The organism is Kordiimonas lipolytica, assembly GCF_001550065.1.
The window spans coordinates 1-427,082 of the sequence record NZ_LRUB01000035.1 but is presented as its reverse complement, the minus strand read 5'-3'; the positions used below and the strand labels follow the sequence as shown (position 1 = coordinate 427,082).

Here is a 427,082-nt window from a genome sequence, read left to right as displayed (position 1 = left end):
TTACGCGATGATTTTAGCTACAACGCCGGCGCCAACGGTACGGCCACCTTCGCGGATTGCGAAGCGGAGGCCTTCATCCATGGCGATCGGAGCGATCAGCTCAACAGTCAGGTTCACGTTGTCACCAGGCATTACCATTTCGGTGCCTTCTGGCAGTTCAACATTACCGGTCACGTCAGTTGTACGGAAGTAGAACTGTGGACGGTAGTTCGCGAAGAACGGCGTGTGACGACCACCTTCCTCTTTAGTGAGGATGTAAGTCTCGGCAGTGAACTTGGTGTGTGGCGTGATCGAGCCAACGTGTGCCAGAACCTGGCCACGCTCAACGTCATCACGAGCTACACCACGCAGCAGCGCACCGATGTTGTCGCCCGCACGACCTTCATCAAGAAGCTTGCGGAACATTTCAACGCCAGTAACAGTTGTCTTCTGAGTGTCGCGGATACCAACGATCTCGATCTCTTCGCCAACTTTCACGATGCCGCGCTCAACACGACCAGTACATACAGTACCGCGACCGGAGATGGAGAATACGTCCTCAACAGGCATCAGGAATGCACCGTCAACAGCACGCTCTGGCTGTGGGATGTAATCATCAACGGCTTTCATCAGCTCGATGATCTTGTCTTTACCGATGTTGTCGTCACGACCTTCGAGAGCTGCAAGAGCAGAACCAGCTACGATCGGAATATCGTCGCCTGGGAAATCATACTCAGACAGAAGCTCACGGATTTCCATCTCAACAAGCTCGAGGAGCTCTTCGTCGTCAACCTGGTCAACTTTGTTCATGAACACAACAAGCGCTGGTACACCAACCTGACGAGCAAGCAGGATGTGCTCGCGTGTCTGTGGCATTGGACCATCTGCTGCGTTAACAACCAGGATAGCGCCGTCCATTTGAGCCGCGCCCGTGATCATGTTCTTCACATAGTCAGCGTGACCTGGGCAGTCAACGTGCGCATAGTGACGTGCTTCAGTCTCATACTCAACGTGTGCAGTAGAGATCGTGATACCACGCTCACGCTCCTCTGGAGCCTTGTCAATGTTCGCGAAGTCTACAGCTGCACCGCCGTATGCTTCAGCCAGAACTTTCGTGATCGCAGCTGTCAACGTCGTCTTACCATGGTCAACGTGACCAATAGTACCGATGTTGCAGTGCGGCTTATTACGTTCAAACTTTTCTTTAGCCATTGCCCGTCTACCTTTGCAAGCAATCACGCCTTTGTTCACACTCAGGCGAGCTTTCCATTTAACCCCGTGACACCCACCCGGGAAGTCACATGATGATGTCGCCCGAGAGGGACTTAATTGGAGCGGGTGAAGGGAATCGAACCCTCGTCGTAAGCTTGGAAGGCTTCTGCTCTACCATTGAGCTACACCCGCACAAGCCAGCGGCTCCTCTCGAACACGACAAGCCTTCCCGCGCGCAGCACCCGGAGGCGCTTTGTACAAGGAAGGATAAGTGGTGGAGGGGACAGGATTCGAACCTGTGAAGCCGAAGCGTCAGATTTACAGTCTGATGGGTTTGACCGCTCCCCAACCCCTCCACGTATATTCTAGTCCGCCAGCGATACTCGGGACAAAATCCCACTCCGAACTGGCGTCGCGGTGAGGGGCAATATGCGCATATAAATTCGCATGTCAACAGCAACTTCGGAACAATTCGTATTTTTTTGTTAGGTCTTTATAATTCCCTCACTTTAGCATAAGTGACACGCAACAATCTCCACGTTTCCGGCGGGTAATTCACCTGCCGCCCATGTCAGGAAGCACACAGGCGATGGCCAAGAAAGACTTTAAAAAGAATCCGGACCGCCGGACACCCAAAGGCAAGACACGACACACGAGCGGGCAGCGGACAGAGCATCAGGGCCCGCGCCCCCACGGCGAAGGCCGGCCAAGGCAATCAGGCCCCGCGCTGACACCAAAACACAAGAACGGTTTTTTCCTTTTCGGTCGCCATGCGGTCGAAGAAGCGCTCAGGAACCAGAAGCGCGAATGTATTCGCCTTGTTGGCACGCCAAAGGCTGTTCAGGCATCGGGCTTGGCAGCGATACGTCCGAACCTGCATGTGGACATAATAGAAGACGATAGCGTGCTCAGGAGTGCGGTCCCGGCCGATTCCCCGCATCAGGGGATTCTGTTGGAAGTGCGCCCCCTGCCCGGCCTGGACCTTCTGGACCTGGAGCCCACCGCTGGCGAGAAGAACATCATCCTGATGCTTGATCAGGTCACTGACCCGCATAATGTGGGGGCCTGCCTGCGTTCTGCCGCCGCGCTTGGTGCGCGTGCCCTGATAACCCAGGACCGAAACAGCCCCGGTGAATCCGGTGTGCTCGCGCGCGCTGCCGCCGGCGGGCTGGAGACCTTGCCCTGGGTCCGCGCCGCCAATCTGGCGCAGGCGCTAGAGGCCCTGAAGGACATGGGCTACTGGCATGTGGGACTGGACGGGCATACAGACACGGAGATCGGCAATATATCCATGGGCGACAATGTCGTCATTGTCATGGGATCAGAGGGCAAAGGCCTGAGACCGCTGGTACGCAAACATTGCGACGCCATTGCCAAAATCCCTATGACAGGTAAGGTGGAAAGCCTGAATGTATCCAATGCAGCCGCCATCGCGCTCTATGAAATGGGGAAAGCATGACCACTGCCGCAGAAATTATTGAGAAGCTGAACCTCTCGCCTCACCCTGAAGGCGGTTACTATCGCCGCACCTATTGCCACGACCGAAGGGTGGATGGGCGCGCCTATGCGTCTTCCATCTATTATCTGATCGAACAAAAGAGCTTCGCCTTGTGGCACAGGGTGGACGCAGACGAGCTATGGTTCTGGCACGGCGGCGCCCCGGCGATTATAGAGATGGGCGCAAATACGGTTGCAGACGAAAGCCACACAATGGGCATGGACGTCGTTGCAGGGCACAAGCCGCAACTGGTTATCCCCGGCAATACCTGGCAGCGCATTCGCAGCACCGGCGACTGGACGCTGTTTTCGAGCGTCGTCAGCCCCGAGTTTACCTTCGAGACACTCGACCTGCATATCGAAAGCCGCCCGGCAGACAAGTAAAGCCGCAAGACAGGAAACAGTGTGACAAGCGCACAGGACATTATCAACGAGCTTGGGCTGAAGCCCCACCCCGAAGGCGGCTATTTCCGCCGCACCTACAGGAATGCTGCAAACGGCGACAAGCGGGGCCACTGCTCCGCCATCTATTATCTGCTGGACCAACAGGACTTTGCCCTTTGGCACCGAATAGACGCAGATGAACTTTGGTGCTGGCACGCCGGGGCCCCTTTGACGCTCGAGATCGGCCGCGACAAAAACACCGCGCAACCCCAGACCCTTGGCACCGACATACTGGCTGGCGAACGGCCGCAAATCCTGGTGCCAGCGGACCACTGGCAACGGGCGCGCAGCAATGGCGGCTGGTCGCTCGTGAGCTGCATCGTTGCGCCAGAGTTCATGTTCGAGACCCTGGAACTGCCGGACGGCACCATCAGCTCCACCGAATAAGCCCCCACATTCAAGAACACCGTCGCAGTTATTCAGGGTTTAACTGTGGGTCGATTTCGCCTAGGGTGTGATCCGATCAGGATTGGGGATTTTCCTGAAAATAAGAATAACCAGACGTGAGCCTTACGGGCCTGACGCTTGAAGGGGAGTTGTATGTTGAACCAAGAAACACAAGAGAAAAACAGCCGCGACCTGTCGCAGCAATTCGAAACGTCGGTGCTGGCGGCCATTGACCGGCTGGGCGGCACCGCAGACGAGCTGGAGAGCGCTGCGGCCACCATGAATGGCGCCACGCAGGAAACCGTGGACGGCATGCAGCATGCGGAACAAAAAGCACGCCATGCCGGCTCAAGTGTCAACGCGGTCGCGGGTGCGACCGAAGAAATCTCGGCTTCTGTCGGCAATGTCAGCGAACAGATGGGCCGCGCCGCAGAAGTGACAGCAAAGGCGCTTGAGGAGGCCAATGACGCTTCCCGCCTGATTGCCACGCTGAACGAATCCGGCAAGAAGATCAGCGAAGTGATCAAACTGATCAACGACATCGCAAGCCAGACAAACCTGCTGGCGCTTAACGCCACCATTGAGGCCGCGCGTGCGGGCGAAGCAGGCAAGGGCTTCGCCGTTGTGGCGTCCGAGGTGAAGGCGCTGGCAACCCAGACAGCCCGGGCAACGGATGAGATCAGCCAACAGATCAACGAGCTTCAGGGCGCAACCACGGATGCCGTTTCCGCATTCGAGAAAATCAGCGGCCGCATCAAGGAAGTGGACGAGATCGCGGGCGAAGTTTCCGGCACCGTCAGCCAGCAGGCTGCCGCAGCGCAGGAAATCAGCCACAGCGCCGCGCAGGCCGCTGAGGCAACAAGCGGTGTGATTAGCGATTTTGACCATATGGGGGACGCCACATCACGGACGCAGGGTGCCGCCAGTGCGGTAACCGAGAAGGTCTCAAGCCTGCAACAGCAAGGTGCCGACCTGCGCGCCAGCGTACAGGACTTCATGAAGCACTTGCATCAGGGCTAATTGGTTGAAGGACGCTGCAGACTGAAAGGCCGTCCAGATTGGGCGGCCTTTTGTTTGCGTGATCTCTAAAAATTTACACAAGTTATTGTAAAAAGGTCTTTTTTCGTAAACAAGCCCTTAAACGTATATAAGACACAATGAGTCGCATGAGGTGGCGGAGCCAACCGGAATGTACTCATTGGCAGATGAGACTTTTCCAATACCGCCGAATTGAAGCCAGGTGTGTTGGCAGCGCACCTTTGCGACAACAGGTGACCTATGTCTGACGAAGCGGTTCTGGACACAACCCTTCCTATACTCGATAGCATTTCCATCAAGGACCCCATCGTTGACCGGGGCGAAGGCGACAACAGTGTAACGGTGTTGCTGGCCGCCTCTGATGCCGACAGCGAAGTGGCGTCCATCCGCGTGACGGTGACAGACCCGGAGGGCGGCACAATGGTAAAAATGCTGGGCGCCGCATCCGGCGAACTGACGTTTACGATCGCCGACGACAAGCCCGAGGGCGAATATAAGGTCACGGAAGTGGTGGTAACCGACACCGCAGGCAACGCCCGCACCTATGATGGCGCTGACCTATCAAGCCTGTTTGAAGTGGCCGTAACGGTGGTGAATGCCGAAGAGGATATAACCCCGCCTGAACTCGAAGACCTGACGATCCTTGATCCCGTCGTGAACATTTCAGACGGTGACCAGTCAGCCACTGTCAGACTGACGTTGTCGGACGACTTATCCGGCGTATCCGCTGCAACCCTATACATTTACAATGATGATGGCTTAAAATTGAATGTTCAGGGCCATTTGCGCACCGAATCTGGAACAATAACTTTGAATTTTCCGGACACTTTCCCAAGCGGCACATACTATTTTCGCTTGGATTTGTTCGACAAGACAGGCAATTCGAAGAATCTCTTTTCCGAAGATTTACAGGCACTGGGATTTACAAGCTCTGTAGAAGTAATCAACACCGCAAGTGATGGTACCCCTCCAGACCTAGTTGCTTTCGAAATTCAAGACCCCTTGGTCGATTGGTCGACCGGGGACACGCAAGTTACCATCAACTATGCTGTCGAAGACGCTTTATCAGACATTGAGATGATCTGGATATACATCCGAACAGAAGAAGGGCAGATTGTTACCGGTCGCAATTCTAACGCCAGTGAGGGCTCCCTAACACTCGATCTTCCTGGAAACGTGGAAAACGGTGACTATCGCGTCACCCTCTCGGTTACAGACACGGCAGGAAACACAAGAGCCTATTCCGCTGAAAGCCTAGAAAACCTTGGATTCAATTCAACCGTAACCATCATCGGCTCTGACCCTGATACAGAGAGCCCGTACCTGGTCCATCTTGCCATTGAAGATCCTGTTATTGATTTCTCAACCGGGGACAGAGATGTAACCTTGGGCGTGGAACTGGGAGATGACAAGTCAGGCATCAAATATTTTACTGTGATGCTAATCTCCCCATCGGAACAGATCGTTTCAATGAGTTTCAACGACACGAACAGCGCCACCCACACCTTCACTATTCCGGACTATTATGCCTCAGGTGAATATACGATCCGCATCTATGGCGCAGACAATGCCGGAAATGCATTTAATTTTACAACTAAAGGCCTGTCTTCTTTGGGATTTGCCGCATCCTTTCAAGTCTCTGACGCGGGTGGCGGCAACGACGACGACACCCTGCCCGGAGGCAATGAGGATGATGCAGACGACGGCGATGATGGCGATCATGACAAGGGCCACGGGAATGATGAGGATGGCTTAGACGAAGACAATCCGGGCAATTCAGGCGGCAGCAATGGCGACGACACCGACCATGACGATAACGATAACGATAACGATGACGATGGCGATGGCGATGCCGACAGAGACCATGACGATGACGATGACGATGACGATGACGATGACGACAATGGCCACGGCAACGACGAAGACGGGGTGGATGAAAGCAACCCTGGCAACTCTTCGGGTACCAATCGCCGCCATAAAGGCTCGGACGATGACGACACCATTGAGGGATCAGAAGGCGACGACACCATCACTGGCGGCGACGGCGACGATAACCTCGAAGCAGGCGACGGCGACGACCACATCTGGGCTGGCGCGACCGACACCGGCAATGACCGGCTCGCAGGCGGCCGCGGCAACGATGTGATCGGCGGCGGCAAGGGTAATGATCTCATCGTTGGCGGCAACCGCCGCAAGGGCGAAGATGACGGCGACGACGAAGGCAGTGATATCCTCTATGGCGGTGACGGCGACGACACACTGATCGGCGGGGCTTGGGACGACAGCTCCGGCGACGGCACCTTCAGCCTTGGCGAAGAGGCATCCGATGAGCTTGCGGCCAACAGCCTTTGGGGTGGAGACGGTGACGACCTGATCATCGGCGCGGACGGCGCGGACACCGTGGGCGGCGGCGACGGCAGCGACCGGGTGAACGCCGGCGGCGGTAACGACAAGGTCTATGGTGGCCGTGGCAGCGAGGGCGGCAGCGATGACGTGATCGATGGCGGCGATGGAGACGACATGATTTTCGCGTCCGACGGCAACGACTTTGTTCTGGGCGGCGACGGCGATGATGATCTCTATAGCGGCACGGGCAACGACACAGTGGATGGCGGCGATGGCAACGACACCCTTTGGGGCGGTGGCGGTGACGACCTGTTCACGGGTGGGAGCGGCGCCGACGTATTTGCCTTCGGGGCGTCCTCGGGCAACGATACGGTCACCGATTTCAGCGTGACTGAGGATGAACTAAGGCTGACGGCCACAGTGACAGACTTCACCGATGCCGAAAGTGTTGCGGCAGCAGCGACTGAGACAGCCATTGGCGGCAAGGTCGGGCTTTTGATTGACACCGGCGACGGCAACAGTGTGTTCCTCATCGGCCTGACGCTTGAGGACATCGGCTCAATGACGATGCTTCTGGACTGACCCGGTAGCGCAAGTAAGAAAAAGGGCCGCTCCGGGGAGCGGCCCTTTCCTTATCTCAGGTTCTTGGGAGAGTTGAGATGGGTTTCTTTAGATTGCGCGTTTGCGCATCTCGATCGCGCCATAGACGAAGCCGCCTGCAATCACCAGGCCCAGCCAGAATTGGCCGTTTGCGAGCGTGTAAGACAAGGCTTCCCAGGTTTCGCCGAACACAAGGTTCAGAAAGTCACTCGGGCCATCGATATCCACATGCGGGTTGCCATAGCGAACCTGCCAACCACCCATATGGGTGCCGAACCACTCAAGGAAGTTTGTGGTTTCAAACAGGATGGCTTCAACAGCGGCAACAACAGCCGGTGGCAGCACCGCCCACATAAAGGGTAGACGCGAGGCGTAGGAGGACACAAACAGCACCCAGGCCAGCAGCGGCAACGCCCAAAGCGTTGACATGATATAGTGCACAATAAACAGCGACCATGTGCCAAACATCAGGCCCAGCGGCCACATTTCCAGCACCGGTCCGCCCTGAAACAGCACAACAAGGCTGAGGAACAAGGCAATCACTATCTGCGCGGCCACCGCAACACCCAGGAACACCAGCGGCGCAACCACAACGGGCGTTATCAGCTTTGCCAACACTTCCTGCCAATCGGCCACAGGCATGGATTTCCAGAACAGGATCGACCGGTCCCGGCGCTCTTCATAAAGCGCAGACAGAAGCGAGAAGAACACCACGAACGGCAGAGCCACCCAACTGATGCCACCCATCACCCAGTAGCTCAGGGTAATAGCAGCTGGCAGTTCATGCTCGCCCTTGTCACTGTTGGCTGCCATATCGATGGCTTCGCCGAAGTTCCTGATTTCAGGATGACTGTCGAACACACCGTCGAATTCGATGGTGGCCCCAAAACCGATGGTCGATACGATCACCAGGAAGACCGACAAGGCCCCAAGGATCGCCGGCACCCGGATGTAGCCGTTCTTGCCGTCCAGAAGTTCGCGTTTAATGAGGGCTGTGAACGTATTCATTATGCCTCTCCTGTCATGGTCGCCACGAAAATATCCGCAAGGCCCAGGCGGCGCGTTTCGCCCAGTTTGGCCAGCGTTTCGCGGTCAATATTTTTATATACGCACGTGGATTTGCCGAAGGTTGAGCCCTTTGCAATCGGACCAAGCTTCATTGCTTCTTCCTCTTTACCTGGGCTTACCATCACCTCGATGAACTGCTGTGTCAGCTCGTCCATATCGGATTCAAGCACGATATCGCCGTCCTTGATGAACATCACATCAGAGAGGATATGCTCCACCTCTTCCACCTGGTGGGTGGTGATGATAACCGTCCGCTCCTCATCGAAATATTCTTCGAGCAGGCTTTGATAGAACTGCTTGCGGAAGATGATATCAAGCCCCAGCGTCGGCTCGTCCAGAACCAACAGCTTGGCGTCAATGCTCATCACCACCGCCAGATGCACCTGAACGGTCATGCCTTTTGACAGGGCCCGCACCTTGCGCTCAAGCGGCACTTTCGTGCGGCTCAGGAAGTCCATGGCTTTGGCCCGGTTGAACTTGGGGTGAACGGCCTCGACATAGTCAAGGACCTCCACAACCTTCATCCATTTCGGCAAAGTCGCCACATCGGCGATGAAGCAGACATCCTGCATCAGCGCGTCGCGGTCCTTCGATGGATCGAGGCCGAGCACGCTCAGCTCACCATCATAGGACGAAAGGCCGAGTACAGCATTCAGCATAGTAGTTTTGCCCGCGCCGTTCGCGCCGATAACACCCAGAATACGACCGAGCGGCACCTTGAAGTCCACGCTCCGAAGCGCCTGGAAATCGCCAAAGCTTTTGGAAAGGCCTCTTGCTTCAATTACATAGTCTGTCATTTGGCCCTCCTCTAGTGACTGCGGCTGCTTTTGAGCAGCTCTTCTGTATCAAGACCCAGGCGGCGGATGGTGTCCATCACGCGGGGCCATTCTTCATTAATGAAGCGCTCGCGCTCGGCTTCCATCAGCTTGTCGCGTGCACCTTCAACCACGAACATTCCCAGTCCGCGCTTTTTCTCAACCAGTCCGTCCATGACAAGCTCCTGATAGGCTTTTGAGGCAGTGATAGGATTAATTTGCATTTCCACGGCTACATTCCTTACGGAAGGAAGGGCTTCGCCCTCAACGAGGGAGCCCTCCATGATGGCCGTGACCACTTTGTCCTTCAGCTGCCGGTAGATCGGCTGATCGTCCGTCCAATCCGGCGTCATACGTGCTCCCCTTTCTTACGCTGCAGCTGCAAAGAGCTGGATGTGCACGGATTGTGCGGTGCGCTTGAGAACACTCGCCTCGCGCGCCAGTCGGCGGCTGCGGCGATGTTCGCGTTTCAGGTGATGTTGGGATCTCATCGACATTTTTGTTTCTCCTCGCATATCCGGTTTTCCCGGAGTTTGTTGTTATCGTCTTGTTATCGTTATGCTGTCGTCAGTTTTGAGCATTTACCCCTTGGCCTTTTCGGCTCTTGGTGGGGCGGGGGCCGGGTCTTTATATTTTTGTCCGGCCCCCTGCTCGTTTTCCTCGCTGTCGAGATTATCTCTCGCTTCTGTTCTTTGCTGTCGTCACTCGGGCCGGGTGTTTTCACCTCTTGTCCCGTACCGGCGTTCCTCGCTGAGCCTTTTGGCTCTTGTTTTTTGCCCTTGCCTCTTGTGCCGTGCTTGGAGTGGCTTGAGTGTCTGTTTGGGCGTTTTATCGTGCCGGTGTATTAGTTATGTATAACACCATGTCAGACTTGGCAAGAGGCGAGATCACTTTTCTTGCCACAAAACAAACAACCTATTGATTTTATTGGGTTTAATTTTCAGTAGAATTTAGTCAGAGGTGCACTTGAGGTGTATGAGGCGTGTGTTACAGCTGTTATACTTCCCGTAAAAAACCCCTGATTCTGGCACTGTATAAACACCTGCCAACACACCTTTTATCCCGGTCATTTTTTATTGAGCACTCGTTCAAAAATAAACGGCACTGCAAAACTCCTGTCATGTGGATGTGGAAGATTGCCCTGTATTCTAGGCCACATCCGGCCCGACCAGTAACGAGGCAGTTCCATGAAAAATCTACTTACCATTGTCACAATCCTGCTTTTAGGCTGGCTTCCCGCCAGTGCTGAAACGAAAACAGAAACCGTAATCCTGATCACCATCGACGGCCTTCGCTGGCAGGAGGTTTTCACCGGCGTGGATGAAGCCTTCTTCGACCAGGAAGCCTATATTGCCCACAAGAAGCACCATGAGGCATTCAAGGCACAATTCGGCGCGGAAACACCTGAGGCCCGGCGGCAGGCCCTGATGCCTTTCTTTTGGTCGACACTTGTGCGTGAAGGCCAGCTTTATGGCAACCGCAACAAGGGCAGCGTGGGGCGGTTGACCAACCGTTTCCATTTCTCCTACCCCGGCTATTCGGAAATCCTGACGGGCATTGCGGATGACGCGCGTATCACCAGTAACGATAAAATCCTGAACCCGAACCGCACGCTGCCGGAATGGCTGGCCGCCAAGCCGGAGAACGACGGCAAGGTAGAAGCGTTCGGTTCATGGGACGTATTCCCCTACATCCTGAATGAGGAACGCGCAGGCATTCCCGTAAACGCCGGCTTTGAGGATTATCCCGCTAGCGGTGACGAAAAGGTTGCGTTCCTCAACAAACTGCAGGGCGAGGTTCCTAGTCCCTGGGATACCGTGCGTCTGGACGCCTTCACCATGGGCTATGCCCGCGCGGCGCTGAAGCGCGAAAAGATGCGCTTCGTCTATATCGCGCTGGGGGAAACGGACGACTTCGCCCACGACGGCCACTATGATCAATATGCGATGGCCGCCCACCGCACGGACACCGCAATCGCAGAGCTGTGGACCTGGCTGCAATCGGATGACCGATACCGCGGCAAAACCACACTGCTGATCACCACAGACCATGGCCGCGGCAGCGACAGCCTCGACGCATGGCGCCATCACGGTCGCTTCCCCTACACCAAAGAAGATGGCGCAGAAGCCATCAGCGATTTCAAGGGCGACGACGCCATCTGGATGGCCGCTATCGGGCCCGACACACCCGCACTGGGCGAAGTTGAAGGCCGACATGAGGTAACAACCAACCAGATTGCCGCTACTGCCGCCCGTTTCCTGGGATACACCTTCGAGAGCGACCACCCTTCCGTGAAAGCCGGTGCGCCGATCACCAGCATGATGGACACGCCCCTTGAGGCCGCGAGATAAGCTGCAGGACGAAAAAATGGCGGGGCAATTGCCCCGCCAAGCCTGCCACTTGGAAGGTTCAGCCACGCTACCTGAGGGAGGGATGGCTCAAAGGCTCTAGAGCCCCGGAGCCGTCAGGACGGGGAAAGGTGACTGAGCAGCAGAGATTTTTCAAATACAGGTTTGCCATCCGCGTCCCGCGCCTGCAGGACAATCAGCGGATCAGGCACATTCCAGTCAATCTCGATCACGCCGAAATTCACTTTCGTGTACATGCAGCCCGGCAGCCGGTAGGCATTTGGGCTCATGTTATGCCAGGTCTGTGTGAGGCCTGAGGAGGTGAAATCATATAGGGGGTAAGGCGCGTGATCGTCCTGGCGCGAAATTTCAGCCCAGTGAGTATCACCGCTGATGAACAGCACGCCGTTCGCCCGCGTTTTGCCAATCAGGTCAATCATGCGCTGGCGCTCATTCGGGAACAGGCTCCAGGCCTCCCACCCCGGGAAAGTGGAGATGAACTGCAGGCTTGAGCCAATGATACGCAGCTTCGCGGGTTTCCTGAGCTCGCCCTCAAGCCAAGACCACTGCTTTTCCCCAAGCATGGTCGCCCCCGCATCCGTCACCGGCACATAGGGCCCGAGCGCCATCTGGTCGCGCCGTTTGGCTTCAGCCTCACTGACGTGCCTGATCGGCGTACGGTTCCAGCGGAGGTCCAACAGGATCACCTGCACACGCTCATGCGCGGGACCATATTCATAGGAATGGTAGATGCCATCGTCATCCCGGCGACGGGCGCCGCCTTCATCCCCCCAGAATTTCAGGAACAGGTCTTTCGACTGCTCTTTCATGGGGTATTCGCGGCCCGCGTCGTTTTCGCCATAATCATGGTCGTCCCATGTGGCAATCACCGGCGTCTTCCGGCGCAGCTTCGCGAAGCCCTCTTTGGCCGCCAGACGTCGGTATTTATCCGCTAGCAGCGCCATATCGCGTGTATCGCCGTAAATATTATCGCCCAGCATCACGAACAGATCAGGGTCCAGGTCCTGGATTGGCTCCCAGATCGGTTGGGCCTTGTCCTGATGGGCGCATGAGCCAAAAAGAATGCGGGACAGGCGCTTGCCTGCTGCCCCCGTTTTGGCGAAAGCGCCAGCGTCCGGCAGGCCAACCATCAGCGCCGCGCCCGCGGCCCCCATCAGCTTCAGTGTATCGCGTCTAGTGGTCAATTCACTGCTCCGTCGTCATATTCTCAGAAAAAGCGGCAGGCGGCCGGAGCCACCTGCCAGTTGGTTCACCGTAGTGCGCCGTTGGGAATGCTAGAACTTCAAGGTCAGGTTTGCAGTAACCTGACGGTCAGCACCGATGAAGTAAGAACCCGGCGTACCGCCGCCCAGATAGTTCTTATCCAGAAGGTTGGTCACATTCAGGCTCACATCCACCGCCTGAACGCCTGGGATCACACCCTCGTCCAGCGAATAGCCGACCCATGCGTCAACCAGCGTGAAGCTATCCAGCTCTTGCGTGTTGGCGAAATCGCCGAAGCGGCTGCCCACATGTTTGGCAGAGATACCTGCGCGCAGGCCTTCGTTTGCGTAAGAAAGCGTGCCAACCAGCTGGAACTCAGGTGCCAGCGCAACCTTGTTGCCTTCGACAACATCGGCGGTCGTGTCGCTATACTCACTGTTGTTGAGGGTCAGTGAGCTGTAGAAGTTCCAATAGTCAGCGAAATCAGCGGAGATGCTGGCTTCAATACCCTTGGACTTGATGCCGCCTACGTTGAGGTAAGTACCTTCGCCTTCTTCCAGATAATCGATACCGCTGGTGCCGTCGCCCGCAGATACGAAAGTGATGCGGTTGTTGAACTTGATATAGTAACCGGTCAGCGTTGCCCGCAGCCACTCGTTGGAATAACGGATACCGATATCGAAGTTGTCGGCTGTTTCGCCTTGAAGGTCCGGAATATTCGGGTTGGAGGCGCTGGCACGACCTTCAATCACATTGTCCTTGATGGCGGCGAAGTTCTGGCTGAAGCCACCGAAGACTTCCAGGTTGTCTGTGGCGTTATAAACCACACCGGCGGTGATCAGGATGTCAGAATCGCTATCCAGTTCCTGCTGGGCTTCGTTGCCGAAATTATCCTCGCGGGAGAGGTCCACAAAGAATTTCTTGATGCCACCGCGCAGTGTCAGGTCGCCGATCTCGAACGTGTCTTCAGCATAAAGCATGATCGTGTCGGTCTGGAATGTACGGTCATACTGGCGCCAGTATTCAGTTTCATCAAACTCGACACCAGCCAGAATATTGGTGCGTTCGTGCCAGGTGCGGTATTCGTCGCGGGTGTTATCTTCCCACCACAGACCAGCGCGCAGCGTGTTGTTTTCGCCCATGCGGTAAGCCATGTCAGCCGTTACGCCAAAGCGTTGCTTGCCATAGTTAGTGTGGCGGTAGGACCCAACAGGGATCGCTGTCGCATCATAACAAGCCGGGTTGTTGGCTGGCGAGCCGCCGCCATATGGGAAGGTCAGCGTGGCTGTACAGTCAGCATTTGGCGCGAGCGGGTTGCCGCCATTGTCGGTGAAGGTATAGGCACCTGCGATGCTGCCGCCATAGATGGCGCCATTGGACTGCACGTCGCCGCCGGATACGGCCACCAGGTAAGGAGGCGTCCAGTCACCACGGCCCCAATTGTCGTGGAAATATGGTGCTACGGTGAAGTCCAGATTTTCGCCCTTGTATTCAGCTTTGACATAAGCGAACCAGTTTTCCCGCAGCGTGCCCCAGCCCGGACGGTAAACCTGGTCAACATACGGAACACCTGTGACTGTATCGGTCAGGCGGTCCCAATCTGGGTCTTCTTCGAACTGTGCGATGGAAATACGCTGATAGTTGTTTTCCCAGGTATCATCCCAGGAAAGACGGCCCGTGAAGGTCCATTCGTCCTGCTCGGACACGATCTTGGCTGCGAAATGATCGCGCTCGGTGCCGCCTGCGTTACCGATCCATGCGTCGTTCGACTGGGTCGAATAGCTGAAGTAGGCGCTGGTACCCTCAGCGAACTCGCCAGTGTCATAGCGGAAGAAATAACGCTCGGCATTGTTTTCGCCGAAGCTCAGACCCGCCCAGAAACGGCGCTCTTCAAGCGGGTTGCTGGTCTGGAAATCGATGGTGCCGCCAAGGGCTTCGTGGGACGGCGAGGCGATATCAGCCGTACCCTGGGAAACGATGGCACGCGCCAGGTTTTCGCTGTCGATATAACGGTTGGCTTTCGCACCGCCGCCATAGTTGGAATTGCCGTTCGGCAGGCCGTCAATGGTCATGCCGATCTGCTGCTCTGAGAGACTCACGGTAAAGCCACGAACAGAAAGGCTTGTGGACCAATCATCAGACCCGAAGGTGCCGCCTTCAGAAACGAAAATACCTGGCAGGTTGTCGATCACGGACAGAACGCTGGCGGCGTCTGGTTCCTGATCAAGCATAACCGGGTCTGTCGCGTTGTTCGCAAAAGTGGTTTTGCGGGCTGAGACGATGATTTCCTCGAAATCCGATGATGCGTCATAAGCAGCTTCGGTTGCTGCTTCTTCCGCAGTAGCTGCCGCGGATACAGCAAGGATGCTGCATGCGCCGAGCAGTGCGAATTTATTTAATTTGAGTGTCATATTCCTGAGCCTTTGAGTGTTTAAAATTGTTCTCTATTTTTATTGAATGGATGTTCAATAAAAATGTCGCAGGCGTGTTAATGCGCTGAAAGAATTACGCTTTAGTGACACTTTCATGAGAGTTCAGAAAAACTTGGAAAGCCCCATCAAACCCTTGAAATGGCTTGTTGAAGGCGGCATCTACACTCGGATCAATGCGTATTAGAGGTAAGATTTTAGGCAGGTGACCGGTTAAGACCACGCGTGGATATATCGATCAAAACTTGATTCGACTTGTAGGCGAATCTCATCCAGAAGTGGCGCCTTGCTGCTGGTCGCAGACCGGAGCCAAAACCCATCGATCAGGGAGGCAAAAATCTCGGCTCCTGGGGCGACGGCCTCGGGCATGACAAGCGCCTTCAATTCACACCGAAGATTTGAAAGAAGACGCCTGTTATAGATGCGCTGAAGCCGCTTCAATTCCGGTGAAAAAGGAACCTGCGCCCAAAAGGCCAGCCAAGCCCGAACAATCTGAGGTTCATATTGTTCGTCATCGAAATTGGTTGCGACGATGGCGGACAACCGTTCACGCGGCGTTACAGCATTCTGAAGACGATTGAGGAATGCGTCATGCAGTTCAAACAGCACCCGAGCCATCGTAGCTTCAAGAAGAGCCTGCTTGCCACCGAAATAGTGCGAGATGATGCCCACGGACAGACCCGCTTCCTTTGCAATCCGTCCCACGGTGGTATCCGCATAGCCAACACTGGCAATAGTACGAATGGTCGCGTCAATCAGTTGCTGACGCCGAATGGGCTGCATTCCAACCTTAGGCACGTTTGTCCCTTTGCATTATCATGAAGTGTCTTGCTGCCACAGCGCCTATGGCTGGGTCAAATCATTACTGCGCTGAAGGTAATCGCTCGCCTGCAAACCTGTGTGTCAGGCATGTCAGGAACAAAAGCAGGTGCCCTGCGCCCAGCATGATGAAGACGGCATACTGCCCCCACAGTCCCGCCAATACCCCGATAAGAAGCGGCCCCAGAAACGACCCTTTGCCGTTAAGAAGCAACAGTCCGCCACTTGCGGCCAGGCGGTCCTTGTCTTCAAGCCGGTCATGCACAAGCGACACAGACAACGCGTAAAGTGGCAATGAGCATCCACCAAACAGGGTAGCAAAAGCCAGCATGACGGGGAATGAAAGTGGCAGCAGCAGGCAAAATGCACTGACACCTGCCGACAAGGCGCAGGCCATAAAGACCCGCTCTCTTCCGATCACGTCAGAAAGATGCCCCAGGGGATATTGGAAGGCGCCGCCACCAACAATGAAAGCCGCGACAAAAAGGCTGACGTGCCACTCGCTCCAACCAAGGGATTGCGCGAATGCGGCTGTCAGCCCAAACACGGCACCGAAGCTTACGCCAACAACTAAGGTTCCCATAAAGCCGACCCGGCTCGCCGCAAGCACCGCGCCCAAGGGCATTCGCTGGCTATGGTCAAGTTCGGTTGGCGCCTGTTTACCAAAGTGAAGCATGCTGCCGGCGCCCACCACTGCCGCTGCCATCAAGAAGAAGATCGTATCCCCATGCAGCCAGCTTATGCTCATCAGGAGCGGCGCCAGGCCAGCGCCTATAAACCAACACACCATATAAAGGCTGAAAACCCGGGCCCTGCTTTGCGGGCTGGATTCCAGATTGAACCAGCTTTCGACAACCACATAGTGGCAGGCAACAGCTGCACCCGTGACCAACTGCAGTAAACACCAGGCCCAGAACGTATGGAAATAGGCGTACCCACAAAGTGCGACGGAGGCAACCAGCGCCGCCCGCACAAAAAGTGTCACATGGCCCGAATATCTGATCAGCCTGGGAGCCAAAACCGCGCCGCCCAAAAGCCCCGCAAAATAAGCAGCTACAAGATATGCCGCGTGCGTAGCTGCTGCCTCACTAAGCCCTGCGCGGTAAGCCACCACTGTGCCTTGAAGGCTCGCCACCGCCACGAACACAAGAACGGCAGAGAAGACATGTTTCATGTTTCGGATTGACGCCTTGCCCCGCGAATTGACATTGTCTTGCTCTCGGGAAATTCTGCTCATCGACAAGCGCCCTGGTTCCTATGCTGATTGGATTGACTTGGGAACCGCCAACCTCATGGAGCCTCTAGGCCATGAATGTGTATCTTTTTTTTAAATTGAACGAATATTCAATAAAAATCCCCTGTTGGGCTAAAGCGAGCATTTGGTTCACTGCTGCGGCCTAAATGAAAGAGGCGACTGAAACACAGCCGCCCCTCACTTTCCTTAAGCCTTGTTACTCAATGCTTCAGCGTCGCCGTGCTTTCGCCTGACGCTGCCGAACAGACTGTAGAGCACTGGCAATACCACAAGCGTCAGCAGCGTCGAGGAGATGATACCGCCGATCACCACTGTGGCAAGCGGACGCTGAACCTCGCTGCCAATCCCGACATTGAGCGCCATTGGCACGAAACCAAGGCTGGCAACAAGGGCTGTCATCATCACCGGTCGAAGGCGCGCAAGCGCCCCTTCCCTGATGGCCTCGGCAAATGCCTTGCCCTCATCCAACAGGCTACGGATGAAAGACACCATCACCACGCCGTTTAGAACCGCCACCCCCGAAAGCGCGATGAAACCAACGGCCGCAGAAATGGAAAAGGGCATGTCCCTGAGGAACAGGGCCGCCACCCCACCCGTAAGTGCGAGCGGGATACCGCTTGAGACGATAAACACATCCCGCCAACGGCCAAAGAGCGTATAGAGAAGCCCCAGGATCAGGAGAAGCGCCGCCGGGACGACGATACGAAGCCGCTCAGCCGCTGAAATCAGCTGCTCAAACGTGCCGCCGTATGTGACCCAATAGCCAGCTGGCACATCAACGTCACGAGCGATTGTTGCCCGCACTGCTTCCACAAAGCTGCCCAGATCACGGCCCCGCACGTTGGCGGTCACCACCACACGGCGCTTACCGTTTTCGCGGCTGATCTGGTTTGGCCCGATCGCCACTTCGATCACGGCAAGCTCTGAAAGCGGGACGAAAGAGAGGTCACCCTCATCCCCTTGCCGCAGATGATCTGGCAATGGCACAGGCAGGCGACCGATTGCGGCCACATTGTCGCGCAGACCTTCAGGCAGGCGTACCACGATATCGAAACGGCGATCGCCTTCGAATATCTGGCCTGATACCCTGCCGCCCACAGACGTGGAGATCACATCCTGCACGTCAGCAACCGAAAGGCCGTAGCGTGCCAGCGCCTCGCGGTTCGGGATAACGGACAGGATCGGCAGACCGGTTGCCTGCTCCACCTGAATGTCTGCCGCACCGGAAATGGTGCCCATCACGCTTTCGATCTCCTTAGCGGTCGATAGCAGCGTGTCCAGATCATCGCCGAAAACCTTGACGGCCAGGTCCGCCCGAACACCAGAAATCAACTCATTGAAGCGCATCTCGATCGGCTGGGTAAACTCATACTTGTTGCCAGGGAAAGTGACCATCACGGCCTTGATCTCTTCAATCAATTGGGCCTTCGGCTTCTTCTGGTTTGGCCACTCCTTCCTGTCCTTGATCAGGATGAAAGTGTCAGCCACGTTTGGCGGCATCGGGTCTGTCGCTACATCGGCGGTGCCGATTTTGGAAACAACCTTGTCCACCTCCGGGAAGTCGCGCAACCGCTCTTCAAGCGCTAGCTGCATATCGATAGCCTGGCTGAGGCTGGTTCCCGGAATGCGGAGCGCATGCATGGCAATGTCACCCTCATCAAGGCTTGGAATAAACTCCGAGCCCATTTTGGAGGCCACATAACCTGTTGCGCCCAACAGGGCTACAGCCGCCACAACCACGAGAAGGCGCGCCTTCAGCACGAAGTCCAGAAGCGGCCCATAAAGCGATTTGGACGCCCGCACAACCGCGCTTTCCTTTTCCTGCACCTTGCCGGTCACGAAGGTCGCCACCGCCGCTGGAACAAAAGTGATGGAAAGCACAAGCGCGCTCAGGATCGCCATCACCACGGTGAAGGCCATCGGATGGAACATCTTTCCTTCCACGCCGGTAAGCGCAAAGATCGGGATGTAAACCACCGCAATGATGACCACGCCGAAGATGCTGGGTTTGATCACTTCACGCGTTGCATCCGCCGCCAAAGCGTGTCGCTCATCACTTGAAAGCAACCGCCCGAGCTTGTGCTGTTCCTCTGCAAACCGCCTGAGACAGTTTTCAACGATAATCACAGCCCCATCGACAATCAGGCCGAAATCAAGCGCCCCCAGGCTCATCAGGTTTCCGGACACCTTGTTTTCCACCATGCCCGTGATTGTCATAAGCATGGAAAGCGGAATCACCAGTGCGGTAATCAGCGCAGCACGCACGTTACCAAGCATGAAGAGCAGGATCACAATGACCAAAAGCGCCCCTTCGATAAGGTTCTTGGCCACTGTATTGATGGTTTTGTCCACCAGCACCGTGCGGTTATAAGCTGGTTTGATCACGACACCTTCGGGCAGCGTTTCATTGATTTCCGCCACCTTTTCATCAACGGCTTTGGAGACAATGCGGCTGTTCTCGCCGATCAGCATGAAAACAGTGCCCAGCACCACTTCATGCCCGCTTTGTGTGGCGGCGCCGGTCCGGAGCTCCTCTCCCAGGGCCACGTTGGCCACATCCGTCAGCCGGATGGAGACACCATGCCGCTGGGTAATGATGATCTTTTTCAGGTCATCAACCCCGTCAGCCTGCCCTGGCACGCGCACCAGATACTGCTCGCCCGCACGTTCGACATATCCCGCGCCTACGTTGGCGTTATTGCGCTCAAGTGCATCGATGATATCGCTCAGCCCCAACCCGTATGCTGACAATTTGTCAGGCCACGGCGTAACGTGAAACTGCTTCTGGAAGCCGCCGATGGTGTTAACCTCGGTCACCCCCTTCACTGTCACCAATTGTGGCCGCACGACCCAATCATGAATGGTTCTCAGATCCGTGGGTGTATAGGCTTCACCATCCGCGTTCACTGCACCCGGTAAGGCATCGACTGTATACATGTAAATCTCACCCAGGCCCGTGGCGATCGGCCCCGGCTCGGGTTCGACCCCCGGCGGCAACTCGCCCTTCACGATTTGTAATTTTTCGCTGACCAACTGGCGGGCGAGATAGACATCGGTGCCGTCTTCGAACACTACAGTGACCTGCGACAGGCCATAGCGGGAAATCGAGCGGGTATAGTCAAGCTTCGGCAAGCCGGCAAATGCCTGCTCAATCGGGAAGGTGATGCGCTGTTCGGCTTCAATCGGCGAATAGCCGGGCGCTTCTGTATTGATCTGCACCTGCACATTGGTGATGTCAGGCACGGCATCAATCAGGAGCCGCTGGAAGTTGAAGGCGCCGAGCGCCGCGACCGCGAGCACGAGAACGAGGACCGTCCATCGCTTGGCGATCGCAAAAGATATTATTCTGTCTAACATGATATATCCTCTGGACGCCTAGTGGTCGTGGGCAGCGCCGTCTTTTTCGACGTCTGCCTTGATCAGGAAGCTGTTGCCGGTGACATAGTCCTGGCCAGGCTTGATACCGCCAAGCACTTCAACCCACTCAGGTGTCCGTTCGCCAAGCTCAAGCATGCGCACTTCATAGGCCTCGCCTACCTTGGCAAACACCACCGTGAAATCGCGAAAACGCTGAAGCGCCTCTGGCTTTACGGCAAGCGGCACCTCGCGGCGCTCAACAATAGCCTTACCTTTCACTGTCATGCCCGGCATCCAGATCTTATTCGGGTTTGGAAGATGCGCATGCATGATCAGCGTCTGGGTGGCGCTTTCCGCTGTCGGCAGATAGAACTCCAGCTCTGTCTCCCCGCGGCGCTTTCCGTCCACGGAAGAAATCATCACCTTCTGGCCAGGTTTCACCGTGGCAACATCACCCGGATAGACGTGGAAATCGATACGCAGTCGCGTAAGGTCGCCGATCACAAAGAGCGGACGGTCATAAACAACATCGCCTTTCTGTGCCGTGCGGCTTACGATCACACCGTCCATCGGTGCCGTAATATCATAGGGCTGCAGGCTTTCGTTGCTCTCAACGCGGGCGAGCACTTCACCCGCCTTAACCAACTGGCCTTCGGTTTTCCGAACCTCCAGAATCTCACCGGGGAAGCGAGCCCGCAGGGTGGTCTGGGCGTCCGGCGCAAACTCCACACGACCCAGAAGATCAAGTGTGCTTTCAATGATTTGCGGACCCGCGGAGTCCACCGTGATCCCCATCTGGTTCGCCATCGATGCACTGATGGTGGTGCGGCCTTCGTAATTGTCATATGTCCAGCGGTGCGTCCTGCCCTTATATTTGGCCTCAACGGACACATCGAAGGAATGGGGCTCCGTTACCACACCATCGCTGGTGAGATAATCGCCCTCAGCCTCAAAGGGGAAGAAGTTTTCTTCACCGTCCAGACGCCCCAACGTGATGCTTGCTTCAACATTCTGTGGTGAAACCGGCTTGCCGCCCTCATAGGCGAACAGCCGGAACTGCGGCGGCGTGCCCCGTTCATATATGGTTACTTCAATGCCAAAATCGCCATCTGTGAGCAAGCGACCGCCATTTGGGCCCTTGGGCGCTTGGGCTTCGGCGACTTCACCGTGCCCGCCAGTTTCCTGACCCTGATCGGTGGAGGGTTGGCCACACGCAGCCAGCATCAGTGCAGCTGCGGCAAGGGTCGATAGTTTCTTCAAAATATTCAGTGTCATATCAGTATCCTTCGCGGTCTGTTTGGTCGCCCTCATCGCGCGCGAGTGCGGCGGCAGGCGTGACCACGTCTGTGGAATAGGTTGCTGTCAGGCGATTGATATCTGCCTGCGCCAAATGAAAGCGGGTAACCGCGTCAAGCTGCTGTGCCTGGATATCAGCCAGAAGCGATTGGGCTGCGAAGACATCCAGGTAAGATGCCGCTCCCTTAGCCATTCGGTCCATCACAAGCATTTCGGCAGCCTCTGCGGCCTTCAAATTGGCTTCCAATTGCCGGGCCGTCTGGAAAGCCGTCATCTGTTGGGTGTGCGCCATCATCAACTGTCGGGAAAGTTGCCGCTCCACTTCCAACCGTTCGAACCGGCTGCGAGTGACAGCGGCTCGGGCACGGCTGATATTCCCCTTGTTGGTGTCATGGAGCGCAAGCGGAATTGAGACACTCGCCACTGCGGCAACATCGGAGGTCATCTGATGATACCTAAGACCCACGCGAACCGTGGGGTCCTGCACCGCATTGGCTTTCTCTAACCTGAGGGCTGCAGACCGCGCCTCTTCTTTCTTGTACCATACTGCCATATCCGGGCCGTCCAGTACCGCCTCTGCCGTGACCGGGGTCACTGCATCCGGCAAGCTGAGCATGCCTTCCGTTTCCAGTAAAAAATCAATGGCGCTGCCCCCCCAAAGGCCAGCCAGCGCAAGCTTGGCGGCCTCCAATTCGCGCTTGGCCTCCTGCAGCCTGTTCACTGCATTCAGCGTGCGGATACTTGCGTTCTGGGCCGCTAGGTCAGAATCCTTACCCACCTCCACGCGCTTCCGTATCGCGGCTTCGATGTCCCGCAGGATAACAAGCTGTGCTTCAAGGGTGTTCACGCGGGCTTTGGCCGCAACCGCTTCCACATATGCTTTCTCAACCATATGAACCAGATCAAGGCGGCGAACATGCCATTCGGCTTCGCTGATGCCTGCTTCCTCGCGGGCCAGTGAGGTCCTGAGGCTACGCTTGTTGCCACGCTCGATCTGCTGGGCGTAGGTGACGGTCATTTCAGTCCGGTCAAGGCCGGTGAACGGCCCGCTACCTGTGAAATTCTCCACTTCCGCCCCAATCGTGGGGTTTAGTTTTGCACCCATCTGGGTGATTGCCGCGTCCATTTCGGCCATGCGGGCGCGGGCGGCCTCCAGGCTTGGGGATGCGTCAAGAACACGTGCAATCGCAGCGTCCTTGCTTATGGGCGTTTCGGCCAAGGCCGGCGCAAAAACAGATGCGAACCCAGCCAACAAGCCGACAGCAGCACATGCTGCCCTTTTATGTAATGTCATGATGCCTAACTCTCATCAAATACAACAATGGGCGCCAGGAAAGCCCAGCGCAGGTGTCAGAATTTGAAAAGATCAGGCCAAAGGAGGTGGAATGGGCGGACGATATGCTTGAGCACGCGCCTGTTCCTTGGCAGAAAAGCCAAAGCGCGGTGTAAACTGCTGAAGCGCAAGCACCTCAGGCGCATCCGCATCAACAAAGACGTTCAGAAGCGTATGAATGCCGACATGAGCGTAAGACCCGTGCATGGTGTCATGCTCCGCCACTTCAGCGGGCGTGTGGCTGTGGGCGATCCCACTGGCGTGCGCCTTCGCATGCGGTGAAAGTGGTTCGCCCTGTCCAGCATCGAAAACAGCCAAGTCAACAAAACGCAGAAACATCAGCGCAAAAAGCGCTGTTATCGCCACATGTTTTTTGACCAGAGTTGCTGTCATCTGCCTGCCGTTTCCTTATCAAGCGGGCGAATACTATGCCGAAACGCGCCACCATTCAAGCATGATGGCGCGTTTGTGATCGTTGTAGTCCATTGATCTCGGTCACCGCAGCCTCATACAGGACGGCTTTTCCTTAGCCCACGATGGTGGCTTCTGTTTTGGCGCGAACCTCGTCCATGGTGACGTCGGGCGCCAGTTCGACAACCTTCAGGCCGCCTTCCGTTACGTCGAACACGCCAAGGCCGGTGACGATGCGGTCCACAACCTGTGTGCCCGTCAGCGGCAGCGTGCAGGATTTCAGGAGCTTCGGTTCCCCCGCCTTGTTGGTGTGATCCATGATCACCACCACGCGCTGAACGCCAGCCACAAGGTCCATGGCGCCGCCCATGCCCTTGACCATCTTGCCCGGGATCATCCAGTTGGCCAGATCGCCGTTCTCCGCCACTTCCATGGCGCCAAGAATGGAAAGGTTGATATGCCCACCCCGGATCATGCCAAAGCTGTCAGCGCTTGAGAAATAGCTGCTGGTCGGCAGTTCGGTGATCGTTTGCTTGCCAGCGTTAATGAGGTCAGCGTCCACCTCGTCCTCATAAGGGAATGGGCCCATCCCCAGCATGCCGTTCTCGCTCTGCAGCGTGACATGCATGCCTTCGGGGATATAGTTGGCCACCAGCGTCGGAATGCCGATCCCCAGGTTCACATAGAAGCCGTCCTGAAGCTCAAGGGCAGCACGCGCCGCCATCTGGTTCCTGTCCCAAGCCATTAGCCAGCCTCCCTTTCACGAACGGTACGTTGTTCAATCCGCTTTTCAAACGTGCCCTTGACGATCCGCTGAACAAAAATACCCGGCGTGTGGATGTGATCCGGGTCAATCTCGCCCGGCTCCACCAGTTCCTCAACCTCAACAACCGTCACCTTGCCAGCCGTTGCCATCATCGGGTTGAAGTTGCGGGCTGTCTTGCGGAACACCAGGTTACCTTCGGTGTCTGCCTTCCAGGCCTTCACGATGGACACATCAGCCACAAGGCCGGTTTCCATGATGTATGTCTGGCCATCAAAATCCTTGTGTTCCTTGCCTTCGGCGATCAGCGTGCCAACGCCTGTCTTGGTATAGAAACCCGGAATGCCAGCGCCGCCTGCGCGGATGCGTTCCGCCAGCGTGCCCTGCGGGTTGAACTCAAGCTCAAGCTCGCCGTCCAGATACTGGCGTTCGAACTCCTTGTTCTCGCCAACATAGGAGCTGATCATCTTCTTGATCTGCTTGGCGTCGAGCAAGATGCCAAGGCCAAAGCCGTCCACACCGCAGTTGTTGGAAATAACCGTCAGATCTTTCACGCCTGCCTTGTGTGTGGCAGCGATCAGATTCTCAGGAATACCGCAAAGCCCGAAACCGCCGGCCATCATGGTCATGCCGTCAAACAGCAAGCCATCAAGCGCAGCTTCCGGCGAAGAATAGACCTTATTCATACCTTACTCCAAAATTGCTATTGCGCGGACCAGCCGCCGTCGACCGGCAAGATGGCCCCCGTCACCGAAGCGGCGGCATCCTTGCACAGGAAACCGACCACTTCGCTTACTTCTTCAATCGAAACAAATTTCTTGGTGGGTTGCGCCGCCAGCATGACGTCCTCGATCACCTGTTTCTCGGAAATACCGCGCGCTTTTGCCGTGTCCGTAATTTGGCCACGGACCAGATCGGTCATGACATAGCCCGGGCAAACGGCATTACAGGTGATATTTTCCTGCGCCACTTCAAGCGCCACCGTTTTGGTCAGCCCGGCGATGCCGTGCTTGGCCGCCACATAAGCCGACTTGTAGGGTGAGGCAACGAGCGCATGGGCGGAGGCGAGATTAATGATCCGTCCCCACCTCTTGCGGCGCATCTGCGGCACAGCCGCCCGGATCGTATGAAACGAAGCGCTCAGATTGATCGCGATGATCGCGTCCCATTTTTCCACCGGCATCTCCTCCACCGGGGCCACATGCTGGATGCCCGCGTTATTCACCAGAATGTCGGCGCCGCCGAATGTGCTTTCCATTTCAGCCATCAAGTCGGCCACCGCGGCCGGATCGCTCAGGTCCGCGCCAGAATAGGCTACGGTAACGCCATATTGCTTGCTGAGATCATCCTGGATTGCGGCAATGGCATTCGGGTCGCCGAAACCGCTCAGCATGATATTGGCGCCCTTGCCCGCCAGATGGTTGGCGATACCAAAGCCGATACCACTTGTGGACCCTGTTACCAGTGCGGCCTTTCCTTCAAGCACGATAGTGTTCTCCAAATTTGGGGTATGCGCGTATGCTGCGCCCACCTTCCCTTGATTTCAACCTGCTGCATGGCCGCAAAGCGCGCGCCAACCTGCCATTATCCATTTGTTGTCTGCCCTGCTGCCTCAGCAGGCTGATACCAGTCGCGCGCCAGCGTTCGGCTGGACAAGAAGAATAGAACCGCAGCTACCACATAAAAGCCCGTGCCCGCCAAAATGGAATAGCGCAGCGATTCCTCGCCAAAGTTGCTCTGCAATATGTCTGACAGATAGCCAAGAAGCGCCGTCCCGAGGCCAATACCCAGCAGGTTATTGATGAACAGGAACATGGCCGAGGCCGTCGCGCGCATATTGGCCGGCACCAGATGCTGGATCGCTGTCAGGATCGGGCCAAGCCACGCAAGGCCCAGCGCTGTCGGCACCACAAGAACCAGCATTGCAAACAAAAGGTTCGTGGATAAGATCCCCATCAAGTAGAATGGGATGGTTGCGACAAAAGCGATGGCCGGAATGCGGGCATAAAGCGCCTTGTTGGCCTGCCCATACCGGTCAGCGAGGAAGCCCCCTGCATAGATGCCAATGGAGCCGCCAACAAACAAAAGCGCCCCATAGGAAAGCCCAGCGTCCAGAACCGAGATTTCAAAGGATCGCACTAGGAAGGACGGCAGCCAGAAAAACAGGCCATATCCCATCATGGAAGAACATGCCGCACCCACGGAAAGCCCCCAGAATGTCGGCTTGCCGGCGATTTCACGAAACACATCGACGACACTTGGGGCCTTTTCACCATGCTTGGTGGCAGCGTCAAATTGACCGCGCGGCGGTTCCTTGACCACCAGCTTGAACAGCGGCGCAAGAATGAGCCCCGCGATGCCTACAGCAAAGAAGGCCACGCGCCAGTTGATTTCGGTCGCGATATAGGCGCCTGCGACAATCCCAAGCGCACTGCCGACCGGAATACCGATCGAATAGATGCTGAGCGCCCGGGCGCGCTCATGCTGCGGGTAATAATCTGAAATCAGCGAATAGGCCGGTGCCACACCACCCGCTTCGCCAACGCCGACCCCAAGCCGTGCGGCAAAAAGCTGCCAGAAGTTCTGCGCCAGGCCACAAACGGCCGTCATCAGGCTCCAGACAAAAAGCGCCCCTGTCATGATCCAGGACCTGTTGAACCGGTCTGCCAGCATTGCGACGGGAATCCCAAGCGATGTGTAGAAAAGTGCGAAGGCAAGACCACCCATAAGGCCCAGTTCGGCGTCGCTCAGTCCGAGGTCTGCCTTGATTGGGATCGCTAGGATTCCAACGATTTGCCGGTCAATGAAATTGAAGGTGTAGGCCAGAAGCAACATCGCCATTACCGCAACACGGTTGGTTTTCGGCCCCGTGCTGACACTGCTCTGAACGCCTGGCTGGCGGTTACTCATGACACACTCTCCCGGAATTCTTGAGGAAGGGGATGGCGGCGGGAAGTTGAATAAAGCCGCCATCCCTGGAGGGAAGTTTTCAGGTCCCTTAGAAGCCTACCGAGATGGTGGCTGTCAGCGTGAACGGGTTGCCATAGAAGGCGGTCAGCGTGCCTTCGGTACCAAGTGTTGGCGCACCGGCTGCTGTCACGAAGTTATAGCCAGCCACGATATAGCGCTTGTTGGTGATGTTCTTCGCGTGGAGACCAACGGAAAGATCGTCATCATCCGCGTTCCAGACAATGCTTGCATCCCAAAGAGCGAAGCCTGGCTGATCCAAAAACGCGTTAGGAGTTTCAAACTGGCTGGCTGCACTGCGGTAAGCAAGTGACGTAATCAGCGACAGCGCACCGTCACGCGAACCGAAGGACATTGGCCGCGTATAGTTCAACGAGCCGCTGGCGGTCCATTCCGGCGTATTCTGGAACACACGCTCATCAGCCACATCCACACCGAAGGCGTCAATGAACTCATTGAACTGGGCATCCAGATAGCCGATGGCCCAAGTCATATTGAGGCTGTCGCCGCTACCGCTCATGTCGGTTGCGAGCAGAGCACGGCCTTCAAACTCGATACCGTTCACATCCGCATCGCCTGCGTTTGATGTCACGCCGATGAAGGTACCTTCAGGCGTACCAACAGAACCTGGGATCTGGATATTGGTATAGTTTGAGAGGAAGCCCGCAATGCTGAAGTCCATGCGACCATCGAAGGCAGAGCCTTTCCAGCCCAGCTCGAAGGTTTTGACCGTTTCGGAATCGAACGACATGAACGCGAAGACATCCTCGCTGTCGATATCACCGTCACCATCAAGGTCCGGCGCTGCTGTCGTCTGGCTGCGCGGGTCAAACCCACCGCCCTTGAAGCCTTCGCTGTAGCTCAGGTAGATATTGTTATCGTCATTCGGTTTCCAGCTGATGGAGCCACGCGGCGTGAACTTTTTGAAAGTATCGCTGCCGTTGAAGTCAGACGTTGTCGCAATCAGTGTGGCATCGCCGCCAAAGCGCTCGGATGCGCCGCCGATAAACGTCCGGCGAAGCACCTGCGACGTGCGCTTGTCGCTGGTGTAACGGCCGCCAAATGACAGGCTGATCTTGTCGGACACGTCATAGGTCATGTCCGCGAACAGGGACCAAGTGCTGGTATCTACATCGCCCAGCGTATTAGCGTTCAGACCAGGAAGGCCAATCAGCTGGCCAAGCTCGTCCAGGATCACGTCAAACTCGTTGAATGCGTTCGCATCCAGATAATAGAAGCCGAAGATACCGCTGAGCTTATCGTCCTGATACAGAACCTGGAATTCTTCAGAGAATTGCTTATTCTCATAATCAACCGGCACGTCAAGGTCAGCCACAGCGAGGCTATCGAAGTCGATCGGGCTTCTGGATTTATCTTCACGATACGCCAGAATGTTTTTGACTGTCAGCGTGTCCGAGGCCGTCCATTCCATCAGCGCCGAACCGCCATAGGCCTTAACGCTTTGCTCAGGGTTCTCAAGACCCGCGCGGGTATCATAGACATCGTCCAGGACCGGTGCGCCCGATGCCACACCCGGGATCAGGCGGTGCCCTTGGCGTGGGTCGGAATCGTCATCCACGAAATCAGCCGCGACGCGGAAGAAGAAACTGTCTGACGGCAGGAATTCGATTGAGCCGCGACCCGCAAGAACCTTCTTGTTATAGTTGTCCAGACCTTCGATCGTGAGGTTTTCACCGAACCCGTCGCGGTTCAGGGTGGCGAGCGCGCCGCCCACACGAACTGTGTCAGAAATTGGCGCGCTGGCGGAAACTACCAGATCCAGCTGCTCGTAGGTACCAATCGACCCCTTGATGTTGAATTCCGGCTCATCGGAAATGCGTTTGGTCACATATTTGACAGCACCACCAATTGTGTTCCGGCCATAAAGCGTGCCCTGCGGACCGCGCAGCACCTCAATGCGCTCCACGTCGTAGATATCTACAACGGCAGCCTGCGGACGGTTCAGATATACGTCATCAACATAAAGGCCAACACCAGCCTCAAAGCCCGCAACCGGGTCCTGCTGGCCGATACCGCGAATGAAGGCGGTAAGCGTGGTGTTGGTGCCGCGAGATACTTCAAGCGTCAAGTTGGGCGCGAACTTGGCCACCTCCACAATATCCTGCAAGCCCTGGTCTTCCAGCATCGCACCGCCAAGGGCGGTAACTGCAACCGGCACATCCTGCAGAGACTCCGTGCGCCGACGCGCGGTAACCTGAATTTCCTCAAGCTGAACACCTGTACCGGTATCCTGCGCCGCCACCGGAACACTGAGCGCAGACGCAGCAACGCCTGTCGCCAACATTGCTGCTAAAGCCCGGTTTTTCCTGTATTTCCCATTAGTCCGTTTAAACTGGTCCATCCTTGGATCCTCCCATTTTCAAATCAGCCCTTGGCCAACCCAACCTTCAATCAACTTGCATGCCCGAAAGAGGCATCACATGGTGCCTTCGCCAACCCTTCCCGATTGGCAAACGCAACAATTTCACTATTGAACCGCTCAGCCTCATCAAGGTGCGGGGCATGCCCCGAACGCTTGAAAGCAATCTTGCTGGACTGAGGTAAATGAGCATCCAGCCAGGCGCTTGTCTCAGGCCCATAAAGCTGGCTTTGCTCGCCATAGATCAGTAATGCGGGAATACCGAGAGAGGAGACCTCCTCCCGATAATCTTCAGAAACCAGACTGTTCCAGAGACGGAACATCGATGCTGGGTCGCAGCGCCTGGCTTCCTTGAGCTCCCACTCAGCGACAACTGGATCGCTGCCTTTTGGAGCAAGTTTCGACAGGAAGCTTTCGCACGTCCTGTCCCAATTGGAGCGACCCTCTTCCCCACCCCGAATGTCGGAATATCGACGCGCAGGATACAAAAGCCCTAGGCCCCACCCCTTATCGTTGCTGATCTTGGGGGTCATATCGACCACGACATATTGCGAGATGCGGTCACAGCCAACGGTGGCCAGAAAATCCCACAGCACCATTGACCCCATCGACCACCCGCAGACAATGACGTCCTGAAGATCAAGATGATCAAGGAAAGCGCCCAGATCCCTAGCCAGGGTATGAATATCGCCATCCTCCGGCAACGGACTGGAAGCCCCATGACCACGAAAATCAGGCGCGATTACCCTAAAATCCGACTCGAGATACTGCAGCTGTTTATGAAAGAAGGCAGAACCAGTTCCCCAGCCATGCAGAAAAAGCAGCGGTCGACCGCAACCCCTGTCCACATAAGCCATTTTTCCACCGTCCTGTAGGGTCATCATCGCCATAAATGGGCTATCCGTTCCTCGTTAAAAGCAGCGCAAAAAAGTTGATTTTTCGACCTGTTTTGCCTTGCGACACGGTCGAGCTTATGCCATATTATGAAACATGAATCAACTTTCATTTTTAGACCACCTGAAGACTCCGAGAACCGCCCGCGGTCGCAAGACGCAGGCGAAGATCATTCAGGCCGCAGAAATAGAATTTGGCGAACGGGGCTATCACGAAGCGTCGATCACCAGCATCACGCAAAGGGCGAAAGTCGCCCTTGGGACCTTCTATGTTTACTTTGAAAGCAAGGAGGAATTGTTCCGCGCGTTGGTGATTTACATGGGCAAACTGGCACGGGCGACAATTGCCGAAAAAATCGGCAAGGCACCCGACAGGATCACGGCCGAACGGCGCGGGATTGAAGCCTTTATCGAGTTCACACGTGCCAACAAGAACAACTACCGCATCATTGGCGAGGCTCAGTTTGTCGCGGAAGATGCTTACCGCGAATATTACAGGGTTTTCGCCGAGGCATACCGGGACAATCTCAAGATGTCTGCGGAAAAAGGCGAAATTGAAGCCGGCCATGAAGAAGAGCGCGCCTGGGCCCTGATCGGCATGAACGTATTCCTTGGCATGAACTATGGTCTTTGGGACGAAACGAAATCTGCCAGCGAAATCGCGGCGGCCGTGGGCGACCTGATCACCTACGGCCTGAAGGGAAGCAAGGGCTCTTAGACCATGGCGCAGGTTGACGTTTCAATTGATGGAGACCTTTGCACTGTCACGCTCAACAAGGCGGAACGGCACAACAGCCTGACCTTACCCTTCATGCGCGCCATCGAAGGCGCCCTCGCCCAGGCATGCGGGTCAGGCGCCCATTTGATCCTGCTGAAAGCAGAAGGTCGGAGCTTTTCAACCGGTGGTGACATAACAGGTTTTCTTGAGCAGGCGGAAAATTCCGCCGCGCTGCAAGACTATGCCGCTGAACTGGTAGGCTCGCTGAACCGCTCATTAGTCGCTATGATCACCGCGCCGCAACCAATCTTCGTTGCGGCACAAGGCCTTGTCACTGGCGGGGCCGCGGGATTTTTATTTGCTTCAGACACTTGCCTGATGGCAGAAAAAGCCTTTCTTCAGCCATATTATGGAGAAGTCGGATTTGCCCCGGATGGCGGCTGGACCGCCCTACTACCAACCATCATTGCCCCGCGCCGGACGATGGACATCATTTCACAGAACCGGCGCGTGAGTGCCCGTGAGGCTTTCGAGATGGGAATTGTTGACGCAGTCGCGGACGCCGACGCCTTCCCAACACAAACCGTTGCCATCTGCGACCGCATTCTTTCGCAGGATACCGAGACACTCGCCCAGGCGAAAAAACTGATCTGGACCAAAGACCGGTGCGAACAGGCAAGCCGCGCTCTCGAGGCAGAAAGACAAGCATTCCTGCAGGCGATCACCAAACCGTCGTGCATTGAAAAAATGAAGGCATTTGTAGCCCCCCGAAAAAAGGCAAGCACCGCATAGGACACCCATCATGTTTTCCCTTTTTGACATAACAGCCAAACGTGCGTCACTTGACGGTGACAAGGTCGCGATGGATGAACCCGGCTCAGGCCGGTCGGTCACCTATTCTGCATTGGACCAGAACGCCGCGAAAACCGCTAGTTTCCTGGCTGCGCAGGGCATCAATCCGGGGGACCGGGTGGCGGTTTTGTGCCAGAACAGTATCGCTTTTTTCGAAACGCTGTTTGCCTGCGGCAAGCTTGGCGCCGTCCTTGTGCCGCTCAACTGGCGCATGCCTGCAAATGAACTTAGGACACTGACCGCCGACTGCACGCCTGGGCTCCTGCTTTTTGATGAGGCCTTTCGGGAAACCGCCACAGCGCTGGGCGTCGCCAAATCGGCGCCGCTGGTAAGTGACGCGGCTGATGACCTTGTCGCCCTGCGCGAGAGCTTTGAGCCGCACAAGGGAAGGCTGTCCTGGCCTGCAGATGACGTCTGGTATCTGCTTTACACATCCGGTACCACCGGGGTGCCCAAGGCGGTGGTCCAGACCTACGGCATGGCGCTTGTGAACTATATCAACCTCGGGCAGGCCATCAACCTGACGAGTGAAGACCGTACGCTCAATTTCCTGCCGCTGTTCCACACGGCCGGGATAAATCTTTATACCCTGCCAACTCTGATCGCCGGCGGCACCGTGACCGTGCTGCCCGCCTTTGATGAAGAAGTGGTGATCGACCTGCTTGCAGCCGGCGACCTGGACACATTCTTCGGCGTGCCTGCGGTTTATCAGCTTTTAAGCCTACATCCTCGTTTCGGGGAGGTCGACCTGACCAAGGTACGCAACTGGGGGTGCGGCGGCGCGCCCCTGTCCGACGCGCTGGTGACCCTCTATCAGGACCGCGGCATCGTGGTATGCAACGGCTACGGCATGACAGAAACCGGCCCCACCGTTTTCCTGATGGACCCTGCCCATGTGAAAGAAAAGATCGGCTCTGTGGGCAAGGCACAGATCATGACTGCAGTCCGCATTGTGGACGAAAGCGGCACGGATGTGCCTGAAGGCGATGTCGGCGAAATGTGGCTAAAGGGGCCGGGCCTGACACCGGGCTACTGGAACAAACCAGAGGCGACAGCGACAGCCTTCACCGAAGATGGCTGGCTTAGGACAGGCGACCTGGCGCAAGCAGATGAAGACGGCTTCTTCTATATCGTCGGGCGCGCCAAGGAGATGTTCATTTCAGGCGGGGAAAATGTTTACCCCGCGGAAGTTGAAAACATTCTGTGCGACCACCCTGCCGTCCTCGAGGTTGCCGTTGTCGGCAAACAGGACGAAAAATGGGGCGAAGTGGGAGTCGCCTTCACGATGTTGCGCGAGGGTGCGGGGCAAATGAGCCAAGACACGCTACGCGCCTACTGCCGTGAAAACATGGCCGCCTACAAGATACCGAAAGAGTTCGTTTTCGTAGGCGATTTCCCCCGCACGGCGGCCGGCAAAATTCAAAAGCATCTTCTGAAACCGTAACGGAGTATCTCATGTCCCAAGTGGCAGAAATAACTCGCACCCTGACGCAGGACGAGTTCAATCGCTTTGCCGACCTGTCGGGCGATGACAATCCCATTCATGTGGACCCAGCCTTCGCCGCAACAACGCGTTTTGGCGCCACCGTGGCCCACGGCTTGTTCCTATGCACTATCTTGCGCGGCCTCGCGGACACGCTGGTGCCGGGCGGCAGGCAGCTCTCTCATTCGGTTGTCTTCCCCTCCCCCACCTATGCTGACCGGCCGATCGCATTCCGGGCTGAGGTTGTGGCAGAAGACGGCGCGCAGGTTACACTTAGGATGCAGGCTGCAGACACCACAACAGGCAAGGATACCTGCCTGATTGAAAGCATATTCGAGCGCAGTGGAGGCCCATCATGATCCGCATCGGTGCAACACACAGCATTTCACGCACTTTCACACCCGAAGACATCAAGACCTATCTTGAGATGGGCGGCGCCTGCGCAGGCAGCAACACCGTGCCGGAACCGCTGATTGGCGGCATGTTCTCCTATCTTTTGGGGGTGGAGCTGCCTGGCCCCGGCACCATGTATCTCAAGCAGGAAACCAGCTTCAAAGGCGATGCCGCCATCGGCCGCCCGCTTGAAGCCACGGTGGAAATCACCAACCTGAGGCCAGAGAAAAAGCTGATTGACCTCTCCACAACCTGCAAAGACCAAAACGGCAACATGGTCGCTGAAGGCCGCGCCCTCGTCTATCTGGACAGGGAAGACTGGCCGCCCAGCATGTAATCACCGGAGCAACAGATGACAGAAGACAAGCGCACGGCAGGCGAACGCATCCGCCGGGACGTCATGGGGGATACGTTCGTCGACGAGGCCTTTGAAAAGGCAGACAGCTTTACCGCGGACCTGCAGGAACTGGTATGTGAACATGGTTGGGGCGCCACCTGGACCCGCGATGGGAGCCTTTCCCGCCGTGACCGCAGTCTGGTCACCATCGCCTTTCTGACCGCCCTTCGGGCAACAGGTGAACTCAAGGGGCACGTTCGCGGGGCGCTCAACAACGGCTGCTCGGAGGATGAGATCAAGGAAGTGCTTCTGCACGCGTCTGTTTATTGCGGCTTCCCCGCTGCCGTCAGCGCCTTCAAAGCCGCTAAGGACGTTATCTCCGACCACACAAGCCGCTAGAAAACTGCCCCAGGATATTAGCCGTAATTCCCAAGAAGCTTACAACTTTTCCAAGGTAATCTGACTGGCAAGGTGCCAAACATCTTCTGCGCGACACAGGGCCGTGCCTGGCGTAAGGACGGCAGCCGTCCCTGCCGCAATCCCCAGGGAAAAAACTTTCTCAAGCGGCCACTCTTTTGCCAGCCCCCAGGCCATACCCGCCATGAAGCTGTCCCCCGCACCGACCGCACTTTCTACGGTCACGTCGGGCACCCTGGCGCGCCAGATACCTTCTCCTGTGACCAGCAGCCCTCCATCGCGCCCCAGGGTCAGGGCAACAGCCCCTGCTCTCTCCTCAGCCAACAGCGTCTCACAAGCACTGATCTGAGACGCTTCGCCGGCAAGCTCCATACCAACCAAGTCGCTGAGTTCCCTAAGATTGGGCTTGATAATATCGATCCCAGGCCCCAGCGCACCAGCAAGCGCGGGTCCTGAGGTGTCCAACATAAAGGGGATATCCTGCTTCGCTGCCATGCCCGCCATCCGGGCGTAAAAATCAGCCGGCGCACCATTCGGCAGACTGCCGCTAGCAACCAGCAGGCCTACCGATGAAAAATTTTGCGCCAAAAGTTCAAGACAGCTCTCGCACTCTGCGGCGCTCAATTCAGGGCCGGAGAGAACAAATCGATACTGGTCGCCTGTGTTGGTTTCCCTGGCTGTAAAATTTTCCCGCGTTTCACCCGAAATCGGGACGACCAAACGCTCCAGTCCTTCGCCCGCCAGCAAATGGTCAAGTAACCCGCCGATGTATCCACCTGCTGGAAAAAGGGCTGCAACTGGCGCGTCTAGCCGCTTCAGGACACGCGCTACATTCACCCCGCCTCCCCCGGCCTCGCGCCGCGCCGGGCCGCAGCGCAGTTTGCGTACAGGCTCAACACGGTCTGTATCCGCAGACACATCAAGCGCCGGGTTCATGGTTATGGTCAGGATTTTCTTCATCAGGCAACCAATCGCTTTCAGAGGGGCCTCTGGCATTGATAATAGTCAATGCGCGTGACCTCTTCACCTTTATCCTGTAAAAAACAACTGAACAATGATCGCACTTCTGTCGGGAAAAGGACTGCACCCTTATGACAACCTCAACACTACCCTTTGCATTGCCGCAAACTCTGGACGCCGAACTTGACCGGGTCAAGGATCACTGGCATGGGCTTTTGCGCGGCAGCGCCGAGATACCCTTTGCCGACGACCTGTCGCTTGAAGACCTTCCGGGCCTCAAGCCCCAGCTGGCATTGATTGAGGTTTTCGAACGCCCTGAACGGTTCCGCTTTTGCTATATCGGCGAAGAGATGACAGCGGTTCAGCCCAAGGCGTTGAACGGAAAGTTTCTGGACGAAGTCGAGCTGCCATTTCCTTTCGAATATATTCGGGCACAATCAAGTGCCACTGTGGAAAGCGGCAAGGCCTCTTTTTATGAAGCGCCCGCAGACAGGGAGCACGACCACCCAGCTTACCAGCGGCTGATGTTGCCACTGTGGGGTGATGGCCATGTCAGCTTGCTACTTGTCGCCTTTGAAGGCCTCTGAGCTGAAGACCAACATTCCGTAGCTAAAAGGACGACGGCGATACCGAATCAGGAACAGAGGGATCAATCACCGCCAGGGCAAGTTAATCTGGCCAATGGTCTTTCCAGCGCGGAAATCCCCGCCTTGCAGGCCACCTTTGGGCCAAACAGGCTTGAGGAAAGCAAGACAAAGCCGCTCTGGCTGATCCTTGCCGATCAGTTCAAAAGCCTGCTGACGCTTTTGCTGGTGGCTGCATCTGCGCTGTCTTTCGCGTTTGGTGATTTTGCGGAAGGCCTGGCTATTGTCGTTGTTATCATTATCAACAGCACCATCGGCTTCTGGGCGGAACATAAGGCTGACAGGTCGATGGCGGCGCTCAGGCAGCTCGGGCGCACCACCGCGCGCGTCCGGCGCGACGGCCAAGTACACATCATTCCCGCAGAAACCCTGGTGCCAGGCGACGTGGTCCTTCTGGAAGCCGGCGATATCGTGCCGGCAGATATCAGCCTTGCCGAAAGCACCCGACTGCAAAGCGATGAATCGCTGCTGACTGGCGAATCCGTCCCGGTCGACAAATCAGTCAGCGGAAGTGAAACTGGGGAACCAGCCAAGGCTGGCAAGCTATTTAAAGGCACCTCTATCACACGCGGCACTGCCACTGGCTGGGTCGCAGCTATCGGGCGACAGACTGAACTGGGGCAAATCGCCGATCTCGCAGAACAGGCCCAGGGTTCTGTCTCACCACTTGAAAGGCGGCTAGGCAAACTAACCGAGCAACTGCTCTGGATCGTTCTGATTCTTATGGTGCTTCTCATCGTTTTCGGCATCTTGGCCGGGCGCGATAGCCTGATGATGATCAAAACCGGTGTCGCACTGGCCGTCGCTGCCATTCCAGAAGGCTTGCCCATCGTTGCCACACTTGCCCTGGCGCGCGGCATGTGGCGGCTGGCGGAGCGTAACGCGCTGATCGAGCGCCTGTCTGCGGTTGAGACCCTTGGGTCTGTAACCACAATCATCAGCGACAAGACAGGCACGCTAACCGAAAACCGCATGACGGTAGTCGCCATCGAAACACCGGATGGGCCACAAGGGGATACCAAAGCTGCCGCCACTCCGGGCCGCGAAAGAGCCCTTCGCGTCTGCGCTCTGTGCTTCAGCGGCGACGATGCCAGCCACCTTGCCGACCCAATGGAGCGTGCCCTGATCGATGCCGCAACCGGGGCTGGCTTTGGCGTGGAGGCGTTGGAGGCAGACTATCCGCGGATTGAAGAAGAGGCCTTCGACCCGGACCTCAGGATGATGGCTACACGGCATAAGCATGGCGAACGGGAACTGCTTCTGGTCAAGGGCGCACCCGAAGCGGTGTTGGCTGCCTGCACCCAAAAGGCGGCAGGTACAAGCAACAGCCCGCTGGATCAAGGCGAGCGCGAGATCTGGCTTAGTCGGGCCGAAGACATGGCCAGCAAAGGCCACCGGATGTTGGCGCTGGCGGAAAAAACAGGGGACGCATTGCACCAGCCCTGCTATGAGGAACTGACCTTTCTCGGCCTTGTTTGCCTTGAAGACCCGCCGCGCGCCGATGCGGCTGCCGCTGTACGGGACGCGCAAAGCGCAGGCATTCGGGTTGTGATGGCAACCGGAGACAACGCCCGGACAGCAACCAACATTGCCGAAGCTGTCGGCATCCATCAGGGCAGCGCATTCCCTGCCCTTGAAGGCGACACCATAGCCCCACGAGAAGACGCGACAACGGAAGAACGGGACCGCTTGCTGAACACCGCCATCTTCGCCCGCATGACCCCACGCCATAAGCTGGAACTGATAGACTTCCTGCAGAAAAATGGCGCCGTCGTCGCCATGACAGGCGATGGTGTCAATGATGCCCCCGCGCTCAAGAAAGCCGATGTGGGCATCGCGATGGGACAGCGCGGCACCGAAGTTGCAAAAGAAGCAGCGGCGATGATCCTGCGCGATGACGCTTTCGCCTCCATCGTCATGGCCGTACAGCAGGGCCGGGTGATCTTCTCCAATATCCGTAAGTTCGTGATCTATCTCCTGTCCTGTAACTTGAGTGAAGTACTGGTGGTGACATTATCCATCCTGATGGGGCTTCCGCTGGCGCTACTGCCACTTCAAATCCTGTTCCTGAACCTGGTGACGGACGTTTTCCCAGCGCTTGCCCTAGGCTTCGGCAAGGGCGACAGCGAAATTCTGCACAGGCCGCCACGCCCCAAAAATGAAGGCTTGCTGCAGCCGCGCCACTGGCAGGCAATTGTAGGCTATGCCCTGTTGATGACTGCGAGCGTCTATACGGCTTATCTTTGGGCACTGGCGCAGCCAGACAAGGCACCTCAGTATGCTGGAACGGTTGCGTTCATGACGCTTGCCACCGGCCAACTCTGGCACGTTTTCAACATGCGCAGCCGCAAGGCCGCGCTTTTCAGGAATCAGGTCATGGCCAACATCTATGTATGGTTGGCGATCGTCTTGTGCCTTGGCCTTCTGGCCTCAGCAAGCCTGGTACCCACTCTGCGGAGCGTTCTTTCCCTCTCCCCACTGGACCTGAGCGGATTGCAGGTCGTGTTGGGCCTTGGGCTGGCCCCATTAATTGTCGGGCAGATAGCAAAACAACTGGCCAGACAGCGTTAAGTGATGCTACCGAACAGCCTGATGTGATTGGCATACCAGCCAGGAGGATTGTGGGTTGGAGTATTTGTATATAGCTGGGGGTTTCCTCCTTCTGTTCGCAGGCGGTGAGAGCCTGTTGCGCGGCAGTGTAGCGCTCGCTGAACGCTTCAAATTATCAAAGCTCCTGATCGGCATGGTGATTGTGGGGTTTGGCACATCGCTGCCGGAACTCATCGTGTCGGTAACGGCCGCGACCGGCGGTGTCCCAGACCTAGCGCTCGGCAATGTGGTTGGGTCCAACATTGCGAATGTTCTTCTGATTTTGGGTGTCAGCGCGGCCATCAGCCCGGTTGCCTGCGGGCAGCGTGAAGTGTCCCGTGATATGTTGGCCGTTCTGATCGCCAGCTTTATCGTCGCGGCATGCAGCTTCCTTGGCGCTGTGCCCTGGTATGTCGGCGTAGGCATGCTGCTCGCGCTTGGCGTCTATCTTTTCTATGCCTACCGCACGGAACGCACGAACCTGTTGAAAGAAATGCGCTTTCGCGAACATGTCGAAGAAGATGTGGGAACACCAAGCCTCTCGCTGACCGCTGCGATCATCGCCTGCGCCTTTGGCCTTTTCTGCTTGCCTGTAGGGGCTGATTTCCTGGTGGAAGGGTCCACCAGCATCGCCACACGCCTGGGCATTCCAGACGCCGTAATCGGCCTGACGATCGTGGCTGTCGGGACATCGCTACCTGAACTGGCCACCGCCTTCGTGGCCGCCTATCGCGGACACAGCGACGTGGTCATCGGCAATATTGTGGGCAGCAACCTATTCAATATACTTGGCGTTCTTGGGGCAACCAGCGTGGTCGCCCCTATTCCCATGGAAGGCCGGATTGCCAGTACAGATATCTGGCTGATGCTGGGTGTTGCAGGCCTGATGTATGTCGCAGCAAGAACAGGACGTGTGATCAGTCGCATTGAGGGCGTCCTGTTCCTCGTGCTTTTTGCCGCCTATGTCACTTGGGCTTACGCCGCTGTACCCTAAAGAGCCGACGCTTTACCCATGGCGGCTTGGCACTTTAAGCGGCCCCAGGGCCTTCAGGCTATCACTGCTTTCAGGGCCCTTGAAGCTGTGCCCGGCATCACGGAAGCTCTTGAGCGGCTGACCAAGGCCCAGCACGCCACGCTCCCGGCTGCGGGTCACGCGGTCCAGGTCCAGTTCCACGACGATGATCTCTTCTTCCGTGCTGGCCGCATGGATCACTTCGCCGTCCGGCCCCGCGATCACCGAGCGGCCATAGGCCTGCTCGCCCGCACCATTGATATCAATCATGTAACACTGCTGTTGGGCGGCGGTTGCCCGCACCATGGTGCATTCCACGTCGCGGTCGGCTGTGTTGGTCAGTGTCGGGTGGATGATGACTTCCGCGCCTTCAAGCACCAGCGCGCGACTGGTTTCCGGGAACCACATATCATAGCAGATTGACAGGCCAAACCGGCCCACACCAGGAATGTCAAACACACAGATGTCACTGCCGGCAGTTACGCCCGCCTCATAAGGAAGGAAGGGGTACATTTTGCGGTACCGGGTAACCACGTCACCGGACGGATTGATGACAGATGCCGTGTTATAGACCTTGTCCCCGACCTTTTCATAAAGCGATCCGGTCACCAGCCAGATACCGAGGTCTGCAGCCAGCGCCGCCAGCTTATCTTCCGTGGCGGACGGCATTGGCTCGGCCGACCCTGTGCCCGCACCGCAAATGGCAAGCTCGCTCAGGACCACCATCTGGACCCACGGGTAGCGGACAAGTGTGGTGCGAATTTTCTTCACAACAAGATCGAAATTGCCTGACGGCTTCAGGTCAAGCTGCAGCCCCGCAATAGCAAATGGTTTCATGGTTGGTTCCCTTCCCTACTCTAATACACCCTGGTCCGGCGCCTTTTGGGCTGTTTCCTTTTCGTCCAGCAACCGGGCAGGCAAAAACGCTGCCAGCGTACAAAGGACAATGCCGGAAACGGCCAGATTGATAATCAAGTCATAGTTGCCTTCCCCCACCACCTGCGCGGCGATGAATGGGCCGGACGCCAACCCCATCTTGGAGAAAAAGCCCGAAAGCGCTGCCATTCGGCCATGCCCATCGAATGCCGAGCACATGCCCAGCAGATAAGGAATGAGGAAGGCCCAGGTAATGCCCGTAATAACATTGGCTAAGAAGAACATGCTTTCGCTTGCCGACAGCTTGAACATCAACATGCCCAAAACCGTCACAACCATGCCGCCCATCAGCGGCAGCAGGCGACCAAACTTGATCCCCACAACATAGACAAGCGCTGCACCACCAACTGCGATCCAGTTTGCGATACCCAATGTTGTGGAAATGTCAGATGTCGCCAGCGAATAGCTTTTGCCCAGTTCGATGACATAGGCCGCAAGGCCCATGTTTGCCGCCTGAAAAAAGAAGACCGCAAAAAGCCCCATCAGCAGCGGCTTGAGATAGACCTTGTCCTCGCTGCCGCTGTCGTTCGAAAGCGCAGTTTTCGGCTTTGGCGCATAGGTGCCCATGAAGGGCACCATCAAAAGCGTGACCAGGCTGAAGGCAATCAGCGCATAAAACAGAACCTGTGTCCCGTACAGAGGCACCAGCTTCGGCAGGAACATCAATCCCACGCCACCCAACCCGTATTGAACGATAAGCAGCATGCCGAAGCTGCGATCAGGCACACGCGTCCGGGCGATCACGGAAAAGCCGATACCGACCAGAAAGCCGCCCGTGCTGCCATGAATGAAACGAGCCCCAATCAGGATGGTGGAGTCTGTCATTGTACTGGACAGGATATCCAGCCCGATCAACATCAAAAGCGCGGTGATCGCGGTTGGACGCCAGTGAAAATGCTTGATGGCGAAAACAGACCCAAACGCACCGAGCGCTGCACCGTAAACATTTGCAGATGCCACATGCCCTGCCGCCTGTTTCGAAAAACCAAGCCCTTCAACAAGACCGCTCACCAGCGCCGGCATGATATTCACATAAAAGAGGCCGGCAGTGGTCAGGAAGGCCAGCAGCACGCTCGCAATATGGCCGTCAGGTGCCGCTACAGGAAAACGCGTCTTGTTGCCGGTATCAATCATTCGGTTACTCCACATACTTGGCTGACCTTGGCCAACTCTTTGACAGGTTCAGAGAAAGTAAAGTTGTAACCGTCACTGAAATAATAATAGACGCTGCCTCCGGGCAGCATCACCACCGTAATGCCGCCATAGCCTGAAAAGAAGGGCAGCCACGCATCGTCTGCGCAGCCAAGCGTGTCCTTGGCGTTCCAGCCCCAGAAGGCGTTATTGTAGCGAAGCGTGCTACTGCCTGCCTCAAGGCCTCGGTCCATCGGGTTGCGCTGCATGGCGCCATCAAGAAGGTCAGCATCGAGGGCATCTTCAAGGCGCTGGTCACGCCCGGCGAGGGCTGTGGCAAGGCGCGCGATATCATCCCTGTAAAATAGCATGCCATAACCGCTGAAGGGCTCAGGGTTAGCGCGTACTGTACGCCTGATTTCTTTTGTAAGCGGCCCCAGGTCAAGGGCCTGCCATAGCGGCGCCACCAGATCATCATAATAATCCGCGCCCTGCCCGCGACGTTTTCCCAGAAATCCGTTCATGGCCACGCCCAAAAGATAGGTATCCGACGTGTGATAAACCCAGGCCTCGCCGGGCCGACGTTTGCGCGGGAAGTAGCTGCAGGAAAACTCGGTCTTTTCGGCCGACGTGGTCACAAGGAAGAAAGGCAGATAGCCGTTTGATCCCTCGTCCACATGCGCGTCCGGGCTGACGTAATTACCTGTTGTCATATCGGCGAGATGCTCAAGCCTCACGCCGTGCCAACGGCGGCTATCGCACTGCGGAACATGGTGGCGCATCAGGGCATGCCTAGCACCGGGATACAGCTTCTCAAGCCGCATCAGGCCAATCCCGCCCGCAAGCGATTTGGCCAAGGAATAGGACGGCAATACCATGCTGTCGCAATAAGGATAGGTTCCAAAGCGCGTGTCGCAGCCGCCTACATAATGCGTGTCTTCATGCACAACGCCGTAGGCGGTCATATCCGTAGGATCGATGGTGCCTGCTTGGGCAAACACGGTCGCATCCGTACCTTCAAGCCTGGATAGAGGAGCCACAGGCATCCTGTTCGCGACTTCTTCTTCATACGCTTCACGTACCGTATCAGCGCCAGCGGGAGGCACACCTTGCCAAGCAGCATCATAGCTGCCCCACATGTTGAATTTTAAATAGCCGCAAGTTTCACTTGCCACCTGCAGCAGCACTTTCGACAGCTGCCCCGTGCCACTGATACGCGCTGTAAGCACACCGTTATGGATGCAGTTGGCATTCTTTTCCATAAACGCCATGGGCAGTGAGATTCGACTGTAGTCGCTATCATCCTGCCACACCGCACCGGGTGAAAAGACCAAGTCAAAATATGGGTGCGGCGACTTGATGATGCCGCGAACCACAGGCACGATGGCATCACCAGATTGCACCAGCCAGATGTCCATTGCTGGCAATCTTCTGACACGGTTTTTAGCGTTGCCCGTTATCCCGTCTGGGTCGTGCAGCACTTCAAAACCGCTGGCCACCTGCCCTCCTTTAAAGGTCAGGTGCCCGTCAATCAGTTGGTTCGTGGGTCGCGCGCCTTCCGGCGGCGCGAATGCTGAATAATCCAGCGGTTTGGTAAAAGCAGCACCGCCAAAAAGGCTATTAATGTCGCTTTGGGCAGCACATGATGTCAGCCCCACGAAGCCCAGAAAGGCTGCAACAGAAAGCGATATGACTTTGCCTATCCTCACAAAGCAACTCCGTGAGCCTCAAGACGTGCTTTGAGGGGAGCAAGCCCCTCGGCATGGTCTTTCCAGCGCCCGATAGACGACGCATAAATCGGTTGTCGCACCTGAGCGGCACTCGCGGTTGCAGAAGCGCTTGTGTTTTTGTGAAACGACAGGCAGGCCTCTTCGAACGGCAAGCCGCAATGGTCCAGCATTGCCCGAACATGTCCTTCGGTATCCGCGATGAGCCCTTCATAGGAAATATCCAGAATGCGCCCCGGCATCATCGTGTGCCAATGCACCATCAGCTTATGGTAGGCCACATAATAGTCCGCCAGGTCTTCAAGGCGGTAACTATAGGGATAGCCAAGGCGGAACAGCGTTTTATAAATGGCGAAACAGCTGTCCATCGGGTTCCGCGTCAGGTGAATGATCCGCGCGTTTGGCAGCGCCCGTGCGATCAAGCCGAGATAAAGGAAATTCGCCGGTGTCTTGTCCACCAGGAAGGCTTCGGGCTGACCGCGGGCTGCGGTACTCGCAAGATAAGCGTCACCCAAGGCTTTGAAATCCAGCTCTGCTGATTTTTCTATCAGATCTGTTTTGTTCTTGGCCGCGCCCGCATGCCGCATCAGAGACTGTGCGAAGTCGTGGATTTCACCAAGGCTGGCAACGCTTGAGTGCGAACTTAAAATCCGGTCCACCAGCGTTGTGCCCGTGCGCGGCAGCCCAACAATAAAGATGGGGCCAGGTTCATCGGACCGCGCCACACCAGCTTCGAAGAAGTCTGCGCCGAAAACGCGTTCGATATCCGCCATCGCATCTGTGTCAGTACTGACATGATAGGCCATCATGGATGCGCGCAGGTCCGCACCGCGCCTAAGGTGCGCGAAACTGGGGCCGGGTTCGCCAAGATCCTCATATTCCTTCGACAGCGCATAGAAAAGCTGCACAGCGCCTTTCATATCGGGCACACCGGATTTCAGAAGGCCTTCCATTTCGGCAATATGATTTTCCTGCCGCGTCCATTTTCTGAGCGTGGCGCGGTTATAGTAGGCGTCATAATCGTCTGGCTTCAGGCTGATCACCTGATCGAAAAGCGCCAGCGCTTCCTCAAGCCTGCCCACTGCCGTAGCCGCCGTGGCTAGGTTATAGAGGGCTTGGGCATCCGTGGGCGCAAGCTCGACCGAGCGCGCGAAACATTCATAGGCCAGATCATAAATCGCGAGATGTGTGTAAAGCTGGCCAACATGCAGCAGAAGATAGCTATCGTCCCACGCCAGGACACGAAGCCGGTTCAGCTCTGCGGTCGCGGCTTCAAGATCGCCCTTCTGGATCAGTGCCTGGGCGACCTTGAGGTGTGCGTGGAGATCATCGCCTGCCAGCTCAGTTACCTTCTGGAAACTGACCAACATACCGTCAAAATCCCCCGAAGCTTCCTGAACCCGCCCCAACCGACGCCACCCGTCGGGGTTGGCTGGATGCGTCTCTGCCAGAAGGCTTGCCAGGTCTCCGGCCTCAGCCAGACGGCGCTCCTTCATCAGGGCATCTATTTGTTGAAGTGCGGTCATGATTTCCACGGGCTCTCTCCGCTGCCTGGACACATATTGCGCCCAAGCATGCGGCAATTGAGGGTGGGAAGGGAAGCCCCTTCCCACTTGAGGCTTTAGAAGTTGTATCTGACCGCAAGGCCGAAGGTGCGTGGCAGCGTGATCTCGCTCTTGGCGCCACTCCCCAGATAGTTCTGGCTTGCGTCTGTACCCATGTAGGCTTCGCCATACACCGCGGTAACGCCGCGGTTGTTGAAGATGTTCTTGGCGAACAGCGTCACATCAACATCACCCTTGGTGAAGGTCAGGCCCGCGCCCCAGATGGAGAAGCCATCAAGCGTTGCGCCCAGGGTTTCACTATCATTGTTGATATAGTTCTGGCTGTTGCTTTGAACATAGCCATTCACCCGTGCCACCATCACAATATCACTGGTGATATCTGTGGTGTAATCAAACGCGATGTTCAGCATATGCTTGGGCACGCCGGTGAGACGGTTGCCATCTTCGGCAATCAGGCTGCCGGTCGGCGACAGGAAGTCGCTCGTCAGCTTGGCATCAGAGAAGGCGTATCCAAGGTTATAGTGCAGCGCGTTGCCGATATAGCCTTCAACTTCGGCTTCAATCCCGATCGAGCGGGCGCTGTCGCCGTTTGCAACAGTGAAGAAGCCCCAGTTACTGGTCGCAGTGTTGATCTGCGGGTTGGACCAATCCACATAGAAGCCGCTGACTGTATAGCGGATATCATTGGTCGCACCCTTGATACCAATCTCATAGTTACGGGTCGTGTCAGACCCGTAGGAGAGCCATCTTGGATCTTCGGCGAAGTTGCCCGTGAGCGGAACAGCTGTCGCACCACCGCGGCGGTAGCCTTCCGACACCGTTGCATAGATCATGGTGTCGTCGTTCACGTCATAGGACATGTTGAATTTAAACAGCGCATCCTTTTTGCCGGATGTCTCGCCCTCGATCACGGCAGCCGGGAACAGCGAGTTCCAGAAAGGCAGGTCAACGGTGGCATCAGCCGTGACCTTGCTATCGAAATAGCGGATGCCGGCAGTCAGGCTCAGCCTGTCTGAAACATCATAGGTGGCTTCACCAAAGAGAGCGGTTTCCTTGATCTTGGTTACACTGTCGAAATCGAAATCATTATCGATGTCGGAGTAGCCATAGCCATCAGACATCCAGCCGAAAACTGTGGACGCCCAGGCCTTGTAGCCCGCCAGCGTTGAGATCTGGTCAGCGGTCTGTTCCTGATCGTGATAATAGATGCCCGCAACCCAGTTGAACGGTCCGTCGCTTTGGGACACTAGGCGCGCTTCCTGGATAAAGGCTTCGTCGGAATAACCGCGGTCAGCCCGCGCCAGAGGACGCGGCGAGTTATAATAGAAGCCCGACAGCCAGTTTTTCTGGGCATAGAAGCCCGTGTTCTCGCTGACGGAACGGCCATCGCGCTCATAGTAGGAGGTTGACGAAGTGAGGGTCGCGAAGCCGAGATCTATGTTCATTTCAAGGCTTGCAAGTTCGAGATCCGAGTGGGAAGGCTCTAGTTGCACAGACCCGGCTTCATAGCGACCATACTCATCACCAAAACCGTCCAGGAAACCCTCTGCGGAGCCACGGCGAGCCCCCACTTCGTCACTTTGACGCGTGTATGTAAGCACTGCATCAAAGGCATCGCTTGGCGCAAACAGCGCGCTGACACGCAAGAAGTCGATATCCACCGTGTCGGCATCCTTGACCGACGTGAAGACCGCATCGGTGTCAGTAACATCACCAGGCACCACAGGCGCACCGTTCGCATCCAGTTCATAGACATTCACATAGTCGATAATACCGGCAGCATCGATCTTGCTGCCCACCACGCGAAGCGCCAGCGTGTCACCAAGCGGGATGTTGGCGATGGCTTCGCCGCTCCAGCTTAGGCTACTGGAGCCTGCTGTGGTCGTCAGCGTACCGCCAACAGACCCTTCGAATTCGCCCAAAACCGGCTTGTTCGTGATATAGCGAACCGCGCCCCCAAGCGAGCCGGAACCATAGAGCGTACCCTGCGGGCCGCGCAGCACCTCAACGCGCTCAAGGTCGCTCATCATCATGTTGCCGAACACCGGCGTGTCGTTGATGTAGGTGGCAACCGTTGGCGCGCTGGTTACAGGTACGTCAGAGCGGTTGGCGCTATCCACGCTCAGGCCACGGATACGGATGCCGTTCACCTGGCCCGCGTTCCGCGCGCCCTTGTCGCTGACGGCCACGCCAGGAATGTTGCGCAGCAGTTCAGAGGCATCAATTACCTTGGCAGCGTCAATAGCAGCGCCAGAAACCGCAGAGATATTGTAGGGGATATCCTGAACCGACTGGCTACGACGGGTCGCCGTAACCATGATTTCCTCAAAATTAAGCTCTTCAGCCGCCGTATCCTGTGCAGTTGCCACCGGAGCAACAATTGCGGACAGGGCTGTGGTTGAAAGCAAAGCGAATGTTGAAACTGTACCCATAGCCTTCATGGCTATTCCTCCCATTTCGATGTCATTTGACAAATTTATGGCAGGCTAATTTTTTATAGTCAACTATCTTTTTATCTATGACTATTTTTTTAGTTGACTAAAAGTTATTCAAATCTCGTAAGCACCCACAATCATTGCCACATCCACCGCAATGGCCTTGTGCAGCTCTTCCACCGTCATTTCCTTCAAATAAACGAAGTTAAGGAAATGAATGCGTTCCATCCGCGTCAGCAGAAAAGCAAGCTGATGCATATCAACGCCAGCACGCAGTCTCCCCTGTTCCTGATATTTGGTCAGTACGCTTTCGATGGCTGTCCCCAACCCGCTTGCAATGGTTTCAAGATACCGCGGCGCTACCTCTGGGTCCGGCGCGGTTGCCACGAACGCAACCACATGGCCCCACAATTCGCGCGACAAGGCCGACAAAGTATCGTTGACGTTGGAATGGATAACCTTGGCCACCAACTCAGACGGCGTATGATCTCCCGTCTGCTTGGAGAAGTCATCCTGCGCTTCTTCGATTCCTTCTTCGCCGCGCGCCACCAGCGCCAGCAACAGGTCGCCCTTTGTGCCATAGTAATTATAGACAGTTGGAGCCGACACCATCGCCCTTTCGGCGATTTCTTCTATTGTGGTATCGGCAAACCCTTTCTCAACGAACAGGTCCGCTGCTGCCTTTTCAATAAGTGCACGGCGCTGCGCTTTCTGTCTTTCCCTGAGCCCCACCATGGTTTTCTCCAGTCCCTCTTTTAAATTCTTAACTCACATATTTTTTTATAGCTGCATAAAATATTTTTGCAACCCACGGACATAGGGTTACCATCAATTAGGACAGCCTTGCCAACAGGACCATGGGGCGCCAGTGCCCTGCGCACCTCTCAGGAAGCAAGGTTGGCATGCACCAATTTTATGATCTGATTGTCGCGCCAGCGCTTCTGGTAAACCATCCCGAACGAATAACTGATACTAGGGCTGAATGGCTTGATAACCGTACCTTCCCCCACACAATCCGCTGCCGTGATAGGGTTCATCACACTCAGCCCCACGCCGTTTTCCACCAGGCTGCAAATGCTGGCGATATTCGCCTCTGTCTTAGCGGCCAGGCTGATCTGCCTTTCCTCAATCAGCTTCAGCACCTTGTCCGCAGCAATATTGGGCTGGTTGGCAAAAATCATGTGCTGGCCCGCCAGATCATCCACAGAAACCGTTTTCTTTGACGCAAGGGCATGTCCTTGTGGCATGACGCAAACAGCCTCTGTCTGTGCGATCCGGTCGGTCTGCAGTTGTTCGCTCGATATCGGCATGGTGACAAAGCCGACATCGAATTGCCCGGCCTCCACGCCGCGCACCACCTCAGGCGTCGACATAATATCGAAATAGACGTTCAGCTTGGCGTTGTCCTTGAGCATGCTGGCAACCAACCGTGGGACAAAACCAAAACCCAGCCCAGGAATTGACGCAATGCGAATGCGCGACACGCCAAATTCCCTCAGCGCAAAAATGCTATGCTTCAGCTCATCCAGATTGAACATCAGACCCAGAATCGCCTTGTAAAGCTCCTCTGCTTCAGGCTTGGCGACCAGCCTGTTCTTGTCACGAATGAAAAGCGAAAGCTCCAGATTTTCCTCCAGCACCGCGAGCGACCGGCTGACGCCAGACTGCGTAATTCCAAGCGCTTTCGCGGCCTTGGTGGCAGACCCGGTTTCATACAGGGTTTTGAAGATCGTCAGAGACTTGAGAGACGTAAGATTGAGCTCAGGCATAATAGATACTCATGATATGATGTAAAATTATCATATGTTGTTATACCCTACCCTTCAAGTGTATATTCATGCCCAATATCCGGCAGAGTCGCCGCGGGGGGGGGTGACGACCACTGCAGATACATAATTCAGGAGGCCCGATGGAAACCGAAGACAATCACCGCAGAGGCGTAGGCATTATTGGTGCTGTAAGCGTTGTGCTGTTCCTCCTGGTTGCCATTGGCGTACAGGTTTTTGTTCTGGGAAACACCGGCTCCACGCAGGTTACCCTTATCATCGTCACGGCCTTCGCGACCATTGTCGCCATGGCAAGCGGATACAGCTGGCACGAAATCCAGAACGCCATCCTTTATGGCTGCAACATGGCAATGCTGCCGATGATGATCCTGATGATGGTTGGGCTTCTGATCGCAAGCTGGACAGCCGCCGGCACCATCCCTGCGCTGATCTATTTCGGCATAAAGCTTCTGAACCCCGATTATTTCCTGTTTTCCGCCGCCCTGATCTGCTCCATCGGCTCACTGTCTACCGGCAGCAGCTGGACAACAGCAGCAACCTTCGGCGTTGGCTTCATGGGCATTGGGCTGGGGCTTGGCATCCCCCCTGAATATACAGCGGGCGCTGTTATTTCCGGCTCTATCTTCGGGGACAAGATGTCGCCGCTTTCCGACTCCACCAATCTCGCATCAGCCGTAGCGCAGGCGGAGCTGTTCGACCATATCAAGAGCATGATCTACACCACTGTGCCCGCCATTTTGATTGCACTTGTCATCTATCTGGTAATGGGGCTCATGTTCGACAGTAGCGCTATCGTGAATGACACCAAGGTACAATCCATCCTGGACGGCATCTCCGGCACTTTTTCGCTTAATCCCATAACGCTGTTGCCGCCTGTGCTGGTCGTGGTGCTGATCATGCGGAAGATGAGCGGGCTCGCAGTCATGATCATCGCCTCCCTTGTGGGCATGGCACTGGCTACCGGCCTGCAGGGATACACACTGGATCAGATGCTTGTGTTCATGAACTTTGGCTTTGAATCTTCGGTCGGCATCCCGGAAGTGGATAAGATCCTGTCGGGTGGCGGACTGCAGAACATGATGTGGACCGTGTCGCTTGGTTTCATTGCGCTTTCGATGGGCGGCGTGATGGAAAAAACCGGCATGCTGGAAGTGATCCTGACCAAAATCCGCCACCTGGTGCATTCCACCGGCGGGCTGGTGGTCACCCACGTCTTTTCATCCTTTGCCGTAAACCTTCTGTCTGCCAGCCAGTTCATGGCGCTTATCATTCCGGCCCGGATGCTGGTGCCGGTATATCGGGCGCAAAAACTGCTGCCCCAGGTTTGTTCCCGCGTCAGCGAGGATTCCGCCACCGCCACGTCGCCGCTGGTGCCTTGGGGGCTCGGCGGAGTTTACTACACGTCGGTACTTGGCGTCGCGACGCTGGACTACCTGCCCTACACCTTCTTTGGCTTGATTGTGCCTGCGGTTACAATTGTGTTTGCCCTTACAAACACATGCATGTTCCGCGAAGGCGATATCGAGAGCAAAAGAACCTATTCCTCTGTCCCCGCGGAATAAGTACCGCCTGGAGTTTTTACGCGAATGAGCAAGAAAGCAACTATCGAAGAGGCGATTTCACAGGTACCGAATGGTGCGACCGTCATGGTGGGCGGGTTCGGCCCTCCCGGTACCCCTTTCAGCCTGCTGGATGAACTGTTAAGGCAGGGTCAGACAGGGCTTACACTGGTCAAGAATGACGCCAACGAACAAGGTCTTGGCATCAGCCGCCTGATCGAAGCCGGTCAGGTTGACAAGCTGATCACCACCCACATCGGGCTGAACAAGAAAATTGTCGAAATGATGAACGATGGCAGCCTGCAGGTATCCTTCTTCCCGCAGGGCATCCTGGCGGAAAAAATCCGCACCGCAGGGTCTGGCAGCTTCGGGTTCCTGACCGATATCGGCCTTCATAGCGAAATCACCAATCCCAAGGACGTGATCGAATGGCAGGGCCGCAAGGTGAAGGTAGAATCTGCGCTTTACGCCGATGTCGCCCTTATCCACGCACACCAGGCTGACCTTTTCGGCAACCTCCAGTACCGGGCAACGGCCATGAACTTCTGTCCACTGATGGCTATGGCGGCTGACGTAGTAATCGCAGAAACCCCCAACCTGGTGACACCCGGCACCATCGTGCCCGAGACGGTGCACACGCCTTCCGCCTTTGTCACGTCGGTTGTGAAGGTTGACACAAGCGGTAACGAATATGGCCTGATGGAGGGACGCTATGAGCCTTGATCGCATTTTGACACGCGCGGCGCAGGAAATCTGCGATGGCCAGACCGTCAATCTGGGCATTGGTCTGCCAACCATGCTGGTGAACCATCTGCCACCCGAACGGGACGTAATGATCCATTCTGAAAACGGCATTCTGGGCTCGGGCGCCAAAGCCACGCACGAAACCGCTAACCCGTCGCTGATTGATGCGGGCGGCACCTATATCACTTCACGTCCCGGCGCCGCCTTTTTCGATAGCGCTGTGTCGTTTGCCATGATCCGCCGGTCCAAACTGGACCTGTCTGTGATGGGCGCGTTCGAGGTGGACCAGGAAGGCAACCTGGCCAACTGGAAAATCCCTGGAAAATTTTCGCCCGGCATCGGTGGCGCCATGGAACTGGCGCAAAAAACCAGGAACATCCTGATTTTGTGCACACACCAGGACAAGCACGGCAACTCGAAGATTTTGAAGAAATGCACCCTGCCACTGACCGCGGAAAAGTGCGTGACCCGCATCATTACAGATATGGCAGTGATGGATGTCACGCGGGAAGGCCTGCTGCTCAAGGAAATCGCAGACGGACTGACAATCGAACAAGTGGTTCAGGCCACAGATGCTGACCTTATCCTGGGCGAAGAGATTGGGAGATTTTAAATGATCACAGCAACCGAACAGAAAATCCTCGAGAGCTGCGACACCATCTTCCCGCGCGTCATCGATTTCACCAAGGATATGGTCAAGCAGTATGGCGTATTGAACCAGGAAGAAGGCGTTCTGGATGTTGTCGAACGCCAGATGAAAGACCTGAACCTGCCCGTTCAGCGCGTACCGATCGACGTCAAGCGCCTTGGCAAGCATCCCCTGTTCGCCCCTGTTGAATGGGGTTATGACAAGAAATATAATCTGGTCTCTCCCCTCAACCCTGGCGCGGACGGCAAAACGCTGGTGCTGAACGGCCATCTGGATGTGGTGGACGCAACGCCGTTCAGCATGTGGTCCCGACCCCCGAATGAGCCCTGGGAGAAGGACGGCTGGCTTTATGGTCGCGGCTCCGGCGATATGCAGTCGGGTGTGGCGGCAATGATTTATGCCGTGCATGCCATCAGCCACGCAGGCTTTGATATCCAGTCTCCTCTGACCATCCAGGCAGTGGTTGAGGAAGAATGCACCGGCAACGGCGCGCTGGCCTGCCTTGAGCGCGGCTATGATGGTGACTTTGTTCTGATCCCGGAACCATTCGGCCCGCAGATATTCGCGGGACAAGTGGGTGTGTTGTGGTTCAAGGTTGGAATTGAAGGCACGCCTGTGCACGTGCTGGACACGTCAGCTGGCGAAAATGCGATCCAGAAACTTCAGCTTCTGATCCCCTTCCTGCAATATCTTGAAGCCGAGCTTAATGAGAAATACCGCACGCCGCCCTATGACGAGTTTGACCATCCCTTCAATCTGAACATCGGCAAGTTCAACGGTGGCAACTGGGCATCAAGTGTGCCTTCCTACGCCGAAATGGAAGCCCGCATTGGCTTCCCTCCGGGCATGGCGGCATCAGAAATCATGCAGATGGTCAATGACTGCATTGAAGGCGCGACGAACAAGCTTGCGGCCTTCGCGGGCAAGAAACCCAAACTGCGCTTCCACGGCTTCCGTTCGGAAGGGCACTTGGTTGACCTCAAGGACCCGGGCATCAAGCTTCTGTCCAGCTGCCATCATGCGCTGACAAACGCCGAGCCCGAGCGCTTCTATGCCACCTGCACTACCGACCTTCGCGCCTTCCATTTCTATAACAAGACGGCAGGCACCTGTTATGGCCCCGTGGCACAACGCATCCACGGTGTGGATGAATGCGTGGACATCGAGTCCATCCGCCAAACGCTGAAGACCTATGCGCTCTTTATCAGCCGCTGGTGTGAAATCGGAAAATCATGAATACTGTGTTTTCAGCAAATGCGCCCAAAAGAAAATCGGGACGCGTGTTTTTGAAAGGTTAGCTGCATGAGTTTTGTGGCACATCGTTCTCTCAAGGAGACTTACCGCAAGGCAGTTCGCGGTGAAGGCATTTATGTTTTTGACGCTGACGGCAACAAATATCTGGATGGGTCTTCAGGCGCGGGCGTCTCTTGCCTTGGGCACAGCAATGAGCGCGTCATCAGCGCCATCAAGGAACAGGCCGAAAAGCTGTGCTTCGCAAGTTCGGTTTTCTATACCAATGACCCGACCGAAGAACTGGCCGCAGTACTGGCGAAAGGCGCACCCGGTGACCTGAAATACGCCACCTTCGGATGCGGCGGATCGGAGCAGGTTGAAGGCGCTCTCAAGATCGCGCGGCAATATCATGTGGACCGGGGCGAGCCCTCGCGCACCATCATGATCGCCCGCAGGCAAAGCTATCACGGCATGACCCTGGGTACGCTCAATGTTGGCGGGCACATAGGGCGGCGGCAGCTTTATACGCCCATGTTTGCGCCCACACACCTGATTGCGCCCCACTATGCCTACCGCGAGCGGCGCGAAGGCGAAACAGCCGCAGCATACAGCCTGCGTGTCGCCAACGAGCTTGAAACAAAGATCCTCGAACTTGGGCAGGAAAACGTCGCGGCCTTCATCGCAGAGCCCGTCGTGGGGGCCACCAACGGCTGCGTGGCCGCAGATGACGTTTACTTCAAGCGCATCCGGGAAATTTGCGACCAGTATGGCGTCCTGCTGATTCTTGACGAGGTCTTCTGCGGCATGGGCCGAACCGGCACGCGCCATGCCTGCGAGCAGGACAGCGTGCTGCCTGACCTTCTGGTTATGGCAAAGGGCCTGGGCGGTGGATACCAGCCGATCAGCGCGCTGCTGATCTCGGAAAAGATCATCAATGCCGTAAAGGACGGGCGCGGCTATATCGCGAATGGCCATACCTATATGAACCACCCGCTCAATTGCGCGGCAGGCCTCGCGGTGCAGCAGGAGATTGCCGACCGGGATTTGATCGCCAATGTCGCCAAGCAAGGCGCCTACCTGCGTGCCCGGCTTGAAGAAAGCTTCGGGCAGCATGCCCATGTAGGTGATATTCGTGGTCGTGGCCTGATGCAGGCGCTCGAATTCGTCGTGGACCGGGAAACAAAGGAACCCTTCCCACCTGAAAAGCAGCTTTGGGCCAAACTACAAAAGACGGCCATGACACACGGCCTGATGTGTTACCCCAACGGCGGCACCATCGACGGCATCAAGGGCGACCATGTGATTCTGGCCCCGCCCTACATCATTTCTGAAGCCCAAGTGGATGAAATGGTCGAAAAGCTTGAAAAGTCAGTCGCACAAACGATAAATCAGCTCTAGGTTAGCGCATGGGGTTCGCCCCATGCCACATCACCAGAGGAACTGTGCACGACTTATGGACCGGAAAGCCCTGACATTTTGGCATGAGTGCCTTGGCGACATTCTGCGCGAAAGCGATGATGATAAGGCGCTGTCTGGACTTGTCGCCCACCTCAAGGGACTGTTCCGGTCAAATAGCGTCATCCTGATGATCTACCGGGCGGACAGCAGCCCCGTGTTCCTGCATAACGACACCGGCCACAACTGGCGCAAAAATAATTTCGACGACTATATCGCCGCCTTCTATATCCTGGACCCCTTCTATCAGGCCGCGCTCAGCCTCAAGGAAGACGGCCTGTTGGGGCTTGAAGAAATCACGCCGCCAGACTTCCACAAAAGTGAGTATTTCGAAGCCTGGTACCAGCAATCAGGCCTCAATGACGAAGTCAATTTCATGGCTCGCCTGAAAGACGGCAATGTAGTTGCCCTTTCGCTCGCCCGCACAATTGATGCCCCGCGTTTTTCCCAAAAGGACTTGGAAGACATGCGCATGATCGCGCCCGTTGTATGCGGCCTACTGGCCACGCGTTGCAGTGGCGGCCACAAGGAAACCGAAAAGGGGAAGCGACTGCATGCTGAACTGCAGTCTGCCCTTGGAGCTTTTGGCCGCGACATCCTCACCCCGCGCGAATTTGAAATCATGCAGATGCTGATGCACGGCCACCCTGCACGGTCTGTCGCCGACCGCCTGAATATCTCCATGGAAACCGTGAAGGTCCACCGCAAGCGCATTTATGCCAAGCTGGATATCGGCACCCATGCCGAGCTGTTCTCGTTGTTCCTTGCGGCCCTTGAGGGTACAGACACCGCGTCCGGCGAGGACCCGCTCAAGGCTTACCTGGGTCCTTAGTCTACCCATCCCCCCAAGGGGGTATTTCCCAAAATCGCGACTTGCGCGACACTCACCAGAATTCCATGGGAGTATCTGGTGACTATGCTGAATATAGAAAACAAATCCCTGCTGCGTGAAAGCGGGGCCACAAGTTTTGAAGTGACAAACCCAGCCACGGGCGATGTGATCGCCAGCGTGACGGACATGAATGAGGCAGACGTGCTGGCCGCGATTGACCGCGCCGAAGTCGCCCTGCCCGCATGGCGCGATGCCCTGGCCAAGGAACGGGCCGCAGCGCTGATGCGCTGGTACGACCTGATCATGACGAACCAGGAAGACCTGGCACAGATCATCACTGCTGAATGCGGCAAGCCGCTGGCGGAAGCACGCGGCGAAGTGGCCTATGGGGCCAGCTTCATCCAGTGGTTTGCGGAAGAGGCAAAGCGCGTATACGGCGACATGGTGCCCGCAACGCTGCCCAACAAGCGGATCATGGTGATCAAGCAGGCGATCGGTGTCGTGAGCGCCATCACGCCCTGGAACTTCCCGGTGGCGATGATCACCCGCAAGGTGGCGCCTGCAATGGCCGCAGGCTGCACGGCGATTGTGCGCCCTGCTGAAAGCACGCCGCTGTCTGCCATCGCGCTTGAAGTGCTCGCACTTGAAGCCGGCATTCCAGCGAATGTGCTGCAGGTCGTGACGTCAGAAAAACCGCAAAAGGTTGGCGAAATCCTGACCACACACCCAACCATCCGCAAGTTTTCCTTCACTGGCTCAACCGCCGTTGGCAAACAGCTTCTGGTGCAGTGCGCCAGCACGGTCAAGAAAGCCTCGATGGAACTGGGCGGCAACGCACCTTTCATCGTATTTGATGACGCCGATATCGACGCCGCTGTCGCCGGTGCCATGGTCAGCAAATACCGCAATGCAGGGCAAACCTGCGTGTGCGCGAACCGCTTCTATGTGCAGGACGGCGTTTATGACGCCTTTGTCGAGAAGTTCGCCGCAGCTGTGGAAAAGCTGAAGGTGGGTAACGGTGCCCATGACGGCGTTACCTGTGGGCCGCTGATCAATACGGCTGCTGTCACGAAAGTGACCGGCCTTGTTGAGGGCGCGGTTGAAGCCGGAGCCAAAGCAGTCACCGGCGGCATGCGCCACGATGCCGGCGACAACTTCTATGCCCCAACCGTGCTTCGGGACGTTCGCCACGACATGGCGATCACCCAGGCCGAGATTTTCGGCCCGGTGGCACCTGTTTATCGCTTCACGGACGAAGCTGAAGTGGTTGCACAGGCCAACGACACGCCTTACGGCCTTGCCGCTTATTTCTATGCCCGCGACCTCGGGCGCGTGTTCCGGGTAATGGAAGCGCTGGAGTACGGCATGGTGGGCATCAATGAAGGCATCATCTCAACCGAAGTGGCGCCCTTTGGCGGCGTCAAGGAAAGCGGGCTGGGGCGCGAAGGGTCGCGCTACGGCATCGATGACTATCTTGAAATCAAATACTGTCTGTTAGGAGGCCTTTAATATGAGTAACGCAGACCTTTGGGCGCGCCGCGAGGCCGCCGTTGCCCGCGGCGTTGGCACCATGCACGCCCGCTTCACCTCGCACGCCAAGAACGCGGTTCTGTGGGACGTTGAAGGCAATCGCTATATCGATTTCGCCACAGGCATCGCCGTGAACAACACCGGCCACAGCGATCCGCGTATTGTTGAGGCGGTCAAGGACCAGCTCGATAAATTTTCACACAGCTGCTACCAGGTAAACCCGTATGAAAGCTACATCGCGCTTGCGGAAAAGCTGAATGCGGCAGCGCCTGGCGACACGCCGAAGAAATCCATTTTCCTGACAACTGGCGCGGAAGCCGTTGAAAACGCGGTGAAAATCGCGCGCGCAGCGACTGGCCGCCCCGGCATCATCGCCTTCAAAGGCGGCTTCCATGGCCGCACCATGATGGGCATGGCGCTTACGGGCAAGGTGGCACCATACAAGATCGGCTTCGGGCCGTTCCCGTCAGACGTGTTCCACGCGCCCTACCCGATCGAGTATCACGGCATCACCGAAGCAGACAGCCTGAACGCGCTCGACGCCCTCTTCAAGGCGGATATCGAGCCATCCCGCGTGGCGGCCATCATCCTTGAGCCTGTGCAAGGCGAAGGCGGCTTCTATGCGGCCAGCCCATCCTTCATGCAAAGCCTGCGCAGCATTTGTGACGAACACGGCATCATGCTGATCTGTGACGAAATCCAGACCGGTTTTGCCCGCACAGGCAAACTGTTCGCGACTGAGTACAGCGGCGTGGAGCCTGACCTGATGACTGTGGCCAAAGCCATGGCTGGCGGCTTCCCGATCAGCGGCGTTGTGGGCAAGGCCCATGTCATGGATGCGGCTGCACCCGGTGGCCTTGGCGGCACTTATGGCGGTTCCCCGCTTGGCTGTGTGGCAGGCCTCAAGGTGATGGAAATCATCGAACAAGACGGCCTGTGCGACCGCGCGAATGAGATTGGTGATCTGTTCAACAAACGGCTGACCTCACTGCAGGCAGAACTGCCGAATGTGATCGGCAATGTGCGCAATCTTGGCGCCATGATCGCCATGGAACTGGTTGAGGATGGCGACGCCAACAAGCCAGATGCGGCCCTGACCGGCGCGCTTGTGAAGGCAGCCGCCGAAAACGGCCTGATCCTTCTGAGCTGCGGTGTCCGCGGCAATGTGATCCGCTTCCTGCCAGCCCTGACTGCACCAACCGCGGTGCTGGAGGAAGGCTTGGACATCCTCGCAACTACCCTCAAGAACCTGGCTGCCAAATAGGCAAGCTTAGCGTTCCCTCACTTGGCCCCGGACTGCCCCTCAAGGTAGTTCGGGGTTTTTGTTGTTTGGAAGAAAGGGAGCATGTGCCGGCACTTCCCTTTGCGACAAATGGGATGGCAGCTTAGGCAAGCCGCCGACACATGCGGTATCTGGAGATATATGCCCGCCATCGAAAGGGGGTGGGGAAGATTGTGGCGACACCGGATCAAAACGAAGACAAGGCGCCACCAAGGCATATCTCCAAATAGGCAGCCCCCACACCGCAACTCTGGTGAGGGCCGGAACGGGATGAGACGGGAATGGCCTTCAAACCCGCCTCAGAGATTACCCTTGTTTAAAAGGCATACCGAACTCGGACATAATATGTCCCGCCATTGATGCCCATAGGGGAGAATTCCGGATACTTGGCGCCCCAGGCACTTTTGGTGTCAAACAGCGCGTCTGTACCAAGAAGTGTTGTCATTGGCAGGCCTTCGTCTGGAACCTCGTCCGGGAAGTTGTTGAAGATATTGCTTGCGCCAACAACAAGTTCCACATTTTCGGTGACATTATAGCCAACCTCCAGGTCAAACGTCATTTCTGCGCCAGGCACCATGTCCGTGAAGGAAATGTGGCCGTTGTAGTAGGAGCCGAAATGGTTGGCCCGCACAAGCGCGCGCCATTTGTCGTTCACGTGGTTGATGGTGAAGTTGCCGCGGATGGCTGGTGTGCCGTCCTCAATGGTGCGGATACGCAGTGGGTCTAGGCTTGCGGATTCCTTCACCTTGGTGCTGGTCCAGTTACCGGCGAGCGAGAAGGACGTCGTGCCATTACCCATTTCCACGGAATAGGTCGCAACAACATCAATACCTTTTGTGTTGGTTTTGAAGTCATTGAAATAGTACCGCAGATTAGCGAAATCCGGACTATCCACATCAAAGAAAGGCGACAGGGAAATACGGTCATCGATCGTAATGTCGAAATAGTCAACCGTAAGGTCGATGTCACCCAGGGACATGACAGTACCAACCGTGAAGCTGGTTGATGTTTCCGGCTGAAGCTCGGTGCCGCCAACGCTGACCGCCAGTGGATCAGTTGGCGGAACGATACCGCTCAGGGTGATATTACCTGCATCCAGAAGCGAGCTGATGTTCCGCACATTCGCCTGGCCCGGCGTTGGCGCGCGGAAACCTGTTGAGAAGGACCCACGCAGCCCTACGGTATCCGTAACATCCCAACGGGCAGCCAGTTTTGTATTGGTTGTGGAGCCAAAGCCGTCGAAATCTTCCCAGCGTACGGCTCCTGTCAGCAGCAGGCTGTCGGTAACCTGTGCTTCAAGATCAAGATAGGCCGCGATGTTGGAACGCGACGCACTACCGGCTGCCGCAGCGTTCACACCGGCATAGCCTTGCGATGACCCACCAAAACCAAGTTCGCCATAAGGGCCCACAGAATAGGAATGCAGGTGGCCCGCGATCGACTCAAACTCTTCACGGCGATATTCCAGCCCAAAGGCAACCATCAAGTCGTCCGCAAGGCTGTCCATCGCCACAGGATAGGTGAAATCAGCGTTCAGGTTTGTCTCGTTTTGCACGAAAGCGCCGGCACTCATTTCCGTGGCTGAATCAGGTCCATAGGATGCATTGTAGGAATCTACAATAAAGCCCGTCTTGTTGCGGCCATAGCTTGCACTGATGTCATATGTCAGGCCGTTATCCAACTCGCCTTCAACGCCAGCCACCATGGAATAGTCGGTCACGGTGCCCGTCAGAGACGGTGTGAAACCACCAGGATAGACCTTGAAGAGAGACCAGCAGTTGGCCGACAAGCCTTGCAAACCAGCGAGATCGTTTGCTGCTACAGTCGGACATGTTTCGCCGCCGTCACCGTCAAGGTCGATAATCGCAGCATTTTCTCCAAACGTGTATACGCCATCACGGCTAAGCACAGGACGGTGGTATAGGCCGTTCGTGGCTTTTTTCTTGGCATAGTTACCAAAGGCATAGAAGCGCGTGGTATCACTGATGTTCACGCCCATATTGACGACAGACTTAAAGTCATAGTGAACGCGCGGCGTGCCCCAAACCTGTGCCGGGTTTGGCACATCTGAGAAGCCGAGTGATGCGGCTTCAGCCGCCGCTGCGGTTTGAACGGACCGGTCTGTCGGGTCGCTCTCGCCATAGGATGCGCTGATATTGATGAAGCCGTCAGAGCCAAGCTCAAAACCCTTGTTGGCGGAAATCAGAAGATTGTCGCCATCGCCTTCATAAGTGCTGCCAACCTTGGCTTCAATGGACCCCGCCTCTGTATCGTCCTTGAGGCGGAAGTTGATAACACCCGCGATCGCGTCAGAACCATACTGCGCCGCGGCACCATCCCTCAGCACCTCAACCTGCTTCAGGGCGATCGTCGGGAATACAGAAATATCCGGCCCCTGGGCACCGTTGGATTCACCCGCCGTATAGAAGTTGATCACAGCAGAGCGATGACGACGCTTGTTATTGAGCAGCACAAGCGTGTGGTCCGCAGCCAAGCCACGCAGGCTGGCAGGTCGCACGAAGGTAGACGCATCACTGATAGGCTGTGCGCTTACGTTATAGGACGGCACGACCGTACGTAGCAGGTTGCTGATGTCATTGTCGGCCTGGCTTTCGAAATCCCTGCCGGAAATCACATCGATCGGCGCTGGCGAACTGAGAGCCGAGCGGCCTTGGGAACGCGTACCGACCGTTACGATCTCTTCAAACTGAAAGGCGGACTGATCCGCTTTTTCTTCTGTTTCCTGATTATCCTGCGCGTACGCAGCACCCGCGGCCACCCCAGCCATCAGCGCCACTGCAGACGCAGTATTCATTACACGCGAAACCACCTTTTGGTTGCGCTTCCACTTCACATTCCAAGTCACTTGCTTTCCTCCTTACCTGAGCGCATCCGCTGTTTTCTGCGGACTTTCAGGAAGAGAAATATAACGGCGGGGCTTAAATCATGACAAGATATGATCGATTTTCATAATTCAATGATATTTTATCATGATATGTTTTGATGCTATAAGGCCTCAATACAAATGCCCCTCCCCGGAAGAAATCGAAGGCTTACTGCCGCGCAGAACCAAGCGAACAAAACTGTATCGGCTTTCTCAACTTGCTTTGTGAATATCAAGACCTGAGGAAGAAGAACCACGGCAAGGGAGGACGAGACTTTGCCCTCCCAGCGTATGGCTCATGTCAAACGAAATCGATATGCTTGTAGAACGGCATTTCACGAAGCCGTTTGCCGGTCGCTGCAAAGATAGCATTCGCAAGAGCAGGCGCCGCGGGCGGCACTGGCGGCTCGCCAATGCCCCGGATCTTGGGAGAATTCTCAAGCCCGCGGACAATGATTTCCGGGCACTGGTGAAGCCGCATGGCTTCATGGTCATAGAAATTCTGTTGCTCTGCCATACCGTCGGAATAAGTGATCTCGCAGTTCATGGCGTGTCCAAGCCCGAACACGACACCGCCCTTGACCAGATTGTCAAAGTTCACGGGATCGATCACCCGGCCGACATCAGCTGCCACATAGACCTTGTCAATCCTGATGCCATATTCCGTGTTGGTGACTTCCACCACTTCCGCAACCGGCACACCGAAGCTTTCAACGAAAGCCACACCCCTGCCCCGGTTTGGGCCCAGGTCACTGCCCCAGCTTGACATCTCCCCCACCGCTTCAAGCACACCGCGCGCGAGCGGCTCAGCGCACAGACGAATGCGCTCCTCCAGCGGATCAGCGCCCGCAGCATGGATCAGCTCATCAAGGAAACAATCAGCAAAAAATCCGTTTGTAGATGCCCCTACTGACCGCCAACTGCTGACAGGCGCCAGGCCATCTGTGCGGTAGCCTGTCATGCGGAAATGCGGCAGGTCGTATGGGATATTCCAGGCGCCAGCGGCGATCTGCCGATCCGCACCCGGAGGGGCCACCTGGTTCTGGCGCGGCAGTTGGGACGCCTGAACAGACGGGCTGGCGATACCCAGGTCATAGGCCTCTATTCTGCCGTCCTTGACCACACCCCGCATCCGTCCCATGGAAATTTGGCGCGGGAAATCGTGGGCGAAGTCTTCTTCGCGGCTGTATGTCAGCTTCACCGGCGTGCCGCGCATGGCCATGGCAACCTCAGCCGCGCGCTTGACATGCTCGTCCTCCAGCCGGTGGCCAAAGCTGCCGCCCGCATATTGGTTGTGAAGCCGCACCTGGCTTGGCTCCACGCCCACAATCTGGGCCACATTGGCCTGCACGAAGCGCGGCAACTGAGCCGCCGTCCAGACATCCACACCACCATCTGTCACCAGCACTGTCGCCGAAATCGGCTCAAGCGGTGCGTGGGCGACATAGGGTGCACGGTATTCGGCCTCAATCACATCTGCGTCCGCAAGCGCTGCTTCTACGTCCCCCTCCTCGCGCCAGACATTATCCACATGCTCTTCCGTGAAGCTGTTCGATAGCAGGTCCCAGTGGCCTTCCATCTCAGCCGGGTAGCTCACCGGGCCCCAGTTACAGTCGATAGCGTTCGCCGCCTGAATGGCGCGCCACGTGTTGTCCGCCACTACGGCGACACCGCCCGAAACGCGCATGATTTTCTTCACGCCCCGCATACCCTCAGCAGCAGCGGCATCATAGCTGACAAGCTCACCACCCTGGCGCGGGTTCAATTTGACTGTCGCGTGCACCATGCCGTTAAATTCGAGGTCGATGCCGTAGGTCAGCGTACCGGTGGATTTCGCGACGATATCAAGGCGTTGCTGCGGCTTTCCAATGTAACGCCATTCGCCGGGCTCACGCAGGCTGACATCCGTAACGGGTTCTATTTGGCTCGCGGCTGCCGCCAACTCTTCATAGGGCACACGTGTGCCATCCGGCAGCACAACAGTGCCCGCATCGGTCTTGAGCGCGCTTATTGGCACGCCCGCCTGTTTTGAAGCGGCTTTCTTCAGCGTTTCGCGCGCCACTGCCCCTGCAAGACGCAGCTTGTCAAATGAGTCCGGCACAGCACTTGAGCCACCCGTTACCTGCGCCCCCATCAGCTTGATCACACCGCCCATCACATCGCGCATGGTCTCTGCTGCGAAGCTTTCGTCCGTGGACATAAAGGGTACTGCCTCTGTCGCGAGCGCGGTGTTATAATAGGCTGGCGCTGGATCCCCGGGGCTTACCCTCACCTTCAGCGGATCAACGTCCAGTTCTTCAGCAATCAGCATGGCCTGCATGGAGCGAACACCCTGCCCGATATCTGCGTGGGGCGCGATCAGCGTCACACCATCTGCGTCGATTTTCACCCAAGGCGTTAGCGCCGCCTCACCGTCCTTGAGGTTCTTAAGAAGCGGGTTCGCATGCGGTTTCTTGACCATATAAAAACCGAAAGCCACCCCGCCGATTACGGCGGCTGATCCCACGAGGAAAGCACGGCGGGTATAGGTTTTGATCTTGCCCATGCTCAAGCCTCCTGCAGCTTGGCAGCCGCGGCCTTGACGGCCTCGCGGATGCGCGGATAGGTGCCGCAGCGGCACAGGTTGCCCGACATGGCATCATCAATATCCTGATCGGATGGGTTCGGGTTTTCCGCAAGCAAGGAAGCCGCCTGCATCACTTGACCCGATTGGCAATAGCCGCACTGGGCCACCTGCTTTTCAATCCAAGCTTCCTGCACGATATGTAAGGCATCTGGCGTACCAAGGCCTTCAATGGTTGTGACCTCCACGCCCACAGCATCCGCCGCAGGCACTTGGCAAGACCGCATGGCAACACCGTCAATATGCACAGTGCAGGCACCACACTGGGCCACACCGCAGCCATACTTCACGCCTTTGATGTTCAGTTCGTCGCGAAGCACCCACAAAAGGGGCATATCGTCTTCCACATCCACATCATAGGACGTGCCGTTGACTGTAAGCTGCATGAAGGGCCTCCCGCTTTCCTGCCAATTTGGCGGCAAGCTTACCAAGAAAGCGGCATTCTCCAAAAGTTATATGCGAGTGCAACGCAGAAAGGGTGGCTGAGGCCACCCCCTGCCCCCTAGCCTTCGTGCCGGAAAACGACAGTGCCAAGAGGCGGCAAGGTCAGCATCAGCGAATAGGGCTTGATATGCCACGGCACGTCTTCTGCCGCGTGACCACCATAATTGCCAACATCGGATCCGCCATAATGGGCGGAATCCGTATTCATCACCTCCGCCCAGTGGCCGCCATAAGGCACACCAACGCGGTAGCCATGGCGCGGCACGGGCGAGAAGTTGCACACCACAAGGCATGGCGGGTCGCCGGGGTCGCCCCAGCGCAGGAAGCTGACTACATTGTCTTCCGCCGCCCCGCCGTCTATCCACTCAAAGCCATCGGCCGTGCAGTCACGGCGGTGAAGGGCTGGTGTGCTGGCGTAAAGGCGGTTCAGGTCACTCACCAGTGTCTGGATGTTTTTATGGTCGGCGTTTTCCAAGAGATGCCAGTCTAGGCTGGCATCCGCATTCCATTCCCGTTCCTGGGCAAATTCGCCCCCCATGAACAGCAATTTCTTGCCTGGATGCGTCCACATGAAGCCGTAGTAGGCCCGCAGGTTCGCGAACTTCTGCCAGCGGTCCCCCGGCATGCGCCCAATCAGCGAACCTTTACCGTGCACCACTTCATCGTGGCTGAGCGGCAAGATATAATTTTCCGAAAAAGCATAATTAATACCGAAGGTTAGCTGGTGGTGATGATGCTTCCTGTGAACTGGCTCCTTGCTCATGTAATCGAGCGTATCGTTCATCCAGCCCATGTTCCACTTGAAGCCGAAGCCAAGCCCACCAGCGCTTGTGGGGGTGGAAACACCAGGCCAGGCCGTCGATTCTTCCGCCACTGTCATGATGCCGTCTGACAGGCTGTAGACCCGCTCGTTCATATGCTTGAGGAACTGGATCGCCTCCAGGTTCTCGTTGCCACCATGCTCGTTCGGGATCCACTCGCCGTCCTCGCGGCTATAGTCCAGGTAAAGCATCGAAGCCACGGCATCCACGCGCAGGCCGTCCAGATGATATTCCTCCAGCCAGAACTGGGCGTTGGAAACCAGATAGTTCTCCACCTCCCGGCGGCCAAAATTGAAGATCAGCGTATTCCAGTCCGGGTGAAAGCCCTTCTTCGGGTCGGCGTGCTCATAAAGGTGCGTGCCGTCAAAATGCGCCAGTCCGTGCTCATCTGACGGGAAGTGCCCCGGCACCCAATCAAGGATCACACCAATGCCCGCTTCATGGCAGGCGTTCACAAAGGCTTTGAAGTCCGCAGGTGTGCCGAACCGGCGCGTGGGCGAATAAAGCCCCACGGGCTGGTACCCCCACGAACCGTCAAATGGATGCTCCGTCACCGGCAAAAGCTCTATATGGGTGAAGCCAAGCCCCTTGACATAAGGGATCAGCTTTTCAGCCAGCTCGTGATAGTCCAGGAACGGGTTTTCCGCGTCCCATGTGCGCTGCCATGACCCCAAATGGACCTCGTAAACCGAAATCGGCTTGGTACGGTCCTGCAGGGCGCCGCGGCCCTTCATCCAGCCTTCGTCTGTCCAGTCATAGCCCTTAAGGTCCCGCACGACAGAAGCCGTGTTCGGGCGGTATTCGGTGCCGAAGGCGAAGGGGTCAGACTTCAGCGGCAATTGCCTGCCGCCTGCCCCGAAGATACAGAATTTATAGTGCGCACCGTCCTCGATGCCCGGCACAAAAAGTTCCCAGATACCGCTGGCACCACGCGACCGCATGGGGTGCTGGGCCGCGTTCCAATGGTTGAAATCCCCCACCACACTCACGTTAGAGGCCGATGGCGCCCAAACGGCGAAATGCGTGCCATCTGCGCCCTCATACGTCATCACATGCGCGCCAAGGCATTCATAGGCCCGCTCATGACTGCCTTCTGACAGGAGATGCAGGTTGAAATCATCCAGCACAGGGCCAAAGCGGTATGGGTCGTCATAGGTCCAGCTTTGCTCGCCCTGCCAGGCTTTCAAAAGGTAACCGCTTTTCGCTTTTGAGGCCGCGAGCGTACCTTCGAACAGGCCGTGGTCGCCAATCTTCTTGAGCGTTGTGACTGGCGCCCTGCCCTTTGGCGTGAATACTTCCACGCGCTCTGCCCCAGGTGCCATCGTGCGAATGACGGTAGTTTTGCCCGAAGGATGGCGACCAAGGCATGCAAACGGATCGCCATGACGGCCCGCTTCCAGCGCACTGACGTCTTCAGCCGCCAAGGTCCCGTTACTGTGTGAACTCATACCGTCCCCTCGCACACTAGAGCGCTTTCCAGATATCGTTCGCATAGCCCCGGATTGTCCGGTCAGCCGAGAACCAACCCATGTTGGCTGTGTTCAGCACCGCCATCCGCTGCCAGGTATCCTGGTCCTTGAACTCGCCATCAATCTTACGCTGGATGTCCCAGTAGGCCTGGAAGTCCGGCGTTACCTGAAAATAATCATGCGCAAGGACATTGTCGACAATGCCCTTGAAGCGCTCGGTATCGCCATTTGAGTAGAAACCGCTTGAGATTTGCGTTACCACCTCCTGAAGGCGCGGCGTTTCCGCCACTGTCACCCAAGGCTGGCAGCCGCCGTGCTGGCGGGCAGCCACTTCGTCTGCCTCCAGACCAAAGATAAAGATATTGTCGTCACCGACATGCTCTTTGATCTCAACATTCGCGCCATCAAGTGTGCCAACGGTCAGTGCACCATTGAGGGCAAATTTCATATTGCCGGTGCCTGAGGCCTCAAAGCCCGCCGTTGAAATCTGTTCCGACAGGTCAGCGCCCGGGATCAGGATTTCCGCGGCCGACACGTTGTAGTTCGGCAGGAACACGAGCTTCAGAAGGCCGTCCACGTCTGGGTCATTATTGATCACCTTGGCCGCGTCGTTGATCAGCTTGATGATCAGCTTCGCCAGCGTATAGCTTGGCGCGGCCTTGCCAGCAAAAATTTTCACGCGTGGCTGCCATCCGGCCTTAGGGTCCGCCTTCATGGCGTTATAAAGCGCCATCGTCTCCAGCGCGTTCATCAGCTGGCGCTTGTATTCATGGATGCGCTTGATCTGGATATCGAAAAGCGCTGTCGGGTCCACCTTGATGCCAACTTCGCTTTGAATATAGGCCGCCAGCCGCTTCTTGTTTTCAAGCTTTACGGCTTTGAACTTATCACGGAACGCCTTGTCTTCGGCATAAGGCACAAGCTCAGAAATATGGCTCAGGTCCCCAACCCAATCCTCACCGATTGTCTCGGTAATCAGCTCCGCAAGGCCGGGGTTGCACTCCTTCAGCCAGCGGCGCGGCGTGATGCCGTTTGTCTGGTTCAGGATGCGGTCGGGATACACTTCGTGAAGGTCCTTGAACACCGTCTGTTTCATCAGCTCGGTATGCAGCGCCGATACGCCATTCACCCGTTTCGCCCCGATGAAGGCCAGGTTCCCCATGCGAACCCAGCCACCATGGTGCGGGTCAATCGCCTGCATCGGTGCGGGGTCCTTGCCTTCAAACTTGGCGCGAATTTCGGCTGCGAACAGATTATCGATCTCGCGGATGATCTGCAGGTGGCGTGGCAGGCAGCGCTCGATCAGCTCAAGCGGCCATTTTTCAAGCGCTTCAGGCAGAAGCGTGTGGTTGGTATAGTTCAGGCAACCGCGCGCGATCTCGAACGACTGCACGAACTCCATGTCGTGCTCGTCCACCAGCAAGCGCACCAGCTCGGGCACAGCAATCGCCGGGTGGGTATCATTAAGCTGGATCGCGACATGCTTCGGCAGCGCCGTCAGGTCCTTGTTATCGAGAAGGAACCGGTGCAGCAGATCCTGCAAGCTGGCGGACGTGAAGAAGACTTCCTGCTTCAAGCGAAGTTCCCGCCCTTCCGCCGTATGATCGCCCGGATAAAGCACTTTAGTGATCGATTCCGCCAGCACCTGCTGGCGCGATGCGGCCATGAACTCACCCTGGTTGAACTGATGCAGGTTCAGCGTTTCAGCCGAGCGGGCAGACCACAGCCGAAGCGTGTTCACATGCTTGCCCTGCCAGCCTGCGATCGGCGTATCGAAAGCACCGGCCAGGATGCGCTCGCTTGGCGTCCACACCATTTTGCCCTGCGCGTCCTGCTGCACAGAGCCACCGAAACTGATGGGGTAGGATACTTCAGGCCGGTGGAATTCCCAGTTATTGCCGAAGATCAGCCAGTCTTCGGGCTCCTCTAGCTGCCAGCCGTCCTGGAAACTTTGGCGGAAAATGCCGTGCTCGTACCGGATACCGTAGCCCATGCCGGCCACGCCCACTGTGGCCATCGAATCCAGGAAACAGGCCGCCAGACGCCCTAGCCCGCCGTTCCCAAGCGCAGGGTCGGGCTCTGCCTCCAGGATTTCCTGCAGGTCAAGACCATGCTCTGAGAAAAAGCCCTTCGCCTCAGCGGTCAGCCCCATATTTGAGATGGCGTCTTCAAGAAGCCGCCCGATCATGAACTCCATCGACAGATAATAAACCCGCTTGGCTTTTTCCTTGTATATGCGGCGAGTGGTATCCATCCAGCCGTCCACCATGCGGTCCCGCACCGCAAGCGATAGGGCCGCACACCAATCACGCCGAACCGCGTGCGATGCATCCTTGCCCACGGAATAAACAAGGTGCCGAAGAACGGCCTCACCGAGGGGAACATTTTTCGGGTCGAGAGATTCGGGCAACTTCTCAAGCTTGGTATCTGTCATAATATCTTAGCCTTGCTGGGGTAATCGGTCATGGCGGTCGGGGGCTTCGTTGCCATCGACGGATGTATAGAAAAGAAAACCGAATATGTTGCAGTTTGGTTATTTGCCGATGATGTTTTCATTGTGTGGCACACTCAGCACAAATCGGTTTTTCTTTGCGTGTTTCAGTTGCACGCTTTGAACTATTTATGCAATGATAGCGCTGTCATTGCAATATTATTTGCCAGATTATAGATTTATGCCCGCATTTCAACAGGGAGGCAACCTTGACCCCACCACTCGCATCCAAACCGTATTCTCGTCATGCCATGGCATATGTTCTGGCCGGTGGTCGCGGTAGTCGCCTGAAGGAGCTGACAGACAAGCGCGCCAAGCCAGCTGTATATTTTGGCGGCAAAAGCCGGATCATCGATTTTGCCTTATCGAACGCCATGAATTCGGGTATCCGGCGGATCGGGGTTGCAACCCAATATAAGGCGCACAGCCTGATCAGGCACCTGCAAAGGGGCTGGAACTTCTACCGCGCCGAACGGAACGAAAGCTTCGACATTCTACCGGCAAGCCAGCGCGTCACCGAGAACCAATGGTATGAAGGCACGGCAGACGCGGTATACCAGAATATCGACATTATCGAATCATACGCGCCTAAATTCATGGTGATCCTGGCGGGCGACCATGTCTATAAGATGGACTATGAAATCATGCTGGAGGAGCACGTGAACTCTGGCGCGGATGTCACCATCGGCTGCCTGGAAGTAACGCCCGAGGAAGCCAAAGGTTTCGGCGTGATGCATGTGGACGATGGCGACTTCATCACCGACTTCCTGGAGAAGCCGGCGGACCCGCCCACGATTCCGGGCAAGCCGCATGCCTGCCTGGCATCCATGGGCATCTATGTGTTCGAGACCAAGTTCCTTTTTGACCTGCTGCGCCGCGACGCCGCAAACCCGAAAAGCAGCCGAGATTTCGGCAAGGACATCATCCCCTACATCGTGGAAAACGGGAAGGCCTTCGCCCACCGCTTCACCAAATCCTGCGTGCGTGCCGTACCCGGCGGAGAAGCCTACTGGCGAGATGTGGGCACAGTGGACAGTTACTGGGAAGCCAACCTCGACCTCGCGACCATTGAGCCTGGCCTGAACCTCTATGACCGCGAATGGCCCATCTGGACCTACGCGGAAATCACGCCGCCCGCAAAGTTCATTCACGACCAGGACGGCCGCCGCGGCGCGGGCGTAAACTCGCTTGTAGCCGGTGGCTGCATCGTGTCAGGTAGCCGGGTTGACCGGTCTCTCCTGTTCACCGGCGTGCATGCGCATTCTTATAGCCGCCTCAAGCGAACGGTTGTGCTTCCCTACGTAACCATCAACCGGGATGCCCGCATCAAGGACGCGGTGATTGACCGGGGCGTGACCATTCCCAAAGGGCTTGTCGTGGGTGAAGACCCTGTCGAGGATGCGCGCCGCTTCCGCCGCACAGATAAAGGCGTCTGCCTGATCACCCAGACCATGATCGACAAGCTGGAGGACAATTAATGCCCAAGTCCAGCGCGCGGCGAGTTCTCTTCGTTGCGTCAGAATGCTTTCCACTCCTGAAGACCGGGGGGCTGGCGGATGTTGCTGGTGCCCTGCCCCTTGAGCTTGCCAAATCGGGTCTCGATGTGCGCATGCTGCTGCCTGCCTTCCCGGCTGTGAAAGCTGGGGCGAAGCGCCCAAAGAAACTGGCGGAAATCAAGGACCTGTTCGGCGGGCCAGCAGCGCTCTATAGCGCAACGGCGGCAACAGGACTGAAGCTGTTCATGCTGGATGCACCGCATCTCTATGACATTGAAGGCAACCCATATCTGGACAGCAAAGGCAAGGACCGGGCGGACAATCATATCCGCTATGCTGCGCTTTCATTTGCTGCGGCGGAACTGGCCATGGGTCGGCACACTGACTGGGAGGCCGATACTGTCCATGCCCATGACTGGCAGGCGGGACTGACAGCGGCTTACATCGCCCTTGAAGACGGCCCGCGCCCCAAAACCGTTTTCACCATCCATAACCTAGCGTTCCAGGGCCTGTTCGACAAAAAGCACTTGGCCTCCCTTAAACTGCCCCGCAGCCTATTCCACCAGAACGGGATCGAATATTGGGACCAGATCGGCTTCCTCAAGGCAGGCATAGTCTATAGCGACCATGTCACGACAGTAAGCCCGTCATACGCGGCGGAGATCGCCACAGAAGACAAAGGTATGGGGCTTGGCGGGCTCTTGGCGAGCCTGGGCCCAAAACTTTCGGGCATTGTGAACGGCATCGACACGGATGTCTGGAACCCGGAAACAGATCCTACCCTCCCCGCTTCTTACAGCCGTCAGAAGGCTGCAGGCAAAGCAAAATGCAAGCAGGCGCTGCAGGCAGAAATGGGCCTGAAGCAAGACGCCAAAACACCGCTTTTCTGCGTGATCAGCCGGATGACAGACCAGAAGGGCCTTGATCTACTTCTGGAGGCCGTGCCGCATATTGTCGGTAATGGTGCACAGCTCGCGGTGCTCGGATCCGGCGACAAGGATCTGGAGGCCGGCTTCATGAAAGCCGCCAAAGACCACCCTGGTATGGTGAGCACCACAATCGGCTATGATGAAGCCATGTCCCACCGCATCCAGGCGGGGGCGGATGTGATCTTTGTCCCGTCCCGGTTCGAGCCCTGCGGCCTGACACAACTTTGCGCCATGCGCTATGGCACGCTGCCGCTGGTGGCACGGGTGGGTGGCCTTGCTGACACCGTGATTGACGCCAACCTGGCTGCGTTGCAGGCGGGCACCGGCACCGGCTTTATGTTCAGCCCGGTCACACAGGATGCCCTGCGCGCTGCATTTGACCGGGCGCTTAAGGCCTATGGCAACAAAGCCGCCTGGCGCAAATTGGTGCGTGGCGCCATGGGATATGACGTCAGTTGGCAAGCACCGGCTGCAGCCTACGCCGCCGTCTATGACGCGCTGACCAAAGACTGAGGGGTGTTTGATGGCAAAAGGGGCTGTGATCCAGCCGGGACGACCGAATCCCCTTGGCGCCACACCACTTGAAGGCGGCACCAATTTTGCGCTGTTTTCCGAGAACGCAACAGGGGTGGACCTGTGCCTCTTTGCGCCAGATGGCAAGCGTGAAGTCGCGCGCCATGCGCTGCCGGAACGTACAGGCAACATATGGCACGGCTTCCTGCCGGGCGTGACAGACGGCCAGCTTTATGGCTACCGTGTTCACGGCCCCTATGCGCCCAAGGAAGGCCACCGTTTCAATGCCAACAAACTGCTAATCGACCCATATGCCAAAAGGCTGTCGGGCACCTTCGGCGACCGGCGGGTCCTTCTGGGGTATGATCCCGGCCACACAGAGAAAGACCTGTCCTTCTGCACGCTAGACAGCGCATCCCACATGCCCAAATGTGTGGTCGGCGCGCCTGCCTTTCGTTGGGGCGAGGACACGCCACCAGGCACCCCCATGGCAAACACCATTATCTATGAAGCCCATGTGAAAGGCCTGACGCGCCTGCATATGGGCGTTCCCGCCAAGGCGCGCGGCACATTTGAAGGGCTAACAGCACCCAAGATGCTGGATCACTTGGTCAAGCTGAGCGTCTCGGCCATTGAACTGCTGCCGGTCCAAAGCTTCTTCCCGGAGCCCCGCCTGACGGACATGGGGCTCACTAACTATTGGGGCTATAACCCCATCAATTATTTTGTTCCCGAACCCGCCTATATGGGCCCTTCGGGCGAACAATCATTCCAGAAGATGGTGCGTGCGCTGCATACAGCCGGGATCGAAGTCATTTTGGATGTGGTCTATAACCACACAGCCGAAAGCTGGGAACTTGGCCCAACCCTTTCCTACCGCGGCATTGACAACGCCAGTTATTACCGGCTGCAACCGGATGCCCCGCGCTTTTACGTTAACGACACCGGCTGCGGCAACAGCCTGCGTACCGACCACCCCATGGTGATGTGCATGGTAATGGACAGCCTGCGCTACTGGGTTACAGACATGCATGTGGATGGCTTCCGCTTTGACCTGGCCCCCACCATGGCCCGCACCCAAGAAGGCTTCTGTGCCGATGCCCCTCTCATAGCCGCCATGCAGCAGGACCCGGTGCTCAAAGGTGTCAAACTCATCATGGAACCGTGGGACGTGGGACCGCACGGTTACCAGCTTGGAAGTTTCCCGGCAGGCATGGCCGAATGGAACGACCGCTACCGCGACCAGGTGCGCAGCTACTGGCGCGGCCACAAGGGCGCGAAGGCCGACCTGGCAGGCGGCCTATTGGGGTCTGCCGACATATTCGATGCGCGCCACCGCAAACCGCAGGATAGCGTGAACTTCATCACCAGCCATGACGGCTTCAACCTCACGGACCTGGTAAGCTATAGCCACAAACGCAATGAAGCCAACGGCGAACAGAACCGCGACGGGCACGGCCACAATATCAGTGACAATTGCGGCCATGAAGGCGCGACGGATGATGCGGCCATTCTGGCACGCCGCGCAAGGCGCAAGCGCAACCTTCTGGCCACGCTGATGCTGTCGCAGGGCACGCCGATGCTGCTGGCGGGAGATGAGATCGGCCACAGCCAGCAAGGCAACAATAACGCCTATTGCCAGGATAATGAAATCACCTGGCTTGATTGGGCAGGCACTGACGCCGACCTGACGGATTTTGTGGCGGGGCTAATCCGATTACGGAAAACCAACGCTTTGCTAAGACAAGAGAAATACCTGCATGACGCCAACGAGGTTGAATGGTTGGACGCCGGTGGCGGACCGCTTGAAGGCAGCGCTTGGCACTCCGACACCAGCCATTTCGGATGCCTCTTGAAGGGCCAATCGGAAGCGCTGTTAATGCTGATGAACGCGGACGCAACAGATGTGGACTTCCGCCTGCCTGGCGGAGATTGGGCATGCGTGCTAGACACCGGCAGCGAGACGCCATTTAAAGAAACCCGCACCGATAGCCAGGCTATCAGCCTCAAGGGCGAAAGTGTCATGCTATTGAAAGGCAGCCCACATGCTTGATGGCGAACTCTTGCACCGGCTTTGCCACGCGTATGGCATTCAGGAAGGCTTCCATGACCTGAGCGGCCATTTTCACCAGGCGTCAGCCGAAACCAGGAACATGCTGCTTGAAAACTTCGGCGTGCCGATCGGCGATGAAAAGCGCGCTTGGCAGCACCTGCTGGGCCGCGAGGAAGACCAGCGGCGCCCGCTGCCGCACACGGTTGTCATCCGCTACGCCCACGAGGGCATGACCCTTTGGCCTGCCCGCGCGGACGATCATACAATCCCGTGGCGGCTGATCATGGAAGACGGCAATTTTCTTGAAGGCGAGGCGCGCAGCGATAATGGCATTGAAATCCCCAGCAACACGCCACTTGGATACCACCGGCTTGAGCTGTGGCCCGATAGCGGCGCGATGCAAGAAAGCTTCCTGATCATCGCCCCCCAATCGGCCCGGCATGTGGACAGCAGCCGCAAGCGCTGGGGCATCACCACACCGCTTTATGGGCTGAAGTCCAGCCGCAACTGGGGCATTGGCGACTTTGAAGACCTGGCCAACCTGGCAACAGCGGCGGGCGAACAAGGCGCGGCCTTCATCGGCATCAACCCTGTGCATGCGCTGTTTCCGAAGGCGCCCGGCATGTATAGCCCCTATTCGCCTTCAAGCCGCGAATTCCTCAATGTGATGCACATCGCCGTCGACCGCATCGCGGAATTTTGGGAAGACGAGAGCGGCCAGAAATTTATGAAATCCCGTTCCACCATGGCCGCGCTCAAAAAGGCCCGCGACACTGACCATGTGGACTATCCGGCGGTTTATGCGCTCAAACTGAAGGCATTTGAAAAGGCTTTCAGCATTTTTGAAAGCCACCCCGACCGCCACCCGCGGAAAGTCGCCTATCGCCGGTATCTCAAGAAGAAGGGCAAGGCGCTTTGGCATCATTGCCTGTATGAAGTGCTGGCGGAACATCTGGGCGGCGAGGACACCCCGCTCTATGACTGGCAGGCATGGGACAAGGCGTATCACAGGCCTTCAGGGCGCGCCTGCAAATCCTTTGAGGCAGAGAACCGAAGCCGCATCCACTTCTATGCCTACCTGCAATGGATCGCCGCCGAACAGATAGACCACGCCCAGCAGGCTGCACTCAGCGCCGGGATGGATATTGGCCTCTATCTGGACCTTGCTGTTGGCATGGTGCCAGGCGGCGCGGAGGTCTGGACCAACCAGAAAGCCACCGCAACCCGCGCCAGTCTGGGTGCGCCGGGCGATGACGCCAACCCGGACGGCCAGAAATGGCACCTTTCCCCGCTTGACCCAAATGCCCTGAAGGAAACCGGATATGCCCTGTTCCGCAAGACGCTTCGGAATATGATGGCCTCAGCCGGGATGATCCGCATCGACCACATCCTGGGCGCCAACCGCAGTTTCTGGAGCCCGCTTGGATCTGACACGCCAGGCGGCTATGTGACCTATCCACTGGATGACCTGCTGGGCATCATCGCGCTTGAATCCAACAGGTCAAACTGCCTTGTTGTTGGCGAAGACCTGGGCATGGTGCCAGAAGGCTTCCGCGACACGCTGGGGCGCAACGGCTTGATGGGCTGTTCGCTTTTCCTGTTCGAGCGCTATGAGGACGGCTCGTTCAAACAACCATACGACTATCCGCCGAACAGGCTGGCCTCCCTGTCGAACCATGATTTCCCGACCATCGCAGGCTTTCTGGACGGCGCAGACATCCGCTGGCGGGAAGAACTGGGCATTGGGGCGACGGATGAGCAACTCGCAGACGCCCGCGCCCGCCGTGATACTGACAGGTTCCGCATCAAGGCCATGCTGCGTGACGCCGGCATGCTGGCGCAAGACACAGATGACGAGAAAGATGTTATCATAGGCCTGCACAGGTTCCTGGCCAGCACGGGCGCGAGCTTGATTGCCGTTCAGATTGAAGACCTTCTGGGTCAGGTGGAGCAGATGAACGTGCCCGGCACCACGTCAGAACAACCGAACTGGCGCCGCAAGTTGTCTCATCCAATTGAAACAATCTTTAGCGACAAAGCGGTATCGGATATTTTGACAGCCGTCACAGGCATACGCCCTAGCCAGGCAGACGATTGCGGGAGCGAGAACAATGACCATCAAAACCGTTAAGACCAGCCCGTTCGAAGGACAGAAGCCCGGCACATCGGGCCTCAGGAAGAAGGTTAAGGTTTTCCAGACACCCGGCTATCTGGAAAATTTCGTCCAGAGCATTTTTGATGCTCTTGGCGGCGTCGAAGGCGCTTCGCTGGTGCTAGGAGGTGACGGTCGGTTCTATAACGACGTTGCCATCCAGACCATCCTGAAAATGGCGGCCGCGAGTGGCGTTGCCCGCGTTGTAGTGGGGCAGAATGGTTTCCTGTCCACCCCAGCTGCGTCCTGTGTGATCCGCAAGGGGAAGCACACGGGCGGCATTATCCTGTCCGCCAGCCACAATCCGGGCGGCCCGGACGATGATTTCGGCATCAAATATAATGCTTCGAACGGCGGGCCGGCGGCGGAAAAGATCACCGACGCCATCTATGCCAGAACGCAAACCATCAGCGAATACCGTATGCTTGAAGCGCCAGACCTTGATCTGGGGGCTCTTGGGGAAGTCACCCTTGGCGACATGCAGGTCGAGATCGTTGACCCGGTCGCTGACTATATCGAGCTGATGGAAGACCTGTTTGACTTTGACGCCATCAGAAGCCTGTTCAAGGGGGGCTTTCGCCTCTGTTTTGACGCCATGCACGCCATCACTGGCCCCTACGCCAAAGCGATTTTCGAAGGAGCGCTCGGGGCACCGGAAGGAACCGTTATCAATGGCGATCCAAGTCCGAATTTCGGTGGCGGCCACCCGGACCCGAATCCCGTTTACGCCAAGGACCTGTTCAACATTATGTTTGGCCCGGACGCCCCCAACATGGGCGCAGCGTCTGATGGCGACGGCGACCGCAACATTGTTCTGGGCCGCAGCACCTATGTGGCCCCGTCAGATAGCCTTGCGGTGCTGGCAGCCAATGCCCAGGTCGTGCCTGCCTATAACCAGGGGCTTCGCGGCGTAGCCCGGTCCATGCCCACTAGCTGCGCAGTGGACCGAGTGGCTGCCGCCATGAAAATACCCTGCTTTGAAACACCGACTGGGTGGAAATATTTCGGCAACCTGCTGGACGCCGGGCGTGCAACTTTGTGCGGGGAGGAAAGTGCCGGCACCGGGTCAGACCATGTGCGTGAAAAAGACGGCATCTGGGCTGTGCTGATGTGGCTCAATATCCTGGCGGAAACCGGCAGCAGTGTTGCTGACCTTTTGACGAGCCACTGGCGCACCTATGGCCGCAACTATTATTCCCGCCACGACTATGAAGCGGTCGACGCTCGCGCCGCGCAGGAGCTGATGGCTGCCCTTCGGGCCAAACTTTCCAACCTGCCAGGCGAACAGTTCGGCGACGAGACTGTCGAGCTCGCGGACGATTTTTCATACTCTGACCCTGTCGACGGTTCTGTCGCATCCGCCCAGGGCATCCGCGTGATCTTCAAAAGCGGCTCCCGCGTGGTGTATCGCTTGTCTGGCACCGGAACTGAAGGTGCGACGCTCCGTGTCTATATCGAACGATATGTGGCAGGGCCTGAAGGCCTGAATGAAGACACCCAGGAAGCTCTAGCGCCGCTCATTGAGACCGCCGGTGAGTTGGCGGAAATCGCAAAACATACCGGCCGAACCGAGCCTTCTGTCATCTCCTGATTATGAAACAACTCGTCTTGTCCCGCCCTTTTCCCGGCGGGGCTTTAGCTAGGCGATTCACAAAAAAAGGGCCCGCGAGGTGCGGACCCTAGTGCCCCAATAGGCTGAGAGGTTAAGTTGCAAAGGGTCAGTTGGCGACTGGGCTGGCGCCAGGATCGCACCAGCCGGAGTTTTCCCCCGATTTCACCAAACCAATGTTGGCGAAAGTCATGCTTGCCTTCCCTGTCACGCTGAACCGGAACGGTTCCAAGAGCGCTTCAAAGTCGGCTTCGTCATTCGAGAGGCAAGCAAGGGGCACGGATACTGTAGTCCACCCTTTGCCGTTGGAAGCCTTCAGGAATACGTCGATATCAAGCGAGCGACTGCAGGCCTCGCCACAGCGAACAGAAAGGCTGGCGCCTTCGCCGTCAAAGCTGTCCACGCGAAGGTCGAACCGGAGCGCCGCACCTGCCACTGCCTGATCGCTCACGTCCATCGCCGGCGCATCGCCCATGAAGAAATAGCCATCCCCATCGCTAAGCCAATTCACCTTTACGGCATCCGCCTGGATATCCTTGTCCACAAGTTCTGCTGTCATGCCGCCCCCCGGAATTTGGGCATAGTAGCCACTGATCACCTGCGAGGACTGATCATTGGCGACAAACAAGCGCCACGGAGACAGCGGACGACCTGCGAACAGGTCCAGGTCGCCTCCTCCACTGGCTGCGACACCCGGCACATCTTCCGGAAGCACACCCAGGTCGGAACTGGCGCCAGCATAGGTCAGTCCATGGCCAAATGGGAAAAGCGGAGCATAGCCTTCATCCTGTGGGTTCAGCCTGCCCTGCAGCGGGTTAGCCGGCCAGGAAAAGGAAAGCCGCCCCTTGAAGTCATGGCGCGGGTTGCCGTCCGCATCCGCGATCAGCACGTCTGCCACACCCTGCCCTTCAGAACCCGGTAGCCATGCAGCGACAAAAGCGTCAGAAGCATTAAGTTCCGGGTTCACCCAGAGCGGTCTACCAGAGAGGAACACAGACACCACAGGGATGCCCTCGCTCTTCAGCTTCTCCAGAAGCGCGAGGCTTTTCTTGCTGCCCGGCTCGAATTCAACCGTATCGATGTCGCCTTGGCCTTCTGCGTATGGGTCTTCGCCAAACACCACGACGGCCACGTCAGGTTTTTCGCTGTAGCTGCCATCTTTTGAAAGCACGGCCCTGCCACCCGCTTGTTCAAGCGCATCGCGGATACCGGCGAAGATGGAGGTCGCGCCAGGAAAATCGCTGTTCTCATTGCCGGTTCCCTGCCAGGTGATGGTCCAGCCACCAGACTGTTTGCCGATGTTGTCGGCGCCGTCACCGGCAACCAGAACAGTCGCAGATGGATTGAGCGGCAGAAGGCCGCCATTGTTCTTCAGCAGCACGAGGCTTTCGCGCACTGCCTGGCGCGCGACCGCACGGTGCGCCGGCTGGCCGATGATGCCGTCCTGCCCCGCAGCACCACGGTCAGACGGGCGGCCCTTTTCAAACAAGCCAGCCCGGATTTTTACCCGCAGGATACGTGACACGGCATCATCAAGCCGGGCCATAGAAATTTCGCCGCTGTTCACCTGGGCCAGCGTATTCTTGTAAAGGTCTCGCCATTCCTCAATTGCCATGAACATATCAAGGCCGGCATTGATGGCTATCGGGCAGGATGCGTTAGTGCAGCCAGGCACCTGGCCATGACCATTCCAATCGCCCACGATAAAACCTTCAAAGCCCATCCGCCCCTTGAGCACATCAGTCAGCAGATATTTGCTGCCATGAAGTTTCTGGCCGTTCCAGCTGGAGAAGCTTGCCATCGCGGACTGAACGCCAGCTGCAAGCGCGCCCTTGTAGCCAGCGGCATGAATGTCCAGCAGCTCTTGCTCAGAAATCTTCGCATCGCCCTGATCATCACCGCCTTCGGTGCCACCATCGGCGACAAAGTGTTTGGCCGTTGAAACGACATGGTCAACATCAAGAAACTCTGACGTGCCCGGAATGCCCTGCACGCCCTCCACCATGGCGCGCCCATATGCCTCTACAATTTCCGGGCTTTCGGAGTAGCTTTCATAAGTTCGCCCCCAACGGTCATCCTGGGCAACCGCAAGTGTTGGCGCGAATGTCCAGTCAATGCCGGTGACGCGCATCTCAAGCGCTGTTACCGCACCGATCTGGCGCAGAAGCTCCGGGTTGTTGGCAGCACCAAGGCCAATGTTGTGGGGAAACAGTGTGGCACCAATAACATTATTGTGGCCATGCACCGCATCGCTGCCCCAGATGATCGGAATCGCCTGACCGCCGTCGGATATGTCCATTGAGGCGTCATAAAAGGCATCGGCCATCGCCAACCATTCCTGTGGCGTCGCATGCTTGTTCCGGTTCGGCAGCGAACCACCACCGTTCAGGACAGAACCGATATGATAGACCTTCACTTCTTCCGGCGAGATGTGCTGGATTTCCACCTGCATGATCTGGCCAACCTTTTCCTCAACTGACATCTGCGCCAAAAGGTCCGCCACCTTCTGTTCGGTGGCTAAGTCTGTCCTGACCGGGCTCTCAATCGCTGGCCAATCAACCGGCCCGGCCTTGCTTTCCGTTGCCGTTGGCGCGTCATCGCAGCCAGCAAGGGTCAGCGCGACTGCTGCCATAAAAATTCTGTAATCAAGATACTTCATAACGTCCGCTTCCCTGACTCGCGTCCCTACCGACAACGCTACTCCCTTCCAATATGATAGCGCTGTCATATCCTTCTTCAGCCTAGCATGAAAATTTCACATGTCCATGAAAATCTGACAGCGCTGTCAGATTTAAGCCAATTTAATTATCCGCAGGTTTCTGCCAAACACGCACCCAATCGACTTCAAACCGGGCTGGAAAAGCCGCCTTATCAACACCCTTGGCACCGCCCCAATCGCCACCAACAGCAAGGTTCAGGATGATGTAAAAAGGGTGATCCAGGGGCCATTCGGCATGGCCATCACCACTCTGCTTTTCGATGCGGAAGTACTCCCGGCCGTCAATATACCAACGGATTTCGCCCATGTCCCACTCGACAGCATAGTCGTGAAAAGCGGTTGAAGCATCTGCCACCTGCATGAAATCGCCCTTTTGGGTGCCAATACGGTGATTGAAGGCTTCCGTGTGGATGGTGCCATGAACCTGCCCCTGATTATAGCCCACATGCTCCATGATATCGATCTCACCAGACTTGGGCCAAGGGCCATAGCGCGCGTCCTTCGGCATCATCCAGAAAGCAGGCCATGTGCCGACACCAGACGGCAACTTGGCACGCATTGCGAAACGCCCGTAGGTCCAGCCGGGCACGTTTTCGGTCGTAATCTTGGCCGAAGTCACCTTGTTGCCCATCCGGGCTTCAATAATGAGCTTGCCGTCTTCCAGACGCAGGTTCTTATCCTTGCCCCGATAAGACTGAAGCTCATTGTTTCCGAAACCGCAGTTGGACGGACAGCCATTGCCTTCGACCACATGCCAGACACTTTCATCAAGCTCCGTGCCGTCAAATTCATCCGACCAGACAAGCTCATAGCGATCCTCTGCTATGGCAGCCGTACTCATGGCAGCCAGGGCACCGGCTGCAGTTAGCAATTTCCTGAAAGTCATGCGGCCCCCTTCGCCATCATCTCAGCGGCCTTGCAGTATTGCTGCACATAATCATGGTGAGAGGGGAGCTGCGTCGCCGTTTTCTCCACATTCGTGCGGATATGGGCGAGGAAATTATGCAGCTCTTCTTCGGTCATGCGGTCCGCGATCGGATGATACTGACCGGGCATGATCCCCTGCCCCAACATCACCTGTACCCAGCTGTTTTCTGCGAACAACTGGTCGTTCGGGCGAAACACACGACCGGCATCGCGGAACAGGGCAATCCGGTGCTTCAGGCCGTCCGGGATATCCATGTTTGCGCATTGGCGCCAGAACGGCGTATCGCGCCGTTCGGTGACATGATAATGGAGGATAATAAAGTCGCGAATATGTTCCATCTCGTAAGACGTCTGGGCGTTGAATTCATCAATATCTGCCTGAACGATGCCGGTGTGCGGGAACATCTGCATCAGTCGGAAGATACTACGCTGGATCAGGTGAATGCTTGTACTCTCGAGCGGCTCGATAAAGCCGCTTGAAAGCCCCACAGCGACAACATTCTTGTTCCAGTGCTTGCGTCGCGTGCCCGTGCGGAACTTGATCACCCGCGGGTCTACCAGCGGCTTGCCCTCAATATTCGCCATCAGTGTATCGATTGCGGACTGGTTGTCCTGATAATTGCTGCAGAAGACCAGGCCGTTGCCCACGCGGTGCTGCAGCGGGATGCGCCACTGCCACCCACTGTCGTGGGCGATGGACTTGGTATAAGGGATCGGCTCAGAGACTGCTTCCGTCTGAACCGCGATGGCGCTGTCGCACGGCAGCCAGTGCGTCCAGTCATGATAGCCGGTGTGCAGCGCCCCTTCGATCAGCAGCGCGCGGAAGCCAGAGCAATCGACGAACAGGTCGCCTTCAATCACCTTTCCGCCCTCAAGCGTCACGCTTTCAACATAGCCACTTTCTCCGTTTTGGCTAACGCTGGTGATTTTGCCCTCAACACGCTTGGCGCCGTGTTCTTCCGCCATTTTCCTGAGGAAACCCGCATAGGCCGTGGCGTCCAAATGATAGGCGTAATTGAGGCCAAGCTTCGGCAGGTGTGCAAATTTGCTCTGCTCGGCGGCGATCAGTTCCAGGCAGTAGTCACCGAACTTATAGTCGATGCCTTCCTTCAGTCCCCGCAGCCAGAAATGCCAGAAGCCTGCTGTCCAGTGGTCCTTGCCGGTGATACCGAAGGAGTGGATATAGCTTTCACCCTTCTGCTTCCAATTAACAAACTCAATCCCCAGCTTGAAGGTAGCCTTGGTGGCGGCCATGAAGGCTTGCTCATCAATGCCGATCAGCCGGTTATAATTCACGAGCGTCGGGATCGTCGCCTCGCCCACTCCCACAGTGCCGATCTGGTCGGATTCGATGAGCGTGATATCAAGCACGCCGCCCATGATTTTCGAGAGCGCTGTGGCCGCCATCCAGCCAGCCGTGCCTCCGCCCACAATCACCACACGTTTAATCGTTTGTGCTGTCATCTGTTCAACCCGTTCAAAAGGAAGGCGCGGATACGCCGTGCGTTTTCGTCAGTCATTGGCCCCAGAACGCCCCTGCCCCGTTCCGGGATATGCGCCGATGTTTCATCTGTGTTTTCAAAGACATAGTGATTGAATATCTGCTGCCAGACCTTTTTCTGTTCAGGTGGCAGGTCACGGAGCGCCAGAAGCGCAAGCTGCAGCGCATTATTGGGCGGCCCCATGAAAGCCGGTGACTGGCGCCACCAATAATTCACCAACACATTGAAAGCTGCGAGGCCGTCCACCGCGTGCCACCACATGCTGGGGATAAAGATGGCATCGCCAGCCTCGAGCTCGGCTGTTTGCGCAGCCGCCAGCGCCTCCCGGTAGCGCGGGAACTTTTCAAAATCCGGTGCATGCAGATCCACCATGCTGACAGGCTGGCCCGCCGGCGTGAAATCAAGCGGCCCAACATAAAGGTTCGGCAACTGGTCTGGCGGAAACAGCGTGAAGCGCCGCCTACCGGCCGCCACACAGGCCACATTGTCAGCCAGGTCATAGTGGGCCGAAATATGCGTCCGGTTGCCGATCCAGATGCTTTCAATATAGCGCCTGTCGCCCAGCGGTACGCTATTCTCGTCGCTGAACGCCGGTAAGCAATCTCCGATGGCGGTGGAACCCACATAAAGGAACGGCGCATCCGCCTCCTCCTCGTGTCTCTCCAGAAGATCAAGAAACTTGTCGAGCTTGATACGCTTATAGTCGAAATTCAGCCCGCTCATGTCTTCCTTGTAGAAGGGCTTGCCACCCGCTTCAGGCCCGGCGTGGGAGACAATGACCTCGGAGCCATTATAGAGCCCCTTCAGGTAAGCACGGGCGTCGGCGGACGATTTCCTGCCTGCAGCCACAAACGGCCAATCCGCGGCGAGCCCACGCAGCACAACAGGCTCCTGGCCTGCCAAAAGCTCGTCCGTCAGGTCTGCGCCCGTAGCACCAGTAATTTCACGGATGGTCTTCAGGTCATGCATGGTTAGGCCAATGTCCGGTTTTTCCGCTCAATCAGGTCACGCAAATTCGAAAGCGACGCAACAGCCATATAAAGCGGCTGTAAGTAGCCCTTCTCATTAAGTGCACTCAGCGCCTCGCCGTCGAGGCCATAGAGCTTTTCTTCATTGATTGTGTGAAAGCCCACCAGCCGGTTGGTTGAACCATCCTTCAGTTCAATCTCAACGGCCATAGGCTCCAGAAGGCCATAGCTGTCCACCACTTGGAAGAAATCAGCACTGGCGGTTGCCCCCATGTGCAAGCGGTCAAGGATGGCTGCGATATGCTCCAGATAATCCGTGTTGCCGCCCTGGGGCAGGAAAACCGGCTGTCCTTCGCTTTGGCTAACGCGCGGGCTGTCCATGTCCACATGGATCACCGTTTGCGCTTCTTCGCCTGGGCGCTGCTGAATACCGATCACAAAAGGCTGCATCTCCACCACCATGGGTACATAGTGGGCGTCCCAGCCACTGTCGGTCAGGAACAGGTTTTCACCTTGGGCAAGGCCAAGGAGCGTCACGGCCTGAAAAGCACCTGAATTGGGGTCTTTCTGAAACAGGATCGGATAGTGGGCCTGAAGATCCCGGAATTCGATGGGGAAGGTGAGGCAGCTCATGATGGCGTCGCCAAGCGCAGCCGACCGATCCGTGATAATTCGCAGATCCCTGTGATCCACATTGTTCAGCAAGACATGTTGCGTCATCACCCTTCTCTTCCACTCTACTGGTATTCTTATTGTTTATCAGCTTATCCGGCATCTCCCCAGAACCGGCATGCTGTTTATGCTACGCCCTTTCGGGCGGCCCAGACAAGGCACATGGCTCACTGAACCGACGCTTTACCCCTGTTGGGCAGAAAGCCGCCACGAATGGCGGCCTTCCTTGGGCTTGGGAAAGTTGAGGTTGCCCTAGAACTTGTAGCGAACACCAACCTGGTAACGCGCACCAGCCTGTGTTGCCCAAAGGACGGTGTTTTCACTCCGCCCGTGGCTCCGCTGCGTGGCGCCCGTCACGTTGATGCCCTCTGCAAACACCGTGATCTGGTCGTTCACATCATAGCTGACGTTCACATCAAACTGGCCGTATGCCTCGACATAGTTCGGGTGACGCTGTGCATATTCGCCCTGGATAATCCCGGACAGGAACTTGTCACGCCAGTTGTAGGCGACACGAACCTGAAGGCCATCTTTGTCGTAGAAACCGACAATGTTGGCTGTGTCCGAAAGACCGTAAAGCGCGAATTGTTCCTGGTTCCAGTTCGTCAGGTCATTAAACCCAACATCACCGTTTACGATGGTGTAGTTCAGGATCGCACCAAAGCCGCTATCACCAAAGGTGTGCTGCAGGGCAAATTCCCAACCATTCAGCTTGGCAGACCGCTGGTTTGACGGAATGCTTACCACAAACTCAAGCGTTGGATCTTCGCCCGCTACACCCAGGATGTTGCCTGTGGTGTCGCCGTTGGAGTCAACGCCCGTGACTTCCACGGTGCTTGGGTCCGCGTTCGCGAAAATCCAATTCCGGATTTCCACCAGGTCGTCGCTGCCTACAGCTGCCACGGCGTCGTTATAACGTGGGCCTCCGAATGGGTTCGGCAGGTCAAATGGTGTAGCCGTAATGGTTTCCGTGCCGATGAAGTTTTTCACCTTCTTGTTGAAGTACCCAACAGCGAAGTAGCTTGCATCGTCATAGTACCATTCAGCACTGAAGTCCCAGTTGGTGGATTCGAATGGAAGTAGGTCCGGGTTACCCTGGCTACCCGTACCGCCACCAATCCGGAAGAGATTATTAATGGTCTGGCCACCTTGGATGTCTGCATAGTTCGGACGTGCGATCGTCTTGGAGTAGGACGCCCGCAACACCACATCCTGAAGTGGCGAGAAGTCGATATCAATGGATGGAAGCCAGTTATCGTAGCCACCAGTCAGTTCTGTGAAATCCTGATCCGGTGAGAAGATTACCACAGCTTCGTTGGCTGCAACCCACTGTGTGCCGGTCGCGATTGGCACAAGTGCACGAGACGTCACATCCGTGTCCTCATAGCGCAGGCCAGCCACAATATTCAGCGGATTACCGGAGACTTCCCAGCTTGCATTCACCTGGAAGTAGGCAGCAAAGGTTTCTTCAGTGGTGCGACGATCAACCTGCCAGTCGGTAGAAGCACATTGTCCGTTACCGCCACATGCGCCGTAAAGATCATCGATCAGACCAACCATGGTCTCGAAGTCATAGACGACCCACTCGTTAAAGAGCGCCGCATTATCGGAGCCATCGAGATTGTCAAACTTGTCAGCTACACTGATAACCTCAAAGATGTCATCGGGCAGGTCCGAAGCCGGCCCTGCACCGCCCCAGGTGTCACGCTGTACGTTGGCGTAAGCCGACCGTACTTTATTCTCCGTATAGGACGCGCCAAAGTCGATGCTTTCGACGATACCCTCATCAAAGTGCCAGGAGCCGTTGAACTGCGCCTGCTCGATATCCGTCCGCATGTAGCTGTTGCGGAAGCTCGAGCCTGTGGACACGATGCGTGATGGGTCAATTCCCGTCAGGCCATCGACCTGCGAGATGGACAGAACCGGAAATTCTTCCGAAAAATCAATCGATTGCGACTGAAGCGTGAAGCTTGCAGTGCCGAGCGCGACGTTGCTGCCATAAGGGCTATCTGCACCGGACTCCGCGCTAGAGTTATGGTAATCCAGCTCAAGCTCGAAATTGTCGGTCGGTGTCCACTCTACATTGAAACCAAGGGACTTGTTTTCATTCTTGGTGGCGAACTCAACGCCGCCAAACGAAAGGTCGCTTGGGCTGCCGCCGAAATCTTCGGCATACAAGAGCGGGCCTGCAACCGGACCGTCCGTCCATGCGCTTGTTGTTGCGCCATGGTTGAACCAAACGGACATGTCATGACGCTCGGTACCGATTTTGTTCTGTGAATAGGTGTAGTCCGCTGTTGCAGTGATGGTATCGACCGGGCGGAACTGCATGGTCAGCTGGCCGTTGATGCGTTCACGGTCGATCCCAGTCATGGAATAAGCCATGTTCTGCGTTGTGGAATAATAGTCACCAGCGCCAGGACGGTTGGTGACATTGATGTCAGCTTCCGTGCCACCATCCGGGATCTGCGGCAAAGTCCCCCAGTCGTTCTGGGTACCTTCAAACGCGCCGCGCCAACCGGCAGATGCCTGCGTGTATCCACCCTTGCGCTTCTGGTAGGAACCTGTCAGGGCAACACCAAATTTGTCGTCAGCAAAGGTGTTGCTGTAGAGGCCGGAAATCTCAGGCGTTACGGATGTACCGTCGTCGTCTGACGTATCAGCAACAGCCTTCGCACCAATGGTCGCCTTCATGCCGGGCGCATCAAGCGGACGGGTCGTGGAGATATTGATCGTGGAACCGATACCGCCGGTTGGTACGGAGGCGCGACCAGTCTTATATACCTGCACGCCAGAAATGCCTTCTGCTGCGATATTCGCAAAGTCGAACGAACGCGAGGCTGACGCAGACGTATCTTCAAGGCCGGATGTCGGCATCTGACGGCCATTCAGGGTCACAAGGTTGAAGTCTGGACCGAAGCCACGAACCGTTACCTTGCTGCCTTCGCCGTTGACGCGGTCAATGGACACACCGGTAATGCGCTGAAGTGATTCCGCCAGGTTCGTGTCGGGGAACTTACCGAAGTCCTCAGCACTGATGGCGTCAACAATACCGCGAGCGTCGCGCTTGACATCCATCGCCTGCTTCAGGCTGCCACGAATACCCGTAACAACGATTTCTTCCAGTCCCAGGTCATCAGCCGAGGCGTCATCAGCCTCCTGCGCGACTGCGGTAGAGGCCGTAACAGCCGCCATAATAAGCGACATGGTACTCGCTACCGAATTTCGATAAATGCTTCCAGGTCTCATGAATTTCCCTTCCGTTCCCCTAAGCTAAGTACATTTCCCTAATAGGCGCTTAAATGAGCCATATCTCCCAAAACATGACAGCGCTGTCTTATCTAACTATAAAAACAGCGGCAATTTGTCCAGACATTTCAGACAGCGCTGTCATATTATAGCCAACAAAAATCCGCAAAATATCTTTTCCCGCAATAACTTCAGTTACTTAGAAAGCAGCATCAAGACAGTCCTACCGGACAATTATTTGGGGAAAATACGCCAAATGTATACTGAAAAGGTTTAAACCTGCCCCATGTAGCGACTCACGATTCCGGCGAAACCGTTAATTCTGATTTGATGTTTCTTACGCAGAAACCTTCTGAACAGATTTACGGACAACAAGCTCATAATCAAAGGTAATGGTCTTATCTTCGAGCGCGGCACTTTTGCCTTTCGCTTCCAGAATAAGGTCGACCGCACGCGCGGCCATGTCCTCGATCGGTTGCCGGACAGTGGTAATTGCGGGTGATATGATGGTTGCCAGGAAGTCGTCATCGAACCCCATGACAGAAAGGTCACCCGGCACACGCAATCCATGCGCCTGGGCACAGGCGACAACGCCTGCAGCCATTTCATCGTTACTAGCAAAGACTGCGGTTGGCCGGCCGTTGACCGCCAGCAGCTTTTCGGCCGCTTGATAGCCACTGTCGTACGAGAACATGCCGGGCACAACCAGATCGTTACTGACAGGCAGCCCGTGGGCCCGCATGGCCTTGGAATAGCCCTGCTCCCGGTCAAGGGAACACCCGTGGTTCGGGTCACCTTTGACGAAAGCGATACGCTTGTGCCCAGCCTTGATCAGATATTCGGTCGCTTCAAAAGAGGCCTTGAAATCATCTATCTCGATCTGACCCATGTCCTTGGCATCCACGCCTGGACCGATCCGCACGGTGGGCACCTGGCGCTCCCGAAGGGCGTCCAGAACCGTCACATCATCACACACAGGCGACGACAGGACCACGCCATCGAACCGAATGCTGTTCAGGATTTGACGAAGTTTGGCATCGTTGCCGCGTTCTCTGAGTACATCGACAACCAAATGACAGCCAGCTTCTTCACACCGACGCAGAATGCCGCGCTGAACCTTGGAAATATAATCACCGCTAGGGTCATCAACAAACAGGCCAATCATGAAAGACCGGTTGCCTGCAAGCCCACGGGCCTGCAACGACGGGCGGTAGTTGAGCTCAGCCGCAACGGCCAGCACCTTTTCCTTCTTGTCCTTCGAGACATATTTTTCGTTGTTAAGCACGCGGGAGACGGTCTTCATCGACACGCCAGCAAGCCGGGCGACATCACTGATGGTCGCGTTTTTTCCCTTTAAATCATCCACTTCTACACTCCTGCGTCGCTCGACAAAGCCTGAATAACACTATAGCGTTGCTATTGCGACAGTCACGTAAATATGATAGCGCTGTCAGCCACTTAACCTCATTATGACCGCCTGCCGAAGGCCATCCAGGGGACCGGATTGAACCAGAAGGCTGCCAGACAAGAATGGAAATCCTTCCTGGGATATGGCTCGGGCGATTACGCCCTGAACCTGTTCTGGCAAAGCGTGGGCTTTTACCTTTTCTTCTTTTACACAGATGTTGTTGGCGTGCCGCCCGAGGTCGTCGGCACCATCTTCCTGATTGGCATGGTCTGGGATGCCGCAACCGACCCGGTCATGGGCTATCTGGCAGAACGCACAAAGGGGCGCTGGGGGCCTTACCGGCCATACCTCTTGCTCGGCGCCGTACCTCTAGGCATATCGTTTGCGCTGTTGTTCACGCCTGTCCAATTTGCTGACAGCTTCTGGCAGGCAGCCTACATCCTGGCCACACTCCTGCTATTCAGAACCTGCTATACGCTTGTTTCCATTCCCTATTCCGCCTTAAGCGCAAGGGTCACCCGGGCATCAAACGGGCGAACCCGCCTGGCGGCCATCCGCATGTATTGCGGTTTCCTCGGCGGCGTTTCCATCACGGCGTTTGCCAAATGGTTGCAACAGAGCATGGCAGACGATATCGCCTTCTCGGTCATGGGCTACAGCGCCGCGATTGTTGGCATTGTGGTTCTGTGGATATGTTTCTTTTCAACGCGCCACACACTGCGGGAAGACCTGCCCGACAGGCACCCAAGCGCCATCGGGGAAAGCCTTTCGGCCATTTTGCACAACGGACCATTTCTGCTTCTGGTGGGTGGCATCATGCTGGTGACAGTGGCCAACACCATTATCGGCCAAAGCGTCCTGTATTTCTTTGAAAGCCAGATCGGCGACCGCGCGCCCGGAAACACCGCCATTTTCATCATGTCTGGCGCGGGGCTCTTCTGCATCCCCTTCTGGGCCTATATTGCGCTCAAGATCGGCAAGCGGAACGCATGGCTGGCCGGTAGCGTGATTGCAAGCATTGGGCTGGCGCTCCTGTTTGGTGGGGTTGGAAATGACGCGGCTCTAGCCCTTGGCGCCATGGTTGTGGTGACATTGGGGCTCAGTTCTTATTCTGTCATATTCTGGAGCATGCTGCCGGACACGATTGAGTATGGCGAGTTCAAAAGCATGGTGCAAAACGAAAGCCTGCTGATCGGCGTCGCCTCATCCTTCCAGAAGATTTCCATCGGGCTGTCGGCCTTCGCGCTTGGTCACCTGTTGAATATTGTAGGTTATCAGGCGGACACACCGCTCATGGCAAACACGGCGGACGGCATACGTCATATATTCACCCTGATCCCTATGGCCGCGCTGGTGCTTTCCGGCCTGCTGATCTTCTTCTATCCCATCACCGCAAAACTGCATGGTGAAATTGTCAGCGCGATTAAAGCGCGCAACACTTCTTGACCCACGCCAATTCCGGTGCATGATCAGCACCATGCTGGATCTTGATGATGCAAAACTGGAAAAACATTCGGTAACCATTGCTGGCCACCGAACCTCAATTTCGCTGGAAAAATGCTTCTGGCGTCATTTGCGCCACTTGGCCAAAGAGCAGGACCTGTCGATGAACGAGCTTGTGCGGCTAATCGATGAAGCCAGGAGCGGTTCTCTTTCCGGCGCGCTCAGGGCCTTTGTTCTTCAGTCTCTTGAGAAGAATCAGTAGCTTCATCCTCAGCTTTTTTCTTCTGCGCATCCTGCTTCGCCTTCAAACGGGACAACAAGTCAAAAGCCCGCGTGAAGACTTCAGCGCCGGGGTTTGTCACCGGCTGATCGCCTTGAATTTTCTCCAGGTCTTTAGCCAGGCTGCCGCGAAGCCGCCGCTCTATCCCGGCGATAACAAATCGCTCCAGCGCCCGGCTAGTCCATGACGCACTAGGATTATCCAGCGGCCCCGTATATTCCACTGGAATGGCAGGCGTGTCAGGCGGCGTTGTCAGGGCCAGCAGGCCCTTGAGGTTCAGGAATGAATCCCTGAAGTTGATCTGGCCATCAAGGCCGAATTGCCCCCAGCCCCCAGCCGCAGTCAGTTCTTCAAGAAGCATCGTGCCAGCGTCCAATGTAAAGCGCGCATTAAGGGTGCTATAGCTTGTGCTGCCCTGTCGCAGCCAATTACCAACGGACCCAAGGAAGGCGGACGCCGTCGGCGCACTGCTCATTTCCCGCACCAGCGTAGGTACACCCAGGAAATTAAGGCTGCCTGCCTGCCCTTTCATTTCTCCCCGCCCCTTAAGCCCGCGCAGAATGGCGTCCAGACTGTCGCCCTGCCCGTCAAAGGATAGCGACAGCGAAGCCGCGCCCTGCAGAGCCGCGGCAAGCCCTTCTGCACGCAACATCGCGCCGATATCAATATTGGCAACATCGACCTGCCCGCTGAGAGACATAGCCTCACCGGCAATCAAATTCAGTGTTACTGATGAGCCACCGCCATTCACCGTCGCCTGGTCGCCCAGCGCAAAGCGCAGGCTGCGGTCACCGGCCAGCAGGCTTGCGTTTGGTGCTGAAACCTTCTGCCCCAAAATCACCACTTGATCGAGTGCAAGATCCACCCGACCAGCCAGGTCAAAGAATGCTGGTACCTGCCCAGTTTCTGGCGTTGTTGGCACATTACCCTGCCGTTGCCCCAAAAGCGGATTGTATGTGAGGCCCGAAGCCATCAATTTGCCCGCGACCTTGTCGTCCGCCCCCATGGAAAGCGCGCCAGCAAGCCGCGCTGGACCGTTACGGATTTCAATATCTTCTGCGTTCCAGCCGCCGCCTGCGGCTGTTACACGCGCCCGCGCCCTTACCGGCTCAGCAGGATGTGGTAACTGTCCTTCGCGGCCCAAAAGGGCAAGCACATCCGCCGCGCGCTTGTGATCATAGCTGAGGCGCCAGTCCTCGCGATCACCCTTCTGACTGCCTTCGGCCAACATCTGGCCACCTGCAATAACGCCACTCAATGTAATGGATCTTGTGCCTTCAGCGTTGTCGCTAACTGCAAAAGTAATATCTACCGGCACCCTGCCCTGCAAAGCATACGATTCGAACATGGCCAGACGCGACATGTCTTCGTGAGCAAGGGTTCCCTGCAGGCCGTCGATCTTCAGCGCGCCGCCGGCAAATCCCACCCCGCCACTAAGCGTCAGGTTACGCTGTTCTCCTTCAGCAAGTCTGACAGTTAAGCGCATGGCCTCCAGTGGCCCAGCCGCAGACAGCGTGCCACTGACGCCCTTAAGACCCAGGGCCTGCAGATAACCTGCCGCCTCTTCGCTTCCTTCGCGCAGAGCCGGGAATGCCCAACGAGAGAGAGAGGCTTCCGCTTCTACATCCAGGGTATCGCCCATGGGGCGCAAACTGCCTGTCAAGTTCAGGCTCCCGCCCGCATGCCTGACCGAAAGCCCCGTCAGCCTGGCCTGTTCCGAGCCCACATCCCCTGTTAGCTGAAGCCCTGAATATTTGGCACCACCCCAAAGAACCTCGTCCGCCGTCATCTTGACCGACACCGGCACTGCCGGCATGGCCGCAAAGATATCCCTGGGCGCCGCACCGCTAGCCTTGTCTGAGAGGTAAGCATCAAGATTGAGGGCATCAGCCGCCAGTTCAACAGCCGTCGGCCAAATGCTGCCCGCACTGCCAATCACCTGTCCCTTGAAATTCGATGTATCGATTCGTGCCTCAAGCCCGGACAGCCGCCATTCATCCTGCCTGATCGTGACGTCTGCGGACAATTCACCGGTTGCCAGCCGCCCCGCCGGAATACGTTCCGACACGTCAATTTGCATCCACCGCAGCAAAACCGGCAGATTGCCCGACATCAGCTGCAGTTTCCCCTGCCCCTCAGTCGGCGTCACAGAGCCCGTGAAAAACAGCCCCGAGCCACCCGGCAAAAGCGCCTGCAGGTTTGTGAGCGCCAAGCCACTCTCGGTAAAGCGCACCACGGCATCCACTTGCTGGATGACGCCGCCGCCGACCTCAATACCTTCCACTGCCACGTCCAGCGCACCGGTCAGGCGACCAGTGCCCGCCGGCTCAGTGGCAGCGGTTTCCTGGCCGTCAGTCTTCTCCAAGGCCTCAAGCCAAGGCGCCAGATCGATAATGCCAAGCGACGCGGAACCGGCAGCGTGGAAGCCGATGCCTCTGCGGGCAATTGTCAGGTCAAGGCGTCCGCGCGTCCCGCCAACATCCATCGTACGAGAAATCGCCCTATAGACGCCGGCCTCGCGGTCAACCTGCACGTCCAACTGAAAATTCGATTCCGGTAGCGAAGACGCAGTGGCCGTATCGCCCATCAGTGACTGAAAAGCCGTGGCAAATGACGCCAGATTATCGCCTTCTGTTTGAATACGACCGGCAAAACCGTCACCGAACAGCCGGCCGGATATATGCAGCGCCCCACCGGCCATGCCAATGTCAGTCTTCACCGAGAGGGTACTTTCGCCCCTGCTGGGTCGCAGGCGACCAGAGGATGTGACTGTCTGCCCAGCTGCAACAAAACTCCCGTCCCACTCCAATGGACCGTCCGGCAGTTGCCCCTTCAAATTAAACGACAACCCTTCAATGGTGCGGCTGACGCCCGCGTTATCCACAAGCTCAACCGTGCCGCCCACGATTTTCAGACGCTCCATTTGAATGGCAACGGCTGATGTTTCCGTCTTAGTTTCGGCCTTTGGCCATCCCTTTACGTTCCATGCCCCCTCGGCGTCTTCCTGCACCACCACATTGAGGCCGTCAAACCCCAGGTGCTGAATAGCAACATCCCCTTTGAGAAGGGCACCAAACCCAAGCCGCATATCAATGCGGTCTGCGGTTGCGACAAAATCAGCCGCCGGGTCGGCTGCTGGATACAGGCGCACGGTTTCTGCCGACACCTCTGGACGCGGGAACAGGCCGACTGTAACCCGCCCGGCCAGATCGACCCGCATGCCGAGCCGCGAAGATGCCAGTTCCGACAGCGTGCCGCGATACTGATTCCAATCCAGAAAACCGATTGCTACAGATGCCAGCAGCAAAAGCGCCACCAGCGACCCGAACAGCCAATATGTCAGTTTCAACAACTTACCGGTTTTCACAGCTGGCTCCGTTCAAATTCACTTGCCCTCAATGAGAACAGTGCGAAATCAATCCCCCTTTGACAAGGGGAGTTTGCAAGCCTGCCTTTAGAATAGGGCATTGATGCGGCGAATTCGCTTAACCTTTTTGATTTCAAACACTAAGGTACCTTGGTTCTCTGGCCGAATATCGCGCAAACGGGTGATTACGCCTTGTAAGCACACCTTGCGGCCAGACCATGCGTTGAAGTTTTTGGGAGAGAATCCCCATATGCCGATGTCTGGCAAAAAATCAGGTTTTTTTGGCCGCATCAGGCGCCGTGTCCGTACCACGCTGTTTTCCGCCGGCGGGTATGAATTCGGCGCGATCACCGTGCTCGCGGTCATTGTGGGCGTCATCAGCGGTTATGCTGCCATCGGCTTCTATCTTGCCATCGGCGCCCTCCTCGAACTGGTTTACGGCCTGAGCGAAGCCGAACTGGCCTCCGGTGCCAAGCACCTGCCCGTATGGCACATCATGGCCGCACTTGTGGGCGGCGGCCTGGTTGTCGGACAGATTTTACGCTTCATCAACAAGCACCAGGCCCGCGGCGTGCCCAACGTGATTGAAGCAGCAGCCCTTCATAACGGTCGCCTTGGCATCAAAAGTGGCATTGCAAGCGCTGTGGCCACCATCGTTTCACTGGGTTCGGGTGCATCTATGGGCCGCGAAGGACCGGTGGTGCATCTTGGGGCCACAATGGCCTCAGCCCTTACCCGGGCGCTGCACCTGAACCCATCGGCTGCCAGAACCCTGTTGGGGTGCGGTGTCGCTTCCGCGGTCGCGGCCTCCTTTAATGCGCCAATCGCCGGGGTCTTCTTCGCGCTTGAGGTTATTCTAGGGCACTATGCCCTGCACGCCTTTGCCCCCATCGTGATCGCTGCTATCGCAGGTACGTTGGTGAGCCGTGCACATTTGGGCAACTTCCCGGCATTTGAGACAACGGAATATATGATTGCCAGTTTCTGGGAATTTCCGGCTTTCTTCATCCTGGGCATCGGTGCCGCCTTTGTGGCGGTCACCTTCATGGCTGGCATGGACTGGGGCGACAAGGTCCGCATCAAGCTTGGCAAAATTCCATACTGGCTGCAGCCTGCGACAGCCGGGCTGTTTGTTGGCGCCATCGCGATCTTCTACCCGGAAATCCTCAGCGTTGGGTATGAAGCCACAAGCCGGGCCCTCAACGGCGAATATGGGTTCGAGCTTCTCCTGTCGCTGATGGTGGCCAAGATGGCCGCAACCGTCATTTCCTATGCGGGCCGTTTCGGCGGCGGCGTTTTCAGCCCCAGCCTGTTCCTGGGGGCCATGCTTGGCGGCGCCTTTGGCATTGTCGCAGCCGCCATCTTCCCGGACCTGGCGTCCACCCCCGGCCTGTATGCTGTTGTGGGTATGGGGGCTGTGGCTTCTGCAGTGCTTGGCGCACCCATTTCCACAATGCTGATCGTCTTCGAGATCACGGGGGATTATAACGTCACCATCGCAGTAATGATTGCCTCAGCGGTCGCAAGCATGGTCACCAGCGCCTTCTTCGAGCGCTCCTTCTTCCTGATGCAGCTTGCAAACCGCGGTGTGCGGCTTGAAGGCGGCAAGGCGACATACCTGTTGAAATCCGCCCGTGTGGCAGACCATATGACCCGCGACTTCTTCACAGTGCGCGATACTGAACCGGCCGTAAAAGCCAGGGAACTATTGGTCGCTCAGGGCGGCGGTCTGCTGATCGCGACAGATGAAGCCGGCCACATGACCGGCAGCCTGACCTTCAGCCAATTGCCGCCGGATATTTTCGACAACCCGGAAAAGGCCCAGACACCGGTTGCCAAATTCATGCGCGATGCGCCGCAGAAAGTGAAAGCCACCGATGCCCTGCAGCTTGCACTTCACCGCCTGGAGATGAGCGGCGAGGAGGTGCTGCCCGTTATTTCCCCAAGCCAGAACAACGTGGTTGTGGGCTTGATTCGCCACCGCGATGTGATGAAGGAATATAACCGGGCCCTTCTGGAAAGCCAGGGGCAGGACCATAAAATGGGCCGACGCGCCTGAGCCTGGGACATCTTCCAAAATCTTATCAACTGCTGCTTCCCGCACGCGCGCGAGGGTGCTATAGACGCCTCATGATGAGTGATCCGTTCGATTTAGATGACCTGAGCCCAGCGCCACAAGCGCCGCAGCCGCAAAATGACATGCCGCCGCCCTATCTGGACGGCCTGAATGAGCCGCAGCGCGACGCTGTCCTGGCCACCGAAGGACCTGTGCTTGTGCTCGCGGGCGCCGGCACCGGCAAAACCCGTGTGCTGACGACCCGCCTTGGCCACCTGATGGCGACGGGCCGCGCCGCACCCTGGAACATCCTGGCAGTAACCTTCACCAACAAGGCCGCCAAGGAAATGCAGGAACGGGTCGCCCGCGTGATCGGCCGCCCGGTCGAAGGCATGTGGATCGGCACCTTCCACTCGATCTGCGTGCGTATCCTGAGGAAACACGCGGAGCTGGTTGGCATTCAGTCCAACTTCACCATTCTGGATACCGACGACCAGATCAGGCTGTTGAAGCAGCTGATTCAGGCCGAAAATATCGACGACAAGCGCTGGCCTGCCCGGGCACTCGCAGGCCTCATCGACCGCTGGAAAAACAAGGCCCTGACGCCTGAGCGCGTACCGGAAGGCGAAAGCTACGCTTACGCTAACGGCCTGGGCGGCAAACTGTATGCCGCCTATCAGGAGCGCCTCAAGATTTTGAACGCCGCCGACTTCGGCGACCTGTTGATGCACTGCATCACGCTGTTCCAATCCCACCCGGACGTCCTGAAGGAATATCACAACCAGTTCCGCTACATTCTGGTGGACGAGTATCAGGATACCAACGTGGCCCAGTATCTGTGGCTGCGCCTTCTGTCACAGGCCAGTAAGAACATCTGCTGCGTGGGCGACGATGACCAATCCATCTACGGTTGGCGTGGTGCCGAAGTGGGAAACATCCTGAAGTTCTCCACTGACTTCCCGGGCGCCACGGTTGTGCGGCTTGAGCAGAATTACCGCTCTACCGGCCATATCCTCGCGGCGGCCTCTTCGCTGATTACGTCAAACGAAGGGCGGCTTGGCAAAACCCTGTGGACCGACGCTGGCGAAGGCGAGAAGGTCACAGTCAAAGGCGTATGGGATGGGCCAGAGGAAGCAAGGTCCATCTGTGAAGAGATTGAAAACCTGCATTCAAAGCAGCATGCACTGAGCGAAATTGCCATTCTGGTGCGTACCGGCTTCCAGATGCGCGAATTCGAGGAACGCCTGATTACCCTTGGCATTCCCTACCGCGTTGTGGGCGGCCCGCGCTTTTATGAGCGTGCCGAAATCCGCGATGTGATGGCTTATCTGCGCGTGATTGCCCAGCCAGACGACGCGCTGGCGTTTGAGCGCATCGTCAATGTGCCCAAACGGGGCTTGGGGACTGCCAGCATCCAGAAGGTGCATGCGCTTGCGCAGTCGCACGGTGTGTCGCTCCCGTATGCCGCGCGCATGATCGGCGGCATGGATATCCTGCGGCCCGCCGCACGCAACAAGCTCTCAAGCTTGATGGATGATTTTGACCGCTGGCGCGCGATGCTGCACACCCACAGCCATGTGGAAGTCACGGAAATGATGCTCGAGGAATCGGGCTATATGGAAATGTGGCAGAATGACAAATCACCGGACGCTCCGGGCAAGCTTGAAAACGTCAAGGAGATGGTCTCTGCCATGGGCGAGTTCGAGAACCTTGGGGGATACCTTGAGCATATCGCGCTCGTTATGGAAAACGACAATAACGACACCCGCGAGAAAGTGTCGCTAATGACGCTCCACGGTGCCAAGGGCCTTGAGTTCGATACCGTTTTCCTGCCAGGCTGGGAGGAAGGTCTGTTCCCGAACCAACGCGCGCTGGATGAAACCGGCGTCAAGGGGCTGGAGGAAGAGCGCCGCCTGGCGTATGTGGGCATCACGCGGGCCAAACAGAAAGCCAACATCTATTTTGCAGGCAATCGGCAGGTATTCGGCCAGTGGCAATCCAGCCTGCCAAGCCGTTTCATTGACGAGCTGCCGGCAGACCATATCGAAATGGAATCAAACCAGGGCCTGTACGGCAACCAGCGACAGAGCCGCGGCGGCTGGGGCGATGACTTCTCTGACGAAGGCTATTACACCTCTGGCGGCGACAAATACGGCCCCGGCTGGCAGCGGGCACAAACCTGGCGGCAGGAGCAGCAGTCGTTTGACCAGCGGCCGCGCCGCAGCGCACCGCCAACCATCACGGTGAAGCCTTCAAAACCGAAGAAAAAGACCCCTGCCCCCATAAGCGATTTCGCGATCGGTGAGCGGGTATTTCATGACAAATTCGGCTACGGCATGGTTGAGGACGTCGAAGGCAATAAGCTGCTCGTCGAATTCGATAAGGCCGGCGCCAAGCGCGTGGTTGACACCTTCGTCACCCGCGCCTGAGGAGACAAGAATGAGCGATATCTGGTGCCTGAATGGCGAACTGCCGGAAGCCCGTGCGCGCGAGCTTGAAGCAACCCTTGAGCTTGCAGCGGACGAGCGCGGTGAATTTCCGCCCACGCTGTCCTATTTCGAACAACCGGGCGAAGCGCTTTGGCGCGTTGAAATCTTCTTCCCGAGCCGCCCAGATAGTGAATTCCTGAATGCCGTACTCTCCCGCATGGGCCTTGAAAACTGGCAACACGAGCTGGCGCCCGTTGAAAACAAGGACTGGGTCAGCGAAAGCCAGAAACTGCTGGCGCCCGTGGAAGCGGGCCGGTTCTTCGTTTTCGGTAGCCACGACGCCGACAAGGCAAAGCCAGAGACCATCAACTTGCAGATTGACGCAGGCCAGGCCTTCGGCACCGGCAAGCATGAAACCACTGCTGCCTGCCTTGAAGTGCTGGACCAGCTGGCGGATGAGATCAAACCGAGGACCATGCTCGATCTGGGTACTGGCTCCGGCGTTTTGGCACTGGCGGGGCAAAAGGTATGGCCCAAGATGCGCATTGTCGCGTCTGACATCGACCCCATCGCAATTGAGGTGACCGAAGAGAATATCACCGTCAATAGTGGTATCCCACGTGCGATTGGTTCCGGTCTGCCGGGCATGGCTGTGGTCGTGGCCCCTGGGTTGGATGACCCGGCCTTTAATGGCGAGAAGCCGTTTGACCTGATCACCGCCAATATCCTGGCTGGCCCCCTTGTGGATCTCGCTCCAGATATTGTCGACGCGCTCTCCAAAGGTGGCACGCTTGTACTTTCCGGGCTTCTCGTGACCCAGGAAAAAGAAGTCCTCGAACCATATCTGGCTCGAGGACTAGTATCTCTGGGCAGAGTAGAGAAAGGGGAGTGGCTCGCGCTTGTTTTACGCAAGCCGTGAAGCATTTTTGGGAGGAAAATGCCTCGGGGATAAGTGGGCCAGCCTTGTTTCAGGAGAAGACTGCCCCACTGGGAAATTCTAGGGATTGGCCTGTGGGCTCAAGCCCCGGCCAACCGCAGGGATTAGTGAGCGAACGCACCGCCGCCGAAAGCGCCACCGCTCATGCCACCGAAACCACCACCAAGGCCACTTGGGCGGGTGATTTTGATCTGGAACGCTGTCTTCTGCTTTGGCTCAACCGGGCGCATCATGCCTGCTTCGGTCATCAGGGTGAAAAAGTCACCGGTTGCCGTCAGGTCGGATGCCACTTCGCTAATCAGTTCTTCGCCAGCCGCGAAGAGAGAGTGCGTTTCAGTGGAACCGCTTACAACACCGGGAATTTTGCCTTCAGCGGCCATCAGGCCCATGAAGCTGAATGCTGAAATTTGTTCGTTCATTTTTGCTGTCGCAGCCATTGGTCTTCTCCTTAACCAATTTTGTGCCCTTATGTGGGCTTCGCCAGCCCCTGCTGACAGGGCTTAGATAGGCCTCCGTCGCATGATTAAGAAGACGTTAAAAACGCAGACAAGCTATGCATAAAACGCATAGCTTGAAAGTTTTAGCATCCCGCTGAACGAATAAAGAAAGGAGGATATTGGTCAGTTTTTTCAGGAAGGTGTCGCGTCGATGACGAAAAAAAGAAGTACCAGCAGCAGGCCCCACACCGCCATACCCGACAAAATATAGGGTGTAGCCATCCGCCGCTCAAACCACAGCCTGGGCCGGATACCCTTGGCAAAGAACACCAGAAGGCCGGAAAGGTTCACGCAAACGACGTTAACAATCAGGAGAAGAAGCGCGCCATTTGCCAACTGCCACTGTTTGATTCCGAGCATAAACCCAAAGGTTGCGGCAGGCGGTAAAAGTGCAACCGCAACCATCACCCCGACCAGTGTCATTGAAAGCCCGGATGTCAGCGACAAGACACCCGCGATACCGCTTGCAGCCGCCAAGGCCATGCCGCCAAGGCCCACTTCCGTGCGGCTGAGGAGCTCGCGGCTTTCTGGCAGCTCGCCCCAAATCACACCCACGATAGCCGCCATAGCCACAGCAAGGGACATACCGACAAAGGCGGTTGTGAAGGCTTCGCTCATTAGTTTCTTGTCGCCAAGGGAGGTGCCGAAAGCGAATGCAAGGTTCGGCCCCAGAAGCGGGGCGATCACCATGGCGCCGATTACGACAGCCACATTGTCCTGCACAAGGCCGATCAGCGCCACGATGGTCGACAACAGCGTCAGCACCGTATAGCCGCTGTCAAGATGGGCGCCCTGGCGCATCTTTATCATTAGCTCTTCGCGGGTGTCGCCTGCTTCACGCGCTTCCACGTCAGGCAAAGTGGCTTCAACCGGCATGATATTGATCCGCGCCCGGCTTGAGGTCCCCAGTAGCTTCTGGATATCGTCAATGACCTTCTGGCGTTCGCCTGCCCGTGTTAGCAAGTGATATTGGACATGATCATCTTCAAGCTCAGCAGCCCGTTCACAGCTTATAACGCTGTTGGCGCTGGCGATCTTCCTGATCTGCGCTTCGGCCGCAACCGGCACCGTGACATGCAACATCTTGAGCGGCATAGCTTTTCTCCCCTAAGGGTAAAAGCCTAGCGAAGGGATGCTATGCAGGCAAGAAGCTTATTGCTCGGCTTCCTTCGCCTGCCGCTCGGCGATCCGGCGCTCAAGATCATCAAGAGCCACTAGCGCCGCGTCGACTTGTTCCAGCCCTCTCACCTTTGCTGCCAGCAACCAAAACCGGGATTGTTTGAGGTCCCGATCCAGCTTGGTTCCAGCCGCATAAAGCAGTCCAAGATGATATTGCGCAACAGGCGTTCCGTAATCTAGCAAAGGGAGGCACAGTTTCTGACCTGAAATACCCGTAAAGACTTCATCCACTTCTTCGCAGAGCGGCCCATCCAAAGCGCCTGCCGCTCGCTCATACCATTCTACGGCGAACGAAATATCTTCGGGCGAAGATACTTTGAATTCATGATGCCTGCCAATAAGGTACATCGCCACGACGTCATTATCGGCAGCGCGGCACTGCAAGGCTTCAACGTGATCTTCTCCAAGGCGCTCGGCTAGAAGCTGGCACTCACCCTTCGGCGGGGGTGGCAATCCCTTTCCGTATCGCTTGATATAAGACGCCTTTGGAATGCCAAGGGGGTGAGCTACTTGCTGGGCTGCGCCAACCATGCCGCTAAAAGCAAAACAAGATACAATGTAAACCGCGATTATCCGCATCAGGCCCCCTACGCGCCGATATGTGTGAGCCATTCGTCTTCGGTCATGACACGCACGCCCAGTTCTTCGGCTTTCTTTAGCTTTGAGCCCGCGCCCGGGCCAGCCACAACGATATCGGTTTTCTTGGAAACGGACCCCGCCACCTTGGCACCGAGAGACTCGGCCTTTGCCTTGGCCTCATTGCGGGTCATCTTTTCAAGACTACCGGTAAAGACCACTGTCAGGCCCGATACCGGGCTGTCGGTCGCCTGCGCCTCCACTTCACGCACATTAAGCGCATCCAAAAGCCGGTGCAGCACTGCGCGATTGCGCTCTTCCAGATAAAAGTCAGCAAGGCTCAGCACCACATCGCCGCCGATGCCGTCGATATCCGTCAGTTCGCTGTTGTGTGCCCGCAAGGCCCGCAGCCCTTCATTTGAAAGGTTGACACCTTCAAGCCCCGCCACTGTGCGCAGCCGGCTGACGCGGATATTTTCCGCCTTCAATGTCCCTGCATCAATGCGGGCAAGCCGCGCGGCCACAAGGCCAATAAAGCCTTCGCCAGCCACGAACAGGTCTGTCGGCTGCAGCGCGGCCTCAAAATCCTTCAGGTGTCCGAAGGCCAGCAAACAATAGTTGATGGCGCTGACCTCATGGGCGGAAAGCCCCTTGGCGGTCAAGCCGTTCATCAGCTCTAGCCCGCGCGCCAGATAAGCCACCATCGCATCCGGCGTGCCGAAATTGCGGGCCAGCAGCTTGGCGGTCTCTGCGCCGATACCCGGAATGCCAAGGCCGAAGATCACGCGGTAGAAATCAATGTCCCGGCGCTCCTCGATCGCGGCCATCAGGTTGGAAACGGAAAGGTCTCCCCATCCTTCCCATTTCTGCATAGCGCCGCCCTCGGCTTCGTTCTTTTCCGCGAGTTTGAAAATATCGGCGGGCTCGGCGATCCACTTGCGCTCGAACAGCTGTTCCACCTGTTTGGCGCCAAGACCTTCAATGTCGAAGGCGCCACGCGAGACGAAATGGCGCAGGCGCTCCACCTGCTGGGCAGAACATACCAGCCCACCCGTGCAGCGGATAACCACATCATCGTCCGACGCTTCGGCGTGAGAGCCGCACACCGGGCAGTTTTCCGGGAACTCAAACGGCACAGCATCCACTGGGCGCTGTTCCAGCACAACAGACACAACTTGCGGGATCACGTCCCCTGCCCGCTGGATAACGACCGTATCGCCAATACGGGCGTCAAGGCGGGCGATCTCGTCCCTGTTGTGCAGGGTGGCGTTGGAGACCACCACACCGCCTACTGTGACAGGCTCCAGCTTGGCCACGGGCGTCAGGGCGCCAGTGCGGCCAACCTGGATATCGATATCCCGCAGGATGGTCATAGCCTTTTCAGCCGGGAACTTGTGCGCAATGGCCCAGCGCGGGGCACGTGCCACCATGCCAAGGCGGTCCTGCAGCGCCAGGTCATCAACCTTATAGACAACGCCGTCGATATCGTAATCGAGGGTTGGTCGCTCAACTTCAATCTTGTGATAATGCTCAACCGCGCTGTCCGCACCATCACACAGCACCATCAGCGGGTTCACGTCGAAACCCCAGGATTTGAAGAGCTCAATCATACCCATCTGGCTGCCGGACGGCATCTCGGATACCTCACCCCAGGCATAGGCGAAGAATTTTAGTGGGCGCGAGGCGGTAATGCTGCTGTCAAGCTGGCGCAAAGAACCCGCGGCGGCATTCCGCGGGTTCGCGAACACTTTGGCGCCTTTTCCTTCCTGCGCCTTGTTGAGCGCGAGGAAATCTTCCTTGCCCATATAAACTTCGCCGCGCACCTCAAGGACATCGGGCCAGCCCTCTCCCTGAAGTTCTTCGGGGATGCTGTCCAGCGTGCGGGCGTTGGTGGTGACATTTTCGCCCACCGTGCCGTCGCCGCGCGTGGCTGCTTGCACTAACTTTCCCTGTTCGTACCGGAGTGCCAATGAGAGGCCATCAATCTTGGGTTCGGCTGTCAGCGCCACAGGAACATTGTCCCCCACGCCTAGGAAACGCCGCACCCTGCCCACAAATTCGCGCACATCGTCATCGTTGAAGGCGTTATCGAGCGAAAGCATGGGCTTTGCATGCTTGATCTTCTCGAACTTGCTGGCCCGGACAGTTGCGCCCACGCGCTTTGATGGGCTGTCCTTCCGCACCAGATGCGGGAACTGGGCCTCAATCTCGTCATTGCGGCGCCTGAGGGCATCATAGTCCGCGTCGGAAATCTTTGGGGCGTCCTCGCCGTGATACAGGCGGTCGTGGGTGGCGATCTCCATCGCCAGCTGCGCCAGCTCGCGGCGCGCTTGATCCTCCGTCAAATCCTTGGCGGGTACTGTAAACAAATCAGCCATCAATTATCCATCGATATGCAAAAGTTGGTCTGCGGCCGCGCGGGCTGCATCGGTAATCACATTGCCGGCCAGCATACGGGCGATTTCCTCCCGCCGGGCCTCGTCTTCAAGGGCAACCACATCGGTACGGGTTTCCGCTCCATGGTCGCCTTTGGAAATCTGGAATTGGCGGTTGCCACGTGCGGCCACCTGCGGGCTGTGGGTCACAACCAGCACCTGCGCGCTATCGGACAGGCGGCGAAGGCGCTCGCCCACGGCACTGGCAGTCGCACCACCAATGCCCTTGTCAACTTCATCGAACACCATCACCGGTGTGCTGGAGCCACGCGCTAAAACAACCTTAAGCGCCAGGATGAAGCGCGCCAGCTCACCGCCCGATGCGATCTTGACCAGTGCGCCAAAGGGCGTGCCTGCGTTGGTTTTCACTTCAAAGCTTACCCGGTCTGCGCCCTGCGCCGTCCAATCACTTTCCGGCAGGGTCTCCACCGCCGTGCGGAACTGGGCGTTCTCAAGCTTCAGGGGCGGCAATTCCGCCATCACCAGGGCATCAAGTTCCAAAGCTGCGGCCTTGCGCTTGGCGCTCAGGGTCTCCACCGCCGCGGTCATGGCCTTGCGGGCAGCAGCCACGCGGGCGCGGGCCTCAGCCACCATCTCATCCCCCGCACTTACGGCTGCATATCGGGTTTTCAGGTTTTCAAGCAGCGCAGGAAGCTCGTCAGGCTGGCAATTGTGCTTGCGCGCGAGGCGGCGGATCTCAAACAGGCGCTCTTCCGTCCGCTCCAACTCATGCGGGTCGAAATCAAGGTCTTGCGCCAGCCGATCCAGCGCTGCCATGCCTTCGCCAAGCTCAATCGCCGCGCGGTCCAGCGCTTCGATTACGGGGGCCAGCAGCTCACCGGCTGCGCCTTCCGTGCGCTCCATGCGCCGAAGCACGCCGCGCACGGTTGCATCCACGCCGCCGTCCGAAGCCAGATCGTCCTGATAGGTCTTCAGGTCATCGGCCAGCTTTTCGCCCTGCATCATAAGTGTGCGGCGCTCCGCCAGTGCCTCTTCTTCGCCTTCTTCAAGGCCCAACGTATCCAACTCGGCCACTGCATGCTCAAGGAACTCCTCGTCCGCCTTGGCGTTCGCCAGCATTTCTTCCGCATCCATCAGCGCCTTTGACGCGTCGCGAAGTTCGCTGTGCGCGCCAGCAACAGCCTTCATCTCCGCGCCATAGTCGCCAAAATTATCAAGAAGAGCACGGTGCCCTGCACTGTCCAGCAAGCCGCGGTCATCGTGCTGGCCATGCACTTCCACCAAGAGCGCGCCAACATCCGAAAGGAGCCCCTGCCCGATCGGCTGGTCGTTCGCCCAGGCTTTGCTGCGACCATCTGCGGTGATCTGGCGCCGGAGGATGATTTCCCCGTCGCCGCCATCGAGCCCTTGATCCTCAAGAAGCAAACAGGCCGGATGGCTTGCTGCCACGGAAAAGGCCGCCGAAACCATGCCTTTTTCCTGGCCTTGGCGCACAAGGGCCCGGTCTGCCCGCGCGCCGGTCGCAAGGCCAAGGCTGTCCAAAAGGATGGACTTGCCCGCACCGGTTTCACCGGTCAAAACCGTAAGGCCCGCCGAAAAGGACAGGGTCAGCTTTTCGATTAATACAATGTCACGAATGCTGAGACTGGTCAGCATCGCGCTCTCCCCTTAATTGGCCGATTCCCTTAGAATGGCCAGAGTTTACCCAACCAGGAGCCGCTCTTACCTTCTGGCCTCATATCCTTGCCGCTCAGGAGCGCATAGCTGTAGCGATACCATTTGCTGCCAGGATAGTTGTGGCCCAGAACGGCGGCCGCCATTTTGGCTTCGTCGTAGACACCAAGCGCCAGATATGATTCTACAAGGCGGTGTAACGCCTCCGGCGTGTGGCTGGTGGTCTGGTAATTCTGGATGACATTGCGGAAACGCATGGTGGCCGCCAGATACTCCTGCCGCTTCATATAGAAGCGACCAACCTTCATATCCTTGCCCGCAAGGTGATCAAGTGTCAGGTCCAGTTTCAGCCGTGCGTCCCGCGCATATTCGGTGTCCGGGAAACGCCGGATAACTTCGGTCAGCGATGCTTGGGCCTTAAGCGTCTGCGCCTGGTCACGACCGACGTCTGAAATCTGTTCATAGTGGCTCAACGCAATCAGATAATAGGCGTAAGGTGCCGACCGGTTGCCTGGGTGCAGTTGGAGGAAGCGTTCAGCCGCCAGAACCGCATCATCATAATTGTTGGTCTGATAGTGCGCGTATGCGGCCATAAGCTGCGCCCGCCGTGCCCACACCGAATAAGGGTGCTGGCGCTCCACTTCATCGAACGCCGCAGCCGCCAGACGGAAACGCTTCTTCTTCAGGTTGTCCTGGCCAAGGTTGTAAAGAACCTCAACATCTCGCGCGACATATACGTCTTCTTCATCTTTGGAACTACACGCAGCAACACTGATAAGCGCGACGCCCAGAATAGATGTTTTCAGCCAATTTGCTGCCATGTCAGTACCTTACTCCCGCACATCTGAAATGCATGCTTGCAATTCTTGCATAAGATTTCTAGTCTCAGCCTAATGCAACCATTAGTATATTTTCAACAATCACTGAAAGGTAATTCCCACCCATCAATTCAGCGTAGGCGAATTCTCTAGCACAGGAAGCCGCAAGCGCCAACGGGGAATAGCCCTTTCAAGAGCGAAGGAGACTCTATGGCGCCGCAAAGTGACGAAATTGAGGACAAGCAGGGTGGCTTGTCGGCGCGCAAGGCCGACCTGATTGACAAGCATGTCGGCAGGCGCCTTCGGGACCGCCGTCGAGCACTTGAACTCAGCCAGCAGGACATTGCCAATATCCTTGGCATCTCCTACCAGCAGGTACAAAAATATGAAAGCGGCCAGAACCGTGTCAGCGCCGGTCGGCTTTATCTTCTTGCACATATCCTGCAAACAAAAGTGTCCGATTTTTATGAGGGACTACCGGCGGGAGATGAAATCCTGAGCGGCAAGATCACGGATATGGACCTGATCATTCCAGAGCTTGAGACGCTCCCGAACGTGAATGTCCGGGATGCGCTCAGCGATCTGGTCCGCGCGATAAAGGACTCAAAAATCATGACCTCTTGAGGTCAGGACTACACGCAACCGGGGGTCGGGGAGCCCGCTCAGGCTTCCCCTTTTACAAGCGCGTCATAATCAAGCATCAGCGCTTTCGTGATATCACCAACTTCAAAGTTATATGGACCGATCTCGGAAAGTGGCGTCACTTCGGCTGCGGAACCTGTAAGGAATGCCTGCTCGAAGCCCTCCATTTCTTCCGGCATGATAGCGCGCTCGATCACCTTGATCTGGCGCTTTTTCGCAAGCTCGATCACTGTCTGGCGGGTTATGCCGTTCAGGAAACAGTCAGGCGTTGGCGTATGCAGGTCTCCGTCCTTGACGAAGAAGATGTTGGCCCCGGTAGCTTCCGCCACTTGACCGCGATAATCATACATCAGCGCATCATCAAAGCCTTTGGCTTCGGCTGCGTGCTTGCTCATGGTGCAGATCATGTAAAGGCCGGATGCCTTGGCATGTACAGGCGCCGTGTCAGCCGCCGGACGCCGCCACTTGGAAATATCCAGTCGCAGGCCTTTCATGCGAGCCTCCGGAGAGAAATAGGAAGGCCACTCCCATACGGCAATAGCGGCATGGATGGTATTGTTCTGAGCTGCAACGCCCATCATTTCACTGCCGCGCCACACGACCGGACGGCAATAGGCATCTACCAGATTATTCTTGTCCAAAAGCTCCATACAGGCATCATTGATCTGGTCCTGCGTGTAGGGAATTTTATAGCCCAGCATTTCAGCAGACTTGAAAAGACGCTCGGTATGTTCTTTAAGTTTGAATATCTTACCGTTATAGGCCCGCTGTCCCTCAAAGACCGCGCCGCCATAATGCAGGGCATGGGTTAACACATGGGCGGTACAATCGCGCCAGGGACGGTATTCACCGTCCATCCAGATCCAACCATCGCGGTCATCATAAGGGGCAGATGCCATTTTTGTTCTCCACAGACACGAAACAAATAAGATTATGTCGCTTTTTACTTGATCGATGTAACATTCTGTCGATATTATGTCAACATCACTGACATATATCGCTTATCAGGCTTATGCAAAGAAAATTACCACATTCGAACCTTTATTTACGTGAAGAAGAACTCCGGCGCGGTATTGAGCTTTTGTATTTCGCCTATCGCGATTTTACACGCGACCCGGACAATATTCTGGCAGACTCAAGCTTTGGCCGGGCGCATCACCGCGTGCTCTATTTCGTTGGCCGCAACCCTGGCACAACAGTCTCGGGCCTCCTCAGTCTCCTGCGGATCACCAAGCAGAGCCTGTCACGGGTCTTGGGCCAACTTGTCGAAGAAGGCTATGTGGACCAGGTATCAGGCGTCGAGGACCGTCGCCAACGGCTTCTTTACCTGACGGACAAAGGCAAGGCGTTCGAAAAAGAACTGTTTGAAACCCAGCGTCAGCGCGTGGCCGAGGCTTATAAAAAGGCCGGGCCCGAAGCAGTCGCAGGCTTTTGGGAAGTTCTTCTGAACATCGTGAATGAAGACGAGCGCGAAGCCGTTCTGCGGCAGATTGAAAAATAAAGCCCCCCCCCGAATGAACCGACATCTTGCCCGCCCCGTAGCTATTAATTGAAAAATAACGGGTTTGCCTCACGATAGACTGGGCAATGTCGTAGCAACGGGATCAATATGTTCGAGCCACCGGGTGAATTTGCTCCATTCATAAAGGCTTGGCGGGGGCTACCCCGCAGGGCGCATTCATTTTTGCCCCATAAAAAGGATATCAGCCCTGTCCTCTTTGGCGAATTCCTGCACCTTGTCTGCATCACCGAGTTCCTGGCCCCTAGAAACATGACGATCCGATTTGCCGGCAGCGAATTCGAACGACTAGCAGGCTTTGGCTCTGAGCTTGAAAATTACTATGACATCTTGCCGGAGAGATTCCTGGCCGCGACCGAAAGATTTCATGACCTGATCCAGACCACCCCCTGCGGCGCCTATGTCAGTGATGTCATAACTGCGGCATCAGGCAGTCGATACGTCCATGATACAGTTCACTTGCCCCTGGTGAACGACGAAGGTGCTGTTCGCTACCTGCTGGTCTATGGCGTAGGCCGCAAGCCCTATGGAGACCTTTCACCACGGTCAACTGGCAACCACAACGAATCCAACATCAAGGAACTATTTTATATGGATGTCGGTAATGGAGCACCGCGCGAGCATGTCGCCGACTTTCAGTTCAGCGCTGCCTGAATATACAAACGCCCCCTTAAGCTGATCCGCAGCCCGGCATCGTTCGTATCAAATTGAACTTGAGGCCACATCATGCGATGATAGGCCTGACTTGCACGAGGGGTCCTGCATGAACATCCTACCTGAGTCTTTTCTGCCGTTCACTGAACGGTGGTTACAGCTGCCGCGCGAAGCACACCCGTTGCTGCCCCGCCGGTCTGACCTGTCACCCATGAGGTTCGGTAAGTTTCTGCCGCAGATTTGCGTAACTGAGATGATAGGCAAAATGAACCTGCCTATCCGTTATGCTGGAAGCGCCTTTGAGCGTGCAGCAGGCTACCCCCTGAACGGCGTCAATTATTATGACCTCCTGCCCGATCAGTTCAGGAAATCCGTCGCTGCTTTCCATGACTATATCGTGGACACACCTTGCGGTGCTTTTGTAAGGGACATTATCTCGACCAACAGCGGTAGCCGCTACCTGCATGAAACGCTGCACCTCCCCCTGGCCGATGACGCCGGGAAGGTTCGGTATGTCATGGCTTATGGCCTCGGCCGGAAAGCCATTGACGACAGAGGCATGCGCCCCCTTGAAGACCAGAGCGACGATCACATCAAAGACTTGCGGTACCTTGACCTAGGCGCAGGCGCCCCTGCCGCCTACATAGAGAATTTCATCTTCCACAGAAATAGTACGAACAAAGACGCGGAAAGATTGACCTTGCAAGACGTCGCAAAATGGACAAGTTAGTCACTATGAGCAAGATCGACGAACGCCTCATCAAGGGCTATCAAAATTTCAGGGATACGGTTTTCGAGAGTGACCGCGCCCTTTATGAAGAACTGGCCACATCGGGCCAGAGGCCTCACACATTGATGATTGCCTGTTCCGACAGCCGTGTCCTGCCCCAGCAGATATTGTCTGCCGGCCCGGGCGACCTCTTTGTTGTCCGTAACGTGGCGGCCATGGTGCCCCCCTATGAAAAAGACAGCGGCTATCACGGTACATCTGCAGCCATCGAATTTGCCGTTACCGTGCTTGAAGTGGACAATATCGTTGTCATGGGACACGCCGGATGTGGCGGCGTCGCCAGCGTTATCGACCACAGCATGCCAACCGACAGTTTTGTCCATAACTGGATGCGCCCCCTTAGGGAATGGCTGCGCACCCATGAAGACTTCGACGAGCGGAATGAGACCGAAAGCAAGCGCATGCTGGAGCGCGCAGCCGTGCACCTGAGCCTGCAGAACCTCAAGAGCTTCCCCTTCGTGCGCGAGCGCGTGGACGCAGGCACGCTATCCGTCGTCGGCTTTATTTTCGACATCCACAACGGGGACCTATCGGAGGTTCGGGCAAAGCAGAAAATCACACTTGATGTGGAAACCATTGGCTAGCTATGGCCAGCGAAACGCAACAATCCATTACCAAATGGGCTGAGGAGACCTTCGGCCCGGTCTCTGACCAAACTGTCCTTGTGCGCAGGGCAAAGGTTGAGCTTGATGAACTGCTGGAAGCTACGGCCCAGGGTGACAAGCGGGAAATCGGTAAGGAAACGGCGGACATCGCCATACTTCTTTACCGCCTGATGGAGCTCAATGGCCTCAACCTCACCGAAGAGGTTACGGCCAAGATGGCGGAGAACCGCGCCCGCTCCTGGCTCGCCAGTGGCGACGGCACAGGCAGCCATATAAAGCCGCAGGGAACCTAACTGTCCTCTTTCACTCGGGCCATACACTCGATCTCGACCCGAGCACCCAGCGCCAGCCCAGACGCGCCCAAAGCACTGCGTGCTGGATACCGACCAGGCTTGAAATAGGTGCGATAAACTTCGTTCATCTCCGCCCATTCGCCAATGTCTGCCAGCATCACCAGGCATTTCACCACATGATCCATGTCTGACCCGCTGGCTTCCAGCGTTGCCTTAATGTTTTCCATGGTCTGCCGGGTCTCAGGCCCGATGCCACCCGGCACCAGCATCATGGCACCTGGCTTCGCGCCCAGTTCACCAGACAGGTAAAGCATGTCACCAACCCGCACCGCTTTTGAGAACGGCAGTGTTGCCTGCTCGTCCGCCGAAGTGGCTGTAGGGGCAAACATGGCGATGAGAGCAACAGTCAGTCTGACAAATGTTTTCACAGGTTTTTATCCTTTTTTTGAAGCTGCATGGGATAGTAGCCTCGCGCATGGACCTTAACAACAGGGCCAGCCGAGCGATCATACTAGTGCGTAGAACGAGCCACCCACACATTTGCCAGGTTGGGGCTGATCCAAAAGGAATGCCGACCGAACAAGGCGGCGGTAATTCTAATATAGATGCTTAGCCAACCGGGGGAGCCATTTTCCACCTGCCTCCAGCATAGGGACTATAGATGGGGTAGTGGTCGCGCCAAGCTCGGAAATCCCTAAAAACCAGCGCAGACGCGCTTGGGCGGAAATCTTTCCTCAATCCTCCCAAGTGCCATGGAGCAGGAAAATGGTGGTACTCGCTATGGCTTACGCCAAGCATGCGACAGAAGGGCCTGCGCCAGCCAATGGGCAGCCAGTGTGAAAACGGCACGCCCGCATCATGGCTGACAAGGGGAGACAGCTGGTTTGGTGCTGTCAGCAGAACCACCCGCCGGGTAACGCGCGCGATATTGGCCACCGCCGCCCGTATGTTCTTGCGCCCCACATGCTCCAGGGTCTCTATCGAGGCGAAGACATCAACCGATTTGTCAGCGAGTGACAGGTCCTGCAATAGATCGTTCCGAAATTCGCACCGGTCCGCAACACCAAGGACGGCAGCCAACTTGCGCGACGCCTCAAGCTTCCCGGCATGCGGTTCAACAAGGATAGCGTGTTTGCCACCGGACAAAAGATACGCGAAAGCCAACCACCCAAAGCCAGCGGCACAGTCGCACAGGACCGCATCCTCGATGTGCACATGATCCCTGAGCGGCTTGACATACATTGCCGCCATATAACGCAGCGTTTCTGCAATCTTCAGGGAATTATGCTCCCTGTTATTCTGCAGTTCGACAACTTGATCGATCACAGCATGCTGGGCATCGGAAATTTCAAAATCAGGCAGATTATCCCCCTCGCACGCGCCTTAAAATGTATTTTCAACGCCATCTAATCATAACTGTTGCCCGACGACAAGCTTGCACATATTCGGCCTGTTGCAAGCCTTGGAACCCTTCTGCCCCGCGCAAAGAAAAAGGGCCGCGCAACGCGCAGCCCTTTCAGTCATTCTCTTTGGAAAGGCTTACTTCTTATAGAAGTTTTTGCCTTCCTTAACCGGCTTCCAGATCTTCTTCATGGAGAAGTACAGAACGACAACCAGGATCATCAGATACAGGAGGACGTTCAGGCCCATGTGATGGCGTGCCTCAAGCTTCGGCTCGGCCACATACATCAGGAAGTTCACAACGTCCTTAGCCATCTGCTCCTGCGTTGCTGCTGTACCGTCTTCATATTCAACGATACCTTCGGCAAGCGGAGGCGCCATGGAGATGTTGCCACCTGGGAAGTATGGGTTGTAGCTCTTGCCAGCTGGTGCCTCATGGTCTGCCGGTGCATCTTGATAACCGGTCAGCAGGCTGAACAGATAGTTCGGGCCGTCATGACGGGCTTTGGCGATCAGCGACAAATCCGGAGGAACCGCACCGCCATTGGATGCCGCAGCAGCCTCTGGGTTCGGGAACGGGCTTGGGAACGCGTCCTGTGGCAGGCCCTTACGCTCTTTTGGGTCACCCGCGTCGTCCACACCGTCAACAACCGTGTATTCAGCAGCCCATGCCTTGATCATGTCGTCTTCGTAGCCCAGCTCAGCCAGGTTACGGAAACGGAAGTATTTCAGGCTGTGGCATGCGGAACAAACCTGCTGGTAAACCTGCCAGCCGCGCTGAGCGGATGCACGGTCATACGTACCGGTCGGGCCCTCGAAGGACCATTCCATTTGCATTGGATGCTTCGCAGCACCCGCGCCCATCGCAGTACCGGCAAGGCCAGCAACAGCAGTGAGGGCAATCGCGATATTCTTAACAAGTTTCATCGTCATATTCCCCTTACTCTGCAGCTTTGACTACTGGGTTCGCGATGCTCTCTGGCAGTGGCAGCGTTTTCTCGAATTTGGCGAGAAGCGGCAGCACGATCAGGAAGTGTGCGAAATAGTAGGCCGTACCGATCAGGCCGATGACAGGCCAGATGCCTTCAGGTTTCTTGCCGCCAACGATGGTCAGAACAACCATGTCGATCACCAGGAACCAGAAGAACCAGCGGAACATCGGACGGAACTTACCGGAGCGAACTTTGCTGCGGTCCAGCCAAGGCAGGAAGAACAGCACGATGATCGCTGCGAACATTGCGATAACACCCAGAAGCTTCGCGGGGATGATCACAACGTCGGTGAAAGGAATGCCGATGTCGAACGTGATGGAACGCAGGATCGCGTAGAATGGCAGGAAGTACCACTCAGGAACGATGGAACCTGGCGTTACCAGCGGATCAGCCGGAATGTAGTTGTCCGGGTGACCAAGCGCGTTCGGCATGTAGAACAGGAACAGGGCGAAGATCGCGAAGAATACAGCGGCGCCAAAAGCGTCCTTCACCGTGTAGAACGGGTGGAACGGGATCTGGTCTGCGCTGGATTTCACGTCAATACCCAGCGGGTTGCCGCTGTCGGATACCTTCTTGGCCCAGATGTGCAGGATCACAACACCGGTGATCACGAACGGCAGCAGATAGTGCAGGCTGAAGAAGCGGTTCAGCGTTGGGTTATCAACGGAGAAGCCACCCCACAGCAGGGTCACGATGCTGTCGCCCACAACCGGAATTGCAGAGAACAGGTTGGTGATCACTGTCGCACCCCAGAAGGACATCTGGCCCCATGGCAGCACGTAACCCATGAAGGCAGTTGCCATCATGAGAAGGAAAATCACCAGGCCGAGCATCCACAGTACTTCGCGTGGTGCCTTGTAGGAACCATAGTAAAGACCGCGCAGGATGTGGATATACACAGCGATGAAGAAGAAGCTTGCGCCGTTGGCGTGCATATAGCGGATCAGCCAACCATAGTTGACGTCGCGCATGATGCGCTCAACGCTGTCGAAAGCCATCAGCGTGTTCGGTGTATAGTGCATTGCAAGCACGATACCGGAGATGATCTGCACCATCAGCATCAGGCCAGCCAGGGAACCGAAGTTCCACCAGTAGTTCAGGTTACGCGGGGTTGGCGTATCAACACCCACGACGTTATTCACGAGACCGATGACCGGAAGGCGTTCTTCCAACCAGGCGGCAGCCTTGTTTTTAGGCTTTGCGTCAATCCATTCAGCCATGATTGCTCCCCTTAACCGATCTGCAACGTCGTATCATTGAGGAAGGCGTATGTTGGCACCGCAAGGTTCTTTGGTGCCGGGCCCTTCCGAATACGACCAGCCGTGTCATAGTGCGAACCGTGGCATGGGCAGAACCAGCCGCCAAAGTCGCCTTTATCTTCACCGTCGGATGTACCGACAGGTACACAGCCAAGGTGCGTACAAATGCCTGTCACCACCAACCACTCGGCGCGACCTTCTTGAACACGCTCTGCATCGGTTTGCTTGTCAACCAGCTCAGACATGTCAACGGAGCGAGCTTCCTCGATCTCCTTGGCCGTACGATGACGGATGAAAATTGGCTTACCCTGCCACATGACCTTAATGGCTTCGCCCACGCCGATGGCGCTGAGGTCTACCTCAACAGTGGCCAGGGCCAGTGTATCGGCCGCTGGATTCATCTGGTCAATGAATGGCCAGGCAGCCATAACGGCGCCTACGCCACCCAAACCGGTGGCTGCTACATGAAGAAAATCACGCCGTGTGGCGCCTTCTTCACCTTCAATTGTTTCGTTGATTGTGCTCATCTAATCTTCCCTGACAGGAACGCGATGCGAAAGGCGATCAATCGTTTGCTTCCCGAAAGTTTATGTCCAGTCGCGCGTATTTCTACCCGAGCTTGGTGGCAAAGTCCCGCGTCACAAAGTCGCAGCATTTGCTTACCATAAATTCAATCGCCGGACAGCCCCTGCCCAGCGAATTGGGATTTGTTTAGTCGTCTGGGCCTAAAGAGGCAAGGCTTTATCCAGAATATTTCCAAAAAAAATACCTGTTTTTAGCCCCATCATCCTGCTTGTCGTTGCGCCTTTTGCGCCAAGCGATTAGCTTCGCCGCCATGGATATAGCCATTTTTCAACCCGACCAGCCACAGAATACCGGCACAATGCTGCGCCTTGCGGCCTGTGTGGACGTGCCTGCGCACGTCATTGAGCCATGCGGCTTCCCGTTCTCAGCCAAGGCTTTCAGGCGCTCTGCCATGGATTATGCAGACCTCGTCAAACTGCACCATCACCAGGATTGGCAGGCTTTTGATGACTGGCGGACAGCTGAAGGAAAGCGACTCGTCCTCTTGACCACAAAGGCCGATAGCGCCTACACCGAGTTCGCCTTTGAACCCGGCGACATTTTGATAGTTGGTAGCGAATCTGCCGGTGCCCCGGATTTCGTGCATCATGGGGCAGATGCCCGGATCACCATTCCGATGCAAAAGGCCGCCCGATCAATTAATGTGGCGGTCTCTCTGGCAATGGTTCTCGGTGAAGCACTTAGACAAACAGACACTTGGCCCAAAAGCGGGCAGCAGGGATAACACGATGGAATTACAAGAAAAAAAGCAAGCAGCTGCTGACTGGTTCAAGGATCTGCGCGACCAGATTTGTGCGAGTTTTGAGGCTATCGAGGATGATAATGCTGGCCCGATGGCGGACCGCGCGGCGGGCCGATTCGAGCGCAAAACCTGGGAGCGTACAAACCAGGCCGATGGTGCCCAGGGTGGCGGCGGTACTATGTCCTTGATGCGCGGCGGTCGGGTATTTGAGAAGGTCGGTGTAAACATCTCAACAGTTCACGGCACCTTCACGCCCGAATTTGCCAAGAACATCCCAGGCGCAGACGAAGACCCAAGTTTCTTCGCCACCGGCATTTCCCTTGTGGCCCACATGAACAGCCCGCGCGTTCCGGCGGTGCATATGAACACCCGCTTCATCACCACCACCAAAAGCTGGTTTGGTGGCGGCGCAGACCTCAATGCCCCCCTGCCGAACACCAAGGACACGGCCGATTTCCACAAAGCCTTCCAGGAATGCTGCGACCGGCACGACCCGGATTATTACGCCAAATTCAAAAAATGGTGCGATGAGTATTTCTATATCCAGCACCGCAACAGGGCGCGCGGTGAAGGCGGCATCTTTTATGACCAATTGAACAGTGGCGACTGGGCGGCGGATTTTGCCTTCACCCAGGATGTAGGCAGCACCTTCAACGAGATTTACCCAGCCCTGGTGCGCCGGCACATGAATGAAGCATGGACAGCAGCAGAGCGCGAGACGCAGCTTGAATACCGCGGCTATTATGCCGAATTCAATCTGGTTTATGACCGCGGCACCACATTTGGGCTCAAGACTGGCGGGAATGTGGAGGCCATCCTGATGTCCCTGCCGCCGGAAGCCAAGTGGCCATAAGGGCATGGCAGGCAAATTCTGGAACAGCATGGTACCAGAGCTGACGGTCTCCGACTTCGGACGATCACTGGAATTCTATACCGGCCTTCTGGGCTTTTCTGTCCGTAATCGACGCGAAGTGCCACCCTTTGCCTATCTTGAACAGGAAACTGTCCATATCATGTTGGAACAGTTTCATGCTGAAAGCTGGCAAACGGGGGAACTCGCCCCTCCGTTCGGGCGTGGCGTCAATTTCCAATTAGAGCTGACAGCCATCGCGCCTATATACGGTCGGCTTCAGGTAGCGGGTTATCCACTGTTCGAAGAGATGAGCGAAGAATGGTACGAAACCGGCGATACAGTGTCTGGGCAAAAGGAGTTCCTGGTGCAGGATCCTGACGGCTATCTCTTGCGGTTCACCGAATTTCTTGGCGAAAAGCCGAAGGAATAGCAGCCGATGCCCGACCTTGCCATCTATGCCGGCCTGTTCCTGAACGCCTTCGTGGCGGCAACCCTTTTGCCCGCCTATTCCGAAGTGACGTTCGCGGCCCTCCTGGCTGCTGGCAAGGGTGAGCCAGGCCTTCTGTTTATAGCGGCAACTTTAGGCAACACGCTGGGCGCCATCCTGAACTGGTGGATCGGCCGCGGCATTGCCCAGTTCAAGGAGCGCCGCTGGTTCCCGGTGAAACCGCAACAGTTCGAGAGCGTTTCACGATTCTTTGTCAAATACGGCAGATGGTCCCTCCTGCTTGCCTGGGCACCGGTGATCGGCGATCCGCTGACCGTTGTCGCGGGCACCTTCCGGGTACCGCTCAGGTGGTTCATCCCACTGGTAGCGGCCGGGAAAGCCTTCCGGTACGGCGCAATTCTGTATGGCATTGACGCCCTTGCGCTGGCACCCTAAGACGCCTATTCTTGGAATCAAGTTTCCTTTTATTACAGGTAGTTACCAATGACCAACCACGCACCCTTCATGGCAGAGGCACTGGCACAGGCCCAGAAGAGCTATGACGAGGGCGGCCTGCCCATCGGCGCGGTGATGGTGGAAAATGGCGCTGTTATCGCACGCGGCCACAACAGGCGCGTGCAGGATGGTGACCCCACAGCCCACGGCGAGATGGCCTGCCTGCGCGCAGCCGGCAGGCGCCCCCGCTATGACGGTGTTACGCTATACACAACACTCAGCCCCTGTATGATGTGCGCCGGCACCATCGTGCAGTTCGGCATTCCCCGTGTGGTGATCGGCGAAGCAGAAAATTTCCACGGCAATGAAGCCTTCCTGCGGGAAAACGGCGTTGAGGTGATACGCCTTGACGACCCGGGCTGCACCGACCTTATGGCGCGCTTTATCCGTGAAAAACCAACGCTGTGGGACGAAGATATCGCAGGGAATGACCCGGCATCGTGATTTTGTGTCACAGAGCTGCCACGATTAGGGCCTAACAACGAATTGATTGAAAGAAAAAGGGGCACATGATGACCATGATCCGTTCAGTACTGGCGCTGATGCTTGTATGCGCCTTCACCCTGCCGGTTGCGGCAAAATCGCGGGATGAAAAACGGGCAGAAATTTTGGAGATGCGGGAACAGGTGCTTGCCGAGCTGTTTGCCGAACGCCCACAAACCCGCGCCGAAATCGACGTGGCTGAAGGCTATGCCGTTTTCTCGAATGTCGGCGTTCAGGTTTTCCTGATTGGCGGCGGCGGCGGTCGTGGTGTGGTTCGTGACCTGAAAACTGGTGAAGACACCTTCATGAAAATGGGCAACGCCAGCGTTGGCCTTGGCCTTGGCGTAAAGGACTTCCGCTCGGTCTTTATCTTTCATGACCGGGATGCCCTCAACGACTTTATCGAAAAAGGCTGGGATTTCTCGGGCGAGGCAGACGCTGCTGCCAAATCGAACGAAAAAGGCGGTGACATTGGCGAAGCAGCAGGCTTCAGCAAAAAGGTCAGCGTTTACCAGATGACCAAAACAGGTCTCGCCCTGCAGGCGTCCCTCAAGGGCACCAAATACTGGCAGGACAAGAAGCTGAACAAGAAATAAATGAAGATGGGGCCCGCGAGGCCCCTTCTTTTTATGCACGGCTTATGCTGACAATGTTTCCAGCAACTGATCAGGCGTCAGGCTGAAATCGCTGTCGATCCAAATGTCTTCCAGTTGCCTCAGGACTTCGGAAATAGCGGGCCCCGGATTCATGCCCCGAGCAATCAGGTCTCGCCCACGCACCGGCATTTCAGGAATGCTCCAGCGCAAGGCCGTTTCAGCCAGTTCACTACCCCAACATGCAGGATGTGCCATCACAGCCCCCTGCCCCGCGTCGCGGCCATGCTGGTAAAGAAAAACCCGCATCGCCTTGCTGTTCGCAGGCAGGCTGCCGGTGAAACCTGCGCTGAAGGCTTTCAGTATCTTGCTTTCCCTGTTGGACATCTTGAGAAGCCTGCCCACAGAGACCGCACGAGAGCCCACAAGTCCCACAAGCCGCATAAGAATATCGGCGTCTAGCCCCAATGCTTTCTCTGCCGCCATGATACGGCCCAGACCATTGATGTCGATATCCACCACCGGCGTGTGCGACCAGATATCGGCGTCCGTCATGGCCATCAGGCACGGGCGTGGATCAGGTGCCGCCAGAAGTTTGCACAGCTCATCCCTGATGCGCTCAACCGACAGGTGCTCAAGCATGACGACATTGGCAGCGACCGCCGCTAGCCCATCCGTGTCCAGGGCGCCACGGCCATAATGGGCATGAAAACGGAAAAAGCGCAGGATACGGAGCGCGTCTTCGCGGATTCGCTCAGCCGCGTCGCCAATGAACCGCACATGACCAGCCTTGGCATCCTCTGCGCCCCCAAACGGGTCATAGAGCGTGCCGTCCACCGCCATATAGATAGCATTCATGGTAAAATCGCGGCGCTTGGCGTCCTCCAGCCAGTCGTCTGTAAAGGCGACTGTGGCGCGGCGGCCGTCTGTTGCCACATCACGCCTGAGCGTCGTGATTTCAATCACTTCAGCGCCCCTGACGGCGGTGACGGTGCCATGATCTATTCCTGTGGGAATCACCTTGATGCCAGCATCGCGCAGCTTTTCCGATACTTGTTCCGGAAGCCAACGGGTCGCTGCATCAATATCCTTGATAGTGCGCCCCACAAGCGTGTCCCGCACGGCACCGCCGACGAACCGCACATCGGCAGGCCCAAGAATGGCGGCGATTTCCTGAATGAAAGGGGAGTTCAGCCAGTTAGCTTGGATCTTGCTCACGCGGCTCGTCACTTTCCGGATTGGTTTCCTTGTGTGCTGTCTCAGGTTCATCCGCCGCTTCATCCACAGGCACGAACCGGCCCGGCACAACCTGGCCATTTTCTGTATGCGGCGGAATATATTTGGTGCGGGCATCGCCTGTGTTGGTGTCGGCAAACTTCAAGGCTATACCGGCTGCGGCGCCGACAATGAGCAACGTGATCACCACCTTGCGAAGCATTGCCCGTTCCTGCTCCAGCTCGCCCTCTGTGCGATTGGTGCGCATGCGGTATCGCAGCCAAAGCAACAAGACAACAAGAGGCAACAGCAGCAGTACTATCCGCAAAATTGCAGCAATCATGTCGCAGTCTCCCGCACGGCTTCCATCACATCACAAAGATTAACGAGCATAGCGGCCGTGGCCCCCCAAATAAAATAGTCCCCATAAGGCATGGCATAATATTCACGCCGGATGCCCTGCCAGACAGCACTTTCAAGCTTATGGTTCCCCCGGTCCAGCAAAAAGGACAGCGGCACCTCGAACGCGGCCTGAACTTCCTCCTGTTGAAGTGTCAGCTCAAAACCCGGGCGCACCAGCCCCACCACGGGTACAATCTCGAACCCCGTGCCTGTACGGTATGTGTCCAGAAACCCGCACACCTCAACGTGGTGTGGTTCAAGGCCGACTTCCTCATGCGCCTCGCGAAGGGCAGCTGCCACGGCATCTGCGTCGGTCTCGTCCACCTTGCCGCCAGGGAAGCTCACTTGCCCGGCATGTTTGGTCAGGTGATCGGTACGCTTGGTCAGCAGGATGGTAGGCTCACCCGGGTGGTTCACTACGGGCACCAGCACGGCGGCATCCCGCACCGGCTTGCCCTTTTGTTCCAGAAGCTTGGCGTCTCGGTTAAGGTCATAGTCGCTGCGGCGCCCACGGGCCGCTGGGTTGCCTTCACTGAGCGCATCGGCAAGCCAATTCCTCATGCGTCACCGGCCTCCACACTGCCAAGGCTGAACCGTTCGCCCATGCTGGTCAGCTGCAGCCTGTCGCCTTTCAGTTCCGCGTGCTCCACCAGTTCATAAAAGACGGGCCGCGCGATCAGCGCCTCAAGGCGGCCACGAACGTGAACATAAGGTCGCGGCTCGCCGGTCTTTTCATTCACCTCTACACGGATCGGGTGATCAGGCCCCGCGATCACTTCGTCGCCGACATTGGTGGTGAATTTGAAGGCGACGCGGCTGCCATCTTCAATCCGGTCCATATGCACAGCCACAAAAGGCGCATCATCAACGGTGATGCCGATCTTTTCAACCGGGGTCACCAGATATGTCTTGCCGTCTTCATCTTTCCTGAGAACGGTAGCGAACAGCTTGACCATGCGCTCACGCGTGATCGGGGTGCCCATATAGTACCAGGTACCATCGGCGGCGATCCGCATGTCGATATCACCGCAGAAATCAGGGTTCCATTTCTCGACCGGCGGGCGCTTCTGGCCCTCCAGTTGTTTCAAAATATCTTCCAGTTTCAAGCCGGTATCGGTATTTGCTGTCATTCGGGCCTCCTTGCACCACTATATGGGAGATAGTGGCGCAAAGAAAAGCTCCAGCGTGAGAAAGATATGCTTTGGAGTGCCTCAGGCAACATCCGACAGCAGGGCGCCAGCCACCGGTACGAGCACAGGCTCGGGCATCGGCACAACAATTTTACCGACCGATGGCAGTGACGTGGTCGTCGCGGGCTGGCGCACCAGAAGACGCCGTGCATCCTTGCCGCCCGGCAGCGTAATGTACCGCGGCAGCACTGGCTCAAACCCGAACCGCTGGTAGTAGGCATAGTCGCCCACAAGCAGAATCCGGTCATGGCCGGCACCGTTTGCAGATGCCATGGACTTGTGCATCAGCTGGGCGCCGACACCCTGCCCCTGTACCGAAGGCGAAACGGCGAGCGGCCCAAGAAGCAGAGCCTCCACCGGCTTGCCGCCCAAAAGATCGCGCACTTCGATCGGCCAGTAGCGCACGGTGCCTACAATCTTGTCCGCCTTGCGTGCGACATAAGACAGGCCGGCAACCGGCTGGTTGTTTTCCCGAAGGCTGTATGAAGATTTGTTGAACCGGTCAGGTCCAAAGGCCACATCCAGCAGCTTCTCGATCGCTGCTTTATCGAAGGGCCGTTCCCGATCAATTGTGATCATCGGCTTTTCCCATATCCTGGTGCAGACAGCACCAATGAACAAATAACGCTTTTAGTCCAGAAGCTTAGCGTCGTCGCATTCGGCAATGCCGTCTGATATGGGTGGTCTTTACCATGCCTTACATGATCCTTTTATGTCCGAAATACGGAACATATGTTGCAGTAGAAATGCGCATAAACAACAAATTATTCTGTTAGGCAAGCTTTTTCTGCAGAATATTCTGTCAAATGCACTGTATGCTGAATTTTCTAAACCAGCAAGGGAGCATCATATGGACCTGATCCGCATCATTATCGCCATTCTTCTGCCACCGCTTGGCGTCTTTCTTCAGGAAGGGCTTGGCAAGCATTTCTGGATCAACATTATCCTGACCCTGTGTGGCTACCTGCCCGGCATCATCCACGCGGTCTATATTATTGCCAAGCGCTGACCCTTTGGCGCCAAAACAAAACCAGACATAAAAAAAGCGGCGGGACACTGCCCGCCGCCGAAGTCCAGTCATACGGTGAATTAAAAGGCTTACCAGTCAACCTGGAAGCGCAGGCCCAGCGTATCAGCCGAATTTTTACCGTCGGCACCGTTGGCCGAAACGTCGAATGCCTTGTCGATCGAGACGTGGGCATAGTTGGCCAGGAAGCGCGTGTGACGGTTCAGGTACCAGTTCACACCCAGGGTATAAGTGTCCTGCTCGCCGCCATAGACGCCGTCGCCAGTCAGGTCAACACGGTCAAAGCGCGCCGCAACCTGCCATGCACCAATGCCACCAGTGTGAACTGGATTCTTGATGTTCGGACGGTTCCAGACAGCTTTTTTCAGATTGAGTGTCTTGGTTTCACCTGTGATGAACCAGCCAGCTTCAACATAACCGCCATAGAAGAAGGCATCACGGCCACCAGCACCGCCATTTTGCGCGGTCAGGCCAGCCCACTCACCCGTCAGGTTCAGCGAACCATAGGAGAGTGCGCCTTCAAGGCCGTAGAAGCTGTCTTTTTCAGCAATGCGGCTTGTCGCCAGAAGGCGGTCAGCCGTGTGCAAGTAAGCTTTCTGGCGGTAGCGCAGCAGATCACCGTCGCCGCCAACATCGCGGAAACGAACAGACGCGCCGAGCATCCAGTTACCGCCATCGAACGCGTCGCCATAAGTGGCGCGAGCCGCGAACACCTGACCTTCGTTATCAACGGAACCATCGTTGCTGCCACGGTAAATACCAGCATTGAACGTCCAGTTGTCGCCGCCATTGCCGTAACCGATACCGATCATACGCGCCAGTGCGAAAGCGTCGGTGAAGGCCGCGCGTTCAACAAAGTTCGTATTCAGGGACGATTCCATCTCCTCGAGCGAGTTCGGCGTTTTGAACTGACCGAAAGTCCAGCTGCCCATGCCAGTCTTGAACTGCATGTAGGCGTCTTTGACTTCAACGTCGTTACCAGCGAAGTCGGCTTCGAACTTGTATTTCACGTCTTTCCAGGCTTTGCCTTCAACGCCAATACGCGAAGCGCGGAGCTCGCTGGTATCCTTGTCCATGCTGCCGTCGCTGTCGGAAGACCAACCAAAGTCTGCCAGTACACGGCCACGGATATTGAATTCAAACAGGCCATCGTCGCTTGCAAGACTGAAAGCCGGATCGGCCTTCTTGATCTTCGGCGCCTTTTCCTGCTTCTTCTCAAGTTCTTCAATGCGCTTGGCAAGAGCCTCAAGCTGAGCTTTCAACTCTTCAATGGATTGCGCTTCGACAGGCGCGGACATCGCCGTGGCCAAGGCCGTCGCGGCCATCAGGCCAGCGATACGTTTCCCTTTGAGCATCATATTTTCCTATCATATCTTTTTTGGCGCGCACCCAACTGCGGCCTTTTATTCGTCCCAGAACGCGAAGCCTTATTTTTCTTGCATACGCTTGTTACAGCCATGCGGGCTCCTGTCGTTCGTGACGTGCGCATATACTGCCAAATATATTGCGATTTTATTACAGTCTGTGACACAAAATTGACATGAGCATTAAGTCATTGTTTTAATTAGGCTTTGTGTATATTGATCGAAATATCAACACTACCGAGTTGGTGAAATGTGACAGCTATTCTGCCTTTGCGACTCAATTGTTCCCGTTTGATGTCATGCAAATGACAGCCCGTGACCTCGAGAATGGAATCAGTTGACTACAGCTGTGCCTACCCATTCCAGCTTGCTCCACAGCACTTTGACCTCACGCCCTAAGCACCCATGGACAAGCTAAGTTCCTGCCGGTGGCAGGAGATACACAGCAGGCCGTCACTCCGGCTCAAACAACCGCATGGCCATTTGTATAGAAAACCCCCGGCGCTTTCGCACCGGGGGTTTTGATACTCGTAACTGAGTTTGTAGCTGGTTGGCTGGTTTAGAAGCCCATGCCGCCCATGCCGCCCATGTCAGGCATACCGCCACCAGGCATGGCTGGCTTGTCCTCTGGGATTTCGGAAACCATGGCTTCGGTTGTGATCATCAGGCCAGCGATGGAAGCAGCGTCCTGCAGCGCAGTACGAACAACCTTCGTTGGGTCGATGATGCCTTTGGCAACCAGGTCACAGTATACTTCGTTCTGTGCGTCGAAGCCGAAGTTTACGTCGTCTTGCTCAAGTAGCTTGCCGGCAACAACAGCGCCGTCAACACCTGCGTTAGCAGCGATCTGACGAACCGGAGCCTGCAGGGCACGACGGATGATGTCGATACCTTTGTTCTGGTCGTCGTTTGCGCCTTCCAGGCCCTCAAGAGACTTGGTCGCGTAAAGAAGCGCAGTACCGCCACCGGCAACAACGCCTTCTTCAACAGCAGCGCGAGTTGCGTGAAGGGCGTCATCAACGCGGTCTTTACGCTCTTTCACTTCAGTTTCAGTGGCACCGCCAACCTTGATCACAGCAACACCGCCGCTGAGCTTGGCAAGACGCTCCTGGAGCTTCTCTTTGTCGTAATCGGAAGTGGTAACTTCGATTTGAGCTTTGATCTGCTCAACGCGGGCTTTGATATCGTCCTCGGAGCCAACACCGTCAACGATGGTGGTGTCTTCTTTGGTAATGTTCACGCGCTTCGCGGTACCGAGCATATCGATGCCGACATTTTCAAGCTTGATGCCCAGATCTTCGGAGATCACTTGGCCACCGGTCAGGATTGCGATGTCTTCCAGCATGGCTTTACGGCGATCACCGAAGCCAGGCGCCTTAACAGCAGCGATCTTCAGGCCACCGCGCAGCTTGTTCACAACGAGGGTCGCCAGCGCTTCGCCTTCGATGTCTTCAGCAATGATCAGGAGTGGCTTGCCGCTTTGTACAACAGCTTCCAGAAGCGGCAGCATTGGCTGCAGGTTCGTCAGCTTCTTCTCGTGCAGAAGGATCAGTGGGTTTTCAAGGTCCACGGTCATCTTCTCGGCGTTGGTGATGAAGTAAGGAGACAGGTAACCGCGGTCGAACTGCATACCTTCAACAACATCCAGCTCGCTCTCGAGGCCTTTGGCTTCCTCAACAGTGATCACGCCTTCTTTGCCAACTTTTTCCATCGCAGCGGCGATGTCTTTACCAACCTGAACTTCACCGTTAGCGGAGATCGTACCAACTTGCTCGATCTCTTCAGTGGTGGTCACGTCTTTGGTGCGGGCTTTCAGGCCTTCGATAACCTTGGTGGTCGCGAGATCGATACCGCGCTTCAGGTCCATCGGGTTCATGCCAGCCGCAACAGACTTCATGCCTTCGCGAACGATGGCTTGTGCCAGAACTGTTGCAGTGGTTGTGCCGTCACCGGCCACGTCGTTGGTGCGGGAAGCTACTTCCTTCACCATCTGTGCGCCCATGTTTTCGAACTTGTCCTTAAGCTCGATTTCTTTGGCAACAGATACACCGTCTTTGGTGATGCGTGGTGCACCGAAGGATTTGTCGAGAACAACATTACGACCTTTAGGGCCGAGCGTTACTTTTACAGCGTTTGCAAGCGTGTCCACACCAGCGAGGATCTTCTTGCGCGCGTCTTCCTGAAGTTTAACTTCTTTAGCAGCCATGATTTGGGCTCCTGTATTTCGTGTGATTATATGTAACTAATCGAGACGGGTCAGCCGAGTGGATTACTCGATGATGCCCATGATGTCTTTTTCCTGCATGATCAGCAGGTCAACACCGTCAACCTTGACTTCAGTGCCGGACCATTTGCCGAACAGGATCTTGTCGCCAACTTTAACGTCGAGCGCGATCACTTTGCCGTCTTCAGCTTTGGCGCCAGCGCCAACAGCGATCACTTCACCTTCGGATGGTTTTTCTTGTGCGGTGTCTGGCAGGATAATGCCGCCAGCTGTTTTCGCTTCGCTTTCAAGACGCTTGACCAGTACGCGGTCGTGCAGCGGACGAAGTGCCATGGTTTGTCTCCTAAATGATAAACCGTAAAATTAGGGTTTGTTAGCACTCACCCCTAGGGAGTGCTAACTGCGTGTCCCTATGTATGCCTGCGCCGGGTACGGTTCAAGAGGAGTCTGAAGATTTTTTGTGATTTTTTTTGGCTTATTGGGCAGCAACCGAAACCGCTTGATCACCAAGCCTTTGGCCATTCTTGTCATAGGCCACCAGAACATAGTCCCCGGCTGGCAGATAAAGGGGCAAGTCCTCACCATCCCTGAGCATGATCGAATCATAGGAAAAGCCCGTTTGCGGCTGGCCCTCACGGAAGGCCTCAACATACATAAAGGCAGACGATTCGCGGAGCGACGATGGTACCATAACCGGCTGTCCAAGGGCAGCCCGATAATAGCCAGGCTTTATCTCTTTCTGGCTTGGCAAATGGAACTGCCCGTCAACACCCCACTGGGTTCCCGGCGCCCCTAGGGCAAGAAATTGACCATCTTTCCGGTAGAGCCGCGCCGAGCCATGCGACGGCCCTTCATACTGGCAAGCTGTCAGGTCAACTGAATAGCCCTTGATGCCGAACTCATGCTCAAGGCGCGCGGCCATCCAGTTCCAATTCGGAGCTTCCTCATTCCAGCTTTTGGCGATGTGCCGGTAGCCTGCCCAGATAAGAATTTTGTCGTCGCCAGCGTGCTCTTGAAGATAGGCCGCGATATTCTGGGCCTGCCCATGCTCCCGCACCTTCACATGCGCGCCTGGCTCGTCGCTTTCCGGGTATGGGCCACGAAATTCGTATGGAAACACCTTGAAGCCCAGCGCCAAGGCCTTGCGGACAGCGCCGCGGAATAGCGGGTCATTCAGATAGTAACCTTGGGACACGTCCCCGGCATCAAGGTCAGCGATACTGCTAACAGGCGCCTTTCCAAGGGCCTCGAATCCAATATGGCGATAGCCCGCGGCCCATAACCGCTCCAGATTGTTATAAAGGAACAATCGCGCCTGTTTGTGGGTATGGCTCTCGTTCAACAGCAGCACCCTGTGGTTTGTACTTGCATCAAGGACTGCGCCTAGAGGGTCGGCGACTTCCATTGCATCTTGAGGCGCTTCACATTGCTGAAGGGAAGGTGCAATATAACTTTCGCCCAGTGTCGGGATCAGGTCTGATCGCCCCACAAAGCCGTATAACCACCCTGCCTGCTGGGTCGCCCGACTTCCCAGTTCTGCCGAAGCTGCTATTTGATCGAAGTAGCTGCCATAGGCCTTTCCCGAAACTGCCTGATAATGATTGATTGCCTCGGCAGCCGCGCCCATGCTTACACACAGCATGCCCAAAATGGCTAAGCGTTTCATAGAACCCCCACCGTCAATTGCCTCGCAACATTACTACCAGGGGATTATCAAGGGCAACCTATATAGGTTTCGTGCCAATAATAACCGGCTGGAAGAAAACATCGTCGATGCGCCGCACATCCTGGAAGCCGGCCTCATGGAACAGGTCCACCATGCGGGCGGGCCTGAGCGCATAGAAGGCCGAGCGCATCACGTGGGTTTTGAGCTCCGATGCCCCGTCGTCCGCCGTGAAATACATGGCAAAATCATAGACGTCATTGCCGTCGCGCCAGTCCCACACCTGATAGACGCTCCATCGGACACCGTCCACATCGCGCACACCGAAGGGCTTCAGCTGCACCCCGCCGCGGTCAACGGCGTCATAATCGCGCATGGAAACCAGGCACCCCCCGCCAGGCTTGGCCGCCACGTAGAATGACTTGAGCGCCCCAAGAATGGCCTCTTCGGAAAGCAGATGCGTCACCGCGTTATCGGCGGACAACACCACATCGAAGGCATTCTGGTGGATCTCATGCACGCGGGTCATGTCCGCCACGCTGAAATCGATCTTCAGCCCGCGCTTGTCCGCTTCCGCCTTCGCGCGCGCCACCGAATCCGCGGACAGGTCACTTGCGGTAACGTCATAGCCAAGCTCAGCAAGCCCCAGCGCCTGGGTACCGATACCGCACGTGACATCAAGAACCGTCCCTGCCCCACCCCAGATATCCTTGATAATCTGGTCGAGCGCCGCGGACTGGCGCGCGATCGAGGCCTCCCAATCACCATGCACGAGGTGATAAAAGGGCGCCATCGGGTCATAGAAATCGTTTGTGGTCATACTTCACCTAACAGTAGGGCGAAACCCCACCAAAAAATTCATCATAAAACAACTCGATAATCTGGCCAGTATCGAAACTATAGTAGACAGCAATGGAAGTCGGACCAGCATCAGCAGTTCCAAATTGTCTCCATTCCAATTCCTCTTTTGGGATGTTCGGTGCCAGACTTTCCACCGTCGCGCGCGGAACAGCAATGACCTGCAGGTAGCGCTGCCCGTCAGCATAAAAGCCTACATATTGCCGAAAGCTATTCGTCAGAAGGTCATTCAATTGATCCGCTTCGTTATTGGAGCAAAGGATAGGACGAATAAAGTGAGGTGCGTCTATGGCATCCGAGGGGGGATGCTGCCACACATAGGAATTCAAAGTTGCTTCAAACTCGGCCAGCTCTGGTTCGCTTGGCCGCCAAAAGCCATCAATTGGATTACCACGAAACCGAACTTCATCTGGGCCACGGAAAAGGCTTTTGGCGAATTCACTTTTGGGGTCATCCACGGCCAGCACCACGCCCGGCACGCCATTCAGCATCGGCAGTTCCACTGTGTAGGTCGGCTTATAGGGTTCTGGCCACAGCTCATAAACACCGTACGCGACCACGGCTGCGAACAGCAGGAATAAAGTCGCGGCAATCTTCAGGAAAGTTTTCACGCTGGCCCCCATCTATTTTCCGTACCAATAGACCTAAGTGTTCGAAGGGCGCGTTAAAAGCCCTGCTGAGAATTTTCTCGCCTGCTACTGTGATTTAGGGCACAGTCGGGGGTGGGGAAATATGGAAGACAGTTTTGAGCAACCAGTGGAGCACTTCCTAAGGGGAACTTAAACATGTCACGTATACTTATCATGGCCTATGGACTGATCTGCTATGTCCTCGGCGTCGCCAGCCTTGTGCTGTTCATTCTATTTGCAAACAACCATATCGGCATATTGCTACCGGATTATGCAAGTCTGGGCATCGACCACGCCAACACAGGCCCCATGCCCATGCCGCTTCTGGTAAATATCGGGCTTATTGCCCTGTTTGGCCTGCAGCATACGGTTATGGCCCGCCAGAGCTTCAAAAGCCGCCTGGTCGCGCTTTTGCCGCAAGCGGCGGAGCGCAGCACCTATGTGCTGATGACAGCCGTCGTCATCCTGGTGATGGTTCAATATTGGCAGCCCATGACCGGCAGCATCTGGCACGTTGAAGGCGAGACCGCGCGCATGGTGATCACCGGCATTTTCTATTTCGGCTGGGCCTTCACGCTGGCGGCAACCTATATGCTGAACCACAACCATCTGTTCGGCCTGCAGCAGAGCTTCAAGCCGCATGACCCGGACGCGGGCGCGAAAGAATTCGTCACGCCCATGTTCTACAAGGTGGTGCGCCACCCGATCCAGACCGGCGTACTTATTGCTATGCTTGCCACACCGGACATGACAGTGGGGCGGGCCACGCTGGCCTTGGGTATGATTGTCTATATCCTTATTGGCCTTTATTATGAGGAACGGGACCTGATCGCAGAATTTGGCGACACGTACCGCGACTATAAGAAGCGCGTTGGCGGCCTGCTGCCGCGCCTGCGCTGATAATATCGGGTCTGGGGCGGCGATGCCTGTCGCTGCCCCAAAAACGCGAACCCGAATAAATCATAGGTTTACGTACCCCCGACAAGTTCATATGGTGCCTTATATTAAATTAAATCTCTCGGGGGTATTATAGATGGGACGCACAGCCGTCGTGACCACAGCCGTGGTCGCCGCCGCCGCAGTTGGCGGCTATTTTTATCTTTCAAACAGCTTCGAAACCCAGGTTCAGGCACAAATTGACAGCTTCATCAGCAATCCTGACCTGAAGGCAGACCTTACATATCAAAGCCTGAAAGTCGATCTGCTGTCTGGCACAGCCATCGTTGAGGGGATCACCACCAAGGATCATGACAATCCGGATGCCACAACCAGCACCGAAAAGGTTGAGCTGGATATCGGTTTTTCCCCATTTTCAGGTACAGCAACGATTGATGGTTTTCGGGTCACTGCTGCTAAAATGGATACGCCGCAGGGAAAAATCTCACTGGACAGTATGGAAGTTCGGGGCGAAGACCTTGTGGGCATCATAGACGACTTCAAGGAAGAAAAGCTCACTAACTGGCCCCTCACCCTTATTGACGTTCGTGGCTTGAATATGGAAGGGTCACCGCCCCAAAATCCAACCCAGAAAGTGTTGATATCGCTGGACACCGCCCACGTCGCCACCAATAACGACCAGACGCGCGTCGACAACTTGCTGATCGATAACTTCGTGGTAGATGTCTCGAACCAAGCGTCAATCGCAATCGACCGGTATCAGATCAATGGCCTCGACATTGGCTGGATCACCGACATGGTTGCCATGAGCAAGGCCGAGGAATCTGAAGAAGGCGCCGATGACGCCCTTATCGAAGCTGCTGCGCTCTCGCTTGCCAAGACATCCATCAACTATATGGGTATCGACAGCTTCATCCTGGAGGGTTTCAACTTCGACATACCGATGCAGGGCATGGCCATATCGATAAAGGAAATGTCGGTGAAAGACCTGGTTCGTCCGGCCGATTTCGTTCTGGGCGGCACGATGAAGATCGACGCCTTTGAGCTGAAGGGTGTACAGAACACCTCCCCTCAGGCAATGCAGATCCTGACACTGGCAGATTTGGACACCATTCGTCTGGACATGGCCTCCAGCACCCAGTTTGACGACACCACAGGCAATGTTACAAGCCAGATGGATCTCAAGCTGGACAAGCTGATCAGCCTGGAAAGCGAAAGCTCTGTAGCAGGCCTCAAGCCGGCTCAGATGTCGGAAAAACTGATCGCCTACCAAAGGGATCAGATGGAACAGACCTTCCGTGCGGCTGAGGAAGGGATACCGCCGCAGCAGGACCCATTCGCGCAGATAGCCGAAGCACTTAGCGTCTACACTGGATACTATGACGGTGTTTCCGTCTCGCTTGGTGTTGAAGACCAGGGCCTGCTACCCCGCGGTCTCAAGGTATATTCTGTGCTTTCCGGCATGCCGGAAGATCAGCTGCGCGAGCAGTTTTCCATGATGGCAATCGCCCAGGCAGGCCCCCTATTGGGAGAAGGCGCACCAGAGAACCTTGCTGAGGTCATCCAGGCCTTCATGGCGCCCGATTCACAGCCGATGCGGGTCAGCGTGCGTTCGCTCGTCCCCATGACGGAAGAGGCTCTCTCCGGCATCACGCCGCAGACCTGGCACACTGTGTTCGGCATGGAAATGGCAACGGCAGAGCCCACAGGCACACCTGCCAGCGAATAAGCATCTTTCCGAAGAGTAACAAAAGAGGGCCAATCGGCCCTCTTTTCACGTTTACGGCTGCCACCGGCCTTATTTTTGCCCGCTCTTGGCCCAAGTGCCAATTCGTGGCATTCTTCCCTCTGTCATAAGGGAGGGACATATGGCATCAGACGGTGCAGCGAACGGGTCGAACACAATATCGGTGGCTGTGATCGGCGCAGGACCTGCCGGCTACTACACAGCCGAAGCCCTGACCAAAACGGATGCAGACGTCCGGGTTGACATCATCGACCGCCTTCCCACGCCTTTTGGCCTGATCCGGGCAGGCGTGGCACCAGATCACCAGTCCATCAAGAATGTGTCCCGCCGGTATGAAGCTACAAACCAACGGGAAAATGTTCGCTTTGTCGGAAACCTGTCGCTGGGGCGGGATATCACGCTGACGGAACTTAGGGACATCTACGACGCTGTCGTGCTTGCCACCGGTGCCGCCAAGGACCGGGCACTGGGCATCGACGGCGAAGACCTTGAGGGTGTGATAGGCTCCGGCCCTTTCGTCGGCTGGTATAATGCCCATCCGGACTATAAAGGCCTGAACCCAGACCTGCGCGTGGCGTCCGTAGCCGTCATCGGCAACGGTAACGTGGCGGTCGATGTGGCCCGTATTCTGGCCAAGACAGCCGGAGAGATGGCAGAGACAGACCTTGCAGACCATGCCGCCAAATCCATCCACGGCTCACCTATCCGCGATATCTATATCATCGGCCGCCGCGGCCCACTCGAGGCCAGCTTCACGCCGAAGGAACTGGGAGAACTGAACCAGCTTGAAAACTGTGTCGCTCTTGTGGCCGGTGAGCAACTGCCGGGCGAGGAAATAGACGACATGATGACAGGCGCCCAGCGCAAGAATATGTCAGCGCTTCGCCAGATGGCCGAAAATGACCAGACATCAAAGCCCGTGCGACTGCATATCAAATTCTTCCTGCGCCCCATGGCCATCCTGGGCGATGAATGCGTGTGTGGCCTCAGGCTGGAGGAAACCAAGGTCGAAGACGGCAAATGCGTGGGCACCGGCAAGACAGAAGTGTTGCCCGCAGGGCTCGTCGTGCCCTGCATCGGCTACCGCACCAGCCCGATCCCGGACGTTCCCTATGACGAAAGCTACGGCTGCTTTGAAAATGAAGATGGCCTCATTGAGCCGCGCCTTTACTGTGTCGGCTGGGCCAAACGCGGTCCAACGGGCACTATCGGCACCAACAAGCCGGATGGCGCCGAAGTAGCCAAAAGAATCCTTGAGGAAATCCGGCCAGCCGGCCGTCCTGGCAGGGCCGGACTGGATGCGCTCATCAAGGACCGTGACTTGCGCATCGTCACCTTCCAGGACTGGAAGAAGATTGAAGCCTCAGAAGAAGCCCTGGCCGAGGGAGGAGCTCCCCGGCGCAAGCACACCGATATCAGTGAAATGGTGAAGATCGCAGAAAGCTAGGTCTGCCCGCCGCTGTGCTCTCCAGGTCCCTTTACCTTCTTGATGATGCCGCTGAAGGACATGATGGTCCGGTCACCGGTGAAGATCTTGCCGCGCACGAAAATCAGCGACCGCGTGTTGCGGGTGATCTCGCCAGTTGCTTCGATCAGATCCCCAGGCTGGCCGGCTGAAACGAATTCCCCGTTAAAGGCCACGGTAACGCCTGAGCCTTCAAGCACTTCTTTGGCAATGGCGAACAGGGCGAAGTCACCAAAGCTCATGAGCAGGCCTCCATGCAGCATACCGCCATTGTTGCAGTGCCGCGCGCGTTCAGCCACGAAAGCTGCGCGATTTGTTCCGTCGCCATTGTCCTTCAGGTAGAAAGGGCCTACCAGGTCCTCGAACGGGTCAACATCGCCCCAGGTGCTATAGCCATTGGCCAGCAGGTCTTGATTTGTCTTGATAGTCATACAGCTCGCTTAAGGTTTAGGCGCGCCAAAGGCGACGCGCCTGAGTGACATTGATCAGAAATTGTCCCCGTCAAGGATACGGCCCACGCCGCCGAGGATGGAACCCTCGCCCTTGTCCCGGCCGCCGTGTTGTGGCGCACAGGCAAGTACCCGGCCCGCAAGGCGGCTGAACGGCAGGCTTTGCAGCCATACCTTGCCCGGCCCCTGAAGCCGAGCGAAGAACACCCCTTCACCGCCGAACACCATGGATTTGATGCCACCCACGCGTTCGATATCCATATCGACCGTATCGGTCATGGCCGCCAGACAGCCTGTATCCACATGCAGCACTTCACCGGGCTTCAGCTCTTTTTCAATAAGCGTTCCGCCAATGTGCACAAAAGCCCAGCCGTCACCGTCCAGGCGCTGCATAATGAAGCCTTCACCGCCGAAAAGGCCGGTCAGGATTTTCTTCTGGAAATGAATGCCCACCTGCACGCCGCGCGCGGCGGCCAGGAAAGCATCCTTCTGGCAGATCAGCCGCCCGCCATAGTCGCTCAGCTTGATGGGCATGATATTGCCCGGATAGGGCGCCGCGAAGGCCACGCGGGCCTTGCCGCTGCCTTCGTGGGTAAAGACCGTGGTAAACAGGCTTTCACCCGTCAACAGACGCTTGCCAGCCCCAAGAAGCTTGTCCATAAAACCAGCCTCCTGCCCCGACCCATCACCGAACACAGCACTCATGCCAATGTGCTGGTCCTTGAACATCATGGCGCCTGCCTCTGCGATGGCAGACTCGCCCGGGTCCAGCTCTACTTCGACAAATTGCATTTCGTGACCCTTGATCTCGAAATCCACATCGTCGGCGATCATGTCCGACCGGGTATGATGCTGGCTTACGGGCACCTGTGGGACGTGGCTATTCATCTGCTGTCTTCCTTCTTTTTTATCTGTAAATTGTCAAATGCGGGCACATTCTCGCGAGCGCCCCTTGACGCTTGCGACCGAAGATCGCACTTTCATACTTAAGAAGGCATTTTTGCAGGCATATTTCAAGGTTTGGAGAAGCTCCTTATGAAGGGCGTGTGGGAAATCATTAAATCTATTTTCAAATTCGTTCAGGGCTTGGGCACCCTCACTATGGGGCTTGTCACACTATTCCTGCTCGTCATGGTCATGATGGCGCTGTCCAGCGGCGGGGAGCCCCGCCCAAGCGTGCCGAACGGCGCCGTCCTGGTGCTGGAACCAGCAGGCATGATTGTGGAACAGGTGGAATATCAGGACCCGATCGAGGCAGCTTTTGAGGCCGAATTCAACCGCAGGCCACCCCAAACCAGCATCCATGACATCACACGCGCACTGAAGCTTGCGAAGGATGACAACCGGATCGCGGCCATCGCGCTGATTACCGACTCGCTCGGCCCCATCGGCCCCAGCCACCTTCACACCATTGCCAAGTCCCTTCGGGATTTCAAAGAGAGCGGCAAGAAGATTTACGCCCTATCCACGGCCTACAGCCAGGCAGGCTATCTTCTGGCTGCCGAAGCAGACAAGGTTTACATGAACCCGGCCGGCAATGTGTTCCTTAACGGCTACGGCTTCTACCCGACCTATTTCAAAAGCATGCTCGACAAGCTTGAGGCCAATGTGAATGTGTTCCGTGTGGGCACCTATAAATCCGCGGTCGAGCCTTTCATCCGGGATGACATGTCCCCTGCTGCCAAGGAAGCGAACCTCGCCTTCCTGGGCGGGCTGTGGGATCAGTATGAAACCTCTGTCGTGGAAGCCCGCGGGCTTGAGGCAGGCGCGCTCACGAACAACATCAACAGCCTTCCTGACCGCCTCCGCGAAGCCGAAGGCAATTTCGCCAAGCTGGCACAGAATGGTGGCCTGGTGGATGAACTGGCGCCCCGCACTGTATGGCGTCAAGCGCTCAAAGAAGAGTTTGGCGACAACCCCGGCGGCGGCAACACCTTCAAGCAAATCCATTATCAGACCTACCTGGCCGCCAAACCGCAGAAGCATCGCGGCCCAAGCGAGATTGCCGTAATCACAGCACAGGGCCAGATCGTAATGGGTGACGGGCCGATTACCGTTAGCGCTGCGGAAACGCTGGTGGGCTATATCCGCAATGCGCGCAACAACCCGGATACGGCGGCGATTGTACTTCGTGTCAACAGCCCGGGCGGCTCGGCCTTTGCGTCCGAACTGATCCGTCAGGAACTTGTGGCAGCCCAGGAACAGGGCCTGAAGGTTATCGCTTCCATGGGGCCGGTTGCGGCCTCCGGCGGCTACTGGATTTCCGCGACCGCCGATGAAATCTGGGCGGCACCTTCCACCATCACTGGGTCCATTGGCATCTTTGGCGTAATCCCCACCTTCGAGAACACCCTGGCCAAGATCGGCGTGCATACAGACGGCGTGGGCACCACTGAGATGGCTGGTGCCTTCTCAACGGCACGCCCCCTGTCGGACATGACCAAAGACGTGATCCAGCAGTCCATTGAGAACGGCTACAGCCAATTCCTGTCGCTGGTGTCCGAAGGCCGTAACATGTCGGTAGAGGATGTGGACAAGATCGCGCAGGGCCGTGTCTGGATCGGGGCCACAGCCAAAGACCTCGGCTTGGTTGACCATTTGGGCGGCTTTGAAGACGCCGTGGCGGCCGCTGCCTCTGCAGCGGGCGTCGAAGACTATGACGTCGTCTTCTACCGCGACCAACCAAGCAAATGGGACCAGATGATCGCAGACATCCTGAATTCCAGCGTTGGCTCAAGCTTCAAATCGGACGCGCCCTCAGGCCTGTCGCCTGTGATGCAGACCGCCATGAAACTGAAGGGCGAGGCTGAGCTTCTTCTGAACTTCAATGACCCAATGGGCAGCTACGCGCTTTGCCTGCTGTGCAAGGTTGAATAGCCGTGGCAGACATTGAGAAAACAGACGAAGAGTGGCGGGCCGAACTGACGCCTGAACAATATGCGGTGTGCCGCTGCGGCGGCACCGAAGCGCCCTTCACCGGCAAATATTGGGACACCAAAACACCCGGCACCTACCACTGTGCCGGGTGCGATGCACCGCTGTTTTCAAGCGATACAAAATATGAAAGCGGCTCCGGCTGGCCCAGCTTCTGGGATGCGATTGCACCGGGCGCAGTTGCGGAAAAGACAGATACCAGCCACGGCATGGTACGCACCGAAATCCTGTGCGCCAAATGCGACAGCCACCTGGGCCATGTGTTCCCGGACGGGCCGCAGCCCACGGGCCTTCGCTATTGCACCAACAGCGCGTCGCTCAGGCTGGAACCAAGTAATGACTAGCGTTCGCGATTAAGCAACACTGCATCGACACATATCGGCCTACCGCAACATCGCGCACAACCCTATCTTTCCTTCAAACGCACCACACTCTGGAAGTATTTGAAGGAAGAGATCATGACCAAGAACACCCAAACCATCCTCCGCGTTGACGCCAGCGTCCGTACCGGCGATTCCGTCACCCGTGACCTTACGACCCGTTTTATCGACAGCCTCACCCTGGGTACGGAAACCGCGCTGCTGCGCCATGATCTGGCGAGTGGCCTGCCACTGATCGACGAAGCCTGGACCAGTGCCAACTTCACCCCGGAAGAAGACCGCACAGACACCCAAAAACAGATACTGGAACAGTCCGACGCATTGATCGCGGACCTTCAGGCCGCTGACATCATCGCCATTGGCGTACCGGTCTACAACTTCAGCATTCCCGCAGGGCTCAAGGCCTGGGTGGACCTGATCGCCCGCGCGCGAGTTACCTTCCGCTATACGGAAAATGGCCCGGAAGGCCTGCTCACTGGCAAGAAGGCTTATCTGTTCGTAGCTTCTGGTGGCACGCCTGTGGGATCGGAGATCGATTTTGCCACCAGCTATATGAAGCATATGCTGGCATTTGTGGGCATTACCGATGTGACTGTCATCGCCGCTGACCAGATGGCCATGGATGCCGACGCCAGCCTGGCCCGCGCCAAGTCCCAGATCAGCGAAGCGTTGGCCGCCTAGCCCCCCACTTATACGCCCCTGCTGTTAACATAGCAGGGGTCAGGCTTCGGCCTCAAACGCGGACGTGTCGCCCATCAACAGGTCAACCACATCGATATCGCCAAGGCCTGCGAAGACAATGAATAGCATCACGACCACCATCACCGCGGAATAGGTCACCCATATAGGCCCCGCCTTGAAAAAGGCCTTCAGCCAGCCCTGCCCTTGGCCCACCTTCAGCGCGATGATCAGGTAAAGCGACGTACCCCACCAGAAGATGGAAACGCTCAGGTCCCCGCCATAGGTTGGCACAATCACCGTCATGGCTGTCATCAACAAGAACAGGAAGGTGTGGAAATGCAGCGAGAAGACAAATTGCTGCAGGTAGACTCGGTCTTTGCCCCAATGGAAGATGCGCAGGATAAAGGCAAAAATCGGCATCAATACAAAGAGCGCGGGCGGTAGCCAATCGTTGAACAGTTCATTGAAGGCTTCCGGGTTCTTGAGGGCTTCAGCGAACCCGCTCGTGGCGCGCTTGAGGAAAACAGGCCTGTCAGGGTCATTGAGGATTTCATCAATGTCTTCCTGCTTAAGGCCTTCCCGAGGCTCTTTTGAGTTTTTGACAAACATGGCGATATCGACGTCATAAGGCCAGTCAGTGTCTATTTTGACATCGTCTCCCTCACTGCCAGAGTCATTGCTGATCAAAGACCCGATCAGGTCATCGCCATCGATATTGATGGCCTGACCGTTTTCGGCTGTCCGGATTTCCTGCTTGGTCTCTTCCGGCAGCCTTTCAAATCCTGCGTCGCCCAACACCAATCGCAGCTTTTCTTCCGGCGTCATATCATCCCGCCCGAGCGCTGCAAGATCCTCTCTCGACAGCCCTTCCCTGGCGACCGGCTTATCTGCTTTTGCCGCGCGTGCCTCACCTGCGACAACCTCCCCCGCATCGGCCACTTGCGTACCATCAGCGGCCTCAGGCAGGGCTTCTATCGCCTCATCCGGCATGGGCGTCGGCACGCCTGTCTCTTTTTCGCCAAGCGCCAGGTCTGAGGAAGAAGGATCGGCCGGTGCCGCCACCTCTTCAGGTCGGTCGATCGGCGTCACATGGATATCCAGAATCAGGATGTCGGCGACCTTCAGAATCACAAAGAACATGATCGAGATCACCAGATAAAGCCGAAGCGGTGGCACAAATCGGGCACGTCTCCCGTCGCGGAACGCCCGCGTCAGCCCGCCTGGCACCAGCACCAGTAGTATCAGTGTTTTGAATAGCCGGCTGTCAGTCGAGATCACATCATCCAGGATTTCCCTGAGCAGCGTCCAGATCGGGCGCTTCAGGTCGTCATCCTTCTGGCCGCAAATGTGGCAGAATGGTCCGGTAAGCGGTGCATTACAGTTGCTACACAGCGTCCCGGTTTCGCGGATGGAATTTTCCAGTGTCTTATAATTGCCTTCAGCCCGCAGCTGCTTGTGATAGCGCTTGCGTTTGAAATGCAGAATCCATTTCTGGATAAGCTTTTTCATAAAGCTGCCTCTCTTGCCCCTTAAAGCCTTTATACCGAAAGAGTTTTTGGGAGGCCAGCCTTATGAGCGAAGAACCTTTAGGCGCTCTTGAGCGCCCGGTCACCCACAAAGGGGTTGGATTGCCGCTCTGCCCCAAAGGTGGACAGTGGCCCGTGCCCCGGTACAAACGTCACCTCGTTCCCCAGCGGCCAAAGCTTTTTGGTGATGGCGTTCACAAGGTCATCCATATTGCCACGCGGGAAATCCGTCCGCCCGATGGAGCCCTTGAAGAGAACATCGCCCACAAAAGCCACCTTGTGCGTGGGCTCAAAGAACACCACATGGCCAGGCGTATGGCCGGGTGCATGAATAACCTGCAGCGTCACATTGCCCACCTTGACCCCGTCGCCGTCATCCAGCCACTGATCAGGGGTGCAGCAACGCAGGCCCGGCATGTTATAGTTGGCAGCGTGCTCTTCGATCTGGTCGAGCCAGAATTTGTCATCTTTATGCGGGCCGATGATTGGCAAGCCCAGCTTTTCCTTGATGTCCTTCGCGCCGCCCGCATGGTCCAGATGGCCGTGTGTGAGCAAAATTTGTTTCACATTCACGCCCAACTGCTTGGCCGCATCCAGAAGCTTGTCCGCCTCCCCGCCCGGATCAACGAAGGCACCTTCCATCGTTTCGTCGCACCAGATGATGCTGCAGTTCTGCTGGAAGCCTGTGACCGGAACAATTTGCGCTTTTAACATCAGTTACTCCTTGTGGCGCCATTTCGGCTGCACCCTACCCCGCAGGGAAAGCAGGTGCAAGCCGTGCATGCAATGGCCGTTCCCCATGAATTATGTCCTTGCCACCGGGATTCAAGATGGACACACTGCTTAGGCAATGTGGGGAGGATACAGGGGTGAAACATCTGTTGATGATATGCTTGGCAGTTGGGCTGGGCGCCTGCTCTGTGGTTACCGCACCGGTGAAGGTGGCAGCTGCAGCCGTTGAGACCACGGTGGACACAGCCAGCACCGTGGTGCGCGTGACCGGCAAGGTGATTGACCTTGCGGCAGACACCAAGGAAGTCGCAGAAAAAGCCGAAGACGTGGCGCGCAACTGACGGCTCAGGCTTGTTGAACTCCCCAGATTTATGAGATATGATGCATTTAGTTTAGACCTAAAATAAATGCAGGTGAGAAGATGGCAACCGACCGCAAAGAAGACCAGGGCCCAGCAACCTCCGTTGATGTCTCAGGCGAAGACATCCACTGGAACCAGGACATCAGCTATGGTTCCTACCTGCAGCTGGACCGCCTGCTCGAATGCCAGAACCCGCTCTCGAACCAGCATGATGAGATGCTGTTTGTCATCATCCACCAGGCATCTGAGCTGTGGATGAAAGCCTGCATCCACGAACTGGGCGCTGCAATGAAGCATCTGGCGGCGGATGACCTTGGCCCCGTGCAAAAGATGCTGTCCCGCGTGGCCAAAATTCAGGCGAACCTGCAACAGTCGTGGGAGATCCTGTCCACCATGACGCCGGCGGACTATGCCGCCTTCCGTGATGATCTTGGCCAAAGCTCCGGCTTCCAGAGCTTCCAGTACCGCGAAATTGAATACCGGCTTGGCAACAAGAACGCCCGCATGGCCGAAGCCCACAAAGGCGCGCCTGCGCGTTACCAGCACCTGCAAGACGTGCTCGATAGCCCAAGCTTCTATGACCTGTGCCTGCAGCTTCTCGCAAAACGGGGTTTCGACATTCCGGCCGACAAGCTTGAGCGAAACTGGCGCGAGCCGTATGAAGCATCTAAGGCCGTAGAGGATGCCTGGCTCAAAATTTACCAGGACACCACCAAATATTGGGACCTTTATGAGCTTGCCGAGAAGCTGGTGGATCTTGAGCATCATTTCCACGCTTGGCGCTTTGCCCATATGAAAACCGTGGAACGAATCATCGGCTATAAGAAGGGCACCGGCGGGACAGGCGGGGTCTCCTACCTTGTGAAGGCGCTGGACCTGAGGTTCTTCCCAGAACTGTGGACACTGAGGACAAGTCTTTGAACAGGATTTACGACATCAGCCAAACCATCCGCCCCGGCATTCCCGTGTGGCCCGGTGACGCTAAGTTCAAGCTCAAGCGCACCTGGGTGATCGAAGAAGAATGCCCGGTGAATGTCAGCAAGATGAAGATGTCCACCCACACGGGCACCCATGCCGACTCCCGCCTTCATTTTGATGAAGAGGGGATAGACTGTGCTGAAACACCGCTTGATTCTTATGTTGGGCCAGCAACCCTGATCGACCTGTCCGGCGATGTCGTAGCAAATGACCTCGTGGACGCGGCGCACCTGGCAAACAGGCTACCGGACCGTGTTGACCGCGTGTTGCTCAAACTTTTCAAAGCCTTCCCACACGAAGGCTGGGACCCTGACTTTCCTGCCATCAGCCCGGCGGCGATCGACCTGCTCGCGGAACGCGGCTGCAAACTGATCGGCGTGGACGTGCCTTCACTGGACCCGCAAGACAGCAAAACACTGGACGCCCATTTTGCCGTGTACCGGGCAGGCATCGCTATCCTTGAAGGCCTTGTGCTCGACGATGTACCTGAGGGCGACTATGAGCTGATCGCCCTACCGCTCAAGATAGAGGGCGCCGACGGCAGCCCCGTTCGTGCAATACTGAGGGAAATACCGTGATTCCAACTTCACTTGACTGGTGCCAGCAACAGGATGCGGGCGATCCACTCGCGCCCATGAAAGACCGTTTCGATCTGCCCGAAGGCGTGATTTACATGGACGGCAACAGCCTTGGCGTGCTGCCGAAAGGTGTGGCCGAGCGCATCGCAGACGTGGTCACCAAGGAATGGGGCAAGGACCTGATCAAAAGCTGGAACACGGCTGACTGGATCAATCTGCCTGCCCGCGTTGGCAAGAAGATCGCGCCGCTTGTGGGCGCGCGGCCTAGTGAGGTGGTGATGGCCGACAGCACATCGGTGAACCTTTTCAAGGTTGCCGCCGCCGCCTGCCGCATGAACAAGGGCCGCACGAAAATTATCTCCGAACCCGGCAATTTCCCAACTGACCTTTATATGCTGCAAGGCCTGTCTGATTTCCTCGGCCCCGATGTGGTGCTGCAGGTCGTGGAGCGCGACAAGATTATCGACGCCATCGATGACGATACGGCTGTAGTGGTGCTGACCCACGTGCATTATGTCACCGCCGATATGTTCAATATGGAAGCCGTTACCAAAGCGGCGCACGCGAAAGGCGCGCTGATGGTCTGGGACCTCAGCCACTCGACCGGTGCGGTGCCGGTGGACCTCAATGCCGCCGGTGCCGATTTTGCCGTGGGTTGCGGCTATAAATATCTAAACGGCGGCCCGGGTGCACCAGCCTTCCTTTATGTGGCGGAGCGCCATCAGGCGTCTGCCCAGCAGCCTCTCACCGGCTGGTTCGGCCACAAGACACCGTTTGAGTTCCTTGATGATTATGAACCCGCAGGCGACATCCGCCGCATGCTGGTGGGCACTACCAGCGTGATGGCGGCCAGCGCGCTTGATGAAGCGCTGAATGCGTTCGAGGGCGTCGACATGAGCGTCGTCCGGAAAAAAAGCCAAGCGCTGACGGACCTTTTCATCGCCCTTTGCCGGGAAAAGCTGTCTGACCATGGCGTTGGCCTGGCCACCAGCGAAAACCCCTCAAAACGCGGCAGCCATGTGTCACTCAAGTGCGAGAACGGCTATGCCGTGATGCAAGCGCTGATCGAACGCGGCGTCATCGGCGATTTCCGCGCGCCAAACTTCATGCGCTTCGGCTTCACGCCGCTTTATCTGGGCTTTGAAGATGTCTACCGCGCCGTGGAGATCATGGCCGACATTTTCGAGACCGGCTTCTGGAGAGAAGCCCGCTTCAGCGAAAAAGGCGCCGTGACCTAGACCTCAGCCCTTTTGCTTGTTTTAGCCTCAGCCCTCATTATAGTGTTTCGGACAATATGATGGGGGTTTTCATGCGATCATTTCACCTTTTTCTCGCAGGCGTTCTGTGCCTGACCCTTGCTGGATGCGATTCCCAAGCCATGCTCGATGAGGCAGCCGAGAAACTCGCTCCAGAGCATATTCAGGAGCTTGCTGCTCAGGTTAGGGAAATGGTCGTTTCCCGCGATACCGAAGGCATCAAGGGCGTGCTCCATCCCAGCGCGATTGGCCCGGATTTCGACATGGCAGCAGCCAACATGTGGGCCCAGCTCCCGGGTGGGGACCTCATTGACACCAGCCTTGCCGGTGTAAACACATCCAGTCGGTGGGAAAACGGCGTCTCCTACACGGATTACCGCTTTCAATATCAATACGGTTTTGAGGAAGGCTGGCTTCATGTTCAGATGGTTTTCAGGGAACAGGATGAAGCCGTCAGCATGATCAATTTGCACCTTACCCCACTCGTTGGAGACCTACGGGAAATCAACGCCTTCAACCTGGGGCAGGCCTCCTTTGGCAAACACATGATGTTCCTGGCTGTGATCATCACTCCAATTCTGATCATCACGACATTTGTGGCGGCCTTCCGTATGCGCAAATCGCTGAAAAGGCCCAAGCGTTGGCTCTTGTTCATTCTGATAGGAGCTGGTGGCCTTACAATGAACTGGACGACTGGCGAGACGGCATTCGAGCCACTGAAGTTCGGCCTACTTGGCGCCGGCTTCCTCTCTCCAGGCCCACATGCGCCGCTGGTTTTGAACCTTTATTTCCCGCTGGGCATGGTCTTGTTCTGGATTTTCAAGCAGACAGGCAACCTAGCAATGAAGGAACCAGAAAAGTCCCTGGAGGACATTCTGGAATAGAGGGCCGCCAATCAACCCTGTCGGCGCCAGATCTTGCCATCTGGCGCCACGCGGATACCGCCCACGTAGCGCTCAGCGACCACATGCTCCATCCAGTCCTCGCGTCCTTCAAGGCAGGCTCGGCCAAGATGGGTGATGGCCACGCTCGCAGCAGGCCAATCATCCCCGAACCTTTCAATCGCCCCGCCAGCCAGCAGCCGGTCAAGATCATACCAATACATCTGGTCCCCAAGATACGGAAGGGGCTCACGCTCCAACTTCAGGGTTTTGAAGAGCTTACCGCCGGTCCGGGCGCCCTCTGCGGCGAGCACCCTCAGCGTGAGCTCTTCGGTCAGGCTGAGACCACTTGACCGCGCGGGCAATTCCTTCAGGTGGCGCATGATCGCTGGCGCACACAGGGGCAAGGCTGGCGTGTCGCTTTGGGCGAGGCGTACAAGATTATGCGGCGTCTCTTCGACAAGAGCAGCCCAAACTGATTGCCCGAGCGCGAGCATGTCAGTGGTAACCCGCTGGCGGTTGTCATATAGGCCTTTGAGGTCGGCGGGACTAAGCTGGCCAAGGCCTATAAAACGCGGCTCAACCGGGAAGTCCCCAACACAGACAAGATCAAGCACTGGGCGTTCATCAAGGCCAGAAAAATGCTTCAGCAGAAACATCAGGATCAGTTGATCATAGCTATCGTGTTCAAACCACAGAACGATACGGGCAAAGGCCGCTGCATTGGCAAGCCGGGCGTATCTTAACCGTTGTTTCTTGCGAGCGTCCACTGGATCAAGCCCGTAAGCGCCAACGACGAAGTCGAGCCGCTTTTCCAGGAAAGCTTCCTGTGGCAGGTCAAGAACCGGCCCCTGACAGAAGGGATCGGAGAAATCGAGGAAGGCCCCTTCGATTCCAGCATCCTTGAGCGCAACCTCTATGTCGCTGCCGCACCGGATATGCAATGTTTCCTGAGTGTCCATGCGCGCCACACTTGCAGAAAACATGTTTAAACACAACGCATCAGCATTATGTTTTCTTGATAAATTTTCTGGAAAATCTTGAGAGGAGAGAACTGGCTGGGGCGGCAGGATTCGAACCTGCGCATGCCGATACCAAAAACCGGTGCCTTACCGCTTGGCGACGCCCCAACTGGTTCGTGGCGCGGTTTTAGTAGAACCGCCCCGGACTGTAAAGACTTTTTTTTGTACTTTTTTTGGGTTTTCCGTGACGGATCAACTTCACAAAATTTCAAGCGTCATTTTCAGGCGCGGCCTGCACCCACATGGTCCGCCATAACCCACCAGTCTCTGCGGCCTTCGCTAATTTTCCGAGCGGCAAACTGAGCGTCCTCTAAGCTTTCGAAAAGGGCGAAACAGGTCGCCCCGCTCCCGGACATGCGCGCCATTGTTACGCCGCGCTGACGGGTCAGCTCATCAAGCACATCGGCAACTGGCGGGCAGATTACCCGCGCCGCGCCTTCTAGCGCGTTACGGCTTCCTGCTGAAAGGCCACCTATATTGGCACAAAGCGTTTCAGCGTCCTCAAGCGGCGCATCAAAGACTGTTCCTGCGGCGTGATATGCCTTGAACACTGCCGGCGTTGGCAGTGACTCCAACGGATTCACCAGCAAAATTCCCGCTTGCCAAGGAAGGCTAACCGGCGTCAGCTCCTCGCCGATACCGCGTACCATCAAGGGCGACTGGTGCAGGCAAGCAGGGACGTCAGCGCCCAACTGAAGAGCGATTACCTCAAGTTCGGTCATAGGCAACTTCAGTTTCCAGAGCCGGTTGAGCGCAAGAAGCGCCGCGGCCGCATCAGACGAACCACCCCCGATGCCCGCCGCCACGGGCAGGTTCTTCTCAAGCCTTACTGAAACCTGTGGATCAAGGCCCACGCGGGCTGCCAGAAGCATCGCAGCCTTGACCACAAGGTTATCGTCCCCTGCCCCGCCAAGAGCTTCCAGCGCGCCCGCAAAAGGACCTTCAAGGTGAAAGGTGAACTCTGGTGCCGCCGCTACCGTGATCCGATCGCCCTTTTCGGTAAAGACAAACAGGCTCTCCAGTTCATGATATCCATCCTCACGGCGCCCGGTGATGTGCAGGAACAGATTGACCTTGGCCGGCGCCGTTACACTGACTGGCGGCTGGGCTGCCCACAGAGGCATGCTCATGACGGCTCTTCAAGCCCCAGCTCGAGCTTTTCCTTCAGCGTTTTTCGCTCATCATCAGACGGGCCGTTATCCATGGCATGACGCCACTGGAAGCGGGCTTCGATCCTGCGCCCAACGCGCCAGTAGGCATCCCCCAGATGATCGTTGATCGTTGGATCAGTGGGCTCAAGGCGCACAGCTTGTTCCAGATACTCCACGGCCGCATGATAATCGCCAGTGAGATAGTGCACCCACCCCAGGCTGTCGATGATAAAGCCATCGTCAGGCTGCTCTTCCACCGCCTGTTCGATCATGGCTTTGGCTTCATCGATATTCTTACCCCGGTCAATCCAGCTGTAGCCCAGATAGTTGAGCACGCTGGCCTCACCCGGGTTGAGCTGGAGCGCTGTCTTCAGATCAGCTTCCGCTTGCTGCCAATTACCAAGCCGCTCATAGCAGACACCGCGGGCGAAAAAGATGAACCAGTCAGACTGTTCGGCTGAGCGAATCTGGCCGATTGCCTGACTGTAATAGTGAACCGCTTCTTCGAACTTTTCCGCGTCGCGCAAAAGATCGGCGAGCGCAGACAAATGCGCGCTGGAATGCGGCGCGTCCCTCAGGGCGGCACGCAGCAGGGCCTCAGCCTCACCGTCGCGCCCGGCAGACCTGAGAGCGCCAATGCGCCTGAGCTCCGCCAGCGGCTTCAGGGGGCTTGTTTGCGGCACAGTGGCATAGGCCGACACAGCACTTTCCGGCGTGTCGATCTGCTCCAAAAGGTTCCCAAGCAGGAAATAGATTTCAGATACTTCGGGCGTCAGGTAGGACGCGACACGCAAGTAAACAATCGCAGCCTGCTGGGAGCGACTTTGGGCAAACTCGGTCGCCAGGCGGTAGAAGACGAGGCCCGCAGCACCACGTGGATTGGTGGCATCCTGGCTGGGGCCGAAACCGCCCGTGATACGCATGCCTTCGCGCAGCAGGAAGCGGTTGTCACCAAAGCGTTTGGTTTGTTCGCCCAGGAACTCCCGTGCCGCTTGTTCCTTGCCCGTGCGGGTCAGCATATCGGCATAAGCCACCAAAGGCTGCAGGGAGGCTGGGCGCTCGTCATCCGCCAGCGTCTGATAGGCGGTCGATGCGGCGTCATACCGACCGAGGTGATCAAGAATATAGGCGTAATGCTCCTGCCCGATCACGCCAAGACGCGGATCGTTAATAAGCGGCGCCAAGGCCTTGCTGGCAGCAACCAGGTTATTTTCGGCGGCATAGCTCCAAGCCTCCAGGATCGGCGTGACAAGAAAGCCATAGCCCGCCCCCTGCTGTTCCTTCAGCCGTTCACGAACAACTTGCCAGTTTTCATTTTTGTAGGCTTCCAGCACATACATCAGGTGCAACAGGTCATCCTGCGCTGGATTCGGCGAATGCTGCATCTTGACCGCAAGCGATGCCGCCTCGTCCATCCGACCTGCATACAGAAGCTGGAAAAAGGCGCGGTCAGCAACGAAGCCGCTTTCCGGATCTGCGTTCAGGGCCTCAAGGAAATAGTGTGCCGCAGAGGCGTGCTGTTCATTCTGCTGGGCAAGCGTGGCGGCCAGAAACGGACCATACATGGTATTGTCCGCATCCACCGCATTGAATTCGCTATGAAGTGCCGAAGGCGCCGGGGCCAGCGTGGCAGGGCCTGAACCCTGCCCTGCGCATCCCACCAGCGCCAAGGCGAAAGCCAATGATTTGAAAGGCTGCATGCCTGCCCTTTGTGCTCAAAACGTTACATGTTGGGGTAGTTCGGGCCTCCGCCGCCCTCAGGCACCACCCAATTAATATTCTGTGTAATATCCTTAATATCACAGGTTTTGCAATGAACACAGTTCTGAGCATTGATCTGAAGACGCTTTTCCTCGCCGTCTTCACCAACATATTCATAGACACCGGCTGGACAGAAGCGCTGCTCCGGCCCGTTATAATCCGCCCAGTTCACGCTGACAGGAATGCTTTCATCCTTCAGTTGCAGGTGGATCGGCTGGTCTTCCTCGTGGTTGGTGTTCGACAGGAACACGCTTGAGAGCTTGTCGAAGCTGATCACACCGTCCGGCTTCGGGTAATCGATCGGCTGGCAGTCTGCTGCCTTTTTGGTCGCTTCGTTATCCTTGTGGATATGCTTCAGCGTCGGCATCATGAACCCAAGGCCGATGGTGTTCATCCACATGTCGAAGCCGGCATAAAGCGTGCCCCATTTGGCGCCGAACTTGGCAAGCGCCGGGCGGGCATTCCGCACCTTATGAAGGTCTTTGTAAATCCAGCTGGATTTGAAGGCATCTTCATAGGAACTCAGCTCTGTTTCGCCATTCGAACCCGCCACAATGGCGTCAAACGCGCTTTCCGCCGCCAGCATGGCTGACTTCATGGCGTTATGGGTGCCCTTGATACGCGGCACGTTCACGAAACCGGCTGCACAGCCCACAAGCGCACCGCCTGGGAAATAAAGCTTCGGCACAGACTGTAACCCGCCTTCGTTGATTGCCCGTGCGCCATAAGCCACGCGGCGGCCACCTTCCAGAATCTTGCGCACTTCTGGGTGCGTTTTGAAGCGCTGCATCTCATCAAACGGCGACAGATACGGGTTTTCATAATCCAGCGTCACCACGAAACCGATGGCCACCTGGTTGTTTTCCTGGTGATAGATGAAACCACCGCCCGCAGTGTTGCCAAGCGGCCAACCCTGCGTGTGGATCACTCGGCCCGGCACATGCTTCGATGGGTCAATATCCCACAGCTCCTTGATACCGATACCGTAGGTCTGGAACTGGCCGTTTTCACGCAGAGCAAACTTGGCCTCAAGCTCTTTTGAGAGCGAGCCACGGCAGCCTTCAGCGAACAGTGTGTATTTGGCGTGCAGTTCCATGCCTGGTGTATAGCCGGCCTTCTGTTCACCATCACGGCCAACACCCATGTCACCAGTGGCCACACCTTTAACACGTCCGTCTTCATGATAGAGTACTTCAGAACCGGCAAAGCCCGGGTATATCTCCACGCCCAAAGCTTCAGCCTGTTCAGCCAGCCAGCGCGTGAGGTTGCCAAGCGACAGCGTATACATGCCATCGTTTGACAGAAGCGGCGGCATCATGAAATGCGGCAGGGATTTGTGGCCGGTCTCAGAAAGCACCCAGTGCTGGTTGTCCACAACCGGCGTGTTGAGCGGCGCGCCCTTTTCTTTCCAGTCAGGGATCAACTCATCAAGCGCGATCGGGTCAACCACGGCGCCTGACAGGATATGTGCCCCAATCTCTGAGCCCTTTTCGATCACACAGACCATCAGTTCCTGGTCTTTCTCCTGGGCCAGTTGCATCAACCGGATCGCTGCTGAAAGACCTGCTGGTCCACCACCCACGATCACTACGTCAAATTCCATGGATTCACGTTCCATGTTGCGCTCCTTCAAACTTCCCTAACGTCCGGTGCCTAACTTCGCCGCCAATAGCATGCGGCCTCAGTCCCAAACTGGACCGAATACAATCATTTTCAAGTGTTTATGCCGCGCGAGGAAACAAAGGTCAAACGCTTGGCGGCAGATTATTTTCGCACTGCAACATAAGTCATTGATGCCGCGACGTCAGGCACGGACATTTTGTACTTTCTTTCAGACGTGGGAAAAGCAGAAATTTTGAACAAAAATTCAATGCAATTTTTACCACCCTCCGACTATAGTGGGCTTAAATGAGGCCGACGATTAAACAATATTGGTAGAAAATGAGTTCTCCTGAGCCCCAAAATCTGGACCCGGCAACCCTTCTGGCATGGCACGTAGCCATGGGCGCGGACGAAGCCATAGACATCGACCCGATCGACCGTTTCACCACGGAGGTTCAGACTCCGATTGCCTCCAAACCCGTCCAGCAGGTACCTAAAGCGGCCAAACCAATAGGCCCAAGGCCGGTGGCCGCAAAGCCTGTGCAGGCGGTCGTTGGCGCTGGCCCCGAAGCTGCAGGCCGCGTGGCAGCTGAAGCTGGCACGCTTGAGGATCTCAAAGCCGCCATGGAAGCGTTCGACGGCGGCCTTCTGAAGCGTTCGGCCAAAAACACAGTATTTGCAGATGGCACACCCGGCGCGCCTGTGATGGTGATCGGTGAAGCGCCCGGCGCTGATGAGGACCGGGAAGGAAAACCCTTTGTCGGCGTTTCCGGCCAATTGCTGGACAAGATATTGGGTGCCGCCGGTTTCTCCCGCGATGAAAACGTCTATATCACCAACATGGTGCCCTGGCGCCCTTTGGGGAACGCCACGCCGGACAGTGCAACAATTGCCATGTGTATGCCGTTCGTGAAGCGCCATATTGAGCTTGCCAAACCCCAAGTGATCCTGATGGTTGGCGGCGTTTCCGCCAAGGCACTTCTGGGCACTGAGGAAGGCATCACCCGACTGCGTGGTCGCTGGAAAGAGCTGGAGGTCGGCGGCCAGAAAATCGCCGCATTGCCGGTTTATCACCCGGCTTATCTGCTGCGCCAGCCCGCGCTCAAGGGCCACGCTTGGCGCGATATCCTGTCTGTGAAGAGGAAACTGTCCCTGTCATGAGTGTCCGCGCTGTGTTTCGTCTGCTTTTTGCTTCCCTGCTTTTCTCTGCGGTATCTGCCGCGGCGCCCGCAATGGCTTCCGAAGTGGACATCCCGAAGGTATTGAGCCGCGAGGATATCAACCGCTACCAGAGAATCTTCGAGCTACAGGAACAGGCCCGCTGGGAAAAAGCGGACCGCATGATCAAATATGTCGAGAACCCGATTCTGATGGGGCATGTGTGGTTCCAGCGCTATATGCATCCCACCGGGTACCGCAGCAAATATTCCGAGCTTGCAGGCTGGCTGAAATCATACGCCGACCACCCGAACGCCTGGCAGGTATACCGCCTGGCCCGCAAACGGCAGGGCAATGCCCGCGCGCCCAGGCGCCCTATCGACACGCGCTACCCGGGCGTGACCGGCCAAGCCGCTGCCCCCAAGCCGCCGCTGCCACGGCGCGACCGCCTTGAACGCACGGCAGTGACTCGCTTCTTTGCCAATGTGCGCCGGTACGTACGCAAGGGCCTGCCCGAACGCGCGGAAAAGCGCTACTGGGCCATGGAAGCACGCGGCCTGCTGGTGCCTCATGAGCGGGCTGAAGCGCTTGAGCGCATCGCATCCAGCTATTATTACAAATCCAACAATGCCAAGGCGCGGATTCTGTCGACCCTTGCTGCAGACCTTGCGCGGGAGATCGAACCCCATGCGGACTGGATCGCGGGTCTGGCATACTGGCGGGACGGCGACTTTGCGAGCGCTTATGAGCATTTCAAATATGTCGGTGAAGCCGAACGCGCCGGTGACTGGCTGGCCTCTGGTGGGCATGCCTGGGCTGCGCGCGCAGCCTACCAGCTTGGAGACCCGGTCACAGCCACCGAACACCTGCGCGCCGCAGCGACCTATCAGGAAACCTTCTACGGCCTGATCGCCGCACGTCAATTGGGCATTCGCCCCCGGATTGATTGGTCTGTACCGACGCTAAGCGAAGAGGCACTAGACAACCTGATGCCGCATTCGGCAACGCGGCGGGCTATCGCGCTGACAGAAGTCGGCTGGCACCATATCGCGGATGAAGAACTGCGCCTTCTGTGGGGGCGCGAGGGAACGGCAGTACAGGATGATCTTCTGCCGCTCGCCGCAAAACTCAATTTGCCCAACATTCAAATCAGGCTTGGCCGCGTGGGCGGCACTGGCCATCCGGCTTCAACCGCCGTGCGCTACCCGCTGCCTGATTGGGAACCCGCGGGCGGCTTCACGGTAGACCGGGCACTGATTTTCGCCATGGTGCGCAAAGAAAGCGATTTCCGCATCCGTGCCCGAAGCCACGCAGGTGCAGGTGGCCTGATGCAGGTGATGCCGGCAACCGCCAGCTATATCTCCAAGAACCGTCGGCTGAGGCGCGACCGCAAGAAGCTCTATGAGCCAGAATTCAACATGGCGCTTGGGCAACAATATATCGAATATCTGATCGATTCCGACTATGCAGAAGGCAACCTGTTTATGGCGCTCGCCGCCTATAACGGTGGCCCCGGCAGCCTGATGGAATGGCAGAAGGAAGTCATTTACGAGCAAGACCCGCTTCTGTTCATCGAATCCATAGGGTTTTATGAGACGCGAAACTATATTGAGCGGGTCATGGCGAACCTGTGGCTGTACCGCATGCGACTTGGGCAGGAAACGCCGAGCCTTGATGCCACGGCGTCAGGTGCCTGGCCAGTCCTCGACAATATTGACACCGAAGCGACAGCCATTGCCATGAAGCGCGCGCAAACCCGAACTGCCACAAGGACCACACGTCTTGCCGAAGATTGATGAAAGCCGCCCGTTCATTCCAGTGAACATCGCCGTACTGACCGTTTCAGACACCCGCACGCTGGAAACCGACCGGTCCGGCGACACGCTCGTCGCACGGATTGCGGAAGCTGGGCATAAAGTTGCTGATCGCCAGATCATCAAGGATGACATCCCCGCGATCACCGAACAGGCGCATGCCTGGATCGCGGACAAGGGCGTTGACGTGATCATCGCCACCGGGGGCACGGGCCTGACCGGGCGCGATGTCACGCCCGAAGCATTTGAGGCCCTCTACACCAAGTCCATCCCAGGCTTTGGCGAACTGTTCCGCATGCTGTCCTATGAACTGATTGGCACCAGCACGATCCAGAGCCGCGCCACAGGGGGCCTTGCGGACACCACGCTGATGTTTGCCCTTCCAGGTTCCACTGGTGCTGTAAAGGACGCGTGGGACAAGATCCTGGTTACCCAGCTCGACAACCGCTACCGCCCCTGTAATTTCGTTGAGATGATGCCCCGTTACGGCGAAAAATAGCGCCTCGCACAATTGCCATCAGTAATTGTATTTGATACAAGCCCTTGAGACTTTCGTTTGGGGGATTGTTATCATGAAACGTCATTTTGCTGTAGCGTTGCTTCTTTTCGCTTCCCTTGGTATTGCCAGCCCTGCTTTTGCGGGCCTCAGCCTCGAGGAACATGAGGCACGTGCAAAAACCATGACGGTGCGCGAAGCCTATGCAGCCTATGAGGAATGGGTGACGAAAGAGTCGCGTTACTATGCCGAGCCCTACGCACATCGCGTTTATTCATTGCTCAAAGAAGCAGCGGCCCTGGACGAAAAGCATGCCAAAAATCTCGCGCAGGCCAGCTTGAATTATGGTCGCCTGCTCTTGTCTGTAAACAAGCGCGAACAAGCTGAAGAAATCCTTGAGGAAGCCTTGGTACTTTTTCAGAACCAGTATGGAAATGATGCTCCAGAGGTTATTGATCCACTGATGGATCTCGGCCATGCAGAGACAAAGTTTCTGAGCGGGAAAACGGGCGGGAAATATTATCGACGCGCTGTTGAAATAGCTGAAAAGCTGGAAGGGGAAGATTCCGCCCTCGTCGGCCAGCTTTATTATGAGATGGCCGAGCAGCAACTGGTTATGGGCGCAGGAAAACGTAATCTGGCGGTCAGCAATCTTAAAAAAGCCTACAAGATTTTCCAGGCGACACTGGGTGAAAATCACGGCCGCACAGCCTTGGCAAGCTACCGCCTTGGCGAGCTGAAAAAGCTGGATAGGCGGTATGATGATGCAGCAGAGTTTCTGGAAGCCGCTGTAAGGGTCTATGATAGCGGCGCACCTAACGAACGCCTGACACAAAGAATGCATGCGCTATTGGTGGAGACTTATGAAAAAATGGGCGAAAGCGACTTGGCCACCAAGCATTGCCAGGCCGTTGGCCGCATCAAGGAAGCCAATCGGGATCCTGTGGAAACAGGTGAAAGTTACGAGCCGCTGTTCCTTGCCCAGCCCAAATACCCTGTATCGGCACAACGTAGAGGCCTTGAGGGCACAGTGGTGCTTGAACTGACCGTCACCAAGGATGGGCGCACCAGTGATTTTCGCGTCATGGAACGATATGGCCCCGATGCCTTCGTAAAGGCCTCCATTGATGCCGCCAAAAAATTTAGATACTCCGCGCGACATGAAAATGGTCAGCCAGTAGACACAACTGGGGTCAAATACCGCTTTGCGTTCCATCTGGCTGATTAGGCGTTACTGCGCCCTGGCAGACTACAGTCAAATCTGTGGCACCACCCGGCAGGAACAGAATTTCGTGCGGGAATCCGCCGTTTGAGGGCAGTCTGCCAATTTTGGGCTTCCATCCTTGTGCCCCCTCGCCTACTCTGCCGGGCAAATAACACAAGATAACTCTGGGGAGAGGACGTGTTTCAGTTAAAGCGTATTCTGGCAGCCACGCTGGCCAGCTTGGCATTCACCGCACCATTGATGGCTCAAGATAGCGACACCCGCAGCGGTTTCGTGCAGATGTTGGCCGACGGAATAAACGCCCTCGGCGACTTCGTTTTCAGCACGATCAATATCTTCGGCTTGGAAGTGGAATGGATCGTCGCCTTCCTCGCCCTGCCGATGATTATCCTCACCCTCTATTTCGGTTTTGTGAACGTCACCAGCTTTAAACGCGCGTGGCGGATTGTAAAAGGCGACTATCACGACGATAGCGCGGATGGTGAAGTGACCCAGTTCCAGGCCCTTGCCACCGCCCTTTCGGGCACTGTTGGCTTGGGTAACATCGCCGGTGTGGCCGTAGCCATCTCAACCGGCGGTCCCGGCGCCACTTTCTGGATGGTGCTGATTGGCTTCTGCGCCATGACGCTGAAGTTCGCGGAATGTACGCTTGGCGTAAAATACCGCGACGTACGCGCTGATGGCACCGTGGCTGGCGGCCCAATGTATTATCTGGAACGTGGTCTGAAAACGCGCGGCGCGGGCTGGAGTAAAACTGGCAAATTCCTGGCGTGGAGCTATGCCCTTCTGGCGCTACCAACCCTGCTACAAGTGGCGCAGGTGAATCAGTCTTTTGAAGCTGTTGCGGCTGTTACCGGCATCGACAGCGAGCCCAGCCGGTGGGGATTCGGCGTTATCATGGCGTTGCTTACAGCCATCGTTATTATTGGTGGTATCAAGTCTATCGCAAGCGTGACCGCGCGCCTCGTACCGGCGATGGCAGGCATCTATATTGTTGGCGCCCTGATCATCATTGGCTCACACATCACGGAAGTTCCAGCTGCATTCGTTACCATCTTTGAATCCGCCTTCTCGCTTGAGGCGGGCATGGGTGGCCTGATTGGCACGATCATCATTGCCATGCAGCGTGCAGTTTATTCCACCGAAGCAGGCCTTGGGTCCGCCACCATGGCGCACGCCGCAGCCAAAACCAACGAGCCCGTCTCCGAAGGCATGGTTGCGTTGATGGAACCTTTCGTTGATACCGTTGTCGTGTCCACCATGACCGCGCTTGTGATCGTTATCACCGGTGTCTACCTCGACCAATCAGGTGCGGCTGGCATTTCTCTGACATCCACAGCATTTGGCAGCGTAATCAGCTGGTTCCCATGGGTACTTGCTGTTGCGGCCTTCCTGTTCGCCTACTCCACCATCATCAGCTGGGGCTACTATTCCGGAAAGGTATGGGAGTTTCTGTTTGGGGGCAGCAATCAGTCCATGAACCTGTTCAAAATCATTTTCTGTGTCGCTCTGGTTCCGGGCGCTGTGTTCTCTGTATCTGAAGTCTATACACTGATGGACAGCATGTTCTTCCTGATGGCGGTCCCCAATGTGATCGGTATCTATCTGATGGCCCCTGAGCTTAAGCGCGACCTGAAGGATTATCTGGCGCGCCTGAGGTCCGGCGAAATCAAAGCGAACACTTAATCGGTCTGCCGCGTCGGTTTTGGGCTGGCACGGCTTTCCAACTTCTGGAGCAAGTCCATGCGTTATTTGATGGTATGTTTTCTCTTTCTGGCCGCCTGCTCTGCCCCGCTTGCAGCAGATGAAGCCGACAGAATCGCTGTGAACAACGCCTTGGACAACTTCCACAACGCAGCCGCAGGCGCTGACTGGGAAACCTATTTCGGCCTGATGAGCGACGATGCCATCTTCCTGGGCACAGACGCATCTGAGCGCTGGGACAAGCCAACTTTTGAAGCTTACGCCCGCCCAACGAACGGCTGGACCTATACGGTTCGCGAGCGGCACGTCAATTTTGCGCCTGACGGCAACACAGCCTGGTTCGACGAACTGCTGGATAACGCAAAATATGGCACCAGCCGGGGTACAGGTGTGCTGATTCGCACAAATGGCGGCTGGAAAATTTCTCAGTACCATCTCACCTTCCCGCTGCCGAATGATCTGGCAAAGGGAATCACTGAACAGATTCAGGCATTTGAAGAGCGGCAAAAAGCAGGCCAAGAATAGGTCAGCAGCCTTGTCTTGAACCGGCAGCAATCGCGCCTCATGATTTCTTCACTAGTGGGTTCCAGCTGAGGGAAGAGGAGGCGTGTATGCCCGTTTCCGGTGTTTTGGGGCGTTTACTTGAGTATTGGCACACTTTGCCGCGCGACGCAGGCGCGGCCTTGCCCAGAAAATGTGTGCTGCATCCAACCGATTTGCACGAGTTGCTGCCACGCATCTCGCTGATGAAGCGTATTGACCGCTATGACGTGCAGGTGTCCATGATCGGCACGTCCGAAGACAGCCTGTGGCAAACGCCGATCGCAGGTATCAATGCATTTGACCTGACAACACCCAACATGCGCGAAAACACGGCCCGCCTCTATGAAGCCATTCTTGACCAGCCCAGCGGCGTGCAGATGCAGGAAACCGTCATGCGGCGAAACGGCGACAGCACTGAAGTGGAATCGCTCTATCTGCCGCTTGCGGACGAGATCGGCGCCCCGACATATATCATCGGCTGTTCGGTTTACCTGAAACAGCCACGCTATGGCCGGATCAATGACCGCCTGATGCTGGACCACCAGAAAGTATCGAACATTGAATTCATCGATCTCGGCCAGGGCAAGCCGTTGGTGACATTTGAAAAACCGGCACCGCGCCCACGTCCCGTCGTGGAAAGCCGCTGGTGGGACCGATTCATGCCCTCAAAGCCAAGGCCCGGCAGCGACAACCTGCTGGATGCTTGAAGGTCCTCCTGAAGGATGGTCGGGAGACAGGTGCCAAGGATATTCCCACGGATATTCGCTTTGACACTGACGCTCCCGCGCCATCTTCGGGCGGCTTCAGCCCATTTTCTGCACCATCTTGAACAAGAGGTTCGGGAAGAAGCGTTTCACCCACAGCGCTTTCATCTCGCTGCCCTCGCCCACAGGAATTTCCTTCCGCCCCTTCTTGAAGCCCTTCATAATCACGCGGGCACAGGCGTCCACGTCCATGCCGCCGGCGATGTTCTGGTCCACTTTCGCAAACTCTGAACCATCGCCCTTGAGGGCGTGCTTGGCGATGTTTGTGCGGATAAACCCCGGTGTGATGGTGGTAACCGAAATACCGTCTTTCGCCACCTCTGCCCGCAGCGCATCGAAAAAGCCCATCATGGCGTGCTTCGCCGCACAGTATCCAGTGCGCTGTGATACGCCAATCTTGCCCGCAACCGATGCTGTCACAGCCAGGTGGCCGCTCTTCTGCTCCAACATAACCGGCAGCACCAGTTTGGTGAGTGCGATCTGACCAAACACATCTACTTCGAACAGGCGACGGTAGGTTGCCATTTCCGTATCGACACATAGCGACCGCTGGGAAATGCCCGCGTTATTGATCAGCATATCGATCCGGCTCGTGAAGGCTTTGGCCTCAGCAACCTTGCCCGGCAGCGAAGCTTCATCCGTGACATCAAGGGGGAGTACAAGCATGTCTCCGCCCTGTGCGCCTTCTGCGATGCAGGCTTCACGCACACGCTCCAGTTCTTCAGCGCGCCTAGCGGACAGGATGAGTTTGGCCCCCTCCTTCGCGAACTGATGAGCAAGCGCCTCGCCAATACCGGACGATGCGCCCGTGATCCAAACTGTTTGGCCCTCGAACATGATTGTCTCCCCTTGCGAACCTTTGGAATAATAATAAGGCGAAAGCCGCCAGCTTCAAATGACCTATACCTTAAAGAAGGGAAATTCCCTTTGCAAAACCAATAGCTTCCCTTAGGTTAGGCGGGGATCGGAGCAGACAATATGCAGTTTCAGACACCGACCATAACAGGCCTTGTCGGCGCCGCGTTTCAGGCGGCAAAAGCCAGAACAGAGCTGTTGATTCTGCTGGCCCTGCTGGCGGGTATCGGCAGCAGCATTGTCTATGCGCCGGCTGCTACAATTCTAGAGAATCTGATCGAAATCTATCCAGAGAATGTGGTCGAAGTCTATCCAGACACGGGCACTCCAAGCGAAAGAGATGAGGAAATTGCCTCTGTTGTCAATCAAGGGTTATCTACCCTGTTGCTGGGCCATTTGGCGGCTACAGCAGTGTCTACTTTCTTGTTAATCCCCTTTGCCCGGGCGTCCGCCCCAGGCAACCTTGTCCCTGCTGCAGGCGGCATGCGCGCCTTCATGATCCGCGGGCTACGGTCCTTCCTTCACATGGTTGCTGCAAATGGCATCAGCATTTTGGTAGCTTTTTTTGCCCTGTCACTGATTGTGGGACTCGCCGCAGCTCTAGGGCCGCTTACAAACGCTGTGGCCATTGTGGCTGCCGGTTTTGTGATGTGGACCTCAATTGTCTTGACCAGCACAGCTCATCTCGCGATCGCGGCGGAAGCACGCGACCGGCGGGAAACATTGCCGTCCGCTTTTGTGCGCGCCCGGCTTTTCATGGTTCCTATCGCCGCGTCACTCGCGATCCTGTTCCTGCTTACCACCCTGCTTTACCTTACAGTGGGCAGCATGGCCATCAATCTGGTTCCGGAAGAATTTGAATTTCGTATGGCGCTAATTGTGGCTGGCTTTGTCGCCTACCTGACCTCAGCCCTGCATGTCGCCGCACTCTACAAAGTTCCTGACTTTCGCGACCTGCGCCCTTCTTAATCGGTTTCACCATTCCAGCGAAACGCTGGGCTGCGTTTCTCAAGAAAGGCTCTGACCCCTTCGGCCGCATCCGAGGCGCTGTGGGCGTCCTTGAACATTTTTGCAGTAACCCCATCGTCGTCGTGCTGGCCGTCAAGGATAAGACGGATGGTTTGCTTGATGCCCCGCACCGAATATTGCGACACCTGCGCCATCTGGTGCGCAAAGCCGAGGGTCTTTTCCGATAGCTCTTCAGCCGGAAAAATTTCGTCCACCAGGCCGATGCGCAGAGCCTCCTCCGCGTCCACTACCCTGCCGGTGAACAGCATGCTTTTTGCCTTCGCGGGCCCGACAAGGTCCATGAGCTGTTTGGTATCATTGAGCGGGTATATCAGCCCCAGCTTGGCGGGTGTGATGCCGAACCTCGCCGTATTGGCGGCAAATCGCATATCGCAGTGGATGGCAATGCCGCACCCACCGCCCATGCAGGCGCCGGACACCTGGGCAATGGTCGGCTTCTTGGCACGCGCCAGCGTCCGCTGCGCATCCCGGATAGCCAGGCGGTTGCTTTCCTGACGCTCTGGTGAGCCACCGATCTGCTCGAGCTCCGCGATATCAGCGCCCGCAGAGAAAGCCTTGTCGCTTGATGAACATACAATGATCACCCGCACATCCGGATCAGCGTCAAGCTGCGCTACAGCATGCGGGATAGACGCCCACATGGCTTCCGACATGGCGTTTCGCTTGTCGGGCCGATTGAGCACCAGGCGGCCGATGGCACCATCCTTTTCAAGAAATACTGGGCTTGTTGGATCGTTCAGGTCGGTCATGCGGTTCTACTTTCCTTGAAACAAGTTTTGCTGGCCTTAAAACAGGCTGTGCTGGCGTTCCTGCTCAGGTGCCTCAATACATTCTGGCCCCTCGGAACGGACATCATTCATGCGGCTGCTGACCATACGCCACTCAAAGGCGGTCTCGGGCATGAAGTCGAAACTTTCAAGAAAGCCACGCGGCAACGGGTCATGGGGCTTTAGCCAGGCATCATATTGGCCGGGCTTTACCACCAGCGGCATACGGCTGTGCAAACTACGCATTGGCCCGAGCGTAGGACCTGTCAGGATCGCCATCGTCTCCAGCCAATGGTCGCCTGTTGGGCCATGCCAGGTGGTCCAGATGCCGGCAAAAGCCTGTAAGCCGCCGCCAACCGGCGTAATCAGGAACGGCTGCTTTCGTCCCTGCAGGCTTTTCCACTCAAACCAGCCGTCAAAGGGCACCAGACAGCGCGTCCGCTTCATTGGAGAGCGGAACGATGGCTTTTCGATCACCGTTTCCATCCGCGCATTAATCAGCGGCTTGTCGCCCCGCTCCTTCTTCCATTCCGGCACCAGCCCCCATTCCACGGCAGCAAGCTCGCGCCTGCCGCCCTCAGCGTTCCTGACAATCAGCACAGGCTGGTTGGGGGCAATATTGTAGCGCGGGGGAATATGAGCATCTGCACGCACGCCGAAGGTTTTTATCATCGCATCCTTGGGCGATGTCATCAGATAGCGTCCACACATAAAGCCTTGCCTCTTTTGCCTTCCGCACCCATTGTTGGGACCATGTCCAAAGAAATAGCATGCTTATGACCGAAGCAAGTGAAAAGCCGGAGGTTAGGGAAAATCCCACTCGCCCCATCGTTGGTGTCGGCGCTGTGGTGATGAACGGCGACAATGTGCTCTTGATTAAGCGGGGCAAGCCCCCCAAGAAAAATGAGTGGAGCCTGCCTGGCGGGGCCCAGATGCTGGGCGAAACCACCTATGATGCAGTTGCGCGCGAAGTGCTGGAGGAAACCGGCCTCGTTATCCAGCCCACCTGCCTTCTGGACGTGGTCGATTATATCGACCGGGCACCTGATGGCTCGCTCGAATTTCACTATACGTTGATTGATTATCTTGCGCTCACGACAGACAGCCACCCAGTTGCGGGAACAGATGCGGTCGATGCCCGCTTTTTCCCTCTTGATGAAGCCCTTGCCCTTCCGCTATGGACAGAAACCCGCCGCCTGATCGAACTGGCGGCAGACAAGATGCGACAGCTTAGCGAAAGGCACTAACCATGACCGACAATAAACCATCCTCCCGCAGTGCGATTGGGATGCTGGCCCTGATTTTCGGTCTGATGGCCTATGCTTTCCTGGCGGCTGCCATAGGCGGCAAGCTGGCGGAAAGCTCAGTCGCGATCCAGAGCGTCTATTATCTTGTGGCAGGCCTTTTGTGGATCTGGCCCGCCAAAAAGCTCATCTACTGGATGGGCGGCAAGAAACCGGAATAGACAAAATAAAAGCCGCGACACTTGGTATCGCGGCTTTCTGGTTTTGATCCGGCCCGTTTTAGGTGCCAGGGAACTTATAATCCTTGAACTGGTCGCGCAGGTCCTTTTTGGAAATCTTGCCGGTGGCAGTGTGCGGAATCTCATCCACCATCACCACATCATCAGGCAACCACCATTTGACAACACGGGTTTCAAGGAAGGCGTTCATATCTTCGGTAGTGACCGTCTTGCCCTTTTCCGGCACAACGATCATCAGCGGACGTTCGTCCCATTTCGGGTGACGCATACCGATAACAGCTGCTTCCACCACGTCAGGATGCGCAACGGCCTCATTCTCGAGATCGATTGAACTGATCCATTCTCCGCCAGACTTGATCACATCCTTGGCGCGGTCAGTGATCTGCATATAGCCGTATTCATCAATGCAGGCGATGTCACCGGTGTCGAACCAGTTGTCGTCATCCAAGATCTTGCCACTGTCGCCCTTATAGTAGCTGTCGATCACCCATGGGCCACGCACCATCACGCGGCCAGAGGTCTTGCCGTCGCGCGGCATGATGTTGCCGTCATCGTCCTTGATGCACATCTCAACACCCAGAACCGACCGGCCCTGTTTGGTCTGAACATCCAGCTTTTCTTCTGGCGACAGGTTCGCAACAGCTGCGTTTTCACTGCCTAGGCTGCCTAGTGGGCTGGTTTCCGTCATGCCCCATGCGTGGTTCACGCGAACACCGTATTTTTCCTGGAAAGTTTTGATCATGCTTCTGGGCACGGCGGACCCGCCAATTGTAACAATTCCCAGCTTACCCATGTCCTTGCCCGTTGTTTCAAGATACTTGAGCATACCGGACCATACGGTGGGCACTGCTGCAGTTACAGTCACTTCCTCGTCCATGATCAGTTTGTGCAGCACGTCAGGTTCATGGTGCGGGCCGTTAAAGGCGATCTTCGCGCCCGTGGCCGCCGCCGCATATGGGATACCCCAGCTGTTTGCATGGAACATCGGCACAACCGGCAAAATGGTCGACAGGGATGAAATCCCCAGCGTATCCCCGGAAATTGCCAGCAGTGTATGCAGGAAATTAGACCTGTGGCTATAGAGAACCCCTTTCGGGTGGCCAGTCGTTCCGGATGTGTAACAAAGACCGCAAGCGGTATTCTCATCGAACGTCGGCCAGCTGTAGTTGCCGTCTTCCGCATCCAGCAGCTCCTCGTACGACAGCGCATTCGGCAGCTTGGTATCCGGCATGTGGTCGCGACCAACCATGATCACATAATGCTCAATGGTCTTGAGATGTTCATGGATCGCTTCAATCAGCGGCACAAAGGTGATGTCCAGCATCAGCACTTTGTCTTCTGCGTGGTTCATGATGTAGATCAGCTGTTCCGGGAACAGGCGCGGGTTCACCGTGTGGGTCACTGCCCCCATACCGGAAGCACCGTACCAGATCTCCATATGCCGGTGACTGTTCCAGGCAAGCGTCGCCACACGGTCACCTATGCCGACACCAAGACGCGCCAGCGCCTGCGCGCACTTCTTCGCACGCACAGCACAGTCGCTGTATGTATAGGCAAACTTTCCGCCCTCAGGCAGCAGCCCAACAATCTCGCGGCGCGGATGGTTTATTTCGGCATGCTCCAGGAATTTGGATACCAGCAACGGCCAGTCTTGCATCTGTCCAAGCACTTAGACTTCTCCCCATAATCGAAAACAAAACGCCGCTGCCTTCCCAAACAGCGGTAGATTCAGGCGTTTGTTTGACTATAGGTCTGCACCAACGCTTTTCAAACGCTTTGTGACGCTTTTTCGTCAGCCTTGGGTGACTTCAAGCGTGCAGCTATCCAACTGATGCGGGTCATCAGGGTCTGCGCGGAACGCCGCATGATCGACCACACCATCCTTTGCCGCTGTGATCAACCACACCCATCCCCGCTCAACCGATTGTGCTTTGTCCGCATCGGACGGTCTGGCGACGCCATTGGGGTGGCTGTGCCAGACGCCGACAATCTGTGGCCCACCTGCCCGCGCCGCCTTCTGCATCAGTATGTGCATACCGGGATCAATCTCGAAACTGGTTTCCGGGTTACCTTCGGTGACATTCTCGGTCACAACGGCTTGGGTGATGGTAACAACACCTCCTGCCGCCTCCCCCAGAAGAAGGGCACACGCTTCATGGGGCTCAGCCTGCCAGGCCGTCCGCTCCAGCATTTCCACAAGGGTGGTGCTCAGCCGGACCGTTACTGCTTCTGCCATACCAGCGGCACATCCACTTTGGCCTGTTCGCCCGTCAGGCGGTTCAACGTAACGATGGTGTCACCTTCGTTAGAGCGGAAATGGAATATCATTTCAGCGCCCTCGGCACTAACGGACACAAGCGTCGCGCCCACCGGCCGTTCAACAGAGAAATCGCCGTAAGACCGCGCAGGTACTGCAGCAGGTTCGGCAACCACGGGACCGGCATCCCCTTCATCCATCAGGCTTTCAGCGGCACGTTCGGAGATTTTGTAGACCATCAAGCCAACCATCGCGAGAATGGCAATTCCAAGCCCGATCACTAAGAGCTTCATGCCGGTATGCTTCGGCACTGCCTCTTCTTCAGCCCCCGAAACCGGAGCACCTTCATTCTGGGGCGTGACTTTTTCGTCTTGTGGCATCATAAGATGTCTCCATGAGCGACACATTCAAAATCGATATCGGGCCGGACCAGGTCGGCAGCCGCCTTGATAAAGTGCTTGCGGACGCAATGCCAGACATTTCGCGTTCCCGCCTCAAGGCCCTGATTGAAGGCGGCCAGGTTCTTGAGCTGCATTCAGGCGGCAAGATCAGCGCATCGCGCAAGATAAAAGCGGGTGAAAGCTACCAGGTCAATATCCCTGCACCCGAGGACCCAGAGCCGCAGGCTGAAGACATCCCGCTTGATATCGTATTCGAGGACGAGCACCTTATTGTCGTCAACAAAGCGCCAGGCATGGTGGTCCATCCGGCGGCAGGCAGCCCATCCGGCACGCTTGTAAACGCACTTCTGCACCACTGTCATGGCAGCCTGAGCGGCATCGGCGGCGTGAAGCGCCCGGGCATTGTGCACCGCATCGACAAGGATACAAGCGGCCTTCTGGTGGTCGCCAAACATGACAAGGCCCACAACGGCCTTGCGGAACAGTTCGCCGACCATTCCATCGAACGGTTATATACTGCTGTGTGCAAGGGGCACCCTGTGCCGCCAAGTGGGCGGATCGAAGGCAATATCGCGCGCCATCCGGTCGACAGGAAGCGCATGGCCGTCACGGACCACGGCGGCAAATGGGCGGCGACCCATTACCGCACCCAGGCGCACTTCGCCCAAAACGGCATCGCCATCGCAAGCCTGATCGAATGCCAACTTGAAACCGGACGCACCCATCAGGTGCGTGTCCACATGGCCCATATTGGCCACCCGCTGGTGGGAGACCCCGTTTACGCGCGTTCAACCGTGCCGGGCAGCATCAAAGGCGCAGCGCGTGCAGCGCTCCAGTCCTTCAAGCGTCAGGCGCTCCACGCCCGCCTGCTCGGTTTTCAGCACCCAATCACCGGTGAGACCTTTAAATTCGAGAGCGACTTACCATATGACATGAAAGAGCTTTTGGAGACACTGGCACCCTACCGGGTGTAGGTGCCTCTTTTTTGCGTGTTTGACGAGGACCAGAAAGCCGCAGTAAACTAAGCGGCAAACAATAAAAGCGGTTAGGGATAGGAATATGTCGACTCCAAGTAACTTGCCCACTTTGTCACCTGAAGGCAGCCTGAGCCAATACCTGCAGGACATCCGGAAATTCCCGATGCTCGCGCAGGAAGAGGAATATATGCTGGCCAAGGCCTGGACCGAGCATGAGGACCGCGAGGCTGCCCACAAACTGGTAACCAGTCACCTGCGCCTTGTGGCAAAAATTGCCATGGGATACCGCGGTTACGGCCTGCCTGTCGCAGACCTGATCGCAGAAGGCAATGTGGGGATGATGCAGGCTGTAAAACGCTTTGACCCCGAAAAAGGCTTCCGTCTGGCTACTTACGCCATGTGGTGGATCAGGGCCGCAATCCAGGAATATATCCTGCGCAGCTGGTCGCTGGTGAAAATCGGCACCACGGCTGCCCAGAAGAAGCTATTCTTCAATCTGCGCCGCACCAAGGGACAGATCGCAGCGGTCGAGGAAGGTGACCTGACACCAGAGCATGTAGCCAAGATCGCCAAGAAACTTGATGTGCCGGAAGACGATGTCATCAGCATGAACCGTCGCATGTCGGCGATGGACCATTCCCTAAACGCACCGCTGCGTGCCGACGCAGAAGGCGAATGGCAAGACTGGCTGGTGGATGAGAACCCAGACCAGGAAACACTCGTTGCTGACAAGGAAGAGCGAGACCAGCGGCTTGAGCTTCTGGAAAACGCCATGGCGGACCTCAATGATCGCGAGCGGCACATCTTCCAGGAACGCCGCTTGGCGGAACCACCGAAAACGCTTGAGGAACTAAGCCAGGAATATGGTGTCAGCCGCGAACGTGTGCGCCAGATCGAAGTACGGGCATTTGAAAAGGTTCAGAAAGCCATGCGTCTTGCGGCCTCAGAAGCCGGTCTTGGCAATCCGCCCACACACTAGCAAGCGGCCATAATAGCCCTTTAGGCACCAGGGCGGCGCCCCTGCTGAGCCCAGGCAGGCTCTTCCTCGGGCCCGTCCTTATCACCAAGCACGTCCGCACCCCAAAGCTCAATAAGGCCTTGGCGCTGCTGATTCAATGACTTGATGCGCTCCTGCGCCAGACTTTGCAACACGATGGCAGCAACCATAGGTCCAACATGAACGAGCGCGTACCCAACAGCAGAAGCACCATACATAGTGGCTAGGTTGATCGGATTGGCCAGAATGAACATCAACTCCCTGGGCTGATCCATGACAGCGGCAACAAATGGCAACACACCCGCAATATTCATAAAGCCAACGCATTGCACGCGTTCAGCCTTATTGACTCCCTTGGCAGTCAGGCCCAGCACCATAGTTGGTGCCAAGCCGACAATGGCAACACCAACGGCTGGCAAACTGAAGATAGCAAGGCCAATCAGGCCTGCGACCAACAGCGGCCCGAACGCGCTCACCTCCTGGCGTTGGTTGATCCGCCGGCGCATCCGCATTGGTGTAGGTTGCTTTTTCTTCTTCGCCATTCTTTTTCCCACAGGTTCCTTATCTGGGTCGCGTCTATCCAGAGAAGAAGGACATAAATCCTACAAATAACATGACAACAAGGGCAACTAAACGACTGCCGCGCAGCCCTTTCACCCTCGCATCTGGGTCAGTAGGCTGAATCTTGCGCGTAAGCCTGGCCTTTTCCCGGTCCAGTTTCATGAGGGCAGTTCTCGCCTGGGCGAACTCCCGAGAATCCTCAACCTGAATTCGCGACATGTTCAGCTCGCTGGTCAACTTGTGTACGTCACCACTTTTCTTCACCTTTTCGAGGAGTGCACTCACACGCTCCCGGCGTTTCTTGTTCTTCAGTGCCTTCACCGATGTGGACAATCCATCAACCATTTTTTCTGTCAGATTATGCAAGGGCTCAAGCTTGAAACGGCGCTGCAACATACCGAAGAACTCGGCACTCAGGCTGTTCAGTCGCACCGGGTCATTCTGCGCAGCTGCAATCTTGTTGAAGTCTCGCTCAAGGTCACTGCCGTGTGCTGTACAGAATGCAGCGATGTGACGGTCCAACAATACGCTTTTCAGCTGCCCCGTTGCGGCAAGGCGGTCCAGCGCCCTCATCATCTGCTTGATAGACCCGATCCAGACATTGTTGAAGCGCTGGCTGACGCAGGGCAAAATCGGGTTCATGGCATAAAGAACCCGCTCCATGCCACGTCCGAGCGACTTGCTGCTGCCATGAATCATGATTGGCCGCAGGCCACGCACCTGTGTCATGAAGCGCTCATTGCGCTCACCACAGATTTCCGCCAGTGCGTTGAGGAACCTTTCATCGAACAAGTCCAGGATCACACCAATCAGATCACGGTCTTCGCGGGAAAAGGCGTCAGCAAGGGCAGACGGCAATCCATCAAGAAAGAAAGAATGCCCCTTGAAACGGACTGGCCCCGTAGGGTGCAGGAACATACAGACCCGGGCAACCATTTTATAGTCATCTGGCCGTGTGCCACCAAGCCCGCCGCCTGGCACGACATTGAGCGTCGCTTCGAGCCGCTCGGTCAATATCTCGTCACGGAAGGACAATTGCACCCAAGCCGGGAAATCGATTCCCTTCAGAAAGTTTGCTGCCTCCCGCGGGTCACGTGCGAAAGCATCGGCCAGGAGCCTTCGGTCCACATAGGCCACGCCCTTGAAGCTGGTGGGCCGGTTCATGGACCAGGCCTTCATGCTTGTCCGCTTCGGTTTGCCTACGCCCTCGAACCAGTCAAGGATATCTTCCGCGCCCCATCGTTCATCTTCATCATCCGCCATGAGGCCCCGGATCAGGTTCCCCAGAGCGCCAGGTATTTCACGGCCACCCCCCAACGCCCAAAATGAACTCTGGTTGACCCGTGCCATCAATAGACTGTCCCGGTCCTTGCCTTGCCAAAGCGCTTCACCGAAATAAAGGCTCTGCAGGCAGGCGCCCAGCTGGTAAAAATCGCTTTCGATATCGCCATCGCCACGCGCAGTTTCGTCCGCGAGCGCAAGCTTCAGCGGCTCCAGCGCAAAAGGGTGTTTGAAACCCGGCGGGGCGCTATAGCATTCACCGATACAGACTTCGTCACCATCGGGCGCGGCAAAAAACAGGTTGGTAGGCTTGATACTGCGATGGGTAAAGCCACGCTTGTGAACCGCCGCAATTGCCTTCAGCGCTGAAAGGACGATGCTCTGCCTTAGCTTGTTGGTGTTGACGCGCGGATGCACCTTGCCATCCGGTCCGAACAAGGCACCACCGGTTGGACGCTCAAAGATAGTAACCAATCGCTGACGCTGCCCGCCCATATCCAAGTTCATCAGGCCGCGATCAATGGGGTTCACCACATTGGCAACGGGGCGGCTTTTCAAGCTTTTATAGACTTCATTCCGAACAGGAATGGTGGGGTGCTGCACTAGGGCATAGATATCTTTGCCCGGTCGCTCCTTGTCGACAGCCATGAAGGCATCGCCGCCATACGTGGTGAATTCGGGCAGCGGCGCAGACGTCTTCACGTCGTACCGGTCACCGAAAGCGCTCTGACCGCCCGGAACTGGTGTATTATCACCACTCAAGCCCAAATCCCCTTACATGCAAAAGCCGGCGCTCTCGTGCCCCATGACAGCGCTAGACTTCTATTCTGTACCCCGTTATGCGGGAATACAGTTAACATTAAAATCATATTACCTTTAGATGCAATAGTTCCACAAAAAAAACGCCGCCTCTCCGGGGAGTTAGCGGCGTTTTGTGTCTATTTCGCTTAAGCTGGGAAATGCAGCAAACGCATTAATCCAGGAATGGATCGCGCACCAGAATGGTGTCATCCCGCTCAGGACTTGTGGACAAAAGCGCCACAGGCACACCAATCAGCTCTTCGATACGGCGAATATATTTCACTGCGGTCGCCGGCAAATCCGCCCAACTGCGGGCGCCAAACGTGCTTTCCTGCCAACCTTCCAGCGTCTCGTAAACAGGCTCAACCTCGGCCTGATCTTCCATGCCGTATGGCAGATAATCAATCACTTCGCCCTTATGCTTGTACCCCACGCAGACCTTGAGTTCCTCAAGTCCGTCAAGCACATCCAGTTTGGTGAGAGCGATACCGGTCACACCACCAATGGTCAGGCTCTGACGAACTAGCACGGCATCGAACCAACCGCAGCGGCGGGAACGGCCGGTAACGGTACCGAACTCGTGGCCCTTTTCGCCCAGATATTGACCAATCTCGTCGTTCAGTTCGCTCGGGAACGGGCCCGAGCCAACGCGGGTTGTGTATGCTTTGGTGATACCGAGAACATATCCCAGTGACGACGGCCCCATGCCGGAACCGCCAGCAGCCTGGCCTGCGATGGTATTGGACGACGTCACAAAGGGGTACGTACCGTGGTCAACGTCCAGAAGCGTGCCTTGCGCGCCTTCAAACAGAACCTTCTTGCCTGCCTTGTCGGCATCATCAAGCGTGCGCCATACGTTGGTTACATAGGGCAGAATCTCAGCCGCCATTTCCATCAGCTCGTCAGCGATAGCATTGCCGTCGATCTCGTCATGGCCAAGGCCGCGACGAACAGCGTTATGATGCGTCAGTGCCACTTCAAGACGCGCCTCAACCATCTCGCGGGACTGCAAATCGCAAACGCGGATCGCGCGGCGGCCAACCTTGTCTTCATATGCAGGACCAATGCCGCGACGGGTAGTGCCAATCTTGACACCTTTGGTGGCGTCTTCACGAATGGCATCCAGTTCGCGGTGATAGGGCATGATCATGGTGGCGTTGGCAGCAATCTGCAGCGACTGTGGATTGATATCCACGCCCTGCCCGCGCAGCGTCTCCATCTCCTTGAGGAGCGCCCAAGGATCAACAACAACACCGTTGCCGATAACGCTGGTTTTACCGCCACGCACGATACCGGATGGCAGCAGGGACAGCTTATAGACGTTTCCGTCGATCACGAGCGTATGGCCGGCGTTATGGCCGCCCTGGAAGCGCACTACCACATCAGCGCGTTCAGAAAGCCAATCGACAATCTTGCCCTTGCCTTCATCGCCCCATTGGCTACCGACGACAACAACGTTGCCCATGCGAAATCCCCTTTACTGGTCTCTTAAAAACAGAGCTTTTATACGGGTCGAACCCGTTCATCAAGCAAGATATGGCTGCAACCAAGGCGCTTTGCTTCAGCAAGCGGGTCAGCACCCGCATCAAGGCCCTGCACTGTACGCCAGCCGTCTGCCCGCAACTTATTGCCATCACTGGCTTTTGTACCATGTGGCAGGAAAAGATGATCGGCCTTTTTGGCCGCAGGAAGCGCCTTCATCAGACTATCCAGATAGACGGAAAAACCGGTCGCTTCCTCTTCATGACCGTCAGGATGGGACACCATATAGCGCCCACCGCGGCCCAGTTCACCCTCACCACCCTTGGCGAAAAGCGCGAATCCAATTCCGCTCTTATACTCAAACCCATGGCTTTCGCACGGGTCGATCGTCAGCGACAGGTCAGGCAGGCGGATCTCCACCATTTCGGTCAGGCGGCTGAGACGGGCGACAAGCTTGCCGGCGCCGCCTTTGAGCTCAAGGCCAGACAGCATATCATTGGCCTGCTTTGCCGGCCCAGCGGCCTGCAGCAATTTCTCGAACGCAGACCGGCTCGCGTCAGGCAGGATCGCTAGCCCGCCGATATCCTTGGCCTCAAGGGCCTCCATCACGCTTTCGCGCACATCACCTGAAAGCTTGTGCTGGTCGCACATCATGGCCACCAGCGGAGCGACCGTGAGATCCAGCGACAATTCACCGATTCCCACTGCAGCGAGCGCCTCAACAGCGACTGCAATCACCTCGAGCTCAGCCTCAAGACTTGGGCTGCCGACAAGTTCCACGCCCGCCTGAACAAACTGGCGGGTTGGGCGCAGCTGACTGCCTTTGGTACGCAGGACATTGCCGGTATAAGCAAGCCTGAGCGGGCGCGGTGCGTCCGCAAGGCGCGTGGATGCAAGCCGCGCCATCTGGATGGTCATGTCGGCCCGAACCGCCATCATGCGCTGGGTGTCAGGGTCCATCAGACGGAACATCTGCTTGGCGCGGGTTTTCCCGGCGCCCACAAGCAGACTGTCTTCATATTCTACAAGAGGCGGGGCCACACGGTCGTATCCATGCGACAGGAATGTATCCACCAAACCGCGCACCAGGGCTGCTTCTTGTTCAGCCTTTGGCGCCAGTTGATCACGAAAGCCTTCCGGCAGAAGTGCCTGGCGTGCGTATGCACCACCCGCCATCTGTTTCATTGGACCATTCACTTGTCAATTGACCACTAAACGTGGCCCCTCTCATTCAACTTGGCAAAAGTCCTTCGGCTTCGCCTCAGTGTACTTTTGCCAAAAGGGACATTAAAAAACTGGATCTTGAAGCGGTTCTGCAATCCAGTTTTGCTTTTTTGCCAATGAAATCCACCCATAGGTGGATTTCACCAGATAAAATCTTGAAAACAAAAAGAAGAGCAGCCTCAAGCTTTGTTTTCGCATTTCAAATCTGAATAAAAGTACACCGAGCGGAAGCGAGGGACTTTTATTCAAGCATTAAAACGTCAGACGTTTTGCCTGCCGTACATGCGCGAGAGCCGCCACCTGGTCAAGAACAATATCCTGAACCGGCTGGTCAACCGCCACAAGGCATACTGCCTCTTCGCCCTCGATCTTACGGCCGAGCGCGAAGGTCGCGATGTTCACGCCGTTGTAACCCAGAAGCGAACCAAGTGCACCGATGAAACCAGGTTTGTCATCGTTGATGACATAGAGCATATTCGGCTCAACTTCAGCCTCAAGGCGCACGCCGTTGATTTCCACGATCCGTGGCGCCTGGTTGGCGAACAACGTCCCGGTTACAGTGCGGGTCTGCTTTTCGGTTTCAACTGTCAGCTTGATCAGCGTATGATAGTCGCCCTCACGGTCGTGCTTCACTTCCGTTACCTGGATATTACGCTCTTTCGCAATAACCGGCGCGTTCACCATGTTGACGCTGGACATCAGCGGCGACAACAGGCCTTCAAGCACAACGGCCGTCAGCGGCTTGGTATTCAGTTCAGCCACAGCACCTTCATATTCAACCATGATACGCTTCAGGCCATGCTCCGTCAGCTGGCCGGCAAATCCACCGATTTGCTCGGCAAGCGTCATGTAAGGCTTCAGCTTTGGCGCTTCCTCAGCAGACAGCGACGGCATGTTGAGCGCGTTCGTAACACCACCCGTGAGCAGGTAATCGGCCATTTGTTCAGCAACCTGCAGCGCCACATTCACCTGTGCTTCTGTGGTGGATGCGCCAAGGTGCGGCGTACAGATAACATTGTCATGACCAAAGAGCGGGTTATCGGTCGCAGGCTCAACCTCGAACACGTCCAGGGCTGCGCCAGCAACCTTACCGCTGTTGAGCGCGTCAAGAAGCGCTGCTTCATCGATCAGGCCGCCACGGGCACAGTTCACGATCCGTACGCCGTCTTTCATTTTCTTGAAGGCCTCAACGCCCACAACGCCGCGCGTCTGGTCGGTGAGTGGCGTGTGAAGCGTGATCACGTCAGCCTTGGCGAACACGTCATCGAGCTCAACCTTGGTGATGCCAAGGTCCGCCGCGCGCTCGGGCGCAAGGAAAGGATCATAGGCAACGACTTTCATCTTGAGGCCCAGCGCACGCTCTGCCACCACGGAACCGATGTTGCCGCAACCGATCAGGCCCAGTGTTTTGCCGGTGATTTCCATGCCCATGAATTTGGACTTTTCCCATTTGCCAGCATGCGTGGACGCATTGGCCTGCGGGATCTGGCGCACAAGCGCCATCATCATGGCGATGGCATGCTCAGCTGTGGTGATGGAGTTACCGAAAGGCGTATTCATAACCACCACACCAGCGTTGGTAGCGGCTGGCACATCCACGTTATCCACGCCGATACCTGCGCGACCAACAACCTTCAGGTTCTTGGCAGCCTCGAGAACCTTCGGCGTTACTTTTGTGGAAGACCGGATAGCCAGGCCATCATAGTCGCCAATAATTTTCAGAAGCTCGTCCTTGTCCAGGCCGGGCTTATAGTCAACTTCCACACCGCGATCTTTGAACGTCTTCTCGGCAAGTGGGCTCATTTTATCGGAAATCAGCACCTTAGGCATGATCGTTCCTTCTCTATCAAATCTGTTTTTTTGAAATGGCGGGGCCACACAGCGATGGCCGGGCCCCTGCCGATACAATCTGTTTTAGGAATGCGCCGCTTTAGCTTCAGCATAGGCCCAATCAAGCCACGGCGTCAGTGCAGCAAGGTCTGCGGCTTCCACAGTCGCACCGGTCCAGATGCGAAGACCCGGAGGGGCATCGCGGTAGGCACCGATATCATAGGCCACGCCTTCAGCATCCAGGATGGAGGCCAGCTTCTTCGGCACAGCCGCCTGTGCTTCTGCGTCAAGGGAGGCGAACCAAGGGTCCACAACCTTCAGGCACACGCTGGTGTTGGACCGTGTGGCCTTGTCTGCCGCCAGGAAATCAACCCAGTCGGTTTTTGCGACCCAGTCTTCAAGAACCTTCAGGTTGGCTTCAGACTTGGCGATCAGACCCTTGAGGCCACCAAGGTCTGCAGCCCACTCAAGCGCGTCGATATAGTCTTCAACGCAAATCATGGACGGGGTATTGATGGTTTCGCCCACAAAGATGCCCTCGATAAGCTTGCCACCTTTCGTGAGGCGGAATATCTTCGGTAGCGGCCAGGATGGCGTGTAGCTTTCAAGACGCTCAACGGCGCGGGGGCTGAGGATGATCACACCGTGCGCAGCTTCGCCGCCCAGCACCTTCTGCCAGCTGTAGGTCACAACATCGAGTTTTTCAAACGGCAGGTCCATCGCGAAAGCGGCCGAAGTGGCGTCGCAGATGGTCAGGCCTTTGCGGTCAGCGTCGATCCAGTCACCGTTCGGCACTTTCACACCACTGGTGGTACCGTTCCAGGTAAACACGACATCATTGTCGAAATCGACCGCGTCCAGATCCGGCAAGTTGCCGTAATCCGCATCAAACAGGCGTACTTTTTCAAGTTTCAGCTGTTTGGCAACATCTGTTACCCAGCCAGAGCCAAAGCTTTCCCAGGCAAGCATATCAACGCCGCGCGCACCCAGAAGCGACCAGAGCGCCATTTCAACGGCGCCGGTGTCGGAACCGGGCACAATACCAATGCGGTAGTCCGCAGGCACACCTAGAACTTCACGAGTTTTATCGATGGCGTATTTCAGCTTAGCCTTGCCAGGCTTAGACCGGTGAGACCGCCCCGTAAGGGCGTCATTAAGCGCGTCCACGCTCCAACCTGGACGCTTTGCACATGGGCCAGAGCTGAACTCGGGCCGTGCGGGTGCCGTGATAGGCTTTGTCATATCGCTATCCTTCCAGATAGTTGCGCCTCGTTGGGGAGGCGTGTCCCAAAGGTTATGCCGACCTTACAGACGACCGGTTCCCAGTTGGGGGAACTACCAAGGCCGGAAACTAGCGATATGGGCGCCGAAGTCAACGAAAGATTTGTGTCGACATGCAGAAGTTTTTGTAACGATATTTCACGCGCGAAAAATCATCAGGATTCCGAAGGGTTAGCGCTCCGTTCGCGTATCTATACAAAACACCGGCCCTGCCCGGTCACGACAATGCGGAGGAAAATATGCGCGTGCGAGTCTTTCATTACATCCTCTTCGGTGCTGCCTTCAGCCTAACTGCATGTACGGGCGGGCCAGAACGCGGCGGAAGAAATCATTTGGATGGTCCTCCACAGATGGACATGAACCCTGAAGCACATGCTGAACGTGTGGAACAGGTTTACCGCCTGTATGTTGAGCGCTGGGACTATAACGGCGACGGTGAAGCCACCTGCGATGATATCAATGTCCAGCGCAGCCGTCTGTTCCGAATGCTGGATCAAAACAAGGATGGCAAGTTGGTCTCGGGCGAATATCGCCACGCCAAGTTTGAAGACAAAAGCTTCATGTTCTTTGATTTCCTACGCGTCGACACCAACGGAACCGGTGCAGTGGAACTGGAGGAAATGGAGGCCGTACCGCACAGCCAATTTCTGAACGCGGATGGTGACGGCAATTGCACCATCAGCCCCCATGAAGCCATGGCCATGGTTCGCCACACACAAATGAGCGGAGGCAAAGACCACGGCCCGGGTAGCAAAAGCGGCCGGGGTGGCCGCGCACCCCGAGGCGGCAGCCCGATGGTAACGGGCGATTAGCGGCTTGCCGTGGTTTCGACTTCATCAAATGCTGTGACCCAGAAATGGGACGACAGGCGGTCGATCGACCGTGTCTGGGCGTTCATGACAATCGCAAAGCCTATGTCCAGGTCCTTGGAATAGGACACGAAGCTTCTGAAGCCGCGCACGCCGCCTGAGTGCAGTACCACGTCCTGGCCGTCGACCGCATAGATGCGCCAACCGAAGCCATAGTGGGCGTCCGTCAGCTTGCCGCGCCACCCCCGGCGCCTGAGTTCGCGCGATGTATCCACGCGTTTCTCCGTCACCATCTTCAGGACGGGAGACGGCAACACGGCGTCATTATAGCCCATCTGAGCCACTACCCATTTGGCAAGGTCTTCAATGCTGGCATTGACACCGGCGGCGGGCATGACACGGTAATAATTACGGTCCACCATCACCCTGATCCAGCCGTCGCGGCGAGTAAAAATATGCGGTTCCGCCCGGTTGGCCGTTGAAAGATAGGCTTCCAGTCCCAGGGAGGCATGGTTCATTCCAAGAGGCTTAAGCAGCCGACTTTCCACAAGTGATGGATAGCTTTTTCCTGTCGTATTTTCGATCGCTGGCTCAATCAGGCTGAAAAGAATGTTCTGGTAGCCATAGCATTCACCTGGCTGGCACATGGGCTCAATCCGGTCGAACCGCGGCACGATCTTCTCAAGAGTCCATCCGTCCTCAAGCATATTGTCGTATGCGTTTGGCGTGATGCCCGCGCTGTGGCTCAGCAGATGCTTCAGCTTCACTTTGCCCGCGAATCCGTTTGTCTTGAACTTGAGCTCGGGTACGAATTTCGTCACCGGCGCTTCAAGGTCCAACGTGCCTTCACGCGCCAGAATGGCCGCCAGGTCCGCGGCAAACGTCTTTGAAACGGACGCAAGCCGAAAAACCGTCTGGCTGGTCACCGGCAGGTCGGCGTCAACGGCGCGGGTGCCGTATACCTTCACCGCGACAACGCGACCGCCCTTGATAATGGCGTAAGCTGCACCCGGCACTTTGTTGGTTTCCACCTCGCGCAGGAACTCTTTCTCAAAATCAGGTATCAGCCCGGCCGCTTGCGCTCCCGCCATACCCCCAAAGAGTGTTACCCCCAAAATACCACTGAGCTTTACTGCCTTCAGACGTTTCACACCAAGTCCCTGTTTAAAGTTCATCCTGCAAAAAGCGCGTGATCACCCGCGCCGCCAGTTCCGGCTTTTCCGCATGCAACCAGTGGCCCGTGCCCTCCACGGTGCGCACAGTGGCCTTCGGAAACAGGCGCAAAATAGTATCCCTGTGCTCTGCAGTAACATAATCCGATTCCCCGCCGCGCAGAAACAACACCGGCGTATCAACCGGGTCACCATCGACGCCCGCAACTATGGAGTCATAATCATCCCGGATCGCGTCAAAATTCAGGCGCCAGCGCCAAATTCCGTCACTCGCCCTTCGCCAATTTGTCAGAAGAAAACTGAGGACATCTGCTTCCCGGACATATGGCGCCAGAATGGTCTCTGCGCCAGCCCTGTCCTGCGGTGCAGCTTTAGCAACTTTCGCCATGCCCTTGAGAATAGCATCGTGGTGACGGCTGTATGCCACCGGGGAGATGTCCCCCACGACCATGCGGTCAATGCGCTCTGGCGCCAGAAGCGCCATCTGCATCGCAACTTTGCCGCCCATCGAATGGCCGAATACATGGGCCTTGTCGATTCCCTCGCGGTCCATCACATCGAAGATGTCTTCAGCCATTTCACCATAGCTGTTTGTCGGGGCATGGGGGCTGCGGCCATGGTTACGGTGATCCACCATCACCATGCGGAAGTCATTTTCCATCGCACGCGCCAGCCCGCCCAAATTGTCTGCCGATCCGAAAAGGCCGTGCAGCATCACAAGCGGCGGGCCGTCACCGCGAGTCCGGTAAAACAGATCCATTAGTCGATATCCAGGTGTACGCGGGCGTGGCCAAGCGGGCCATGGCCAGCGCCAAACCCAGGAGCTGCCTTGATGGCAAGATGGACAAAAGTGTGAGCTTTTTCAAACGCAGCTTCCAATGACAGGCCCGCCGAGAGCAAGGCTGCCATGGCACTCGCAAGCGTGCAGCCTGTGCCGTGCGTACTCTTGGTATCAATGCGGTCGCTTGTGATCCGGCATTCGCCTTTGGCACTAACGAGAACATCAGTGGAGGTCGGGCCTTCCAGATGCCCGCCTTTGATCAACACAGCTTCCGCGCCGGTTTCCAGAATATCGTTCGCGGCTGCTATCATGTCATCCACGCTATTGATCAGGCGGCCGGTCAGCACTTCGGCTTCATTGGCATTCGGCGTCACGAGGCTGGCATGGCTGATCAGTGTCTTAAGGGCTGTAACCGCATTTTTCTGCAACAGCATGCTGCCGGAAGTCGCCACCATCACAGGGTCGACCACCAGATCTCCATCGAAAGCCACATCGTCGATAACGGCCAAAACGGTTTCGATCACAGCTTCATCATGCAGCATGCCGGTTTTGATCACATCAGCACCAATGTCGGAAAGAACCGCCCGCATTTGAGATGCGACAATCCCGGGCGCCATAGCCTCTACACCTGTCACGCCCTTGGTGTTCTGGGTTGTGACCGCTGTAACCGCCGTGGCCGCATATTGGCCCAGCATGGTAACTGTCTTGATGTCGGCCTGCAGGCCCGCGCCGCCAGAACTGTCAGAGCCTGCGACGATCAACACTCTTCCCATCTGCTTCGGTTTCTGTTCCATGCTTTCTGGCCTTCCCATTATGCGCTTGCTTCAATCTCGGCACAAATCTGGTCCACGACCCGGTTCACCATGGCCTCATCATCGCCTTCCGCCATGACCCGGATCACAGGTTCGGTGCCCGACTTGCGAATGACAAGACGACCTGAGCCGTTCAGTTCCTGTTCCGCCGAAGCAATCGAGGCTTTGACCCCGTCTGTTGCCAGCGGATCACCACCCTTGAAGCGTACATTCTTCAATAATTGTGGCACCGGCTCGAACTGGCGGCAGACTTCAGACGCTTTCTGACCTGACTGCTTGATTTCCGTCATCACTTGAAGGGCGGCGATCAAGCCATCGCCCGTGGTTGCGAAATCGCTCAACACGATGTGGCCAGACTGCTCACCGCCCACATTGAAGCCGTTCTTTCGCATGCGTTCCACTACATAGCGGTCGCCTACTTTGGTTCGTTCCAGCTTGAGGCCGTCAGCCTCAAGAAGGCGCTCCAGACCAAGGTTGGACATTACGGTGCTAACAAGCCCCCCGCCCTTCAGTACACCGCGCTTGTGCCAATTGCGGGTGATAAGAGCCATAATCTGATCACCGTCAACGATGGTGCCGTTTTCATCACAAAGGATAAGGCGGTCGGCATCACCATCAAGTGCGATACCAAGGTCAGCGCCCTCAGTCACCACACGTTTGCACATGGCCTCCGGGTGGGTGGACCCACAATCCTTGTTAATGTTGAAACCATTCGGCGCGACACCGATGGATACAACATCCGCGCCCAGCTCCCACAAAACCATAGGCGCCACCTTGTAGGCTGCGCCGTGCGCACAATCGACAACCACCTTCAGGCCATCGAAGGTCACACCATGCGGGACGGTGGCCTTCGCCGATTCCACATATCGCCCGCGCGCATCTTCAAAGTGTAACGCCTTGCCGAGCTTTTCAGACGGAACAAGAGCTTCATGAAAACCGTTGTCGATCTTTGCCTCAATGGCCAGTTCGGTTTCGTCCGAAAGCTTATAGCCATCGGGGCCGAAAAACTTGAGACCATTGTCATGATGCGGGTTGTGGCTTGCGGATATCATCACCCCCAAGTCAGCACGGAACGATTTTACCAGCATTGCAATGGCCGGTGTAGGCATCGGCCCTACGGTAATCACATCCATCCCTGCAGCAATAAAGCCCGCCACCATAGCCGGCTCATACATATAGCCGGAACGGCGGGTATCCTTACCGATCACCACCCGGTGGACATGGTCGCCACGGCGGAAAACCCGGCCGGCAGCCAGGCCCACCTTCATCGCGACATCTGGGGTCATGAAGCCCTGATTGACCTCACCCCGCATGCCATCCGTGCCAAAATATTTCCGGCTCATACCCAAGTCCCTGATCGTCAAATGAATGGAAATCTAAAATTGGGGGCAATTGTAACCAGTTCGGCCTCAAGCGTCCACATGGAAGGCATGTTCAACCAACCTTAAGCCCCCGTCCCCATCATGGCGGCGTCATGCATGGCCTGCGCTAGCCTGACAGCCTGGACGGTTTCCGCCACATCATGGACACGGACGATCTGCATGCCTTGCTCCACCCCTTTAAGCGCAGCAGTAAGGGAACCAGGCATACGCTTGTCCGCTTCCTCTTCGCCTGTGATAGCACCAATGAAGCGCTTTCTTGACGCCCCAAGCAGGACCGGGCAACCAAGGTTATGGAAGAATGCCAAACCATTCATCAGCGCCAGATTATCTTGCACAACGCGCTTACCGAACCCGATACCTGGGTCAACAATCAAGCGGTTGCGGTCAATACCGGCGGCGACGCAAGCCTCAATACGGGTTTCCAGGTAATCGTACACATCCAGAAGTACATCGTCATAGTCCGGCGCGTCCTGCATGGTCTTGGGCGTGCCCTGAGAGTGCATCAGGATGATCGGCGCGTCTGTCGCGACGGCCGCCTTCATGCTGTCCCGGTCATATGTAAGGGCAGATACGTCATTGATAATATGGGCGCCCGCTTCCACCGCTTTTGTCATCACCGTTGAATGTCGGGTGTCGACGGAAAGCGGAATGCCGTCGGCGGCGAGCGCTTCGATTACCGGCACAACACGCTCTGCTTCCTCGCCCTCCCATACGGGCGTTGCACCGGGGCGCGTGCTTTCACCGCCGATGTCGATGATGTCCACACCTTCGGCCCGCATCTGGCGTCCGCGCCTGATTGCCGCATCCGTATCCAGGAATTTGCCGCCATCAGAGAAACTGTCCGGCGTGACATTCAATACGCCCATCACCAAAGGGCGACTGAAGCCAAGCGGCGCATCCCTGCCAGGCAGCGCCATCGGCGGGCGTGGGGCCGCAAGTCGGTCAAGCTGAGCCTCCGCCTGTACGCGCACGGTCAATGGCAGCGGCGCCAGGGCTGCTGTCAGACTGTCTGCCGAAACGGAATGATCCAGCTGTACATCTGCACCTTCGCGAACAATCAAACGGAACGCGGAAAACGCAAGCCCCGGAATACCGGAAGCAAAGCCTTGAAGTGTCCCCCAAACGGCACCGACGGGCACGAGATATGCTCTCGCCCCGTCGGTCAATTTTTCCAGATCATCTACCGTCACCGGCCGTTAGCCTTCAGGCTGTGGTTCGCCATGGTCGATACCGGCGCTTGGCACAGCCGTTGGTGCAGCAGGCGGCACGTCTGACTTGCCGCTTGGTTTCTTCGGCTCGGTCCGGATTTTCTCGCCATTGATCAGCTTCTTGATCTCGTCGCCGGAAAGCGTCTCATATTCAAGAAGTGCATTGGCAATGATATCCAGATGATCACGGTGGTCCGTCAGAATCTGCTTCGCCCGGTTATTCGCTTCCTCAACAAAGCGTTTGATTTCTTCATCAATCAGCTTTGCGGTTGCCTCGGATACATTTTGCTGCTGTGCCACAGAGTGCCCCAGGAAGACTTCCTGTTCGTTCGCAGCATACTGAAGCGGGCCAAGCTTGTCGGACATACCCCACTGGGTAACCATCGCGCGAGCCAGTTTGGTTGCATACTGGATGTCACTTGAAGCCCCACTCGTTACCTTATCGTGGCCAAAAACAAGTTCCTCGGCCACACGCCCTCCCATGGCAATCGCCAGGTTGTCATGCATTTTTTCACGACTTTGGGAATATTCGTCCCGTTCAGGCAGGCGCATCACCATGCCCAGCGCACGGCCACGCGGGATAATAGTAGCCTTATGGATCGGGTCAGACGCCTTGCAGTGAAGTGTGACCAGAGCATGCCCGCCCTCGTGGAATGCAGTCAGCTTCTTCTCGTCCTCGGTCATGACCATTGACCGACGCTCGGTCCCCATCATCACCTTGTCCTTGGCGTCCTCAAATTCGGCCATCGCAACAATCTTCTTGCCGCGCCGCGCCGCAAGAAGCGCTGCTTCGTTCACAAGGTTCATCAGGTCAGCACCGGAGAAGCCCGGCGTACCACGTGCGATCACATTGATATCCACATCCGGCGCCAACGGCACTTTCTTGATGTGAACGCCCAGGATTTTCTCGCGGCCATCGATATCCGGGTTCGGCACAACCACCTGACGGTCAAAACGGCCCGGACGCAGAAGCGCTGGGTCAAGGACGTCTGGGCGGTTCGTTGCCGCCAGAATGATAATACCTTCGTTGGCCTCGAAGCCGTCCATCTCAACCAGAAGCTGGTTCAGCGTCTGCTCACGTTCGTCGTTACCGCCGCCAAGGCCTGCACCCCGATGACGGCCAACTGCGTCGATCTCATCGATAAAGATGATACAAGGCGCGTTTTTCTTGGCCTGTTCGAACATATCACGTACGCGGCTTGCGCCAACGCCCACAAACATCTCCACGAAATCGGAACCGGAAATGGTGAAGAAAGGCACATTGGCTTCGCCCGCAATGGCGCGCGCCAGAAGTGTTTTACCAGTACCCGGAGGGCCAACAAGAAGCGCACCCTTGGGGATTTTGCCGCCCAGACGCTGGAATTTCTGCGGGTCCTTAAGGAAGTCCACGATTTCTTCCAGCTCTTCTTTGGCTTCTTCGATGCCAGCGACGTCTTCAAACGTCACGCGGCCCTGTTTTTCAGTCAGAAGGCGCGCGCGGCTCTTGCCGAAGCCCATGGCCCCGCCGCCGCCGGACCGGCCCTGCATCTGGCGCATGAAAAAAATCCAGACCCCGATCAACAGAATGAAGGGCAACCAGCCGATCATCGCCTGCATCAGGCCGTTTTCTTCACGCTTGATTTCTCGGTAGGTCACGCCGTTTTCGACAGCCAGCTGGGACAAGCTGTCACCAATCATGAATGGCGCGATTACAGTGAAGGTCTCACCAGAGCCCTTGTAAGTCCCCGTGATATCCTGTTCCTGCTTTTCAATACGCTCGATACTGCCTTGTTCCATTTCCTGAACAAATTGGCTGTAGGGAATTTCCCGTGGCTTCGGCGCACCACTTTGGAACAGATTGTAAAGCGTCACCAGCAACAGGATGATCAGTCCCCAGACCAGTGCGTTTCTCATAAAACCATTCACTATAACTGCCTTTCATGTGTCGCCCCATTTGCGGCGACTGCGTCAGATGCATTTATCCTGCATTCTTCCTTTAAAAATGCTTATCCAAGAGATAAGCGTGACCCGCCCCCATGCAAGAGGAGAATGGCCAATAAAGCTACTTTTTCGGCCAATCGTGGGATTTAAGCGACAAGCTTACATCATTTCCACGACCTTGAGCGACTTCCAGATGCGGAATTGCCACAATCTGCTGACCATCAAAGATGGTCGGCAATACGACTTTGGCCGCATGCGGCAGGCTTGATTGCCGGATTTCCGGCCAAACCTTCAGCGCACTATTCCACCCTTCTTGCCCCAGCGGGCCAATTTCCAGCCCTGCAATATCACCCTTGGCTGAAATCTCAAAACGGTTATCCCAAACGGTGTGGTTCACCAAAGGCATCCGCCCTTGTGCTGCGCGTAGTTCCCGTGTCACCAGCACCCGTCCCTCCGGCACAGGAATAAACTGGACCCCATAAAGCGTTAGCCCGGAGAACCCGCTTTCGCGCATGGCTAAAACCGCGCGCTCCAGCTTCTCCATTCGGGGTACATAGCGTTCGCCACTTGCCCACCGGCACATGCTGGCTGTCGCCCGCAAGGCGATCTCCTGCGGCACCGAATCGAAATTGGCCGGGTCAAACACCAGGGTCCCGTCATCTCTGGTTTCTACGTTCTCAGCCAGCCATTGGTTTTCATAATATTCAAGGGCATCGCGGGTACGCCGAAGCCGCGCAGCAGTTGCTGCCAGACGGTCTGCACGCAAACCTTCAAGCGGCGGATTTTCAAGGAAAGCCCGCACCTTTACGCGGTCAAACTGTTCAGCCTTGTTGCTTGGGTCCTCCAACCAGTTTAGCTCTCGCGCCCGAAGTGTCGCCACAAGCCGGGCTTTGGGCACGTCCAGAAGCGGCCTCACCAGCGTCACCTGCCCACCTGAACCCGGAACCCGGGACGTTGGCGCCATCGCAGCAAGGCCGTATACCCCGCTACCGCGCGCCAGCCGCAACAGCAGGGTTTCCGCCTGATCGTCCTGATGGTGGGCGGTCAGCAAATATTCGATACCATTGGCCCTGCACCAGTCGTTCATCAAGCGGTAGCGGGCGATCCGCGCTTCCGATTGCACGTTCGAGCTGGGCTTTTCTCCCTGCCAGGTCAGTTTGTGAAAGTCGATACCCTGGTCAGCCATCAGGGCGCCCAGCGCTCCCGCTTCAGCAGACGCTTCAGGCCTGAGGCCATGATCAACAGTCAAGCAAACCACATTGGCAATTTCAGACGCCAGCAGAACAAGGCAGAGACTATCCGGCCCGCCAGAAGCCGCAATAGCAAGAGGGGCGCCCTCCGGCACCCCGCAGGCGTCTAGCGCCCTTTTCACTTCTGTTGCTGTCAGCTCGTTTGCCAAAAAGCCAGCCCCGGTTTGCTAAATTAATTGGTGCAGCCAGCCTCTTTGGCTGTCCGCTCTGCTCGGGCCTTGAGCCGGTCTGAAGCATCGTCAGCGCTGCGGCGGAATTCGGCCAGTGCGTTGCAGGCATCGGGCTTACTGCCAAGGCCGATCAATACGTCTGAAAGATCCAGCAGAGCATCCGCCCGCTTTGCGTGATTGGGGTGCTCCTCAATCAGCGCCAACAGCTGCTGCGCGGCCTGAGGCAAACGGCCCTTCAGGAGGTGAATACGCCCCAGCCAGAATTTGGCGTTGCCTGCCAGTGCGTCGTCAGGGTGGGCCTTGAGGAACATGTCCATGGCTGTAAAACCACTATCAAGGTCGTTTTTCTGGATAAACCCGAAAGCATACTGATACTGGCCCGATGGCTCACCCTCCGGCAACGCGATCTCTGGTTCCGTCGGCACTTCGACCGCGGGGGTGGCCGCAGGCGCGGTATCGACAGGCTGGGATGACGCCGAATCTTGCCGGGCCACTTCCTGGTTTGCGCGGTAGTCTGCCGCCTCCTGCTGCTGGAGCTGAAGCTCCTTGCGCAACAGACCCATCGCTTCATCAAGCTTCCGCTGCTGGTGTTCAATTTCTTCCATGCGGCCCGTCATGGTTCGCATCTGGCGTTCCACCGTACCGATCTTGGCTGCGAGATCAGCAAGAAGCGCCCTGTCATCCAAACTGCCCTGTGCCCCTGCTGCCGGGCGGGCCACAGCACCGCCACGCAATCGGTTTTCAAGCGCGATCATTTCGCGCTCCAGCCGCTCTACCTTCAGCGCCAGTTCTGCCCGGCTTTGCGCCTGCACCTGAATGGTTGCTGACAAAATGAGAATACAGATGGCAACAGCACGCCAGATCATGTCCTGGTTCTCCTTTACTTCCGGGCCAACGACCACTCATTGCCCCGGGAAACAGACTTACGAATTAATTGCGGCCCGATAATGGCTGCCGCGCAACCATGAACAATGGGCACCTGATAAAAAACGGCCCCGCACCGGAAATCCGGGCACGGGGCCACTTGTCCTTAGTGCGCCTATGGCTTACTGGACGCGGAGCACACCGCGACGGTTCTGGCTCCAGGTGCTTTCACCATTACCAACAACAGCAGGGCGTTCCTTGCCGTAACTGATGGTATTCATGCGGGAAGCTGGAACGCCAAGGGCGATCAGATAATTCTTAACGGCGGTCGCGCGACGCTCGCCCAGCGCGAGGTTATATTCGCGGGTACCGCGCTCGTCACAGTGACCTTCGACCGACACACGAACACGTGGATGACGGATCAGCCAGGAAGCTTGCTTCGAAAGTGTCGCACGTGCTTCAGCTGTAATTTCAGAGCTATCATACTCGAAGAAAACACGATCACCTGCATAAGCGGTCAGCCCTTCTTGGCCAGGAACCTCAATCGGATCCAACGTGTCCTGCTTTACTTCACCCATATCAGGCTGCGTTGGAGCACCGGTATCAGTTTGCGACTGCTCGGTCGACATATCCGTAGAGGATGTATCCGTCTCAGGCTCAGGTGTGGATGAACAGGCTGCCAGAATCAGTGCAGCCGCGGAAATGATGGCGATATTCTTGCCCAGGCGCTCGGACGTCATTATTGCTCCCTCCAACGGAGCGGGGATTTCCCGCGTTTTATACGTGTACTATCGCTCCCCCGCCTCCCCCTAAATCAGAAAGCTGGTGAGCAACACCTCAAGTTCGTGGCAACTATAGAACGCGAATCTGTCGCAATCAAGCAATCAAAGTTACTCAAATACTTGTTTCGGCATGAAATTTCCGCTGAATTTTCACAAAAACGTCATCATTGATCACATCGGGAGGAGGCTGAATAGCGTTCCCAAGGCAAAAAGCCCAATGATGGCAGCAGAAACATGGTTGATTATGGTGAGCAGGTTGTCATTGACCTTGTCCCGCAGGTATCGGCCAATTCCGACAAGAAGCGCCCACCAACAGCAACTGCCCATGAACACACCAAGGATCAGCATGACAGCATCACTTGTTGCATGACCGGAAGCCGCGCCCAGATCACCAATTCCTGCAAGGGCATACATGCCAAGAAAGCCAAAGAACACGCCGGGATTGGTAAGCGTCAGCACAAGCGCGCCAATCATGCCCCGTTTCACACCGCCTTCCATGGGCTCCCGGTCCAGGTGGGGATGGGCACGCCAGATTCGTACAGCAAACACAAGCATAATCAGCGCCCCAACAAGGCGCAGCGCCGTGTCATAGCTGTCAATCAGCGCAAGAAAGGCATTGAGCCCAAGCGCGGCGAGCCCAGCATAGAAGGCATCGCCGAGCGCTGCACCCGATCCGATCGCGAATCCGTCACGCGCGCGCCCGAAAAGACTGCGTCGAAGACAAATGATATTCACGGGACCAATCGGTGCAGAGAGGGCAAAGCCGAAAGCCATGCCCCAAAGTACATATGCAAGCCCGCTGATCACCCCTACTCGTCCCCCCGGCCCTGCCTGATTAGGCGTCCACAATGCCAGCGAACCGCCAGCTGAGTGTTTCGCCAGCCAGGAAAGGCACAAGGCGATTACCGTTTCCTTCGACATGGTCCGGTACGGCCACTGGTGCCCGCTCCAAGACAATACGGCGCTCATTGAACGGCAGGCCATAAAACTTCGGCCCATTCTCTGAGGCAAAGGCTTCAAGCTTATCCAGCGCGCCTTCTTCTTCGAATGTGTTGGCATAGCTTTCCATGGCGAAAGGTGCGTTGAACACGCCTGCGCAGCCGCAGGCATTTTCCTTGGCGTCCTTGGTATGCGGCGCGCTATCGGTTCCCAGGAAGAACTTGGGCGAACCGGATGTGGCAGCTTTCCTAAGTGCCAGACGGTGTTCTTCCCGCTTGATAACCGGCAAGCAATAGAAGTGCGGCTTGATGCCGCCCACCAACATGGCATTCCTGTTGTAGGCAAGGTGCTGCGGCGTAATGGTTGCGCCGATATTGTCCGCGCTTTCCATCACGAACGCGGCCGCTTCGGCCGTTGTGATGTGTTCAAACACCACTTTCAGGCCCGGAAAGTCGGCAACGACGTGCTTCATCACCCGATCGATAAACACAGCCTCGCGGTCAAAGATATCGACATGGCTGTCTGTTACTTCCCCGTGCACCAGAAGCGGCATGCCGATACGTTGCATCTCTTCCAGCACCGGATAGATGTTCTTCACATCGCTGACGCCAAAGCTTGAGTTGGTTGTCGCATTCGCAGGATACAGCTTGCAGGCCGTGAATACGCCTGCGGTAAACCCTTTGGATACTTCGGCGGGATCGATGCTGTCTGTCAGGTAACAGGTCATCAGCGGCGTGAATTCGGTACCCTCCGGCACGGCTGCCAGGATACGGGCGCGGTAAGCTTCCGCTGCAGCGACGGTCGTGACAGGCGGCGTCAGGTTTGGCATGATGATCGCCCGGGCGAACTGGCGCGCCGTATAGGACGCCACGGTTTCCAGCATCGAACCGTCCCGCAGATGGACATGCCAGTCATCTGGCTGGCGAATAACCAGGCGATCGATAGCATTTTGAGACGTTTTGGAGGCGGGCGCTGTCATTGGAGTATTCCTGTTTTTACTTCATACCTGCGTGAGGGCTGTTGTAACGGTCTTCGCCTCACCTTACAACTTGAAAGCCGCAATAAAGTGGCTATGTGTAGCCTGAATATCAGCACCAGATAGGATTATTATGTCAGCCCCCCTATTGCATCTTGATCACCGCGCCATTCTGCGTCTTTCAGGCCCGGACACCCGCAGCTTCCTGCAGGGACTGGTGACCAACGACGTCACAGGTGTGACAGCCGACAAGGCCGTTTATGCCGCGATCCTGACGCCACAGGGCAAATATATGTACGACATGATCATCATGGCGGAAGGCGATGACCTGTTGCTGGATATTGAAGCTGCGCGCAAGACAGACCTGATGCGGCGACTGATGATGTATAAGCTGCGCGCTGATGTGACGATTGCGGATGAGACAGCACTGGGCGTCTGGGCTTCGCTTGAAAGGCCCGCTGCCCCTGGAGTCGCAGTTCCAGACCCCCGGCATGCAGGCTTGGGCTGGCGCCTTGTGACCACGGGCTGCCCCGATGCCCCCACTCTTGACCGTGATGATTATGAACAGGCCCGTCTCCGCCACGGCGTGCCGGATGGCAGTCGTGACATGATCCCAGAAAAATACTTCTGGCTGGAAACCGCGGCTGAGCGACTGCACGGCGTGTCTTTCACCAAAGGCTGCTATGTGGGGCAGGAACTGACCGCACGCATGAAGCACCGCACCAACCTGAAAAAAATCTTGCGGCCCGTGCGCGTTGAAGGCGGTGCACCAGATGCTGGCACCGCCCTTGAGACAGAAACCGGCAAGGCCGCGGGTGAGATCCGGACGTCAAATGGCGACCTGGCCCTTGCCTATTTCCGGCTTGAATATGAAGATGCCACGCTTTGCTGTAACGGTCAGCCTGTTACCCTGCTATAGTCTTCACCGATTTGCAGTTCTTTAACTTCCGCCACCTAGGGTCGGAAGGTCGTCTGTAACCTGAAGCGGGATTGAGAGAGTGCGCACCGACAGAATGCGAGGTGTAATAGGTTTATGTCTGGCCCTGCTGGCCGGATCAACTGCCGCAAATTGTGCAGAAAAACCCACCATCACCTGGCTGAACCTGGACTGGCAACCCGCCTGGATCAACAAAGGACCGTGGGCTGGCAAAGGCTATGCCCAAACAGGTGAGCGCCTTGTGCAAGCCGGAATGCCTGAATACAGACATACTGAACAGGCGGTTGTGAATGTCCGCATCTACACTGTTCTCAAAACGATGGAGGCCTGCTTTGCCACCTCTTCCTACAAGGGTATTGACCTAAGCCTGGAGCAACGCGAAGGCCTTGTTTTCAGCGCACCAACCTTTCTGTTCTTCTATCACGGCATCATTGCCAGAAAAGAAGCCGCGCCCAGGATAAAAGCCCATGAAACGAATGGTCGAATAGATTTCAGGGCATTGATTGCCGACACATCCGCACAGGGCGCTTTTCAGCCGGGCCGCGTATACAGCCGCTGGCTGAACGATATTTTTGCGAACGATCCTAATGCGGGGAATATGTTCCGCTGGTCAGGTCGCACCAGCCTGACGCAGGGCATGTTCAAAATGCTTGATGCAGGTCGTTTCGACTATTTTATCGATTATTACGCCATGCTGCACTTCAACGAACTGACCGAAGGTAATGGCGGCGAATACAGCTATTACCCGTTGCTGGAACATGAGGGCCAGTTCGGCATGGGCGGCATCGCCTGCAATGACACACCCCAGGGCCGCACTGTTATCTCACGCATCAATGAATTGCTGGTTGGCCTACGCCAAACCGACGAATATACCAATGCAAACGCCTTTTGGCTGATGCCGCCGGGGTTAGAAGCCAAATACTGGCGCCTTTGGCATGACGAGGTGCTGAGCCGCACCGAATAGCCATGCGGCACTTAAAATCTTGTTTTTTTCTTCATCTTGTGTTGCCATTCTCCAAACGGGGAAGGGTCATGACCAAAAACAAGAAACAACGCTTGCAGGAAAAGAACAAAGCACATGAGCGCCACAATCTCTTTGTCCTTGGCGCCGCTGTTGCCTCCATCCTGATTATCGTATTGGCAATGGCAAACTAGTCATTTCAGCAGCTTCGCCGGGTGCCGCCCGCCTGCATGCCCCATGAAGGGTGGGTGAATCTGGTATCCCAACAGGGCCTGCATGCTTTCCGGCATCTTTGCAACATCTTCGCGCGGGATGGACAAGAAGAAATTCTCCTGCTGCCGCGCCCAGGCTGCACAATATTGCGGGAATAACCCTAGGCGCGAGCCCTCTGATACGTTGCCCCCTGCCCTGTGCCATAAGTTCCCAAGGAAAATCAGCACAGAGCCCTTCGGCATTTCTGCAGTGACGATCTTGGTATTTTCAGGCGTCGCCCAGCCGTCCGCCTGCCCCGATTCCTTAATAGAGAATGCCTCAAAAGTGGTCAGCACACCGTCAGGCTGCTCGTCGCCCCACAGGTGGCTGTATGGGATTAACTGCGTCGCGCCGTTTTCAGCTGTGAAATCATCCATGGCCCAGATCGCCCCAACCGAAAAAGCCTGGCGCGGGCGCGACACGGGATAGAAGCTGTCGTCGGTATGAAACGCCTGCGGCTGTTCCCCGGGCAGCACATTGGCCGCGAGCGCCGCTGTGATCAGGCAGTCCCCCCACAGAAGCGGCTTGATGATCTTCAGCACATCTTCATTGTCGAAAAAGGGCCAAAGCGCCGGGCCATATTTAGGCAGCGAGTAAATTCGCTGGGTCTTGAAGCCTTCGAACTGGTTCCTGCCCGTGCACTGCTCCGCGAAAATTGGGTCCAGGATTGTCCGTGCGGCATCGATTTTCTCAAGCGTCATCAGGCCTTCAATGATGAAATACCCCTGATCCTTGATGGTCTCGATAATCTCTGCGTGGTTCATGATTATCTCCCTCGTAAAAGAAGATAGGCCAAGCCACCAAAATAAAAAGCGCTATCGGTTATTCAAAGATGTTTTGCACGGCGTCCTTATTTTTCGCTGGCCAGTATTTGAGAGCCACAGCAGCGACCACAAGTCCTTGTACAAAGAGGATACCCAAAAGCCTGATCGCCGCTTCAGGCAGGCCGTTAGCCGTGAAGAATTCCAGACCAAACAGCAGCAGACATGGCACCAGGGCAGCCGTTCCCATCGACGCGACAACAGGCATTCGCCTGCGGCTAAGCAGCACAGCAGGCAGAGCAAACAGTACGACAATTGCCCCAACAACCAAGTCGAGAATGATCTTGGCAACCAATCGTGCGATATCCTCAGGAGTCTCAAGAAAACTCGCGAAAACCCCTTCCCCAAAGACCAGCCAATGCAGTATTCCCCGTGCCAGCGCGGCCAATAAAACCAGCGCCAGTACAATGCCCACTTTCTTCATACATCCCCCAAATGTAAGGAGGGCCCGAAGGCCCTCTGATCTTTAGTCTTTCAAGGCTGCCTGAGCGGCCGCGAGCCGTGCGATCGGCACCCGGTACGGGGAACAGGACACATAATCCAGCCCCGTCCGGTGGCAGAACTCGACAGATGCCGGATCGCCGCCGTGCTCGCCGCAGATTCCCAGCTTCAGGTCAGGCTTGGTGGAACGACCGCGCTCTGCGCCAATTTCCACAAGCTCGCCCACACCTTCCTGATCGATGGAAACAAATGGGTCCTGCGCGAAGATATCCTTCTTCACATATTCATCCAGGAACCGGCCCGCATCATCCCGGCTGATGCCGATGGTGGTCTGCGTCAGGTCGTTGGTGCCGAATGAGAAAAAGTCTGCCTCAACCGCAATCTTCCCAGCCTGCAGTGCAGCGCGTGGCAATTCGATCATGGTGCCAACCATATATTCGACACGGTGGTTCTTCTCTGCGAAAACCTCTTCTGCGGCAGCTTCAACAACAGCACGCATCATGCCCAACTCCTTACGAGTTGCCACAAGCGGGATCATGATTTCCGGCACAACCGTTTCACCGGTTTCCTCTTCAACCACGATAGCGGCTTCAAAGATGGCCCGTGCCTGCATTTCATAGATTTCCGGATAGGTGATCCCGAGGCGGCAACCCCGGTGACCCAGCATCGGGTTAAACTCATGCAGTTCAGATGCGCGGCGCTTCAGATGGTCAACACTGGCACCAATGGCTTTGGCAACGTCTTCAAACTCGTCTTCCTCGCGCGGCAGGAATTCGTGAAGTGGTGGGTCCAGCAGGCGGATCGTCACCGGCAGGCCGCGCATGATCTTGAATATCTCAATAAAGTCACCGCGCTGCATAGGCAGCAATTTAGCCAGAGCATGTTTCCTGCCCGCCAGGTCATCCGCCAGGATCATCTCGCGCACCGCAATGATACGCTCGCCTTCAAAGAACATATGCTCAGTGCGGCACAGGCCAATGCCTTCCGCACCGAATTCGCGCGCGGTTGACGTGTCATGCGGCGTGTCGGCGTTGGTGCGCACCTTCAGCTTGCGGTAGCTATCGGCCCACTCCATCAGCTTGGCGAAATCGCCAGCCAGTTCTGGCTGCAGGGTTTTCACTTCACCGATCATAACTTCGCCGGATGCGCCGTCGATAGTGATGATATCGCCTTCCTTGACCTCACGGCCTGCGCAGGACATCACGCCTGCCTTGCCATCAATCCGAAGCTGGCCGGCACCTGATACACAGGGACGCCCCATACCGCGCGCCACAACGGCTGCGTGGCTGGTCATGCCGCCGCGCGCTGTCAGGATGCCTTTCGCAGCGTGCATGCCGTGGATATCCTCAGGGCTGGTTTCAACCCGGCACAGGATAACCGAACGGCCTTCCTTGGCCGCTGCTTCAGCGTGGTCGGCATCGAACACAACTTCGCCAGATGCAGCGCCCGGGGATGCCGGCAGGCCACGGGTCAGCACATCGCGCGGTGCGTCCGGGTCCAGTGTTGGGTGCAAAAGCTGGTCAAGGGCTGCAGGCTCAACCCGCAGCACCGCTGTTTTCTCGTCAATCAGGCCGTCTGCTGCCATTTCAACGGCGATCTTGAGCGCCGCTTTGGCCGTGCGTTTGCCCGCACGGGTCTGCAGCATCCATAGTTTGCCGCGCTGAACGGTAAATTCGATGTCCTGCATGTCCTTATAGTGGTGCTCAAGCTTGTCGAACACGTCGGCAAGCTCCCCAAACACTTCCGGCATGCTTTCTTCCATCGACGGCAGCGTGGCACCAGCAGCCTCGCGGGCAGCCTTTGTCAGGTTCTGCGGCGTGCGGATGCCCGCCACCACATCTTCGCCCTGCGCATTGATGAGATACTCACCGTAATATTCATTATCGCCGGTAGATGGATCACGCGTGAAGGCAACGCCGGTTGCCGACGTATCGCCCATGTTGCCGAACACCATAGCCTGCACGTTTACCGCCGTGCCCCAGTCTTCCGGGATATTGTTCAGCTTGCGGTATACCTTGGCGCGGTCAATCTGCCAGCTTGAGAAGACAGCGCCGATAGCGCCCCAAAGCTGCTCCCGCACATCCTGCGGAAACGGCTTGCCAAGCTCTTCTTCCGTCTTGGCCTTGAACTGCTGCGCCAGTTCTTTCCAGTCTTCCGCCTCAAGGTGGGTATCAAGGTCGATCCCCTTCTCTTCCTTCAGGATCTCAATCAGCTCTTCGAAGTGATAATGATCAACACCCAGCACCACATCGGAATACATCTGGATAAAGCGGCGATAGCTATCCCAGGCAAAGCGCGGGTTTTCGCTGTTCTTCGCCAATCCTTCAACGGTTTCATCGTTCAGGCCAAGGTTCAGGACCGTATCCATCATGCCCGGCATGGAAACCCGTGCGCCAGACCGCACAGACACCAAAAGCGGGTTATCCTTGTCGCCAAACTTGGCGCCAACGCTTTTCTCGATTTTCGCAATGGCCTGGTTGACTTCGCTCTCAAGCGTGTCCGGGTACTCCTGGCCGTTGGCGTAATAATAGGTGCAGACTTCCGTGGTGATCGTTAGCCCCGGGGGCACCGGCAAGCCCAGGGAGGCCATTTCCGCAAGGTTCGCACCCTTGCCGCCCAGGAGGTTTTTCATATCGGCACGGCCTTCAGCCGCGCCATCACCAAAGCTGTATACCCATTTGGTCATGATGCTCTACAGTCCTTCGTCGCGTACCCGAGGTCCCCTTCTGGTACGCAGATTTCATCGGGGCGCCGGGCAGTTTTTATATCTGGTTGCCCGGCCATTTTGTGATCAACCTTCGATCAGGCTGAAATCCGCCACGGTATTCACCGCGGCGCGAATTTGGCTAAGAAGCGCAAGGCGGTTGGCCCGCAGCGCTTCATCATCGGCGTTAACCGTTACCTTGTCAAAGAAGGCATCGATTGGCGCTCTTAGAGTAGATAGCGCGGCCATCGCCTTTTCAAAGTCTTCAGCAGCAAGCGCGTGCTCGGCATCTGCACCAGCGCGCGTGAGCGCAACGGCAAGCGCCTCTTCTTCCGGATCGACGAGCGCCGCCTCATGCACGTCCTGGTCATAGGACTTGCCGTCTTTCTTCTCTTCGATCTTCAGGATGTTGGCCGCACGCTTGTACCCTGCCAGGAGGTTGGCGCCATCGTCGGTATCAAGAAATGCCGAAAGGGCCGACACACGGTTCAGAATACGCACAAGATCATCATCGCCTTTGGCGAACACGGCGTCGATCAGATCGTGTCGCACACCCAGGTCACGTTGCTGCACCTTCAGGCGGTCAGCGAAGAAGGGCAGAAGATGCTCTTCAAACGTGGTTTCCAGATGCTTCAGTATTGCGTCCTCACCACCCTCAGCCTTCAGTTCAAGGTATGGCTTCAGCGGTTTGGCCGCCAGGCCAAGCACATGCTCGAGCGGCAGGCGAATGTTGTTTTCGGTTATCAGACGAATGACGCCAAGCGCCGCACGGCGGAGCGCATATGGGTCTTTCGATCCCGTCGGGCGCTTTTCGATCGCGAAGAAACCAACCAGCGTGTCGAGTTTTTCGGAGAGTGCCACAGCAACCGATACCGGCGCTGATGGGCAATCGTCGGATGGACCAGCAGGAGCGTAATGGTCGCGAATGGCATCGGCCACCGCATCGCTTTCGCCCTGAGCTCTCGCATAATAGCGGCCCATAATGCCCTGCACTTCAGGGAATTCGTAGACCATGCCGGACACGAGGTCTGCTTTCGCAAGCTCTGCTGCGCGCTCCGCCTCAGCTGGATCACAGCCGTCAATATATTCAGCCAGGAACCCAGCCAGTGCTTTCATGCGCGCAACACGGTCGGACATGCGCCCGAGTTCAATATGGAAGACGATATCCTTGAGCGCCGGCAGGTTGTCCTCCAGCTTGCCCTTGAGGTCCTGTTCCCAGAAAAATTTGGCGTCCGCCAGGCGGGCAGCGATCACCCGGCCGTTGCCGGTCGCGACAGCTGCGCCACCATCCTTGGCTTCAAGGTTTGAAACCGTGATGAAGTATGGGGCCAGCTTGCCCGTATCCGTGTCGCGGGTGACGAAATATTTCTGGTCCTTCTTCATGGTCAGGATCAGCACTTCTTCCGGCACTTCCATGAAGCTTGGATCAAACGAGCCCAGAAGCGGCACCGGCCATTCCACAAGGCCCGCCACTTCCTGAAGGAGACCCTTATCTTCCACCCATTCAACACCCTGCTTGTCTGCAAGGGACTGCGCCGCTTCCGCGATTTTGGCCATGCGCATAGCAGGGTCTAGCACCACTTTGGCGTCCTGCAGCTTTGTGCGGTAATCGGCGAAATCGGAAACAGTGAATGTCGCGGGCGCCATGAAGCGGTGCCCGCGCGTACTGTTGCCTGCTTTGATGCCGTCGATATCAAGGTCAACCACATCGCTGCCGAACAGGCAGATGATGCTTTGCAGCGGACGAACCCACTTGAGGCTGCCATCGCCCCAACGCTGGGACTTGGGCCATGGGAAATTGCGCACGGTTGCTTCAAGCGCCTCTGCGATCACGTCAGCAGACGCCCGGCCCGGCTTTTCGATTTTGGCGAAGAAGAAAGTACCTTTCTTTTCTTCGCGCTCTTCAAGCTGGTCGCGGGTCACGCCCGCGCCGCGCAGGAAACCTTCAAGCGCTTTTTCCGGCGCATCGGTGCGTGGGCCACGACGTTCTTCGGAAATATCAGGCGTTTTGTCCGGAATGCCACTGATGGTCAGCGCCAGGCGGCGCGGTGTGGCATAGGCCTGCGCGATCTCAAACGTCAGCCCCGCCTCCTTCAGCGCCGTGGTCATCATGACCTTTAGGTCCTCGGATGCTTTCTTTTGCATCCGCGCCGGAATTTCTTCGGACAGGAGTTCAATAAGAAGATCACTCATAACTTATACCTCCCACCCGTTTTTCCTGATCCAGGCTTCACAGCAGCCCTTGGCCAGGTCACGCACACGGCCGATATAGGCCTGTCGTTCCGTTACCGAAATGACCCCGCGTGCATCCAACAGGTTGAAGGTGTGCGAAGACTTGATGCACTGCTCATAGGCAGGCAGCGGCAGCTCGGCTTCCAGGAGTTTGGCGCATTCTTCCTGTGCCTTTCTGAAATCTTCAAACAGCTTGTCTGTGTCGGCATGTTCGAAATTGTAGGCAGATTGCTCGCGCTCGTTTTCAAGGAACACGTCGCCGTAAGTTGCGCCCGCGCCGTTGAAATCAAGATCATATACATTGTCTACGCCCTGCACGAACATGGCCAGGCGCTCCAGCCCGTAGGTCAGCTCGCCGGACACAGGTTTGCAGTCAAAGCCGCCCACTTGCTGGAAGTAGGTATATTGGCTGACTTCCATGCCGTCACACCAGACCTCCCAACCAAGGCCCCAGGCCCCAAGCGTGGGGCTTTCCCAGTCGTCTTCCACAAAGCGGATGTCATGCAGCTCGGCATCAATACCGATGGCCTTGAGGCTGCCAAGGTAAAGTTCCTGCATATTGTCCGGGCTTGGCTTCAGGATCACCTGAAACTGATAATAGTGCTGCAGCCGCATAGGGTTTTCACCATACCGGCCATCGGTCGGGCGGCGGCAAGGCTGCACATAAGCGGCTTTCCATGGCTCTGGACCAAGCGCCTTCAAGGTGGTCGCCGGGTGGAACGTACCTGCGCCCATTTCCATGTCATATGGCTGAAGGATGACACAGCCCTGATCCGCCCAGTAATTCTGGAGCGTCAGCAGCATTTTCTGGAACGGCATGGCGTCCGGATTGCGTTTCGAAGTAGCTGAAAAATCTGTCATGGATGACCGCTTTAAAAAATCGAATCTGTTACTCGGAATTGCTGCGCTGCAAACTAACGGGCGGACCCCATGGGGTCAAGCAAGAGAATCCCTTGGAACAGCAAAGATTTTCGCGCCTTACGCCGTCAGGATGATTGGCGCGCCTTTCGTCACAACAAAGGTATGCTCGAACTGGGCACCAAAGCCCCCGTCAGCCAGGCGGAGCGTCCAGCCGTCTTCGTCCTCATAATATTGATGGCTGTGGGTCGCCAGGAACGGTTCGATGGTCAGCACCTGCCCTTCCTTGAGGCGCTCTCGCTCACGCGGGTAATAGATATTTGATACCGTCGGCTCTTCGTGAATCCAGCTTCCAACACCGTGGCCATTCAGGCCTTCAATAATTTTAAAGCCAAACTTGGCAGCTTCCCGTTCGACCACTTTGGCGATGGCATTTAGGGGCTGGCCGGCGCGTGCCGCGAACATGGCCTTTCGCTGGGCGGCCTTGGTGGCGTCCAGCAGCGTTTGCAGGTCAGGTGAGATTTTACCAACCGCGAAACTTGACCCCGTATCAGCAAAGAAACCGTCTTTTTCTGCCGACACATCAATGTTGACCAGATCACCCTCCTTGAGGGGCGTACCATCAGGGATGCCATGTGCCACTGCATCGCCAACAGAAATGCAGGTGAACCCGGGGAAATCATAGGCCAGCTTGGGCGCGGATGTCGCACCGCGCTCCGCCAGCATTTCACCCGCCATGGCGTCAAGCTCCAGCGGCGTGACACCGGGTGCCACCCGCGCGCCCATAGCGGCCAGCACGTCGCGGCAGATAGCGCCGATTTCCTTCAGTTTTTCAAGCTGGTCCGGGCCGTCAACAGTCATGCCTTAAAGTTCGCCTTTCTCTCTGATCCGTTCATGGTGCTGGATCACTTCACGTATAATAAAATGGAGGAATTTTTCGCTGAATTCCGGGTCCAGGTTGGCGGATTTCGCAAGCTCTCGCAACCGCTCGATCTGCTTCTGCTCCCGTCCGGCATCGGCTGCAGGCAGGTCATGCTCACGCTTGTAGAAACCAACTGCCTTGGTGATCTTGAAGCGTTCGGCCAACATAAAAATAAGGGCAGCGTCGATGTTGTCGATGCTTTCCCGGTAGGCGTTCAACTGGGTCTCGTGGTTTTCGCCTGTCACAGCGCTTCCTCCGTCATATTCACTCAAGGGCCACTAGAGCCCGAAACGGTTCCAGAACAGCCGCTCTTCAATCGCCGCCAAAAGCCCATGCGGCATATCTTCGATCTGGCCGATCCCGCCTGCCTCAAAGCTGTCGACCGTCCGGCCAAGGCCAAGGATCGACCCCAGGCGGGGTTTCCGTTCACCAATCAGGCGCAGTCGCACCTTCTTGCCGAACCGGTCCCGAAGAACTTCACGCGCATCGCCAATACCGTCCACAAGACCCATTTTGACGGCGTCGGCGCCCGTAAAGACATCGCCGGAAAACAAGCGCCCACGTAGCCCTTTGAGACGCTTACCCCGGCGCTCGCGCACCAGGGATTTGAAATGTTCGTGGACTTCTTCCTGAAGTTCCTTCAGGCGCTCCACATCTTCTTCCTTCTCTGGCGAGAAGCTATCCAACATGGCTTTCCTGTCGCCAGCCGTATAAAGGCGCCGATCAATGCCCAATTTCTCGATCGCCTTGTCAAAACCAAACCCGCTCGCGATCACACCGATGCTGCCAATGATCGACGACTCGTTGGCGTAAATTTCGTCGCCCGCCAGCGCCAGCATATAACCGCCCGATGCCGCTACATCTTCCGCAAACGCCAGCACAGGCACATCTTTTTCGCGCGCCAGGTCGCGGATACGCTTGGTAATCAGCGCACTCTGCACCGGTGACCCGCCGGGCGAATTTACCTGCAGCGCCACAGCCGACAGGCCGGGAATGGAAAAAGCATGATCAAGCGTGCTTGCAAGAGACGCCATGTTCAAATTCTGCTTGAACCGTTGGCCCGGCGCGATCACGCCATACAGCCGCACCACCGCCACAACAGGCGGCGGATCACCGAACAGGCGGCGACGGAGTTCATAGACGAATTTAGACAGTCGGTTAGCCATGCTTGCTACTTTGGATATTCATTCTGCCCTTGATTAGCGGCTTTGGCGCGGATGCGCAAAGGCTTTCAGGTCAAGGGCTGCGCCATCACGTAAAATTTCTTCTGCCTCACGGGTGTAGCGCTCCACCTCACCATGGAGCGCCAAACCAGGTAGAATGCTCGCTGTACCGTGCATTCCTTTGCGCCCCTGAATGATCACGCGCTTTGCTGGCGAACCGTACCGCGGCCATAGCGGCATGATCTTCAGCTCCCCCACCCGCCGGTGCAGGTGGGCGATCACTTCATCCACCCTGTCTGCCCGGTAGATGATGGAAACCGTGCCCTTGTTCCTGACAAGGTGAATGCAGAATTTAACCCAGTCGCGCACGCCAGCGCTCTGGTCCATATGGGCCAGGCCTTTAGTTTCCGCAGGCGGGCGAATACCTTTGCCATCCGCCAGATACGGCGGGTTGACCATCACATGGTCATAAGTGGCTTCATCTTCCTGCCTGAGTTCGGTGATACTGCCTTGCGATACAGTCACATAGTCTTCGAGGCCATTATGGGCAATATTTCGGCGGGCGAAATTCAGCATATCGTCCTGGATATCAAGACCATGCACGAAAACACCGGGCACCCGGCGTGCCAGACAAAGCGCAGCCCCGGCTGAGCCAACACCACCTTCTATGACCCGCTCACCCGCCTTGGCAGGGACACAGGCGGCCAGCATCACCGTATCCATCGAGACACGGTAACCGGATTTCGGCTGGATCAGCTTGACTGCCCCACCAAGAAAATTGTCAACCGTCTCACCTGGCCCCAGACAGGGGTCAGTGGGAAAGACATGCGTGCTTTTGTCTCGGGCCTGGTCGTCCACTGGGTTTCGTTCACCACTTGTTTATTTGATGCCTGTAATTGTACGTGGAATTTATCTGCGGTCAATTGACCTAAAATGCGTGCAAAACCTTGCCAGCCGTAAAGTCAGGCAGTAATGTCCGCGCCCTGAATGAAAAGTGAAAGCGGGGATCGAATGTCCAGCAACGTCGTAAACATGCACGATCACAAAGAGCCAACGGCGGACAAGGAGGCAATTGATCGCCTTCAGGCCATGACCGCTGATGACATGGCGCTTGTGAACGACACCATCTTGAAGCGTATGGACAGCCCGGTTGCCCTGATTCCGGAGCTTGCAGGCCACCTGATCTCCTCAGGCGGCAAACGCCTGCGACCGATGCTAACGCTCGCATCCGCGAAGCTTGTTGGCTATGAGGGCAAGCGCCATATCGGCCTCGCTGCCGCTGTTGAATTCATCCATACCGCCACGCTTCTGCATGACGATGTGGTGGACGAAAGCAACATGCGGCGCGGCAAGAAAACCGCCAATCTTATCTGGGGCAATCAGCCTACCGTCCTTGTTGGAGACTTCCTGTTCAGCCGGTCGTTTGAGCTGATGGTCGAAAGCGATTCGCTCCGTGTTCTGAAAATTCTGGCAAATGCGGCCGCAGTTATCACTGAAGGTGAAGTGCTGCAGCTGACCACCGCCAATGACCTGACCACCTCAGAAGAAAAGTATCTTGAGGTGATCACCGCCAAAACAGCCGTGCTATTTGCTGCCGCCTGCGAAGTCGTCGGCGTCGTATCCGAACAGGGCACAGAGGTTGAAAGCGCGCTTGAGGCCTATGGCCGCTATTTGGGCATTGCCTTCCAACTGGTGGACGACGCCCTTGATTATTCCGCGAAACAGGCCACGCTTGGCAAGGAAATCGGGGACGACTTCCGCGAAGGCAAGGTGACCCTGCCGACCATTTTGGCCTACCGCCGCGGCACAGAAGATGAACAGAAGTTCTGGAAAACCACCATGGAACGCCGCAAGCAGACGGATGGTGACCTTGAAAAGGCCATCGACCTTCTGAACCAGCATGGCACCTTGAACGACACCATCGAACGCGCCCGCCACTATGGCAACATGGCCAAGGACTCGCTCGCGATCTTCCGTGACAGCCCGGCCAAAAAGGCACTGATCGATATCGTCGACTTCTGTGTGATGCGGGCTTACTGATCCGGCACCCTAAGCTTTCTGTCAATTGACCTTTCCATGAACGGATGATTTGATCCCTCTATGTCATCAGGGAGGGACAAATGATCAGACTTGCCGCTACCGCACTTCTAGCCATGTCAGCCAGCCTTTCTGCAAGTGCCGCAGACCTTCATCCTTCCGCGCTGCATAGGTATGTATCGAACCATATTGCATGGAATACCAACAGCTACTGGATCGAAGGCGAAGACGGCGTCGCGTTGATTGACGCGCAGTTACTCCCTTCTGACGCCAGGCGGCTTGCGGCACAGATCAAGGCCAGCGGCAAATCGCTTTCAGGTGTTATCGTGACGCACCCGCATTCAGACCATTTTGGCGGCCTGCCGGTCCTGAAGGACCTATTCGGCGACTTCCCGATCTATGCCACGCAAGGAACGGCGGACGGCTTCGCCCCGACGCTGAAGCAGATGCTGGAGTCCTACAAGATGCCCAACGCCTTTGGTGAAGCGCTTGACGAGCGGCTGGTGATGCCGACCACCATCGTCAAGGATGGTGAGACCGTCACCATAGCCGGGATCGATTTTGAGATCCACGACCTGGGTGCCGGGGAAGCCGCTGATAACATCAGCGCCTACCAGAAAGATCTGAATATAGTATTCGCGGGCGATACCTTTTATCCCTATACCCACTATTATCTGGGCGAAGGGCACATTGACGGCGCGCTTTCCCATCTGGAGTTTCTCAAGTCCACCTTCAGTGGAGACACACACGTATTGCCGGGGCACAATGATGCCAGTCGCATTGCAAACGCGGATCTTCAGATCGCTTACATCAACAAGCTTGTTGCCGTTATCAAGGACGCTCGAGCCGCAGATGGCGCGCTTGATGCAAATGGCCGACTTACACCAGAAGCTCGCACAGCAGCAGTGAACAAGCTGATGCAAGACTTTGCCCACTATGACGACTTTGCCTATGGCAGCAAAACGATCCTTACGTGGAACAGCTATGGTGTCGGAGCATGGTTGAAAGCGAAGGGGCATTAACCCCTTTCGCCCAATTCCTTCGGCAAGGCTTCGCGGATGCGGCGCACGCTATCCAACAGGCATACTTCGGTTTTTGCCAGCGGCCCGGTGCTGAAGCTTGAGGACGCCATGCCGTCCTGCACCCGGTTGATGATCGCCGTATCCTCCGCATTTACTTCCCGATTGATGCGCCAGTTCAGGTAACGCGCGGCCTGCATCTCCCGCCGGTCGTCCGGCAACACATAGGCCACCTCGCGGATCAGTGTTTCCGTGGCCGAAAGCGGGATGAACTGCATGAAGTCGATTTGGTCGGGGTAGACATCGAACGCCACGTTGGGCCACAGCCGGTAATAACACCAGTGGCGCTGCAGATGGTCCGGCAGATGATCCACCTTGGGCAGCAGGGATTTATAGAGCTTTGTCGACCAGCTGTCCTTGCGGGTGTCCATCACATCGCCCCACATCTTGTGGATATCGCCCTGCACTTCCATGCCGTAAGTATTGCCCACAAGGCCAGACAGCCCCGGATGGGCCACCGGGATATGAAGCGCGTCAGCATAATTGTCCGCGATCTGCTTCCAGTTCACTGCCCGCGGCCTGAGCGTCAAGCGCCCAAGCGGCTGCATCTCCTCAATCCTGTATCGGCTCAGTTCATCCAGATAAGGCGCGAACTGGTCCTCAATGCTCGGCCCACCTGGCTTGAGACGCGCCCAGATGAACCCGAGGAACTCACAGCTTTCCGCTTCCGGCAGGAAGTGATCCGCACGGTCGAAGCCCTCGAAGTCCCGCTCATAGGGCACATTCACTAGCGTGCCCTCGAGGTCCCATGTCCAGGCATGATAAGGGCAGCGAATGCGCCCGGGGCACGACCCGTCATTGCCCTCAAGGAGGCGCGAGCCGCGATGCCTGCACACATTATGGAACACGCGGACCTTGCCGTCCTTGCCGCGCACAGCCACAAGGCGTTCATTCAGGATATCCAGCGTGACATAGTCGCCTACGTTCGGAACATCGTTCTGGTGACACACCAGTTGCCACGCCGGGCGGACTACCGCCTCCATTTCCTTTTGAAAGTAGCCTTCATCATAATAGGCCCAGGCAGGCAGGCTTTCATATGCATTCGTCACGCTATGCACCCCTTACAAGCGGCCTTGTCAGGCAGGTCGGCCCACCTTCGCCTTTTCTGCTGATCTCGTCGCCTGTGTAAGTATCGACCGTGCAACCCGCAGCCTCAAGCCGCGCCTTGGTCTCCGGCAGGCGGTCCAGCATCAGGATATTGCGGGGTCCAAGCGCCAGCACATTGCAGCCCATGGGGATGAATTCCTCTTCCGGCACTTCAACAAAGCTGATGCCGCGCGCCTCCAGCCAGTTAATGAAGCTGTCCGGCATCAGCGGGCGATAGATCAGCGCCAGATCGCGGTCGAGCGGGCTGATCATGGACATCAGGTGAAAAACATCCTCAGGGTGGCTTGGCGGCGGCAGCGGCACGGTGTGCACTTCCACTTCAGGCCCCAGAATGTCCTGAAGCTGCTTGATGCCTTCGGCATTGGTGCGCGGGCCCTCGCCCACGGCCAGGGCACCGTCATCCAGCCAGATGATATCGCCGCCCTCAATAGTGCCCGGTGCTTCAATAACGCCCAAAATCGGATAGCCCAAAGCCTCAAATAAGCTTGCATTCACCGCCGGTTCGCCCCTGCGCCCTTTGCGGCCCATGTGGCACAAAATCAAGCCCTTGGGGCTCACGAGCAACGCGTCACGAGCATAGATGGAATCAAGCGTGAGCGCGTCATTGCCGCCAAGAGAGATCACTTCGGCTCCTGCAGCCCGAAGCTTGTCCGTGAAAATCTTGTGTTCATTGATCGCAGGGCCAAGCTTGGGTGCGGAATAAAAGCGCAGGCGCTCCCATTCATCTGCGATCTTTTCGTCACTTACATAGGCATGCTCGGGCGGCCTTACTGCTACAACCTTCAGCGCGCCATATTCGTTCAAACCGGATATAGTCTTCATTCCGCCCCTTCTCGTCTTTGTCTTGTAACCCAAACATAAATCGGTAGCCCTGCCAGTAGAAGCAGGAAGGCCCAATAAACGCTGTCCCGCCCTGACCCGGCAATGATCCACACCGCATAAGCAAACCCAATTGCGGCCACGATGGTATCGCGCAGATGCACACCCCGCGAGGCGTGCGGATCACGCACCGCATACAGCCAGGCCGATGCGGCAGACATGGCCACCGGCAAAATGGCCGTCACGGTGGACAGCAAAATCAGAAATTCAAACGCCACCACTAGGCCGTTAACGAAATTGAGCGCCAGCGCAATCGACGACAGAATGCCGCCGATGATGAAAGACCATGCCGGCGTGCCGAATTTTGTTTTCATGCCAAACAGGCTTGGGAACAGGCCATCGAGTGCGGCAGCCATGGGCATCTGCCCGGCTGCGAATAGGTTGGCGTTCACGCCGCTACTGGTAGCAATCAGCGCGATCACGCCAATAACAGTTGCCCCAACTGGGCCCACCAAGGCAGATGCCGCGTCCGCAAGCGGTGCTGTTGAATTCATCAACTCATCCGCAGGCAACAGGCCAAAGGCTGCAACGGTTACGGCAAAATAAAGGATGGTCACAGCAAGAACACCGGCCATAGTGGCGCGGGGAATGGTGCGGGCCGGGTCCTGCACTTCGCCTGCTGGTACGGTCGCCACCTCAAACCCGATAAAGGCCCACATGGCAAGCGCACTGGCTGCAATGGTGGCATCAAGCCCGTCGGCGGGTTCTTTCATGGACGCAAAATTCGTGCTTTCGACGCTCACCAGCCCCACGAGCGCGAGGAAAAGAAGCGGCAGGAATTTGGCAAGGGTGGTAATCAACTGCAGCGCGCTAGAGCCGCGCACACTGCGGCAATTGATGAATACAAGAATCCAAATAAGGGACAGTCCCACAAGTACCGATAGCGTAGGCGAAGTCTTGAGTGCTGGGAAAAATTCAGACAGATACCCTATGAAGGCCACGGTAACGGCCGCAACGGCAATCCATAGGGAAATCCAGTAACCCCAGGCCATCTGAAACCCGACGAAATCGCCGAAGCCCGCGCGGCTATAGGCATAAGGCCCGCCCGTTGCGGTGATGCGTTTCGCCATATAGCAGAGCGAGTAAGCTAGTGCGATGGTGCCCAGCCCAGTCACCAGCCACCCCGCCAACGCGTATGCCCCATAGGGCGCAAGAACGGTTGGCAACATGAAAACGCCCGAGCCCACCATCATGCCAACAGAAAGCCCCCAGGTACGCCAGAACCCCATCACGCGGCGGGTTTGATAGTCCCCCATAAAATCTCCTCCCCTGATCCCGGAAAAACCCTAGCGGAAACAGCCGCCCCCACCTAGCGCTTTTATAGATGTCACTGAAGAAGCCGCTGAAGATAAAGCGCCCCATTCTGGATCAAATCGAGACACATGAACATGTCTCATATTGGGACAACTCTGTCCCAAGTCGGCACAGAATGAGCTGATGTTCTTTTTATAGCCCTCCAAACTGTTGAAAATCAAAGGCATCATTTCTGGCACGGGGTTTGCGACTATGAAGGCGAACCTGGCACTCCGGCTGCCACCAGATACCAGGTTCCTGAGTTTCGGGTCTTCGCAGCTGCCAATTTGTTGAAGACCCAGCCATTGGAGTCGGCCGCGCCTCTTGCCCCACCTCAATCCGCTTTGGTGCGGTCGGCTCCGAACCACCCTTCCCAAAAAATCAGATTTCTGTCATTTTGCTTTTCAGCGAATGCGACACAGGTTACCCATTGGACATGCCTTTGGAGACCTTATGAGCGCCGATTTCATCCATGACCTGAATGCCCCATACGGCGAAGCGGAGACCATTTCCCCGCTGATCACCCGCGTTTTGTGCAAAAACCCAAGCCCATACACCTACACCGGCACCGGCACCTACATTGTGGGTAGTGGCCAGAATGTGGCTGTGATCGACCCCGGGCCGATGATGGAAGCCCACGGCAACGCCATCCTTGAGGCAACCAAGGGAAAAACCATCAGCCACATAATGGTAACCCACAGTCATATCGACCATTCGCCCCTCAGCGCCTGGCTCAGCGATAAAACAGGTGCCCCGATATACGCCTTCGGCCCCCACGGCGCAGGCCGGAAGGGTGGCCTTGACGGCGAGGAAGTGGAAGCTGGCGCGGATCATGCCTTCATGCCAGACCACAAGCTGGCGGACGGCGACCGTGTATCTGGCGACAGTTGGACCCTGCGTGCCATCTTTACCCCCGGCCACACCGCCAACCATCTGTGCTTCATGCTGGAAGAAGAACAGACCCTGTTCTGCGGCGACCATATCATGGGATGGGCCACGACAGTGATTTCCCCGCCTGACGGCGACATGCGCGCGTATCTAAAAAGCCTCAAGCGTACGATTGAGGAAAAGCCAAAGCGCCTTTTGCCAACCCACGGCCCGGCAGTCGAAGACCCCGAACCCTTCATTCGCGGCATCATCACCCACCGGCGTATGCGCGAAGGCCAAATTCTGAGGCATCTTGAAGATGGCCCTTTGACCATCGATATAATGGTCAGCCGCATGTATAAAGATGTGAACAAAGCGCTGCATCCAGCGGCCGCCCGGTCCGTGCTTGGGCACCTGATTGCGCTGGTGGATGAAGGCCGCGTGATGACCGATGGGCCAGCAACACTAATGAGCGAATATCGCCTTCCCGCCTAAGCCTTGCCTTTAGGCTTTCGTGGGGCTATCTATGCGGCACCAATAGGTTTTTAGTATTGCGTGCAGGAGACTGACATGAATTTGCAAACGAGCACCGCTGTTGATCCCACCCTCGACCTCGTGGCCGAGATCCAGCGCCTGCGTAAAGAAAAGAATGCGGTTATCCTGGCACATTATTATCAGGCACCGGAAATCCAGGACATCGCAGATTTTGTGGGCGACAGCCTCGACCTCTCGCGCAAGGCAGCGGAAACCGATGCCGACATGATCGTCTTCTGTGGTGTGCGCTTCATGGCCGAAGTCGCCAAAATCCTGAGCCCACAGAAAAAAGTGGTACTGCCTGACCTGGCCGCAGGCTGCAGCCTTGAAGACAGCTGCCCCCCGGACGAATTCGAGAAGTTTGTGAAAGCCCACCCGGACCATATGGTGCTGAGCTACATCAACTGCTCAGCCGCCGTGAAGGCCCTGACAGACATTATCGTGACCAGCTCAAACGCCGAACATATCGTAAGCTCGCTGCCCGCAGACCAGAAGGTCATCTTCGCGCCAGACCGTCACTTGGGCGGGTACCTGTCGCGCAAGCTGGGCCGCGATATGCTTTTGTGGCAAGGCACCTGTATTGTCCACGAACTGTTCAGCGAAAAAGAGCTGATCAAGCTGAAGGCCAAGCACCCGAACGCGCCGGTCGCCGCGCACCCTGAGTGCCCGGATAACATCGTGCAGCACGCAGACCATGTTGGCTCCACCAGCTCGATCCTCAAGTTCGCATCAGAAACAGAGAGCGACACCGTCATTGTGGCCACTGAGCCGCACATCATCCACCAGATGGAAAAAGCGTCGCCAGAGAAAACCTTCATCGGTGCACCGGGCGCAGACGGCAATTGCAGCTGCAACACCTGCCCGTTCATGGCGCTCAACACTATGGAAAAGCTGTATCTTTGCCTGCGTGACGAAGGGCCTGAGATTGAGCTTGATGAAGAGACTCGCGAGGCTGCGGAAAAGCCACTTCGCAAGATGCTGGAACTGAGCGCGGCCATCAATACCGGCAAAGACGTATCCGCCATCGGCGCGTAATCATATCCGCCAGGGAGCAAGGCACATGACCGATTTTCCACTCTCGACGGCGGAAATCGACGCCTTTATCGACACCGCTTTCGCGGAAGACATCGCCACGGGTGATGTAACCTGCGAAACGGTGATCCCCGAGGACGCGCGCCTGACGGCCACCATGAATGCCCGCGAAGTGATGGTGCTGGCTGGCCTGCCGCTGACGACCCCCATCTTCAGGCGGCTTGACCCTGACTGCACGATCGAGTTCTTTGCCCACGACGGCGACAAGGTCGACCCCGGCACCGCCATCATGCGGGTTGAAGGCAAGGCCAGAGCCATGCTGTCCGCCGAGCGCACTGCGCTGAATATCGTGCAGCACCTGTCGGGTATCGCAACGCTGACCCGCCAATATGTAGACCAGATCAAGGGCACCGGCGCCACGCTTCTGGATACACGGAAAACCATCCCTGGCCTTAGGAAACTTGGCAAGTACGCTACCGCGATGGGCGGCGCGAAGAACCACCGTATGGGCCTGTTTGATGCCGTGATGATCAAGGACAACCATATCGCTGTCGCCGGCTCGGTTGAGAAAGCTGTGGCGGGTGCCAAAGCCGCAGGCCGCAATGACATCCAGGTTGAATGCGATACACTTGAGCAGGTGCGCGAAGCAGTGAAGGCAGGTGCCAATAGCCTGCTTCTGGACAACATGCCGCCCGCGATGCTCAGGCAGGCGCGCGCGATTGTGGATGGTGCCATCCCATGTGAAGCCTCAGGTGGTGTGAACCTCAATACCATCAGGTCTATTGCTGAAACAGGTGTGGATTATATCTCCGTCGGCAGACTGACCCAATCAGCGCCCGCTGTAGATATCGGCCTCGATTTCGCCTAACTCCAAAAAGGTTGTGCTTTAAGCAGGCTGCATCCGTCCATGAGACGCACGGATTTGCGGCATGGCGCCACTCAGCTCCGCCCAGGCATTTTCGCTGACGGCATGCCGCCAGACACAGGAAAGCGCCACGCAAAAATTTGCATTCTCGCGCGCAGCCTCGATCATGAGATTCAGATATTCGTTTCCGTGAAATTTGATCAGGTCTTCCAGTGGCCCTGTACCAAGGAACGACAGCGCTTTCAGATTGTCCGCGTTCACAAGATTGACCGCGACCCAGATCACCCGGAAGCCGATGGACGGGTCTTCCCGGCACAGCTTCCATAGCTTTTCCACAGCCTTGAACTGCGCGTCTTGCGCCTCTGCGCCAAGGGCAAAATACCCTATATAGTCTTGCGCCAACTGATGGATTTCATGTTCGGTCATTTTGCCCTGCCTGTTGGGCGCATTTGCGCGCGTTCTGCACTCCCTGTCCCAAAACGTGACAAAAGATTACCAAACAGACAAGTTACCTAATTGTTTTTATTAAACTTTTATTATTTCCGGTAGTAGGAAAGATATTCTTCCATGCGTTCCTCAAGGCGTGAAATGCGCTTGTCGTCCGACGGGTGTGTGGACAGGAAGGTCGGAGGCTGCCCCCCACCTTCCTTCAGCGTCTTCATGCGCTGCCAAAGCCGAACAGACGCGCGTGGGTCATACCCCGCCTTGGCCATATACATGGTGCCTACATGGTCGGCCTCCAGCTCCATCTTGCGGCTATGGGGCAACTGCACAAAGCCGGCTGTCGCAAGCGAGGCGAGGCCAACTGCCATCTGGGCAGTTTCATCATCCTCTGTCGTTGCACCAACGGCCACGCCAGCACCGATGATCAGCAGGTTCTGCATCTGGGCACGGCTCATCTGTTCTGCGCCGTGGCGCAGCACCGCGTGAGCAATCTCATGCCCGATCACTGCAGCCAGTTCTTCGTCGGATGTGAAGCTTTCGACCATCTTGCTGTAAATGGCCACCTTTCCGCCAGGCAGCGCCCAGGCGTTCAGGACAGGCTCGTCGATCACAACGAATTCCCAGCCCAGGTTCGGTGCGTCAGATATGGCAACGATGCGGGCACCGATGCGCTGCACCCTTTCTGCCATCGGCCCCGAGGTCTGAACTGGAGCTGACTTTTTGACTTCGTTCATGGCCTCAAGGCCAAGGGCGGCATCCTGGCTGGGGGGAATGATGATGAACTGGGACCGACCAGTCACCTCGTTGGTTGTCATACAGGCCGTCACAAGCAACAACCCGGCCCCCAGCAACACGCCCTTTATCATTTTCATTTCGCCGTCCTCCGCCTTGTTTGATCGAAGCAATATCCGATACGAACATTGACACATCCATGTCATGAAAACACTATGCCAGACATGATGCTTCATGCTTCCATATCCTAATCCCTGAAACAGCAGCTTGTGAAGTTGGTATGACAATTATCGGAATTGATTTAGGAACAACCAATAGCGCCTGCGGTTTCTGGCGGGATGGCGAAGTTGAGCTGATCCCCAACAGAAGTGGTGATTACCTGACGCCTTCGGTGGTCGGGCTGGACGGCGACAACAATGTCATTGTTGGCAAGGTGGCCAAGAACCGGCTGATCACCCACCCAGACAACACGGTGGGGGTGTTCAAGCGCCTGATGGGCACGAACCATCAGGTGAGCCTTGGCAAAAAACGCTTCACCGCAACGGAGCTATCCGCGTTTGTCCTTAAGGCCCTCAAGGAAGATGCCGAAGCCCATCTGGGCGAGGAAGTGACCGAAGCCATCATCAGCGTACCAGCCTATTTCAACGACAATCAGCGACATGCCACCAAGCAGGCCGGGGAAATTGCCGGGCTGACTGTCCGACGTTTGATCAACGAGCCGACAGCTGCGGCGCTCGCATACGGGCTGCATGAACGGGCGGAAGGCATGTTTGTCGTCCTGGATATGGGCGGTGGCACCTTCGATGTGTCCATCCTTGAGTATTTCGACGGGATTATGGAAGTTCACGCCAGCGCGGGGGACAATTTCCTGGGCGGGGAAGACTTCCTTGAGGCGATGGTTGGCAGCTTCTGCAAAGCCGTGGGTATCGACAAGGATAAGCTTGGAAAGTCTGAGTTGCAGCAGCTCTATGACCGGCTTGAGCAGGTCAAACGCAAAATCCACACACAGGACAGCATGGCCATAGAGCTGGACCTGGGCGGCAAAGCCGTGCGCTTCGAGGCCACTCCTGAATGGTTCAAGGAATGCACCCAGCCCCAATTGATGCGGGTGCGCCACCCCATCGAACAAGCCCTGCGCGATGCCAGCCTCAGGGTTCCTGATGTGACCGAGGTTTTGCTGGTAGGCGGCGCGACGCGCATGCCCGTCTTCCGCAATATGGTTGGCACTCTTTTCAAGCGCATCCCAGCCGGTCACCTTGACCCGGATCTTGTTGTCGCCATGGGGGCCGCTGTGCAGGCTGGCCTCAAGGCGCGCGACAAGACGCTGGATGATGTTGTCCTGACAGACGTATGCCCCTACACGCTGGGAACAGAGGTGGTCGACCCATCTGGTTCCGGCAAGGCGGGCTTTTTCCTGCCGCTTATCGAACGCAACAGCGTCGTACCCACAAGCCATGTCGAGACCCTGGCGACGGTCGTAAAAAATCAGCGGCGCATGGAGGTCAACGTATTCCAGGGCGAGCATCGGCTGGTGGAGCAGAATATTTTCCTGGGCTCTGTTGCCGTCACAGTGCCCAAAGGCCCGGCAGGTGAGCAGACAATTGACGTGCGCTACAGCTACGACATGAACGGCCTCCTGGAGGTTGATGTTAAGATCAACAGCACCGGCCAGGTCATCAATCATGTGATCGAGCAGTCGCCAGGGTCCCTGACGCAGGAAGAAATTGAAAAATCGCGCGCCCGGCTGGCTGGCCTCAAGTTCCATCCCCGCGAAAAAGAGGAAAATCTGATTCTGATTTCCCGGGCGGAGAAGCTGTACCTGACATCCCTTGGGGAGCGGCGGACCCTGATCGGACGCTATCTGGCAGAATTCGAGAGTGTGCTCGATAGCCAGAAAGAATCGGATATCGCCAAAGCCCGCGAGCAATTCAGCGAAGCCCTTGACCAACTGGACCCGGGCAGCATGTTATGACTTTCCCATGGTCCCGTTTGGGCATTGAGCCCACGGAAAACAAGCGAGACATCAAGAAAGCCTACTCACGGAAGCTGAAGGAAACCCGCCCTGACGAACACCCGGAGGCCTTCAAGCAGCTGCATGATGCCTACAAGCGCGCGCTGAAACTCGCTGAAACCGGGAGGACCGTGCCCGCTGCTTCCGTCCTTTCCTTTGACGACATTGACATGATGGCAGCCCCGGAGGGGCAGGAAGCCCCCCAAGAGGCGCCTGATGAAGCAGGAGGCGAAGGGCCCAAACCAGCTGACGTATGGGTAGAAACAGCCGCCGACAGCATGGACTCTATTGAAGGCCACCCGGCGCCAGGAACATCTGCTGACGAAGTTCAGGCCATCGATGAAGCCGCAGCCGCCAGGATGTTGGACAAGGTACAAGCACTGCTTGCCAAGAACCCAGACATTCATATACCCGAGAAATGGCGCTTCATAGAAAAAGAGCCCCTGCTGCTGGATGAAGCCTTCCGAGCTGAAGTAGGTGAAAGGCTGTTGGCCCTGATCATCAAACACCAGGCGACCCAGATGAAGCTTCGGGGCGACCAGTGGCACCTGAAGGTGGGGGACACTATCCTTGCCTACCTCAATACCCAGTTTGGCTGGTCTTTCCGCTTTCATGACCTTCTGAACCGGTTTGACTACAGCGAGATTGCTTTCCTCAAGGACCTGCCCGCCGCACCGCTGCATTCCAAGGCAGATGGGTTCGGGGTCAAGGGCGGCAGCAAGCTGCACAAACGCAAACCACGTGACCCGAAACGCCCACAGGCAGGGCCCGTATACCCATTCTACCGCCTGGTTGCGATGGCGATCGACCTGGCGATTGTGTCGATTCCCCTGATTATCTTCGCGAAGCTCTACGGGCTGGAGGCCCATATCAAACACGCGGACATCGCCTTTATCGCCTATCTCGCTATGACACCCTTTTTCGAAGCGTCCAAATGGCGGGCCACCATCGGCAAGCGCATCCTGGGGCTTCAGGCACTGACGCTCGACCTACAGCCCCTGAACTTCTGGCAGGCCCTGATGCGTTCCCTGATGCTTGGTGCCAGCATCTGGTGGCTACAGTGGATAAATCATCTATGGGGCGAACCGGTCTCTGACTTCGCGGCTGTTATCTGGCCCTTTATCATCACCAGCTGGATCGCAGGCGGTCGTTACCCGCACGACCTGTTATCGTTCTCGTTCGTCCTGAACTATGGCAGAACGCGTTAGGGCGGCCCCCAAGCATCCGGTCTGAAGGCAAAGAAAAACCGGCCGCTCAGATGCTGAGGGGCCGGCTTTTTTCTTCAGGAGGAAGCTAAGGCTTAGAAGTCGCCTTTAGGCTCCAGAATCTGCTTACCACGGTACATACCTGTCTTCAGGTCGATGTGGTGACGCAGCTTGTACTCACCAGTGTGCGAGTCTTCCTGGTAGTTAACCGCCTTCAGGGCATCATGCGAACGACGCATACCACGGCGAGACGGGGTAACTTTTCTCTTTGGAACTGCCATTTTTCTAACCTTTTCACTCGCCGGGGCCAACATATGGCGCTGCCGGGCTGTTCGTTCGGGCCCACGAAATCCGTGAACACCTTGATTCGAGGCGCGCAACATAAGGTGCACGTCTTCAAAATGCAAGGAAAACACGCAACTTTTCGTCAGCACCCTTGCTTGGGCGCACAAATAGTTGATTCCCGGGCGCTTTTCAAGCGGACTTTTCAATATTATGACCTAGATAAGATCAAAACCATAAAGGGGGAGCAACGTGCGCACCATTATAATGGCTTGCCTAATTGCACTAAACGGCGTGGCAGCAGCCGCAGACGACTATCTGGTAACGCAGTACCGGGCGGCACCGGGCAAGCTTCCTGAACTTTTAAAGCAAATCAAAGAAACCGATTGGGATGAGGTTGAAGGCACTCGCCCCATAATTATGCGACATAGCCAAGGAGACCAGTGGGACCTGATGTTGCTGGCCCCCTATGGGGATAGCTGCACCAGCGAAAAATGCGCCAAGTTCAAATCTTTGTGGTCTACTCTCCTCAGGGCATCAACCCGCCTTTTGGTGGATTATGAGCTTCGTTTCCTAGCCACGTCTGAAACGCCCTGGAGCAAGATTCAAGCGATGAACAGCGGTACCGGCCTTTACCATATTGAAATGTTCAATGCGGCAGCGGGCAAGCACGATGCGCTCCTGAGCCAACGCCGTCGGGAAAATGAATATCTTGCCAAAACGGGGCAAGTGACCAATGTCATCTTCACGGTGACGATGGGATCAGACGTGGATGCCTTCACAATTGGCTTTCATGAAAGCCTGAAGACATTCGCGGAAAGCCCAGACCTGCCCACAGAAGCGTTTGAGCAAGCCGCCGTGGAAGCAGGCTTCAAGAACCGGGCGGACATCAGCTTCCACCTGCGGGAGCTGATTGTGGGCCACCACGACACGCTAGCGACAAAAGTTAAGTAAAAGGGAGACACGCCCCATGACCCGCATTCTGTTTTACCTGGCCGATTATCCGCACGATATCTGGCGCCAGTGCATCCACGCCATCGACCCCAAGGTCGAATTCCTCGGCAACCCGGACTGGGGCAGTCCAGAGGACGGTGACGCCTACGCTTTCGTGTGGGAGCCGGAACCCGGCCTTCTGGCGCGCTACCCCAACATCAAGGCGATCTTCTCCCTCGGCGCGGGGGTTGATCACCTGACGCGTGACCCAGACCTGCCAAAGGACGTGCCCATCATCCGCATGGGCGACGAAGGCCTCAAGGAAGGCATGGCTGAATATATATTGATGAATGTACTGATGCACCACCGCCAGACGCCCCAGCTTCTGGCCGCCCAGCGCAAGAACCAGTGGAAGCGCGTGTTCTCCCTTGCCGCCAAGGATGTGCGGGTTGGCATTCTGGGCTATGGCGCGCTCGGGCAGCGTGCGGCGCAGGCCTTGAAGCCGCTTGGCTACAATATCGCCGCCTGGTCCCGAAGCCCCAAGGATGACGACCTGGTGGCCCATTTCACCGGCATGGAACAACTGGATGATTTCCTTGCACGCACAGACATAGTGGTGGGGCTGTTGCCTTCCACCAAGGAAACCGAAGGCCTGCTGGATTTCGACCGTCTGTCGCGCCTACCGGAAGGTGCCAGCGTCATCAACGCCGGCCGCGGCAGCCTGATTGTGCTGGACGACCTGATGGCCTTACTCGACAGCGGCTATATCGCGGGTGCATCCCTTGACGTGTTCCCAGAAGAACCACTGCCGAAGGATCACCCCCTTTGGGGCTATGACACAGTCATCATCACGCCGCACAGTGCGGCCATCACCCGCCCTGACACGGCTGCGGAATATGTGCTCAGGAACATTAAACGGATCGAAAACGGCGAGAGCCCGGAGAATTTGCTGGATACAAATCTCGGTTACTGACTTTCTTTTGCGGAAATGAATCCCTATATAAGCCGAAACGGCGTGTTTGGGGCCGAGTAAAAAAGGATTCGATCACCGTATGGCTTACATTCAAGTTGTTGCCGGATTGGTATTGTTGGTAGTTGCCGGCGACTATCTCGTTCGTGGATCCGTTTCGCTTGCGCGCCGTGCTGGCGTTTCCAAGCTGATCATCGGCCTGACCATTGTCGCCTTTGGAACATCCGCACCTGAACTTGTCGTTGGTGTGGACGCAGTTTTGAACAATGTACCCGCCCTTGCGCTGGGTAATGTTGTTGGGTCCAATATCGCCAACGTGCTGCTGGTGGTGGGCCTTCCAGCCATGATCGCGCCAATGGTTTGCTCTGCGCCGCGCCTCGGCCGCAACCTTATATTCATGCTGGTTTCCACTGTGCTCTTTATGGCTATGGCCTTCAGCGGATCTTTTGCCTGGCAGCAGGGCCTTATCCTGCTGGCCTTCCTTACTCTGTTTATCGGCTATTCCATTGCTCGCCGCAAAGCATGCCCGATCGAAGCCGCGAAAGAGCTTGAGGAGATGGAAGAGCTTCAGCACAAACCTGACAGCTACCGCTTGGCCACGATCATGGTTGTGGGGGGTCTCGTCGGCCTGATCTTTGGCGCTGATATGTTGGTTGAAGGTGCTGTTGTAATCGCCCGCGAATTTGGCGTTTCAGAAGCCGTCATCGGCCTGACATTGGTTGCTCTTGGCACAAGCCTTCCGGAACTGATCACGGCACTGGTGGCTGCGGTACGCGGCCACTGCGACGTTGCCGTGGGTAACGTAATCGGCTCCAATATATTCAACCTGCTGTCCATTGTAGGCGTAGCCTCAATGGTGGGCACGATCCCTGTGCCAGACAGCTTCCTGCAGGTTGACCTGTGGGTCATGCTTGGGGCGTCGCTTCTGCTGGTACCCTTTACCCGGGCGCGCAGTCACGTTGGCAAAAAGGCCGGCGCCATTATGGTGCTGCTTTATATCGCCTATATCGTCTATCTGGCGCAGTCTGCTGAAAGCGCCAGCGCCATGGGGATGACGCTCTGATGCGCGCGCCGCGGACAGCACTGGTAACCGGAGCCAGCCGCCGCATTGGCAGGGCCATCGCTATGGACCTGGCAGCCTACGGCTATGACGTCGCCGTGCATTATCACGGATCAGAGGAAGAAGCCGAAGACGTTGTCGCCAATATCGAGGCCTATGACGGCAGGGCTGTTGCGGTGCAGGCTGACCTTACGAATGCTGAAGATACTGCCGGGCTTGTTGCAGCAGCGGAAGAAGCCCTCGGCAAGCCTCTTACGCTGCTTGTCAACAACGCGTCTCTGTTTGAAAAAGACGATGCCCAGACTTTCAGCGTGGACAGCTGGGATGCCCATCAGGCCGTGAACCTGCGGGCCCCTGCCATGTTGGCCCAGGCCTTTGCCGAACGGCTTCCGGAAGGTGCCAGGGGCACGATCATCAATATGATCGACCAGCGCGTCCTGAAGCTGAATCCCCAATATTTTTCCTATACCGCATCAAAAACCGGCCTCTGGACCCTCACACGGACCATGGCGCAGGCCTTTGCGCCCAACATTCGGGTAAATGCAATCGGGCCCGGCCCGACGCTCAAAAACACACGCCAAACCTCTGAAATATTTGAACAAGAAGCCGCCAGTACGATTCTTGGGCACGGGCCAGACCTTGAAGAAATTTGTGCGGCTGTACGTTTTCTACTTGAGAGTCCGTCGATTACAGGGCAAATGCTGGCTTTGGACGGTGGTCAGCACTTGGCCTGGCGTACCCCGGACATTCTGGAGGACTGAGTAATGTCGCACGATGACGCACTGGTAAGAGCAAACATCCTGCACCTGCCTTTTGCAGATGCGGCCCGCTCGGTTCGCCATGTTTTTGTCCGCGATTATGTTACCCAAGCCGAGATCGGCGTCTGGGAACATGAGAAAGATACCCGTCAGGCTGTTCGCATCAACGTAGACCTATCGGTAGCCGAAACAGTCGAACACCATGAAGACCAACTGGTGAATGTTGTTTGCTACAACGACATCGTAACCAAGATTCAGGCCATCATCAAAACCGGCCATATCAACCTGGTTGAAACCTTGGCAGAGAAAATTGCTGAGATGGCCTTGGAAGATGACCAGGTCATTGCCGCCCGGGTAAAGGTGGAAAAGCTGGAAGCCGTCGAAGGCGCGGCCAGCGTCGGCGTTGAAATAGAACGCCACAAACGGCCTTAACCAATTAGTAACAATTGAACTTTTTCACCTGACGCGAGCGGGATAACGGCGTGAGTTTTGCACACCGAATCAACGGCTGCCATAACGCCTATCATCAGACAACAATACAAAATTGTTATGGTAAAAATTAAGTGGTTGACTGACCCTAGTTCTTTATAAATCAATGACTTAGCTTTTTTGCCCAAAAATTAGGCAAAAAGGATAAAACCTAGTGTTACAGCGATGTTGCACTTGCATCTTGGGTTTTTCCCACAAACTTATCCACAGGTTCAGTGGAAATCTTTTTGACGAATCAAAATGACAAAATCATGTCATTGATTCTGCTGCCTCATTCCGGCACAAGTCCATATGACGAACATAAAGGATCACTTTTTTCGTGGTTGAGACAGCGCTGCAAATAGGCATCAACACCATCAAGGAACACTTGAGGACGGCCCCTACCGCCCCGGGCGTGTACCGAATGCTGAATGCCCACGGGGATGTTCTTTATGTTGGCAAGGCGAAAAACATCAAGAAGCGCGTCACCAGCTACACGCAGGAAAACCGCCTGACGGTTCGCCTGATGCGCATGGTGGCTGCAACAAAGTCCATGGTGTTTGTCACCACACGGACAGAAGCCGAAGCCCTTTTGCTTGAAGCATCATTGATCAAGCGCTTCAAGCCCCCGTTCAATGTGCTCCTGAAGGACGACAAGTCATTCCCCTATATCCTGATGCGTCAGGACCACGAATGGCCACAGATCACAAAGCACCGCGGCGCGCGAAAACACAAAGGGCTGTATTTTGGCCCCTTTGCCAGTGTCTCGGCGGTAAACCGTACGCTGAATACATTGCAGAAGGTATTCCAGCTGCGTTCCTGCTCGGACGTGACGCTTGAAAGCCGGACACGCGTGTGCCTGCTTTATCAGATCAAGCGCTGCTCAGGCCCCTGCGTGGGCAAAGTCAGCCACGCGGAATATGACGATATGGTCTCGGAAACGCGCGCTTTCCTGGAAGGCCGCACATCCGGCATCCAGAAGAAATTCGCCTCTGCGATGCAGGAAGCCAGTGACGCGCTCGAATTCGAGGTTGCCGCCGTCTACCGGGACCGCCTCAATGCCCTTACCCACATCCAGAGCCACCAGGCCATGGTGAACGCCATGGTCGACGAGGCCGATGTGATCGCGGCCGAAGAAGTCGCCGGCGCCGTGGGCATCCAGGTATTCTTCTTCCGCGCGGGGCAGAACTGGGGCCACCGGGCCTATTTCCCCAAGCACGACAAAAGCGAAGGCGTCGAAGATGTTCTGGCGGCCTTCCTTGCCCAGTTCTATGACAACAAGCCTGCACCGAGGCTGATTTTGCTGTCGCATGAGATTCCCGACCAGCAACTGCTTTCAGAGGCCTTGTCGGAGCGCATGGAACGCAAAGTCGCGATCTCGGTACCAGCCAGGGGCAAAAAGGCTGAAGTGATGGGTGAGGCCCGTCGCAACGCCCGCGAGGCCCTTGAACGCCGCATGGCGGAAACAGCCAGCCAGGCCAAACTGCTTCAGGGCGTTGCCGACCTTTTCGGCCTTGATGACCCGCCAGAGCGGATCGAGGTCTATGACAACAGCCACATTCAGGGCACCAACGCGCTTGGCGGCATGATCGTGGCCGGTCCTGACGGCTTCATGAAGAACAGCTACCGCAAGTTCAACATCAAGTCGGATGAAACGGCGCCCGGTGATGACTTCGCCATGATGCGCGAAGTCATGCGCCGCCGGTTCAAAAGACTGTTGAAGGAAGATGCAGACAAAGGCCGGGGCCACTGGCCCGATGTGTTGCTGATCGACGGCGGCAAGGGGCAACTGTCTTCCGTCATGGAAGTGCTGGATGACCTTGGCGTATCCGAAGATGTATGTGTCGTCGCCATCTCAAAGGGGCCAGACAGAAACGCGGGCCGCGAACAGTTTCATATGCCCGGGCGCGACACTTTCATGCTGCCGGAAAATGACGCTGTGCTCTATTACCTGCAGCGCCTCAGGGACGAGGCCCACCGGTTTGCCATCGGCAGCCACCGGGCGCGCCGCTCGGGCGACATCAGGAAATCGCCGCTGGACGGCGTTCCCGGCATTGGTCCAAAGCGCAAGAAAGCCCTGCTCCATCACTTTGGCTCCGCAAAGGCTGTTGCCGATGCGGATGTGCGCGATCTTGAAGGCGTGGACGGCATTTCCAAAGCCATGGCCCAGCAAATTTACGATCATTTCCGTGATTGATTAAACTCGGCAGCAATCATTGACGCCACCGCCGTTTCAGCTATTGTTGCGGCATCACTGCAAGCACAGGACAACCCATGTGGACTTTGCCTAACATTCTGACCATGTCCCGGATTTTCGTTATCCCGGTTCTCGTGGCATCCTTTTTTATGGATCAGCCGCTGGGCAGCCATGTGGCCTTCGCCACCTTCGCGCTTGCAGCCATTACAGATTTCTTCGATGGCTATCTGGCACGCGCCACAGGCAGTGTCTCCAAAATCGGCGTCTTTCTGGACCCAATCGCAGACAAGCTGATGGTCGCCGCCGTTATTGTGATGGTTGTTTTTGCCGGGTGGGTGGATGGCCTTCATGTCATCGCAGCCGTTATCATCATGTGCCGGGAACTGCTCGTGTCCGGCCTTCGCGAGTTTCTGGCCGGCGCACAGGTTAGCGTGCCCGTTACCATGCTTGCCAAATGGAAAACGACCGTGCAGATGTTCGCCCTTGGCGCACTCGTCTGGTCTGAAGGCGCGCCAGAGTTTGGATTGCCCGCGCATGAAATTGGCATCGGGTTGTTGTGGATGGCCGCTATTCTGACGCTCTACACCGGTATCGATTATCTGCGTGCTGGCCTAAAGCATATGGTGTGATCATGCAGCTCGTCTATTTCGCCTGGATCCGGGAACGGGTCGGAAAATCGGAAGAGAGCATGCAATTGCCCGGAGGCATTGCCACTGTTTCAGACCTGATTGACCACCTTTGCAGCATTAATGACATCTACAAAGCAGCACTTGGCGACAAATCGGTCGTGCGCATCGCGGTCAACCAGACCCACGTAGGCTTGGACCATCCGGTGACGGACGCAGACGAAGTCGCCTTTTTCCCGCCCGTCACGGGGGGCTGATCATGGCAAGTGTCTCGGTTCAGGCTGGGGATTTCCAGATTGCTGATGAGATTGCGGCCCTGAAGAACGGACGGGTGGACATCGGAGCCATTGTGACATTCACCGGCACCGTACGGGACATGAACGGCGACCTGAAAGCCATGACGCTTGAGCACTATCCCGGCATGACGGAAGCCGAACTGGGCCGCGTGGCGGAGGAAGCTGAAAAACGCTGGCCTCTTGTTGGTTGCCGCGTGATCCATAGGTACGGACGACTGGAGCCTGGTGACAATATAGTGCTTGTCATCACCATGAGTGCGCACCGGCATGCCGCATTCGAGGCCGCGGATTTCCTGATGGATTTCCTCAAGTCCCGAGCCCCCTTCTGGAAAAAGGAAGAAACGTCAGAGGGCGGCCAGTGGGTCGATGCCAAGGAAAGCGATACAGACGCCCTCAAGCGCTGGGGCTGACCATTCAGAACAGAAGGAGGCTAGAATGAAACCTGTCATCACTGCCCTGTTGTTGTTCTTTGCGTACCTTAGCCCTGCTGCGATTGCAGAAGGCAGAACCCTTACATTCACCGAAGGCATGACATCCCCGCCAGCGACACTTGCGGATGCCGCCTGGATAGCGGGCCTTTGGCGCGGGGAAGCATTCGGTGGCCAAGTGGAAGAAAACTGGTCACCGCCCCTCGGCGACAGCATGGCAGGTGCCTTCAAGCTGGTGTCTGACGGCAAGGTGGATTTTTATGAGCTTGAGGTTATCCGCGAAGTGGGCAACACGCTGCTTCTGCAGCTGAAACATTTTCATGGCGACCTGAGGGGCTGGGAAGAAAAAGACGAAACTGTCAACTTCCCGCTGGTGAAAGTAACTGACACCGCGCTCTATTTTGATGGCTTCACTATTGAGCGCGTCAGCGATGATGCCATGAAGATGATGCCATGAACATGTATGTCAGACTCAAGGAAGGCGATGCCGAGCGGGATATGCTGTTTGCCTATAAGCGGGTGAAATAGCGCTGCAATGAAAAAAGGCCGGGAATTCCCGGCCTTTCCTATTTTGGCTTCCGCCAACTTTTATTGGTTATTCTGACGCCTTAGAAAGCTTGGGATTTCAAGCTGGTCCGTTGGCGCTTTTGGGGCTGGACGCTCATCCGGGTCTACACCACCAACAGCAGGCGCGGCCTCTTCTGCAGCCTGTTCAGCCGCCTGGCGGCCCGCGTCATTGGACGGCACTTCAGGCGCCACAGGCTCATCGCTTGACCGCAGGCCTGATGTCATCAGTTGAAACAGGCTGCGTTTCTGAGGCGCGGCCTCTTCAGCGGCGGCTGGCTTTTCTGCTTCTTCCTTTGGTTCAGGCGTGTTGGTGTATGCCGCTTCCTGGAACGCGCTTGGCTGCTTCATCTGCTGTGGGCTGGCCTTCGGCGTCATTGGAGCTTCGGCAATGAAGGTATCTTCGCCTTGGGCGGCTACGGCCTTGGCTTCGATATCTTCTTCCGCTTCCTCGTGTGGCACGGACATGGAATGAGCAAGGTCATCGTCTTCCTCATCAACTTCAGAGTCCTCAGGAGCTTCCATCGATTGCTTGAGCGAAGACATTGCCGCGACGATATTATCCTCATCATCTGCGGCTTTGGTGGCAACAACTTCAGCAGCTGGTTCTTCCGTCTGGGCCTCTGCTTCCGAGATGCCAGCGTCTGCTGCAGGTTCGGCTTCAGGTGTTGTCGCTGGCTGTACATCTTCAACAACCGGGGCTTCGGTACGCCGTGGCACAGGCATAGCATAGCTGCCTTCACCGCCTTCGATACCGGTGGCAACAACGGATACCCGCAGCTTGCCTTCCAAGTCATGATTGAATGCGGAACCGAAGACGATCAGTGCTTCTGGGTCTACCAGTTCACGAACCATATTTACGGCTTCATCGACTTCATAAAGCGTCATGTCCATGCCGCCCGTAACATTGATGATCACGCCCTTGGCACCCTGGAGCGATGCTTCTTCAAGAAGCGGGTTCGAAATGGCTGCAGCCGCAGCTTCCTGGGCCCGGTTTTCGCCTTCCGCTTCGCCTGTGCCCATCATGGCTTTGCCCATTTCAGACATCACGGTACGTACATCGGCAAAATCGAGGTTGATCAGGCCAGGCATAACCATCAGGTCAGTGATGCCGCGTACGCCCGAATGCAATACATCATCTGCCATGTTGAAAGCGTCAGCGAAAGTTGTGCGCTCATTGGCCACCCGGAACAGGTTCTGGTTCGGAATGATGATCAGCGTGTCTACATGCTGTGCCAGTTCACTAATTCCGGCTTCCGCAATCTTCATGCGGCGACCGCCTTCGAACTGGAACGGCTTGGTGACAACACCTACCGTCAGAATGCCACGCTCGCGTGCGCGCTTGGCAATCACTGGCGCGGCCCCTGTGCCGGTACCGCCGCCCATGCCGGCGGTGATGAAGGCCATATGGCACCCGTTCAGCATCTCGTCGATGCTGTCATGCGCTTCTTCGGCAGCGGCCTGACCAATCTTCGGCTGGGCGCCAGCGCCAAGCCCCTGGGTAATCTGCACGCCAAGCTGGATGCGGTTGTCAGCTTCCGCATTGGCAAGCGCCTGCGCGTCCGTGTTCGCCACGACAAAGTCGACACCCTGCAGCTGTGCGCGGATCATGTTGTTGACGGCATTACAGCCCGCACCGCCAACACCGACGACCGCGATTTTCGGCGTCAGCTCCGTTAGTTCCGTGTGTTCAAAATCGATAGACATTGCCCAGTACCTCCGTTTGATCCCTTTGTATCCTGCGTGGGCTGTATTGGCCAGCCTGCAAGCGTTTCTGCCCGTTAAAAATTGTCCCGAACCCAGCGCGAGAAGCGGCCAAACGCCCCCCTTGTGGGTACTGCTGTTTTTTCCTGTTTCTTTTTCATGGTTTCAGTGACCGGACGCCGCGCGCCATAGAGCAAAAGCCCCACAGCGCCCGCGAAAGTCGGTGCCTGTGCCGCAGCTGGCAGGCCGTCGATCATTTCAGGTTTGCCAATGCGCACCTGGCGGCCAAGAACACGGCTTGCCAGGTCGCGGATACCCTCGGTTTGCGCCACACCGCCTGTCAAAACAACACGGCGGCCCGCAACCCCTGAGAAGCCCGATGCATCCAGACGCTTGCCGATGGTGGAAAACAGAAGCTCCAGTTCTTTCTGGATCACGCCCGTCAGCGCGCTTCGTGGCTGGCGCACGATGGCATCATCGCCACCTTCGCCCACCTGCGGCACTTCAATCTCAAGCCGTTCATCAGCGGCATCAACTGCTGCTGCGCCGTTGAAGGTCTTCAGCCTTTCGGCGTGCTCAAACGGTGTCAGCAACGACCGTGCAACCTGCTCTGTAATCTGGGCACCGCCGATCGGCAGCACCTCTGCATGCACAAGCGCACCCTGGGCGAAGATGGAAATGCTGGTCGTGCCAGCACCGATATCAATGCAGGCGGCGCCCATCTTGGCTTCGTCAGCCACAAGGGTCGCCAGACCGGAGGCGAAAGGTGTCAACACAACGCCCGCCACATTCAGGTGCGCCCGGCGCACGCAGGTCTGCAAATTCTGAAGCGGGCCATTCGACGCCGTGATGACATGCAGTGCTACGCTCAGTTTCTTGCCGTACATGCCGGTGGGCGCCTTGACACCGAAATTGCCATCAACCGCGAAAGCCGCGGGAAAGGCATGCAATATCTCATCTTCTTCGGCATCTACCTGTTCGCGGGCCTTGGCAATCGCCCGGTCGATATCAGACTGGCTGACGGCATGACCGTCCACATCCACCTGAACTTCGATGACTGTGCTTGTTGGCTCTCCGCCCGAGAAGGAAAGGAAAACATCACTGATTGTTGCACCAGCCATCTTTTCGGCCTGGTCAACAGATGCGCGGATAGCTTTTTCCGTCGCATCCATATCAATCACTGCACCAGAGGAAACACCACCCAGGCAAGCCCGGTTGCCCACACCGCGTACCCGCATGTGGCCGTCGGCATCGACTTCAGCAATAAGGCAGGAAATCTTGGCGGACCCGACATCGAGCGCTGCGATCATTCCTTCCTGTGTGCCGTTCAGTGTTTTCATGATTTCATACTCTCAACATCACTAGGTTGCCCAACCGGTGCCGCTCATACGGCGGCGACCTTCCGGTGAAACCCTAAGCACCATGCGGTCAGACAGGCGCATATCAATGACATCGACTTCGCGGCCAAGCAAGTGATACTCGTCCTCAAGCGTCGCAAATTTTTTCCACGCCTGGGAGGCGCTATATTTTGCTGTCATTTCCGGGAGCTTTACACGGATACCGTTATCGAAAATCATGTCCCAGCGGCGGTTGCCAACCCGCACAGCCGTGCGGACCCGTGCCGCCAGACCACCTGCACCATCAAGTAGACCCTGCAGTTCGCCAATCTTGTCGGCTGCGCCTTCTCCCACGATCATCATCAGGTCGGAATATTCGACCAATCCACGCTGGGTAATGATGGTGCCGGTTTCATCGATCAGGCTGACCTTGCCATCCTTCTGCCACAGGGCAAAGGGCTGGCGTTCCGTCAGCACAACCTTAAGGCCTTCCGGCAGCACGCGCGTTACCTGCGCCTCCTTGACCCAGGGAAGTTGTTCCAGCTGCTGGCGCATCGCTTCCAGATTCATCGTCAACAAGGGGACGCCATCATCCACATCGAGGGCCGCCAGCACGTCTGCGCGCTTGCTGCGTTCAACGCCCGTGATCTGCAAATCACTGAGCACGAACCCCGCGTCACGGGACCGTTCAATCACCCAGTTTTCAACCATGGGCGCCAGCCAGGTGCCATAGATGGCCGCTGACGCAAGGAAACCAAGTGTCAAAAGCAGTCTTCTGCGCTGGACAATAGCGGTCATCATGCGGACGTCTGCTCCTCTGCGGTACGGCCGATACGGCGAATTTCCCACTCAAGCTCAACGCCTGTCTTTTCAAGCACTTTGGCGCGCACCGCCTCGCCCAGCTCTTCAATCTGGGCAGCAGTCGCACTGCCAAGGTTCAGAAGGAAGTTGCAGTGCTTCTCGGAAACCTGCGCATCGCCAATGCGCATGCCGCGGCAGCCTGCTGCGTCGATCAGCTCCCACGCCTTCTTGCCCTCTGGATTTTTGAAAGTGCTGCCCCCGGTGCGTGTCCCAATTGGCTGGCTTTCCTGGCGTTCGGCTGAAATTTCCTCCATTCGAAAGAGTATCTCTGCTGGGTCACCTGTATGCGCCTGGAAGGACGCCCGGGTGAAAATCAGGTTCTTGGTTTCCGGGTTCGATGACCGGTAGCCAAAATTGAAATCAGCAGCGCGCAATTCATGAACATGACCATAGCGGTCAACGCCGTGAGCATGGATCAACACATCCTTGATCTCGACCCCGTAGGCACCGGCGTTCATCGGCAGCGCGCCGCCAACTGTGCCCGGGACACCCACCATGAATTCCAGACCTGTCAGCCCTGCCTTCTGGGCAGCCCGCGCAACATGTACATCCATGGCGCCTGCCCCGGCTTTGACCACGTCACCGCGCACATCGATCTGGGAAAAAGCCCGACCAAGGCGGATAACCACGCCCTCTACGCCGCCGTCGCGCACCAGAAGGTTTGAGCCAACACCAATGACGGTAATTGGAACATCACCCGGCACATGGCGCAGGAAAGAAACCAGATCAGCTTCATCTGCGGGCTCGAAAAGCACATCGGCGGGCCCGCCGGTTCTGAACCAACTCAGGCGAGACAATGGCGCATTTTCCACCAGTCTGCCTTTTACATGGGGCAAGCTGTCAATGAACGGCATGTGTTTTTCCTGAGCAATCATGTTACTTCTCCAGCGCTTTTAGGGCGGTTGGCAGGTCATTGGCCCATTTGCTGATGGAACCAGCCCCCAGACACACAACCACGTCGCCTTCAGACGCGTGGCGCTTCACTGCTGCGGCCAGGTCGGCTTCTCCATCAATGACATCTACCTGACGGTGACCATGCACACGCAGGCCTTCCACCAGACTGTCGCGATCAGCCCCCTCGATGGGCTGCTCACCCGCTTCATAGACAGGCGTCACGATCACCGTGTCGGCGTCGTTGAAGCAGGTGCAGAATTCCTCAAACAGGCTCTTGAGACGGGTGTATCGGTGCGGCTGTACAACAGCGATGACACGCCTGTCGAAACTTTCGCGCGCCGCCTTCAGCACAGCTGCAATTTCAACCGGATGATGGCCATAATCATCGATGATGGTCACCCCGCCCACTTCGCCGGTCTTGGTGAAACGCCGTTTAACGCCACCGAATGTCTTGAATGCCTTGCGGAGCGTTTCCTCACCCACCTGCATTTCAAGGCCCACAGCAATCGCCGCCAGAGCATTCTGGATGTTGTGGTTGCCAGGCATCGGCAGACTGAAGCCTTCAATCACATGTACCTCGCCTGTGACGCGGTCACGCACCGCCACGTCGAATGCGGCAACGCCTTTCGCTGCGGAGATATTCACCGCACGCACATCCGCCTGCGCCGACATGCCATAGGTTATGAACTTGCGCCCCTGAAGATGGCTGATCAGGCCCTGTACTTCCGGGTGGTCCACGCACAGGATCGCGGCGCCATAGAAGGGGACGCGGTCCAGGAACTGTTTGAAGGCCTCTTTTTCAGCCTCGAACGTGCCGTAGAAGTCCAGATGCTCTGCGTCCATATTGGTTACAACAGCGATCGTCGCCGGCAGCTTCACGAAGGTTCCGTCGCTTTCGTCGGCCTCAACCACCATCCAATCGCCCTCGCCCAGCACCGCGTTGGTGCCATAGCTGTTGATGATGCCGCCGTTTATAACCGTCGGGTCGAACTGTGCCGCCTCCAGAACCGCCGCCACCATGGACGTCGTGGTGGTTTTGCCATGCGTACCCGCAACCGACACACACCACTTCAGTCGCATCAGTTCCGCCAGCATTTCTGCCCGGCGCACCACAGGGATCGTGCGTTCGCGCGCGGCAATCACTTCCGGGTTGTCAGCCTTGATGGCGGTTGAAACGACAAGAACCTGGGCGCTTTCGACGTTTTCGGCGCGCTGGCCAATCTTCACATCGATGCCCATATTCTGCAGGCGCTGCACGTTGGCGTTTTGGCTGATGTCCGAGCCCTGAACACTATAACCCAGGTTATGCATCACTTCCGCGATGCCAGACATGCCGATGCCACCGATACCTACGAAATGAACCATGCCAATGTCGAACGGTATGCCCTTCATTTTGGCGCCTCACTTTCTTCACTGATACTGACAACAATGGAAGCCAGGCGCTCCGCAGCATCCAGACGCGCGACCATGCGCATTCCTTCGGAGGCATTCCTCAGGTCGCTCATGTCGGTCAACAGATGCTCAAGCTTTTTCGCCAGGGCTTCCGGCGTGAATTCGTCTTCCCGCATCACCCAGCCGCCGCCTGCTTCTTCAATGGCCGCCGCGTTTGCACTTTGATGGTCGTCTGCCGCGATCTTGAGCGGCACCATGATGGCAGGCCGGCCCATGGCCGCCAGCTCAGAAATCGTTGATGCGCCGGACCGGCAGATCACTAACTGGGCCCTCAAAAGAAGCGACCCGACATCGTCGAAATAATCCTGCACCCGGGCGCGGACACCCATGTCCTTATATGCCTTGGTCACTCGCTCAACGTCTTCTGGACGGGCCTGCTGGGTCATATCAATCCGTTGGCGGATTTCTTCCGGCAAAAGGGCGAGGGCTGCGGGGACCACATCAGACAGAATGCGCGCACCCTGGCTGCCACCAATTACCAAAAGGCGCACATCACCAAATCCAAGCGGCACGGCGTACGCGATGTTCGAAAGCTTCGCGATTAACTGGCGAACCGGGTTACCTGTGACCTCTGTATAGGCACCAACGGGAACCTTTGCTGTATTCTGAACCGAAAGCGCAAGCACACGCGCATCTTCCGCCACAAAACGGTTCACCCGTCCAAGCACGGCATTCTGTTCATGCAATACGAAAGGAATGCCCATGCTGCGCGCCGCCAGAATGGTCGGCAAGCTCGGGTAGCCGCCAAAGCCAACAACCACCGTCGGCTGGATCTTTTTGAAATGACGGCGCACGCCCAGCATGCTTTTGAAAATACTGATAATGGATTTGACCTTGCCCAGAATGCCGCCACCCATATGGCTCGCGGTCTTGAGCACATGCCGGTCAATATCCGCAAGAGCATTCGAAATGGCGTCACCCCGTGTGTCGGTCACCAGCGACACCTGATAGCCGTCCCGTACCAACACGTCAGCCACGGCTTCAGCGGGCATCATGTGACCGCCGGTACCACCGGCTGCTAGGACGATATTTGGTGCACGCATCAGCATTACTCTGCGGCCCTCCACCCCATGGGGTCAGAACCCGGCCGGATAAAACGGTTTCGTTTCGTCAGCGCCAGCATCATGCCCATGCCGATTGCAAGCGCGAGCATCGAAGACCCACCGTAGGAAATGAAAGGCAGCGTCATGCCCTTGGAGGGCAGCAGGGCCAAGTTCACGCCCACATTGATCAGGGTCTGCAAACCGAACTGCATGATCAGGCCTGCAGCTGCCAACAGGCGAAACGGATTTTCTTCCTCCAGAAGGTGCGCAAGGCCTCGCACCACGATACCCGCAAACAGCACCAGCAGAAGCACGCAGGCAATGGCACCAAACTCTTCGCCAACAACGGCAAAGATATAGTCTGTGTGGGCATCCGGCAGGTGCAGCTTCACAGCGCCCTCGCCCGGCCCCTTGCCCAGCATGCCGCCAGCTTCAAAGGCTTCCATAGCCTTGTCTGTCTGGTAGGTATCGCCACTGGCAGGGTTGATGAAACGGTCGATCCGGCTGGCCACGTGAGGCAGCAACGCATAACCAAGCCCAAGGCCCAATACGCCCACACAACCCGTCAGCACCATCCACATCATGGGCAGGCCAGCAAGCGCCATCTGGGCGAACCAGACAGTGCTGATCAGGATTGTCTGGCCGAAGTCGGGCTGCAGGATCAAAAGGCTGACCACCAGCAGGTAAAGCCCAAAAGCCACCTGTTTGGCCGGGATCTTTTCGTCCGAGAAATGCGACGACAGCACCCAGGCCGTGGACACAATGAAGAATGGCTTCATGAATTCGCTGGGCTGCAGCGTATAGCTGCCAATCTGCAACCACCGGGTCGCGCCCTTGATCTCCGGCCCGATCACCAGAGTCGCTATCATCAGCAGAAGCATCACCGGCAGGCCCAGCACAGCCATTCGGCGCACCATGGTTGCGGACATCAACGAAACGGCAAATACAGTACCAAGCCCCAGTGTCATGAACACAGCCTGACGCTTGACGAAATGCATAGCGTCCAGGCCAAGACGTTCAGCCACCGCTGGGCTTGCTGTCAGCGTGAGCCAGATGCCCACGCCCGCCAGCGCCAGCACAAGCGCCAGCATCCAGCGGTCTACAGTCCACCACCAGCGGGACAGAACGGAATTATCGGTGCGGGAAAAGGCAATCATTTCGCGTCTCCCTGCATCTGAGCGTGCACCGCAAGACGGAAGGCCTCGCCGCGGGCTTCAAAATCCGTGAATTGGTCAAAGGCGGTGCAAGCCGGTGACAGCAGCACCACATCGCCGGGCTCTGCGTCGGCAGTGGCCTTTTCAACTGCATCGATCATATCGCGGCAATCGACATACGGGATGGTTTCTCCCAGGTCATGCACCAGCGCGTCCGCGGCCTCGCCCAGAAGATAGGCTTTCTTCACTTCTGCAGTGAAAGGCAACAGTGCGGTGAAAGTTTTGTCCTTGGGGCGACCGCCAACGATCCAGCGAATATTGCGGTAAGACGCGAGCGCGCGGCTGGCGGCATCCACATTCGTGGCCTTGGAATCGTTCACAAAACGAACACCATTCGCTTCGCCGATCAGCTCTTGCCTATGGGCAAGGCCGGGAAAGGTGGTGAAGGATTTGAAGATATCTTCCGCCTTCAGGCCAAGTGCCCGGCCTGCAGCGTAGGCGGCAGCTGCATTCTGCCAATTGTGCGCACCCTTGAGGGTCGGCAGGCTCCTGAGGTCACCCACAACCTTATGGTTACCGTCTGAATCATCAATCAGCTGGCCATCTTTGGCATACACACCGCCTGGCACCTGGCTGCTGCTGGAAATTCGCACAATGGGCGCGGCCAGAGATTCAGCAAGCGCCTGTGTGGCGGCTTCATCCTGCCCCACAATGGCAACGGCACCTTCTGCCTGCATTTCGAACAGGCGCTTTTTGGCAGCCGTATAGCCCGCCATATCGCCATGACGATCCAAGTGGTCCGGTGTCAGGTTTAGAAGGATCGCAACGTCAGCCTTGAAGTCTTTTGTCAGGTCCAACTGGAAAGACGACATCTCGAACACATACACACCGCCTTCCGCGAGTGGATCCAAGGACAGGATGCCACGTCCGATGTTGCCGCCGATGGCAACAGGTAGGCCGCAACTTTCAATCATGTGACCAATCAGGGCCGTCGTCGTGGATTTACCGTTGGTGCCAGTGATGGCCACTGTGCGGTGCGCTGGCAGGCTTTCCCGCGCAGCCTGAAAAATATCGAAATCGCTGATCAGCGGCACACCGGCGGCATTCGCCTTTTCCACCAGCGCATGAGGCTTAGGGTGCGTCAGCGGCACACCCGGTGCCAGCATCAAGGCTTCCATGTCAGTGAAGTCAGCGCGGTAAAGATCCCTGGCATGGCTGCCAACTTGGTCGCGACGCTCAACTGTGTCGTCCCACGCCATGACGCGGGCGCCCGAGGCCACAAGGGCATCAACAGCGGCCACACCAGTCCGGGCCAGGCCGAACACGCCCACTGTCTTGTCCTTATATGTTGGTGCCGTAATCAAGTCGCCCTTACCTCAGCTTCAATGTTGCCAGGCCCGCCAGGGCCAGCACGATGGCAATGATCCAGAAGCGGATAACAATTGTCGGCTCCGCCCAGCCTTTTTCTTCATAGTGGTGATGCAGGGGCGCCATCCGGAACACGCGCTTGCCTGTCAGCTTGAAGCTGATTACCTGCACAATCACGGAAATGGTCTCGAGCCAGAAAAGGCCACCGATGATGCCAAGCACGATCTCATGCTTGATCACAACGGCTATGCTGCCCAGCATGCCGCCGAGTGCCAGCGAGCCGGTGTCGCCCATAAACACCATGGCTGGCGGCGCGTTGAACCACAGGAACCCAAGCCCCGCGCCAATCATGGCAGCGCACAGGACGGTCAGCTCACCAGCACCGCCAACATAAGGGATGCCGAGATAGTCGCTATAGACCGTGCTGCCAACCATATAAGCGATGAAGCCAAGCGCCGCACAGGCAATGATCACCGGCACAATCGCCAGGCCGTCAAGGCCGTCGGTCAAGTTCACGGCATTGCCTGCCCAAACCATTACCAGCATGGCGAACGGCACATAGAAAATGCCCAGGTTCACAAGGAAGTTCTTGGCAAAAGGCAGCGCAAGCTCCGTGCCGTCAGCCGAAGAGAGCCACCAAGCCACCCCACCTGCGATAGCGAATTCCAATAGCAGCCTGATCTTGCCAGATACACCGCCACTCGAACGCTTTGTCACCTTGAGGTAATCATCCACGAAACCAATGGCCCCAAACCCGAGGGTAACAATCATCACCGCCCATACATATTTGTTCGACAGGTCAGCCCACAGGAAAGTGGAGATGCCAAGCGCCAGCAGGATCATGAAACCGCCCATGGTCGGCGTGCCTGCTTTTGCGACAATATGGCTTTGCGGGCCGTCTTCGCGGATCGGCTGCCCTTTCTTCTGCTTTGCCTTCAGCCAGCGAATGATCATGGGCCCGAAAATGAAGCAGATGATCAGCGCCGTTACCACAGCACCACCACTCCGGAAAGTAAGGTACCGGAACAGGTTGAAGAAGCCACCCTGGTCAGCGTATGGGGCAAGCAGGTTATAAAGCATTGGCTACTCCCGCCACTCTGGTGGCGTTTTCCTGAATTTCCTGATCGTTTTGCTCAAGCAGCTTATTGACGATGCTTGAAAGGCCTGCGCTGTTGGCGCCTTTCACCATAACGGCGTCACCATCCCTGAGGTCCCGGATCAGCTCATCGGCACCATCGGCAATGGACTTGCACGCAACTACATCAACGCCAGCTCTCCTTGCAACATTTGTAATCTCGGGCCCGAAAGAATAGATTTTCGAGACGCCAAATTTGGCGATATCTGCCGCCAGCGCCTGATACACGACTTTCGCGTCATCACCCAACTCGCGCATATCCGCCAGCACGGCAATCCGGCGGCCGAACTGCCGAAGTGGCACAAGCGACAGGCGGCGTAGCGCAGCCTTCATGCTCAGCGCGTTGGCGTTATAACTGTCATCCAGCAGGGTAACCTGTGCGTACGGCAGGTTCAGCGTATGGGTCCGGCCGCGGCCGGGTTCAGCTTCCAGTGACGCCAACGCCATCGCCCCATGCCCAAGGTCTCCACCCACAGCTTTCACTGCCGCCAGCACCAGAAGGCTGTTTTGCACCCACTCACGACCAGGTTGCCCAATCTTGTAAGTGATTGGCGTACCGGCGATATCTGCGGTCAGGCACGTACATGTATGATGTTCGGTCATCCGAAGCGGCCGCACATCCGCCGCGCCAGTAACAGAGACGGTCAGAACCTGGTGTCCCAGCGTTTTGGCCGCATCAACGAGAATGTCAGCATATGGATGATCGATATTGATCACCGCGACACCGCCATCTGTCAGACCTTCAAAGATTTCCGCCTTTGTGCGGGCGATATCTTCCACACTGCTGAAGGCTGCCGTATGCGCTGCCCCCACGCCGGTTACAATCGCCACATCAGGACGCACAAGCGTTGCGTTGCGGCGAATTTCGCCCGGACCGCTCATGCCAAGCTCAAAAACACCGAAGCGGCTTGCCCGGGTCATACGCGCCAGCGAAAGCGGCACGCCAACATGGTTGTTATAGCTTTTGATGCTGGCATGCGTGCGGTCAACACGCTCAAGGGATTTCCTCAGTGCGTGAACAACGCTTGTTTTCCCCGCACTGCCCGTCACGCCAATGATTTTCGCAGGCGCTCGGCGCCGGGCTTCGCCTGCCATCAGGCGCAGTGATTCAAGTGTGTCCGCCACGTGCACAAGGCGGGTATCCCCCTGGTCGAAACCGTCCACGCTCTCGCTCACAAGTGCGGCAACAGCACCGCGCGCGAAGGCGTCGGCCAGATAGCTGTGACCATCTTCATGGTCGCCCTTGAGCGCTACAAAGAGATCACCCGGCATGACTTCACGACTATCAGTTTGAACACCATCCGCGTACCATGGCCGCGCATTAAGGCCGCCACACATTGCCCCCAGTTCCGCTGATGTCCATAATGGCTCTTTAATAAACACCCTCTCAGCCCCCGTTTCCTGCACCCTGAGCGACCAGGATTTCCCTGACCGTCACAATGTCGGAGAAAGGCAGCACGGTCTCCCCAACCGTTTGGCCTTCCTCATGTCCTTTACCGGCAACAATCAGCATGTCACCGGCCTCGAGCGATGCGATCGCAGTTTCGATCGCTTTTCCGCGGTCACCAATCTCGATGCCTGACGCACAGGCCACCTTGATTTCAGACCGAATGGCAGCAGCGTCTTCCGAGCGCGGATTGTCGTCAGTGATGTACACTTCGTCCGCAAGTTCGGTGGCGACAGCCCCCATTTGCGGCCGTTTTCCGGCATCGCGGTCCCCACCGCAGCCGAATACGACCTTGAGTTTGTTTGGATTGTGCGACCGGGCGGCCTTCAAGACCGTGCGCAGGCCGTCAGGCGTGTGGGCATAGTCCACGAACACAGCACCACCAGTGGTACTTTCGCCGATCAGCTCCATCCGGCCCGGCACGCCTTCAAGGTCTTCAAGCGCCATCAACGCGTGCCTTGGCTCGCCGCCGGAAATGATCACCAAGCCTGCTGCCACAAGGGCGTTATGGGCCTGGAAGGCGCCCACAAGGGGCAGATTAATTGTATGCCTGTGCCCACCAAACAGAACTTCGATGATTTGCCCTGTTGCCGTAACTTCCTGATTCAACAGGCGAAGCACAGCTTTTTCATGACAGCCCACCGTCAATATGCGTAAGCCACGCGCCCAAGCGATATCTTCAAGGATAAGCCCCCACGGGTCATCCACATTGATCACCGCACCCGCGCCAGGCCCAAGAAGCTCGCCGAACAAACGGGCTTTTGCGTAGAAATAGCCCTGTTCTGTGCGGTGATAATCCATATGGTCGCGCGTCAGGTTTGTAAAAGCCGCAGCCGAAAGCCGCACGCCGTCAAGCCGGTATTGGTCCAGACCGTGGCTGGAAGCCTCAATCGCAGCATGATCGACACCCTTTTTCGCCAATTCCGCCAGCACTTCATGAAGCCCCATGGGATCAGGCGTCGTAAGCCCGCCAGGACGCTTAACCACACCCGAACGCACGCCAAGTGTACCGATGCTGGCTGCTTCAAAGCCAAGCGCCTGCCAGATCTGCCGGGTGAAATCAGCCACCGATGTTTTGCCGTTTGTTCCGGTCACGGCTACTTGCGTCTTCGGCTGGGTACCATAGAAACGCGCCGCCAGCTCTGCATAGCGGCGGCGGGGATTGGCATCCTCGATAACGGGAACGCCCGCACCTTCAACCGCTGTTCCCTCTGTGGTCAATATTGCAGATGCGCCGGCCTTGATCGCGTCAGCGATATACTTGCGACCATCCACCTTGGTTCCGGGCAGAGCAACAAACAGATCGCCAGGCTGCACGCGGCGACTGTCCACCGTCATGCCGGTGATGGTGACATCCCCGGCTACGCGGCGTCCGCCAAGCAGTTGTGCAAGCGTTACTGTCATTGCCCCTTCCCTACTCCTCGATCATAAGGGCGACCTGCTGATACAGGCCTTCGTCTTCCCGTTTCGGCGCAACCCCAAGAAGCGGAGCCGAGCGCAAAATCACATTTTTCACCACGGGGGCTGCAACCCAACCGCCCGAGCGATAGCCAAAAGTTTCCTTCGTGCCGCGCGGCTCATCCAGAAGCGCGAACACCACATATTGCGGATCGTCCATTGGGAACACGCCAACGAAAGATGAAATCAGCGCTTTTCTGTCATAGCCGCCAGCGACCGCTTTCTCTGCTGTCCCCGTCTTGCCGCCCACGCGGTAGCCAACAGCCTCAGACCGGCCACCAGTCCCCTTGGTGACGGCAAGACGCAGCAACTGCCGGATCTTGCGGCTGGTGTTTTGGGAAATCACCTGCTGCCCTTGCCGCCAATTGTCATCGTTGTGCGTGAGTGTGGCAGGAATAAGCCTTCCGCCGTTCACCATTGCGGCAATGCCATTCACCAGTTGAATAGGGCTGACGGCAATGCCATGACCATAGGAAATCGTCATGGTGGACGACTTGCGCCAAGTGGCCGGATAGATCGGGCTTCCCACCTCCGCGAGCTCAATGTTTGTTGGGTCAAGGAAACCAAGCTCACGCAGGAAATTCTGCTGTTTCTCTGCCCCTAAGTCGAGCGCCATCTGCGCCGTACCGATGTTAGAAGAGTAAGCGAAAATTTCCGGCAGCGACATGAAGCGCGCCTTCGGGTGATCGTCGCGGATCGTGAAGCGCGCCACATGCAGCGGCTTGGTGGCATCATAGCCATCCTCAAGCGTGGCAATGCCCTGATCAAGAGCTGCCGCAAAAGTGAAAGTCTTGAAGGTGGAGCCAAGCTCATACACGCCCTGGGTAGCGCGGTTAAAGCGCTGCTGGTTCGCCACACCGCGAATATCGTTCGGGTCATAGTCAGGCAGGGACGCAAGCGCGATCACCTCGCCCGTATTCACATCCATCACGATACCCGCGGCACCAATGGCGCGGTGCGCGCTCATCGCAGCTTCAAGTTCGTCTGTCAGGGCATACTGAACGCGGATATCAAGGGCCAGCTTGATCGGCTCGTCCGTGCGATTTGCATCATTCAGGCGGTCGTTGAAGAAATATTCAACGCCCCCAAGACCGTTACCGTCCACATCAACATAACCAAGCGCATGGGCTGCCAGGCGGCCATGAGGGTAAACACGCTCTTCTTCGCGCTGGAACTGAAGCGCCGGTACGCCAAGAGCATTTACCTGCCACTTTTCGCGCGGGCTCAGCTTTCGTTTCAGCCAAACAAATTTACGCTCGGACGAGAGCTTTTCTTCAACTTCAGACAGGCTCAGGTCCGGCAGCACCTCAACAAGGCGCGCCGCCACTTCAGCCGGGTTCTTCACCTTGGACGGATTGGCATAAAGGGACGAAGTTTCAAGGTTGGTTGCAAGCACTTCGCCGTTGCGGTCCAGAATATCCGCGCGCGCCACCTTCACCGGCGGGATCACGATCTGGCGCTCAGCCACCTGCTTGGTTTCAGGCGTCGACAACCCAAGCTCGATGGTGCGCACCACCATCACAGCGAAGGCCGCAAAAAACAGCAGAACCGCAACCATCAGGCGGTTGCGGGCAACATCAAGCGCGCTTTTGCGCTCCCCTTCAAGGGACAGACGCTGATATGCCGTTGTCGCACTCACAAACTTTGTCCTTTCCTGTCCTTATCTGTCTTGTCGTGTTTCTTGTTTTCTTCAGGCTGTGCTTTGGTAGGCAGAAGCACCCCTGGGTCCTCCCCCGCCTCAATCCCCTTCGGCCGGAACGGGATGCGGGTGATGTCTGTAACCACCTGCTCTGCACTTGGCGGCATCAACGCCAGAAAGCGGATGGATTTTTCCTGCAGCGACCGCGGTGTGGTCAGGAAGGCCCATTCGGCCTCCAGCACCCGGATCGCCTCACGGTCCTCGTGTATCTGCTGCGCCAGCGCCTCGACAATCTCGGCCTTCTCCTGAACCGCCAGCTTCAGTTGCAACACGGCCGCGCCAGATGCCAGCGCCGTTACAGCCGCACAAATGGTAATCATCCGACGCATCAGCCCCTCCCCCGTTCAGCCACCTGCCTTGCAGGCGCTTCAGTACGAATAGCTTGGCGAAGCCGGGAGGAACGCGCGCGTGGATTAACTTCCAGCTCTGCGTCTCCTGGCTTCGCCGCTCCCTTGTTCTTTTGTTCAAATGTTGGCGCAGCCCCCTGGGCCACCGGCCCCGGACGATGGCGACTACCGCCACTCATGCGGCCACTGCGCTCTGCCATGAAATTCTTGACCATGCGGTCTTCAAGCGAATGGAAAGACACCACAACAAGGCGGCCACCGGACGCCAGAACCTGCTCTGCCCCTTCAAGGCCGCGCGCCAATTCCCCCAACTCGTCGTTCACATGGATACGCAGCGCCTGGAACGTCCGCGTGGCTGGATGCACAGTTTTCTGCCCCTTGCGCTGTGGCGGGCGGCCGATAACCCGCTCGATCATGTCAGCGAGTTGCTTGGTGCGCGTGAAAGGTTCATTGACACGATCTTTTACAATCGCAGCCGCAATACGGCGGGATTTCCGCTCCTCGCCATATTCATAAATAATGTTGGCCAGGCGCTCTTCTTCATATGTATTGACCACATCAGCCGCGCTTTCGCCCGACATGCCCATCCGCATATCAAGGGGCCCATCCCCCATGAAGGAGAACCCACGCTCTGCCTCATCAAGCTGGAAGGAGGACACACCAATATCCAGCATCACGCCATCAACGGCTTCCACGCCTGCAGCGCTCAAGAGCGCGCGCATGTCACCGAAGCAGCCCTCAAGGATATCGAAGCGGTCACCAAACTCGGCCTTGAAGGCATCGGCACGCCTGATGGCATCGGGATCGCGGTCAATGGCGATTACTTTGCAGTTGGCTGCATTCAAAACTGCGCGCGTATAGCCGCCAGCCCCGAAGGTACCATCCACATACACTTCGCCGTCTTTTGGCGCGAGCGCCTCAACAACTTCGTTTAAAAGAACAGGGATATGTCCGGTGTGATGATTAGCTGTGCTGGAGGCGGCAATCATGCCTGCCCCCCGCCGCCGAAGGGCGGCAAATTGGGCGCAGTCTCAGACGCCAGCGCCAACTGTTCTTTTTGGTGCGCCTCATAGGCCGCCGTGTCCCAGATCTGGAACTTGCGGCCAAGCCCTACAAAGGTAGCCGCACCATCAATACCAGCAAATTCGCGGAGTTCGGCGGGCAACATGACACGGCCTTCGGGGTCGAACTGAAGCTGGCTGGCACCGGCAAGAATGGCGGTGGCGACAGACATTTGGTCGGGGTTGAAGGGCCCAAAGTCGCCGTAGAGCCGGTCAGACAGCTGTTCAAGGAAGGACATGTCCGCGCCTTCGATGCACGGGAGGTTAAGCGGACGATACACGACAACACCAGGGAAATGGCCACCGGAGACAGCCGAACGGAAAGGCGCAGGAACGGACACTCGCCCCTTCTTGTCGACCTTGTTTTTAAATGTGGACAGGAAAAATGCCATTGCCCATCGGTCCCCGTTTTCTCCCCCCGCCGCTCGCCGCCAAACGATAGACAGGCATTCGGATCGTCATCCGAACCTATTTGGGATATCATGGGTAAACATGGTTGGTCAATGGGATTGCATGGGAAATGGTGAACTTTCTTGGACACCAAACTCGGCAAAACAAGTTGATAAAATTCATTTAAATCAATGCAATAGACATGTTTGTTTATCTTTTGTTCCAGGTTCAAAACGATTTGGGACGCCCCCTGAAACAAGGAAAGTCGGAAGGCTGAGTTTGATGAAGCGCCTAGTGTCACGCGACAGTAAATCTGTCCGCCGGCGCCGTTAGACTCAAAAGTTGCGCATCCGCGCAACATTCGAAAATCGGCTTCAGGACAAATTCTCAAAAATGGGAAATAATGTTACGCGGCAAATGAGGAAGTATTTTGCGATCTCAAAACACCGTATCGCCAGAGAGTGATATCAACGACAGGGATACTTTCACCCACCATGCTGGAGAGCGCCTCACAAAAGGCGTCGACACACCGAAAACCCTGCTCTTCCGCCAAACGAACCAGATGACGGTCGTTTTTTGCGATTGGATAACCAAGGTTCTTGGCAAGATGTTTTGCTGTTATAGGCCCAAGCATCGGCAACTTTTCAATATAGACTAGTGGCGCCCTGTCAATCTCCGCTCGAACTGCAGAAAACCCAGTAACATCTACCTTTTTCGCAATTTCGAATATTGCCTCAGCTTTACGTCGATTACGGAATACTTCGCAGGCCAATCCAATACAAGTATTGCCTGCATCAACAATTTCTGCCGCGCTTTCCCAATCACAAAACGCCAATGAGTAGCAATCAAAAATTTTTCGGATATGGGCTTCCTTGAATCCAGAGCACAAAATGACCCAAGCAGCCTCCCTCAAAAACGCGGTTTCGTCATAACCACCATCTTCAATTTGACACTGCCAATCACGCTCCCATGAATAACCAGCTGATAAAACTATCTGCCGGGCATGAGCGTAAAAATCTGTCAGGCTATTGTGCGCAATCATTTTGGCCCCCTCCAAACCAAAAAGGCGCATACCTTATTTCCTGGTATGTTGCCACCAAAGTTTTAGCTTTATCACCCAAAGAAAGGTTCCGGGAGAAACATCCAGAGCCCTACTGAGAGCCACCTTTCTTTTGTGATACTGCTTGGTCTTCAAGAAAAGACTTTCTGGGACTTTAGCACATTTGTCAGAAATTACGGCATAGCTCGCATTTACGGCGGCCACCGTATCGCTGTTGATACCGTCCTCCTGATCCAGAAGTGCAAGAATTTCTCGCTTTTGCTGGGATAGGTTATCGACGGTTTGCCCGTGGCTATTCTCTTTACCTTTCCAGTCGACTTTCCAGCTTACTACTGATGCCACAAACACAGTTAATGACAAGCCCCCCAACCACAACTTCACATCGACAAGTCCGCCGACTATTCCTTTAATATCCGCAAAAGCCAAAGCGGAAAGAGATGCGCTCAGAACCAACAGTATTACATCCAGCGTCGATGCCCGGCGAGCATATCGATCCCTCAACCACGCATGCTGAGATATCATTTGATCAATCAGCCCACACAGCTTCTGAAGCTTTTCAACATTATTCATAACTAACGCCCAGAATGTCTTCCCATCGATCCCGCGACTGGAACGCGGAGGCATTCATCATTCGCTTTGATATACGGTTGAGCAAGTGGCTCATCTCCTTCCTCTTAACGCTATTCTGAGCCCCCAAATACTCATCCACATGTACCGACTGCCCCGAACTATCAGTGATCGGTCGAAGTATTGCTTTGCTGGCACGGTCGAAAAAATAAGGCAGCATACTGGATGTGCTGGGTTCACCCTTGTATCGCTTGAATACGTCAACAGCCAACGCCTCCACATGATATCCAGACAAATGCCTAGATGGCGGCAATTCCGCTAGCACCTTTTTTGCGAGCTTGATCGTAGGAATTAGTTTTTGATTCAAGTTGGCATTGTACTTGGACAAGGTTTTGGAAAACTTCCGAAGGTCGATCCCGGACCATCCCTTTCCATCCCAACTGGGAACCCGAAGCTTTGTTCCGTCGCGGACGGCCGGTATTATCTGGAATTCTTTTCCATCAGGCCTAGTAACCGTAACCGCCACAGCACCAACACGAACCTCGCACCCCTCCAACTTTGCATTAATATTCGCGGCAATTCTTGCTAACAAATTCGCTGGGTTACTATCTTTAACGGTCAGATTGCGAAACACGGCCAGGGCATCGATGTCACTAAGCCCTTCAACATAAGTGTTCTTGGATACAGAGCCACCAAATCTCAATCTGATCAACGGGCTATCAATAGCCTCGGAAATAATCCCCCGCAGCTCCTCTCTTATCGCCATATCCCCATCGGCATCTCGGTCATTAATACCCGGCAAAACTTCGTTCAATAGCCGCTGGAGCTCTTCACCAAATCCCTTCGCAAGTTCATCTGTGGTCTGCTCAATCTTCTTCTGAATCTGACTACCGGAATATTCCGAATAGTATCCGCCTCCACCACCACCCATCATACACCTCCAACTCGCGCCATTAGGTCGTCCATGCAATTCCGAAACAGCCCATCATAACCATCGAACACCCCGAAGTCCTCAGCATTTAGAAAACGTCGCATCTGCGACTGCATAGTCATCAGATAATTACAATTTCTCTGGTGTACGTGGGAATTTATCGAAGACTCTATCGTATTCCTGTCTATTTCCAACGCCGCAAAATTGTGCCGGTAAATTGCCAGATGGTTGTGGTATGCATATCGAAGCCAAGTCAGGCCATCAAATATGTCAGCACCCGCCAGAAAATAGAGATGGGAAGAGATCGGGTCTAGGCTACCAAATATGTGAATCGGCTTATCCAAGCCAGCATTGTCGAACAATGCGCGAAATTGGTACACTTTTTCAACGCGTTCATTGATAGAGCGCCCTAATTCCTTTTCCGTAAAGCCGATTATATCAAATTCCGCAAGATCCCCAACATAAGGCGCAATTTGATCTGGCCAAACAAAGCCTGCTCGCTGATCGCCTCTAGAGGCCCTCCTTTCCGCTTTAATTAGTATATCGGAACCAGCGTTAGGAAACTCTTCGAACAATCGCCGGGCTCTATTGATTTGAGCACCAATATTTAGCCTTCTGTTCGGATTGTCGTAACTTACAAGGACCGTAGCCTTTGGAAACTTCCAGTGCCGCAAGGTCTCAAGATGCTGCTCCGGGGTCCAGGTGCGGCTACCTTGGTGGTTGTCCTCCATATTTGCATCACTCAGATCAATTTCTTTCCCAAATTCATAACCGCCGCTATCTACAAAAAGTAACTCCGAGAAATTCCAATTGGTCTTTAGGATATGCTTGTAGTGAAGATCGTAGGCACTTATGAGCGCTTGATCGTTTACGTACTCCCTTGCCCCATCAATAATTTTTTTAATATCGGGGAACCCCCGACTGGAAAAAGATGGAACAATCATGGGAGTACTGAATGGTTGCTCACCAACAATAAAACTACGCCTTGCCGCCCTCACCCAACATCCCCCTATCTTTGCAAGACAGACATTTTCCACACGGCACATCTGCCCCAATTTCACAACTATAGGTTAATTCAATCGGAATATTTTGATGAATGCAATAATTAAATATTTCTGACTTATCCCACTTTAACAATGGCGCCACAAAACTTGTTTTGCCGAGAGAAATTTCCATTATTAGGGATCTTATCTTTATGAAAAAATCCTCACTACAGTCATAATAGCTAACACCACCATGTATTCCCATCACGATTTCATGATACGCAGCCATTGAGTACATGCATGCGATGGAGATCAATGCCATATTACGGGCAGGAATTTCGCCTTGGTTTGGGATCGCAATACCCGCGACATTAACCTTGTGAAGGGTCACTCCCAGGAAGGCTGAAACGTCATTTGCAGCCTTTCTTTCTTGGCCTGCAGACGGTTGGCCATAGTCAACAAATAGGCAAGAAATGTCCCTATTTTGCTTACGCATAAAATCTGCGGACACGAAGGAGTCTACACCTCCGCTTAGGAGAATAAGAGCTTTCCGTTTCATGCCACCCCTTAAACAGAATAAGCTATACAATTAAAAGCTACACCATAAGCCAGTCGACGAATACTACTTTAAAGGCAATGCCTCCGCTTATCGTCCCAAACGACTTTTCTTTGCGCAAGCTCTATTTAGGATGTGCAATTTAGCCAACACATCTTTTTTTTGGCTCTCGTTTTTATGTCCGATAACTTATGCTTATCGATCATAAATGTGGTATATGGATGCATGGCCCAGCCCCCAAAATCGCGGAAATCGGGCAAAAAAGCCCCCTCCTCCAAAAAAGCTTTGGAAAAGCAACAGGCTGGCCTTTTCTCCGCGGCAGACGAAGAAGCCGCCGTCCTGATGGGTTGGTTGCCGGTCCAGAATGCCCTCAAGGCCGAGCTGGATGCCGTTTACGCACGCGCCCAGAAACTCACCAAGATGGCGCGCTCGGAGAACACGCGCCGGGCCTACCGCACTGCCTTCACCCAGTATGAGACCTGGTGTCGCGGCGTCGGGGTCGAGCCGCTTTCGGGCGACCCCGGCACGGTGGCGCTCTATCTCTCTGTCCTGTCGCAAAAGGTGCGCCCCACCACCCTCAAGGCGCGCCTTGCCGCCATATCGGTCGCGCACCGACTGGCCGGCACCAAGCTCGACACTAGTCACGAAGCCATCCGCCTGATCATGCGCGGGGCCGCCCGCGAGAAAGGCCTTGCCCCCGTCCGCCAGGCGCGGCCACTGCATTATTCGATCCTGCCGGCGCTGGTGGATGTATTTGAGGCCACGCCGCTCGGCATCCGGAACAAGGCTCTGGTGCTCCTTGGCTTCGCAGCCGCCCTCAGGCGCAGCGAGATTGCCCATATCGAGCTTAAACACATCAACATAGGCAAAGACGGTCTGACGCTCACCCTGCCCCGCTCCAAGGCCGATCGCCTCGGCCAGGGCGAGACAATTTTTGTGGCGCGCCACCCAACAAAGCGGCTCTGCCCGGTAGCCGCCGTCGAGGACTGGATCGAGCATCGGGGCAAGAAGGCCGGCGCCCTGTTCCTGCGCGCCAACCGGAACGAGACCTTTAGAGACATGGGCATCAGCGAGGTCACCGTCAACAGGGTGGTCAAGGCGGCGATGAAGACGCTAGGGGTGGACGAAAGCGCCTATAGCGGTCACAGCTTGCGCGCTGGCCTCGCCACATCCGCGGCCGACGCTGGCTGCGACCTCAAGGCCATCATGGGCCAGACGCGCCTCAGGAGCGCCCAGCAGGCCATGACCTATGTGCGCGACAGCGAACGGCGGCGCGCTAGTCTAACTGCAACGCTTTTCGCGAAATCCCTATCATCGTATTGAAATGCTCCGGCATCCATACCCGCCTGGTCACGCCAGCATGATACTGCATGCCTTGATGCCTCGGCGCTCCGGCTCCCGCAAAAGCCACAATGGCGGCAAAGAATATTTGTCTACGGAAACCAATATAGGGAATGCCGTCAGGTGCCAGGCGCCAAATCCCCATCGTCTGATCGTGCTGAAATCGTTCTCGAAGCTGCGTGGCCGGTCGCAAAGGAGAGGCGAAAACATAGGGACGGGTCAGAATACCCCGCTCAATCAGCTTATAGATACCGAGCCTGACCCTTCCTATTCCGTCGCTTGCCCACCCACGCAGATCTTCGTTGATCTCAAAAAATACTTCCGAAAGATATTCGAGCAGCAACCACTGGTCTGTATCCGACCGATCAAACCAACTCATGCCCTCCGAGAAGCGAATGAGGGTATCGATGATTTCTTTATTGTCTTTTTGAACAGCCTTGAACTCGCCAAACTTTCTGCGCACCAAATGCTTGAATTTTTTCTGCCCCTTCAAAGACACAGGCAAATCCAGAAGCGGGAAGCGATGACGGCGGCAGCAAGTTTCGAAAACGAGTGACCATTCGCCGCGTCGGTATAGTGGCCTGCCCTGGTCCATATCCTCCAGCCAGCACATCAGGCAGGCGACTTTTCTCAGGTTGTACCGCATCAGGTAATACTTATCCTGCAAGATTTTGGGAAGCTCCTCAGGCTCCAATCCCGTTACCTTGGAGAGCAAGTCTCGAAGTTCTCCTCTAGCACGCCGATCAAAATCCCTTGGAATGGGGCCCCGCCAATTAATCGGCGCGGCGCGTAAGAACTGTAGGACACTAGGAAACTGATGGATTTCTGCCAATCGCTCAAGCCAACTGGTCATGCTCTCGCCTTGCTCCGGCGCAACAATCACCGGTAGGCGACGCCCAGTATCCAGATAGCTCACAGCTTGAATTCCTGGACGTCTTCTAACCTAATCTTTTCGTGGCCCGCCAGAAATTGCCGCCTAGCAATCTCCTTGAAGAAGGTGACGATATTGTCGGTCGTGTTCCCGGCATTTTTTAAAATCATTGCACCCGCTTCGAAGCTAAAAAGTCTCTCATCCGGAGCCTCTCGAAGTGGCATATAGGAAAGCAGCGTGCTGACAAACCGTTGCAAATTTTCGTCATTCTGCCACGGCGACAATGTATATGGTCGAAACCGCGTGCCCAGTTGGTCGTCCGCCAAAAAGAAACTTTCCATACTTTCCACACCAGCTACAGCCACAGGGATTTTGAGCTCATCGGAGAACCACTTGATAAGCTCGAGAACGCGCACCGCTTGATCGCCCGACACTTGGATGATGCGTTGCAGCTCATCAAACAAAAGGAGCTGAGGCCTTAATCCTGACAGGATCGTGGCCGCATGGAGTTGAAGTGCGAAACGCTTCAAACTTGGCACCGGAACATTTAGACGCCTCAGAAGCATCCTGATGACGGAATCTGAACAGGGCTCATTGGGTATTTTCAAAAACACGACCGGCCATACTGTCGTTTTGGTAACTCGATCAAATCTACTAGGATTTCGTCGTTCGTAGAGCTCCAGGATAAAACTCTTCGCCATGCCAGTAGGTGCCAATATCCGCCGACACGGTGGGCGCGTTCGCCCCGCACCGACTGCCTTTAACTGGTCCAGCATCTCCATAAGGTCGTTGACATAGGGCAAATTATAATCTTGATCTTGATCGATAAAGGCCTGCCTCTCCCTGGGGGAACGTGTGGCAATTTCCCGGACTTCATCATTGATCAGATGCCCCATATCGTTCGGTTGCTTCACCATACGCCGCTCCTAGAACGATCTGACACCAGCTTGGCCAGGCATTGCCCCCGAGCTACTGCCGACAGGACGAAGGCTTTTGAAAACTCGACCATCCTCAGCAACAATGGTGATCGCATCGCTATCTTTAACGCCATAAACCTGAACCCTCTGCCCGACCAAATTGCGGAGGCCAGGATGCCGATACCACTTCCCCATCACACGCACGCCCTGACGCATCACAGCTCTCATCCGACTGGCAGCCATCACCGTCCCTCCCGAGGTTCAAAGGGAAGCGGCCGCCCGGCACTAACAGGAAGATTCGGCACCGACTGAGCCGGAGGCAACGATGGCGTGGCGGCCCCATTTTTCCGATGGGATCTGATGCGATCAAACAGCAAGTCTCTTTGCACTGCGAGACCGTCAGCAATGTCTTTCTGTCGCTTCGCCTCTTCTTTCACGGCTAAAGTGGGCATATTGTCGATAGGCGCATCCATGTGGCGACTTTTCCCCGCCCGCCCAATAAGATGCAAATCAAAGGAAGGCGTGATGCCGTCAAGGCAAGCATGCACGATATCTAAATTACCTGGATTATATTTGATTTGGATATGCTGGCCGATAAGTGGCGCCAGCTGGGGATTGCTGTATTGGCGGTTCTGAAATCGAACACCTTGCTTGGTTACCGCCCGCTTCACCGACGGCAAGAAGGCTGACTGGACATGCACCTTGTCTGGCACCAGCCGGGTAGCGACTGGGCGCCTCGCCTGAAGGTCGAGAAATTTTTGAAGCGGGGTCATTTCCCCTAACTTGGAATGGGGAGTGACATGATAGATAAGGATTGTGGTGACAACCCATAACTCGACGTCTTCCAGCGTATAGACGCAGTTTTTTACCGCGTCATACCCCTGCACTTCACGCGTATTGCTGAACGTCGTTCCGGAAAGGCCATGTAGCTCCTGCATGAAGGTGCCAAGCAACCGCTCAATATGGCCGCCATAGTTTACAATTTTCCGGAACTCGACCTGGGCGCCAAGTAGCAGGCAGCCTGCTCTGAATGCATAGCTTTTGAAATCAGCGCCATGATCGCACCCAACCCAAATAGGGACATTGCATATGGGCCAGGGGTCAAGGATGCCAAGCGCCCTAAATTCCTCAAGGTCAATCCCCATAGCCTCAATCAGGGGGCCTTTCGGCAGAACCCCTCGCAACATGGCCAATCCAGCACTGCGCGCAGATGGTGCCTTTAAGCCGATGTAATAGCCGAACACCATCCGGCTAGCGACATCGATCGCCAGCGTGAGCCAGACCCTCTTCTTCCCCATGCCAAAGAGCGTCAGGTCAACGATCAAGTCCATCCTGGTGTGATCGATCTGAATTTGGTCCAACGGCCATGCGACCTCATGATGGTTCGGATAGAGCCGTAAATCCCGCGGCTCCTTGGAGATCATTTTCGCTCTGGCTTTTGCGATCTCGGAGACTTCCCCAATTTTCCGCTGCATGTATCGTAGCGACGGATATCTCAGGTTCCGTCGCAAGCATAACCATTTTACCAGTCGATAAGGGCGCTTGGCAGGAATTTTCTCCTTCTTCCTAAGACGCCACTTTATCACCCGCGAAATAATGTCCAGTGTTTCAGACGGAAATTTGGGCTTACGCCCTGGACTGGCCCTGTGGCCGGGCTTGAGGCTATCTGCGACGGGCGCGGTCTGAAAATCCTGTATCCACCTTCGAATGGTCCGCTCGGATTTCCCAAGTAATGCAGCAGCCACTGCAATGTCGGCAACACTCCTGTTTGGATCCATTGCCAAGGGCCGGATAATTCTGACCCGCTCTTGCATAATATGAATTTTGTCTTGGGAGTTAGTCACCCTCGCCTCCTTTTCCTAAATATAGAAAAAGAGAGCATTTACAAATATTTGAGTCCATATTGACAGGAAAAGTTCAATTTATTGAACAACTTATGGCGATGAGGAAGTAGTAACCAGACATACTATATGTAGTAGACTCGAAAATATATACTATTCAATATTTGATGCACAATAATATTTATTATGCACCCATTTATATTAAAATCACATTATAAATAATTATAACTTCTATATTTTAGGATTTTTTTTAGATTTGTGAGATGCACAATCATTTAGCAGCCTAAACCATCAACTACCGCGACTGACCAGACCATAGCTAATCAACGATGCAACTACATCAACATTGTCTTCGGACTCCTTGTTGTCGAGAAATGAAGCCGCAACGCCGACCTATCAACCTTGGGCATCAAGGATCGCTTTGATCGCACCCTGCGCAGCTTTCAACGTCTTCAGGTTCATCGAGGTAATCTCCGCAAAAATCTGCGCTTCGATTGCTCTCTGCTCCGCCGATTTCGATACACCACTCGCATCAGTCCCGTCCCATATGAGATCATCGAGACTGCACTCAAATGCCTGCGCCAAATCGATAAGTGTCAATAGATTCGGAAGGTTCACGCCGCGCTCGATGAGCGAAAGAGTGTATACTGATCGCCCTGATCTGGCAGCCAACTCTTCTTGCGACCAGGTACGCTTTTTTCGCTGAGCGCGAATCCGCAGCCCAATTTCTATCTTTGGATTCTTCATCCTAGTAATTTGCTACTAGGATAGAATTCATAGAATATATAGAGTTACTATTTGACGATAAAAACTAGCATATATATACAATATTTATCACGTCGGTGCATGTGCACAAAAAGTGAAGAGGTAGCCATGTTTGACAACACACCAGAAAAGATCGCCGCCGCGCATGAGTTAGAGCAAAGGCTGATTAATGAAGTATTCGACTATGTCAATGAAGACGACGAGCGCGCGGGTCTTGGCTTAAATGCTGCCTTTCGAGCCTGCATCACTCTGACCAAGGGGTCAACCATGACTGCCCAAACTCGAATGGCTTTCGCGCAACAAGTCTATTTAGAAATGACCAGCGACCTGGCTCTTTCCACTATTCGTGGGCATCAAGGCCAATAAACTCTAAATATCGACAAGCGAACCCTAGTTGGTGTTCTTTGCGAAGCCTCAAAACGGCCCCACGATATGCAACAAGGACTACAGCTATAATGGGCAAATTGCCGTGCCACATTCATTCCAGCCATAAAGTTATAGATTTGACTGAAACTGGACGGGCTTTTGTGGTGGGTGATTTGCATGGCTCATATGACGAATTGCGGCATGAATTAGACCGCGTCGATTTTAACATCCAACAAGATAAGCTCCTCATCCTCGGCGACATCGTAGATCGTGGCAAGCAATGTTATGAATGCGTAGGCTTGCTCGCTGAGCCGTGGTGCTATGCTGTCCTTGGTAATCACGACGAGATGATGGCTAACTCAGTCGCGCCAAGATCTGAAAAGGCATTTTGGCGCGCGAATGGTGGCGGTTGGTTTGATCTCCTCAGCCAAACGAAACAGGAAGAAGTCCAAGCTATTTGCGATCGCTACGTCGAGCGACTCCCCATCAGCATGACCCTCATTCTAGCCGATGGAGCAACCATCGGGCTCATACATGCAGATGCGCCGGCGGATTGGCATGACGCAATGACCGGCAAGCAACCGCGAATGGAAGCACTTTGGGGGCGCAACAGGATCAGGAACCAAAACTGCCGTCGCGTGGCCAATGTTGATCTTGTCCTTGCGGGACACACCTCCAACCGGAACATAGTCAAATTGGGCAATGTCAGATTTTTGGATACCGGATCGGGATTCAAAAACGGCTATCTCACGGTGATTGAAGTTGGCAATTCGCTTGAAGAATTGAACCAAAACATCGAGCGCCAAATTGCCCAAAACGAGGCCAGAGAACGGCCCGACATAATATTTGAGCTGGTTGGCGACTACCCAATGGGCTGACTAATCGGCAACATTCCATCTGCCGAGGCCAAGAGCGAGTACTACGCCCTGCTGGACGAAAGTCCCATATCCGCTTAACCTACACTAATCCGTCTCCGATAATCCCCGAGCGGCTGTGTCAGATTTCAATGACACCCCATTCAAACGGTTCAAGCTCTCCAGGATAGCCACCTTGTCGTGAAACTATCCGGGTTCGGCCTATCGTCACCGCCATTGAATAATGGGTGTGCCCGGCGATCCAAACATCTGGGGATAACACGCCGCTCTCGATTTTCTCCTGCCATCCATTACAAAAATAGGGCGACAAAGCATCCCCTTCATATTGAGGATCACTCATAAAGATAGGTGGAAAATGCGTAACAACAACTGTCGGTCCTTGAAAAGGCACTGCCAGTTCCTTTTCAAGAAATATGCGACTAACCTCATTAAACCCCGCCGTTTCAGCAGGGGTAAGAGAACGCGTTCCGCCGCCCTTGTTGCGGATACTAATCCGCTTGTAATCATTGACCGTGTTATAGGCCTCTTGACGTGCAATCGCCTCATTATCGCCAAGCTTGAAGTCCGTCCACAGAGCGCAGCCCAAAACCCTGACGCCATCGAACACAACAGCGTTGTTCTCTAGGAAATGCACCAAATCTTGCTCTGCTGCCGCAGATTGGCTAGCCTTCAAAAAAGCATGATACTCTTCACCGTAAAGCTCGTGGTTGCCAAGAACAGTTACGACGGGAATATGGAGTTCATCCGCGTAGGACTTGGCATATTCAATGAAAAGAGGTTCATTGTGGAGCCCTCCACGGCCTTTTGCGATATCGCCTGCAAGCACCAACAGGTCAACATCCCTGATAGCCTCCAATGACGGTCGAGCACCACCGAACTCAAAATGCAGATCGCTGCCAAATGCTATCTTCATCTTATTGCCTGACTGACCAATACTCAGAAGGAGAGTAACAGTTGTGGCTTTGGGAACACAAGGACTGCTGTTTGAGCAATAGCAGCCGCAGGCGAACTTGAAAGCTATGCCTCGAGTTGACCCTTTGCAGACAACGGACAAAAATCTCAGGCACAGCAGAAGAATATAACAAATTTTATCTGTTTAGTTTACGCATACTGTCCGTCGTCAGAACACTGTTCCCCTAACCAAAAGCTACGCTGACAATTGATGATATAACGCCTGTAATACTCTCCCCGGCAACAAGGCCAGACGCCGCAGCAATTAGAAATCTGCTACTCCAAGCATGGACATATTTTTGCAAGCAGAACGCTAAAACTGCGCCAAAACTCATTGCAATCGAAATAGACGCAGGAATTACAAACGCCAATCCTATAGCAGGAGCAGCTGGCAAATATTTAACCAGTTTGCGGGGCCCGAATCTTTCAGTCAGTGCCAGCAAGATACCTAATATGCCCCCAACTGCCATAGCAACCTGCGCATGGAAAGGGATCGAACTCATACCCTGCTGCAAAGTCTCAGCAACAATCTTCCAGGTTAAGACGGCCGGGGCCGGCCATTCTTCCGTAATCAACATAGTGGTGGGATCAGGTATAAGGGCTAGATATACAAGGGAGCCAACAATGGCACCCGTGAACACGCCAAAGCATTGTGCAACAATCTGAAACAGCGGATTGGCCCCAATAATTTGACCAGTCTTAAAGTCGTTCAACAAATCGGCACATTGCCCTGCTGTTCCCCCTGCAACATTTGCCGCCGTCAAGTTGGGCACCAGTTGCCCTGGGGCGAGAACACCAATATTTAGCTGAGTGATTTGCCCAATCGCGCCAATAGGTGGGATACCGGTTTCACCTACCACACGCCCGGCGACAACACCAAAAACAAAAGCCATAGGGAGTGCCACTAGAGCCAACCACCAAGCTGTATCAAACAAGACCATTTGCGCCCCGACCACCAAAACACTGGCAATGGCCAAGCCAACATAAACCAGCCTTCCGGGTTTATAGTGGGTGAGGCTGGCACCGTCAGTTTGACCTGCTGTCACGTCTTTTTTAAAAAGAAGGATAGCAAAAGACGTGATCGAAGCAAAAACCATCAACGCCACACCAGGCCACAAGAGCCACTCCACCACCCCAGCAAACCACACTGAATCAGTGGGAAAAGCTTCCACAGGTATCCAGCCTCGGCTGATCGCAAATGGCGCAATCATGCCCCATGCCAGTACAGCACCTGTCAAGAGCGACATACCTATTCTGATACCAATGATAGCGCCGAAACCGACCAACAAGGGTGAAGGGTCCAGGAAAAAGGTTAAGTTCTTTAAGGAAACAAAAGTGCTCTTGCTAGCACCCGCAATTTTCAAAGAAAAACTGGCAGGAAGAGAGATGCGCGGCAGTGAATACCAATATGTATCCACTGATTTTATCAACGAGGCGACAACTGCGGCACCTCCAAGCATATAAACCCTCCTAAGGGCCTCCTTCCCCTTGGCAAAGATATCGGTAATGACCTGTGCCGTCGCCACACCCGCAGGAAAGGGCAAAGGTGAGGAAACCAAGAAAGGTTTTAGCAAAAAAAACGCCACCCATATGCCAAGAAAGCTAACGGAAAACACCCATGCGATGAGCTGGTACCACGGCAGCTCTATTCCACTGACAAGTGCGAGTGCCGGGATAGGAGCGACCAAACCGCCTGAGATAATTGAAGCCGCAGAAGAAGCAGTTGTCTGATTGATGTTGCTTTCGTGAAGCCCCCAAGGCTTGGCCAATGCTGCAGACTGCATGAATTTCCAGAAAGCAAAGCTTAGCAAAGCAGACGTGATGGACATATTGAAAGACCAGCCAATCTTGAGGCCGGAATAAATATTACAGGGCGTTAAAATGGCGCCCAGAACAATGCCTGTTGAAATAGCCCGCGTCGTCAGTTCCCGTCTGGGTGTCGCTGCCTGGCTCATGCTTCACTCGCCATGTAGTGAGCAATTAAAGTTGCAGTAGCTACAAGCGAATCTATGTGGGTACGTTCATAGCCGTGGGTCGATTCTGTTCCGAACGCGATAAGCCCATTCACTAAATCTAAGCCTGCAACTTGGGCAGAATGCGTATCACTTTTGTAAAACGGATAAGAATCAAATTTGTAGGGAATTTCGTTTTCGACACATAGACTTTCAAGCTTGTTTAGTAGTGTACGGTCATAAATTCCACTTGTATCGAGAACACCCAAATTGACGGTGTGTTCACTGGAGTTTTGTCCGACGGCTACAGGGCCAATATCAACAGCCACAAGCTCGCCAACATCGGCATCTGGCGCGTGCGAGCACCCACATCCTGTCTCCTCTGCTACCGTAAAAATAGGATGACATTCTACGGCAAGCGTACGATCTAATTCTCTTACGGCTTTCATCGCTGCCAACAAGCAGGCAACCCCTGCCTTGTCATCCAAATACCGCGAATAAATATAGCCGTTTGGTAGGAACTCTGAATCCGTGTCGAGAGCAACTATATTGCCTACATCCAATCCTAGTTCACGGGCATCTTCAGCTGAATGACAGTCGGCATCCACGCGTAGTTCAATCATATTCCAGTCAACGGGCTGTTTATCAATAGCCTCATTAAATACATGCCCTGCTGACTTTTCCGGAAGAATAGAACCCCGATACTTTTCACTTTGAGAATAGACCGTGACACGTGCGCCTTCAGCAAATCTGGACGACCAGTGCCCCAAAGGCCGTATCTTCAAACGACCATTTGGTTTGATGCCCACAACCATTGCACCCAAGGTATCCAAATGCGCGGAGATGGCACGATCGGGGCTTGTTTGCGCACCATCAAGCGTCGCTACAATTGTCCCTCGGCGTTGTTGTTGCCATTTTACACCAAGACTATCTAGTTCTCGGCGTATATATTCACACATGTCTTCCACCATCCCCACTGGCGAAGGGATAGCCAGCATGGCTCTAAGTTGCGCGACAAGGTAGGTTTGATCAATCTTCATAAAAGCCTCTAACCCAAGAGAACATTGGCGCTTTCAATAAGCGCCAATGTTGGTTTCTTTCACAGTAGTAAGTGGTCTGTTAGAGCTTCATACCCACACCGAAGTAGAAGAAGCGCCCTTGCTGGTCATAGATCACAGCATCATCCCCAAAGGCACGGGTCTCAGGCACACGAGCCAACAGCGGAGGCGCATTGTCGAACACGTTGTTCACGCCAACATAGAAATCGGTCCGGTCATTAAAGGAATACCGAACCTGCAAGTCGGTGTAAAATTCACTACCGGTCCGATTTGGATCGTGAAATTCTTCAGGTTCAGAAAGGTCAAAGACCTGGCTCCCGAAAAAGCGTTCATACAAACTTACCGTCAGGCGGTCATTTCGGTAGGTGGCCCGAAGGTTCGCTATCCATTTCGGATCACCAAGCTCCCCTGCCTCTCTATCCGGCTGTGACTGGCCCTCCTGAGCAAAAAAGTTCAGCTTGTCGAGGTAAGTCGCGGTTAGCGCAAAATCGAGCATACCATCGGTTTTGAACGCTTCATCCAGATGCAAACGGTAGCGCATCTCAAAATCAAAACCAGCGGCTTCAAAAGAAGCAACGTTGATCAGTTGGCTGGATACCGACTGAATGTTCCCATCGTTACCACGACTTACAGATGCACAAAGAGGGTTGTCTATTGAATCGCCATCTACGCAACCATTCAGAAGAACCTGAGCAGGAAAAGCATTTACTGCGTCTTTAATATCGATATTCCAATAGTCTACCGTCAGACTGAGGTCCGGAATAAAGGACGGCGTCACAATAACCCCCAAGGTTAAAGTATCCGCAGTTTCTTCCTGCAAGTTCTCGTTTCCACCAGAGAGGATAGCTGTTGTCACAGCATCCGTGTTGGATTGAAAACCAGGAGCAATACCCAGCGCCGCACAATTGGAAGCCCGAGTTGCGGACCCGGCGTTAATAAAATCAACATCACACGGATCGTTCAAAAAGACGTTGCTTTGCTCAACCGCGGCAAACAGCTCTCCAATATTTGGTGCTCGCACAGCCTGTGAAAGGACAGCACGGAAACGGACATCTGAAACAGGTGTCCAATCAGCACCGATCTTCCATGTGGTTGCGCTACCGATGGTGCTGTAATCTGCGTAACGCACAGCGCCCTCAAGGTTAAACTCCTGAGCGAAGGGAACATTCCTCAAGACTGGCAAACTTGCCTCTGCGAATAGCTCCCAGACATCATAACTACCCACAGTATCTGCCACAGGCGAGATACCGAACAGGTCGCCGCTGTTACGAAGGGCTCCCTCTTCCGTAGAAGAACTTTCATCACGATATTCTGCACCAAATGCGAACCCGACTGGTCCTCCAGGAAGCTCCACAGCTCCCGCAGTATCACCAGTTACAGTAAAGTTGACTACATGCTGCGTTAATTCGCCTTGGGTAAGGAAGTCTACATGGCTGAAGGCCAAGGCTTCCGATGTTGCGGCGTTTGGCCCCAATATATTCAGGGGCACACAACCACCAGAGGCGTCACGACAAACAATATTTCCATCAGCGTCCAAAATGGCATCAATCTGCTGCAGATATCTGCTGTTAATTCGTTCATTGATGAATTCTGTTGTGTTTTCAGATCGGCCATACTGATAGTGAAAAGTATAGTCGAGAGTATCTGACAGACGGCCTTCAATACCTGCATATAATTGGATTGTATCGCGCTGTGACCGTGATTGACGACCGCCATGATCAACATTGGTTCGGGTTACATAAAATCCGTCTAGGCCATCAGCCGCAAGGATATCACTTAGTGCTTCTGGAACATACGGGTTGTCGGCAAGAATAAAAGATCCAGGAATTCCCGTAAAGTCACCAGCAAGTCCGAAAGTGGGTTGTCCATCAGTTTCACTTTCGTTGCGGGCATATTTGGCATCGAAGAAGAACCGCATGTCATCTGAAAGATCATACTTAAAGCCACCTGACAGGATCATCCTTTCAACAGGAACAGCAAGGAGGTCATACGCCGACAAGTCAACGAACCCTCCACCTTGCGAAAGATAGGACAAGACAAGTGTTCCCATGTCTTGGGAAACAATATTGCCGTTTGAATCAAAGGTGAATGGACCACCAAACTCGGAAAATGATTCAAAGTTTGGTCCAACTACTTGCCCACCTGCAGGCGTACCGATGAATCCAGTGTTTTCAAAAAGAATCTGGTCCGCAATGCCGTCTGATGAACTTGTATTATTTGGGTTTGGCGCGAAGCGAAGATTTTCCCTCGCATAGCTTCTATTGCTGGCACGGATTACCGATGACTTATCATAGGTCGCATTTACGTAAATGTTCCCCCGGTCGTCAGCAAAATTTGTCCCTCCAGTTAAAGACAAAGAATAGGTCTCACCGTCTCCTTTATCCGAAACGCCAAAGCGACCATCGACCGCCAAACCTTCAAAGTCGTCCTTCAGGATAAGGTTCACGACACCAGAAACCGCGTCGGCACCATATACCGCGGATGCACCACCGGTGATAACCTCGATACGGTCAACGAGAGCAGATGGAATAGTATTAGTATCAACGGCTGCACTACCTGGTCGGCTTCCCACATGACGCCGCCCGTTGACAAGTACAAGGGTACGGTCAATGCCTAAGCCGCGTAAGTTTAGAAAGTTCGTACCCGCCTCTTGTGCATCATCAGTTGTATTCACATTGCCAGTCGTCTGTGTCGCCCGAATGGCAGGCAATTCATTCAATGTGTCCGCCAGTCGGGTATCACCATTTAGCGCCAAAGCTTCAGAGTCTAATATGGTAACAGGCGTTGGCGTTGTGGTGCCTGAGCGCCGAATACGCGAACCAGTAACAACAATTTCATCAAATTCCGTAACGGCGGGCTCAGCCTCGGTTCTTGTCACACTGGGATTTGCCCGGGCCTCTTTAGCTGCGGGTACCGCGCCGGAAGCTCCTCTGCGCCTAATGACAACTGTTTTGGCGCCTGTAAAAGTCGCCGCGTAATCTGTTTTTTCCAGCAATATGTCCAGTGCCTGTTCCGCCGTGTAGGCTCCACGCAAACTCCCAACCGCCTCCCTCGCGATCATGCCGTCACTAAACAAGTGCTGAATTCCAGTGACATCTGTAAACACCTGCAGCGCCTCTCCCAAATTTTGGGCAGAAATGTCAAATTGATACTTCTCCTGTGATGCAACTTGGGCGGCCATTACCGGACTAGAAACAAGATTTGGGATGGCTAGTAGCGGTATCATGCTGACTGCTGTCAACAGGCTAAAACGGGCAGACTTATTCTTTATCACGGTTTCCTCCATTCGTAACTTTTGCGCTCTGCCACCCGTTAACGAATGGATGCAAAAAACCTGAACCCCAAACTAAAAATTTAATTTCCCCACCTCATCTAGGCGATAAAATGAATGGTCAAATTTGAGATATCCACTTCATTTTGGAGCGGATATCTGAGCCAACTAAAAAATTTCATGGATTTGGGTTCAGGTTTGTTTCGCTGAATCGTTATATGAAAATATGGGTAGAAGTGCGGGTCTGTATGCCGCACACAAAATATGGATCGAACAGCCAGAGCTAGGAATGATTATTTCATTTAAAAAAAGAAATCTGGAAAATCAGGATGACGCTTTGCCTAACGACGCTTCCCCGCAAGCTGTAGTCCAAAGCAAAGAACAGCAGCAGCGTGCCAAGAGCGCTGAGGATCTGATCGCACTGTATAATAGATATCACAAGGCCCTGAAATTGTTTGTCATGACAACTGTCAAATGTGAACAGGTAGCCGAGGAAATTACCCAGGAATCGTATTTGAAGTTCCTGAAAAAGCAGAACGAAAAAGTGATTGCCCACCCCAGAGCCTATTTGTTTCGTACGGCGTCTAATTTGTCCATTGACTTCATCAGACGAGACATCCGGGGTATCTTTGACAAGAAGAGGGATTTTCAGGAAGACGAGATAGAAAGTCCCCATGCCTCGCCTGAAGACCAAGCAATCTTAAACCAAACCAAAGTATCCCTCGAAGCCTCCCTGTTAAAAATGCCCAGAAAAATGAGGCAGGTGTTCTATTATCGGCGTTACGAGGGACATTCGATCCAAGATATTAGCAACAGAATGAACATGTCAGAGCGAATGGTCTATAAACATCTAAGAAATGCTCTACGTCACCTTGCTGTTGACCTGAAGGGGGGAAAACGGTGTTCCGAAGATTAACAAGAAGAAAAAGCCATATTTCAAAGGATGTGGCTGAATTATATATCCGTATGGAAACACGTGAATCTACGGCAGATGACCTACGTCAATTGATGGACTGGGCGGTAGACAACCCGGAAAAACTTGATGAAATGGAGGAACTAAGCAACCTCTATGAAACTATCGGCAATGTGAGACCTGCAGAGGAAATCATTCACGCTCCCGATAGGCCATCTGATCTTTGGAAAACAACAACTCGCCGAATGTGGATTACTTCCCCAATCAGGACATTTGGACTAGTTGCTGCCACATTAGCGCTGTTCATGTTTGGATATTTTCTGGAATTTGCACCTGACAGCCAAAACTATCAAACCGGCATCGGTGAAATACGGAATGTAGCCTTGGAAGACGGCTCTAAAGTACACCTAAATGGCGACTCACTGGTAACCGTTAGTTATCAGAAAGACCAACGATACCTTGTCCTTGATGAAGGAGAAGCCTTCTTCGAGGTTGCTAAAGACAAAGAGCGCGAATTTATCGTGGAAGTAGGTGGTGTTTTGGTTCAAGCCGTGGGAACGGCCTTTAACATTGACTACACAAACAACGACGTGACGGTCAGTGTAACGGAGGGAACTGTAAGAATAGGTGTAGCTGACGAGGCACAACTCCCAACTGACCAAAGAAGCCCAATGCTTTATGCGACTGTTGGAGAGAAGATAGCCATTAGAAAGGCTGTTCCTACTATTCACCGACCTAGCGTCGAAGAAGAAGTGGGTATGAATCAGAGAATTGGGGTCTATATCCTGGAAAAAGAGACAAGTCCCCCCGACCATTTCTCTTCCTGGCGGAGCGGAGTGTTACACCTCAATGGTGAACCTCTCAGCACGACAATTGACCGTATCAATAGGCAATCCCAGAAGCAGATCGCCATTTCAGACGTGAGGCTGAAACCACTGCCAATATACGGTTCTTTCCGACTTGACGATACCGATAGCTTTATCAAAGCCATAGAAGTGCTTTACCCTATTCAGCACATCGAAACCGACAAAGGCTACGTCTTAACCTACAAGAAAAATAAGTAATATGTACTAACCTCACAGGTGCGTCAGGACAGCTATCTGAATAGCCCCTAGTTTCTTAGACACCTTGGGCTTTCCAATTTTGCTGCTGTTCGAACTCGACGGGTGACAGCATCCCGTTGTTACCATGCTTGCGTTTTGGGTTGTAGAAAAACTCGATATAGTCAAACACGTCCTGCCGAGCCTCTGTGCGGTCCCGATACGTCCTTCGCCTGATCCGTTCTCGCTTGAGGAGTTGGAAAAAGCTTTCGGCGACAGCATTATCGTGACAGTTCCCCCGCCGGCTCATGCTGGCTTCCAGATTGTGGGTCTGCAGGAACTTCTGCCACTCATGGCTGGTAAACTGGCTGCCCTGATCTGAATGGATGATGACCTTCGACCTTGGCTTGCGCCGCCAGACAGCCATCAGAAGCGCGCTCAGAACCAGATCCATATGCATGCGGGACTGCATCGACCAACCGACGACGCGCCGGGAATAGAGATCAATCACGACAGCTAGATACAGAAAGCCCTCATGGGTCTTGATATAGGTGATATCCGTCACCCAAGCTTTGTCAGGCTGTGCTACGTCAAACTGTTGCTGCAATTGATTGGGGGCCACAATGGCGGGCGCCCCACCATAGCTGCCGGGTCGGCGACGATAGCCAACCTGCGCCTGGATACCAGCCAGACGGGTCAACCGCCATACCCGGTTCGGTGAACAGGTCTCGCCGATTGACCGCAGGTCATCATGAATCTTGCGGTAGCCATAGACACAGCCGCTTTCCAACCAGGCCTGTTTGATCAATCCGGTCAGCCGTCTGTCATCCTTCGTCCGGTCACTCAAGGGCGACCGCAGCCAGGCATAGAAGCCGCTATGATGCACCAGCAGCACGCGGCACATCACGCACACCCGGAACAGGCCCCGGTGCGCTTTGATAAAGGCGTACTTTACTTGGCTTCTCTTGCGAAGTACGCCGTGGCCTTTTTTAGGATGTCCCGTTCCTCGGTAACCCGGGCTAGTTCCGCCTTCAAGCGACGTATCTCGGCCGTCTCCGCAGCCTCCTGTCTGATCTGTCGCTCCGGCTTGTGATAGCGCTTCTTCCAATCGTAAAGCGACTTGGTGCTGATCCCCAGCCGCGTCGCAACCTCAAGCACCGAATAGCCTCGATCAACCACCTGCGCGACTGCGTCACGCTTGAACTCTTCCGTATAACGAACACCTGATGACATACTTGAACTCCTTGCTTCATTTTTACCAAGCAAGGTGTCTAGAAATCTAGGGGCTATTCAATCTTATTTCTCGCCTACTACTTTTTTGGGGAAACTTACCTTCCGCGATTTAAAACACAGTATCAGGCAGCGAGCTTGGCCTAGGCGCTCGCTATTAATATCACTGCATTTCGCGAGTAGTGTCCTCAAAAGTCGGTGTTTCAGAAGCCGTTATAGAGGGGGACGAAGAAGGAAGTCACACGACCAGACTGACAATTTAATTGCCCGGCCGAAAGCTGGCACCTTCGAAGTAGAGTACAACCAAAGCTAAACTTCAACCCGCGCTACTGTCCGCAGTTTCTTGGCATGCGTCCTCTGAAAAAGAGGGCGCCTCCGGATGCTTCCGGAAACGCCCTAGGCCCCAATTACTTGGATGGGAAATCTATTGTTTAGAGGGGAAGAGGCCCGCCTACTTCAAGGGGAGGAAAGGCGGGCCTTTACTCGGGACTTAGAAGTCGTAGCCGATGCTGAATTTCACCGAACGGCCCAGGATGGGGCGACCGTTTGGTGCAGCAGGGTTACGGGGGTCACCTTCCGTGATACCATGGCTGTTATTCAAGTTATCAGCATGGATCTGGAAGAAGAGACCTGAGGGGGTATTTACGAGCAATCCAGCATCGATTTTCTCATAGCCAGCAAGTTCAACTGTATTGCCGCGATCACCGTACCGGTCACCTACCACTTGCAGGGCTCCATAGAGAGTAGCTGTCATGTCACCAAGTTCGAATTCGTAACTTGGGCTGATACGGAACTGGTATTTCGGTTGCCGATGCACGCGGTTGCCAATGTCACTCGTGGTTGTCGAGTCAGTAATTTCTGCATCCTGCAACGTGATGATAAAGGCGAGATCGAATGCATTGTAAGTATAGCGTCCGTCAAGCTCGACGCCAAGCGAACGCGTTTTGAAAGCTGCAGCAGAAACTACACTGCCAACAGTGCTCGAGAAGCTGTCGTTCTTGTTGTAAAAGGCAGTAGCAAACAACCCGAAGTGGTCTCCCGAATATTTCACGCCGCCTTCAAGCTGCTTGATGCCATTCACATTGAGCCTGCTTTCCCGCACACCGTCAAAGTTGGGGAACAGAGAGCCTTTCGAATAGCGAGCGAATACACCAAGATCGTCATTGATGTCATAGTTCACGGCAGCCGTGTAGGAAAAGGCATTGTCCTTGAGGTTGGTTGACATATCGCGCACACCGTCAGGGTAACCTGGGCCACTATCAAGGACATAATCAATATCGAGCCATTCCTCGCGTAGGCCGAAATCGACGCGAAGGTCAGGCGTAGCTTGCCAGCTGTCGGCGAAGTAGAGCGCGTCAGCGGAGGCGTCGCCGGCAGAGCTGATGCCGTATGCCCAGCAACCTGAACCTGAACCAGCGGCTTGCAAATCAGCACAAGCAATGCTGTCCTCGAGAAAATCGCCATTTGCCACGTTGTGAACTGGCGTAAAGTTACCGAGTGTCCAGAAATCGTCTGAAGACCATGTAGCCTTGTAATAACCGACGGTCACCTCATGATCGCCAAATTCTTTCGAAAGGCTAAGGTCATTGGTGAAGGACTCCAGATCTTTCTGGACAACCCAGTGGCCATAGTTTTGGATATAGTCGCTATCGGACAAAGCCTCACCGCCCAGTGTAGACACAGAGGCCAGCCCAAGAGCTGACACCTGGATTGGGCTACCATCCGGCACAAGGCCATATGTATCAGCGTTACCCTTAGTGTAGGACATGTTGTTACGGACGGCGAAGCCATCACCCAGATCAAAGTCAATATTCAGACCAGAGACGCTACCGTCCCAGCCGCGCCCACCAGCAAAGTCGAAGGTTTCGGTATCGCCGTTACTATTCACCTGCAGGGTGCGGAAGCGCGTGGCATTCCCAAGTTGCGAGAAATCGCCCAAGTCATTCCCAGTGAACAGCGCCATCGGTAGGTACCATTGGCCATGGTCATCGGTCACCCGAGTCCAGGCGTTGATCTCGCCATTCTCAAGAATCTTGGTCAGTTGCAGGGTTACCTGCTTTCCTTTTTCAGAGTTAAATTCGGCGTCGCGCACACCCGGGGATGACTGAACATAACCGCCGACCATATAATAAAGCTCATTGCCAAGAGGGCCGGACATTACCGCATCAACGCGCTGCAGGTCATAGTCAGAGGTGGTGTATTTGACGCGACCCTCGGTCTCATCGCCACCTTTCTTCAGATTGAAGTTCAGCGTTACACCGGGCTCACCGTTCGAGAAGACGGCGTTCGGGCCACCACGCAGTGCCTCTGCGCTGGCGATGGTTTCATCGATCCGGAAAATCGAGCTCTGCTCAAAGAAAGACAAAGACTCTGTTCCGTAGATTGGCGAGCCGTTGATGGACATGGTCACAAAAGGGGCATCACCTCCACCTGGCAGGCCGCGCACGTCAATATTCGCACCAGCCACACCGCCGGAGCTTTCAGCCCACACACCGGGTACGAGCGTGAACAACTCCGCCGTACTTTTGGTGCCGGCTAGACCGATCGCATCCTCGTTCATTGTCGTAATGGCGAAACTGGCATCCTGCTTAGCAACGCCGGCGCCGCCTGGTGTTCCCAGAACTACGATCTCTTCAAATGCCATGTTGTCAGTTTCAGTATCGGCGCTGGTATCTTGTGCTGAAACGGCTGTTGCCGAAAAAGCGATAAATGTCGCCAGGGCGGTACTGGATTTTAGGTGGTTCAGTGTAAAACGCATGTGTTTGGCCCTCCCACACTTCACAAAAATGTATGCTTTTAAGCGATGCTCAACAAGCCGGCTTCCACCCCGACTGTGTGGCGGCTGTAGTCGCACACACGTGTCTGCACTCACATCAAAGCGGTGAATGGATTCGTTTCTACGCTGCTTTGCAATCGTTTGCAATACAAAATTTCAATCGATTGCATAATTTTGTAATATAACTCGACAAAGCTATGTTGACGCATGTAGTAAAACTAAATGGAAAAAAACAAAAATCTAACGATGGCGGATATCGCCAAGCTTGCCGGTGTATCCGAAGCGACCGTGTCGCGCGCACTCAGGAATAGTCCGCTGATCAATAAGGACACTCGGGCAAAGGTGCAGCGCATCGCGCGCGAGAACAACTATGAAATCAATGCTGCAGCGCGCAACTTCCGCACCAAGAAAACACACACGCTGGCGGTTGTGCTACTGGTTGATAGAGAATGGGGTCACGACCTGTCGAACGCCTTCATGATGGTTCTTCTGGGCAGTATCGCGGATGAAGCCGCACATCACGGATACGATCTTCTGCTGTCAACCAATCAGCAGGACATAGCTGATTTGAATACTTACTTTCTCGAATCGAAGCGCGCCGATGGCCTAATTATTATTGGCCAAGGCCGCAACGACCCGCGACTCGACCGATTGGCAGACGCCAAAGCTCCCTTCATTGTCTGGGGTGCCGAGATAGCAGGCCACAATTACTTCACCGTGGGCAGCGACAACCGGAAGGGCGGTTATGACGCCACCAGCCTCCTCGTACAGAATGGTCGCCGCCATATCGCCTTTATGGGTGATGTTCGTCATCCGGAGATGGAGCAACGCTGGGAGGGTTACAAGAAGGCACATGATGAAGCAGACCTTCCTCTTGACGATGCGCTTGTGGTGCCAACAGACTTTTCTCAATCAGACGGCTACAGAAAAGCGGAATCCTTAACCAGTAATGGAAGGCCGGTGTGCGACGCAGTGTTCTGCGTCAGCGACAATATCGCGCTCGGTGTACTAAAGCGTTTTGCAGAATTAGGTATCCAGGTACCCAATGACGTTGCCCTAGTGGGATTTGACGACAATCCACCTGCCCTTTTCAGCATGCCGGGGCTGACGTCCATCAGGCAGAATGTACGCGAGGGCGGACGCTTGCTAGTGCAGAACCTGATCAAAATACTTGACGGCCAGGTAGTCGAGCATGTGGCTATGCCCACGGAACTCGTAATTCGCGACACATGCGGGTCAGGCTAACGCCCGGCGTCCCCACCTTTAGAATATTGAAAACACCTGCTCCGGCAGGCCCTCGGGCGTCGGTAGCACAATATCGGCTTCAGTGAGGACTGCTGCGTCACCAATGCCCGCAGCATACATGCCTGCGCTCTTGATGGCCGTGATGCCAGCGACAGCATCTTCCACGCCCACGCACTGACTGGCGGACAGGCCGAAGGCTTTGGCTACATCAAGGAAGATGTCGGGCGCGGGTTTGCCGTTCGGGATGGCACCGGCGTCGGCAACATAGTCGAACTGTTCGGTGATCTTTAGTCCTGCCAACACCTGTGGCGCATTTCGACTAGCGGAGGCCAACCCGACCAGCCAGCCATGTGACTTCAGCCATGCGAAAGCGTCCAGTATGCCGGGCAGCAGATCTGTAGGCGAAATGCCCGTGATCAGGTCCTGGTAGTCTTTATTTTTCTGGTGGGCAAGGCTGGCGAGCTCGTCATCCGAGACCGTGCGCGCACCTTTGTCGAGGATATAGGCGAGCGATTCCATCCGTCCCACGCCTTTGAGACGGTGATTGTCCTCTTCGTCGAAAGGAATATTCAACGACTGTGCCAGGCGCCGCCAGGCCAGAAAATGATAATGCGCCGTGTCGGTGATCACGCCGTCCAGGTCAAAGATGCAGGCTTTCTGTGCCATGTGGATACTCCAAACAAAACTCATGCATTAGGCAGGGCGATATTGTCGCCGCCCCGCAAGGTGACGGTGTTGCCATAGTGGGTGAAGCGAAGCTCGGCGGCACCCTCATTGTCAAATCGGGTCTCATCCTCGGTGACCAGAACTTTTAGTGTGGTACCTGCAGCCTGCACCTTGAAGGCATAGTGGTACCAGCCATCGGGCAGATAGGGTTGGAACGAGAGGTTCCCGCCCACGAACCGCATGCCGGCAAATCCATAGGTCAGCCCCATCCAGGACCCCGCCATGCAGGCCATATGGTTGCCATAGTGGGTGTTGCCGTGACGGTTCTCCAGGTCCATGCGGTAGGTCTCTTCAAAGAAAGCATAGGCCTTTTTGCGGTCACCGCTTTCCGCGTGTGCCACAGCATGCATACAGGCAGACAGCGTACTGTCATGTGTGGTGCGCGGCCCATAATAGGCCAAGTTGCGACGCTTATCAGACTCGTTGAAAAGGTGTGGCAGCAAGACCTGCGCCAGCACCACGTCCGGCTGCTTCAAAACCTGATGGCGGTAAATCACCAGCGGATGATAATGCAGCAGCAGGGGGTATTTCTCGGTGGGTGTTCCGTCAAAATCCCATTCGGGGCGGTTGAGGAAGCCGTCACATTGTTCATGAATGCCCAGGGTCTCGTCATAGGGCAGATACATGGCGTCAGCCGCACGCAACCAGGCTTGAACTTCAGTCTGTGTGAGACCAATGGACTTGCAAAGGGCCTTGTAGGTATCTGGCGTTTCTTGCGCCATGTGTCCCGCAAGTTCGGCAGCTTCGCGCAAGTGATGTTGGGCCATCATGTTGGTATATAGATTGTTGTCTACCATGGCGGTATATTCATCCGGCCCTGTAACCTCATGGATGCAGAAGGCGTCGCCCTTGTGGGCGCTGAAGTGCCCAAGGCCCATCCAAAGCCGAGCGGTTTCAAACAAAAGCTCGGCACCGCCCTCAAGCCACAAGTCACTATCGCCGGTTGCCAGCACATATTGGATGGCGGCATAGGCGATGGCGGCATTGATGTGATATTGCGCTGTGCCCGCCGGGAAGAAGCTTGAGCATTCCTCCCCCCCGATGGTGCGCCAGGGGAACAGAGCACCGCTTTTGTGCCCCATCTCACGGGCGCGGGTGCGGGCGGCATCAAGTGTGCCGATACGATATTCAATCAGCGAGCGGGCGACAGCGGGGTCGGTAAACACAAAGAAAGGCACAGCATAAATCTCAGTGTCCCAGAAATAGTGGCCATCATACCCGGGGCCAGTCAGCCCCTTGGCACCCAAGGCCCGCTTGCCGTCTTTGCCAACGCTGGTGAACAAATGATACTGGCCGAACCGGATGCCCTGCTCGACCGGGTCATCGGAGTCCACCGAGATGTCAGCGCCACTCCAGAAGCTGTCAAAACAGGTCTTGTGCGCCCGGTAAAGTGTGTCGAAGCCGGTGCTTGCCCAGTTGGTCAAATTGGCAATTAGTCGCTGGGTGTTGCTTTCCTTTGAGGCCTTGTCAAAGTCACCATAACCAACAAACTTGATCACGCGGAGCGACTGGCCGGGGGACAGCACACCTTCAAGGCACGTTGCCCAACTATCTTCGCGCCAGCTTTTCGATTCAAGGATTTCGGCATCGCTTTCGATATTCAGTTGATATGCTGAGGCAACGACGTGCTCGCTGTCGCGCACATCATGAAGGACGAGCGTCGTACCCGCCTTCTTGTCAGCAACAGGATTGTCGAGACACGCTCCTACAGACAGGGCGCCGGCGCGCGGATCAAAGCCCTCACGCGCGCCACCATAGTTGGCTCCGACGCCCGTGGTCAGCGAGACAGGCCCTACAAAGTCGACAGAATTGACCTGATAGTCAATGACCATCAGCCCAGGTTCAGCCATCGATACAAAACGACGACAGTTGATCTTCAGCATACCATTCGGCGTCACCCAGCGGCTAGTGCGGGTCAGCATTCCGTCGCGCATATCAAGGACGCGCATCTGGCCGTCAAGTTCACTGTCGCCCTGAACAAATGTCTCGCCGCCGGCAGTCAGGGTCACTCGCTTGGCGTCGGGCACTAGGATCATCTTGTTGTTGTGGCTGGCGAAACCAAACGCGGATTCGTCATAGTGGATAGGTTCCCTGAGGTAGACACCGTTCAGATAAGTGCCCTCGATCGAATGGGTGCCGGGTGCCACAGGTTCTTCAAAGGTGCCACGGGTGCCCAGATAGCCATTGGCCTGGGCCATAAGAGTTTCACTGACAGCCTGGGTGCTGGGCGTGAAACCGCTCTCCATCAGCCGCCAGTCATCCGGCAGAAACGTTGGCGCATTCGGTTTATTGAGGCGCTTCAAATTCACAATACTCCAATCCTTTACTACGGCATCCCTTTTGCATTCTTCCGCTACGAACCGTGAGGCGGAAGAAGAGGCGCACTACAATAACAAGCTTGCAATCGATTGCAAGCTTGTTATTGTAGTGCGCATGTCAAAAAACCATGCAAGAGAAATACAGGAGAGTTCCGTGGGAGGTTTCACGCATAACTGGCGAATCAAGTTTGCTCTGTTTCTGGTTTATTTTGTTTTCGCCATTCTGTTGAACAGCGTTGGGACCGTAATCCTCCAAGTTCAGGAATCGTTTGGCGTTTCCAAGGTTGGTGCCAGCATTCTTGAAGGCTTCAAGGATCTGCCGATCGCGATCGTCTCCTTTCTGGTTGCATCCTTCCTGCCGCGCTTCGGTTTCCGCAACTCGATGATGACGGGGCTTGGTATCGTAACGCTGGCATGCCTCGCTATGCCGCTGGTGCCTGCATTCCTGACCACCAAGATTCTGTTCCTGTCTGTGGGCGTGTCGTTCGCCCTCGTGAAAGTGTCGGTCTACTCCTCCGTCGGGCTGATCACCTATAGCCGGAAGGAACACGCCAGTTTCATGAATACGCTTGAGGGCATGTTCATGGTCGGCGTCCTGGTGGGCTACGCCTTGTTCAGTTCTTTCGTCGATGATGCAGCGCCTGGCTCGCCTGTTTGGCTTGATGTCTACTGGTGGCTAGCCGGTCTGACGGCGCTTAGCATTCTGTTTATTCACCTGACGCCGTTTGATGAAAGCGGCGCGCACCATGAGGGCAGCACGCTTGCGCAGGATTTCATGGATATGCTACGGCTCGTGATCCGCCCCATTGGCTATATCTTCGTTATGTCGGCTTTCCTTTATGTGTTGATCGAACAGGGTATCGGCACATGGCTGCCAACCTTCAACCGAGAGGTACTGCACCTGCCGTCCAGCATGAGCATTCAGGCCACCAGCATCTTTGCCGCAAGCCTTGCGCTTGGGCGGTTTTCCGCAGGGGCCCTGATGGCGCGGTTTGACTGGTACCCGGTTCTGAATGTCTGTGTCCTGGCCGTGGGTGCGCTGGTTCTAATCAGCTTGCCAATGGCAGAAGGTGTCGTCCCCAACGTGGATGTCACCTGGTTTGACGCGCCACCGGCCACCTATATCTTTCCGCTGATCGGGCTTTTTCTGGCGCCGATATATCCGGCGATCAATTCGGCCGTACTGACAGCGCTTCCGACGTACCAGCACTCTGAAATGACTGGGTTGATTGTCATCTTTTCCGCTTTGGGCGGCACGACCGGATCCCTGATCACGGGAGCTGTTTTCGAAGCAGTAGGCGGGACCCAGGCTTTTTACCTGTCCCTCGTTCCAATGACGCTGCTTTTGATCACGCTTTTTCTGTTCCGTAAAAGCACCACTACAATCATTGAAGCCCACTAGAATGAGCTGCAATCGGATTTAAGGACGAAATTTTCATGATAAGAATACCTCAGCATTTATCCGCAGCATTTTTTGCACTTGCTTTATCTCAGGCCGGGTTGGCTTGCGTTGCCGATCCTGCAATGGCGGAACAGCCTCTATCGCCATCCAGCCAGCCCCAAGAGGCACCACTACATTTTTCCGTTACCGAGGGCAAAATCTACAACGAGTTCTATCGCTCCGGCTCATCGGCAGCGCATACAGTGCTGACATCTGGCACAAAACCACGGCTGATTGTCGCGTTTCCTGCCGGAAATAGTGGCGTAAGCCTATGGTTCGATGAACAGCAGCAGGCGGCAAACTGGCGTCCGCTAGAGTTTATTTCGCCAATAAGCAAAGAAACGCCTGCGGGACCTCTATATGGCATCGAAGCCACAGTTACGGCTCAAGCCTCCTCCCTGACCATAAATCGTGCTGTCCTAGGCAATATCCGAGCCATTCGCACATATATGCATGAGGCCACGGTTGACTCTCGATTGACCCCTTCAGTGAAGCAGCAAGCTAACGATATTGTTTGGTCTCGTGAACGGCTGGACGGCTTGGGCGGATATGCACTATCTCTTAAGATGCTTTCGGGTTCAATTAGCCATGCAGACGACGGTCGGATTACATTAATTGCAGGCAAAGATTCTCTGATCCGATTTCAGATGCAGGCACTCACCGGCGATACCCCTCTCACACCCATTGCGCCTGGGGAACTGCTGAACGCTACAGCCGCAGACGATCCCTTGTCCCGCAACATACTTGCGTTTCTCACATATAAGGAGAAAATGCTCGCAGGTTCCTGGCGGTTCAACACATACTTTGGTCGAGACACTCTTCTGTCTACATCCCTTCTAATGCCGACGCTCAAGCCCCAAGGAATAGACGCCGCCATTATCTCGGTCCTCAACCGGCTGGCGCCAAATGGGCAAGTGGCACACGAAGAAGAGATCGCAGAATTTGCTGTCATGCGACACATGGACGAAACAGGTCATGCCGCTGCAGATCCTGTCTATGATTATGCCATGATCGACGAGGGCTACTTGCTCGCCCCTATGTTGGCCAAGTATATGGCTATGGGGGAACATCAGGCTGCTCATCTAAAAGAACTTCTAATCCAAAAATCTCCAAGTGGAGCAACTTTTAGCGACCTTTTTGCGCGCAACGTGGAATATGTATTAAACCACGCCCAGCCTTTTGTGAATGATCCTGTTTTCGAGAATTTGATTCGGATCAAGGATGGCTCCCGAGTTGGCGAATGGCGCGACAGTCAAGAAGGCCTTGGGAATGGCCGCTACCCATATAATGTAAACGCTGTACTAGTTCCTGCAGCGTTGGAGGCTATAGCTGACCTGGCTCGCGCTAATCTCATTGCTGACGAAGGCTTGGCAGAAAGAGCCGCAGTCATGGCCCAAGTTTGGACCGATCATGCGCCAGCGTTGTTTGAAGTTTCACTGCAGCCTTCTACAGCACAGGCCAAAATCGATGAATATGCCAAAGAAAACGGCATACCCTCAATCGCAGCAAAATCGATGTCTGAAGGACTGGTACAATTCCCAGCCCTATCTTTAGACACCAACGGTGAACCGGTTTCCGTAGTTCACTCAGATCCGGCATTCCTCCTATTTTTCAGTGATCCCGAAATTGACCAACTTGAAAAAGTCATTTTTCAAATACGGCAACCGTTTCCTGCCGGGCTTATGACCCCTGTCGGCATGCTGGTATCTAACCCGGCTTTTGCAGATGCGGAAGTGCAATCGATCTTCACTAAGGGCCACTATCACGGGCCAGTAGTATGGCCATGGCAACAAGCCATGATGGCTGCTGGACTAGACCGCCAGATCAACCGTAAGGACTTGCCAAAATCGACACGCGACCAACTACTTGGCTTCCAAAAAGAACTGTGGACAGCTATCCAAAATGGCCATCCTGTTAAAACTGCTGAACTGTGGTCCTGGAACTACGAAGGCGGCACCTTCCATCCAGCACCCTACGGCCAAGGACAAGCGCACTTGACTGAGTCAAACGCTGCGCAACTCTGGAGTACCGTGTTCCTTGCCATATCGCCACCTAGATAGAATTGGCTCCCATTAACGCCATAGAGCCCCCTTGTTTTTTGGTGGCCGGTTGTGAACCATTGGACACAGGGGTTCGCCTTAACGAAATGTAGTGATCAATAGTTCTGATGATCCGAGCACGGTATCGAGGAACAAAGGAACAGATAGCGTTTGCGGCAGGTGCCCCACTATGCGGCGCCGCGACCTGTCGACACCGGATTGAACGTCTTGTGGCCAGTATGTACATTTCCAAGATGATGCCCCGTGTCTAGGTTTCACACGACAAGCGTTTAAAATTGGCCCCTTCGTTTCGATTGAGGTCCATGGAATCTTTCAACTTGGCAAACAGCCTTAATCGAAAAACAGATTGGAATTTGTGGTGATCGTTATTCAAATTGAACCAGCCCGCCAGGATGATGTCCTAGAACTCATAGCTGCATCTGACGCTTACATGGCAAGCCTGTATCCAGCAGAGAGCAATCATATGATAGATATTGATGAGCTGGAGCGCGCTGACTTTCGCCTCTTTGTTGCGCGGGACAATGGCAAGCTGGTGGGTTGCGGCGGCTGGAAGAAGACCGGCCAAGACACTGCAGAGATTAAGCGAATGTTCGTGTCTCCGTCCGCTAGGGGATCAGGAATTGGCAGGCGCCTACTTCATGCAATCGAAGCTGACGCACTCGCGGCAGGCATTCAATTGATTCAGTTGGAGACTGGAGTGAGCCAGCCAGAGGCGCTCGGACTATATCGGCGTCAGGGCTATCATGAGCGGGAGGCATTTCCTCCCTATGCCGCAGATCCACTTTCGGTGTTCATGGAACGACAATTGAGCGACGGAAAGCCGAATAACCCATAGGATGCCGTTCAGTTACTCACTATAATCCGGCAGTCCATGCGGTTGATCCAAACATCAAAAGCCCAGTTTTAAATCGAGCTATGCTTTCTGGAAATTCAGGAGTTCTTACTGCGCAGACAGTTTCTACCTAGCTTGGATGACAAGACTTCCAGACACGGTCTCACAGATTTCCTGGGTGGGCCACTCTTGGGAACAATCCACGCCGCAAGGATCTGCTTTGCGGTTATCCCAGTCAATAGGGTCCTGCAATCGATCTTTATTTGGTCCACAATGAATCTGGACTGCTTTTGGCGATGGGCCGACATTCAGCTCACCAGAGCTAGAGGTCCGCTTCCCCTGCCCTTGCGGACACGCTAACATCTCCGAAATGCGTGAACGACACTAATTTTGTCCGATTTTTTCAGGACAGAATTAATGTCGTTTTTCCACCAAGTGCAGTTGCTCCAAATTGATCGAATATGTATCGGAATTGGCGCGGCTACATCATCTGGTAGGTTTTTGGGACATAATTACTGTCGCGTGACAGCGGCCCATGCTGAACCAGCCCGGAACCATCAAGGCCATCGCACCGGGCAACAAAAAAGGAGCCCGCAGGCTCCTTCATCCGGTCCGACTATATGCATCGCCTACTGATCAGGCGCACAGTGCCAGCAGGTCTCGGCCCCACCAATGGGGCTTCCCGGCGGAATGGTTGGCGCCACAGGCTGACTTACCGCAGGGGTACGCGCACGAGCCAGTGCATCATCGATCCGCGCCACTAGGCCGTCACTGAAGGCCGGAGCCGCACGGCGGGCACGGGAGACCTGCCTCTTCAAACCCATCAGCGCGGCGCGGCTTGCCTGCCGCACCCCGACCGCAATATCCGGACCAAGTGTCAGGGTGATCAGCCGCTCGGCATATTGGCCAACAACCAGCTGCCGGAGCGCTTCTGAGCGGGCATCGGAGCGATGCTTGCCCAACATATCCCCGGTGATGTCTGCCATCACCTGCTCAAGCGCGGGATAGTCTGCCAACAGCCCCTGCTGATGCAGGCGTGCCAATCGCCGGGGCGCCAGAAGCGCGTCGAAGCTGAGATCCACCGCCACGGATGCCGCGCCCATCAGGTCGAACATTGGCCGGGTCGCGGACGTGAAAGTTTCGCGGCCAAACTGCGGATCGCCCTCGCCGTATCCAAGGGGCGACAGGGCAAGCAAAACCGGCTCAGTCACATCAAGCGTTTCCGGGGACAGTGTATCCAGAAGCGCATCGATCGCCGCCTGCTGGCGATCCCAAGACACGCGCACTGGAAGCGCTCGCCCATCGCCTTCAGCGCGGTAAGCGAAATCGGCCCCACCAATAAGCTTCGCCGCTGCCTGCAGCTGATAGCGGTGGTAGAGGTAGAGCGGCACGAATTTGGTTTGAAGCGCTGTCGCATCTTCACCCGGTCGCAGATTGCCGTCACCGAAGCGGTCCAGCGCGATACGGCGAACAGTCATGGTGTTCGCGAGGCTTTCAAGCGCATCTTCACCTGTGTCCCACAAGGCACCACGAATATTGCCTGTGCCAACAGAGCGGGAATCTGGATCAGTGACATAAATCAGCCCCGCTTTATCGGCTTCAGCCACAAGGGCCGCCTGCGCTGCCTGGTCATCCTGATTGCCGTAATCGCCATACAGGAAATTCACGGTCCATTTGTCCCAAGCGCCGATGCCCACGCCGTAGGCATTTGAAAAATCGAGCGTCCCATCAGGGTTGGCGCGAACATCAGGTGCAGGATAATCCATAACGCTGGCCCGACCGCCATAGGTGCTGGCTGCCATATTGTGGGCAAAGCCAAGGGCATGGCCGACTTCATGGGCCGCCAACTGGCGAATACGCGCGAGTGCAATCTGCACAGGATCGTCAGCCACACCTGTGCCGGTTTTTCCGGCTCCCGCGAGCGCTTCAAAAATCTTGATATCCTGGCGCACACGCAAGGAGCCCAGCAGCACAACACCGCGCAGGATTTCGCCGGTACGCGGGTCAGATAATGCCGCACCATAGGACCAACCGCGCGTGGCCCGGTGTACCCAGTTCACCACATTATAGCGCGCATCCAGCGGGTGCACGCCTTCGGGCAATATCTCCACCCTGTAGCCACCGGGGAAGCCAGCGGCCGCGAATGCATCGGCCCACCAGCTTGCACCCTCCTGAAGCGCGCTGCGAATTGGCTCCGGCGCACCGTTATCGATATAGAAGACGATCGGGTTGATGACATTACCGCTTTCATCTTTTTCAAGACGGTAGCGCCGTGCAAGAACGGTCACCACATCCTCGTCCAGGCCTGCAGACATATCAATATACCCCATGCTCAGAATGCCTGCACGGGCATCGTAGCGGCGTGTCTTGTAGCCATCAGCCGGCAGTTCACGCAGGGTCGTATGCGCGATCAGGGTCACAGCTTCCGGCACAGGCGTTGTCGCCTGCACTTCCGGCCCAGGCTTCTTGCCCGAGAATGTCACATGGGCATCAAACTCACCATTGATAGGGAACATGAAGGCTGCACGCGTGTCGATATAGGATCTGTCCTTATCGATGGAGAAACTACCCTGCCCGGTATCACCCAACCGCGCTGCAACGCCCGTTGCGTCACGCATCAGAAGGCTGCTGATGTCCACCAGCACTTTGCCGGAAACTTCGTCCGTGGCAATGATGTCGCCGGACCAGATGATGGACTTGGCAAAGCTTGTTTCCACTGCGCGCTTTTCCGCAACATTGTCTGCGGTCGCCCGGAAACGGGTATTCTCTATCACTGCCATGACCTTTGCACCGGCCCGCCGGAACTGGATGATGTCGCTGCCATTCGGCACGCTGCGGTCAAGACCCATAGGGTTCGATCCAAGCCCGCCTGTAAGGTAGGTGGCGTAGATATAGCGGCCCATCTGACCGTCTCCATCCGGCCCATCCAGCGCCAAAAGCGCACGAGCTTTCGCGTGATCGACATACAGATCGATCAACCCAGGCTTATGTTCCAGCCCCTTGATCTCTTCTGCGAACTCAGCCGCAGTTGACGGCACAGACACCAAGGCCACCCATACGAGCGCAACCATCATGGACATATATCGGCGCATTTACTTCCCCTGAAACTTGCAAGAATTCTGACAAGGAGAGACTGTAGCGCGCAGAAGCGAAATTGGAAGACCTATCGCGCCAATTGTATACAATTGTGACAGGTCAAAGCAAAAGGGGCGGCCACTGGCCACCCCTTCGCTGATTTCTTGTACCTGTGCCTTTTAAAGCTGGGACGGCACGAACCGCTCCATCACCGCCTGACGCATAAGCATTGGCGGCAGCAGGCCCTGGGCCAGGATAAAGTCATGGAAAGCCTTGGCGTCGAACTTGTCAGCGAGTGCCAGTTCAACCTCTGTCCGCAAGGCCTGCAGCTTGCTGTAGCCATAGAAATAGGCGGGCGCCTGCCCCGGGATGCGGTAGGTGTAGCGCTCAATCTCATTCTGTGCCCACGCATCCGACAGCATCACATCTTCGGTCAGAATGCGCTTGGCCTCGACCGCATCGATCAGACCAAGGTTCAGCATTGGGTCGAGGAATGCACGCGCTGCACGCAGAAGCCGGTGCTGCAGCGATACGAGCTGGGCATCCAGTGGCATATAAGGCTTGGAGATTGCCTCAGCGTAAAGCGCCCAACCTTCCACATTGGTGCTGTTGAAAGCGTAAAGCTGACGCGCAAGCGATACACCGTTATCAACCATGGATGCGAACTGAAGCTCGTGCCCCGGGCGCGCTTCGTGGGCCGAAAGGGTCCAGGCGTTGGCACGGAATGTCTCATCGGTCGCCTTCCAGCTACCGTCCTCGTTCTTTTTCAGAAGCGGCAGGCGGAAGGTTGGATATTCTTTCGGGCCGGAATTCACAAAACGTGGCGGCTGCAGGTTCGGCGCGGGTTGCTGGGCCGTCTCTGCCGCTGTCATGATACGCACCTGGGCGTCACGCTCAGGGATCGTCACCAATCCTTCGCGGATCGCGATCTCTTCAAGCTTGGCGATGACGTCCTCATAGAATTCCTTCAACTGATCGCCAGGGATATTGTCTTCTTTCAGTTTCGCGATCACGTCGCGGTAGTCGTGGCTCGCGTATCCCTTTTCTTCAGCGACAAGCACCGCAAGCGCCTTCATTTCATTCTTGATGTTGGCATAGCCAAGGGTGGCGAGCTCGATCAGTTCCTCAGGGCTTGCATCCACGCCCCAGGTTGCCTTCAGGGCGTCTTCATAAAGCGGACGCGGCAGGCGCGCGTTCTGGCGGGCACGGGGCTTGATCTCATCCTCAATAAAGGCGCGGTAGTCGGCCAGCTGTTCCTTCAGTGTCGCGACGGCATCCTCCCAGCCTTCAAGGCCCGCACCTTCAAACAGGCTGTCGATGCCATCAATGAAGGTCGGCATACGTTCCAGGTCCTGCTCGACTTCCTTGATATAGGGCCCCTTCAGCTCCATGTTGCCCATCCGCTCGCGCGTGCGGGCCATCGCGAGCTCAACGATCGGGGTATAGCCGTCCTCAAGGCCGGCATAGCGCTTCAGGCGCGTGACCGCCTGAGCGTGGCGCGATGCATCGCTGCCGGGCCCCAGAAGCGCCTGGAAGCCACCGAAAATCATCTGCGGCACATTGAAGTATGGCAGCTGCGCGCTATTCTGTAGCTCAAGTGTTTTGGCACCGTCTTCGAGTGCCTTCACCATAATGGCCATATCCTGCAAAAGCGCGGGATCAGTTTCATTGGCCATCTGAGCCTTCAGCGTGGCGACAATTTCCATCGAGTCCGCACGGTAACGGTCCACGACGTTTTCCTTGAGGTCAAAGACATTCGCCTCAACGCCGGTCACGCCCACCTGGGCCGCGAACTCAGGCTGATATTTGCCCATCAGGTTCAGGAGCTGCTGGGAGTATTCATTGCTTTTTTCGACCCAAGTTTCGGCGAACACGCCGGTCGACATGGAAAGAGACATGGCAAGCATGCTGGCGCCCGCCAGCGCATTTCTGGCAACTGATTTCAATTTCATCAGGATATCCTCGCTGTTGATTTGTTGTTCTTGTTTCACCGGGACAAACACATCACACCCCTGCCCCGCTGGGTTAAACCATAGAAATAGATAGGGGCCCCGACAGCAAATTGCGACAGGCCGTGCATGCTTTGCGACAAATTATCGTAAAACAGTAATTTTACGCAACAGTATAACGCTGAGGAAATAGCGGCAGATGGCGTGTAAGCCGGGTTCTGTACCAGCAAGCTGGTGATGGCCATTCCTCTAGGCGACATGTTGCCATGCCGCTCAAGCAACCGACCCGGACGGTGGCGCAGAAACTCGCCTGCCACTAAAGGCAACCATCCCTATTGGTCTTGCTCCCGGTGGGGTTTACCCTGCCATCCCTGTTACCAGGGACGCGGTGCGCTCTTACCGCACCCTTTCATCCTTACCTGACGGATCAGGCGGTTTGCTTTCTGTGGCACTTTCCCTGAGGTCGCCCTCGCCGGCCATTAACCGGCACCGTGTTTCCGTGGAGCCCGGACTTTCCTCCCCTACCCTGAGGTAGCGGCGGCCATCCAGCCATCTGCCGGGCGGCACTCAAGCACCAGCGCCCTGCGGGGTCAAGAAAATAAGCACGCACACGGGCTTGAAGCCGCCATAATTTTAGGGCAAAGTCCGCCGCAAATCATGATTGAGGACGTACCCATGAAAAAACTGATCCCAGCTGTAGCCCTGTTTGCCCTTGCGGCCTGCTCCAGCGATGGCGATGAAATCGTGTTCGACACAACGCTTGGCCCACGGACCGAAGCGCAGGTGGAAAGCCTGCCGTCTAACTTGAAGGGCGATAGCGACAACGCCCGCTATTCAAGCGAGGACCTGAAGGGCGCCGGGATGGAATCGACCGACGGCACCGAATAAGACGCCCAAAGATATCAAAAGAAAAGCCGCCCAAGGTTTGACCAGGCGGCTTTTTCTATGGGGTGATCGCCCCGTCAGCTTTTACGATATAGTTTGATAAAGCACTTCACCACGTCAACTACATGGGCTTCAAGGACATCATCGCTCACACTATCACGCAGACCGATTTCCATTTCGAAATGAGGCTTGCCTTTCAAAAGCGAGATCAGGCGCGCGCCAGCTTTTTCCAGATCATCGATTTCCAGCTCGCCTTTGTCCACCCAGTATTTGAGAAACGCGGATAGCTTGACGATCATCTCGGCCGGCCCTGCTTCCCAGAAAATCTGGGCAAGTTCCGGCCCCCGCGGTGCAGCAGACACCAGCACACGGTGCATAGCCATGGCATCCTGGCTCATTAACAGATGAGCGAAACGCATAGACACGGCTGTCAAGTCGGCCTCCAGCGTATGACTGCGCACTTCCTGCAATGCCTGATCTGGGAAATATTTCTCGATGGTAATGTGGATCGACTCACCGAACAGCTGCTCTTTCGACGAAAAATGGCTGTAGACAGTTTGCTTGGATACCCCGGCCCTTTTCGCCACTTCATCCATGCTGGTACCGTCGAAACCATTCTCAAGAAACAGCCTGCTCGCGGCATCTATAATAGCTCTGTTTTTTTCCACATCGCGTGGACGCCCGCGCGAGGGCTTACTCTGATCTTCTGCGCCCTTTTGCGCCAGTGCGGTATTCGACACGGTTATCAGCCTTTTTTCTGTTCCGACTTTCCAGTCCATTTGGGCTTCAATAGCCCCTCACTCCCGAACATGCAAATTTCTGACAAGTCAGCTATGCATATTTTTTAGACTAGATAGTCTACAAATACCAAACCAATTGCCCCATATGCAAGCTATCAAACGCATCGGGCATAATTTTACGTTACGGAACCATTGCCTCGATAATTTACTAGACTATGCAGTCTAGTTTATATATACAAGCGGAAAAGCAGCCTGACAGACAGTTGCAAGATCAGGCAGTTGCAAGATAAGGCCCGAGGGGCGACAGCAGGACACAAGATGACAGTACAGCGTGCGAAAATCTTCAAGGCGGCAGGTATTCTGGCCGCAGTAGGCATCTTCAGCAGCATCCTTGCCGCTCGAATTACGGCGCAGAGCATTCCTGAAAGCGGGCAGAGCCGCTCACTGCCGGTCCGCACTACGGAGGTTGTGCTGGAACACGGCTACCACGCAAAACGAACCTTCACCGGTCGCGCGGTCCCTGGGAGGATCAGCCAGATGGCCTTCGAGCTAGGCGGCAGCGTAAGCGCCATCGCGGTCGACCTTGGCTCGCGCGTCAAGAAGGGTGACACGCTGGCCGCGCTTGACACCGCCCGCCTTGCTGCCCAACGGGCGCAACTGTTGGCGGAGCAAGATGAAGTGAAAGCCCGCCTCGATCTTGCCGAACGCACGCTGAAGCGGACGCAGGAAACCTATGCACAGGGTCATGCATCAGCCCAAAACCTGGACGAAGCCGAAGCAAACGCCATCTCGCTCAGGGCAAATCAGAAGCGACTGGAAGCCGCAATCGCCGCACTCGACGTAGACCTGACCAAATCGCGCATAACCGCCCCGTTTGACGGCGTTATCACCGCCCGCTTCCTGGATGAGGGCACGGTAGTGGCTGCAGGCACCAGCATAGTTGAAATTTCAGAAAACAAACGGATGGAAGCCCATGTCGGCATGCCGCCCAAATATGCCCAGGCGGCACGGGACGGCGCACCGATAGAACTCCGCGATGGACGCCGCAACACCATCAGCGGTGCTACCCTCCGATCCGTTGTACCCTCGATCGAGGGGCAAACCCGCACAATGATGGTCACGTTCGACCTGCCGACAGGCACCGCCGCGCGAGGTGAACTAATCACCGCTGTTGTAAGCGACTGGGAAGAGGCGAAAGGCGCATGGCTACCCCTTCGCGCCCTGTCTTCGGACGTACGTGGTTTGTGGCGCGTCAACAAGATTGTAGACGGCCCCGAAGGGCCCCATGTGCAGTTCGAAAATGTCCAGATCCTCTACACGGACAATAACCGTGTCTTTGTTACCGGCACCATCTCAGCTGGTGATCAAGTCATCGCCGACGGAATTGAACGCCTGGCCCCGGGGCAGCGCGTGACCATCCTGCCCTCAAGCCCAGAACCCCGCGGTTAAGGAAGACGTCAGATGAAAGGTTCCCTTTATAACCACCCACGGGTGGTCTGGCTGATCCTCCTTCTGATCGTGATCGCCGGCTTCAACAGCTTCTACACCATGCCGCGCCTTGAAGACCCGCACATGCAAAGCCGTGTCATTCAGGTGACGACTTTCTATCCCGGCGCGGACGCCGAGCGGGTTGAAGCGGAAATTTCCGAAAAACTCGAGCGCAAGATGCGCGAAATACCGGAAGTAAAAGAAGTCTGGAGCGTCTCCAACCCCGGGGTATCGCTGATTACTGTGGAACTGGAAGACCGGGTCGATGACGCCAAGCCCATTACCGCACGCCTGCGCGACAAGGTATCGGAAGTAACCGACCTGCCCACAGGCGCCCTGGCACCCGACTTTTCCGATACGCGCATCTATGCCCATTCCGCCATCATGGCGCTCACCTGGCACGCGGATGCGCCAATCAACTATGCCATTCTTGGCCGTCATGCCCGCGAAATCGAAAGCCAGATCAGGAACCTTTCGGGTACGGATTTCGTTGATGTCCTGGGCCTGCCACAGGAGGAAATCAGGGTCAGCATCGATGACGCGGAACTCGCGGCTTACGGCCTGACAATGGAAGACGTGGCCGCCCGTATTCGGGGATCCGACGCACGGGGTGCAGCTGGTGTGGTATCCGATGACAGGAACCGCATGGTGGTGCAGGTTTCAGGCGCGCTCAACAGCCTCGACCGCATCCGACGCATTCCCCTGGGGCTGGATGCCTCCGGTGCCAGCCTGCGCCTTGGCGATGTGGCAAAGGTGGAGCGCGCGTTTGAAAACCCGCCCAGCCGCCTGACCTATCTGAACGGCCACTACGGTGTGGTTATCGCCGCCCGCATGTTCGAAGATTACCGCATTGATGCCTGGTCCGAACAATTGGGTGCATTGCTTGAAGACGCAAAGGGAACCTTGCCTTCGAGTGTGCATCTGGAACGCATTTTCGATCAGCGCGAATATGCCGATGAGCGCCTCCATGGCCTGATGGGCAACCTGGCCGAGGGGGCGCTGGTGGTACTTCTGGTGCTTCTGGTGTCGCTGGGGTGGCGGGCGTCTCTTGTGTCTGCCTCCATCCTGCCGCTGACGCTTCTGGCATCACTGGCCATTACTGACGCCATGGGTCAAAGGATCGAACAGGTTCTGGTAACGGGCCTGATTGTGGCGCTTGGCATCATGGTGGACAATGCCATCGTAATCACAGACGAAATCCAGCACCTGCGTCTCAAGGGCGAACGCCGGTCTGTCGCCGTTGCGAAAACGGTACGCAAGCTGTGGCTACCACTGCTGGGGTCCACTCTCACCACCATTATTGCTTTCATGCCGCTTGTGCTGATGCCAGGCAATGCTGGTGACTTCCTGATCGGCGTACCGGCCGCTGTAATTGCCTCGCTGATCGCCTCCTACGTGATCGCCTTCACCATCATTTCTGCTGTTGCAGGGCGTGTGGTGGAAGGGCGCGCGCCGGATGCCGGGCCGATCAAACGCGTCTGGTGGCGGGACGGTGTTGAAGGCAAGCTTTTGTCCACGCCGTTTCGGAAAAGCCTGGAATGGTCCGTCCGCCGCCCGGTTCGGTCGATGGTGGTTGCGACTGCCATTCCGCTTTTAGGCTTCTTACTGGCTGGTCAATTGACCGAACAGTTTTTCCCCACAAGCGACCGGAACCAGTTCCGTGTTGAGATACAGATGCCCGCCCAGACGTCCATCGAGGAAACCCGCCGTGTGGTTGAAAAGCTGGATATGGACCTGCGCACCAACCCGGAAATTCAGACAACCCACTGGTTCATCGGCACGCGGGCCGCAAAGTTCTATTACAGCATGATGGCCAAGAACGATGGCCTCGTGAATGCCGCAGAAGCTGTTGTTACCGTTGAAGAATTCGACCAAATCCCAAGGCTGATTCCCAAACTGCAAACTGAGCTGACAACGCTGCTGCCCGAAGCGACAGTGCTTGTACGCGAATTTGGCACCGGCCCCCCAATCGCCGCCCCGCTTGAGGTGCGCATTGAGGGCCCAGACCTGGCTGTTCTTGAACGCCTTGGTGAAGACATGCGTGCTATTGTCAGCCGCCTGCCAAACGTGACTTTCACAAAGACCACGCTGAAGGCCGGGCGCCCGATGATCAACGTAAGAGCCCGGGAAGACGATGTGTCCGTCACCGGCCTGACGCTCAGCCAGGTGGAGGCACAGCTTCAGGCGCTGACTGGCGGCATAGTTGCCACCTATGTGATTGAAGAAACCCAACAGGTGCCGGTACGCCTGATCGCGGATCGGGCCAACTGGTCCAACATCAGTTCGATCGCCGACATGAGCCTGACCGGGCGCCCCCTTCAGGGCACATCCTCACGGGGCCTGACCGACCTTCCGGTCTCTGCCGTGGCAGACGTGGAACTGACGACGAAGGTAGGCACCATCGAGCACCATGACGGTGTTCGCCTGAACAAGGTGCAGGCTTTCCTGGACTTCGGTGTGTTGCCGGATACCGCCTTCAAAGCCCTGAAAAAGGCGCTTGAAAACGAGCCCCTGGAAGTCCCGCCGGGATACAAGATCGAATTCGGCGGTGAATCGGAAAAGCGCAATGAAGCCATGACCAAACTGTTCGGCACCGCGGGCCTTTTGATGGTGCTGATGCTTCTTGCGATCGTCCTGACCTTCAACAGCTTCCGTATGGCGTTTGTAACCTTCGCAGCAGCTGTTCAGGCAGCGGGTCTTGGCCTGTTTTCCCTATGGTTTTTCAATTTTCCACTCAGCTTCGTTGTGATTTTCGGCCTGATGGGCCTTGTGGGCCTGGCCATCAACGCGACCATCGTAATCCAGTCGGAGCTTAGGGGCATCAAGGCCGCGCGCGCCGGTGATCCAGATGCTGTGGTTGAGGGCGTGATGAGCACGGGCAGGCACATCGTATCAACAACGATCACTACCGTGGGCGGCTTCACCCCCCTTATACTGGCGGGCGGCGCCTTCTGGCCGCCTTTTGCTGTGGCAATAGCAGGCGGCGCGTTCCTTTCAATGATTGTGAGCTTCTATTTCGCCCCTGCCGCCTTCCTTTGGATAACCCGCTACAAGCCGGTGACCGCCCCGGGCGGAGAACCTCCCGCACCGGCAAAGGCACCTTCAGGGAACTGATCAGATATAAATAAAAAGGCCGACCCACATGGGATCGGCCTTTCTATTTCAGGCGATGTCCGCCAGGTCTAATCAAGAAGCGGCGCCATCAAGGCAAGCGCAAGGGCCTGGTTGTCGTCGTCTTCCATGGCTTCCACAACGTGGCGGGCCAGATACATGTCTGAATTGCCAAGCGCGCCCTCAAGAAGGGTCAACCGCACGAGGTCCCGTTCATATGCCCCCTGCAGTTCCTCAACTTCATTCAGCAGCTCCCGCATTTCGGCAGCAAAAATGCTTTGGTTGGACCCGGCCCTCAGTGACGCGAGATACTGCGCTTTCTCATCCACAGCGATAAAATACTCAAGCCGTGACAAGGCGGTTTCAAGATCACCGCGAGCTGCTTCGATCACGCCAACTTTCTTGGCAAAATCCACAAGCGCCATATTGTTTCTGAGCCGCCCACCATGCAGCAGGGCAAGTTCGTAACTTTCCTGTACGAACGCTTCGTCCATTCCCGCATCAAACATGCTGCGAGCCCGTTGTGCCGCAATGGTGGCACGGGAGGAAATACCGACAATGCTGCTGAAAAGCTCCTCTGCTTCTGCGAGATACGCATTCCGGTCCCCAGGGCGGCCCATACGGTCTGAAATGATCGCAAGCTGTATAACACCCAGATAGCGCTGGTCAGGAACCGTCACTTCCTGAACCTTAGCTTCCAGACCCGCGAGATCCACGATTGCGAGAGCCTCTCGTGGCGCCCGGGGCAGCAGCGACAGTTCCCGCCAGAAGGCTTTCACCTGATTGGTCATTTGGCCAAGCGCCACGCGTGCATCAGCCAATTTACCCGCCGAGATGGCTTCTTCGGCGATCTTGGCCAGCACCGTATCACGGATGCCGTCATTTTGAAGTTCCTCGGCCAAAGCCAAAGCGCCAGCACCATCCCCCGCCCGGGCAAGGAGCGGAGCGATAACGGTGATTTTTTCCTGGGTAACCAGGGTCAGCCGTACTGATCTGGCCTCATCAAGCGCAAGCATCAGTGTCTGGATCGCCTGATCCTGCTGTCCCGTTTCGATCATAGCACGTGCCACACCGATCAGTACCTTCGCCCGCTCAATCCCGAACTCTTCACCAATCACTGTCTGGAGCGCCGATGTGAAGGCACAATCCCGTGTCGGCGCCTCAAGGCACGCCACGGTGTGTTCGTTCGGTCGGTGCTCTGTCGTTACAGTGTCATTCTGTGCCAGAGCCGGCATCGCGATTGCAGTCAGGAAGGTGGAAAAGAGCAGTTTTTTCATAAACGTTCCCCATTTATGTGTATCTGGCTGACAATGTCGGCAAGCCTGGCGGCTGTTCCCTTGTCAAAGCACCCAGATACGGTTTCGGGTCGCCAATGTGCCTGGAAGGCACGGACTTTGGATTCGGTGGCGTCATCAAAACTTCCGGTGTCGTCCTGATGATATCCGACGATACCTAATTGTTTGTTAAGGTTACTGACAATATCCCCCCGGTCGCCCTGCCTGGCAATCATTTCGGTTTCGCCGCCAGCCACATCAGACCAGAGACCAAAACCCTTTTCGGCCAGGCACTTCCATGGAAACAGCTCACCGGGGTCTGCTTTGCGGTCCGGGGCAATATCGCTATGTCCAACGAAATGCGCCATGGGGACAGTATGCCTTGTTTTGATGTCACTTAGAAGGGCTAGAAGCGAAGAAATCTGGCTATCGGGGAATTCCCTATAGCCGAACTCATGCCCCGGGTTGACAAGCTCAATCCCAATGGAGTTATGGTTCAGGTTTTCGCGCCCTTGCCAGTACGAAACACCTGCATGCCACGCCCGTTTTTCCTCATCCACCAGGCGAAATATCCGCCCGTCTTCTTCAATCAGATAATGGGCCGAAACCTGGGCTGCGGGATCACACAAGCGGTCCAGCGCTTCTGCCCCGGTACGCATGCCTGTATAGTGAAGCACCACCATATCGGGAGCCATCCCTTCAGGGCGTTCATTCCAGTTCGGGGATGGATGCTCGATGATATCAGCCACCCTCAACGCCCTTCCTTTCTTCCGCGATCTCCTCCGGCGTGGGCCTGACTTCCGCGACCGCGAGGGACTTGGCGCGTGCGCTGTTCCTGATAGTCACCACCAGAACACCGGAAAGCGTAAGCAAGGCGCCAACCGCCATCCTCCAGGTAAATTCCTCACCCAGGATCAAAATACCGCTGCCTATCGCAAAGACAGGCATCATCAGAAAATAGGGTGACACCACGGAAACCTCATATTTCCTGAGCAAATAGTTCGCGCCGCCATGGCCAATCACTGAGGACCCAATCCCGGTATAAATTACCGCGGCCCAGGCCTTCGGGCTTGTGTTGGCGATGGCTTCAAACTGGCCGCTTTCAAAAATGGACGACAATATGGTGGACCCGAGGATACCTGCAACGCCCACCCAGGCCTGCGTCGTCACAGCCCGCACTTCCTTGAGCTGCCGCATCAAGATGGCCGACACGCTATACATGAATGCAGAGAAGACAATGATCAAAAGGGCGTCCCAATAGGCAAATACATTGGGATCAAACCCAAGCACCATCACACCCGCAAAACTTAAAGCAATCCCAAGCGCCCGCTTCCACCCAACGGTTTCATGCAAGATCAGGATCGCAAGGATGGTTGAAAAGGGTACATTAAGCTGCGAGGCAATCGCCACGGCGCCAACACCGTCGGCCAACTGCATGCCCATGAAGACTGCACCAAAATGAATGACGCCAAGACTGACAGCAGCCAGCGCCAGGTCTTTCATCCGGCCTGGGATTACCTTGAGGAACGGCAGCAGGACAATGACAACAACAATGAAGCGGGTCGCGTTGGCCACCAGGGGTGGCAGGTCCTCCACCGCCCATTTCACCGCGATAAAATTCAGACCCCAAACAAGGGTTACAAGCATGACGAGGAAAATATCCCGCGTCTTCATGCCCTTTGCTCCGTACGTGGGCTTTCCTTGCCCCGCATGGCCTTGATCTTGTCATAGGCGGCATTGATTTCTGCAGCCCGGCGTGTTGCCACGGCAATGAAGTCGTTCGGAACACCGGCCGCGATCAGGCGGTCCGGGTGGTTATCCCGCACCAGCTTTCGGTACTGCGCCTTTAGTGCAGCATCATCGATGGATGGGTCGACCCCCAGCACACCATAAGGGCACTCAGGGTCCGCCCCCACATGCCGATGTACGAGCGCATCAATTTCCGCCTGCCTGTAGCCAAAAATCTTGGCAACAGCCCTGATATAATTCAGCTCATTGGGGTGCACTTCACCGTCAGACTTGGCGATGAAAAAGAGCGCTTCCAGAAGATCCGCCAGCACAGGCCTGTTGTCATACATCAGGCTGGCGATCTGCTTGGCGTAAGCATCGAATCCTGCGGTCGAACGACGCGCCATATCGAACACCTTGCCGACATTCGCCATCTCTTCCGGCGGCACGCGGAATACCTGCTTGAAGGCATCCACTTCCTCGCGCGTCACCCTGCCATCCGCCTTGGCCATTTTAGCCGCCAGAGCGATCACCCCGATGGTAAAAGTGATCTGTTTGGTAGCGTCCGGCCCGGCACTTCCCCTGGAGACGCCCGCGTCCACCGCAGCACCGGCCGCGACGCCCAACAGGGCCCCTATGGGCCCGCCCAAGGCCAGCCCAGCAGCGCCACCAATAATTTTACCCCAGATCGACATACCAATTTGGTAGCATAGCCGTATGCGCTATCCTACAGAAAACTAAGCCATTTTTTGCATGGCAGATATTCCCAGAATGATTGGTTGGATGTTGGGCCAAAAGGCAGTATATCTATGCGCCCAATGTAACAGGCCTGTCATAAATCGGCGTAAGACAGGCTGGCAAAAACAAGGAACTGTTTGGTATGGTTGATGTAGTAATTTCGGGTACGGGTCTTTATGTGCCGCCGCACAAAATCACCAATGAGGAACTCGTCAAAACATTCAACGAATATGTTGATGATTTCAATGCCCGCAACAAGGCCGATATCGAAGCCGGCCTGATCCCCGCCAAACAGCACTCAAGCGCTGAATTCATTGAGAAAGCTTCCGGCATCAAAGCCCGCCACCTGGTAGACGTTGAAGGCGTGATGGACCTTGATCGCATGATGTCCAAAATGCCGGAAGGCGGCCACGGCGACGATGAGCGCCCCTGCTTCCAGGCCCATATGGCGATTGAGGCAGGCAAACAGGCCATCAAGAACGCAGGCCTCAAGCCAGAAGATATCGACCAGGTCATCTGCTCCGCTGCCGTTGTGCAGCGCTTCTTCCCAGCCATCGGCATCGAAGTTCAGAAACACCTTGGCACCAAGGGCAGCGCGCTCGATATGGTCATGGGGTGCTCCAGCGCCACTTACGGCCTGATCGCAGGTGTGAACGCCATCAAGGCTGGCACTGCCAAGCGCGTATTGATGGTAAACCCGGAAATCTTCTCCACCATGGTGAACTTCCGTGACCGCGACAGCCACTTCATCTTCGGTGATATCGCTTCTGCGGTTGTGCTTGAAGATGCATCGATCGCTAAGGGCGACGACCTCTGGAAGGTAACCGGCACCAAGGCCGAAACGCAGTTCTCTTCCAATATCCGGACGCACTATGGTCCGATGACCCGCCTTGATGACGATAGCCTGCTGCGTGAGGACATGTTCTTCATGCAGGAAGGCCGCAAGGTATTCAAGGAATTGCTGCCGCTGGTGACTGAGTTCATCTCCAGCCAGCTTGAAGATGCAGGCCTCCGCGTAGAAGACCTGAGCCGCATGTGGCTGCACCAGGCAAACATCAACATGAATATGTATGCCGCCAAGAAGCTTCTGGGCCGCGAACCGGAAAGCCATGAAGCGCCAACCGTGCTGGACCAATATGGCAACACCGCAGGCGCTGGCTCCATTGTGGCTTTCCACGAAAACCACAAAGACATGAAGGCCGGCGACAAGGGCATCATCTGCTCGTTCGGTGCAGGCTATTCGATCGGCAGCTTGCTGGTTGAAAAGCTCTAAGATTATTTCACAGAAAAACAAGAATCGGCCCGCGATCATCGATCCGGGCCGTTTTTTTTGACCTATGCGCTTTGGGCGGGTTTAACGGCTCCAGCGCTGCCTGAAACCTCAATCTGGTTGCGGCCTTCCTTCTGCGCTTCCCTGAGAGCCTTGTAGGCCGCATCAAGAATACTGTCTGGAAGAAGGTCATCGCCGCGCGCAGTGGTGACACCGAAACTCACCGTCAGGCTGATATCCTTGTTACCGTGCTGAAAAGGATACCCTGTGACAGCATCGCGCACCCGGTGCGCCACCAGCTCGGCCCCCTCCTCCGCTGTGCCGGGCAACAACAGCACGAATTCTTCACCGCCAAAGCGACAAAAGACATCCTGCGCCCGACGGCCTTCCATCACGCCTTCTGCAAACTGGCTGAGAATAGCGTCCCCCACTAGATGTCCATGCTTCAGGTTGATCCGCTTAAATTTGTCGATATCCATCATGATCAGGGACACTGGCTCGCTTAGGCGGCGTGACCGGGCAAGCACGGTCTTGATCACGGTCATGAAAGCCCGCCTGTTGAGCGCCTGCGTCAAGGGGTCCATCATCGCCTGAATGCGCAAGTCCGCCTGCACACGTTCTGCCGTCGATACGATAAGCGACACTGCAAGAGCCAGCGCGAACACCATGCCTTCGATCTGGGTCAGGGTCGCAATAGCAGTGTCATCGAAATAGGCCTTTGGTGTCTCCATCGCCATGATGCTTATGCCGCGGTAGACATTAAAACCGCCATGGGCCAGGAACACACCGGCAACAACGCTTGCACCAATGGTTTTCCGTTTGATGATACCTTTATATAGCCCGACGCGCCCGCCAAGCGCCTGCACCACTGAAAGCGCAGCCCCCAGTGAGAACACCGCCGCAAAGAACGAATAGAGCGCTGCACGGTTTTCCTGCGTGCCACCCTGCAGCAGGTTATTGACCAGAATGACTATTGCGAAAACCATAATAGCGCCCGCCAGATAGGTCAGCCGCCGGGACCGCTCTTTCCAGTAATCTGCGATTCCAAACCAGAACCAGAGGTGGCCTGTTAGAATAAGCAGATCTCCAAGGAGGATAGCCAAAGACCGCTCAGGCCCGGCAGCCAGCGTCAAAACAAAGACGCCCGCCGTTGCCATCGCCATACCGATTGCAAGGCGACCCAGTCCCGCGAAACTGAAATTGGCAATCCAGTGCGCAACCAGCACACAGGTTGAGACAGCCAGTATCAGGACGGTCACCAGCAGCAACGATGAAAGATCTAGGGCCACATTTTCCCCCAATGCGATGCCAAGTCGGGCAACACCTTATTCCAGAAAGGCAAAAAATCAAATCCGGCTTTTTGAAGCCAGTCCATTTTCCCAGGCTGCAAAACTTTAAGATTCTTTCCATTGACGCCTTACTACAGCTGTAGTAATAATTCTTCTACACATGTAGTAGAAGGTCCGAGACATGACAGCGAATATAAAATTATCAGATCAACAATATCAGCTCGTGCAGGCACTCTGGAAGCTGGGCGAAGGCTCAGCCAAGGATGTGCAGGCCGTGCTGGATAATCTGGGCCTCGCTCATACGACCGTCGGCACAATATTGTCCCGACTGGAAAAGAAAGGCGTTCTTGCTTCGGAAACCCGGGGGCGGGAGCGTGTCTACAGGCCGCTCATCAGCGAAGGCGACGTAAAGCGGTCCATGGTCTCCTCCCTCGTCTCCACGCTCTTTAAAGGCGACAGCAAAGCCCTGCTCGCCCATTTGGTTAACGAAGGCGAGATAGAGAAAGATGAACTGGACCAGATCAAGCAGTTGATCGATGGGGAGAACGTCTGATGTTTGACGCATTTTTCGACATGCCGGCGCTGACGCTTGCCCTCAAATTCATGGTTGCAAGCACAGTGCTGCTTGGCGCTGTGTGGCTGATGGAAAAAACGCGGCTCCTGAACAAGCCCGACCTGGCTGACATGGCCTGGAAACTGGCGGTTGCCGGCTCGTTCCTCGCTCTATTGCCCGTCGGCGACTGGATTTCCAAACCCATCACTATCCAGCATGAAAAAACAGCAGCCTTGGTTGAGGAATTCAATGAAGGACGCCCCCTTGCCGGCATGCTGCCGATGCTTGACCCAGCGCCAAGGCAGGACAAGGAAACATTGATCACAACAACCGCCCGCAATATGGCCGAACGGGAAAGTCTTTCAACAAAGACTGACCAGCTAGTTATGCCTGCGACAAGACCAGCGTTAGAGCCAATGGTTACTATCGAAGCAGCCACTGCATCCGCGCCAAACACCCTATGGAACCTGATGGCCAGCATGCGCACCAAAGACCTTGCGGCACTTATGTGGGCTGCCCTTGCTGGCCTCGCCCTTGTGTTGCTTCTTGGCGGCTATGCCAGCGCCATTAAAAGCCTGGGCAGCCGTCTACGTGTCCCGGCCGAGCATGATGCCAACAAAGCCCTCAGGGCCATCTGCGACGCGGCCCAAATCCGGACCGTGCCTTACCTGAGCCGCTCAAGCGACCTGAGTAGCCCGGTATGCCTGCCACGGCGCGAAATCTGCTTGCCCGATTGGGCCTTTGACGACTTGCCAAAGAGCGAACTCGACAGCTTGCTAGCGCATGAGGTTGCCCACATGGTACGCCGAGACCCACTGATGCTGATGGTCATGCAGGCCCTATCACGACTGTTTTTCTTTCAACCGCTATTTAGATTGGCGCGCAAGCGGTTGGCAGATATCGCGGAGCTTTCCGCAGATGAATGGGCAGCAACGCACCTGGCTGACGCCAAGTCTGTTGCCGCCGCCCTCTATACCTGCGCCACAAAAATACATGAAACACGACAGATACAATGGGGACTTGCAATGGCAGGTAATAAATCAATGCTAAAAACCAGGGTCGAACGGCTAATCGGTGCGAACGGCCAAGCTTTCGGAAAATCCGGTGTGGCAGCGAAGGGCGCTGTTGCTTGCAGCCTTCTCGCCATAACGCTGGGGCTCCCTAGCATCCAGTTTGCGGACGCGCTGTCTGCTGAAATGCCACTGCCTATTATGGCATCGACTACGGCCCACCCGGACACCCTACCAAGCGCCGAGGAAATCGAAGCGGAAATGCGCCGCACGATCGAAGAGGCCCGCGCAAAGGTTGCGGAAAAAGCGCGCGTCATGGCCAAGGAGGCCAAAGCGACAGGCATGCCCGCACCCAGCGAGGCACAGATCGCCCGTGAAATGCGCGTGGCCATCGCCCAGGCAGAGGCAGAAGTGAAGGAAAACGCACGCCTCCTGGCGGAACGGGCAGAACTGCACGAATTCGAAAAGTCGTCCCACAGAGTTGATGGACCTACGCGCCTTCATATCACTGATGCAAATGGCATCGGCAACATGGTCTGGAGTGACGGCAAGCGCGAGATCAAAGCGCGCTGGGACGGTGAATTCACCCTCACCCATGACGATGCTGCCATCGCGTCTATGGAAGAAGGGGCGATGCTGGTACTGCGCAGCAAGTACGGCAGCAAGAAGCACAAGGTTCGCATTGAAAATCCAGACGGCCAAATTCAACTGACCTACTGGAAGGACGGCAAGAAATCCGACTTCGACAAGGAGGGCGAAAAGTGGCTGGCCGATACGCTACTGATTCTGGTGCGCCAGGTGGGCTTGAACGCCAAGGCCCGTGTCACCCGCATTCTTGCTGCCAAAGGCACAGGCGGGGTAGTGAAGGAAATTGACCAGCTTGACGTTGATCATGTTGCCCGCATGTACGCGGCCCTGCTGATTGATAAGGCCGACCTCTCAAACCGCGACCTGAAAAAGCTGGTAGACCGCTTTGCCAAAATGGACAGCGACTATGAGCTCCGTCTTGCCCTGTCATTGCTGCTGGAAGAGAAAGAGCTGGACAAGAGCGTGATGCCAAAGGTTCTGAAGGCGGCTCGCACGATCGACAGCGACTATGAACTGCGCCTGTTGCTGACGCCTTATATTGATCGGTTCGGCACAGACAACAAGACCATGAAAGACCTGCTCGAACTCGCCCGTTCGGTCGAAAGCGACTATGAGATGCGGCTCCTGCTGTCTGCCGCCGTCAATGACCAGACACTGAGCGAAGGAAACCTGGAAAGGCTTGCCGAACTTGCTGCCGAAGAGATGGAAAGCGATTATGAGCTTCGCCTTCTCCTGAGTTCCTTTGTTGAGCAATTGTCAGAGTCCCGTGGTGCCACAGCCATTGCCCTTAACGCGATCAATTCAATCGGCAGCGACTATGAAAAACGCCTGGCGCTCAGCAGCATCGCAGCCTACGGCGCCTTCGACACCAAAGGCTGGGTATCCCTGATTGAAGCTGCGGCTTCAATCAGCGGTGACTATGAAAAGCGGCTGGCGCTGAGCGCCATCAAACACAGGCTACCGGACGATAAACCCATCCAGGAGGCCTTTAGCGCCGCTGTCGCGAGCATCTCTTCCGATTATGAAAGGAAACGCGTAGCCACTGCCGTCGCACCCGTTACCCGAGTTGCAACCACCGTGCAGAGCGTAACCACCACGGCCACCGCGATCGTGGAGCCAAATGTTCCGCAATCTGTAACAGTAGTCGTGGATGCACCCGCAGACCCTGAAAAAATCAGGTATGACAGCCACCTGTCACGGTATGAGGACAGCATCAATCTTATTGAAGACAAAAATTGCAAGCGCAATTGCATCCTTCGCCATCCAGCCTTTGACACCCTGGATCGATATGACCTGCTTTCCATGATGGAACGTATGATCGACGGTGGCCTTCAGGCCCGCGGCGTCGCTGTTCCCGATTATCAGGTCACGGTTACATCTATTCAGCTGGACCATTCACTCGCCGCACTCAACAGTCGCGTCTCATCAGGCGGGGCCTTCAACAGCGGTCGTCGCTCGGGCCCTACAATGGGGGCTGCCAAGGGCGTCATGAAAGTAACGGTGGAACTTCTGGACCCCACAAATGGGCAGTACACCACCCTGGAGCTGGACACGATCAATCCGGGCTCTGACTATCGGGCATATGGTCTAAACACAGACCGATACTGGACCAGCGACCTGACCAGACTGACCGCCCATATGGCTGATGCCGTTGCAAACCAGATAGCTCTGCATGTGGGATGGCAGGCCAAAACCTAGCGTCTTTTGAATTGGCAGGACTTAGACACTCGCCAAAGACGGATCCTCCCCTATACTCATGTAGGGGAGGATTTTTTATGGCTCGCATTCTCAAAGTAACAGTTACGCTGGCATTGCTTGCCTTGCTCATTGGCTATGCGGGGCTGCGCCTGATCGCTGCTCCCATGGCGGACCGCTCCATGAACAAACAGGTGGACCATCGACCCTACCGGCTAAGCGCAGATTCGGAAACCTTCCACCGCTCCCTCCTTGTGATGGACTGGCACGCGGACACACTGCTCTGGAACCGAAGCCTGCTGGCACGACATGACTATGGCCACGTAGACCTGCCGCGCCTGCGGGAGGGCAATATGGGCCTGCAAATGTTCACGACTGTGACCAAAACGCCGCGCGGGCAAAATCTGCACGCAAATGACGCTTCAAGCGACAACATCACGTTGCTCGCAGTCGGTCAGGGCTGGCCGGTCCGGACATGGAACAGTCTGCTGGAGCGTGCGCTATACCAGGCCGAAAAGCTGGATGATGCCGTCAACCGCTCTGGCGGCGCCATGATGTGGGTTCGCACCCAGGCTGAACTGGCTGCCTTTCTTGAAGCGCGGGATACAGCCAAACGCCTTGCGCCCGTCGGCGCCCTGTTGGGCACAGAAGGCGCACATCCCCTGGAAGGCGCCATCGCCAATATCGACCGCCTCTATGACGCCGGCTTCCGCATGGTCGGACTGCTGCATTTCTTCGACAACCGGCTGGGCGGATCATTGCACGGCGAGGCAAAAGGCGGATTGACGGACTTTGGCAAGCAGGTTGTGCAGCGTCTGGAAGAGAAGGAGATAATCATCGACCTAGCCCATTCATCCGAGCAGGTCGCTTGGGACACCCTTGAAATCGCAGTGCGCCCAACCGTGGTCTCGCATACGGGCTTCCGGGGCCACTGTGACACACCCCGGAATTTCCCGGATGACTTGATGCAGGCCATCGCGGCGAAGGGTGGGTTGATCGCCGTCGGCTTTTGGGACAGCGCAGCCTGCGGTGACACCCCAGACGACATCGCCGCCAGCATCGCCTATGGCATCACCCTCGTGGGCGCAGATCATATAGCGCTGGGATCAGACTGGGACGGCACGGTGAAAGCCATCACAGCAAGCGACATTGGTGCCATCACCGAAGCCCTGGTAACCCGCGGAATTTCAGAAGACAGCATCCGCAAAGTCATGGGCGGCAACAGCGTTCGCTTCCTGTCAGAATGGCTGCCAAAAGGTGAATAAAATCAATAATGTGGGTAAAATTTTATTCATCTCTTCACAAAAGAAAAGGCTTCTGTCACTAAGGGCCTTGTAAACAGAATCACGCGTTCAATTTTTGGTTCAGGAGTTATTTTATGATCAGCAGTATTTCGTCTGGCCCAGCCTTGCAGCTCAACACAGCAGGCATTGCACCACAAAAGAATGGTGGCGGCGCCAAACTGGATCTGAATGACGTACCTCAGAGCAAAGTGAAGCTCGAAGCTCCGCATACCATCAATGGCAAGGGCCTGAAAATCGACATCAAAGTCTAAGGGGTTAGACTGGGGTGACAGGCGGCGCAACCATATGGTTGGCGCCGCTTTTTATTGCCTACCAACACCAATTAGCGGCGCAGGCCCTTTTGCACAGCAAGCTCAAGCGCAGACAGGAAGCGTGACCTGTCCTTTTGGGAAAAGCTGGCGTTGAAGCCGCGATCTTCACCCATGTCCCGCAGCTGGGATTTAAGCTCCCGCATCGCCAGTGCCATACCAATATTGTCTGTTGTGAACGGCTTGCCGTTATGGCCCAAAACCACCGCGCCCGCTTCAAGAAGCCGGGCGGCCAACTGGATATCACCGGTGATGCAGATATCGTCGGCACCGGCGTGCTCCACGATCCAGTCATCGGCAGCGTCAAAGCCGTCGCTCACCACGACCTTCTTCACATTTTCCCCAACAGGAATGCGCAGCCAGGCATTCGACACCAGATGCACCACCAGGTCATGCCGATAGGAAACCTTCAGCACTTCTTCCTTCACAGGGCAGGCATCTGCATCAACATAAATTTCCATGAACCTTACTTTCTGCTCCCTGCGTGGCCAGGCCCTCCAGTGTCCCGATGGGGCGATTTAGCATGTTTCGCCAAAGCAAAACAATGGTATGACGATACCCAGAAAAACATATGGGAAGAAAACTCCATGAAAAAGCTGATCGCCACAATCGCCACTGCCGCCTGCCTGCTGCAGGCCACCAGCGCTCTTGCCCAGGACGAAGACGCTGCCCCAACCCAGCGGGACCAGATGGTCAAGTCCATGCAATATATGCTCCAGCGGGCTGAAATCGTGCGCATGCTTGCCGCACAACACCTGACCTACATTGACGAAAACCGGGATAAAGGGGAACTTCATGTCTTGGATGATGCGGCCCAGGTCATGGCCTTCGCCCTTGTTTGTCAGAGCCCTGACCTCGATCCCGCGATGCTCAACAAAATTGCAGCGGAATCCACGCTGCAAATCGCCCTCAAGGTGGAAGGTTCCCCAATAGAGGAATCCATTTCACAGATAATGGGGGAACTGAACGGCAAGGAACGCATCACCTTGGTCGCCGATGTGTCATCAGCTGTCCTGATGTTCAAGGTTGGGCGCCGACGCGGGTTGTTTGACGCCCTGCTAACCGATTTCGGGACCGCCCGTTTCTGCAAGGGAATGCAGAGCAATATGCGGGCCCGGTATCAGGGGCTGGCAACCTATCTGGAAGACCTTCAATCCAGACAAAACAACAAGGCCCAATGAAACCCGGACGAACACGATTGACAATCATTGGTTTTAATTTTACCCTCATTAGGTGAAGGAAAGGAAATGTGAGCCATTGGCTTGCACCCTTCTGGGTTCCCGACACCCAGGCCCCGACCTTCCCTGGCACCATTTCAGCTCGAGGGGCCACCCCAGGCACCACTCTCTCCCAGAGTGGTGCCTTTTTTGTAACTGAAGGGCTGCTTCTCGCTCGCGCATTGAACTTGCCACTCAAGCCCGCTATGCATAGGCAAAACGGGGATGGATGTATGAGCAAGTTTGAGTTTTGGATCGACCGGGGCGGCACCTTCACTGACGTGGTGGCGAAGCACCCCGATGGCAGCCTTACCAGCCACAAGTATCTATCGGAAAATCCCGGCCAATATGACGATGCCGCCGTGCATGCCATGCGTGACATTATGGGGGTGGCGGATGATGCCCCCTTCCCCGCCGCGGACGTCAGCGCGATCAAGATGGGCACAACCGTTGCCACCAATGCGCTGTTGGAGCGCGACGGCGAGCCCACGCTTTTGCTGATAACCAAGGGCTTCAAGGATGCCCTGATGATTGGCCAACAGCACCGGGCCGACCTGTTCGCGCTTAAGCCTGAGCGCCCTGTGCCGCTTTATAGCGATGTCGTGGAGGCTGATGAACGCATGGCGGTTGACGGCACGGTTGTCACTGCGCTTGACGAGGCTGCCTGCCGCAAGGCACTTCGGAAAGCCTATGATACGGGCCTGAGAAGCGTTGCTATCGCCTTCGTGCATGCTTACCGCTTCCCCGACCATGAAATCATGGCAGGCAAGATCGCCGAAGAAATCGGCTTTACACAGATTTCGCTGAGTCACAAGGTCAGCCCGCTGATGAAGCTGGTGTCGCGTGGCGACACCACGGTGGCAGATGCCTATCTATCCCCAATCCTGAAGCGCTATGTAAACCAGGTAGAGCACGCCACCACCGGCAGCCCGCTTTATTTTATGCAGTCAAACGGCGGGCTTGCGGCGGCACACGCCTTTGAAGGCAAGGATGCCGTCCTTTCCGGCCCAGCCGGCGGCATTGTGGGTGCGGCGAAAACTGCCGAACGTGCGGGCTTTTCCAAGCTGATCGGCTTTGACATGGGCGGCACATCCACCGATGTCAGCCACTATGACGGCGCTTACGAGCGCGTGTTCGACACTGTGGTCGCCGGGGTCCGCATGACAGTGCCCATGATGGATATCCACACAGTTGCCGCCGGTGGCGGGTCCATCTGCAAGGTCATCGACGGGCGCTTCCAGGTTGGGCCTGCCTCCGCGGGCGCCTTCCCTGGCCCAGCAGCCTATGGCCGTGGCGGGCCTATCACCATCACAGACTGTAACGTCATGTTGGGGAAACTGTCGCCAGACCTGTTCCCAACTGTGTTTGGCGAAGACGGCAAGTCCCCCCTTGATACGGCGGCGACGGAAGCGGATTTCAAGGAAATCCAGGCCCAACTCAAGACAGAGACCGGCACTAGCTACAGCCTGCATGAAATTGCAGAGGGGTTCCTGGCTGTGGGCGTGGAGCACATGGCCCGCGCCATCAAGCGCGTGTCGGTTGAGCGCGGCCATGACATCAAGAAATACAGCCTGCTGACCTTCGGCGGCGCGGGAGGCCAGCATGCCTGCCTTGTGGCAGATGCGCTTGGGATCGACCATGTCATCGTGCCGCCATTCTCAGGCGTCCTTTCAGCCCTGGGGATGGGCCTTGCAGACCAGCGGGTAATCACGGATCAAGCGCTGGAGTGCCCGCTAGCTGATACTGAAGCAATAGCCGCGACGGCTGGTGAAGTGCGCAGGCTTGCGCAAGAACGCCTCACCGAACAGGGCGTGCCAGAGCGTGACCAGACCGTCTCTGTGCGCCTTCGGGTGAAATACAAGGGCACGGATACGACGCTGACTGTGCCGCTGGCTGACGAGTGTAAGACCAAAGCCGCATTTGAAGACGCACATAAAGCCCAGTTTGGCTTCACAGAGCCAGACCAGGCCATTTATGTAGAAGCCGTGGAAGCGGAAGCCGCCGGTGGCGGTGCCGCGACCGCGCTGAACCTGGCAGCCACAGGCACAAGCGCATCGCCTGCTGGCAAGTTCCAATTCTTCAGCGGCGGCGCCATGAAGGACGCTGCAATCTATCACCGCGAACAGCTGAAGCCGGACTGCACCATCACTGGGCCCGCAGTCATCCTTGAAAATGGTGGTACCACGATCCTTGAGCCCGGTTGGTCGGCATCACTGAAGGCGAATGACACGCTGCTGCTGCACCGCACGGCAGAGCGCACCCGCCGGGATATCGACACAACGAAACCCGACCCGATCATGCTGGAGATTTTCAACAATCTCTTTATGTCGGTGGCGGAAGAAATGGGTGGCGTACTGGCGAAAACCGCCCATTCGGTAAATGTGAAGGAACGGCTGGACTTCTCCTGCGCCGTGTTCGACAAAGCAGGCAACCTGATCGCCAACGCGCCTCACATGCCAGTGCACCTGGGCAGCATGGGCGAAAGTGTCTTGAACATTATCGACGCGCGTAAGGGCACGATCAAGCCAGGTGACGTGTTCATGCTGAATGACCCGTTCGCCGGTGGCACTCACCTGCCGGATATCACAGTCATCACTCCGGTCTTCTTTGAAAGCGATGCTGAGCCGCACTTCTATGTGGCATCCCGCGGCCATCACGCAGACATTGGCGGCATTTCGCCGGGGTCAATGCCACCCGCATCCAAGACAATTGACCAGGAAGGCATCCGCTTCAGCAATTTCAAGCTGGTGTCTGAAGGTAGTTTCAACACGCAGGAACTCAGGAACAGGCTGGCGCAAGGCCCGTATCCGTCCCGCAATCCTGACCAGAATGTCGCTGACCTGAAAGCCCAAGTTGCCGCAAACGAACGCGGCGTGACGCTGGTGAAGAAACTGGCTAGTGATTTTGGCCGCGATGTGGTTGACGCCTATATGGGCCATGTGCAGGACAACGCCGAAGAAGCAGTCCGCCGCGTGATCGACCGCCTGAAGGACGGACGGTTCAGCTATCCGATGGACTGCGGCGCTGAGGTGCGCGTGCGCCTGGACGTCAACCGGAAAGACCGGACTGTCACCGTGGACTTCACCGGCACAAGCCCGGTTCAGGACAATAATTTCAACGCACCGCTCGCTGTCACCAAAGCCGCGGTCCTTTATGTGTTCCGCACCTTGACCGGCGAAGACATCCCACTGAATGCCGGGTGCCTGAAGCCAATCCATCTGGTGGTACCTGAAGGCTGCATGCTGAACCCAACACCACCGGCTGCCGTTGTTGCCGGCAATGTGGAAACCAGCCAGATTGTCACCAACGCCCTGTTTCTGGCCGCAGGTACCATGGCCGCGGCCCAAGGCACCATGAACAACCTGACGTTCGGCAACAGCCGTCATCAATATTACGAAACCATTGCGGGCGGGACCGGCGCCGGGCCAACATTTGACGGTACGGATGCCATCCAGTCACACATGACCAACAGCCGCCTGACTGATGTCGAGGTGATGGAATGGCGCTACCCGGTGCGCGTGGAAACCTTCGGCGTGAGGACGGGGAGCGGCGGCAAGGGCCAGCACACCGGCGGCAATGGGGCCGTGCGCACAATCCGCTTCCTTGAAGAAATGGAAGTCTCGATCCTGTCCGGTCACCGGGCTGACGGACCACCTGGCCTTGCAGGTGGCGAACCGGGCAAACCTGGTCGGACTGCAATCATTCGAATGAACGGCAGTCAAGGGCAAATGACGGCGTCGGATGCTACCACAGTCAAGCCTGGCGACTGCATCACCATCGAAACACCTGGCGGAGGCGGCTACGGCTAGCCATAGGCAGGCCCAAACCCCATCCTTGCACCAATGGTTAATAGACCCTATGCTGACTTTTATAAACGAAAGTGCCTGCTTGGGGCACGATGATATGCGCACTGGGGGCGCGAGCGACAGCAGGAGACAGAAGCAAGACAGACGCTGCAGAAAAAGCGGCGCGTTGGCCTTTTTGGGGAAAAGGCTTGTCACGATAGTGGAGCATGAATTCGGAATCTACTTGAGAGAGGAAGGGGAAAACCATGCGAACCACAACCAAAGCCGCCTTGGGACTCTTGATCGCGGCAGCTATGGGCGCACCAACACCCGCTGCCTTTGCAGAGGGGGACGAACACGACGGACACTGGCTGACATCACGGTGCAAGGGGGCACGCCTTGCGTTTGCGGTGAAACAGAAGCAATTGCAGGGTTATGTCAAAGTCAAATACGACATCCAGCCAAATGGCCGTGTCACCAACATACGCGTAGTTGAAAGCGACCCACCTGGCGTCATGGACCGTTCCGTGTCCAACGCAATCAGGGGGTGGCGCTATTTCGCCTATTTCAAGGACGGGGTTGAAAGCGGCCGCAAAGATGTGGAGCTAACCTTTACATTTGGGGGTTCTCCTGAAGAACAGGAGGCAACCTGCACCCACGTACCATGGCCCCAGGCAACAACCGCTGAAGCAAAATAAACCACTCAGCCAAGAGCAATCAACAGCCCGCCCTTCCGGTGGGCTGTTTGCATGTTACGTCACAAACTCGCTGTTGACAGCGCATATGATTTATATATGTTATATTATATCATTTTCATTCATGGGGCACAGGGAATGTTCAGACAGATCGGAAAAAGCGCACTTGTTTTCATGACCACCGTGATGGCGCCTGCTGCAGTCGGGGCCGACGGACCGGCCAGGCCACAAGATCCCATGTGGCAGAATTCCGTTTGCGTCAACCCAATGTTGCCGCGCATTGTCGTCAAGAAACGCCTCACAGGTCACGCCTCAGCGCTGTTTGATATCACCGTCGAGGGCGAGGTGGAAAACATCAGGATCACGGATAGCGACCCAAAGGGAGTAATGGACGGCGCCATCAAACGGGCGCTGAGGCGCTGGTCCTATTTCCTTCATTTCGAAGATGGATATGCAGCACCCCGCAAGGATGTGCCCATTACCTTCACTTTTGGCGAAGAAGGTGAGACCACCTGCAGGCATATACCGCTGCCGGAACTGCCCTCTACCGTCGGGGATCCGTCCGATCCCTATATTCAGCTGAAGCAGTGCACCATGCTGGTAATGCAGCAGAAAGAGGCACGAGACCGCATATCCGGCAAAGTGACCCTAGGCTATGACATCAGCAAAAGTGGCAAGGTTGAAAACATTGAGATACTGTCCTCCACGCCCGAGGGCGTATTCGATGACAACGCCGAAAGGGCACTGGCACGCTGGAAATATCACCAGTTCGAAGATACTGGCGAAGCAATTGCCCGCAATGGCCTGAAGGTCGATTTTTATTATGGTGACCTTCCTGAAGGCGCTCCCGACAACAGGTGTGGCTATGCTCCATGGGAAGCAACCAATATAATAAGCGACATGGAGTATTACCAGGAGCGCCAGAAGAAGCCATTTATCAAAAAAGGCGTACCTGCCCCCTCTCACGGCAAGAATTGACAGCCACAATTAGTGCCCTATAGTCAATTTCTGGACTGTTGAGTTCCGTTTATTCCATTTGGACCGGATCACAGCACCCTGGGGAGGGACAAGGCACATGACTACAGCTGCAACAGAGCGGCCAGCGGCGCGTCTGGAAGATATTCCGGGCGAGCGCGGCCTGCCGCTAATTGGCCACACACTTGATATCATTCGCGACCCGGTAGCCTTTGGCGCCCGCATGCGCAAGACATATGGCCCCATATACCGGACCAACAGCTTCTTCCGCGACAGCGTGACCCTTCTTGGGCCGGAAGCGAACGAATTTGTCCTGATGGACAAGGGCAAGAATTTCTCAAGCGAAAAAGGCTGGTGGCCCTATATTGGCAAACTGTTCCCGCGCGGGCTGATGTTACTGGATTTTGCCGAGCACCGCGCGCACAGGCACATCATGGCGGCTGCCTTCAAAACCGAACCCATGAAAGGGTATCTGGAGCGCCTGAACGACGCCATGCCCGACCGCATCAAGGCCTGGGGCGAGAAAGGCCATTTCGAGTTTTACCCGGCCATCAAAGAGCTGTCGCTTGATATGGCGACCACGGTTTTCCTGGGCCTGGAGCCAGGCGAGGAAAGCCGCAAGGTCAACAAGGCGCTAACGGACATGGTTGCCGCCAGTATGGGCGTGGTCCGCGTTCCCATCCCCGGCACAATGATGGCCCGCGGCATAAGGGGTCGCCGCTTCATGATCGACTTCCTGCAGGGCCTGATCCCCCAGCGCCGGGAAAGTGACCTTACAGATATTTTCACCCAGCTGTGCAAGGCGCGCGACGATGAAGGCAATACCTTCACCGACCAGGAAATTATCGATCACATGATCTTCCTGTGGATGGCGGCACACGACACCATCACCAGCTCGGTAACCACCATGGTTTATGAACTGGGGCGGCACCGGGACTGGCAGGACCAGTTGCGGATGGAAATTTCTGCGCTCGGCCTCAATGACGGCCGCCTGCCCTATGAAAAAATGAATGACCTGACCCTGACGGAATATGCCTTCAAGGAAGCGCTGCGGCTGAATCCGCCGGTGCCGGCCATGCCGCGCGAAACCGTGCGGGATGTTGAATTCAAGGGTCATATCATCCCCAAAGGCACAATCGTGGGCCTGAGCACAGTCACAACGCACCGTGATCCGGACACCTGGCCAGAACCTACAAAATTTGACCCAATGCGCTTTTCAGCCGAAGGCGGCGCCAAGGAAAGGCATCGCTATGCCTGGGTACCGTTCGGCGGCGGTGCCCATATGTGCCTGGGTTTGCATTTTGCCTATATGCAGGCAAAGGTGATCATGACGCATCTGTTGCCGAACTATGAGCTGATCCTGCCGGAAGGTTACAAGACCAGATTTCAGATCATGCCGCTGATCAAACCGGTCGATGGCCTGCCAATCACACTGAAAGCGATAAAATGAACCAGAAGACATTCGATTATATTGTTGTTGGCGCCGGGTCTGCCGGGTGTGTCATGGCTGCACGGCTAAGCGAGAATAGCGCGGTCAGCGTCTTGTTGATTGAAGCGGGCAAGAAAGATAGCTCGATGGCGATCCACATGCCCGGCATGATCGCCAAGGTGGTGGCACCCAACAAGCACAATTGGAACTACTGGACAGAAGCACAGCCGCACCTGAACGGACGCCGGCTTTTCTGGCCACGCGGCAAGGTGCTTGGCGGCTCGTCTTCGATCAACGGCCTGCTGTATGTACGTGGCCATGCGCGCGACTATGACGAATGGGCGCAGATTGGTTGCAAGGGTTGGGCGTGGGATGATGTCCTGCCCTATTTCAAAAAGGCAGAAGGCAGCGACCGACCAGACGATGACCTCCACTCATCCAGCGGACCACTTCTGACGACCCAGCACACGTCCGACAGCCCGCTCAACGTCAGCTTCCTGAATGCCGCAAGCGAAATGGGCCTGCCCTTCACCGACGACTTCAACGGCCCAAAGCAGGAAGGCGTGGGTTGGTACGACCAGACAATCCGTGGCGGACGCCGGCAGAGTGCAGCAAAGGCATATCTGGATACAGCGAAAGACCGGCCAAACCTGACAATCCTGACCGAAGCCCAGGTGCGCCATGTGATGCTGAAGGGCAAAAAAGCCGTCGGCATTGAACTCAGCCGTAAAGGCAAGGTGGAACAATGGCATGCAGGCCGGGAGGTGATCCTGTGCGGTGGCGCCATCAACAGCCCCCAGCTTCTGCAGCTATCGGGCATTGGCGACCCGAAGGACATCCAGGCTGTTGGCCTGCCCGTTATGCATGAGCTGAAGGGCGTCGGTAAAAATATGCAGGACCATCTGGACCTCACGGTTTATGCCCACCTGAAGGAACCGATTTCATACTTGCGCTACAAGGCTCCGCACCGCGGTATTGCGGAAATGCTGAAATGGGTGATGAAAAAGCCGGGCGTTCTGTCAGACTGTGTGACCCCGGTTGGCGCGTTCCTCAAGACCGACCCTGCGCTTGAACGGCCTGACATCCAGTTCCACATCATGCTGGCGATGGCCGATGAACCACACGGCTTCGCGGACCCCCACGAACACGGCTTCGGCATTCACATCTGCCAGCTCCGCCCACATAGCCGCGGCACGATTTCCCTGGCCTCCAGCGATCCGCTGGCGCCCGCGAAGATCGACCCCAACTATCTGGCGGAACCGGAAGACCTGCGGGTCATGCGCGAAGGCATCAAAGTGGTGCGCCGCCTGATGCGCCAGCCTGCGCTCGCCGACCTGATCGAGAAGGAAAAGAGCCCCTGGGACACCATTGATCTGGAAGATGACGCAGCAACCAATGACACCGTCCGCGCAAAGGCCGAAACCATATATCACCCTGTTGGCACGTGCGCCATGGGCCCGGCAGACAACGCCATGAGCGTGGTGGACCCGAGCCTGAAAGTGATCGGCCTTGAGGGGTTGCGCGTCGTGGATGCGTCTGTCATGCCGCGCCTGATTGGTGGTAATACCAATGCCCCCACTATCATGATCGCCGAAAAATGCGCCGCCATGATCAAAGACGGCCTGATAGCGGAGCCTGCATAATTCCCGAACAACAATTGATATCCGTCAAGGTAACTGCCAGTATGGGTTGATAATTTCCGTCTTGAGTATGGACATATTTTTTCCGGGAGGAGCGGACATGGGCAAACAAAATCTTTATCTGGTAGCTGTTGACGGCAGTGAATGGGGCGACAGGGCAGCCAAGCATGCCATCAACCTGGCCAAACAGACCGGCGCGAAAGTGCGCCTGATCACAGTGATCCCCTGGTCCGGTTATCAGCCTCTAACCGTTGAGGAAATCGTCAACCGCCCGCTTGAAAAAGAGCATGAAGAAAAGCGCGCCCGCGAGGAAATCCTTGATCCTGTTGTTGACAAGTACAAGGATTCAGGCGTTGAAATCAGCAGCGAATTCTTCTGGGGCCACCCTGTGGACGTAATCCGCAAACAAGCCAAAGATGAAAAAGCCCATCAGGTCTTTATTGGTCGGCGCGGTCGGTCCCGCGTGGCCGATTTGATCCTGGGAAGCGTAGCCAACTCATTGGCCCATTCCCTGGGTGTCCCGATCGTTCTGGTGCCTTAAAATCAGACCAGGACCGATTTGCTTTACGGGAAGCGATGGCACGCGCTATCGCTTCCTGAAGCTTTTTAGGGTCCACCGGCTTACTTTGATACCCGTCCATACCTGAGTTCAGGAATATCTCCCGATCACCCTTCAGCGCATGCGCCGTGAGCGCCAGAATTGGGGTCTTGCCGACAGACCCGACCAGCGACCGGATAAGAGACGTTGCCTCAAGCCCATCCATCACTGGCATGGCAATATCCATCAGGATAACGTCGAACGGCTTTTCCACCTGAACCTTATTCACAGCTTCCTGACCATTTGACACAATCGTAACTTGATGCCCTTCACGCTCCAGAATCGTGCGGAACAGTTCCTGGTTCACCGGATTATCTTCAGCCAAAAGAATGCGCCATTGGCCGGTCTGGCGCCCAGCCCCGACCCTTGTGCCTTGGCTGTTTGCCACGACAGCATCCCGTGCTTCATGTACCGGAATAGTGAGCGTGAAGGTCGTGCCTTTTTCAAGCGCGCTTTCAACCTTCACAGTGCCACTAAGAAGGTCCAGCAATTCGCGGCACAAGAAAAGCCCGAGCCCTGTGCGATTATAGAAACGGCCGTTATCCACGCTTGGCTTGCTTGGTTCGAATAGCGTCCCGATGCGGCTTTCAGGGATACCGACTCCCGTGTCGGAGACTTTCACCAGAAGCTCGGGCTGTTCACGTGCCTGCCGGTAGTCGACCTCAAGGCTGACGCCTCCTTTATGGGTAAATTTGAATGCATTGTTCAGGAGAACTGCCAGTATCTGCTGCAGCTTCTGATGATCGACCTTGACGTGCCTTGGCACATCAGGCGAGACGCTGAGCACACCTCGCAGCCCCTTCTGCGATCCCATTGTTTCAAACATGCCCATGACATCCTGAAACAAAAGTGGCAGGTCGGTTACTTCCTCTTCCAGCTTCACACGCCCTGCTTCCAGATAGGAAAGGTCTGTCAGCTCATTCACGAAGGTTTGCAAAGACTGACCGGCACGTACCAACAGCTCGATATATTTGCGTTGTTCATTGGTCAGCGCCGTATCGCGCAACAGTTCCGCCACCCCAAGCACACCATTCACAGGCGTTCGTATCTGGTGGCCGATCATGGCCAGGAAATTCAGACGCTCAGCTTCAACCTTCTTCGCCAGCACTTCGTCTTCATCTTGCAGTCCCTGCCCCTGCGCCGAATATCCAGCACGCAGCGCGGGCAGATTGGTTCGAATCTGTATTAGACAGAGTTGGTCTACAACCTCTTCCCTGACCGGGCGCAAGGAATGCACATAATGGCGGGCTTCAAGAGGCTGGATGGTGACATCAACGGGCTGGGATGAAAGTGTGAAATCGCCGTCAGCCTGAGGAATGCTTGTCGCAATCCCCATGTTGATCGCGTTGCGGACCTTATCCACCAGCAAGGGCGTAAAGATAGAGGGCAATAATTTGTCAGCTTGCTGGTAGCAGGCGGTTTCGCTGTCAATGCCTGTGGCCTGCGCCATCCACCTGTTCCAGAGCCGTATTTCAAGCTTCGAACCAATAACGACCAAGCCGACATTCGCGACATTCACAATTTCCTGCAGCACACAATTCTCCTCGACAGCTATCAAGGCGGCATCCAATGATGCAGCCTCCCACACTCCTACTTCCTCCCCGTATCAAACTAATTTGGCGCACTCTATTGGCGCGACCCCAGGACACTTACCGTTATCTGCCGTTATTTTATTGTTGCTTCTGACCTGATCCACACCGATTACGGAAGTGCCTCAAGACAGCTTTTACGGTTCCATGCTACGAAACGGATCACCAAAAAACAACTATTAGTACGCATAATAGCCTAAAATATATAACCTTAAGATTGTGTTTACCATATTCCCCCGACCCATGATTGAATGAAATGAAATTTAATGCTTTAAATTCATGCACTTATAATTTTCCCGCTAAAAGGATGTGAAACTGCTGTGCAAATCGCTCGCAAAATTTTGATCTTTGCAGGACTGAACGGCGCCATTGCTGCCGGACTTGCTGCCGTAGGCGCGCATGCACTGCCCGCTTCCATTCCTGAAGCGGACATCGCCATGTTCACCATGGCAACACAGTTTCACTTGTTCCATGCGCTCGCGCTTCTGGGGCTTGCAGCCTTGGCACACAATACCGCAGGCACACGGCATCTGATGATCCCGGTCTGGCTGTTTCAGGCTGGTGTGCTGGCCTTTTCAGGCAGCCTCTACGTAAGGGTGGTCTTCGGGCCGGGTAGCCTGGGTGCCTTCCACTGGATCACGCCGCTTGGCGGTCTTGCCCTTATTGCGGGCTGGCTTTCCCTGCTGGCGCTGAAGCGAGAGAACTAGCCCCTATTTGGCCGGAAGCTTCAGTACCACCGCAAGACCACCAAGGGTGGCCCGTTCCAGCGAAGCACTGCCCCCATAGAGCTCTACAATATCGCGTACGATCGCGAGGCCAAGGCCAGTCCCCGGAACGTGCTCATCCAGGCGCTGGCCACGTTCGAACAAAGCATCCATTTCAGCTTCATCCACACCCGGTCCATCGTCCTCCACACGGAATTGCATGTAAGGCCGGCGATGGTCTGCCGGCAGCATTTTAGCTGTCACAGAAACCCTGCCCGTGGCCCATTTTCCTGCGTTATCAACGATGTTGCCAACAACTTCGTCGAAATCCTCTTTCTCGCCGTCAAACTTCAGGCCGGGATCGATATCCAAATCCACCTTCAGGCTTTTACCCTGATTAAGCCTTTCGATCGCTCGCGCAATCTTCTCTGTACGCTCCTTGACCGGCAGCCCCTGCCCGCTTCCTCCTCCTGCGATCCGCGCACGTTTCAGATGGTGGTCGATATGTTCACCGATGCTGCGCACCTGTACCGCGATGGCTTTTGCCTTGTCTGCGGGGTCTTCATCCACTTCATTCTTGATAACACTAAGCGGTGTCTTCAGGGCGTGCGCTAGGTTGCCCACATGGGTGCGGGCGCGGGACACCAGCTTTTCATTCTGATCGATAAGAGCGTTGATCTCCTGCGCGAGCGGCTTGAGGTCTTCGGGCCAGTCCCCCTCAATACGTGAGGCTTTACCGCCCCTGACATCCACCAACTTGCGACGCAGGTTCCTGAGCGGTCGCAGTCCATAGGCAACCTGCAGTACGAGCGCGAGCGACACAGTCAGCATAATGAGGCCAAGGGCACTCAGCAGCAGCCAGTTAAAACGCTGGATCGCCTCCCGCACTTCTGCCGTGTCGGTGGCCACCTGATAGCGAAAAATCCGGTCTGCCTCCGGCAGGATGATATCGCGTTCCGCCACCCGCAATGTCTGTCCGTCCGGCCCTTCCACTTCTGCGTGCCTGAGCGAGAAGGTCCGCACCGTCAAATCCGGCTTAAGTTCATAATCCCACAAGGACCGGGAACGGAATGGCGGTTCATCCTGTTCAGATATCTGCCAGTACCAGCCGGAATATGGTGCGGCGAAGCGTTGGTCCAGAAGTGGCTGGTTGAAGCGCAACACGCCCTCAGGCGAGATTTCGCTAATCCCCACCATCGTATCGATCTGGAGCTCCAGCTTTTCATCGACATCGGAGAGGACATAGCTTCGAAAAGCATAGGAAAGCAGCATGCCCCCGATAACAAGCGCCGCACCCGACCACAACAGCGCCGACAGCAACAGACGCCCGGTCAGCGTGCGCAGGAAATGCCGCAAGCGCCCTTGCGAGGCTTGCTTTGCATCTTCCCTTGCTGCGTCCGGTCCTTTCACGCCTACTCCTCAATCCATTCCAGGCGATAACCCAGGCCACGCACTGTGTGGATAAGCGGCACGTCCAGCTTCTTCCTTACCCGGTTCACAAACACCTCAATGGTGTTGGAATCCCGGTCGAAATCCTGGTCGTAGATATGCTCAGTCAGCTCGGTGCGAGAAACCACCTTGCCTTCATGGTGCATCAGATAGCTGAGGAGCTTGAATTCCTGCGCCGTAAGCTTGATGGCACTGCCTGATACCGACACCCGCCCGTTACGGGTATCCAGAATCACAGGGCCGCACTCAAGCTGTGGGCTTGTCTGCCCCGCCGATCGCCGGATCAAGGCGCGCAAGCGCGCGAGCAACTCTTCCATGATGAAAGGTTTGGTCAGATAGTCATCGGCCCCGGCGTCCAGGCCTTCAACCTTCTCAGTCCAGCCATCGCGGGCGGTCAGGATCAGCACAGGCATGGCCCGCCCCGCAGAGCGCCACTTCTTCAGGATGCTGGCGCCGTCCATGATCGGTAGCCCGAGATCAAGGATCACCGCATCATAGGGTTCGGTGTCGCCCAGGAAATGGCCGTCTTCGCCGTCTGCGGCATGATCAACCGAATAACCGGTATCTATAAGGCTGGACTTAATCTGGTCCGCGAGCGCCTGATCGTCTTCCACCACAAGAATACGCATTCTTTTTCTCTCCCCGCTTAACGTGTTGCGACTATTTCACCGGTCCGGGCATCAACAATGGCCACCATGACTTTACCGTCTTTACGCCTGACCCGCAGGTCATATTGCCACCCCCGATTCGTGCGCCGAAGCTTCTGGCCAACAACGACGCCCTGCAGTTTGGCCTCCGCGATCCGCTTGATTTTCGCATAGGACATCAGCTCGCCGCGTTTGATCGCCTGCAAGACATCATCATGTTCATCAAGGGCCGACGCCGCGAAAATCCCTGCTTCGAGAGCGAATGGGAGCGTCAGCATCCCTGCCGACACGGCACCAAAAAAGAGCAGAATACAAATTACACGTTTCATAGAGTATACTTTTAAAATCATCGCGGTGAACGCATGATGAACCAGCTTTGACAAGCATCAAAGACAGAAATGAAACTTTAGGCCAAGCATTGAGTTTGAAAAATGCGAACGGAGGCAATCCCGATGAAGTCAATCCTTCTCCCTCTCACGGCGAATATCCAAGCTGCGCCCCTTCTTGCTGTGGCGAACCGCTTGGCCCTGCAGTTCCGGTCGAGCCTGACAGGCCTTTTCATCCGGCCTGACCCGCGCTCTGCCATTCCGTTCATGGGCGAAGGCCTGACAGCCGACATGATCCAGACCCTGTGCGACAACGCAGAAAAACAAGGCAAGCGCCAGGCTGATGAGGCCGAAGCTGCATTCCGCGCAGCGGCAGATGAGCATGGGCTGAAATGGCTTGCCGAAGGGGAGACCAGCGACAAGGCCAAAGCCTGCTGGTCTGTTCTGACGGGCGAAGTCAGCGACCATGTCGGTCGCCGTGCCCGCACAGCCGATATCGCCCTGTGCCTGCAACCCGACAGTAAACATCTAGACACTGAAGATATATTCCACGATCTGATTTTCCGTTCAGGGCGGTCCGTCCTTATGGTGCCCAGCGCCTATGAAGGCACTGTGGGCAAGCACCTGATGATTGCGTGGAATGGGCGGGCAGAAGGAGCCCGGGCCGTTGCAGGCGCTTTGCCTATGCTCAGAGATGCGCAAACAGTAACCATCGTGCAAGTGGGTGACATTGGCGAAGATCGCCCCGGAGCGGACGCCATTGCCCACTATCTGGCAGAGCATGCAATTGAGGCCAACACCCGGAAAATCGAAGCCGAAAACCAGACGGTTGGCGAATGTCTGCTCAAAACGGCAGATACGATTGGCGCGGATACGATCGTCCTTGGTGCCTACTCTCATTCCCGGTGGCGCGAAATGGTGCTTGGTGGTGTCACCAAACACATAACGGCCGAAAGCCAGCTACCGGTATTCATGAGCCACTAAAAGGGTTGTATTGCCTTGACGCACGTTCCCTGCGGCATTACCCCTGAGGATGTCGCGGCCAGGAGCATTGGATTGATTAACCCTTTTCGAATCCTACATGTTTTCCCATCCTTTGAGGTTGGTGGAGCGCAGCGCCGCGTGGTCAACCAGATCAACGCGCAAACAGGTAATTTCACGCATTCCGTGTTCGCCATGGACGGCTGCTATGAAGCCTTGTCGCTGATCAAGGACATCGGCCCCATCCCGGAGATGCCTGCTGCACTGGACAAAATGGGCGTCTTGAGCTCGGTTAAGGCCTGCCGCCAGCTGTTGAAGGACTTTGGCCCGGACCTGCTGGTCACCTATAACTGGGGATCGGTAGAATGGGCACTGGCCAATCGGTTCCTCAGGGTTTGCCCAACCATCCAGATTCAGGATGGCTTCGGCAAGGAGGAGCAACATCGCGAACTCACGCGCAGGCGTTTGGTCCGTTCCTTCGCCTATCGCGGGTGCGACGCTGTCATCGTGCCATCTCGCACGCTGGAAAAAGTCGCGCGGGAAAGCTGGCATCTTCGCGCGGATAAACTGCATTACGTTCCGAACGGAATCGATATCGGGCGTTTCATTTGCCCACCCGACCGGGGCCTGATGAAGAAACTCGACTTGACCAATGACGACCGCATCATTGGCACTGTCGCAGGCCTCCGCCCCGAAAAAAACATCACACGGTTGATCAATGCCTTTGGCCAAATCGCGGGTCTATACCAGGACGCAAAGCTGGTGATTGTCGGCAGCGGCAGTGAAGAACTGGCGCTCAAGGCGCATGCTGATCAACTCGGCCTGGCCAAGCGGATCGTCTTTACAGGTGCCATGGCAAACCCGGAAACCATCATCCCCACTTTTGAGGTTTTCGCCCTGTCCTCGGATACCGAACAAATGCCCCTTTCGGTTATTGAAGCCATGGCCTGCGGCCTGCCAATCGTCAGCACCGATGTGGGCGATATCAGGCAGATGGTGTGCAAGGAAAACCAGCGTTTCATCCACGGCCGGGACGATCGCAGCCTTGTTAAGTCTTTGTCTGCCATGCTCGAACGTCGTGACAACGGGCTGAGGATTGGCCCCTCAAACCAGCAGAAGGCCAAGAAAGACTATTCGGTTAAGGCCATGGTCGATCAGTATGAAGCCTTGTTCTGGCAAGCCGTGCGCGACTTTAAAATCTAGCGCTCTCATAGTCCGGCACCATTGCCTCAATACTTTCCCGCACGCCTGCAAGCTCTGGCGTTTTTAGCGCGCTGGAAAGGAGCCTGAGCACACGGGGAATATGCCCCAGGTAGATGGGTTTTCCGTCGCGCTTGCTGAGGCGCACAAAAATGCCCGCCACCTTGGCGTGGCGCTGCGCGCCCAAAAGGGCCATATCGCGTTCAAGGGCCGTGACTTCATTATCCTGCATACCTGCCGTGTATCGCTCCATGACAGCGGCGCGCAGCCCCGAGGGCACATCGCGCCGGGCGTCTTCCACCAGCGAGACAAGATCATAAGCAGGCGAGCCCAACAGAGCATCCTGATAATCAAGAAGTCCGCAGTGGCGAATGTCTTCCGTCCCGCCCGTTATCATCAGGTTGTCTACGTGATAGTCTCTCAGCACCAGCGCGCTCCGCACGCGAGCAACGTCCTTCAGGGCGCCCTGCCACGCATCCATATAGCGCTGCTTTTCAGTCTTGCTGGCCTCACTCCCCCTGAAGGCCGGCACGAACCAATCTACAAACAGCTCCGCTTCCCTAAGGAGTGCTGCCATATCATATGGCGGCACATCGACTTCCACAGCCTTTGGGTGAGCATGCAGTGCCTTCAACACGTCTGTTGCCAGAAGATACAGGGGCTCTGCGTCGTGGCCCGCATCCAACAGGCGGGTGAAAGTGTCATCGCCCATATCTTCAATCAGCGCGAAGCCGGCTTCAAGGTCAGTGCCCAGGGTGTCGGCAACCCTTAGTCCCAGCGCGCGCAAGTGGGCTGTAATGTCCAGGTAGGCCTTGAGGTCTTCATGAGCTGGCGGGGCATCCATCAGCATGCATCCATCGCCTGCGCGGCGCAGGCGTGCGTAACTGCGGAAGGAGGCATCAGGGGTCAGCGGCTCTATCCGGGCGTCATGCCAGCCCTGCTCGCGAAGAAATTTCGCCCGAGCCTCTTGGCGCGTGCTTGCCGATGTCATATTGCCTCCCTGCCAGTGCTTGTGGGGCCGATCATATTCACTTTTGCCCGAAGGTAAAGCTGCTGGATGGCGGCATGCCTCCCCAAAGCGGTGAGCCCCAAAGCCTATTCAGCGGGCACCGCTGCAGCAGACACCTTGCCCCACATAACTTCATTACCCGGCCCGGGTTCAGATGGCACGTTGAACGACAAGACAAGCGATACGGCAGCCATGATGGCACCCGCAATAAACACCAGCGAAGGCGAAATCGGCCACAGCACTGCGCCAAAGACCGCCGGGATAACAACCGCCGCAATATGATTGATGGAAAAGCTGACACTGGATGTCGCAGCGATATCACGCCCATCGGCGATTTTCTGCAGGTAGCTTTTCTGGGCGATCGCGAAGGAAAAGAACAGGTGGTCCAGCACATAAAGCGCGGCCGCCACACTGGCCGTTTCAACCACCGCATAACTGCCGAACACGATAATGAGGCCGATATATTCGACAATCAGCGCCTTCCGCTCACCAAACCGGCTGATCAGGCCGCCAAGCTTGGGGGCGAACCACATGGTTACTACATGGTTGGCAAGATAAAGCCCCGCAATTTCAATCACGGTGAAATCGAATTTAGTGACAAGCAGGAAACCTGCAAAAACGACAAAAATCTGGCGCCGTGCTCCGCCCATGAAAGTGAGCGCATAGTAAAGCCAATAGCGCTTTCGGAAAACCATGTGCTTGTGCTGCACTTCATGGCCATCAATGCGTGGGAACGCCAGCCAAATGAAAAGTGCCAGCGCAATGGTCACGCCACCACCGCAGGCGTAGAGGATGATATATAGCCACGTGTGCTCTGCAGACATCGCCGACGCTTCTGCCACGGCCTCTGTTGCACCGTGTCCGCCACCAACCTTGCCCATGACTCCGTCAAGCATATCCGGCGCAAGCAGGAAGATTGCCCCGAAAATCAGCCCATAAGCCAAAAGGGAGCCAACCGATCGCGCAGACATCTGCCGACCGAGCGCCCGCGGAGCGATTGTTTTTGGCAACCATTGAAGCGAAAGGGACATCTGGATGGTTTCAAAATAGTGGAAACCGACGGACATGATGATGGTCGTGAAATACAGGCCGTAAGCGGTTGGGAACAGCCCGGTGATCGCAACACCAAGCCCCAGCATCGCAAGCGCCAGAACGGCGAAAACCTGTTCCCTAAGCACCAGCAACAGGAAAACCGCAGTGAAAGCAAGGAAACCCGGGATTTCACGCAGGCTTTGTAGGATACCAATTTCCTTACCGGTAAAGCCCGCTGCCTCAACCGTGAAATTATTCAGAAGTGTCATCCAGATTGAAAAACTGAAGGGTGCCGCCGCCGCCATCAGAATGAGGCATACTTCAGGGGTCCTCCAGGTGGTCTTTTCCGGTACTTGAGACATAGTCAGGCGCTTCCTCCCAGCAGTCAGTTCGAGGCGTTGGGCGAAAGCTTACCTATTTTCAAAACTTCAATCTATGGAAAACAGAGCATGGCTGAGTTGCGCTCAAGGCATGCATGGCAACCGGCGAAAATAAAGAAGGGGGCAACAGCCCCCTTCCTCCACTCTATGACTGCCGGCGGTTAGCCAAAGTTCGGCGCGCGCTTCTGCATGAAGGCCATCACGGATTCGGCAAACTCGGCGGACATCAGCTGCTCGCCGAACAGTTTGGATTCCTTCTCCATACGGGCACCGACCTCTTCAATATCACCCCGCATCAAGGCCTTCGTGCGCTGGACAGACTGCGGCGCCTTGTTCGCCAGCGCTACAGCAGCTTTTTCTGCTGCAGGCAACAGATCATCCGCCTTGAGCACCCGTGAATACATACCGATCTCAAGCCCTTCGCGGGCGGTAACCTTACGGCCAAGCATCATGATCTCAGCCGCCCAGGCATGCCCAACACGCTTAGGCAACAGAAGCGAAGATCCCGCCTCCGGCACAAGCGCCAGGTCAACGAACGGCGCAGTGATCACAGCCTCTTCCGCCGCATAGACGATGTCAGCATGCAAAAGCATGGTCAGCCCGACGCCAACAGCAATACCGTTCACCGCCATCACGATCGGCTTTTTTGCTGTCAGCAGGCACTGCAGAAACTGGGCAACCGGCGCATCCGGTCCCATCTTTGGATTATCGCGAAAATCCACAAGATCGTTGCCAGAGGTGAAGGCTTCACCGGCACCCGTGAACAGCATCGCCCGGATGCTGTCGTCTTCTTCCGCAGTGCGCATGGCCTCAACCACCTTGGAATACATGTCATGCGTAAGAGCGTTTTTCTTGTCCGGGCGGTTGAAGGTGATCCGCATTACCCGGTCTTTGATTTCAGTGATGATATGATCTGTCATGGCTTCCTCGTTCTAATGTGCGTCAGGCTGACTGTTTTTCTGCCAGCTTGATTGTGTCTTTCCCGTAAGCATCGGATTTGGCGATCACGGTTTCCAGGAAGCGTGCAATGGTTTCCTGCTCGGCTTCCGAAAACCCTTCAAGAAGGTGGTCGTTGGTGGCGTGGATAAGCGCATGGCTTTCGCCAGCAATCGCGCGTCCCTTCGACAGCAGCACGAGCTCAAAACTGCGGCGATCCTGTTCACTTGGGCGGCGAGCGATCAGCCCCTTGCTCTCCATCCGGTCCACCAGCCCCGATGTTGCAGCGTTCTTGAGCCCAATCGCGGTCGCCACCGCCCCCATCGTCGCGCCTTCGTTTTTTTCCAGATACAACAACAGCGCGTTCTGTGCGGCTGTGATGCCATGGCGGTCCGCCAGCAGCCGGTCTGCCGCGCGGAACAAGGCCCTGTGGGCCATGTGAATCAGGTGAAAAATTTTTGGTCTGTTCATGTCGACCATCCATATAGTTCGCATCCGAAGCATTTATTTCGTATCCGAACTATATGCCATTTGCAAGCAGGAATTATTGGGCCTGTGTGCTGAAGGATGGGCTGGCTGCGCCGATAACGGCTTTACTGCGGTGCCCCTTCGCGGTATGAAACCGGCAAGCAAACAATGTGAGTACCCTGCCGATGAACAAAGCCGCCTGAGATATCCTGTCCGCCATAGCTGACGGCACAGGCCACCAATATCTGCCACTTTGCAGCAAGGCTTTGTTATGCATCAAAAATACCATCACCCTGACCCAGGCCAGCGCTATCCACTCGCGCACGCCAAGCGCGTTGTCTTCCTCAAGAATGTCGTCTCTGGCGATAACATCGAGGTCGGCGACTATAGCTATTATGACGACCCCAAGGCGCCAGAGGCCTTTCAGGAAAACAATGTGCTCTATCACTATGACTTTGTCGGCGACCGGCTGACAATCGGGCGCTTTTGCGCCTTGGGCACAGGCACCAAATTCATCATGAACGGGGCCAACCACCGCATGGACGGCCCATCAACCTTCCCCTTCCCCATATTCGGGGCAGACTGGGCGGACCATATGCCGCTACTGGCGGGCCTGCCGATGCGGGGAGATACCACCGTGGGTCATGATGTCTGGTTCGGTTTTGAGAGCCTTATCATGCCGGGCGTCACAATTGGCCACGGCGCGATCATCGCGTCCCGATCCGTGGTCACAGAGGATGTCCCGCCGTTTGCCGTCGTGGGCGGCAACCCGGCACGCGTCCTGAAGATGCGCTTCGATGAAAAGACAATCGAAAGGCTTCTGGCCGTCGCCTGGTGGGATTGGCCCATTGAAAAAATCACCCAACATGTCCCGGCCATCATGGCAGGAAGTGTGGATGATCTTGAAAAGGTCTAGGAAACCAGTTTGAGCGACCCGGCTGTCACGCGCCCATTTGGCCCGTCCATGAGCTCGAACGACAGCCGCTGTTCTTCCTGAAGGTCATGAAGGCCTGCTTCCTTGACTGCAGAAATATGCACGAACACATCGTCCCCGCCTTCGTCGGGGGCGATGAAGCCAAAACCCTTGGCTTTATTAAACCATTTGACCGTGCCTGTACTCACGCTGCCCTCACTTGATCAAGTCCGCTTGAAACAAAGACAATTCACCATTTTCAGCCTGCCTCCGTCAATAGTCATTCTTTGCACGAAGGTTTTTCACCGCGTGCGCGTACCATGAAATACAGAGCTTGTTTCTGTATCCACCAGACCTCCCTGAACGCCAGATGGCGTGACCTCCTCTGTGCCCTTTCAGCCCCACCCCTTGGGAAGCTGAGAGGGCTTCTTTTTGGAAAGTGAAACTTTTTCAAAAAAATGCATTGCCTTGACCTACATCAAATCCTCCGCGTGACCACAGCGGTATAAAAAATCTGCCTTCGATGATTGGTGAAGCCCAAGTGGCTTCAGGCATATCAGGACAGTGCGCAGCAGCAATCCATCTCTCCCGCTCCTGTCGCACGTGCCACAGTGGGCCCAGAGCTGCATTTGCTTCCCTAGCAGCTATGGGTAGTGGGGCAACCTGATAGGTCAGCCAATCTTTGGAGGCGGCATCATTGGTGTCCGGTTTTTACGCTCCCCCGCATCGAGCCAGAGGCATCAAGATACTGCCGCATCCTTGAAGGTGGGTATATTGATATCCTCTTTTGTTCCAGATTGAGCCTGTCCCGACTGTCCCGTCGGCGGCAGGCTCAGACTTTTCAGAGCTTGTCAAAACCTGAAGCCATCGACCATTAGAGCTGCGATGGCTGAAGGCAGCCCCACTGTTGCAACCGGAAAACGGAAGCAAATCATAAATTCCTCGCCAAAATTTTCTCGTTTGGTTACATTTTCAACACTTATAACTTGCACACTCAGGGGGAGGCTATCATGGCGAGTTTCAAACGGGCATTGGTTCTGTCGGGCGGCAACGTAAAAGGCGCCTATCAGGCTGGGGCCATCAAGGCACTTTTGAATCACACTTTTGCGGACGGTTCCATGTTCACGCCGGAAGCCATTTATGGCGTATCGGTGGGCTCCATGAACGGCGGCTTCATGGCAGACCGGGCAGGCGCAGCCGTTCTCGCCGGCAAACAGCCGGACTGGCCTGAAATTGGCAACGAGATTGAAGCCTTCTGGCGCGATAACGTCACCAGCTTCGCCTCAATCGGCAAAAAGCGCGGCACGCTTGAGCTGGTGGGCGACGTGCTGTTCGGCAAATTTGACGGCCTGACCACCATGGACGGGGCCGCTGATCTCGCACGGGAAAACATCCGCCCTGATAACCTGCGTGCCAGCCCGGCCTATTATGCCTGCGGCGTCACCAATATGGCGACAGGGGACTTTTTTGAGGCCAGCGTGGAAACATTTGGCGATGACGTGATCGACTATGTAATCGCCTCCACCCGCGAACCGGTCGCGATGCCGCTTATGTGGATCAATGACATGCCCATGGCCGATGGCGGCATACGCAATATCGCCCCGCTGAAGCCTGCGATCAAACGCGGCGCGGAACAGATGGCCGTTATCGCCATGAAGCCGGAACAGATGACACCGGATTATGCCAGAAAGAACTTCCGGAACATCCTGAAGCTTCTGAAACGCACCATCGGTACACTGACAAGCGAGATCATGAACAATGACCTCAATGAAGTTCGAAAGATCAACCATGCCTGCAAAATCGGCGGCCAGGCTATAGCAGCCGGTAAGCGCATCATCGAGTTCGTCGAGATCCGCCCGGAAGACCGGCTGCCGATTGACGTGACCGACTTCGACAGCAAGGACATCCAGGCCTTGATCAAGATGGGTGAGGAAGAAGCCAAGAAGCAACTCGACAAGGGTTGGCTCACCGGCGACGACTGATCACGTTGAAACCAGCCGCCACAGCCACATTTGTGGCGGCTAGTCCCCCTGATAGGTCTGCAACAGATCCCGCAGCCGCGACAGAAGCTGGCTTCGCTGCCTGTCAGACTTGGCGGTCTCTAGCTTACGCCTGAGATCCATGCTCAGGGACGCCAAGTCATTGTGCCAATCCGGCTTTTCAACCGCTGTTGGGTCAAGACGCGGAACCACACGGTTCAGCTTCGGCACCCCTTTACCGTCCTCAAGCGTGTAATCGTCATCAAGTTGCGGCACGATAAGCTGCTCCTCAGGGATACCTGTTTCAACCAGCGCAACCCGCATGGCCTCCAGCGACTGTGCCGACCCGTGGCACAAGAAGATATTTCGCCTAACCGGCAGCCGTTCTTTCGCCCATTCCAGCAGCCCGTTATGGTCGGCGTGCCCGGAATAGGTATCGATCGTACGAATACTTGCCCGCACTTCGATTTCTTCGCCCTGTATCTTGATCCGCTTCTTGCCCCGCTCCAGAAGGCTACCCAGCGTGCCTTCCGCCTGATACCCTACCAGAAGAACGGTGGACTGCGGGCGCCACAGGTGTTCTTTAAGGTGGTGGCGGATGCGCCCGGCATCGCACATGCCAGACGCCGCAAGAATGATCATATTACCCCTGAAACGGGCGATGGATTTGCTCTCGTCCACTGTTTCAGTGAAATGAAAGCTGCTGTGATTGAAAAGCGATCCACCGCCGTCCACATCCTCAAGACTGTCCGCATGGTCGGCAAACACGGAGGTAACCCGGATAGCAAGAGGGGAATCGAGGAACACCGGCACGTGTGGAATTTCGCCGCTTTTCAACAAAACAGCAATATCCAGCAAAAGCTCCTGCGTGCGCTCCACGGCAAACGCAGGGATCACCAGCGCACCATCGCCCTTGAGCGCCTCGTTTATTTCGTGAGCCAGAAGCGTCCTGCGCTCCTTCGGCTTGAGGTCCGTCCGCACACGGCCGCCATAGGTTGATTCCATAAAGAGATAATCAAGCCCGCTCGGGGCATCCGGGTCAGGGTGAAAAAGCTTGTGGTCCGGCCCGATGTCGCCAGAGAAAAGCATGCGTTCCATGTGCCCTTCCTCGTGGGTCACCTCAAGCTCGATCGATGCTGCACCCAGAATATGCCCGGCGTTCCAGAAGCGCACCCGAACACCCTTCAGGTCACACCAGTCTTCATAGTCCACCGTGCGTATTTGCCCCAAACAGGCTTCGACATCCTCACCGGTATAGATGGGCTCCACCTCGTCCCTGCCCCGTTGCCGGTTCCTTCGGTTCAGGCGCAATACTTCCATTTCCTGAATGTGGGCGCTGTCCGGCAGCATGTAGGTCAACAGGTCCCTCGACCCTGCCGTGGTATAAATATTGCCGCGAAATCCATGCTTGGTCAGCTTTGGCAGCAGGCCTGCATGGTCTGTATGGGCATGCGTGAGCAGCACAAAATCGATCTGGGCCGGATCGAAGGGAAAATCACCATAGTTCAGCTCTTTCACCGTTTTCGGCCCCTGGAACATGCCGCAGTCCACAAGGAACTGCAAGTTGGCGAACCGAACCCAGTAACACGACCCGGTCACAGTGCCCGCGGCACCACAGAATTTAACTTTCAGTGTCATCTTTCGGTCTCCCGGGTGAGTGCCTCGGCCAATAGCGGCGCAAGGGATATAGCGTTTGTTGGATGCAGAATACCGTCGCACGATCGCACGCGACTGATGCCCGCACCTTCCAGTTTATCAAGATCGGCGTCGCTGCAGACGGCATGCACGGCCATGGCCTCAACGTGTGAAGCGCCAGCGTCCAGCAACAACCGCGCGCAGGCCTGCATGGTCGCACCGCTTGAGATCAAATCATCGATAATCACAGCGGGACGCCCCCGGGAAACGCTGGCTTCATCCAGGCTTACCCGCACGTCACGGTCACCGAAGCGCTCCTTGCTGGCGACAATAAAGTCCAAGCCTGATGCTTGTGCCGCCGCAGCCACCCATTGACGGGATTCCCCGTCAGGCCCCACCAGCACCGCATTCTTTAGCGCAGGGTCAGCCGCCACAGCGGCCCCGATCAGCGGCGCGGCGGACAGCGAATCTGCTTCCCTTCCAGGGAACACTTGGGTGAGACTAGCCACCCTGTGCAGATGCGGGTCTACGGTGACAATACGGTCAAACCACGGCCCCAGAAGCGGCCCAAGAAGGCGCTGCGTCACTGCTTCGCCCTCATGGAAGGCCTTGTCCTGCCGCATGTAGCACAGGTAGGGGCACACCAGCACCACCCGCGCTGCCCCGCCATCCCTCAGTGCCTGCGCCGCCTGCAACAGATGGATCAGCTTCTCGTTGGGATGATCAAGGCTGGCATACAGAATGGCTGTGTCCTCGCCAGGATGTACCCGCAAAAGGCTCTCCCCATCCGGGAAAGTGTGAATATCAATGCCCTGCATATCGATGCCAAGCTTGTCTGCCAGCAAAGCGGTCGGGGCTTCCTGCCCGGGGTAGACATGCAGCGTCGCAGTCGTCATGCACCGTCCCCAAGCGTATAGCCGTCACCTTCATCGGCGAACTTCTTGGCGAACCCGAAGTCGGATTCGAAGCAGGCGTGGATGCGGTAAAGCGGCTCGCCGGCTTCCACCGTGTCCCCCACTTTCTTGAACAGATCGATCCCGGCGCCGCAATCCATCGGGGCCCCTGCAAGGCGCGCAAGGCGGGCAATGCGGAAGCAGTCTATGCCCACAACCTTGCCGGACCTGGATGCCACGATGTCATGGGTCAGCTCACCGGTGCAGGGAATATCCGTTCGGCGGCCCTGGGCATCAATAATGCGGTTCATGGCCTTCAGCGCTTCGCCGCTTTCAAGAAGCTGGTGCGCGCGGGCATAGCCTGACCCGCCCTTGAGCGCGGGATCATTTTCCAGAAGCGCCCCCGCGAGCTGCAGTGACTTTTCGCGCAGGTCCGCCGGTGCGTCGGCTTTGTTTTCCAGCACCGCCATCACATCGCGCGCCTCAAGAACCGGGCCGATGCCGCGCCCAATAGGCTGGCTTCCGTCTGTTGTCAGTACGTCAACATGCAGGCCAGTTTCCTGCCCAACATATTCAAACAGCTTCCTCAGCCGCATGGCGTCGCCGTGGCTTTTGACCTTGGCGGTTGGGCCAATCGGAATATCGATCACCAAGTGCGTCGACCCCGCAGCCATTTTCTTGGACATGATGGAAGCCACCATTTGCTCGCGCGTGTCGATCGAAAGTGGCCGTTCCACCGAGATCATCACGTCATCGGCGGGCGACAGGTTCACATGCCCACCCCAAACAAGGCAGCCGCCACATTCATCCACCACCTGCTGCATTTCATGCATGGAAAGATCCACCCGCGCCAGAACCTCCATCGTATCCGCCGTACCGGCAGGCGATGTGATGGCACGGCTTGAGGATTTTGGGATCGGCAGCCCATGCGCGGCCACAATGGGCACCACAATCATGGATGTCCGGTTGCCGGGAATGCCGCCGATGCAGTGTTTGTCCACCACCACAGGCGCACGCCACGAAAGCTTGTTCCCAACCTTGGCCATGGCTTTCGTCAGCGCCAGCATTTCAGCAGTCGTCATAAAGCCGGCACAGGCCACAAGGAAGGCTGCGATCTCCATTTCCGAACAGCGGTGCGCGGCGATATCGGAAACAATCTCCTCAAGCTGGAAGGGCTCAAGCGTGTGGCCCAGAATTTTCTTTCGGATATGGTCAATGCTGCGCGGTTGTTCGGCCAGCGCGATGGTCGTCATCTCGCCTTCCGGCATGCCAAGGCGCTCGAACGCCTGCTCTGACAGGCCGAGCTCGTCATCCCCCACGATGGACAGGTCATCAACCACCATCAGGCTGGCCAGCAGCGTCCTGCCGTTGTGGGCTACCTTGATTTTGTTGAAAGCCTGATATTCTTCGGGGCGATAAATGCGACATGTCCTGGCAATAAAGGCCACATTGGCCCCGTAGGTATCAATCGCAACACGCTTCAGCTTCAGCATACATTCCCCCTTGTCATCCCACCTACCATAGGCACTGGCCATATTGCAGCCTTGATAAGCGTCAAGCCATGGCCTGATAATGACACTATATTGCTGCAGAGTGAACCATATGGATAGGCCGGAGGGAACAAGACCGATGAAAGCGATGGTACTGAGCAAACAGGGGAGCCCGCTGACGCTTGAGGAATTGCCTTGCCCCAGTCCAAGCCCGGGGCAGATTCTTATTCGCGTCAAGGCCTGTGCAGTCTGCCGCACGGACCTGCATGTGGTAGATGGGGACCTCAAGTCGCCCAAACTGCCGCTTATTCCCGGCCATGAGGTCATCGGCGAAGTTGAAGCGCTGGGCGAAGGGGTTACCCATTTCCGCACTGGCGACCGTGTTGGCGTGCCCTGGCTTGGCCACACATGCGGCACCTGCACTTACTGCAAAAACGGGCAGGAAAATCTGTGCGACCAAGCCAAATTCACCGGCTACACGCTGGATGGCGGTTTCGCGGACCATATGGTCGCCGACGCGCGCTACTGTTTCCCCATTCCTGACGCCTATGATGATGTGGCAGCCGCACCGCTTATGTGCGCAGGTCTCGTTGGCTACCGCGCTTTCAGAATGGTCGGCGAGGCAGAGCATATCGGCCTATACGGCTTTGGGGCCGCTGCCCATATCATCACCCAGGTGGCCGTTCACATGGGGCGGAAGGTCTATGCCTTCACCAAGGAAGGCGACACACATGCCCAGGCCTTCGCGCGAAGCCTTGGTGCTACGTGGGCCGGCAGCAGCAATGAAGCACCGCCCCACAAGCTGGACGCCGCGATATTGTTTGCGCCCGTGGGAGCGCTTGTCCCGGAAGCCCTCAAGCACACAGACAAGGGCGGCACGGTGGTTTGCGCGGGCATTCACATGAGCGACATCCCCACTATCCCCTACAAGAACCTTTGGGAGGAAAGGGGTATTCGTTCTGTAGCCAACCTGACCCGCGAGGACGGCGAACAGTTCCTGAAGATAGCCCCGACCGTTCCGGTAAAGACAAGCACCCACACCTATGCCTTGAAGGATGCCAACAAAGCACTGGATGACCTCCGGCATGGCCGCTTTGAGGGGGCAGCCGTTCTGGTGATGGACAGCTGATCGGCTGAATGACTGACTGCTTTAGTGACTGGCCATTTTAATGACTGGCCGAGTTACCCTCCCACAGAGAATTTGTGCCGATAGGCTTCAATATCGTGCACCGAAAAAGGCACACCATCGAACGCCAGCCGGCCAGGGTCCTCATTGACGGAATTATCCTGTTCCGCCCCCTGAATACCTCCTGTCTCAAGTGGCTGGAAAACAGTCTCCACTTCCTTTTCAAACCCGGCCTCAGCCTGCCCCCAGCGACGCATCTGTGCCAGAAGCCACAGGGCCCCTGCCTTTGTCGGCATGCAGTCACCACCAAACTCAAGATAGCGGGGGACATAGGTCTCCCCAAAGCCTGGCGCCAATTGAGGTTTGCAGGCCAAGGCCCGCGTCAGCACCTCTGCCGGCACATTCAGATAATCCTTGCTCGCCAGGATAAGTGCCAATTCTTCACGGTTCTCGAGCTGGGCAGCCCATTCCATTCCCAGGGCAATCGCCTGAATGGTGCGCTCGGCCACCTCGCCGTGCCCCTTGACCCAGGCATCACGAAACGCCAGCACTTTTTCAGGACTGTAGGGATAGAGGTCCGCCTTCGTGGCAATGATATGACCAATACCGGCCTCCACCGCCAACTGCCCCCAGGGGTCCCCCACGCAGAAGCTGTCGATCTCTCCGGTCGCCAAGGCTTCCAGCATCCTGGAGCGCGGCACGACAATCAGCTCGACATCCAGGTCAGGATCAAGGCCCGCATATGCAAGCCACGCCCGCACTTCATAATTGTGGCTGGAAAAGGCATGAACAACCCCAATACGGATGCGTCGCTCCCCCCGTGTCTTTCGCTGCAAGGCAACAGCCTTTACCAGAACCGCGCTTTCCGCCCGTGGTCCTTCATATTCGCTGCCCAAGAGCGCTATGGCCTCTTCATACAGCTTGGCAGACACGGTAATGGCATTACCGCCATGCCCCAAAAGAAGCGGAACACGCACCGGCACGCGAAGCCCCGAAATCCCCAGATGCATGGCAAGCGCCAGCGCACCCGGCATTTGCGCGCATTCAAGCTGCTCGAATGCCAGCCCGTCCCGGACCGCACTCCAGGATTTCATCTGAATTGGTTCAAGCTTGATGCCCGCCTGCCGGTCGAACCCCAGTTCCTGGGCAACAATCAGGGGTGCGCAGTCTGTCAGGGCGATATAACCGGCCTTGACTGTTGGATACTCATCAAACGGCATCGCGGCCTCCATCCATCAACTGGGCGTCAAGCTCCATCGCGGTGATGATGCTTTGTGCAATCTCCACTAGCTTGCGGCTCTGCTTCATGGCGGCACCACGCATAAGCTTGTAGGCATCGTCCTCAGAAATCTTACGATGGTCCATCAACAGCCCTTTGGCGCGGTCGATGGTCTTTCTGTCTGCCAGGGCATTCCGCGCGGCGTCCCGCTCGTCGGTCAGGCGCTGGAATGTCTCGAACCGGTTGACCGCCACATCGACAACCGCCTGCACGCGGTCGCGCTTCAGGCCGTCCACCACATAGGCACTGACACCCGCCTCGACAGCCCGGCGGATCATCTCCCCGTCAGATTGGTCCACGAACATAGCGATCGGCTTCTTGACCGACTTGGTCACCTGAAACATGCCCTCAAGCGTATCCCGGTCAGGATTCTGGAGGTCGACAATCACCATGTCAGGCGCCAGCGCGGCTATGCGCTGATGCAGGTTCGTGGTGCTCTGGATCGTTACCACATGGGTGTAACCCGCCTCGACCAGCGCCTCCTCCAGAAGCATCGCTCGACCAGGATCTTCATCAATCACCAGAATGTTCAAGTCTTTGTCTGCCATATGTGTCGGTCTCTTTGTTTGCAGCTGCGCTGCTGTTCTATGTACGCTCAACTCGGACAAACGGGCCGGTGGTTACTGACGCACAAACCTCGTCTGACAGCCCTGTCATTCCACTTTGATTACAGCAAGCGGTATGCCAGAATCAGAAAGCCCGCGGGTTTTCGGAGAGCCCGGCATACGACCACCCGGCAAAAACCCGCTAAAATGCTGACTTACCTAGAAAAACACATAGTTTAAGAGATGACTGGATGGACTTTTCAGGCAACGAAAACACCGTCTGACGCACGAATATCCGCCGTAAAATGGGAGCAGCGCCGGTCGGGGCGTGATCAATATTTAATCACTGTCTATTTTGAAATCACATCAAAAGGAACGGTGCCAGATAAGTTAGGGGCGAGGTCTTAAATAAAGACCTCGCCCCAGGGAAACGGCAGTGGAAGGATCTGCACCCACCGGACCTGTCACTTACGTGACATTTGGGAAGGAAGGGAAGGGAAAGTCAGTGTGTGCAGACTGCCGCGGTCGAACTCCCTTAACTTTCTTGGAAGGCGTAAACCACCTTGTAGCGCTTACCGGTCACGGCAACCGGCTCACCCGCATACACGGCTGGCTCAAAACGGAATTGCTCGATCGCCCGAAGTGTCGCCCGCTTGAACAGGGGGCTTGGGCCGTCATCGACGATTTCGGCATTCAATGGCATCCCTTTTTCGTCGATATCCAGCTCCACAATCACCCAACCTTCACGGCCAATGGCTTTTGCGTGGCTGGGATATTCTGGTGATACTGCCTTGATTACCTTGGGAAGGGCATCAGGCTTCACACCAGCCATACCGGCAACCTCAAGCGTATCCGGACCTGTAACAGGGCCTGTGTTGCTGACAGCTTTAGCCGGAGCGGCAGCAGCCATAACAAGACCAAGTGACAGAGCAAATGCGCTCAGGGAAAAAGTTTTCGTCAGGCTTTCAGTTTTCAGTACAGATTTCATGTCAATCTCCATTGGATTCATCTGAAGCCTCGTGGCAAACGCATTATGTTAGGGAGGTACGATTGCGCTGAGGCCAAATACACCATGCAAACCTGCAGCGGTCAGACACGATGCTATGTAAACTCAACCCTTCGATGGATCGGAGATTTGAACCGTCTGCTGTGGCGGCTCACCCTTATAAAAGCAACCTGTGTGCCAGTTATTTTTCTCGCCCTGAGAAAAACACATATTTTTAATAACCAATTGAAATTATTATCATTATTATTTTCCTTCTCTTTTTTTGTGCCAGTAGAGCGGCATAAGTTTCATAAAAGCTTCAACAACCGTTGAGTAATTTTTAGGCAGGCGTTCACACAACGCCTAATTAAGAGGCAGGTTAGAGAAGCTATCTTGAGCAGTCTTTGTGTTGCAGACTTTATTGAACAGATGAAATCTGGCTAAATGGCAGCGCATAAACACACACGGATCGTTCATGGATTTTTCCTTCACCAAAGAAGCCTGGCCCATCGCTGGCACCTTCACCATCTCGCGCGGGTCAAAAACCGAAGCGATGGTTGTCACCGCCAGCGTTCACCATGAAGGCCGTACCGGGCGCGGTGAATGCGTGCCTTATGCGCACTATGGTGAAACTGTGGAAAGTGTGATCGCAGCGCTTGAACGCGCTTCGAAAGACCTGCACTCACCGGCGGACCACAGCAGACTGCAAGCCCTTATGCCAGCGGGTGCCGCCAGAAACGCCATGGACTGCGCCTTATGGGACCTGCGGGCCAAACTGGTCGGCAAGCGCGTCTGGGATATGCTTGGCTTAGCTGAGCCCAAACCTGTAGCAACTGCCTTCACGCTATCGGTCGCGGCACCGAGCGAAATGCGCGAGAAAGCCAAAGCCAATGGGCACCGGCCACTCCTGAAGCTCAAGCTCGCAGGCGATGATGACCTGGACCGTGTCCGTGCGGTGCGCGAAGGCGCCCCTGACGCCGCCATCATTGTGGACGCCAATGAAGGTTGGCAAGAAGATCACTACCGGGCCCTTGTGCCCGCCCTTAAAGACCTGGGCGTTGCAGCCATTGAGCAACCCTTCCCCGCTGGTGCCGAGGAAATGCTGGCATCGCTCCAGCGTCCCATCCCCGTGATTGCGGATGAAAGCTGCCACACGGCTGCGGACATCCCGCGCCTGGCCACACTCTATGACGGCGTCAACATCAAACTGGACAAGTCAGGCGGTCTGACCGAAGCGCTCAAGATGCGTGAAGAGGCAATCAAGCATGGGCTTCAGATCATGGTCGGCTGCATGGTTGGAACGTCGCTCGCCATGGCGCCCGCCATGCTGCTGACCGCCGGCGCCAGCTTCGTGGACCTGGACGGCCCGCTTCTTCTTGCCCGCGACCGAGAGCCGGGACTGACGTTTAAAGGCAGCACTGTCAGCGCCCCACCAGCGGCGCTCTGGGGATAAAAAAAAGCCGCGGACAAGCCGCGGCAATAAGTATGATGCTTTATAGAAACACTAGCGATCCTAAGCGCTTAGGCTGTGCGGTCAACCAATTTAGGCCTGTTTCACAAATGTTTAAAAAGACTGCAACAAAGCACCTGCCCAAGCGCCCAATTGTTACAGTTTTGATATCACTTACAGCCGATCAACCCAATCACAGGCAGTACCGCAGACCAGCCGTCAGCTGTTTCAATCGACACCATACCTGATGGCAGCTTCAGTCCCTGCTGCAAACTGCGCTTCGCTTCAGGCGTTACTGTGACATCCAGCGCGAGGTCTGCCGTTTCGAAAGACTGGCTTTCGAAATATTCCAGCGCGATCCGCCCCTTTTGCGACATCCGCCTCATGGGGCTCTCGACCCCATCAATCATCATGACCGCAGAGCCGTCAGATTTCTGGAAAAATACCAGCGGCGCATCATCGCGCTTAAGCCACAGGAACAGGCCGCATTCCCCAGCCGCCAACGATTGCGCGGGCAGCACGCTGAACCGGGACAGCACTTCGTCACTGCCAAGTGGCTGTACAGCCATTTGAGGTTTATTAGCCACGCGGCTTTCTGGCGGCGTGCTGCCGGTGCTCGTACAGGCCGGGAGGCTGAAAGCCAGAACGCAGAGCGCGAGCCGGTTGAATTTGGTCATAGAAACATATCCAATTCAAATTGCGCGCCCAAACTGCCGTCTGCCCTTGGGGTAAAACTGTAACGCGACAGCAACTGGCGCAGTTCATCAGGTATGTCCGCCCCTGCCGCCGGTGTCAATGTTGCCGACAGGGGCTGCGCGCTTTCACGGCCAATATTACCGTCGATGGCAATGTCCAGCCCCTGCATGGTACCGCGCATCATTACCTGCATCTGCCCGTCCCGGCAAACCAGCTGTCCCGTCAGCACCAGGCCTTCAACCCCAAACCCGCGCTCCAGAATATTGCTGCGCATATCGGCAGCCCCTTCCAGGCAACGGCCACCGGCCGTAACCCGGAATGATCCACCGGTCAACCGAAGCGCACCGGACATCCCTTGCTGCCCCAACCGGGCTTTGGCATCCAGCATCATGTCAAGGTTGCTGATCTGATGGCCGCCGTCAGTCTTCCAGCGAAAACCGCCTTGCAGATTACCGCCAGATAGTTTGATATCTGCCTCGGGCGCCCCCAGAAGAAGTGACAGTCGGCTGATGGAAAAAGCGGCATCGCCAAGCGGCTGGCCCAATGCAGTCACCTGCCTGAGCTTGCCTTGCCACATCGTTCCTTCTGTACCACTGTAGGCGATACCTGCCGGCGTACCAAGCACGGGGATCACAACACTTGCCGGCACGCGAACAATCGCGAACAACAGGAAGACAACAAGCCCGGTAAGGAACAAAGCTCGCCCAGACATCACGCGCCCCTGAACTCTAGCTGCACCCGGACACGGCCTTCAGCCGAAGTCTTTTGTGCCAGCACTTTCACGGGCGCGATGCCATGCGCTGAGCCAAGCTCCTGCAGCCAGCGGAAAAAGACAGCTGAGGGCACGCTTTCCACCCAGACAGTCAGGGCCCCGTCAGCGCCAGGCTGTAGGCGGCTGATGGCAACCCCACTGTCCCGTGCGGTTTGTGCCACTGCAACCCTGAGGGATTCCTTAGCGCCTGGGCGGCCCGGCTTGGTACCGCGCGCGGCTTCAACTTCCGCTGCACCCTGGGCGATCTGCTGGTATACAGCCTGGGCACGCTTGAGCGCACTTTCGCTTGTCCGCTCGTAGGCGACGAGAGGACGAACAAGAGCAAAATACCCAAACACAAAAACCGCCAACGCGCCGGCGATGGTCACCATGGCCCGTTCCCGCGCCGTCAAGTTTTGCCAGAACTCGGTCATACACGCCTCCTGATCGTCAGTTCCGAAGAAACGCGTGCGCCTTCAGTGCGGCTACTGCCTTCCGTGACAACAAGGCCCTTTTCAGCCAAACGCGTCTTAAAGGCCTCGCCCTTGGCAAAGGATGCAAAGGTCACTGTCAGCACCAGGGTGCTGCGCTCACCGTCAAACCGCACGCCTTCAAACATGGTGCTGTCGTCACCGGCTAGGGCATCTGCGGCCAAGCTGGACAGGATCATGAACTCACCGCCGCCCTGCTGGCGTACGTCCTGCACCGCCCGGCGCATTTGCGCCTCCATATTCACCACTCGGCCAACATTCGGCAGCGCTTCACTGAAACGCTCTTCGGCCTTGGCATACAGCGTATCGGCCCTATTGAAATTGTCCGTCGCGGCATAAAGACTTGCGCCGATCCACACCATCAGGGATGCCGCAGCAAGAAGCCCAGCGCGGCGGAAGAAGATGACCCAGTCAGCAACCCCAGATCGCGGGCTGAACGCCCCCTGCAACAGGTTGCCTTCCGCTGCCTGCGCATGCACCAAAAGCTCTTCAAATTCGGCATCAGGCATCTGCTTTGACGCCGCGCCCGCTTCTCCCAGCATTGCCGCTGCCAAGTCAGCCTCAACAGAAAAGCCTGTGCCGTCGCTGATGCGCGCAACAACGAATTCACCAATCTTGGCGGCAACAGCGCCCTCCTCTGGCACCGGCAGCAGCATATAGTCTGGCACCACCGCGCGCACCGGCAGGCCATGAGCACCAGCAAATCCAAGGGCGGCCTGCAAAACGGATCTTGCCATCACACCAACAAGGCGCTCGCCTGTCTCGGCCTCCCGCGTGCCCATCAGGGCAAAATGACGTTCTTCCTGCGCCAGCGCCAGCCTGCCATCCAGAAGCCCGGGCAGAATTTTCATCAGCTTCGCGTCGGGAAAATCCGGAACCGATATCCGCTGACTTGCAACTTGGCCACCGGGGATAACCAACACGGTGTCTGCGCCCGCCTTTGACGCGAGAGCCTCTGGGGCAATCCTGCCGCGCAGGGCACCACCATCCACCAGCAGGGCCTCACCCACCGGCAGACCATCATGGCCCAAGTTTATGACAAGGGTTTCACTCATTGAAATACTCCAAAACGGTGGCTGGCCACATGGGCAGCCCCGTCATCATTCAGCCAGATTTCGCTTGTCAGGCGGCTGATCCCGTCATGAAAGCGAACCCGAACCTGGCTCACCACCCGCTGCGGCTTCACCGCAGTCTGGGCGCGTATGTCCTGTTCAACTGCCTTGCCTTCAAACGCGCGTTCGAAATAGAAATCGGCGATATCCGAATAACCGCCCGAGGGCCGTGTGGCGATCAGCCTGGATGCGAACTCTAGGCTTACGTTCGGCCCAAGAATAGCCGCCAGAAGCGGTGCATCTGCCAGGCGCAGCACATTCACGTTCAGGACCGTATCGGCCGTATTGTCGCGGGCACAAAGATGCGCCCCCACGCGAGCCAGGACCTCGGGCGTATAGCCCTTCACCAGGCGAAGCTCCGTCAGGTCCCGAACCAGTGTATTGGCGGTTCTGTATGGCGTATCGAGCGCCGCATAGTCATAGTCTTCCGCCCCCTGAAGGACAGGGCGCGTGTCGCTATCGATCCAGTCAACCAGCGCGCCAGTCAGCCCCACTGCTTCGCGCTCGGCAAAACCAAGATGAAGCAGAAGGCGGCCATACTGCGCCATGGCCCGCTCGTCCGCCTTGTACCCGCCGCTACCGGCCTTGGACACAAGGCTGTTCACATTGAAACAGTTGCTGGCATCGCTGATCACGCCTTCGATCTGGCCGCCGTCGATCGGATAGGAAACCACTTTGGCCTCCTCCAACCTCGCCTTCGCTTTCCACAGCTTTTCCGCAGCGGTTAGTGCCAGCTGTTCGCCGCCTAGGGCATAATAGCGCGCCTGCTCGAACATCCGGCTTGCCGTATGCCGTTTGGTCATGAAACCAAGCGCGTCAAAGCTGATCGCCATGCCCGCCGCCATAATGGACACCAGCAGCATAACGGTTACCAGCGCCGCGCCGCGGTCTTCCCGCAACCTTTTCAAACTCACGCGCGGCATCATGCCTGCCCTCCAACCAGAAGAACAAATCTCAGGCTTCGGCCATTCGCCATCTGAAACGACAGTTCAGCCAGATTCGGCAAGGGCTTAAGCGCCACCTCTGGGCGCCATTCCTCAATCCACTGGCCCTCGCTTTCAAAGCGAAGCGCCATGGCTTTCACACCTTCAAGCATGACCCGGTCGCGGGGCTTATTGGCTGTTGTAATGTCTGTGCGTTTGAAAGTGCGGCGCACCAGCTTGTCACCTTCCAGCACATAATCCACACGCTCGAGCGCGCTTTCACCTGTGTCCAGCACCGCCCGCATGCCGCCGCCGCGTACAAGGCTCAGTTTCAGGCCGTCCGGCAGATAGGCGCTGCCAGTGAAACCGCGAACTTCGCCCATTTCCATTCGGGCTGGCCGATCAAGCGCCGCCAAAAGGTCGGCCTTTATCACTTCCCGCGCCAGCGTGATTTCCGAAACCCGCCCATCAGCCGCCTGAAGCATCTCCCGGCCGCTTTGGTAACTGGTCAGCAGCGCAACGCCTGCGGCACTCACCAGCGCGAAAATAAAGGTCGCCACCATGGTTTCGACCAGGGAAAAACCAGCATCATTTCGGATACGGAATAACATTATTCAGCCCTCCGAAATCCGGTCAGGGCCGCAAGCTCGCGTCCCTCGTCCGCGGCTCGCACAGAGACCTGAACCAACATCAGGTCGCCGCCGTCAGCAGGCCGCACAGTCTGGCGCCATTCAAAGGCCACGCCCATCTGGGTTTCCTGACCAGTGGTGATGCCGGAAAGTGGCGGATTTGTTTGCCCAAGCACAGTGGCCAAACGGTTGTCCGCAACCGTCGCAGCGAGTGCACGATACTCCACCGCGCCGGTCATGCTAATGGCCTGGGTCTGATGTTCGAGGAGCGACACGGCGGCGAGCGCAAGGATCGCGACCGCAACCAGCAGTTCCACAAGGGAAAATCCGTCTTCTCTTGCGGTATCAACCATCGGTCTTCACCTCAAAAGGGCCCAATTGGGGCACAGTCATAGTGCCCTTTTTCGCCCCTGACGCCAGCGTAAGCGTAAAGGCCGGCTTTTCACCCGTGGGCAGGAAATAGACATGGGCCTGCAGATCCGTGTCAGCGACATCCACTACTGCCCCTTCGACCGTGATATCCAGAAGCCGCGCATCGCCAAAGCTGGCGCTGCCCGCATCAATGGTCGCATCCGACGGCACCCAGCCACTGTCTCCGAGGACCAACAGGTCCATCCCCGTATCCGAGAAATGCACCCCCATTACCTGGCCCGTAATTACGGCCTGGCGCTCCACCGCCACCATCAGGCGACCGGTGCGGGACAGCGTGTCCAGAAGCCTGTCATCCCTTGAGGGCATCGCCAGCACAACGGCGCTCGTCATAAGGCCGATGATGGCCACAACGACCATCACTTCCACCAAGGAAAAGCCTTTATCGGAACGCCAGTTACGCACGGGATCAGCCTTCCTGTTCGGTCCAGTTGCCGATGTCGGCATTCAGGCCTTCACCGCCCGGACGGCCATCCGCGCCGTAGGAGAAGACATCAAACCGGCCGTGTTCGCCCGGAATGAGATACTGATAGGGGTTGCCCCACGGATCACGCGGCAGGCCCTTGATATAGCCTTCGGTGCGCAGGCCACCTTTTGGCGCCCTGGCCAGCACGTCAATGCCTTCTTCAAGGCTTGGGTAGCTGAGCGTGTCCATCTTGTACATCTCAAGCGCCTGGGAAATGGTCTGCACATCGGCGCGCGCCTTTTCCACCATGGCCCGGTCCTGGCTGGGGAGCACATTCACCACAACAACAGTGGTCAGGAGGCCGATGATCACAATCACCACCATCAGTTCAATCAGCGAGAAGCCATCCTCATTGCGCGCAGACGCCTTGAAGGCCGCTTTCAGTTTGGTCCAGACCTTGTTCATCACGGGTCTCCTTACATCAACACGAGGCTGTTCAGCCTCAGGATCGGCAGCATGATTGAGAGCACAATGGCCCCGACAATGCCGCCCATAAAAATCACGATCATGGGTTCAAGCAGGCTGAGTGCCGACTTGGTAAACCCGTCGAATTCGCTTTCCAGATAGTCTGCTGACTTGTGCAGCATCAGCCCCAACTGGCCGCTGCGTTCGCCAGCCGCCGCCATATAGCCAAGCATGGGCGGCAGGCCGTCAACCGCCTTCAGGGCAGCTGCCACGCCCTTGCCTTCGCGAACCTGCGTGCCCGCAGCATCAAGGCGCATGCGAATCTGCGCGTTTTTCACTGTCTGGGTTGCCGCTGTCATTGCCTCCAGCACCGGGCTACCACCCTGCACCAGTGTGCCGAAGGCGCGTGCGAACCGAGCACCGTTGACCGCGCGCACCAGCTTGCCGACAAGCGGCAGCCTGAGAAGCGCGCCGTGAACCGACAGCCGAACAGGCGGCCGCCTGAGCGCAAGCACACTGCCCACGACCAAAAGCACAAGCCCAAGCAACAGCCACAGGCCGTAGCTGGTGAGGAAGTTGCTGACGCCCACCACAATCTGGGTGAGCATGGGCAGGTCACTGCCGAAACTGTCGAACTGGGCGACCACCTTGGGCACCACGAATATCATGAGCGCTGTCACCACGCCCGCTGCCACTGTCATCAGAACTGCGGGATAGATTAGCGCGCTTTGCACCTTGGCTTTGGTTTCCTGGGCTTTTTCCCGGTGGTCTGCGATGCGGGCAAGCACGGTACCCAAGTCGCCCGACGCTTCACCCGCCGCCACCATGGCACAAAAGAGGGTGTCAAACGTGGCGCTTTCAAGCCCCATGGCAGCCGAAAGGCGCATGCCTTCCATCACATTGGCGCGCACGCGCGTGATGACGTTGCGCGTGGCTGGTTTTTCCGCCTGTTGCGCCAGTGCGGCCAGGGCTTCCTCAACCGGTGAGGCAGCCTGCACCATGGTGGCCAGCTGGCGGGTCAGGAGCGCCAGGTCTTTCTGGCTGATCTTTTCAGTGCGCAAAAACTGCGTAAGCCGGATGCCACCTTCAGCACCGGCCTTTCCGCCGCGGGCGGGCCGCAGGTCCGTTGGATAGAGCGCCTTGGCCATCAGGCGCTGGCGGGCATCGCCTTCACCGTCTGCCGTAATGGTGCCGCGCCGGCTTTTGCCCGCGCCGTCAAGCGCCGTATAATCATACGCCTGCACCTGGGGCCTCCTTCACGCGCGAGACGCGCATCACTTCTTCAACGGTGGTCACACCCTTCATCACCAGCGCCCGACCGCTTGCTGAAAGCGTGTCCGCATTCCGGAACGCATGGTCTGCCATATCGGCTTCGGACGCGCCGTCCTGGATCATGCGCTGCAGTTGGTCGTCTATCCGCACCAGTTCATAGATGCCAACCCTGCCGGAATAGCCCTTGCCGCCACATGACGGGCAGCCCACGGGCTCAAAAAGCGTTGCAGCTTCGGACGCCTGCGCACCCAACTGTTCCCGGACCAATGCCTCATTGTGGGCTGGCTTCTTGCAATCGCCGCACAGCTTCCTGACCAGCCGCTGCGCAAGAATACCCTTGACCGTGGACGCCAGAAGGAAAGGTTCCACGCCCATGTCGCGCAGACGAGTAATGGCCGCCACAGCGCTGTTCGTGTGCACGGTGGAAAGCACAAGGTGGCCGGTCAGCGATGCCTGGATGGCCATCTCAACCGTTTCCATATCCCGGATTTCACCAACCATCACCACGTCAGGGTCCTGCCTGAGGATGGCCCGAAGGCCAGAGGCGAAGGTCATGCCCACCTTGGTGTTCACCTGCGTCTGGCTGACACCGTCAAGCGCATATTCCACAGGGTCTTCAACCGTCATGATATTGCGGCTCTGGTCATTCAATAGCGCAAGGCTGGCATAAAGCGTGGTGGTCTTGCCCGACCCGGTCGGGCCTGTAACCAGAATGATGCCGTTCGGCTCAGCCAGCAGGTCCCGTATGCCGGCATGCACACTTTCCTGCATACCCAGGTCTTCCAGCGTCAGTTGCGCGCTTGAGGCATCCAGAAGCCGGAGCACCACCCTTTCGCCGTGCCGCGACGGCAGCGTGGATACCCGCACATCGAAGGTGCGGTCCCCCAGCTTGAGCGAAAGCCGTCCGTCCTGCGGGATGCGTTTTTCCGCGATATCAAGCCGGGCCATAACCTTGATGCGTGACACCAGATATGGCGTCAGCCGGGCCGCCAAGCTGGCAACCTCGTTCAGCACACCGTCGATACGAAGGCGCACAGACAGGCGGTTTTCAAACGGTTCCAGGTGGATATCCGACGCCTTGGTCTTGACCGCTTCCGCAATCAGGCTGTTGATCAGGCGGATCACCGGCGCTTCGTCTTCGCTGGCCAAAAGGTCTGCCGCTGCAGGCATGCCTTCAAGCGCGCTGTCGAGGCTTTCGGCAGGCATGTCACTGTCGATACCTGCATCAATGCCCTCAACTGCATGCATATCGGAAAGCATGGCATCGAACGCCTTCTTGTCCATGCTGGAGACATTCAGGGGCCGTCCAGCGACACGCCGCACTTCGGCAAGCATCATCGGGTCCGCGCCTTCACGCAGGGCGACTTCAGCCGCACCGTCCAGCATTGCTGTCACCGCAATGCCGTGATCGCGGGCGAACATATAGCGCAGAAATGGTGCCTCTTTTTCAGCCATGAGCCAGTTACCTCTCAGCCCCTTTGCCCATCACTTCTTCCACCAGAAGGTCCAGCGACAGACCGGTTTCCGATGCCGCCTGCTGCGCCCGCATATAATTGTATTTCTTGGCAGTCAGCGCCTCTGCGTCACCTGCTGACCGTACAATGGTCGGACGCAGGAAGATCATCAGGTTGCGCTTGGAGCGGCTTTTGCTGTCAGACCGGAAAGCACGACCGAGAAGCGGGATATCGCCCAAAAACGGCACCTTGTCGACTGACACGCTTTCGTTTTCCTCAATCAGGCCACCCAGCACGACAATCTCACCATTCTGAACGCGCACAGTTGTCTGGATTTCGCGTTTGTTGGTGATCAGCTCATTGGCGCCTGTTGTCCCTGCGATGGACGAAATCTCCTGGCGGATCATCAGGTGGATTTCCTCGCCCTCGTTTACTTGCGGCGTGACCTCAAGCTTCACACCCACATCCTTACGTTCGATCGTTGTGAAGGGGTTGGTGCTGCTGCTTGTCAGCGTCTGGCCCGTGGTGATCGGGATTTCCTGGCCGGAGAGGAAGCTGGCGGTCTCATTGTCCATTGCCATGATCGACGGGGTCGAGAGGATGTTGCTGCCGTTGTCCTGCTCAAGCGCGTTGAGAATGGCGCCGAAAATTGTGCCGCCGTCCGTTTCGCCCGCGATACCGAGACCGAAACCGGAGAAGCCAAGGAGAGATTCCACAGCCGCGGCGCTTGCGAGGTCTTTTGCGGACGTGCCGTCGCCGTCACTGTCGTTCAGTTGCAGCGCGCCTGTAAGCGCCAGGATATTCGGCGCCGTGTTGGAATAGTTGGCCACGGTGAATGGAATGTTGCTGCTCTTGCCGCCCGCAAGAATATATTGAACGCCCAGATCCTTCGCCGCTCCTTCCGAGACTTCCACCACGATCGCTTCCACCAGCACCTGCGCCCGCGGCACATCCAGCATATGGATAACGTTGGCGATGCGCTGCTGCATTTCAGATGAGGCATTGATGACGATGGCGTTGGCGCCCGAGTAGGCAGAGATCATGACATCGCCGCCGGCATTGCCCTCGCGCCCCGTCATGGAGCGGGTCACGGCCTCCAGCATCGGCAGCATTTTTTCCGCCGTGCCGTAGCTGAGCTGCACTACACGCAGGTCCCCGCGGGAGGCATTGTTGGCGTCCAGCTCCTTCAGGACCGGCAGGAAAGTATCGATAACATCCGCGGGACCTTTAAGAACCAGCGTGTTGCTGCTGTCGAGCGGTAGCGCCGTCAGCGACTGGGTGACATTGTCGTCAAAGCCCGGCTGCGTGGCCAGCTTGACAGCGATATCTGCCATCTCGGATGCGCTGGTGTTTTCAAGCGCCAGCGTGCGGATCACGGAATGGTCGATATCCAGGGTGGCTACCAGCTTGGCGATGCGCTCAAGATTGTCAGCAAAGTCTGTCACGATAACCACGGGCGTGCCCTTGCGGGCAAACACACGACCCTTCTTGAAGGAAAAGGGCTTGATGGCCGCCTGCACCGCCAGCGGGTCGGCATACTTCAGCGTGAAAACCTGGGTTATCAGCAGGTCGCCCTTGCGGGCCTCGTCCACCGGGCCCGCGTCTTGGGCCGCGACTTCGTCCGGCACCACCTTGAAGGCGCCTGAGGCTGTCGGGACCAGGGTAAAACCATTAACCTTGAGTGCAGACAGGAAGGTCTGGAACACGCCCTCAATAGTGACCTGTTCAGTGGAGACCACATTGATGGTACCGCGCACACGTGGGTCGATGATGAATGTCTTACCGGTAATGGTGGCAATATCATCGATGAAGGCGCGGATTTCGGCATCACGATAGTTGAGCACATGGCCCTCCGCTGCCAACGCTGTCGGCGCGAAAGGCACCGCAGCCAGCATCAATGCCCCGACAAGCGGCCTCATGAGCCATTGAGCATTCTTAAAAACTTTCATGATCCAAATTCCCTAGAGCCCCAGGCTGAGACTGCGTGTCTCGCCCCGGCGTTCGATGGTGAGATCGATACGGCGGGCACCTGCCAGCTCTTCGCCGATCTCTGAAATACGTTCAAATGAGTTGAGCGGCTCGCCATTGGCTGCCAGCAGGATATCCCCACCTTCGAGGCCAAGAGCCGCTGCCGCCTCGGGCATATCTCCCGGCAGGCGAAAACCGATGATTCGCCGGTCACGGCGCACGGGCTCAAGCTGCAGGTTCGCCAGATAGCTGAGTGCGCCGCCAGTGGCGCGTGAGCTTGTTGCGGTCGGGCCGGATGCCGCAGCCATGGGCCGCGCTGCGCGTTCACCCTGCGGGCGCAGGTAAACCGCTTCCAAGCTGCCGGAGCGGATGATTTCAAGCCGGTCTTTATATACGCCTGCCAGCTTCACACCCGGCGATATAATGTCACCCACACGGACAACCTGTTGGCTACCGTCTTGGGTTTTGACAATGGCGCTGCCTTTGCCGTCGCCCATTGCACGAAGGCCAAAAAGTTCAAGCTTGAGGCTGCTTTCCGGTGCCGCTTCCACGGCGGAGACGGCGCTTATTTCCGGGACGGCGCGAAAGAAGGGATCGAAGCCGGTCAGCATGCCGGTATCGGCATCTGAGTGCGCATTTTGGGCGCGCGATGCTATTAAGGGCTGCGCCGATGGTGTCTGTTCGGGTTCCATGATTCGGAACATCAGGCCGGATGCCTGATAGGCAATCAGAATCACCAGACAGAGCTCAAACGCCAAAATCCCCAAACGCAAGGCGCGGGGCTGGCGGGACACAGGTGTCACCTGTCTTTTTCCATGTCCATACGTGTCCATGAAACTAGTACGTCTCCAAAAAGCATCATCATTCGTTTTTTTTGTGCCGGCATCTTTGCGCCGTTTTGTTGCACTTTTTTTGCGGTGGCCGATTTTTCGTGCTCACCAAGGCCCGCCGCCGAAGCGACGGGCCGATTTTTCGGTGTTAGAACTTGTATTTGAAGCCAATGCTGAAGGTGCGACCGATTTCGTACCCTTCGGTGATAACACCGTCCTGCACGTATTCGATTTCATCACCAAGCAGGTTTCCTGCTTCGAGACTCACTTCAAGGATGTTGCTACCCACTTCAAACTCGCGGCTGTAGACAAAGTCCAGAAGGAGCGGTGGGTTTTCATATTCGTCACCCGCGCCAAACACACCCAGGAGCGCCTGACGGCGGCCGGTGTAGTTCAGGATGAGGGACATATTGTCCACGTCACCGCGCCAGCCAAGCTGCGTGTTGGCAAGCCATTTGGACTGGCCCTGGAAGGTACGAACTGCGTTCGTTACAACGCCCAGGTCAGCGGTCGCTGTCACAGTTTCAGAGTCGATATAGGAACCGTTAGCGCGAACATAGAACTCGCGGCCATAAAACTCCCAACCAAACCAATCCTGCACATCCAGGATTTTTTCGACTTCAACCTCGATACCCTTCAGCTCACCGGATTCACCGTTCACGTAGGTGATCAGGCGGCCTTCACCAAGGGCACGGCTGCTGCGCTCGATCGGGTTGGAAAACTTCTTGTAGAAGGCACCAATCGTCAGGCTTTCACCCGGCGCGAAATACCATTCGAAGCGAGCGTCATAGTTGTCGATTTCGGCAATCCGCAGTTCAGGGTTACCCTGTACGGAAATGTTCCGCTCGTCATCCAGGAAGCGGGCCGTTGAAAGCTCGCGGGCTTCCGGGCGGTTCACTGTTTGGCTGTAGGCGAAACGGATCTGCATGTTGTCGACGATTTCATAAGTCATCGTCGCGGCAGGCAGCCAATATTCGCCCTTCTGGGTCACAAGAAGCGGATCAAGCGTAATACGGTCAACCGTATCAATCACCTGCTCGCTGTTCTCATAGCGCCAGCCAAATGCGAACCGAAGGCGTGGGCTGATTTCGATATCCGCACCCAAGTACCCCTGGATATTTTCGAACTGCGCGGAATAGAAGTCAGACGCATCGAAAATCTCGGTCAGCGTAATGCCGCCTGGGCGGATGTTGCCTGGGCCGAAGATGATCTCAGGCGCCAGCGCCCGCAGGTCTGTGCTGATACCCGCCGGGAAGGCGAAGTTATAGCGCACCAGACCGAAGCTACGGTCTTTGTCCTGATAGGTGAAACCACCTTTGACGTCAGCCAGGAAGCCGCCGATATACATCGGCTGAACGAAGTCCAGGCCGAACTCCATGGTTTCCTCATCAAGGGCGTTATAGACGGTGGTGTTACTGTCTGTCCGCGCCAGGATCAGGTCGGCGTCAAGCTGTGGGTTATACTCGTACGTGGTATCGCGGCGCAGGGGCACATCCCGGTCGGAACGGGAGATGTTGGCGCGCCAGTTGATTTTCGTGGTCTGGAACGTGTCGCTATCGCCGAACAGATTGACATAATGCTCACCCGTCAGCTGGTTGGTCCAGACCTGGCTTTCGATCCAGTCGATGAACGACCGGGTCCGGAGCGCGTCTTCCTGTGCAAACTGACCTTTTTCGATCAGCGCCCGCTTGCTGCTATCGCGCAGCACCGTACCGGTGAAGTTGATCGAGTGATCAGCGTTGAATTCATAACCAAGCGACAGGATACCATTGAGCGAGATATCAGTGTTGGACTGACGCACACCGCAACCACTTACATCTTCGCCGTCAAATTCAGGCATGTCGCACACTTCAGGAGCGGCGTTCGAGCGGATAACCGGACCAGCGTTTGACGTGGTCACCGTGCGGCGAACACCGTCACGGTGCCGCTGGTTGATATCGTAAGTAACAGCGGTGAAGAAACCAAACGCGCTTTCGTCACCAACATCATAGCGGTTACCCCACACCAGGTCGAAACCGGCGCCTGGATAAAGCGGTTCGCTGTCGATGGACCAGATGTTCGGGATCGCTTCGCCTGCGGCTTCCAGCTCTTCCGGCGTCAGGCTTGCGAGCGTCACATCCTTCAGGAGCTCTTCCGGAATGTCGCGGCGGGAGCCACCAAAGCCGAAGATTTCGGACCCAGTGCCATCGTAGTTGAGGCCCGTCTTGCCGGTTGCTTCAGTGTTGTATTTGCCTGAGATGCCGATTTCCAGAACGAAGTCGTCAGGAATGGCCTTGGTGCGCAGGTCAATCACACCACCACCGAAATCAGCAGGGAATTCTGGTGAATAGGTTTTCTGCACCAGAACGGATGAGATCAAGCTGGTCGGGAAGATGTCAAGCGGGACAACCCGGCGCAGCGGGTCCGTGCTCGGGATGCCCGAACCGTTCAGGAGAGTTGAGGAGTAGCGGTCACCAAGACCACGAACGTACACATAGCCGTCACGCGTCCGGGAAAGGCCCGGCAGGCGCTGGATGGCACTCGCGATGTCGCTGTCACCCGCCAGGGCAAAGGCTTCGCTGTCGAGGACGTTGGCGATTTCAGACGTCGCGCGCTTTTCGTCTGGCACGTAGCGGCCGGTAACCGTGATTTCTTCCACGTCTACCGTCATAAGCTCCGGCTTATCTTGAGCGATTGCTTCGGCCGGCAGTATCAATACCGTCGAGGCCAGAAGCACGCTTTTCAAACTCTTTTGGGTCAATTTCATTTCGGGCACCATCAGTTTTCTTTACTTATGCTGAGCGCCGCGGCACGGCACGAGCCTGAGCCCTGCCGCGGCGCCTTGTGCTGTTTGCTTATTGGTTAAGCCACACGGTCCAGCCGGAAACCCAATCGTTGGCTGCATTCTTCACGGCACCGACATAGTCGGTTGCGTCGAAGAAGCTGTCGATTGCGCTTACATCCGTTGCAGTTACGCCGTTCTCCGTAGCCCCGTTGATGTAGGTCTTGAAGCTGGCCGCACCCGAGAGAGCCGTCAGGCTGTCTGTTGCAACAATGTTGTTGGCCTGGTTGTTGAACCAAGTTTCAAGATCGAAGACGTTGCCGTCATCCTTGAAGACCGAGGCACAGCTATCGCTCAGGAGCGTGCTTTCCATGGTCAGGTCACCCGTCAGGTCAGTGGCGGAAGTACCGGATACGGTGAAGGTAGCGTCCTGGTCGATGTCGAGACATGCGTCACCGAAGTCAGCCACAACCACGTTCCAGAGGTTCGCCGCAGTACCTTCGCGGAGCAGGATACCGATGTCGCTTTCGCCGCCAGCTGCTGCGCTGCCCAGGATCGTCGCGTTGGCGATCATCGGGTGAGCCCGTGGCAGGAAGTCGTTCCCGTCACCGAAGTTGTCGGCTTCGATACCTTGGTCAGTACCAGGCTGGTTCGGGTTCTGTACGATCAGAACGTGCTGAACCTTACCGCGCCAGCCCTGCGTCCAGTCGAGGCTGTCATCGTCAGCGCCGGTGATCACAAGGTGCTTCACCTGTGCCGTACCGCCGAAGAATTCAACACCATCGTCGGCACCGTTGTGTACTTGCAGGTAATCGATCGTGGTGCCGGAGCCAACGCCCTGGAAGGCAATGCCGTTCAGTTCGTCGTCAGCAGTGATCGGGTTACCAGCATATACAACGCGGGTGTAGAAGATCTGGCCGGAGCTGTCAGTGTCGTCGTCGCCGCCATAAAGGCCGCTGTCGCCTTCGCCTTCAGCTTCACAAACTTCAGCCTGGTTACAGGTGTTGATTGTGGCGCGACCGTTGATCACGAGACCGCCCCAAAGGGAAGTATCAACGTCCAGGTCGCGGGTCTCAGGGTCGATCGCCGTGAAAGTTACAGGTGCGTCAGCCGTACCGTTGGAGTTCAGCTTCGAACCGCGGGAGATCACCAGGTAAGATGTCTGGTCAGCACCCATTACGGTCACGCCAGGCTCAATGGTCAGCGTTGCAGGGTCACCCGCTGCAGCATTGCCGTCCGCGCCAACATCGATACCGAATACCACTTTGCCGTCGAGAACATAGTCAAGACCGGACACGAGGCGCAGGTCAGACGTGTAAGTTCCGGAAAGCGTACAAACAGTGCCGTCTGTGCTTGCAGTCGTGCCTTCTGGACATTCTGGATCAGGGTTCAGACCGTAAGTCCAGTTCAGGGTCCAGTTGTCAGCTGCGCTGTCGCTCTTCACCGCACCGGCATAGTCGGTTGCGTCGAAGAAGCTGTCGATAACGCTTACATCAGTACCGGTTATTGCATTTTCAGCGGAACCGTTGATGAAGTTGTTGGAAAGCGTGGTCGCGCCAACAGCGTTGTTGGCCTGTGACGTGAAGAAAGTTTCCAGGTCAAATACGTTGCCGTCTTCTTTGAAGACAGACGCACAGTTGCTGCCCAGGAGTGTGGATTCGATGGTCAGGTTGCCCGTCAGGTTCGTAGCGCTTGTGCCAGCGTTCGTGAACGTTGCGTCCTGGTCGATATCGAGACACGCATCACCGAAGTCGGAAACAACAGTATTGTAGATGTTCGCGCCAGTACCTTCACGGAGAAGCATACCGATGTCGCTTTCGCCGCCTTTGGAAGCGGAACCAACGATGGTCATGTTAGAAAGGCGTGGCTGTGCGCGTGGCAGGAAGTCGTTACCGTCACCGAAGTTGTCAGCCTCAATACCCTGGTCGGATGCAGGCTGGGCGGGGTTCTGGATGATGATCACGTGCTGGGCTTTACCGCGCCAACCTTGTGTCCAGTCGAGGCTGTCGTCGTCTGCGCCAGTGATCACAAGGTGCTTCACCTGAGCCGTACCGCCGAAGAATTCAACACCGTCGTCTGCGCCGTTGTGAACCTGGATATAGTCCAGCTCGGTACCGGAACCAACGCCCTGGAATGCGATGCCGTTCAGCTCGTCATCAGCGGTGATCGGGTTACCGGAATATTTGATTTGGACATATTTCATAACGCCGGAACTGTCGGTGTCGAGATTGCCACCATAAAGACCGCTGTCGCCTTCGCCTTCAGCTTCACAAACTTCAGCCTGGTTACAGGTGTTGATGGAAGCACGGCCGTTAATCACCAGACCACCCCACTCAGACGTGAATGGCTCTTCCAGCAGAGGGCCGGAGTAGCTTGCAGCTGCCGTTAGGCCCAGCTCAGAAGCAAGGTCAAGGTCAAGCGCGGAAGTGAAGATGATCGGGTTGTTGGCAGTACCTTCAGCGCGAATTTCAGAACCGCGGGAAATCACAAGAACGTCGGTTGCGGTCGCACCGTAGATAACAGCGCCGGGTTCGATAGACAGAACCGCCGGGTCGCCTGCGCTTGCATTGCCGTCTGCGCCAACGTCAACACCAACAGCCACTTTACCAGACAGCTGGTAGATGTTGCCTGCGGTCAGCGTTACGTCGCTGGTGAGCGTACCGGACAGGCTACAGTGTGTCTGTTCGCCAACGGATACGGCAGTTGTACCAGTTGGGCAGTTGCCTTCGGAAGTATATTCAGCGCCATCGCGGCCGATTTTTACGGCAGGATCGCCGCCATTGTCGCCGCCGTTGTCGCCGCCATTGTCACCGCCACCGGTGCCTGGGTTTGGCGCTACCGTGCCGGGAGACGCCAGCTCTGTGCTGTCGTCGCCACACGCGACAAGCGCTGTAGCAGCAACAGCCGCCAGCAGTGTGTTCTTCAAAATCTGTAATTTGGTCATTTCATTCCCCGTACGACGTTTCCGTCACCTGGATAGGTTGTTGCGTTGCATGACTTGTGGACCAGCTTCTGCGAGCCGGCTCCTGGGGCATGAGGCCTAGTGGGGGAATATTTCAGTTTCGTTTCAGCGGTATGACCGTTTGGGGAACATTCGGTCAGCTAATATCAAAACCCCAGAAAACCGCAGAATTCTGCGACTTCATACTTTCACGACATATCTTTATGCGATAAGAATACAACCAGTTAAGGCGAAGTGTGTCATCAATGGGCGTGGTGGACTTCCTTATATTTCACACTGAAACATCAAATCCAGACAGCGACTCTAGTTTAATATGGAGCAACACAGGGAAGCTCCCCTAGCTTGATCAGGCGGCTTGCGATAAAGAAAAGCACGCACCAGAGGGGACCGGTACGTGCTTCCAGGGAATGATAGTCTTTTATATCAGCTTAGTTCAGGAGATCGTCTTTGAACTGGTGTGGGCACGGACAAGGCTCTCACACCAGCCGTATTTAATAAGAATTAATCCTTATTGGTCCTCAAGACGGGCAAGAGCGACTTTCGCAATCGTCTTCACCCGGCGCGGCTGCCCCGATACCGTCAGTGCATAGGGGTTAGCCTTGCCTTCAAGTATTTCTTGATAGATATTCATCGCCAGGTCCTTGCGACCGGTAGAGCTATAGACGAACGCGAGGTTGATCTTGGCGAACACGGCGTCTTCAGGGGCGACATCGCTGCCGAGAAGAGCGGCTTCAGCCTTGCTCCAGTCTCCGCTCCCCAGTTCGCTGGTGGCATAGTCATCGCCATCCCATGCGAGCATACTTGCATCTGCGCCAGCGTCAGCGAACGACGCACTTGCAGCAAAGATGATAGCGGCGGAAACAGTTCCAAATTTCATATAACGCATACAGGCCTCCTATTGGCAAACCGATCTATTATGACCACTTTTGTTACAATAATATGTAACATGAGCAGACCGGCTCATTGGAAGGGAATTTAACCATATGAAATCGCTACAGAAAATATTTTTTGAGAATTGTTAAACAAATTCCCTTTTCGCTACATACACTTAGCATATAGCAACCCGATTCCTCGGTAGTTTTATGAATTTTTTATGACAATAGCCCAAAAGGCCGAAAAAGACAAAAAACTGTAACATAACGCGCGTATTTCAGTGGCCATCTTGAGTTTGTTATCGGATTTTAAGTCGGCTTATGACGTTTTTCAGCAGAGTCTCTTCCCGGTTCGGGCGCAAAACCGTTGGTACAGCGCTCTTTATGACAGTGGCCCTTACAGCGACAGCCCCTCAGGCTGTAGCTTCAAGCGCACCTGTTATGCCGTCGCATGGTGATTCCGTGATGGATAGCTACGCCCTGCCCGACTTTTCCGACGCATATCTGGCCCAGCCAGCCGCTGCAGCACACGATACCGCGCTCAAATTTGTGCTGGAAACCGGCATTTCAAAGAATTTGTCGCTGTTGCTGCTGCATGATGTGAAAAACTCAGCGCCGGTACGTGCTGCGATTCGCCAGTACGGCATGGACAAGGTCCAGGCAACAGTGGTGCAAGTGATCCGCAGCGTTCAAGCCAGCTACGGTGCGGACTGGACCCAAATGCTTGCGGGTGTTTACGAGCATCACTTCGACGCCCGTGCCCTGCAGTCCCTGATCCAGAAGCGCGATGCTTCACCACACTTTATCCGTCTGCTTGACCTGCAGGATGAAATTGCCACGGCTGTAAAGACCAACGGCAACAACATTCTGGACAAAGCACGCGCCGATGTGATGGCTGGCATCAAGGCCTCGCTGCCGGTCTAAGCCCACCTCCTCACAAATTCGTTATTAGTTTCCGATGTAACTAGTGAGTCGGAAGTTTCTTCTTTATTGTGCTCAGACTTTTGGCGTTCCCGGCCTGCTGGTTGTTGATCCAGCTCAGCTTCGGGCACGTACCTGAGACATCTGTAAGGTCAGACCGCGGCACAAGACCGCGCAAACCAAGAAGGGACAGATTAGAATGAAAACAACAATCCGCTCGCTTGTACTCATTATGGCAACAGGCCTCTTCAGCACCGCTGCCGTGGCTCAGCCATCCAAATCACCGAACCCTTATCCGGCAGCTGTTCAGAAGGACGAAGCCTTGGAAAAGGAAAGCTGCAAGATCGGCCCTGACTATGTGCGCACTATCTCCAAGCGCCCACCGTTCCGCCGTGTGACAACATGCGAAACCACACACACTGCCACGTTCGCCGATCAGCCTACGGTACAATCAGGCCGCTAAAACCAGCTTCAGTACAGCCTGCTTGCAGGGCGCCCATTAGAGGCGCCCTCATCAGGCCTCGTTATGCCCACCCGTTGGTGCCTTATTCGACCGGCATGGCTCGCCATTCGCCAGCGCCCGATAGGCCTGGTATTGGGTAAGGAAAACCTGGCCGCTCAACTCATCCAGGAAATGGGACCGCTGCAGCCGGTCCATAACCGGGCCCTTGACCTCGCTCAGGTGGAATTTCACCCCAGCATCCTCCAGCCGATGGTTGATAGCCTCAAGGCTTTCAAGCGCACTTGCATCAATCTCATTCACCGCCGGGCACATCAACACAACATGCTTCAGCTTTTCGTTTTCCGCCATCAGGCGATAGACCTGATCTTCAAGAAAACGCGCGTTGGCAAAATACAGGCTTTCGTCTACCCGCAAGGTGACCATGGTGTCGCAGGTTTCCACATCATGCCTTCGGATATTGCGGAAATGCTCGGTTCCCGCGACCAGGCCCACCACAGCACAGTGCGGGCGGCTGCTTTTATAAAGATGCAACAGGATCGAAAGCGTCACGCCGGACGCCACACCCACTTCCACGCTGACACCAAGCGTCAGCAAGATGGTCGCAGCCATGGCAAGGAAGTCACGCTTTGAATATATCCAGGTTGCGCGGATCATGCGGAAGTCAATCAGCGCCAGCACGGCTACAATGATGGTCGCGGCAAGCGTGGCTTTGGGCAGATAATGGATCAACGGTGTCAGGAACAGTGTGGCAACGGCAATGCCAATGGCGGTAAATACGCCCGCAGCCGGTGTTTGCGCGCCCGCGTCGAAATTCACAACAGACCGGGCAAAGCCGCCCGTGACCGAATAACCGCCGGAAACGCCAGACCCCAGGTTCGCAGCCCCAAGGGCGATCAGTTCCTGGTTCGGGTTGATCCGCTGGCGCCTTTTGGCCGCAAGCGTCTGAGCGACGGATACCGATTCCACAAACCCGATCACGCTGATCAGGAAGGCCGGCAGCGCCAATTCGCGCACCAGCTCCATATGGATGGCAGGCAAACCAAGCGTTGGCAGCCCTTCTGGGACAGCCCCAACAATGGCAACGCCTTCAGCGTCCAGCTGCCAGGTGCTTGCGATCAGGATCGTTGCCACAACAGACAGCACAGGCCCAGCCTTGACGACAAAGCCAGCAACGCTTTCGGGCACACCAAACACCTGCAACAGGCCGCTTAGGCGCAACCGCACGAAATAGAGGAACGCCAAGCAGCCCGCCCCGATCGCCAGCGTATAGCCGTTCACGTCAGGCAGGTTGTGCGCAAGGGAGGTGGCCACTTGCGGAAGCGTGTGCCCGCTCGCGGATATGCCCAGCACATGCTTGAGCTGGCTGAAGGCAATCAAGATGCCAGAGGCAGAAATAAACCCGGAGATCACAGGGTGAGACAGAAAGTTCGCAAGAAACCCAAGCCGGAAAAGCCCCATCAGCATCAGGAATGCACCCGAAAGCAACGCCAGCAGGATGGAAGCCTCTATATAGCCCGCCGTACCCTGCTTCACCACGGCACCCACCGCCGCCGCAGACATCAGCGACGCCACAGCCACAGGCCCCACAGCCAGCGTCCGGCTGGTGCCGAACACGGCATAAAGCACAAGCGGCAGGATGCTGGCATAAAGCCCCACCTCAGGCGGCAGGCCAGCCAGCATTGCATAGGCAAGCGACTGCGGGATCAGCATGATCACCACAATCACCGCTGCCGTCAGGTCGTTGATAAGCGTTTCACGGTTATACTCCCGCGCCCATTCAAGGCACGGGAATATCGCGGACAGGCGCTTGGATGCCGCCATTGGCATATTTCCTTTCGGTCCTAACCCGTTTTGGATTGCGTGAAATCACACGCATCCTTGGCTTCATGCTTGAGCGGCGCGTGAGAGATGATCTCTGGCCCCGCAAGCCATTCATGCCCTTTGAGCATCAGGTCAAAATATAGCGCCGGCATCAGCTTTTCCTTCAGGAACCAGGCCAGCCCGGACGCTTTGGTGCCCTTTACCAGCCAGGATGGGAAAGTGGGCTGCAGTTCGCCGCCATAGCCGAATTCGGCCAGCACCACCTTGCCGCGCTCTACTGTCAGCGGGCAGGAACCATAGCCCTTGTAAAGGGCAGTTTTGCTCGTGCCATCCAGGATCGCCAGCACGTTGTTGGCCACCACAGGCGCCTGTTTCCGCACCGCCGCAGCTGTCTTTGCGTTTGGCGCATTGCAGCCGTCGCCAATACCGAACACATTGCCGAAGCTGTTGTGCTGCAAGGTTTCCGCGTTCACATCCACCCAACCGGCTTCATCAGCGATCGCGGAGCCTTTCATGAAATCAAGCGGCCCTTGAGGCGGGCACACATGGATCATGTCGAAGCCGCGCTCAACGGTTGTCACCTTGCCGTCGGCGTCCGTCACCTCAAATGTCGCCATCTGGTTCGGGCCGTCCACCGCAACAAGATTTTCCATCATGTTGAGCTTGGCGCCGTATTTTTCAACATAGCCCATCAGCGCGGGCACATAGTCCTGCACGCCGAAAAGCACACCGCCCGCCGTGTGGAACTCAACCTCAATGTCCTTCAAGGCACCAGAGCGCTTCCAGTGGTCGCACGCCAGATACATGGCTTTCTGCGGCGCACCCGCACATTTGATGGGCATGGGCGGCTGGGTAAAGATCGCGCGCCCGCCCTTCAGGGATTTCACCAGATCCCAGGTGTAGGGCGCCATATCGAACATATAGTTGGACGTAACACCATTTTTGCCCAGCGCTTCCTTAAGGCCCTTGACCTTCTCCCACATCAGCTTGATGCCGGGGGCCGCCACCAGCGCGCGGTATGTCACCTCGTCACCGCTTTCAAGGATCACGCTGTTGCGCGCGGGCTCGAACCGCGCCACGGCGGAGCGAATCCATTTCACACCCTTGGGCATGACATCCGCCATCGCCCTCTTGGTCTGATCGCGGGAGAAGACACCCCCGCCCACAAGCGTCCAGCCCGGCTGGTAATAGTGGGTATCGCGTGGTTCGATCACCGCAATATCAAGGCCGGGCCTGCGCTTCAGGAGGCTCGCGGCTGCGGCAAGGCCACCTGCCCCGCCACCAACAATCACAACGTCATGGGCCGGGCCGCCCTTGGCAGGCGCAGGAGCAACCTTCGCACCAGCCGCCGCATCGCGGCGTGCGTCCAGGTCTGCGGCCTTGCCCGAAAGGTCATAGCCCGCCTCGTCAGCGGTTTTGATAATGGCGTCCGTCGACAGGTTCGCCGCCGCGCATGACGCCCAAAGGGTCACAGCGCGCGTGCCTGTGCGGCAGTATGACAGCACAGGACCAACCATGCTGGCACGGGCCTTGGCAAAGGCCCTGATGTCATCTTCAGTGATCTGGCCCGAGACAACGGGAATATGCACATAGGAAAGGCCGCTGACTTCCGCCAGCTTCTCGATTTCCTTCGATGTCGGCTGGCCGTCTTCTTCCCCGTCAGGGCGGACATTGATGATGCCGTTAAAGCCAAGCCCCTTGAGGACACTGATGTCCTGCAGGGAAATTTGCGGCGACACGGAAAGCGCCGGGGTGATTTTTCTGATATCCATGATTTTTTCCTTTGGTTGCGCTTCTGCCCGGCCTTAAAGCGCGTCGACAGGGATCTTGAGGTAACGAATGCCGTTATCTTCCTCTGGCGGCATGTGGCCCGCCCGCATGTTGACCTGCACAGACGGCAGGATCAGGCGCGGCATATCCAGGGTGGCATCGCGTTTGGTCCGCATATCGACGAACTCCTGCTCAGACACGCCGTCATGCACATGGATATTGCGCTGGCGTTCTTCACCAACTGTGGTCTCCCACGCATAGTCGTCGCGGCCCGGCGCTTTATAGTCGTGACACATGAATAGGCGCGTTTCATCCGGCAGCGCGAAAATCTTCTGTACGGATGCAAACAGCGTTGCGGCATCGCCGCCCGGAAAATCACAGCGCGCGGTGCCATAGTCCGGCATAAAGAGCGTATCGCCCACAAAACCGGCGTCGCCGATGATATAGGTCATGCAGGCTGGCGTGTGCCCTGGCGTGTGCATGGCTTTGGCCGAAATCGAACCGATGGCGAATTCGTCGCCGTCTTCAAACAGTACGTCGAACTGGCTGCCGTCGCGCTCGAACTCGCTGCCGGCATTGAAAAGCTTGCCGAATACATCCTGCACTACAGTGATGTTGGCGCCGATCGCCAGCTTGCCGCCCAGCTTTTCCTGCAGGTAGGGCGCCGCCGAAAGATGGTCGGCGTGAACGTGGGTTTCAAGGATCCACTCCACCTCAAGGCCTTGCTTCTGCACAAAAGCAATGATCTCATCGGCGGCCGCCGTGCTGGTGCGGCCCGAATTAGGCGCATATTCCAGCACTGAATCCACGATGGCACATTTCTTTGTTGCCGGATCTGCCACCACATAGCTGAAGGTGAAGGTGGGTTCGTCAAAAAACTTTGTCACTGTCGGTTTCATGGCTTGTCTCCTCATATGCAGGCTGGTGCTTGCCAGCACTGCTAGTCTTTTCTGTATGGGTCAGGCTTGATCCGGACACGGCCTGTCCGGCGCCCTTCAATTGTTGGGAAAAAGGGTTGTTCGCTTGTTGCTGCCCGCTCACGCGCAGCCAAGGCCTCACCGCCCCAGGCCTTGCACAAAACATTCATCAGATCCCTGAGCCTGTCGTCTTTCAGGCTGTAGAAAACCGCCTTGGATTCACGCCGGGTCTGAACCAACCCCTCGTCGCGCAAGCGCCCCAGTTCACGGGACAGCGTAGGCTGGCGAACGCCTGTGGTTTCTTCGATCTGGCTGACAGAGCTTTCACCGTCCATCAATTGGCACACGATCAAAAGCCGGTTCGGATGCGACAGGGTTTTCATCAGCCCCGCCACCTCAGCCGCTTGCGTTTGAACCATATCGAGCCCCGCGTTAGTCACCGCCGGCCTCCATGAAATACCAGTCGCGGCGCGCCTCTTTTGGCATGCTCTGGGTGTGACGGACTTCCTCAATTGTGGTCGGTGGCGCCTTCAGTAGTTTGTCGCCCGCATGCCAGCCTTCCGGGGCCGCAAGCTCACCCTGTTCTGTTGCCCGCAGGGCCATCAGAACCCGCAGCAGTTCGTCCACCGAACGACCAACACTGGCCGGATAGTGAACCTGCGCCCGAATAATGCCTTCAGGATCAATAAAGAAAACCGAACGGATGGTTGCCGTACTAACCGACGTTTCATCGATCATGCCATACGCTTCAGCGATGGTCAGCGACAGGTCCTCGATAATCGGGAAACTGATGGTAACGCCGAACCGCTCTTCCACATTCTGGATCCAGGCCAGGTGCGAATAGATGCTATCCGCCGACAGGCCCAGAAGTTCACAGTCGAGCGCGCGGAATTTATCCGCCGCTTGCTCAAGCGCCATAAATTCTGTGGTGCACACAGGCGTGAAGTCCGCCGGGTGTGAAAACAGCAAGAGCCATTTACCGCGATAGTCCGTCAGGCACTTCACGCCCATGGTCGTGCGGGCGGCAAAAACAGGAGCAGGGTCATTCAACCGCAAAGGGCGAATATGTCCTGCAGTTTCCGGCTTGATATCATCGGTCATCAGCATCGCTCCATTCAATATAGATATTACATAAGTCATTTTTGTTAATTGTAAATTAAAAGCCACAGGCGAACCAGAAAAACAACCTTAAACCATTGTTTTATATTCATTTCACTCAAAACCTCCTCGCCCTCCCCTCCAGGTCAGTATCACCCCTGAAACAGCATTCCCTACGCGAATCGTAACTCAGACAGCCCGCAGCTCCTTCCCCGGCAGAGGGCCCCAGCGGTCATAATTTTCCCCTGTTCCGGCATAAAGCTGTCCGGGTTTGACCACAATTAGCGGTATAGTTACACCTACACACGTCTAGTCATGGGGAATAAACATGCGCCGTCTCGCCGCCTTTTTGCTGCTCGCCACCATTTGTCTTTTCCAGACTGCCACACCGCCCGCTTTGTCGGATGACGGCGGCATCACCTCCCCCATAGTTCTGGAAGACCGATCAGCGACAGCAGAACGGCTGCTTGAAGAGGCACAGGCCCGGGCGGAGGAGTTGAGGGCGCTTGAAACTGCACAGTCAGCTGAAGATATCGACCTTTCTGATGCGCTTGATAAGGATGCCCCCGGACTTGTCACCAACGACGATATCAAAGCCTTCAAAAAGCGGTTCAGGCTAGAGCTCAAACTTGCCCAGCACCCTACCGATGCCACTGCATGGCGTGACCTCGCGGTCAATAGACTTAATATAGGGCAGCTTGAGGATGCTTACGGCGCCGCCTGGCACCTCCTCACGATAGCGAACACGGCAAGGGACAAGGCCGCAGCACTTGATGCCTTTGCCCAGGTTATGCTGGCAGAAAATCAGCCAACGGAAGCCCTGGCCACGCTCAAGGACGCGCAGGCAATCCACCGCGAGAACACGCGCCAAACCTGGCTCAATAGCGTAGAGGGACGCTTCACCCTGCGCATTGTCGACCAAGTGATGGATGTTGAAGGCCAGACACCCCGCGCTTGCCTTGTGCTATCGCATCCCATTAAGGACCCACTTCCCATTCCTGTTCGGGATTATGTCCGGTTTGAAAGCGAGCGGGATATCGCCGTACGCGGCGAAGGCAGGCGCATCTGCCTGACCGGCATGACGTATGGCGACACGCTATCCGTCACCCTTCTTGCAGGTTTACCCGGCAAGCCTGACGCAAAGCTTTATGCGGACGCAAAGCGCACCTTCACGGTGCCGGACCGGGAGGCCCGTGTCCTGTTTGGCAACGGCACCTATATCCTGCCGCAAGTGGGCGATGAGACCATCCCGCTCAAGAGCGTCAATCTGGATAGCGCAAACCTTAGCCTCTACCGCGTGCCAGACAGGGGCCTTGTCCCGTGGCTGAAAACGGGGATGGACGGCCAGAACCTGAATATATGGTCAGAGCGGAACCTGCAGGACGACCTGGGCGAGCTTGTCTGGGAAGGCAGCATCGACATCGACAATGCGAAGAATAAAGATGTCACGACACTTGTGCCGGTCCGTGAGTTTTTGAAAACCATCCAGCCTGGCATTTATGCGCTTGTGGCAAGCCCTGAAAATGATGAAACACGGAACCGGTGGACGCCACGCCAGACCCAGTGGATGGTGATCTCCGACCTGGGCGTTATGTCGCTTCAGGGGGCAGACGGTATGCATGTGTTTGTCAATTCCCTTGAAAGCGCGAAGCCGGTCAGGAACGCCACTGTTACCGTGATTGCCCGCAACAATGACACGCTCACCCAAACCACGACCGACAGAACAGGCCGCGCCACCATCGCTGCCGAACTGATGCGCGGCAAAGGCGGCAACACGCCCATGGCACTGTCCATCAGCACCGATGACGGCGACTATAATTTCGTCAAACTGCAAGGCCCTGCGCTTGACCTGAGCGACAGGGGCACCGAAGGTCGCATGCCCGCGGGGCCGCTTGACGGCTTCCTCTACACGGAGCGCGGCATCTACCGCCCTGGCGAAAAGGTGATGCTGTCCGGGCTAATGAGGGATGCCGAAGCCCACGCTGTGGCAAACCTGCCGCTAAGCCTGGTGATCACCCGTCCTGACGGCGTCGAAGCCCTGAAGGAACGCATCACTGGCGATGCACTTGGCAGCTATGCCTTCAATTATCAGCTTTCACCGGCCGCGCGGACTGGCCAGTGGCGCGCCAACCTCTATGCCGACGATGACAAGACAAGCGTTGGCAGTGCCTTTTTCCAGGTAGATGACTTTGTCCCCGAACGCCTGACCGCCAAGCTGGAAACGGTGGAAGAGGAACTGAAAGCTGGCGCCCCGCTTGAGGTGCATGTCCAGGCAGACTTCCTCTATGGTGCGCCCGCTGGCAACCTTTCAGGCACCCTCTATGCGTCGCTCGAGGCTGATCCTGCCCCGTTTGACGATTGGAAAGGCTATCAGTTCGGCCTGACGCAGGACGAGTTTACACCAGAGAAGCTGGAGCCGCTTGAGTTCAAGACCGGTGAAGACGGCCTCGGCAGGATAGCGCTTCTTGTGGACCAACTGCCTGACACCACGCTGCCTCTTCGCGCGAAGTTGATGGCGGAAGTGCGGGATGTCGGCGGCCGCCCGGTTCAGGACGGCATGTGGCTTCCCGTTGGGCGCGCGCCTGTCATGCTTGGCATCAAGCCCGACAATGATGGCCATTTCGACAGCAGCGAACCGGCGTCGCTTTCCATTCTTGCGGTAAACGCAGAAGGTGAGCCGCTACCAGCGCGCAAACTGACAGCCGTATGGGTGAAGGAACATTATAGCCACACCTGGTATCAAACCCGGGGCAACTGGAACTACCGCACCAGCGTTTATGACGAAACGCTGGGCGAAGAGAACCTGAAAAGCGGCGACGATGGGCTGGTGCAGGTTACCCGCGCCCTGCCTTGGGGCCGCTACCGCCTTGATGTCACCGACGAAGGCGGCAATGCCGTTGCCAGCAGGCGCTTTTACGTGGGCTGGTGGATGCGGTCCGACAACCCTGATGTGCCAGACGGCCTTGAACTGACAGTTGAAAACGATGCCCTGCAAAGCGGAGACAGGCTGCAGGGCTTCGTGAAAGCCCCGTTCGAAGGCATGGCCCTTCTGACCATTGCAAGCGACCGGGTCCTTGAGACCAAAACCATCGAGCTTGGTAAGGATGGCGGCACTTTTGACTTCAAGGTGAAGGAAAACTGGGGGCCTTCGGCCTATATCCTTGCCACCGCGATCCGCCCGAATGCGGGGGCTATTTCCCGCCTGCCGGTGCGCGCAACCGGCCTAGCCTGGTTTTCCATCGACCGGCAGAAGCGGTCCAAACGCATCCTGTTCGATGTGCCGGATACCGCCCTGCCCGGCCAAAAAGTCACCATTCCGTTCCGGATTGACGGCGACAGGCCAGACGGCCCCATCAAGGTTACCGTGGCCGCCGTTGACGAAGGCATCCTGAACATCACCCGCTTCAAGTCCCCGAACCCAGACGACTTTTATTTTGGCAAGCGCCGATTCGCTTTCGATGTCCGCGATGTCTATGGTCGGCTGATCCGGTCTGAAGAAGGCAAGCGCGGCACCATCCGCACCGGTGGCGACAACCTCGCGCTTGAGGAAGTCATGGTCTCCGGCTCACGTATTCTCAAGGAAGACAGCAATCTCTTCAGCCCGATCACCCGCACCACAAAAACGGTCGCGCTTCTGGAGCGCGATATTGACCTGGACGAAAATGGCCAGGCCAGCGTCACGCTTGACCTGCCGGATTTCATGGGCCGCATGCGCCTGATGGCCGTGGCGGCAGGCAAGGACGCTGTCGGCATGGGCAGTGCAAACTTGACTGTCCGCACGCCTGTGGTGGCGGACCTGATCACCCCGCGCTTCCTGGCTCCCGGGGATAAGGCCAAAGCCACCTTCAGCATCCAGAACCTGTCGGGCAAGGATGGTGAGTTCACAGTGAAACTGGCGGCGACATCCGATGTCATCGGCCTTGAGGCGCCCACTGGCACCATCGCACTCAAGAACGGTGAGCGGCGTGACCTGACGGTGTCGCTCACGGGGCAGACCATTGGCACCGCGGGGATTGAGCTTTCCGTGAGCGGCGGTGACCTGCCGCCCGTCAGGCGCCACTATGACATTTCAGTGCGGCCTGCCTGGCCTTACATGACCCAAACCGCGCGCCTGACGCTCAGACCCGGTGAAAGCGGTGCCGCGGACACCCCTGGCCCAGACGCCTTCTATAAAGGCACCGTCAGCCAGTATCTCACCGTTTCTTCGCGCCCCAACCTGGAAGCCGGGAGGAAATTTGAAGAACTGCGGGCCTACCCTTACCGCTGCAGCGAGCAGACGGTTTCGCGCGCCATGCCCAGCCTGTTCTTTGGCGACCTGAACCGGCTATACGGCCTTTCCCTGAATGAAGGCGAAGCCGCCAACACCATTGAAAACGCCATCATGGTGCTTCTGGACCGGCAGCGGTCAGACGGCAGCTTCGGCCTGTGGAACAGCTACAGCTCAGGCTATGACTGGCTGGATGCCTATGTCACTGACTTCCTGCTGCGCGCAAAGGACAAGGGCTATTATGTGCCTGAAGGGGCGGTAACACTCGCCCTTTCCCGCCTGAAGCGCATGGTCGGGCAGCGCGGGCGCGGCTATCCCGAAGCCACAGCCTATGCGCACTATGTACTGGCGCGCTACGGCGAAGTGTCCGCAAGCGAGGTGCGCTATTTCGCGGACCAGTTTGCGAAAAAACTGCGCTCACCAATCTCATTGGCGCAAATCGCCGGCGCGCTGAGCAGCGTGGGTGAAAAGGATGCGGCAGAGCAATATTTTGTCCGCGCCATACGCGCCTCAAGAGGCTCCATGCCTTATGGGGACTATGGCTCCAGCCTGCGCGATATTGCGGCCATCACCACCATCCTTTCTGAGACAGGCACGGACGCCGACCATATGGCCAAACTGGCTGAACAGCTGGAAGCAGGCGTCGCAAAAGACCAGTGGCTCAGCACACAGGAAATGGCGTGGCTGGCCCGCGCGGCGGCATCCTATGCCGCACCGGGTGATGGCGTTATGCGTTTCACCATCGGCGGGGAAGACGTAAGCGCCGCCAATGGCTTCTGGCGCAAGGTACTGACAGCAGATGAAGGCGCTGCCGCCACCGTCACCAACACCGGCGACATGCCTGTCCGCCTTGTGCATACCCTGCGCGGCGTGTCGAAAACAGCGCCTGAAAAAAGCGCGAACGGCTTCAGCTACAGCCGGTCTTTCTATAGCCTTGAAGGCAAGCCGCTGACCGCCGGAACCCTGCCCAGGAACGGCCGGTTTGTCGTGCTGTTGTCGGGCTCCATACTGGTGGAAGCCGTGCAGGACCCGCTTCTGGTGGATCTGCTGCCGGCGGGGCTGGAGATTGAAAGCACCGATGTCAGCGGGCTTGCGTTTCTGAAGAACCTGAGCGCGACGGAGTTTTCCGACGCCCGCGATGACCGCTTCGTTGCGGCGCTGCCAAAACCCCGGTATCGGCGCGGCAAAAAGACCGACTTCAACGTGGCCTATATCGTGCGGGCAATCACGCCGGGGGACTATGTCCTGCCCGGGCCGTTCGTTGAGGACATGTACAAGCCCCAGTACCGCTATCAGGGCGAGGCGTCCCGCCTGTTGATCACGGACTAACGGTGGCGGTGAGTATGGCAAAGATCGCGAAATACTGGCCCAAAAACTGGCCCAGAAACTGGCGCAAAAAGCTGAAAGTTGCCGCAATCACCCTTGCGGCGACCCTTGGCCTTTCCGTGCCCACATTTTTCGCGCTGGACGCCACTTTCCCACCCAAGCTGGAACGGTTCCACACCGTTTCGCATGAGGTTCTGGCCGCAAACGGGCAAGTCATGCGCCTGTTCCCGGTGGAAAACGGCCGCCTGCGCCGCCATGTCTCGCTCGATCAGGTGGACCCATTGTTCATCAACATGCTGATCACCTATGAGGACAAGCGCTTCTATGAGCACAGCGGTGTTGACCCGCTTGCGGTCATGCGCGCGGCCTGGCAGGCGGCGTCTTCGGGGGAGATTATCTCGGGCGCGTCCACGCTGACGATGCAGGTGGCGCGGCTTTTGGAACCCCGCCCGCGGACGCTTTCGTCCAAGCTGGTGGAAATGTTCCGGGCGCTGCAGTTGGAGCACCGCTTCAGCAAACGCGACATCCTTGAGATGTATCTCACGCTTGCGCCCTACGGCGGCAATATTGAGGGCATCCGGGCCGCAAGTCTCGTCTATTTCGGGCATGAGGCAGACCATCTCACGCCCGATGAAGCCGCACTTCTTGTGGTGCTGCCGCAGTCGCCGACGGGCCTCAGGCCTGACCGAAACCCCGCAAACGCCAAACAGGCACGGAACAAGGTGCTGGCACGGGTCGCGGCAGACGTGGGGCTGGAAGCACACCTGGCGTCGCTGGCCGCACAGGCGCCTGTGCCATACAGCAAGCGGCCCCCACGACTAACAGCACCGCACCTTGCTGCCCGCCTGAAGGCATCGGCGGAAGGCCCGGTGACCCACACCTATATCGATATCGCCCTACAATCACAGCTTGAGGCGCTGGCGAAAGCGGGGGCCAGCCGCCTGCACGGTGGTGCCAGCGTCGCCATGCTGGTGGTGGAAAACAAAAGCCGCAAGGTCATCGCCTATGTGGGCTCTGCCGACTATACCGACACCGCCCGCGACGGCTTTGTCGACATGGTCACCGCAACGCGCTCGCCCGGCTCCACGCTCAAGCCCTTCATTTATGGTATGGCGTTCGACCGGGGCATCGCCCACCCCAGCACCCGCATCATGGACGAACCGCGCCGCTTCGGCAGCTACGCGCCCAGCAATTTCATGGATACTTTCTATGGTCAGGTGACAGTCACGGAAGCGCTGCGCCGGTCCCTGAATGTGCCGGCGGTTGCTGTGCTTGACCGCCTTGGCCCCGTGCAGTTCACCGAAAGCCTGCGCCATGCGGGGGCCGCACTGTCGCTGCCCGGTGAAGAAGCGCCGGGGCTTGCTGTCGCTCTTGGCGGGGTTGGTATGTCGCTTGAGGATCTGGTGATGCTATATGCGGCGCTCGCGGATGACGGACAGGCACGGCCCTTGAGACACACAGACACGCTGGTCGCCACAGGCGAGCCATTGGGCGAACCGTTGCTGGGCGCGGACACCCGCGATGCGCTGAGGCACATTCTTTCGGGCATCGGCGCGCCGGGGGACCGGTTGCCGCGCAAGTATCAGATGAACCCACGCCACATTGCCTTCAAGACGGGCACCAGCTATGGCTTTCGCGATGCCTGGGCTGTGGGTTATGACGGCGGCTATACCATCGGCGTCTGGATTGGCAGGCCTGACGGCACACCCATGCCCGGCCACTTCGGCAACAACACCGCCGCGCCCCTTTTGTTTGACGCCTTCGGCCACTTGCCGCCCGCCCCTGCCCCGGCGCCGGGAGGCAACCTGTTGACCGCCCAGGCGCTGCCGCCCGCGCTGGAGTATTTCGACAGGCCGCAGCTTTCAAAGGTTTCCGGCAGGCGGGTCGCGCCGCTCGCGCTAGCTTTCCCACAGGCAGACAGCGTGGTCGGCTTGATGGGCCCTGCCACCCCGATAACACTGTCGGCGGAAGGCGGTGAAATGCCGCTGCAATGGTTCATGGACGGCAAGCCGATCCGGTCCAGCCGCTGGTCACGGGACGCCACCTTCATGATTGATGGCCCCGGTTTCTATCATGTCAGCGTGACAGACAGGAACGGCATCCGCGTTTCCGCCAGCTTCAGCGCCGAGGACCTGTCGCGGTAGGATAAGGGGTGTTCAGAAAATATGGGTTGCCGCAATTCCTGAGGAAATCCGAAGACCTGATTTGGCAAGTACTTAAGCAGTGCGGGCATTGAACCCAAGTCTCTGGGCTTTTTGCCTTGCCCCTTTGGGCGTAGCTGGCGCTTCAAGCCACAACAGTCTTCAGAATTTTGGGGCCTGAACGACATAGGCACCAATTTCCGTTTCACCCAGGGCCCTGTTGGCCTCCAGGCGGTTGATCCCCTCGACCAATACAAACCGGCCTTTGCCGCTGCGCACTTTGATCGGCTTCTGCGCTTCACCGTTCAGCAGCTTTTCGGTAACGGCTTCCACCTTGCTTTGATCCAACTCGCCACGCCGTTTGGTTGGGATGTAAATCTCGTCAATTATTACAGGCACGATTTTCAGCATTTTCAGGATCCGTATCGGTTCACCACTTTGCTTTGCGGCACTGGAATTGAAACAAGGCCCGTCTGCCGGGAAACGGAAGCGAACCTGTGTTGCCGGTGTTTGCAGCCGGTCAAGCTTAACCTGTCAGGTGCTTGAAGCAAGCAACATCAGTGTTCGAGAGGAAGAACCCTCCCGGGAAGGAAGGTGAGGCACAAAGCGCCTCACCTTAAATCTTTATGTCAGCTGCAGATTTTCAGCAGAAGACTTGCCGCGCATTTCGTCGACATGGATTTCATATCCAACTTCATCACCTTCATTGAGGCTGCCGAGGCCGGAGCGCTCAATCGCGCTGATGTGAACGAATACGTCCGCGCCGCCGTCAGTTGGTTTGATGAAGCCGAAGCCTTTGTCCGGGTTGAACCATTTTACAGTACCTGTAGCCATGTGAATTTCCTTTCAGTCTACAATTTGGATATTGGTTTGGTTGAATAGTGTGTGCCTTCTTCAGGCGATGCCTGCCGCAAGTGACCTGCTCTCGCCGAGCATGCGCATCAAGCCGTCAGTAGGCATATCTGGCCCAGGTTTGCGCCATGGTGGCGCGCTGGGCTTCCTGTTCTGTGATCCGCGTGCGGTTTGACTGTCACGCTTGGGTTTCTGGTCCTGCGCCGATTTAGCCTTTGTGCTGGCGTTTGAGGCGCTGCGGGTTTCCGCACCGCCTTCACTGCCAGCCTCTGCCGGCTTCGAAGAAGGCATAAGTTGCTGGCCTGTAAGCTTCTCGATCGCGCGCAAAAGTTTCACTTCGGATGAATCGCATAGGGATATGGCAACGCCGCTTCGGCCAGCCCGTGCTGTGCGGCCAATCCGGTGCACATAGGCTTCTGGGGCAAGCGGCATATCGAAATTGATAACATGTGAAATGTCGTCAATGTCGATCCCGCGGGCAGCAATGTCGGTGGCGACCAATATTCTGGTTTTGCCGTCCCTGAAACCTGCCAGGCTTTTCTCGCGTTCCGCCTGACCTTTATCGCCATGAATGGCCTGCGCGGGCTGTCCGGCACTGGCCAGATCTGCCGCGACTTTGTCCGCGCCATGCTTGGTACGGGTAAAGACCACGGCCTTTGTGACGGCCTCATCGGCCAGAATGTCGGCAAGAGCGTTTCTTTTCGCACCCTTTTCAACACGCTTCACGATCTGGGAAATGCGGGCGATCGGCGTTGAGGCCGGCGCAACTGAAATTTCAGTTGGGTTGGTCATGAATTCATTTGCCAACTTCCTGATTGGAGGCGGCATGGTCGCGGACATCAGGATGGTCTGGCGCTGTTCCGGCAGTGCCTGCATGATCTTACGAAGCTCAGGCAGGAAGCCCATATCCATCATCTGGTCGGCTTCATCAGCCACCACCTGAAGGGTCTGGCCAAGCCGAATAGCGCCCGATTCCATATGGTCCAAGAGCCGTCCCGGCGTCGCAACAATGATGTCGACACCAGGGGCGCAGGCCGTGATCTGCGGACGGGGGCTTACGCCGCCGACAACAACAGGCGCGCTCACTTTCATGAACTTGCTGAAGGTTTGGATTTCTTCTGCGATTTGCTGGGCCAGCTCGCGCGTCGGTGTCAAAATGAGGGCGCCGCAAGTTCCTGGCCAATGCCGCTTTTTCCTTGCTGCAATCCGGGTCAGGATCGGCAATACAAAAGAAGCGGTTTTACCGGTTCCGGTCTGCGCGATGCCAATAACGTCCTGGTGGGCGTTCATGGCCGGGATTACATCACGCTGGATAGGTGTTGGGGTCGTATATCCTGTCGCCTCAATTGCACGCAGGACTGACTCGGCAAGGCCGAGGTCTTTAAAATAAGTCAAATAGTCTCTTCAATCCTCCTGCAGCACTTCACCCAAGGGGGGTGAAAGAAAGCAGGCACTTTGGTTGGGAAGTCTGTGTAGATCAGCTGCCGTAATGTTCTTTGCCAAAATTGGCGATTCAAGGCAGCAATCATAGGATCAATGACGAGAATGGAATGCCGCTGATGAAGTCATCTACATGCGACATTTGCACTGCTTAGAACACGTATCCGGCAAAATAGCAAGGAAATGATTGGAACCGGCCCGGCGCCCCCTGCTGGAAACCTGTATCAGGCGAAGGGCGCGACCGTCTGTCACGGCCGAGGCGAATTGGCGTCCCTGACAGCTAGGTGTAAATCCTCACAGAAAGCGAGAGAGCAGTTGGCGGCTTCCAGCCCTCTTTCAACTCTGTTCGCAAAGGAAAAGAGAACCGTTCGCAGAGCAACGGAGAAATATTGATCCATTCTCATAGAAAATGAGAAATCTTAAAAACCACAAAAGCGGACACTCATTGAACCCCGCTTATAGGCCCGCTTCTGACCCAAAGCGGCCCTTACCTTGCGCTTCATATGGGGATTAGTCCTCATGATCGTGGTGGGTCGCAATCCATATTTCGTGGGAATCAATGCGTAACTGCGTAATTGCGTCATGCGCCGCAATGCGGGCGGTCGCTTCCTGGCGAACAACGTCATGATGCGCATTAAGGGCACGCAGCAGTTCCACCAGATCACGTTCACCAAGTTCGACCGCACGGCGAACCCGGGAGACAACCTGTTCGCTTGCCGTCAATGCCGCAGATGCCTGTTGCCACACCGAAAGCCCGGCTTCAGCGCGAGTGATATCCCGGTCTGCGACTTCCTCAACCATCAAGCGCACCTGCCGCGCCTGTGCTTCGGCAGCAAGGGCCCGCGCGCGCTTTGCATCGCTTTGGGCGCTACGGCGGCTGGAACCGAAAGGCATGGAGAAAAGAAGGCCAACGCCCTGCTCTTCGCCGCCCCGTTCACTGAAAAAGCGAACACCAACGGTCGGATCAGCGATCTTGTTCAATCGCCCGCGACGGGCCAAAGCCATCTGCTGTTCGGCGTATTTTTCCGCCATCCGCAGTTCATGACTGCGAGTAAGGATAAGATTTTTCCATTCGTCAAAGCCGTATTCTGTTGCCGCGGGGTCGCCGATATCCAGTTGCTGGGCCGGCAAGGCCATAGTCGGGAACATGGTACCGATGGCCCGTTCTGCTTCCAGCTTTCTGGCCTGGCTCTTTTGCAGCTTAGCCGCGGCGGTGGCCAGCGCGGAACGTACACCTTCCACCTCCAGAAGAGCCGCTTCCTGCAGCTCATAACGGCGCTCCACAGCTTGAAGTTCCTGCCGGTAGGTATCCACTGCCATCTGGTCAATTCGGTGCATGGCGCCGGCTTCCAGCCATTCAAACCAATAATCCTTCAGCATCAGCGCGACCTGATGGCGGGCGTCATCGCGTGCATTTTCAGCGACACTGATACCAAGCGCCCCGATCTTCCGGTCTTCTTTCGCCTTTCCCGGCAGGCGGATCGCCCGACTGATGGTGCTATCCCATTCGCTATAGGTTCCTTCGCCCCTGACATCACGGCGGATATAGCTTCCGCTCAGATGGAAGTCATGGTCACCAGCCTTATAGACACGCGCTTGGGCTTCGGCCTCTGCAAGGCTCGCCTCGGCCGCCGCAACAACAGGGTGCGCGCCAATCGCTGCCTGGGCAACATCCGACTGCGGCAGAAAGCTATCGGCTGCTTCGACGGCACCGCCGGCAGCCAGAACAGAAAAAGCGACTATATATTTCTTGATCATGCCTTCAGACTCCCTGCTCCGGCGACTGGCTCCAGCCAGTGCGTGACATGAGCGTTGCGCGTTGCCTGACCCAAAGCAACCAGTGCTCGCTCTACGTCGTTTTCAGGCAACACCATCCACAGGCATTTGCGGGCAACATGGCCGCGAACCTGCTCATGCGTGGATGCAGAAGCAAAATCATGGCCATGCCCCTGAACATCAAACGAAGTGAACCCAGGAAGCCCCGGGGAGGCGTCAAGAAACGCCTCTGTTATGTCTTCTGCAACTTCGAGCGGACAGACAACGACCAATTTGCATAGGGTTTTCATTATGATCCACTCCCTTCAATCTGGACGACTTCATCCTGCCCACCGAAACGGCGGAACAGGATTGGCAGAACAAACAGCGTAAGCAGGGTAGAGCTCACAAGCCCACCAATCACCACGATCGCCAGCGGCTTCTGGATTTCCGAACCAGGCCCGGTCGCAAACAACAGCGGAACAAGGCCAAAGGCCGTGATGCTTGCTGTCATGAGAACGGGCCGCAAACGCCGCTGGGCGCCTTCAAAAACAACAGATTGCATATCAAGCCCGGACGCCATCAGATGGTTGAAATGTGCCACCAGAACAAGCCCGTTCAATACTGCAATACCCAACAGGGCGATGAAGCCAACCGAGGCAGGAACCGACAGGAATTCGCCTGACAGCCATAGCGTCAAAACGCCGCCAATAAGCGCGAATGGAATATTCGCCAGGATAAGTAGCGATTGTCGCATAGACCGGAAAGTTGCAAACAGTACGAAGAAGATCAGGGTCAGGGCCAGCGGCACAACGACGCCGAGCCTTTCTGCCGCACGCTTCTGGTTCTCAAATTGACCGCCCCAGACAAGCCTGTAGCCCGCAGGCAAGGTCACCTGCGCTGCCACAGCTGCCTGCGCGTCTTCAACAAAACCAACAAGGTCCCGCCCGGATACATAGGCCTGGATAACCGCATAACGTGATGCATTTTCACGATCCACCTTAACGGCCCCTTCGGGCATATGGATGTGGGCAATGTCGCTGAGGCGGGCACGGCCGCCATCCGGTGTCGGCATTTGATAATCGGCGAACATTTCTACCCGGTTACGGAGTTCATCACCCCCTTTAATCATGATAGGGATACGGCGGTTCTGTTCGGCAACATAACCGGCACTTACGCCTTCAAGCTGAGCGCGCAATTCTTCCTGAACCTCGGTCAGTTGCAGGCCAACACGGCCAGTGGCCAGCCGATCAATATCCACTTGCAGATACTGTACCGTGTCGCTGGCGACCGAAATAACCTCTGCCGCCCCATCAATCGAAGCAACGGTTTTCTGAATCTGGTCGCTCAGACGGCCCAGAACCTCAAGGTTCGGCCCGAAAATCTTGATCGCAAGATCACCCCGGCTACCGGTCAGCATTTCAGATACCCGCATTTCAATTGGCTGTGTGAACGCGAAATCAATACCGGGAAAATCATCCATCACGGCCCTGATCTGGTCCGCCAGCCAGGCTTTGTCCTGCTTGCGCCATTCTTCCTTGGGCTTCAGAACCAGAAAACTGTCTGTCTCATTCAACCCCATGGGATCAAGGCCGATCTCATCCGAGCCCAAACGGGCAATGATGCTTTTCACTTCCGGCACGTCTTCAAGGATTGCACGCTGAACAGCTAGATCACCTTCCGTACTGCGTTCTACATTCACCGATGGAAGCTGCGCCAGTTGAAGAAGAATCCCACCCTCATCCATTGTCGGCATGAAAGTTTTACCCACCATCACATAGGCAACCACCGCCGCTGCAAGCCCAGTTCCTGCCAGGCCAAAAACCGGCAATGGCTTATCCAGCGCGCGACGTAAAAGCCTTTTGTATACTGGCGCAATCTTGCGCATCAGCCAGGGATCAGCATGCGCGCCAGCCTTAAGCGCCGCAGATGACAACACAGGAATAAGTGTTAGTGAAAGGATCAGCGATCCAGAAAGCGCGAAGACAATGGTCAGTGCAACCGGTGCAAACAGCTTTCCTTCAAGCCCCTGCAAAGACAAAAGCGGTAGGAACACAAGGCAGATGATCAGAATACCTGACGCCACAGGTACGGCCACTTCACTGGCGGCACGGTAAACCCGGTGTAGCATAGGAACCTTGGCATCAGCTTTATGGTGGGCAAGATGCTCAACCGTATTTTCCACCACGACGACCGCGGCATCCACCAACATACCAATGGCAATTGCCAGTCCTCCCAGGCTCATCAGGTTCGCGGTTAAGCCAAAATACTGCATCATTACAAAGGTGATCAGCGCCGCAAACGGCAATGTCAGCGCCACCACCAGGGCAGCCCGCACATTGCCCAGAAAAAGGAAAAGCAGGACGACAACAAGAACCGTTGCTTCAAGGAGTGCCTTGGAAACCGTACCAACAGCCTTTTCGATCAGGTCTGACCGATCATAAAAGGCGCTAATCTCCACACCTTCCGGCAAGCTTGGTTTCAATTCTTCAAGTCGTGCCTTTACGCCATCAACCACGGCACGGGCATCCGCGCCGCGAAGGGCAATCACGAGCCCCTGTACGGCCTCGCCCTTGCCGTCCTTGGTTACGGCACCATAGCGGGTCAGCGCGCCAAAACGTACGTCCGCCACATCTGCCAGCCTGAGCGTGCGCCCTTCATCAGCCATAACAACGATCTGACGAAAATCATCCAATGTTCGTGCGGCACCGACTGTCCGTACAATCAGGTTTTCCTCGCCATCATTCAACCGACCAGCACCGTCATTGCTGTTGCTGGCAGCGATGGCGGTGCGGAGGTCGGAAATCGTGAGGCCTGCATCCAGAAGCGCGATCGGATCCGGTACGATTTCAAAAGTCTTCACCCGGCCACCAAGGGCATTAACGTCGGCCACCCCCGGCAAAACGCGGAGCGCAGGACGGATGGTCCAATCCAGTAAGGCCCGGCGCTCATCCAGTGTCAAACCGTCGCCTTCAACTGTGAACATAAACACGTCTGAAAGCGGCGTGGAAATCGGCGCAAGCCCACCTGACACTGTATCCGGCAGCACCTCCATGACACCGGAAAGCCGTTCTGACACCTGTTGGCGCGCCCAATAAACATCTGTACCTTCCTCGAAGTCCAGCGTGATATCCGCGATGGCATATTTCGCGACCGAGCGCAGGATCGTCTGCCCCGGAATACCGAGCAGCTCCATCTCAAGCGGCACATTGATGCGCTGCTCCACCTCTTCCGGTGTCATGCCAGGGGCCTTCAGGATCACCTTCACCTGCGTTGGTGAAATGTCCGGGAAAGCATCAATCGGCAATTTGAGAAAGGCAAAAGCACCCGCCACGCCCAGCATTAGGGCCAGCACCACCACCAAAAGACGTTGGGTTAGCGAAAACTCGATAATCCGGTTCAGCATGATCAGTCACCCTCCAGCGCGAGGGCTTTAAGCTCTGTCAGAGCACTGATGGCAACCTTGGCACCAGCAGAAAGCGGGCCAGTGACGATGGCTTGGTGCGCGCCCCGGGACAGCACCGTCACGGGAACCACACCATATCCGCCGCGTTCCGCCACGAATACGGCATCACCACCAGCAAGCCGTACCACAGCATCCCGCGGCACGGAAAAAGCGCCTTCTTCCGCGACGCCGAACACAGTTACCTGCACGCTTTGTCCTGGCCGCAGGCTGTCATTGCGATCAAGCTCCGCACGCACGGTCACAGAGCGGCTTTGCGGGTCAACCGTTCGCCCGATAGCGATGATCTTTGCCCCGGCGCCCGACGGTTGCAGGCTAACCATATCGCCTAAAGTTATCTTGCCCAGAAAGCGTGACGGCAGTTCGGCTTCCACCCACAGCGCGCCCGTGCCTTCCAGAACGACGGCGCTATCCAGCGTATGGATCATTTCACCGGGCATCACCTGCAGCTGCGCAATCGTGGCGTCGTGGGGAGCTACAAGGCTATAGGTTCCCTTCTGCCCGGCGACTGGCTTGGCGCTGTCAAGCATCCGGCGCGTGGCAGCAAGCTCAGCGTTTGCCCTCGTCGCCTCCGCTTCTGCAGCTTCAGCTCGACCCAATGCAACAACGCCTTCCCGGGACAAGGTCTTCAGCCGTTCAGCTGCCGACTTCAAGGCCCGATAGTCGGCCTGTGCCCGGGAAAGCCGGGCCTGTGCCTCCAGAAAATCATTACTTGCGACCGTAAGCAAACTGTCGCCGGTTTTCACATTCGCGCCTTCAAGGACATGAATAGCCTGAACAATGCCCGCAAAGGGTACTGCAACTGCCAATCTGGCATCCAAGGGGGGGGTGATACGCCCGGGCACTACCACCAGCGCCTGACGCTCAGCCGCTTGCACGTCGCCCGTTTGCACGCCAAGGCGCGCCTGCTGGGTTTGACTAAGTGCAATCTGCCCGCCCTCAGCGGAAACCGTTGGTGCCACCGCGAGCGCCAGCGAAAGAACGGCAGCCACCGTATAATGTTGAAGCATAATAGCAGTCCTTGTTTAAGCCATGTTTCAGAGGGTCGCGGATTTACGGGCAGGCAGGGAAACCCGCACCTGAAGTCCGCCGTCCAGTTTGTTGGCAAAGCCAATATCGCCGCCATATGCGGCCAGAATGTCTCGTACGATTGCCAGACCAAGGCCATTGCCGGGCACCTGCTCGTCCAACCGGATGCCGCGGTTGCCAAGCTTGCCAAGGTCGGCTTCAGAAACGCCGGGGCCATCGTCTTCTACGAGAAGCGAGATAAAGCCGTCCCGACCATTTGTCTCAGCCCGGATTGTCACTTCACTCAATGCCCAATGGGCGGCATTGTCGATCAGATTTCCAAGCAGTTCGGCAAGGTCGCCGTCATCCATAGAGACATAAAGATCGGCTGGAACATCCAGCGACCACCGGCAGACCTCACCTTGGGGGGTTCGATGAATCGTGCGTACTATTTTTTCTACCATTGTGCTCAGGCACGTATCCTGGCCTGGGCGCGCGCCTTTTTCGGTAAGGCGTACGCGCGCCAGCTCCCTGTCAACATGACGGCGCATGGTTTGAACCAGTCCTTCAATTTCTTCGGCGAGTTTTGTTTCGCCCATGGTACGAAGCCGGGCGGCATCGCTCTGTAAAATAGTCAGCGGGGTTTTCAGGCCATGCGCGAGATCCCCTGCGCGCTGGCGTGCGCGTTCGACCACCTTTTCCTGATTTTCAAGAAGATCATTCACCTCAACCACGAGCGGCATAACTTCTGAAGGCTGGTTCCCTGGCAGTCGGTTTGCCCGGCCGTTGCGTACTGCGCTCACCCCCCTGCGGATTGCATCCAGGGGGCGCAGCCCCATACTGACCTGAAACCAGACGGCCAGCACCAACACAAGCCCAAGAAGGCTGAGCGATGGCACAAGATCACCTGCAAAGGCCTGGAGAGCTGCATCAAGGTCGGCCCGATCAAGGGCAACGGCAATACGGAGTGAGCGGTTACCCTCGTTTGTGGGAAAGAGAATACGGCGTTCCTGCACCATCAGCGTCGCACCACCCGGCCCTGGCAGCCGGTGATGGTGGATGATGCCCACCTGAAGCGGATCGGTCGGCAGAGCAATTCGGGTATCCCACAAGGACCGCGAATGGATGGCTAGCGCCCTGTCGTCATCTTCCACCTGCCAATAAAGGCCGCTGAAGGTGACTTCAAACCGGGGGTCAGCCAAGGGTACGCCCACAAAGAAGCTGCCATCTTCGGAAAACTCGATCCCGCCGGAAAGCTGACGCAGGTAGGTCGCCAACTCGTCTTGTATGCGGCGCTCTACATGCCGGTCAAACAAGGCTGTCAAGCCGAACCCCGCAAGGACAAGAGCGACAGCAATGGCACCTGTTGCTGAAAGAAGCAGCCTGAGCCGAAGAGACCGCGCAATCATGCCTGATCTCCGTCAACAAAATAGCCAAACCCGCGCTTGGTATTGATAAGCTTGACGTCCAGCTTTCGCCTGACCCGGCCGATAAGAACCTCGATTGAGTTTTCGGCCCGGTCCGCATCCCCGCTATAAAGATGTTCAATAAGCTCCGAGGCAGGGACGACACGGCCGGTGTGGTGCATCATATACGCCAAAAGCCTGTATTCCTGTGCCGTCAGATTGGCATCCTTGCCATCCACCTCAACCGCCATCTTTCGCGTATCCAGCGTGACCGCCCCAATGGATATTACCGAAGAAGCCTTCCCGACGGACCGGCGCACGATTGCACGCAACCGGGCCAGCAGTTCAGGCATCTGGAATGGTTTTGGCAGATAATCGTCGGCGCCTGCATCAATGCCCGCAACCCGCTCTCCCCAGCTTCCGCGAGCCGTCAGAACAAGAACAGGCACAGTATTTCCATTTTCACGCCAGCGCTTGAGAACTGCGATACCGTCCATTTGGGGTAGACCCAGGTCAAGGACGACAGCGTCATATTCTTCCACATCGCCCTGGAACCACGCCTGTTCGCCATCCTGCGCCAGATCGACCACATAGCCGGCACCTTCAAGGGCGCCCCTGACATCTTCCGCAATGCGGGCATCGTCCTCGACTAAAAGTACCTTCATGGATGATTCTCCACCGTCTCGATCTTGGCGGTTTTGGCATCAGCATGAATATAGTGCAGATACCCATCCTCATCCACGGTACGGAATTCATAATACCAGTGGCCCTGATGCATCTCAAACTTGATGCCAACGACTTCATCTTTCAGTTTGGGGCGAACAATCGACAAAAGTTTTTCAAGCGGCATGATCTCGCCGCGCTGCAATGCAGACCGCGCGACCAGATGGTCCACCTTCCTGTCATGATGATGGTCACCAGCATCGTCGCTCGTTGCGGCAGTCGCCACAGCAAGACCAATCCAACCCGAAAATATGATCGCTTTCATATGCATGGCACATTTATATACGATGCAAGCTGACAACATGCTGACATTCCAAGATAGATAGAAAATCAGTCACTGCACGCCAGGACAGGTTGTACCTTAGCACAAAATCATATTTGACCGCTTTTGGCGATAAGCAGCCCCAAAACACTATAGCTGCGCGGGTCCGCTAAACAGAAAAGACCGGACGAGTTCTCGTGAACTCTGTCCGGTCCATTTCCAGATATTTCTGAGAATTTTCCCAGTTTTTCTGAGAATGCCTATAAAGGAAAGTGGTGGGCCCGGAGGGACTCGAACCCCCGACCAAGCCGTTATGAGCGGCCGGCTCTAACCAACTGAGCTACAGGCCCCAACCACGGAGTGGTAGGTAGCAAACTCTTGCCACATTGGGTAGTGAAAAAATGACGTGTTTCGTTAAAGGGCGTCGATCTCTGCTTCAAGGCGTGAGCGTTTGTCTGTGACAATGCGCTCCAGCACCTTGATGCGCTCACGCATATCGTCCATCTCACGCCGCAAATCGCCGTTTGCCGCACTGTGCTTCAAGGCTTCCGCCTTATATTTCATCCAGCGCATGGTGCCCGCGAATATAAAGGCGCCAAAAATGATCAATACTGGTGCTGCGTCATCCATGATGTGATCCTCCCCGTGCTATCTGCCCTAAAGCGCGTCTATTTCATCTTTGAGCTGCTGGCCCTTGTCGGTCGCCAGGCGCTCGAGCACCGCGACGCGTTTTTCAAGGCTGGCGATACGCCCGTCCGACTGGCCGTCGGCTGCTTTTGCGTGCGCCTTGGCGATTTTCTCTTTTGTGGCGATCCACTGCATGATGATGACAGAAATCATTACCACCGCGACAACGGCGACGATCATGGTCCATAAGGTCATTTGTTGTACCCCTCGCTAAACTTTATTTTTATTTGATATAATTATGGCGCGGATGATTTGCAATGCGCGCGTCGTCATTCTAATTTCTCAGGCAAAGACTGAAACACGATCGGAGGAATAAGAATGTCGTCACTGCCGCACGCCCCGCGCACCGTTAAGACCGCCCTTGCCCTGAGCCTTCTTCTGGGCAGCCACCTGATACCCACCACGACTGCGCAGGCAAACGACAAGCCCTGCCCGCAGGGCACATGCGAAAGCGCATGGAAAGCGGCCTCAAAGGACGACAAGGAACAAGCCAGCGCCTTTGGCGAAACTTACAAAGCCTTCCTGGACCGCGCCCGCACAGAACTGCTGACGGTGGCTGCAGTCCGCGAAGAGGCAGCCCGCCAGGGCTTCAAGGAATGGACCCCAGGCACACGCGTTGAAGCCGGCGACAAATATTTCCATGTAAACAGAGACCGTGCCATGGCGCTGATCATCGGCGGCAAGGCCCCGATTGCAGACGGCGTGCGCATTGTGGCCAGCCACATCGACAGCCCGCGGCTTGAGCTGAAGGGCCGCCCGGTGGACGAAGGCCAGGGCTTCGCCCTGTTCCAGACCAACTATCACGGCGGCATCAAGACCTACCAGTGGACCAACACCCCGCTGGCGCTTGTCGGCCGGGTGGACACCAAGGCCGGCAAAACCGTTGAAATTTCTGTTGGCCTGAAGGCTGATGACCCGATCCTGATGATCCCGGATCTTTCGCCCCACACGGCGCGCGACCAGATGAAGAAAAGCGCCCGCGACGTGGTGGCCCATGAAGAGCTTGACCCCATCGTGGCCCACGGCCCGCATGGGGAGGACGGCAAATTCAGCGCCAGAACATGGGTGTTCCAGTATCTGAAGGAAACCTACGACATAGAGGCCGCCGATCTGGTGTCGGCCGAGCTGTCGCTGGTGCCGGCCATGAGGCCGCGGGACATGGGGCTGGACCGGCGCCTGATTGCGGCTTACGGCCAGGACGACCGGCTCGCAGCCTATGCCAGCATGATGGCGGCCTTTGACGCTTCAAGGCTGCCACACACCACCATCATCCAGTTCGCCGACAATGAAGAAAGCGGCAATGTGAATGTCTCCGGCGCGTCTTCCACCTATCTGCCAGATCTGGTGAGCGAGCTTGTCTATGCCGAACTTGGCGACACTTACCGCCAGCCGCTTTTCACCCGCACGCTTCGGGCATCAAAAGCGCTGTCGATCGATGTCAATCCGGGCGTGAACCCCATGAGCCCCGGCGCCTGGGAGCTTTCTAACGCACCCCGCCTTGGGTATGGCGTAAACATCAAGCTTTATGGTCGCGGGTTTGACGCCAACAGCGAGTTTATCGCCTGGACCCGCAATGCGCTTGATGAAGCGAATGTCGCCTGGCAGACCACCACCTACAAGGTAGGTCGCGCCGGTGGCGGAACCCTGGGCAAGGAACTGGCGAAGCTGAATATCGACACCATCGATTTCGGGGTGCCGCTCCTTTCGATCCACACGCCTGTCGCCGTGTCAGACAAGATGGATGTGCTTGCGCTCAAGAAGGCCATCGCCGCCTTCATCACCCATAAGGATTAACGCAAAAGCCCCGGTCGGCGATGCCTGCCGGGGCGGCGTTTGTGCTCAATTTTAAGCATTTCTTCATATGTCGCGCGGTTTGTGCCATAATAGCCGCAGGTAGAATACCGCTGGCGGAGGGGTCCGCCGGTTAACCTATGGGTGCTGAAAATGGTAAACTCGATCAATACGAACGCCAGCAGTTTGCTGGGCGTGCGTAACCTGCAGCGTACGAATTCGCTCCAGGCTCAAACGCAAAATGAAATTTCCACTGGCAAGAAAGTCAACAGTGCGAAAGATAACGCGGCGATCCTGTCGATCGCGCAACTCCTGAAAAGCGATGTCGCGGGCCTCAATAGCGTCAAGGGGTCCCTTGACCGGGCGATCTCCACGACCGATGTGGCGCTGGCGGCAGGTGACGGCGTGTCCAACCTTCTGCTTGAGCTGAAGGAAAAGGCCGTAACGGCGTCCGATCCGGGCCTTGATGATGTCAGCCGGCAGGCGCTGAATGAGGAATTCACGCAGCTTCGCGACCAGATCACTTCTATCGTCGACAATGCCGAATTCAACGGCACGAACGCGGTCAAGGCAGGTGGCGACAATATCGTCGCGGTCACGGGCGCTGATGGCCAGGGCGCCATCCAGATTGACGCGCAGGACCTGTCGCTGGGCGGGCCGAACGTCACGCTTGGGGCAAGCCAAGGCATTGGCTCTGTCGCGGACGCGCAGGCTGCTGTTACAGCCATTGAGGATTCGATCAACAATCTCTCAAGCTCGCTGTCACAGCTTGGGGCGGGCGCAAGCCAACTGCAGGAAACCAAGGACTTCACCGAAGCGCTCAGTAACGCCACTGAAGTGGGTATCGGCAACCTTGTGGACGCCGACCTGGGCAAGACCAGTGCCGCCTTTGAGGCCAACCGCGTGAAGGAAGCTTTGGGCATTCAGGCGCTGTCGATTTCGAACCAGGCGCCGGCTGCGATCCTGTCGCTGTTCCGCTAGATCTCTGCCAGACAAATTCATTAAGGCAGACAAATTCATCAAGGACGGCCGCACGCTGATGCGGCCGTTTTTATGTCACCAGCCCATAGCCTTCAAGGGCCCGGATCATCGGCTGAAGAAACTCTTCATAGTCTTTCCAGCGGCCCAGCCCTTTGGCATTGATGGGTTCACGCACCTGCTGTTCACTAAGGGTAAACGTTGGAACGTCAAGCTTTTCAGGTGACAGGCAAGCTGGTGTCCACTCAACGCCACAGAAATCGGCAATCTCGCGGGTCACCTCTTCCGGATTTTGCACCAGCTCTTCATATTGCACCGTCAGAATACGGCCAGGCGCAACGCGTCGCCAGTGGGCCATATAGGCCTCGCATTGCTTGATCGCGTGAGCAATGAACTCCTGCTGCACCGTGTAGGCAAATGCAGACCGGAAAGCGCGCTTGTAAAGCGACCAGCCGATATCGCGCGGATCACGCTTCAGATAGATGATCGGCGCACATGGGAACATCTTCATGCCCCACCCCAGATTACGGTAATTCTGCGGTAATTTGTCTGTGACGAACCGGCCATGAACCCGTGTATTCGCCCAATAGTCGTCGGCAAACGTTTGCCATTGCTGGGGGTCAATATCCTGCGGCAACGGCGCAGCCCCTCGTAGGGCTTCCTGATGGTGGTCTGACGCGATACGGGCCAATGCCTTGCTTTCGCCGCCCGGCTTGACATTGGGCAAAGATGCCAGAATACGCTCCAGAAGCGTGGTGCCAGACCGTGGCATCCCAACCACAAAAATCGGCTGATCCCGCCCCTGATCCCGCTGCTGCGGGCCAAACATCTCTGCCCGGAACCATTCCATCAGGCGCTCGCGTGTCTGCTCCACCTTTATTGTGTCATAGGCGCGATTTTCCGATACATAATAGGCATGCATCATATCATTCGCCCTGTGATAGCTCTGAAAAGCATCCGAGGTCAGCTTCAAACGATCCTGCATCCTCGCCAACGAATACCAAAGCAACATGGCTTCTGCGTCCGGGATTTTTTCGTCCTTCAGAACCGTTTGGCACCGAGCAACCAACCCTGGAAGGTCGGCCTTTTCGGATAGGTCAGCAAGGCCGCTCCAAACCGCCGTGTTGGCCGGCGCATGGTCCAGCAGGCGTCTATAGGCTTCTATTGCTTCGTCTTTATTCCCACGCTTGCGCTGGCACTGGGCCAATGCAGAAAGCATCGATGGCGCTTGCCGCGCCTCCTCTGGCATCTCTTCCAGCACTTCCCAGGCGCTTTCAAGGTCATCATTCTCAATATGAAGGGCTACCAAGCGGTTGAGTTCCGCAGGGGTCGCGCCGCTATCACGGATACTTTTCCTGAAGGCTTCTATCGCCGCTCCGGGATGGCCGCTCGCAAGTAGGAGTGCTGAAATTTGGCTCCAACGCTCGTGGGGCAATGTGGCATGGGCAATCAGATGCTGGCACGCCTTGCGAACGCCAATATCGTCCTGGTGGTGCCGCAGTATCTTGATCCGCACCAAGGTTTCGACAGCACGTTCTTGTGGGGCAATAGGCGGCAGAAGTTTGAAAGCATCTGTCTGAAGCTCCAGGCAGAACATCTTGTCGCACAGCCCCATTTTCAGGTGATGCTGGCCTTCTGGCACCAGACTGTATGCGTGAAGAAGGGCCCGTCGCGCGGACTTTTTCTCTCCAAGGCCGAACTGATATTCGGCCCATTGCGCCAGCAGCACCGGGTCTTCGGGCATATCCTTGAGAGCCGCAGCGAATGCCGCTTCAATGGCCTTGCTTTTCCCTTGTTGCTGGGCTTGGGAAATCCGGGCCTGATGGTGTTGCCGTTTGTCGGTCATCGCGCTGCAAGGCCTGTTCCACGCGTGCGAACCATCATGCGCCAGCGCTTGAAATCCATCGCCACAGTGTCCGCCTGCAAAAGCACATCCATTCCAAGGATCATCGCAGGCGCGTGCGAGGCCCCGAAGGTTGAAAAAATCGGCAGGTGAGCGGACACCAGCCGTTGTTCCCCCAATGCCCAATCGCCGATGGTCATGCCAGGCACCTTGATAACATGCGCCGCCATCGCGCGCCCGGAGGCCGAAACGCTGGCCTGATCGTCTGTCATACCGTCCGGGATGATTTCCTGAAGCGCTTCAAACGCCGGGCCATTCAACACTGTGGCACCGGAACCGGTATCAACAAGCGCGTGGATTTCAACACCATTGATGACCACCGTCACAGCAAGCGAGCCATAGCCCACTGCCCGCGCCTTCAGGTCCAGCCAGCCCGGTTCGCGCTTGACATTGCGATCGTCATCCAGCCGCACACCCGTGCGGTCCAGCATCAGAACATGACCCCGAAGGATATCAATCCCCAATATCCCGGATATGCCCTCAACCGAAGGGTCCGGCATGGCCACTGTTTCTTTCACTTGCAGGCTTTTGCCTAGCGCCTTCAACTCGCCAATGCGGTAAAGCTGCATCTCCCGCGCACCTGTCGCAGTCATCACCCGGCGGGACTTGAACGGCACAGCCTCAAGCCCCAGAACGCTCACCAGCGTACGATACATCACCGTGCGGCTGGCGGCCGTGTCCAACAGGAAGGGATAGGGCCCTTCCCCGCGCACTTCTACGTCCACCAGCACACGCCCCTGATCATCCTGCTTCAACTTTGTGGATGCCGCTGGAATGTCTTCAACGCCCGTGGGATCAGAGGCCGCAGCGGGCACCAGGCTGACTATGCAAAGAAACAGAAAAGGCAGCCACGTGCGGCTGCCTTTCCAGAATTTGGGTTTTCCTATCACGAAGCCAGCCTCTTAGGTGTCGAGGAAGCTTCTGAGCTGGCGGGACCGGCTTGGGTGCTTCAGTTTCCTGAGCGCCTTCGCCTCGATCTGACGGATACGTTCCCGCGTTACCGAGAACTGCTGACCAACTTCTTCCAAAGTATGGTCGGTGTTCATGCCGATACCGAAACGCATCCGAAGCACGCGCTCTTCCCGCGGCGTCAGGGACGCCAGGACGCGGGTCGTAGTCTCACGCAGGTTCGACTGGATCGCCGCATCCACAGGCAGGATCGCGTTCTTGTCTTCGATAAAGTCGCCCAAGTGGCTGTCTTCCTCGTCGCCAATCGGCGTTTCAAGGGAGATTGGCTCCTTGGCGATCTTCATCACCTTACGCACCTTCTCAAGCGGCATGGATAGACGTTCTGCCAGCTCTTCCGGCGTAGCCTCGCGACCAATTTCGTGCAGCATCTGGCGGCCTGTACGCACCAGCTTGTTGATTGTCTCGATCATATGCACCGGAATACGGATGGTGCGCGCCTGGTCGGCGATCGAGCGGGTGATAGCCTGCCTGATCCACCATGTAGCGTAGGTCGAGAATTTGTAACCGCGGCGGTATTCGAACTTGTCCACCGCCTTCATCAGGCCAATGTTACCTTCCTGAATCAAGTCAAGGAACTGCAGGCCGCGGTTGGTGTATTTCTTGGCAATCGAGATCACCAGACGGAGGTTGGCCTCCACCATTTCTTTCTTGGCGATCCGAGCTTCCTTCTCGCCTTTCTGTACCGTGCGAACAATGCGGCGGAATTCGTCCACATGCAGGCCCGTGCGGCCAACAACGTCACTTACCTGATCGCGGATATTGTTGATGGCAGAGCCTTCGTTCTCAACGAACGCAGCCCAGCCCTTGCCTTTCAGCTTGGCCACGCGGTCAGACCAGCCGTCCTCAAGCTCATTGCCCTGATACTCATCAAGGAAAGCTGTGCGGGAAACCTTGTGGCTTTCCGCCAACCGGAGAAGGCGACCACTAAGGCTCATCAGGCGCTTGTTCAGGCCGTAAAGTTCGTCCACCAGCTCTTCGATACGCATATTGTTGAACCGTACCGAGCTCACCAGCTCAATCAGGTCCTCGCGCAGTTTCTTGAATCGACGCTCCTGGGCCGTGGAAAGCGTTTCGCTTTGAACGGCAGCCGCCAGACGGGCGTCCTGCAGCTTGGCGTACTTCTTGTAAGTCGATGTAATCAGGCGGAATTTTTCAATAGTTTCCGGCTTGAGGTGCGCTTCCATAGCGGAAAGCGACATAGCCGCTTCCTCGTCCTCGTCATCCTCGTCGTCATCATTGCCTTCACTATCATTGTTGCCATCGGAAGGCTCGTCGTCATCCTCCTTGGCGTCGGCGGCCTTCTCGGCCTTTTCAGCCTTTTCCTCACCGCCCTCTTTCATCACGTCGCCGCCGTCCTCGTCTTCAAGGTCGGCGCTGTCTGGTTCCTTACCCAGCGTGGCTTCAAGGTCGATGATGTCGCGAAGCAGCATCTCTTCGTTCTCTAACCGCTCTGCCCATTCGATGATGGCGCGGAACGTCAGCGGGCTCATGCACAGACCTTCGATCATGGTGGCCCGGCCGGCTTCGATCCGTTTCGCGATGGCGATCTCGCCCTCACGCGACAGAAGCTCAACAGACCCCATCTCGCGCAGATACATGCGCACAGGGTCGTCAGTGCGATCGCTCGCTTCCTTCTTGTCCGTGGTCTTGAACTCTTCCTGTTCGGTCTCTTCGGCCTCTTTTTCGTCGCCCTCAGCTTCGTCCGGGTCGTCACCATCGGTCACGTTGATACCCATCTCAGACAGCATGGTCATGATGTCTTCGATTTTCTCGGATGACATTTCTTCGGTCGGCAAAGCAGCGTTCAGCTCATCATATGAGATGTAGCCCCGCTCCTTCGCCTTTGCGATCATCTTTTTGACGGCGGCCTCCGTGGCATCGCCGATCGAACGCTCATTGCCTTCGTCGGAGCCCGTTGCCTTTTCGTCTTCCTGATTCGCCTTAGTTGCCATGTATTTTTTCTCCAGAACTGCGCGAATCGCAGTCTATACCATATTAATTGAAAGAAAACCTGCCTGATTCGAGCCGGTATCCTTCTTTGTCCGCTTCTTTTTCCTCGAGCGCCCGGAAAGCCTCCTGCGCCGCGATAAATCTGCCCCTGTTTTCTTCCGTCATGTCGGCCGCAAATTCCGCCTCGGCCTGCTCATAGGCCGCTTTTGCCGCCGTAATATGCTGGAATCGCGAGACAATATGCTCGAATCCGGTTAGCGCATCCGAAAGCGCCGCCTCAGGCCAGGCAAACCATTCATCCCTCAGCGCGCGTTCCGAAAGCAGCTTCTCAAGCGTTACCATTTCCGGCCTGTCTTCCAGATGGGCAATCACCGCCTCATGGTCAAGGGTCTCGCCAGCAGCGGCCTTCTCTAATAACGCACACCTGAGATCGTCAAGCCCCGTTGTGCCGAACTCCAGATTTGCGACCAGCTCTTCATGCTTGATCAGAATTTCCGGGTGATGCACCAGCGTCAAGATGATGGTCTTCTCCATTCTGTCTGTCACAGGCCGCGCCTTGTCACCTTGCGCGAAGGACGTGTGCTTCAAGCCACCGCCCTGCTGCCACGGCTGCATTCCGCCCGCATTCTTTTTCTGGAACCGCTGGTTACCGCCCTGTCGGGCCGGAGCGCGACCACCGCCCTGCTTTTTCGCGGGGCGGAACAGTTCCCATATCCGGTTCCGGAATTCGGTCTGGTATAGCTTCTTGACGTTTTCATCTTCAATTTCGGAAAGCGTTCCGAAGATTTTTTTCTCCAAGCCAGCCCGGCGCTCTGGCGTGTCCACCGCCACGCCCTCTGTCAAATTGCGCCACAGCACGTTCACAAGCGGGTCGGCGCTGTCGATCAGCTTCTCGATCGCGCGCTTGCCTTCGCGCTGCACGAGGCTATCCGGATCGTCACCTTCCGGCATGATAATGAAGCGGAGCGACTTTCCAGGCTTGAGCATGGGCAGCGAGCGTTCGACCGCCCGGCTTGCGGCGCGCAGGCCCGCGTTGTCGCCATCGAAACTGAGGATTGGCTCATCCGCCATCTGCCACAGGTGCGAAATCTGTTCTTCCGTCAGCGCGGTGCCCAAGGGCGCCACAGCATAATCAATGCCGTACTGCGCCAGTGCAATCACATCCATATAGCCTTCAACCACCATCACCTGCCCGGCGTCATAGCTGGCGGCGCGAGCATTGGCCCAGTTATAAAGCGTCGCGCCCTTGTGGAAGAGCGTGGTTTCCGGGCTGTTCAGGTATTTGGCCTTGGCATCTTTCGATAGCGCCCTGCCGCCAAAGGCGATCACCCGGCCCTGCCGGTCAGTGATCGGGAACATCAGCCGGTCACGGAAGCGGTCATAGGATGCGCCGCCGCCTTCGGGCTTGATCAACATGCCGGTCTCGATCAGCTGGTCTTCGCCAATGCCGCGCGCAATCATCGCGTCCTTCAGCGCGGTGCGGGCGGCGGGCGCGTATCCCATGCCGAAGCGCTCCAGCGTTTCGTCCGTCAGCCCCCGGCCCTTTATATAGTCATAGGCCGCGCGGCCAATCTGGCCCTTCAACTGAGCTGCGTACCATTTGGCCACGGTCTCCATGGCTTCACTGAGCGTGCCGCGCTTCTTGTCGCGTTCGATTTGCTGGGGCGTCTGGCGCGGCATTTCCATGCCTGCTTCGCCTGCCAGGACTTCCACCGCCTCCATGAATTCCATGCCCTGGGTGCCCATGACAAAGTCAATCACGCTGCCATGCGCCCCACAGCCGAAGCAGTGATAGAAGCCCTTCTGGTCATTCACGGTGAAGGAGGGTGTCTTTTCATTATGGAACGGGCACAGGCCCTGATGTTCGCGCCCATGGCGCACGAGCTTCACCTGCCGCCCGACCACGTCGGACAGGGTAAACCTGTGCTTCAGCTCATCCAGAAACTGCGGACTAAGCGCCATAACCACCCACTAAAAAGTAAATACCGGAAGACACCCCTTCTAACGCAACAGACCGGCAGAGAACAGAGGGAAATCGATCCGGAAACCGCCATCGGCGATTATGCGAGATATTGCTGTAAATCGACTTCCATTTGCGCCATCTCGCTTTCCAGCCAATCAACGAACAGCGCGACATTTTCCGACACCGGCTCCCGTGCGGTCACCGCGTGAAAACAGAAGCCGTTGCTGGACGGCTTGCCCGGCACGCACTTCAGCCTGCCGTCAATCAACGCCTGTGCGGCTGTGGCGAGTGGCGCCATGCCGATACCGGCACCAACAATGGCCGCCTGAACCAGCAAGCCTGAGTGGCTATAGGTTTTGCCATAGTCCGGGTCGCGCAGCTCTACCCCGTTATGTTCGAGCCAGTCGTTCCAATAGCTGCGGTCTTCATAGCCAATCAGCGGATAATCCGTCAGGTCATCAACCGTGATTTCGCGCCCTTCCGCAAGGCACGGTGCGTATACCGGCATATATTTTTCCACCCGCATGGGCGTGACGCCCGAAGGCAGTTTGCCAAGCCAGCCGCCGCGGATGGCCAGGTCATACCCTTCCGCCGCCACATCGACCTGATGGTCGTCCGCATTCAGCCTGATATCGATCTCCGGATGCGCCAGACTGAAACGCGGCAGGCGCGGGATCAGCCACTGGATGGCGAAAGAATGATAGGCCGACAGGCGGATCACATTGGGCTCATGCCTGCGCATCAGCGTGGTGACCCGATCATCAATGCCCTCAAGTGCCTGCTTTACCGCCTTGGCAAGCGACCGCCCCGCCGATGTCAGCTCAATCTCACGTGGCCGACGCACAAAAAGGGCGAAGCCGAGCTGCTCCTCAAGCCCTTTCACCTGTTGGCTGACCGCAGACTGGGTGCGCCCCAGCTCTTTCGCCGCGAGCGTGAGGCTGCCGTGGCGCGCCGCCGCATCAAACGCCAAAATGCCAGACAATGACTGCAATTTGTAGCGCATCAAAGGTCCTTAAATTTTCTAAGTCATAGCCTTAAAACTACGAAATTGAAATACTGTCAAAAATCAACAATATCAACAACAATAAGAAAACGGAGTCACGACATGCCTAAGAAAATCAAATCTAAACAAAGTCATAAGGAAAGCTTCTTCGCACGGCTGGCGACCCTTCTGGCGCCCATGGACGACATGGCCTTTCACGGCAACAGACATGCCGCAGCAAGAGAGGCCGAGGCAAAAAAGGAGCCTGCGCGACGGCAGTGCTATCCCAGCATTCGCCCGATGCAGGTGATCAAGATCTAGCCGGCACAAATGGCGAAGAGCCCCCTTCCCACCTCGCGCCGATATACACCGCCCGCACCTTTTTACCCCACCGGGTGTGACACCCCCGGTCAACTGAAAAGGGCGGCTGCCAAACCGGCGCCGCCCTTCTCCTTGAATTTCAGAATATAAAGAGCCTTAGCTCAGGAGTCCCTTGATGGTCACGCTTGCCTTGGCGAAATCCATCTGGCCCGCATATTTGCCCTTCAGCGCACCCATGCAGCGGCCGATGTCCTTGAGGCCTTCCGCGCCAAGCTCTGAGACCACGCCTTCACAAACGGCTTTGATCTCGTCGTCGGAAAGCTGCTTTGGCAGGAACTCTTCGATGATATCGATTTCTTCCCGCTCACGCTCTGCCAATTCGCACCGACCAGCCTCTTCATAGGCCTTGATGCTATCCCGGCGCTGCTTGACCATTTTCGACAGGATATCGGTGATCATGGCGTCATCATCACGGTCGCCACCATCCGTTGTCCGGAGTTCGATATCTTTTTCTTTGATCGCAGCCAGAATAAGGCGCACAGTAGAGAGCTTGCGCGTTTCTTTAGCGCGCATCGCCGCTTTCATTGACTGATTAAGTTCGTCCCGCAACATAAAAACCACCCTGACTTTACGAGTCGGAAGCGCACATATTACCGCATTGCCTGCCAGCTGGCAAATTGGTTTTGCTTCGTAACCCATTGATTTTATTAGATATTTTTTTAAATTCTTTACTTGACCCCAGGGACCCTTTTGCTTATTGTCCCGACAATTTGGCCGCCGCCCACCAGGGCGCACAGCGCGCTCTTTTACCGGCTAATCCCTTGATACGCAAGGGAACATGTGTGAAACCAATGGCAGGAGGAACCCGCCCCCATGACCGACTCCACACTCCCCACCCAGCGACCCGCTGAGGATATCACCGCCGCACTGGTTCTGGCAGACGGCACTGTTTTTTGGGGATATGGATTTGGAAGGGACGGCGAAGCCGTTGGTGAAGTCTGCTTCAACACATCCATGACCGGCTACCAGGAAATCCTGACAGACCCGTCCTACGCAGGCCAGATCATCACCTTCACATTCCCGCATGTCGGCAATGTGGGCACCAATATAGAAGACATGGAACGCGACACGGCGGCCTCCCGCGGCCTGGTGATCCGCGACGACATCACAGAGCCAGCGAACTTCCGCGCAATGAAGCACCTGAATGACTGGTGCGCAGAGATGGGCCTGGTGGGCATTTCCGGCATCGACACACGGAAGCTGACACGCCACATCCGCGCGAACGGCGCGCCAAGCGGTGTGATCGCATATAATAAAGACGGCAAGTTCGATATCCCCGCCCTTCTGAAGAAAGCGCAAGAGTGGCCCGGCCTTAAAGGCATGGACCTGGCGAAAGAGGTAACTTGTTCGGCAAACCGGGAATGGACCGGCGCCCGTTGGACCATCGCAGACGGCTATGCCGAGCTGACCGACCCCAAGGCCCATGTGGTGGCTGTGGATTATGGCGCGAAGGACAACATCCTGCGCTGCCTCGCGGCAACCGGGGCGCGCGTGACCGTGGTGCCCGCCACTGCAAGCTTTGATGAGATCATGGCGCTCAAGCCCGACGGGATTTTCCTTTCAAACGGCCCAGGCGACCCGGCCGCGACCGGCGAATACGCCCTACCCGTTATCACCAAGCTGATCGAGACCGGCCTGCCGATCTTCGGTATCTGCCTTGGCCACCAGTTGCTGGCGCTCGCGTTCGGCGGCAAGACATACAAGATGCACCAGGGCCACCGGGGCGCGAACCACCCGGTTCAGGACCTTCGCAGTGGCAAGGTGGAAATCACCAGCATGAACCACGGCTTCTCGGTGGACGGCGACAGCCTGCCGGAAAACGTGAAAATCAGCCACATCAGTCTGTTTGACCGCACAGTGTGCGGCATCGAGGCAACGGACAAGCCGATCTTCTCGGTGCAGCAGCACCCGGAAGCATCGCCCGGCCCGCAGGACAGCTTCTACCTGTTCGAACAATTCATGGACATGATCCAGAACCACAAAAACGCAGCCTAAATATAAGGGACCGACCAAATGCCAAAAAGAACCGACATCGAAAGCATTCTGATCATCGGCGCGGGCCCTATCATTATCGGGCAGGCGTGTGAGTTTGACTATTCGGGCACCCAGGCCTGTAAGGCGCTTCGGGAAGAAGGTTACCGGGTGATCCTGGTAAACAGTAACCCGGCCACCATCATGACGGACCCTGAGCTGGCCGACGCCACTTATGTGGAGCCGATCACGCCAGAGGTTGTCGCCAAGATCATTGAAAAAGAACGCCCGGACGCGGTTCTGCCCACCATGGGCGGCCAGACAGGCCTCAACACCGCCCTTGCCCTGTCGCGCGACGGCACGCTTGAAAAATACGGCGTGCAGCTGATTGGTGCGACAGAAGACGCGATTGACAAGGCGGAAGACCGCCGCCGCTTCAACGCCGCGATGGAAAAGATCGGTCTTGAGGTCTGTAAGGGCAAGACAGCCCATAGCTATGAAGAAGCCCTTGAGGTGATGAATGAAATTACCGGCCTGCCGGCGATCATCCGCCCAAGCTTCACCATGGGCGGCACCGGTGGCGGCATCGCCTATAACAAGGAAGAGTTCGAACAGATTGTTCGCGCGGGCCTTGACGCGTCGCCCACCAACGAAGTGCTGGTTGAGGAAAGCATCCTCGGCTGGAAAGAATATGAAATGGAAGTGGTGCGCGACAAAGCCGACAACTGCATCATTGTCTGTTCCATTGAAAACGTGGACCCAATGGGCGTCCACACCGGCGACAGCATCACCATCGCGCCTGCGCTGACGCTGACAGATAAAGAATATCAGGTGATGCGGAATGCCTCCCTCGCGGTACTGCGCGAGATTGGTGTGGAAACCGGCGGGTCGAACGTGCAGTTCGCCGTGAATCCGGAAAACGGCCGCCTGATCGTGATTGAAATGAACCCAAGGGTGAGCCGCTCATCCGCGCTGGCGTCCAAAGCCACAGGTTTCCCGATTGCCAAGATCGCCGCGAAACTGGCTGTGGGCTACACGCTGGATGAGCTCGACAACGACATTACGGGCGTGACCCCTGCGTCGTTCGAGCCAACGATCGACTATGTGGTCACCAAGGTGCCGCGCTTCACGTTCGAGAAATTTGCAGGCACCAATGCGCTTCTCACCAGCGCGATGAAGTCTGTGGGGGAAGTGATGGCTGTGGGCCGTAACTTCACAGAAAGCCTGCAGAAAGCCATGCGCTCCATGGAAACGGGGCTGATCGGCCTCGATGAGATTGAATTCGACGGCTACAAGCCCGGCTCGGGTGACTTCGAAGCCATCAAGCGTGACCTTGGTTTCGCCCGCCCGGACCGTATCCTGCGCATTGTTCAGGCCATCCGCGAAGGCATGAGCCTTGAAGACATCCACAGCGTGACCCACTATGAGCCCTGGTTCCTGCGCCAGTTCAAGATGCTCGTGGACATGGAAAAGAAAATCACCGAGAACGGCCTGCCGGCCGACCCGCGTGAGCTTCGCAAGCTGAAGATGCACGGCTTCTCTGACGCCCGCATCGGCAAGCTCGCCGGTGTGCCGGAAGCGGCTGTAATGAAAGCGCGGCTTGATATGGACGTGCGCCCAAGCTTCAAGCGCATCGACACCTGCGCGGCAGAGTTTGAGGCCAAGACGCCCTACATGTATTCAACCTATGAAACCTTCGCGGCGGGCGAAAAGCCTGAGTGTGAATCCAACCCGACAGACCGCGAAAAGATCGTGATCCTGGGTGGCGGGCCGAACCGTATCGGCCAGGGCATCGAGTTCGATTACTGCTGCTGTCACGCCTGCTTCTCGCTCTCTGACGCGGGCTATGAGACCATCATGGTCAACTGTAACCCAGAGACCGTGTCGACAGACTATGACACCTCTGACCGCCTGTATTTCGAACCGCTCACAGCCGAAGACGTGATCGAGATCATCCGCAAGGAACAGGAAAGTGGCACCGTGAAGGGTGTGATCGTACAGTTCGGCGGCCAGACGCCACTGAAGCTTGCGCACGCGCTTGAAGCCGCAGGTATCTCGATCCTGGGCACCAGCCCGGACGCCATCGACCTGGCGGAAGACCGCGAACGCTTCCAGGAACTGGTTGAAAAACTGGGCCTGAAGCAGCCAAGCAACGGCCTGGCACGCAGCCACGAAGAAGCCATCAAGGTTGCCAACAAGGTTGGCTATCCTGTGCTGATCCGCCCAAGCTATGTGCTGGGCGGCCGCGCAATGGAAATCGTCCATGACCAGGAAGGCCTGGACCGATACATCAACGAAGCCGTAAAGGTATCCGGCGACAGCCCCGTGCTGATCGACGGCTTCCTCAAGGACGCGATTGAGGTTGATGTGGACGCCCTTTCTGACGGCGAAAACATCCATATTGCCGGCATCATGGAGCACATCGAGGAAGCAGGCATCCACTCTGGCGACAGCGCCTGCTCGTTGCCGCCTTACAGCCTGCCTGTGGGCATCGTGAATGAAGTGAAGCGTCAGGCACGCGCCCTTGCGAAGGCACTGAATGTCGTGGGCCTGATGAACGTGCAGTTCGCGGTCAAGGACGGCGACGTGTACCTGATCGAGGTAAACCCGCGCGCCAGCCGCACAGTGCCGTTCGTTGCCAAGGCAGTGGGCTATCCGGTTGCCGCCATCGCCGCGCAGGTAATGGCTGGTGCCAAGCTGACCGACTTTGAGCTGAAGGACCCGATCACAGAGCATGTGGCGGTGAAGGAAGTGGTGATCCCGTGGGCGCGCTTCCCTGGCGTTGACGTGCTCCTGGGGCCTGAGATGAAATCCACCGGTGAAGTGATGGGCATTGCCGACAACTTCCCGATGGCCTTCTACAAGTCCCAGCTGGCAGCGGGCGTGAAGCTGCCGGAAAAGGGCCAGGTGTTTGTCAGCGTGAAAGACAGCGACAAATATGCACTGGTGCCGCTGGTGCGGGACCTTCTGGACATGGGCTATGACGTGATCGCCACAGGCGGCACGGCAGATTACCTCAAGACCAACGGACTTGAAGTGAAGCGCGTATTCAAGGTGACAGAAGGCCAGCGCCCGCACGTTCTGGACATCATGAAGAACGGCGAAGTGCAGCTGATGTTCAACACCACCGAAGGCAAGCAGGCCATCAAGGACAGCTATGAGCTTCGGAACACGGCGCTGCTGATGAAACTGCCATATTTCACAACCATGGCAGCGGCCGCCGCGTCGGTGCAGGCACTGAAAGCCCTGAAGGACAGCATGCTTGATGTCAAACGCCTGCAGGATTTCGCAGCCTAGGGCCCCGTCCCTGAAGCTGACAGCCGATCTGGCTTGATTTTTTGCAAGTTTATGACTAAATGGAAATAAGTGCGCCGGCCCCCACGGGTCGGCGCTCCTGTTTTGTATATGGCCAGCAGGTAACTGGCCCATCGATGAAAATAACAACGGACGGGACACATGAACGAAAAAGTGCCCATGCTGCAGGATGGCTATGATCGCCTTGCTGCTGAGCTGAAGAATTTGAAAAGCGTTGAGCGCCCCTCAGTTGTGGCGGCTATTGAAGAAGCGCGCGCCCACGGCGACCTTTCGGAAAACGCTGAATATCACGCAGCCAAAGAGCGCCAGGGCCATATCGAAGGCCGCATCATGGAGCTTGAAGGCAAGTTGAGCCGCGCCCAGGTGATCGACCCGACCACACTTTCCGGTGACAAGGTCGTGTTTGGCGCAACAGTCACCCTGCTGGACGAGGACGACGAGGAAGTCGTGTATCAGATTGTGGGCGCCGATGAAGGCGACGTGAAAGCCGGCAAGATTTCCTACCAGAGCCCGATCGCCCGTGCGCTGATCGGCCGCCGCGTTGAGCAGGAAGTTGAAGTGAAAACGCCGGGCGGCGAGCGCTACTATGAAATTGCCAAGGTGGAGTTCAAGTAAGCCTCCCGACCCTAACCAGACAAACAAAAAGCCCGCTCGATAAAGCGGGCTTTTTTATTTGCTTCTGCCAGAACAGTCCCGGCTTACGAGACTTCCGGAAGCGGCACGCCTGGCGTGTGCTTGGATGTCCTGATCGTCAGCGAAGTTTTCACGCTGGCCACATTTGGCGCCGGCGTCAGCTCGCTGGTCAGGAAATGCTGGAAGCCAGCCAGGTCATGGGCCACGATTTTCAGAATGAAATCGATCTCGCCATTGAGCATGAAACATTCACGCACCATCGGCCATCCCTTGCACTGTTCTTCGAATTTCTGAAGGTCTGCTTCAGCTTGGCTGTGCAATCCAACCATGGCAAAAACGGTCAGGCCGTAGCCAAGCGCTTCCTGATTGAGGTCTGCATGATAGCCACGGATGAAGCCTTCTTCCTCAAGTGCGCGCACGCGACGCAGGCAAGGCGGGGCCGTAATCCCCACACGTTCCGCAAGCTCCACATTGGTAATTCGGCCTTCAGCCTGAAGGCACGACAGGATTTTGCGGTCGACCGCATCAAGTTTGACACGCCCCATACTTATACTCCTTGAATTTTCCCCCGAAACATCCCCCTCGGGTATGGCGAGCATACTACCCAAGCCCGTTTTTAAAATAAAGTTCCAAATTCAAACAATTATATTTCTAATGTTAATCATCACTAGCATCATGATTCTTTTTGGGTACTATAGGGGCCAGGGTGATTCGGGAGCTATTTTCACCCCACTTGAAAACGATAAATATCTCAGGTCGGGACGGCCAAGACACATCGCCCTACGCGGGCATGTGACAGTTGAAGTGGGTTAAGTTGTGGGCAAAGTGTCGGCATTCGACATGAATGCACTGGACAGTCGGATCAGGGAGTTGGTGGCCTACGCGCGCGAACGCGACGGCGAGGACCGCACAACGCTCTTCCGTTCTCTGGTAGACATGTTCCTCACGGGCAAGGCGCCTGTGAAAGAGCCCACCCGCGCCCAGCTTCTGGACGTGGTCGAAGCCCTGATCCCGCATGTTGATCCCGACAGCCGCCGTACCGTTTCCGAAATTCTTGCAGGCCAGGCGAAGCCGCCGATGGACCTTGTGCACCGCCTGGTGCGCGACCGCGCTTCGCTGATGGAAGACCTACTTAAAAACGCGCCCTTCGATGAAGACGATATTATCGAGCTCATCACCCAGACCGGGCGCGAGCATCACCAGATTTTGGCCACCCGCACTGATCTTTCCGCTAATGTGTGGATCGCGCTTGCCCGCGCGGCACCTGCGGCGCCACCGTTTGAAGGACGCTCAACCCTCGCGCTGTGGCGCGACGATCTCGGCACACAGCCACAGACGGAAGAAACGCAAGACAACACCCGCACTGAAGCAGATGTGGCCGCCCAGCACGAAGAGCAGCATCTTGAAGAAATGGAACCGCGCCGCGTGGCAGTCGGTGGCGGCGGCACGACCGTTATGACCGCGGGCAGCACTGGCGACAGCCAGGGCTTTGCGGCAACGGTCACCCGGCTGCGCCCTGAAGGCTTCGGCGGCGCTATCGACACGCTTGAGAAAAAGGCCGCGAGCCTCAGGATCCTGCGGACCGATGAAGACCTGATCGCCGAACGCATGAACGAGCGCCCGGCCATGCCAGAGACCAAGATGGTCGGCACCAGCGATAGCGGAGCAGACAGCGGGCGACACCAGCTGACAGATACAGCCGCTACGCCAACAACTGCGCACACACCGGAAGCAGCCATGCTTACGGAAACGGTCGCCCACGCAGAACCACGGCTTGCAGCAGAGGCCAAGCCACGCTTCCTGCGCGACCCCGGCCCGGGCGGTTGGGCCTGGCGCAGCGACCGCGACGGCTTCATCACCCTGGTATCGCCGTTTGCTGCCAGGATTTTCGGCGGTGCGGGCCGGCTTGTCGGCACAGCCATGCTGGACATGCTGGGCCTGAATACCAAGCTGGACCATCCGGTGAGCCGCGCGTTCCAGCGCCGCAGCACCATCCATGATGCGCCCATCAGCTTGCCGCAACTGGATACCGGCCACCAGCACTGGACGCTGGAGGCAGCCCCTGTCTTCAACCCGTCAAGCGGCGTATTTGAAGGCTTTGAAGGCATCCTGACACCTGTCAGGCCCGCAAGCGAAGGCAAAGCCACAGATACGCTGACATACGATCAGCCACTTTTCCTGGACGAAGAGCATGAAAGCCCGAAGCCTGCTGAGCGGCAACAGGCACCTGAGCCTGCGTCCTTTGCCGACAGCCCCAGTGTGCTGCAATCTGGCATTGAGAAGCCCCAAGCTGACATACAAGCCAAAGAGCGCATGGCCGACAGCGACATCACGCCGGACGCGCCAGCGACCGACACCCAGAAGCGCAACCCGCTGGCGGACATGATCAACAGCACCGCCGCCGCCATGGTACGCGAAGCGGTATCTGATGCGCTTTCACCCATGACACCGCAGCAAGAAGCAGCGCGCTACGGCAGGCAAGAAACCACTGAAGACCCCGCGCCAGTAAAACAGCCGGACGCCTCAAACGAGGAAGTGCTGGCAACACTTCAGCTTCTTGAAGAATCCCTGGCCAGGCTGACAGAGGCCGGTGAAAAAGGAGCAATCGCCCAGGTTCGCCTGCAATCGGAAATCGCGACCGCCTGCGCCCGTGCGCTTCGGGACCAGCTCAAGAAATAACGCCGCCCCAAGCGGTCATCATCCGTTCATCTAAGCCCGCTAGAATAACCAGACCTAAATTTTTTAGGTCTGGTTTGTAAGCTTTGGCGACGTCATAAGACTGAAGACACAAATGGCACGCGAACGCGGCCCGAGTGCGACAGAAAACCGAGGATATTTTTTTATGACTTTTGAACTGACCCTGCGGCGCACCATTGGCGCCCATATCGCACCACTACTGGTGTTTTGCATTTTTGCCCTCGCGGCCCCTGCCAGGGCTGAGGCCGCCGACGTAGCCCTTTGGAAGCTGTCGGACGAAGACAGTGAAATCTGGCTGTTTGGCACCGTGCATATCATGAACCCGGCGATTGAGTGGCGGTCGGACAAGGTCAGCAAAGCCCTTGATACCGCTGATACGCTGGTGACCGAAGCCCCGGCCGTGGACATTGCACCCGCGACCCAGATGAAGCTGGTGCAAACATACGGCATCAACCTTTCGGGCCCATCATTCATTGAGAAACTGAGCCCCGAGGCGTTTGAGAATTTCGAAACCGTACTGACAGGCCTTGGCATGCCCGCAAGTGCGGTGAATAATTTCGCACCATACCGCCCGTGGATGGCAGGCATTTCCCTGCAGGCCCTGACAATTCAGGCGCGCGGCGGCACCCCAGATGCGGGCGTGGACAGCATTCTGTGGCGAGAGGCCAAGGCAAAAGGAAAGTCCCTGGCCTATCTGGAAACGCTGGACGAACAAATGCAGGTTTTCGGCAACCTCAGCTTCAAGGACGAGCTGTTTTTCTTCGAGGAAAGCGTGCGCCAGATCGTGGAAGACCCGGACATGCTGGACGAAATCGTCACGCTCTGGCTTGAGGGCGACATGGAAAACCTGGGCGACAAGATGCAGGCTGCCATGGTGGGCCAGGAAACACTGGCCGATGCGCTTCTCCTGAACCGCAATGCCAATTGGGCCGACCAGATCAAGACCATGATGGACGGTGAAGGCAAAATCTTCATCGCCGTGGGGGCCGCGCACTTGGCGGGCCAGGATTCGGTGCAAGAACTGCTTGCGGAAAAATATGGGCTGACCGCGGTACGGCAATAGGCGGCGATAGGCACCCCAAGCACCAGCCAAAAGAAAAGGGCGAACCCGCCGGGGTCCGCCCTCTTTTTATTCATGTTCGCCTGTCTTAGCGGCTGGCGAGACGGATATGCTCTGGCAGTTCAGCCATCTCAGCGCTTGGGCGCTCCCAGATTTGGCTTTTGCAGAGGTTACGCTTGCAGGAATCAACTTTCAGCGTACCGTCTTCGAGAAGCTCAATGCTGCCGCCACGCTTCTTGCCACTTGCAAGGTCAATCACTTTGCCCTTGTTCCAGAAGTGGCCCTTGGAAAGGTTGGCACGGGATGGGCGCAGGCCCAGCAGCACCAGGGTTTCTTCAGGCGTGCCCGCAGGCGCCCAGACCACGTCGCCACACAGGCGGCTGGAGCCTTCGTCACAAGCCTTGATCTCAACAACCTGGCCTTGGTCGCCAGTCAGCCAGAAACCTTTTACCAGGTCTGCGTCAGCGGCGGATGCGCCAGTGGTTGCCATGCCGGTAAACAGCGCTGCAGCGCCCAGGGCTTTTACAAAATTTTTCATCTCTTTGTCCTCGCGTTCTTTGGGAAGGATATGTCTGCGGCCAGCGGCCGCTTCTGTGCGACACCAACAAAGGAGCCCGCGCAGGGCTCGGTTATCTGAAGGTGCATATGGCGGGGGAGTCCTTTTAAAACCACCCCCAATAAACGCATAGCTGAACATTCATTCTTGTATGAGCTATGCATTTTCTTTTGCCTCCGTAACGTCAGCCGGTTGGCGACTGCGCGCCTTGTCACCTGTCACGCGCGCCAGATAATCCGGGTGCTCGGTGCCCATAAGGCGGTCCCACCAGCTGAAATAGAGGCCAAAATTATAATTGCCGTTCTCGTGATGCATATCGTGGTGGGTGACAAGCGTCAGCCACCCGAAGATAGGATGCACGGCCCAGCGACGCGGGAAGAGCTCATAGCCAGAATGGCCCATCCCGTTCCTGATGATCATATGTGCCAGAAAAAGGAACATCGCCAGGCCGTGCAGTGGGAAGAAGAATAGAAAAATGGGGACAAATGCTGCCTGCACCGCCGCTTCAACCATGTCGAAGCTGTAGGCGGCCCAGGGCGTCGGGTTATGGGACCGGTGATGCAGATAATGCGCCCGCTTCAGCACCGCGCGCACATGCATCAAACGGTGCGTCCAATAAAAATAGGCGTCATGCAGCACAATCACCGCCACAAGGGAAAACAGGAAATAGGCCCAACCATACTCGCTGATCTCACCGTAGATGGGCTGCAGGAACCCACTCGTCACGCCCATGTGCGATATTGTACCGACCAGCCCAAAGACCGCAGCCGTAATGGCAGACGCCTTGAATTCCGCCCACATCTGTTTCGGCTTCGGCGTGTTTGCCCTGATCTTTCTTGACTGCAGCCGCCGGCCTAAAAGGACCCAAACCAGCAAGAATATCCCGCCGCCGCCCACAAGGTAGCGACCGAAATCCCATGAAAATATCGTGGCCCAGATGGTGCCAAGTTCGGTCACGATGGTGCTGAAGGTGCTGGTGTCCATTTGCCAAATCCTGCTATCGCTTCGGCCCGCATATGACTTGCGGTTGCCTTTGCGCTTATATGGACAACAATCGGCATATCGCGCTTGCCGATTTTGAAATTGGCGAAGATTTCAAGAAATCGGCAAGCTTTTCAAAATTTCGGCGAACCCGTTTTCAGGGCATTTCAACCTAGGCGGAAGCCAGCACCTCGCGGCGGTACTCAGTGGGCGTCTGGCCCGTGCGTTCCTTGAACGCCCGGTTGAAGGGCCCGAGCGAGCCGTAGCCCAGATCCATCGCGATGGTCAGCACCGGCAGGTTGCGGTCCTCGACAGACGACAGGCGCTCCTGCGCCGCCGCAATCCGGTGGTGATTGAGGTAATCCGAAAAATTCCGGTACCCTAGATGCTGGTTGATAAGGCGCCGCAGCCGGTGTTCAGGCATGCCTGCCTTTTCCGCCATGCGCGCGATGGTCAGCCCCTGCTCCAGCAATATGCCGGATGCCTCAAGCCGCATGATCATATCCAGATCAAGCTGGTCGGCAGCCTGCACTGAGCGATCATCCTGCACGCTATTGGATGCCGCCGGGTTGGATGGAGAACGGAAAAACAGGTCCATGCTATCGCTGGCCGACAAGCGCCAGTTCAGGAACAAAGCCACTGCAAGGAATGCGGAAGACTGCAACAAAAGCAGGTAGCTGGTGATGCCCTTGTCGATCAGGAACACTTCCGCCACCATCACCCCGCCGGAGATAATGATCACGATGGCAACAAAGATGCTGCGGAAACTGCGACGACTTTCCACCAGGTCATCCGTGCGCCCTTTCCAGGCTGTGTAGGTCAGGTGGATCAGGATGCCGATGATCACCACACCACCGAGCCAGCCGACAATGCCATTGCCGAATGGCAGTTCGCCAGCCCGCCAACGGAAGTAAACACCGCCGCCTGTTATGAATTTTGCGGCGCAGACTGCCCAGTGCATCCAGCCGATCTTGAATTTGTCATCAAACTGGGAGAGGCCAAAGAGCCACGCCATGGCGGGTGCCATGACCGCGAAAGGAAACAGCACCAGGTCTGCGTCTATTCCCAAAATGGTCAAGCCGGGCTTGGAGGCCAGCAGATAAGCTGCCGAACAGAGCGCGCTCATCCCGCCTAAGCGGCCTGCCAACCGGTCACAGAAATCGCGGTGCATCACCACTGCGACCCAGAGAAACATACCAACTGCGTTGTAGCGCAGAAAATCGTCCAGTGTTTCCACCTTGTCCACCCTCCCGAAAATCCTGCAGCCATATATGGGGAGGCAATTCTCGATTGCCAGCCCCGGTATCGGGGCAGACAATATCCTTGCACGGAGACACTGAATCCGGTAAACGGATAAGGCTTTTATTTCAAAAGTAATAAATCGTTTTATTCGATTACAGAAATCGATAACGCGAGGTTGCAAATCCTTCTCAGAAGCATAAAGTATGGCGCACCAGCGCGGGGGTGATTCTACGCCCCATCAGGCATGCTTCACACCGCGCGCGCATGAGATTTGAACATTTATCACCCATATTCAAGGAGGGGCACATGGCCGTTCTCGCAGGTAAACAAGCACCGGACTTCACTTCCGTCGCAGTCATGGAAGACGGTTCCATCAACGAAAACTTCAACCTGAAGGAATATCTGGGCGGCGACTATGGTCTGCTGTTCTTCTACCCACTGGACTTCACGTTCGTATGTCCTTCTGAAATCCTGGCCTTTCACAACCGCATGAAAAAGTTCAAGGAACTTGGCGTGAAAGTTGTGGCTTGCTCCATCGACAGCCAGTTCAGCCACGTTGCATGGCGCAACACGCCAACCAAAGAAGGCGGCCTGGGCCCAGTTGATTTCCCAATGGTTGCTGACGTGACCAAGCAAATCGCCCGCGACTATGACGTTCTGATCGAGGACGCCGGCATCGCGCTGCGCGGCACTTTCCTGATCGGTAAAGACGGCCTCGTTTGGCACCAGACTGTGAACAACCTGCCGCTTGGCCGTAACGTAGACGAATTCGTTCGTCTGGTTGAAGCGCTGCAATTCCACGAAGAGCACGGCGAAGTATGCCCGGCTGGCTGGAACAAAGGCGACGAAGGCATGAAAGCTGACGCTGCTGGCGTTGCTGACTATCTGTCGAAAAACGCTGAAAATCTCTAATCAGGCGCCTGCACGCGCAGGCATTTGATGACCTAAAAAGAAAGCCCCGACTATTGCGGTCGGGGCTTTTCGTTTTTTTTGCCAGGCTTTGCTATTAATGTGCGGAAGACCTGACCGTTTGCAGGAACGCGTCCACTTTGCCGCTCATGTCGTTTGCCACCTTGTCCAGCAGCTTGGCTGCGTCGCTCAGGTCAACAGCATAGCCGACATTCTGTTCAAGGGCAGACAGCGCCCCGTCAACCGACCCGCTTGCCAGCGATGTGGCATCGGCTGCAGACTGGGCCGCGCGGGCAATTTCCTGCGTGGCGGCGTTTTGTTCCTCCACAGCCGCAGAGATGGACCCGGAAGTCTCGCTTGCTTCATCAATCGCCGACATAATCCGTGTCATACTTTCAACAACCACATCCGAAGACTTCTGAAGGGCCTCAATAGGGTCCCTGATTTCCTGCGTAGCCTTGCGTGTCTGGTCCGCAAGGGCCTTCACCTCATTCGCAACAACTGCGAAGCCCCGGCCGGCCTCACCCGCACGTGCCGCCTCAATCGTGGCGTTCAGGGCCAGAAGGTTGGTCTGTTCGGCAATGTCATTGATGAGGTTGATCACAGCGTTGATCTGAAGCGTCGCGCTTTCCAGCCCTTCGATATCGGTTCGCGCCGACTGCGCCAGGCTTTGTGCCGACGATGTCACTTCATGCGACCGTGTAACCTGCTGTGCAATCTCAGAAACAGACGTTGAAAGTTCTTCCGTGCCAGAGGCGACAGAGCCGACATCGGACGACGCCTTGACGGATGCATCGCTTACCGTATTCATCAGCCCGGATGCTTCATCAATCTTTGACCTGAGCTCCTGGGTTTTGGAAGAACAGGCGCCAACGGTGTCAACCACTTCGTCAATCATAACCTTGACCGAAGCCTCGAAATCATCGGCAAGCGCCTGCAGCATGCGAACACGTTCCTGTTCCGCGCGGGCCCTTGCAGCTTCCTTATCCTGCCGCTCTTGTTCCAGGCGCGCCTGCTCAGCAGCTTCCCTTTCGGCTTCCTGCCTCAAGGCCTCTTCTTTTTCCTGGGCGATCTTCTGCTCGAGCTTTTCACGCTCAATGATATTGGCCTGGAATATGGAAAGAGCGCCCGCAAGGGAACCAATCTCATCCTTCCGCTCCAGATACCCAACCTTGATATCGTAATTGCCGTCCGCAAGCTCGTTCACGGTTGCGGTTGTCCGCTGAATGGGCCGCAGAATGCTGAACAGGACAAATACAATAAGAAGCGCGCCAACAGCCACAGTCATAAGGGTTGCAACAATCAGGCTTTCCCGGCTGTTGGATACCTGGGCCTGATAGGCGCTCTGGTCCAGCTGAACCACGGCTATCGCCGCCGGCTTCCCGGCAAAATCCTCAATGACCTGCATCATTGCGGCATAGGGCTTGCCCTGATGCTCATAGGCTGGCAGCAATGTGTCGCCGCCGATGCGAGACAGCAATGTCGATGCCTCAAAATCAGTTTTGGCGGCGGCGCTTTCCCCAAGCAACTTCAACTGCTTCTCCAGTATCTGATAGATAGCCAGCTCCACGCCGTCTGCACGCGCGAATTCATCGACAAAAGCCTGCCCAAGGGACAGCCCCACTTCAACAGAGCCGGTTTGCTGGCCTTCAAAAAACATGGGTAGAACGGCACGGATGCCAAGGCCAGCCACACCTGCTTCCGGCCCAAGCTGGGCCTTCCCGGTCTCATTGGCCGCTACCACGCTATGGCGAAAGCCTGACAGATCGTCGCCAAATTTTTCCGGCCTGTGCACCCTAAGGAACGATGTCGCCGGCGCGGTGTGGAACTGCACCTGGCGGGCGCCGAAGCTTTCCTTGAGTTCCGCAAAACCCGGCAATGTCAGGCTTTCGAGCAGGGCCCTGTCCCGGGCCGCAAAAGCTGCCTTGACGGGGGGCGAGTCGGCCAGCATCTGCGCCATGGCCTGCGCCCGCATGGTTTCCTGTTCGATCTGGCTGTTCAGGCCATCTGCAAGCGTGCCAAGTTCCCGCAACTGCGCGGTCTGGACAAGCTGTCCGGTTACGCGTTCCGAGGAAAATATCAGAACACCAAGCACAAGGCCAAAGCCCACCAGCATGCCGCCGATGAGTTTCTGGCCAACAGAAAGGCCGGATAAGAAAGATGTTACAAAGCGAAAAGCATTCATTGGGTGCGTCCTTGCACCCCCCAATCCCATGCAACCTGTAGCATGATTATTCTTAATTATTCCCTAAAGGGATGCATCGAAGAAACAGCCTGAAACGCAGGGTGGGCGGCGGTTGGCCGCAAATGAGCGAGCGAGCTGACGGGAAGCCCTGGCTGCTTTATGCCAGGGCTATTCATTTAGAGGCTAAGTGTGCGCCGTGCGGGAATCTGCGGGTGCTTGCATGCGGTCCTTCAGGCCATAGTCCCGCATCACGTGGGCCACACGCAGGCGGTAATCCCGGAATATCTCACCGCGCCCGCGCGCCTGTCCGGCCCTGTGGGCTTCCAGGTTTCGCCACGCTTGCACCGCCGCCTCATCGCGCCAGAAGCTGAGCGACAGAAACTTCCCTGGCACCTTCAGGCTTTCAAACCGCTCGACAGAGATAAACCCGTCGATGCCTTCGAGCATCGGCGCGAGCGTTACCGCGGTATCGAAATAGGCACCCTCCTGACCTTCCTTGGGCTCAAGCTCAAAGATCACGGCAATCATGCCAGCTTGTCCCTTGTGCTGAAGAAGCGCAGCATCTCGCTTCCATTGGCCGCGCGCAGGAAGGTGCGTTCTTCCGATAGGATGAAGCGCTCCCGCTGCGCCATGGCAAAATTCGCGGCCCCGCCTTCATCATCACGCAGGCGCGCGCGGTAGGCTTCATAGTCCGCGAGGCTGTCAAAGCAGATCAGCCCCAGGGCGATATTGTCCGTGCCCTCATGCGGCATGAAATAGCCGATCAGATCGCCGCCACAGCGCGGGATGATCTCCGCCCAGTTTTTGGCATAGTCCTCAAATTCGGTCCGCTTGAAGGGGTCGAGCGTGTATTTGATGCAGCACATAATGGTCATGGTTTCCTCCATACAAAGTTGGTTGCTGCACACGCTTTAGCCGATTGCCGCGCACCCTTGTTTCGATTAAGATCGAACTATGAAAGACGGACCAGACATCGCCCACATCGCCTCCCTGATCGGGGACCCGGCCCGCGCCAACATGCTCACCGCACTCATGGGCGGCATGGCACTGACGGCGACTGAGCTGGCAGCAGAAGCGGGCGTCACGAAACAGACGGCCTCAAGCCACCTTGGCAAACTGGAGGCAGGCGGCTTGCTGACCATCCGCAAGCAGGGGCGGCACCGATACTATCAGTTGGCGGACACAGACGTGGCGCATCTGCTGGAAAGCCTGATGGGCGTGGCCATGCGTGCGGGGCATGTGCGCAACCGTCCCGGCCCGAAGGACCCGGCCATGAGGCACGCGCGGGTGTGCTATGACCATCTGGCGGGGGACATGGGCATCAGGCTTTACGAGAGCCTGCTGAAACGCGGGCATCTGCACGAAGAGGCGGGCGAACCGGCGCTGACGACGGCAGGGCGGGATTTTGTCACGGGCCTCGGCCTCCGGCTCGACGCGCTTGAAAACTCGCGCAGGCCCATGTGCAAAGCCTGCCTGGACTGGAGCGAACGCCGCACCCATCTGGCGGGCAGCCTAGGCGCTGCCCTTCTCGATCATATGTACGCAAGCGGCTGGGCCAAACGCAAAGCCGACAGCCGCGAAGTGGTGTTCACACCCACCGGCAAGCAGGCGTTTCAAAAGAGCTTTGGGTAAAGACCTACTGCCGCGGCGTGGCCTTGATTTTGTAAACGCCGGTCCAGCTTTCGCCGCCATCGAAAGACATTTCCATCAGCCAATCCCAGCCTTCGTCCGTAGGCGGATAAAAGGTAATGCGCCGGGGCGGGTCCTGCACAGGGCTGGCCCAATGCATGATGATATTGCCGCCCTCGTCCATCTTCGCCTGAATATGGGCAAAGCCGGGTGACCGGGTTGCCGTCCAGGCGATTTCCCACTGGCCGCTCGTGGCGTCATAGATGCGCAGGTTGGTGCCCACGCCGGGCGCAGGCCCGCCTGCCTTGCCGTTCGGCATCCAGAAGTCCTGTACCGCAATACCATTGCCCACACAGGTGAAGTTCCAGCGCGCACCGTTGCCGGGCAGCCAGGTTTCACCATCGTCCTGCGACAGGGTCTGGTCTTCGATATCCCAATCGCCAATATAGCGACCAAACTGCGCCACCGGGCCCTCCATGCAGCCGCCTGTTTCGTCCATCAGCACGCTTGCAAGCGGCTCTTCCGCCGCCACAGGCTGCACTGCACCAATGAGCGCCACAGCCGCAACGCTGAAATTCATAAATGTCTTGATCATATTACCCTCCCTAACCTCACCCTCACGCTAAGCGTCGCACGCTACCCCGTCCAGCGCCCCTCGACGGATAGTGCCCTGCGTGCGATTTACTGAAAAATTACCACCTGCCCTTGAAATTAAATCGTGCGCGATTAAATAAGGTTTATGGAAAACCAACCACCATACGCGCCCGGTGCGCCTGCGCTTTCGCTGAAGCTGGATGACCAGCTGTGTTTCGCGCTTTATTCGGCGACCAATGCGCTGAAGAAAATGTACCGCCCGATGCTGGACCGGCTGGGCCTAACCTACCCACAGTATCTGGTGATGATGGTGCTGTGGGAGCGGGACGGCCTGACCGTATCCGAGATCGGCGACAAGCTGTTTCTGGATAGCGCGACACTGACGCCGCTGCTGAAGCGCCTGGAAGCCCACGGCTTACTCACGCGCAAGCGTGCGGCGGAGGACGAGCGCGTGGTCCGCGTCAGCCTGACGGCACAGGGCAAGGCGCTGAAGGCGGACGCCGCCAGCGTGCCCGCCGAAGCCCTTGGGGCCAGCGGCTGCACGCCGGACGAGTTAACAACGCTCAGGGACACGCTTGTGCGCCTGCGCAGTGACCTGATGGCAAACGGCTGACGCCTCAGGTCTTTCCCCGAACCGATGGTCCTTTTCAAAATTGGCTCCTTTCGGTTCTTTTGTCGGCCATTTACATCGTGCACGATTTAATCGTGTATATTTTAGGAGACTAGAATGAAACTGGACCAAACCCTTTATACCGCCCATGCCACCGCCACCGGCGGCCGGGCGGGCACCGCCAAGTCTGACGACGGTAGGCTTGATGTGACGCTTTCCACCCCCAAGGGCCTCGGTGGTGACAATGGCCCGGGCACCAACCCGGAACAGCTTTTCGCCGCCGGTTACGCCGCCTGCTTCATCGGCGCGCTGAAGGCCGCTGCTGGCAAAAAGGGTATCAGCCTGCCTGCCGATGTTTCGATCAACTCAAGTGTTGGCATCGGCCCGATCAGCGGTGGGTTCGGCATTGAAGCCGCGCTTAAAGTTGTTCTGCCGGGGATGGACCGGGACGCAGCCCAGGCGCTGGTGAATGCAGCCCACCAGGTGTGCCCCTATTCGAACGCCACGCGCGGCAATATCGAGGTCACACTGACGGTGGCTGACTAACGCCTGCCACCAGAAGCCATCGCTTCCAACGGGCCCCGCAGATTGTGGGGCCCTTTTATTTTGCCGCACGCCCTGGGTGCCCTATTCTTACCACTGGGAAGAAGGGGAATTTTATGGCTGGATCGTCACGTCTCATGAAGGTTGTCCGCAACGCGGCAATCTCTGTCATCATCATTGCCTTTGGGGCATACATCTGGCTGGCACCCCCGGCCCAGCATGATGAGACGCTGTTTTACGGCGGGGATGTTGTTACCGTCACGGGCGGCACGGCCAATGCGCTTCTGGTGCGTGATGGCCGGATAGTCGCCGTGGGTGACTATGGCAGTGTGGCCGAGCAGGCGACAGACGCCGCCACACGCGTCGACCTGATGGGCCGCGCCCTTCTGCCGGGCCTCATTGAACCCCACACCCACCCAGTGGCCACCGCCCAGTTCGGCGCCACGGTGGATGTGAGCGGCTTCACCCATTCAACCCGCGCCAGCATCATGACAGCGCTTGAGGAGGCAGCAGACGGCTTCACAGCAAACGGCTGGATCATGGCCTTCGGGTGGGACCCGGTGATGGTGGATGACCTGACGGCCCCCACACCCGCGGAACTCGACGCCATCGCGCCTGAGAAGCCGCTGGTGATCCTGACCCAGATGATGCATGACGCCTATGCCAATTCTGCCGCGCTCAGGGCCGCAGGCATCACGGAAACCACCCCCAACCCCATGGGCGGTGAATTCATCAAGGATGAAAACGGCAGGCTCACCGGCGTGGTGCGGGAAGTTTCCGCCATCAAGGCGCTGTTCGCGAACGCGCCCAAGCCGCCTTTGGGCGCGAATGACCTGCTGGTGAACCTGCAACTCGGGGCCTATGCCCGCGCGGGTTTCACCACCATCGCCGCCGCAGGCCTTGTGGGCAGTGGCGATGACCTGCCCGGCCTGATGAAGCGCCTGACGGGGGCAAAGGACGCACCTGTGCAGGCCGTTACCTATGGCCTGCCGCACCAGATCCCGGCATCAGGCGGGCCGGAAGACGCGCAAACGCCGGGGGCAATCATCGGTGTAAAATTCTGGATGGACGGCTCCCCTTACGCGGGCGGCGCGGCCTTTGCCGAGCCCTATGAAACCACAGACCTGACGACCGGGCGCCTGCATCTTGAGCCCGGCCATATGGGCGCGCTTAACCATGAGACATCGACATTCCGCAAGGTGTTTGAGGCCTACCACAAGCGCGGCTACCAGATTGCCGTGCATGTGCAGGGCGAACGGGCGGTTGGCCGCGTGCTGGATGTGGTGGAAAGCGTGCTGGCGGATTACCCGCGCACAGACCACCGCCACAGGCTTGAGCATAATGCGCTGATATCACGCGAGCAGCTTCAGCGCGCCGCACGACTGGGCATGACCACCGGCTTCTTTGTCGATCATGTGACCTTCTATGGCCACCGGCTGCCGGAATTGGTGGGCGAGGCCCGCACCGCGCGCTATATGCCCACCCGCACGGCGCTGGACGCGGGCCTCAGGATCAGCCTGCATAGCGACAACCCGGCCACGCCCATCGGGCCTTTGCGCACATTCAAGGCCGCCATAACGCGCCAACCCCGCCGGAGTGGGCCGCAGGTTGCGCCCGATCAGGCGCTCACGCCGCTTGAGGCCTTGCGCGCCATGACCATCGATGCCGCCTGGCAACTGGGGCTGGACCGGGAGCGCGGGTCACTTGAAGTGGGCAAAGCCGCAGACCTGGTGCTGATGAGCGCCAACCCGCTGACGGTGGACCCGGCGCGGATTGAAGACATCAGGGTGGAAGCCACCTGGATTGGAGGCCGCCAAGTGGACGCACGCAAGACCACCCGCACCAACGCGGGCCTAGTGTGGGATATGCTGATGGGAATGCTTTAACGCTGCAGGTCCCACGCGGGCGGCGGCACATCGACTGGTTTCGTGAGGTCGAAAACAATTTCGAACGACCGGCCCGGGCGGCTCAGCCGATAATGAAACGTGTTGCGCCCCTCTTCGACCCTGAGCTGCCAAACATTCATAACAGACGCCTCGAGGCCATTTTCATTGAAGTTCTCAATCGAGGCATCATCGGCCGGGAAATCGAAGCTGGACGCGCTGGCGATAACCCGCGTCCGTCCGCCATACTGGGTAACCCTGTCTTCGCTACCGTCCCGGTGCCGATGGTCATGCTTCAACTGCATGTGGCCGCCCTCGAGCTTAGTGATAACCCAGACACGCGAGCGGTCACCCCCGACATGCAGCGGGATTTTGATTTCAGTATCTGAACAATCCCGAATATGCATCACGAGGCGGTTTTGCGCCCATGTGTCGCTTCCCGTGCTGTCTTCCACCACACGCCCCTCGAACGCCTTGCCGCACAGATCCTTGAGATCATCGAACACATAATTCGCGCAGCCAAAAGCCGCCGATGTCATCGCCACCACAGATGCTGCTGCCACCCAGAAAAGTCTCATGTCATTCCCTCCGTTTATTCCAGCAGACCATGAACCGACGCGGAAGTACAGCGCATATCGCCACACAGAAATCCATATTGATATCTTATCATTTTGTTGTATATATATAACAAATAGATATTCTTTAGGTACAATATGACCCAGGTACATAACAGGATTAAAATCTTGCGCACGGAGCGAGGGCTGAGCCGTCAGGCACTGGCCGACGCCGTGGGCGTTAACTTCCAGACGGTGGGGTATCTGGAGCGTGGTGACTATAACGCCTCGCTGGAGCTGGCGCTGAAACTGGCAGACTTTTTCGAAGTCCCGGTAGAAACGCTGTTCTCGCTTGAGCCCTTCCCGTCGCTGTCTGGCCAACTGCGTTCGATGAAGGGGGAATAGTCATGAACGAAACAAGCAATCTTGAGAGACCGGCTGATGCCTCGCCCAAACCTGCAAAGAAAAACCGCATATGGCTTTTCCTGGCCTGGGCCGTTGTTATCGGCATGCCCCCATCCTGGACCTGCTTTGCCCTTTTCGACGCTGGCTATTCAAACAGTGGCTGGCTCGCACTCGCCGCTCTGCCTTTCGCTTTCCTGCTTTTGATCGCAATGTTCCTGCCAGCATTCGCACCAAGCCATATTCGCTATGCCGCAACCGATGAAATGAACATGTTACGCTCCATCATCCGTGGCAAGATGACGCTATCGAGGCTCATCGGCATCGAACTACTCGGCCCCAGCCCGGAACTGGACGAATGGGAAATGCATGCCCGCCACAAGGCGCTTGCCTTTGGTTATCGCCTGACCATGCTGCTTTTGACCATCAATCTGATTGTAATGGCGTTTTTTGGCAAAGATATCACCTATGTGGGACTGATGTTTATGGCCGCCATGCTGTATGCCCTGCACTTGCTGATTCCGTCGCTATTTCTTGCGCAGACCATCGCGCCGCCAGACACGGAATAAGCGACAATAGAAAGCGCTATCAAAATCCGACATAAGGGCGAAAATCAACAGGGAGCCGCGAGACCAAGATGCCGTAACAAGCCCAGTGCTGGAGTGATATAGTCCCAGAATGGGATTGCAGCGACACCCCCTTTCGCCCTAGGGTGGGATGAAGGAAGTTAGGGGAAACGTGTAACCATGTATAAGGCATTGATTGCCGCAATCACCGCTATAACCGTAAGCATCGGGGCCGCACCACTTGCCGCCGAAACCGCCCATATCCGTGAAATCTGGAGCATAAACGAAGGGCTTTTCGAACCCGAATCCGTGGCCGTGGATGAGGCGCGGAACTATGTCTATGCCTCCAATGTTGTGGGATACGGCATCAACGGCAAGGGCTATATCAGCCGCATGTCCATGTCCGGCCGGATGATTGAGGCCAAGTGGATCGAAGGCCTCAATGGCCCCACAGGCTTGGCGCTTTCCGGCACACTGCTTTATGTCGCAGACGTCAACAGCCTGAAGGCACTGAATGTGGAAACAGGCGACATTGTCGCGACCTACCCCGCGCCTGACAGAGAGCCTTGCCTCAACGACGTGGCGCTGGCCGCAGACGGCACGGTCTTTGTGTCCGGCAGCTGCACAGGCACCATCTACAAGCTGGACGGCGACAAGCTGACCCGCTTCATTGTTGACCACGAGGCGCTCAGGTTCGTAAACGGCCTGTTTGTGGACGGCGAGCTCCTCTTGTCCGGTGGCTGGCAGATCCGGCTGTGGAACCGCTTTTCCGGCGCACCTCTGGCAGACGGCCCCGTGACCCGGCAGCCGGACGTGAAGGATATCGATGGTCTGGCGTGGGACGGCAGTGCCTTCCTGATGTCCATGGTGGATGACCCGCGCCTTTGGCGGCTAAAGGCTGACGGTGTGGCCTACCCCATCTCGGACCAGCCCTTTCATGCCTCGGACTTTTACTATGACGATGTCACCGGACTTTTGATCATGCCCCGCAACCTGGGCGAAGGGGATCACCGGGTGACGGCCTACCGCCTGACGTTCGAGTAGAGACAAATAGAAAATCCTGCACTGCCGTGTCACCGCAGCGGGCTTCTACACGAACGGCGGGGTCACTCCTATTGAAGGCTGCAGCATTGACACAGTTGAAACTGTGCAGAGCGCCTCAAGCGCCCGAACGTCAATCTGCCGCCGCCCCAAAATGATTAGCCTCCACCCGCGCGTCTGGAGCCCGGCGGCGCAACCGGGAACGAGAGGGTCACTGTGGTCCCCAGGTCAGGGATACTGTCAATCTGCATGCCGCCACCGACCAGTTCCATAAAACGGGCGACAAGTGGCAACCCAAGACCAAGACCAGCCCTGCCGGACTTGTCAGCGCCCCCCAGAAGCGACATGGCAGCTGGAATTTGCCCGGGTTCCATGCCGGGGCCGGTATCCATCACGGTAAAGACAAAATCAGAGCCTGCCCTGCTGCCGCGCACCGTGACAACGCCATTGACCGGTGAGAATTTCACGGCATTCGATACGATCTTGATCAAGGCCTGGCGCATCAGGCGCGGGTCGATCGTCATCACAGTGTTTTCGCACTTCAGATCGATCAGAATATGTTTTTCATGCGCCACCGATTCGACAAAAGTCAGCACATCGTCTGCAACATCCTTCGGGTCTGTGGGTTCGGGTGACAGCACAAACCTTCCGGTCTCCAGGTCGGATACGCTCAGCACATCTTCCATCAGTTTGGAAAGATTGGCGCTGTTGCTGCGGATCAGCCGCAGATATTCCGTGCGCTCATCAGCCCCGATCCCGCTTTTGCCTGCGTCGGTCAGGCGGTTGGCAAAGCTCACCAGCGTCCTAAGCGGCGTCTGTATCTCGTTGCTGAGGTTCGACAGGAAGCTGTTCTTGAGATCAAGCGCCGCCGCAGCCTCCGCCTGTGCCTGGTCCAGCTTTTCAGCCCGGTCCTTCAGCTCAATATTCGCTTTTTCTAGACATGCCGAAAGGAAGGCCCTTTCTTCCTGCTCCTGCCGGTAGCGCACAGTGAAAAGACCCATCAGCACGAAGGTGAAGATAAGCGCAGTAAAAGGCACGGCTTCGAACGACGTGCGCGGCACCGGGATATAGAGGTAAGTATCAAGGGCGACCCCAAAGGCGGCCACCACGCTGCCCCAAAGCGCCCATCTGGCACCAGGACGCGCTTTACCCTTCGCCACCCAGAACACATAAAGGATCTTGGCAAGCACCAGGAAGGCGATCAAAAGATACGGATCACGCATGCGGAACATCACCGGAAGCGGCGCAACAAGCGCTGTCGCGATGGCAAGGCCACACAGTGCCCAAAGCGCCATCATCACAGTGCGGCTGCTTTCCTTGGGGTACAGTTCCACCACCAGCCAATAATAGGCAGGCGCAAGCGACAACAGGCCGACATATTCGATCCGCAAGGCCCATTCAAGATCAAGCCCCGGCCACATTACCCAGATGTAATTGTCCACCAGCAGTGTCCGGATCGCCATCACGATCAGCATCCCGCCGCCGATATAATAATAGCGGCCGGTTGTGTGCCACGCGGACAACAACATGGTGATGAAACCCACTGCGAAAAAGAAGCCCGTCACAGAGAAGGAAGCGGCAATCTGAACACCTCGCAGGTCTGAAAGAACCTCCTTCGGCCCGATCTTCGGCTCCCACAGAAAACCTGCGTTTGGGAAAATATGGTTCGACACCTGAACCACCAGATAAAAGTCCCTGGCACCGAAAGGCAGGTCGACATAAAAAAGCCGGCCTAATGCATTTTCTTCCGCATGCTCGCCGGGCTGGCCGTTACCGCCCAAATCATAGACCTGCGCCTCACCTGCTTCCTCGGCGGGAACAACGGCATAAAGGCGGTAAACCGTGCGCTGTTTTCCGGTTTTCAGGCCGTATCGGTTGGCGGGTTCGGCCAATGATATATGGCGGACATATGTGGCCGCGCCAAAGCTGCCGTCCGGCCCGCTGCCATAGTCGCGCTCCCAGATGTGCGGCAGGGGCACCGGTTCGGCATCGCCATAAAAGCTCGCTGCTTCCTCAGGCGGGGGCAGTTGCCCGCGAACAAGCCGCCAGCCGTCCACCAGGTCGGTCACCGTCATACCCAGGGGCTCGTCTGCGGCATCCTCGCCCCACGCGCAGCCCTGACCAACCGACAACAGGCCAACCGGCGCCATGCCGACAAGCAGACATATCCCCAACAATATTGCCCAAAACCGCATCAAAGCATGTCCCACCATTTGCCCGGCACCAAGCTAGCTTGCTTTAAAGCCCAGTACCATAGGGATTTTTCATGATTGTTTCCATCTGCGACACAGGCCGCGACAATTCCCCGCAGTGACTTGGAGCCCCCGCAAGCCTATCTGCCCTCCCAGAAGTTCATGAGTTGGAGATATACCATGTCCGATACCGTTCAAACCGCCCCACGCCCCCTGTGGGTTAAACTGTTGTTCGCCTTCAGCCTGATCGGCCCGCTTCTGAAAGACGCCAAGATCGGCGGCGACACGGCTGTCGCCTTTTTCGCCCTGAACATGGTCCTTTTGTGGGTCATTGCAGGTTTCGTTTTCGGCATGGCCGGTGTGCTTGCCGGTGCTTATATCCTGGTGCCACTGGTGTTTGCCTGGATTTTGGGGATCATGCTGTTCAGCAGCTAAAGGGTCTATTTAGCCCCCTGAAGCAATAGGTCACCCACTGTTCGTTTTGCCCGATCAGTTTGATCGAAACAATCCATTGTTTGCGGCTATCAGGCATCTTGGCAAAGACGGGACAAGTCTCTATGTAAGGGACAAGCTTTATTATTCGCTGGCGGCTGGGCCGCCGGCGCCAGAGTATCAGGGGACCTTTCATGGCTGAAACCAAACACACAAAAATGCTGATCATCGGGTCGGGTCCTGCCGGCTATACGGCTGCCATCTATGCCGCCCGCGCCAACGTCAGCCCAACCATTGTCACCGGCATGCAGGCTGGCGGCCAGCTGACCATCACGACTGACGTGGAAAACTATCCAGGCTTCGCCGACGCCGTTCAAGGCCCGGAGCTGATGGAAGCCATGCGCCAGCAGGCTGAAAATGTCGGCACCGACATCATCTATGACCTGATCACAGAAGTAGACCTGAAGGCTAACCCTAAGCGCGCCGTGGGCGACAGCGGCACAGTCTACACCGCAGACACGGTTGTGATCGCAACAGGTGCCCAGGCCAAATGGCTGGGCCTTGAAAGCGAACAGAAATTCAATGGCTACGGCGTATCCGCCTGTGCCACCTGTGACGGTTTCTTCTACCGCGGCAAGGAAGTTGTCGTGATCGGCGGCGGCAACACTGCTGTTGAGGAAGCGCTGTATCTTTCCAACATCTGCTCCAAAGTAACGCTGGTGCACCGCCGCGACGAACTGCGCAGTGAAAAAATCCTGCAGGACCGCCTGTTCAAGGCGGAGAACGTGGACGTGGCTTGGGACAGCGTGCTGGACGAAGTGTTAGGCGACGAAGACCCACTGGGCGTCACCGGCGTAAGGCTGAAGAATGTAAAGACTGGCGAAACGCGCGAGCTGAGCGTGCACGGCGTGTTTATCGCAATCGGCCACAAGCCTTCAACCGAGCTGTTCAAAGGCCAGCTGCCGATGGACGATGAAGGTTATCTGATCAAGAAGCCAGACAGCACCGAAACAGACATCCCGGGCGTTTATGCCGCAGGCGACGTGACCGACAAGATTTACCGCCAGGCCGTAACGGCCGCAGGCATGGGCTGTATGGCTGCACTTGAGGCGGAAAAATATATCGCCAATCTTGAGCATGCCGCCGCTGCCGAATAGCAGGCGCAGGCATTCAAAACCCAAAAAGGCGCCCCCTCAGGGTCGCCTTTTTTGTTGGACGTCACTTCCGGAAAACGCGCTTGAAGCGTTAACTAACCGACTGGTTCAGGGACGAGGCCAGTTCCTGTCCTTCCGGCGTCAGCTGCACGAGGTTGCGGCCGTCACCCGTGTTCACCAAGCCAATCAGCCCTGCCCCCGCAGATGTAAGCGTGCTCAGGTGCTGATAGACCATGGGTTCGGTCATCCCCACCACGCGAGCGACATCGCCGACCGTGGGGTCCTTCTCATTCGCAGCCACCATGAAGCAGATGATCGCCTCAGCCGTCAGGCCGGGGTAGCTCCGCTTGAAAACATTGGTAAGCTCGTGCAGGATTTCCTTGTTGCCCACAGTCTGTCTCGCTTGGTTCTGGCTCTTGTAGCCATATAGTATGCAAAACAACAGGTTACAGCAAGCAGGCAAGTTGGCGCCTTTGGGCTTGCGGTTGTGCCCCTGTGGTGAAATAGTCATGACCGGCTAGGGCAGTCAGATTGATCTGGAGAGAAGCGTGCTCGATTGGGACAGACTGAGAATTTTTCACACGGTTGCGGAAAGCGGCAGCTTCACCAACGCGGGCATCCGCCTGAACTGCAGCCAGTCCGCCGTCAGCCGCCAGATCCGGGCTCTCGAAGAAAGCCTGAATGTCTCGCTGTTCACCCGCCACGCCCGCGGCCTCGTCCTGACCCAGGAAGGACAGGAACTTTATAACACCGCGCGGGAGATGGTGCTCAGGCTTGAGGAAACCCAGCGCAGCCTGATGGAAAGCCGCGAAAGCCCGTCTGGCCTTTTGCGCGTGACCACCATGGTAACCTTCGGTGCCGTGTGGCTAACCCCGCACCTTGAACAGTTCATGACCGAATATCCGGATATCGACATCAAGCTGATCCTGGATGACGCGGACCTTGACCTCTCAGCCGGCGAAGCGGACGTGGCTATCCGCCTGCACGAGCCCGAGCAGGCAGACCTGATCCAGAGGCCACTCGCCACCTTCCACGCCCACATTTATGCAAGCCCCGAATATCTGGACGCCAAGGGCACACCGGTGACACCAAGTGACCTGGACCACCACGACCTGATCACCTTCGGCATTTCAAACGTGCCCACCATCCGGGGCCTCAATTGGCTACTGACCGTGGGCAACCCGAAGAAAGAGCGCACCCCGCGCCTGCAGATCAACAACCTGTATGGTGTTTTGCATGCCGTGGAGGCAGGCATGGGCATCGCGGTGCTGCCAGACTATCTGGTACACAACCGGCAAAAGCTGGTGCGCGTGCTGCCAAAGGTCGAGGGTAACCCGTTCAACAGCTATTACTGCTACGCGCCTGAGCTTCGGGGCAGCCTGAAGGTGGCGCTGTTCCGCGATTTCATGGTTCGCCAGATCCGGTCTGAAAGCAATATTCTGTAGAATGTGAAGAAAAGTCCTTCGCTACACTCAGTATACTTTTCCTCATGTATCACAAAGCGTTCAACAGGCTTGGGGCTGCCCTGCACCTGTTGAACAAGTCTTTTTGTTTCCGAATTATTTACACTGGCCCGCGCGCACGGTCTCCGCACGCGTGATCACATCACCTTCCTGAAGCGCCATGGCCGCGTCCATGCCGCTGATGACATTGCCCATCACCGTATAACGGCCATCAAGATGCAGGTTATAGGCTGTATTGATGAAAAACTGCGTGCCGCCCGTGTCGCGCCCGGCCGTAGCCACGCCCACGCTGCCCTTTACATGCTGGCCGCCCCATTCATCGCGAACGGTGCCCCAGTTCGCCAGTTCCGGGTCCTCGCTTTGGCCTGCCTGCGCCACAAAGTTCGGGATCACCCGGTGCCACAGCATGCCGTTCATCTTGCCCACATCCGCAAGCAGCATGAAGTTGGCGGCGGCATAAGGGGCCAGTGAGGACGGCGCGATGCACACGGTGCCGCGCGTTGTCTCCAGCTTCAGTTCGCGGCTCTGATACGAAAGCACGCTGCTCCAGCTTGGGGTATTGCGCGGTTTCTCGATGCCTTCGATCGATGGATCGAGCGCAATGGCGGCCTCGCGCCCGCGGATGGTATCCGGGTTTTCGGCTGCATAGTCCTCGAGAATCGCCTTGCCCGCGTCTGACTGCGCCAACAGCCCCATGGCGGAGAAAGCTTTATAATAGTCGTCGCCCGCGAACCACGCTTCGGCAATCCGCAGCCCTTCCTCGGGCGAGCGCAGATTGAGGCCCCGAAGCGCCGTCACGGCGATCCAGGGGTTTTCGTCCTCCGTTGCAGTGCGCAAAGTTTCCGCAATCACCTCGTCAGTAAAGCCCACGCCCAGCGCTGAACCGGGTCGAGCCGCCAATGCACTCAGCGCAAGCTGGCGTTCATGGACCGTTCCTTCGACCAACACGCTAACAAGGAAGTTGCCACTGATCTCGTCACTCAATGCAGATGTTGCCCTAATGGCTTCCATCCGAACCGATGCGTCCGGCTCCACCTTCGGCAGCGCCCTTTCAAGGATCAGCCCCATCGCATCATTTCCAAACTGGCGCGCTACACGGATGAGGGCTCGCCGGACATCAGGCGAAGGTGCGGTTTCAAAAGCCGCCGTTACCTGCTCAAGCGTCAAGTGTTCGTCAAGATTCTGTATGCGCCCCAGAAGATAAGCGGCCTGATAGCCAATACCGTCATCCGCTGTCAGCGCCAAAAGGTGCGGCACATCAAGGCCCGGTAGCGCCGATGGGGCGAGCCGCTCATAGACGATGGACTGCATCAGACCGAAGAGCGGCAGCGTCCTGTCCTGGTTTTCAAACTCCACCTTCGGCGGCGTGGCCGGCATGGCGTTCACCATTTCAATCAGCATCATGCGCAGGTCGGCGTTGCCGGAGAAGCCCATGGCAACAGGCAGCATGTCCACGCCTACCTTGAATGGCAGGGCTTGCGTATGCAACATCAGGGCATCAACAGGGGCATCCCCGTAGCAGAAGGCAGCGCCCTTGCGCGCAGCTGCAACGGCTTTTTTGTTCCGGTGAGACAAATACGGTTCGATTTTCGCGCACGCCTCGCCACCTATTTGCCCCAGATAGACAAGTGCTTCCCATTTTCCGGCTTCAAGCGCGTCGTCAAAGACGGGATTCTGATAGTCTCTGGCGTCTTTCGCTTCCATCAGGCGCACGTCAAAATCATTAAATTCTTTAAGATTTGCAGTTTTTTCAAAAGAAATTGCCGGCGCGCTTCCGCCAAAGGTTAACAGCGCAAGCGCAAGCGTATGCTTAAGTTTCATGAAAATCCTCCCCGCTAAATACCTGTCAGTAAACAGTTTTTTGGTCAGCAATGCTGCACTATTTATTCCAATAACGAAGCCATTCGTTAACCGACACCCTAATTTTTTCTAGCTATGCGTTTTGCGCATAGCTGCTACGACCCAAAAATGGGTTTTCTTCTTCGCTTACCAAACATATATACCTCCCATCGCCGCTGAGCAACGTACCGAGTATCTGGCTCGCGGCACCAAGTTTCTGAGTTTGACGGTTTTCCGTCACAAAGGTCGGTCCCGGGGTTCCTCCCCCCTCCCCCCACTTCCCCCCCGGGACCGGCCCTTTACTTTTTGTCTCGTGAGTTTGAGACAGCACTAACCTCCCTATGTTGACAAACTGATCCCCAGGCTCCGGTGACTAACCGGGGCCTCTTTTTTCGTGCACCCGCCGCCGAACAGCTGTTGAGGGTTAGGTAACTTTTGGTGCTATAGTATGGTGCCTATTGGGGGTGGAAGGTGCAGATGCTGGTCTTGAACCCTATCAGATGGTTTCTTTGCGGCGCTCTCATGATGATGGCCGCGCTGCCTGCGCGCGCTGAGCACTTCCGCCTCGCCATGCCTTCCGACGACGATCAATATATAATCGACCTGTTCGCCCTTGCCCTTGAGGCCGAAGGGGGCGGGCATACCTATGAGGTGGTGCGCCGCGTGATCCTGGCTCAGGACCGGGCGCTTCGGGCCCTCGCCGACAACAAGGCCCGTTATGAAGTGCACTATAGCGGTTATGCGCCTGAGCGCGAGCGGGACTTTGCCATGGTGCGCTTCCCCATCACCCGCGGCATGCTGGGCCACCGGCTGCTTGTGGTCCATGAGGCAGACCGGGACATGCTCAAAGGCGTCGACACGATTGAGAAGCTCTCTCGATTCCGGCTGGGTTCCGGTATGGACTGGCCGGATACCACCATCATGCAGGCTGTTGGGCTGACGGTTACCAAGGGTTCAGACGGCAACCTCTGGCCGATGCTGGCGCGAAAGCGGTTCGACGCCTTCCCGCGCGGCATCAATGAAATTAGGGCAGAAATCACAAGTGAGGGCCAGGGCAAATACGGCGTGCAGATGGTGATCGACCAGCATGTGATGCTGGTTTACCGCTATGACTATTTCTTCTATCTGGCCAAATCAAACATCCACAAGGCCCGCATTGTCGAACGTGGCCTGATCAAGGCTTTCGAGTCCGGCCAGTTGGATGCTTTCCTGAATAACACCCCGGCGCTCAAGGCCACAATGGCAGAACTGAAGGCTCACCCGCGGCAGGTCATTCATATCGACAACCCGCTTCTGAGCGACACAGTCAGGGCCCTGCCCGACAGTTACTGGCGCACATACCCTTGATAATGGGGGACGATTCGGCGCTAACCGGCCAGCTCCTGCCCGCGCTTGCGCGCGGCCGCCACAGCCCGTTCCATTAGCTGACCAAGCCCATCATCGCGCATCAGTACATCAAGCGCCGCTGCCGTTGTGCCGCCCGGGCTTGTTACCCGGCGGCGGAGTTCAGCGGCTTCAAGGTCCGTTTCCGCGTCCAGAAGGTGGCCTGCCCCAATGATGGTCTGGCGCGCCAGCGCCATGGCTGTGGCTTCCGGCAGCCCCTGGCGCACACCGGCCGCCGCAAGGCATTCCACCATATAGAAAACATAGGCAGGCCCACTCCCCGAAACCGCCGTCACGGCGTCCATCTGGTCTTCATGCTCGATCCACACGGCCTCGCCCGTTGCGTCCATCAGTTCAAGCGCCAGCGCCCGGTCCACCTCGCTGATACCGGGGGCGGCCGTAACGCCGCTGATGCCTTCGCCAATGGCAGCGGGCGTGTTGGGCATGACCCGCACACAGGTGCCCTCACCGCCCGTGCCGCGCGCCATCTGCTCAAGCGTTACCCCCGCCGCGACGGACAGCACAAGGGTGTCATCGCCGATGAATGGCGCCATCAGGGGCAGCGCATCGTTCATCACCTGCGGCTTCACGGCCATCACGATGGCACGGGCCTTCATACCGCGTGGCAGCATGCCCGCACTGGCGACAAAATGATCCGCGCGGCTGCCCGGCAAGCTCACCGGATCTGCCTGCGGGTCAACAACATAAAGGTGATCCGCGGGCACGCCGGCCCGAAGCCAGCCCTGCGCCATGGCGCGCCCCATATGGCCGCAGCCGACAAGCAAAAGAGGGGCGGTTTCACTGAAATATTGCAACATGTTTGCTCCATCTGCCGAAAAAGCCCGCGCTGAAACGGGGGCTGAAACATGGGGGGTGATAATGCGGCAGTTTCGCCACTAAATCCAGCACCGCAAGCGGCTAAAATCTATTGATAACGGCAACCCCGGATGTCTCGAACGTGTCCATGGCGGTCAGGATATCGATCCCTTCTTCCAAGGACACGGTTCTGCCGATCAATCTCTCGGGCGCAAGGGCCCCGCTTTCGATCATCGCCAGCATGGCACCGTAGCGGTGCGCCTGCATACCGTGACTACCCAAAATCTCAAGCTCGTTCGCGATCACCTTATCCATGGGAACTGCCGCGTGCGCGTGGTCTGCCACCATCAGGCCCACCTGCACATGCCGCCCGCGCTTGCGCAGGCTGGCGACGGAATTGAAGCAGGTCGCAGGATGGCCAAGGGCGTCGATGGAAGCATGCGCCCCGCCGCCGGTGACTTCCACCACCGCCGCGGGCACATCGGCACAGGAAGCCGCATTCACACTCGCCACCGCGCCCAGCGATTTGGCGAACTCAAGCTTGTCCTCAGTGATATCCACCGCCACCACATTTGCGCCCATGGCGTGCGCGATCATGATCGCTGAAAGCCCCACACCGCCACAACCATGCACCGCCACCCATTCGCCGGGCGCAACACGCCCCTGATCCACTACCGCGCGGAAGGAGGTCACGAACCGGCATCCCAGGCTGGCGGCGGTAACAAAATCCATGCTTTCAGGCAAAGCCACCAGATTGAGGTCCGCATGATGCAGCCCGACATATTCGGCGAAAGAGCCCCAATGGGTGAAGCCGGGCTGGAACTGGCTGTCGCAGACCTGCTGGTTGCCACTTTGGCACTGAGGGCACGCGCCGCAGCCGCCCACAAAAGGAACCGTGACCCGGTCACCCACCCGCCAGCGCATGACGTCCCTGCCCACGGCCACAATGGTGCCCGCAAGCTCATGCCCCGGCACGTGCGGCAGCTCTATGTCCTTGTCGTGGCCTTTCCACCCGTGCCAGTCGCTCCTGCAGATGCCCGTGGCTTCCACGCGCACCACCACGCCGTGGACCTCAGGCGTCGGGTCCGGCACAGTCGTTACCTGCGGGCGGACAGAGAAGGCCTCATAGACGGCAGCTTTCATGGCAGGGTCCTTTCAAGGGTAAGCAATTCGCCAGATGAAGTATGGCAGCAAATGCCCAGCAGTTTCACGACAAAAAAAGGGGCGGCGCATCGCACCGCCCGTATTTTCAGGCAGGGCCCATAGGGGCCAAGAACCGATCAGTTTATTTTCTATGCCGTGCCTGCACACTCCAGCATGGCGCTCTCGATCGCTTCTTCAGGAGACTGCCCTCCCCACATGACAAACTGGAATACAGGATAGAAACGCTCGCACTCCCCAAGCGCGGTTTCCACCATTGTCACCATATGTTCTTCGCCGATGGCGCCCACAAGCGGGTCACCCACCAGGCTGGCATGACGGAACAGAAGCGCATCCTCTTCCGACCAATATTCAAAATGGCCGATCCACATGCGTTCGTTGATCATGCCAAGAACACGGTAAATATCGGCCCGTCGGCCTTCCGGCACCTTCAGGTCAAAGAGGCAAGCGAATTGCAATGTCTTGAAATCGTCGCGCCAGAATACCCGGAACTGAAGGTCGGTATATTGGCCCGAGATGAACATGGTCAGCTCATCTTCACCGTGCCGCTCAACAGGCCAGTCATTGGCACCTGCGAGCTCCTCGGCGAGATCAACTGGATTCTGGCTGATAACTTCAGAATGCCCGGTACTCAGTGTCGTCATCTCGTTTCCCCCTGGAAAGTGAGTGCCGCCGGGCTGGGTAAGCTTAACCGGCAGACTCGGTTTCGCCGGTTAGCGCTATCTTCGATTCACCAGAAACACGAAATCTGGCTCCCTTGATCTAAAGTAACACTAGATATAGCGTGCCAAAGCAGGGAGTCGCTGGCAAGCATGAATTGTTTCGGAAGGGAAATTTCTTGTGGAAAAGTCGTTGAAGGACCGTTCTAATTTGGCGATTTCTGCCCCAAGAACAGGCCCTTAGATTCCACTGTTGAAGGAAATTATAGCGCGCAACTTTATTGCGCAAATGGCTTATTTTTGTTCAATCTTCTTCTTGAGAAGATCGATCTCTGCGCGCAGGTCTTCATTTTCCATACGTGCTTTTTCAGCCATTTCGCGCACCACATCGAACTCTTCGCGGGTCACCAGGTCAAGCCCTGCGAGCTGACGGTCCAGCCAGGCACGGAAATGCTCTTCCATCTCGCCCTTCACGCTGTGGGCTGCACCCACCGCACCGGTTGCCAGTTTGGAAAGATCATCGAAGAATTTGTTGCTGGTCTGCATCTTACCGTTCCTTAACGCTTGCTGACCTTCATATGGGCGATACGCAGGCAAAATGCAATGGGCGAGTTGCCGCAGGCGGATCGTCACCGCTTCGTCACTTGACACACGCGCCTGCGCGGGGATGATGGCGCAAAGCTTTCAAGGGATGGAATTATGTCACTCATTGCCAACCTCGCGGTTCTCACCTACCCGGAAATAAGCGAGTTCGCGCTCGGCCCCATAGATGTGGGCGGATTCGCGCTGGGCATCCGCTGGTACAGCCTTGCCTATATCGCGGGCATCATGTTTGGCTGGTGGTATATCCGGCGGCTGGCGTCAAAGCCCGGCGCAGCGATGGGGGTCAAGCATATCGACGATTTCATCACCTGGGCGATCGTTGGTGTTATCGCAGGCGGGCGGCTGGGCTATGTGCTGTTTTACCGGCCTGAGAATTATCTGGATGATCCACTGGCCATCTTCCGGCTGTGGGACGGTGGCATGTCCTTCCACGGCGGGGCCATCGGTGTGATCCTGGCAGTCATTTTCTTTAGCCGAAAACACAAGCTTGAGCTGATGCGCGTGGCCGACATTGTCGCGGTTGTCAGCCCCGTAGGCCTGTTCGCGGGCCGCATTGCCAACTTCATCAATGGTGAACTGTGGGGCCGTACAACAGACGTGCCCTGGGCCATGGTGTTCCCAACCGGCGGGCCGCTGCCGCGCCACCCCAGCCAGCTTTATGAGGCCATGGGCGAAGGCTTGATCCTGTTCCTGATCCTGATGTTTCTTTATCACAAGACGCGACTGGCCAAGGAAATGCCGGGCGTAATCGCGGGCACATTCTATCTGGGATACGGCCTGACCCGCGTGCTTGTTGAATTCGTGCGCGAACCCGATGTGGGCGTTGAGCACATCATGGGGCTTACCCGCGGGCAGTTACTCAGCGTCCCCATGTTCCTGTTCGCCGCCTGGCTGATCAGCAAAGGATTACGCTACAGGGCGGCACAACAAGCAAAGATGAAAAAGTGACGCCACTGAAGAACATCCTCGCGCGCCGGATCGAAGCCACAGGGCCGATCAGCCTTGCGGACTATATGGCCGAGTGCCTGATGCACCCGAAGTACGGCTATTACCAACGCGAGCGCGTTTTCGGCAGCGAGGGGGATTTCATCACCGCGCCTGAGATCAGCCAGATGTTCGGCGAAACCATCGGGCTTTGGCTCGCGGACCGCTGGATCGTCATGGGCCGCCCGGAAAGCGTGAACCTTGTTGAACTGGGCCCCGGGCGCGGCACACTGATGGCGGACATGCTGCGCGCCGCTGGCAAAGTGCCAGGCTTCAAGGATGCCACGCAGGTGCATTTCGTTGAAGCCAGCCAGCAGCTCCGCGCCCTGCAGGCGGAAAAGGTGCCGGGTGCGACCTGGCATGATGACTTTTCAGGTATCCCGGAAGGCCCCACCCTTGTGGTTGCCAACGAATTTTTCGACGCGCTGCCCATCCACCAGTATGAAAAACAGGGCGGCAAATGGTTCGAACGGTCTGTGGGGCTGGTGGGCGACCGGCTGGGCTTTGTGCTCTCGCAGCCTGGCGCCCAGTTCGCGCTTGCGCCCGCGCATCTTCTGAGCGCACCTGACGGCAGCCTGCTGGAGGTGTGCCCCGGTGCGATTTCCTCAAGCGCCAATGTGGCCAGCCACCTGGCGGCCCATGGCGGTGCGGCGCTCTTTATAGATTACGGCTACGCCATATCCGCCCCCGGCGATACCTTCCAGGCCCTGAAGGCGCACGCGTTCACAGACCCGTTCGCAGAGCCCGGCAAGGCGGACCTGACGGCCCATGTGGCGTTCGACCGCATCGCCGAAGCATCGGAAAGCGCGGGCGCCAAAGCCACCCCCGCCGCAGAACAAGGCGCCTTCCTGATGACCATCGGGCTTGGCGTGCGCGCGCAAGCACTGGCGGAAACGGCGTCATCAAAGGGCCAGGAACGCATCCTGTCCGAGCTGAAACGCCTGACGGCGCCCGATGAAATGGGAACCCTTTTCAAGGTGCTTGCGGTTCAAAGCAGCGCGCTGCCAAAACCGCCCGGCTTCTAACCCGACAGCGGATAGCGGCCTGAGCCATCAGGCATATCAATCAACGCATACGGTCAAGGAAATCCGCGTCAGGCTTGTGGCTATAATCCGCTGGCCCGCTGTCCGGCAAACCATAGCCCACATCCAGGTGGCAGGCTTCTGCCCAAAATTCACCGACCACAGTTCTGCCCTTCCCCGGCGACAGATAGCGTTCACGCAAAACCTCGGTCAGGCCCAGTAGCATGCTATTGTTGCCATCCTCGCGGGCAACTGGCAGCAGCAACGTGGCCGCGTGACGGAGCACCCCGGCAGGATACTCAATGGAATAGCTGACAAGACCACCGCAAGGTGCAGCCAGAAGGCCGCCCCACCAGTCTTCACTGATATCCAGAATATCAGAATGCAGGAAGTCGAAGAAATTGGCGCCGGCATCATGCATTTCCAGCCGGTCCTTCACGCCTTCGCCTGCCTGACAATAGCGATAGTCCCGTGGGCCGTTCTTCTCCAGCACCAGCATGTCAGGGATGAATTTGGAGAAGGCCCGCAGCGTGATATCGCGCCGGACAGGGACATTGCCGGCTGTGCGCGCTTCCTCCCATGCCTGACGGAATGCGACCAGCCGGTCATTTTCTATAAGGTCTTTCAGCTCAACCACTTAACACTTCTCCCACCGGCCAGCTTACTCCGATTTGAAAGAAAAGGAAATCAGGAAGAAGGGGATGGTGCAGCGGCTGACAAAACGGCCCTGAGTGCTTTGATCGCAGCGTCCGGGTTCAAGGGTTTTTCCTTCAGGAACGCCAAAAGTGCCGACCGTGCATCCTCGCCGAAACCCAAGTGTTCCATGGTATCCAGATAAAGCTGCACGCTCGTGGTGTCGCGCATGCCAGCCTGGCCGCTTGCCGCCATCGCCTGCCAGAAACGGATCATGCCGTCCCCCGGGGCATCGGGGTTGAGCGCCGCGCCCACCATGCGGTTCACAAGCGCCCCGCACTGATAGACGGCGTCAAAGCGGCTGTTTTTGGGCGCATCATGCACACTGGTTTCCGCGAGCAGGCTTCGACATTTGTTGGTGACAGTGGCCCACAGGCTGTCAAGCTGACCGGCCTTATAGGCTTTCGCCCGGCCCATCAATTCATACGATAGCGCTTCAGCGGCACCCTCATGCACCCACGAGTGATCGTCGCCCAGCCAGTCGCCCCACACCTCCCGCTGCCAGATATGCAGCACCTCATGCATGGTAAATCGCGGAAAATAGAGCGGGTCGCTGTCGGCCCACTTTGCGCTGCCCTTACCCTTCATGGTGAACAGTATCTGGTATGGCAGCGTGCCGGCTTTTGTCTGGTCGGATGGGGATGTCTCCAGCTCCCCCGCCGCCATAAACACCAGATAGGGCTGAACTGGCCTGAAGCCGAATAGCTCTTCAAGGAGTTTGTTACCGCGCGGCAGGGTGCTCAAGACCCCAAGCCGGGCACTCGCAGGGATCAGCGGGTCGATCACCAGCGTGGCGCCTGCAATCTCCTTCGGCTCCCTGGGGCCGAAATAGACGAACTGTTCGGCCAACCCAGAAGGATTGCGGGTGATGACCCGGTCCCCGTCCAGCCCGCGGTAGGTCGCCTTCAGGTCATAGTTTTCCCATGTGCCGTGCCGTAAGCCCCGTCCCATCAGATAGCCGGTGAAAACAGACACGCCCCCATCACTGAAGCGGGAAAAAGGCATATAGTCCTTCTTGGGGATCATGGTGTTGGTGGTGATATCCAGCGACGCACACCGGAAGGATTTCCCGTCAGCCCGTTCAAGATGAGAAACCGGCCCGGAATGGATCAGGGAAAAGCCCGGGTCATGGGCGCGCCAAGACTTGCTGCGCAAATCCGCGACTGGACGCTCGAACCCCAGCGCCGTGATGCTTTCATCAAAACAGAAAGTCGCCTTCCAATCCTGCGCTGCCTCGCGCGTCAGCTCGAACGTGCCGCTAACATCGGCGCGCGCCGCCACACTCAGGCCCAAAACTGCCAATATGTAGATAAATAAGCGCATCATGCCCCTGTCACCGCCCGGAATATTTCCTATAGTGCGAAAGCAACAGGAAAAGTAAAGTCAGACCCATGACCGACCATTTGAAAAGCCCAAGCCTCGAAAGCCCACACGCGTTTTTCAGCCGTACGGGTGGTGTCTCGACCGGCCTCTATAAGGGCCTCAACTGCGGCCCTGGCTCCAGCGACGATCCGGCCTGCGTGCTTGAGAACCGGTGCATAGCCGCCAAACACTTGTCCGGCAGCGCGGACACACCGGTGCTGAGCTGCTATCAGGTGCATGGCCGGGATGTGGTGGTCGCGACAGAAGACTGGGGCAATGACCGCCCGAAGGCAGACGCCATGGTAACAGACCAGCCGGGCCTGATTCTGGGCATCCTGACCGCAGACTGCACGCCCGTACTGTTCGAAGACCGGGCAGCCGGTGTCATTGGCGCGGCGCACGCGGGCTGGAAGGGCGCGCTTGCGGGCGTGACCGACGCCACGGTGCGCGCGATGGAAGCGCTGGGTGCCAGGCGTGAGCGCATCCGCGCTGCTGTCGGCCCCACAATCCATCAGGCCTCCTATGAGGTAGACCTGGATTTCCGCGACCGCTTCACTAAAGAGCAGCTTGATTTCGACCGCTTCTTCCTGCCGGGCAAGGACCCATGGCACTTGCAGTTCGACCTGCCCGGGTTCGTGAAATACCGCCTGGAGGCAGACGATGTCGAATCGGTCTGGATGGCGGAGCTGGATACCTACACAAGCGAGGACCATTTCTCCTACCGGCGGACGACTCACCGCCACGAGGCAGATTACGGCCGCCAGCTTTCCGCAATCATGCTCAAGCCCTGAGGTTCACTTTTGGAATATATGAACCCATCCGTCCCGATTTGAGGCACTGACCCGATAAAATGCCCTCCTGCCGGGCTGGTGCCTTTACACATGCCCCCCCGGCTGGTACAGACCAGCAAAACGCAACATCTTCATCGCACGGAGGCCTTAATGGGCATGAAGATCCTTACCGGGAACTCGAACCCGGAACTGGCGGAAGCCATTGCCGCCTACTTGAACATGCCGCTTGCAAAAGCCGCTGTTAAACGCTTTTCCGATCAGGAAGTTTTCGTTGAAATTCATGAGAATGTGCGCGGTGAGGATGTCTTCCTCGTGCAGCCGACAAACTTCCCGGCCAACGACCATATGATGGAACTTCTGGTGTGCATCGATGCGCTGAAGCGCGCATCCGCCCGCCGCATCACGGCTGTGATCCCATATTTCGGCTATGCCCGCCAGGACCGGAAACCAGGCCCACGGACGCCGATTTCCGCGAAGCTGGTTGCCAACCTGATCACCACCGCCGGTGCCGACCGCGTGCTGACGATGGACCTGCACGCAGGCCAGATCCAGGGCTTCTTCGATATCCCGACCGATAACCTCTATGCCATGCCCGTTCTGGTGCGTGACCTAAAGGAAAAATACGCCGGCAAGAAAACCATGATCGTATCGCCTGACGTGGGCGGCGTGGTTCGGGCGCGCGCATACGCGAAGCGCCTTGATGCGCCGATCGCCATCATTGATAAACGCCGCGAACGCGCCGGTGTTTCCGAAGTGATGCACATCGTGGGTGACGTGAAAGATTATCACTGTGTGCTGGTAGACGATATCGTCGACAGCGCAGGCACGCTTTGTAACGCCGCCAAGGCGCTTGCTGAGCATGGCGCGTCCAGCGTTTCCGCATACGTTGCGCACGGCGTTCTTTCCGGCCCGGCCTATGAGCGGATCGAAAACAGCGTGATGGATGAGTTGGTGATCACAGACAGCATCCGCCCAACCAACGCCTGCAACGTCAACCCGAAAATCCGGGTTGTGACCGTGGCGCCGCTTCTGGCGGAAGCCATGAACCGCATCGCGCACGAAACCAGCGTTTCGAGCTTGTTCGAATAAACGGTTCAAGCATAGAAATTCCAAAAGCCCCTGCCCTAACCGGTGGGGGCTTATACATTGAGAGGCACGAAGATTTGTTATGATCTTCGTGCCTCTTTGATTTTGAACAGGGGGTGGCCACCCCCTGTTCAAGGTGCGGAATGTGGTTGAGCCCACTCGGGGCAAGACCTTTTACGGTCGTAAAAAAGCATAACCCTTCCGCACCACAGAGGCTTCGTCGAACCGCTGAGTGAGCTTTTACGCTCGTGTATAAGAAAGACAAAGCCAATGACTTATACCACGCGATCCATTGGGATCGACATATCAAAATCATCCTTTGACGTTTGCCTGCTGCCAGAAGGCGAAGCAGACACATTTACCAATAATACATCCGGCATTGCCAAATTCCTTTCGTGGGTTGCTGACAGGGAAGACATTGAACGGCTGATCCTGGAGCCTACAGGTGGCTATGAACGCATGGTCACAGATGCCTTGCTTGCAGCCGGGTTGCCGGTTGCCAAAGTTAATGCCCGATATATCCGTCAGTTTGCCCGGGCCAGTGGGCAATTGGCCAAAACCGACAAGGTGGATGCCTTTGTGCTAGCCGACTATGGCAGGCGCATGGAAACACGCCTTCTTGAACAACCTTCTGAACAGCAGCAGGAACTCTCAGACCTCGTAGTCCGATACAAACAGCTGTCCCACATGATTGTCCAGGAAAAGAACCGCCGGGAAAAGCTGCTGAACAAGGCAAGAGACTGGATCGAAGAGGCTCTGAATTTCCTGCTGGAACAGCGTCAAGCCGTTGTGGAAGCGATGGAGGAATGCCTGGAACAGGATGCAGCACTCAAGGCCAGGGCCAAAGTGTTGACTTCAATAAAGGGCATTGGATTGCGGACCGCCTGCTTCCTGCTGGCAGGCCTGCCGGAACTGGGTCATCTCGACAAAGGACAAATCGCCAAGCTCGTTGGTCTAGCCCCAATCAACCGGGATAGTGGTCTAATGCGCGGCAGGCGGACAATTACAGGAGGACGGAAACATGTGCGCGATGCTTTATATGTGGCGACACTCCCCGCCATTCGCTTCGATCCGGAAATGAAAGCTTTCTATCAACGCCTCAGGGAAAACGGGAAGCCCGGTAAAGTCGCTCTCATTGCAGTCACTAGAAAAATCCTCATTCGCGCAAACGCAAAAATGAGGGATCACTATGCAGCCGCGCTTGACACATAACACCGCTGCTTTT

At 56.5% G+C, this 427,082-nt stretch carries 373 protein-coding genes, 4 tRNA genes and 1 other RNA gene; 150 read left to right on the top strand and 228 right to left on the bottom strand.

Annotated elements, in window-relative coordinates:
- The 3 genes from tuf to KORM41_RS19775 all read right to left on the bottom strand — a co-directional run bounded on the left by tuf (position 1) and on the right by KORM41_RS19775 (position 1,547).
- Entirely contained in the window at positions 1-1,191 is a 1,191-nt protein-coding gene (gene tuf, locus KORM41_RS19785) for an elongation factor Tu (protein ID WP_068144728.1), read from the bottom strand.
- Between the two features lie 118 nt (positions 1,192-1,309).
- A tRNA-Gly gene (locus tag KORM41_RS19780) sits at positions 1,310-1,383 on the bottom strand.
- An 80-nt stretch (positions 1,384-1,463) separates the two neighbouring features.
- Positions 1,464-1,547, bottom strand: a tRNA-Tyr gene (locus KORM41_RS19775).
- A gap of 212 nt (positions 1,548-1,759) precedes the next feature.
- Between KORM41_RS19775 and rlmB the strand changes: the two genes are divergently transcribed.
- The 5 genes from rlmB to KORM41_RS19750 all read left to right on the top strand — a co-directional run bounded on the left by rlmB (position 1,760) and on the right by KORM41_RS19750 (position 7,485).
- The gene (gene rlmB / locus KORM41_RS19770) at positions 1,760-2,650 is read left to right on the top strand and encodes a 23S rRNA (guanosine(2251)-2'-O)-methyltransferase RlmB (protein ID WP_231727350.1); all 891 of its coding nucleotides are present in this window, start codon (positions 1,760-1,762) and stop codon (positions 2,648-2,650) included.
- Positions 2,647-3,072, top strand: a complete 426-nt coding sequence (locus KORM41_RS19765; protein WP_068152517.1) for a cupin domain-containing protein — start codon at positions 2,647-2,649, stop codon at positions 3,070-3,072. The genes rlmB and KORM41_RS19765 overlap by 4 nt, the downstream gene beginning before the upstream one ends.
- Positions 3,073-3,093: 21 nt before the next feature.
- The gene (locus KORM41_RS19760) at positions 3,094-3,519 is read left to right on the top strand and encodes a cupin domain-containing protein (protein ID WP_068152513.1); all 426 of its coding nucleotides are present in this window, start codon (positions 3,094-3,096) and stop codon (positions 3,517-3,519) included.
- A 153-nt stretch (positions 3,520-3,672) separates the two neighbouring features.
- On the top strand, positions 3,673-4,539 hold the full coding sequence (locus tag KORM41_RS19755; RefSeq protein WP_068152509.1) for a methyl-accepting chemotaxis protein: 867 nt from the start codon (positions 3,673-3,675) through the stop codon (positions 4,537-4,539).
- Positions 4,540-4,797: 258 nt separating this feature from the next.
- Complete coding sequence (locus tag KORM41_RS19750; RefSeq protein WP_068152506.1) at positions 4,798-7,485, top strand: calcium-binding protein; 2,688 nt, start codon at positions 4,798-4,800, stop codon at positions 7,483-7,485.
- Between the two features lie 87 nt (positions 7,486-7,572).
- Here KORM41_RS19750 and KORM41_RS19745 read toward each other — a convergent pair whose 3' ends face one another.
- From KORM41_RS19745 to KORM41_RS22410, 4 genes are read right to left on the bottom strand one after another with little or no spacing between them, the layout of a single operon-like run.
- Entirely contained in the window at positions 7,573-8,511 is a 939-nt protein-coding gene (locus KORM41_RS19745; RefSeq protein WP_068152503.1) for a hypothetical protein, read from the bottom strand.
- Positions 8,511-9,368: an ABC transporter ATP-binding protein gene (locus tag KORM41_RS19740; protein ID WP_068152499.1), complete on the bottom strand. Its 858-nt coding sequence runs from the start codon at positions 9,366-9,368 to the stop codon at positions 8,511-8,513. The genes KORM41_RS19745 and KORM41_RS19740 overlap by 1 nt, the downstream gene beginning before the upstream one ends.
- An 11-nt stretch (positions 9,369-9,379) precedes the next feature.
- Entirely contained in the window at positions 9,380-9,739 is a 360-nt protein-coding gene (locus tag KORM41_RS19735) for a GntR family transcriptional regulator (protein WP_068152497.1), read from the bottom strand.
- 15 nt (positions 9,740-9,754) lie between these two features.
- The gene (locus KORM41_RS22410; RefSeq protein ID WP_269448992.1) at positions 9,755-9,883 is read right to left on the bottom strand and encodes a hypothetical protein; all 129 of its coding nucleotides are present in this window, start codon (positions 9,881-9,883) and stop codon (positions 9,755-9,757) included.
- A gap of 690 nt (positions 9,884-10,573) precedes the next feature.
- Between KORM41_RS22410 and KORM41_RS19730 the strand changes: the two genes are divergently transcribed.
- Positions 10,574-11,737 carry an alkaline phosphatase family protein gene (locus KORM41_RS19730; protein WP_082720078.1) on the top strand — a complete coding sequence of 388 codons (1,164 nt, stop codon included), beginning with the start codon at positions 10,574-10,576 and terminating at the stop codon, positions 11,735-11,737.
- Between the two features lie 113 nt (positions 11,738-11,850).
- Here the strand turns inward: KORM41_RS19730 and KORM41_RS19725 are convergent, their stop codons facing one another.
- From KORM41_RS19725 to KORM41_RS19660, 14 genes are all read right to left on the bottom strand, one after another.
- The gene (locus KORM41_RS19725) at positions 11,851-12,939 is read right to left on the bottom strand and encodes an alkaline phosphatase D family protein (RefSeq protein ID WP_197421305.1); all 1,089 of its coding nucleotides are present in this window, start codon (positions 12,937-12,939) and stop codon (positions 11,851-11,853) included.
- A gap of 90 nt (positions 12,940-13,029) precedes the next feature.
- Entirely contained in the window at positions 13,030-15,369 is a 2,340-nt protein-coding gene (locus tag KORM41_RS19720) for a TonB-dependent receptor domain-containing protein (RefSeq protein ID WP_068152488.1), read from the bottom strand.
- Positions 15,370-15,600: 231 nt separating this feature from the next.
- On the bottom strand, positions 15,601-16,170 hold the full coding sequence (gene betI, locus KORM41_RS19715) for a choline-binding transcriptional repressor BetI (protein WP_231727349.1): 570 nt from the start codon (positions 16,168-16,170) through the stop codon (positions 15,601-15,603).
- A 79-nt stretch (positions 16,171-16,249) separates the two neighbouring features.
- Positions 16,250-17,443 carry an MFS transporter gene (locus tag KORM41_RS19710; protein WP_068152483.1) on the bottom strand — a complete coding sequence of 398 codons (1,194 nt, stop codon included), beginning with the start codon at positions 17,441-17,443 and terminating at the stop codon, positions 16,250-16,252.
- Positions 17,444-17,647: 204 nt separating this feature from the next.
- Entirely contained in the window at positions 17,648-20,818 is a 3,171-nt protein-coding gene (locus KORM41_RS19705; RefSeq protein ID WP_068152480.1) for an efflux RND transporter permease subunit, read from the bottom strand.
- 18 nt (positions 20,819-20,836) lie between these two features.
- Positions 20,837-22,093: an efflux RND transporter periplasmic adaptor subunit gene (locus KORM41_RS19700; RefSeq protein WP_068152477.1), complete on the bottom strand. Its 1,257-nt coding sequence runs from the start codon at positions 22,091-22,093 to the stop codon at positions 20,837-20,839.
- A 1-nt stretch (position 22,094) separates the two neighbouring features.
- Complete coding sequence (locus KORM41_RS19695; protein WP_082720077.1) at positions 22,095-23,408, bottom strand: TolC family protein; 1,314 nt, start codon at positions 23,406-23,408, stop codon at positions 22,095-22,097.
- 72 nt (positions 23,409-23,480) lie between these two features.
- Positions 23,481-23,840: a hypothetical protein gene (locus KORM41_RS19690; protein WP_068152470.1), complete on the bottom strand. Its 360-nt coding sequence runs from the start codon at positions 23,838-23,840 to the stop codon at positions 23,481-23,483.
- A gap of 133 nt (positions 23,841-23,973) precedes the next feature.
- Positions 23,974-24,603, bottom strand: a complete 630-nt coding sequence (locus tag KORM41_RS19685) for a CoA transferase subunit B (RefSeq protein ID WP_068152467.1) — start codon at positions 24,601-24,603, stop codon at positions 23,974-23,976.
- Entirely contained in the window at positions 24,603-25,307 is a 705-nt protein-coding gene (locus tag KORM41_RS19680) for a CoA transferase subunit A (protein WP_068152465.1), read from the bottom strand. The genes KORM41_RS19685 and KORM41_RS19680 overlap by 1 nt, the downstream gene beginning before the upstream one ends.
- 17 nt (positions 25,308-25,324) lie before the next feature.
- Positions 25,325-26,107, bottom strand: a complete 783-nt coding sequence (locus KORM41_RS19675) for a 3-hydroxybutyrate dehydrogenase (RefSeq protein ID WP_068152462.1) — start codon at positions 26,105-26,107, stop codon at positions 25,325-25,327.
- A gap of 98 nt (positions 26,108-26,205) precedes the next feature.
- Entirely contained in the window at positions 26,206-27,531 is a 1,326-nt protein-coding gene (locus KORM41_RS19670) for a spinster family MFS transporter (RefSeq protein ID WP_082720076.1), read from the bottom strand.
- An 88-nt stretch (positions 27,532-27,619) separates the two neighbouring features.
- A complete protein-coding gene (locus KORM41_RS19665) occupies positions 27,620-29,893 on the bottom strand; it encodes a TonB-dependent receptor (RefSeq protein ID WP_197421316.1) in 2,274 nt (757 codons plus the stop codon).
- Positions 29,894-30,000: 107 nt separating this feature from the next.
- Positions 30,001-30,858 (bottom strand): alpha/beta fold hydrolase, encoded by an 858-nt coding sequence (locus KORM41_RS19660; RefSeq protein ID WP_068152458.1) that lies wholly within the window; start codon positions 30,856-30,858, stop codon positions 30,001-30,003.
- 100 nt (positions 30,859-30,958) lie between these two features.
- Between KORM41_RS19660 and KORM41_RS19655 the strand changes: the two genes are divergently transcribed.
- From KORM41_RS19655 to KORM41_RS19630, 6 genes are read left to right on the top strand one after another with little or no spacing between them, the layout of a single operon-like run.
- Entirely contained in the window at positions 30,959-31,579 is a 621-nt protein-coding gene (locus tag KORM41_RS19655) for a TetR/AcrR family transcriptional regulator (protein ID WP_068152454.1), read from the top strand.
- A gap of 3 nt (positions 31,580-31,582) precedes the next feature.
- Positions 31,583-32,371 (top strand): enoyl-CoA hydratase/isomerase family protein, encoded by a 789-nt coding sequence (locus KORM41_RS19650; protein WP_068152452.1) that lies wholly within the window; start codon positions 31,583-31,585, stop codon positions 32,369-32,371.
- A gap of 10 nt (positions 32,372-32,381) precedes the next feature.
- Entirely contained in the window at positions 32,382-33,875 is a 1,494-nt protein-coding gene (locus KORM41_RS19645) for an acyl-CoA synthetase (protein WP_068152450.1), read from the top strand.
- 11 nt (positions 33,876-33,886) lie between these two features.
- On the top strand, positions 33,887-34,273 hold the full coding sequence (locus KORM41_RS19640; protein ID WP_068152447.1) for a MaoC family dehydratase: 387 nt from the start codon (positions 33,887-33,889) through the stop codon (positions 34,271-34,273).
- Complete coding sequence (locus KORM41_RS19635; RefSeq protein WP_068152443.1) at positions 34,270-34,644, top strand: hotdog family protein; 375 nt, start codon at positions 34,270-34,272, stop codon at positions 34,642-34,644. Before KORM41_RS19640 ends, KORM41_RS19635 begins: the two co-directional genes overlap by 4 nt.
- Positions 34,645-34,659: 15 nt before the next feature.
- Entirely contained in the window at positions 34,660-35,043 is a 384-nt protein-coding gene (locus KORM41_RS19630) for a carboxymuconolactone decarboxylase family protein (protein ID WP_068152440.1), read from the top strand.
- A gap of 39 nt (positions 35,044-35,082) precedes the next feature.
- Here KORM41_RS19630 and KORM41_RS19625 read toward each other — a convergent pair whose 3' ends face one another.
- On the bottom strand, positions 35,083-36,021 hold the full coding sequence (locus tag KORM41_RS19625) for a 1-phosphofructokinase family hexose kinase (protein ID WP_068152589.1): 939 nt from the start codon (positions 36,019-36,021) through the stop codon (positions 35,083-35,085).
- 131 nt (positions 36,022-36,152) lie between these two features.
- On the opposite strand from KORM41_RS19625, the gene KORM41_RS19620 reads away from it, so the two are divergent.
- The 3 genes from KORM41_RS19620 to KORM41_RS19610 all read left to right on the top strand — a co-directional run bounded on the left by KORM41_RS19620 (position 36,153) and on the right by KORM41_RS19610 (position 40,248).
- Positions 36,153-36,608: a hypothetical protein gene (locus KORM41_RS19620; RefSeq protein WP_068152437.1), complete on the top strand. Its 456-nt coding sequence runs from the start codon at positions 36,153-36,155 to the stop codon at positions 36,606-36,608.
- Between the two features lie 39 nt (positions 36,609-36,647).
- Entirely contained in the window at positions 36,648-39,236 is a 2,589-nt protein-coding gene (locus KORM41_RS19615; protein WP_082720075.1) for a cation-translocating P-type ATPase, read from the top strand.
- Between the two features lie 64 nt (positions 39,237-39,300).
- Positions 39,301-40,248, top strand: a complete 948-nt coding sequence (locus KORM41_RS19610; protein WP_197421302.1) for a calcium/sodium antiporter — start codon at positions 39,301-39,303, stop codon at positions 40,246-40,248.
- A gap of 12 nt (positions 40,249-40,260) precedes the next feature.
- On the opposite strand, the gene KORM41_RS19605 is transcribed toward KORM41_RS19610, so the two are convergent.
- The 7 genes from KORM41_RS19605 to KORM41_RS19575 form a co-directional block, all read right to left on the bottom strand.
- The gene (locus KORM41_RS19605) at positions 40,261-41,103 is read right to left on the bottom strand and encodes a carbon-nitrogen hydrolase family protein (RefSeq protein ID WP_068152429.1); all 843 of its coding nucleotides are present in this window, start codon (positions 41,101-41,103) and stop codon (positions 40,261-40,263) included.
- Positions 41,104-41,118: 15 nt separating this feature from the next.
- Complete coding sequence (locus KORM41_RS19600) at positions 41,119-42,336, bottom strand: MFS transporter (protein WP_068152426.1); 1,218 nt, start codon at positions 42,334-42,336, stop codon at positions 41,119-41,121.
- Positions 42,333-44,042, bottom strand: a complete 1,710-nt coding sequence (locus KORM41_RS19595) for a serine hydrolase family protein (RefSeq protein ID WP_068152423.1) — start codon at positions 44,040-44,042, stop codon at positions 42,333-42,335. Before KORM41_RS19595 ends, KORM41_RS19600 begins: the two co-directional genes overlap by 4 nt.
- The gene (locus KORM41_RS19590) at positions 44,039-45,586 is read right to left on the bottom strand and encodes a tetratricopeptide repeat-containing sulfotransferase family protein (RefSeq protein WP_156432064.1); all 1,548 of its coding nucleotides are present in this window, start codon (positions 45,584-45,586) and stop codon (positions 44,039-44,041) included. Before KORM41_RS19590 ends, KORM41_RS19595 begins: the two co-directional genes overlap by 4 nt.
- Positions 45,587-45,681: 95 nt before the next feature.
- A complete protein-coding gene (locus tag KORM41_RS19585) occupies positions 45,682-48,066 on the bottom strand; it encodes a TonB-dependent receptor (protein WP_068152419.1) in 2,385 nt (794 codons plus the stop codon).
- Between the two features lie 108 nt (positions 48,067-48,174).
- Positions 48,175-48,795, bottom strand: a complete 621-nt coding sequence (locus tag KORM41_RS19580) for a TetR/AcrR family transcriptional regulator (protein WP_068152416.1) — start codon at positions 48,793-48,795, stop codon at positions 48,175-48,177.
- A 149-nt stretch (positions 48,796-48,944) separates the two neighbouring features.
- The gene (locus KORM41_RS19575) at positions 48,945-49,829 is read right to left on the bottom strand and encodes a LysR family transcriptional regulator (protein WP_068152413.1); all 885 of its coding nucleotides are present in this window, start codon (positions 49,827-49,829) and stop codon (positions 48,945-48,947) included.
- A gap of 140 nt (positions 49,830-49,969) precedes the next feature.
- Between KORM41_RS19575 and nhaC the strand changes: the two genes are divergently transcribed.
- From nhaC to gabT, 8 genes are all read left to right on the top strand, one after another.
- Positions 49,970-51,409, top strand: a complete 1,440-nt coding sequence (gene nhaC, locus KORM41_RS19570; protein WP_068152410.1) for a Na+/H+ antiporter NhaC — start codon at positions 49,970-49,972, stop codon at positions 51,407-51,409.
- 24 nt (positions 51,410-51,433) lie between these two features.
- The gene (locus KORM41_RS19565) at positions 51,434-52,129 is read left to right on the top strand and encodes a CoA transferase subunit A (protein ID WP_068152409.1); all 696 of its coding nucleotides are present in this window, start codon (positions 51,434-51,436) and stop codon (positions 52,127-52,129) included.
- Positions 52,119-52,763, top strand: coding sequence for a 3-oxoacid CoA-transferase subunit B (locus KORM41_RS19560; protein ID WP_068152407.1), 645 nt, complete (start codon positions 52,119-52,121; stop codon positions 52,761-52,763). The genes KORM41_RS19565 and KORM41_RS19560 overlap by 11 nt, the downstream gene beginning before the upstream one ends.
- A complete protein-coding gene (locus KORM41_RS19555) occupies positions 52,764-54,035 on the top strand; it encodes an ArgE/DapE family deacylase (RefSeq protein WP_068152406.1) in 1,272 nt (423 codons plus the stop codon). It begins immediately after the preceding gene.
- Between the two features lie 66 nt (positions 54,036-54,101).
- Positions 54,102-55,430, top strand: coding sequence for an aspartate aminotransferase family protein (locus KORM41_RS19550; protein ID WP_068152398.1), 1,329 nt, complete (start codon positions 54,102-54,104; stop codon positions 55,428-55,430).
- Between the two features lie 55 nt (positions 55,431-55,485).
- Positions 55,486-56,319 carry a helix-turn-helix transcriptional regulator gene (locus KORM41_RS19545; RefSeq protein ID WP_068152396.1) on the top strand — a complete coding sequence of 278 codons (834 nt, stop codon included), beginning with the start codon at positions 55,486-55,488 and terminating at the stop codon, positions 56,317-56,319.
- An 84-nt stretch (positions 56,320-56,403) separates the two neighbouring features.
- Positions 56,404-57,828 carry an NAD-dependent succinate-semialdehyde dehydrogenase gene (locus KORM41_RS19540; protein ID WP_068152393.1) on the top strand — a complete coding sequence of 475 codons (1,425 nt, stop codon included), beginning with the start codon at positions 56,404-56,406 and terminating at the stop codon, positions 57,826-57,828.
- Position 57,829: 1 nt separating this feature from the next.
- The gene (gabT, locus tag KORM41_RS19535; RefSeq protein ID WP_068152391.1) at positions 57,830-59,113 is read left to right on the top strand and encodes a 4-aminobutyrate--2-oxoglutarate transaminase; all 1,284 of its coding nucleotides are present in this window, start codon (positions 57,830-57,832) and stop codon (positions 59,111-59,113) included.
- A 334-nt stretch (positions 59,114-59,447) separates the two neighbouring features.
- On the opposite strand, the gene KORM41_RS19530 is transcribed toward gabT, so the two are convergent.
- The 5 genes from KORM41_RS19530 to KORM41_RS19510 form a co-directional block, all read right to left on the bottom strand.
- On the bottom strand, positions 59,448-61,997 hold the full coding sequence (locus KORM41_RS19530; RefSeq protein ID WP_068152389.1) for a TonB-dependent receptor plug domain-containing protein: 2,550 nt from the start codon (positions 61,995-61,997) through the stop codon (positions 59,448-59,450).
- A gap of 319 nt (positions 61,998-62,316) precedes the next feature.
- Positions 62,317-64,560: a xanthine dehydrogenase family protein molybdopterin-binding subunit gene (locus KORM41_RS19525; RefSeq protein WP_068152387.1), complete on the bottom strand. Its 2,244-nt coding sequence runs from the start codon at positions 64,558-64,560 to the stop codon at positions 62,317-62,319.
- A gap of 2 nt (positions 64,561-64,562) precedes the next feature.
- On the bottom strand, positions 64,563-65,024 hold the full coding sequence (locus KORM41_RS19520) for a (2Fe-2S)-binding protein (RefSeq protein ID WP_068152380.1): 462 nt from the start codon (positions 65,022-65,024) through the stop codon (positions 64,563-64,565).
- A 116-nt stretch (positions 65,025-65,140) separates the two neighbouring features.
- Positions 65,141-67,351 carry a 1,4-alpha-glucan branching protein GlgB gene (glgB, locus tag KORM41_RS19515; protein ID WP_068152378.1) on the bottom strand — a complete coding sequence of 737 codons (2,211 nt, stop codon included), beginning with the start codon at positions 67,349-67,351 and terminating at the stop codon, positions 65,141-65,143.
- A 16-nt stretch (positions 67,352-67,367) separates the two neighbouring features.
- Entirely contained in the window at positions 67,368-69,806 is a 2,439-nt protein-coding gene (locus KORM41_RS19510; RefSeq protein ID WP_068152375.1) for a glycogen/starch/alpha-glucan phosphorylase, read from the bottom strand.
- A 308-nt stretch (positions 69,807-70,114) separates the two neighbouring features.
- Here KORM41_RS19510 and glgC point away from each other — a divergent pair, with 308 nt between their 5' ends.
- The 5 genes from glgC to KORM41_RS19480 are packed head-to-tail and all read left to right on the top strand — an operon-like array spanning position 70,115 to position 78,597.
- Positions 70,115-71,341 (top strand): glucose-1-phosphate adenylyltransferase, encoded by a 1,227-nt coding sequence (glgC, locus tag KORM41_RS19500; RefSeq protein ID WP_068152585.1) that lies wholly within the window; start codon positions 70,115-70,117, stop codon positions 71,339-71,341.
- A complete protein-coding gene (glgA, locus tag KORM41_RS19495) occupies positions 71,341-72,801 on the top strand; it encodes a glycogen synthase GlgA (RefSeq protein ID WP_068152373.1) in 1,461 nt (486 codons plus the stop codon). The genes glgC and glgA overlap by 1 nt, the downstream gene beginning before the upstream one ends.
- Positions 72,802-72,811: 10 nt before the next feature.
- On the top strand, positions 72,812-74,854 hold the full coding sequence (gene glgX / locus KORM41_RS19490; RefSeq protein WP_068152372.1) for a glycogen debranching protein GlgX: 2,043 nt from the start codon (positions 72,812-72,814) through the stop codon (positions 74,852-74,854).
- The gene (gene malQ / locus KORM41_RS19485) at positions 74,847-76,985 is read left to right on the top strand and encodes a 4-alpha-glucanotransferase (protein WP_068152370.1); all 2,139 of its coding nucleotides are present in this window, start codon (positions 74,847-74,849) and stop codon (positions 76,983-76,985) included. Before glgX ends, malQ begins: the two co-directional genes overlap by 8 nt.
- Positions 76,966-78,597, top strand: coding sequence for an alpha-D-glucose phosphate-specific phosphoglucomutase (locus KORM41_RS19480; protein ID WP_068152368.1), 1,632 nt, complete (start codon positions 76,966-76,968; stop codon positions 78,595-78,597). The genes malQ and KORM41_RS19480 overlap by 20 nt, the downstream gene beginning before the upstream one ends.
- Positions 78,598-78,724: 127 nt before the next feature.
- Here the strand turns inward: KORM41_RS19480 and KORM41_RS19475 are convergent, their stop codons facing one another.
- The 7 genes from KORM41_RS19475 to KORM41_RS19445 form a co-directional block, all read right to left on the bottom strand.
- Complete coding sequence (locus tag KORM41_RS19475; RefSeq protein WP_156432067.1) at positions 78,725-81,247, bottom strand: glycoside hydrolase family 3 protein; 2,523 nt, start codon at positions 81,245-81,247, stop codon at positions 78,725-78,727.
- A 169-nt stretch (positions 81,248-81,416) separates the two neighbouring features.
- Positions 81,417-82,220: a glycoside hydrolase family 16 protein gene (locus tag KORM41_RS19470; RefSeq protein WP_231727348.1), complete on the bottom strand. Its 804-nt coding sequence runs from the start codon at positions 82,218-82,220 to the stop codon at positions 81,417-81,419.
- Positions 82,217-83,725, bottom strand: a complete 1,509-nt coding sequence (locus KORM41_RS19465) for a tryptophan halogenase family protein (RefSeq protein WP_068152364.1) — start codon at positions 83,723-83,725, stop codon at positions 82,217-82,219. Before KORM41_RS19465 ends, KORM41_RS19470 begins: the two co-directional genes overlap by 4 nt.
- On the bottom strand, positions 83,722-84,732 hold the full coding sequence (locus KORM41_RS19460; protein ID WP_068152356.1) for a cupin-like domain-containing protein: 1,011 nt from the start codon (positions 84,730-84,732) through the stop codon (positions 83,722-83,724). The genes KORM41_RS19465 and KORM41_RS19460 overlap by 4 nt, the downstream gene beginning before the upstream one ends.
- A gap of 2 nt (positions 84,733-84,734) precedes the next feature.
- A complete protein-coding gene (locus KORM41_RS19455; protein WP_068152353.1) occupies positions 84,735-85,451 on the bottom strand; it encodes a SapC family protein in 717 nt (238 codons plus the stop codon).
- A gap of 204 nt (positions 85,452-85,655) precedes the next feature.
- A complete protein-coding gene (locus tag KORM41_RS19450; protein WP_068152350.1) occupies positions 85,656-88,652 on the bottom strand; it encodes a TonB-dependent receptor in 2,997 nt (998 codons plus the stop codon).
- Between the two features lie 337 nt (positions 88,653-88,989).
- On the bottom strand, positions 88,990-90,018 hold the full coding sequence (locus KORM41_RS19445; RefSeq protein ID WP_068152346.1) for a LacI family DNA-binding transcriptional regulator: 1,029 nt from the start codon (positions 90,016-90,018) through the stop codon (positions 88,990-88,992).
- Between the two features lie 138 nt (positions 90,019-90,156).
- On the opposite strand from KORM41_RS19445, the gene KORM41_RS19440 reads away from it, so the two are divergent.
- Together KORM41_RS19440 and KORM41_RS19435 are read left to right on the top strand one after the other, a co-directional pair.
- On the top strand, positions 90,157-91,506 hold the full coding sequence (locus KORM41_RS19440; protein WP_068152343.1) for an MFS transporter: 1,350 nt from the start codon (positions 90,157-90,159) through the stop codon (positions 91,504-91,506).
- Positions 91,472-91,765 (top strand): ribbon-helix-helix domain-containing protein, encoded by a 294-nt coding sequence (locus KORM41_RS19435; RefSeq protein ID WP_231727347.1) that lies wholly within the window; start codon positions 91,472-91,474, stop codon positions 91,763-91,765. The genes KORM41_RS19440 and KORM41_RS19435 overlap by 35 nt, the downstream gene beginning before the upstream one ends.
- Here the strand turns inward: KORM41_RS19435 and KORM41_RS19430 are convergent.
- On the bottom strand, positions 91,725-95,150 hold the full coding sequence (locus KORM41_RS19430; RefSeq protein ID WP_068152341.1) for an AsmA family protein: 3,426 nt from the start codon (positions 95,148-95,150) through the stop codon (positions 91,725-91,727). The genes KORM41_RS19435 and KORM41_RS19430 overlap by 41 nt on opposite strands.
- Positions 95,151-95,406: 256 nt before the next feature.
- Here KORM41_RS19430 and KORM41_RS19425 point away from each other — a divergent pair, with 256 nt between their 5' ends.
- From KORM41_RS19425 to KORM41_RS19415, 3 genes are all read left to right on the top strand, one after another.
- The gene (locus KORM41_RS19425; RefSeq protein WP_231727346.1) at positions 95,407-97,209 is read left to right on the top strand and encodes a chloride channel protein; all 1,803 of its coding nucleotides are present in this window, start codon (positions 95,407-95,409) and stop codon (positions 97,207-97,209) included.
- 71 nt (positions 97,210-97,280) lie between these two features.
- Positions 97,281-99,635, top strand: a complete 2,355-nt coding sequence (locus KORM41_RS19420) for an ATP-dependent helicase (RefSeq protein ID WP_068152337.1) — start codon at positions 97,281-97,283, stop codon at positions 99,633-99,635.
- 10 nt (positions 99,636-99,645) lie between these two features.
- Positions 99,646-100,554 carry a 50S ribosomal protein L11 methyltransferase gene (locus KORM41_RS19415; RefSeq protein WP_068152336.1) on the top strand — a complete coding sequence of 303 codons (909 nt, stop codon included), beginning with the start codon at positions 99,646-99,648 and terminating at the stop codon, positions 100,552-100,554.
- Between the two features lie 122 nt (positions 100,555-100,676).
- Here the strand turns inward: KORM41_RS19415 and KORM41_RS19410 are convergent, their stop codons facing one another.
- The 6 genes from KORM41_RS19410 to KORM41_RS19385 form a co-directional block, all read right to left on the bottom strand.
- Positions 100,677-101,009, bottom strand: coding sequence for a hypothetical protein (locus tag KORM41_RS19410; RefSeq protein ID WP_068152334.1), 333 nt, complete (start codon positions 101,007-101,009; stop codon positions 100,677-100,679).
- Between the two features lie 192 nt (positions 101,010-101,201).
- The gene (locus KORM41_RS19405; protein ID WP_068152330.1) at positions 101,202-102,164 is read right to left on the bottom strand and encodes a TIGR00341 family protein; all 963 of its coding nucleotides are present in this window, start codon (positions 102,162-102,164) and stop codon (positions 101,202-101,204) included.
- A 57-nt stretch (positions 102,165-102,221) separates the two neighbouring features.
- On the bottom strand, positions 102,222-102,827 hold the full coding sequence (locus KORM41_RS19400) for an SEL1-like repeat protein (RefSeq protein WP_068152328.1): 606 nt from the start codon (positions 102,825-102,827) through the stop codon (positions 102,222-102,224).
- An 8-nt stretch (positions 102,828-102,835) separates the two neighbouring features.
- Positions 102,836-105,202, bottom strand: coding sequence for an NAD-dependent DNA ligase LigA (gene ligA / locus KORM41_RS19395; protein ID WP_068152325.1), 2,367 nt, complete (start codon positions 105,200-105,202; stop codon positions 102,836-102,838).
- A 3-nt stretch (positions 105,203-105,205) separates the two neighbouring features.
- Positions 105,206-106,876, bottom strand: coding sequence for a DNA repair protein RecN (gene recN / locus KORM41_RS19390; protein ID WP_068152324.1), 1,671 nt, complete (start codon positions 106,874-106,876; stop codon positions 105,206-105,208).
- Between the two features lie 29 nt (positions 106,877-106,905).
- Positions 106,906-107,715: an outer membrane protein assembly factor BamD gene (locus KORM41_RS19385; RefSeq protein WP_068152322.1), complete on the bottom strand. Its 810-nt coding sequence runs from the start codon at positions 107,713-107,715 to the stop codon at positions 106,906-106,908.
- Positions 107,716-107,922: 207 nt separating this feature from the next.
- On the opposite strand from KORM41_RS19385, the gene KORM41_RS19380 reads away from it, so the two are divergent.
- Positions 107,923-108,336, top strand: a complete 414-nt coding sequence (locus KORM41_RS19380) for a helix-turn-helix domain-containing protein (RefSeq protein ID WP_068152317.1) — start codon at positions 107,923-107,925, stop codon at positions 108,334-108,336.
- 38 nt (positions 108,337-108,374) lie between these two features.
- Here the strand turns inward: KORM41_RS19380 and KORM41_RS19375 are convergent, their stop codons facing one another.
- Positions 108,375-109,253 carry a branched-chain amino acid aminotransferase gene (locus KORM41_RS19375; RefSeq protein WP_068152313.1) on the bottom strand — a complete coding sequence of 293 codons (879 nt, stop codon included), beginning with the start codon at positions 109,251-109,253 and terminating at the stop codon, positions 108,375-108,377.
- A gap of 113 nt (positions 109,254-109,366) precedes the next feature.
- Between KORM41_RS19375 and KORM41_RS19370 the strand changes: the two genes are divergently transcribed.
- From KORM41_RS19370 to KORM41_RS19350, 5 genes are all read left to right on the top strand, one after another.
- Complete coding sequence (locus KORM41_RS19370) at positions 109,367-109,855, top strand: MarR family winged helix-turn-helix transcriptional regulator (RefSeq protein ID WP_068152311.1); 489 nt, start codon at positions 109,367-109,369, stop codon at positions 109,853-109,855.
- Between the two features lie 108 nt (positions 109,856-109,963).
- Positions 109,964-110,527, top strand: coding sequence for a PAS domain-containing protein (locus KORM41_RS19365; protein WP_269448991.1), 564 nt, complete (start codon positions 109,964-109,966; stop codon positions 110,525-110,527).
- A 109-nt stretch (positions 110,528-110,636) separates the two neighbouring features.
- On the top strand, positions 110,637-111,257 hold the full coding sequence (locus KORM41_RS19360; RefSeq protein WP_068152306.1) for a PAS domain-containing protein: 621 nt from the start codon (positions 110,637-110,639) through the stop codon (positions 111,255-111,257).
- 5 nt (positions 111,258-111,262) lie between these two features.
- Positions 111,263-111,901: a carbonic anhydrase gene (locus KORM41_RS19355; RefSeq protein ID WP_068152303.1), complete on the top strand. Its 639-nt coding sequence runs from the start codon at positions 111,263-111,265 to the stop codon at positions 111,899-111,901.
- Between the two features lie 2 nt (positions 111,902-111,903).
- Positions 111,904-112,215 carry a dATP/dGTP pyrophosphohydrolase domain-containing protein gene (locus KORM41_RS19350; protein ID WP_068152301.1) on the top strand — a complete coding sequence of 104 codons (312 nt, stop codon included), beginning with the start codon at positions 111,904-111,906 and terminating at the stop codon, positions 112,213-112,215.
- Here the strand turns inward: KORM41_RS19350 and KORM41_RS19345 are convergent.
- The 5 genes from KORM41_RS19345 to petA form a co-directional block, all read right to left on the bottom strand.
- On the bottom strand, positions 112,212-112,604 hold the full coding sequence (locus KORM41_RS19345) for a RidA family protein (RefSeq protein WP_068152300.1): 393 nt from the start codon (positions 112,602-112,604) through the stop codon (positions 112,212-112,214). The genes KORM41_RS19350 and KORM41_RS19345 overlap by 4 nt on opposite strands.
- 220 nt (positions 112,605-112,824) lie before the next feature.
- Positions 112,825-113,541 carry a class I SAM-dependent methyltransferase gene (locus KORM41_RS19340; RefSeq protein ID WP_156432062.1) on the bottom strand — a complete coding sequence of 239 codons (717 nt, stop codon included), beginning with the start codon at positions 113,539-113,541 and terminating at the stop codon, positions 112,825-112,827.
- 213 nt (positions 113,542-113,754) lie between these two features.
- Complete coding sequence (locus KORM41_RS19335) at positions 113,755-114,549, bottom strand: cytochrome c1 (protein WP_082720066.1); 795 nt, start codon at positions 114,547-114,549, stop codon at positions 113,755-113,757.
- Between the two features lie 7 nt (positions 114,550-114,556).
- A complete protein-coding gene (locus KORM41_RS19330) occupies positions 114,557-115,828 on the bottom strand; it encodes a cytochrome b (protein WP_068152291.1) in 1,272 nt (423 codons plus the stop codon).
- 11 nt (positions 115,829-115,839) lie between these two features.
- Positions 115,840-116,394, bottom strand: coding sequence for a ubiquinol-cytochrome c reductase iron-sulfur subunit (gene petA, locus KORM41_RS19325; protein ID WP_068152290.1), 555 nt, complete (start codon positions 116,392-116,394; stop codon positions 115,840-115,842).
- Positions 116,395-116,702: 308 nt separating this feature from the next.
- Here petA and KORM41_RS19320 point away from each other — a divergent pair, with 308 nt between their 5' ends.
- From KORM41_RS19320 to KORM41_RS19295, 6 genes are all read left to right on the top strand, one after another.
- The gene (locus tag KORM41_RS19320; RefSeq protein ID WP_068152288.1) at positions 116,703-117,176 is read left to right on the top strand and encodes a tRNA (cytidine(34)-2'-O)-methyltransferase; all 474 of its coding nucleotides are present in this window, start codon (positions 116,703-116,705) and stop codon (positions 117,174-117,176) included.
- A 4-nt stretch (positions 117,177-117,180) separates the two neighbouring features.
- Complete coding sequence (hemF, locus tag KORM41_RS19315) at positions 117,181-118,047, top strand: oxygen-dependent coproporphyrinogen oxidase (protein WP_068152285.1); 867 nt, start codon at positions 117,181-117,183, stop codon at positions 118,045-118,047.
- A gap of 4 nt (positions 118,048-118,051) precedes the next feature.
- Positions 118,052-118,477 carry a bleomycin resistance protein gene (locus KORM41_RS19310; RefSeq protein WP_068152282.1) on the top strand — a complete coding sequence of 142 codons (426 nt, stop codon included), beginning with the start codon at positions 118,052-118,054 and terminating at the stop codon, positions 118,475-118,477.
- A gap of 6 nt (positions 118,478-118,483) precedes the next feature.
- Entirely contained in the window at positions 118,484-118,930 is a 447-nt protein-coding gene (locus KORM41_RS19305) for a YqaA family protein (RefSeq protein WP_068152281.1), read from the top strand.
- A gap of 48 nt (positions 118,931-118,978) precedes the next feature.
- On the top strand, positions 118,979-119,434 hold the full coding sequence (locus KORM41_RS19300) for a nucleoside deaminase (protein WP_068152277.1): 456 nt from the start codon (positions 118,979-118,981) through the stop codon (positions 119,432-119,434).
- A gap of 74 nt (positions 119,435-119,508) precedes the next feature.
- Positions 119,509-120,069 (top strand): lipid-binding SYLF domain-containing protein, encoded by a 561-nt coding sequence (locus KORM41_RS19295; RefSeq protein ID WP_231727343.1) that lies wholly within the window; start codon positions 119,509-119,511, stop codon positions 120,067-120,069.
- Between the two features lie 42 nt (positions 120,070-120,111).
- Here the strand turns inward: KORM41_RS19295 and KORM41_RS19290 are convergent, their stop codons facing one another.
- The 5 genes from KORM41_RS19290 to KORM41_RS19270 form a co-directional block, all read right to left on the bottom strand.
- Positions 120,112-121,284: a CCA tRNA nucleotidyltransferase gene (locus KORM41_RS19290; RefSeq protein ID WP_197421301.1), complete on the bottom strand. Its 1,173-nt coding sequence runs from the start codon at positions 121,282-121,284 to the stop codon at positions 120,112-120,114.
- Entirely contained in the window at positions 121,265-121,624 is a 360-nt protein-coding gene (locus tag KORM41_RS22080) for a hypothetical protein (RefSeq protein WP_068152272.1), read from the bottom strand. Before KORM41_RS22080 ends, KORM41_RS19290 begins: the two co-directional genes overlap by 20 nt.
- Positions 121,621-122,244, bottom strand: a complete 624-nt coding sequence (locus KORM41_RS19280) for a CoA pyrophosphatase (protein ID WP_068152269.1) — start codon at positions 122,242-122,244, stop codon at positions 121,621-121,623. The genes KORM41_RS22080 and KORM41_RS19280 overlap by 4 nt, the downstream gene beginning before the upstream one ends.
- Complete coding sequence (locus KORM41_RS19275) at positions 122,241-122,813, bottom strand: DUF1285 domain-containing protein (RefSeq protein WP_068152266.1); 573 nt, start codon at positions 122,811-122,813, stop codon at positions 122,241-122,243. The genes KORM41_RS19280 and KORM41_RS19275 overlap by 4 nt, the downstream gene beginning before the upstream one ends.
- A gap of 81 nt (positions 122,814-122,894) precedes the next feature.
- Positions 122,895-123,452 carry a GNAT family N-acetyltransferase gene (locus tag KORM41_RS19270; RefSeq protein WP_068152264.1) on the bottom strand — a complete coding sequence of 186 codons (558 nt, stop codon included), beginning with the start codon at positions 123,450-123,452 and terminating at the stop codon, positions 122,895-122,897.
- 271 nt (positions 123,453-123,723) lie between these two features.
- Here KORM41_RS19270 and KORM41_RS21615 point away from each other — a divergent pair, with 271 nt between their 5' ends.
- Entirely contained in the window at positions 123,724-123,882 is a 159-nt protein-coding gene (locus tag KORM41_RS21615) for a YqaE/Pmp3 family membrane protein (RefSeq protein WP_074519490.1), read from the top strand.
- Positions 123,883-123,971: 89 nt separating this feature from the next.
- Here KORM41_RS21615 and KORM41_RS19265 read toward each other — a convergent pair whose 3' ends face one another.
- From KORM41_RS19265 to KORM41_RS19240, 6 genes are all read right to left on the bottom strand, one after another.
- A complete protein-coding gene (locus KORM41_RS19265; RefSeq protein ID WP_068152253.1) occupies positions 123,972-125,255 on the bottom strand; it encodes an OprO/OprP family phosphate-selective porin in 1,284 nt (427 codons plus the stop codon).
- 568 nt (positions 125,256-125,823) lie between these two features.
- Complete coding sequence (groL, locus tag KORM41_RS19260; RefSeq protein ID WP_068152247.1) at positions 125,824-127,470, bottom strand: chaperonin GroEL; 1,647 nt, start codon at positions 127,468-127,470, stop codon at positions 125,824-125,826.
- A gap of 63 nt (positions 127,471-127,533) precedes the next feature.
- Positions 127,534-127,821 (bottom strand): co-chaperone GroES, encoded by a 288-nt coding sequence (gene groES / locus KORM41_RS19255; RefSeq protein WP_068152246.1) that lies wholly within the window; start codon positions 127,819-127,821, stop codon positions 127,534-127,536.
- Positions 127,822-127,963: 142 nt separating this feature from the next.
- Positions 127,964-129,154, bottom strand: coding sequence for a TraB/GumN family protein (locus KORM41_RS19250; protein ID WP_068152243.1), 1,191 nt, complete (start codon positions 129,152-129,154; stop codon positions 127,964-127,966).
- A 58-nt stretch (positions 129,155-129,212) separates the two neighbouring features.
- A complete protein-coding gene (locus KORM41_RS19245) occupies positions 129,213-129,971 on the bottom strand; it encodes a class I SAM-dependent methyltransferase (RefSeq protein WP_068152240.1) in 759 nt (252 codons plus the stop codon).
- Between the two features lie 7 nt (positions 129,972-129,978).
- Positions 129,979-130,620, bottom strand: a complete 642-nt coding sequence (locus KORM41_RS19240) for a hypothetical protein (RefSeq protein ID WP_156432061.1) — start codon at positions 130,618-130,620, stop codon at positions 129,979-129,981.
- Between the two features lie 174 nt (positions 130,621-130,794).
- Here KORM41_RS19240 and KORM41_RS19235 point away from each other — a divergent pair, with 174 nt between their 5' ends.
- The 3 genes from KORM41_RS19235 (at position 130,795) to KORM41_RS19225 (ending at position 134,729) form a co-directional block, all read left to right on the top strand.
- Positions 130,795-131,538: a methyltransferase family protein gene (locus KORM41_RS19235; RefSeq protein ID WP_068152233.1), complete on the top strand. Its 744-nt coding sequence runs from the start codon at positions 130,795-130,797 to the stop codon at positions 131,536-131,538.
- Positions 131,539-131,671: 133 nt separating this feature from the next.
- The gene (locus tag KORM41_RS19230) at positions 131,672-133,264 is read left to right on the top strand and encodes a hypothetical protein (protein ID WP_068152230.1); all 1,593 of its coding nucleotides are present in this window, start codon (positions 131,672-131,674) and stop codon (positions 133,262-133,264) included.
- 139 nt (positions 133,265-133,403) lie between these two features.
- Entirely contained in the window at positions 133,404-134,729 is a 1,326-nt protein-coding gene (locus tag KORM41_RS19225; protein WP_068152227.1) for an FAD-dependent oxidoreductase, read from the top strand.
- On the opposite strand, the gene KORM41_RS19220 is transcribed toward KORM41_RS19225, so the two are convergent.
- Both KORM41_RS19220 and KORM41_RS19215 read right to left on the bottom strand, forming a co-directional pair.
- The gene (locus KORM41_RS19220) at positions 134,726-135,178 is read right to left on the bottom strand and encodes a PaaI family thioesterase (RefSeq protein ID WP_068152226.1); all 453 of its coding nucleotides are present in this window, start codon (positions 135,176-135,178) and stop codon (positions 134,726-134,728) included. The genes KORM41_RS19225 and KORM41_RS19220 overlap by 4 nt on opposite strands.
- 54 nt (positions 135,179-135,232) lie before the next feature.
- Entirely contained in the window at positions 135,233-136,084 is an 852-nt protein-coding gene (locus tag KORM41_RS19215; protein ID WP_068152221.1) for a TIGR00266 family protein, read from the bottom strand.
- Between the two features lie 147 nt (positions 136,085-136,231).
- Between KORM41_RS19215 and sppA the strand changes: the two genes are divergently transcribed.
- From sppA to KORM41_RS19200, 3 genes are all read left to right on the top strand, one after another.
- Positions 136,232-138,073 (top strand): signal peptide peptidase SppA, encoded by a 1,842-nt coding sequence (gene sppA, locus KORM41_RS19210; protein WP_068152220.1) that lies wholly within the window; start codon positions 136,232-136,234, stop codon positions 138,071-138,073.
- A gap of 2 nt (positions 138,074-138,075) precedes the next feature.
- Positions 138,076-138,474, top strand: coding sequence for a peptide-methionine (R)-S-oxide reductase MsrB (gene msrB, locus KORM41_RS19205; protein ID WP_068152219.1), 399 nt, complete (start codon positions 138,076-138,078; stop codon positions 138,472-138,474).
- Positions 138,475-138,588: 114 nt separating this feature from the next.
- Positions 138,589-139,191 carry an FMN-dependent NADH-azoreductase gene (locus tag KORM41_RS19200; RefSeq protein WP_068152218.1) on the top strand — a complete coding sequence of 201 codons (603 nt, stop codon included), beginning with the start codon at positions 138,589-138,591 and terminating at the stop codon, positions 139,189-139,191.
- 39 nt (positions 139,192-139,230) lie between these two features.
- On the opposite strand, the gene KORM41_RS19195 is transcribed toward KORM41_RS19200, so the two are convergent.
- A complete protein-coding gene (locus KORM41_RS19195) occupies positions 139,231-140,700 on the bottom strand; it encodes a DUF3667 domain-containing protein (protein WP_068152217.1) in 1,470 nt (489 codons plus the stop codon).
- Between the two features lie 77 nt (positions 140,701-140,777).
- The gene (locus tag KORM41_RS19190) at positions 140,778-141,431 is read right to left on the bottom strand and encodes an MBL fold metallo-hydrolase (protein ID WP_197421297.1); all 654 of its coding nucleotides are present in this window, start codon (positions 141,429-141,431) and stop codon (positions 140,778-140,780) included.
- Positions 141,432-141,586: 155 nt separating this feature from the next.
- Here KORM41_RS19190 and KORM41_RS19185 point away from each other — a divergent pair, with 155 nt between their 5' ends.
- The 5 genes from KORM41_RS19185 to KORM41_RS19165 all read left to right on the top strand — a co-directional run bounded on the left by KORM41_RS19185 (position 141,587) and on the right by KORM41_RS19165 (position 145,506).
- Positions 141,587-141,790, top strand: a complete 204-nt coding sequence (locus KORM41_RS19185) for a hypothetical protein (protein WP_068152212.1) — start codon at positions 141,587-141,589, stop codon at positions 141,788-141,790.
- Between the two features lie 80 nt (positions 141,791-141,870).
- On the top strand, positions 141,871-142,731 hold the full coding sequence (locus tag KORM41_RS19180; protein WP_068152208.1) for a tryptophan 2,3-dioxygenase: 861 nt from the start codon (positions 141,871-141,873) through the stop codon (positions 142,729-142,731).
- Positions 142,728-143,366 carry an arylformamidase gene (kynB, locus tag KORM41_RS19175; RefSeq protein ID WP_068152206.1) on the top strand — a complete coding sequence of 213 codons (639 nt, stop codon included), beginning with the start codon at positions 142,728-142,730 and terminating at the stop codon, positions 143,364-143,366. Before KORM41_RS19180 ends, kynB begins: the two co-directional genes overlap by 4 nt.
- Positions 143,363-144,604, top strand: a complete 1,242-nt coding sequence (gene kynU, locus KORM41_RS19170) for a kynureninase (RefSeq protein ID WP_082720063.1) — start codon at positions 143,363-143,365, stop codon at positions 144,602-144,604. The genes kynB and kynU overlap by 4 nt, the downstream gene beginning before the upstream one ends.
- A 71-nt stretch (positions 144,605-144,675) precedes the next feature.
- Positions 144,676-145,506 carry a hypothetical protein gene (locus tag KORM41_RS19165; protein ID WP_068152204.1) on the top strand — a complete coding sequence of 277 codons (831 nt, stop codon included), beginning with the start codon at positions 144,676-144,678 and terminating at the stop codon, positions 145,504-145,506.
- 11 nt (positions 145,507-145,517) lie between these two features.
- On the opposite strand, the gene KORM41_RS19160 is transcribed toward KORM41_RS19165, so the two are convergent.
- From KORM41_RS19160 to KORM41_RS19140, 5 genes are all read right to left on the bottom strand, one after another.
- Complete coding sequence (locus KORM41_RS19160) at positions 145,518-146,489, bottom strand: DUF1835 domain-containing protein (protein ID WP_068152201.1); 972 nt, start codon at positions 146,487-146,489, stop codon at positions 145,518-145,520.
- Between the two features lie 69 nt (positions 146,490-146,558).
- Positions 146,559-146,633: transfer RNA gene (locus tag KORM41_RS19155), tRNA-Gln, on the bottom strand.
- A gap of 113 nt (positions 146,634-146,746) precedes the next feature.
- On the bottom strand, positions 146,747-147,655 hold the full coding sequence (locus tag KORM41_RS19150) for a 4-(cytidine 5'-diphospho)-2-C-methyl-D-erythritol kinase (protein WP_068152197.1): 909 nt from the start codon (positions 147,653-147,655) through the stop codon (positions 146,747-146,749).
- A complete protein-coding gene (locus KORM41_RS19145) occupies positions 147,652-149,358 on the bottom strand; it encodes a tetratricopeptide repeat protein (protein WP_231727342.1) in 1,707 nt (568 codons plus the stop codon). Before KORM41_RS19145 ends, KORM41_RS19150 begins: the two co-directional genes overlap by 4 nt.
- Positions 149,359-149,399: 41 nt before the next feature.
- Positions 149,400-151,055 (bottom strand): electron transfer flavoprotein-ubiquinone oxidoreductase, encoded by a 1,656-nt coding sequence (locus KORM41_RS19140; RefSeq protein WP_068152192.1) that lies wholly within the window; start codon positions 151,053-151,055, stop codon positions 149,400-149,402.
- A 323-nt stretch (positions 151,056-151,378) separates the two neighbouring features.
- Between KORM41_RS19140 and KORM41_RS19135 the strand changes: the two genes are divergently transcribed.
- The 7 genes from KORM41_RS19135 to KORM41_RS19105 all read left to right on the top strand — a co-directional run bounded on the left by KORM41_RS19135 (position 151,379) and on the right by KORM41_RS19105 (position 158,686).
- Entirely contained in the window at positions 151,379-152,200 is an 822-nt protein-coding gene (locus KORM41_RS19135; RefSeq protein ID WP_068152190.1) for a uracil-DNA glycosylase, read from the top strand.
- Positions 152,197-153,993: a lytic transglycosylase domain-containing protein gene (locus KORM41_RS19130; RefSeq protein WP_068152189.1), complete on the top strand. Its 1,797-nt coding sequence runs from the start codon at positions 152,197-152,199 to the stop codon at positions 153,991-153,993. The genes KORM41_RS19135 and KORM41_RS19130 overlap by 4 nt, the downstream gene beginning before the upstream one ends.
- Complete coding sequence (gene moaB / locus KORM41_RS19125; protein WP_068152186.1) at positions 153,980-154,510, top strand: molybdenum cofactor biosynthesis protein B; 531 nt, start codon at positions 153,980-153,982, stop codon at positions 154,508-154,510. The genes KORM41_RS19130 and moaB overlap by 14 nt, the downstream gene beginning before the upstream one ends.
- Before the next feature lie 73 nt (positions 154,511-154,583).
- Complete coding sequence (locus KORM41_RS19120; RefSeq protein ID WP_068152184.1) at positions 154,584-155,735, top strand: TonB family protein; 1,152 nt, start codon at positions 154,584-154,586, stop codon at positions 155,733-155,735.
- 237 nt (positions 155,736-155,972) lie between these two features.
- Positions 155,973-157,418: an alanine/glycine:cation symporter family protein gene (locus KORM41_RS19115; RefSeq protein WP_068152570.1), complete on the top strand. Its 1,446-nt coding sequence runs from the start codon at positions 155,973-155,975 to the stop codon at positions 157,416-157,418.
- A 57-nt stretch (positions 157,419-157,475) separates the two neighbouring features.
- Positions 157,476-157,961, top strand: coding sequence for a nuclear transport factor 2 family protein (locus KORM41_RS19110; RefSeq protein WP_068152182.1), 486 nt, complete (start codon positions 157,476-157,478; stop codon positions 157,959-157,961).
- 86 nt (positions 157,962-158,047) lie between these two features.
- Positions 158,048-158,686: a PAS domain-containing protein gene (locus tag KORM41_RS19105; protein WP_068152180.1), complete on the top strand. Its 639-nt coding sequence runs from the start codon at positions 158,048-158,050 to the stop codon at positions 158,684-158,686.
- 96 nt (positions 158,687-158,782) lie between these two features.
- On the opposite strand, the gene KORM41_RS19100 is transcribed toward KORM41_RS19105, so the two are convergent.
- Positions 158,783-159,580: an SDR family oxidoreductase gene (locus tag KORM41_RS19100; RefSeq protein ID WP_068152178.1), complete on the bottom strand. Its 798-nt coding sequence runs from the start codon at positions 159,578-159,580 to the stop codon at positions 158,783-158,785.
- Between the two features lie 141 nt (positions 159,581-159,721).
- On the opposite strand from KORM41_RS19100, the gene KORM41_RS19095 reads away from it, so the two are divergent.
- Positions 159,722-160,567, top strand: coding sequence for a hypothetical protein (locus tag KORM41_RS19095; protein ID WP_068152174.1), 846 nt, complete (start codon positions 159,722-159,724; stop codon positions 160,565-160,567).
- Here KORM41_RS19095 and KORM41_RS19090 read toward each other — a convergent pair.
- Positions 160,564-161,376 carry an enoyl-CoA hydratase/isomerase family protein gene (locus KORM41_RS19090; RefSeq protein ID WP_068152172.1) on the bottom strand — a complete coding sequence of 271 codons (813 nt, stop codon included), beginning with the start codon at positions 161,374-161,376 and terminating at the stop codon, positions 160,564-160,566. The genes KORM41_RS19095 and KORM41_RS19090 overlap by 4 nt on opposite strands.
- Positions 161,377-161,412: 36 nt before the next feature.
- Positions 161,413-162,105 carry an SOS response-associated peptidase gene (locus KORM41_RS19085; RefSeq protein ID WP_068152170.1) on the bottom strand — a complete coding sequence of 231 codons (693 nt, stop codon included), beginning with the start codon at positions 162,103-162,105 and terminating at the stop codon, positions 161,413-161,415.
- A 65-nt stretch (positions 162,106-162,170) separates the two neighbouring features.
- Here KORM41_RS19085 and KORM41_RS19080 point away from each other — a divergent pair, with 65 nt between their 5' ends.
- A complete protein-coding gene (locus KORM41_RS19080; protein ID WP_068152567.1) occupies positions 162,171-162,641 on the top strand; it encodes an NUDIX hydrolase in 471 nt (156 codons plus the stop codon).
- 2 nt (positions 162,642-162,643) lie between these two features.
- Positions 162,644-162,859 carry a DUF2842 domain-containing protein gene (locus KORM41_RS19075; protein WP_068152168.1) on the top strand — a complete coding sequence of 72 codons (216 nt, stop codon included), beginning with the start codon at positions 162,644-162,646 and terminating at the stop codon, positions 162,857-162,859.
- A gap of 58 nt (positions 162,860-162,917) precedes the next feature.
- Here KORM41_RS19075 and KORM41_RS19070 read toward each other — a convergent pair whose 3' ends face one another.
- From KORM41_RS19070 to KORM41_RS19060, 3 genes are all read right to left on the bottom strand, one after another.
- Positions 162,918-164,546, bottom strand: a complete 1,629-nt coding sequence (locus KORM41_RS19070) for a long-chain-fatty-acid--CoA ligase (protein ID WP_068152166.1) — start codon at positions 164,544-164,546, stop codon at positions 162,918-162,920.
- A 123-nt stretch (positions 164,547-164,669) separates the two neighbouring features.
- Positions 164,670-165,113, bottom strand: a complete 444-nt coding sequence (locus tag KORM41_RS19065) for a M67 family metallopeptidase (RefSeq protein WP_068152164.1) — start codon at positions 165,111-165,113, stop codon at positions 164,670-164,672.
- Positions 165,098-165,517, bottom strand: coding sequence for a hypothetical protein (locus KORM41_RS19060; RefSeq protein WP_068152161.1), 420 nt, complete (start codon positions 165,515-165,517; stop codon positions 165,098-165,100). Before KORM41_RS19060 ends, KORM41_RS19065 begins: the two co-directional genes overlap by 16 nt.
- Positions 165,518-165,528: 11 nt before the next feature.
- On the opposite strand from KORM41_RS19060, the gene KORM41_RS19055 reads away from it, so the two are divergent.
- Together KORM41_RS19055 and rpoH are read left to right on the top strand one after the other, a co-directional pair.
- A complete protein-coding gene (locus tag KORM41_RS19055; RefSeq protein WP_068152158.1) occupies positions 165,529-166,509 on the top strand; it encodes an RluA family pseudouridine synthase in 981 nt (326 codons plus the stop codon).
- Positions 166,510-166,594: 85 nt separating this feature from the next.
- The gene (rpoH, locus tag KORM41_RS19050) at positions 166,595-167,491 is read left to right on the top strand and encodes an RNA polymerase sigma factor RpoH (RefSeq protein ID WP_068152153.1); all 897 of its coding nucleotides are present in this window, start codon (positions 166,595-166,597) and stop codon (positions 167,489-167,491) included.
- 20 nt (positions 167,492-167,511) lie between these two features.
- Here the strand turns inward: rpoH and KORM41_RS19045 are convergent, their stop codons facing one another.
- The 6 genes from KORM41_RS19045 to KORM41_RS19020 form a co-directional block, all read right to left on the bottom strand.
- Positions 167,512-168,051 carry a hypothetical protein gene (locus KORM41_RS19045; protein WP_068152152.1) on the bottom strand — a complete coding sequence of 180 codons (540 nt, stop codon included), beginning with the start codon at positions 168,049-168,051 and terminating at the stop codon, positions 167,512-167,514.
- Between the two features lie 34 nt (positions 168,052-168,085).
- Entirely contained in the window at positions 168,086-170,113 is a 2,028-nt protein-coding gene (locus tag KORM41_RS19040) for a hypothetical protein (protein ID WP_068152144.1), read from the bottom strand.
- Between the two features lie 211 nt (positions 170,114-170,324).
- The gene (locus tag KORM41_RS19035) at positions 170,325-171,617 is read right to left on the bottom strand and encodes an adenylosuccinate synthase (protein WP_068152139.1); all 1,293 of its coding nucleotides are present in this window, start codon (positions 171,615-171,617) and stop codon (positions 170,325-170,327) included.
- Between the two features lie 38 nt (positions 171,618-171,655).
- Positions 171,656-172,819 (bottom strand): ATP phosphoribosyltransferase regulatory subunit, encoded by a 1,164-nt coding sequence (locus KORM41_RS19030; RefSeq protein WP_068152133.1) that lies wholly within the window; start codon positions 172,817-172,819, stop codon positions 171,656-171,658.
- A gap of 291 nt (positions 172,820-173,110) precedes the next feature.
- Positions 173,111-174,688 (bottom strand): phosphoglycerate dehydrogenase, encoded by a 1,578-nt coding sequence (serA, locus tag KORM41_RS19025; protein ID WP_068152130.1) that lies wholly within the window; start codon positions 174,686-174,688, stop codon positions 173,111-173,113.
- Positions 174,689-174,772: 84 nt separating this feature from the next.
- Positions 174,773-175,930: a phosphoserine transaminase gene (locus KORM41_RS19020; protein ID WP_068152128.1), complete on the bottom strand. Its 1,158-nt coding sequence runs from the start codon at positions 175,928-175,930 to the stop codon at positions 174,773-174,775.
- 371 nt (positions 175,931-176,301) lie between these two features.
- Between KORM41_RS19020 and KORM41_RS19015 the strand changes: the two genes are divergently transcribed.
- Positions 176,302-176,781, top strand: a complete 480-nt coding sequence (locus KORM41_RS19015) for an EF-hand domain-containing protein (protein ID WP_231727340.1) — start codon at positions 176,302-176,304, stop codon at positions 176,779-176,781.
- Here the strand turns inward: KORM41_RS19015 and KORM41_RS19010 are convergent.
- The 11 genes from KORM41_RS19010 to pyrC form a co-directional block, all read right to left on the bottom strand.
- Positions 176,778-177,929, bottom strand: a complete 1,152-nt coding sequence (locus tag KORM41_RS19010) for a serine hydrolase domain-containing protein (protein WP_197421292.1) — start codon at positions 177,927-177,929, stop codon at positions 176,778-176,780. The genes KORM41_RS19015 and KORM41_RS19010 overlap by 4 nt on opposite strands.
- A 13-nt stretch (positions 177,930-177,942) precedes the next feature.
- Complete coding sequence (locus tag KORM41_RS19005) at positions 177,943-178,710, bottom strand: alpha/beta fold hydrolase (protein ID WP_068152125.1); 768 nt, start codon at positions 178,708-178,710, stop codon at positions 177,943-177,945.
- Positions 178,710-179,525, bottom strand: coding sequence for a bifunctional hydroxymethylpyrimidine kinase/phosphomethylpyrimidine kinase (thiD, locus tag KORM41_RS19000; RefSeq protein WP_068152565.1), 816 nt, complete (start codon positions 179,523-179,525; stop codon positions 178,710-178,712). The genes KORM41_RS19005 and thiD overlap by 1 nt, the downstream gene beginning before the upstream one ends.
- Positions 179,526-179,542: 17 nt before the next feature.
- On the bottom strand, positions 179,543-180,886 hold the full coding sequence (gene glmM, locus KORM41_RS18995; protein ID WP_068152123.1) for a phosphoglucosamine mutase: 1,344 nt from the start codon (positions 180,884-180,886) through the stop codon (positions 179,543-179,545).
- Positions 180,887-180,987: 101 nt separating this feature from the next.
- A complete protein-coding gene (folP, locus tag KORM41_RS18990; protein WP_231727339.1) occupies positions 180,988-182,115 on the bottom strand; it encodes a dihydropteroate synthase in 1,128 nt (375 codons plus the stop codon).
- 6 nt (positions 182,116-182,121) lie between these two features.
- Entirely contained in the window at positions 182,122-184,026 is a 1,905-nt protein-coding gene (ftsH, locus tag KORM41_RS18985) for an ATP-dependent zinc metalloprotease FtsH (RefSeq protein ID WP_197421290.1), read from the bottom strand.
- 148 nt (positions 184,027-184,174) lie between these two features.
- Positions 184,175-185,452 carry a tRNA lysidine(34) synthetase TilS gene (tilS, locus tag KORM41_RS18980; RefSeq protein WP_068152120.1) on the bottom strand — a complete coding sequence of 426 codons (1,278 nt, stop codon included), beginning with the start codon at positions 185,450-185,452 and terminating at the stop codon, positions 184,175-184,177.
- Positions 185,453-185,475: 23 nt separating this feature from the next.
- Positions 185,476-186,339 (bottom strand): tetratricopeptide repeat protein, encoded by an 864-nt coding sequence (locus KORM41_RS18975; protein WP_068152119.1) that lies wholly within the window; start codon positions 186,337-186,339, stop codon positions 185,476-185,478.
- Positions 186,340-186,519: 180 nt separating this feature from the next.
- A complete protein-coding gene (gene pal, locus KORM41_RS18970) occupies positions 186,520-187,077 on the bottom strand; it encodes a peptidoglycan-associated lipoprotein Pal (protein ID WP_068152118.1) in 558 nt (185 codons plus the stop codon).
- 213 nt (positions 187,078-187,290) lie between these two features.
- The gene (locus tag KORM41_RS18965) at positions 187,291-187,926 is read right to left on the bottom strand and encodes a LysE/ArgO family amino acid transporter (protein WP_068152117.1); all 636 of its coding nucleotides are present in this window, start codon (positions 187,924-187,926) and stop codon (positions 187,291-187,293) included.
- A 28-nt stretch (positions 187,927-187,954) separates the two neighbouring features.
- Positions 187,955-189,037, bottom strand: a complete 1,083-nt coding sequence (gene pyrC / locus KORM41_RS18960) for a dihydroorotase (RefSeq protein ID WP_068152111.1) — start codon at positions 189,035-189,037, stop codon at positions 187,955-187,957.
- Positions 189,038-189,167: 130 nt separating this feature from the next.
- Between pyrC and ygfZ the strand changes: the two genes are divergently transcribed.
- The 3 genes from ygfZ to KORM41_RS22405 all read left to right on the top strand — a co-directional run bounded on the left by ygfZ (position 189,168) and on the right by KORM41_RS22405 (position 191,126).
- Positions 189,168-189,953 (top strand): CAF17-like 4Fe-4S cluster assembly/insertion protein YgfZ, encoded by a 786-nt coding sequence (ygfZ, locus tag KORM41_RS18955; RefSeq protein WP_068152107.1) that lies wholly within the window; start codon positions 189,168-189,170, stop codon positions 189,951-189,953.
- A gap of 94 nt (positions 189,954-190,047) precedes the next feature.
- Positions 190,048-190,935, top strand: coding sequence for a hypothetical protein (locus KORM41_RS18950; RefSeq protein WP_068152105.1), 888 nt, complete (start codon positions 190,048-190,050; stop codon positions 190,933-190,935).
- A gap of 68 nt (positions 190,936-191,003) precedes the next feature.
- Positions 191,004-191,126: a hypothetical protein gene (locus KORM41_RS22405; RefSeq protein ID WP_269448990.1), complete on the top strand. Its 123-nt coding sequence runs from the start codon at positions 191,004-191,006 to the stop codon at positions 191,124-191,126.
- Here the strand turns inward: KORM41_RS22405 and KORM41_RS18945 are convergent, their stop codons facing one another.
- From KORM41_RS18945 to KORM41_RS18905, 9 genes are all read right to left on the bottom strand, one after another.
- Complete coding sequence (locus KORM41_RS18945; RefSeq protein ID WP_068152103.1) at positions 191,127-191,948, bottom strand: phytanoyl-CoA dioxygenase family protein; 822 nt, start codon at positions 191,946-191,948, stop codon at positions 191,127-191,129.
- A gap of 58 nt (positions 191,949-192,006) precedes the next feature.
- The gene (locus KORM41_RS18940; RefSeq protein ID WP_068152101.1) at positions 192,007-192,429 is read right to left on the bottom strand and encodes a hypothetical protein; all 423 of its coding nucleotides are present in this window, start codon (positions 192,427-192,429) and stop codon (positions 192,007-192,009) included.
- A gap of 42 nt (positions 192,430-192,471) precedes the next feature.
- Complete coding sequence (gene ppdK / locus KORM41_RS18935) at positions 192,472-195,132, bottom strand: pyruvate, phosphate dikinase (RefSeq protein WP_068152094.1); 2,661 nt, start codon at positions 195,130-195,132, stop codon at positions 192,472-192,474.
- A gap of 105 nt (positions 195,133-195,237) precedes the next feature.
- Positions 195,238-197,343, bottom strand: coding sequence for a glycine--tRNA ligase subunit beta (gene glyS, locus KORM41_RS18930; RefSeq protein WP_068152091.1), 2,106 nt, complete (start codon positions 197,341-197,343; stop codon positions 195,238-195,240).
- A gap of 3 nt (positions 197,344-197,346) precedes the next feature.
- Entirely contained in the window at positions 197,347-198,243 is an 897-nt protein-coding gene (locus KORM41_RS18925) for a glycine--tRNA ligase subunit alpha (protein ID WP_231727338.1), read from the bottom strand.
- A 117-nt stretch (positions 198,244-198,360) separates the two neighbouring features.
- A complete protein-coding gene (gene map / locus KORM41_RS18920) occupies positions 198,361-199,101 on the bottom strand; it encodes a type I methionyl aminopeptidase (RefSeq protein WP_068152089.1) in 741 nt (246 codons plus the stop codon).
- 3 nt (positions 199,102-199,104) lie between these two features.
- A complete protein-coding gene (locus KORM41_RS18915) occupies positions 199,105-199,407 on the bottom strand; it encodes a chorismate mutase (protein WP_197421288.1) in 303 nt (100 codons plus the stop codon).
- Positions 199,408-199,440: 33 nt separating this feature from the next.
- Positions 199,441-200,328, bottom strand: coding sequence for a S49 family peptidase (locus tag KORM41_RS18910; RefSeq protein WP_068152087.1), 888 nt, complete (start codon positions 200,326-200,328; stop codon positions 199,441-199,443).
- Positions 200,329-200,361: 33 nt separating this feature from the next.
- Positions 200,362-201,183 (bottom strand): tRNA1(Val) (adenine(37)-N6)-methyltransferase, encoded by an 822-nt coding sequence (locus KORM41_RS18905; protein ID WP_068152086.1) that lies wholly within the window; start codon positions 201,181-201,183, stop codon positions 200,362-200,364.
- Between the two features lie 153 nt (positions 201,184-201,336).
- Here KORM41_RS18905 and KORM41_RS18900 point away from each other — a divergent pair, with 153 nt between their 5' ends.
- The gene (locus tag KORM41_RS18900; protein WP_068152083.1) at positions 201,337-202,365 is read left to right on the top strand and encodes a polyprenyl synthetase family protein; all 1,029 of its coding nucleotides are present in this window, start codon (positions 201,337-201,339) and stop codon (positions 202,363-202,365) included.
- Positions 202,366-202,445: 80 nt separating this feature from the next.
- Positions 202,446-203,384, top strand: coding sequence for an MBL fold metallo-hydrolase (locus tag KORM41_RS18895; RefSeq protein WP_068152080.1), 939 nt, complete (start codon positions 202,446-202,448; stop codon positions 203,382-203,384).
- Here the strand turns inward: KORM41_RS18895 and KORM41_RS18890 are convergent.
- Genes KORM41_RS18890 through KORM41_RS18880 form a run of 3 tightly spaced genes read right to left on the bottom strand, consistent with a single transcriptional unit; the run spans position 203,381 to position 206,683 of the window.
- A complete protein-coding gene (locus KORM41_RS18890) occupies positions 203,381-204,490 on the bottom strand; it encodes an aromatic ring-hydroxylating oxygenase subunit alpha (RefSeq protein WP_231727337.1) in 1,110 nt (369 codons plus the stop codon). The genes KORM41_RS18895 and KORM41_RS18890 overlap by 4 nt on opposite strands.
- A gap of 1 nt (position 204,491) precedes the next feature.
- Entirely contained in the window at positions 204,492-205,370 is an 879-nt protein-coding gene (locus KORM41_RS18885; protein WP_068152077.1) for a dimethylarginine dimethylaminohydrolase family protein, read from the bottom strand.
- A complete protein-coding gene (locus KORM41_RS18880; RefSeq protein WP_068152076.1) occupies positions 205,367-206,683 on the bottom strand; it encodes an APC family permease in 1,317 nt (438 codons plus the stop codon). Before KORM41_RS18880 ends, KORM41_RS18885 begins: the two co-directional genes overlap by 4 nt.
- Positions 206,684-207,173: 490 nt before the next feature.
- Between KORM41_RS18880 and KORM41_RS18875 the strand changes: the two genes are divergently transcribed.
- From KORM41_RS18875 to nadC, 3 genes are all read left to right on the top strand, one after another.
- Positions 207,174-208,082, top strand: coding sequence for an MBL fold metallo-hydrolase (locus tag KORM41_RS18875; RefSeq protein ID WP_068152072.1), 909 nt, complete (start codon positions 207,174-207,176; stop codon positions 208,080-208,082).
- A gap of 75 nt (positions 208,083-208,157) precedes the next feature.
- The gene (gene nadA, locus KORM41_RS18870) at positions 208,158-209,156 is read left to right on the top strand and encodes a quinolinate synthase NadA (protein ID WP_068152071.1); all 999 of its coding nucleotides are present in this window, start codon (positions 208,158-208,160) and stop codon (positions 209,154-209,156) included.
- A gap of 25 nt (positions 209,157-209,181) precedes the next feature.
- Entirely contained in the window at positions 209,182-210,021 is an 840-nt protein-coding gene (nadC, locus tag KORM41_RS18865) for a carboxylating nicotinate-nucleotide diphosphorylase (RefSeq protein WP_068152069.1), read from the top strand.
- Positions 210,022-210,039: 18 nt separating this feature from the next.
- On the opposite strand, the gene KORM41_RS18860 is transcribed toward nadC, so the two are convergent.
- Both KORM41_RS18860 and KORM41_RS18855 read right to left on the bottom strand, forming a co-directional pair.
- Positions 210,040-210,444, bottom strand: coding sequence for a DUF6869 domain-containing protein (locus KORM41_RS18860; protein WP_068152066.1), 405 nt, complete (start codon positions 210,442-210,444; stop codon positions 210,040-210,042).
- Between the two features lie 110 nt (positions 210,445-210,554).
- Positions 210,555-211,334 (bottom strand): M48 family metallopeptidase, encoded by a 780-nt coding sequence (locus KORM41_RS18855; protein WP_068152063.1) that lies wholly within the window; start codon positions 211,332-211,334, stop codon positions 210,555-210,557.
- A gap of 140 nt (positions 211,335-211,474) precedes the next feature.
- Here KORM41_RS18855 and KORM41_RS18850 point away from each other — a divergent pair, with 140 nt between their 5' ends.
- Complete coding sequence (locus KORM41_RS18850; RefSeq protein WP_068152059.1) at positions 211,475-213,166, top strand: molecular chaperone HscC; 1,692 nt, start codon at positions 211,475-211,477, stop codon at positions 213,164-213,166.
- Positions 213,163-214,413: an RDD family protein gene (locus tag KORM41_RS18845; protein ID WP_068152055.1), complete on the top strand. Its 1,251-nt coding sequence runs from the start codon at positions 213,163-213,165 to the stop codon at positions 214,411-214,413. Before KORM41_RS18850 ends, KORM41_RS18845 begins: the two co-directional genes overlap by 4 nt.
- Positions 214,414-214,505: 92 nt before the next feature.
- Here KORM41_RS18845 and rpmF read toward each other — a convergent pair whose 3' ends face one another.
- The gene (gene rpmF, locus KORM41_RS18840) at positions 214,506-214,691 is read right to left on the bottom strand and encodes a 50S ribosomal protein L32 (protein WP_068152552.1); all 186 of its coding nucleotides are present in this window, start codon (positions 214,689-214,691) and stop codon (positions 214,506-214,508) included.
- A 268-nt stretch (positions 214,692-214,959) separates the two neighbouring features.
- On the opposite strand from rpmF, the gene KORM41_RS18835 reads away from it, so the two are divergent.
- The 10 genes from KORM41_RS18835 (at position 214,960) to KORM41_RS18790 (ending at position 222,885) form a co-directional block, all read left to right on the top strand.
- The gene (locus KORM41_RS18835) at positions 214,960-215,646 is read left to right on the top strand and encodes a hypothetical protein (RefSeq protein WP_068152053.1); all 687 of its coding nucleotides are present in this window, start codon (positions 214,960-214,962) and stop codon (positions 215,644-215,646) included.
- A 16-nt stretch (positions 215,647-215,662) separates the two neighbouring features.
- The gene (locus KORM41_RS18830; protein ID WP_068152052.1) at positions 215,663-216,598 is read left to right on the top strand and encodes a 2-hydroxyacid dehydrogenase; all 936 of its coding nucleotides are present in this window, start codon (positions 215,663-215,665) and stop codon (positions 216,596-216,598) included.
- A 79-nt stretch (positions 216,599-216,677) separates the two neighbouring features.
- On the top strand, positions 216,678-217,658 hold the full coding sequence (locus KORM41_RS18825) for a calcium/sodium antiporter (RefSeq protein WP_068152049.1): 981 nt from the start codon (positions 216,678-216,680) through the stop codon (positions 217,656-217,658).
- Positions 217,658-218,416 (top strand): SDR family oxidoreductase, encoded by a 759-nt coding sequence (locus tag KORM41_RS18820; protein ID WP_068152047.1) that lies wholly within the window; start codon positions 217,658-217,660, stop codon positions 218,414-218,416. Before KORM41_RS18825 ends, KORM41_RS18820 begins: the two co-directional genes overlap by 1 nt.
- Before the next feature lie 3 nt (positions 218,417-218,419).
- A complete protein-coding gene (locus KORM41_RS18815; RefSeq protein WP_068152044.1) occupies positions 218,420-218,845 on the top strand; it encodes a dihydroneopterin aldolase in 426 nt (141 codons plus the stop codon).
- Between the two features lie 376 nt (positions 218,846-219,221).
- Complete coding sequence (uvrC, locus tag KORM41_RS18810) at positions 219,222-221,078, top strand: excinuclease ABC subunit UvrC (RefSeq protein ID WP_068152042.1); 1,857 nt, start codon at positions 219,222-219,224, stop codon at positions 221,076-221,078.
- A 77-nt stretch (positions 221,079-221,155) separates the two neighbouring features.
- Positions 221,156-221,707: a CDP-diacylglycerol--glycerol-3-phosphate 3-phosphatidyltransferase gene (gene pgsA, locus KORM41_RS18805; protein WP_068152039.1), complete on the top strand. Its 552-nt coding sequence runs from the start codon at positions 221,156-221,158 to the stop codon at positions 221,705-221,707.
- A 59-nt stretch (positions 221,708-221,766) separates the two neighbouring features.
- Entirely contained in the window at positions 221,767-221,961 is a 195-nt protein-coding gene (locus KORM41_RS18800) for a MoaD/ThiS family protein (protein ID WP_231727335.1), read from the top strand.
- Positions 221,962-221,963: 2 nt separating this feature from the next.
- On the top strand, positions 221,964-222,410 hold the full coding sequence (locus KORM41_RS18795; RefSeq protein WP_068152035.1) for a molybdenum cofactor biosynthesis protein MoaE: 447 nt from the start codon (positions 221,964-221,966) through the stop codon (positions 222,408-222,410).
- 25 nt (positions 222,411-222,435) lie between these two features.
- Positions 222,436-222,885: a DUF6265 family protein gene (locus tag KORM41_RS18790; RefSeq protein ID WP_197421286.1), complete on the top strand. Its 450-nt coding sequence runs from the start codon at positions 222,436-222,438 to the stop codon at positions 222,883-222,885.
- A gap of 131 nt (positions 222,886-223,016) precedes the next feature.
- Here the strand turns inward: KORM41_RS18790 and ftsZ are convergent, their stop codons facing one another.
- The 20 genes from ftsZ to KORM41_RS18690 all read right to left on the bottom strand — a co-directional run bounded on the left by ftsZ (position 223,017) and on the right by KORM41_RS18690 (position 244,442).
- A complete protein-coding gene (gene ftsZ / locus KORM41_RS18785; RefSeq protein WP_068152032.1) occupies positions 223,017-224,699 on the bottom strand; it encodes a cell division protein FtsZ in 1,683 nt (560 codons plus the stop codon).
- Positions 224,700-224,773: 74 nt separating this feature from the next.
- Positions 224,774-226,036 (bottom strand): cell division protein FtsA, encoded by a 1,263-nt coding sequence (ftsA, locus tag KORM41_RS18780; RefSeq protein ID WP_068152030.1) that lies wholly within the window; start codon positions 226,034-226,036, stop codon positions 224,774-224,776.
- A gap of 21 nt (positions 226,037-226,057) precedes the next feature.
- A complete protein-coding gene (locus KORM41_RS18775) occupies positions 226,058-226,834 on the bottom strand; it encodes a cell division protein FtsQ/DivIB (protein ID WP_068152028.1) in 777 nt (258 codons plus the stop codon).
- The gene (gene murB, locus KORM41_RS18770; RefSeq protein ID WP_231727334.1) at positions 226,831-227,748 is read right to left on the bottom strand and encodes a UDP-N-acetylmuramate dehydrogenase; all 918 of its coding nucleotides are present in this window, start codon (positions 227,746-227,748) and stop codon (positions 226,831-226,833) included. Before murB ends, KORM41_RS18775 begins: the two co-directional genes overlap by 4 nt.
- A 22-nt stretch (positions 227,749-227,770) precedes the next feature.
- Complete coding sequence (gene murC, locus KORM41_RS18765; RefSeq protein ID WP_068152024.1) at positions 227,771-229,180, bottom strand: UDP-N-acetylmuramate--L-alanine ligase; 1,410 nt, start codon at positions 229,178-229,180, stop codon at positions 227,771-227,773.
- Entirely contained in the window at positions 229,177-230,283 is a 1,107-nt protein-coding gene (gene murG, locus KORM41_RS18760) for an undecaprenyldiphospho-muramoylpentapeptide beta-N-acetylglucosaminyltransferase (protein WP_197421284.1), read from the bottom strand. The genes murC and murG overlap by 4 nt, the downstream gene beginning before the upstream one ends.
- Before the next feature lie 5 nt (positions 230,284-230,288).
- A complete protein-coding gene (gene ftsW / locus KORM41_RS18755; RefSeq protein ID WP_068152020.1) occupies positions 230,289-231,440 on the bottom strand; it encodes a putative lipid II flippase FtsW in 1,152 nt (383 codons plus the stop codon).
- Positions 231,437-232,801 carry a UDP-N-acetylmuramoyl-L-alanine--D-glutamate ligase gene (murD, locus tag KORM41_RS18750; RefSeq protein WP_068152018.1) on the bottom strand — a complete coding sequence of 455 codons (1,365 nt, stop codon included), beginning with the start codon at positions 232,799-232,801 and terminating at the stop codon, positions 231,437-231,439. The genes ftsW and murD overlap by 4 nt, the downstream gene beginning before the upstream one ends.
- A gap of 7 nt (positions 232,802-232,808) precedes the next feature.
- Entirely contained in the window at positions 232,809-233,885 is a 1,077-nt protein-coding gene (gene mraY / locus KORM41_RS18745) for a phospho-N-acetylmuramoyl-pentapeptide-transferase (RefSeq protein ID WP_068152016.1), read from the bottom strand.
- Positions 233,875-235,278, bottom strand: a complete 1,404-nt coding sequence (locus KORM41_RS18740; protein WP_068152007.1) for a UDP-N-acetylmuramoyl-tripeptide--D-alanyl-D-alanine ligase — start codon at positions 235,276-235,278, stop codon at positions 233,875-233,877. Before KORM41_RS18740 ends, mraY begins: the two co-directional genes overlap by 11 nt.
- Before the next feature lie 49 nt (positions 235,279-235,327).
- Positions 235,328-236,791, bottom strand: coding sequence for a UDP-N-acetylmuramoyl-L-alanyl-D-glutamate--2,6-diaminopimelate ligase (locus KORM41_RS18735; protein WP_068152003.1), 1,464 nt, complete (start codon positions 236,789-236,791; stop codon positions 235,328-235,330).
- A 10-nt stretch (positions 236,792-236,801) separates the two neighbouring features.
- Positions 236,802-238,484: a peptidoglycan D,D-transpeptidase FtsI family protein gene (locus tag KORM41_RS18730; RefSeq protein ID WP_068151999.1), complete on the bottom strand. Its 1,683-nt coding sequence runs from the start codon at positions 238,482-238,484 to the stop codon at positions 236,802-236,804.
- Positions 238,481-238,873: a cell division protein FtsL gene (ftsL, locus tag KORM41_RS18725; RefSeq protein WP_068151996.1), complete on the bottom strand. Its 393-nt coding sequence runs from the start codon at positions 238,871-238,873 to the stop codon at positions 238,481-238,483. The genes KORM41_RS18730 and ftsL overlap by 4 nt, the downstream gene beginning before the upstream one ends.
- Positions 238,873-239,880, bottom strand: a complete 1,008-nt coding sequence (gene rsmH / locus KORM41_RS18720; RefSeq protein WP_068151993.1) for a 16S rRNA (cytosine(1402)-N(4))-methyltransferase RsmH — start codon at positions 239,878-239,880, stop codon at positions 238,873-238,875. The genes ftsL and rsmH overlap by 1 nt, the downstream gene beginning before the upstream one ends.
- Positions 239,877-240,344, bottom strand: a complete 468-nt coding sequence (locus tag KORM41_RS18715; RefSeq protein WP_068151991.1) for a division/cell wall cluster transcriptional repressor MraZ — start codon at positions 240,342-240,344, stop codon at positions 239,877-239,879. Before KORM41_RS18715 ends, rsmH begins: the two co-directional genes overlap by 4 nt.
- Before the next feature lie 404 nt (positions 240,345-240,748).
- Complete coding sequence (locus tag KORM41_RS18710) at positions 240,749-241,384, bottom strand: hypothetical protein (RefSeq protein WP_156432056.1); 636 nt, start codon at positions 241,382-241,384, stop codon at positions 240,749-240,751.
- A gap of 33 nt (positions 241,385-241,417) precedes the next feature.
- Positions 241,418-241,972, bottom strand: a complete 555-nt coding sequence (locus tag KORM41_RS18705) for a hypothetical protein (RefSeq protein WP_068151987.1) — start codon at positions 241,970-241,972, stop codon at positions 241,418-241,420.
- The gene (locus KORM41_RS18700) at positions 241,965-242,900 is read right to left on the bottom strand and encodes a CBASS oligonucleotide cyclase (RefSeq protein ID WP_068151984.1); all 936 of its coding nucleotides are present in this window, start codon (positions 242,898-242,900) and stop codon (positions 241,965-241,967) included. Before KORM41_RS18700 ends, KORM41_RS18705 begins: the two co-directional genes overlap by 8 nt.
- On the bottom strand, positions 242,900-243,844 hold the full coding sequence (locus KORM41_RS18695) for a hypothetical protein (RefSeq protein WP_231727333.1): 945 nt from the start codon (positions 243,842-243,844) through the stop codon (positions 242,900-242,902). The genes KORM41_RS18700 and KORM41_RS18695 overlap by 1 nt, the downstream gene beginning before the upstream one ends.
- A gap of 34 nt (positions 243,845-243,878) precedes the next feature.
- The gene (locus tag KORM41_RS18690; protein WP_068151981.1) at positions 243,879-244,442 is read right to left on the bottom strand and encodes a 7-cyano-7-deazaguanine synthase; all 564 of its coding nucleotides are present in this window, start codon (positions 244,440-244,442) and stop codon (positions 243,879-243,881) included.
- 282 nt (positions 244,443-244,724) lie between these two features.
- On the opposite strand from KORM41_RS18690, the gene KORM41_RS18685 reads away from it, so the two are divergent.
- Positions 244,725-245,762 carry a tyrosine-type recombinase/integrase gene (locus KORM41_RS18685; protein ID WP_197421281.1) on the top strand — a complete coding sequence of 346 codons (1,038 nt, stop codon included), beginning with the start codon at positions 244,725-244,727 and terminating at the stop codon, positions 245,760-245,762.
- Here KORM41_RS18685 and KORM41_RS18680 read toward each other — a convergent pair.
- The 5 genes from KORM41_RS18680 to KORM41_RS18660 form a co-directional block, all read right to left on the bottom strand.
- A complete protein-coding gene (locus tag KORM41_RS18680) occupies positions 245,716-246,696 on the bottom strand; it encodes a TniQ family protein (RefSeq protein ID WP_068151975.1) in 981 nt (326 codons plus the stop codon). The two genes, KORM41_RS18685 and KORM41_RS18680, sit on opposite strands and share 47 nt — an antisense overlap.
- Positions 246,693-247,568 (bottom strand): TniB family NTP-binding protein, encoded by an 876-nt coding sequence (locus tag KORM41_RS18675; RefSeq protein ID WP_068151974.1) that lies wholly within the window; start codon positions 247,566-247,568, stop codon positions 246,693-246,695. Before KORM41_RS18675 ends, KORM41_RS18680 begins: the two co-directional genes overlap by 4 nt.
- 9 nt (positions 247,569-247,577) lie before the next feature.
- Positions 247,578-247,811: a Mu transposase C-terminal domain-containing protein gene (locus KORM41_RS22525; protein ID WP_068151972.1), complete on the bottom strand. Its 234-nt coding sequence runs from the start codon at positions 247,809-247,811 to the stop codon at positions 247,578-247,580.
- On the bottom strand, positions 247,811-249,412 hold the full coding sequence (locus tag KORM41_RS18665) for a Mu transposase C-terminal domain-containing protein (RefSeq protein ID WP_068151970.1): 1,602 nt from the start codon (positions 249,410-249,412) through the stop codon (positions 247,811-247,813). The genes KORM41_RS22525 and KORM41_RS18665 overlap by 1 nt, the downstream gene beginning before the upstream one ends.
- 393 nt (positions 249,413-249,805) lie before the next feature.
- The gene (locus KORM41_RS18660) at positions 249,806-250,156 is read right to left on the bottom strand and encodes a helix-turn-helix domain-containing protein (RefSeq protein WP_068151966.1); all 351 of its coding nucleotides are present in this window, start codon (positions 250,154-250,156) and stop codon (positions 249,806-249,808) included.
- 126 nt (positions 250,157-250,282) lie between these two features.
- Here KORM41_RS18660 and KORM41_RS18655 point away from each other — a divergent pair, with 126 nt between their 5' ends.
- Positions 250,283-250,540: a hypothetical protein gene (locus KORM41_RS18655; RefSeq protein ID WP_068151963.1), complete on the top strand. Its 258-nt coding sequence runs from the start codon at positions 250,283-250,285 to the stop codon at positions 250,538-250,540.
- 137 nt (positions 250,541-250,677) lie between these two features.
- Complete coding sequence (locus KORM41_RS18650) at positions 250,678-251,418, top strand: metallophosphoesterase (protein ID WP_231727332.1); 741 nt, start codon at positions 250,678-250,680, stop codon at positions 251,416-251,418.
- A 118-nt stretch (positions 251,419-251,536) separates the two neighbouring features.
- Here the strand turns inward: KORM41_RS18650 and KORM41_RS18645 are convergent, their stop codons facing one another.
- The 4 genes from KORM41_RS18645 to KORM41_RS18630 form a co-directional block, all read right to left on the bottom strand.
- On the bottom strand, positions 251,537-252,328 hold the full coding sequence (locus tag KORM41_RS18645; protein ID WP_068151958.1) for a metallophosphoesterase: 792 nt from the start codon (positions 252,326-252,328) through the stop codon (positions 251,537-251,539).
- A 223-nt stretch (positions 252,329-252,551) separates the two neighbouring features.
- Positions 252,552-254,321, bottom strand: coding sequence for an OPT family oligopeptide transporter (locus KORM41_RS18640; RefSeq protein WP_068151955.1), 1,770 nt, complete (start codon positions 254,319-254,321; stop codon positions 252,552-252,554).
- Positions 254,318-255,358: an osmoprotectant NAGGN system M42 family peptidase gene (locus tag KORM41_RS18635; protein ID WP_068151952.1), complete on the bottom strand. Its 1,041-nt coding sequence runs from the start codon at positions 255,356-255,358 to the stop codon at positions 254,318-254,320. The genes KORM41_RS18640 and KORM41_RS18635 overlap by 4 nt, the downstream gene beginning before the upstream one ends.
- Positions 255,359-255,437: 79 nt before the next feature.
- On the bottom strand, positions 255,438-258,662 hold the full coding sequence (locus tag KORM41_RS18630; RefSeq protein WP_068151949.1) for a TonB-dependent receptor: 3,225 nt from the start codon (positions 258,660-258,662) through the stop codon (positions 255,438-255,440).
- Between the two features lie 274 nt (positions 258,663-258,936).
- On the opposite strand from KORM41_RS18630, the gene KORM41_RS18625 reads away from it, so the two are divergent.
- Positions 258,937-259,563 (top strand): RNA polymerase sigma factor, encoded by a 627-nt coding sequence (locus KORM41_RS18625; RefSeq protein ID WP_197421277.1) that lies wholly within the window; start codon positions 258,937-258,939, stop codon positions 259,561-259,563.
- 29 nt (positions 259,564-259,592) lie between these two features.
- Positions 259,593-260,624, top strand: a complete 1,032-nt coding sequence (locus KORM41_RS18620) for a FecR family protein (protein ID WP_082720059.1) — start codon at positions 259,593-259,595, stop codon at positions 260,622-260,624.
- A gap of 55 nt (positions 260,625-260,679) precedes the next feature.
- On the opposite strand, the gene KORM41_RS18615 is transcribed toward KORM41_RS18620, so the two are convergent.
- Positions 260,680-261,833, bottom strand: a protein-coding gene (locus KORM41_RS18615) for an IS3 family transposase (protein ID WP_380084332.1) whose coding sequence is annotated in 2 segments (ribosomal slippage) — positions 260,680-261,578 and positions 261,578-261,833 — 1,155 coding nt in all. Because the reading frame shifts where the segments join, the coding sequence is not laid out codon by codon here.
- A gap of 487 nt (positions 261,834-262,320) precedes the next feature.
- Positions 262,321-264,588, bottom strand: a complete 2,268-nt coding sequence (locus KORM41_RS18605; RefSeq protein ID WP_068151929.1) for a TonB-dependent siderophore receptor — start codon at positions 264,586-264,588, stop codon at positions 262,321-262,323.
- Positions 264,589-264,828: 240 nt separating this feature from the next.
- Here KORM41_RS18605 and KORM41_RS18600 point away from each other — a divergent pair, with 240 nt between their 5' ends.
- On the top strand, positions 264,829-265,851 hold the full coding sequence (locus KORM41_RS18600; RefSeq protein ID WP_082720058.1) for a LacI family DNA-binding transcriptional regulator: 1,023 nt from the start codon (positions 264,829-264,831) through the stop codon (positions 265,849-265,851).
- An 18-nt stretch (positions 265,852-265,869) separates the two neighbouring features.
- On the opposite strand, the gene pgmB is transcribed toward KORM41_RS18600, so the two are convergent.
- Entirely contained in the window at positions 265,870-266,517 is a 648-nt protein-coding gene (gene pgmB, locus KORM41_RS18595; RefSeq protein WP_068151926.1) for a beta-phosphoglucomutase, read from the bottom strand.
- A gap of 20 nt (positions 266,518-266,537) precedes the next feature.
- On the bottom strand, positions 266,538-268,886 hold the full coding sequence (locus tag KORM41_RS18590; protein ID WP_156432054.1) for a glycoside hydrolase family 65 protein: 2,349 nt from the start codon (positions 268,884-268,886) through the stop codon (positions 266,538-266,540).
- Positions 268,887-269,049: 163 nt separating this feature from the next.
- Between KORM41_RS18590 and KORM41_RS18585 the strand changes: the two genes are divergently transcribed.
- The 3 genes from KORM41_RS18585 to KORM41_RS18575 all read left to right on the top strand — a co-directional run bounded on the left by KORM41_RS18585 (position 269,050) and on the right by KORM41_RS18575 (position 273,231).
- Entirely contained in the window at positions 269,050-270,297 is a 1,248-nt protein-coding gene (locus KORM41_RS18585) for an MFS transporter (protein ID WP_231727330.1), read from the top strand.
- Positions 270,298-270,332: 35 nt separating this feature from the next.
- Positions 270,333-272,396 (top strand): hypothetical protein, encoded by a 2,064-nt coding sequence (locus KORM41_RS18580; protein ID WP_068151922.1) that lies wholly within the window; start codon positions 270,333-270,335, stop codon positions 272,394-272,396.
- Positions 272,397-272,751: 355 nt separating this feature from the next.
- Entirely contained in the window at positions 272,752-273,231 is a 480-nt protein-coding gene (locus KORM41_RS18575; protein ID WP_068152538.1) for a GNAT family N-acetyltransferase, read from the top strand.
- Positions 273,232-273,857: 626 nt separating this feature from the next.
- Here KORM41_RS18575 and KORM41_RS18570 read toward each other — a convergent pair.
- The 3 genes from KORM41_RS18570 to rnpB all read right to left on the bottom strand — a co-directional run bounded on the left by KORM41_RS18570 (position 273,858) and on the right by rnpB (position 278,809).
- Entirely contained in the window at positions 273,858-276,320 is a 2,463-nt protein-coding gene (locus KORM41_RS18570; RefSeq protein WP_068151919.1) for a zinc-dependent metalloprotease, read from the bottom strand.
- Between the two features lie 162 nt (positions 276,321-276,482).
- Positions 276,483-278,255 (bottom strand): DUF885 domain-containing protein, encoded by a 1,773-nt coding sequence (locus KORM41_RS18565; RefSeq protein WP_068152534.1) that lies wholly within the window; start codon positions 278,253-278,255, stop codon positions 276,483-276,485.
- 188 nt (positions 278,256-278,443) lie between these two features.
- Positions 278,444-278,809: RNase P RNA component class A (gene rnpB, locus KORM41_RS18560), an RNA gene on the bottom strand.
- A 100-nt stretch (positions 278,810-278,909) separates the two neighbouring features.
- Here rnpB and KORM41_RS18555 point away from each other — a divergent pair.
- Positions 278,910-279,140: a hypothetical protein gene (locus tag KORM41_RS18555; protein WP_231727329.1), complete on the top strand. Its 231-nt coding sequence runs from the start codon at positions 278,910-278,912 to the stop codon at positions 279,138-279,140.
- Between the two features lie 74 nt (positions 279,141-279,214).
- Here KORM41_RS18555 and KORM41_RS18550 read toward each other — a convergent pair whose 3' ends face one another.
- The gene (locus tag KORM41_RS18550) at positions 279,215-279,877 is read right to left on the bottom strand and encodes a TetR/AcrR family transcriptional regulator (protein ID WP_197421273.1); all 663 of its coding nucleotides are present in this window, start codon (positions 279,875-279,877) and stop codon (positions 279,215-279,217) included.
- 318 nt (positions 279,878-280,195) lie between these two features.
- Between KORM41_RS18550 and KORM41_RS18545 the strand changes: the two genes are divergently transcribed.
- Positions 280,196-281,326, top strand: coding sequence for an efflux RND transporter periplasmic adaptor subunit (locus tag KORM41_RS18545; RefSeq protein ID WP_068151910.1), 1,131 nt, complete (start codon positions 280,196-280,198; stop codon positions 281,324-281,326).
- A gap of 12 nt (positions 281,327-281,338) precedes the next feature.
- Positions 281,339-284,479: an efflux RND transporter permease subunit gene (locus tag KORM41_RS18540; protein ID WP_068151907.1), complete on the top strand. Its 3,141-nt coding sequence runs from the start codon at positions 281,339-281,341 to the stop codon at positions 284,477-284,479.
- A gap of 68 nt (positions 284,480-284,547) precedes the next feature.
- On the opposite strand, the gene KORM41_RS18535 is transcribed toward KORM41_RS18540, so the two are convergent.
- From KORM41_RS18535 to KORM41_RS18520, 4 genes are read right to left on the bottom strand one after another with little or no spacing between them, the layout of a single operon-like run.
- Positions 284,548-285,753 carry a hypothetical protein gene (locus KORM41_RS18535; protein WP_068151904.1) on the bottom strand — a complete coding sequence of 402 codons (1,206 nt, stop codon included), beginning with the start codon at positions 285,751-285,753 and terminating at the stop codon, positions 284,548-284,550.
- Positions 285,750-286,499 (bottom strand): peptidoglycan recognition protein family protein, encoded by a 750-nt coding sequence (locus tag KORM41_RS18530; protein WP_068151901.1) that lies wholly within the window; start codon positions 286,497-286,499, stop codon positions 285,750-285,752. Before KORM41_RS18530 ends, KORM41_RS18535 begins: the two co-directional genes overlap by 4 nt.
- Entirely contained in the window at positions 286,492-287,424 is a 933-nt protein-coding gene (locus tag KORM41_RS18525; protein WP_068151898.1) for a DMT family transporter, read from the bottom strand. The genes KORM41_RS18530 and KORM41_RS18525 overlap by 8 nt, the downstream gene beginning before the upstream one ends.
- A complete protein-coding gene (locus tag KORM41_RS18520) occupies positions 287,421-288,173 on the bottom strand; it encodes a molecular chaperone DjiA (RefSeq protein WP_068151895.1) in 753 nt (250 codons plus the stop codon). The genes KORM41_RS18525 and KORM41_RS18520 overlap by 4 nt, the downstream gene beginning before the upstream one ends.
- Before the next feature lie 185 nt (positions 288,174-288,358).
- Between KORM41_RS18520 and KORM41_RS18515 the strand changes: the two genes are divergently transcribed.
- Complete coding sequence (locus KORM41_RS18515; RefSeq protein ID WP_068151893.1) at positions 288,359-289,489, top strand: beta-ketoacyl-ACP synthase III; 1,131 nt, start codon at positions 288,359-288,361, stop codon at positions 289,487-289,489.
- A gap of 62 nt (positions 289,490-289,551) precedes the next feature.
- On the opposite strand, the gene KORM41_RS18510 is transcribed toward KORM41_RS18515, so the two are convergent.
- Positions 289,552-290,775 (bottom strand): GGDEF domain-containing protein, encoded by a 1,224-nt coding sequence (locus KORM41_RS18510; RefSeq protein WP_156432053.1) that lies wholly within the window; start codon positions 290,773-290,775, stop codon positions 289,552-289,554.
- 181 nt (positions 290,776-290,956) lie between these two features.
- Here KORM41_RS18510 and KORM41_RS18505 point away from each other — a divergent pair, with 181 nt between their 5' ends.
- From KORM41_RS18505 to KORM41_RS21950, 4 genes are all read left to right on the top strand, one after another.
- Positions 290,957-291,328, top strand: coding sequence for a BlaI/MecI/CopY family transcriptional regulator (locus tag KORM41_RS18505; protein WP_068151890.1), 372 nt, complete (start codon positions 290,957-290,959; stop codon positions 291,326-291,328).
- Positions 291,328-294,624: a M56 family metallopeptidase gene (locus KORM41_RS18500; protein ID WP_068151887.1), complete on the top strand. Its 3,297-nt coding sequence runs from the start codon at positions 291,328-291,330 to the stop codon at positions 294,622-294,624. Before KORM41_RS18505 ends, KORM41_RS18500 begins: the two co-directional genes overlap by 1 nt.
- Positions 294,625-294,701: 77 nt before the next feature.
- Positions 294,702-295,886 carry a dipeptidase gene (locus tag KORM41_RS18495; protein WP_068151886.1) on the top strand — a complete coding sequence of 395 codons (1,185 nt, stop codon included), beginning with the start codon at positions 294,702-294,704 and terminating at the stop codon, positions 295,884-295,886.
- 113 nt (positions 295,887-295,999) lie between these two features.
- Entirely contained in the window at positions 296,000-296,176 is a 177-nt protein-coding gene (locus tag KORM41_RS21950; protein ID WP_156432052.1) for a hypothetical protein, read from the top strand.
- Between the two features lie 71 nt (positions 296,177-296,247).
- On the opposite strand, the gene KORM41_RS18490 is transcribed toward KORM41_RS21950, so the two are convergent.
- Complete coding sequence (locus KORM41_RS18490; protein WP_068151883.1) at positions 296,248-296,694, bottom strand: YaiI/YqxD family protein; 447 nt, start codon at positions 296,692-296,694, stop codon at positions 296,248-296,250.
- A 126-nt stretch (positions 296,695-296,820) separates the two neighbouring features.
- Between KORM41_RS18490 and KORM41_RS18485 the strand changes: the two genes are divergently transcribed.
- From KORM41_RS18485 to KORM41_RS18450, 7 genes are all read left to right on the top strand, one after another.
- Positions 296,821-297,414, top strand: coding sequence for a hypothetical protein (locus KORM41_RS18485; RefSeq protein ID WP_068151881.1), 594 nt, complete (start codon positions 296,821-296,823; stop codon positions 297,412-297,414).
- Between the two features lie 269 nt (positions 297,415-297,683).
- Positions 297,684-301,259, top strand: coding sequence for a hydantoinase B/oxoprolinase family protein (locus tag KORM41_RS18480; protein ID WP_156432051.1), 3,576 nt, complete (start codon positions 297,684-297,686; stop codon positions 301,257-301,259).
- A 242-nt stretch (positions 301,260-301,501) separates the two neighbouring features.
- Positions 301,502-301,933 (top strand): energy transducer TonB, encoded by a 432-nt coding sequence (locus KORM41_RS18470; protein WP_068151875.1) that lies wholly within the window; start codon positions 301,502-301,504, stop codon positions 301,931-301,933.
- 171 nt (positions 301,934-302,104) lie between these two features.
- A complete protein-coding gene (locus KORM41_RS18465; protein WP_231727328.1) occupies positions 302,105-302,908 on the top strand; it encodes an energy transducer TonB in 804 nt (267 codons plus the stop codon).
- Between the two features lie 97 nt (positions 302,909-303,005).
- Positions 303,006-304,355 (top strand): cytochrome P450, encoded by a 1,350-nt coding sequence (locus tag KORM41_RS18460; RefSeq protein ID WP_068151872.1) that lies wholly within the window; start codon positions 303,006-303,008, stop codon positions 304,353-304,355.
- On the top strand, positions 304,352-305,977 hold the full coding sequence (locus KORM41_RS18455) for a GMC family oxidoreductase (RefSeq protein ID WP_068151870.1): 1,626 nt from the start codon (positions 304,352-304,354) through the stop codon (positions 305,975-305,977). The genes KORM41_RS18460 and KORM41_RS18455 overlap by 4 nt, the downstream gene beginning before the upstream one ends.
- A gap of 97 nt (positions 305,978-306,074) precedes the next feature.
- Positions 306,075-306,515, top strand: a complete 441-nt coding sequence (locus tag KORM41_RS18450; protein WP_068151868.1) for a universal stress protein — start codon at positions 306,075-306,077, stop codon at positions 306,513-306,515.
- On the opposite strand, the gene KORM41_RS18445 is transcribed toward KORM41_RS18450, so the two are convergent.
- The gene (locus KORM41_RS18445; RefSeq protein ID WP_068151864.1) at positions 306,412-308,106 is read right to left on the bottom strand and encodes a response regulator; all 1,695 of its coding nucleotides are present in this window, start codon (positions 308,104-308,106) and stop codon (positions 306,412-306,414) included. The two genes, KORM41_RS18450 and KORM41_RS18445, sit on opposite strands and share 104 nt — an antisense overlap.
- A gap of 396 nt (positions 308,107-308,502) precedes the next feature.
- Here KORM41_RS18445 and KORM41_RS18440 point away from each other — a divergent pair, with 396 nt between their 5' ends.
- Positions 308,503-308,868 carry a DUF423 domain-containing protein gene (locus tag KORM41_RS18440; RefSeq protein ID WP_231727327.1) on the top strand — a complete coding sequence of 122 codons (366 nt, stop codon included), beginning with the start codon at positions 308,503-308,505 and terminating at the stop codon, positions 308,866-308,868.
- A gap of 3 nt (positions 308,869-308,871) precedes the next feature.
- Here the strand turns inward: KORM41_RS18440 and KORM41_RS18435 are convergent, their stop codons facing one another.
- From KORM41_RS18435 to KORM41_RS18425, 3 genes are read right to left on the bottom strand one after another with little or no spacing between them, the layout of a single operon-like run.
- Complete coding sequence (locus KORM41_RS18435) at positions 308,872-310,275, bottom strand: sensor histidine kinase (RefSeq protein WP_068151860.1); 1,404 nt, start codon at positions 310,273-310,275, stop codon at positions 308,872-308,874.
- 2 nt (positions 310,276-310,277) lie between these two features.
- Entirely contained in the window at positions 310,278-310,943 is a 666-nt protein-coding gene (locus KORM41_RS18430) for a response regulator transcription factor (protein WP_068151857.1), read from the bottom strand.
- A gap of 17 nt (positions 310,944-310,960) precedes the next feature.
- Complete coding sequence (locus KORM41_RS18425) at positions 310,961-311,290, bottom strand: PepSY domain-containing protein (protein ID WP_068151851.1); 330 nt, start codon at positions 311,288-311,290, stop codon at positions 310,961-310,963.
- A gap of 123 nt (positions 311,291-311,413) precedes the next feature.
- Here KORM41_RS18425 and KORM41_RS18420 point away from each other — a divergent pair, with 123 nt between their 5' ends.
- Both KORM41_RS18420 and KORM41_RS18415 read left to right on the top strand, forming a co-directional pair.
- Positions 311,414-312,271, top strand: coding sequence for a universal stress protein (locus KORM41_RS18420; RefSeq protein WP_068151847.1), 858 nt, complete (start codon positions 311,414-311,416; stop codon positions 312,269-312,271).
- 72 nt (positions 312,272-312,343) lie between these two features.
- Positions 312,344-313,471, top strand: a complete 1,128-nt coding sequence (locus KORM41_RS18415) for a glycosyltransferase family 4 protein (RefSeq protein WP_156432050.1) — start codon at positions 312,344-312,346, stop codon at positions 313,469-313,471.
- Here the strand turns inward: KORM41_RS18415 and KORM41_RS18410 are convergent.
- From KORM41_RS18410 to KORM41_RS18395, 4 genes are all read right to left on the bottom strand, one after another.
- The gene (locus KORM41_RS18410; protein ID WP_068151833.1) at positions 313,461-314,459 is read right to left on the bottom strand and encodes an aminoglycoside phosphotransferase family protein; all 999 of its coding nucleotides are present in this window, start codon (positions 314,457-314,459) and stop codon (positions 313,461-313,463) included. The genes KORM41_RS18415 and KORM41_RS18410 overlap by 11 nt on opposite strands.
- 104 nt (positions 314,460-314,563) lie before the next feature.
- The gene (locus KORM41_RS18405; RefSeq protein ID WP_068151831.1) at positions 314,564-315,871 is read right to left on the bottom strand and encodes an MFS transporter; all 1,308 of its coding nucleotides are present in this window, start codon (positions 315,869-315,871) and stop codon (positions 314,564-314,566) included.
- Positions 315,872-316,050: 179 nt separating this feature from the next.
- Positions 316,051-316,809, bottom strand: a complete 759-nt coding sequence (locus tag KORM41_RS18400; protein WP_068151829.1) for an enoyl-CoA hydratase — start codon at positions 316,807-316,809, stop codon at positions 316,051-316,053.
- A 22-nt stretch (positions 316,810-316,831) separates the two neighbouring features.
- Positions 316,832-317,296: a MarR family winged helix-turn-helix transcriptional regulator gene (locus tag KORM41_RS18395; RefSeq protein ID WP_197421269.1), complete on the bottom strand. Its 465-nt coding sequence runs from the start codon at positions 317,294-317,296 to the stop codon at positions 316,832-316,834.
- Positions 317,297-317,564: 268 nt separating this feature from the next.
- Here KORM41_RS18395 and KORM41_RS18390 point away from each other — a divergent pair, with 268 nt between their 5' ends.
- Complete coding sequence (locus KORM41_RS18390; protein ID WP_068151825.1) at positions 317,565-318,209, top strand: CatB-related O-acetyltransferase; 645 nt, start codon at positions 317,565-317,567, stop codon at positions 318,207-318,209.
- On the opposite strand, the gene KORM41_RS18385 is transcribed toward KORM41_RS18390, so the two are convergent.
- Positions 318,206-318,415 (bottom strand): cold-shock protein, encoded by a 210-nt coding sequence (locus KORM41_RS18385; protein ID WP_068151824.1) that lies wholly within the window; start codon positions 318,413-318,415, stop codon positions 318,206-318,208. The two genes, KORM41_RS18390 and KORM41_RS18385, sit on opposite strands and share 4 nt — an antisense overlap.
- Positions 318,416-319,216: 801 nt before the next feature.
- Between KORM41_RS18385 and KORM41_RS18380 the strand changes: the two genes are divergently transcribed.
- Positions 319,217-320,188 carry a patatin-like phospholipase family protein gene (locus KORM41_RS18380; RefSeq protein WP_068151815.1) on the top strand — a complete coding sequence of 324 codons (972 nt, stop codon included), beginning with the start codon at positions 319,217-319,219 and terminating at the stop codon, positions 320,186-320,188.
- Positions 320,189-320,227: 39 nt separating this feature from the next.
- On the opposite strand, the gene KORM41_RS18375 is transcribed toward KORM41_RS18380, so the two are convergent.
- From KORM41_RS18375 to KORM41_RS18365, 3 genes are read right to left on the bottom strand one after another with little or no spacing between them, the layout of a single operon-like run.
- Complete coding sequence (locus KORM41_RS18375; RefSeq protein ID WP_068151805.1) at positions 320,228-321,823, bottom strand: MBL fold metallo-hydrolase; 1,596 nt, start codon at positions 321,821-321,823, stop codon at positions 320,228-320,230.
- Positions 321,820-322,716 (bottom strand): ribose-phosphate diphosphokinase, encoded by an 897-nt coding sequence (locus KORM41_RS18370; protein WP_068151802.1) that lies wholly within the window; start codon positions 322,714-322,716, stop codon positions 321,820-321,822. Before KORM41_RS18370 ends, KORM41_RS18375 begins: the two co-directional genes overlap by 4 nt.
- Positions 322,713-324,206: a thymidine phosphorylase family protein gene (locus KORM41_RS18365; protein WP_068151800.1), complete on the bottom strand. Its 1,494-nt coding sequence runs from the start codon at positions 324,204-324,206 to the stop codon at positions 322,713-322,715. The genes KORM41_RS18370 and KORM41_RS18365 overlap by 4 nt, the downstream gene beginning before the upstream one ends.
- Positions 324,207-324,342: 136 nt before the next feature.
- Here KORM41_RS18365 and KORM41_RS18360 point away from each other — a divergent pair, with 136 nt between their 5' ends.
- Positions 324,343-325,332, top strand: a complete 990-nt coding sequence (locus tag KORM41_RS18360; protein WP_068151798.1) for a zinc-dependent alcohol dehydrogenase family protein — start codon at positions 324,343-324,345, stop codon at positions 325,330-325,332.
- Positions 325,333-325,385: 53 nt separating this feature from the next.
- On the opposite strand, the gene KORM41_RS18355 is transcribed toward KORM41_RS18360, so the two are convergent.
- The 3 genes from KORM41_RS18355 to KORM41_RS18345 form a co-directional block, all read right to left on the bottom strand.
- A complete protein-coding gene (locus KORM41_RS18355; RefSeq protein WP_068151794.1) occupies positions 325,386-326,549 on the bottom strand; it encodes a CmpA/NrtA family ABC transporter substrate-binding protein in 1,164 nt (387 codons plus the stop codon).
- Entirely contained in the window at positions 326,539-327,156 is a 618-nt protein-coding gene (locus KORM41_RS18350; RefSeq protein ID WP_068151791.1) for an ANTAR domain-containing response regulator, read from the bottom strand. The genes KORM41_RS18355 and KORM41_RS18350 overlap by 11 nt, the downstream gene beginning before the upstream one ends.
- A gap of 532 nt (positions 327,157-327,688) precedes the next feature.
- Positions 327,689-328,141 carry an energy transducer TonB gene (locus KORM41_RS18345; protein ID WP_068151789.1) on the bottom strand — a complete coding sequence of 151 codons (453 nt, stop codon included), beginning with the start codon at positions 328,139-328,141 and terminating at the stop codon, positions 327,689-327,691.
- A 472-nt stretch (positions 328,142-328,613) separates the two neighbouring features.
- Between KORM41_RS18345 and dgcA the strand changes: the two genes are divergently transcribed.
- Positions 328,614-329,591, top strand: a complete 978-nt coding sequence (gene dgcA, locus KORM41_RS18340; RefSeq protein ID WP_068151785.1) for an N-acetyl-D-Glu racemase DgcA — start codon at positions 328,614-328,616, stop codon at positions 329,589-329,591.
- A gap of 167 nt (positions 329,592-329,758) precedes the next feature.
- Here dgcA and KORM41_RS18335 read toward each other — a convergent pair whose 3' ends face one another.
- The 16 genes from KORM41_RS18335 to KORM41_RS18260 all read right to left on the bottom strand — a co-directional run bounded on the left by KORM41_RS18335 (position 329,759) and on the right by KORM41_RS18260 (position 347,623).
- A complete protein-coding gene (locus KORM41_RS18335) occupies positions 329,759-330,265 on the bottom strand; it encodes a hypothetical protein (protein WP_068151783.1) in 507 nt (168 codons plus the stop codon).
- A complete protein-coding gene (gspN, locus tag KORM41_RS18330; protein ID WP_068151780.1) occupies positions 330,262-330,996 on the bottom strand; it encodes a type II secretion system protein N in 735 nt (244 codons plus the stop codon). The genes KORM41_RS18335 and gspN overlap by 4 nt, the downstream gene beginning before the upstream one ends.
- On the bottom strand, positions 330,996-331,469 hold the full coding sequence (gene gspM / locus KORM41_RS18325) for a type II secretion system protein GspM (protein ID WP_068151778.1): 474 nt from the start codon (positions 331,467-331,469) through the stop codon (positions 330,996-330,998). Before gspM ends, gspN begins: the two co-directional genes overlap by 1 nt.
- Positions 331,466-332,581 carry a type II secretion system protein GspL gene (gspL, locus tag KORM41_RS18320; protein WP_068151776.1) on the bottom strand — a complete coding sequence of 372 codons (1,116 nt, stop codon included), beginning with the start codon at positions 332,579-332,581 and terminating at the stop codon, positions 331,466-331,468. Before gspL ends, gspM begins: the two co-directional genes overlap by 4 nt.
- Positions 332,578-333,564 carry a type II secretion system minor pseudopilin GspK gene (gene gspK / locus KORM41_RS18315; protein ID WP_068151774.1) on the bottom strand — a complete coding sequence of 329 codons (987 nt, stop codon included), beginning with the start codon at positions 333,562-333,564 and terminating at the stop codon, positions 332,578-332,580. Before gspK ends, gspL begins: the two co-directional genes overlap by 4 nt.
- Entirely contained in the window at positions 333,561-334,172 is a 612-nt protein-coding gene (gene gspJ, locus KORM41_RS18310; protein WP_068151771.1) for a type II secretion system minor pseudopilin GspJ, read from the bottom strand. The genes gspK and gspJ overlap by 4 nt, the downstream gene beginning before the upstream one ends.
- The gene (gene gspI / locus KORM41_RS18305) at positions 334,172-334,543 is read right to left on the bottom strand and encodes a type II secretion system minor pseudopilin GspI (RefSeq protein ID WP_068151767.1); all 372 of its coding nucleotides are present in this window, start codon (positions 334,541-334,543) and stop codon (positions 334,172-334,174) included. Before gspI ends, gspJ begins: the two co-directional genes overlap by 1 nt.
- Positions 334,536-335,024: a GspH/FimT family pseudopilin gene (locus KORM41_RS22075; RefSeq protein ID WP_068151757.1), complete on the bottom strand. Its 489-nt coding sequence runs from the start codon at positions 335,022-335,024 to the stop codon at positions 334,536-334,538. Before KORM41_RS22075 ends, gspI begins: the two co-directional genes overlap by 8 nt.
- 4 nt (positions 335,025-335,028) lie before the next feature.
- Entirely contained in the window at positions 335,029-335,490 is a 462-nt protein-coding gene (gene gspG, locus KORM41_RS18295) for a type II secretion system major pseudopilin GspG (protein ID WP_068151754.1), read from the bottom strand.
- Between the two features lie 11 nt (positions 335,491-335,501).
- Complete coding sequence (gspF, locus tag KORM41_RS18290; protein WP_068151751.1) at positions 335,502-336,734, bottom strand: type II secretion system inner membrane protein GspF; 1,233 nt, start codon at positions 336,732-336,734, stop codon at positions 335,502-335,504.
- Entirely contained in the window at positions 336,721-338,217 is a 1,497-nt protein-coding gene (gspE, locus tag KORM41_RS18285) for a type II secretion system ATPase GspE (protein WP_068151748.1), read from the bottom strand. The genes gspF and gspE overlap by 14 nt, the downstream gene beginning before the upstream one ends.
- A 7-nt stretch (positions 338,218-338,224) precedes the next feature.
- Positions 338,225-340,165, bottom strand: coding sequence for a type II secretion system secretin GspD (gene gspD / locus KORM41_RS18280; protein WP_231727326.1), 1,941 nt, complete (start codon positions 340,163-340,165; stop codon positions 338,225-338,227).
- Between the two features lie 12 nt (positions 340,166-340,177).
- Positions 340,178-340,978: a type II secretion system protein N gene (locus KORM41_RS18275; protein ID WP_197421267.1), complete on the bottom strand. Its 801-nt coding sequence runs from the start codon at positions 340,976-340,978 to the stop codon at positions 340,178-340,180.
- Positions 340,979-341,162: 184 nt separating this feature from the next.
- Positions 341,163-343,760: a TonB-dependent receptor domain-containing protein gene (locus KORM41_RS18270; RefSeq protein ID WP_197421265.1), complete on the bottom strand. Its 2,598-nt coding sequence runs from the start codon at positions 343,758-343,760 to the stop codon at positions 341,163-341,165.
- Positions 343,761-343,848: 88 nt separating this feature from the next.
- Positions 343,849-346,719 (bottom strand): hypothetical protein, encoded by a 2,871-nt coding sequence (locus KORM41_RS18265; RefSeq protein WP_068151727.1) that lies wholly within the window; start codon positions 346,717-346,719, stop codon positions 343,849-343,851.
- Between the two features lie 526 nt (positions 346,720-347,245).
- Positions 347,246-347,623, bottom strand: a complete 378-nt coding sequence (locus tag KORM41_RS18260) for a hypothetical protein (RefSeq protein WP_068151725.1) — start codon at positions 347,621-347,623, stop codon at positions 347,246-347,248.
- Positions 347,624-348,050: 427 nt separating this feature from the next.
- Between KORM41_RS18260 and KORM41_RS18255 the strand changes: the two genes are divergently transcribed.
- Together KORM41_RS18255 and KORM41_RS18250 are read left to right on the top strand one after the other, a co-directional pair.
- A complete protein-coding gene (locus KORM41_RS18255; protein WP_068151722.1) occupies positions 348,051-348,533 on the top strand; it encodes a hypothetical protein in 483 nt (160 codons plus the stop codon).
- 196 nt (positions 348,534-348,729) lie between these two features.
- Entirely contained in the window at positions 348,730-348,993 is a 264-nt protein-coding gene (locus KORM41_RS18250; protein WP_068151716.1) for a hypothetical protein, read from the top strand.
- Between the two features lie 51 nt (positions 348,994-349,044).
- On the opposite strand, the gene KORM41_RS18245 is transcribed toward KORM41_RS18250, so the two are convergent.
- The 5 genes from KORM41_RS18245 to KORM41_RS18225 are packed head-to-tail and all read right to left on the bottom strand — an operon-like array spanning position 349,045 to position 354,602.
- Positions 349,045-350,814, bottom strand: a complete 1,770-nt coding sequence (locus KORM41_RS18245; protein WP_068151713.1) for a SulP family inorganic anion transporter — start codon at positions 350,812-350,814, stop codon at positions 349,045-349,047.
- Between the two features lie 20 nt (positions 350,815-350,834).
- Positions 350,835-352,586, bottom strand: coding sequence for a bifunctional protein tyrosine phosphatase family protein/NAD(P)/FAD-dependent oxidoreductase (locus tag KORM41_RS18240; RefSeq protein ID WP_068151709.1), 1,752 nt, complete (start codon positions 352,584-352,586; stop codon positions 350,835-350,837).
- 33 nt (positions 352,587-352,619) lie between these two features.
- A complete protein-coding gene (locus KORM41_RS18235) occupies positions 352,620-353,483 on the bottom strand; it encodes an MBL fold metallo-hydrolase (RefSeq protein ID WP_068151706.1) in 864 nt (287 codons plus the stop codon).
- Between the two features lie 41 nt (positions 353,484-353,524).
- Positions 353,525-353,941 carry an ArsR/SmtB family transcription factor gene (locus tag KORM41_RS18230; RefSeq protein WP_231727325.1) on the bottom strand — a complete coding sequence of 139 codons (417 nt, stop codon included), beginning with the start codon at positions 353,939-353,941 and terminating at the stop codon, positions 353,525-353,527.
- Complete coding sequence (locus tag KORM41_RS18225; protein WP_231727324.1) at positions 353,934-354,602, bottom strand: peroxiredoxin; 669 nt, start codon at positions 354,600-354,602, stop codon at positions 353,934-353,936. Before KORM41_RS18225 ends, KORM41_RS18230 begins: the two co-directional genes overlap by 8 nt.
- A gap of 325 nt (positions 354,603-354,927) precedes the next feature.
- On the opposite strand from KORM41_RS18225, the gene KORM41_RS18220 reads away from it, so the two are divergent.
- The gene (locus tag KORM41_RS18220) at positions 354,928-360,195 is read left to right on the top strand and encodes an MG2 domain-containing protein (protein WP_068151699.1); all 5,268 of its coding nucleotides are present in this window, start codon (positions 354,928-354,930) and stop codon (positions 360,193-360,195) included.
- 14 nt (positions 360,196-360,209) lie between these two features.
- Positions 360,210-362,336, top strand: coding sequence for a penicillin-binding protein 1C (gene pbpC, locus KORM41_RS18215; RefSeq protein ID WP_082720048.1), 2,127 nt, complete (start codon positions 360,210-360,212; stop codon positions 362,334-362,336).
- A 159-nt stretch (positions 362,337-362,495) separates the two neighbouring features.
- Here pbpC and KORM41_RS18210 read toward each other — a convergent pair whose 3' ends face one another.
- The 13 genes from KORM41_RS18210 to KORM41_RS18150 all read right to left on the bottom strand — a co-directional run bounded on the left by KORM41_RS18210 (position 362,496) and on the right by KORM41_RS18150 (position 374,124).
- On the bottom strand, positions 362,496-362,744 hold the full coding sequence (locus tag KORM41_RS18210) for a ParB N-terminal domain-containing protein (protein WP_068151693.1): 249 nt from the start codon (positions 362,742-362,744) through the stop codon (positions 362,496-362,498).
- Positions 362,745-362,957: 213 nt separating this feature from the next.
- Positions 362,958-363,167 (bottom strand): cold-shock protein, encoded by a 210-nt coding sequence (locus KORM41_RS18205; protein WP_068151690.1) that lies wholly within the window; start codon positions 363,165-363,167, stop codon positions 362,958-362,960.
- Positions 363,168-363,227: 60 nt separating this feature from the next.
- Positions 363,228-364,580, bottom strand: coding sequence for a DEAD/DEAH box helicase (locus KORM41_RS18200; RefSeq protein ID WP_082720047.1), 1,353 nt, complete (start codon positions 364,578-364,580; stop codon positions 363,228-363,230).
- A gap of 555 nt (positions 364,581-365,135) precedes the next feature.
- Positions 365,136-366,383 carry a TolC family protein gene (locus tag KORM41_RS18195; protein ID WP_068151684.1) on the bottom strand — a complete coding sequence of 416 codons (1,248 nt, stop codon included), beginning with the start codon at positions 366,381-366,383 and terminating at the stop codon, positions 365,136-365,138.
- The gene (locus KORM41_RS18190) at positions 366,380-366,691 is read right to left on the bottom strand and encodes a DUF3240 family protein (RefSeq protein ID WP_068151683.1); all 312 of its coding nucleotides are present in this window, start codon (positions 366,689-366,691) and stop codon (positions 366,380-366,382) included. Before KORM41_RS18190 ends, KORM41_RS18195 begins: the two co-directional genes overlap by 4 nt.
- On the bottom strand, positions 366,691-369,786 hold the full coding sequence (locus KORM41_RS18185) for an efflux RND transporter permease subunit (RefSeq protein ID WP_068151682.1): 3,096 nt from the start codon (positions 369,784-369,786) through the stop codon (positions 366,691-366,693). The genes KORM41_RS18190 and KORM41_RS18185 overlap by 1 nt, the downstream gene beginning before the upstream one ends.
- Positions 369,787-369,788: 2 nt before the next feature.
- The gene (locus tag KORM41_RS18180) at positions 369,789-370,853 is read right to left on the bottom strand and encodes an efflux RND transporter periplasmic adaptor subunit (protein ID WP_068151679.1); all 1,065 of its coding nucleotides are present in this window, start codon (positions 370,851-370,853) and stop codon (positions 369,789-369,791) included.
- A 27-nt stretch (positions 370,854-370,880) separates the two neighbouring features.
- A complete protein-coding gene (locus KORM41_RS18175; RefSeq protein WP_068151676.1) occupies positions 370,881-372,260 on the bottom strand; it encodes a sensor histidine kinase in 1,380 nt (459 codons plus the stop codon).
- Positions 372,257-372,922, bottom strand: a complete 666-nt coding sequence (locus KORM41_RS18170; RefSeq protein ID WP_068151672.1) for a response regulator transcription factor — start codon at positions 372,920-372,922, stop codon at positions 372,257-372,259. The genes KORM41_RS18175 and KORM41_RS18170 overlap by 4 nt, the downstream gene beginning before the upstream one ends.
- Complete coding sequence (locus tag KORM41_RS18165) at positions 372,919-373,245, bottom strand: PepSY domain-containing protein (protein ID WP_156432047.1); 327 nt, start codon at positions 373,243-373,245, stop codon at positions 372,919-372,921. Before KORM41_RS18165 ends, KORM41_RS18170 begins: the two co-directional genes overlap by 4 nt.
- Positions 373,246-373,515: 270 nt before the next feature.
- Positions 373,516-373,592 (bottom strand) — tRNA-Ile (locus tag KORM41_RS18160).
- A gap of 64 nt (positions 373,593-373,656) precedes the next feature.
- Entirely contained in the window at positions 373,657-373,872 is a 216-nt protein-coding gene (locus KORM41_RS18155) for a hypothetical protein (protein WP_068151666.1), read from the bottom strand.
- Between the two features lie 27 nt (positions 373,873-373,899).
- Positions 373,900-374,124 carry a hypothetical protein gene (locus KORM41_RS18150; RefSeq protein WP_068151663.1) on the bottom strand — a complete coding sequence of 75 codons (225 nt, stop codon included), beginning with the start codon at positions 374,122-374,124 and terminating at the stop codon, positions 373,900-373,902.
- A 123-nt stretch (positions 374,125-374,247) separates the two neighbouring features.
- On the opposite strand from KORM41_RS18150, the gene KORM41_RS18145 reads away from it, so the two are divergent.
- Entirely contained in the window at positions 374,248-375,723 is a 1,476-nt protein-coding gene (locus KORM41_RS18145) for a zinc-binding metallopeptidase family protein (RefSeq protein ID WP_082720046.1), read from the top strand.
- Positions 375,724-375,873: 150 nt separating this feature from the next.
- Complete coding sequence (locus KORM41_RS18140; protein ID WP_068151657.1) at positions 375,874-376,701, top strand: flagellin; 828 nt, start codon at positions 375,874-375,876, stop codon at positions 376,699-376,701.
- Between the two features lie 70 nt (positions 376,702-376,771).
- Here the strand turns inward: KORM41_RS18140 and KORM41_RS18135 are convergent, their stop codons facing one another.
- The 5 genes from KORM41_RS18135 to KORM41_RS18115 form a co-directional block, all read right to left on the bottom strand.
- A complete protein-coding gene (locus tag KORM41_RS18135) occupies positions 376,772-378,544 on the bottom strand; it encodes a tetratricopeptide repeat-containing sulfotransferase family protein (RefSeq protein WP_068151650.1) in 1,773 nt (590 codons plus the stop codon).
- Positions 378,541-379,416: a retroviral-like aspartic protease family protein gene (locus KORM41_RS18130; RefSeq protein ID WP_231727323.1), complete on the bottom strand. Its 876-nt coding sequence runs from the start codon at positions 379,414-379,416 to the stop codon at positions 378,541-378,543. The genes KORM41_RS18135 and KORM41_RS18130 overlap by 4 nt, the downstream gene beginning before the upstream one ends.
- An 87-nt stretch (positions 379,417-379,503) precedes the next feature.
- Positions 379,504-381,522: an RNA polymerase sigma factor RpoD gene (rpoD, locus tag KORM41_RS18125; protein ID WP_068151645.1), complete on the bottom strand. Its 2,019-nt coding sequence runs from the start codon at positions 381,520-381,522 to the stop codon at positions 379,504-379,506.
- A gap of 43 nt (positions 381,523-381,565) precedes the next feature.
- On the bottom strand, positions 381,566-383,482 hold the full coding sequence (dnaG, locus tag KORM41_RS18120) for a DNA primase (RefSeq protein ID WP_068151642.1): 1,917 nt from the start codon (positions 383,480-383,482) through the stop codon (positions 381,566-381,568).
- A 98-nt stretch (positions 383,483-383,580) separates the two neighbouring features.
- Positions 383,581-384,486, bottom strand: coding sequence for a LysR substrate-binding domain-containing protein (locus KORM41_RS18115; RefSeq protein ID WP_068151634.1), 906 nt, complete (start codon positions 384,484-384,486; stop codon positions 383,581-383,583).
- Between the two features lie 102 nt (positions 384,487-384,588).
- On the opposite strand from KORM41_RS18115, the gene KORM41_RS18110 reads away from it, so the two are divergent.
- Complete coding sequence (locus KORM41_RS18110) at positions 384,589-384,786, top strand: hypothetical protein (RefSeq protein WP_068151633.1); 198 nt, start codon at positions 384,589-384,591, stop codon at positions 384,784-384,786.
- Between the two features lie 156 nt (positions 384,787-384,942).
- Here the strand turns inward: KORM41_RS18110 and KORM41_RS18105 are convergent, their stop codons facing one another.
- Positions 384,943-385,398, bottom strand: a complete 456-nt coding sequence (locus KORM41_RS18105; RefSeq protein WP_068151632.1) for a GatB/YqeY domain-containing protein — start codon at positions 385,396-385,398, stop codon at positions 384,943-384,945.
- Positions 385,399-385,659: 261 nt separating this feature from the next.
- On the opposite strand from KORM41_RS18105, the gene carA reads away from it, so the two are divergent.
- The 3 genes from carA to greA all read left to right on the top strand — a co-directional run bounded on the left by carA (position 385,660) and on the right by greA (position 390,747).
- A complete protein-coding gene (gene carA, locus KORM41_RS18100) occupies positions 385,660-386,841 on the top strand; it encodes a glutamine-hydrolyzing carbamoyl-phosphate synthase small subunit (protein WP_068151624.1) in 1,182 nt (393 codons plus the stop codon).
- Positions 386,842-386,859: 18 nt separating this feature from the next.
- Positions 386,860-390,114, top strand: a complete 3,255-nt coding sequence (gene carB, locus KORM41_RS18095; RefSeq protein WP_068151623.1) for a carbamoyl-phosphate synthase large subunit — start codon at positions 386,860-386,862, stop codon at positions 390,112-390,114.
- 159 nt (positions 390,115-390,273) lie between these two features.
- Entirely contained in the window at positions 390,274-390,747 is a 474-nt protein-coding gene (gene greA / locus KORM41_RS18090; RefSeq protein WP_068151621.1) for a transcription elongation factor GreA, read from the top strand.
- A gap of 83 nt (positions 390,748-390,830) precedes the next feature.
- Here the strand turns inward: greA and KORM41_RS18085 are convergent, their stop codons facing one another.
- Positions 390,831-391,310 carry an Lrp/AsnC family transcriptional regulator gene (locus KORM41_RS18085; RefSeq protein WP_068151618.1) on the bottom strand — a complete coding sequence of 160 codons (480 nt, stop codon included), beginning with the start codon at positions 391,308-391,310 and terminating at the stop codon, positions 390,831-390,833.
- Between the two features lie 295 nt (positions 391,311-391,605).
- On the opposite strand from KORM41_RS18085, the gene KORM41_RS18080 reads away from it, so the two are divergent.
- A complete protein-coding gene (locus KORM41_RS18080) occupies positions 391,606-393,444 on the top strand; it encodes a hypothetical protein (protein ID WP_231727321.1) in 1,839 nt (612 codons plus the stop codon).
- 163 nt (positions 393,445-393,607) lie between these two features.
- Positions 393,608-394,525, top strand: a complete 918-nt coding sequence (locus KORM41_RS18075) for a TraB/GumN family protein (RefSeq protein ID WP_197421263.1) — start codon at positions 393,608-393,610, stop codon at positions 394,523-394,525.
- Positions 394,526-394,610: 85 nt separating this feature from the next.
- On the opposite strand, the gene KORM41_RS18070 is transcribed toward KORM41_RS18075, so the two are convergent.
- The 3 genes from KORM41_RS18070 to KORM41_RS18060 all read right to left on the bottom strand — a co-directional run bounded on the left by KORM41_RS18070 (position 394,611) and on the right by KORM41_RS18060 (position 397,296).
- The gene (locus tag KORM41_RS18070; RefSeq protein WP_068151610.1) at positions 394,611-395,060 is read right to left on the bottom strand and encodes a DUF2147 domain-containing protein; all 450 of its coding nucleotides are present in this window, start codon (positions 395,058-395,060) and stop codon (positions 394,611-394,613) included.
- A 174-nt stretch (positions 395,061-395,234) separates the two neighbouring features.
- Entirely contained in the window at positions 395,235-396,062 is an 828-nt protein-coding gene (locus tag KORM41_RS18065; RefSeq protein WP_068151607.1) for a sterol desaturase family protein, read from the bottom strand.
- Between the two features lie 169 nt (positions 396,063-396,231).
- Positions 396,232-397,296, bottom strand: a complete 1,065-nt coding sequence (locus tag KORM41_RS18060; protein WP_156432046.1) for a helix-turn-helix domain-containing protein — start codon at positions 397,294-397,296, stop codon at positions 396,232-396,234.
- A 311-nt stretch (positions 397,297-397,607) separates the two neighbouring features.
- On the opposite strand from KORM41_RS18060, the gene KORM41_RS18055 reads away from it, so the two are divergent.
- On the top strand, positions 397,608-398,213 hold the full coding sequence (locus KORM41_RS18055) for a peroxiredoxin (protein WP_068151600.1): 606 nt from the start codon (positions 397,608-397,610) through the stop codon (positions 398,211-398,213).
- 94 nt (positions 398,214-398,307) lie between these two features.
- On the opposite strand, the gene KORM41_RS18050 is transcribed toward KORM41_RS18055, so the two are convergent.
- The 3 genes from KORM41_RS18050 to KORM41_RS18040 all read right to left on the bottom strand — a co-directional run bounded on the left by KORM41_RS18050 (position 398,308) and on the right by KORM41_RS18040 (position 401,270).
- Complete coding sequence (locus KORM41_RS18050; protein ID WP_068151598.1) at positions 398,308-400,395, bottom strand: methyl-accepting chemotaxis protein; 2,088 nt, start codon at positions 400,393-400,395, stop codon at positions 398,308-398,310.
- A 183-nt stretch (positions 400,396-400,578) separates the two neighbouring features.
- Positions 400,579-400,923: an antibiotic biosynthesis monooxygenase family protein gene (locus KORM41_RS18045; RefSeq protein ID WP_068151592.1), complete on the bottom strand. Its 345-nt coding sequence runs from the start codon at positions 400,921-400,923 to the stop codon at positions 400,579-400,581.
- On the bottom strand, positions 400,920-401,270 hold the full coding sequence (locus tag KORM41_RS18040; protein ID WP_068151589.1) for an NIPSNAP family protein: 351 nt from the start codon (positions 401,268-401,270) through the stop codon (positions 400,920-400,922). Before KORM41_RS18040 ends, KORM41_RS18045 begins: the two co-directional genes overlap by 4 nt.
- Positions 401,271-401,349: 79 nt before the next feature.
- Here KORM41_RS18040 and KORM41_RS18035 point away from each other — a divergent pair, with 79 nt between their 5' ends.
- On the top strand, positions 401,350-402,027 hold the full coding sequence (locus tag KORM41_RS18035) for a winged helix-turn-helix domain-containing protein (RefSeq protein WP_068151586.1): 678 nt from the start codon (positions 401,350-401,352) through the stop codon (positions 402,025-402,027).
- A gap of 4 nt (positions 402,028-402,031) precedes the next feature.
- Here the strand turns inward: KORM41_RS18035 and KORM41_RS18030 are convergent, their stop codons facing one another.
- Complete coding sequence (locus KORM41_RS18030) at positions 402,032-402,619, bottom strand: hypothetical protein (protein WP_068151583.1); 588 nt, start codon at positions 402,617-402,619, stop codon at positions 402,032-402,034.
- A gap of 144 nt (positions 402,620-402,763) precedes the next feature.
- Between KORM41_RS18030 and KORM41_RS18025 the strand changes: the two genes are divergently transcribed.
- The 3 genes from KORM41_RS18025 (at position 402,764) to KORM41_RS18015 (ending at position 405,657) form a co-directional block, all read left to right on the top strand.
- Positions 402,764-403,231: a MarR family winged helix-turn-helix transcriptional regulator gene (locus KORM41_RS18025; protein WP_068151580.1), complete on the top strand. Its 468-nt coding sequence runs from the start codon at positions 402,764-402,766 to the stop codon at positions 403,229-403,231.
- A gap of 114 nt (positions 403,232-403,345) precedes the next feature.
- Entirely contained in the window at positions 403,346-403,774 is a 429-nt protein-coding gene (locus KORM41_RS18020) for an organic hydroperoxide resistance protein (RefSeq protein ID WP_068151578.1), read from the top strand.
- Positions 403,775-403,887: 113 nt separating this feature from the next.
- Complete coding sequence (locus KORM41_RS18015) at positions 403,888-405,657, top strand: amidohydrolase (RefSeq protein ID WP_082720043.1); 1,770 nt, start codon at positions 403,888-403,890, stop codon at positions 405,655-405,657.
- Here KORM41_RS18015 and KORM41_RS18010 read toward each other — a convergent pair.
- On the bottom strand, positions 405,654-406,232 hold the full coding sequence (locus KORM41_RS18010) for a hypothetical protein (RefSeq protein WP_068151574.1): 579 nt from the start codon (positions 406,230-406,232) through the stop codon (positions 405,654-405,656). The genes KORM41_RS18015 and KORM41_RS18010 overlap by 4 nt on opposite strands.
- A 135-nt stretch (positions 406,233-406,367) precedes the next feature.
- Here KORM41_RS18010 and KORM41_RS18005 point away from each other — a divergent pair, with 135 nt between their 5' ends.
- From KORM41_RS18005 to KORM41_RS17995, 3 genes are all read left to right on the top strand, one after another.
- A complete protein-coding gene (locus KORM41_RS18005) occupies positions 406,368-406,613 on the top strand; it encodes a helix-turn-helix transcriptional regulator (protein WP_068151572.1) in 246 nt (81 codons plus the stop codon).
- A gap of 2 nt (positions 406,614-406,615) precedes the next feature.
- Positions 406,616-407,179: a hypothetical protein gene (locus tag KORM41_RS18000; RefSeq protein WP_068151570.1), complete on the top strand. Its 564-nt coding sequence runs from the start codon at positions 406,616-406,618 to the stop codon at positions 407,177-407,179.
- Between the two features lie 177 nt (positions 407,180-407,356).
- The gene (locus KORM41_RS17995; RefSeq protein ID WP_068151568.1) at positions 407,357-408,220 is read left to right on the top strand and encodes an SMP-30/gluconolactonase/LRE family protein; all 864 of its coding nucleotides are present in this window, start codon (positions 407,357-407,359) and stop codon (positions 408,218-408,220) included.
- A gap of 155 nt (positions 408,221-408,375) precedes the next feature.
- Here KORM41_RS17995 and KORM41_RS17990 read toward each other — a convergent pair whose 3' ends face one another.
- Positions 408,376-410,412: a sensor histidine kinase gene (locus tag KORM41_RS17990; RefSeq protein ID WP_197421259.1), complete on the bottom strand. Its 2,037-nt coding sequence runs from the start codon at positions 410,410-410,412 to the stop codon at positions 408,376-408,378.
- 177 nt (positions 410,413-410,589) lie between these two features.
- On the opposite strand from KORM41_RS17990, the gene KORM41_RS17985 reads away from it, so the two are divergent.
- Positions 410,590-410,844, top strand: coding sequence for a hypothetical protein (locus KORM41_RS17985; protein ID WP_068151560.1), 255 nt, complete (start codon positions 410,590-410,592; stop codon positions 410,842-410,844).
- Positions 410,845-411,035: 191 nt separating this feature from the next.
- Positions 411,036-411,998: a thioredoxin-disulfide reductase gene (gene trxB, locus KORM41_RS17980; RefSeq protein WP_068151557.1), complete on the top strand. Its 963-nt coding sequence runs from the start codon at positions 411,036-411,038 to the stop codon at positions 411,996-411,998.
- Between the two features lie 88 nt (positions 411,999-412,086).
- Here the strand turns inward: trxB and KORM41_RS17975 are convergent, their stop codons facing one another.
- Positions 412,087-412,386 (bottom strand): MarR family winged helix-turn-helix transcriptional regulator, encoded by a 300-nt coding sequence (locus KORM41_RS17975; RefSeq protein WP_068151554.1) that lies wholly within the window; start codon positions 412,384-412,386, stop codon positions 412,087-412,089.
- Between the two features lie 157 nt (positions 412,387-412,543).
- On the opposite strand from KORM41_RS17975, the gene KORM41_RS17970 reads away from it, so the two are divergent.
- Complete coding sequence (locus tag KORM41_RS17970) at positions 412,544-413,440, top strand: LysR family transcriptional regulator (protein WP_068151552.1); 897 nt, start codon at positions 412,544-412,546, stop codon at positions 413,438-413,440.
- 114 nt (positions 413,441-413,554) lie between these two features.
- Here KORM41_RS17970 and KORM41_RS17965 read toward each other — a convergent pair whose 3' ends face one another.
- Positions 413,555-415,279, bottom strand: coding sequence for a peptidylprolyl isomerase (locus tag KORM41_RS17965; protein ID WP_068151551.1), 1,725 nt, complete (start codon positions 415,277-415,279; stop codon positions 413,555-413,557).
- A 504-nt stretch (positions 415,280-415,783) separates the two neighbouring features.
- Between KORM41_RS17965 and KORM41_RS17960 the strand changes: the two genes are divergently transcribed.
- Positions 415,784-416,644, top strand: a complete 861-nt coding sequence (locus KORM41_RS17960; RefSeq protein ID WP_231727320.1) for a hypothetical protein — start codon at positions 415,784-415,786, stop codon at positions 416,642-416,644.
- A gap of 20 nt (positions 416,645-416,664) precedes the next feature.
- Here the strand turns inward: KORM41_RS17960 and proC are convergent, their stop codons facing one another.
- The 4 genes from proC to KORM41_RS17940 form a co-directional block, all read right to left on the bottom strand.
- Entirely contained in the window at positions 416,665-417,498 is an 834-nt protein-coding gene (proC, locus tag KORM41_RS17955; protein WP_068151542.1) for a pyrroline-5-carboxylate reductase, read from the bottom strand.
- 100 nt (positions 417,499-417,598) lie between these two features.
- Positions 417,599-418,639 carry a zinc-dependent alcohol dehydrogenase family protein gene (locus KORM41_RS17950; RefSeq protein ID WP_068151540.1) on the bottom strand — a complete coding sequence of 347 codons (1,041 nt, stop codon included), beginning with the start codon at positions 418,637-418,639 and terminating at the stop codon, positions 417,599-417,601.
- Between the two features lie 149 nt (positions 418,640-418,788).
- Positions 418,789-419,301, bottom strand: coding sequence for a type III secretion system chaperone family protein (locus tag KORM41_RS17945; RefSeq protein WP_068151537.1), 513 nt, complete (start codon positions 419,299-419,301; stop codon positions 418,789-418,791).
- Positions 419,302-419,610: 309 nt separating this feature from the next.
- Positions 419,611-419,862, bottom strand: a complete 252-nt coding sequence (locus KORM41_RS17940) for an accessory factor UbiK family protein (protein WP_068151534.1) — start codon at positions 419,860-419,862, stop codon at positions 419,611-419,613.
- A gap of 153 nt (positions 419,863-420,015) precedes the next feature.
- On the opposite strand from KORM41_RS17940, the gene lgt reads away from it, so the two are divergent.
- Both lgt and KORM41_RS17930 read left to right on the top strand, forming a co-directional pair.
- On the top strand, positions 420,016-420,867 hold the full coding sequence (lgt, locus tag KORM41_RS17935) for a prolipoprotein diacylglyceryl transferase (protein WP_068151529.1): 852 nt from the start codon (positions 420,016-420,018) through the stop codon (positions 420,865-420,867).
- Complete coding sequence (locus KORM41_RS17930) at positions 420,864-421,928, top strand: class I SAM-dependent methyltransferase (RefSeq protein WP_068151527.1); 1,065 nt, start codon at positions 420,864-420,866, stop codon at positions 421,926-421,928. Before lgt ends, KORM41_RS17930 begins: the two co-directional genes overlap by 4 nt.
- Before the next feature lie 40 nt (positions 421,929-421,968).
- Here KORM41_RS17930 and KORM41_RS17925 read toward each other — a convergent pair whose 3' ends face one another.
- Together KORM41_RS17925 and KORM41_RS17920 are read right to left on the bottom strand one after the other, a co-directional pair.
- Complete coding sequence (locus KORM41_RS17925; protein WP_068151525.1) at positions 421,969-422,562, bottom strand: PAS domain-containing protein; 594 nt, start codon at positions 422,560-422,562, stop codon at positions 421,969-421,971.
- A gap of 50 nt (positions 422,563-422,612) precedes the next feature.
- Complete coding sequence (locus tag KORM41_RS17920) at positions 422,613-423,944, bottom strand: hypothetical protein (protein WP_068151523.1); 1,332 nt, start codon at positions 423,942-423,944, stop codon at positions 422,613-422,615.
- Positions 423,945-424,009: 65 nt separating this feature from the next.
- Here KORM41_RS17920 and pgeF point away from each other — a divergent pair, with 65 nt between their 5' ends.
- The 3 genes from pgeF to KORM41_RS17905 all read left to right on the top strand — a co-directional run bounded on the left by pgeF (position 424,010) and on the right by KORM41_RS17905 (position 427,069).
- Positions 424,010-424,771 (top strand): peptidoglycan editing factor PgeF, encoded by a 762-nt coding sequence (gene pgeF, locus KORM41_RS17915; protein WP_068151520.1) that lies wholly within the window; start codon positions 424,010-424,012, stop codon positions 424,769-424,771.
- A 156-nt stretch (positions 424,772-424,927) separates the two neighbouring features.
- Positions 424,928-425,860, top strand: a complete 933-nt coding sequence (locus tag KORM41_RS17910; RefSeq protein WP_068152520.1) for a ribose-phosphate pyrophosphokinase — start codon at positions 424,928-424,930, stop codon at positions 425,858-425,860.
- Positions 425,861-426,127: 267 nt separating this feature from the next.
- Positions 426,128-427,069, top strand: a complete 942-nt coding sequence (locus tag KORM41_RS17905) for an IS110 family RNA-guided transposase (RefSeq protein ID WP_082719706.1) — start codon at positions 426,128-426,130, stop codon at positions 427,067-427,069.
- Positions 427,070-427,082 lie beyond the last annotated feature (13 nt).

What these genes read in the sequence shown, in the direction of transcription:
- KORM41_RS19295 (WP_231727343.1), top strand. Translation starts at nt 119,509, where the DNA reads ATGATCCGTTCAGTACTGGCGCTGATGCTTGTATGCGCCTTCACCCTG.
- KORM41_RS19745 (WP_068152503.1), bottom strand. Translation starts at nt 8,511, where the DNA reads ATGAATACGTTCACAGCCCTCATTAAACGCGAACTTCTGGACGGCAAG.
- pgmB (WP_068151926.1), bottom strand. Translation starts at nt 266,517, where the DNA reads ATGGCACAGAAAGCCTGCATCTTTGACCTGGACGGCGTGATCACCGAC.
- KORM41_RS17940 (WP_068151534.1), bottom strand. Translation starts at nt 419,862, where the DNA reads ATGCAGACCAGCAACAAATTCTTCGATGATCTTTCCAAACTGGCAACC.
- KORM41_RS19740 (WP_068152499.1), bottom strand. Translation starts at nt 9,368, where the DNA reads ATGACAGACTATGTAATTGAAGCAAGAGGCCTTTCCAAAAGCTTTGGC.
- murB (WP_231727334.1), bottom strand. Translation starts at nt 227,748, where the DNA reads ATGCCGTTCATTGACAGCTTGCCCCATGTAAAAGGCAGACTGGTGGAA.
- KORM41_RS18860 (WP_068152066.1), bottom strand. Translation starts at nt 210,444, where the DNA reads ATGACCGAACATGAAATCCATCAGTTGGCGCAAGACTATATAGGGTAT.
- KORM41_RS19565 (WP_068152409.1), top strand. Translation starts at nt 51,434, where the DNA reads ATGAGCAAGAAAGCAACTATCGAAGAGGCGATTTCACAGGTACCGAAT.
- KORM41_RS18015 (WP_082720043.1), top strand. Translation starts at nt 403,888, where the DNA reads ATGGCTGGATCGTCACGTCTCATGAAGGTTGTCCGCAACGCGGCAATC.
- KORM41_RS19060 (WP_068152161.1), bottom strand. Translation starts at nt 165,517, where the DNA reads ATGATGCCACAAGACGAAAAAGTCACGCCCCAGAATGAAGGTGCTCCG.
- thiD (WP_068152565.1), bottom strand. Translation starts at nt 179,525, where the DNA reads ATGGAACAGAAACCGAAGCAGATGGGAAGAGTGTTGATCGTCGCAGGC.
- KORM41_RS19460 (WP_068152356.1), bottom strand. Translation starts at nt 84,732, where the DNA reads ATGCATGACCTGAAGACCATCCGTGAAATTACTGGTGCTACGGGCGCA.
- KORM41_RS19605 (WP_068152429.1), bottom strand. Translation starts at nt 41,103, where the DNA reads ATGAAACCATTTGCTATTGCGGGGCTGCAGCTTGACCTGAAGCCGTCA.
- KORM41_RS18845 (WP_068152055.1), top strand. Translation starts at nt 213,163, where the DNA reads ATGACTTTCCCATGGTCCCGTTTGGGCATTGAGCCCACGGAAAACAAG.
- rsmH (WP_068151993.1), bottom strand. Translation starts at nt 239,880, where the DNA reads ATGATTGCCGCCTCCAGCACAGCTAATCATCACACCGGACATATCCCT.
- KORM41_RS18115 (WP_068151634.1), bottom strand. Translation starts at nt 384,486, where the DNA reads ATGCGCTACAAATTGCAGTCATTGTCTGGCATTTTGGCGTTTGATGCG.
- glgX (WP_068152372.1), top strand. Translation starts at nt 72,812, where the DNA reads ATGGCAAAAGGGGCTGTGATCCAGCCGGGACGACCGAATCCCCTTGGC.
- KORM41_RS18910 (WP_068152087.1), bottom strand. Translation starts at nt 200,328, where the DNA reads ATGGCTAACCGACTGTCTAAATTCGTCTATGAACTCCGTCGCCGCCTG.
- gabT (WP_068152391.1), top strand. Translation starts at nt 57,830, where the DNA reads ATGAGTAACGCAGACCTTTGGGCGCGCCGCGAGGCCGCCGTTGCCCGC.
- KORM41_RS19710 (WP_068152483.1), bottom strand. Translation starts at nt 17,443, where the DNA reads ATGAGCAGAATTTCCCGAGAGCAAGACAATGTCAATTCGCGGGGCAAG.
- KORM41_RS19415 (WP_068152336.1), top strand. Translation starts at nt 99,646, where the DNA reads ATGAGCGATATCTGGTGCCTGAATGGCGAACTGCCGGAAGCCCGTGCG.
- dnaG (WP_068151642.1), bottom strand. Translation starts at nt 383,482, where the DNA reads ATGGCGCTTAGTCCGCAGTTTCTGGATGAGCTGAAGCACAGGTTTACC.
- serA (WP_068152130.1), bottom strand. Translation starts at nt 174,688, where the DNA reads ATGCCTAAGGTGCTGATTTCCGATAAAATGAGCCCACTTGCCGAGAAG.
- rlmB (WP_231727350.1), top strand. Translation starts at nt 1,760, where the DNA reads ATGTCAGGAAGCACACAGGCGATGGCCAAGAAAGACTTTAAAAAGAAT.
- KORM41_RS19405 (WP_068152330.1), bottom strand. Translation starts at nt 102,164, where the DNA reads ATGCCGCTCAAGATGTTGCATGTCACGGTGCCGGTTGCGGCCGAAGCG.
- KORM41_RS19465 (WP_068152364.1), bottom strand. Translation starts at nt 83,725, where the DNA reads ATGACAGCACAAACGATTAAACGTGTGGTGATTGTGGGCGGAGGCACG.
- KORM41_RS19120 (WP_068152184.1), top strand. Translation starts at nt 154,584, where the DNA reads ATGAAACGTCATTTTGCTGTAGCGTTGCTTCTTTTCGCTTCCCTTGGT.
- KORM41_RS19705 (WP_068152480.1), bottom strand. Translation starts at nt 20,818, where the DNA reads ATGTTAGACAGAATAATATCTTTTGCGATCGCCAAGCGATGGACGGTC.
- KORM41_RS18580 (WP_068151922.1), top strand. Translation starts at nt 270,333, where the DNA reads ATGATAAGAATACCTCAGCATTTATCCGCAGCATTTTTTGCACTTGCT.
- KORM41_RS18170 (WP_068151672.1), bottom strand. Translation starts at nt 372,922, where the DNA reads ATGAAGGTACTTTTAGTCGAGGACGATGCCCGCATTGCGGAAGATGTC.
- KORM41_RS18635 (WP_068151952.1), bottom strand. Translation starts at nt 255,358, where the DNA reads ATGAAGATTGATCAAACCTACCTTGTCGCGCAACTTAGAGCCATGCTG.
- KORM41_RS19215 (WP_068152221.1), bottom strand. Translation starts at nt 136,084, where the DNA reads ATGAATAGCCACGTCCCACAGGTGCCCGTAAGCCAGCATCATACCCGG.
- KORM41_RS19680 (WP_068152465.1), bottom strand. Translation starts at nt 25,307, where the DNA reads ATGAATAAGGTCTATTCTTCGCCGGAAGCTGCGCTTGATGGCTTGCTG.
- KORM41_RS19540 (WP_068152393.1), top strand. Translation starts at nt 56,404, where the DNA reads ATGCTGAATATAGAAAACAAATCCCTGCTGCGTGAAAGCGGGGCCACA.
- KORM41_RS17950 (WP_068151540.1), bottom strand. Translation starts at nt 418,639, where the DNA reads ATGAAAGCTGCCGTCTATGAGGCCTTCTCTGTCCGCCCGCAGGTAACG.
- KORM41_RS18185 (WP_068151682.1), bottom strand. Translation starts at nt 369,786, where the DNA reads ATGCTGAACCGGATTATCGAGTTTTCGCTAACCCAACGTCTTTTGGTG.
- KORM41_RS18855 (WP_068152063.1), bottom strand. Translation starts at nt 211,334, where the DNA reads ATGAAAATGATAAAGGGCGTGTTGCTGGGGGCCGGGTTGTTGCTTGTG.
- pgeF (WP_068151520.1), top strand. Translation starts at nt 424,010, where the DNA reads ATGACCGACCATTTGAAAAGCCCAAGCCTCGAAAGCCCACACGCGTTT.
- KORM41_RS18660 (WP_068151966.1), bottom strand. Translation starts at nt 250,156, where the DNA reads ATGAAGAATCCAAAGATAGAAATTGGGCTGCGGATTCGCGCTCAGCGA.
- KORM41_RS19750 (WP_068152506.1), top strand. Translation starts at nt 4,798, where the DNA reads ATGTCTGACGAAGCGGTTCTGGACACAACCCTTCCTATACTCGATAGC.
- KORM41_RS19105 (WP_068152180.1), top strand. Translation starts at nt 158,048, where the DNA reads ATGCCCGTTTCCGGTGTTTTGGGGCGTTTACTTGAGTATTGGCACACT.
- KORM41_RS18405 (WP_068151831.1), bottom strand. Translation starts at nt 315,871, where the DNA reads ATGTCTCAAGTACCGGAAAAGACCACCTGGAGGACCCCTGAAGTATGC.
- carB (WP_068151623.1), top strand. Translation starts at nt 386,860, where the DNA reads ATGCCAAAAAGAACCGACATCGAAAGCATTCTGATCATCGGCGCGGGC.
- KORM41_RS18600 (WP_082720058.1), top strand. Translation starts at nt 264,829, where the DNA reads ATGGAAAAAAACAAAAATCTAACGATGGCGGATATCGCCAAGCTTGCC.
- KORM41_RS18370 (WP_068151802.1), bottom strand. Translation starts at nt 322,716, where the DNA reads ATGACGACTGCGACGCTGCATGTCTACCCCGGGCAGGAAGCCCCGACC.
- KORM41_RS19660 (WP_068152458.1), bottom strand. Translation starts at nt 30,858, where the DNA reads ATGGCGATGATGACCCTACAGGACGGTGGAAAAATGGCTTATGTGGAC.
- glyS (WP_068152091.1), bottom strand. Translation starts at nt 197,343, where the DNA reads ATGAGTGATCTTCTTATTGAACTCCTGTCCGAAGAAATTCCGGCGCGG.
- pgsA (WP_068152039.1), top strand. Translation starts at nt 221,156, where the DNA reads ATGTGGACTTTGCCTAACATTCTGACCATGTCCCGGATTTTCGTTATC.
- betI (WP_231727349.1), bottom strand. Translation starts at nt 16,170, where the DNA reads ATGCAGCCCATTCGGCGTCAGCAACTGATTGACGCGACCATTCGTACT.
- KORM41_RS18255 (WP_068151722.1), top strand. Translation starts at nt 348,051, where the DNA reads ATGCCGTCGCATGGTGATTCCGTGATGGATAGCTACGCCCTGCCCGAC.
- ftsA (WP_068152030.1), bottom strand. Translation starts at nt 226,036, where the DNA reads ATGAAAACACTGAACGGCACACAGGAAGGAATGATCGCAGCGCTCGAT.
- KORM41_RS18140 (WP_068151657.1), top strand. Translation starts at nt 375,874, where the DNA reads ATGGTAAACTCGATCAATACGAACGCCAGCAGTTTGCTGGGCGTGCGT.
- KORM41_RS19310 (WP_068152282.1), top strand. Translation starts at nt 118,052, where the DNA reads ATGGCAGGCAAATTCTGGAACAGCATGGTACCAGAGCTGACGGTCTCC.
- KORM41_RS18345 (WP_068151789.1), bottom strand. Translation starts at nt 328,141, where the DNA reads ATGAAATCTGTACTGAAAACTGAAAGCCTGACGAAAACTTTTTCCCTG.
- KORM41_RS18640 (WP_068151955.1), bottom strand. Translation starts at nt 254,321, where the DNA reads ATGAGCCAGGCAGCGACACCCAGACGGGAACTGACGACGCGGGCTATT.
- nadA (WP_068152071.1), top strand. Translation starts at nt 208,158, where the DNA reads ATGAATTTGCAAACGAGCACCGCTGTTGATCCCACCCTCGACCTCGTG.
- KORM41_RS19720 (WP_068152488.1), bottom strand. Translation starts at nt 15,369, where the DNA reads ATGACACTCAAATTAAATAAATTCGCACTGCTCGGCGCATGCAGCATC.
- KORM41_RS19470 (WP_231727348.1), bottom strand. Translation starts at nt 82,220, where the DNA reads ATGACTTTCAGGAAATTGCTAACTGCAGCCGGTGCCCTGGCTGCCATG.
- ligA (WP_068152325.1), bottom strand. Translation starts at nt 105,202, where the DNA reads ATGGCTGATTTGTTTACAGTACCCGCCAAGGATTTGACGGAGGATCAA.
- KORM41_RS18625 (WP_197421277.1), top strand. Translation starts at nt 258,937, where the DNA reads ATGATTATTTCATTTAAAAAAAGAAATCTGGAAAATCAGGATGACGCT.
- gspJ (WP_068151771.1), bottom strand. Translation starts at nt 334,172, where the DNA reads ATGTTATTCCGTATCCGAAATGATGCTGGTTTTTCCCTGGTCGAAACC.
- KORM41_RS19640 (WP_068152447.1), top strand. Translation starts at nt 33,887, where the DNA reads ATGTCCCAAGTGGCAGAAATAACTCGCACCCTGACGCAGGACGAGTTC.
- KORM41_RS19075 (WP_068152168.1), top strand. Translation starts at nt 162,644, where the DNA reads ATGACCGACAATAAACCATCCTCCCGCAGTGCGATTGGGATGCTGGCC.
- KORM41_RS19580 (WP_068152416.1), bottom strand. Translation starts at nt 48,795, where the DNA reads ATGGTGGGGCTCAGGGAAAGACAGAAAGCGCAGCGCCGTGCACTTATT.
- ppdK (WP_068152094.1), bottom strand. Translation starts at nt 195,132, where the DNA reads ATGACCAAATGGGTATACAGCTTTGGTGATGGCGCGGCTGAAGGCCGT.
- KORM41_RS19280 (WP_068152269.1), bottom strand. Translation starts at nt 122,244, where the DNA reads ATGAGGAATTGGCTTGCCGATGCGCTCAGTGAAGGCAACCCAGCGGCC.
- KORM41_RS18105 (WP_068151632.1), bottom strand. Translation starts at nt 385,398, where the DNA reads ATGTTGCGGGACGAACTTAATCAGTCAATGAAAGCGGCGATGCGCGCT.
- KORM41_RS19220 (WP_068152226.1), bottom strand. Translation starts at nt 135,178, where the DNA reads ATGACTATCAAGACAAATCAAGACCTGCTGGCCAATGGCTATAGCACC.
- KORM41_RS18835 (WP_068152053.1), top strand. Translation starts at nt 214,960, where the DNA reads ATGGCTTGCCTAATTGCACTAAACGGCGTGGCAGCAGCCGCAGACGAC.
- KORM41_RS19385 (WP_068152322.1), bottom strand. Translation starts at nt 107,715, where the DNA reads ATGGCAGCAAATTGGCTGAAAACATCTATTCTGGGCGTCGCGCTTATC.
- KORM41_RS19755 (WP_068152509.1), top strand. Translation starts at nt 3,673, where the DNA reads ATGTTGAACCAAGAAACACAAGAGAAAAACAGCCGCGACCTGTCGCAG.
- KORM41_RS18705 (WP_068151987.1), bottom strand. Translation starts at nt 241,972, where the DNA reads ATGAATAATGTTGAAAAGCTTCAGAAGCTGTGTGGGCTGATTGATCAA.
- KORM41_RS18710 (WP_156432056.1), bottom strand. Translation starts at nt 241,384, where the DNA reads ATGATTGCGCACAATAGCCTGACAGATTTTTACGCTCATGCCCGGCAG.
- KORM41_RS19520 (WP_068152380.1), bottom strand. Translation starts at nt 65,024, where the DNA reads ATGCAGCTTACAGTCAACGGCACGTCCTATGATGTGGATGTGGAAGAC.
- KORM41_RS19365 (WP_269448991.1), top strand. Translation starts at nt 109,964, where the DNA reads ATGTTCGAGCCACCGGGTGAATTTGCTCCATTCATAAAGGCTTGGCGG.
- KORM41_RS18195 (WP_068151684.1), bottom strand. Translation starts at nt 366,383, where the DNA reads ATGATCAAGAAATATATAGTCGCTTTTTCTGTTCTGGCTGCCGGCGGT.
- KORM41_RS19275 (WP_068152266.1), bottom strand. Translation starts at nt 122,813, where the DNA reads ATGACAGCAAATACCGATACCGGCTTGAAACTGGAAGATATTTTGAAA.
- KORM41_RS19245 (WP_068152240.1), bottom strand. Translation starts at nt 129,971, where the DNA reads ATGACCACAAACGATTTCTATGACCCGATGGCGCCCTTTTATCACCTC.
- KORM41_RS18260 (WP_068151725.1), bottom strand. Translation starts at nt 347,623, where the DNA reads ATGCGTTATATGAAATTTGGAACTGTTTCCGCCGCTATCATCTTTGCT.
- KORM41_RS19695 (WP_082720077.1), bottom strand. Translation starts at nt 23,408, where the DNA reads ATGACATTACATAAAAGGGCAGCATGTGCTGCTGTCGGCTTGTTGGCT.
- KORM41_RS18795 (WP_068152035.1), top strand. Translation starts at nt 221,964, where the DNA reads ATGGCAAGTGTCTCGGTTCAGGCTGGGGATTTCCAGATTGCTGATGAG.
- KORM41_RS18265 (WP_068151727.1), bottom strand. Translation starts at nt 346,719, where the DNA reads ATGACCAAATTACAGATTTTGAAGAACACACTGCTGGCGGCTGTTGCT.
- ftsL (WP_068151996.1), bottom strand. Translation starts at nt 238,873, where the DNA reads ATGCGTCGGATGATTACCATTTGTGCGGCTGTAACGGCGCTGGCATCT.
- KORM41_RS18220 (WP_068151699.1), top strand. Translation starts at nt 354,928, where the DNA reads ATGCGCCGTCTCGCCGCCTTTTTGCTGCTCGCCACCATTTGTCTTTTC.
- KORM41_RS19200 (WP_068152218.1), top strand. Translation starts at nt 138,589, where the DNA reads ATGACCAAGAACACCCAAACCATCCTCCGCGTTGACGCCAGCGTCCGT.
- ftsW (WP_068152020.1), bottom strand. Translation starts at nt 231,440, where the DNA reads ATGATTGCCTTTTCCCGCACCGATAATTCCGTTCTGTCCCGCTGGTGG.
- KORM41_RS18490 (WP_068151883.1), bottom strand. Translation starts at nt 296,694, where the DNA reads ATGGAAATTTATGTTGATGCAGATGCCTGCCCTGTGAAGGAAGAAGTG.
- KORM41_RS18250 (WP_068151716.1), top strand. Translation starts at nt 348,730, where the DNA reads ATGAAAACAACAATCCGCTCGCTTGTACTCATTATGGCAACAGGCCTC.
- KORM41_RS17920 (WP_068151523.1), bottom strand. Translation starts at nt 423,944, where the DNA reads ATGATGCGCTTATTTATCTACATATTGGCAGTTTTGGGCCTGAGTGTG.
- KORM41_RS18690 (WP_068151981.1), bottom strand. Translation starts at nt 244,442, where the DNA reads ATGAAACGGAAAGCTCTTATTCTCCTAAGCGGAGGTGTAGACTCCTTC.
- KORM41_RS18645 (WP_068151958.1), bottom strand. Translation starts at nt 252,328, where the DNA reads ATGAAGATAGCATTTGGCAGCGATCTGCATTTTGAGTTCGGTGGTGCT.
- KORM41_RS19355 (WP_068152303.1), top strand. Translation starts at nt 111,263, where the DNA reads ATGAGCAAGATCGACGAACGCCTCATCAAGGGCTATCAAAATTTCAGG.
- KORM41_RS18975 (WP_068152119.1), bottom strand. Translation starts at nt 186,339, where the DNA reads ATGATCTGGCGTGCTGTTGCCATCTGTATTCTCATTTTGTCAGCAACC.
- KORM41_RS18895 (WP_068152080.1), top strand. Translation starts at nt 202,446, where the DNA reads ATGATCAGACTTGCCGCTACCGCACTTCTAGCCATGTCAGCCAGCCTT.
- KORM41_RS19765 (WP_068152517.1), top strand. Translation starts at nt 2,647, where the DNA reads ATGACCACTGCCGCAGAAATTATTGAGAAGCTGAACCTCTCGCCTCAC.
- KORM41_RS19690 (WP_068152470.1), bottom strand. Translation starts at nt 23,840, where the DNA reads ATGACAGCAACTCTGGTCAAAAAACATGTGGCGATAACAGCGCTTTTT.
- KORM41_RS18775 (WP_068152028.1), bottom strand. Translation starts at nt 226,834, where the DNA reads ATGATGACCGCTATTGTCCAGCGCAGAAGACTGCTTTTGACACTTGGT.
- ftsH (WP_197421290.1), bottom strand. Translation starts at nt 184,026, where the DNA reads ATGAGAAACGCACTGGTCTGGGGACTGATCATCCTGTTGCTGGTGACG.
- KORM41_RS22525 (WP_068151972.1), bottom strand. Translation starts at nt 247,811, where the DNA reads ATGGCTGCCAGTCGGATGAGAGCTGTGATGCGTCAGGGCGTGCGTGTG.
- murC (WP_068152024.1), bottom strand. Translation starts at nt 229,180, where the DNA reads ATGAAGGGCATACCGTTCGACATTGGCATGGTTCATTTCGTAGGTATC.
- KORM41_RS18135 (WP_068151650.1), bottom strand. Translation starts at nt 378,544, where the DNA reads ATGACCGACAAACGGCAACACCATCAGGCCCGGATTTCCCAAGCCCAG.
- KORM41_RS18365 (WP_068151800.1), bottom strand. Translation starts at nt 324,206, where the DNA reads ATGCTGAAGCTGAAGCGTGTTGCGATTGATACCTACGGGGCCAATGTG.
- KORM41_RS19270 (WP_068152264.1), bottom strand. Translation starts at nt 123,452, where the DNA reads ATGATCACAATTGATCGGGAACGGCCCTTCGATAAAGCAGCGATCGAG.
- KORM41_RS19620 (WP_068152437.1), top strand. Translation starts at nt 36,153, where the DNA reads ATGACAACCTCAACACTACCCTTTGCATTGCCGCAAACTCTGGACGCC.
- KORM41_RS18245 (WP_068151713.1), bottom strand. Translation starts at nt 350,814, where the DNA reads ATGGCGGCATCCAAGCGCCTGTCCGCGATATTCCCGTGCCTTGAATGG.
- KORM41_RS19510 (WP_068152375.1), bottom strand. Translation starts at nt 69,806, where the DNA reads ATGACAGATACCAAGCTTGAGAAGTTGCCCGAATCTCTCGACCCGAAA.
- KORM41_RS18040 (WP_068151589.1), bottom strand. Translation starts at nt 401,270, where the DNA reads ATGACCATTATGTGCTGCATCAAATACACGCTCGACCCCTTCAAGCGG.
- KORM41_RS18420 (WP_068151847.1), top strand. Translation starts at nt 311,414, where the DNA reads ATGAAGTCAATCCTTCTCCCTCTCACGGCGAATATCCAAGCTGCGCCC.
- KORM41_RS19590 (WP_156432064.1), bottom strand. Translation starts at nt 45,586, where the DNA reads ATGACCGCACTTCAACAAATAGATGCCCTGATGAAGGAGCGCCGTCTG.
- KORM41_RS19090 (WP_068152172.1), bottom strand. Translation starts at nt 161,376, where the DNA reads ATGACCGACCTGAACGATCCAACAAGCCCAGTATTTCTTGAAAAGGAT.
- glgB (WP_068152378.1), bottom strand. Translation starts at nt 67,351, where the DNA reads ATGAGTTCACACAGTAACGGGACCTTGGCGGCTGAAGACGTCAGTGCG.
- KORM41_RS18695 (WP_231727333.1), bottom strand. Translation starts at nt 243,844, where the DNA reads ATGATTGTTCCATCTTTTTCCAGTCGGGGGTTCCCCGATATTAAAAAA.
- KORM41_RS18605 (WP_068151929.1), bottom strand. Translation starts at nt 264,588, where the DNA reads ATGCGTTTTACACTGAACCACCTAAAATCCAGTACCGCCCTGGCGACA.
- KORM41_RS19165 (WP_068152204.1), top strand. Translation starts at nt 144,676, where the DNA reads ATGCGATCATTTCACCTTTTTCTCGCAGGCGTTCTGTGCCTGACCCTT.
- KORM41_RS19525 (WP_068152387.1), bottom strand. Translation starts at nt 64,560, where the DNA reads ATGGGCAAGATCAAAACCTATACCCGCCGTGCTTTCCTCGTGGGATCA.
- KORM41_RS18110 (WP_068151633.1), top strand. Translation starts at nt 384,589, where the DNA reads ATGCCTAAGAAAATCAAATCTAAACAAAGTCATAAGGAAAGCTTCTTC.
- KORM41_RS18010 (WP_068151574.1), bottom strand. Translation starts at nt 406,232, where the DNA reads ATGAGACTTTTCTGGGTGGCAGCAGCATCTGTGGTGGCGATGACATCG.
- KORM41_RS18165 (WP_156432047.1), bottom strand. Translation starts at nt 373,245, where the DNA reads ATGAAAGCGATCATATTTTCGGGTTGGATTGGTCTTGCTGTGGCGACT.
- KORM41_RS19480 (WP_068152368.1), top strand. Translation starts at nt 76,966, where the DNA reads ATGACCATCAAAACCGTTAAGACCAGCCCGTTCGAAGGACAGAAGCCC.
- KORM41_RS19665 (WP_197421316.1), bottom strand. Translation starts at nt 29,893, where the DNA reads ATGTTGGCGACAGGCGTTGCTGCGTCTGCGCTCAGTGTTCCGGTGGCG.
- KORM41_RS18800 (WP_231727335.1), top strand. Translation starts at nt 221,767, where the DNA reads ATGCAATTGCCCGGAGGCATTGCCACTGTTTCAGACCTGATTGACCAC.
- KORM41_RS19475 (WP_156432067.1), bottom strand. Translation starts at nt 81,247, where the DNA reads ATGGCAGCAGTCGCGCTGACCCTTGCTGGCTGCGATGACGCGCCAACG.
- KORM41_RS19110 (WP_068152182.1), top strand. Translation starts at nt 157,476, where the DNA reads ATGCGTTATTTGATGGTATGTTTTCTCTTTCTGGCCGCCTGCTCTGCC.
- gspE (WP_068151748.1), bottom strand. Translation starts at nt 338,217, where the DNA reads ATGGCTGAAAAAGAGGCACCATTTCTGCGCTATATGTTCGCCCGCGAT.
- KORM41_RS18885 (WP_068152077.1), bottom strand. Translation starts at nt 205,370, where the DNA reads ATGAAGACTATATCCGGTTTGAACGAATATGGCGCGCTGAAGGTTGTA.
- KORM41_RS18000 (WP_068151570.1), top strand. Translation starts at nt 406,616, where the DNA reads ATGAACGAAACAAGCAATCTTGAGAGACCGGCTGATGCCTCGCCCAAA.
- ygfZ (WP_068152107.1), top strand. Translation starts at nt 189,168, where the DNA reads ATGTCAGCCCCCCTATTGCATCTTGATCACCGCGCCATTCTGCGTCTT.
- KORM41_RS19135 (WP_068152190.1), top strand. Translation starts at nt 151,379, where the DNA reads ATGAGTTCTCCTGAGCCCCAAAATCTGGACCCGGCAACCCTTCTGGCA.
- KORM41_RS18085 (WP_068151618.1), bottom strand. Translation starts at nt 391,310, where the DNA reads ATGGGGCGTGTCAAACTTGATGCGGTCGACCGCAAAATCCTGTCGTGC.
- KORM41_RS18080 (WP_231727321.1), top strand. Translation starts at nt 391,606, where the DNA reads ATGAATGCACTGGACAGTCGGATCAGGGAGTTGGTGGCCTACGCGCGC.
- KORM41_RS19235 (WP_068152233.1), top strand. Translation starts at nt 130,795, where the DNA reads ATGTCACGTATACTTATCATGGCCTATGGACTGATCTGCTATGTCCTC.
- KORM41_RS19250 (WP_068152243.1), bottom strand. Translation starts at nt 129,154, where the DNA reads ATGAAACGCTTAGCCATTTTGGGCATGCTGTGTGTAAGCATGGGCGCG.
- KORM41_RS18025 (WP_068151580.1), top strand. Translation starts at nt 402,764, where the DNA reads ATGGAAAACCAACCACCATACGCGCCCGGTGCGCCTGCGCTTTCGCTG.
- KORM41_RS18515 (WP_068151893.1), top strand. Translation starts at nt 288,359, where the DNA reads ATGGTTGATGTAGTAATTTCGGGTACGGGTCTTTATGTGCCGCCGCAC.
- KORM41_RS18545 (WP_068151910.1), top strand. Translation starts at nt 280,196, where the DNA reads ATGACAGTACAGCGTGCGAAAATCTTCAAGGCGGCAGGTATTCTGGCC.
- KORM41_RS18055 (WP_068151600.1), top strand. Translation starts at nt 397,608, where the DNA reads ATGGCCGTTCTCGCAGGTAAACAAGCACCGGACTTCACTTCCGTCGCA.
- KORM41_RS18540 (WP_068151907.1), top strand. Translation starts at nt 281,339, where the DNA reads ATGAAAGGTTCCCTTTATAACCACCCACGGGTGGTCTGGCTGATCCTC.
- KORM41_RS18850 (WP_068152059.1), top strand. Translation starts at nt 211,475, where the DNA reads ATGACAATTATCGGAATTGATTTAGGAACAACCAATAGCGCCTGCGGT.
- KORM41_RS19195 (WP_068152217.1), bottom strand. Translation starts at nt 140,700, where the DNA reads ATGAAAAAGCTTATCCAGAAATGGATTCTGCATTTCAAACGCAAGCGC.
- KORM41_RS19575 (WP_068152413.1), bottom strand. Translation starts at nt 49,829, where the DNA reads ATGCCTGAGCTCAATCTTACGTCTCTCAAGTCTCTGACGATCTTCAAA.
- KORM41_RS17985 (WP_068151560.1), top strand. Translation starts at nt 410,590, where the DNA reads ATGTCCGATACCGTTCAAACCGCCCCACGCCCCCTGTGGGTTAAACTG.
- pyrC (WP_068152111.1), bottom strand. Translation starts at nt 189,037, where the DNA reads ATGACAGCGCCCGCCTCCAAAACGTCTCAAAATGCTATCGATCGCCTG.
- KORM41_RS19300 (WP_068152277.1), top strand. Translation starts at nt 118,979, where the DNA reads ATGACCAACCACGCACCCTTCATGGCAGAGGCACTGGCACAGGCCCAG.
- glgA (WP_068152373.1), top strand. Translation starts at nt 71,341, where the DNA reads ATGCCCAAGTCCAGCGCGCGGCGAGTTCTCTTCGTTGCGTCAGAATGC.
- KORM41_RS19375 (WP_068152313.1), bottom strand. Translation starts at nt 109,253, where the DNA reads ATGGCATCTGCCCCTTATGATGACCGCGATGGTTGGATCTGGATGGAC.
- KORM41_RS19380 (WP_068152317.1), top strand. Translation starts at nt 107,923, where the DNA reads ATGGCGCCGCAAAGTGACGAAATTGAGGACAAGCAGGGTGGCTTGTCG.
- KORM41_RS18175 (WP_068151676.1), bottom strand. Translation starts at nt 372,260, where the DNA reads ATGATTGCGCGGTCTCTTCGGCTCAGGCTGCTTCTTTCAGCAACAGGT.
- KORM41_RS17905 (WP_082719706.1), top strand. Translation starts at nt 426,128, where the DNA reads ATGACTTATACCACGCGATCCATTGGGATCGACATATCAAAATCATCC.
- KORM41_RS18940 (WP_068152101.1), bottom strand. Translation starts at nt 192,429, where the DNA reads ATGAAGAAAGTGGGCATTGTACTGGCGCTGGTTTTATTGGCCGCGCTG.
- KORM41_RS19670 (WP_082720076.1), bottom strand. Translation starts at nt 27,531, where the DNA reads ATGAGTAACCGCCAGCCAGGCGTTCAGAGCAGTGTCAGCACGGGGCCG.
- KORM41_RS19360 (WP_068152306.1), top strand. Translation starts at nt 110,637, where the DNA reads ATGAACATCCTACCTGAGTCTTTTCTGCCGTTCACTGAACGGTGGTTA.
- KORM41_RS18150 (WP_068151663.1), bottom strand. Translation starts at nt 374,124, where the DNA reads ATGACCTTATGGACCATGATCGTCGCCGTTGTCGCGGTGGTAATGATT.
- KORM41_RS19420 (WP_068152337.1), top strand. Translation starts at nt 97,281, where the DNA reads ATGATGAGTGATCCGTTCGATTTAGATGACCTGAGCCCAGCGCCACAA.
- KORM41_RS18355 (WP_068151794.1), bottom strand. Translation starts at nt 326,549, where the DNA reads ATGCCGTTTGATGAGTATCCAACAGTCAAGGCCGGTTATATCGCCCTG.
- KORM41_RS19735 (WP_068152497.1), bottom strand. Translation starts at nt 9,739, where the DNA reads ATGACGCCGGATTGGACGGACGATCAGCCGATCTACCGGCAGCTGAAG.
- KORM41_RS19230 (WP_068152230.1), top strand. Translation starts at nt 131,672, where the DNA reads ATGGGACGCACAGCCGTCGTGACCACAGCCGTGGTCGCCGCCGCCGCA.
- KORM41_RS19685 (WP_068152467.1), bottom strand. Translation starts at nt 24,603, where the DNA reads ATGGCTTGGGACAGGAACCAGATGGCGGCGCGTGCTGCCCTTGAGCTT.
- KORM41_RS19400 (WP_068152328.1), bottom strand. Translation starts at nt 102,827, where the DNA reads ATGCGGATAATCGCGGTTTACATTGTATCTTGTTTTGCTTTTAGCGGC.
- pbpC (WP_082720048.1), top strand. Translation starts at nt 360,210, where the DNA reads ATGGCAAAGATCGCGAAATACTGGCCCAAAAACTGGCCCAGAAACTGG.
- KORM41_RS19100 (WP_068152178.1), bottom strand. Translation starts at nt 159,580, where the DNA reads ATGTTCGAGGGCCAAACAGTTTGGATCACGGGCGCATCGTCCGGTATT.
- pal (WP_068152118.1), bottom strand. Translation starts at nt 187,077, where the DNA reads ATGACGTCCGAGCGCCTGGGCAAGAATATCGCCATCATTTCCGCGGCT.
- KORM41_RS18900 (WP_068152083.1), top strand. Translation starts at nt 201,337, where the DNA reads ATGTCCAGCAACGTCGTAAACATGCACGATCACAAAGAGCCAACGGCG.
- KORM41_RS18235 (WP_068151706.1), bottom strand. Translation starts at nt 353,483, where the DNA reads ATGAAACCGACAGTGACAAAGTTTTTTGACGAACCCACCTTCACCTTC.
- KORM41_RS19180 (WP_068152208.1), top strand. Translation starts at nt 141,871, where the DNA reads ATGGCAACCGACCGCAAAGAAGACCAGGGCCCAGCAACCTCCGTTGAT.
- KORM41_RS18020 (WP_068151578.1), top strand. Translation starts at nt 403,346, where the DNA reads ATGAAACTGGACCAAACCCTTTATACCGCCCATGCCACCGCCACCGGC.
- KORM41_RS18395 (WP_197421269.1), bottom strand. Translation starts at nt 317,296, where the DNA reads ATGAACAGACCAAAAATTTTTCACCTGATTCACATGGCCCACAGGGCC.
- KORM41_RS18270 (WP_197421265.1), bottom strand. Translation starts at nt 343,760, where the DNA reads ATGAAATTGACCCAAAAGAGTTTGAAAAGCGTGCTTCTGGCCTCGACG.
- KORM41_RS18790 (WP_197421286.1), top strand. Translation starts at nt 222,436, where the DNA reads ATGAAACCTGTCATCACTGCCCTGTTGTTGTTCTTTGCGTACCTTAGC.
- KORM41_RS19305 (WP_068152281.1), top strand. Translation starts at nt 118,484, where the DNA reads ATGCCCGACCTTGCCATCTATGCCGGCCTGTTCCTGAACGCCTTCGTG.
- proC (WP_068151542.1), bottom strand. Translation starts at nt 417,498, where the DNA reads ATGTTGCAATATTTCAGTGAAACCGCCCCTCTTTTGCTTGTCGGCTGC.
- lgt (WP_068151529.1), top strand. Translation starts at nt 420,016, where the DNA reads ATGTCACTCATTGCCAACCTCGCGGTTCTCACCTACCCGGAAATAAGC.
- KORM41_RS17990 (WP_197421259.1), bottom strand. Translation starts at nt 410,412, where the DNA reads ATGCGGTTTTGGGCAATATTGTTGGGGATATGTCTGCTTGTCGGCATG.
- map (WP_068152089.1), bottom strand. Translation starts at nt 199,101, where the DNA reads ATGACTGTTGACGGCCCGGACCAGCTTGAAAAACTGAAGGAAATCGGC.
- KORM41_RS19020 (WP_068152128.1), bottom strand. Translation starts at nt 175,930, where the DNA reads ATGACAAAGCCTATCACGGCACCCGCACGGCCCGAGTTCAGCTCTGGC.
- KORM41_RS18425 (WP_068151851.1), bottom strand. Translation starts at nt 311,290, where the DNA reads ATGAAACGTGTAATTTGTATTCTGCTCTTTTTTGGTGCCGTGTCGGCA.
- KORM41_RS19545 (WP_068152396.1), top strand. Translation starts at nt 55,486, where the DNA reads ATGGACCGGAAAGCCCTGACATTTTGGCATGAGTGCCTTGGCGACATT.
- nadC (WP_068152069.1), top strand. Translation starts at nt 209,182, where the DNA reads ATGACCGATTTTCCACTCTCGACGGCGGAAATCGACGCCTTTATCGAC.
- KORM41_RS18525 (WP_068151898.1), bottom strand. Translation starts at nt 287,424, where the DNA reads ATGAAGACGCGGGATATTTTCCTCGTCATGCTTGTAACCCTTGTTTGG.
- glgC (WP_068152585.1), top strand. Translation starts at nt 70,115, where the DNA reads ATGGCATATGTTCTGGCCGGTGGTCGCGGTAGTCGCCTGAAGGAGCTG.
- KORM41_RS18700 (WP_068151984.1), bottom strand. Translation starts at nt 242,900, where the DNA reads ATGGGTGGTGGTGGAGGCGGATACTATTCGGAATATTCCGGTAGTCAG.
- KORM41_RS19350 (WP_068152301.1), top strand. Translation starts at nt 111,904, where the DNA reads ATGGCCAGCGAAACGCAACAATCCATTACCAAATGGGCTGAGGAGACC.
- KORM41_RS18715 (WP_068151991.1), bottom strand. Translation starts at nt 240,344, where the DNA reads ATGGCATTTTTCCTGTCCACATTTAAAAACAAGGTCGACAAGAAGGGG.
- KORM41_RS18495 (WP_068151886.1), top strand. Translation starts at nt 294,702, where the DNA reads ATGGCTCGCATTCTCAAAGTAACAGTTACGCTGGCATTGCTTGCCTTG.
- KORM41_RS18925 (WP_231727338.1), bottom strand. Translation starts at nt 198,243, where the DNA reads ATGACAGATTTTTCAGCTACTTCGAAACGCAATCCGGACGCCATGCCG.
- KORM41_RS19265 (WP_068152253.1), bottom strand. Translation starts at nt 125,255, where the DNA reads ATGCTCAAAGGGAAACGTATCGCTGGCCTGATGGCCGCGACGGCCTTG.
- gspN (WP_068151780.1), bottom strand. Translation starts at nt 330,996, where the DNA reads ATGTCTGGGCGAGCTTTGTTCCTTACCGGGCTTGTTGTCTTCCTGTTG.
- KORM41_RS18430 (WP_068151857.1), bottom strand. Translation starts at nt 310,943, where the DNA reads ATGCGTATTCTTGTGGTGGAAGACGATCAGGCGCTCGCGGACCAGATT.
- KORM41_RS18240 (WP_068151709.1), bottom strand. Translation starts at nt 352,586, where the DNA reads ATGGATATCAGAAAAATCACCCCGGCGCTTTCCGTGTCGCCGCAAATT.
- KORM41_RS18065 (WP_068151607.1), bottom strand. Translation starts at nt 396,062, where the DNA reads ATGGACACCAGCACCTTCAGCACCATCGTGACCGAACTTGGCACCATC.
- KORM41_RS18505 (WP_068151890.1), top strand. Translation starts at nt 290,957, where the DNA reads ATGACAGCGAATATAAAATTATCAGATCAACAATATCAGCTCGTGCAG.
- KORM41_RS19080 (WP_068152567.1), top strand. Translation starts at nt 162,171, where the DNA reads ATGACCGAAGCAAGTGAAAAGCCGGAGGTTAGGGAAAATCCCACTCGC.
- KORM41_RS19410 (WP_068152334.1), bottom strand. Translation starts at nt 101,009, where the DNA reads ATGGCTGCGACAGCAAAAATGAACGAACAAATTTCAGCATTCAGCTTC.
- KORM41_RS18485 (WP_068151881.1), top strand. Translation starts at nt 296,821, where the DNA reads ATGAAAAAGCTGATCGCCACAATCGCCACTGCCGCCTGCCTGCTGCAG.
- groL (WP_068152247.1), bottom strand. Translation starts at nt 127,470, where the DNA reads ATGGCTGCTAAAGAAGTTAAACTTCAGGAAGACGCGCGCAAGAAGATC.
- KORM41_RS18950 (WP_068152105.1), top strand. Translation starts at nt 190,048, where the DNA reads ATGCGAGGTGTAATAGGTTTATGTCTGGCCCTGCTGGCCGGATCAACT.
- KORM41_RS18360 (WP_068151798.1), top strand. Translation starts at nt 324,343, where the DNA reads ATGAAAGCGATGGTACTGAGCAAACAGGGGAGCCCGCTGACGCTTGAG.
- KORM41_RS19650 (WP_068152452.1), top strand. Translation starts at nt 31,583, where the DNA reads ATGGCGCAGGTTGACGTTTCAATTGATGGAGACCTTTGCACTGTCACG.
- KORM41_RS19065 (WP_068152164.1), bottom strand. Translation starts at nt 165,113, where the DNA reads ATGGCAGAAGCAGTAACGGTCCGGCTGAGCACCACCCTTGTGGAAATG.
- KORM41_RS21615 (WP_074519490.1), top strand. Translation starts at nt 123,724, where the DNA reads ATGGACCTGATCCGCATCATTATCGCCATTCTTCTGCCACCGCTTGGC.
- carA (WP_068151624.1), top strand. Translation starts at nt 385,660, where the DNA reads ATGACCGACTCCACACTCCCCACCCAGCGACCCGCTGAGGATATCACC.
- KORM41_RS18655 (WP_068151963.1), top strand. Translation starts at nt 250,283, where the DNA reads ATGTTTGACAACACACCAGAAAAGATCGCCGCCGCGCATGAGTTAGAG.
- tuf (WP_068144728.1), bottom strand. Translation starts at nt 1,191, where the DNA reads ATGGCTAAAGAAAAGTTTGAACGTAATAAGCCGCACTGCAACATCGGT.
- trxB (WP_068151557.1), top strand. Translation starts at nt 411,036, where the DNA reads ATGGCTGAAACCAAACACACAAAAATGCTGATCATCGGGTCGGGTCCT.
- KORM41_RS18375 (WP_068151805.1), bottom strand. Translation starts at nt 321,823, where the DNA reads ATGACACTGAAAGTTAAATTCTGTGGTGCCGCGGGCACTGTGACCGGG.
- KORM41_RS19455 (WP_068152353.1), bottom strand. Translation starts at nt 85,451, where the DNA reads ATGACGCAACATGTCTTGCTGAACAATGTGGATCACAGGGATCTGCGA.
- glmM (WP_068152123.1), bottom strand. Translation starts at nt 180,886, where the DNA reads ATGAGCCGGAAATATTTTGGCACGGATGGCATGCGGGGTGAGGTCAAT.
- KORM41_RS18400 (WP_068151829.1), bottom strand. Translation starts at nt 316,809, where the DNA reads ATGACAGATCATATCATCACTGAAATCAAAGACCGGGTAATGCGGATC.
- KORM41_RS18875 (WP_068152072.1), top strand. Translation starts at nt 207,174, where the DNA reads ATGAGCGCCGATTTCATCCATGACCTGAATGCCCCATACGGCGAAGCG.
- KORM41_RS18030 (WP_068151583.1), bottom strand. Translation starts at nt 402,619, where the DNA reads ATGATCAAGACATTTATGAATTTCAGCGTTGCGGCTGTGGCGCTCATT.
- KORM41_RS18825 (WP_068152049.1), top strand. Translation starts at nt 216,678, where the DNA reads ATGGCTTACATTCAAGTTGTTGCCGGATTGGTATTGTTGGTAGTTGCC.
- KORM41_RS18535 (WP_068151904.1), bottom strand. Translation starts at nt 285,753, where the DNA reads ATGAAAAAACTGCTCTTTTCCACCTTCCTGACTGCAATCGCGATGCCG.
- KORM41_RS18815 (WP_068152044.1), top strand. Translation starts at nt 218,420, where the DNA reads ATGTCGCACGATGACGCACTGGTAAGAGCAAACATCCTGCACCTGCCT.
- KORM41_RS19730 (WP_082720078.1), top strand. Translation starts at nt 10,574, where the DNA reads ATGAAAAATCTACTTACCATTGTCACAATCCTGCTTTTAGGCTGGCTT.
- KORM41_RS19225 (WP_068152227.1), top strand. Translation starts at nt 133,404, where the DNA reads ATGGCATCAGACGGTGCAGCGAACGGGTCGAACACAATATCGGTGGCT.
- rpoD (WP_068151645.1), bottom strand. Translation starts at nt 381,522, where the DNA reads ATGGCAACTAAGGCGAATCAGGAAGACGAAAAGGCAACGGGCTCCGAC.
- KORM41_RS19425 (WP_231727346.1), top strand. Translation starts at nt 95,407, where the DNA reads ATGTCTGGCAAAAAATCAGGTTTTTTTGGCCGCATCAGGCGCCGTGTC.
- KORM41_RS19150 (WP_068152197.1), bottom strand. Translation starts at nt 147,655, where the DNA reads ATGAGCATGCCTCTGTGGGCAGCCCAGCCGCCAGTCAGTGTAACGGCG.
- KORM41_RS18480 (WP_156432051.1), top strand. Translation starts at nt 297,684, where the DNA reads ATGAGCAAGTTTGAGTTTTGGATCGACCGGGGCGGCACCTTCACTGAC.
- malQ (WP_068152370.1), top strand. Translation starts at nt 74,847, where the DNA reads ATGCTTGATGGCGAACTCTTGCACCGGCTTTGCCACGCGTATGGCATT.
- KORM41_RS19655 (WP_068152454.1), top strand. Translation starts at nt 30,959, where the DNA reads ATGAATCAACTTTCATTTTTAGACCACCTGAAGACTCCGAGAACCGCC.
- ftsZ (WP_068152032.1), bottom strand. Translation starts at nt 224,699, where the DNA reads ATGTCTATCGATTTTGAACACACGGAACTAACGGAGCTGACGCCGAAA.
- gspL (WP_068151776.1), bottom strand. Translation starts at nt 332,581, where the DNA reads ATGAGTGAAACCCTTGTCATAAACTTGGGCCATGATGGTCTGCCGGTG.
- KORM41_RS19625 (WP_068152589.1), bottom strand. Translation starts at nt 36,021, where the DNA reads ATGAAGAAAATCCTGACCATAACCATGAACCCGGCGCTTGATGTGTCT.
- KORM41_RS18190 (WP_068151683.1), bottom strand. Translation starts at nt 366,691, where the DNA reads ATGAAAACCCTATGCAAATTGGTCGTTGTCTGTCCGCTCGAAGTTGCA.
- KORM41_RS18945 (WP_068152103.1), bottom strand. Translation starts at nt 191,948, where the DNA reads ATGAACCACGCAGAGATTATCGAGACCATCAAGGATCAGGGGTATTTC.
- KORM41_RS19055 (WP_068152158.1), top strand. Translation starts at nt 165,529, where the DNA reads ATGAGCGACACATTCAAAATCGATATCGGGCCGGACCAGGTCGGCAGC.
- KORM41_RS18045 (WP_068151592.1), bottom strand. Translation starts at nt 400,923, where the DNA reads ATGATTGCCGTGATCTTTGAGCTTGAGCCCAAGGAAGGTCAGGAGGGT.
- KORM41_RS19035 (WP_068152139.1), bottom strand. Translation starts at nt 171,617, where the DNA reads ATGGGCAACGTTGTTGTCGTCGGTAGCCAATGGGGCGATGAAGGCAAG.
- KORM41_RS19450 (WP_068152350.1), bottom strand. Translation starts at nt 88,652, where the DNA reads ATGAGACCTGGAAGCATTTATCGAAATTCGGTAGCGAGTACCATGTCG.
- KORM41_RS18205 (WP_068151690.1), bottom strand. Translation starts at nt 363,167, where the DNA reads ATGGCTACAGGTACTGTAAAATGGTTCAACCCGGACAAAGGCTTCGGC.
- KORM41_RS18145 (WP_082720046.1), top strand. Translation starts at nt 374,248, where the DNA reads ATGTCGTCACTGCCGCACGCCCCGCGCACCGTTAAGACCGCCCTTGCC.
- petA (WP_068152290.1), bottom strand. Translation starts at nt 116,394, where the DNA reads ATGAGCACAATCAACGAAACAATTGAAGGTGAAGAAGGCGCCACACGG.
- KORM41_RS18035 (WP_068151586.1), top strand. Translation starts at nt 401,350, where the DNA reads ATGAAAGACGGACCAGACATCGCCCACATCGCCTCCCTGATCGGGGAC.
- KORM41_RS19160 (WP_068152201.1), bottom strand. Translation starts at nt 146,489, where the DNA reads ATGTTTTCTGCAAGTGTGGCGCGCATGGACACTCAGGAAACATTGCAT.
- KORM41_RS19190 (WP_197421297.1), bottom strand. Translation starts at nt 141,431, where the DNA reads ATGTTAAAAGCGCAAATTGTTCCGGTCACAGGCTTCCAGCAGAACTGC.
- KORM41_RS19700 (WP_068152477.1), bottom strand. Translation starts at nt 22,093, where the DNA reads ATGACACTGAATATTTTGAAGAAACTATCGACCCTTGCCGCAGCTGCA.
- KORM41_RS18005 (WP_068151572.1), top strand. Translation starts at nt 406,368, where the DNA reads ATGACCCAGGTACATAACAGGATTAAAATCTTGCGCACGGAGCGAGGG.
- greA (WP_068151621.1), top strand. Translation starts at nt 390,274, where the DNA reads ATGAACGAAAAAGTGCCCATGCTGCAGGATGGCTATGATCGCCTTGCT.
- KORM41_RS18155 (WP_068151666.1), bottom strand. Translation starts at nt 373,872, where the DNA reads ATGGATGACGCAGCACCAGTATTGATCATTTTTGGCGCCTTTATATTC.
- KORM41_RS18450 (WP_068151868.1), top strand. Translation starts at nt 306,075, where the DNA reads ATGGGCAAACAAAATCTTTATCTGGTAGCTGTTGACGGCAGTGAATGG.
- KORM41_RS19370 (WP_068152311.1), top strand. Translation starts at nt 109,367, where the DNA reads ATGCAAAGAAAATTACCACATTCGAACCTTTATTTACGTGAAGAAGAA.
- KORM41_RS18570 (WP_068151919.1), bottom strand. Translation starts at nt 276,320, where the DNA reads ATGCGCCGATATATGTCCATGATGGTTGCGCTCGTATGGGTGGCCTTG.
- KORM41_RS17910 (WP_068152520.1), top strand. Translation starts at nt 424,928, where the DNA reads ATGAAGATCCTTACCGGGAACTCGAACCCGGAACTGGCGGAAGCCATT.
- KORM41_RS19320 (WP_068152288.1), top strand. Translation starts at nt 116,703, where the DNA reads ATGGATATAGCCATTTTTCAACCCGACCAGCCACAGAATACCGGCACA.
- KORM41_RS18210 (WP_068151693.1), bottom strand. Translation starts at nt 362,744, where the DNA reads ATGCTGAAAATCGTGCCTGTAATAATTGACGAGATTTACATCCCAACC.
- KORM41_RS18470 (WP_068151875.1), top strand. Translation starts at nt 301,502, where the DNA reads ATGCGAACCACAACCAAAGCCGCCTTGGGACTCTTGATCGCGGCAGCT.
- KORM41_RS18050 (WP_068151598.1), bottom strand. Translation starts at nt 400,395, where the DNA reads ATGAATGCTTTTCGCTTTGTAACATCTTTCTTATCCGGCCTTTCTGTT.
- KORM41_RS19335 (WP_082720066.1), bottom strand. Translation starts at nt 114,549, where the DNA reads ATGACGATGAAACTTGTTAAGAATATCGCGATTGCCCTCACTGCTGTT.
- hemF (WP_068152285.1), top strand. Translation starts at nt 117,181, where the DNA reads ATGGAATTACAAGAAAAAAAGCAAGCAGCTGCTGACTGGTTCAAGGAT.
- KORM41_RS19585 (WP_068152419.1), bottom strand. Translation starts at nt 48,066, where the DNA reads ATGAAGGCTATGGGTACAGTTTCAACATTCGCTTTGCTTTCAACCACA.
- KORM41_RS19115 (WP_068152570.1), top strand. Translation starts at nt 155,973, where the DNA reads ATGGCTCAAGATAGCGACACCCGCAGCGGTTTCGTGCAGATGTTGGCC.
- KORM41_RS18180 (WP_068151679.1), bottom strand. Translation starts at nt 370,853, where the DNA reads ATGCTTCAACATTATACGGTGGCTGCCGTTCTTTCGCTGGCGCTCGCG.
- KORM41_RS19630 (WP_068152440.1), top strand. Translation starts at nt 34,660, where the DNA reads ATGACAGAAGACAAGCGCACGGCAGGCGAACGCATCCGCCGGGACGTC.
- KORM41_RS18075 (WP_197421263.1), top strand. Translation starts at nt 393,608, where the DNA reads ATGACTTTTGAACTGACCCTGCGGCGCACCATTGGCGCCCATATCGCA.
- KORM41_RS18460 (WP_068151872.1), top strand. Translation starts at nt 303,006, where the DNA reads ATGACTACAGCTGCAACAGAGCGGCCAGCGGCGCGTCTGGAAGATATT.
- KORM41_RS19645 (WP_068152450.1), top strand. Translation starts at nt 32,382, where the DNA reads ATGTTTTCCCTTTTTGACATAACAGCCAAACGTGCGTCACTTGACGGT.
- KORM41_RS18070 (WP_068151610.1), bottom strand. Translation starts at nt 395,060, where the DNA reads ATGAAAAATTTTGTAAAAGCCCTGGGCGCTGCAGCGCTGTTTACCGGC.
- KORM41_RS19005 (WP_068152125.1), bottom strand. Translation starts at nt 178,710, where the DNA reads ATGGATCTGTTTTACCGGACTCGCGGTGACGGCCCGCCGCTTGTGATG.
- KORM41_RS19140 (WP_068152192.1), bottom strand. Translation starts at nt 151,055, where the DNA reads ATGGAACGTGAATCCATGGAATTTGACGTAGTGATCGTGGGTGGTGGA.
- mraY (WP_068152016.1), bottom strand. Translation starts at nt 233,885, where the DNA reads ATGCTTTATAACCTGCTTGCCCCATACGCTGACCAGGGTGGCTTCTTC.
- KORM41_RS18830 (WP_068152052.1), top strand. Translation starts at nt 215,663, where the DNA reads ATGACCCGCATTCTGTTTTACCTGGCCGATTATCCGCACGATATCTGG.
- KORM41_RS18555 (WP_231727329.1), top strand. Translation starts at nt 278,910, where the DNA reads ATGATTGAGGACGTACCCATGAAAAAACTGATCCCAGCTGTAGCCCTG.
- KORM41_RS19560 (WP_068152407.1), top strand. Translation starts at nt 52,119, where the DNA reads ATGAGCCTTGATCGCATTTTGACACGCGCGGCGCAGGAAATCTGCGAT.
- KORM41_RS18465 (WP_231727328.1), top strand. Translation starts at nt 302,105, where the DNA reads ATGACCACCGTGATGGCGCCTGCTGCAGTCGGGGCCGACGGACCGGCC.
- KORM41_RS19330 (WP_068152291.1), bottom strand. Translation starts at nt 115,828, where the DNA reads ATGGCTGAATGGATTGACGCAAAGCCTAAAAACAAGGCTGCCGCCTGG.
- KORM41_RS21950 (WP_156432052.1), top strand. Translation starts at nt 296,000, where the DNA reads ATGATCAGCAGTATTTCGTCTGGCCCAGCCTTGCAGCTCAACACAGCA.
- KORM41_RS18565 (WP_068152534.1), bottom strand. Translation starts at nt 278,255, where the DNA reads ATGAAATTGAAATCAGTTGCCAGAAATGCGCTGGCGGGCGCCAGCATG.
- KORM41_RS22405 (WP_269448990.1), top strand. Translation starts at nt 191,004, where the DNA reads ATGACCAAAAACAAGAAACAACGCTTGCAGGAAAAGAACAAAGCACAT.
- KORM41_RS19095 (WP_068152174.1), top strand. Translation starts at nt 159,722, where the DNA reads ATGCAGTTTCAGACACCGACCATAACAGGCCTTGTCGGCGCCGCGTTT.
- gspD (WP_231727326.1), bottom strand. Translation starts at nt 340,165, where the DNA reads ATGAAAGTTTTTAAGAATGCTCAATGGCTCATGAGGCCGCTTGTCGGG.
- KORM41_RS17995 (WP_068151568.1), top strand. Translation starts at nt 407,357, where the DNA reads ATGTATAAGGCATTGATTGCCGCAATCACCGCTATAACCGTAAGCATC.
- sppA (WP_068152220.1), top strand. Translation starts at nt 136,232, where the DNA reads ATGAAGGGCGTGTGGGAAATCATTAAATCTATTTTCAAATTCGTTCAG.
- KORM41_RS19085 (WP_068152170.1), bottom strand. Translation starts at nt 162,105, where the DNA reads ATGTGTGGACGCTATCTGATGACATCGCCCAAGGATGCGATGATAAAA.
- KORM41_RS18350 (WP_068151791.1), bottom strand. Translation starts at nt 327,156, where the DNA reads ATGGCAGACAAAGACTTGAACATTCTGGTGATTGATGAAGATCCTGGT.
- gspK (WP_068151774.1), bottom strand. Translation starts at nt 333,564, where the DNA reads ATGATGCCGCGCGTGAGTTTGAAAAGGTTGCGGGAAGACCGCGGCGCG.
- KORM41_RS19045 (WP_068152152.1), bottom strand. Translation starts at nt 168,051, where the DNA reads ATGGCGAAGAAGAAAAAGCAACCTACACCAATGCGGATGCGCCGGCGG.
- KORM41_RS18410 (WP_068151833.1), bottom strand. Translation starts at nt 314,459, where the DNA reads ATGACATCGGCAAGCACGCGCCAAGAGGCTCGGGCGAAATTTCTTCGC.
- KORM41_RS19130 (WP_068152189.1), top strand. Translation starts at nt 152,197, where the DNA reads ATGAGTGTCCGCGCTGTGTTTCGTCTGCTTTTTGCTTCCCTGCTTTTC.
- gspG (WP_068151754.1), bottom strand. Translation starts at nt 335,490, where the DNA reads ATGAACAAGGTCTGGACCAAACTGAAAGCGGCCTTCAAGGCGTCTGCG.
- rpmF (WP_068152552.1), bottom strand. Translation starts at nt 214,691, where the DNA reads ATGGCAGTTCCAAAGAGAAAAGTTACCCCGTCTCGCCGTGGTATGCGT.
- KORM41_RS17965 (WP_068151551.1), bottom strand. Translation starts at nt 415,279, where the DNA reads ATGAAACTTAAGCATACGCTTGCGCTTGCGCTGTTAACCTTTGGCGGA.
- KORM41_RS22080 (WP_068152272.1), bottom strand. Translation starts at nt 121,624, where the DNA reads ATGATTGCTGCAATTTTGCGGATAGTACTGCTGCTGTTGCCTCTTGTT.
- murG (WP_197421284.1), bottom strand. Translation starts at nt 230,283, where the DNA reads ATGCGTGCACCAAATATCGTCCTAGCAGCCGGTGGTACCGGCGGTCAC.
- KORM41_RS18335 (WP_068151783.1), bottom strand. Translation starts at nt 330,265, where the DNA reads ATGACCAAATTCAACCGGCTCGCGCTCTGCGTTCTGGCTTTCAGCCTC.
- dgcA (WP_068151785.1), top strand. Translation starts at nt 328,614, where the DNA reads ATGGATTTTTCCTTCACCAAAGAAGCCTGGCCCATCGCTGGCACCTTC.
- KORM41_RS18820 (WP_068152047.1), top strand. Translation starts at nt 217,658, where the DNA reads ATGCGCGCGCCGCGGACAGCACTGGTAACCGGAGCCAGCCGCCGCATT.
- KORM41_RS19345 (WP_068152300.1), bottom strand. Translation starts at nt 112,604, where the DNA reads ATGTTTGCCCCTACAGCCACTTCGGCGGACGAGCAGGCAACACTGCCG.
- KORM41_RS19555 (WP_068152406.1), top strand. Translation starts at nt 52,764, where the DNA reads ATGATCACAGCAACCGAACAGAAAATCCTCGAGAGCTGCGACACCATC.
- KORM41_RS18500 (WP_068151887.1), top strand. Translation starts at nt 291,328, where the DNA reads ATGTTTGACGCATTTTTCGACATGCCGGCGCTGACGCTTGCCCTCAAA.
- KORM41_RS19600 (WP_068152426.1), bottom strand. Translation starts at nt 42,336, where the DNA reads ATGATTGATACCGGCAACAAGACGCGTTTTCCTGTAGCGGCACCTGAC.
- KORM41_RS18740 (WP_068152007.1), bottom strand. Translation starts at nt 235,278, where the DNA reads ATGTGTGGCGGCCTTAATGCGCGGCCATGGTACGCGGATGGTGTTCAA.
- gspM (WP_068151778.1), bottom strand. Translation starts at nt 331,469, where the DNA reads ATGACCGAGTTCTGGCAAAACTTGACGGCGCGGGAACGGGCCATGGTG.
- gspI (WP_068151767.1), bottom strand. Translation starts at nt 334,543, where the DNA reads ATGGTTGATACCGCAAGAGAAGACGGATTTTCCCTTGTGGAACTGCTG.
- KORM41_RS18380 (WP_068151815.1), top strand. Translation starts at nt 319,217, where the DNA reads ATGGCGAGTTTCAAACGGGCATTGGTTCTGTCGGGCGGCAACGTAAAA.
- KORM41_RS18455 (WP_068151870.1), top strand. Translation starts at nt 304,352, where the DNA reads ATGAACCAGAAGACATTCGATTATATTGTTGTTGGCGCCGGGTCTGCC.
- KORM41_RS17945 (WP_068151537.1), bottom strand. Translation starts at nt 419,301, where the DNA reads ATGACGACACTGAGTACCGGGCATTCTGAAGTTATCAGCCAGAATCCA.
- groES (WP_068152246.1), bottom strand. Translation starts at nt 127,821, where the DNA reads ATGGCACTTCGTCCGCTGCACGACCGCGTACTGGTCAAGCGTCTTGAA.
- KORM41_RS19550 (WP_068152398.1), top strand. Translation starts at nt 54,102, where the DNA reads ATGAGTTTTGTGGCACATCGTTCTCTCAAGGAGACTTACCGCAAGGCA.
- recN (WP_068152324.1), bottom strand. Translation starts at nt 106,876, where the DNA reads ATGCTGACCAGTCTCAGCATTCGTGACATTGTATTAATCGAAAAGCTG.
- nhaC (WP_068152410.1), top strand. Translation starts at nt 49,970, where the DNA reads ATGGAAACCGAAGACAATCACCGCAGAGGCGTAGGCATTATTGGTGCT.
- KORM41_RS18880 (WP_068152076.1), bottom strand. Translation starts at nt 206,683, where the DNA reads ATGGGGGACTATCAAACCCGCCGCGTGATGGGGTTCTGGCGTACCTGG.
- KORM41_RS22410 (WP_269448992.1), bottom strand. Translation starts at nt 9,883, where the DNA reads ATGTCGATGAGATCCCAACATCACCTGAAACGCGAACATCGCCGCAGC.
- KORM41_RS18390 (WP_068151825.1), top strand. Translation starts at nt 317,565, where the DNA reads ATGCATCAAAAATACCATCACCCTGACCCAGGCCAGCGCTATCCACTC.
- KORM41_RS18735 (WP_068152003.1), bottom strand. Translation starts at nt 236,791, where the DNA reads ATGACAGTAACGCTTGCACAACTGCTTGGCGGACGCCGCGTAGCCGGG.
- KORM41_RS18675 (WP_068151974.1), bottom strand. Translation starts at nt 247,568, where the DNA reads ATGGTGAAGCAACCGAACGATATGGGGCATCTGATCAATGATGAAGTC.
- KORM41_RS18520 (WP_068151895.1), bottom strand. Translation starts at nt 288,173, where the DNA reads ATGTCGATCTGGGGTAAAATTATTGGTGGCGCTGCTGGGCTGGCCTTG.
- KORM41_RS18225 (WP_231727324.1), bottom strand. Translation starts at nt 354,602, where the DNA reads ATGACCGATGATATCAAGCCGGAAACTGCAGGACATATTCGCCCTTTG.
- KORM41_RS19635 (WP_068152443.1), top strand. Translation starts at nt 34,270, where the DNA reads ATGATCCGCATCGGTGCAACACACAGCATTTCACGCACTTTCACACCC.
- KORM41_RS19030 (WP_068152133.1), bottom strand. Translation starts at nt 172,819, where the DNA reads ATGAAACAGATGGCGGGTGGTGCATACGCACGCCAGGCACTTCTGCCG.
- rpoH (WP_068152153.1), top strand. Translation starts at nt 166,595, where the DNA reads ATGTCGACTCCAAGTAACTTGCCCACTTTGTCACCTGAAGGCAGCCTG.
- KORM41_RS18630 (WP_068151949.1), bottom strand. Translation starts at nt 258,662, where the DNA reads ATGGAGGAAACCGTGATAAAGAATAAGTCTGCCCGTTTTAGCCTGTTG.